Annotated in this window: 386 protein-coding genes, 13 tRNA genes, 9 rRNA genes, 3 other RNA genes and 2 riboswitches (2 of these 413 only partly in view); of the genes, 153 read left to right on the forward strand and 258 right to left on the reverse strand. The window is 53.7% G+C overall.

Features of this window, described 5'->3' with window-relative positions:
• The 5 genes from AAIE03_RS16165 to AAIE03_RS16185 form a co-directional block, all read left to right on the forward strand.
• Positions 1-158, forward strand: the final stretch of a protein-coding gene (locus tag AAIE03_RS16165) for an aldo/keto reductase (protein ID WP_013024275.1). Its footprint begins 805 nt before the window's first position; 158 of the gene's 963 nt are visible here — the last part of the coding sequence; its start codon lies beyond the left edge, outside the window; it ends in the stop codon at positions 156-158.
• 207 nt (positions 159-365) lie between these two features.
• Complete coding sequence (locus AAIE03_RS16170; protein WP_013024274.1) at positions 366-1,706, forward strand: carbohydrate porin; 1,341 nt, start codon at positions 366-368, stop codon at positions 1,704-1,706.
• A 210-nt stretch (positions 1,707-1,916) separates the two neighbouring features.
• Entirely contained in the window at positions 1,917-2,228 is a 312-nt protein-coding gene (locus tag AAIE03_RS16175; RefSeq protein WP_014606875.1) for a cupin domain-containing protein, read from the forward strand.
• 77 nt (positions 2,229-2,305) lie between these two features.
• Positions 2,306-2,845 carry a P-loop NTPase family protein gene (locus tag AAIE03_RS16180; protein ID WP_013024272.1) on the forward strand — a complete coding sequence of 180 codons (540 nt, stop codon included), beginning with the start codon at positions 2,306-2,308 and terminating at the stop codon, positions 2,843-2,845.
• 177 nt (positions 2,846-3,022) lie between these two features.
• Complete coding sequence (locus AAIE03_RS16185) at positions 3,023-3,544, forward strand: GNAT family N-acetyltransferase (protein WP_024471391.1); 522 nt, start codon at positions 3,023-3,025, stop codon at positions 3,542-3,544.
• A 39-nt stretch (positions 3,545-3,583) separates the two neighbouring features.
• Here the strand turns inward: AAIE03_RS16185 and AAIE03_RS16190 are convergent, their stop codons facing one another.
• The gene (locus tag AAIE03_RS16190) at positions 3,584-4,396 is read right to left on the reverse strand and encodes an IclR family transcriptional regulator (protein ID WP_014595130.1); all 813 of its coding nucleotides are present in this window, start codon (positions 4,394-4,396) and stop codon (positions 3,584-3,586) included.
• 318 nt (positions 4,397-4,714) lie between these two features.
• Between AAIE03_RS16190 and AAIE03_RS16195 the strand changes: the two genes are divergently transcribed.
• The 13 genes from AAIE03_RS16195 (at position 4,715) to AAIE03_RS16255 (ending at position 17,923) form a co-directional block, all read left to right on the forward strand.
• On the forward strand, positions 4,715-6,241 hold the full coding sequence (locus AAIE03_RS16195; RefSeq protein WP_013024269.1) for a sugar ABC transporter ATP-binding protein: 1,527 nt from the start codon (positions 4,715-4,717) through the stop codon (positions 6,239-6,241).
• A gap of 22 nt (positions 6,242-6,263) precedes the next feature.
• Positions 6,264-7,364 (forward strand): ABC transporter permease, encoded by a 1,101-nt coding sequence (locus AAIE03_RS16200; protein ID WP_013024268.1) that lies wholly within the window; start codon positions 6,264-6,266, stop codon positions 7,362-7,364.
• A complete protein-coding gene (locus tag AAIE03_RS16205) occupies positions 7,361-8,461 on the forward strand; it encodes an ABC transporter substrate-binding protein (protein ID WP_013024267.1) in 1,101 nt (366 codons plus the stop codon). The genes AAIE03_RS16200 and AAIE03_RS16205 overlap by 4 nt, the downstream gene beginning before the upstream one ends.
• Before the next feature lie 14 nt (positions 8,462-8,475).
• Positions 8,476-9,306 carry an SMP-30/gluconolactonase/LRE family protein gene (locus AAIE03_RS16210; protein WP_014595129.1) on the forward strand — a complete coding sequence of 277 codons (831 nt, stop codon included), beginning with the start codon at positions 8,476-8,478 and terminating at the stop codon, positions 9,304-9,306.
• Positions 9,307-9,558: 252 nt separating this feature from the next.
• Positions 9,559-10,557, forward strand: a complete 999-nt coding sequence (yiaK, locus tag AAIE03_RS16215) for a 3-dehydro-L-gulonate 2-dehydrogenase (protein ID WP_064352965.1) — start codon at positions 9,559-9,561, stop codon at positions 10,555-10,557.
• A 10-nt stretch (positions 10,558-10,567) separates the two neighbouring features.
• Positions 10,568-11,035 (forward strand): NanQ anomerase/TabA/YiaL family protein, encoded by a 468-nt coding sequence (locus AAIE03_RS16220; RefSeq protein ID WP_019105625.1) that lies wholly within the window; start codon positions 10,568-10,570, stop codon positions 11,033-11,035.
• Positions 11,036-11,050: 15 nt separating this feature from the next.
• The gene (locus AAIE03_RS16225; protein ID WP_014595126.1) at positions 11,051-12,346 is read left to right on the forward strand and encodes an MFS transporter; all 1,296 of its coding nucleotides are present in this window, start codon (positions 11,051-11,053) and stop codon (positions 12,344-12,346) included.
• The gene (locus AAIE03_RS16230; RefSeq protein WP_498563086.1) at positions 12,343-13,824 is read left to right on the forward strand and encodes an FGGY-family carbohydrate kinase; all 1,482 of its coding nucleotides are present in this window, start codon (positions 12,343-12,345) and stop codon (positions 13,822-13,824) included. Before AAIE03_RS16225 ends, AAIE03_RS16230 begins: the two co-directional genes overlap by 4 nt.
• Entirely contained in the window at positions 13,821-14,477 is a 657-nt protein-coding gene (gene ulaD, locus AAIE03_RS16235) for a 3-keto-L-gulonate-6-phosphate decarboxylase UlaD (RefSeq protein ID WP_014595124.1), read from the forward strand. Before AAIE03_RS16230 ends, ulaD begins: the two co-directional genes overlap by 4 nt.
• Positions 14,474-15,334: an L-ribulose-5-phosphate 3-epimerase gene (locus AAIE03_RS16240; protein ID WP_014595123.1), complete on the forward strand. Its 861-nt coding sequence runs from the start codon at positions 14,474-14,476 to the stop codon at positions 15,332-15,334. Before ulaD ends, AAIE03_RS16240 begins: the two co-directional genes overlap by 4 nt.
• Positions 15,331-16,029 (forward strand): L-ribulose-5-phosphate 4-epimerase, encoded by a 699-nt coding sequence (gene araD, locus AAIE03_RS16245; RefSeq protein ID WP_028715954.1) that lies wholly within the window; start codon positions 15,331-15,333, stop codon positions 16,027-16,029. Before AAIE03_RS16240 ends, araD begins: the two co-directional genes overlap by 4 nt.
• Positions 16,030-16,067: 38 nt before the next feature.
• Entirely contained in the window at positions 16,068-16,586 is a 519-nt protein-coding gene (locus AAIE03_RS16250; RefSeq protein ID WP_028715953.1) for a YagU family protein, read from the forward strand.
• A 263-nt stretch (positions 16,587-16,849) separates the two neighbouring features.
• Positions 16,850-17,923 (forward strand): acyltransferase family protein, encoded by a 1,074-nt coding sequence (locus tag AAIE03_RS16255; protein WP_014606882.1) that lies wholly within the window; start codon positions 16,850-16,852, stop codon positions 17,921-17,923.
• A gap of 43 nt (positions 17,924-17,966) precedes the next feature.
• Here the strand turns inward: AAIE03_RS16255 and AAIE03_RS16260 are convergent, their stop codons facing one another.
• From AAIE03_RS16260 to iucA, 6 genes are all read right to left on the reverse strand, one after another.
• Positions 17,967-19,628 (reverse strand): methyl-accepting chemotaxis protein, encoded by a 1,662-nt coding sequence (locus tag AAIE03_RS16260; RefSeq protein WP_013024255.1) that lies wholly within the window; start codon positions 19,626-19,628, stop codon positions 17,967-17,969.
• Between the two features lie 209 nt (positions 19,629-19,837).
• A complete protein-coding gene (locus tag AAIE03_RS16265; protein ID WP_013024254.1) occupies positions 19,838-22,033 on the reverse strand; it encodes a TonB-dependent siderophore receptor in 2,196 nt (731 codons plus the stop codon).
• A 27-nt stretch (positions 22,034-22,060) separates the two neighbouring features.
• Positions 22,061-23,395 carry an NADPH-dependent L-lysine N(6)-monooxygenase gene (gene iucD, locus AAIE03_RS16270; RefSeq protein WP_013024253.1) on the reverse strand — a complete coding sequence of 445 codons (1,335 nt, stop codon included), beginning with the start codon at positions 23,393-23,395 and terminating at the stop codon, positions 22,061-22,063.
• Positions 23,396-23,398: 3 nt separating this feature from the next.
• Positions 23,399-25,132 carry an aerobactin synthase IucC gene (gene iucC, locus AAIE03_RS16275; RefSeq protein ID WP_014595118.1) on the reverse strand — a complete coding sequence of 578 codons (1,734 nt, stop codon included), beginning with the start codon at positions 25,130-25,132 and terminating at the stop codon, positions 23,399-23,401.
• Complete coding sequence (gene iucB / locus AAIE03_RS16280; RefSeq protein WP_498563087.1) at positions 25,132-26,079, reverse strand: N(6)-hydroxylysine O-acetyltransferase; 948 nt, start codon at positions 26,077-26,079, stop codon at positions 25,132-25,134. The genes iucC and iucB overlap by 1 nt, the downstream gene beginning before the upstream one ends.
• Positions 26,080-27,804, reverse strand: a complete 1,725-nt coding sequence (iucA, locus tag AAIE03_RS16285) for an aerobactin synthase IucA (protein ID WP_028715951.1) — start codon at positions 27,802-27,804, stop codon at positions 26,080-26,082.
• A 132-nt stretch (positions 27,805-27,936) separates the two neighbouring features.
• Here iucA and AAIE03_RS16290 point away from each other — a divergent pair, with 132 nt between their 5' ends.
• The 3 genes from AAIE03_RS16290 to AAIE03_RS16300 are packed head-to-tail and all read left to right on the forward strand — an operon-like array spanning position 27,937 to position 30,523.
• The gene (locus AAIE03_RS16290; RefSeq protein WP_028715950.1) at positions 27,937-29,148 is read left to right on the forward strand and encodes an MFS transporter; all 1,212 of its coding nucleotides are present in this window, start codon (positions 27,937-27,939) and stop codon (positions 29,146-29,148) included.
• Between the two features lie 15 nt (positions 29,149-29,163).
• A complete protein-coding gene (locus AAIE03_RS16295) occupies positions 29,164-30,054 on the forward strand; it encodes a siderophore-interacting protein (RefSeq protein ID WP_013024247.1) in 891 nt (296 codons plus the stop codon).
• 37 nt (positions 30,055-30,091) lie between these two features.
• Complete coding sequence (locus AAIE03_RS16300) at positions 30,092-30,523, forward strand: GFA family protein (protein ID WP_013024246.1); 432 nt, start codon at positions 30,092-30,094, stop codon at positions 30,521-30,523.
• 35 nt (positions 30,524-30,558) lie between these two features.
• On the opposite strand, the gene AAIE03_RS16305 is transcribed toward AAIE03_RS16300, so the two are convergent.
• Positions 30,559-31,428 (reverse strand): LysR family transcriptional regulator, encoded by an 870-nt coding sequence (locus tag AAIE03_RS16305; protein ID WP_015701221.1) that lies wholly within the window; start codon positions 31,426-31,428, stop codon positions 30,559-30,561.
• A 98-nt stretch (positions 31,429-31,526) separates the two neighbouring features.
• On the opposite strand from AAIE03_RS16305, the gene AAIE03_RS16310 reads away from it, so the two are divergent.
• Together AAIE03_RS16310 and AAIE03_RS16315 are read left to right on the forward strand one after the other, a co-directional pair.
• A complete protein-coding gene (locus tag AAIE03_RS16310) occupies positions 31,527-32,036 on the forward strand; it encodes a phenolic acid decarboxylase (RefSeq protein ID WP_015701223.1) in 510 nt (169 codons plus the stop codon).
• Positions 32,037-32,242: 206 nt separating this feature from the next.
• A complete protein-coding gene (locus tag AAIE03_RS16315) occupies positions 32,243-32,563 on the forward strand; it encodes a DsrE family protein (RefSeq protein WP_042676986.1) in 321 nt (106 codons plus the stop codon).
• Positions 32,564-32,573: 10 nt separating this feature from the next.
• Here the strand turns inward: AAIE03_RS16315 and AAIE03_RS16320 are convergent, their stop codons facing one another.
• Complete coding sequence (locus tag AAIE03_RS16320; RefSeq protein WP_498563088.1) at positions 32,574-33,809, reverse strand: NAD(P)/FAD-dependent oxidoreductase; 1,236 nt, start codon at positions 33,807-33,809, stop codon at positions 32,574-32,576.
• A 185-nt stretch (positions 33,810-33,994) separates the two neighbouring features.
• Between AAIE03_RS16320 and AAIE03_RS16325 the strand changes: the two genes are divergently transcribed.
• From AAIE03_RS16325 to dsbG, 5 genes are read left to right on the forward strand one after another with little or no spacing between them, the layout of a single operon-like run.
• Positions 33,995-34,786, forward strand: a complete 792-nt coding sequence (locus AAIE03_RS16325; protein ID WP_210512084.1) for a sulfite exporter TauE/SafE family protein — start codon at positions 33,995-33,997, stop codon at positions 34,784-34,786.
• A gap of 17 nt (positions 34,787-34,803) precedes the next feature.
• Complete coding sequence (gene blh / locus AAIE03_RS16330) at positions 34,804-36,087, forward strand: bifunctional sulfur transferase/dioxygenase Blh (RefSeq protein WP_210512082.1); 1,284 nt, start codon at positions 34,804-34,806, stop codon at positions 36,085-36,087.
• A gap of 36 nt (positions 36,088-36,123) precedes the next feature.
• A complete protein-coding gene (locus AAIE03_RS16335) occupies positions 36,124-36,549 on the forward strand; it encodes a YeeE/YedE family protein (protein WP_210512079.1) in 426 nt (141 codons plus the stop codon).
• A 15-nt stretch (positions 36,550-36,564) separates the two neighbouring features.
• Entirely contained in the window at positions 36,565-36,999 is a 435-nt protein-coding gene (locus AAIE03_RS16340; RefSeq protein ID WP_013024238.1) for a DUF6691 family protein, read from the forward strand.
• 13 nt (positions 37,000-37,012) lie between these two features.
• Positions 37,013-37,765, forward strand: coding sequence for a thiol:disulfide interchange protein DsbG (gene dsbG / locus AAIE03_RS16345; RefSeq protein ID WP_116219978.1), 753 nt, complete (start codon positions 37,013-37,015; stop codon positions 37,763-37,765).
• Between the two features lie 6 nt (positions 37,766-37,771).
• Here the strand turns inward: dsbG and AAIE03_RS16350 are convergent, their stop codons facing one another.
• The 7 genes from AAIE03_RS16350 to cscK form a co-directional block, all read right to left on the reverse strand.
• Entirely contained in the window at positions 37,772-38,788 is a 1,017-nt protein-coding gene (locus tag AAIE03_RS16350) for a substrate-binding domain-containing protein (RefSeq protein WP_013024236.1), read from the reverse strand.
• 29 nt (positions 38,789-38,817) lie between these two features.
• Positions 38,818-40,227, reverse strand: a complete 1,410-nt coding sequence (locus tag AAIE03_RS16355; RefSeq protein ID WP_014595106.1) for a sucrose-6-phosphate hydrolase — start codon at positions 40,225-40,227, stop codon at positions 38,818-38,820.
• Entirely contained in the window at positions 40,227-41,597 is a 1,371-nt protein-coding gene (locus tag AAIE03_RS16360; RefSeq protein WP_013024234.1) for a sucrose-specific PTS transporter subunit IIBC, read from the reverse strand. The genes AAIE03_RS16355 and AAIE03_RS16360 overlap by 1 nt, the downstream gene beginning before the upstream one ends.
• Positions 41,598-41,663: 66 nt before the next feature.
• Positions 41,664-43,181 carry a carbohydrate porin gene (locus tag AAIE03_RS16365; protein WP_013024233.1) on the reverse strand — a complete coding sequence of 506 codons (1,518 nt, stop codon included), beginning with the start codon at positions 43,179-43,181 and terminating at the stop codon, positions 41,664-41,666.
• 250 nt (positions 43,182-43,431) lie between these two features.
• Positions 43,432-44,676, reverse strand: a complete 1,245-nt coding sequence (locus AAIE03_RS16370) for an MFS transporter (protein WP_014606902.1) — start codon at positions 44,674-44,676, stop codon at positions 43,432-43,434.
• Between the two features lie 49 nt (positions 44,677-44,725).
• Entirely contained in the window at positions 44,726-47,812 is a 3,087-nt protein-coding gene (locus AAIE03_RS16375) for a beta-galactosidase (protein ID WP_498563089.1), read from the reverse strand.
• Positions 47,813-48,316: 504 nt separating this feature from the next.
• Complete coding sequence (gene cscK, locus AAIE03_RS16380) at positions 48,317-49,234, reverse strand: fructokinase (RefSeq protein ID WP_105077046.1); 918 nt, start codon at positions 49,232-49,234, stop codon at positions 48,317-48,319.
• A gap of 228 nt (positions 49,235-49,462) precedes the next feature.
• Here cscK and yghU point away from each other — a divergent pair, with 228 nt between their 5' ends.
• On the forward strand, positions 49,463-50,326 hold the full coding sequence (yghU, locus tag AAIE03_RS16385) for a glutathione-dependent disulfide-bond oxidoreductase (RefSeq protein WP_042676616.1): 864 nt from the start codon (positions 49,463-49,465) through the stop codon (positions 50,324-50,326).
• A gap of 11 nt (positions 50,327-50,337) precedes the next feature.
• Positions 50,338-50,628 (forward strand): DUF1330 domain-containing protein, encoded by a 291-nt coding sequence (locus AAIE03_RS16390; protein ID WP_013024228.1) that lies wholly within the window; start codon positions 50,338-50,340, stop codon positions 50,626-50,628.
• A gap of 158 nt (positions 50,629-50,786) precedes the next feature.
• Here the strand turns inward: AAIE03_RS16390 and AAIE03_RS16395 are convergent, their stop codons facing one another.
• Both AAIE03_RS16395 and AAIE03_RS16400 read right to left on the reverse strand, forming a co-directional pair.
• Complete coding sequence (locus tag AAIE03_RS16395; protein ID WP_072136307.1) at positions 50,787-52,223, reverse strand: methyl-accepting chemotaxis protein; 1,437 nt, start codon at positions 52,221-52,223, stop codon at positions 50,787-50,789.
• A gap of 154 nt (positions 52,224-52,377) precedes the next feature.
• On the reverse strand, positions 52,378-53,310 hold the full coding sequence (locus tag AAIE03_RS16400) for a LysR family transcriptional regulator (RefSeq protein ID WP_024471808.1): 933 nt from the start codon (positions 53,308-53,310) through the stop codon (positions 52,378-52,380).
• A 135-nt stretch (positions 53,311-53,445) separates the two neighbouring features.
• Between AAIE03_RS16400 and AAIE03_RS16405 the strand changes: the two genes are divergently transcribed.
• Positions 53,446-54,516: a tartrate dehydrogenase gene (locus tag AAIE03_RS16405; protein ID WP_014606905.1), complete on the forward strand. Its 1,071-nt coding sequence runs from the start codon at positions 53,446-53,448 to the stop codon at positions 54,514-54,516.
• A gap of 1 nt (position 54,517) precedes the next feature.
• On the opposite strand, the gene AAIE03_RS16410 is transcribed toward AAIE03_RS16405, so the two are convergent.
• From AAIE03_RS16410 to AAIE03_RS16425, 4 genes are all read right to left on the reverse strand, one after another.
• Positions 54,518-55,849 carry a glycoside hydrolase family 28 protein gene (locus AAIE03_RS16410; RefSeq protein WP_013024224.1) on the reverse strand — a complete coding sequence of 444 codons (1,332 nt, stop codon included), beginning with the start codon at positions 55,847-55,849 and terminating at the stop codon, positions 54,518-54,520.
• 37 nt (positions 55,850-55,886) lie between these two features.
• Positions 55,887-56,702, reverse strand: coding sequence for a carbohydrate ABC transporter permease (locus AAIE03_RS16415; protein WP_014595099.1), 816 nt, complete (start codon positions 56,700-56,702; stop codon positions 55,887-55,889).
• Positions 56,702-57,574 (reverse strand): carbohydrate ABC transporter permease, encoded by an 873-nt coding sequence (locus AAIE03_RS16420; RefSeq protein WP_013024220.1) that lies wholly within the window; start codon positions 57,572-57,574, stop codon positions 56,702-56,704. Before AAIE03_RS16420 ends, AAIE03_RS16415 begins: the two co-directional genes overlap by 1 nt.
• A 63-nt stretch (positions 57,575-57,637) precedes the next feature.
• A complete protein-coding gene (locus AAIE03_RS16425; RefSeq protein WP_033766291.1) occupies positions 57,638-58,969 on the reverse strand; it encodes an extracellular solute-binding protein in 1,332 nt (443 codons plus the stop codon).
• 526 nt (positions 58,970-59,495) lie between these two features.
• On the opposite strand from AAIE03_RS16425, the gene AAIE03_RS16430 reads away from it, so the two are divergent.
• Positions 59,496-60,095, forward strand: a complete 600-nt coding sequence (locus tag AAIE03_RS16430; protein ID WP_174260854.1) for a GNAT family N-acetyltransferase — start codon at positions 59,496-59,498, stop codon at positions 60,093-60,095.
• A 12-nt stretch (positions 60,096-60,107) separates the two neighbouring features.
• Positions 60,108-61,199, forward strand: a complete 1,092-nt coding sequence (locus AAIE03_RS16435) for an ABC transporter ATP-binding protein (protein WP_029570874.1) — start codon at positions 60,108-60,110, stop codon at positions 61,197-61,199.
• A 22-nt stretch (positions 61,200-61,221) separates the two neighbouring features.
• Here the strand turns inward: AAIE03_RS16435 and AAIE03_RS16440 are convergent, their stop codons facing one another.
• Complete coding sequence (locus AAIE03_RS16440; RefSeq protein WP_064372965.1) at positions 61,222-62,340, reverse strand: ROK family transcriptional regulator; 1,119 nt, start codon at positions 62,338-62,340, stop codon at positions 61,222-61,224.
• Positions 62,337-63,212, reverse strand: a complete 876-nt coding sequence (locus tag AAIE03_RS16445) for a glucosamine kinase nucleotide-binding domain-containing protein (protein WP_014606910.1) — start codon at positions 63,210-63,212, stop codon at positions 62,337-62,339. Before AAIE03_RS16445 ends, AAIE03_RS16440 begins: the two co-directional genes overlap by 4 nt.
• Positions 63,213-63,486: 274 nt before the next feature.
• On the opposite strand from AAIE03_RS16445, the gene AAIE03_RS16450 reads away from it, so the two are divergent.
• From AAIE03_RS16450 to AAIE03_RS16460, 3 genes are all read left to right on the forward strand, one after another.
• Complete coding sequence (locus tag AAIE03_RS16450) at positions 63,487-64,647, forward strand: Gfo/Idh/MocA family protein (RefSeq protein WP_014595093.1); 1,161 nt, start codon at positions 63,487-63,489, stop codon at positions 64,645-64,647.
• Between the two features lie 559 nt (positions 64,648-65,206).
• On the forward strand, positions 65,207-65,812 hold the full coding sequence (locus AAIE03_RS16455) for a hypothetical protein (protein WP_498563090.1): 606 nt from the start codon (positions 65,207-65,209) through the stop codon (positions 65,810-65,812).
• Between the two features lie 266 nt (positions 65,813-66,078).
• Positions 66,079-68,469, forward strand: a complete 2,391-nt coding sequence (locus tag AAIE03_RS16460; protein ID WP_014606912.1) for a glucose/quinate/shikimate family membrane-bound PQQ-dependent dehydrogenase — start codon at positions 66,079-66,081, stop codon at positions 68,467-68,469.
• 48 nt (positions 68,470-68,517) lie between these two features.
• Here AAIE03_RS16460 and AAIE03_RS16465 read toward each other — a convergent pair whose 3' ends face one another.
• From AAIE03_RS16465 to AAIE03_RS16475, 3 genes are all read right to left on the reverse strand, one after another.
• Positions 68,518-69,741: an MFS transporter gene (locus AAIE03_RS16465; protein ID WP_015701239.1), complete on the reverse strand. Its 1,224-nt coding sequence runs from the start codon at positions 69,739-69,741 to the stop codon at positions 68,518-68,520.
• A gap of 109 nt (positions 69,742-69,850) precedes the next feature.
• Positions 69,851-70,747 (reverse strand): LysR family transcriptional regulator, encoded by an 897-nt coding sequence (locus tag AAIE03_RS16470; protein ID WP_015701240.1) that lies wholly within the window; start codon positions 70,745-70,747, stop codon positions 69,851-69,853.
• A gap of 185 nt (positions 70,748-70,932) precedes the next feature.
• Positions 70,933-71,301, reverse strand: a complete 369-nt coding sequence (locus AAIE03_RS16475; RefSeq protein WP_014606915.1) for a helix-turn-helix domain-containing protein — start codon at positions 71,299-71,301, stop codon at positions 70,933-70,935.
• Between the two features lie 224 nt (positions 71,302-71,525).
• Between AAIE03_RS16475 and AAIE03_RS16480 the strand changes: the two genes are divergently transcribed.
• From AAIE03_RS16480 to AAIE03_RS16490, 3 genes are all read left to right on the forward strand, one after another.
• Entirely contained in the window at positions 71,526-72,185 is a 660-nt protein-coding gene (locus tag AAIE03_RS16480; RefSeq protein ID WP_014595088.1) for a response regulator, read from the forward strand.
• Positions 72,182-73,531, forward strand: a complete 1,350-nt coding sequence (locus AAIE03_RS16485; protein WP_044042492.1) for a sensor histidine kinase — start codon at positions 72,182-72,184, stop codon at positions 73,529-73,531. The genes AAIE03_RS16480 and AAIE03_RS16485 overlap by 4 nt, the downstream gene beginning before the upstream one ends.
• A gap of 274 nt (positions 73,532-73,805) precedes the next feature.
• The gene (locus AAIE03_RS16490) at positions 73,806-74,672 is read left to right on the forward strand and encodes a nucleoside-specific channel-forming protein Tsx (RefSeq protein WP_014595086.1); all 867 of its coding nucleotides are present in this window, start codon (positions 73,806-73,808) and stop codon (positions 74,670-74,672) included.
• Between the two features lie 87 nt (positions 74,673-74,759).
• Here the strand turns inward: AAIE03_RS16490 and yjdN are convergent, their stop codons facing one another.
• A complete protein-coding gene (gene yjdN, locus AAIE03_RS16495) occupies positions 74,760-75,197 on the reverse strand; it encodes a VOC family metalloprotein YjdN (protein ID WP_013024205.1) in 438 nt (145 codons plus the stop codon).
• Between the two features lie 571 nt (positions 75,198-75,768).
• Between yjdN and AAIE03_RS16500 the strand changes: the two genes are divergently transcribed.
• The gene (locus AAIE03_RS16500) at positions 75,769-77,313 is read left to right on the forward strand and encodes a methyl-accepting chemotaxis protein (RefSeq protein WP_174260856.1); all 1,545 of its coding nucleotides are present in this window, start codon (positions 75,769-75,771) and stop codon (positions 77,311-77,313) included.
• 355 nt (positions 77,314-77,668) lie between these two features.
• Positions 77,669-79,078: an MFS transporter gene (locus AAIE03_RS16505; RefSeq protein ID WP_174260857.1), complete on the forward strand. Its 1,410-nt coding sequence runs from the start codon at positions 77,669-77,671 to the stop codon at positions 79,076-79,078.
• A gap of 43 nt (positions 79,079-79,121) precedes the next feature.
• Here AAIE03_RS16505 and AAIE03_RS16510 read toward each other — a convergent pair whose 3' ends face one another.
• Genes AAIE03_RS16510 through AAIE03_RS16520 form a run of 3 tightly spaced genes read right to left on the reverse strand, consistent with a single transcriptional unit; the run spans position 79,122 to position 82,956 of the window.
• A complete protein-coding gene (locus tag AAIE03_RS16510) occupies positions 79,122-80,432 on the reverse strand; it encodes a c-type cytochrome (RefSeq protein WP_116584818.1) in 1,311 nt (436 codons plus the stop codon).
• A gap of 11 nt (positions 80,433-80,443) precedes the next feature.
• The gene (locus tag AAIE03_RS16515) at positions 80,444-82,228 is read right to left on the reverse strand and encodes a GMC family oxidoreductase (protein ID WP_013024201.1); all 1,785 of its coding nucleotides are present in this window, start codon (positions 82,226-82,228) and stop codon (positions 80,444-80,446) included.
• Between the two features lie 2 nt (positions 82,229-82,230).
• Positions 82,231-82,956, reverse strand: coding sequence for a gluconate 2-dehydrogenase subunit 3 family protein (locus AAIE03_RS16520; protein ID WP_013024200.1), 726 nt, complete (start codon positions 82,954-82,956; stop codon positions 82,231-82,233).
• Between the two features lie 273 nt (positions 82,957-83,229).
• On the opposite strand from AAIE03_RS16520, the gene sbmA reads away from it, so the two are divergent.
• On the forward strand, positions 83,230-84,477 hold the full coding sequence (sbmA, locus tag AAIE03_RS16525) for a peptide antibiotic transporter SbmA (protein ID WP_014595081.1): 1,248 nt from the start codon (positions 83,230-83,232) through the stop codon (positions 84,475-84,477).
• Positions 84,478-85,018: 541 nt separating this feature from the next.
• Here the strand turns inward: sbmA and AAIE03_RS16530 are convergent.
• Together AAIE03_RS16530 and AAIE03_RS16535 are read right to left on the reverse strand one after the other, a co-directional pair.
• Positions 85,019-85,228: a YdgH/BhsA/McbA family protein gene (locus AAIE03_RS16530; protein ID WP_014606922.1), complete on the reverse strand. Its 210-nt coding sequence runs from the start codon at positions 85,226-85,228 to the stop codon at positions 85,019-85,021.
• 214 nt (positions 85,229-85,442) lie between these two features.
• Complete coding sequence (locus AAIE03_RS16535) at positions 85,443-86,630, reverse strand: MFS transporter (RefSeq protein WP_013024197.1); 1,188 nt, start codon at positions 86,628-86,630, stop codon at positions 85,443-85,445.
• A 104-nt stretch (positions 86,631-86,734) separates the two neighbouring features.
• On the opposite strand from AAIE03_RS16535, the gene AAIE03_RS16540 reads away from it, so the two are divergent.
• On the forward strand, positions 86,735-87,700 hold the full coding sequence (locus tag AAIE03_RS16540; protein WP_014595080.1) for an AraC family transcriptional regulator: 966 nt from the start codon (positions 86,735-86,737) through the stop codon (positions 87,698-87,700).
• Here the strand turns inward: AAIE03_RS16540 and AAIE03_RS16545 are convergent.
• From AAIE03_RS16545 to gltP, 4 genes are all read right to left on the reverse strand, one after another.
• Positions 87,697-89,241, reverse strand: coding sequence for a methyl-accepting chemotaxis protein (locus AAIE03_RS16545; RefSeq protein WP_014595079.1), 1,545 nt, complete (start codon positions 89,239-89,241; stop codon positions 87,697-87,699). The two genes, AAIE03_RS16540 and AAIE03_RS16545, sit on opposite strands and share 4 nt — an antisense overlap.
• 322 nt (positions 89,242-89,563) lie before the next feature.
• Entirely contained in the window at positions 89,564-90,997 is a 1,434-nt protein-coding gene (gene murP / locus AAIE03_RS16550; RefSeq protein WP_072137747.1) for a PTS N-acetylmuramic acid transporter subunit IIBC, read from the reverse strand.
• The gene (gene murQ, locus AAIE03_RS16555; RefSeq protein WP_498563091.1) at positions 90,997-91,908 is read right to left on the reverse strand and encodes an N-acetylmuramic acid 6-phosphate etherase; all 912 of its coding nucleotides are present in this window, start codon (positions 91,906-91,908) and stop codon (positions 90,997-90,999) included. Before murQ ends, murP begins: the two co-directional genes overlap by 1 nt.
• A 150-nt stretch (positions 91,909-92,058) precedes the next feature.
• A complete protein-coding gene (gltP, locus tag AAIE03_RS16560) occupies positions 92,059-93,360 on the reverse strand; it encodes a glutamate/aspartate:proton symporter GltP (RefSeq protein WP_014595076.1) in 1,302 nt (433 codons plus the stop codon).
• A gap of 585 nt (positions 93,361-93,945) precedes the next feature.
• On the opposite strand from gltP, the gene acs reads away from it, so the two are divergent.
• The 3 genes from acs to actP all read left to right on the forward strand — a co-directional run bounded on the left by acs (position 93,946) and on the right by actP (position 98,012).
• Positions 93,946-95,901, forward strand: a complete 1,956-nt coding sequence (gene acs, locus AAIE03_RS16565; RefSeq protein ID WP_014595075.1) for an acetate--CoA ligase — start codon at positions 93,946-93,948, stop codon at positions 95,899-95,901.
• Between the two features lie 129 nt (positions 95,902-96,030).
• A complete protein-coding gene (locus tag AAIE03_RS16570; protein ID WP_014606928.1) occupies positions 96,031-96,360 on the forward strand; it encodes a DUF485 domain-containing protein in 330 nt (109 codons plus the stop codon).
• Positions 96,357-98,012 carry a cation/acetate symporter ActP gene (gene actP / locus AAIE03_RS16575; RefSeq protein WP_013024190.1) on the forward strand — a complete coding sequence of 552 codons (1,656 nt, stop codon included), beginning with the start codon at positions 96,357-96,359 and terminating at the stop codon, positions 98,010-98,012. The genes AAIE03_RS16570 and actP overlap by 4 nt, the downstream gene beginning before the upstream one ends.
• A gap of 67 nt (positions 98,013-98,079) precedes the next feature.
• Here actP and AAIE03_RS16580 read toward each other — a convergent pair whose 3' ends face one another.
• The 3 genes from AAIE03_RS16580 to AAIE03_RS16590 all read right to left on the reverse strand — a co-directional run bounded on the left by AAIE03_RS16580 (position 98,080) and on the right by AAIE03_RS16590 (position 99,928).
• Positions 98,080-98,625, reverse strand: coding sequence for a YfaZ family outer membrane protein (locus AAIE03_RS16580; RefSeq protein ID WP_014606929.1), 546 nt, complete (start codon positions 98,623-98,625; stop codon positions 98,080-98,082).
• Positions 98,626-98,808: 183 nt separating this feature from the next.
• The gene (locus AAIE03_RS16585) at positions 98,809-99,504 is read right to left on the reverse strand and encodes an LrgB family protein (protein ID WP_019105652.1); all 696 of its coding nucleotides are present in this window, start codon (positions 99,502-99,504) and stop codon (positions 98,809-98,811) included.
• The gene (locus AAIE03_RS16590) at positions 99,497-99,928 is read right to left on the reverse strand and encodes a CidA/LrgA family protein (protein ID WP_015701251.1); all 432 of its coding nucleotides are present in this window, start codon (positions 99,926-99,928) and stop codon (positions 99,497-99,499) included. The genes AAIE03_RS16585 and AAIE03_RS16590 overlap by 8 nt, the downstream gene beginning before the upstream one ends.
• 97 nt (positions 99,929-100,025) lie before the next feature.
• Here AAIE03_RS16590 and AAIE03_RS16595 point away from each other — a divergent pair, with 97 nt between their 5' ends.
• Positions 100,026-100,928 (forward strand): LysR family transcriptional regulator, encoded by a 903-nt coding sequence (locus AAIE03_RS16595; RefSeq protein WP_013024186.1) that lies wholly within the window; start codon positions 100,026-100,028, stop codon positions 100,926-100,928.
• Between the two features lie 64 nt (positions 100,929-100,992).
• Here AAIE03_RS16595 and AAIE03_RS16600 read toward each other — a convergent pair whose 3' ends face one another.
• From AAIE03_RS16600 to soxR, 4 genes are all read right to left on the reverse strand, one after another.
• Positions 100,993-102,645 carry a Na+/H+ antiporter gene (locus tag AAIE03_RS16600; RefSeq protein ID WP_013024185.1) on the reverse strand — a complete coding sequence of 551 codons (1,653 nt, stop codon included), beginning with the start codon at positions 102,643-102,645 and terminating at the stop codon, positions 100,993-100,995.
• Between the two features lie 144 nt (positions 102,646-102,789).
• Positions 102,790-104,139: an NCS2 family permease gene (locus AAIE03_RS16605; RefSeq protein WP_013024184.1), complete on the reverse strand. Its 1,350-nt coding sequence runs from the start codon at positions 104,137-104,139 to the stop codon at positions 102,790-102,792.
• 337 nt (positions 104,140-104,476) lie between these two features.
• Complete coding sequence (locus AAIE03_RS16610) at positions 104,477-105,142, reverse strand: glutathione S-transferase family protein (protein WP_491653146.1); 666 nt, start codon at positions 105,140-105,142, stop codon at positions 104,477-104,479.
• Between the two features lie 39 nt (positions 105,143-105,181).
• Entirely contained in the window at positions 105,182-105,667 is a 486-nt protein-coding gene (gene soxR, locus AAIE03_RS16615; RefSeq protein WP_013024182.1) for a redox-sensitive transcriptional activator SoxR, read from the reverse strand.
• A gap of 164 nt (positions 105,668-105,831) precedes the next feature.
• Here soxR and soxS point away from each other — a divergent pair, with 164 nt between their 5' ends.
• Positions 105,832-106,257, forward strand: coding sequence for a superoxide response transcriptional regulator SoxS (soxS, locus tag AAIE03_RS16620; protein WP_013024181.1), 426 nt, complete (start codon positions 105,832-105,834; stop codon positions 106,255-106,257).
• Positions 106,258-106,502: 245 nt separating this feature from the next.
• The gene (locus AAIE03_RS16625; RefSeq protein WP_014606931.1) at positions 106,503-106,784 is read left to right on the forward strand and encodes a YjcB family protein; all 282 of its coding nucleotides are present in this window, start codon (positions 106,503-106,505) and stop codon (positions 106,782-106,784) included.
• 52 nt (positions 106,785-106,836) lie between these two features.
• Here AAIE03_RS16625 and AAIE03_RS16630 read toward each other — a convergent pair whose 3' ends face one another.
• Entirely contained in the window at positions 106,837-107,787 is a 951-nt protein-coding gene (locus AAIE03_RS16630; RefSeq protein ID WP_491652839.1) for an ATP-grasp fold amidoligase family protein, read from the reverse strand.
• 8 nt (positions 107,788-107,795) lie between these two features.
• On the reverse strand, positions 107,796-109,052 hold the full coding sequence (locus AAIE03_RS16635) for an oligosaccharide flippase family protein (protein ID WP_013024178.1): 1,257 nt from the start codon (positions 109,050-109,052) through the stop codon (positions 107,796-107,798).
• A gap of 521 nt (positions 109,053-109,573) precedes the next feature.
• Here AAIE03_RS16635 and AAIE03_RS16640 point away from each other — a divergent pair.
• Positions 109,574-109,969, forward strand: coding sequence for a transposase (locus AAIE03_RS16640; RefSeq protein ID WP_014606933.1), 396 nt, complete (start codon positions 109,574-109,576; stop codon positions 109,967-109,969).
• Positions 109,970-111,447: 1,478 nt separating this feature from the next.
• Here the strand turns inward: AAIE03_RS16640 and AAIE03_RS16645 are convergent.
• The gene (locus tag AAIE03_RS16645) at positions 111,448-112,290 is read right to left on the reverse strand and encodes an AraC family transcriptional regulator (RefSeq protein ID WP_105082564.1); all 843 of its coding nucleotides are present in this window, start codon (positions 112,288-112,290) and stop codon (positions 111,448-111,450) included.
• Between the two features lie 114 nt (positions 112,291-112,404).
• On the opposite strand from AAIE03_RS16645, the gene AAIE03_RS16650 reads away from it, so the two are divergent.
• A complete protein-coding gene (locus AAIE03_RS16650; protein WP_015701260.1) occupies positions 112,405-112,923 on the forward strand; it encodes an isochorismatase family protein in 519 nt (172 codons plus the stop codon).
• Between the two features lie 75 nt (positions 112,924-112,998).
• On the forward strand, positions 112,999-113,592 hold the full coding sequence (locus AAIE03_RS16655; RefSeq protein WP_116584822.1) for a DUF1349 domain-containing protein: 594 nt from the start codon (positions 112,999-113,001) through the stop codon (positions 113,590-113,592).
• A 94-nt stretch (positions 113,593-113,686) separates the two neighbouring features.
• Here the strand turns inward: AAIE03_RS16655 and ssb1 are convergent, their stop codons facing one another.
• On the reverse strand, positions 113,687-114,232 hold the full coding sequence (gene ssb1, locus AAIE03_RS16660) for a single-stranded DNA-binding protein SSB1 (RefSeq protein ID WP_013024173.1): 546 nt from the start codon (positions 114,230-114,232) through the stop codon (positions 113,687-113,689).
• A gap of 222 nt (positions 114,233-114,454) precedes the next feature.
• On the opposite strand from ssb1, the gene uvrA reads away from it, so the two are divergent.
• Positions 114,455-117,283: an excinuclease ABC subunit UvrA gene (gene uvrA, locus AAIE03_RS16665; RefSeq protein ID WP_014595066.1), complete on the forward strand. Its 2,829-nt coding sequence runs from the start codon at positions 114,455-114,457 to the stop codon at positions 117,281-117,283.
• Between the two features lie 222 nt (positions 117,284-117,505).
• On the opposite strand, the gene AAIE03_RS16670 is transcribed toward uvrA, so the two are convergent.
• Complete coding sequence (locus AAIE03_RS16670) at positions 117,506-117,751, reverse strand: TIGR04076 family protein (protein WP_019105657.1); 246 nt, start codon at positions 117,749-117,751, stop codon at positions 117,506-117,508.
• An 811-nt stretch (positions 117,752-118,562) separates the two neighbouring features.
• Between AAIE03_RS16670 and AAIE03_RS16675 the strand changes: the two genes are divergently transcribed.
• Positions 118,563-119,627 carry an NAD(P)-dependent alcohol dehydrogenase gene (locus AAIE03_RS16675; protein WP_019105658.1) on the forward strand — a complete coding sequence of 355 codons (1,065 nt, stop codon included), beginning with the start codon at positions 118,563-118,565 and terminating at the stop codon, positions 119,625-119,627.
• Positions 119,628-119,665: 38 nt separating this feature from the next.
• Here the strand turns inward: AAIE03_RS16675 and AAIE03_RS16680 are convergent, their stop codons facing one another.
• The 6 genes from AAIE03_RS16680 to dnaB all read right to left on the reverse strand — a co-directional run bounded on the left by AAIE03_RS16680 (position 119,666) and on the right by dnaB (position 124,602).
• A complete protein-coding gene (locus AAIE03_RS16680; RefSeq protein ID WP_014606938.1) occupies positions 119,666-119,989 on the reverse strand; it encodes an MmcQ/YjbR family DNA-binding protein in 324 nt (107 codons plus the stop codon).
• Between the two features lie 2 nt (positions 119,990-119,991).
• Positions 119,992-120,408, reverse strand: coding sequence for a secondary thiamine-phosphate synthase enzyme YjbQ (locus tag AAIE03_RS16685; protein ID WP_014606939.1), 417 nt, complete (start codon positions 120,406-120,408; stop codon positions 119,992-119,994).
• 125 nt (positions 120,409-120,533) lie between these two features.
• Entirely contained in the window at positions 120,534-121,727 is a 1,194-nt protein-coding gene (locus AAIE03_RS16690; protein WP_455943912.1) for an amino acid aminotransferase, read from the reverse strand.
• A 41-nt stretch (positions 121,728-121,768) separates the two neighbouring features.
• Positions 121,769-122,383 carry a YitT family protein gene (locus tag AAIE03_RS16695; RefSeq protein WP_013024166.1) on the reverse strand — a complete coding sequence of 205 codons (615 nt, stop codon included), beginning with the start codon at positions 122,381-122,383 and terminating at the stop codon, positions 121,769-121,771.
• Between the two features lie 195 nt (positions 122,384-122,578).
• The gene (locus AAIE03_RS16700; RefSeq protein WP_013024165.1) at positions 122,579-123,070 is read right to left on the reverse strand and encodes an Lrp/AsnC family transcriptional regulator; all 492 of its coding nucleotides are present in this window, start codon (positions 123,068-123,070) and stop codon (positions 122,579-122,581) included.
• A 125-nt stretch (positions 123,071-123,195) separates the two neighbouring features.
• A complete protein-coding gene (gene dnaB, locus AAIE03_RS16705; RefSeq protein ID WP_013024164.1) occupies positions 123,196-124,602 on the reverse strand; it encodes a replicative DNA helicase in 1,407 nt (468 codons plus the stop codon).
• 96 nt (positions 124,603-124,698) lie between these two features.
• Here dnaB and AAIE03_RS16710 point away from each other — a divergent pair, with 96 nt between their 5' ends.
• On the forward strand, positions 124,699-125,682 hold the full coding sequence (locus AAIE03_RS16710) for a quinone oxidoreductase (RefSeq protein WP_014606941.1): 984 nt from the start codon (positions 124,699-124,701) through the stop codon (positions 125,680-125,682).
• 181 nt (positions 125,683-125,863) lie between these two features.
• Here AAIE03_RS16710 and pspG read toward each other — a convergent pair whose 3' ends face one another.
• The 3 genes from pspG to AAIE03_RS16725 form a co-directional block, all read right to left on the reverse strand.
• Complete coding sequence (gene pspG / locus AAIE03_RS16715) at positions 125,864-126,130, reverse strand: envelope stress response protein PspG (RefSeq protein WP_014606942.1); 267 nt, start codon at positions 126,128-126,130, stop codon at positions 125,864-125,866.
• A gap of 162 nt (positions 126,131-126,292) precedes the next feature.
• Positions 126,293-127,288 (reverse strand): tRNA dihydrouridine(20/20a) synthase DusA, encoded by a 996-nt coding sequence (gene dusA / locus AAIE03_RS16720; RefSeq protein WP_014595062.1) that lies wholly within the window; start codon positions 127,286-127,288, stop codon positions 126,293-126,295.
• Between the two features lie 98 nt (positions 127,289-127,386).
• Entirely contained in the window at positions 127,387-128,658 is a 1,272-nt protein-coding gene (locus AAIE03_RS16725; RefSeq protein ID WP_013024160.1) for a conjugal transfer protein TraF, read from the reverse strand.
• Between the two features lie 428 nt (positions 128,659-129,086).
• Here AAIE03_RS16725 and zur point away from each other — a divergent pair, with 428 nt between their 5' ends.
• Positions 129,087-129,608: a zinc uptake transcriptional repressor Zur gene (gene zur / locus AAIE03_RS16730; RefSeq protein ID WP_072136294.1), complete on the forward strand. Its 522-nt coding sequence runs from the start codon at positions 129,087-129,089 to the stop codon at positions 129,606-129,608.
• Between the two features lie 70 nt (positions 129,609-129,678).
• Here the strand turns inward: zur and AAIE03_RS16735 are convergent, their stop codons facing one another.
• The 4 genes from AAIE03_RS16735 to AAIE03_RS16750 form a co-directional block, all read right to left on the reverse strand.
• On the reverse strand, positions 129,679-129,891 hold the full coding sequence (locus AAIE03_RS16735) for a CsbD family protein (RefSeq protein ID WP_014606944.1): 213 nt from the start codon (positions 129,889-129,891) through the stop codon (positions 129,679-129,681).
• Positions 129,892-130,062: 171 nt separating this feature from the next.
• Entirely contained in the window at positions 130,063-131,385 is a 1,323-nt protein-coding gene (dinF, locus tag AAIE03_RS16740) for an MATE family efflux transporter DinF (RefSeq protein ID WP_013024157.1), read from the reverse strand.
• A 110-nt stretch (positions 131,386-131,495) separates the two neighbouring features.
• On the reverse strand, positions 131,496-132,110 hold the full coding sequence (lexA, locus tag AAIE03_RS16745; RefSeq protein WP_014595061.1) for a transcriptional repressor LexA: 615 nt from the start codon (positions 132,108-132,110) through the stop codon (positions 131,496-131,498).
• 106 nt (positions 132,111-132,216) lie between these two features.
• Complete coding sequence (locus AAIE03_RS16750) at positions 132,217-132,585, reverse strand: diacylglycerol kinase (protein WP_013024155.1); 369 nt, start codon at positions 132,583-132,585, stop codon at positions 132,217-132,219.
• Positions 132,586-132,713: 128 nt separating this feature from the next.
• On the opposite strand from AAIE03_RS16750, the gene plsB reads away from it, so the two are divergent.
• A complete protein-coding gene (gene plsB, locus AAIE03_RS16755) occupies positions 132,714-135,140 on the forward strand; it encodes a glycerol-3-phosphate 1-O-acyltransferase PlsB (RefSeq protein ID WP_014595060.1) in 2,427 nt (808 codons plus the stop codon).
• A 129-nt stretch (positions 135,141-135,269) separates the two neighbouring features.
• Here plsB and ubiA read toward each other — a convergent pair whose 3' ends face one another.
• From ubiA to psiE, 3 genes are all read right to left on the reverse strand, one after another.
• Positions 135,270-136,154 (reverse strand): 4-hydroxybenzoate octaprenyltransferase, encoded by an 885-nt coding sequence (ubiA, locus tag AAIE03_RS16760; RefSeq protein WP_498563092.1) that lies wholly within the window; start codon positions 136,152-136,154, stop codon positions 135,270-135,272.
• An 11-nt stretch (positions 136,155-136,165) separates the two neighbouring features.
• The gene (ubiC, locus tag AAIE03_RS16765) at positions 136,166-136,678 is read right to left on the reverse strand and encodes a chorismate lyase (RefSeq protein WP_072136291.1); all 513 of its coding nucleotides are present in this window, start codon (positions 136,676-136,678) and stop codon (positions 136,166-136,168) included.
• 84 nt (positions 136,679-136,762) lie between these two features.
• A complete protein-coding gene (gene psiE / locus AAIE03_RS16770; RefSeq protein WP_013024151.1) occupies positions 136,763-137,173 on the reverse strand; it encodes a phosphate-starvation-inducible protein PsiE in 411 nt (136 codons plus the stop codon).
• 627 nt (positions 137,174-137,800) lie between these two features.
• Here psiE and AAIE03_RS16775 point away from each other — a divergent pair.
• Positions 137,801-138,613, forward strand: a complete 813-nt coding sequence (locus AAIE03_RS16775) for an alkaline phosphatase family protein (protein WP_014606949.1) — start codon at positions 137,801-137,803, stop codon at positions 138,611-138,613.
• Positions 138,614-138,706: 93 nt separating this feature from the next.
• Here the strand turns inward: AAIE03_RS16775 and AAIE03_RS16780 are convergent, their stop codons facing one another.
• Positions 138,707-138,844, reverse strand: coding sequence for a hypothetical protein (locus AAIE03_RS16780; protein WP_498563093.1), 138 nt, complete (start codon positions 138,842-138,844; stop codon positions 138,707-138,709).
• 166 nt (positions 138,845-139,010) lie between these two features.
• On the opposite strand from AAIE03_RS16780, the gene AAIE03_RS16785 reads away from it, so the two are divergent.
• On the forward strand, positions 139,011-140,636 hold the full coding sequence (locus AAIE03_RS16785; RefSeq protein ID WP_014606950.1) for a Na/Pi cotransporter family protein: 1,626 nt from the start codon (positions 139,011-139,013) through the stop codon (positions 140,634-140,636).
• 49 nt (positions 140,637-140,685) lie between these two features.
• Here the strand turns inward: AAIE03_RS16785 and panS are convergent, their stop codons facing one another.
• Positions 140,686-141,606, reverse strand: coding sequence for a ketopantoate/pantoate/pantothenate transporter PanS (gene panS / locus AAIE03_RS16790; protein WP_013024148.1), 921 nt, complete (start codon positions 141,604-141,606; stop codon positions 140,686-140,688).
• Positions 141,607-141,723: 117 nt separating this feature from the next.
• Positions 141,724-143,076 (reverse strand): lysine-sensitive aspartokinase 3, encoded by a 1,353-nt coding sequence (gene lysC, locus AAIE03_RS16795; protein ID WP_498563094.1) that lies wholly within the window; start codon positions 143,074-143,076, stop codon positions 141,724-141,726.
• 110 nt (positions 143,077-143,186) lie between these two features.
• Positions 143,187-143,379: riboswitch (Lysine riboswitch) on the reverse strand.
• Positions 143,380-143,778: 399 nt separating this feature from the next.
• Between lysC and pgi the strand changes: the two genes are divergently transcribed.
• From pgi to AAIE03_RS16820, 5 genes are all read left to right on the forward strand, one after another.
• Positions 143,779-145,425, forward strand: coding sequence for a glucose-6-phosphate isomerase (pgi, locus tag AAIE03_RS16800; RefSeq protein ID WP_014606951.1), 1,647 nt, complete (start codon positions 143,779-143,781; stop codon positions 145,423-145,425).
• A 564-nt stretch (positions 145,426-145,989) separates the two neighbouring features.
• On the forward strand, positions 145,990-146,238 hold the full coding sequence (gene yjbE / locus AAIE03_RS16805; RefSeq protein ID WP_026020991.1) for an exopolysaccharide production protein YjbE: 249 nt from the start codon (positions 145,990-145,992) through the stop codon (positions 146,236-146,238).
• A 193-nt stretch (positions 146,239-146,431) separates the two neighbouring features.
• A complete protein-coding gene (locus AAIE03_RS16810) occupies positions 146,432-147,079 on the forward strand; it encodes a YjbF family lipoprotein (protein WP_033766286.1) in 648 nt (215 codons plus the stop codon).
• Positions 147,076-147,819 carry a capsule biosynthesis GfcC family protein gene (locus AAIE03_RS16815; RefSeq protein WP_013024143.1) on the forward strand — a complete coding sequence of 248 codons (744 nt, stop codon included), beginning with the start codon at positions 147,076-147,078 and terminating at the stop codon, positions 147,817-147,819. Before AAIE03_RS16810 ends, AAIE03_RS16815 begins: the two co-directional genes overlap by 4 nt.
• Entirely contained in the window at positions 147,819-149,909 is a 2,091-nt protein-coding gene (locus AAIE03_RS16820; protein WP_013024142.1) for a YjbH domain-containing protein, read from the forward strand. The genes AAIE03_RS16815 and AAIE03_RS16820 overlap by 1 nt, the downstream gene beginning before the upstream one ends.
• Positions 149,910-149,941: 32 nt before the next feature.
• On the opposite strand, the gene metH is transcribed toward AAIE03_RS16820, so the two are convergent.
• Complete coding sequence (gene metH, locus AAIE03_RS16825) at positions 149,942-153,625, reverse strand: methionine synthase (RefSeq protein WP_105079653.1); 3,684 nt, start codon at positions 153,623-153,625, stop codon at positions 149,942-149,944.
• Positions 153,626-153,816: 191 nt separating this feature from the next.
• Between metH and iclR the strand changes: the two genes are divergently transcribed.
• Positions 153,817-154,647 carry a glyoxylate bypass operon transcriptional repressor IclR gene (gene iclR, locus AAIE03_RS16830; protein ID WP_014595049.1) on the forward strand — a complete coding sequence of 277 codons (831 nt, stop codon included), beginning with the start codon at positions 153,817-153,819 and terminating at the stop codon, positions 154,645-154,647.
• A gap of 136 nt (positions 154,648-154,783) precedes the next feature.
• Here iclR and AAIE03_RS16835 read toward each other — a convergent pair whose 3' ends face one another.
• Positions 154,784-155,956: a serine hydrolase domain-containing protein gene (locus AAIE03_RS16835; protein ID WP_072138488.1), complete on the reverse strand. Its 1,173-nt coding sequence runs from the start codon at positions 155,954-155,956 to the stop codon at positions 154,784-154,786.
• Between the two features lie 598 nt (positions 155,957-156,554).
• Between AAIE03_RS16835 and AAIE03_RS16840 the strand changes: the two genes are divergently transcribed.
• From AAIE03_RS16840 to uxuR, 3 genes are all read left to right on the forward strand, one after another.
• Positions 156,555-158,084: an MFS transporter gene (locus AAIE03_RS16840; protein WP_014595047.1), complete on the forward strand. Its 1,530-nt coding sequence runs from the start codon at positions 156,555-156,557 to the stop codon at positions 158,082-158,084.
• Positions 158,085-158,204: 120 nt separating this feature from the next.
• Positions 158,205-159,467: a glucuronide uptake porin UidC gene (uidC, locus tag AAIE03_RS16845; protein WP_013024137.1), complete on the forward strand. Its 1,263-nt coding sequence runs from the start codon at positions 158,205-158,207 to the stop codon at positions 159,465-159,467.
• Between the two features lie 206 nt (positions 159,468-159,673).
• A complete protein-coding gene (gene uxuR / locus AAIE03_RS16850; RefSeq protein ID WP_014595046.1) occupies positions 159,674-160,444 on the forward strand; it encodes a Uxu operon transcriptional regulator in 771 nt (256 codons plus the stop codon).
• Here uxuR and aceK read toward each other — a convergent pair.
• The 6 genes from aceK to AAIE03_RS16880 all read right to left on the reverse strand — a co-directional run bounded on the left by aceK (position 160,402) and on the right by AAIE03_RS16880 (position 168,296).
• Complete coding sequence (gene aceK / locus AAIE03_RS16855; protein ID WP_174260861.1) at positions 160,402-162,207, reverse strand: bifunctional isocitrate dehydrogenase kinase/phosphatase; 1,806 nt, start codon at positions 162,205-162,207, stop codon at positions 160,402-160,404. The genes uxuR and aceK overlap by 43 nt on opposite strands.
• A gap of 58 nt (positions 162,208-162,265) precedes the next feature.
• On the reverse strand, positions 162,266-163,567 hold the full coding sequence (gene aceA / locus AAIE03_RS16860; protein ID WP_174260862.1) for an isocitrate lyase: 1,302 nt from the start codon (positions 163,565-163,567) through the stop codon (positions 162,266-162,268).
• A 17-nt stretch (positions 163,568-163,584) separates the two neighbouring features.
• Positions 163,585-165,183, reverse strand: coding sequence for a malate synthase A (gene aceB, locus AAIE03_RS16865; protein ID WP_014595043.1), 1,599 nt, complete (start codon positions 165,181-165,183; stop codon positions 163,585-163,587).
• Positions 165,184-165,445: 262 nt separating this feature from the next.
• A complete protein-coding gene (metA, locus tag AAIE03_RS16870) occupies positions 165,446-166,375 on the reverse strand; it encodes a homoserine O-acetyltransferase MetA (protein WP_013024132.1) in 930 nt (309 codons plus the stop codon).
• 180 nt (positions 166,376-166,555) lie between these two features.
• Complete coding sequence (locus AAIE03_RS16875; protein WP_015701278.1) at positions 166,556-167,281, reverse strand: molybdate ABC transporter substrate-binding protein; 726 nt, start codon at positions 167,279-167,281, stop codon at positions 166,556-166,558.
• On the reverse strand, positions 167,250-168,296 hold the full coding sequence (locus AAIE03_RS16880; RefSeq protein WP_015701279.1) for an ABC transporter substrate-binding protein: 1,047 nt from the start codon (positions 168,294-168,296) through the stop codon (positions 167,250-167,252). Before AAIE03_RS16880 ends, AAIE03_RS16875 begins: the two co-directional genes overlap by 32 nt.
• 622 nt (positions 168,297-168,918) lie before the next feature.
• Between AAIE03_RS16880 and AAIE03_RS16885 the strand changes: the two genes are divergently transcribed.
• The gene (locus AAIE03_RS16885) at positions 168,919-169,134 is read left to right on the forward strand and encodes a YdgH/BhsA/McbA family protein (protein WP_014606960.1); all 216 of its coding nucleotides are present in this window, start codon (positions 168,919-168,921) and stop codon (positions 169,132-169,134) included.
• Positions 169,135-169,507: 373 nt separating this feature from the next.
• Here the strand turns inward: AAIE03_RS16885 and rrf (AAIE03_RS16890) are convergent.
• From rrf (AAIE03_RS16890) to AAIE03_RS16910, 5 genes are all read right to left on the reverse strand, one after another.
• Positions 169,508-169,623: ribosomal RNA gene (gene rrf, locus AAIE03_RS16890) — 5S ribosomal RNA — on the reverse strand.
• A gap of 229 nt (positions 169,624-169,852) precedes the next feature.
• A 23S ribosomal RNA gene (locus AAIE03_RS16895) occupies positions 169,853-172,757 on the reverse strand.
• 206 nt (positions 172,758-172,963) lie between these two features.
• A tRNA-Ala gene (locus AAIE03_RS16900) sits at positions 172,964-173,039 on the reverse strand.
• Between the two features lie 142 nt (positions 173,040-173,181).
• Positions 173,182-173,258, reverse strand: a tRNA-Ile gene (locus tag AAIE03_RS16905).
• Positions 173,259-173,331: 73 nt separating this feature from the next.
• Positions 173,332-174,873, reverse strand: a 16S ribosomal RNA gene (locus tag AAIE03_RS16910).
• Between the two features lie 635 nt (positions 174,874-175,508).
• Here AAIE03_RS16910 and purH point away from each other — a divergent pair.
• Together purH and purD are read left to right on the forward strand one after the other, a co-directional pair.
• The gene (purH, locus tag AAIE03_RS16915) at positions 175,509-177,098 is read left to right on the forward strand and encodes a bifunctional phosphoribosylaminoimidazolecarboxamide formyltransferase/IMP cyclohydrolase (protein WP_013024128.1); all 1,590 of its coding nucleotides are present in this window, start codon (positions 175,509-175,511) and stop codon (positions 177,096-177,098) included.
• 16 nt (positions 177,099-177,114) lie between these two features.
• Entirely contained in the window at positions 177,115-178,395 is a 1,281-nt protein-coding gene (gene purD / locus AAIE03_RS16920) for a phosphoribosylamine--glycine ligase (protein WP_015701282.1), read from the forward strand.
• Between the two features lie 36 nt (positions 178,396-178,431).
• On the opposite strand, the gene AAIE03_RS16925 is transcribed toward purD, so the two are convergent.
• From AAIE03_RS16925 to nudC, 6 genes are all read right to left on the reverse strand, one after another.
• Positions 178,432-179,094, reverse strand: coding sequence for a DUF1481 domain-containing protein (locus AAIE03_RS16925; protein WP_014595039.1), 663 nt, complete (start codon positions 179,092-179,094; stop codon positions 178,432-178,434).
• A gap of 68 nt (positions 179,095-179,162) precedes the next feature.
• Entirely contained in the window at positions 179,163-179,435 is a 273-nt protein-coding gene (gene hupA / locus AAIE03_RS16930) for a nucleoid-associated protein HU-alpha (protein WP_006121511.1), read from the reverse strand.
• A gap of 188 nt (positions 179,436-179,623) precedes the next feature.
• Entirely contained in the window at positions 179,624-180,214 is a 591-nt protein-coding gene (locus AAIE03_RS16935) for a YjaG family protein (protein WP_013024125.1), read from the reverse strand.
• A 62-nt stretch (positions 180,215-180,276) separates the two neighbouring features.
• Positions 180,277-180,945 carry a deoxyribonuclease V gene (gene nfi / locus AAIE03_RS16940; protein ID WP_014595037.1) on the reverse strand — a complete coding sequence of 223 codons (669 nt, stop codon included), beginning with the start codon at positions 180,943-180,945 and terminating at the stop codon, positions 180,277-180,279.
• Positions 180,945-182,015, reverse strand: coding sequence for a uroporphyrinogen decarboxylase (hemE, locus tag AAIE03_RS16945; protein WP_013024123.1), 1,071 nt, complete (start codon positions 182,013-182,015; stop codon positions 180,945-180,947). Before hemE ends, nfi begins: the two co-directional genes overlap by 1 nt.
• A 40-nt stretch (positions 182,016-182,055) precedes the next feature.
• Positions 182,056-182,826 carry an NAD(+) diphosphatase gene (gene nudC, locus AAIE03_RS16950; RefSeq protein ID WP_013024122.1) on the reverse strand — a complete coding sequence of 257 codons (771 nt, stop codon included), beginning with the start codon at positions 182,824-182,826 and terminating at the stop codon, positions 182,056-182,058.
• Between the two features lie 197 nt (positions 182,827-183,023).
• Here nudC and AAIE03_RS16955 point away from each other — a divergent pair, with 197 nt between their 5' ends.
• From AAIE03_RS16955 to thiE, 3 genes are all read left to right on the forward strand, one after another.
• Positions 183,024-183,527 carry an Rsd/AlgQ family anti-sigma factor gene (locus AAIE03_RS16955; protein ID WP_013024121.1) on the forward strand — a complete coding sequence of 168 codons (504 nt, stop codon included), beginning with the start codon at positions 183,024-183,026 and terminating at the stop codon, positions 183,525-183,527.
• A 180-nt stretch (positions 183,528-183,707) separates the two neighbouring features.
• Positions 183,708-183,806: riboswitch (TPP riboswitch) on the forward strand.
• Between the two features lie 85 nt (positions 183,807-183,891).
• Positions 183,892-185,814 (forward strand): phosphomethylpyrimidine synthase ThiC, encoded by a 1,923-nt coding sequence (gene thiC / locus AAIE03_RS16960; RefSeq protein WP_013024120.1) that lies wholly within the window; start codon positions 183,892-183,894, stop codon positions 185,812-185,814.
• Positions 185,815-186,447, forward strand: a complete 633-nt coding sequence (gene thiE, locus AAIE03_RS16965) for a thiamine phosphate synthase (RefSeq protein ID WP_013024119.1) — start codon at positions 185,815-185,817, stop codon at positions 186,445-186,447. It begins immediately after the preceding gene.
• A gap of 114 nt (positions 186,448-186,561) precedes the next feature.
• Here the strand turns inward: thiE and AAIE03_RS16970 are convergent, their stop codons facing one another.
• On the reverse strand, positions 186,562-188,085 hold the full coding sequence (locus tag AAIE03_RS16970; protein WP_015701284.1) for an aminotransferase-like domain-containing protein: 1,524 nt from the start codon (positions 188,083-188,085) through the stop codon (positions 186,562-186,564).
• A 174-nt stretch (positions 188,086-188,259) separates the two neighbouring features.
• Here AAIE03_RS16970 and AAIE03_RS16975 point away from each other — a divergent pair, with 174 nt between their 5' ends.
• Positions 188,260-188,439 (forward strand): DUF1127 domain-containing protein, encoded by a 180-nt coding sequence (locus AAIE03_RS16975; RefSeq protein WP_071822338.1) that lies wholly within the window; start codon positions 188,260-188,262, stop codon positions 188,437-188,439.
• A gap of 59 nt (positions 188,440-188,498) precedes the next feature.
• Here AAIE03_RS16975 and rpoC read toward each other — a convergent pair whose 3' ends face one another.
• From rpoC to AAIE03_RS17040, 13 genes are all read right to left on the reverse strand, one after another.
• Positions 188,499-192,722, reverse strand: coding sequence for a DNA-directed RNA polymerase subunit beta' (rpoC, locus tag AAIE03_RS16980; protein WP_014606966.1), 4,224 nt, complete (start codon positions 192,720-192,722; stop codon positions 188,499-188,501).
• Positions 192,723-192,840: 118 nt separating this feature from the next.
• Complete coding sequence (gene rpoB / locus AAIE03_RS16985; protein ID WP_013024116.1) at positions 192,841-196,869, reverse strand: DNA-directed RNA polymerase subunit beta; 4,029 nt, start codon at positions 196,867-196,869, stop codon at positions 192,841-192,843.
• Positions 196,870-197,199: 330 nt separating this feature from the next.
• Positions 197,200-197,562: a 50S ribosomal protein L7/L12 gene (rplL, locus tag AAIE03_RS16990; RefSeq protein WP_009092660.1), complete on the reverse strand. Its 363-nt coding sequence runs from the start codon at positions 197,560-197,562 to the stop codon at positions 197,200-197,202.
• A gap of 63 nt (positions 197,563-197,625) precedes the next feature.
• Positions 197,626-198,123, reverse strand: coding sequence for a 50S ribosomal protein L10 (gene rplJ / locus AAIE03_RS16995; protein WP_003848098.1), 498 nt, complete (start codon positions 198,121-198,123; stop codon positions 197,626-197,628).
• 423 nt (positions 198,124-198,546) lie between these two features.
• Positions 198,547-199,251 carry a 50S ribosomal protein L1 gene (gene rplA, locus AAIE03_RS17000; protein ID WP_013024115.1) on the reverse strand — a complete coding sequence of 235 codons (705 nt, stop codon included), beginning with the start codon at positions 199,249-199,251 and terminating at the stop codon, positions 198,547-198,549.
• 3 nt (positions 199,252-199,254) lie between these two features.
• Positions 199,255-199,683, reverse strand: a complete 429-nt coding sequence (gene rplK / locus AAIE03_RS17005; protein ID WP_006121495.1) for a 50S ribosomal protein L11 — start codon at positions 199,681-199,683, stop codon at positions 199,255-199,257.
• Positions 199,684-199,831: 148 nt separating this feature from the next.
• Positions 199,832-200,377 (reverse strand): transcription termination/antitermination protein NusG, encoded by a 546-nt coding sequence (gene nusG, locus AAIE03_RS17010; protein ID WP_003848088.1) that lies wholly within the window; start codon positions 200,375-200,377, stop codon positions 199,832-199,834.
• Between the two features lies 1 nt (position 200,378).
• Positions 200,379-200,762 (reverse strand): preprotein translocase subunit SecE, encoded by a 384-nt coding sequence (gene secE / locus AAIE03_RS17015; protein WP_014606967.1) that lies wholly within the window; start codon positions 200,760-200,762, stop codon positions 200,379-200,381.
• 229 nt (positions 200,763-200,991) lie between these two features.
• Complete coding sequence (gene tuf, locus AAIE03_RS17020) at positions 200,992-202,176, reverse strand: elongation factor Tu (protein ID WP_013027471.1); 1,185 nt, start codon at positions 202,174-202,176, stop codon at positions 200,992-200,994.
• 107 nt (positions 202,177-202,283) lie between these two features.
• Positions 202,284-202,359, reverse strand: a tRNA-Thr gene (locus tag AAIE03_RS17025).
• A gap of 5 nt (positions 202,360-202,364) precedes the next feature.
• Positions 202,365-202,439, reverse strand: a tRNA-Gly gene (locus AAIE03_RS17030).
• A 193-nt stretch (positions 202,440-202,632) separates the two neighbouring features.
• Positions 202,633-202,717 (reverse strand) — tRNA-Tyr (locus AAIE03_RS17035).
• A 7-nt stretch (positions 202,718-202,724) separates the two neighbouring features.
• A tRNA-Thr gene (locus AAIE03_RS17040) sits at positions 202,725-202,800 on the reverse strand.
• Between the two features lie 1,155 nt (positions 202,801-203,955).
• On the opposite strand from AAIE03_RS17040, the gene coaA reads away from it, so the two are divergent.
• Positions 203,956-204,903, forward strand: coding sequence for a type I pantothenate kinase (gene coaA, locus AAIE03_RS17045; protein WP_498563095.1), 948 nt, complete (start codon positions 203,956-203,958; stop codon positions 204,901-204,903).
• Between the two features lie 44 nt (positions 204,904-204,947).
• Here coaA and birA read toward each other — a convergent pair whose 3' ends face one another.
• The 10 genes from birA to pepQ form a co-directional block, all read right to left on the reverse strand.
• Complete coding sequence (birA, locus tag AAIE03_RS17050) at positions 204,948-205,907, reverse strand: bifunctional biotin--[acetyl-CoA-carboxylase] ligase/biotin operon repressor BirA (protein ID WP_015701287.1); 960 nt, start codon at positions 205,905-205,907, stop codon at positions 204,948-204,950.
• Positions 205,904-206,941, reverse strand: coding sequence for a UDP-N-acetylmuramate dehydrogenase (murB, locus tag AAIE03_RS17055; protein ID WP_015701288.1), 1,038 nt, complete (start codon positions 206,939-206,941; stop codon positions 205,904-205,906). Before murB ends, birA begins: the two co-directional genes overlap by 4 nt.
• A gap of 361 nt (positions 206,942-207,302) precedes the next feature.
• A 5S ribosomal RNA gene (gene rrf, locus AAIE03_RS17060) occupies positions 207,303-207,418 on the reverse strand.
• Positions 207,419-207,647: 229 nt separating this feature from the next.
• Positions 207,648-210,552: ribosomal RNA gene (locus tag AAIE03_RS17065) — 23S ribosomal RNA — on the reverse strand.
• 212 nt (positions 210,553-210,764) lie between these two features.
• A tRNA-Glu gene (locus AAIE03_RS17070) sits at positions 210,765-210,839 on the reverse strand.
• Between the two features lie 90 nt (positions 210,840-210,929).
• A 16S ribosomal RNA gene (locus AAIE03_RS17075) occupies positions 210,930-212,469 on the reverse strand.
• Between the two features lie 409 nt (positions 212,470-212,878).
• On the reverse strand, positions 212,879-213,415 hold the full coding sequence (gene hemG, locus AAIE03_RS17080; RefSeq protein WP_015701289.1) for a menaquinone-dependent protoporphyrinogen IX dehydrogenase: 537 nt from the start codon (positions 213,413-213,415) through the stop codon (positions 212,879-212,881).
• Between the two features lie 18 nt (positions 213,416-213,433).
• Complete coding sequence (trkH, locus tag AAIE03_RS17085; RefSeq protein WP_013024109.1) at positions 213,434-214,885, reverse strand: Trk system potassium transporter TrkH; 1,452 nt, start codon at positions 214,883-214,885, stop codon at positions 213,434-213,436.
• A gap of 31 nt (positions 214,886-214,916) precedes the next feature.
• Complete coding sequence (locus tag AAIE03_RS17090; protein ID WP_013024108.1) at positions 214,917-215,534, reverse strand: IMPACT family protein; 618 nt, start codon at positions 215,532-215,534, stop codon at positions 214,917-214,919.
• Positions 215,534-216,865, reverse strand: coding sequence for a Xaa-Pro dipeptidase (pepQ, locus tag AAIE03_RS17095; RefSeq protein ID WP_013024107.1), 1,332 nt, complete (start codon positions 216,863-216,865; stop codon positions 215,534-215,536). Before pepQ ends, AAIE03_RS17090 begins: the two co-directional genes overlap by 1 nt.
• A 185-nt stretch (positions 216,866-217,050) precedes the next feature.
• Here pepQ and fadB point away from each other — a divergent pair, with 185 nt between their 5' ends.
• Together fadB and fadA are read left to right on the forward strand one after the other, a co-directional pair.
• Entirely contained in the window at positions 217,051-219,234 is a 2,184-nt protein-coding gene (fadB, locus tag AAIE03_RS17100; protein ID WP_014595031.1) for a fatty acid oxidation complex subunit alpha FadB, read from the forward strand.
• 11 nt (positions 219,235-219,245) lie between these two features.
• Positions 219,246-220,409: an acetyl-CoA C-acyltransferase FadA gene (gene fadA / locus AAIE03_RS17105; protein WP_015701290.1), complete on the forward strand. Its 1,164-nt coding sequence runs from the start codon at positions 219,246-219,248 to the stop codon at positions 220,407-220,409.
• 66 nt (positions 220,410-220,475) lie between these two features.
• On the opposite strand, the gene fre is transcribed toward fadA, so the two are convergent.
• Positions 220,476-221,177 carry an NAD(P)H-flavin reductase gene (gene fre, locus AAIE03_RS17110; protein WP_014595029.1) on the reverse strand — a complete coding sequence of 234 codons (702 nt, stop codon included), beginning with the start codon at positions 221,175-221,177 and terminating at the stop codon, positions 220,476-220,478.
• Positions 221,178-221,219: 42 nt separating this feature from the next.
• A complete protein-coding gene (gene ubiD, locus AAIE03_RS17115; RefSeq protein ID WP_013024103.1) occupies positions 221,220-222,704 on the reverse strand; it encodes a 4-hydroxy-3-polyprenylbenzoate decarboxylase in 1,485 nt (494 codons plus the stop codon).
• Positions 222,705-223,005: 301 nt separating this feature from the next.
• Between ubiD and rfaH the strand changes: the two genes are divergently transcribed.
• Positions 223,006-223,494, forward strand: a complete 489-nt coding sequence (gene rfaH, locus AAIE03_RS17120) for a transcription/translation regulatory transformer protein RfaH (RefSeq protein WP_014606974.1) — start codon at positions 223,006-223,008, stop codon at positions 223,492-223,494.
• Here the strand turns inward: rfaH and tatD are convergent.
• The 9 genes from tatD to udp all read right to left on the reverse strand — a co-directional run bounded on the left by tatD (position 223,491) and on the right by udp (position 231,633).
• Positions 223,491-224,273 carry a 3'-5' ssDNA/RNA exonuclease TatD gene (gene tatD, locus AAIE03_RS17125; protein ID WP_029570850.1) on the reverse strand — a complete coding sequence of 261 codons (783 nt, stop codon included), beginning with the start codon at positions 224,271-224,273 and terminating at the stop codon, positions 223,491-223,493. The genes rfaH and tatD overlap by 4 nt on opposite strands.
• A 99-nt stretch (positions 224,274-224,372) precedes the next feature.
• Positions 224,373-225,131: a Sec-independent protein translocase subunit TatC gene (tatC, locus tag AAIE03_RS17130; protein ID WP_013024100.1), complete on the reverse strand. Its 759-nt coding sequence runs from the start codon at positions 225,129-225,131 to the stop codon at positions 224,373-224,375.
• The gene (gene tatB / locus AAIE03_RS17135) at positions 225,131-225,763 is read right to left on the reverse strand and encodes a Sec-independent protein translocase protein TatB (protein WP_498563096.1); all 633 of its coding nucleotides are present in this window, start codon (positions 225,761-225,763) and stop codon (positions 225,131-225,133) included. Before tatB ends, tatC begins: the two co-directional genes overlap by 1 nt.
• A gap of 3 nt (positions 225,764-225,766) precedes the next feature.
• Entirely contained in the window at positions 225,767-226,021 is a 255-nt protein-coding gene (tatA, locus tag AAIE03_RS17140) for a Sec-independent protein translocase subunit TatA (protein WP_013024098.1), read from the reverse strand.
• A 109-nt stretch (positions 226,022-226,130) separates the two neighbouring features.
• Positions 226,131-227,768, reverse strand: a complete 1,638-nt coding sequence (ubiB, locus tag AAIE03_RS17145; RefSeq protein WP_013024097.1) for a ubiquinone biosynthesis regulatory protein kinase UbiB — start codon at positions 227,766-227,768, stop codon at positions 226,131-226,133.
• Positions 227,765-228,370 (reverse strand): ubiquinone biosynthesis protein UbiJ, encoded by a 606-nt coding sequence (gene ubiJ, locus AAIE03_RS17150; protein ID WP_498563097.1) that lies wholly within the window; start codon positions 228,368-228,370, stop codon positions 227,765-227,767. Before ubiJ ends, ubiB begins: the two co-directional genes overlap by 4 nt.
• Positions 228,371-228,381: 11 nt before the next feature.
• A complete protein-coding gene (ubiE, locus tag AAIE03_RS17155; protein ID WP_014595026.1) occupies positions 228,382-229,140 on the reverse strand; it encodes a bifunctional demethylmenaquinone methyltransferase/2-methoxy-6-polyprenyl-1,4-benzoquinol methylase UbiE in 759 nt (252 codons plus the stop codon).
• Positions 229,141-229,216: 76 nt separating this feature from the next.
• Positions 229,217-230,716 (reverse strand): DNA recombination protein RmuC, encoded by a 1,500-nt coding sequence (rmuC, locus tag AAIE03_RS17160; RefSeq protein WP_014595025.1) that lies wholly within the window; start codon positions 230,714-230,716, stop codon positions 229,217-229,219.
• 155 nt (positions 230,717-230,871) lie between these two features.
• Positions 230,872-231,633, reverse strand: a complete 762-nt coding sequence (gene udp, locus AAIE03_RS17165; protein WP_014606979.1) for a uridine phosphorylase — start codon at positions 231,631-231,633, stop codon at positions 230,872-230,874.
• Positions 231,634-231,936: 303 nt separating this feature from the next.
• Between udp and AAIE03_RS17170 the strand changes: the two genes are divergently transcribed.
• Positions 231,937-232,773: a dienelactone hydrolase family protein gene (locus tag AAIE03_RS17170; protein WP_013024092.1), complete on the forward strand. Its 837-nt coding sequence runs from the start codon at positions 231,937-231,939 to the stop codon at positions 232,771-232,773.
• A 63-nt stretch (positions 232,774-232,836) separates the two neighbouring features.
• Here the strand turns inward: AAIE03_RS17170 and metE are convergent, their stop codons facing one another.
• Entirely contained in the window at positions 232,837-235,107 is a 2,271-nt protein-coding gene (metE, locus tag AAIE03_RS17175; protein WP_498563098.1) for a 5-methyltetrahydropteroyltriglutamate--homocysteine S-methyltransferase, read from the reverse strand.
• A gap of 138 nt (positions 235,108-235,245) precedes the next feature.
• Between metE and metR the strand changes: the two genes are divergently transcribed.
• Positions 235,246-236,175 (forward strand): HTH-type transcriptional regulator MetR, encoded by a 930-nt coding sequence (metR, locus tag AAIE03_RS17180; protein ID WP_022623771.1) that lies wholly within the window; start codon positions 235,246-235,248, stop codon positions 236,173-236,175.
• A 72-nt stretch (positions 236,176-236,247) separates the two neighbouring features.
• A complete protein-coding gene (locus AAIE03_RS17185; protein WP_013024089.1) occupies positions 236,248-236,727 on the forward strand; it encodes a YehS family protein in 480 nt (159 codons plus the stop codon).
• Positions 236,728-236,872: 145 nt separating this feature from the next.
• Here the strand turns inward: AAIE03_RS17185 and AAIE03_RS17190 are convergent, their stop codons facing one another.
• Positions 236,873-237,733 (reverse strand): carboxylate/amino acid/amine transporter, encoded by an 861-nt coding sequence (locus AAIE03_RS17190; protein ID WP_013024088.1) that lies wholly within the window; start codon positions 237,731-237,733, stop codon positions 236,873-236,875.
• A gap of 352 nt (positions 237,734-238,085) precedes the next feature.
• Between AAIE03_RS17190 and glpT the strand changes: the two genes are divergently transcribed.
• Positions 238,086-239,426 carry a glycerol-3-phosphate transporter gene (glpT, locus tag AAIE03_RS17195; RefSeq protein ID WP_013024087.1) on the forward strand — a complete coding sequence of 447 codons (1,341 nt, stop codon included), beginning with the start codon at positions 238,086-238,088 and terminating at the stop codon, positions 239,424-239,426.
• Between the two features lie 40 nt (positions 239,427-239,466).
• Here the strand turns inward: glpT and yigL are convergent, their stop codons facing one another.
• Positions 239,467-240,267 carry a sugar/pyridoxal phosphate phosphatase YigL gene (yigL, locus tag AAIE03_RS17200; protein ID WP_013024086.1) on the reverse strand — a complete coding sequence of 267 codons (801 nt, stop codon included), beginning with the start codon at positions 240,265-240,267 and terminating at the stop codon, positions 239,467-239,469.
• A 54-nt stretch (positions 240,268-240,321) separates the two neighbouring features.
• Entirely contained in the window at positions 240,322-241,314 is a 993-nt protein-coding gene (pldB, locus tag AAIE03_RS17205; RefSeq protein WP_014595021.1) for a lysophospholipase L2, read from the reverse strand.
• Between the two features lie 114 nt (positions 241,315-241,428).
• Here pldB and rhtB point away from each other — a divergent pair, with 114 nt between their 5' ends.
• Entirely contained in the window at positions 241,429-242,052 is a 624-nt protein-coding gene (gene rhtB, locus AAIE03_RS17210) for a homoserine/homoserine lactone efflux protein (protein ID WP_013024084.1), read from the forward strand.
• A gap of 76 nt (positions 242,053-242,128) precedes the next feature.
• Here rhtB and rhtC read toward each other — a convergent pair whose 3' ends face one another.
• From rhtC to pldA, 3 genes are read right to left on the reverse strand one after another with little or no spacing between them, the layout of a single operon-like run.
• A complete protein-coding gene (gene rhtC / locus AAIE03_RS17215) occupies positions 242,129-242,752 on the reverse strand; it encodes a threonine export protein RhtC (protein ID WP_013024083.1) in 624 nt (207 codons plus the stop codon).
• A 12-nt stretch (positions 242,753-242,764) separates the two neighbouring features.
• Positions 242,765-244,591 (reverse strand): ATP-dependent DNA helicase RecQ, encoded by a 1,827-nt coding sequence (gene recQ, locus AAIE03_RS17220; protein WP_013024082.1) that lies wholly within the window; start codon positions 244,589-244,591, stop codon positions 242,765-242,767.
• Between the two features lie 23 nt (positions 244,592-244,614).
• Positions 244,615-245,490 carry a phospholipase A gene (gene pldA, locus AAIE03_RS17225; RefSeq protein ID WP_014606982.1) on the reverse strand — a complete coding sequence of 292 codons (876 nt, stop codon included), beginning with the start codon at positions 245,488-245,490 and terminating at the stop codon, positions 244,615-244,617.
• Positions 245,491-245,680: 190 nt separating this feature from the next.
• Between pldA and AAIE03_RS17230 the strand changes: the two genes are divergently transcribed.
• Positions 245,681-246,151 (forward strand): thioesterase family protein, encoded by a 471-nt coding sequence (locus AAIE03_RS17230; protein WP_014595018.1) that lies wholly within the window; start codon positions 245,681-245,683, stop codon positions 246,149-246,151.
• 57 nt (positions 246,152-246,208) lie between these two features.
• Here the strand turns inward: AAIE03_RS17230 and AAIE03_RS17235 are convergent, their stop codons facing one another.
• Positions 246,209-246,682: a nuclear transport factor 2 family protein gene (locus AAIE03_RS17235; protein ID WP_105082623.1), complete on the reverse strand. Its 474-nt coding sequence runs from the start codon at positions 246,680-246,682 to the stop codon at positions 246,209-246,211.
• A gap of 234 nt (positions 246,683-246,916) precedes the next feature.
• Between AAIE03_RS17235 and AAIE03_RS17240 the strand changes: the two genes are divergently transcribed.
• Both AAIE03_RS17240 and rarD read left to right on the forward strand, forming a co-directional pair.
• Positions 246,917-247,294, forward strand: coding sequence for a winged helix-turn-helix transcriptional regulator (locus tag AAIE03_RS17240; protein WP_013024078.1), 378 nt, complete (start codon positions 246,917-246,919; stop codon positions 247,292-247,294).
• A gap of 120 nt (positions 247,295-247,414) precedes the next feature.
• Positions 247,415-248,314, forward strand: a complete 900-nt coding sequence (gene rarD / locus AAIE03_RS17245) for an EamA family transporter RarD (RefSeq protein ID WP_024471028.1) — start codon at positions 247,415-247,417, stop codon at positions 248,312-248,314.
• Here rarD and AAIE03_RS17250 read toward each other — a convergent pair.
• The 10 genes from AAIE03_RS17250 to AAIE03_RS17295 all read right to left on the reverse strand — a co-directional run bounded on the left by AAIE03_RS17250 (position 248,285) and on the right by AAIE03_RS17295 (position 258,977).
• Positions 248,285-249,337, reverse strand: coding sequence for an AbrB family transcriptional regulator (locus tag AAIE03_RS17250; RefSeq protein ID WP_024471029.1), 1,053 nt, complete (start codon positions 249,335-249,337; stop codon positions 248,285-248,287). The two genes, rarD and AAIE03_RS17250, sit on opposite strands and share 30 nt — an antisense overlap.
• Before the next feature lie 97 nt (positions 249,338-249,434).
• Positions 249,435-250,388 (reverse strand): magnesium/cobalt transporter CorA, encoded by a 954-nt coding sequence (corA, locus tag AAIE03_RS17255; protein WP_014606985.1) that lies wholly within the window; start codon positions 250,386-250,388, stop codon positions 249,435-249,437.
• Positions 250,389-250,555: 167 nt separating this feature from the next.
• The gene (ysgD, locus tag AAIE03_RS17260) at positions 250,556-250,612 is read right to left on the reverse strand and encodes a YsgD/CorL family protein (RefSeq protein WP_349887138.1); all 57 of its coding nucleotides are present in this window, start codon (positions 250,610-250,612) and stop codon (positions 250,556-250,558) included.
• 67 nt (positions 250,613-250,679) lie between these two features.
• Positions 250,680-252,842 (reverse strand): DNA helicase II, encoded by a 2,163-nt coding sequence (uvrD, locus tag AAIE03_RS17265; protein ID WP_014606986.1) that lies wholly within the window; start codon positions 252,840-252,842, stop codon positions 250,680-250,682.
• Positions 252,843-252,896: 54 nt separating this feature from the next.
• Positions 252,897-253,613, reverse strand: a complete 717-nt coding sequence (gene yigB, locus AAIE03_RS17270; protein WP_014595013.1) for a 5-amino-6-(5-phospho-D-ribitylamino)uracil phosphatase YigB — start codon at positions 253,611-253,613, stop codon at positions 252,897-252,899.
• A complete protein-coding gene (xerC, locus tag AAIE03_RS17275; RefSeq protein ID WP_013024072.1) occupies positions 253,610-254,515 on the reverse strand; it encodes a tyrosine recombinase XerC in 906 nt (301 codons plus the stop codon). Before xerC ends, yigB begins: the two co-directional genes overlap by 4 nt.
• Entirely contained in the window at positions 254,512-255,216 is a 705-nt protein-coding gene (locus AAIE03_RS17280) for a DUF484 domain-containing protein (RefSeq protein WP_013024071.1), read from the reverse strand. Before AAIE03_RS17280 ends, xerC begins: the two co-directional genes overlap by 4 nt.
• Entirely contained in the window at positions 255,213-256,037 is an 825-nt protein-coding gene (dapF, locus tag AAIE03_RS17285; RefSeq protein ID WP_015701292.1) for a diaminopimelate epimerase, read from the reverse strand. The genes AAIE03_RS17280 and dapF overlap by 4 nt, the downstream gene beginning before the upstream one ends.
• Before the next feature lie 29 nt (positions 256,038-256,066).
• Positions 256,067-256,282, reverse strand: coding sequence for an LPS translocon maturation chaperone LptM (lptM, locus tag AAIE03_RS17290; protein WP_013024069.1), 216 nt, complete (start codon positions 256,280-256,282; stop codon positions 256,067-256,069).
• 136 nt (positions 256,283-256,418) lie between these two features.
• On the reverse strand, positions 256,419-258,977 hold the full coding sequence (locus AAIE03_RS17295; protein ID WP_013024068.1) for a class I adenylate cyclase: 2,559 nt from the start codon (positions 258,975-258,977) through the stop codon (positions 256,419-256,421).
• Positions 258,978-259,290: 313 nt separating this feature from the next.
• On the opposite strand from AAIE03_RS17295, the gene hemC reads away from it, so the two are divergent.
• The 4 genes from hemC to hemY are packed head-to-tail and all read left to right on the forward strand — an operon-like array spanning position 259,291 to position 263,314.
• Positions 259,291-260,232: a hydroxymethylbilane synthase gene (gene hemC, locus AAIE03_RS17300; RefSeq protein WP_024471032.1), complete on the forward strand. Its 942-nt coding sequence runs from the start codon at positions 259,291-259,293 to the stop codon at positions 260,230-260,232.
• Positions 260,229-260,957 carry a uroporphyrinogen-III synthase gene (hemD, locus tag AAIE03_RS17305; RefSeq protein WP_028716130.1) on the forward strand — a complete coding sequence of 243 codons (729 nt, stop codon included), beginning with the start codon at positions 260,229-260,231 and terminating at the stop codon, positions 260,955-260,957. The genes hemC and hemD overlap by 4 nt, the downstream gene beginning before the upstream one ends.
• Positions 260,958-260,981: 24 nt before the next feature.
• Positions 260,982-262,115, forward strand: a complete 1,134-nt coding sequence (hemX, locus tag AAIE03_RS17310; RefSeq protein WP_014595008.1) for a uroporphyrinogen-III C-methyltransferase — start codon at positions 260,982-260,984, stop codon at positions 262,113-262,115.
• Between the two features lie 2 nt (positions 262,116-262,117).
• A complete protein-coding gene (hemY, locus tag AAIE03_RS17315) occupies positions 262,118-263,314 on the forward strand; it encodes a protoheme IX biogenesis protein HemY (RefSeq protein WP_498563099.1) in 1,197 nt (398 codons plus the stop codon).
• A gap of 685 nt (positions 263,315-263,999) precedes the next feature.
• Here hemY and AAIE03_RS17320 read toward each other — a convergent pair.
• From AAIE03_RS17320 to trxA, 20 genes are all read right to left on the reverse strand, one after another.
• Positions 264,000-264,115: non-coding RNA, RtT sRNA (locus AAIE03_RS17320), on the reverse strand.
• Positions 264,116-264,147: 32 nt separating this feature from the next.
• A non-coding RNA gene (locus AAIE03_RS17325) (RtT sRNA) lies at positions 264,148-264,277 on the reverse strand.
• 32 nt (positions 264,278-264,309) lie between these two features.
• Positions 264,310-264,386, reverse strand: a tRNA-Pro gene (locus AAIE03_RS17330).
• Between the two features lie 21 nt (positions 264,387-264,407).
• Positions 264,408-264,494 (reverse strand) — tRNA-Leu (locus tag AAIE03_RS17335).
• 16 nt (positions 264,495-264,510) lie between these two features.
• A tRNA-His gene (locus AAIE03_RS17340) sits at positions 264,511-264,586 on the reverse strand.
• Between the two features lie 95 nt (positions 264,587-264,681).
• Positions 264,682-264,758 (reverse strand) — tRNA-Arg (locus AAIE03_RS17345).
• 158 nt (positions 264,759-264,916) lie between these two features.
• Positions 264,917-265,657, reverse strand: coding sequence for a lipopolysaccharide N-acetylmannosaminouronosyltransferase (wecG, locus tag AAIE03_RS17350; protein WP_013024063.1), 741 nt, complete (start codon positions 265,655-265,657; stop codon positions 264,917-264,919).
• A 36-nt stretch (positions 265,658-265,693) separates the two neighbouring features.
• Positions 265,694-267,037, reverse strand: coding sequence for an ECA oligosaccharide polymerase (gene wzyE / locus AAIE03_RS17355; protein ID WP_014606994.1), 1,344 nt, complete (start codon positions 267,035-267,037; stop codon positions 265,694-265,696).
• Positions 267,034-268,101 carry a TDP-N-acetylfucosamine:lipid II N-acetylfucosaminyltransferase gene (locus AAIE03_RS17360; RefSeq protein WP_029569332.1) on the reverse strand — a complete coding sequence of 356 codons (1,068 nt, stop codon included), beginning with the start codon at positions 268,099-268,101 and terminating at the stop codon, positions 267,034-267,036. The genes wzyE and AAIE03_RS17360 overlap by 4 nt, the downstream gene beginning before the upstream one ends.
• Positions 268,098-269,348 carry a lipid III flippase WzxE gene (wzxE, locus tag AAIE03_RS17365; protein ID WP_013024060.1) on the reverse strand — a complete coding sequence of 417 codons (1,251 nt, stop codon included), beginning with the start codon at positions 269,346-269,348 and terminating at the stop codon, positions 268,098-268,100. The genes AAIE03_RS17360 and wzxE overlap by 4 nt, the downstream gene beginning before the upstream one ends.
• Positions 269,348-270,478 (reverse strand): dTDP-4-amino-4,6-dideoxygalactose transaminase, encoded by a 1,131-nt coding sequence (gene rffA / locus AAIE03_RS17370; RefSeq protein WP_014595004.1) that lies wholly within the window; start codon positions 270,476-270,478, stop codon positions 269,348-269,350. Before rffA ends, wzxE begins: the two co-directional genes overlap by 1 nt.
• Positions 270,465-271,172, reverse strand: a complete 708-nt coding sequence (gene rffC, locus AAIE03_RS17375; protein WP_014595003.1) for a dTDP-4-amino-4,6-dideoxy-D-galactose acyltransferase — start codon at positions 271,170-271,172, stop codon at positions 270,465-270,467. The genes rffA and rffC overlap by 14 nt, the downstream gene beginning before the upstream one ends.
• Positions 271,150-272,031, reverse strand: a complete 882-nt coding sequence (gene rfbA, locus AAIE03_RS17380) for a glucose-1-phosphate thymidylyltransferase RfbA (protein ID WP_013024057.1) — start codon at positions 272,029-272,031, stop codon at positions 271,150-271,152. The genes rffC and rfbA overlap by 23 nt, the downstream gene beginning before the upstream one ends.
• Positions 272,032-272,049: 18 nt before the next feature.
• Positions 272,050-273,120 (reverse strand): dTDP-glucose 4,6-dehydratase, encoded by a 1,071-nt coding sequence (rfbB, locus tag AAIE03_RS17385; protein ID WP_105082627.1) that lies wholly within the window; start codon positions 273,118-273,120, stop codon positions 272,050-272,052.
• A complete protein-coding gene (gene wecC, locus AAIE03_RS17390; protein ID WP_013024055.1) occupies positions 273,117-274,376 on the reverse strand; it encodes a UDP-N-acetyl-D-mannosamine dehydrogenase in 1,260 nt (419 codons plus the stop codon). Before wecC ends, rfbB begins: the two co-directional genes overlap by 4 nt.
• Positions 274,373-275,503: a non-hydrolyzing UDP-N-acetylglucosamine 2-epimerase gene (wecB, locus tag AAIE03_RS17395; protein WP_013024054.1), complete on the reverse strand. Its 1,131-nt coding sequence runs from the start codon at positions 275,501-275,503 to the stop codon at positions 274,373-274,375. Before wecB ends, wecC begins: the two co-directional genes overlap by 4 nt.
• Positions 275,504-275,513: 10 nt before the next feature.
• Positions 275,514-276,563 carry an ECA polysaccharide chain length modulation protein gene (wzzE, locus tag AAIE03_RS17400; RefSeq protein WP_498563100.1) on the reverse strand — a complete coding sequence of 350 codons (1,050 nt, stop codon included), beginning with the start codon at positions 276,561-276,563 and terminating at the stop codon, positions 275,514-275,516.
• Positions 276,564-276,586: 23 nt separating this feature from the next.
• On the reverse strand, positions 276,587-277,675 hold the full coding sequence (gene wecA / locus AAIE03_RS17405) for a UDP-N-acetylglucosamine--undecaprenyl-phosphate N-acetylglucosaminephosphotransferase (protein ID WP_014595000.1): 1,089 nt from the start codon (positions 277,673-277,675) through the stop codon (positions 276,587-276,589).
• A gap of 278 nt (positions 277,676-277,953) precedes the next feature.
• Positions 277,954-279,213, reverse strand: a complete 1,260-nt coding sequence (gene rho / locus AAIE03_RS17410) for a transcription termination factor Rho (RefSeq protein ID WP_006121431.1) — start codon at positions 279,211-279,213, stop codon at positions 277,954-277,956.
• A 341-nt stretch (positions 279,214-279,554) separates the two neighbouring features.
• On the reverse strand, positions 279,555-279,887 hold the full coding sequence (gene trxA / locus AAIE03_RS17415) for a thioredoxin TrxA (RefSeq protein WP_006121430.1): 333 nt from the start codon (positions 279,885-279,887) through the stop codon (positions 279,555-279,557).
• 117 nt (positions 279,888-280,004) lie between these two features.
• On the opposite strand from trxA, the gene rhlB reads away from it, so the two are divergent.
• Together rhlB and gppA are read left to right on the forward strand one after the other, a co-directional pair.
• Positions 280,005-281,297, forward strand: coding sequence for an ATP-dependent RNA helicase RhlB (rhlB, locus tag AAIE03_RS17420; RefSeq protein WP_013024051.1), 1,293 nt, complete (start codon positions 280,005-280,007; stop codon positions 281,295-281,297).
• Positions 281,298-281,304: 7 nt separating this feature from the next.
• Entirely contained in the window at positions 281,305-282,789 is a 1,485-nt protein-coding gene (gppA, locus tag AAIE03_RS17425; RefSeq protein ID WP_014594999.1) for a guanosine-5'-triphosphate,3'-diphosphate diphosphatase, read from the forward strand.
• 16 nt (positions 282,790-282,805) lie between these two features.
• Here gppA and rep read toward each other — a convergent pair whose 3' ends face one another.
• Complete coding sequence (rep, locus tag AAIE03_RS17430; RefSeq protein WP_029569329.1) at positions 282,806-284,827, reverse strand: DNA helicase Rep; 2,022 nt, start codon at positions 284,825-284,827, stop codon at positions 282,806-282,808.
• A gap of 147 nt (positions 284,828-284,974) precedes the next feature.
• Here rep and ppiC point away from each other — a divergent pair, with 147 nt between their 5' ends.
• The gene (ppiC, locus tag AAIE03_RS17435; RefSeq protein WP_013024048.1) at positions 284,975-285,256 is read left to right on the forward strand and encodes a peptidylprolyl isomerase PpiC; all 282 of its coding nucleotides are present in this window, start codon (positions 284,975-284,977) and stop codon (positions 285,254-285,256) included.
• Here the strand turns inward: ppiC and AAIE03_RS17440 are convergent, their stop codons facing one another.
• Positions 285,257-287,314: an AsmA family protein gene (locus AAIE03_RS17440; protein ID WP_014594998.1), complete on the reverse strand. Its 2,058-nt coding sequence runs from the start codon at positions 287,312-287,314 to the stop codon at positions 285,257-285,259.
• A 63-nt stretch (positions 287,315-287,377) separates the two neighbouring features.
• Positions 287,378-288,151: a cyclic-guanylate-specific phosphodiesterase gene (gene pdeH / locus AAIE03_RS17445; protein ID WP_024472018.1), complete on the reverse strand. Its 774-nt coding sequence runs from the start codon at positions 288,149-288,151 to the stop codon at positions 287,378-287,380.
• A 268-nt stretch (positions 288,152-288,419) separates the two neighbouring features.
• Here pdeH and kdgK point away from each other — a divergent pair, with 268 nt between their 5' ends.
• From kdgK to AAIE03_RS17460, 3 genes are all read left to right on the forward strand, one after another.
• On the forward strand, positions 288,420-289,352 hold the full coding sequence (kdgK, locus tag AAIE03_RS17450) for a 2-dehydro-3-deoxygluconokinase (RefSeq protein WP_194761865.1): 933 nt from the start codon (positions 288,420-288,422) through the stop codon (positions 289,350-289,352).
• A gap of 152 nt (positions 289,353-289,504) precedes the next feature.
• Positions 289,505-289,861: a VOC family protein gene (locus AAIE03_RS17455; RefSeq protein ID WP_242640132.1), complete on the forward strand. Its 357-nt coding sequence runs from the start codon at positions 289,505-289,507 to the stop codon at positions 289,859-289,861.
• Between the two features lie 421 nt (positions 289,862-290,282).
• Complete coding sequence (locus AAIE03_RS17460; protein WP_014607005.1) at positions 290,283-291,155, forward strand: alpha/beta hydrolase; 873 nt, start codon at positions 290,283-290,285, stop codon at positions 291,153-291,155.
• A gap of 4 nt (positions 291,156-291,159) precedes the next feature.
• On the opposite strand, the gene AAIE03_RS17465 is transcribed toward AAIE03_RS17460, so the two are convergent.
• The 20 genes from AAIE03_RS17465 to AAIE03_RS17560 all read right to left on the reverse strand — a co-directional run bounded on the left by AAIE03_RS17465 (position 291,160) and on the right by AAIE03_RS17560 (position 319,093).
• Entirely contained in the window at positions 291,160-292,668 is a 1,509-nt protein-coding gene (locus AAIE03_RS17465) for a M16 family metallopeptidase (protein ID WP_013024042.1), read from the reverse strand.
• Between the two features lie 245 nt (positions 292,669-292,913).
• Entirely contained in the window at positions 292,914-294,203 is a 1,290-nt protein-coding gene (locus tag AAIE03_RS17470; RefSeq protein WP_170934936.1) for a dicarboxylate/amino acid:cation symporter, read from the reverse strand.
• A 218-nt stretch (positions 294,204-294,421) separates the two neighbouring features.
• A complete protein-coding gene (hmsP, locus tag AAIE03_RS17475) occupies positions 294,422-296,431 on the reverse strand; it encodes a biofilm formation regulator HmsP (RefSeq protein ID WP_498563101.1) in 2,010 nt (669 codons plus the stop codon).
• A 205-nt stretch (positions 296,432-296,636) separates the two neighbouring features.
• Positions 296,637-297,641 (reverse strand): family 8 glycosyl hydrolase, encoded by a 1,005-nt coding sequence (locus tag AAIE03_RS17480; protein WP_014607007.1) that lies wholly within the window; start codon positions 297,639-297,641, stop codon positions 296,637-296,639.
• A 9-nt stretch (positions 297,642-297,650) separates the two neighbouring features.
• Positions 297,651-298,097, reverse strand: a complete 447-nt coding sequence (gene bcsD / locus AAIE03_RS17485; RefSeq protein WP_498563102.1) for a cellulose biosynthesis protein BcsD — start codon at positions 298,095-298,097, stop codon at positions 297,651-297,653.
• Positions 298,097-301,903 (reverse strand): cellulose biosynthesis protein BcsC, encoded by a 3,807-nt coding sequence (locus AAIE03_RS17490; RefSeq protein WP_072138484.1) that lies wholly within the window; start codon positions 301,901-301,903, stop codon positions 298,097-298,099. Before AAIE03_RS17490 ends, bcsD begins: the two co-directional genes overlap by 1 nt.
• Positions 301,904-301,914: 11 nt before the next feature.
• Positions 301,915-304,776, reverse strand: a complete 2,862-nt coding sequence (gene bcsB / locus AAIE03_RS17495) for a cellulose biosynthesis cyclic di-GMP-binding regulatory protein BcsB (protein ID WP_498563103.1) — start codon at positions 304,774-304,776, stop codon at positions 301,915-301,917.
• Positions 304,773-306,878: a UDP-forming cellulose synthase catalytic subunit gene (gene bcsA, locus AAIE03_RS17500; RefSeq protein ID WP_014607010.1), complete on the reverse strand. Its 2,106-nt coding sequence runs from the start codon at positions 306,876-306,878 to the stop codon at positions 304,773-304,775. The genes bcsB and bcsA overlap by 4 nt, the downstream gene beginning before the upstream one ends.
• 54 nt (positions 306,879-306,932) lie before the next feature.
• The gene (gene bcsQ / locus AAIE03_RS17505; protein ID WP_013024034.1) at positions 306,933-307,736 is read right to left on the reverse strand and encodes a cellulose biosynthesis protein BcsQ; all 804 of its coding nucleotides are present in this window, start codon (positions 307,734-307,736) and stop codon (positions 306,933-306,935) included.
• On the reverse strand, positions 307,727-308,314 hold the full coding sequence (gene bcsO, locus AAIE03_RS17510) for a cellulose biosynthesis protein BcsO (RefSeq protein WP_014607011.1): 588 nt from the start codon (positions 308,312-308,314) through the stop codon (positions 307,727-307,729). Before bcsO ends, bcsQ begins: the two co-directional genes overlap by 10 nt.
• 832 nt (positions 308,315-309,146) lie before the next feature.
• Positions 309,147-310,175 (reverse strand): dipeptide ABC transporter ATP-binding subunit DppF, encoded by a 1,029-nt coding sequence (gene dppF / locus AAIE03_RS17515; protein ID WP_014607012.1) that lies wholly within the window; start codon positions 310,173-310,175, stop codon positions 309,147-309,149.
• Positions 310,165-311,151: a dipeptide ABC transporter ATP-binding protein gene (gene dppD, locus AAIE03_RS17520; RefSeq protein WP_013024031.1), complete on the reverse strand. Its 987-nt coding sequence runs from the start codon at positions 311,149-311,151 to the stop codon at positions 310,165-310,167. Before dppD ends, dppF begins: the two co-directional genes overlap by 11 nt.
• 12 nt (positions 311,152-311,163) lie before the next feature.
• Positions 311,164-312,066, reverse strand: coding sequence for a dipeptide ABC transporter permease DppC (dppC, locus tag AAIE03_RS17525; RefSeq protein ID WP_013024030.1), 903 nt, complete (start codon positions 312,064-312,066; stop codon positions 311,164-311,166).
• A gap of 9 nt (positions 312,067-312,075) precedes the next feature.
• Positions 312,076-313,095, reverse strand: a complete 1,020-nt coding sequence (gene dppB, locus AAIE03_RS17530; protein ID WP_014607013.1) for a dipeptide ABC transporter permease DppB — start codon at positions 313,093-313,095, stop codon at positions 312,076-312,078.
• A 203-nt stretch (positions 313,096-313,298) separates the two neighbouring features.
• A complete protein-coding gene (gene dppA, locus AAIE03_RS17535; protein ID WP_014594987.1) occupies positions 313,299-314,909 on the reverse strand; it encodes a dipeptide ABC transporter periplasmic-binding protein DppA in 1,611 nt (536 codons plus the stop codon).
• Between the two features lie 881 nt (positions 314,910-315,790).
• A non-coding RNA gene (locus tag AAIE03_RS17540) (RtT sRNA) lies at positions 315,791-315,920 on the reverse strand.
• A gap of 33 nt (positions 315,921-315,953) precedes the next feature.
• Positions 315,954-316,030: transfer RNA gene (locus tag AAIE03_RS17545), tRNA-Pro, on the reverse strand.
• A gap of 124 nt (positions 316,031-316,154) precedes the next feature.
• Entirely contained in the window at positions 316,155-317,846 is a 1,692-nt protein-coding gene (eptB, locus tag AAIE03_RS17550; protein ID WP_013024027.1) for a kdo(2)-lipid A phosphoethanolamine 7''-transferase, read from the reverse strand.
• A gap of 260 nt (positions 317,847-318,106) precedes the next feature.
• Positions 318,107-318,535, reverse strand: a complete 429-nt coding sequence (locus AAIE03_RS17555; RefSeq protein ID WP_013024026.1) for an organic hydroperoxide resistance protein — start codon at positions 318,533-318,535, stop codon at positions 318,107-318,109.
• 93 nt (positions 318,536-318,628) lie between these two features.
• Entirely contained in the window at positions 318,629-319,093 is a 465-nt protein-coding gene (locus AAIE03_RS17560) for a MarR family winged helix-turn-helix transcriptional regulator (protein WP_013024025.1), read from the reverse strand.
• Between the two features lie 59 nt (positions 319,094-319,152).
• Between AAIE03_RS17560 and AAIE03_RS17565 the strand changes: the two genes are divergently transcribed.
• From AAIE03_RS17565 to tnaB, 4 genes are all read left to right on the forward strand, one after another.
• Positions 319,153-319,746 (forward strand): HD domain-containing protein, encoded by a 594-nt coding sequence (locus AAIE03_RS17565; protein ID WP_110286906.1) that lies wholly within the window; start codon positions 319,153-319,155, stop codon positions 319,744-319,746.
• Positions 319,747-320,236: 490 nt separating this feature from the next.
• The gene (tnaC, locus tag AAIE03_RS17570) at positions 320,237-320,314 is read left to right on the forward strand and encodes a tryptophanase leader peptide (protein WP_104933743.1); all 78 of its coding nucleotides are present in this window, start codon (positions 320,237-320,239) and stop codon (positions 320,312-320,314) included.
• A gap of 267 nt (positions 320,315-320,581) precedes the next feature.
• Positions 320,582-322,000: a tryptophanase gene (tnaA, locus tag AAIE03_RS17575; protein WP_022623757.1), complete on the forward strand. Its 1,419-nt coding sequence runs from the start codon at positions 320,582-320,584 to the stop codon at positions 321,998-322,000.
• A 112-nt stretch (positions 322,001-322,112) separates the two neighbouring features.
• Positions 322,113-323,360, forward strand: coding sequence for a low affinity tryptophan permease TnaB (gene tnaB, locus AAIE03_RS17580; protein WP_014594984.1), 1,248 nt, complete (start codon positions 322,113-322,115; stop codon positions 323,358-323,360).
• A gap of 114 nt (positions 323,361-323,474) precedes the next feature.
• Here tnaB and AAIE03_RS17585 read toward each other — a convergent pair whose 3' ends face one another.
• The gene (locus AAIE03_RS17585) at positions 323,475-323,768 is read right to left on the reverse strand and encodes an HTH-type transcriptional regulator (protein WP_014607017.1); all 294 of its coding nucleotides are present in this window, start codon (positions 323,766-323,768) and stop codon (positions 323,475-323,477) included.
• A gap of 1,017 nt (positions 323,769-324,785) precedes the next feature.
• On the opposite strand from AAIE03_RS17585, the gene AAIE03_RS17590 reads away from it, so the two are divergent.
• The 5 genes from AAIE03_RS17590 to AAIE03_RS17610 all read left to right on the forward strand — a co-directional run bounded on the left by AAIE03_RS17590 (position 324,786) and on the right by AAIE03_RS17610 (position 330,190).
• On the forward strand, positions 324,786-325,502 hold the full coding sequence (locus AAIE03_RS17590) for a DUF3053 domain-containing protein (RefSeq protein WP_019106243.1): 717 nt from the start codon (positions 324,786-324,788) through the stop codon (positions 325,500-325,502).
• A 436-nt stretch (positions 325,503-325,938) separates the two neighbouring features.
• Entirely contained in the window at positions 325,939-327,873 is a 1,935-nt protein-coding gene (locus tag AAIE03_RS17595) for a PTS mannitol transporter subunit IICBA (RefSeq protein WP_014607019.1), read from the forward strand.
• 93 nt (positions 327,874-327,966) lie between these two features.
• A complete protein-coding gene (gene mtlD / locus AAIE03_RS17600) occupies positions 327,967-329,115 on the forward strand; it encodes a mannitol-1-phosphate 5-dehydrogenase (RefSeq protein WP_014594982.1) in 1,149 nt (382 codons plus the stop codon).
• 7 nt (positions 329,116-329,122) lie between these two features.
• Complete coding sequence (gene mtlR / locus AAIE03_RS17605) at positions 329,123-329,725, forward strand: mannitol operon repressor MtlR (RefSeq protein ID WP_014594981.1); 603 nt, start codon at positions 329,123-329,125, stop codon at positions 329,723-329,725.
• Between the two features lie 102 nt (positions 329,726-329,827).
• Complete coding sequence (locus AAIE03_RS17610; protein ID WP_498563104.1) at positions 329,828-330,190, forward strand: YibL family ribosome-associated protein; 363 nt, start codon at positions 329,828-329,830, stop codon at positions 330,188-330,190.
• Positions 330,191-330,197: 7 nt separating this feature from the next.
• Here the strand turns inward: AAIE03_RS17610 and AAIE03_RS17615 are convergent, their stop codons facing one another.
• From AAIE03_RS17615 to fdhD, 3 genes are all read right to left on the reverse strand, one after another.
• Positions 330,198-331,160, reverse strand: a complete 963-nt coding sequence (locus tag AAIE03_RS17615; protein WP_014594979.1) for a VirK/YbjX family protein — start codon at positions 331,158-331,160, stop codon at positions 330,198-330,200.
• Between the two features lie 332 nt (positions 331,161-331,492).
• The gene (gene sodA / locus AAIE03_RS17620; RefSeq protein ID WP_014607023.1) at positions 331,493-332,110 is read right to left on the reverse strand and encodes a superoxide dismutase [Mn]; all 618 of its coding nucleotides are present in this window, start codon (positions 332,108-332,110) and stop codon (positions 331,493-331,495) included.
• A gap of 262 nt (positions 332,111-332,372) precedes the next feature.
• Positions 332,373-333,197, reverse strand: a complete 825-nt coding sequence (gene fdhD, locus AAIE03_RS17625) for a formate dehydrogenase accessory sulfurtransferase FdhD (RefSeq protein WP_031284268.1) — start codon at positions 333,195-333,197, stop codon at positions 332,373-332,375.
• Between the two features lie 445 nt (positions 333,198-333,642).
• Here fdhD and fdhE point away from each other — a divergent pair, with 445 nt between their 5' ends.
• Positions 333,643-334,566 (forward strand): formate dehydrogenase accessory protein FdhE, encoded by a 924-nt coding sequence (fdhE, locus tag AAIE03_RS17630; RefSeq protein WP_014607025.1) that lies wholly within the window; start codon positions 333,643-333,645, stop codon positions 334,564-334,566.
• 36 nt (positions 334,567-334,602) lie between these two features.
• A complete protein-coding gene (locus AAIE03_RS17635; protein ID WP_072136252.1) occupies positions 334,603-335,214 on the forward strand; it encodes a glutathione S-transferase in 612 nt (203 codons plus the stop codon).
• Positions 335,215-335,335: 121 nt separating this feature from the next.
• On the opposite strand, the gene AAIE03_RS17640 is transcribed toward AAIE03_RS17635, so the two are convergent.
• Complete coding sequence (locus AAIE03_RS17640; protein ID WP_014594974.1) at positions 335,336-335,896, reverse strand: Ail/Lom family outer membrane beta-barrel protein; 561 nt, start codon at positions 335,894-335,896, stop codon at positions 335,336-335,338.
• A 592-nt stretch (positions 335,897-336,488) separates the two neighbouring features.
• On the opposite strand from AAIE03_RS17640, the gene AAIE03_RS17645 reads away from it, so the two are divergent.
• The gene (locus tag AAIE03_RS17645; RefSeq protein ID WP_015701319.1) at positions 336,489-337,229 is read left to right on the forward strand and encodes a MipA/OmpV family protein; all 741 of its coding nucleotides are present in this window, start codon (positions 336,489-336,491) and stop codon (positions 337,227-337,229) included.
• A 229-nt stretch (positions 337,230-337,458) separates the two neighbouring features.
• On the opposite strand, the gene glyS is transcribed toward AAIE03_RS17645, so the two are convergent.
• Together glyS and glyQ are read right to left on the reverse strand one after the other, a co-directional pair.
• A complete protein-coding gene (glyS, locus tag AAIE03_RS17650) occupies positions 337,459-339,528 on the reverse strand; it encodes a glycine--tRNA ligase subunit beta (protein ID WP_014607029.1) in 2,070 nt (689 codons plus the stop codon).
• Positions 339,529-339,537: 9 nt separating this feature from the next.
• A complete protein-coding gene (gene glyQ / locus AAIE03_RS17655; RefSeq protein ID WP_013024007.1) occupies positions 339,538-340,449 on the reverse strand; it encodes a glycine--tRNA ligase subunit alpha in 912 nt (303 codons plus the stop codon).
• A 281-nt stretch (positions 340,450-340,730) separates the two neighbouring features.
• On the opposite strand from glyQ, the gene AAIE03_RS17660 reads away from it, so the two are divergent.
• Positions 340,731-341,726 carry an acyltransferase gene (locus tag AAIE03_RS17660; RefSeq protein ID WP_014607030.1) on the forward strand — a complete coding sequence of 332 codons (996 nt, stop codon included), beginning with the start codon at positions 340,731-340,733 and terminating at the stop codon, positions 341,724-341,726.
• Positions 341,727-341,728: 2 nt separating this feature from the next.
• Here the strand turns inward: AAIE03_RS17660 and yieH are convergent, their stop codons facing one another.
• Positions 341,729-342,391, reverse strand: a complete 663-nt coding sequence (gene yieH / locus AAIE03_RS17665; protein ID WP_029570824.1) for a 6-phosphogluconate phosphatase — start codon at positions 342,389-342,391, stop codon at positions 341,729-341,731.
• Between the two features lie 149 nt (positions 342,392-342,540).
• Between yieH and AAIE03_RS17670 the strand changes: the two genes are divergently transcribed.
• Positions 342,541-343,854 (forward strand): NCS2 family permease, encoded by a 1,314-nt coding sequence (locus tag AAIE03_RS17670; RefSeq protein ID WP_014607032.1) that lies wholly within the window; start codon positions 342,541-342,543, stop codon positions 343,852-343,854.
• Between the two features lie 39 nt (positions 343,855-343,893).
• On the opposite strand, the gene AAIE03_RS17675 is transcribed toward AAIE03_RS17670, so the two are convergent.
• The 7 genes from AAIE03_RS17675 to rpmH form a co-directional block, all read right to left on the reverse strand.
• Positions 343,894-344,637 carry a 4'-phosphopantetheinyl transferase family protein gene (locus AAIE03_RS17675; RefSeq protein WP_015701322.1) on the reverse strand — a complete coding sequence of 248 codons (744 nt, stop codon included), beginning with the start codon at positions 344,635-344,637 and terminating at the stop codon, positions 343,894-343,896.
• 173 nt (positions 344,638-344,810) lie between these two features.
• Positions 344,811-345,401: a malonic semialdehyde reductase gene (locus tag AAIE03_RS17680; RefSeq protein WP_014607034.1), complete on the reverse strand. Its 591-nt coding sequence runs from the start codon at positions 345,399-345,401 to the stop codon at positions 344,811-344,813.
• A 239-nt stretch (positions 345,402-345,640) separates the two neighbouring features.
• Positions 345,641-347,005, reverse strand: coding sequence for a tRNA uridine-5-carboxymethylaminomethyl(34) synthesis GTPase MnmE (gene mnmE / locus AAIE03_RS17685; RefSeq protein ID WP_013024001.1), 1,365 nt, complete (start codon positions 347,003-347,005; stop codon positions 345,641-345,643).
• 89 nt (positions 347,006-347,094) lie between these two features.
• Complete coding sequence (gene yidC / locus AAIE03_RS17690) at positions 347,095-348,741, reverse strand: membrane protein insertase YidC (RefSeq protein ID WP_013024000.1); 1,647 nt, start codon at positions 348,739-348,741, stop codon at positions 347,095-347,097.
• 2 nt (positions 348,742-348,743) lie between these two features.
• Positions 348,744-349,001, reverse strand: a complete 258-nt coding sequence (gene yidD, locus AAIE03_RS17695; RefSeq protein WP_014607035.1) for a membrane protein insertion efficiency factor YidD — start codon at positions 348,999-349,001, stop codon at positions 348,744-348,746.
• Positions 348,965-349,324, reverse strand: coding sequence for a ribonuclease P protein component (gene rnpA / locus AAIE03_RS17700; RefSeq protein WP_013023999.1), 360 nt, complete (start codon positions 349,322-349,324; stop codon positions 348,965-348,967). Before rnpA ends, yidD begins: the two co-directional genes overlap by 37 nt.
• A gap of 14 nt (positions 349,325-349,338) precedes the next feature.
• Positions 349,339-349,479, reverse strand: coding sequence for a 50S ribosomal protein L34 (gene rpmH / locus AAIE03_RS17705; RefSeq protein WP_000831330.1), 141 nt, complete (start codon positions 349,477-349,479; stop codon positions 349,339-349,341).
• 596 nt (positions 349,480-350,075) lie between these two features.
• Here rpmH and dnaA point away from each other — a divergent pair.
• From dnaA to AAIE03_RS17735, 6 genes are all read left to right on the forward strand, one after another.
• The gene (gene dnaA / locus AAIE03_RS17710; RefSeq protein ID WP_014332919.1) at positions 350,076-351,482 is read left to right on the forward strand and encodes a chromosomal replication initiator protein DnaA; all 1,407 of its coding nucleotides are present in this window, start codon (positions 350,076-350,078) and stop codon (positions 351,480-351,482) included.
• A gap of 4 nt (positions 351,483-351,486) precedes the next feature.
• Positions 351,487-352,587: a DNA polymerase III subunit beta gene (dnaN, locus tag AAIE03_RS17715; RefSeq protein ID WP_014332920.1), complete on the forward strand. Its 1,101-nt coding sequence runs from the start codon at positions 351,487-351,489 to the stop codon at positions 352,585-352,587.
• A 145-nt stretch (positions 352,588-352,732) separates the two neighbouring features.
• On the forward strand, positions 352,733-353,818 hold the full coding sequence (gene recF / locus AAIE03_RS17720; RefSeq protein WP_014332921.1) for a DNA replication/repair protein RecF: 1,086 nt from the start codon (positions 352,733-352,735) through the stop codon (positions 353,816-353,818).
• 17 nt (positions 353,819-353,835) lie between these two features.
• Positions 353,836-356,244, forward strand: coding sequence for a DNA topoisomerase (ATP-hydrolyzing) subunit B (gene gyrB / locus AAIE03_RS17725; protein WP_498563105.1), 2,409 nt, complete (start codon positions 353,836-353,838; stop codon positions 356,242-356,244).
• Between the two features lie 191 nt (positions 356,245-356,435).
• Complete coding sequence (gene yidA / locus AAIE03_RS17730) at positions 356,436-357,245, forward strand: sugar-phosphatase (RefSeq protein WP_013023994.1); 810 nt, start codon at positions 356,436-356,438, stop codon at positions 357,243-357,245.
• 111 nt (positions 357,246-357,356) lie between these two features.
• On the forward strand, positions 357,357-358,610 hold the full coding sequence (locus tag AAIE03_RS17735) for a YidR family protein (protein ID WP_072138481.1): 1,254 nt from the start codon (positions 357,357-357,359) through the stop codon (positions 358,608-358,610).
• Here the strand turns inward: AAIE03_RS17735 and AAIE03_RS17740 are convergent.
• Positions 358,591-358,953, reverse strand: a complete 363-nt coding sequence (locus tag AAIE03_RS17740) for a YceK/YidQ family lipoprotein (RefSeq protein WP_013023991.1) — start codon at positions 358,951-358,953, stop codon at positions 358,591-358,593. The genes AAIE03_RS17735 and AAIE03_RS17740 overlap by 20 nt on opposite strands.
• 282 nt (positions 358,954-359,235) lie before the next feature.
• Here AAIE03_RS17740 and ibpA point away from each other — a divergent pair, with 282 nt between their 5' ends.
• Positions 359,236-359,652, forward strand: coding sequence for a small heat shock chaperone IbpA (gene ibpA, locus AAIE03_RS17745; protein ID WP_014332924.1), 417 nt, complete (start codon positions 359,236-359,238; stop codon positions 359,650-359,652).
• Between the two features lie 186 nt (positions 359,653-359,838).
• On the opposite strand, the gene AAIE03_RS17750 is transcribed toward ibpA, so the two are convergent.
• Complete coding sequence (locus AAIE03_RS17750) at positions 359,839-360,753, reverse strand: Rpn family recombination-promoting nuclease/putative transposase (RefSeq protein ID WP_498563106.1); 915 nt, start codon at positions 360,751-360,753, stop codon at positions 359,839-359,841.
• Positions 360,754-361,271: 518 nt separating this feature from the next.
• Between AAIE03_RS17750 and AAIE03_RS17755 the strand changes: the two genes are divergently transcribed.
• A complete protein-coding gene (locus tag AAIE03_RS17755; RefSeq protein ID WP_498563107.1) occupies positions 361,272-362,210 on the forward strand; it encodes an amidohydrolase family protein in 939 nt (312 codons plus the stop codon).
• Positions 362,211-362,267: 57 nt separating this feature from the next.
• Here the strand turns inward: AAIE03_RS17755 and AAIE03_RS17760 are convergent, their stop codons facing one another.
• The 10 genes from AAIE03_RS17760 to AAIE03_RS17805 all read right to left on the reverse strand — a co-directional run bounded on the left by AAIE03_RS17760 (position 362,268) and on the right by AAIE03_RS17805 (position 372,465).
• Complete coding sequence (locus AAIE03_RS17760) at positions 362,268-363,179, reverse strand: O-acetylserine/cysteine exporter (RefSeq protein ID WP_013023987.1); 912 nt, start codon at positions 363,177-363,179, stop codon at positions 362,268-362,270.
• A 167-nt stretch (positions 363,180-363,346) separates the two neighbouring features.
• Positions 363,347-364,597 (reverse strand): valine--pyruvate transaminase, encoded by a 1,251-nt coding sequence (locus AAIE03_RS17765; RefSeq protein WP_013023986.1) that lies wholly within the window; start codon positions 364,595-364,597, stop codon positions 363,347-363,349.
• A gap of 81 nt (positions 364,598-364,678) precedes the next feature.
• Positions 364,679-365,653: a glyoxylate/hydroxypyruvate reductase GhrB gene (ghrB, locus tag AAIE03_RS17770; RefSeq protein WP_013023985.1), complete on the reverse strand. Its 975-nt coding sequence runs from the start codon at positions 365,651-365,653 to the stop codon at positions 364,679-364,681.
• 71 nt (positions 365,654-365,724) lie between these two features.
• Complete coding sequence (locus AAIE03_RS17775; protein WP_013023984.1) at positions 365,725-367,005, reverse strand: MFS transporter; 1,281 nt, start codon at positions 367,003-367,005, stop codon at positions 365,725-365,727.
• Between the two features lie 33 nt (positions 367,006-367,038).
• A complete protein-coding gene (locus AAIE03_RS17780; RefSeq protein WP_013023983.1) occupies positions 367,039-367,992 on the reverse strand; it encodes a sugar kinase in 954 nt (317 codons plus the stop codon).
• 9 nt (positions 367,993-368,001) lie between these two features.
• Positions 368,002-368,751, reverse strand: coding sequence for a sugar phosphate isomerase/epimerase family protein (locus AAIE03_RS17785; RefSeq protein ID WP_498563108.1), 750 nt, complete (start codon positions 368,749-368,751; stop codon positions 368,002-368,004).
• Between the two features lie 137 nt (positions 368,752-368,888).
• Positions 368,889-369,914, reverse strand: coding sequence for a LacI family DNA-binding transcriptional regulator (locus tag AAIE03_RS17790; RefSeq protein ID WP_013023981.1), 1,026 nt, complete (start codon positions 369,912-369,914; stop codon positions 368,889-368,891).
• Positions 369,915-369,982: 68 nt separating this feature from the next.
• A complete protein-coding gene (locus AAIE03_RS17795; RefSeq protein WP_014594955.1) occupies positions 369,983-370,966 on the reverse strand; it encodes a LacI family DNA-binding transcriptional regulator in 984 nt (327 codons plus the stop codon).
• A gap of 160 nt (positions 370,967-371,126) precedes the next feature.
• On the reverse strand, positions 371,127-371,789 hold the full coding sequence (locus AAIE03_RS17800; RefSeq protein WP_041930942.1) for an OmpA family lipoprotein: 663 nt from the start codon (positions 371,787-371,789) through the stop codon (positions 371,127-371,129).
• Between the two features lie 115 nt (positions 371,790-371,904).
• Positions 371,905-372,465 (reverse strand): DNA-3-methyladenine glycosylase I, encoded by a 561-nt coding sequence (locus tag AAIE03_RS17805; RefSeq protein WP_024472034.1) that lies wholly within the window; start codon positions 372,463-372,465, stop codon positions 371,905-371,907.
• Between the two features lie 210 nt (positions 372,466-372,675).
• Here AAIE03_RS17805 and AAIE03_RS17810 point away from each other — a divergent pair, with 210 nt between their 5' ends.
• The 4 genes from AAIE03_RS17810 to AAIE03_RS17825 all read left to right on the forward strand — a co-directional run bounded on the left by AAIE03_RS17810 (position 372,676) and on the right by AAIE03_RS17825 (position 376,079).
• Positions 372,676-373,281 (forward strand): hypothetical protein, encoded by a 606-nt coding sequence (locus AAIE03_RS17810; RefSeq protein WP_014594952.1) that lies wholly within the window; start codon positions 372,676-372,678, stop codon positions 373,279-373,281.
• A gap of 172 nt (positions 373,282-373,453) precedes the next feature.
• On the forward strand, positions 373,454-373,990 hold the full coding sequence (dnaT, locus tag AAIE03_RS17815; RefSeq protein ID WP_014332936.1) for a primosomal protein DnaT: 537 nt from the start codon (positions 373,454-373,456) through the stop codon (positions 373,988-373,990).
• Positions 373,990-374,730, forward strand: coding sequence for a replicative helicase loader DnaC (dnaC, locus tag AAIE03_RS17820; RefSeq protein ID WP_013023975.1), 741 nt, complete (start codon positions 373,990-373,992; stop codon positions 374,728-374,730). Before dnaT ends, dnaC begins: the two co-directional genes overlap by 1 nt.
• A 215-nt stretch (positions 374,731-374,945) precedes the next feature.
• Positions 374,946-376,079: an ROK family transcriptional regulator gene (locus AAIE03_RS17825; protein ID WP_013023974.1), complete on the forward strand. Its 1,134-nt coding sequence runs from the start codon at positions 374,946-374,948 to the stop codon at positions 376,077-376,079.
• Between the two features lie 6 nt (positions 376,080-376,085).
• Here the strand turns inward: AAIE03_RS17825 and AAIE03_RS17830 are convergent, their stop codons facing one another.
• Positions 376,086-377,042 carry a LacI family DNA-binding transcriptional regulator gene (locus tag AAIE03_RS17830; RefSeq protein ID WP_014594951.1) on the reverse strand — a complete coding sequence of 319 codons (957 nt, stop codon included), beginning with the start codon at positions 377,040-377,042 and terminating at the stop codon, positions 376,086-376,088.
• 290 nt (positions 377,043-377,332) lie between these two features.
• Between AAIE03_RS17830 and AAIE03_RS17835 the strand changes: the two genes are divergently transcribed.
• The 7 genes from AAIE03_RS17835 (at position 377,333) to AAIE03_RS17865 (ending at position 384,901) form a co-directional block, all read left to right on the forward strand.
• Entirely contained in the window at positions 377,333-377,647 is a 315-nt protein-coding gene (locus tag AAIE03_RS17835; RefSeq protein WP_498563109.1) for a PTS sugar transporter subunit IIB, read from the forward strand.
• Between the two features lie 12 nt (positions 377,648-377,659).
• Entirely contained in the window at positions 377,660-378,997 is a 1,338-nt protein-coding gene (locus tag AAIE03_RS17840) for a PTS cellobiose transporter subunit IIC (protein WP_013023971.1), read from the forward strand.
• A gap of 12 nt (positions 378,998-379,009) precedes the next feature.
• Positions 379,010-380,392: a glycoside hydrolase family 1 protein gene (locus tag AAIE03_RS17845; protein ID WP_013023970.1), complete on the forward strand. Its 1,383-nt coding sequence runs from the start codon at positions 379,010-379,012 to the stop codon at positions 380,390-380,392.
• 10 nt (positions 380,393-380,402) lie between these two features.
• The gene (locus AAIE03_RS17850; RefSeq protein WP_014332939.1) at positions 380,403-380,705 is read left to right on the forward strand and encodes a PTS lactose/cellobiose transporter subunit IIA; all 303 of its coding nucleotides are present in this window, start codon (positions 380,403-380,405) and stop codon (positions 380,703-380,705) included.
• A gap of 184 nt (positions 380,706-380,889) precedes the next feature.
• Positions 380,890-382,269, forward strand: coding sequence for a carbohydrate porin (locus AAIE03_RS17855; RefSeq protein WP_013023968.1), 1,380 nt, complete (start codon positions 380,890-380,892; stop codon positions 382,267-382,269).
• Between the two features lie 508 nt (positions 382,270-382,777).
• The gene (locus AAIE03_RS17860; RefSeq protein WP_014594947.1) at positions 382,778-384,079 is read left to right on the forward strand and encodes an MFS transporter; all 1,302 of its coding nucleotides are present in this window, start codon (positions 382,778-382,780) and stop codon (positions 384,077-384,079) included.
• Between the two features lie 15 nt (positions 384,080-384,094).
• Positions 384,095-384,901 carry a substrate-binding domain-containing protein gene (locus AAIE03_RS17865; protein WP_014594946.1) on the forward strand — a complete coding sequence of 269 codons (807 nt, stop codon included), beginning with the start codon at positions 384,095-384,097 and terminating at the stop codon, positions 384,899-384,901.
• On the opposite strand, the gene psrA is transcribed toward AAIE03_RS17865, so the two are convergent.
• The 4 genes from psrA to AAIE03_RS17885 form a co-directional block, all read right to left on the reverse strand.
• Positions 384,876-385,775: an L-proline-binding transcription factor PsrA gene (gene psrA, locus AAIE03_RS17870; protein WP_014332944.1), complete on the reverse strand. Its 900-nt coding sequence runs from the start codon at positions 385,773-385,775 to the stop codon at positions 384,876-384,878. The two genes, AAIE03_RS17865 and psrA, sit on opposite strands and share 26 nt — an antisense overlap.
• 166 nt (positions 385,776-385,941) lie before the next feature.
• Complete coding sequence (locus tag AAIE03_RS17875; RefSeq protein WP_014332945.1) at positions 385,942-387,264, reverse strand: methyl-accepting chemotaxis protein; 1,323 nt, start codon at positions 387,262-387,264, stop codon at positions 385,942-385,944.
• 307 nt (positions 387,265-387,571) lie between these two features.
• Positions 387,572-387,787 (reverse strand): YdgH/BhsA/McbA-like domain containing protein, encoded by a 216-nt coding sequence (locus AAIE03_RS17880; protein WP_013023962.1) that lies wholly within the window; start codon positions 387,785-387,787, stop codon positions 387,572-387,574.
• 333 nt (positions 387,788-388,120) lie between these two features.
• Positions 388,121-388,309: a YjfB family protein gene (locus tag AAIE03_RS17885; RefSeq protein WP_014332946.1), complete on the reverse strand. Its 189-nt coding sequence runs from the start codon at positions 388,307-388,309 to the stop codon at positions 388,121-388,123.
• A 642-nt stretch (positions 388,310-388,951) separates the two neighbouring features.
• Here AAIE03_RS17885 and AAIE03_RS17890 point away from each other — a divergent pair.
• Positions 388,952-389,938, forward strand: a complete 987-nt coding sequence (locus AAIE03_RS17890; protein WP_014594945.1) for an iron-containing redox enzyme family protein — start codon at positions 388,952-388,954, stop codon at positions 389,936-389,938.
• Between the two features lie 44 nt (positions 389,939-389,982).
• A complete protein-coding gene (locus AAIE03_RS17895; protein ID WP_019104657.1) occupies positions 389,983-391,152 on the forward strand; it encodes an MFS transporter in 1,170 nt (389 codons plus the stop codon).
• 139 nt (positions 391,153-391,291) lie between these two features.
• Here the strand turns inward: AAIE03_RS17895 and AAIE03_RS17900 are convergent, their stop codons facing one another.
• The 12 genes from AAIE03_RS17900 to xylF all read right to left on the reverse strand — a co-directional run bounded on the left by AAIE03_RS17900 (position 391,292) and on the right by xylF (position 404,900).
• Positions 391,292-391,753: an OsmC family protein gene (locus AAIE03_RS17900; RefSeq protein ID WP_014332948.1), complete on the reverse strand. Its 462-nt coding sequence runs from the start codon at positions 391,751-391,753 to the stop codon at positions 391,292-391,294.
• Positions 391,754-391,781: 28 nt separating this feature from the next.
• Positions 391,782-392,681, reverse strand: coding sequence for a MurR/RpiR family transcriptional regulator (locus AAIE03_RS17905; RefSeq protein WP_014594942.1), 900 nt, complete (start codon positions 392,679-392,681; stop codon positions 391,782-391,784).
• Positions 392,682-392,749: 68 nt separating this feature from the next.
• Complete coding sequence (locus AAIE03_RS17910; protein ID WP_014594941.1) at positions 392,750-393,793, reverse strand: ABC transporter permease; 1,044 nt, start codon at positions 393,791-393,793, stop codon at positions 392,750-392,752.
• Positions 393,790-394,791: an ABC transporter permease gene (locus tag AAIE03_RS17915; RefSeq protein ID WP_014332951.1), complete on the reverse strand. Its 1,002-nt coding sequence runs from the start codon at positions 394,789-394,791 to the stop codon at positions 393,790-393,792. The genes AAIE03_RS17910 and AAIE03_RS17915 overlap by 4 nt, the downstream gene beginning before the upstream one ends.
• Positions 394,784-396,268, reverse strand: a complete 1,485-nt coding sequence (locus AAIE03_RS17920; protein ID WP_014604716.1) for a sugar ABC transporter ATP-binding protein — start codon at positions 396,266-396,268, stop codon at positions 394,784-394,786. The genes AAIE03_RS17915 and AAIE03_RS17920 overlap by 8 nt, the downstream gene beginning before the upstream one ends.
• An 83-nt stretch (positions 396,269-396,351) precedes the next feature.
• On the reverse strand, positions 396,352-397,362 hold the full coding sequence (locus tag AAIE03_RS17925; RefSeq protein ID WP_014332953.1) for an autoinducer 2 ABC transporter substrate-binding protein: 1,011 nt from the start codon (positions 397,360-397,362) through the stop codon (positions 396,352-396,354).
• A gap of 313 nt (positions 397,363-397,675) precedes the next feature.
• On the reverse strand, positions 397,676-398,773 hold the full coding sequence (locus AAIE03_RS17930) for an aldose 1-epimerase family protein (RefSeq protein ID WP_014594939.1): 1,098 nt from the start codon (positions 398,771-398,773) through the stop codon (positions 397,676-397,678).
• 321 nt (positions 398,774-399,094) lie between these two features.
• Positions 399,095-399,532, reverse strand: coding sequence for a GNAT family N-acetyltransferase (locus AAIE03_RS17935; protein WP_014332955.1), 438 nt, complete (start codon positions 399,530-399,532; stop codon positions 399,095-399,097).
• A 386-nt stretch (positions 399,533-399,918) separates the two neighbouring features.
• The gene (gene xylR / locus AAIE03_RS17940) at positions 399,919-401,094 is read right to left on the reverse strand and encodes a D-xylose utilization transcriptional activator XylR (protein WP_014332956.1); all 1,176 of its coding nucleotides are present in this window, start codon (positions 401,092-401,094) and stop codon (positions 399,919-399,921) included.
• A gap of 92 nt (positions 401,095-401,186) precedes the next feature.
• Positions 401,187-402,368 carry a xylose ABC transporter permease XylH gene (xylH, locus tag AAIE03_RS17945; protein ID WP_014332957.1) on the reverse strand — a complete coding sequence of 394 codons (1,182 nt, stop codon included), beginning with the start codon at positions 402,366-402,368 and terminating at the stop codon, positions 401,187-401,189.
• Positions 402,361-403,881, reverse strand: coding sequence for a xylose ABC transporter ATP-binding protein (locus AAIE03_RS17950; protein ID WP_019104654.1), 1,521 nt, complete (start codon positions 403,879-403,881; stop codon positions 402,361-402,363). Before AAIE03_RS17950 ends, xylH begins: the two co-directional genes overlap by 8 nt.
• Before the next feature lie 26 nt (positions 403,882-403,907).
• Entirely contained in the window at positions 403,908-404,900 is a 993-nt protein-coding gene (xylF, locus tag AAIE03_RS17955) for a D-xylose ABC transporter substrate-binding protein (protein ID WP_019104653.1), read from the reverse strand.
• Between the two features lie 354 nt (positions 404,901-405,254).
• Here xylF and xylA point away from each other — a divergent pair, with 354 nt between their 5' ends.
• Positions 405,255-406,577, forward strand: a complete 1,323-nt coding sequence (gene xylA / locus AAIE03_RS17960) for a xylose isomerase (RefSeq protein ID WP_014332960.1) — start codon at positions 405,255-405,257, stop codon at positions 406,575-406,577.
• 17 nt (positions 406,578-406,594) lie between these two features.
• On the forward strand, positions 406,595-408,040 hold the full coding sequence (gene xylB / locus AAIE03_RS17965) for a xylulokinase (RefSeq protein WP_019104651.1): 1,446 nt from the start codon (positions 406,595-406,597) through the stop codon (positions 408,038-408,040).
• Between the two features lie 289 nt (positions 408,041-408,329).
• Here the strand turns inward: xylB and AAIE03_RS17970 are convergent, their stop codons facing one another.
• The 6 genes from AAIE03_RS17970 to pstS form a co-directional block, all read right to left on the reverse strand.
• On the reverse strand, positions 408,330-409,568 hold the full coding sequence (locus AAIE03_RS17970; RefSeq protein ID WP_013023945.1) for an MFS transporter: 1,239 nt from the start codon (positions 409,566-409,568) through the stop codon (positions 408,330-408,332).
• A gap of 111 nt (positions 409,569-409,679) precedes the next feature.
• Complete coding sequence (gene phoU, locus AAIE03_RS17975) at positions 409,680-410,414, reverse strand: phosphate signaling complex protein PhoU (protein ID WP_013023944.1); 735 nt, start codon at positions 410,412-410,414, stop codon at positions 409,680-409,682.
• A 17-nt stretch (positions 410,415-410,431) separates the two neighbouring features.
• Positions 410,432-411,205, reverse strand: coding sequence for a phosphate ABC transporter ATP-binding protein PstB (pstB, locus tag AAIE03_RS17980; RefSeq protein WP_013023943.1), 774 nt, complete (start codon positions 411,203-411,205; stop codon positions 410,432-410,434).
• A 44-nt stretch (positions 411,206-411,249) separates the two neighbouring features.
• Positions 411,250-412,140 (reverse strand): phosphate ABC transporter permease PstA, encoded by an 891-nt coding sequence (gene pstA, locus AAIE03_RS17985; RefSeq protein ID WP_013023942.1) that lies wholly within the window; start codon positions 412,138-412,140, stop codon positions 411,250-411,252.
• Positions 412,137-413,099, reverse strand: coding sequence for a phosphate ABC transporter permease PstC (gene pstC / locus AAIE03_RS17990; protein WP_013023941.1), 963 nt, complete (start codon positions 413,097-413,099; stop codon positions 412,137-412,139). The genes pstA and pstC overlap by 4 nt, the downstream gene beginning before the upstream one ends.
• A gap of 86 nt (positions 413,100-413,185) precedes the next feature.
• Entirely contained in the window at positions 413,186-414,229 is a 1,044-nt protein-coding gene (gene pstS, locus AAIE03_RS17995; protein ID WP_013023940.1) for a phosphate ABC transporter substrate-binding protein PstS, read from the reverse strand.
• Between the two features lie 176 nt (positions 414,230-414,405).
• Here pstS and AAIE03_RS18000 point away from each other — a divergent pair, with 176 nt between their 5' ends.
• Positions 414,406-414,789, forward strand: a complete 384-nt coding sequence (locus AAIE03_RS18000) for a DUF4349 domain-containing protein (protein WP_014332964.1) — start codon at positions 414,406-414,408, stop codon at positions 414,787-414,789.
• 43 nt (positions 414,790-414,832) lie between these two features.
• Here AAIE03_RS18000 and glmS read toward each other — a convergent pair whose 3' ends face one another.
• The 18 genes from glmS to ravA all read right to left on the reverse strand — a co-directional run bounded on the left by glmS (position 414,833) and on the right by ravA (position 435,315).
• A complete protein-coding gene (gene glmS, locus AAIE03_RS18005; protein WP_133345131.1) occupies positions 414,833-416,662 on the reverse strand; it encodes a glutamine--fructose-6-phosphate transaminase (isomerizing) in 1,830 nt (609 codons plus the stop codon).
• A gap of 143 nt (positions 416,663-416,805) precedes the next feature.
• Positions 416,806-418,176: a bifunctional UDP-N-acetylglucosamine diphosphorylase/glucosamine-1-phosphate N-acetyltransferase GlmU gene (gene glmU / locus AAIE03_RS18010; RefSeq protein WP_013023937.1), complete on the reverse strand. Its 1,371-nt coding sequence runs from the start codon at positions 418,174-418,176 to the stop codon at positions 416,806-416,808.
• 161 nt (positions 418,177-418,337) lie between these two features.
• Entirely contained in the window at positions 418,338-418,757 is a 420-nt protein-coding gene (locus tag AAIE03_RS18015; RefSeq protein ID WP_013023936.1) for a F0F1 ATP synthase subunit epsilon, read from the reverse strand.
• Positions 418,758-418,781: 24 nt separating this feature from the next.
• Positions 418,782-420,179: a F0F1 ATP synthase subunit beta gene (gene atpD, locus AAIE03_RS18020; protein ID WP_014332967.1), complete on the reverse strand. Its 1,398-nt coding sequence runs from the start codon at positions 420,177-420,179 to the stop codon at positions 418,782-418,784.
• Positions 420,180-420,209: 30 nt separating this feature from the next.
• On the reverse strand, positions 420,210-421,076 hold the full coding sequence (gene atpG / locus AAIE03_RS18025) for a F0F1 ATP synthase subunit gamma (protein WP_006121201.1): 867 nt from the start codon (positions 421,074-421,076) through the stop codon (positions 420,210-420,212).
• A gap of 52 nt (positions 421,077-421,128) precedes the next feature.
• Positions 421,129-422,670, reverse strand: a complete 1,542-nt coding sequence (gene atpA, locus AAIE03_RS18030; RefSeq protein WP_013023934.1) for a F0F1 ATP synthase subunit alpha — start codon at positions 422,668-422,670, stop codon at positions 421,129-421,131.
• Between the two features lie 14 nt (positions 422,671-422,684).
• A complete protein-coding gene (gene atpH, locus AAIE03_RS18035; RefSeq protein ID WP_006121199.1) occupies positions 422,685-423,218 on the reverse strand; it encodes a F0F1 ATP synthase subunit delta in 534 nt (177 codons plus the stop codon).
• Between the two features lie 14 nt (positions 423,219-423,232).
• Entirely contained in the window at positions 423,233-423,703 is a 471-nt protein-coding gene (gene atpF, locus AAIE03_RS18040) for a F0F1 ATP synthase subunit B (RefSeq protein WP_013023933.1), read from the reverse strand.
• A 103-nt stretch (positions 423,704-423,806) separates the two neighbouring features.
• Entirely contained in the window at positions 423,807-424,046 is a 240-nt protein-coding gene (gene atpE, locus AAIE03_RS18045; RefSeq protein WP_003849523.1) for a F0F1 ATP synthase subunit C, read from the reverse strand.
• A gap of 48 nt (positions 424,047-424,094) precedes the next feature.
• Entirely contained in the window at positions 424,095-424,913 is an 819-nt protein-coding gene (gene atpB, locus AAIE03_RS18050) for a F0F1 ATP synthase subunit A (protein ID WP_013023932.1), read from the reverse strand.
• A gap of 8 nt (positions 424,914-424,921) precedes the next feature.
• Positions 424,922-425,302 (reverse strand): F0F1 ATP synthase subunit I, encoded by a 381-nt coding sequence (gene atpI, locus AAIE03_RS18055; protein WP_014332968.1) that lies wholly within the window; start codon positions 425,300-425,302, stop codon positions 424,922-424,924.
• 688 nt (positions 425,303-425,990) lie between these two features.
• Positions 425,991-426,617, reverse strand: coding sequence for a 16S rRNA (guanine(527)-N(7))-methyltransferase RsmG (gene rsmG, locus AAIE03_RS18060; RefSeq protein ID WP_014332970.1), 627 nt, complete (start codon positions 426,615-426,617; stop codon positions 425,991-425,993).
• Positions 426,618-426,664: 47 nt separating this feature from the next.
• Entirely contained in the window at positions 426,665-428,554 is a 1,890-nt protein-coding gene (gene mnmG / locus AAIE03_RS18065; protein WP_014332971.1) for a tRNA uridine-5-carboxymethylaminomethyl(34) synthesis enzyme MnmG, read from the reverse strand.
• Between the two features lie 432 nt (positions 428,555-428,986).
• Entirely contained in the window at positions 428,987-429,427 is a 441-nt protein-coding gene (mioC, locus tag AAIE03_RS18070; protein WP_014594931.1) for an FMN-binding protein MioC, read from the reverse strand.
• A gap of 155 nt (positions 429,428-429,582) precedes the next feature.
• On the reverse strand, positions 429,583-430,044 hold the full coding sequence (gene asnC / locus AAIE03_RS18075) for a transcriptional regulator AsnC (protein WP_013023927.1): 462 nt from the start codon (positions 430,042-430,044) through the stop codon (positions 429,583-429,585).
• Between the two features lie 104 nt (positions 430,045-430,148).
• Positions 430,149-432,287 carry a 5-histidylcysteine sulfoxide synthase gene (gene ovoA / locus AAIE03_RS18080; RefSeq protein WP_194761882.1) on the reverse strand — a complete coding sequence of 713 codons (2,139 nt, stop codon included), beginning with the start codon at positions 432,285-432,287 and terminating at the stop codon, positions 430,149-430,151.
• Positions 432,288-432,361: 74 nt separating this feature from the next.
• Positions 432,362-433,822 (reverse strand): ATPase RavA stimulator ViaA, encoded by a 1,461-nt coding sequence (gene viaA / locus AAIE03_RS18085; protein ID WP_022623731.1) that lies wholly within the window; start codon positions 433,820-433,822, stop codon positions 432,362-432,364.
• A complete protein-coding gene (gene ravA, locus AAIE03_RS18090) occupies positions 433,819-435,315 on the reverse strand; it encodes an ATPase RavA (protein WP_014332973.1) in 1,497 nt (498 codons plus the stop codon). Before ravA ends, viaA begins: the two co-directional genes overlap by 4 nt.
• Before the next feature lie 270 nt (positions 435,316-435,585).
• Between ravA and kup the strand changes: the two genes are divergently transcribed.
• The gene (kup, locus tag AAIE03_RS18095; protein WP_014332974.1) at positions 435,586-437,454 is read left to right on the forward strand and encodes a low affinity potassium transporter Kup; all 1,869 of its coding nucleotides are present in this window, start codon (positions 435,586-435,588) and stop codon (positions 437,452-437,454) included.
• Between the two features lie 31 nt (positions 437,455-437,485).
• Here kup and qseC read toward each other — a convergent pair whose 3' ends face one another.
• Both qseC and qseB read right to left on the reverse strand, forming a co-directional pair.
• Complete coding sequence (qseC, locus tag AAIE03_RS18100; RefSeq protein ID WP_104932996.1) at positions 437,486-438,826, reverse strand: quorum sensing histidine kinase QseC; 1,341 nt, start codon at positions 438,824-438,826, stop codon at positions 437,486-437,488.
• The gene (gene qseB, locus AAIE03_RS18105) at positions 438,814-439,485 is read right to left on the reverse strand and encodes a quorum sensing response regulator transcription factor QseB (protein WP_028716096.1); all 672 of its coding nucleotides are present in this window, start codon (positions 439,483-439,485) and stop codon (positions 438,814-438,816) included. Before qseB ends, qseC begins: the two co-directional genes overlap by 13 nt.
• A 160-nt stretch (positions 439,486-439,645) precedes the next feature.
• Between qseB and AAIE03_RS18110 the strand changes: the two genes are divergently transcribed.
• The 7 genes from AAIE03_RS18110 to rbsR all read left to right on the forward strand — a co-directional run bounded on the left by AAIE03_RS18110 (position 439,646) and on the right by rbsR (position 446,023).
• Entirely contained in the window at positions 439,646-440,047 is a 402-nt protein-coding gene (locus AAIE03_RS18110) for a YgiW/YdeI family stress tolerance OB fold protein (protein ID WP_019104646.1), read from the forward strand.
• Between the two features lie 182 nt (positions 440,048-440,229).
• On the forward strand, positions 440,230-440,649 hold the full coding sequence (gene rbsD, locus AAIE03_RS18115) for a D-ribose pyranase (RefSeq protein ID WP_014594925.1): 420 nt from the start codon (positions 440,230-440,232) through the stop codon (positions 440,647-440,649).
• A gap of 7 nt (positions 440,650-440,656) precedes the next feature.
• On the forward strand, positions 440,657-442,165 hold the full coding sequence (rbsA, locus tag AAIE03_RS18120; RefSeq protein ID WP_013023917.1) for a ribose ABC transporter ATP-binding protein RbsA: 1,509 nt from the start codon (positions 440,657-440,659) through the stop codon (positions 442,163-442,165).
• Positions 442,162-443,133, forward strand: coding sequence for a ribose ABC transporter permease (gene rbsC / locus AAIE03_RS18125; RefSeq protein ID WP_013023916.1), 972 nt, complete (start codon positions 442,162-442,164; stop codon positions 443,131-443,133). The genes rbsA and rbsC overlap by 4 nt, the downstream gene beginning before the upstream one ends.
• 26 nt (positions 443,134-443,159) lie before the next feature.
• Positions 443,160-444,035 (forward strand): ribose ABC transporter substrate-binding protein RbsB, encoded by an 876-nt coding sequence (gene rbsB / locus AAIE03_RS18130; protein WP_026020887.1) that lies wholly within the window; start codon positions 443,160-443,162, stop codon positions 444,033-444,035.
• 61 nt (positions 444,036-444,096) lie between these two features.
• Positions 444,097-445,026 carry a ribokinase gene (rbsK, locus tag AAIE03_RS18135; RefSeq protein ID WP_014594922.1) on the forward strand — a complete coding sequence of 310 codons (930 nt, stop codon included), beginning with the start codon at positions 444,097-444,099 and terminating at the stop codon, positions 445,024-445,026.
• Between the two features lie 4 nt (positions 445,027-445,030).
• On the forward strand, positions 445,031-446,023 hold the full coding sequence (rbsR, locus tag AAIE03_RS18140; protein ID WP_418888949.1) for a ribose operon transcriptional repressor RbsR: 993 nt from the start codon (positions 445,031-445,033) through the stop codon (positions 446,021-446,023).
• Here rbsR and mdtD read toward each other — a convergent pair.
• On the reverse strand, positions 446,020-447,420 hold the full coding sequence (gene mdtD / locus AAIE03_RS18145; RefSeq protein WP_013023912.1) for a multidrug transporter subunit MdtD: 1,401 nt from the start codon (positions 447,418-447,420) through the stop codon (positions 446,020-446,022). The genes rbsR and mdtD overlap by 4 nt on opposite strands.
• A gap of 539 nt (positions 447,421-447,959) precedes the next feature.
• On the opposite strand from mdtD, the gene AAIE03_RS18150 reads away from it, so the two are divergent.
• The 3 genes from AAIE03_RS18150 (at position 447,960) to AAIE03_RS18160 (ending at position 452,783) form a co-directional block, all read left to right on the forward strand.
• A 16S ribosomal RNA gene (locus AAIE03_RS18150) occupies positions 447,960-449,501 on the forward strand.
• A gap of 90 nt (positions 449,502-449,591) precedes the next feature.
• Positions 449,592-449,666 (forward strand) — tRNA-Glu (locus AAIE03_RS18155).
• Between the two features lie 212 nt (positions 449,667-449,878).
• A 23S ribosomal RNA gene (locus AAIE03_RS18160) occupies positions 449,879-452,783 on the forward strand.
• Here the strand turns inward: AAIE03_RS18160 and AAIE03_RS18165 are convergent.
• A complete protein-coding gene (locus AAIE03_RS18165) occupies positions 452,782-452,982 on the reverse strand; it encodes a hypothetical protein (RefSeq protein WP_498563110.1) in 201 nt (66 codons plus the stop codon). The genes AAIE03_RS18160 and AAIE03_RS18165 overlap by 2 nt on opposite strands.
• A 10-nt stretch (positions 452,983-452,992) precedes the next feature.
• Here AAIE03_RS18165 and rrf (AAIE03_RS18170) point away from each other — a divergent pair.
• Positions 452,993-453,108 (forward strand): 5S ribosomal RNA (gene rrf, locus AAIE03_RS18170).
• Positions 453,109-453,420: 312 nt separating this feature from the next.
• On the opposite strand, the gene mobB is transcribed toward rrf (AAIE03_RS18170), so the two are convergent.
• Positions 453,421-453,936, reverse strand: a complete 516-nt coding sequence (gene mobB / locus AAIE03_RS18175) for a molybdopterin-guanine dinucleotide biosynthesis protein MobB (RefSeq protein WP_013027793.1) — start codon at positions 453,934-453,936, stop codon at positions 453,421-453,423.
• Entirely contained in the window at positions 453,936-454,508 is a 573-nt protein-coding gene (mobA, locus tag AAIE03_RS18180) for a molybdenum cofactor guanylyltransferase MobA (RefSeq protein ID WP_014604729.1), read from the reverse strand. The genes mobB and mobA overlap by 1 nt, the downstream gene beginning before the upstream one ends.
• Before the next feature lie 52 nt (positions 454,509-454,560).
• On the opposite strand from mobA, the gene AAIE03_RS18185 reads away from it, so the two are divergent.
• The 5 genes from AAIE03_RS18185 to spfP all read left to right on the forward strand — a co-directional run bounded on the left by AAIE03_RS18185 (position 454,561) and on the right by spfP (position 460,006).
• On the forward strand, positions 454,561-454,836 hold the full coding sequence (locus AAIE03_RS18185; protein ID WP_013027791.1) for a YihD family protein: 276 nt from the start codon (positions 454,561-454,563) through the stop codon (positions 454,834-454,836).
• A 45-nt stretch (positions 454,837-454,881) separates the two neighbouring features.
• The gene (locus tag AAIE03_RS18190) at positions 454,882-455,868 is read left to right on the forward strand and encodes a serine/threonine protein kinase (RefSeq protein ID WP_498563111.1); all 987 of its coding nucleotides are present in this window, start codon (positions 454,882-454,884) and stop codon (positions 455,866-455,868) included.
• 25 nt (positions 455,869-455,893) lie between these two features.
• A complete protein-coding gene (dsbA, locus tag AAIE03_RS18195; protein WP_013027789.1) occupies positions 455,894-456,523 on the forward strand; it encodes a thiol:disulfide interchange protein DsbA in 630 nt (209 codons plus the stop codon).
• A 380-nt stretch (positions 456,524-456,903) separates the two neighbouring features.
• Positions 456,904-459,690: a DNA polymerase I gene (gene polA / locus AAIE03_RS18200; RefSeq protein ID WP_014332985.1), complete on the forward strand. Its 2,787-nt coding sequence runs from the start codon at positions 456,904-456,906 to the stop codon at positions 459,688-459,690.
• Between the two features lie 268 nt (positions 459,691-459,958).
• On the forward strand, positions 459,959-460,006 hold the full coding sequence (gene spfP / locus AAIE03_RS18205) for a small protein SpfP (RefSeq protein WP_071892919.1): 48 nt from the start codon (positions 459,959-459,961) through the stop codon (positions 460,004-460,006).
• A 79-nt stretch (positions 460,007-460,085) separates the two neighbouring features.
• On the opposite strand, the gene yihA is transcribed toward spfP, so the two are convergent.
• On the reverse strand, positions 460,086-460,721 hold the full coding sequence (gene yihA, locus AAIE03_RS18210) for a ribosome biogenesis GTP-binding protein YihA/YsxC (protein ID WP_033766259.1): 636 nt from the start codon (positions 460,719-460,721) through the stop codon (positions 460,086-460,088).
• Positions 460,722-461,269: 548 nt separating this feature from the next.
• On the opposite strand from yihA, the gene yihI reads away from it, so the two are divergent.
• On the forward strand, positions 461,270-461,373 hold the beginning of the coding sequence (gene yihI, locus AAIE03_RS18215) for a Der GTPase-activating protein YihI (RefSeq protein ID WP_014332987.1). Its footprint extends 418 nt past the window's final position; the window shows 104 of its 522 coding nt (coding positions 1-104); its start codon is at positions 461,270-461,272; its stop codon lies off the right edge, out of view.

Here is a 461,373-nt window from a genome sequence, read left to right on the forward strand (position 1 = left end):
CTCAGGTTGCACTGGCCTGGCTGATTGCCCGTCCGGGTATTACGGCACCGATCGTCAGCGCCACCTCCCTGCAACAGCTTGATGAACTGGTAAAGGCAACGGAACTGGCCTTAAGTAAGCAGGAGATTGAAGAACTCTCCCGCGCCAGCAAAGCCTGAGGCGAAAGGGATGCTCCGGCATCCCTTTTTTTACGCTGCCTCGCAATAAATGCCTTTTCTGTTAAAAACATATTCGTTCAGAGAGAGCTGTCACACTTGCGTTAATTACTTATTATCTTGACGTTATATACGCACGGATTTGCAAAAATTGACATTTAGTCAGCATTATTCTCTGCCCTGTCAATTACTGTCATTCACACAAGAATAATGATTATGAATATGCAAAAAGCAGTGCAGTTTATGCCTCGCCTGGCCGCGGGCACCCTGATGTTTACGATGCTAAGCGCCTCCGCGCTGGCCGCCGATGCCTTCAGCTACGATTCACCTTATCTGTTTGGTGACTGGAACGGTTCGCGAACACAGCTGGAACAAGACGGCATTAAATTAGACGTTAATTACACCATGGAAAGCGCCGCTAATCTGGGCGGCGGCGCCGATACCCATACCTCAATGCGTTACAGCGATCAGTGGGCTTTCGGGGCCAATTTTGACCTGCAAAAACTCCTCGACTGGCAGGATACTCAGTTCCAGGTGACCATCACCGATCGTAATGGTCGCAACATCTCCGATCAGGTTGCCGACCGTCGCACCGGGATGCTCTCTTCGACACAGGAAGTCTACGGCCGCGGCCAGACCTGGCGACTGACGCAGTTCTGGTTAAGCAAAGGCCTTTTCGATAACACAGTGAATGTTAAAGCCGGCCGCGTTACCGTCGGAGAAGACTTCGATAATTTCGACAGCAAGTTTCAGAACCTGGCATTCGGCAGCGGTCAGGCCGGTAACTGGCGCGGCGATCGCTGGTTTAACTGGCCGGTATCCCAGTGGGGCGGACGGGTGAAGGTTAACTTTACCCCTGAGGTCTTTTTCCAGGTTGGTTTCTATAATCAGAACCGCGCGAACTACGACCGGGGCGACGGCTTCCGTCTTGATACCAGCAATTCTGAAGGCAATCTGGTGCCGGTCGAACTGGGCTGGAAACCGACTTTCGGACCGGAGAAGCTGCCGGGTAATTATCGCATCGGCTACTACTACTCGTCGGCAAATGGCGATAACTACGGCAGCTGGCGTGATGGCGCCTATCAGAGCAAAGACCATGCCTACGGCGGCTATGTGCTGTTACAGCAGCAGCTTACGGCACAAGGCGGTGATGCCAGCCGTGGCCTGGGCGTCAGCCTTCAGGCGGTCATGAACGATCATAAAACCTCTAAAACAGATAACTACCAGTCCATCAGCTTCACCTGGAAAGGGCCGTTTGATGCCCGTCCGCAGGATGAGATTGGTGTGGGGGCCGCGCGTATTCACGTTAACAGCGCCTATACCCGCTCGCTGCGTGCGCAGAACGATGCCAGCGGCCAGACTGACTTTACGAGTCCAACCTACCTGCCCATCCAGGAGGGGTCGGAATACAATTATGAGATTTACTACAACGCCCAGTTGACCAGGTGGCTGCAGTTGCGTCCTAACCTGCAATACGTTGTTGCGCCGGGCGCCGTCAGTGAGGTGAAAGATGCCTTTGTGGGTGGAATCAGCGCTAACGTGAACTTCTGATTCCGCCTTCATGCCAGCCGGGCAGGTGACCGCATCCGGCTGGCTGGTTTTATCGTGCACGTGGCAGCGCCCCGGCGTGCCGCGCTGGCTCACCTGGCCCCGTGCGAGTGACCTCCCCTTCCTCTGCCAGCAATATGCGCAATATTTTGCAAATCATGCCTCATGTGATGCGATATAACCGTATCACACGCGTTCAGACTGTCAAAAAAAATGAAAACCTACGTCAGCAAAGCTTTCTCAGCCGAAAAGGCCTGGGGCGCCCTCGACATTGCTAATTTTGAAGGCACAACCGTGCGCCTTCACTGGACAGACAGGCCTTACAAATGGCATATCAATGATGGCCAGGAAGTGTTTGCCGTTATGGATGGTTGCGTTGACATGCATTACAAGGAAGCGGGAGAAACGAAGACAATTCGTCTCGAAACGGGCGATATTTTCTATGCCAGTATCGGTACCGAGCATGTCGCCCATCCCCAGGGTGAAGCGCGAGTGCTGGTGATCGAAAAAGAAGGTTCAGTCTAATTCTGCTGGATTGCCCTTCTGCCCTTCTGCCCGTCGGGCTGAGGGCAATCCACCACACCGTCTACAGGACCGTCGCCATGAATGCGTTAATCAGTCTTGAGGATCTGGGGCCACGCATCTGCATTATGGGGCCGTCTAACAGCGGAAAATCAACGCTTGCGACCGCGATCTCACATCACACCGCCCTGCCTGCCATTCATCTTGACCAACTTTATCACCTGCCCAATACCCACTGGCAGCCAAGAGAGAAGGCTGAGTTTTTGCATTTACATCATCAGGCTATTCACCGGGATTGTTGGGTAATGGACGGCAACTACACAGCCTGTCTTAACGAACGACTGGCGCGAGCAACCGGCTATATTCTGCTTGATGTCCCAATGCCCGCCAGCTTGCTGCGTTACGTCAGACGCTGTTACGCCAGTGCCAACCGGCCGGGCGCACTTGAGGGCAGTGTGGATAAGGTGAACTGGGCGATGATAAAGCACATCGCGTTGATAACGCCGGGAAACCGCAGGCGCTATAAAACGCGCTACCCGCACATCGATCTGCCCAAATGCTTTTTGCAGGGCACAAAGGCGATTGATGAGGCTTACAGGCGCTGGAATTTGGCTGTGTAATCCGCGTATTCTTGTCCGGGATCGGTCGTGTCTGGCCCGGTTGTATGGTGGGAGGCGTTGCGCCTTACCGCGTCCGGTGCAGCCAACCTGGCCTCTGCCGGTGAAGCGCGATGTCCGGTCGTTTTTATTCTGATGACAATGCCCTTTCGCGACGCTAACAGGCAGGGAGACAGTGAAATGGAAATAATACTGGCAGAAGACAGCCACGTTCCGGCAATACAACAGATTTACGCCCATCACGTATTACAGGGCACGGGCAGTTTTGAAATCGTCCCGCCCGACGAGGCAGAGATAGCCAGCCGGCTGGAAAAACTTCGCGCCGCCGGGCTGCCCTGGTTCGTCGCCCTCAGTGAAGGACAGGTTTGTGGCTACTGTTATCTGAGCTTTTACCGGCCCCGTTATGCCTATCGTTTCACCCTGGAGGATTCCCTGTATATTGCGCCCGCGTTCCAGGGAAAAGGCATTGGCAAACGCCTGCTGGCCCATGCTATTCACTGGGCTGAGTCCCGCGGCTTTCGCCAGATGGTGGGAAACGTAGGTGACAGTGCCAATGTGGCCTCTATCGCCCTGCACCGTGCCGCCGGTTTTACCGTGACCGGCACATTAACGTCGGTGGGGTTCAAGCATGGCCGCTGGCTGGATACGGTGCTGATGCAGCGCACGCTCGGTGACGGAGACAGCACGCTACCTGAAAACTAAGCCTGGCTCGGCAGGCCTGCTGTACCGAAAAGGGCGTTTTCAGGCGGTGAAGCCCAGCTCTTCTGAAATGGCCTGCGCCGTGGCAACCACCTTCGCCATCAGATGCTTCGCGCCAATCTGCTGCAGCTTGGCCGTCGGCAGGGATACCGAAACCGCATAAGGGACACGCTGCTGAATATCGAACACCGGTGCCGCAATGCAGGTGACGCCCAGTTCATTTTCTTCGCGATCCATCGCGGTGCGCTGCTGAAGAATATCGTTGAGTTCCTGCTGCATCTCGGGCAGCGTGGTAATGGTATTTTTCGTCAGTTGCTCAATGCTGTCCTGATGGTTTTGCCAGTATTGCAGCAGGTACTCTTCGCTGCCCCAGGCCAGAAAAATTTTGCCCATGGCTGAACAGTAGAGCGGCATATGCTGACCGATGTAGGCGCGGGTGCGCATCATGCCCGTAGTAGGTTCTAACTTGTTGATCAAGACAACGTGATCGTCTTCGCGGCTGGAGAAGTTCACGGTTTCACCCACGTCTAGGTTGAGTTTTTCCAGATGTGGCCCTGCAACGTGAATAATATTGAGCGACGACAGCGCCTTCTGACCGACTGAAATAAACTTGGTGGTTAAGCGGTAACTCCCGGGCGAAGGTGCCTGGGTCACGTAACCGCTGCTGTGCAGCCCCTGCAACAGGCGATGTACGGTGCTTTTGTTCATTCCAGACAGTTCAGCAAGATGGGCTAGCGGGCAACCGTTAGGATAATTACTTAACAATTCTATTAACTGCAGGCCACGAAACAGGCTTTGTGTCCCTAAGGGTTTATCGCTCTTCGTTTCCTTTGCTTTATCCACTTTCACCGCCATCCACCGACCCTCTCCATTTCTCACTTCCTGAACGCGCTAACGCATGATGTTAACTCAAGGCTTACCGACAGGGAATCTTTAGCTTTTTAGTGTGGTCGGGCGCACGCTTCTCGTCGTGACAGAAGTGCGCTGTTCATCACAAATTCAAAACAATATTTTAACTTACTGTTTCTTATAGATAAATATCCACCCTCCTTCTTTGCTTTTCCCCGGCGTCAGGAATACTATTTTTTGGAATAGTATTTCACATATTGAAATTAGCAACGAGCGGTCGCCGCTCTTGCTGCCGATACTCACCAGGCGTCACGGGAGGCAGAAATGCAACCTCATCCGGATAAACCGGTTCTTACACTCAGCCATATCACCAAACGCTTTGGCGGCAACCCCGCGGTTAATGATGTGAGTCTGGACGTCTTCCCCGGCGAGGTGGTGGCGCTACTGGGGGAAAACGGCGCAGGTAAATCCACCCTGATCAAAGTGCTGGCTGGCGTGTATACCAGCGATGAGGGGCAGATTACCTTTCAGGGAAACGTCACGGCATCCGCCGCCGCGTTGAAAACGGCAACCAGCCAGCCCATCGCGTTTATTCACCAGGACCTGGGGCTGATTGAGTGGATGACCGTGGCGGAAAATATGGCACTGGTGATGGGATTCAACCGCCGCTTTGGCCTGGTCAACTGGCGGGCGGTGCGTGAGCGGGCGCGTTCGGCGCTGGAGGAAGTCGGTATTCAGCTGGACCCCGATGCCCGCGTGTTTGAACTGTCGCGGACAGAGAAATCGCTGCTGGCCATCGCCCGTGCCGTCGCGGTCAACGCCGAAGTGCTGGTGCTGGATGAGCCCACCGCCTCGCTGCCCGCCAACGACGTGCGCCACCTGTTTGGCGTGATTGAACGCCTGAAAAGCCGCAACGTCGGCATGATTTACGTGACACATCGCCTGGATGAGGTGATCGAAATTGCCGACCGTATTTGCGTGATGCGAGACGGTAAACGCGTTGCGGAAGGCGTCACGGCAGATTACAAGCTTCACGATCTGGTGGAAATGATTGTGGGCGAGGCGCTGGAGAGTAACCAGCGCCTCGCGCTGCCCGAGGCGCGGCCGCCGGTGCTGTCGCTGAATCAGCTGTGCATTGACGAAGTCGGGCCGGTTTCTTTTAGCCTGCAGCCAGGCGAGATGCTGGCGCTGGCAGGACTGCGCGGAGCCGGTCAGGAAGAAATAGGCCGAATGCTGTTTGGCCTGAAGCAGGCCACCAGCGGACAGGTTATTTTTCGCGACAACCCCTGCCACCCACGCTCTCCCCGTGAGGCGATGGCAGCGGGCATCTCACTGGTGGCAGGCGACCGCACGGGCGAAAGTCTGGTGATGTCGATGAGCGTGCGTGAAAACCTGTTTATTAATCCCTGCGCCAGCGGTCATCGGCTGATATCGCACTATGGTCGCCGCGCCGAGGTAGGCGCCAGCTGGTGGAAAGTCCAGCTGTTCGACGTGCGTCCCAAAGACGTCAACCTGGATATCAGCGCCCTGTCCGGCGGCAACCAGCAGAAAGTGGTCATGGCCCGCTGGATGCACCTCAACGCGCCGCTACTGATTCTTGAAGATCCTACCGCTGGCGTGGATGTCGGCGCACGCGAAGAGATTTATCACCTGCTCAATAAAGCCCTCGCCGAAGGCGTGGCGGTGCTGGTGATTTCCAATGACCTTGAAGAAATTGCTCATATCTGCAACCGCGCGCTGGTGTTTAACCGGGGCCAGGTGGTGGGTGAGCTGAGAAATGAACAGGTTACGTTTGCAGGTTTACTGGAGCTGGCCTCGGCCAGTTCTGCTGCTCCATTAGCTACCGTCTGAACAGGCAGTCAGGAGAAACGAAATGTCTAAAACCTCGGTGAAGTCCACCGCGCTCGAACAACGGGTCAGCCTTGCTCAGCATGGCTTTGCGCCGTGGTCGATGCAGATCCTCACCCGCTACGGGCTACTGCTGTTATGTGTGCTGTTAGCGTTACTGTTTTCAGTTCTGTCCCCCACCTTCGCTTCGATGTTGACCGTACAGGCGATTCTGTCCAGTAAGGCAAAAATTGCGCTGCTGGCGCTGGCGGCCACCTTGCCAATGATCGTTGGCAAAATCGACCTCAACGTCGGTTTTGGCATCGTGCTGTGGCACATCCTGGCCATTACGCTGCAGGTGGAATATGGCTTTTCCTGGCAGATGGCGGTGCTGACAGTGCTGGTGTTGTCGGCCCTGTATGGCCTGCTTAACGGCATCCTGGTCGCGCTGGCAGACATTGACAGCTTCGTCGCCACGCTGGGCTCCGGGACGGTGCTGTATGCCATTGCGCTGTGGCACTCCGGCGGCCGACAAATTGTGGGTGATTTACCGGATGCGTTCAGCGCGCTGCACAGCACGGAAATCCTTGGCATTCCGATTGGCGCATTCTATGTGCTGGGCCTGGCGCTGGCGTTATGGCTGGTCACCGAGCATACGCCGCTGGGAAGATGCATGTATGCCGTGGGCGGTAATCCCGTCGCGGCACGCCTCAACGGCATCGCCGTTAATAAGTACGTCATTGGATCCTTTATCGCCTCCAGCGTCATTACCGGCTTCAGCGGCGTGCTGATTGCCGCAGAACAGGGCGTCGGCCAGGCCAGCGTCGGGATGGATTACCTGCTGCCTGCCTTAGTGGGCGCCTTTCTGGGCAGCACCACCATTCGTCCGGGACGGGTTAACGTTTGGGGCACCGTAGTGGGCATCGCCATTCTGGCTATTGGTATCGCCGGTATTCAGCAGTTTGGCGGCGCCTTCTGGGTTGAACCCTTATTTAACGGTGCCACGCTGTTGCTGTCGATTACGCTTGCCGGCTACGCCCAGCGTCGCCGTATGTTGAACCAAAAAGCTGTCGTGCGTAGTCAGAGCACGCCAGCAACAACACCTGACCCACAGCAAAAAACCATCACACCAGGGAACTCATTATGAAAAATCCGGTATTTGGTCTTTCTCTCGTTGCCATGCTGGTCGCCTCACTGCCCGCTCATGCAGACAGCTACCTGGAACAGGCCACCGCGGCCGTCGCCAAAGCCACGTCCAGCGCCACCACCTGGGACGGCCCTACCACGGGGCCGAAACTCCAGGCGAACAAGAAACTGATTTTTATCGCCTCAGATATGAAAAATGGCGGTGTACAGGGGGTTCAGCAGGGGCTGAGCGAGGCGGCGAAAGTGGCGGGCTGGAAGCTGGATACGCTGGACGGTGCGGGATCGGTGAAAGATCAGCTTGCCGCGCTGAATCAGGCTATTGCCCAGCGCCCTGACGGCATCATTATTGGCGGCTGGAACCCCAACGTCGCCAAAATGCCGCTCAAAAAAGCGGTCCAGCAAAAGATAGTGCTGATGGCCTGGCATGCGGAGCCACAGCCAGGCCCGATTAAGCAGTACGGCATTACGGATAACATTACTTCTGACTCAAATGAGGTTGCCCGCCTGGCGGCACAGTACGCGGTGGTGAAATCAGGCGGTAAAGCTCAGGTCATCATCTTTACCGACTCGCTGTACAAAATCGCGCTGGATAAAGCCAATGCGATGAAGCAGGAAATTGAAAAGTGCAGCGAGTGTAAGGTCATCGACTTTATTGACACGCCGCTGGCCGATACCTCTAACCGTATGCCGTCGCTCACCTTCAGCTTGTTACAGAAGTACGGCGACCGCTGGCAGTACTCGCTGGCGATTAACGATCTCTATTTTGACTTCATGGCACCGGCGCTGAAAACCGCAGGCAAGGGGGGCAAAAACGCGCCATACAATATCTCTGCGGGCGACGGGTCTGTCTCGGCCTTCCAGCGTATTCGCAATGGTGAAAGCCAGTCGGCAACCGTGGCGGAACCGTTAAAACTCCACGGCTGGCAGTTGCTGGATGAGTTCAACCGCGCCTTCGCTGGTCAGCCGCCTTCCGGCTATGTCACGCCTGCGCACTTAATTACTCAGGAAAATATTAGCCGGGATGGCGGACCGCAAAATAACTACGACCCCGAAAACGGTTATCAGCAGCACTATAAAACCATTTGGGGCGTGAAGTAACGGAGGCCAGCAGCATGCAGGTAGAAAAACTGTGTTCCCCTGCCATCTGGGCCGAAGGCCCGGTATGGCTGCCGCAGCACGATGCGGTGGTATTCAGCGATGTCAAAGGCAACCGCATGTACTGCTGGCAGCGCAACGGTGAGCTCAGCATCTGGCGTCATCACGCTAACTATGCCAACGGCAATGCCCGGGATGGGCAGGGACGCGTAGTTAGCTGCGAACACGGCCGCCGGGCTATCAGCCGGACCGAACTGGATGGCACGGTCAACGTGTTGATCGACAAAGTAGAGGGCAAGCGCTTTAACTCGCCCAACGATCTGGCGATCCGCGCCGATGGCACCATCTGGTTTACCGATCCGCCTTACGGGATCGTTAACGATCACGAAGGCTATCTGGCCCCGAGTCAGGTGATTGGCTGCTATCTCTACTGCTTCGATCCCGCCTCCGGGCAGCTCAGTATTGCAGCCAGCGATCTGCAACGGCCTAACGGGCTGGCGTTTTCGCCCGACGAGAGCCTGCTGTATGTTGCCGATATGTCGGTGGTGGACTTTCCAACCCTGGGGCGCCACCAGCTCCGGGTCTATCAGGTTAAAGGACGCGAGCTGTCGCCCGGCCAGTTTTTTGCCGATGTCACGCCGGGCTTCCCGGACGGATTCTGTGTCGATTCTCACGGCGACATTTACTGTAGCTGCGCAGACGGCGTGATTATTTTTAACCCTGACGGAGAGCGCAAAGGCAAAATTCCGATCCCTGAAACGGTATCCAACTGCACATTGGGTGGGCCGGATAATAATGAACTCTATATCACCGCAAACACGTCGCTCTACCGGGTAAGGCTGCCCTAAGCCGTCTGCTCAGGCAGGGATGCCGCACGCGTCAATCAGGTCAGCCTCTGTTGGGCTGACCGGCCCGTCTGTGGGCAAAATCTGGCGAATAAGCCAGAGATCACAAAAGCCGACAATAAATATAAGATACTGATTTTTATTGATTAATTTTTCGGTCATTTCTTTGACTGGCCCGGCTTTTCCCCATAGCATTTAGTTGAAATGACATTCCACATTATGAAATAAAGCGGTAACGCTGGGAGTATCAGTCGTATGAGAATCAGCTATCAGCAGTTGTATGAGGAGTTTCTCCGCGTACTTACAGGTCGTAACGTGCCTCAGGATAAAGCCGAAGCCTGCGCGCGCATGTTTACCGAAACCAGTCTCAACGGCGTGTATTCCCACGGCGTAAACCGCTTCCCGCGGTTTATTCAGCAGCTGGATGCTGGCCATATCGTGCCCGAGGCGGAGCCACAAAAAGTCCTGTCGCTGGGCGCGATCGAGCAGTGGGATGCGCAGCGCGCCATCGGCAACATCACCGCGCACGGGATGATGGATCGTGCTATGGCCCTGGCATCGGAACACGGTATTGGGCTGGTGGCACTGCGTAATGCCAATCACTGGATGCGCGGCGGCAGTTATGGCTGGCAGGCAGCGGAAAAGGGCTTTGTGGGCATTTGCTGGACGAACTCCATTGCCGTGATGCCGCCCTGGGGCGCGAAAAGCGGCGCTATCGGCACCAACCCACTGATCATCGCCGTGCCAGGCGAGCCAATCACCATGGTGGATATGTCGATGTCGATGTTCTCCTACGGCATGCTGGAAGTGAATCGTCTGGCCGGTAAGAGCCTGCCGGTCGATGGCGGATTTGATGATGAAGGCAATTACACGCGCGATCCGGCCACCCTTGAGCAGAACCGTCGCATCTTACCCATGGGTTACTGGAAAGGCTCCGCGCTATCGGTGGTACTGGACATGCTGGCCACCCTGCTCTCCAACGGTGCCTCCGTCACCGAAGTGACACACGACAACGGCGATGAATTCGGCATCTCGCAGGTCTTTATCGCGATTGATGTTGACCGCCTTATCGACGGTGAAACCCGCCAGCACAAGCTCGACCGCATCCGGGCATCAATTATCAACGCTGAACGGGCCGACAGCGCGCAGGCCATTCGCCTGCCCGGCGATAAGTTTCCTCCGCTGCGAGCTGAAAATCAGCGACTTGGCATTCCGGTAGATGAGCGCGTCTGGGCGCGTATCCAGGCGCTGTGAGGAGGGAATCATGATCACCGGACACATCGCGAATACCGACCCGCGTCACTATCCTCCGGCGATCGCCAAAGCGATCGCCTGCCTGACCCGCTACGACCTGCTCACCCTGGCGGCGGGACGTTATCAGGACAGTGAAACCGGCTGGGTTATGCAGGTACTGGATCTGCACACCGTTCCGGCCGAGGAGAACTACCCGGAAGCACACCGCCTGCACATTGATGTGCAGTACCTGGTTACGGGCGAAGAAGTCATCGGCGTCGCAACGCAGCCTGTGGATTTCGCGGTGCATCAGCCTTACGACCCGGAGCGCGACATTATTTTTTACCAGCACGTGCCGCATGAGACCCAGGTGCGCATGCTGCCGGGCACCTTTGCCGTGTTTTTTCCGCAGGATATCCATCGCCCAAATTGCGCGGTGGGCACGCCAGGACCGATTCGCAAAGTGGTGGTCAAGATCCCCACCTGCGATCTGGCGTAAGCAAGGAGAAAGGCCATGAGTCTGACATCAACTGCCGTTAACCGTGAAAAGATCCCTGCCCTGCGCTGGTTACGGATCATTCCGCCTGTCCTGATCACCTGCATCATTTCCTATATGGATCGGGTTAATATTGCCTTTGCCATGCCGGGCGGAATGGACGCCGAACTGGGCATCAGCGCCTCAATGGCCGGTCTGGCGGGCGGTATTTTCTTCATTGGTTACCTGTTTTTGCAGGTGCCAGGCGGCAAGCTGGCCGTCTACGGTAACGGCAAACGCTTTATTGGCTGGTCGCTGCTGGCCTGGGCAGTCATTTCGATACTGACCGGCATGGCAACCAGTCAGTACCAGCTGCTGGCACTGCGCTTTGCGTTAGGGATCGCCGAAGGCGGCATGCTGCCGGTGGTGCTGACGATGATCGGCAACTGGTTCCCGGATGCCGAGCGCGGCCGCGCCAATGCGATTGTGATCATGTTTGTCCCGATCGCCGGGATCATTACCGCGCCGCTCTCCGGCTGGATCATTACCGGCTGGGACTGGCGCATGCTGTTTTACGTGGAAGGCGCGTTATCGCTGGTCGTCATGGCCCTGTGGCATTTCACCATCAGCAACCGGCCGCAGGAGGCGAAGTGGATTTCTCCGGCTGAAAAGCAGTATCTGATTACGACCCTGCACAACGAGCAACTGATGATCAAAGGGCAGAACGTGCGCAACGCTTCTCTGCTTAAGGTCATGCATGAGCCCGTGATGTGGCGGCTGATTCTGGTCAATTTCTTTTATCAGACCGGCATTTACGGCTACACCCTGTGGTTGCCCACCATTCTTAAAGAGCTGACCCACGGCAATGTCGAGCAGGTTGGTATGCTGGCCATACTGCCCTACGTCGGGGCGATCTTCGGCATGTTTCTGTTTTCTGTTCTTTCGGATGCAACCGGGCGGCGCAAGCTGTTTGTGGCGCTGCCACTGGCAGGTTTTGCGCTATGCATGGCGCTGTCGGTGTTGCTAAAAGCGCATATCTGGTGGTCCTACGCGGCGCTGGTGGGCTGTGGCGTGTTTATTCAGTCTGCCGCGGGCGTGTTCTGGAGTATTCCGCCGCGCCTGTTCAATGCCGAGGTCGCGGGCGGGGCACGCGGCCTGATCAACGCACTGGGCAACCTTGGCGGCTTCTGTGGGCCTTACATGGTCGGCGTGCTGATTGCGTTCTACAGCAAAGATGCCGGGGTTTACAGCCTTGCCATTTCGCTGGCGCTGGCTGCGCTGCTGGCAATGACCCTGCCTGCCCGCTGTGATTCTGCGAAACGGGAGGCATTATGAAACGCTGGCTGGGACTGGACTGCGGCGGCACCTTTATTAAAGCCGGACTCTACGACAGGCAGGGCCGCGAGCTGGCCGTTGCGCGGCAAAACCTGCCGGTACAGGTACCAGAGCCGGGTTATGCCGAACGCGATATGACGCTGCTCTGGCAGCAGGCGGCAGCGGTCATTCGCGAAGTACTGACCCGCAGCGGTCAGGATGCTGCCGACGTCGCTGGATTAGGCATCTCTGCTCAGGGTAAAGGGCTGTTTCTGCTGGATAAAGATCGCAATCCTCTGGGAAATGGCATCTTATCCTCCGATCGTCGCGCCCTGAGCCTGGTGCAACAGTGGCAGCGGGAAGGCATGCCGCAAAAACTCTATCCTCTCACCCGACAGACGCTCTGGACCGGCCATCCGGTGTCGCTCCTGCGCTGGCTAAAGCAGCATCAGCCGCAGCGCTACGCCGCAATCGGCAGCGTACTGATGGCCCACGACTACCTGCGTTTCTGTCTGACCGGCGAGCTGGCCTGTGAAGAAACTAACATCTCTGAATCCAATCTGTACGACATGCAGGCGGCAGACTGGTCGCCCGCGCTGGCTGAGATGCTTGATATCAGCGAGATCGTGCCGGCGTTGCCCCCGATTGTGGCATCAACGCAGATTGCCGGCTATGTAACCGCGCAGGCTGCCACCGCATGCGGTTTGCTGCCCGGCACGCCTGTGGTCGGGGGCCTGTTTGACGTGATGTCCACCGCGCTGTGTGCGGGACTGAATGACGCAACGCGCCTGAACGCGGTGATGGGCACCTGGTCGGTGACCAGCGGCATTACCGACTGCATTAGCGATGAAGCAGACTATCCCTACGTTTACGGTCGCTATGCCATTGAAGGCCAGTATCTTATCCACGAAGCCAGCCCGACATCGGCGGCAAACCTGGAGTGGTTCTGTGAGCAGTGGGGCATCCGCGACTACCAACAATTAAATCAGTGGGTCGAGGAGCTGGAACCTGCCAGCAGCGCGCTGCTGTTTCTGCCTTTTCTGTACGGCACCAACGCCGGGGCCGACCTGCACGGCAGTTTCTTTGGCCTGCAGGCGGGCCACACGCGTGCCCACCTGGTGCAGGCCATCTACGAAGGCGTGGTGTTTTCCCACCTGACGCATCTCAACCGCATTCTGCAACGCTTTCCCCAGGTCACCGCCCTGCGTCTGAGCGGCGGCCCTACGCGCTCCACGCCCTGGATGCAGATGTTTGCCGATGCCAGCGGCCTGCGCGTTGAAGTGCCGCAGATCAGCGAAAGCGGCTGTCTGGGCGCGGCGCTGGTGGCGTTGACCGGCACCGGTGCTTACGCCTCGCTGCAGCAGGCCCAGCAGGCCCTGGCGCCGGATATCGTCACCTGGCTACCGGACAGCACACGGCATGCCCGTTATCAGCAGAAGTATCAGCGTTATCAGCATCTGATCCGCGTCCTGAGTGACGCACAAGGAGCCCCCTTATGAGCCTGCCTTTACTCCAGCTGGCGCTGGATCATACCGCGCTGGATGCGGCGCTGGATACCGCACAGCAGCTGCATCAGCATGTCGATATCATCGAAGCCGGTACGTTGCTGTGTCTGAGCTGCGGAGTCGAAGCCGTGCGCCGTCTGCGCCAGCAGCATCCGCAAAAGACCCTGGTGGCCGACTATAAAGTGGCGGATGCCGGCGGCACGCTGGCAGACATGGCCTTCACGGCGGGCGCAAGCTGGATGACGGTCATCTGTGCCGCACCGTTGGCGACGTTTGCCAGCGCGCTGGACGTGGCGCAGCAGCACCAGGGCGATATTCAAATCGAACTGTTTGGTCACTGGACGCTGGACGATGCCCGCCGCTGGCGGCAACTGGGGCTGAAACAGGCCATTTACCATCGGGGGCGGGATGCCCAGGCCAGCGGGCAGCAATGGAATCAGCATGACCTGGATACCATGAAAGCCCTGTCGGATTTGGGTTTTGCGCTCTCCATCACGGGCGGCATTACGCCTCAGGATCTTGCGCAATTTAAAGACGTTGACGTGAAAGCGTTTATCGCCGGGCGCGCCCTCAGCGATCCCGCCAGCGGCATTCAACGCGCAGCGGAATTCCATCAGGCCATTGCCAGCATTTGGGGAACAGTATGAAACGCCAGCATCCGTTAGGTATTTACGAGAAAGCCCTGCCCGCTAACCTCACCTGGCCTGAACGACTGGCGCTGGCAAAAGCCTGTGGCTTTGATTTTGTGGAAATGTCGGTAGACGAAACCGACGTGCGGCTGGAGCGCCTGACCTGGAGCAAAGAGCAGCGCCTGTCGCTGGTCAACGCCATGATTGAAACCGGCGTGACCATTCCCTCCATGTGCCTGTCGGCGCATCGCCGCTTTCCGTTTGGCAGTCACGATCCGGCGATCCGCCAGCGGGCAGACGATCTGATCGATCGCGCCATCCAACTGGCAAAGGACGTGGGGATCCGCACGATTCAGCTTGCCGGTTACGACGTCTATTACGAACCTCACGATGATGGCACCGTAGCGCGCTTTGCCGAAGGCTTGTCACGTGCGGTGCAACGCGCCGCCGCGGCGCAGGTGATGCTGGCGGTTGAGATCATGGATACCGAGTTTATGAACGCTATCAGCAAGTGGAAAGTCTGGGAGCAGCAGCAGGCTTCTCCATGGTTTTCCGTTTATCCGGACGTGGGCAATCTCAGCGCCTGGGGCAATGATGTCACCGCCGAACTGACCCTGGGTATTGATCGCATCGCCGCGATTCATTTGAAGGATACCCAACCCGTGACCGCAAGCTCGCCGGGCCAGTTTCGGGACGTCCCCTTTGGTCAGGGCTGCGTGGACTTTGTCGGCGTATTCCGCACGCTTAAGGCGCTGAACTATCGCGGATCGTTCCTGATTGAAATGTGGACGGAAAAAGCCGAGGAGCCGGTTGCCGAGATCGTGCAGGCCCGGCGCTGGATTGAACAGAAAATGCAGGAAGGAGGTTTAGTATGAGCATAGCCGCCATGAAAGAGCAGGTGCTGGCCGCCAACCTGGCGCTGCCGCGCCATCATCTGGTGACCTTTACCTGGGGCAACGTCAGCGCCGTCGATCGCGCGCAGGGGCTGATGGCCATCAAACCCTCCGGCGTGGCGTACGACGGCATGACGGTGGACGACATCGTGGTCGTGGAACTGGAAAGCGGACGGGTGGTGGAAAGCAGTAAAAAACCCTCGTCGGATACCGCGACGCACCTGGCGCTCTACCGCGCCTTTGCGGATATTGGCGGCATTGTGCATACCCATTCGCGCCACGCCACCATCTGGGCGCAGGCCGGTCAGGACCTGCCCGCCTGGGGCACAACCCATGCCGACTACTTTTACGGGGCCATTCCCTGCACCCGGCTGATGACGGAGGCCGAAATAGCCCACCACTATGAACACAATACCGGCGAAGTGATTATTGAAACCTTCCGCACGCGCGGCATCAGCCCGACCGCTATTCCTGCCGTGCTGGTTAACGCGCACGGGCCCTTTGCCTGGGGAAAAGACGCCGATAACGCGGTCCACAATGCGGTGGTGCTGGAAGAGATCGCCTATATGGGCATTTTCTCCCGCCAGCTGACGCCCGGTATTACCCACATGCAACAGCCCTTACTGGACAAGCACTTTCTCAGAAAGCATGGAGCAAGTGCCTATTACGGGCAGTAATCCACAGTGGTTATCTTACTCAGCAGGAGCGGTTAACTATGAACAGGTCGTTTCGTCTGACGTCCCCTGCCGACCGGCATTATGGTCCGGCGCTTTGGGCAGGGTTTTGGGGCGGCAACGTTGCCAGCTTCGTAAAATGGGGAACGGAGAATCCGTTTCCGCCCAGAACGCCTGACAGGGCGATTCCCCCTGCTGAGATGCTGCAGGATATGGGGATCAACGTCAGCAACCTGGTCTATCATTATTCCGGTCACGTGGTGAACTGGGGCGTTGCCGGGGTTCACCACCTGTTCTCAATCATCTTCGCCCTGCTCTACTGCGCCCTGGCCGAGATCCTCCCGGTCGTTACGCTGGGCCAGGGCGTAGCGTTTGCCCTGCTCATTACCCTGGGCTTTCACGGCGTGATCTTGCCGATGAACGGCTGGGCACCGCCCTTGTGGCACCTGCCGTTAGCGGAAATCGCCTCGGAGACGTTAGGGCATATTCTGTGGATGTGGACGATCGAGATCTTCCGGCGCGCCATGGGCGGGAGCGTCTTTCCGCGCGCGTCCGCATAGTGCCTGTATTCCCTCAAGTCATCATATTTGTTTAAGAACCCTCTGAAATCCCAATGGCGCACTTCTGTTCCTGTGCGCCTAACTCCGTCGATCGTCGCCATTTTTCTGCAAAATTAGGCTATCAGGCAAAATCCTTTTTTCCTTGCTGCTAAATGGCGGTTGATAATCGTTAAGGCATTTTTACAATACGGCCTACGCTTAACCCTAACCGGCTCGTTCAGGCGAACGCCGTGATTGAGTAAACTTACAGGCCTGTAACGCTCATGAAAATCGTCTCAATCCAGTATCTGCGCGGCCTGGCTGCGCTACTTGTGGTGCTGGCGCACAACTCATCGCTGTTAGAAAGTCACTGGACCCGGCACATCCCCGGCGCGCTGGGCGTGGACGTATTCTTTATTATCAGCGGCTTCATCATGACTTTTATTACGCATCAGTTTAACGAAGCGCCGACGTCGTTCATGGTGAAACGCTTTTTCCGCATCTGGCCGGTCTTCTTTGTGGTTTGGCTGCTCTCGTTCGTGGTGGTTTATCACGACCGTTCGCTTCAGGATATGTCCTGTGCGCTCTACTTCTGCCTGCAGGATTACAGCAGCCCCGGGCCGACCTTTGGATTCAGCGCATTAGGTCCGCCGTGGACGCTTTCCTATGAGATCCTGTTCTACGCCGTGTTCACCGTGGCGATGTGCATAAACTATCGCTACCGTAGCTTCCTGTGTGCACTGATTTTCCTCGCCTCCAGCGTGGGCTTTCAGCTGTATTACAACGGCAGTTTTACCTTTTCCTCTCAGGTTTCGCCTGATATGGCGGTGACGCACTGGTGGCAGGCGTGGATCAAACTTATCAGCAATACCATCTGCATGGAGTTTATCTTAGGGATGATGCTGGCTGAATTAATCGTCAGACAAAAGCTCCCTGAGCTGAATCCTCAGATGCGCAGAATACTGCAGGTGGGGCTGGTACTGGCGTTTGCGACAGCGCTGATGATTGGGCCGCAGCCGTTTGGCCTGCATGGCGGTTTCTGGCTGGCGGCGGCCATTATGAGCATCACGGTGATGCTGGGTTACCGCACGGAAAGTGGTCATAACCGCACGCTGATCTTCTTTGGCGATATCTCGTATTCGCTCTATCTCATCCACTATCCGATGATGATATTGCTGATGAACAGCCTGGCGGATAAAGCCTGGACGGACAATCTGATGATTTTCATCCTCTCCATTAGCATCAGTGTGGCGCTGGCCTCCGTGATGTTTTTCTGGATTGAAAAACCCGCCATTAAGGCAGGCAAACGCGTTGCCCGCTGGTTATCAACGCCGTTGACGCTGCACAGAAGTTCGTAACCCTTTAAAAGCAGCGGCCGCCCGGGCCACTGCTTCGCCACGATCAGAAACTCTGCCAGTTATCTTCCTGCGCACCTGCACCTGCCGCCGCAAGCTGTGGACGCTTCAGCACGGGCGCGGCCGTCACGGCGGCTAAAGGCGGCTTAGCGGCGACAACCTGAGCTGAACGGATGGTAAAGGCGGCCACCAGCTGTTGCAGCGTGGTGGACTGCTCCGTTAACGAACGCGCAGCGGCAGAAGCCTGCTCCACCAGTGCGGCGTTTTGTTGGGTTACGCTGTCCATCTGATTAACCGCTTCATGTACCTGACCAATGCCCTGCGACTGTTCGCTTGCCGCCACCGCAATCTCATCGACCAGATCGTTTACCTGACGCACGGCATCGTTCATCCGGCCCATATTTTGTCCGACTTCTTCAGCCTGAGCGGCACCGGTTTCAACGTAGCGCATGGAGGACTCGATCAGTGCTTTGATCTCACGGGCAGAAGAAGAAGAGCGCTGTGCCAGATTACGCACCTCTCCGGCGACCACGGCAAAACCGCGTCCCTGCTCACCGGCACGGGCGGCTTCAACGGCCGCATTCAGCGCCAGGATGTTGGTCTGGAAGGCAACGCCTTCAATCAATGCAATAATGTCGTTGATTTTCGCTGAACTGCTTTTGATATCGGACATGGTGCTCAGCATGGTTTTGACTTTGCCCGAGCTGTCTTCCGAGATTTCACGCGCATTTTTGGACAGCTGGCTGGCGAGGCGGGTATTTTCAGCCGTCTGACGCACGGTTTCGCTCAGTTCAGACATACTGGCCGCCGTTTCCTCCAGCGACGCTGCCTGCTCTTCGGTACGCGCCGAGAGATCGTCGTTGCCGGCTGAAATCTGGGATGAGGCAGAGCCGACAGAGTGGGATGCCTGTTCAACGGACGACAACGACTGCGCCACATTGCTGACCAGGTGATTATAAGCGCTGGCCGTTAAGCCAATTTCGTCGCGACGCGACTCATCTGCGCGCAGCGTCAGATCGAGGCGTTCGCTGGCGCTTTCCATGGTGGCACGAATCGCGTTGAGCTGACGACGGATGCTGAAGATGGTTTTCACCGAAAACGCGCCAAGCAGCAGGATAATCAGCAGCGAACCGCCGGACATGCCCCACAAGGTTTGTTGATAAACCTGATTGTTTTGCTGGCTGTAGGTTTTGCCAATGTCCACATTCAGCTGCAGCTGTCGCTTTAACCCCGCTATCAGATCGCGAACAGACTGGCCCACACCACTGTCTCCCTGGATCGCGCCCAACGCGATGGCATCATTTTGTGCCCGTGACCCGGCAAAAAAGGTCGGCAGCCTGGCTTCCGCTTCTTTTATCTCCGCAAAGGCTTTTTCGCTCAGGGCCTTGTCTTCAGCACTGGAAAGGTCGTGATCAAAGTAATACTGGTTTTGCTTTTTCAGATCCGCAATCACGCCAGCGATATCTTTCTCAAACTGGGCCTGCTTGCGTTGATCGGTCGCACTTTGATGGCGATAAAGCAGCAGTGTCAGGGCATTGCTGCTATCGACAAGCTTATTAAGATCGGTAATAGAAGGAATTGTATTTCTCTGCACGTAATCGAAGCGTGATTGAAATCCTGTTACCACCGTGATCGCCACCATAGCCAGAACAGCCAGTGAGGCGGCAAGGAGGGAGAAGGTCAGGAAAAGTCGCTGTGTAATGGTCATTTTTTGTTCCGCCTGGTCGTTAAAACGAAAATGCTTTGTGCATTAAATGTACGTACATAAAGACTATCGGCATGTACCTGACAAAACTGAGCGTATTCGTTTAGGTATTGTTTACATTATGTAACGGCACAGCGTGTTTAGCGGCGACAGGAGGAAAAAGTGAGATTGAGTGAGGCTTGCCCGGCGTCACACCGGGCAAGAATGAAGACTTAAAACAGTACCGAATAGTTCAGCCCAAAGGTACGACCCCGGCCTTTATACTGAAACAGCGACGGCGAGCCATAGGTCGGACTGTAGAGCAGCGGCGCACGCTGTCCCCACACCGTGGTGTAGTCGCGATCCAGCAGGTTCTCGACGCTAAAGCTCAGCTTGCCCACCGGCAACTGGTAGCTGCCGATAAAATCAACGGTGGTATAACCGTCAATTTTGTTGCCGCCGTTATCGGTCAGGTCAAACGACTGCGTGCTTTGCAGGCGCAGGCTCCAGGGATCCGGCGACCAGCCAACATAGGCGGTGGCTTTCGATGGACTGGCATAAATGACATCCCACTTTTTCCAGCCGCCATCTTTTTTGGTTTCAGACTTGACCAGGTTGAAGTTGACGCCGGTGCTCCAGTTGGTATCGGGGATAAAGTAATCCACCGCACCTTCCACGCCATAAATACGGCGCTTGTCATCGTCCACGTTAATGGTCATATCGCTGCGGTTGACCGAAATCGATTTGTCTGACAGCGAATAGTAGGCTGCTAACTGCGTGCGCAGGTCATTACCGGTGTAACGCCAGCCCAGCTCGTAAGAATCGACTTTGATGCCCTGAAGCTTCGACTGATCGACATTAACGCTGTTCAACAACTGGTAGTTGCCGTTTTGCAGACGATAGGTGCCGTTGCCGTAATACTTGCCCGGATCCGGCAGTTCAACGCCTTGCGAGAAGTTGAACCATGCCTGCTGCCGCTCGGTGATATGCATCAGGATACCGGCGTTGTACAGGACGTTGTCGTAATCCGTTGAGCCGCCTGGAATCGCATCGGCCGAACGCGCCGTGCCATTAGCAATCGCCTGCTGCTGGGCATAGCCGACAAAGTCGTCCACCTTGTTTTCGGTGTACTGATAACGTACGCCGCCACTCAAGGTGAAGGTATCGTTGATGTCGTAGCTGGACTGCAGGAAAGCCGCCAGGTTAGTAATGTCATAACCCGGATAGCGTCCGGTGGTGTAAATGCTCTGGTTGTTCAGGCCACCCGAGGCGGCCGACTGTGCCAGATCAAAGAACATCTGATTGGAACTAAAACGTTCATGATCGGCATCAACACCGTAGGTCAGCTGCAGGTTGTCGAGCGGTTTACTGGTGATTGCCAGCTTGCCGCCGTACTGGTCAGTATCCTGTTTAGAGGAAGAGAGGCTTGTCACCCGCCCGCCGGACACCGTTGGGAAGGGATAAAACGCCAGAGATTCATCACGATAGTAGACCTGACCCACCAGCTCCTGACCCAGGAAATCGGTATTAGAGTACTGCAGACTGACCAGGTGGCGCTCGGTGCCGGGAATACGGTCTGAGTTCAGTCCTTTACTGGTGTAGGCGTTACCGTTACCGGTTACCGCCGAAAAGTTTCGGCCAAGATAGAGGCCATAATCGTCATCGCCCTGGCTCTTGTAGTATTGCGTCACCAGCTGCAACTGCTGGTGATCGTCAATCTCAAGCGTGCCGGTGCCCATCACATCCAGACGATCGGAGTATTGCAGGCCCGTCTGGGTGTTATCGAGCAAAACAGAATCGCCGTTGCCGTCATACCAGCCGCCAAACTTCTGGTAGGCCACCGACAACCGTCCCGAGGCGCGGTCATTGCCGCCCGAGATTGCGCCCGCCACGCGCTCATCGTGATCTTTACTGTTGTTAAACCCGGTTTTGGTGCCGGTTTCAAACTCAAACTGGGTGCCCGGCTGGCCTTTTTTGGTGACGATATTGATCAGACCACCGGTGCTGCCCCCGCCGTACAGCGAGGTTGAACCGGAGATCACCTCGATGTGATCGATGTTAAAGGGATCGATCGAATCCAGCTGGCGGCTGTCTGTGCGCGAAGAATTCAGGCGAACGCCGTCCACCAGCACCACAATCGCGCGGCCGCGCATGTTCATGCCGTAGTTGGTTCGGCCCTGGCTACTGACGTCCAGGCCCGGCACCAGCTGCGCCAGCGCATCTTTAAACTCTTTGCCGCCCTGGACTTGTTGCTCCAGTTCGGCCCCCTCAATCACCCAGGTGGTTTGAGCCATTTCTGCCACCGTACGGTGCGTACGGCTGGCCGAAACCACCATGTCATTTTCACTGGTTTGCTGTGCGACCGCGGGCGCCATCATGGCTAACAGCAGCGGATTAAGCAGCCAGATATTCTTGTTTTTAGTCTTCATTATCGTTCCTGCGTGCGAGGTTAAGGCTTACCCCAAGGACTCGGTATAGTTTTTAGTGGACGCAGCGCCGTGCTGCGGTTTTTCCCGGCTGACGCTGCGCCACTGGATCAGGGCGGGCGGCGTGCTGAGATCGAACAAATCGCGCCCCAGTGCGCGATTCAGAATACGGGCGGATCGCCATGCCATCAGGCTGAGCTGAGGCTCCGCGATACCGTGGGTTTGCATACTGGCGTTCACCGCAAAGATGTTATTTTCTTTTGGCCCGTTCCACTCAAGCGTGAAGTCCTCACGCACGCTGAACGTGCACTCATCTTTCATGGTCAGGCGGCTCATCAGGGGGGAGAGCAGTTCTGGCAGCGCAGGCCGGTAGCCGGTGGCGAAAATCACCACATCGCATTCGATAAGGTCGTAGCCCTGGTCAAGCTGATGCTGCAACTGAAGCTGCCAGCCCTGGTGATGACTGTTGAGTTCAATGACCGAGCGGCTCGGCAGCAGGTGCGCATTGCGCGGCTGACGCTGCACTTCAAAGCGATGATACAGCTCGCGATAAATCGTCAGCAGGGAATCTGCCGTGATGCCGTCCGAGGTCATCTTCTGTTCAGCCAGCATTTTCTGTCGGGCAGCCTCGTTCAGACCGACAAAGCTGGAAACGTATTCTGGCGTGAAGTACTCGTTGGCAAAAGCGGCCTCATCCAGGGCGTTAAAATTGTTGCGGCGCGACACCCAACTGACCTCAGCCGGTTCGCCCCATTCACCCCGGAAGGCGTTGAGGAACAGATCGGCACCACTCTGACCGCCGCCAATCACCGCCACACGCTTGCCGCGCAGGTCGGGTTTACGCAGGCTCATTTCGCTGGCGTGGAAACAGGTGGCGCTGATGCGGTTTACGCAGGGCGGCAGGTAGGGCTGCTTGCCAATGCCCAGACAGATGTTGCGGGCATAGCTTTCCCCACCGTTGCTGTGAATCACAAAGCGTTTATTGGCCTCATCAAAATCGATGCGTTCCACCGTGTGATTAAAGCGCAGGTTGTTCATGCCCTCGGCAGCCCAGCGCAGATAGTCGGAAAACTCATCGCGCGAGACGGTACGTAACTCGGTGGTCATAAAGCGGTAAAACTTTTTACGCTTCACCAGATAGTTCACAAAGCTGAACGGGCTGGTGGGCGCGACCGCGGAGACCAGATCTTTTAAAAACGAGGTCTGCATATGGCAGTCAGGCACCAGCATACCGGGATGCCAGGCAAAATCTGGGCGACTGTCTAAAAACTGGCTGGTAAAGCCTTCAGCTTCGTGTGCCAGCGCCGCGATACTCAGGTTAAACGGGCCAATGCCAACGCCAATAAAATCAACAGTGTTTGTCATGATTCAGTCCTTGGTAACCAGCCACAGCGGGTTTTGCAGATTTTCCAGGTAATTGGGCAACATACGGCTTCCGCCGTCCTGATCGGGCCAGGTGAGTTTTACCGGGTTCAGCACGACACGAATGATTTGTGGCTTGAAGAGTGAGAAAAGCGCAAAACGCGCCGACAGTTGCGGATGGTCCTGCATATAGTCGCTCAACACTGCGGCAAGCAGTTGGTAAAAACGTCGTTCCGGAACGCCAAGGCGCGCCATTAACGGCGAAATAAAACGCAGGACCGTGACAAAATGGCCAGTCTGCAAATCATGAATCAAATAGTCAGCACTCAGGCGTGCCGTCACATCGCGGACGTCCTGAGGCAGAGAGTCCATCTCCGGAAAATCGTCCTTTACCAGACGCATATCGCCCTGAAAATCTTTCAGCAATACGCGCTGGGGTACGCCGTCTTTCATCGCCAGCGTTATATTTTGCCCGTGTGCGATCAGCGCCACGCCATAACGGCACAGCAGGTGATACAGCGGCACCACGGCCACGCGGAACATCTGACTTAACCAGGCCTCGGCGCTCAGGCCCGAGCGGGCAATGTAGGCGCCGATAAGCGGCTGGTTGTTTTCATCGCACTCCATCAGCGTGGCCATCAGAATTGGCGTTTCGTCCGCGTGCAGCCAGCGCGACGGATTTTCACGCCAGATCACGCCCAGCATTTCCTGGTAGCGATAGGGGGCTTCGGGCAACGCGCCGTAGCCGCGATGGGAAACATAACCGGCGGCCGGCTCGCCCAGGATCACCGCCCCGCTCTGCTGCAGCGTCGTGTCGGTGGCAAAGACGTTTTGTAACCAGCGGGAGGCCAGCGGGCCCGCCGCGATATATTTGCCCGGAATACCGCGATAGCAGGAGGTGTTGTAAATGGTAAGCGGCAGTTTGATATCCAGCCCGCCCTGACGGCTGGCGTTGGTCAAGGTGCGCAGTGACTGTTGCGCCAGCCAGCGATCGCCGAATTCACCCAGCGACAGCATATTGCCCGTGGCCAGATCCGCGACAAAATCGAGCGCGATTTTTTGCTGCCACTGCCAGGGATGCACCGGCAAAGGCAGCCAGCTGTCGTCCAGCCCCTGCGCCTGCCAGGCCTCGGTGAAACGCGTATATTCGGCGCTGTCCATCGCGGCCTGCAACAACTGCTGGATGTCCAGCTCGCTGTCGCAGCGCCAGACCATATGATCACGCTTTACCGCCAGCCAGTGCAGGCGGAAGGTATTCATATATTCGGGTGCGTAGCGCGCCAGCGCCTCTTGTCCCCATCCGCGACGGCCTTTATTAAAGGCAAACTTGGGATGGCCGCTGAGCAGGCACTGCAGGCGGTCGGCATCCATATCAATCAGCGCATCGGCACTCATGCCCTGGCGTGCCTGCATAAGCTGAAGATCGCCGCGCAGCGTGGCATAGAGATCCTGCATATGTTCCGCCACCGTGGCATCGCTCATCGACAGCACCGGCTGTAGCTGGCACAGCAGCGTCTGGGCCAGTACCGGCTCATCCGCACAGCGCAGGCTTTGTGCATCTATCCATAACCAGCCCCAGATGCCCCGCTCGGCGGTGAACTGCCATTCGGCACCCGGCAGACTGATGCAGTAACGGTTGTCGCCCTGCGGCTGAGCCTGAAAGACCTGCTCGTACTCCAGCTCGGCCAGCATTTTTGCCACCAGCTGACGGTTAACGGTTTCCCATGCGTGCGAATTCATCACAGGCCCACCTCGCTGAAGAAACGGGCGCGCTGGGTCATCACCAGGCGAGAGCGCTTGTGCGGAAAGTCGAACTCTTTCACGGTGGTATAGCCCGCGGGTTCAAGGTGACGAAACAGGCGCTGATTATCCGCCCGCGGTTCCAGCACCAGGCGCTGGGTTTGCGGATTATCCAGCAGCAGATAGTGGCTGATGCCGCGCAGCCAGCTCTGCACAAAGTGCGGCCCGCGCCACTGCGGCTCACCCACCAGCAGATGCAAACCGCGATCGTACGGCTGCCAGCTGTAGTGCCGCCCGATACGATCTTCCGCCGCCCAGTAAATTTCAAAGTAGCTGAAGGGCTCGTCATCAAAACAGCCAATCAGCGGAAAGGCATAGCTGCTGCCGAGCTGGCGTTCAAGATAGGCGGTCTGAGTGGCCAGCGATCCGCTCTGCTCCCAGAAGTAATCCACGCGCGGATCGTTCATCCAGCGGGTAAACGCTTCGGCATCCCGGGCAGGATCGGCCACGCGGAAGCTCAGCGTGCGCCGTACGCGCGGATCGTAACGGCGATACACTTCGCCATCAGGTCGCGCTGGGCGCTGGGGAAAATAGATCTCACGTTCGGCATCAAATACCATCTCGCCGGAGGCCTGCTGACGAGGCGCAGACAACCACAGCGGCAGTTGCCAGAACGTCTCGCGGTGGACGATATCGCTTTTCAGGGCCGCAAACAGCGCCAGCGCCTGAGGCTCTTCACGCCACTCTGCGAAGGGCAGCACCATGGCAGAAAGCTGCGGGGCAGCGATAAACATCTGATCCAGCGCGTCACGCAGCCAGCCTTCGGGCAGTGGACCGGCAAAATGCAGCACCGCACTGTTGTCCTGTCCCCAACCCAGATTCAGGGTTTTTCCTGACTTTTCGCAACGCAGGCCGTGGCCGCTGTGAACAATCGTTGCCTGAGACATTTAGCGCTCCTGAGACAGCAGTGGGTTGATGAAGTCGAAGTAGATCACCGACGGATCGACGATGGTGTTTTCATTGTGATCGTGCAGGTAACAGAAGAAGTTGCCCTTGACGTTCCAGTGCGGGCTTTCCAGCACGTAATCCAGGCAGCCCTTGTGCGTGACCTCGTTACGTAGCGCACTTAACGCATCGCGTACCCGCGCCATCAAATGGGTTTCACTGTCCATGCCCGCCGCGCCCAGTGCCGCCGTGACGGCAAAGGTAGAATTCACTAACAGGTAATAGGGGAAGTAGCGCAGCAGCTGCTCGCGACTAAAGACGTTTTCCGCCTGCGCTTCGCCAATCATGTCCAGCCAGCCTGCGGCGTGAGGCATAAAGGCGCTGCCCTGGCAGTCGCGATAAATCAGGCCAACCGGCAGGTCCTGCTCCATTTCCACCAGGATATTTTGCTGATGGGCTAACAGCACCAGGCCGTAATCGGCTTCGGCGGTAAACAGGGGCTTCAGCACCTGCTGACAGTAGGCGTCGACCCAGGCATGCGCAGCCTGTTTTTCGCTGATGTGCAGGCGCTGGCTCAGGCGCTTTACTGCGGCAGACAGCAGTGAGTCGCCGCCGTCCGGCGCGGACTGCGTCAGGGAAACCAGCACGTTGGTCTGGCTCTGCGGCCTGTCGACAATCAGGTTTTCACGCAGTGCGAACAGGCTCTCTTCCATAATCGTGCCCTGCGCATCGCGCAGTCCGGCCCAGCCATCTTCCTGCATCACGCGAAACGCCGGGAAGCGTGCCTGCATGTCCTGCCAGCGGTCGGTCTGCGCCAGACGCGCCAACCGCATGCCGCGTTTGACCTCTTTGACCGACAGGGTGCGGACGGAGTTTGTCAGCCGCACGCTCAGGGAAAACTTGATCATGTCGCGGCTGGTCGCGCAGTACAGCGAACGCGATGAGGTGGTGGGCAGCCAGGGCGCACCGGCTTCACCCAGGTCAGTAACCAGGCCTTTTTCCACCAGTTGCTGACACCAGGTCTGCTGGAGCAGATAGTCCGCCTGCCAGGGATGGAGCGGGAACAGCCACTGCCGATCGGTTAGCGCATGCAGTAACTGCGGCGCGTTTTCTGCCGCAAAGCGCGTCAGGCGCTGCTGCAACGTCAGCTGCAGGCTGTCACCCGCCAACTGGTCTTTATCCACCGCAAACCAGCGTAACGGAAAATGTGGCGCAAAATCAGGCAGGTAACGTTCGGCCTGCTGCTGCGTAAAAGGTTCATGTGATTTGGGTGCCGGATGGAAGGCGTGCCCGACCAGCAGGGCCTGCTCTGCTTCGGCAAAGTTCAGGGCTTTCTCACGCAGGCCTCGCCAGTCGTGGCGGGCAGCCGTTGCCTCAGCGGTATGCGCATGGCTTTCCATCACGCGCTGATAAAACGCCTCACAGCCGGGAGCGGGCAGCTGTTGCTGATGTTGCAGTTTATCGACAATCAGTCTGGCAACGGTGGCGAACGTCACCGTCTCGCTGCCACGGTGAGTGACCAGCCGGGCCGGGAAGGCAAAACGGTGATGCTGGGTAGGAGAAAAGTAAGCCACCTTAAAGTGTAGGGCCTTCTCTTCCGCCAACGGAATCACTAACTCGGCGGGTTCACCCTGGCTGAGTCGCCAGTCCTTGGTTTCACGGATCAGGGAATTCAGGAAGCACTGTGCGGCCACATCCCAGGATCCATTGTGCGTCGATTGAATCATTATCAAACAATTTCCAGGCGTTATGATAATGCGAATTCTGCCGATAACAGTTCTCATTATCAACGACAATTGTTAGAATTGGCGGAATAAATTTTACAAATACATACAACAAAGATACGGGTTAGCAACATTGTGACATCTCTTGAACTGACCGCTACGCCACAAAAAGCCTTACCTAACTGGCCTTTAGCATTAAGCGCCGGACTGCTGGGCGTCGGACAGAATGGTTTGCTGGTGGCTATCCCGATGCTGGTTGCACAGACCAGTTTAAGTCTTTCGGTCTGGGCGGGATTGTTAACGCTCGGCTCTATGCTGTTTTTGCCCTCATCGCCGTGGTGGGGAAAACAGATTGCGCGTCTCGGCAGCAAACCGGTCGTGCTGTGGTCACTGGCCGGTTATGGCGCAAGTTTTTTGCTACTCGCTATGGGCTGCGCACTTCTTTCCACGCGGGCGGTCAGTGCTCCGATTGGATTAGGTATATTAATTATTGCCAGGGTGATTTATGGCCTGATGGTGTCGGCGATGGTTCCGGCGTGCCAGGTATGGGCGCTAAACCGTGCCGGTGAAGGCAAGCGCATGACGGCGCTGGCGACCATCAGCTCCGGTCTGAGCTGCGGCAGGCTGTTTGGCCCGCTGTGCGCTGCCGGAATGTTAGTCATTCACCCGATGGCACCGCTGGTGTTACTGGTCGTTGCGCCGTTGCTGGCGCTGGCTATGTTGTTGCCGTTGCGCGGAACCGAGCCACAGCCTGCGGTGGCGCGCAGGAATGCCCGCCTGCGCATCGATTGTCTGCCCTATCTGCTGTGCGCTCTGCTGCTGGCGGCCACGGTGAGCCTGATGCAGTTGGGCTTATCCCCGGCACTGGCCAGACAGTTTAGCGGTGATACCGCCGCAATCAGCCATCAGGTTGCCTGGCTGCTGAGCGTGGCGGCCATCTCCTCACTGGGCGCCCAGTTTATGGTACTGCGACCCCAGTTACTGACGCCGCTTGCGCTGTTGCTGAGCGCAGGGCTGTTGATGTCTCTGGGTCTGGCGATGATGCTGAGCACACCGCTCTGGCTGTTTTACACCGGCTGTGCCCTGCTTTCGTTTGGTGCTGCACTGGGTACGCCGGCTTATCAGCTGCTGCTAAATGACAGGCTGGCAGACGGTGCCGGTGCCGGCTGGATAGCCACCAGCCATACCTTAGGCTACGGATTGTGCGCGCTGCTGGTTCCCCTGGTGTCGCAGTCACAGGGCGCAACGGCGCTGATCGCTGCCGCATTCAGCGCTGCCCTGCTGTTCGTGGCGATGTCAGGTGTGATCTGGCGTGCACGTCGCCGCTCAACCTTATCGGCTCATTAACCAAAAGGAACGACGATGGCTGAAGCCCATAGCTACCGCCTGTTTGACGTAAAACTGGCACGCAAGCGTCATCTTTCTCCCTCAATGCTGAGCCTGGTGTTCAACGGGCCTGACGTGGCGCAGATGAAGTCTGACGCGCCCGATCAGCGGATCAAAATTTTGCTGCCGGCGGAAGATGGCAGCATGCCTGCGCTTCCCAATGATGGCGAGTGGTACCAGACCATTCTGTCGCTGCCAAAAGAGAAGCGTCCGCTGTTGCGCACCTATACGCTGCGTCATCTCGATCCTGAGCGCCAGGAGTTGACGATTGAGTTTGTCAGCCACGGTACGGAAGGCCCGGCATCGGCCTGGGCGATCAATGCTGAACCGGGTGACAGCCTGGTGATCGTTGCGCCCAATGCGGCCTGTGAATCTGACAGCGGCGGATATGAATGGACGCCGCCGGATGCGCTGCGTAATGCGTTACTGATTGCCGATGAAACCGCATTACCCGCGGCGAAAGGCATTCTGGAAAGACTGTCCCGACAGGAAAACCCGCCTCGGGTTCAGGCCTTTTTTGAAGTCCCGGATGCGGAAGATTGCGTCGATCTGCACGCCTATACCTTTGCCGACATCGTCTGGTTGCCGCGAAAACCTGCATTTGCTTCACACGGGGAATGCCTGGTTGAAGCAATAAAATCCCGGGTTAACGTTCCCGATGGCGGCCGCCAGCAGGACGTGCAGGAAGAGGCAGAAGGCGAATTGCTGTGGGACCGTGCTCAGGGCCGCAACACGGAATTTTACGGTTGGGTAGCGGCCGAATCGACCGTGGTGAAGCTATTACGCCGCCACCTGATAGGGGAGCGCGGCGTCGATCGCGACGCGATTAACTTTATGGCTTACTGGGCCAAAAAGCGGGCACACTAAACATCGCCTTAGGGTTGGCGCATTCAGGGAAAAAAGGATGATTTCTGGACGTTGTTTATGCGGAACGGTCGTTTTTAAGCTGGCTCAACAACCCAGCCATTTTTACCGCTGTCACTGTTCGCTTTGCCGCCGTCAGACCGGTACCGGCCATAACCTGGCCACGCTGGTTCATGCCGATCAGTTTAGCTGGCTGGCCGGTGAAGCCGATATCAGCAGTTGGCGTCGCCCGCAGGGATACCGTAATGACTTTTGCAGGCACTGTGGCTCGACGGTGCCGAACCTGTTGCGCGGCCGCCCCCTGATCTGGCTACCGATTGGGCTGTTAGATGAAGACCTCGCGTTGCAGTGTGCAGGCGATTTCTGCCTTGAGGATGCAATGTCCTGGGACGTTCAGGAGGTAAAAAACGGATATCCGCACGCGCCAGATTCGCTGGATGCCCTGCTCCTTGCGTTGAACGGTGACAAATAGCCCCTGAAGACGCGTTCCTCATCGCGATCCCTCTGTCACGAACGGGTGGCGTTTTTCAGCAGATCGAGCAGGGTAACAATTTGTGGATCCAGCGTCAGGATATCTTTCTTAATCAGTAAGTGCAGCGGGGTGGCACGACGAACGCCGTGCTGTAAGGGCAATATTTTTAGTGTTCCCTGCGCCAGTTCATGTTCGATGCGCTCGAAGGGGATCCAGCCATAACCCACCTGGTGCACCACCGCCTCTACCGCCGCCTCAATAGTCGAAAACGACCAGTAATCGCCATTGCTGCTCTCATCCTGCACGGTGAAATGTTCCCGGTCGGCAATGCGAATCAGCGGATACTGTGCCAACCGTTCTTCATCCAGGATGCCGCCATGCTGATGCAAGGGATGGTCGCAGTGCGCCACGGCGACGAAATCCACATTCATCAACCACTCTCCCCGCCCGGCCATATCCTGGCGCTGGGTCACCACCATCACGTCGGCCTCGGCGTAATCGGTGTTGGTTTCCAGCACCTCGGTCAGGTTGATCTGAGTATGAGGATGGCATTGCTGAAACGCCTTAAGGACGGAAAACAGTTGTCGACGCGGAAAGATGCTGTCAACCACCACATCCAGCTTTGTTCTGACGCCGCTGCGTATTGATCCCGCAAACGCCTCCAGTGAATGAAAAGCTTTCAGTAGCGGGCGCACCTGCGCCAGCAGCAACTCGCCTGCCGGCGTCAGCACCGCCTTGCGCCCCTCTGCATGTAACAGCGTAATCCCTATGCGCTGCTGCAACATAGCAAGGTTATAGCTGACGGATGACTGACTGCGGTTGGTCAGACTCGCCGCTCTGGCAAAACTGCCCTCTCGCACCACCTTGTCCAACAGGCTCCACTGCTCCAGTGTGGTTTTATGCATAACCAATCCAATTTTTGAATCAATTTCATCATAAATTAGCGTTTTTAATTCACAAAGTGAATGGGTAAGCTGGTTTCAACCACAGAGGAGAACAAATAATGAGCAAATTCGACAAACACAATCTTGACGGTTTCATCGGTAAACATCTGGTTTATACCTATGACAATGGCTGGAATTACGAGCTGTATATTAAAAACGAAGACACCGTCGATTACCGTATTCATAGCGGCATGGTGGGCAACCGCTGGGTGAAAGACCAGCATGTCTATATTGTCTGCGTCGGTGAAGACATCTATAAAGTGTCCTGGACTGAACCGACCGGCACCAGTGTCAGCCTGATTGCCAACCTGGGCGACAAGCTGTTTCATGGCACCATCTTCTTCCCGCGCTGGGTCATGAATAATCCTGAACGCACCGTCTGCTTCCAGAACGATCATCTGGACGAAATGGCGCAGTACCGCGATGCCGGCCCGACTTATCCAATAGAAGTCATTGATGAGTTCGCGACTATCACCTTTGTCCACGATGCGGGAAAAAATAACGATGACGTGATAGCCTGCGCGGCGAGTGAATTACCTGCCAATTTCCCTGAAAATTTGAAAAAATAATTAGCTATTAAAAGGGGAATCCCCCTTTTTTTTAAAAAAAGACGCACACAGCAATTTCGAATTTATCAGAGCCGCTATTTTTCTTTTTTTAGAAACCATCGTCGACGACATATTTTCTTTCACTCATCACATTTATCCGATCCTCACGCTGTTTTATTCTGAGCCATTCGTTTTTCGCCCGTCGCGATAACAACCTGAGGCCCAGAATGAAAATCATTTTGCATGTACCTGATAAAAATCGCATTGCTCACGCCCTGGCTAATGCTGGCAATCTGCTTAAAGAAGAGGATTTTGACGGGGATATCGCCATCGTTTTTAATGGCGACGCGGCAGGTGATGTGACTGGCAGGACGATTTCAGATGCCCTTAAGAATGCGCCGAGCGTGACGCTGTTACTCTGCAATAACGCCCTCCGGGCACAAAATATTGACGTCAGCATGCTGCCATCCCACTTTTGCGTCGTGCCCGCCGCCATAACCTACATTATTGAACAGCAGTCGCGGGGCGCTTTATACGTTCGCCCCTGAACGGCCTTCTCTACAGGGGTTTACTTTTGGCCAACCACTCAATACCGCGCAGCATACCAGCCCAATAAAAGCGCGGTAAAAACCAGGCCTTTAGCCACCATGCTGCGCGGCTGGGACGGGCTGAATGGAGCGGAAAGGTCGGCAGCAGGCGGTTGCCATAACCAAACTCGGCCAGCACGACTTTGCCTTTCTCCACGGTGAGCGGACACGAACCGTAGCCATCGTAACGCGTTTGCGGGATCGCCCCGTTAACGACCTGCCTCAGGTTTTCGGCCACGACCACGATCTGTTTACGCGCCGCTGCGGCCGTCTTGGCGTTCGGCGTTGAGCAGCAATCGCCCAAAGCAAAAATATCGGGCCAGCGGCTGTGCTGCAGCGTTTCTTTATCGACATCACACCAGCCAGCAGCATCCGCCAGACCGCTTTCGGCAATAAAGTCTGGCGCAGCCTGAGGCGGGACAACATGGAGCATATCGAACGGCAGGGTGACGTCACGCGTGCTGCCGTCGGGATCGGTGAGAGTAAACGTCGCCTGCTTATTGATTCCATCAACGGCAGTAAGCGTATGTCCAAAATTGACCTGCGCCTGATATTTCTCCAGATAGGCCTTCAGCGGCGGAACAAATTCGGGCACGCCAAAAACGACCTGACCTGCCAGGCAGAACTGAATGTTGATCTGTGCCAGACGGTCCCGTCGCAGCCAGTAATCGGCGGAGAGATAGAGCGCCTTCTGCGGCGCACCCGCGCACTTTATCGGCATCCCTGGCTGGGTAAAAATGGCTTTTCCCTGCTTCAGGTTTTGCACCAGTTCCCATGTATAGCGCGCCAAATCGTATCGGTAGTTTGACGTTACGCCGTTGCGGCCCAGGGTTTCACTCAGGCCCTTGATTTTATCCCAACGCAGCATCAGACCGCTGGCGATAATAAGATAGTCGTAACCTATTTTTTGGGCTGTCGCTGTTTCAATATATTTCAGATCAGGTGAAACATGCGTCACGGCATCGTGAATCCAGTTCACGCCCGACGGAATAACGTCACTCATGCGTTTTCGGGTTTTTTCAGCGGAAAATAATCCGGCACCCACCAGTGTCCAGGCAGGTTGATAATCATGTTCTTCCTTTGGCTCAATTAGCGTTATTTTGATGTTTTTAATGCGTTTCTTAATACTTGCGATGACGCCAATTCCAGCTGAGCCACCACCAATAACAACAAGATGCGGGTGATGGGGATTATTTTTATCATTCATGCAGGCCTCCCTTTCATTTAACCGTAGTGGATAGCAGCACAGATATAAAGCAAATCAATAGACTTTAAAGTTATAAAAAAGACCTATTATAATATTTAGCTATATGATATAGCAAAAAGAAATAATGAGTTGACAGTCATTTTTACGACCTCTTTAATAGCGTAAAAATAACGCCAGGAATGAAAATGATCATTCAGGAATTCACCCATTTTTCAGCCCTCACGGTGAGCCTGTTAATTGTAACAGGCATCGCCGTAGGCTTTTTTCTGGCGCTGACCGGCGGCGGCGGATCGGTCATGTGCGTGCCGCTGCTGCTGTATCTGGTGAAGGTGCCCGACACGCATCGGGTCATCGGCACCAGCGCCATTGCGGTGGCGGTCAGCGCCCTGATCAATCTGTTTGCCCATAGTCGTAAAGGCAATGTCAGATGGGCAACGGGTGCGAGAATTTCTCTTGTGGCGGTCTGCGGCGCACTGCTCGGAGCCGAACTGGGAAAAATCGTCAGTGGACAATACCTGCTACTGCCGTTTTCCCTTTTGATGTTCACCGTGGCGCTGATGATGCTGAGAAAACAGTCTCCTTTGCCCTGTGCCTCCGCGCCAGACAGGCACTTTGCCCCCGCTATCGTCTGGGGAAGCGTACTGCTGCTGGGCATGCTGGCCGGATTTATGGGCATCGGAGGAGGATTTTTAGTGGTGCCCGCGCTTGTCTGGTTGTTCCGCTTACCCATGGTGGAGGCGATAGCAACCTCGCTGATGGTGGTGTTCGCCATGGGGATCTCGACCAGCGCAAGCTATGCCCTGGCGGGCAAAGTCTCTGTGGTGATGACAATCTACCTCATTGCTGGCGGCCTGCTGGGCGGCTTAGTCGGTGTCGCGGTGGCCAGCCGGCTGAAACACAATGCGCGCGCGATCAATGCCGTCTTTTCAGCCATGTTGATCGTGATGGCCTGCTACATGTTGCTTAAAAATCTCTGAATAAACGGGAACAGGTTATGAATATCCGCCATTTTAATGCGCAAATCGCGTTTTCCGATGCACCACTTGCAGAGGATTTCAGCCAGTTGCACCAGTTGGGCTTTGACGTTGTGGTTAATAATCGGCCTGATGAGGAAGAAGGCCCCTTTCTGCCTCATCAGCAGGAAAAGGCGCTGGCTGAGCAACTGGGCATGGACTACGTCTATATGCCCTTCACCTTTGACACGCTGAGCTGGGAAGACGTTGAGGCTTTTCATCGTCGGGTTAAACGCGGTGCAAAAATCTTTGCACACTGTCGGAGTGGTGCGCGATCGCTTAGCCTGTTTTTACTGCATGAGTTACGCGAAGGCCGGATAGACGAGGCCGAATTTCGGGCTACCTGCCAACAGTTTGGTGCCGATGCCGATAAGCCCCTGGCCTGGTATGCAAACAGGCTGCGCCATCCGCCTCAGGCAGAGGTGTACCATTTCTATGAACCGGAGAGCGGAAGCCTGCAATATGTGATTGCTGACGGACAAACCCGGCGCTGCGCCATCATCGATCCAGTGCTGGACTTTGATCGCCGCTCGGGAGCGGTATCCTGTCAGCAGGCCCAACGCATACTGGATTTTATTCAGCAAAAAAACTGGCAGGTTGCATGGGTTCTGGATACCCATCCTCATGCCGACCACTTCTCTGCCGCCGCCTGGCTGGCCGGGAAAACCGGTGCGCCTACCGGCATCGGTGAAAAGGTCACTGAGGTACAAAGGCTGTGGCAAACTCTCTATAACCTGCCCGGCCTGACGCCAGCTGAGAAAATCTGGGACACCTTATTCAGGGACGGCGAGGTGTTTTACATCGGCAATCTGCGGGGTGAAGTCATTTTATCTCCCGGCCACACGCTGGCGTCGGTGACCTATCACATCGCCGACTGTGCTTTTATCCACGACACGTTTTTTATGCCCGACAGCGGCACAGCGCGGGCTGATTTCCCCGGCGGCAGCGCTGCCGTATTATGGGACAGCCTGCAACGCATTCTGCAGTTACCTGACGACACACGTTTATTTACCGGTCATGATTATCGCCCTGACGGGCGCGACGTGCAGTTTGAAAGCACGGTACGTGAGCAGCGGGAAAACAATCCGTGGGTGGTTGATCAACATCAACAGGATTTTATTGCCCGGCGGCGGCAGCGTGATGCCACGCTCCCGCTGCCAGAACTCATGCTAATGGCCCTGCAGGTGAATATTCACGGCGGGCGATTACCTGAACCCGAGAGCGACGGCGAGCGCTATCTGAAAATCCCGCTAAACCGCTTTTAACGCAAGACGTAAGCACTGCACTGGGAAGGGTGGATAATGCATATTGACCTGGTTCATTTTACGCCGCTGCAAAGCCTGGTGGGTGGGCTGCTGATTGGCGCGGCGGCGGGCATGCTGGTGCTGTTTTGTGGCCGCATAGCCGGTATCAGCGGCATTCTGGGCGGTCTGCTTAAACGCCGCTCATCAGACAAGCCCTGGCGGCTGGCCTTTATTGCGGGCCTGGTCCTGTCGCCGCTGGTGTTCCAGCTGTTCAGCGCCCTGCCCGCCATTGAAACTGAAGCGTCATGGGGACGTCTGGTACTCGCCGGCGTGCTGGTGGGATTGGGTGTTCGCCAGGGATCGGGCTGCACCAGCGGTCACGGCGTATGTGGATTATCGCGGCTGTCACTGCGCTCACTGGTGGCGACGCTGGTCTTTATGTTAACCGCCATGCTGACCGTTGGCGTGATGGGCCACGGGTGAATATCAGGAGGAACAATGGCCGTTTTATTTTCTCTGCTTAGTGGGCTGTTATTTGGCACGGGCTTAATCGTCAGCGGCATGGCGAACCCGGCCAAGGTTCTGGGTTTTCTGAACATTACCCGCGCCTGGGATCCCTCTCTGGCGCTGGTGATGGGCGGCGCGATTACCGTCGGGCTGGTGGCCTTCTGGCTGGCCTCCCGACGTGAGCGTCCGGTCTTTGGCGAAACCTTTCATCTGCCCGGCCAGCGCGCGCTGGATAAAAAACTGATCGCAGGGGCTATGCTGTTCGGGATTGGCTGGGGGCTGGCAGGCATCTGCCCCGGTCCGGCGCTGGTGCTGCTCGGCGGCGGAGTGCTTAAGGGCGCAGTGTTCCTGATCGCCATGCTGGCAGGCATGCTGCTCTTTGAGTGGCTCGACAGCCGCACCGCCTCACTTTCATCACGACGTTAAGAGACAGGGATTAATGAAAACGTTCAGGATACTGGTTTCCGCACTGCTGTTGAGCAGCACGACCCAGGCGGCTACGCTGCCCGCCCCCGTCCAGCAAATTGAAAAGCAGGGCGTGGAAATCATCAAATCTTTTAAGGCACCCGGCGGGGTTCAGGGCTGGCTGGGTCAATATCAGGGAACCGGCGTTACCATTTACCTGACGCCGGATGGTCAGCATGCGATTTCGGGCTATATGTATGACGCGCAGGGCAATAACCTCAGCGAAAAAATCATCAATGATGAAATTTATTTGCCCGCCGGACGTGCCATGTGGAAGCAACTGCAGGCCATGCCGGGCATCAAGGAGGGAAGCGCTGAAGCCGGCTGTCAGGTCGTGGTCTTTGCCGATCCGTTCTGCCCCTACTGCCGGACCTTCTGGCAGCAGGTGCAGCCGCTGGTACAAAATAACTCGCTCAGCATCAAAACCCAGCTTGTCGGCATTCTTAAGCCCGAGAGCGGACGCTACGCGTCTGCCATTCTCGCGGCGGCCGATCCTGCTAAAGCCTGGCAGGATTTCGAACGCTCGCAGGGTAAAAATAAGCCGGCCTTCCCGGACAGCACGCCGCGCGCGCTGTTTGATCAGATTCAGCATAACCAGGCGCAGATGCAGGCGTTAGGGGCCAACGGCACGCCCGCTATCTACTACCTGAATCATGAACAAAAGCTGCAACAGATTGTTGGCCTGCCTGATAAACAGCAGATGGCCGATCTGGCCGCCTGTCGGTAAGCGGCGTTAACGCGCCAGAGATGAACGGTAGCGCAGCCTGGCGGGCAAGATAATCTGTCTGTCCGCCGGTTCATGCCCCTGGATCATTTGGCTAATCACGGAAAAGCACTCCTGCGCCAGGCGCGGTACGTTCTGTTCTACGGTATCGATATGCAGTGACAGCGAATCATACAGGTAGTGATCGTCGAAACTGGCTATGTGAATATCACTCTCCAGCAGATGGTGCTGGCTCATATAGCGCAGCACCCCTTCCAGCAAACCGCAGGCGGCGGTAAACAGCGCCTTAGGTGGCCTGCCAAGACGGGCACACAGGGCCGCAAACATTTCATAGCCGCTGCTGGGATGGTAGTTGCCCTGAATAATCCATTCCGGCCGGGGACTTACTCCCGCCCGCTCCAGCCCCTGCATAAAGCCGGCCAGACGATCTTTGGTCGGCGACAGTCGTGGCTGCCCGCCCAGGAAATAGACCTCATCGGGATGAGCACGCGCCAGGCGCTCTACCAGCTCGGCGGTCGGCGTAATCGAATCGGTGATCACCAGCGGCAAACTGCTGTTATTCACGTGGCGGTCAAACAGCACGACCGGCAGCTGTTCACTCAGCTTGAGATAGTCGCTGTCGCTCTGCTGACTTGAGGCGACGATCAGGCCATCAACCTGACGCGAGACCAGGTTGTTAACCACCAGCGTTTCCTGGCTGGCATTTTCATCGGTACAGGAGATCAGCAGCTGTAGCCCGGCTTCACGGCAAAGGTTCTCTAGCGCGTGAGAGAAAACGGCGAAACCGTAGTTGGTGATCTCCGGCACCACCAGCCCTAACGTATGGCTGCGGTTTTCGCGCAGCAGACGGGCATGGATACTGGGTAGATAATGGTGCTGTTGCGCAAGAGACATCACGCGTTCGCGCGTCTCTTCTGCCACGCGCAGCTCTTTACCGCGCCCGTTGAGCACCAGGCTGGCCGTGGCTTTTGACACCCCGGCCAGCGCAGCGATATCACTGATGGTCACGCGCTTTGTTTTTTTCACGTCGGTGCTTCGTTCAAGGAAACAAGGGCTTATTCTACCATGCAGGATCGTAACGACCAGTAGCAGGCAGTGACTTCTGCGCTGCCGCTCAGGCGTAAACGGGCAGGATGCTGCGGGAAGTAGCGGCTACTCATCACGCCTTCGCCGTCATTGATAAAAATCTCGACGCTGGAGTGATCGCACAGAATATGCAGTTTGCGCGCGCTGCCGCACCAGTGACGATAAAGCCATTCGCCGTTTTCCAGACTGCGGCGTGCCAGACAAAGCGTCTCCTGATGCCAGCTCAGCCGGAGCGTATCGGCAAAGTCCAGCGTGATATCGCCGCCGGACGTCAGCACCAGCTCAAGACGTCGGGCCGCCATCTCCGGTGCGCCATCCGCAGGCCCGCGATAGCGTTGCTCGTCCAGCCGCAGCGCCTGCAGCTCGGCCACCGGCTGCTGATAAAGCCGCCCGTTCCGCTCGGTCAGCTCACGTATACAGGTCATCTGATGAATCCAGCCAAACGCCACGGTGGGCTGGCGCATTTCTTCGCCGTCCGGCACGCCCATCCAGCCCACCAGCAGCCTGCGCCCGTCCTGGGTTAACGTGGTTTGCGGGGCATAAAACTCAAAGCCGGCATCCAGTTCATTAAAGGCACCGTGCGAGTAATGCGCGTTCTCATAGTCGAGCGTACCGCTGAGCCATGCGCAGGGATGGGTATTCAGATAGCGCTTCTCTTCCCGGGGAATGCCCTGCGGGCAGCAGATCAGAAACGTCGAGGCTCCCAGGGTGAACATGTCAGGGCATTCCCACATATAGCCCGCCGCGCCTAATCCGCCCAGGCCACTTCCCGCTATTTCGCCCAGGTTCTCCCAGTGGCGCAGATCGCTGGCGCGCAGTAACAGGACTTTGCCCTGTAACTGCGCGTCCTGCGCGCCCAGCACCATGTACCAGTACCCGCCATGCCGCCAGACTTTGGGGTCACGGACATGACCGGTGTAGCCTTCAGGCAGCGGGATAACCGGCCCCAGCTTGTCGAATCCGCCCTCACCGTTCTGCACGGCCAGGCACTGCCAGGCGGTACGTGAGCCGTCCTCAAATTTAACATTCCCCGTGTAACACAGGGTTAGCTCGCCATTGTTGTCCACCGCACTGCCGGAATAGCATCCGCTGCGGTCATACTCTTCATCGGGCAACAGCGCGACCGGCTCGTGTTCCCAGTGCAGTAAATCCGCTGAACGCCAGTGGCCCCAGCATTTGTGCTTGTGCTCGCAGGCCAGGGCATTCCACTGATAGAACAGATGGTACTGTCCGTTGAAGTGGATAAAGCCATTGGGATCGTTAAGCAGCCCGGTAACTGGCGCCAGGTGCCAGCCCGGATAGTGGCTGTCCTCCCGCGCCCTGGGCTGGCCTTTCATTACCGCCTTAAGCATGGCGGGGAGCAGGTTTTTCAGGGCCATTATTCAGAATCCGTTTTGTACTTGAGCAGGAAAGCGATGACAAAGGCGACACTAAAGGCGATCACCATACCAATAATATAATTCAGCAGCGAACTGGCCTGAACAATGGCCATGCCGGGTAAGCCAGTCAGCCCCACTGCGGTCATATAGACCTTAACGGAAACCACCCAGGCACCGCCGATGGCACCACCGATCAGTCCGGCAATAAACGGCTTCATAAAGCGCAGGTTGATACCAAAGATGGCGGCTTCGGTAATGCCCAGCAGGGCCGAAAAGGCTGAAGGCAAGGTAATGGCTTTGATTTTAGGATCCTTGGTTTTAAACCACACCGCCAGACAGGCACCGCCCTGCGCCACGTTGGCCATCGCCCAAATCGGCAACAGGAAATTGACGCCGATTGAAGGATTACCCAGCAAGCCCGCTTCAATGGCGTGGAAACTGTGATGCACGCCAGTAATCACGATAACGGAGTACAACCCGCCAAACAGTAATCCGGCCAGCCAGCCAGCATGAGCAATCAACGTGCTGAGCACGAAGGAGATGCCGTCACCCAAGGCACGCCCCGCCGGACCAATAATCAGCAGCGCCACAAAGCCAGAAATAATTACGGTCAGGAACGGCGTCAGAATCAGGTCGAGCGCGTCAGGGATGATGCGCCGTAACTGTTTTTCCAGCAGGCTCATAAACCACACGGCCAGCAACACCGGAAACACCGTGCCCTGGTAGCCGATCATCGCGACTTCAATCCCAAAGAAGTTCATGGTGTGGAACCCGGACGCCACGCCCCAGGCATTGGTCAGCGCCGGATGGGTCAGGATGCCGCCCAGCGTAGCCCCCAAAAACGGGTTACCGCCAAACTCACGTGCTGCCGTAAAGCCGATCAGGATCGGCAGAATAATAAACGCCGCCGAACTGCACATATCCAGCATGATATACAGGGCATTTTCCGGGTTCACCCAGCCATAAGTTTTGACCATGCCCAGCAGGCCCATGAGCAGGCCGGACGCGACAATGGCCGGAATAATTGGCACGAAAATATTCGAGAGCAAACGGGCGATGCGCTGGAAAGGATTGAGCTTGCGGGCCGCGATATCGGCGGCTTCAGATTTACTCGATTCACTGATCCCGGCTTCGGCGACAAAGGCGGCGTAGACTTTGTTGACCACCCCGGTGCCAAAAATCACCTGCAGCTGTCCGGCATTACGGAAACAGCCTTTTACCCCGTCGATTTTTCCGATCGCGCTGGTATCCGCTTTGGCGTCATCGACCAGCACCAGCCTGAGCCGGGTCGCGCAGTGCGCCGCGCTGGCAATATTCTCTTTGCCCCCCAGCAACGGCAGTAATGCACGGGAGATTTGTACGAAATCCATAAAAAACCTCTGTTTTATCGTGTGATAGTGTCGGCCCGGCTGAAACAGCCCCGCAGGGCCGACTGATCAGAACCAGGTTTCCATTTGTACGCCGAAGTTCCACTCACCGCCCGCTTCAAAGCCGCTGCTGCCAAAGGCATCGCCGCGCGCGTAGTTATCCAGTCGGTGGTCCCAGTCCATCCAGGTGGCAAAAAGGCGAATTTCCGGACGTTTGAGGAATTCACCCACGTTGCTGGCCTTCAGCGTAGGCGCAACGGTCAGTTTGTAGAAATTACCGTTGACCGCACTGCGCTGATTAAAGCCCTCTGGTCGCAGATCCATATACTGATAGGTAGCTTCGTACTGCATTTCAAAGTTCTCGGTCAGCCCCTGAATCAGGCGCATGTTGGCGGTGGCCCACTGATAGCTGTCGCCCTTGACGTAACGATCCTTACTGCTTTGCGCCAGCACCGCCGGGGCGATATGCCAGCCGCCGCCCAGCGGGGTAATCCCGTAGCTGGCCAGCCGCCAGGTATCGGCATCCGGTAACAGTGCCCCGTCTGAACCGATAGCTTTTACCTCTGCACCTAAGCCGTGACCGTACAGCACGGCCGTTTTCGCTGAACCCTCTCGCAGGCCATAGAAGCTGTCGTTATGCAGCCCCACCAGCGCATGTAACCCGGTGTTCGCGGCATCGCCCTTCACCTTCAGGCCGTTCACATCCAGCCGGTCGTCGTTATCTTTCGCCCGCATGCCGCTCAGCATCAGTTGGAATGGGCCGTAGAAGTTGTTAGCCGTGAGAATATAGTTCTGTGCGGTGTTGTCGTTGTTCTCGATATCGCCAAAGGTTCGTCCGTAAAGCGACAGATTGCTGTGAGCCTGATCGCTCCACTTCATGTCGTAAATACCTGCTCCGGTACCGGCGAGAAATACCACATCGGAGTCGATCCAGTGGATATCGAAATTATCCCGGTCAAAGCGTTTACCCGCCCAGACGGTCGTGTCTTTGAACGCGCCGGTAAAGGTCGGGAGCTGGCCCAGCTCGACAAAAGCCTGACGCAGATTGAGGTCGCTGCTGGATGCCGTCCAGTCGTTATAGGTGCGCTGGCCGTCGGCCAGCATCGCCTTGAAGCGGGTCGTTGCGCCGTTTTCCAGCGTTTGTTTATGTTCCAGATTCAGCTCTACATAGGTATCAGGTTCGTTACCTAAGCGGCCGACATGCCCGCCGGTTTCCCCGGCAGGCGTCACGGTCGGGCCGCCCTGAGTTTTGGTCGCCGAGCTGTTCATCAGTAGCCCGGAACGGGCATAGCCGTGAAATTCGAAGCCGTCTTCACTGCTCGCTTTCTGCTCCAGCTTCGCCGTGCGCTGTTCAACCTGCGTCGCGGTGGCCTGGCTTTTCTGCTGTGCGCGGGCAAGCTGCTGCGCCTGTTTTTCTGCGGCTTCTGCGCGATTCTCTGCCGCATTCGCCCGCTGCTCCGCGGCCTGTAACCGCTGCTCCAGTGCCGCCAGCCGTGCTTCAATACTGCTCATGCTTGGTTCTGCTGCCAGAACCGGCCCCGCGCTCAGTAGCAGCCCAACGGTTATGGCAAGTGCCTTTTTATTCATCGTTTTACATCCCAGAAAAGGTAAGGGTAGTGATGCTGTCTTTTGCTAAACCGGTTTAGTTTTCGGATGATATTCATCGATGTATTTTCAGGCAAAGTAATTTGCTAAACCGATTTTATGAATGTGAGACAGTTCGCAAAACGAAGCGGCGACGAGGCGAAAAGGGGGAATGACGTGATGAAAAAAACGCGGTCGGCAAGCAGACAACCGGATGCGTCATGACGCCTGTCCGGTTGTCTTGAGGAAGGGATCAGGCAGCCTGACGACGTAACAGCGTCAGCGGTCCCGGCCCGCTAAGAGTGAAAACGGAGATCAACGTAAAGGCCATCGCAATAGAGCCCAGCACCAGATAGGCGCCATGGAAGCCAATACTTTCATACATGTTACCCGCCAGAACCGACATGAATATCATCGCTAACTGTTTAAAGAAGCAGAAGCACACCAGATAAATGGTGGCGGAGAAGCGCACTTCAAACTGGCTGGTGATGTATTTAAAGCAGCCGACAATCAGGAAAGGGATTTCAAACATGTGCAGCGTTTTAAGAATCACCACTTCCACTGCCGTGGTGGCAAAGGAGGAACCGATAATACGCACGGACATGATCATGCCTGCCAGCAGCAGGGCGTTCTTGCCGCCAATGCGGTTAACGATCAGCGGAGCAAAAAACATGATGGACGCGTTCAGTAATTCACCCAGGGTGGTCACATAGCCAAATACCCGCGTACCCTGTTCGCCTGTGGCAAAGAATGAGGTAAAGAAGTTAGCAAACTGCTGGTCGAACACGTCATAGGTACAGGACACGCCGACGACATACAGGGATAAAAACCACAGTTTTGGCTGCCTGAACAACTCCAGCGCCAGCTTCAGGCTGAACGCCGAGTGATTCGCTCCCACCGCCTGCGCAACCGTTGCTGATGACGATGTGCTGGTACGGGAGAAGAACAGCAGCAGCGCCAGAATCACGGCACAGCCCGACCCCAGCCAGAACACAAACTGGTTATTGATGGTGAACATGATCCCGACGATGGAGGCGCACAAGGCCCATCCTACACAGCCAAACATGCGCGCCCGGCCAAATTCAAAATTGCTGCGGCGGCTGACTTTCTCAATGTACGCTTCAATCGCGGGTGCCCCGGCGTTGTAGATAAAACCCAGGTAAATACCGCCAACAATCGAGCCCGCCAGAATATTCACCTGTAATAGCGGCCCAAAAACGTAAATAAAGAAAGGTGCGAACATCACCAGCATACCGGTGATAACCCACAGCAGGTGTTTGCGCAGGCCGAGCTTATCGGACAACAGGCCAAACAACGGCTGAAACAGCAGAGAAAACAACGAAATACTGGCAAAAATAATGCCGGTATCCCCTTTGCTGATATGGTTAATATCATGCAACCAGATGGGGAAGAACGGGAAATAGGCACCCATGATGAAAAAGTAAAAGAAGAAGAAAAAACCAAACAGCCAAAAATTCGTGTTTTTTAAATAGTACATATTGGACGTCCTTACGCGAGAGTCAGGCAGGCGCGAGCCTGCCCGCTCATTATTTTTGTTGCCCCCAGATAAACTGGTAGCTGTAACGTCCTGCACTGAGCAGGAATTCCGGTGATACCGACGGGCTCCAGGAATCGTCACCGCCGACGCCCATGTGGAAGCCATCAATATTGAGCCACGTGCCCGCCTCAGGCCGTAACAGGTGGCGATGGCAGGTTTCCATCAGCTGTGTCTGGCTGTAGCGACTGATGTTGAACTGGAAATCGCCACGCCACTGGTGCGCACCATAGTTGAGTTCACGCGTGCCGCAGCGCAGGCCGTTTTCAGTGGGGAAAACATAAGGGGTGTACATTTCACTCAGCGGTAAATCCCAGCGGTCGAAGCAGGCAGAGGTCAGGCGATCCGGGTAATTTTCATGCGGCCCCAGGCCTAACCAGTTCACTCGCTCGACGATCTGGGTGAGCTGACAGCTCATACCAATGCGTGCCGGATAAGGCGTGCCGCTCGCGATCTCCACGTTGACCGTCACCGCCATCTCGCCAAATCCATCAATACGGTACACTTTACGGCTAATAAACAGCGTTTTGCCTTGGAACTGCCAGGCATGGACGGTGTTGATCACGACGGCGTCGGAGAGCGCTTCGGCGGTGCACTGCAGGGTGGTGACCTCAGACTGATAGTGCCCCGCCGCTTTCCAGCGCTCGACCCAGGCATTAGGGTCGATGCGCGTGACTTCGCTGACGCCGATATCGTTATCCAGCGGCGCACGGGTAAACTGATCGCGCAGCGGCGACAGGAGCTGCGGCTGATCGTCGATCCAGTACTGCGTGAGCACGCCCTGCTGACGGCTGAATGCCCAGCGCTGGTTGTTCACCGCCACGCTGAAGGTGTCTTCGCCGCGGCTGAGCTGTGGCGCACTCGCCGCCTGAGGCGGCAAGGCCACATTCAGGATCGCCTCCAGTGGCCACTGCTGCCAGGCGCTGATATGACCGGCTTCTGACCAGGCCGTCGGCTGAGGCTGTTCCACCCGCACCGTCAGCCAGAGCTGGCCTGCAGATTGAGGCAGCGGCACCTCCGGGAGTGCGATCTGCTGGCGGCCCTGTGGCGCGATATCCAGCGTGACTTCACCGGCGGCCAGCAGGTTGCCATCCTGAGCCACCGACCAGTGCAGGATTTCATTATCACTGTGGCGGAACAGGTATTCGCTGGTCACTTCCAGCGTGCGCTCGCTGCCCGGTAGCAGCCTGAACTGGAAGAACTGCTGCGCATGGCGGGCTTCGTAGAGCGAGGGATGGGGCGTCCGGTCGGCAAAGACCAGCCCGTTCATGCAGAACTGGCGATCATTAGGCGTATCACCAAAGTCGCCACCGTAGGCAGCCCAGGGTTCGCCGTTATCGTCATATTTTATGAGCGACTGATCGACCCAGTCCCAGACAAAACCGCCCTGCAGGCGAGGATACTGACGAAATGCCTGCCAGTATTTTGCGTAGCCACCAAGGCTGTTTCCCATGGCATGAGCATATTCACAGAGAATAAGCGGACGCTGCTCGCCTGGCATAGACAGCCATTTTTTAATGGACCATTTCGGCACGGCCGGGAAAGGTTGATCCTCATCGACCCGCGCATACATCGGACAGATAATATCGGTCGCTGCGGTATTGGCCCCGCCACCTTCGTACTGGACCGGGCGGGAAGGATCTTCACTTTTCAGCCAGCGGTAGAGCGCATCATGGTTAGCACCGTGGCCCGATTCGTTACCCAGTGACCAGATAATAATGCAGGGGTGATTACGATCGCGCTGCACCATGCGCGTGACGCGCTGGCTCATGGCGGGAAGCCAGACGGGATCGTCACTCAGGCGATTCATCGGCACCATGCCGTGCGTTTCGATGTTGGCTTCATCCACGACGTACAAGCCGTAGTGGTCACACAGGCTATACCACAGGGGATCGTTAGGGTAATGAGAGCAGCGCACCGCGTTGAAGTTATTCTGCTTCATCAGCAAAATATCCTGCACCATAGTGTCACGATCCATCACCTGACCGCGTTCAGGATGATGCTCGTGGCGGTTGGTGCCGCGGATGAGCAGTGGCTGACCGTTGAGCAGCAGCAGGCCATTTTCGATGCTGACGTGCCGGAATCCCACGTCGCAGGCCTCCGCCTCAATCAGCGTACCGTCCGTCCGGTGTAACTGCACAACCGCCCGGTAGAGATGCGGCGTTTCCGCACTCCACAGCGCAGGGTTGGCAACGTTGATGCACAGCGTTGTCCGATCGTTCCACGCGCCGCGCTCGTCAATAATCGCGCTGCCCAAGGGCGACGTCGCTTCTCCGGTTAGCGTGTCACCCGCGAAGAGCTGCACGCTGACCCGTAAATCGTCATCCAGTGCTCCGGCGACCCGCACCTCAGCTTCCAGCCGCGCACGACTGAAATCGTCATTGAAATGCGTACGAATGCGCAGATCGCGAAGATGGCTGGCAGGCTTATGCAGCAGGGAAACATCGCGGAAAATACCACTCATGCGCCACATATCCTGATCTTCCAGATAGCTGCCATCGCTCCAGCGCAACACCATCACCGCCAGGCGATTTTCACCTTCGCGCAGAAATTCGCTCAGATCAAATTCAGACGGCAAGCGGCTGTCCTGCCCATAGCCCACCCAGCGTCCGTTGCACCAGAGATAGAAGGCCGAATTCACGCCGTCAAAAATAATTCGGGTTTGTCCATGTTGCAGCCAGTCTGCATCCACATTAAATGTGAGCGAATAACATCCCGTAGGGTTTTCAGCCGGAACGCGCGGGGGATCAACCGGAATGGGATAGGTAACATTGGTGTAAATCGGAACATCATAGCCCTGCATTTGCCAGACTGACGGCACGGTAATCGTCGCTGCCGCCTGCAAATCCTGGGTGCGCCAGCTATCCGGCACCGCCTCGGGCGCAGGGAAAAAGGCAAACGTCCATTCGCCGCTCAGGCTTTTTCGCTGCGCCGATGGCGCGTTGTTATGGGCCGCCTCAGCGCTGCGCCAGCTGTAAAACGGCGGATGGGCTTCCAGCCGGTTATGTTCGCTGACGCCGGGGTTTTCCCAGTCGCGCCGGGCGAGTACGGCCGCTAATGAATCTCTGTCCAGGGTCATGGCAGTCTCCTGCATAAAATTGTTATCCGCTCACATTGAGATGACATTACGAGGCCGGAATGGGGATGTAAAGCAACGAAGGGCGAATGAGTGAACTGCCTCACAGCAAAGCGGGATCGGCAGTGAGATTTATGAGCGGGGTCGCTGTCTTGCCGGCCCTAGTCAGGATGCGCAAACGGGGAGCGCTGACAACGGGCGGATGGCCGCGGGAACAGATCAATGCGCGAAAAGGCTCGGCATGATGGGGCAACAGTAAAGCCTGCGTTGCGGTGACAGACAAAGCCCGACCACGCTTTATGCCGGCAGGCGGTTCACCCTGAGCGGCCGGGTCATCAGCGTGGACAGGGGCTGATCGCTCTGCCCGACCTGAGGTAACGGGCGCTGTCCCCTTTAGTGATGACAGGCCCGCTGGATGAGCGGCCGACCCCGTTCGGGGCTGCACCCGCTGACTGACCGGACACAGGCGAGGGTTGCCGGTCAGTGCATCGTGGCATTATCGGGATATCATCCTTCAATTTGGTGACGATAAGGCAACGCGGTCATGGCCCCTTTTGCCGTCGTCGCCAGCGCCCCACACTGCTGTGCGCTGCTGAGTCGTGCCGCCAGCTCGGCCTCATTAGCGGGCATCCCCTTTTCCGCCAGCCCCCATAGCAGCCCGGCGACAAACGCATCCCCTGCGCCGGTGGTGTCCACGCTCACCACAGGCAGCGTGGGATAGTGATAATTTTTACCCTGATGCCAGACTTTCACTCCGGCCTTGCCCTGGGTGACCATCAGCAGGCTAATCGCAAAGCGTTCCGCCAGCGCCTGCATGCTGTCAGCGTGTTGCGCCGCCGGCGTCAGAAAAGCCAGCTCTTCCTCAGACAGCTTAACCACATCGGCCAGCTGCAACGCCCGGTTCACACAGTCCCGCAGTTGGGCATCGTCGTGCCACAGATCGTGACGAATATTGGGATCAAAGCTCACAAAGCCACCGGCATCGCTGATCTGCTGCATGGCAGAAAAGGTGGTGGAGCGCGAAGGTTCTGCCGCCAGGGCAATTGAGCAGCAGTGAAGCCATTCACCTTGCTCAAACCTGGGGAGATCGCCTTGTTCCAGAAACAGATCTGCGCTGGGGCGCACCATAAAGGTAAAAGTCCGCTCACCTTCCTGATCCAGCGCCACCACCACCGTTGAGGTGCGCTGGGCGCTGTCCAGCGTCATATAGCGGGTATCAACCTGTTCAGTCGCCAGCGTGTGCTGCATAAAGTGACCAAAAGGATCGTCCCCAACCCGGCCAATAAACCCGCTGCGGCCCTGTAAGCGGGCAATGCCCACCGCCACATTGGCGGGCGCCCCGCCTGCACACTGTATTAAATGCCCCGGCCCGTCCGGAAGCAGGTCCACCACGGCATCACCCAGACACCAGACTCGTGCTGACATACCTCTCTCCTACGCAGATAAAGCTAAATTTTACTAAACCGTTTTAGCTTAGCATTGCTCAGGCGTCATAAATGTGATTTGTGTGGGGAAAATCTCTTCGCACTGGCGGTAAAGCTGTCTTGAGCGCTGTAGTAAAGCGATACAAAGTCACCGCCACCAGGGTTAAACCAGCGCGCTGGCAACTGCTACACTCGTGAAAACTCCAAACACAAAAAGGCGAACCTCATCATGTCTGAACAACACTATCAGCCCGCTAAAGTCTGGAAGTGGGACCCGGAAGCGAAAGGTAATGGTGCCAAAACTAACCGCCCTACCGCTGGCCCAACCCATGAAAAAGCCCTGCCGGTTGGTAAGCATCCGCTGCAGCTCTACTCTCTGGGCACGCCTAACGGCCAGAAAGTCACTATTCTGCTGGAAGAGCTGCTGGCGCTGAACGTGAACGATGCAGAGTACGATGCCTGGTTAATCAATATTGGTGAAGGCGACCAGTTCACCAGCGGTTTTGTTGAGATCAACCCCAACTCCAAAATCCCGGCACTGTGCGATCATTCAGCCACACCACCGATTCGCGTATTTGAATCCGGTAACATCCTGCTCTATCTGGCGGAAAAATACGGTTATTTCCTGCCGAAAGATCCGGCCAAACGCACCGAAACGCTGAACTGGCTGTTCTGGCTGCAAGGCTCAGCCCCTTACCTTGGCGGCGGCTTTGGTCACTTCTATCATTACGCGCCAGAAAAGATTGAATACGCCATCAACCGCTTCTCACTGGAAGCCAAACGTCAGTTTGACGTGCTGGACCGTCAGCTTGCCGATAACCGTTATCTGGCGGGTGACGATTACACCATCGCCGATATCGCCACCTGGCCGTGGTACGGCAGCATGGTGCTGTATAACCAGTACAATGCGGCAGAATTCCTCGACCTTCAGTCCTACAAAAATGTGGTGCGCTGGGCCGAAGAGATCGCCCTGCGTCCGGCCGTTATGCGCGGCCGCAAGGTGAACCGTGTGATGGGCGAACCCGCCGATCAGCTGCGCGAGCGCCATGACGCATCGGACTTTGATACGCAAACCCAAGACAAGCAAGCCTGAGGAGAAAAACGTTGAGCGCTTACGTCGTATTTATTCGTGACAACACCCTGGATCAGGATGAAATGGTGACTTACGCCGATAAAGCCGGCAAAGCCCATGGCAACCATCCCATCAAGCCTTTAGCCTTTTACGGCGATCTGGAAACCCTGGAAGGCCCCGAGGCGGAAGGTGTGGTGATTATTGAATTTCCGAGCACCGACGCCGCCCATGCCTGGTATGACAGCCCGGAATATCAGGAGGCGAAACAGCACCGCCTGAAGGGCGCGACTTATCGTGTACTGTTGGTAAAAGGCGTCGATTAATCGCTTTGCGGGCATGCCCGCCATTGCCCCGCAGTCCATCTGGCCTGCGGGGCACTCGCGCCCATCGACGCGGCTGATACGGCATGCTCGCGACCCGGGCAATAACGCCCGTGTTTTCTCCGCCAGAACCGCCTCATAACGGATTCTGCCTGCTTCGCCTAGCTAAAACGAAACAGTGAGATGGCCTGTTGTAACGTGCTGGCCTGCTGACGCTGGTGCTGCGCCACCTGTAGCGTTTCGGTCACGTGTTTGACGTTATGATTCACGCTGTCATCAATACTGTTAATGCTGTGCTGAATCTGTTCGATGCTCTGATTTTGCTGCACGCTCATCTCCGACAGCTCGTTCACCAGCTGTGAAAGGCTGTCGATACTGACGTGAATCGCCTGCATGGTCTGGGCGGCCTGATCAACCTGCGCGGTGCCCTGCTCGGCGCTGGAACTGGACACATCCATGAGCTGGCGAATCTCACGGGCCGCATTTTCACACCGCAATGCCAGGCTGCGCACTTCGTTGGCCACCACGGCAAAACCCCGGCCTTCCTGACCCGCGCGGGCGGCTTCTACTGAGGCATTCAGGGACAAAATCGTCGTCTGGAAAGCAATGCCGTCAATCAGTTCAAGAATGGTTTTAACCCGGCCAGACTCCACGTTAATCTGCGCCATGGAGGCCATCGCCCGCTGAATATTCTGTTGACCTTTATTCGCTACCTGGCGGGTTTCATGAGCCAGATCGCAGGCCGTTTGCGCCTTATCCTTCGCCTGACTGGCGGCAACGCTGATTTGTGACATCGCGGTGGTCGCCACCTCCAGCGCCTGAGCCTGTTCATCGGTGCGCTGCGACAGGGCGGCGTTACGCGACAGCATGCTGTCGGCCTCCTGCAGCAGTTCAGCGACGCCGTGGCTGACCTGGTTCAACGTACCGCGCATCGTGCTCAGCGTCTGGCTAAAGGTTTTGGCGAATGGCGTTTCACTCTGTTGATTTTCCACCGACAGCGTCAGGCAACCTGGTTCACGGTTGATGCGGGCAGCCAGTTGCGCGACCTCACTTGAAGCGCGGAGATCGGCGGCCATCTGCCGGGCGATAAGCACCAGCATCGCGGTCTGTACCACCACAAACAGCGCGTGGAAAAGCACCATATCCAGACCGGGATGGTGAAAGACCACGATGCCAAACAGATCGTGTTCCTGCAGATAGTTAAACAGGAGATGATGAACGGCGCCTGTCGCGGCGGCCACCAGCAAGGGTCGGCTGTCGCGATAGACCAGCAATACCGACAGCAAGACAAACACCGAAAAGTGGAACTCGGTTTCGCCCTGGCCCAGTTGAATCAGCAAACCCGCAAAGCCGATGAGCGTGAAGGCCAACCATAAGCGCGAAAATAGCGTGCCGTTTGCCAGCCATCCCACCAGCGTGGCGACCAGTGCCAGCCCGGTGCCGACCGTTATCGCCAGCCAGGTTGACTGGTACAGGCTTCCGACGATGGCTGAAATCACCACCATGATCCAACACAGCATGACAATCAGCCTGTCTGCCTGTTTTGCAATACGTTGAGGGGTAACGCCATCCCCGGAGCGGGTTAAATCTGTATTCATCGCCAGGCATCCACCAGAGGTTAAACCGCGCCTCAGACCAGAGGCGTGCTCACAGTCCATCTACGCAACGGGCGCAGACACATAAGATCGGTATCGACGCTGCCGGAAAATACTTTAATAGTGATAATGATTTACAGAAAAGTTGCGTGGGACATCACAGATGAGTTAGCGCGCTATCGCTTTGAAGCCTTTCCTGTAGAAAGGTCACAAACGCCATGAGGCGCGAGGGCTGCTGTCGCTGCGCCTGCCAGACTGCGAAGATATCGCCGTCCGGTGACCGCCATTCGGGCAACACATGCCGCAGCTTCCCGGCTGCAATGCTGTGTTTTGCATCCCACCAGGAGCGCAGCAGGATGCCATGACCATCCAGCGCCATGCGCATCGCCACCTCGCCATCGTTCGTGATCAGGTTCCCGCGGACTTTCTGACTCAGGCTCTCCGCATCGCCGACAAAACGCCACAGGGCGAAATCGCTGTCATGCTGCCTCAGCAAAATGCAGTTATGCTGCGCCAGCGCCCGGATGCTGTCCGGCAACCCGTGTTTGGCGGCGTAGGCGGGCGAGCAGCAAAGTACACGCGGGTTGTGCACCAGTTTCCGGGCGACCAGCCGTGAGTCTGGCGGTTCGCCGACGCGAATGTCGATGTCCACATGGGCATCAAGAAAATTCAGCGGCTGACTGCTGAGCTGCAGGGAAAGCGCCAGATGAGGATGCAGGGCAGCAAAGGCAGACACGCAGGGCGCGATATGGCGGCGGCCAAAACCAAACGAGGCATTAATATTCAGCGTGCCGCGCAGCTCGGCCGTTTCCCCGCTCACCGCGTCTTCCAGCGCCACCAACTGCTCCAGCAGGGGGCGAGCCCCTTCCAGGTATCGACGGCCTTCGGGCGTCAGTTCCAGCTTGCGCGTGGTGCGGCGCAGTAACTGAACCCCCAGCCGCTGCTCCAGCAGGCTCAGGCGTTTGCTGACGGCCGCCAGAGAAAGCCCCAGCGCCCGCGCGGCCGCCGTCAGGCTGCCCAATGACGCCACGCGCAGGAAAAACGCCAGATCGTCACTTGACGTCCGAGATTCTCTACTTTGATTCAACATGGGATTAACTTTAAGGCCAATTGTTTACCTCAGGTGGAGAGTTATACTGCGCTAACGCCCGGTGATAAATCAAGCTGCATCAAGACAGCATACGGAAACCTGACCGACTTACCCTACCAACCTCAGAGGTGCCCAGTGACAGAGAAGATCCATCGTATTGCCGTGATTCCCGGCGACGGCATTGGCAAAGAAGTGATGCCAGAAGGCGTGCGCGTGATGAACGTGGCGGCAGAGAAGTTCAACATTCCACTGCGCTGGGAGTGGTTCGATTATGCCAGCGCAGAATACTGGCAACAGCATGGCAAAATGCTGCCGGACGACTGGTTTGCTGAGCTGAAAACGTTCGATGCGATTTATTTTGGCGCGGTTGGCTGGCCTGATGTGGTGCCGGATCATGTTTCGCTCTGGGGATCGCTGTTGCAGTTTCGCCGTGAGTTTGATCAGTACGTGAACCTGCGTCCGGTACGCCTGATGCCCGGCGTGAAAGCACCGTTAGCCAACCGTAAGCCGGGCGATATCGATTTCTACGTGGTGCGGGAAAACACCGAAGGCGAGTATTCCAGCGTGGGCGGCACCATGTTCCCCGGCACCGAGCGAGAAGTGGTCATTCAGGAAACGGTCATGACCCGCGTGGGCGTCGATCGCATTCTGAAGTTTGCCTTCGAACTGGCCCAGCGTCGGCCCAAAAAACACCTGACCTCTGCCACTAAATCGAACGGTATCGCGATTACCATGCCCTACTGGGATAACCGCGTTCAGGCGATGGGTGAGCACTATCCCGAGATCAAGGTGGATAAATATCATATTGATATTCTTACCGCCAATTTTGTGTTGCATCCCGACTGGTTTGATGTGGTGGTTGCCAGCAATTTGTTTGGCGATATCCTGTCGGATCTCGGCCCTGCCTGCACCGGCACCATTGGCATCGCGCCGTCTGCCAATATCAATCCGGAAGGCAAATTCCCCAGCTTGTTTGAACCGGTGCACGGCTCGGCGCCCGATATCGCCGGTAAAAATATCGCCAACCCGATCGGCCAGATTTGGTGTGGTGCCATGATGCTGGAGCATCTCGGCTACAAGGAAGCCGGTGATGCCGTGCTGAACGCCATTGAGCGTACCCTGGCCGCCGGTGAACATTTAACCCGCGATCTGGGCGGCAGCGCGGATACGCAGCAGTTGGGTGCCGCTATCGCGGCGGCGCTGTAACTTAGTCTGCCAGCAGTACAACGCTGTCCGGATGCCAGCCTGACGGCAGCGGCTCAGGCCGCTGAATCGTCAGGTTGTTCAATTGCAGGTTCTCAACGCCGCGCGCAAACAGTCCCGGCAGCCCACCGGGATAGCGCTCAACGCCGTAAGCCTCGCCAGTGGTTTTATCCAGCCGGTAAGCATTATCCAGCCCCATCCCGGTGGGGGAATCGGGATTACAAGGCGGCCGCACATCGTACTGTCCCTGCACGCCCTGCGCGACAGTTTGCCGCAGATGGAGTTGATTGAGTGAAATATCACGGATCCAGCCTGGCTGGGCAGCATGCAGGTTGATCGCGCCCTCTGCCACACCGCTGAGCTGACTGAACTGGACTTGCTCCACGATCCCCGGCAGCACCGCCGGATCACGGGTCCGTACGGAGATAAAAATGGGATCGGCTTTGCCCCAGTGGCAGGCGGCAACATGATGGCAGCTAAAGGCGATCGTGCTGAAGAGGACGCGCCGTATCGCCCCACCATCCCGTGACACAATGCCGATGCCGCGGTTGGAATCAAACAGGGTGCAGCCTGAAACGGTAATGTCTTCAATATCGTCCCAGGTTTCAGTGCCGATCTTCAAGGCGCAGCTGTCGCTGCGCAGCAGGCAGTTGCTCACCGCGATTCGTCGCGCCGGACGACGCAGGCCAGCGGGCTTGAAGGTGGTTTTGATGCAAATCGCATCATCTGCCGCGCTGAAATAGCTGTTGCTGATAAAAACCGCCTCGCAGCTGTCAATGTCCAGTGCGTCGGTGTTGGGCAGCGTCATGGCGTTATCAATGGTCAGACGTTCGATATGCACATGGCGGCAGCTGACAAGGTGCACCGTCCACATCGGTGCGCGGATCAGGCTGATGTCCTGCAACCTGACCTGCTCGCAATCCTCAAACACGATCATGCGTGGCCTGTCTGCTTTTGGGACCCGGTAGCCCTGTTCGTCAGGCTCCGCCGCAAACCACGCTTCGGCGTCTCCCTCAATATGGCCCTGACCAGTAATTGTCAGGTTACGCTGCCCCAGCGCATACAGCAGGACGTTATGCGATTTCTCGGCACAGCTCAGGGCTTTCCACTGTTGGTAGTCCGCCAGATGTCGGCTGGCAACCAGCACTGCGCCGGCTTCAAGGTGCAGCTCAAAATCGGAAGGAAGGTTCAGGCAGCCGCTGCGATAACGCCCTGGCGGCAGCGTAAGTCGCCCACCGCCCGCCGCCGCAATCTGGTCAATCGCCTGTTGCAGGATGCGTGTATCAGGGGTTTCGCCGTCTGCGACGGGATGAAAATCGCCAAGGGAAAGATGCATCGTCCGGCCTTAGTGAATGAGAGATGAACCGGTGCGCTTACTTCACCGCACCTTCCGTTACGCCGCTGATAAACTTGCGCTGGAAAAACAGGAAAACCACGATAAGCGGCATGATAACGATCATCGCGCCAGCCATCAGCACCGGGATATCAATGGTGTTCTTATTCTGGAAAAACATCATGCCAATGGGCAAAGTTCGCAGCTCATCTTTGTTGACCAAAATCAACGGAATAAGGAATTCATTCCACGTCCAGATAAACAACAGCAGGGCCAGCGTGGAGATCGTGGGCCAGATGGCCGGAACTAAAATCCCCCACAGGATTTTAATGCGAGGCGCGCCATCCATCACCGCCGCCTCGACTAACTCTTTAGGCACCTGCTGGAAAGCGCTGGCAATCATCAGGGTAGTAAACGGCAGCGACAGCGCAACCTGCGGCAGAATCAGGGCCAGATAGGTGTTGGTCAGCCCCATCCAGTGCAGTTCATGATAGAGCGGAATAATAAAGGCTTCACTCGGCAGCACCATGCCCAGCGCCAGCATGGCCGCCACCACTTTCTTGCCCGGAATTTTCAGTAAGGCAAAGCCAAATCCGGCCAGAATACCCAGTAAAATACTGCTCAGCACCACCGGAAACACCACCAGCACCGAGTTCATAAAGTAAACGTTAAAGTGCCCCTGCTGCCAGGCGGTGATGTAGTTTTTGACATTCAGTGAGGCGGGCAAATGAAACACGCCCTGAAACAGCTCCATCTGTGTTTTAAACGAGGTCATCAACGCCATTAAAAACGGCATGATGGTCATCAGCGCCACAATCCAGATCAGCGCACGAGAAATGATCGGTGTGCTTTTCATCAGTAACGTTCCTTCAATGCCAGATGGATCAGGTAGTTAAGCCCTAACACAATGACCATACTGAATACGGCAACCGATGAGGCATAGCCGAAGTAATGCAGATCAAAGCCCTGCTTGTACATAAAGATATTGGTCACCATGGTGGAGGTGCCCGGGCCGCCCTGCGTCATTACGTACACCAAATCGAACGCCTTCAGACTGGCGATGACCGTCAGCAACAGCGCGATGCGCAGCTCCGGACGCAGTCCCGGCAGCGTAATGCGCATAAACTTCTGGCGGCGCGAGGAGCCATCCAGGTCCGCCGCTTCAAGCAGGGACGGATCCATTCGCTGCAGTCCCGCCATAAACAGCACCAGACAGAAACCAAAAAAGTACCAGGTGGCGACCATGCCGACGGCCGGCAGTGCCCAGGTAAAATCCCCGAGCCAGGACATCGCCAACTGCGGCAATCCGATGGCGCGCAGGACCTGATCGATGGGGCCAAAGGCCGGGTTGTACAGCCAGCGCCACACTACGCCGAGAACCGCCATCGGCATGATATAAGGCAGAAAGAACAGGATGCGCAGTACGCTGCGCTCGGTATTGTTTCGGGTTTCATACAGAAAGCTGCACAGCAGCAGCCCCACGCCAATCGGCAGGAGAGTATAAAACAGCATCAGAATGGCGTTATTGCCAAGGGCAATCCAGAAGACCGGATCGCTGAACATACGCAGGTAGTTACTGATGCCCGCGAAAACTGGCCGCGAGGTGCCATCCCACTCGGTAAAGCTGATTCCCAACGACGCAAGCAGCGGTAACAGCAGAAACAGGCCATAAACCAGGACTGCGGGAAGAAGATAGAGAAAATTACGCCAACTGCTTTGATTCAACATAACCGTACTCGTCGTAGTCAGAGCGACATTCAGGCCCGGCAGGTTCGCTGCCGGGCAACCGGCTTAGTGTTTCAGGGTTTTCATGTAACGCTGATAGTTGTTATCGAAGTTAATCACCATCTGCTCAGCCGTCTGTCGGCCCGCCAGCAGCAGCTGAACGTTTTGATTCAGTTCGGCGTTCATGGTCGGGGTTGCCCAGTCGACATAATGGCCCAGACCGTCGTAAGCATTCAGGTTCAGCCACACCTGCCAGGCTTCGCCTAACAGCGGATTATCCGCCGGGATTTTTGCGTCTTTATTGGTACTGGCCGGCAGGAAGCCAACGTTCAGCCAGCGGTTTGCCATGCTGTCCGACACCATATAGTTAATAAATTTGGCGGCGGCATCCTGCTGGGCTTTGGTTTTCGCCATGCTGGTCATCGAGAAGGCCAAATCGGTTCCGCCGACCATCAACGGCTGCTTCACGCCGTCACCGGCTGGCATACCGGCGAAGTGAATATCTTTGTTGTCTTTAAACTGGCCCAGATACCAGGTTCCGCTCACCAGGAACGCAGACTGACCGTTCTGGAATAACGTGGCGGCATCATCATGACCAATGCCCTGATAGCCCGGGAACAGATAACCTTTGTCCGCCCAGCCTTTCATCATGGTGGCCGCTTTTTTCAGCTTGTCATCTTTGAACGTGCCGCCCACGTCGTAAATCAAATCATCCAGTTTTTTGCGGTCGCTGCTTTCAATTTGCGCTTCCCACAGCGTACTGAGTAACTGCTGCCCCATGTTGCCGTCTAATAAACCCAGCATCATTGGCGGCGTGCCCTGCTGCTTGAGTTTTGCCATTGCGGCGTCAAGCTCGCTCAGGGTTTTCGGTACCGCAATACCGGCCTTATCCAGCAGCGCCTTGTTGTAATAGAGGCCAACCATTTCACCGAGGCTGGCCACGCCGTACAGCTTGCCGCTGCCAAACTGGCCGCTGTCAGACCAGCGGTTACGCTTGAGAATGGAGTCCGGGAATTTTTGGGTCCAGCCGTATTCGGCCGCATAGCTATCCAGCGGCAGCAGCAGTTTGTCTTTGACCAGCGATCCCATATCGCCGCCGCCCTGATTCACCTGGGCAATCTGCGGACCTTCACCTGCGGTCAGGGCCAACTTAAGAGGAATGCGCGTGTCTTCAAAGGAGTGCACGGACCGGTTGATAACGATACCGGGGTTTTGCTGGGAAAAGTCTTTAATACCTTCATCGACGGCCGCCGTTTGCTGAGGATAACTGTAGATATCCCATTCATTCAGGGTAACGGTGCTGTCGGCATGCGCAACGCTGCCCATCAGCAAGCCCGCCGCCAACAGGCTACGAACCGAAGTGCGAAAACGGAACGAACGAACTGAGGAATCAGACATCATGCTCACTTTCTCCAATACAGGATGGGCATCCTTTCTTCACAGGGTCTGCAATCCCGCAGACTGTCGCCGCATAAATCACCTTCTCACTCATAGTTACTTTAATAAAAAAATAAAGTCAAACATCCCACCTTGGGAATTGCCAGGTTGTGAGCCTGCGCAAAAAAACACGCTGACAGGGCAACGCTCAGCATAAGCGGAGAGAAATCCGCACAAATCTGGCGCGTTATCGGTGTCCGTTCGCCGCGGGCCAGCACGATAAACCAGCCTCAAAATGGCGTAATAACTTGCTGATAAAAAATATGAAAATCATATGACGCTCACATTTTTAACTTTTTATTTCCTCTGACGATTGCCGCCTGCCGGTTCACCGCCTGCGACAGAAGCCCACAGGGACTGGCCTGGTCAGCTAATAAGATCCGAGCGGAGGCGACTTCAGGATAGCGGGGCAATTATTCCATCTTGAAAACTAAGTCAGCTTTCATTACCGTGAGGTTGTTCAACTACTGACCTGTGAGAGATGACGATGGCGAATCAAGGTGTCATTCGTCCGGCCACCGAGTCGGACTATTCAGCGCTTTACCGCATCTGTCTGGAAACCGCCAATGCCGGTAAGGATGCCCGTAACCACTATTCCGATCCCGAGTATCCTGGACAGCGCTTTGCGGTGCCCTACGCCCGCTTTGCACCGGATTTTGCCTTTGTGCTGGACGTGGAAGGCGAAGTGATGGGCTATGTTGTCGCTACGCCCGATACCCGTGCCTTTGAAGCGCAGCTTGAGCAACACTGGTGGCCTCAGCTTCAGGAAAAATACCGTGACCGCACGGCCAGCGCCCCCTATGACAGCAAAATTCTCGACAGCATCCGTCAGCCTGAACGTGCCGATGCGCAGCTGGTGACACAGTGGCCCGCGCATTTACATATCAATCTGCTGCCGCCGGTGCAGCAAGGCGGCTGGGGCCGCAGGATGATTGCACAGGAACTGGCTGCGCTACGCCAGGCCGGCGTGAAAGGCGTTCACCTTGGCGTCAGCCTGCAAAATGAACAGGTGTGCGCGTTCTATCAACGCATGGGATTCAGCCACATCCTGCGCAGCAACGCCATATATATGGGCCAGTTACTTTAAGTGAGAGAGTTTATGACCAGCCTGCGCTTACAGAACGTTAAGAAGTCCTATGACCATATCGATGTGATTCACGGCGTCGATCTCAGGGTAAACAGCGGCGAATTTGTGGTGTTCGTTGGGCCATCCGGCTGCGGTAAATCTACCCTGCTACGGATGATCGCCGGGCTGGAAGAAATTACTGACGGCACATTGCTGATTGACGATAAAGACATGACCCGTCAGCCCGCAACCGAACGCGGCATCGCCATGGTGTTTCAGTCTTATGCGCTTTATCCCAACATGACGGTGCGCGGTAATCTGGCCTATCCGCTTGAGGTGATGAAAAAGCCGAAAGCCGAGATAGCCCAGGCAATTGAACAAACCGCCGCGCGCTTGCACCTGACCGAACTGCTGGATCGCCTGCCACGGGCGCTTTCCGGGGGCCAGCGTCAGCGCGTGGCCATTGGCCGCGCCATTATTCGCCATCCGCGCATCTTCCTGTTTGATGAGCCGCTCTCCAACCTGGATGCCGAGCTGCGTCTGCAAATGCGCATCGAGATTGCCCGCCTGCACGCCTCGCTGGGCAACACCATGATTTATGTGACCCACGATCAGTCAGAGGCGATGACGCTTGCCGATCGTATCGTGGTGCTGCGCAAAGGACGGATTGAACAGGTTGGCGCGCCGTTAGCGTTGTACAGCGATCCAGACAACCTGTTTGTGGCGGGTTTTATCGGCTCGCCGAAGATGAATTTCCTCCAAGCCGAAGTCACCGCCACGGGTCAGGGTGAGGTGCAGTTACGCGTGCCGGATTTGAAGATAACGCAGCTGATGCTAAAGATTGCGGCGCCCTGCCGCGAGGGCCAGCGCGTCACCCTGGGCATTCGTCCCGAGCACATGCAGCCCGCCGCGGAAACGCCAGCCGAACGTCAGTTCAGCGGCACGCTCTCCTTTGCCGAAATGCTCGGCCACACCAATTATCTTTACCTTGATTTAGGCATTGAACAGATGCTGGTTGTTGAGGCGCGCGAGGCGCAACGGCGTGATTTAGGCGTGGAGGTCAGGCTGGGTTTATCGGCAGACCACTGCCTGCTGTTTGATGAGCAGGGGCAGCGTCTGCGTTAAACAGGATGGCGCTGCGGCGCCGTCAGGTCACGGGTTCTTCATCCGCCTGGGCAGCCAGCAGATCGAGCAGCATATTCACGGCAAAGCCTGCCGCGCCCAGCGCCCACATGCGGTTTGATTCTGTCAGAAACTGCAGCGGTGTCATCTGTGGCGTCAGCTTCAGACGATAGGCCTGAAAACTCTGGGTAATGTGGTCCAGCAGAATACGTGAAGCCATGTGCGGTTCCATCGCCAGGAACACGACGTCAGGATCGTACGCCACCGACAGATTGGCCAGGGAAATCCCCAGTTCACGTCCCGCCTCTTCCAGTGCGCTCAGCACCTCGGCCGTGGGCCGCTGATCGAGCGCCTGCAACGTTAGCGGACCGCCCGCTTCATCCTGCTGGGCACGTTGCAGGATTGCCCGGGACGAGGCCACATCCTCAAGCAGACGCAGCGAGCCATCGCCGACCAGGCCGTTACCGATCTCGCCCGCTTTGCCATGTCGCCCGCGATACAGCCGGCGGTTAAGAATAATGCCTGCGCCAATGCCTTTACCGTAAGTCGCAATAACCGCTGACTGCGCGTTGCCCAGTTGGCCAAACACCAGGGTGGCCATCGCCATCGCATTGGCATCGTTTTCGATAAATACCGGCAGGGAAAAGCGTGTTTCCAGCATCTGCGCGATAGGGACATTCTCCCAGTCGAGCACTTTCGAACGAATACAGTAGCCGTTTTCGGCATCGACTAAACCGGATAAGGCCAGGCCAATCGCGCCAACCTGTTTTTCTTCCACGCCGCGTAGAAATTTAGCCAGCGCATCGCCCAGCTGTCGTGGCGTGATGGCGCCGGAAGGCATCTGCTGTTCTCCCAGCAGATTGCCGCTGAGGTCGGTCATTACGATCAGGTTACGTTCGGCGTTAAGCTGAATGCCAATGACGCTGGCGCGATCGGGATTCAGCCCCAGCAAGGTTTTAGGCCGCCCCATTGATACGCGGCGCAGCCCCAGTTCCTGAACGATGCCCTGCGCCAGCAGTCGGTTGGTCGCCTGGGAGACGGTAGACATGCTGAGTCCGCTTCGGACCTTGAGGTCAGACTGGCTGACAGGCGCATGTTCCACGATCAGTCTCAGAATGCGCGCGGTAACGTTTGGAGCAATCATAGCGTCCTCAGATTTGCCCGGGCCATCATTAATGCCCCGTCCAGAGCATCGTGTTGCGCAGCGACCAGCCGGGCCTGACTCTCCGCGCTCAGCCAGGGCTGAATCGGTGTGGCCAGCCCGCCCATGAGGGCGACGCATCCCTGACTGATGGTAGAGAGACGGCTGACCATTAAGCCAATATCGCTTGCAGTCTGCTGCAGGAGATCCACGGCATGACGATCGTCCGCGTGCGCGGCGGCGAATACATCAGGCACCACGCGCGCCCAGTCGGCGGGCATCGCTTCTCGCGTCCACATCAACATGGTTTCCGGGCTGTGGTTAAACTGTGCCATCAGGCCGTGGGTAAAGTCTGTGCTGTCAACGATGGCTTCATGGGCCAGTAATGCCAGCCGCAGCGCGCGTCGCCCCAGCTCAGCGCCGGAGCCGTGATCGGACAGCGCGAATCCCCAGCCGCCCAGCAGCGTAAACCGCTCGCCATCCCAGGCTGCGCCCTGGCTACCGGTGCCAATAATAAAAACCGCACCGGGTGCCGCCGCATGGGCGCCGGCGCAGGCAATCTCAACATCGCTGACCACCTGCACGCTCGCGCAGGCAGGCTGCCATTGCGTCAGGCGCGCCTTAACCGAGGCCACATTCGCACCGGCTAATCCTGCCACCAGCGAGGTCTGCGCCAGCGCCTGTGGCGTCAGCCCTGCCTGAGACAGCACGGCTGCCATGAGCTGCTCAACGCAGTTCAGAGCCGCATCAAACTGTGACCAGACGTTGGCAGGGCCGCCCACCGCCTGAGCCAGCACGTTGCCATTCGCGTCGGTCAACCGCGCACGACACTGCGTACCGCCGCCATCAATACCAAGGAGATAGTGTGATTGCACGCGCTTCCTCCCGCCGTAAACGCATCTCGATTCTGTAATCTGCGAACGATAGGTGAAAAAAACTTAAATCGCAATAACAAATAAATATAGGCAAAAAACAATAACTATTTATTATTTAAAATCAATAAAATACCTAAAAATACGTATGCAAATCACACAACGAGTTATTGACATTAGTTTTTCTGTCGTAATAAGTTGGTAGCCAGTCTTTCCATCATTGCGTCCCGTCAGCGGCGTACTCACCGTTGTCAGAATTCAGGATCAGGGGTTTACCATGAAAGTAGGCATTATTGGTCTCGGCTTTCGTCTTTCTCATGTCGTTAAAGAGTTTCACAAGGCTGATACCGAATTTTCGCTGGTAGGTTATTACGATCCAGCACCGGCCGGTTTGCCGAATCTGCACAGTTTCGGCATCGATCCCGGCAAGGCGTTCGATTCCGTTGAGGCGCTGCTGCAACAGGGTGGTTTTGATTTGCTGCTGGTGGGCTCGCCTAACTTTATGCATCTTGAGCATGTCACACAGGCGCTGGCAGCAGGCTATACTGTGTTTACTGAAAAGCCTGTCGTGATTAACGAAGAACAAACGATGGCGATGGCAAAACTGGTTCAGCAGTATGGCGAAGACCGTATTCTGGTAGGGCTGGTGCTGCGTTACTCGCCGCTCTATCACGATCTGCTGGCAGCACGTGACGATCGTCGCCTGGGTGAAATCACCTCTATTGAAGCGACAGAACATATCAAGCCTTATCATGGCGCGTTCTTCCAGCGCGACTGGCGCAGGCTCGAAAAGTATGCCGGTCCTTATATTCTGGAAAAATGCTGTCACGACATCGATCTCTACCAGGGATTAATGCAGGAGCGCCCCCTTCGGGTAGCCAGCTTTGGCGGACGCAAGTCGTTCACGCCTCAGCATGCACCACAAGGTGCGATCACCGAGCAGTCTGAGATTTATCACACTAAGCCCAGCGGCTGGTCGAGTACCGACGCGGTGTTTAGCAGCGATGCCGATATTGTCGATTACCAGACCGCCCTGATTGAGTACGCCAGCGGCGCAACGCTGTCTTTTCACGCTAACCTCAACGTCCCGGACGAATTCCGCCGGTTCTGCGTGATAGGCACTGACGGCATGGCTGAAGGCGATTTTGTCCGTAACTATTTTCGCGTGCACAACGCACGCACCGGCGAAAAAGAAGTGGAAACCGCCTACAGCGGCAACGCCTATGACGGTCATTACGGTGCCGATGCCTTAATGGCGGAAGAGATCGTTAAGCACGTCAAGCAGGGAACGCCGCTAAAAGTTTCTGTTGTTGACGCACTGGAAGCCGGCCTGACGGCCATTAAGATTGATGAAGCGCGCAAAACCCGCAGCGTCATCGATCTGACCGAAAGCTGGACACGTTTTGACGCCAACCTGGGAAAAACGGGAACGCACTAGTTCCCTCCTGATAGCTCACTCCCCCGAGCCCATCAGGTTAAACATAGCTCGACGACTGGTACCCTACTTAAACCGGCCTCAGGCCGGTTTTTTTATTCCTCCACACCTGTACTTCTCCTGCCCTGCGGGCAAGCGTCACGCGGCATCAGGCGTTTCCGCCTGCGTTTCCCATGAGGATTGACCTGTGCGGATGATTATTAAAAAAAACCGCCTGCTCTGCTGATAACTTAACTCAGGATAAGATAAAGCAGTAAACGAAGCGGCCGTTGTGACATCAGAACGACACTTTCTGCTGATAATCAGATGACGTTTATTACGCGTTTTACAAAACAACGTGCAGGGTGAATTAACGCTTTCGACGAGTAGTCACGCCAGAAAAGACCATTTAACGTTATCATTAGAGTGCATATAAATTTAAATAACGGATAACAAAAAAGTGCTGATTAATATATAAAAAACGTGTGTTGCCAGGAGAATCGCGTATATTAATCGCCGTACTTCCCTCTCGTTATGCAAAAAATAAAATTCACAGCAAACGTTAAATAGTTTCGATGAGATAATGAAAAATAGCGGATATAACCCTTATATTACTGAGCCTATTCATCACGTCACGAGTCAGGTGGCCGGTATTTGTTACCACCTCCCGAATTCGGACTGCACACAACCGACGAAAAGGATACTTAACGATGACAACATTATTTCATTGCACAACCATCTTGCAACTGAAGAAGCATTAATCATTATCCCCCTGTGTGATGCACAGTTAAAAGAATGGATTCAGCATCCCGAACGTTATTTACACCTGCAGGATGCGCGGGTGCGTATTGGTATTAATTATCGCAACCTCAGGGCCCATCAGGAAAAATTACTGGAATTAATTAACGCTTATCGTTTCTGGCTTTTTGATTTCGCACCGCCTCGCGCAGACTGGCATTTAGTCGAATCCTTTCCTTTTTCCGCCATTGTCTTAAGTTATTCATTCTTTAATGACAACTATCGGAAATTTACATTTCCTTTTTTTCTTGAGTCATTAAAAGGGAAAGGCGCCGAGATTATCGTGCGCGGTTACGAACCGACGTTATCAGCAGAGAAACTCGCGGCACTTAACATTAGCGGCTGGCAATTACAACGCGCGTCTGGCGATCTCATTCCCTTTACGCTTTAACCTTTCTTATCTCCTGGCACTATTGAATCATATCGGCAAGCCCCATTAACACCGTCTAAAGTATTGCCTTAGATGCGTTGTTAAGAGCTTTAAGCCAAAAAAATCAAAACTCATACCAATTTTGCTATAACATTTAACAGATATGGATCATCACGCTTCAGGGAAGAGCGAAATAAGAATGCCTTTCATCTTTTGTACTTTATGACTGACAACAATCTATCTGATTGTTTTCCTGAGTTTTCTGGCAACGAAATGAGGTCAACATTATGGGGAAAAACTCCTCATCCTTTAGCGTGGTCCGTTTTTTAACGGTGCTGTTCGCCGTGCTAACGGGTGCGTTCATGTTAATTGGTGGTATCTGGCTGGCCACGATCGGTGGTTCCTGGTACTACATCATCGGCGGTGCAGCCATGCTGCTTACCGCTTTCCTGCTGTGGCGACGTAACAGCGCTGCCCTGGTTGTCTATGCGCTCTTACTGCTGGCTACGCTGGCCTGGGGCGTTTGGGAAGTCGGCACCGACTTCTGGGCACTGGCACCGCGTACCGACGTACTGGTGATCTTTGGCGTCTGGCTGGTGTTGCCCTTTGTCTATCGCGGCTTATACCAGCCGGGTAAAGGCGCACTGGGTGCCATGGGCGTAGCGCTGGTTGCCAGTGCAGCGGTGTTAACCTATTCCGTCTTTAATGATCCGCAAGTGGTTAACGGTGCATTACCGGCAACAGCGGATAATGCGCCTCAGGCACAGCCGTTGAGCAATATTGCTGATGGCGACTGGCCGGCCTATGCGCGCGATCAGCAAGGGACGCGCTTCTCGCCGCTCAAGCAGATCAACCACGACAATGTGAAAGAACTGCAGGTTGCCTGGCAATTCCAGACCGGTGATATGAAACGCCCAAGCGATCCGGGCGAAATTACCGATGAAGTGACGCCAATCAAGATTCGCGACACGCTGTATCTTTGCACGCCACATCAGATTTTATTTGCTCTGGATGCGGCCACCGGCAAGCAAAAGTGGAAGTTTGATCCCGGCCTGAAAACCAACCCAACCTTCCAGCACGTGACCTGTCGTGGTGTGTCATACCACGAATTCCCTGCAGCGAAGGATGCGTCCAATACCCAGCCTGCGCTGTGCTCGCGTCGTATCTACCTGCCAGTCAATGACGGGCGTTTGTTCGCGCTGGATGCGGAAACCGGTGAACGCTGCCCGGCCTTTGGTAACAACGGTGAGCTGGATCTGCAGCACAAGCAGCCGGTTACAACGCCAGGCATGTATGAGCCAACCTCGCCACCGGTGATTACTGACACCACCATTGTGATGGCCGGCGCGGTAACCGATAACTTTTCAACCCGTGAACCTTCAGGCGCCATCCGTGGCTTTGATGTGAACACCGGTAAACTGTTGTGGGTGTTCGATCCGGGCGCGAAAGATCCTAACGCGATTCCGGCGGATGAACACACGTTCACCATGAACTCCCCTAACTCGTGGGCACCTGCGGTTTACGATCCGAAGCTGGATATCGTTTACCTGCCAATGGGGGTGACCACGCCGGATATCTGGGGCGGCAACCGCACACCTGAGCAGGAACGTTATGCCAGCAGCGTGCTGGCGCTGAACGCGACGACCGGTAAGCTGGTGTGGTCATATCAGACTGTGCATCACGATCTGTGGGATATGGACCTGCCTTCGCAGCCGACGCTGGCGGATATTACCGATAAAGACGGTAATACCGTGCCGGTTATCTATGCCCCTGCCAAAACCGGGAACATCTTTGTTCTGGATCGCCGCACAGGTAAAACTGTGGTTCCGGCCCCGGAAACCCCTGTTCCGCAGGGCGCAGCTAAGGGCGACCATGTCTCAGCTACACAGCCTTACTCTGAACTGACCTTCCGTCCGAAACAGAACCTGACGGATAAGGACATGTGGGGCGCGACGATGTATGACCAACTGGTGTGCCGCGTGATTTTCAAACGTCTGCGCTACGAAGGTCCGTTCACGCCACCTTCTGAGCAGGGCACCCTGGTCTTCCCGGGCAACCTGGGCATGTTTGAATGGGGCGGCATTTCCGTTGATCCGCATCGTCAGATTGCGATTGCTAACCCAATGGCGCTGCCGTTCGTGTCTAAGCTGATCCCACGCGGTCCGGGTAATCCGGAAGAGCCACCAAAAGGCGCAACGGGCGGTTCAGGTACTGAAACCGGTATTCAGCCGCAGTACGGTGTGCCATATGGCGTTGAACTGAATCCGTTCCTGTCACCTTTTGGTCTGCCGTGTAAACAACCTGCATGGGGTTATGTTTCTGCTGTTGACCTGAAAACCAACGAAGTGGTGTGGAAACAACGTATTGGTACCGTTCGTGACAGCTCACCTGTACCGCTGCCCTTTAAAATGGGTATGCCAATGCTGGGCGGACCGGTTGCCACCGCAGGCAAAGTGTTCTTTATTGGCGCAACGGCTGATAACTACCTGCGTGCTTACAGCACCGACACCGGTGAACTCTTGTGGCAGGCGCGCCTGCCAGCCGGTGGTCAGGCAACGCCAATGACCTATGAAGTTAACGGCAAGCAATACGTTGTGATTGCTGCCGGTGGCCATGGTTCATTCGGCACCAAGCTGGGCGATTACGTGATTGCCTATGCGCTGCCCGACCAGAAGTAATTAACACCTGAACAGAGGCGGACTCCGGTCCGCCTTTTTTTATGCCTGCTATCTGCCCTGCGCTTTTGCGCGTGGGGAGCGCCAGCTTAACCAGGCGCACAGCCCCATGACCATGCAGGTGGCCAGAAATACTGGCCGCATTCCCCACGCGCCACCAATCACCCCACCAAAAAGGGGACCACTGACCTGGCCGATATACTGCGCCGACGTCGAATAGCCGAGCATGCGCCCCACCTGCACGGCGGGAACGTGGTGACGGATAATGGCAGTAATGCAGGGCATCAGACCGCCCAGCGACATGCCCATCAGGAAACGTAACGGCAGCAGCTGCCAGGCATCGGTAATAAAAGCCTGAGGGATCAGTAACAGCGCGCAGCCAAACAGGCCAGCGCTCAGGACGCGCCAGTGCCCCACGCGGTCGGCCAGCTTGCCGACAAAGGGTGCTGAAAGAATACTGCCCAGCGCGGCCGCGGCCATCACCAGGCCGGACATCAGGGTGATGGCATGCTCCTGATGTAAAAACTGGCCGATATACAGCGTGATGACAGGCTCGATCGACATATTGGCAAACACCAGCAGCATGGCCGTTAACCACATCAGCCTGACTATCGCCCGGTCAAAGGGAGGAGCAGCCTCGCCCGGCTGAGGACAAACGCTCTGCACCTTCTTACGCGCCACGGCTGGCTCCTTCAGCAAAAAGGTGGTCGCCAGGAATGCCACAAAAATGACCGCCCCCGTCAGCCAGAACGTAGCCCGAATGCCGATCAGCGGCGGGAGTACACCGCCCAGTATGGGGCCTATAACATTACCGGCCATCATGCCGGATGCCAGCACGCCTAACGCCCATCCGGTATGCGCTTTAGGGGTTTGCGCAGCAATCAGAATGGTGGAGCCGGAAGAATAGCCCCCGAGTAATCCCGCCAGTAAACGCAGCGCCACCAGTTGCCACACAGCGGTTGCCATGCCGATCAGTGCCATGGCAAGGGCCATTCCCAGGCTCGCCCGGATCAGCATCAGCTTACGGCCGTAGCGATCGCCCAGCCTGCCCCACAGCGGCGCGGTTAACGCGGCGCTGAGAAAGGTTGCGCCATAGGCCACGCCGGACCAGCGCGCAATGGCCGCCGGGTGCTGTACGCCCAGCTGTTGAACATACAAGGGTAAAAAAGGCAGCAGCAAGGTCATGGCGACCAGGGTCGTAAACGAGCCAAAGACGCAAACCCATAAGTTACGTTTCCAGTGGTGGAATACAGGTGCCTCAGACGTGATTTCCATGCGATATCCCCATCGTGTTTAGGGACTCAGGCTAACAATGGTGACGAGACAACAACAGTCGGCGCGCGATATTTGCTGACTGGCCTGTTTTGTTGCTGTACTGCAACAATCAGTGCGCGCCCAGTTGGTCGATCAGCGTATCGCACAGCAGGTTGATGGGAGAGGCCGATGCGATGTCCTGATGCCTCAGCAGGTAACTCTGTGAGCGATCCATCTGCCACTCCGGCAGCACCTGGACAATTTGCCCCTGCGTCAGCGCCTCCTGCACCATATAGGAAGGCAGATAGGCGATGCCGTTGCCCGCCAGTGCAGCGTTCAGCAGCGCCATACTGTTATTGGCCCGAAAGCGGCTACGCACGTCTACCGCCAGACGCAGCTTATCGCGACGAAAAGGCAGTGCCGCCGTGTGCGCCGGGCCGTGAAACATCAAAAGATCATGGCGGGGTAACAGGCGCGGATGCGAAATGGCAGGATGCTGCGCCAGGTAGTCAGGGGCGGCGTACAGGCCCCAGTGGATGTCGCTCAAAACACGAAAGTTGCCCTGGCGGGGCGCATGAGCACGGATAACTATCGCGATGTCTACCCCGTCGCCAAGGGTCTCATCGTTGTTATCCGTAAGGCTGAGATCGACATTGATGTGCAGATGACCGCGCAGAAACCGATTCAGCAGCGGCACGATGCACTGGCAGCCATAGGTGACGGGCGCCTGTAAGCGGACATTACCGGCAGGATTTTGGTGAGCCTGCTGCACAAAATCTTCGGCCCGGTGCATTTCGTCCAGCATACGCACGCAAAAGGGATAGTAAGCCTGGCCGAGTTCCGTCAGCGTCATCCGGCGAGTCGTACGCTGGAGCAGCCGAATGCCCAGCCGCTGTTCCAGCCCGGCAATTTCCCGGCTGATATGGGACTTTGACACGCCGAGTACGCGTGCGGCTTCCGTAAAGCTTTTGAGTTCCACCACGCGCGCAAACAACATCATGGCGATCAGGTTATCGCTGTTAGTCATCGAATTCCTGGGACAAATCGGCCTGCTGAAGGTTATTGCACAGCCACGACGCCGTGCCTCAGGCAGTCAGAATAAAGCAACGGAAGGAAAGCGGACAGCGTGGGAGCAGGAAAAAGGACGCGAGGCAGCCCTGGCGATGCATGGACATTCCCACAAGTTCGCGGATGGGAATGTCCATACAGAGACTAACTTGCCATGGCATAAGGGAATAATAAACGATCTGGCTCTACCCGGCGCTGACGGCGCAGTTGACCCGGCGTGACCATAAAATAGTTTTTAAACGTTCGTGTGTAGGCCTGTTGGGTATCAAACCCATAGCTCATTGCCACCTGTAAAATCGCTTCGTTGCTGTTAAGCAGCGTCAGGGCCGACTCGGTCAGACGGCGCTGACGGATATACTCGGCCAGTGAGAAGCCGGTATGCTGGCGAAATAACCGTTGCAGGTGCCAACGGGAATAGCCCGCGCGGCGAGCAACTTCGTCCAGATGCAGATCGTGTCCTAAATTGCTTTCTATCCATTCCAGCAAACTACGAATAAACTCGCGCTGATTCATGGTGTTCTCCTGGTTAAAGCAGATGTGCAGGGAACACACTGTAGCGCGTTAAATTTATCCCTTAATTAGCGAAAAATTAGCGCAGAATTAGCAAAGCGGTAAAATCGCCTCTTTAGGTACAGGCATCCGGCGCGCCCCGGCCTTTTAGCAGGCTGAGCGCCCCAATAATTCTGCGCTAATAATCCAGCGCTACACTGTTGCCATTTTTCGGGAGGGCATCATCCATGCGCGTTTTGTTGGTCGAAGATGATGAAATGATCGGCGCGAATTTGCAGCAGGCGCTGGAAGCGGCAGGCTGGTCAGTTGACTGGGTACGCGATGGCGTGTATGCGCAAAACGCCTGGAGCGAAGGCGGCTACAGCTGCGTCCTGCTTGATCTTGGCTTACCCCGGGACGACGGATTGCAGGTGCTGAGACGGGCACGCGGGCGCGGGGATGCCACACCGGTCTTGATCCTTACCGCCCGCGATACGGTCGCTCAGCGCGTACAGGGCCTGGATTATGGTGCGGATGACTACCTGCTTAAGCCTTTTGATCTTCAGGAGGTCATGGCCCGCATGCGTGCGATTACCCGGCGCCATCACGGTTCCGCCGATTCGGTGCTGGGCAGCGGGGATGTTCAACTGGATATGCTGACGCGCGAAGTCCTGTACAAAGGGCAACGTGAGCAGTTAACCGCCCGGGAATATGCCCTGCTCTATGCGCTGCTGGAGCGGCCCGGTGCCATCCTGTCACGCGAGCAGTTAGAGAACCGCATCTATGGCTGGGGCGAAGAAGTCAGCAGCAATGCGGTAGACGTATTAATCCACGGCATGCGGCGCAAGCTGGATAATGATGTGATCCGCAACGTGCGCGGACTGGGTTGGCGAGTACCGGCAATATGAAAATCTTTATGCGATCGTTACGGAATAAATTACTCAGTACGTTACTGGTCATTCATTTGCTGATGATTGGCGGCGTGGCCTGGTATTTCTTTAACTGCTACGGTGAAATGGTGGGCGTCATCAAGGATGAGCAGCTCGCCAAGCTGGCCGATGCCTGGTCAGTGAATCGCGAAATCCCTCCGCTGATGCCGCTGATTGCGCCAGCGCACAAGATCAAAAGCGCCTTCGTCATTCAGCTATGGGATGCCAAAGGTCAGCTACGCTCCAGCTCCTGGCCTGAGTTGCACGCGCCGTTACAGGCCGAAAACGGCTACAAAGATGTGCAGATCGGCGGCTGCCACGACTGCGAATGGCGAATTTATACCCGCTCCGGCCAGCCCGGCAGCGAGATAAAGACCATTCAGGTGATGCTCAATCTCAGCTACATGAAAGAAATGATGGTGAGGCGGGCGCTGTCGGCGATTATTCCGCTGATTTTAATGATGCCGCTGTCATTACTGGTTATCTGGCTGGTCGTGCGCAAAATCACCCGGGATTTGCGCGTTGCCTCCCGGGAGATTGCCGCGCAGGATGCCCATCACCCACACAGCGTTTCACCGGGAAGCCTGCCTGATGAAATTCAGCCGCTGGTCGCCGCCTATAATTCGCTGCTGGATAAACTTCGTGCGGCCTGGTCTTCACAGCGCCAGTTTATGGAAGATGCCGCGCACGAATTGCGGACGCCGGTCACGGCGGTTACGTTGCAGTTGGAGAACCTGCGGCAGCATATTCAGCCTGGCGAGGCCAGTCGTCAGTTTGCACAACTGGAATCGGGCGTGACCCGCACCCGCCATCTGGTGACCCAATTGCTGAATATGTCACGCTGGGAAGATCAGTCGGTTGTCGCCAGCCTCGAAACTATCGCGCTGGAAGATGTGCTGAAAGAGAGCATTGAGCAGCTCATGGTGGTGGCAGATAAACGCGGTATCGACATTGGCTTTAGCGGCACCACGCACTACCAGTTGCAGGCCGGACGATCGGAGCTGCGAAGCCTGTTTGATAACCTGATTGGCAATGCCATGCTTCATACGCCTGAAGGCAGCCTAGTGGATGTCCTGCTGCACCGTGTTGACGGGCAAACCGTGGTAGATATCGTCGATAACGGCCCGGGCATGCCGGAGTCGTTTATTGAACGCGCGTTTGATCGCTTTGCCCGCGCCCCGGATGTTAAAGCCCAGGGGAGCGGGTTAGGCTTGTCTATTGTACGAAGCGTGGCGCACAAACATCATATCCGCGTTGCCCTGTCCAATTGCCTGAATCCGCACGGTGTACGTTGCGGTTTTCAGGTCCGCGTCACTTTTCCCTGATCCTCGCTGTTTGATTCGGAACCGGACAACGTAAACGGTTGCCTGGTTCCGTTCGCCTGAGACAATATTGTGACAAGCATCACAATATTGATGAATTGTTATGCAACACATTTTGACAAATGTGACCAAAAGCTATTTTCTATCTCTCTGTTACAGGCACGCTACGCTAACTAAAACAGGCGGCCTGAGTACATTACTGCCCAACCTTTGGGATTGATTTCCAAACAGCGCGCAAACGATTGTCTTGCGCATAAAAACCAGTGGTCAAAATATAATGAAATTTAAAACGTTAATGGCAGGCGCCCTGCTGGCAGGTTCCTTAAACGGTGCAGTGCAGGCTGCTGACAATGCTCCCCAGTACGTTTCCGACTGGTGGCATCAGAGCGTAAACGTGGTGGGCAGTTACCACACTCGCTTCGGACCGCAGTTCAATAATGACGTCTATCTGGAATATGAAGCGTTTGCGAAAAAAGACTGGTTTGATTTTTACGGCTACGTTGATCTGCCGAACTTCTTTGGCGTGGGCAACAGCAATGCTAACGGCATTTTCGACCACGGTTCGCCGCTGTTCATGGAAATTGAGCCGCGTTTCTCCATTGATAAACTGACCGGCACCAGCCTGGCCTTTGGTCCGTTTAAAGAGTGGTACTTCGCGAACAACTATATCTACGATATGGGCCGCAACAGCGCCAACCGTCAGAATACCTGGTATATGGGCCTGGGCACCGACATCGATACGCACAGCGATATCGGTCTGTCGCTTAACGTCTATGCCAAATACCAGTGGGAAAACTACGGTGCAGCGAATGAAAACAGCTGGGATGGCTATCGCTTCAAAGTGAAATATTTTGTGCCGATCACCACCCTGTGGGGCGGTAACCTTGGCTATGTAGGCTTTACCAACTTCGACTGGGGTTCAGACTTACGCGAAAAGAGTGGCCCGATTCGCACCAGCAATTCAATCGCCTCCAGCCATATCCTGTCGCTGGGTTACGATCACTGGCACTTCTCGGCCGTCGCCCGTTATTTTCATAACGGCGGTCAGTGGGGAGCGGGTCAGGAGTTAGGATTTGGTGAAAGCGCGTCTGAAATCAAGTCCACGGGCTGGGGTTACTACCTGGTCGCTGGCTATAACTTCTGATTGCTGTCGCACCGCAAAAAAGAGGTGGCGGCAAACGTTGAGGCCTTCCCATGAGGAAGGCCTCGCGTCTTTACAGACTGCAGCGTATTACGCGTCGGGTTTTACCACGTTGATGCGCCATGGAATATTGAATTTATCGATAAACATGGCGAAGCCGTTAGACCAGAACGTCTCCTGCCATGGCGTAGTGACTTTCCCGCCTGCAGACAGCTTTTCAAACCATGCCTTACCCTGCTCTGCATCATTGGTTGCCAGACTCACGGCATAGCCCGCGTGTTCTGAGGCCGGAGGCTGATGGGGATTGCCATCACTCATCATCAGCTCACCCTGACCAATGCGGAGGTGCGCATGCATAATTTTCTCAGGGGGCAACGGCGGAGCGGACCGATCGCCCACCTGTTCACCCTGCTCCGGCATATCGCCAAACGTCATTTTTTGCAGCAGTTTTCCACCCGTTGCCTGCAAATAGAATTCTATCGCTTCTTCACAGCGACCATAGAGAAACAAATAGGGACATACTTGCATTATTACCTCGATACCGGTGAGTAGAGACTTCCTTATAACGATGTAATAAGTGTAGACGACAGGTCAGGGTTGACGACGATAACCGGATAAAGATTCATCATTCGGATTATTTACCTGACGTAGGTCAGCCTTTTCTCTGCTGATTTTACAAATAAAACAGGACCAGACCTGACAACAATAAAAGCGTGATTTCCTGTCAGATATTATTGTCATGGCAATAATAACAAAGCATGACCGTTGAATGATGAAATAAAAGGCCAGTTTATAACGCGTTACGATACATCACCTCTTGCGCCGTGCTGTTTATCGCCAGCAGTGTTCCTGTGCACGCGCCGATCGTTCGGGCTTTGTTAAATCTGTCTGGCCCTAAAACCCAGGTTATCTAACGTAAAGGGCGAAATAACCGAACCGGCAGAAAAGATCATCAGGTAATAATATTGAATCATCTGGTTCATTATTTCGCTCATCTTTTACCCACCTTATTGTTTATTAATTTCAGCACGTTCCCACTAAATATTTACCCTCCTGATGCCGATATATCAGTCCATAATCCCCTATTCAGGACTGCGTAATGTCGTTAAAAAAATCTTCACTACTGGTTTTGTCGTTCCTGTTAATTCTTTTTCTTATCAGCATATCGGTCAGCATCTGGTTACTGGCCCGGAGCAACGCGTCGTTAAATGCGGTTAATAAAGAAATCCGCGTAGTGTTATCAGTTATCGATCCTATCAACCACAGCCGAACGTTACGCGTACGGCTGATGGAATACATGAAAGAAATTGAGAACGACGGCCCGCAGGGCGGCTATTCTCTGGACAGCGTGAAAAGCGTCGCGGCTAAAGCCGATGCTGCCTTTCAGGCTTATCTGAGTGCGCCACGCATTCCGGGTGAAGAGGCCGATGCAGACCGCTATCGTCAGGCCTATCTGGCTTATCGCGATCAGGGAATTCAACCCTTGATTGAAGCGGCCGAAGCACGCGATCAGCAGCGCTTTAAAAATCAAATTGCCAACGTAGTCCGCCTCGACCGGCAGTATGAAATCGTGCTGGATCAGGTGCTGGCCCAACACGAGGCTTATGCGAAGAAACTGAATACTGACGCCCAGGGCAACTTTTCATCCGGGATCACGCTGCTCATCGTGTTTGGCTTGTTATTCCTGGCCATCATCATTGCGATACTGATCTTTGTCAGACGCTATATCTTATCGCCGCTCAATAACGCAAAAGCGCACTGCAGCGAGATTGCAGCAGGCGTGCTCGATCACCCGGTGCCGGTCAAAATCGGCTCGAAGAGCGAAATTCAGCAACTGATGAGCTCGATGGAGCAAATGCGGACGTCTCTGACGGACATTATTATCCGGGTGCGCCACTCAACCCACGCGGTGTCCTGTGCTTCACAGGAAATTGCCAGCGGTAATATCGATCTGGCGTCCCGTACCGAGCAGCAAGCTGCGGCGCTAACGGAAACGGCGGCCAGCATGGAGCAGTTAGGGACAACCGTTAAACAGAACACGGACAACGTGTTTGAAGCCTGCCGTCTGGCTAACGAAGCGGTACAGAACGCAGAAACCGGCGAGAAGGTTTCTCAGCAGGTTATCGTCTCAATGGCCAAAATTAATGAAAGTTCGAAGAAGATCGAGGATATTACCAGCGTTATTAACAGCATTGCTTTTCAAACCAATATTCTGGCGCTGAACGCCGCCGTCGAAGCGGCGCGCGCCGGTGAGCAAGGCCGGGGTTTTGCCGTTGTCGCCGGTGAAGTGCGTAATCTCGCGCAACGCAGCGCCGTGGCGGCGAAAGAAATTGAAGGGCTGATTGCCGAATCGGTCGCGACGATTCGCGTGGGTTCTGATCAGGTCAGCCGCACGGGCGAGGCGATGAATGCGATTATTTCCTCGGTGAGCCGGGTGAACGAGCTGATGGACCACATTTCAACCGCGTCCGATGAGCAGCATCACGGTATCAGCCAGATTGAAAAGGCGGTCACTGAGATGGATGGTGTGACGCAGCAAAACGCCGCGCTGGTCCAGGAGTCGGCCGCCGCGGCTGCTTCGCTGGAAGAGCAGGCTCAGCACCTGACCCACTCCGTTTCTGCTTTCCGCCTGTCTGGCGTCTAAAACGGATTCCCGCTCGGGTGATCAGGCCTGAGCGGGAAACAGACTCTGTGCGGCGCGGCGTCAGCCTGTGAGTGCCTGGCCTTTACCGGCCCGCCAATCGTGGTGACGGCTGACCGCGCCTTTGTGCCCTGACCGGCTCTTGTGCCTTTACCTCGGCCGCCTGACGTTCTGCCCTAAAAACCGTCCCAGTCAATACTGCAATATGCGTTGCTAAAAATTCATCACTATTCCTGTCGGCAAGAATCAGGTAATTGATTATTCTGCTGCTTCACGGCTCGCGAATGGGCAACGCTTTCAAAACACATCACGGCCTGTAGCGGGAATGGCAATCATCCTGACATGAGGTTCACCTTACATGACACCAGCCTTCATCACAGGGATAGCACCGACGGCGGCATCGTCGGCCAACACCAGCTTAGCTGAGCGCATTGATGCGCTACCTTCTTCTGTCGGTTTATGGCGCTTTATCTCGCTGCTGGCGCTGGGCGGGTTCTTTGAGCTTTACGATCTGTTTGAAACCGGGTATATCAGCACTGGCTTGCTGGCGGCCGGTATCTTTCACGCGGGCAGTGCCGGGATACTGGGCATTACCGATCAGGCTGCGTTTGCTTCCGCTACCTTCCTGGGGCTGTTTGTTGGCGCCAGCCTGCTCACGCCCCTTGCCGACCGCTTTGGTCGTCGACTGACCTTTATCTGTGCCCTGGCCTGGTACGGCGTATTTTCACTGCTCATGGCTTTTCAGCACAGCGCGGAGATGGTGATCCTGTGCCGCTTTCTGGTGGGGATTGGGCTGGGCGTAGAATTGGTCACCATTGATACTTATTTGAGTGAATGGGTGCCCACTCACCTGCGTAACCGGGCTTTTGCCTTTTCATTTTATATCCAGTTCCTGTCGGTGCCTGCCGTCGCGCTCATGTCGTGGTGGCTGATGCCGCAAAATATCCTTGGGCTGGAAGGCTGGCGCTGGGTGGTGATTGCCGGTGCGGTCTGTTCACTGGTGATCTGGTTTGTGCGCAAAAACCTGCCAGAGTCCGCTCGCTGGCTGGTGCAGCAGGGGCGCGTCGATGAGGCCCATCAGGTGATGGCGAAAATGGAAAAACGGTGCGGCATCGCCCCGGGCCTGCCGTTGACGAAGCCGTCCGTCTCAGACAAGAAACCGGAGAAGAGCCGCTTTCGGGAGATCTGGTCAGCCCGCTATCGCAAGCGCACGCTTATGTTGGTGGTCATGAACTTCTTTCAGGCGATTGGTTTTTATGGTTTTGGTAACTGGCTGCCGGCATTGCTGTCCGGTCAGGGAACGTCGATCACCCACAGCCTGCTGTATGCGTTTTTTATCACGCTTGCCTACCCGATTGGATCGCTGATTTGTGGCAGTTTTACCAGCCAGCTCGAAAACAAATGGCAAATCGTTCTCTCTTCGCTCATGACGGTGGTATTCGGTACGCTGTTTGCCCTGCAAACCAACCCGGTACTGCTGATTATTTGCGGTTTCCTGATCACCTTCTCGAATGCCTGGCTGACCTGCAGCTATCATGCCTATCAGACCGAGATTTTCCCCACGCACATCCGCGCACGGGCAGTGGGTTTCTGCTACTCGTTCAGCCGGTTATCAACCGCATTCAGCAGTCTTTTGATCGGTGTGATTTTACAGTACGCCGGCACGCATGGCGTTATCGCGTTTATCGTGCTGAGTATGCTGATGGTGATGCTGTCGGTGGGCGTTTTCGGGCCTAAGACGCGCGGTATCAGGCTGGAACACATCTGAACATTCAGCCTTCCCCCTGCGGGGAAGGCTGAAACACTGAGGTTTACTTCCCTTCTAACACCTTAATATCTGCATTGCCCTGACGATCTTTGAACTCTTCACGCAGGGCAGCCACCTGCTTCGCCGTCACGTTATCCGCCGCATTGTTGCCCCAGCTGCGACGAATAAAGTTCACCACGTCCGCGACCTGCTGATCGTTCAGACGCCAGCCAAATGCCGGCATAGTGATGGTTGAAGGCGCGCCTTTTACTCCACGCAGTTCGCCACCAACCAGCACGATGTGAATCAGCGAGGTCGGATCGTCTGCCATCACCACAGGATTGCCCCGCAGCGCAGGATAGAAGCGTTTATAGCCGCTGCCATCGGTTTTATGGCAGGCTGCGCAGCTGTCCACATAGGTCGCGGCGCCCGTCTGACTGTCGTCGCCCTTCCATAAGGCTTTGGCCGTCGCGTCATCCACGCTAAACGCCACCTGATGCGGATCTTTGGCACCCAGCGACTTCAGATAGCGGGCGATGGCCGTGATGTCTTCATCCGTCAGGTGCTGCAGGCTGTGGTCGACAACGTCCACCATGCCGCCAAATGCCGCCGTGTGGTCGTTACGCCCATAGCGCAGGAACTGGCGCAGGTCATCTTCACTCCAGCGGCCCAGGCCATCGCGGTTATCTCCGCGCAGATTGCTTGCGGTCCAGCCGTCAACCGGCGCACTGCTGCCCGCCAGATAATCCGTTCCCCCGGCATTGGTTAACGCCTTTTCCTGCAGGGTAAAACTACGCGGCGTATGGCAGGCACCGCAGTGGCCCAGACCTTCTACCAGGTAACGGCCGCGCGCCAGCGTCGCATCCTCCTGCTCTGCAGGCTGGAACGCCTTTACATCCGGTGCAAACAGGTTGCGCCAGATCGCCAGCGGCCAGCGCATTGACAGGGGCCAGGGAATATCACTCTCTTTGTTGGCCTGACTGACCGGGGCAACTCCGTGCATGAAGTAGGCATACAGCGCCTGCATGTCTTCATCGCTGACCACGGCATAAGACGGATAAGGCATAGCGGGATAGAGCGTATCGCCGTTTTTCGCGATACCGTGCCGCACGGCTTTCTGAAAGTCGTCGTAGCTGTAGTCACCAATACCGGTCGATTTATCCGGCGTGATATTGGTGGAGTAGATCGTGCCAATCGGCGTGGCCATCGGCAATCCCCCTGCAAAGGGCTTGCCGCCTTCACTGCTGTGGCAGGCTACACAGTCGCCCGCGCGCGCCAGATATTCACCGCGTTTAACCCGATCCGCCGTGCTGTCATCCGCCAGGGCGGCGAAGGCGAGGCTGCCCAACACCAGGGCTAAAATACCGTTTTTCATCACCATCTTCCTTATGCCTGCACCAGGGGACCCGGATTCTTCAGATACTGTTCCCGAATCGCTTTCGCCGACCAGTAGGTCAGTGCGGCGACCATGCCGGTGGGGTTATATCCCAGCCCCTGCGGAAACGCTGAAGCGCCGGGAACGAAGACATTCGGCACATCCCAGCTTTGCAGATAACGGTTCACCGCACTGGTATTGGGATCTTCACCCATAATCGCGCCGCCGCTGATGTGGGTTGTCTGATACACGGTCGTGTCAAAATGCGTACCAGGCTTCTTCGCCCCGCCAATGATCATTTTAGGATTCATGGCTTCGGCGATTTTATGCATTTTCCCCACCATGAACTGCGCCATTTTGATGTCGTTGTCCTGCCAGTCGAACGTCATGCGCAGCAACGGCTGGCCGTAGGCATCTTTGTAGTTCGGGTCCAGGTCCAGATAGTTAGCGCGGTAAGACTGGTGCGCACCGTGAGCATCCATGGAAAGGTGGTGCGTGTAGGTGTCCGCCACGGCGGCTTTCCACTGACTGCCCCAGTTTGGCGTGCCGGTCGGCGTGGGGAGCCCCGAGATCGGTTTGGTGCCCGCCTGGTTCACCCAGAACGGCGACCCGCCAACAAAGCCGTGCGGACCATGATCGAAATTGTCGGCATTGAAATCATCCACGGCGACGCCTGCACCGCCAGCACCGATGAAGGGATTGGTGGTGGTGTTTTTATCGAACAGCGCTTTCAACGTCGACAGGTTTTGATAGGCGAAGTTGCGCCCTACCGTACCTTCGTTGGTGATCGGGTTGTAAGGTTTACCAATGCCGGACAACAGCATCAAATGGACGTTATGGAACTGAAAGGCAGACAGAATGACCAGATCCGCCGGTTGCACCTGCTCACGGCCCTGCGCATCGACATAGGTGACACCGGTCGCACGCTGCTTATCACCCGTGAGGTTGACGCGCAGCACGTAAGAATTGTTACGCAGCTCAAACTTTGGCTCCTGACGCAGCGCAGGCAAAATATTCACATTCGGCGATGCCTTGGAATACATATAACAGGCGTAGCCGCTGCAGTAGCCGCAGAAGTTGCACGGCCCCATCTGGGCGCCGTAAGTATTGGTATAGGGACCAGAGGTGTTCGCCGACGGCAGATCGTAAGGGTGATAACCTACGGACTCGGCGGCCTGGGCAAACAGCTGAGCCGACCAGGTACGCTTTTGCGCGGGCAGTGGAAAGTTGTCAGAGCGATCGGGCGCAAAGGGGTTACCGCCTTTGTCTTTGCCGACGACCTTGCCCTGAATACTCCAGGCACTACCGGAGGTGCCAAACACCTTTTCAGCTTTATCAAAAAACGGCTCCAGCTCCTGGTAGTCCACGCCAAAGTCCTGAATGGTCATGCCTTCAGGAATAAAGTTTTTGCCGTAGCGCGCCTCATAGTGGCTACGCAGCTTCAGCTCTACGGGATCAACCCGGAAATGGACACCCGACCAGTGCAGCCCGGCGCCGCCGGTACCGGTACCGGGCAGGAAGGCCGCCAGTTGGCGGTAAGGCACGGCCGTTTGTGAGGCGTCGTGCCGAATGGTGACGGTGCTCTTAGACAGGTCCTGAAACAGCTTTTTGCGAACGTTGTAGGTCAGCTCATCAATCGACTGCGGGTAAGAACCATCCGGATAGGTATCACGATGTGGACCGCGCTCCAGCGCCAGCACGTTCAGACCTGCTTCGGTCAGCTCTTTGGCCATAATGGCGCCCGCCCAGCCAAAGCCGACAATCACGGCATCCACTTTCTTTAATTCATTTGCCATGCTCAGCTTCTCTCTCCACGAATCGACACTGACGGGAACGGATAGCGTTCACCGCGCTCTACCCAGTCCATAAAGTCGGCGCGTGCGCCAGGGAAGTTGATGAGCTTCCAGCCCACCATGCCCTGATTGCCGCCGTGGATGGGATCGCTAAAGAAGCCTTCGCGGGTGTTCTGCAGTAAGTATGAGAAAAACACGTTGGCGGGCAGCTGACGGAAACCGGCTTTGCCGCTCTCCATGTCCTGTAATAATGCGTCCTGCTGCCCGGCGTCGAGTTGGGCAAACACCTTACCGTGCTGCTGCTGACTGTAATGATCGGCATCAGCCAGACCGAGACGGTAGATCTGTTGCGGCACCAGCGGCAGCTGATAGCCCATTTCTTTAGGGACGTCGGGATTGAAAGGCCCCTGCATATACCAGTTCGCTCCGGTGGCGTAAGGCGTATTCATCTGACGATCGATAAACTCAGGCACGCCTGCTTCCAGCGCGCCGGGGCCGCGTTCATCAGCAGGAATCAGGCGCGCAACGGCCGCCTTGATAAAGGCAAATTCCTCGGCGGTAAACCAGGTAGGCTGATAATCTCGGGCAGACTGGGGTGCGGCGGGCGCTGCCGCCTGAACGGGCGCAGAAAATGCACCAAGTGCGCTACTGCCTACCGCCACTGCGGGCGCCAGGGTGATGGTCTTCAGCAAAAAATCCCTGCGTGAATGACCTTTTTTCTGGTCTGACATGACATTGCCTCATCACCGCATCAACTGCGGTACGAAAAAGAGAAGTGAGTGCGTTGTAGTGGTTTTTATCTGCGGATTTCGGGTACAACGAACTGTTACCGGTAACAGTGAATATAAGTGTAACACCATTGCCAATAAACATTTAGTTTAAGGAAACAAAAAAGCACAATTTCATTAACATATATTTTGTCGATGTCATGTTCAGAAACAACAGGCTACAGACAGATAGCCGTTTAAACGTTATAAAAGCGATTACACAACAGCGGAGTACCTATGTTTAAGTCTTTCTTCCCGCGACCGGGACTGTTTTTCAGCTCGGCCGCCCTTTGGAGTTTACTGGCGATTTTTGGCTGGTTTGGCTTTGCCAGCGATTTACCGGCCCATTTTTGGCCTGCTTTTCAGGCCGCCATCAAGCAGCCCTTGCCCACGACGGTAATGCGGTTTATTGCGCCGGGTGAGTTGTGGTTTTATGCCTATTACTGGCTGATGGTGGCAATTTTCGCGATAGCCTGGCGACTAACTGACAACCATCCGTGGCAACGCTGGTCGGTATGGGGTTCGGCACTGATTATTTTTGTCACCTGGTTTGGTGTGCAGGTTGGCGTTGCCGTAAACGCCTGGTATGGCCCTTTTTATGATTTGATCCAAAAAGCGCTGACGAAAGCCGGCTCGGTTCAAATCAACGAATTTTATGCTCAGGTGATGGCCTTTTTGGGCATTGCCTTAATTGCGGTCGTTATTGGCGTGATGAATGCTTTTTTCATCAGCCATTGGGTATTCCGCTGGCGTACCGCAATGAACAATTATTATATGCACCACTGGCAGCGCTTACGCCACGTTGAAGGCGCGGCTCAGCGTGTGCAGGAAGATACCATGCGTTTTGCCACAACGCTGGAAAGCTGGGGCGTGAACTTTATCCAGGCCATTATGACCCTGGTGGCGTTTCTGCCGGTGTTGATCGCCCTGTCACATCATGTCGAAAACATTCCGATTCTGGGGAATCTCCCTTACGCGCTGGTGATTGCTGCGGTTCTCTGGTCGCTGTTCGGTACCGGTCTGCTGGCGCTGGTCGGGATTAAGCTCCCCGGTCTCGAATTTCGTAATCAACGGGTTGAAGCTGCTTATCGTAAAGAGCTGGTTTACGGCGAAGACAACGCCGACCGTGCCACACCACCCACGGTAAAAGTGCTGTTCAACAACGTGCGGGTTAACTATTTCCGTCTGTATTTTCACTATCTCTACTTCAACATCAGCCGCATTCTTTATCTTCAGGTCGATAACGTCTTTGGACTGTTTCTGTTGTTCCCGTCCATTGTCGCCGGAACGATAACGCTGGGTTTGCTTAACCAGATAACCAACGTTTTCGATCAGGTCCGCAGCTCGTTCCAGTACCTGATCACCTCATGGTCGACGCTGGTTGAGCTGATGTCTATCTATAAACGTCTGCGCAGCTTTGAGCAGATTCTGGATGACGTGCCGCACGGTGAGATGATGCGTGACGCCTCTGAAGACGTGTCATAACCAGGCTCTTCGCCTGCGGCAGCCTCATGCCGCAGGCAAATTATCGCGAATCCAGAGTCATGAGTCGGTGCCTGCCAGGATTGTTGGCCGCGCTTCACGCAATCCAGACTGACAAGCAGAACCTGGCGACTTGCTGAGCGCAGCAGACCGGTAAACCGGTTACTGATGCGGTTTACGTCTTCCCCTTCTGCCCAGGCTCTGCTTCCCTTAGCCCGTGATGGACTTTGCCATCGGCTGTCGTCCGACCAGGCTTACGTGGTCTTACCGTCTTGCTGCATCAGGGATCGTCCGAGGCCAGCCTGTCTTGCACCTGGCTATTAATGGCAGCAAATCGTCTTTCGCGTGAAATCGCGGCCGCAGCGGAGAAGCCTGCACGTTATCGCGCCCAAAAATCAGGCAAGCGTCTGCACAGCTGACAGGCTTAGTGGCGAATAACAAAGGAGTCTGATGGGGAACCTGGAAGGGAAAAGATGAAACGGCGGGCATCCACAAACGCCGCCAGGACGCCCTTAGGCGTCCTGTCAGCACACAACTTCAAGCATTATTTCAGCAGTTCAGCGGTCATGTGCACGCCGTTATTGGTGTTAGCTTCGGTGATTTTATAGGAAGCACCAGCTTCTTGCGCCTGCGCAGCAATTTTCGCTTCGGTGCTGTCCAGAGTAGAACCGGTCGCTGTCACAGTTTGCGCGAAGCCTGCAACAGGAAGAACGGCAAGGGCGATAACAGCAGCAAAAGTTTTGATAGTTTTCATGATAATTTCCTCGGTCATTTTCAGTTTATTTAAGGCGTTTTGCCTTGTGTGAAAACATAATAGGCCGAATATTGATCAGAAAAAAGCAGAGGGTTTTGCTTAAGTTGTTCAATAAAACTGAAATTGAAAAGCACGTTTAGCCCTGTTAAAACACAAAAGGTTAAAAAACCAGACCGCAATAAAAAGGCAGCATATATCGCTGCCATGAGTCTCATTAACCGTGATGCCTGACGCGGGAAAAGATCGTTACTGCCGCCACCAGCATCAGCGCGCTACTGGCAAGGAAAACGCCGCCTGCACCGCGTAAGTCAAACATCCAGCCTCCCGCCGCCGCGCCCACCGTAATCGCTAACTGAATGGTTGCCACCAGTAACCCACCGCCCGATTCAGCATCGTCTGGCACTGCACGAGAAATCCACGTGGACCAGCCCGTCGGCATCGAACCAAACGCCAGGCCCCAGATCGCGACACCGCCTGCAACCAGCCAGCCAGTATGGCCAAAACTCACCAGCATCAGGGCCGTCGCGCCCATCAGCAGGGCCATTCCGCTCAGCGTCAGTGATACGCTACGTGTCACCAGATAACCGGCCAGATACGTACCCACAAAGTTAGCGATGCCAAATGCCAGCAGCACCAGAGACAGCTGGCTGAGGTCAAGCCGCGCCACGCTTTCCAGAAACGGTCGCAGATAGGTGAAAAAAGCAAAGTGGGCAGTAAACATCATGATCACCGCCAGCATTCCCCAGCGCATGACATTTATCCGTAACAACGCCAGCACACCGCCGCTGCGCGCGTTGCCTTCGGCAGGCATGGCGGGAAGGGTGAAAAACTGCCAGAGCAGGGAAGTCGCGCCCAGGCCCGCCGTAAACAGGAAGATCGCTCGCCAGCCTACCAGCCCGCCCAGATAACTGCCCAGCGGGGTCGCAATAATGGTCGCCAGTGAGATACCACTAAACACGATGGAGAGTGCGCGAGGGACCTGATCGGCGGGCACCAGCCGCATGGTAATAGCGGTAGACAACGTCCAGAAGCCACCAATGGCCACCCCCAGCAGGACGCGCGCCAGCAAAATGACGGTCAGATTGGCGGCCAGTGCCACCATCAATGCGGAAACGATGAGCAGTAATGAGAAGGCCAGCATCACCACCCGGCGATCGATGCGTCGGACCAGGCTGCCTACCGTCAGACTGGTGAGAAGCGCAATCAGGGCCGTGACGGTCACTGTCTGCCCCGCCAGACCTTCCGAAACGTTCAGGCTGCGCGCTATCGGCGTCAGCAAACTAATAGGTAAAAACTCGGCGGTAATCAGGCTAAATACGCCAAACGACATCGCAAAGACGGCGCCCCACGCTGGCTGAGTGGGTATGGAAACCTCATCAGCCACTTCAGTGTTGAGACTCATGTTGCTTCTCCGGAAAAAAAAGTAGTGCTGAGCATAGAGGGGATGAGCAAGACGATCTATGATGGTTACACCGTCATTTTTGATAATTCGTCTGGATTTCTGTGATGAGCCGTTACGATGAGTTGACCAGTGAGTTGCTAATGGGCATGCGCCTGTATGGCGTTAACTACCAGCGCATTGCCGTCAGCGCCCCTTTTGGCCTGCGCTTTAATGATTCTCCGGGACGGGCCCAGTTTCATTTTGTCGGGCGCGGTACGCTGCTGGTGCGTGGCGCATCCGGCGCGCTTTTCACGCTGAACAGTGGCGATGCCCTGCTGATCCCTCACGGTAAGCCGCACAGCCTGCTCTCCAGTGAGGATGCCGACTGTCAGTGCATTGACGCGATGGCGAGCAAACCGATCTGTGACAGTATCTGTGCCATTACGGCACCGGCGGATGCCTGTGAAGATGACCACAGCGTCCTGTTATTCAGCGCCAGCATGGCATTTGAACTGGGCGGCATGCAGCCGCTGATCAACACGATGCCGGACGTCATGCTGGTCAGTACGCTGCTGTCACACTACCCGGAGATTCGCCCAATGCTGGAGGCGATGGAGCGTGAATCACGTACCCGACACGCGGGTCACGCCGGGATTCTTTCGCGTCTGGCGGATGTGGTTGCGGCCCTGGTGGTGCGTGGCTGGGTAGAAAATGGCTGTGGGCAAAGTAGCGGGCTGGTGCAAGCGATGCGCGATCCGCGCCTGAGTGAGGCCATTGCCGCCATGCACCGTTCTCCGGGCGAGAACTGGACGGTAGAACGTTTAGCGCGCGAAGCCGGTAGCTCACGCTCGGTATTTGCCGAACGCTTTCTTCATGCCACCGGTATGACGCCGCTGCGCTACCTGACCGAATTGCGCATGCGACTGGCGGTTAAACGCATCGCCGACCATGGTGAGGCGCTGGAAACGGTCGCTTTCGATTTGGGCTATGGTTCACTGGCCGCTTTTAGCCGGGCCTTTAAACGAATAATCGGCCAGTCACCCGGTGCACTGCGTGCCGGCTATACAGGCACGCAGGCGGTCGCGTCTTAGCGAAACACGCTGATCGCTTCAACCAGCCGGTTAGCCTGATGCGTCATGCGCCCTGAGGCTTCTGCGCTTTCCTGAACGCGGGCGGCGTTTTGATGGGTAATATCGTCCAGATCTTCCACCGCCGTGCTCACTTCACTCAACGCGGTGGACTGTTCTGCTGTCGCGGCGCTGATTTGGCCGATCAGTGACGTCACGTTCTGGACCTGCTGCACAATGTCCTGCATGGTATGGCCTGCGGCACCCGCATGCTCGTTACCCGAATTGACCCGGCTGGCGCTGGTTTCAACCAGCGCTTTAATCTCGCTGGCGGCTTTTGCGCTGCGCTGTGCCAGGCTCCGCACCTCACCGGCCACCACAGCGAACCCTTTCCCCTGTTCACCCGCTCTGGCCGCCTCTACCGCCGCGTTCAGCGCCAGGATGTTGGTCTGGAAAGCAATGCTGTCGATAACGCTGGTGATACTGGCAATGCGCTGTGAGCTGTCAGCGATTTCTGCCATCATTCCCATCATCTCCTTCATGACCTCGCCGCCCTTGCTTGCCGCTTCACTGGTGTTAACAGAGAGCGAACTCACTTCCTGTGCGGTCTGCGTATTACTTTTTACCGTTGCAGTCATTTCGTTCATGGTCGCGGCCGTTTGCTGTACGTTGGCCGCCGCCTGCTCGGTGCGACGACTCAGTTCATTATTGCTACGGGCAATCGCATCACTGGCACTCAGCACATTAATGGCCTGGCCACTGACATCATCGACTAACCAGCGGAACATCAGCCCCAGCTGTCCAATGGCGCGTAGCGTCAGTCCTACCTCGTCGATGCGATCCATCTGCTCAACCTGATGGCTGGCACCGGTTGCCACACGCAGCGCCTGTCTGCACATGCGCTCGATGGGACGCGAGATCTGCTGTTCGAGCCACAGGCTGGCCAGCAACAGCAGGCAGGCCATACCGGCCGTAAAGCCCGCCAGCGCCAGTGGCGCAACGCCCAATGCCCAGACGCCCGCAACCGACAGCGGCAAGACAGCCAGTAACGCAGTGCGAATGCGCCAGCGGAGCGGCAACGTTTTTAATATCGATCCAAGACGACGCCAGCCGCTGCGTATAATCAGCCCTTTGTGAAACTGGCGGCCCCTTGCGCGTCCTTCGCGGAAATCGCGATACAGCGCTTCACACTGTTTAACCTCCTGCGCTGAGGGCTTAGTGCGTACGGACATATAGCCCTGGACCTTGCCGTCACGCACCACCGGAATGGCATTCGCCCGCACCCAGTAATGGTCTCCGTTTTTACGCCGGTTTTTAACCAGCGCGGTCCAGGGTTCACCCTGTTTTAAGGTGGCCCACATATCTGCAAAGGCTTCTGGTGGCATATCCGGATGGCGCACCATATTGTGCGGCTGCCCTTTTACCTCATCAGAGGTAAAACCACTGGCCTCAATAAAGGCGTCGTTGGCATAGGTGATATAGCTATTCAGGTCGGTCGTTGACATCAGTGTGGCATGATCGTCATAGACATATTCACGCTGGGAAACAGGTTGGTTATTGCGCATAGGAGTCCTTGCTCGTACCAGTCAGACTTACACCAGAAGTGTTAATGAGTGAGTGTTAAAAGGTAAAGATTACCTTTTTTTATGTTTTCGGCACTTGCGTAATGACTCTTTAGTGCTACGCGCAAATTTGTTGCATTTAAAAAGCCGCTTTAGGGCGGCTTTTGGTATTTATACCGCGATCATTCATTGCGAACGTAGCGGGTTGAGTACGCAGACTGGTAAGCCCGAGACAGTGTTAGGGACGTTTTGATGCAACAGATTCCCCATCCTTATTTTTTTACAGACCTGCTTAACAGGCTTTCTTCGTGTTTTATTTATCAATTCAGCGCAGGTCGACATTGCGGGTGCCGAACCACCACGTCAGTAAAAAGCCGCTAACCCAGGCGACGATCAATCCCCCCAGATAGACAGCCATGCCGGCAAAAATCCCCTGATGCGACGTCATCAGCGGCAGCGTGACCAGTCCAGACGGACCAAATACGGTATTCATGCCCACCGGCAGCCCCAGCCATGCCACTAAGCCAATAAAGAACCCGCCGACCGCACCGCCACAGCAGGCGGTAATAAAAGGTTTGAGGCGCGGCAGCGTTACTCCGTAGATAAGCGGTTCCCCCACGCCCAGTAACCCCGGCACGATAGCGCCTTTTATCTGGGCACGCAGCAGCGCGCCCTTTTCCGCTTTGCACCAGAGCGCCAGCGAGGCACCGACCTGACCGGCACCCGCCATGGCGAGAATCGGAAACAGTGAGTTAAATCCCTGGGTTTCCATCAGGGCAAAATAGACCGGGATAAATCCCTGATGAATGCCAAACATGACGGCGATCAGGAACAGTCCGGCCAGTAGCGCACAGCCAAACGGGTTGTTATTAAGGTGGATAAAGAGCCATGACATGCCCTTAAACAGCTCGCCGCCGACCGGCATAATCAGCAGGTATGTCAGCGCGCCCGTGATCAATAAGGTCAGCAGCGAGGTGAGAATCATATCCAGATTGTCTGGAATGATCGTGCGCAGCTGCCTTTCCAGCCAGCCACCAAACATGGCCGCCAGCAGCACCCCGATGATATTACCGCGCGGATCGATAGCCAGACCAAAAAAGCTGTCCATACCGCTGTAATAGCCGACTTTGGCATCCGGCACGTAGCCCAGAATAAACAGCGAGGCGATGATGGCCCCGTTTACGCCCGTGCCGCCAAAGGCTTTTTGCGCGTTGTAGCCAATCAGAATGCTGAGGAAGGTAAACAGCCCTTTGCCGAACACTTTCATATAGGCCACGCCCTGAATCAGCCAGCCTGGATGACCGCCAGGCGTGCTCAGGTGCAGGCTTTGCTCAATCAGGGTGGCAAACCCCAGCAGTAAACCTGCGGCAATAAAACCCGGAATGAGCGGCGTAAAAATGGTGGCGAAGCGTGCCAGGAACTGCTGCAGCGCGCCAGTCTGCCTGGCTTTTATCTGCTGTTTCTGTTCTGCCGCTACCTGGTGCAATACCGCGGCATCGCCCTGCGCCTGCGCCAGGATGGCCTGCATCCGTTCTGCCGCCGTCTGTGCCTTACCAGGACCGAGCACTATCTGCAACTGATCATCGCTGTCGATGACGCCCAGCACGCCGGGCAGGCGTTTCAGCCGGGCAATATCGGCCTGATTGTGTCTCAGCGTCAGTCGTAAACGCGTCATACAGTTGCCGCATACGACGATGTTCGCCGCGCCGCCCACTGCCTGCACGATATCGTGCAGAAGTGCATCGGTCATTTTTGCCATTAGCGCGCTCCCGAATCCTGTAATGCTTTGCGGATAAAGCCCTGGTGCTTAGCGAGCAGCGCGATCGCCTCATCGGCATTTAATCCTGCCAACACCATGAGGATGGCGGTTTTACAGTGTCCGCCACAGGCTGACAGCGCCGAGCGGGCGCTGGCTTCATCACAGTCAGTGGCCTGCATAACAATGTTAACCTGCCGCTGCACCAGCTTTTGGTTAGTGGCTTCAACATCCACCATCAGGTTGCCGTAAACCTTACCGCTACGAATCATCGCTCCGGTGGTGAGCATATTCAGCACCAGCTTCTGTGCGGTTCCGGCTTTCATGCGTGATGATCCCGTCACCACTTCAGGCCCCACTACTGGCGTCAGGGCGATATCGGCGACCTGAGCCATTTTGCTGTGTGGATTACAGGTCAGCGCTATCGTGGAGGCACCGCACTGCCGGGCATAGTCCAGCGCCCTCAATACGTAGGGCGTCCGTCCACTGGCAGCGATGCCGACCAGCACGTCGTGGCGGCTAAAGTGAATAGCCTTCAGATCCTGAGCGCCCTGTTCCACATTGTCTTCTGCGTTTTCTACCGCCTGCAAGATGGCCTGATGGCCCCCAGCAATCAGGCCAATAACCTGGTCACGTGGCGTTCCGAAGGTTGGTGGGCATTCACTTGCATCAAGAATACCTAAACGGCCGGATGTCCCGGCACCGCAGTAAATCAGACGTCCCCCTGCGCTGAACGCCGCGCAGATCGCCTCCACCGCGCGCGCAATCTCCGGCACGATCGCCTCCACGGCCAGAGCGACTTTTTTGTCTTCCTCGTTGATGACCCGCAGCATCGCCTCTGTGCTCATTTCATCAATATGCTGGCTGGCCGGATTGCGCCCTTCCGTGATCATCTGACTGAGATCGATTTTCACACTCGTCCTCCACAGGAATAATTTATTCTGGATATTTTTAACACAACGAATGAATAATTCATCCTCTGCCCACGTTTTTTTCTGCGGTGATAAAAACGGGGTAAAAAAAAGGCCCAACCACCGTTGAGCCTTTGTCTTGCTAACCCGCTGTTAACTGGCGGTTTGCGTCCGTAACTGTAATTCGTACGCTTTAGCCTGTTCTGTATCGAACTGGTTTTCCCAGCGCGCAATGACCAGCACTGCCAGAGCATTACCCACCACGTTGAGCGCGGTGCGGGCCATATCCATAATGCGGTCCACGCCCGCAATAAACGCCAGCCCTTCCAGCGGAATACCCACGCTGCCGAGCGTTGCCAACAGCACAACAAAGGATACGCCGGGCACGCCCGCAATGCCTTTGGAGGTGACCATCAGCGTCAGCACCAGAATAATTTCGTCCGTCAGCGACAGATCAATGCCATACAGCTGAGCAATAAAGATGGCGGCGATGCTCTGATACAGCGTTGATCCATCCAGGTTAAACGAATAGCCGGTCGGAACGACAAAGCTGGTAATCGCTTTGGGCGCGCCATAGGCTTCCATTTTCTCCATGATGCGCGGCAGCACGGTTTCTGAACTGGACGTTGAGTAAGACAGGATCAGCTCATCTTTTAAAATGCGCATCAGCGTCGTAATGCGTAGCTTGCAGAAACGCGCGACCGCTCCCAGCACCACAAAGGCAAAGAAGAGGATCGCCACATATACCAGCAGCACCAACTTCGCGAGCGGCCACAGCGACGCGAAGCCAAAGTTAGCAATCGTCACGGCGATCAACGCAAACACGCCCACTGGCGCGTAACGCATAATCATATGCGTCACTTTAAACATGGTTTCTGATACGCCACGGAACAGATTGACCAGCGGATCGCGCTGTTCTGACGGTAGAGCGGACAGTCCCAGCCCAAAAAGTACCGAGAAAAAGATAATCGGCAGCATTTCACCCTTCGCCATTGAGGCAAAGATGTTCTGCGGGATCAGCGACAGGATGGTCGCCACCAGACTGTGGGTGCCTTCCTGCACCTGAGCGGTTGTGGCTTCATATTTAGAGATGTCCACCGTTGCCAGCGTAGACATATCAATGCCGGTGCCGGGCTTAAACACGTTGGCCAGGGTAATACCAACAACAATGGCAACGGTGGTAATCACTTCAAAGTACAAAATGGTTTTGAGACCAATGCGTCCCAGCTTTTTCGCATCCCCGACACCCGCAATGCCGACAATCAAGGATGAAATCACGATGGGCACGACAATCATCTTAATCAGATGAATAAAGATATCGCCCGCCGGGCTGAGAATATTATTGACTAACCATTCACGATCTTCTGGCTGATTATGCAACACGGCACCCACGATGATGCCAAGCACAAGTGCGATCAGAATCTGCCAGGCAAGGCTGATTTTAAAACCTTTCATAACGCGTAATTTCCTCAGTCAAAACCCGTTTCTCTCTACTGCGAAGGTGCAGAAGACAATACACACAGGGAAGTGAGCAAAAAGCCCGGTAAATTAGAGGGTGTTTATAGACGGCGTCCCGCATTGAAATGCGATGATTTCCATACCCATTTTCAGACGCGGTCTGAGTTGATACCTGATGATCAGGGGCGAGATAAGTACCATTTTCACTGTGGTAAATGCAACCCTTGGAGGCTTCGATTAAAACTTCACCATCTCTTAAGCATAAAATGCTGGCACAGGCGCAAATCCCTAACCTGCTGTTATGAAAAGTAAACCTTCGATAAGTTTTCGCATAGCTATTCAGGCAATGCTCAATGTCTGCGCGGTTCGTTCGCTGTTTTTTTAACCAGAGCCCTTCACAAAATGTTGCAACTTAAATCCCCATTTTTTGCAGGGAGTTAGGGTGATTTTATCCAATTCACGACGTTTTTATGTCAGCAAGGTTAACGCGTGATCTATGGCGCAAAAAAGAAACAAAACCCGTTGTCGGGCTTCACTTAACCATTGATTGACATATGATTAACATCTTCAAGGAGATTCGCCATGAGCCAACATCATATCTATCCTGTTCCAGAAAATATTGCAGCAAACGCGCTGATTACTGCCGAACAGTATCAGGCGATGTACCAGCAATCGGTTACCGATCCAGAAACATTCTGGGGGGAGCAAGGTAAAATCCTTGACTGGATAAAGCCTTACAGCAAAGTTAAAAACACGTCTTTTGCGCCTGGCAATATTTCCATTCGTTGGTATGAGGACGGCACGCTCAATCTGGCGGCGAACTGCCTGGATCGTCACCTGGCAACCCGGGGCGATCATCCTGCCATCATCTGGGAAGGTGATGATGCCAACGAAAGCAAAACAATAACCTTTCGTCAGCTTCACGCCGATGTCTGTCGCTTTGCCAACGTGCTGGAGCTGCTCGGGGTTAAAAAAGGCGATGTCGTCGCGATTTATATGCCAATGGTGCCGGAAGCCGCGGTCGCCATGCTGGCCTGCGCGCGCATTGGCGCCGTGCATTCGGTTATTTTTGGCGGCTTTTCACCGGAAGCGGTGGCAGGTCGCGTGATCGACTCCAGTGCAGCCTTAATTGTGACAGCCGATGAAGGCGTGCGCGCGGGGCGTACGATCCCACTGAAAAAAAATGTGGATGATGCGTTAAAAAATCCCAACGTAAACAGCGTGAAAAACGTCGTGGTCTTTCAACGTACCGGCAAAGACGTCGGTTGGGTTGAAGGACGTGACAGGCACTGGCACGAGCTGATGCAGAACGCCAGTACCAACCACTCTGCGGCAGAAATGCAGGCAGAAGATCCGCTGTTTATCCTGTATACCTCAGGTTCAACCGGCAAGCCGAAAGGCGTGCTGCATACGACCGGCGGCTATCTGGTTTACGCTGCGACCACCTTTAAGTTTGTTTTTGACTACCATCAGGACGATATCTACTGGTGTACGGCTGACGTAGGCTGGGTTACCGGCCACAGCTATCTGCTGTATGGCCCGCTGGCCTGCGGTGCCACGACGCTGATGTTTGAAGGCGTGCCCAACTGGCCGACGTCCGCCCGCATGGCGCAGGTGGTGGATAAGCATAAAGTCACCCTGCTCTACACCGCGCCCACGGCTATCCGCGCGCTGATGGCCGAAGGGGACAAGGCGATTGAAGGCACCGACCGTAGCAGCCTGCGTATTATGGGTTCGGTCGGTGAGCCGATTAATCCGGAAGCCTGGGAGTGGTATCACAAAAAAATCGGCAACAGCCAGTGTCCAATAGTGGATACCTGGTGGCAGACCGAAACCGGGGGGTTTATGATCACCCCGCTACCCGGCGCAACGCGGCTTAAGGCCGGTTCTGCGACCACGCCTTTCTTTGGCGTACAGCCCGCGCTGGTCGATAATGAGGGGCATCCTCAGGAAGGAGCCTGCGAAGGTAACCTGGTTATCACTGACTCCTGGCCTGGCCAGGCCCGAACGCTGTTCGGGGATCACGACCGTTTCGAACAAACCTATTTCTCTACCTTCAAAAATGCCTACTTTAGCGGTGACGGCGCGCGACGGGATGAGGACGGTTATTACTGGATCACCGGCCGCGTGGATGATGTGCTGAATGTGTCAGGGCACCGTCTGGGCACGGCAGAAATCGAATCGGCCCTGGTTTCCCACCCTAAAATTGCCGAAGCCGCTGTGGTGGGGATCCCGCACAGCATTAAGGGCCAGGCGATTTACGCCTATATCACCCTGAATCACGGCGAGGAGCCCTCACCAGAGCTTTACACCGACGTGCGTAACTGGGTACGCAAAGAAATTGGCCCGATCGCCACGCCCGATGTGCTGCACTGGACCGACTCTCTGCCAAAAACCCGCTCCGGTAAAATCATGCGCCGTATCCTGCGGAAAATCGCCGCGGGTGATACCAGTAATTTAGGCGATACGTCAACGCTGGCCGATCCTGGCGTCGTTGAGAAACTGCTTGAAGAGAAACAGTCCATCACCATGCCGTAACAACCCGGCGGAAAGCATCAGGCTTTCCGCCACCACTTCCCTACGTAGTGTGTTTCTGTAGTCACAAAAATATAACTCATTCACGCTTTTGCGTGAGGTCCACGCCTGCATGCTTCTGGAGATAATGTGATGAATGATGCCCTGCCCGAACAGGAAAGGATCTACCAACAAATTGAACGTAATCCTCGCTTTCAGGAATTGGTACACAAGCGCCAGTCCTTTGCCCTGCTGCTGTCGTTAATTATGCTGGTGCTGTATGTCGGCTTTATTCTGCTTATTGCTTTTGCCCCTGGCTGGCTGGGCACGCCTCTTCATGCCGGCACCAATGTGACACGCGGCATTCCGCTCGGCGTGGGGCTGATCGTCATCTCCTTTGTCCTAACCGGCGTGTACGTCTGGCGCGCAAACGGCGAGTTTGATCGTCTGACGAAGGCTATCCTCAGCGAGGTAAAACCATGATCCGTCTTATGCTGTGGATGCTGGCAGCGCTGCTGCCGTTTTCTGCTCTGGCCGCCGATGCCATTACGGGCGCGGTACAGAAACAGGCTGTTAACTATCAGGCGATCGTCATGTTTGTGATTTTCGTCGGCGCCACCTTGAGTATCACTTACTGGGCGTCGAAGCGAACGCGTTCGCGTAGCGATTACTACACCGCAGGCGGAAATATCACCGGCTTTCAGAATGGGCTGGCCATGGCAGGCGACTTTATGTCCGCCGCCTCTTTTCTGGGTATTTCGGCGCTGGTGTATACCTCGGGCTATGACGGCTTAATCTATTCGCTGGGCTTTCTGGTCGGCTGGCCGATGATTCTGTTTCTGATTGCAGAACGGCTGCGTAATCTGGGGCGCTATACCTTTGCCGATGTTGCCTCGTATCGCCTGAAGCAAAAACCCATACGCACCCTGTCAGCCTGCGGTTCACTGGTGGTGGTTGCGCTCTATCTGATTGCTCAGATGGTTGGGGCAGGTAAACTGATCCAGCTTCTGTTCGGCCTCAATTATCATATCGCCGTTATCCTGGTGGGGATCCTGATGGTGATGTACGTGCTGTTCGGCGGCATGCTGGCGACGACCTGGGTTCAGATCATCAAAGCCGTTCTGTTGCTGTTTGGTGCCTCATTCATGGCCATTATGGTAATGAAAAGCACCGGATTTAGCTTTAATACGCTGTTCACCGAAGCGATGGCTGTCCACCCGAAAGGCGCGGCCATTATGCAGCCCGGCGGGCTGGTTAAAGATCCCATTTCTGCCCTGTCGCTGGGGCTGGGGCTGATGTTTGGTACGGCGGGATTGCCGCATATTCTGATGCGCTTCTTTACCGTTGCCGACGCCAAAGAGGCACGTAAAAGCGTATTTTGGGCCACCGGTTTTATGGGGTACTTCTACTTTCTGACCTTTATTATCGGTTTCGGCGCCATACTGCTGGTCGGTGCCAACCCGGCCTTTAAAGATGCCTCCGGCGCGTTAATCGGCGGCACCAATATGGCGGCGGTACACCTGGCGAATGCGGTTGGCGGCAGCACCTTCCTGGGCTTTATTTCAGCCGTGGCATTCGCCACGATTCTGGCCGTGGTGGCTGGCTTGACGCTGGCGGGCGCTTCGGCGGTCTCTCACGATTTGTATGCCAGCGTTTACCGTAAGGGCCAGGCCAGCGAGCGCGACGAGCTGCGAGTGTCGAAAATTACGGTGCTGGTGCTCGGTGTTGTGGCGATAGCCCTGGGTATTCTGTTTGAAAAACAGAACATCGCGTTTATGGTCGGCCTGGCGTTCTCGATTGCGGCCAGCTGTAACTTTCCGATTATCCTGCTTTCCATGTACTGGTCTAAACTCACCACCCGCGGCGCGATGGTCGGCGGCTGGTTAGGGCTGATCACCGCCGTGGTGCTGATGATTCTTGGCCCTACCGTCTGGGTTCAGGTGTTGGGCCATGCTTCGCCGATCTATCCGTATGAATATCCGGCCCTGTTCTCTATTACTATCGCCTTTGTGGGCACCTGGCTGTTTTCGGTAACCGATCATTCGCAACAGGGCGCAGAAGAGCGTTCACGCTTCCGGGCGCAGTTTATTCGCTCCCAGACCGGTGCCGGTATTGAGCAAGGCAAAGCGCACTAATCCCTTTTCCCGGGCATAAAAAAAGGGCAGGGTCCGCGAGGTCCCTGCCCTTTTTCTCAGGCCACTATCAGAAGCGCAGTGATGCACCCACGTATGGACCATCGACCAGGACGTTGTCTTTACGACCGCCTTTATTATTCAGCTCGATATACTGATAACCCACGCGCAGGTTAAGCAGAGAGACTGGCGTAAAGCTCACACCGCCGCTCGCTTCCTGGTAGCTGTCAAGATGATCGGTAAGGCCTTCCGGCGCATAATAATACTGGCCGTACAGGCCCCACATGCTGTTGAAGTTGTACTGCGCGCTGCCGCCCAGCGCCACCGCAAATCCGTCTTTCCCGTCTTCAGGATGGGTAAAAATCGCCTTTGCGGTTGGCGCCAGTCGCAGATCGCCGAAATCGACGTTGTAGCCCAGGCCAGCGCCGTAAGTGCTGCCGTCATGATCGCTACGCAACCAGTTGCCGTTCAGGAACAGGCCTGGTGAGGTCGTGCCCAAACCGACATTCAGGTTGGTGCTGTGCTCGCCAACATCGACGCTGCCCTCGATGGCCTGCGCGGCGCCGCTCAGCATAATGAAGCTCAGAGCGCTTCCGGTAACAAGTTGCTTAAACATGATTCTCTCCATGATGGGTCAAATAATTCCGCATCAAGGGTAGCAGTCTGAAACGAGGTGACAACTAAATTTGGAAAGCTTTACGTAAAAAGAGATGTCATTTTGTGCCAAAACGGACAACGCGCTGTAAGTTAAGCGGAAAAGAGCGGATGACAGGCGCATTCAGGCCTGTCATCACCGGGCTCAGTGTGCCCACATCAGGTGCCCGATGAACGGTGCCAGTATGACGGTTACTACACCAGACAGCATCATCACCAGGCTAGATACCACGCCTTCCTGCTGCCCCAGTTGATAAGCGCGTGCCGTACCGGCACCGTGCGAAGCGGCACCGAATCCGGCCCCTTTCGCCACGCCCTGTTTGATGGCGATGCGCAGGAACAGCACATCCCCTACCGCCATGCCAAATACGCCTGTCACAACCACAAACAGCGCCACCAGATCGGGCTGCGCACCCATGGGTTTGGCCGCCGCCAGCGCAAAGGGCGTAGTAATGGAGCGCACGGCCAGACTTCGCTGAATAGTTTCCGGTAAATTCAGTAAGCGCGCCAGCCAGACGGAACTGCATACCGAGACTGTTGTGGCGGTTAACACACCGGCACTCAGCGATAACCAGTGGCGTTTAATCACCGCCAGATTTTCATAGACCGGCACCGCAAAGGCCAGCGTCGCGGGGCCCAACAGCCACAGTAGCCAGTGGCTTTCCGCAATATAGTTTTGCCAGCTGATATGGGTCAGCAGCAGCAGCGCCACCAGAATGAGCGGCGTCATGATCAGCGGCATCAGTAACAGTGTTGGCCAGCGGCGATACAGCCGTTTATTCAGGTAATAAATCAATAGCGTGACGGCCGCACACATCAGGCTGATAAACAGATTACGCATCGTCGCCGCCCTGCTTACGCGCGGCCCGCGCGACCTCGAAGCGGTACAGGCGATCCACCACCAGGGCGGTCGTTGCCAGCACCAGTAGCGTACTGACCGCAATCACCACAAAAATCCGCCATCCATCAATCTGCAACAGATCAGCGTAATTCACCACCGCTACCACTGCCGGGATAAAAAACAGCAGCATCTCTGCCAGCAGCCAGCTGGCACCGACTTTCACCCAGCGCAGCGGTAAAACGCGTAGCGCAATCAGCATTAACATCAGCAGCATGCCGACAATGTTGGCCGGCAGCGGCAGATGCAGCCAGTTCACCAGCTGCTCGCTGGCGACGAATACCGAGATAAACAGCGCCAGCTGTAGCGGTAAGCTGAGCCGTTGCAGCCTGTCGAGGTTAAGGCGCGGCAATGCCAGGGCCATCATTTTTCTCCCATATCGTTAATGCGCTCAGTATAGAATCACGAGGTATTGTGAAAAAAATGAATTAAAATTATTAAAATCATGCCAGAAAGGAATAGTTATGGACGTTCGTGCGTTGCGTTACTTTACCGAAGTGGTACGTCAGCAGAGTTTTACCCGGGCCGCGCAAAAGCTGTTTGTGACGCAGCCGACGATCAGCAAAATGGTGCGTCAGCTGGAAGAGGAGCTGGACTGCGCGCTACTGCTTCGCGATGGACGTCGCCTGCATCTCACGGACAGCGGACAAGCCGTTTATCAACGCGGACTGGCTATTTTGCAGGAGTTCCATCAGCTTGAGGCAGAGATAGGCGATATCAATCAGTTGAAAACCGGCAAGCTGCGGCTCGGTATTCCCCCAATGGTCGGCATGCAGATCGCCGGATCGGTTTCGGCGTTTCGTCGCCGGTATCCGGGCGTGGAACTCAGCATTGCTGAGTTTGGCGGCTTAACGGTTCAGGAGGCGGTGCTGGCAGGCACGCTGGATATTGCCCTGACGGCGCTCCCGGTCGATGCCGAATTACCCCTGGAAACGTTATCGCTGATGCAGCATCCGTTATGTGTCTTACTGCCCCGTCAGGAACCCTGGCTGCAACGCACCCAGCTCAGCCTGCGCGATTTGGCTCCGCATCCTTTGCTGATCTTTAATGAAGAGTTTTCGCTGAACCGCCAGTTAATGAAAGCTTTTCAGCGTCAGGAGATAACCCCTACCATTGCCGTGCGTAGCGGGCAGTGGGATTTTCTGGCCGCCATGGTGCAGGCCGGGATGGGGCTGGCAATTTTGCCGGAGCCGATATGCCAGCGGTTAGATAAACAGTCGTTACTGTGGCTGCCGCTGGAATCCGAGCTTCAGTGGCATCTGGGGCTGATCTGGCGGGAAGGCAGCTATCTGTCACGCAGCGCGCAGGCGTGGATTGCGTGTTGCCGCGAACACTGGCCCGATCAGGCGCCGCGCCTCTCCGTCTAGTGCAGCAGCCCGCCCGGCCGTCGCAGAACGCAGGTGACCGGGCGGGCGCGGCGCAACAGGGAGTTTACTCTTCTTTCTCGATCAGAAGCGCTTCCAGCAGGTCCAGATCGTGCAACAATTTTTGCATCGTTTCGTTGGATATCTGCTGGGTGGCACGCAGGTGATACACTTCGGCACGTTCGGCACGCAGTGCGTTCAAACGGAAGCGACGTTCCAGGTTCTCGGCAAACAGCGCGTGCTCGAGGTCGTTTTTCCCCTCCGCACGGCGACGCAGGTTGCCGATGACACGCAGGCTGACCTCTTTCAGCAGCTCAGGATCGATATTTTCGTCGGTTTCCTTTTCGAGCCGTGCCTCCATCTTTTGCAGACTCTCGATAGCCACACCGGCCATCACCGCTCTTGCATGCTGAAGTTCGTGCCGATGAGCACTCTTATCCATCGTCTCGACGCCGCGCAGCAGCACCGGCAGAACAATGACGCCAACCAGTAACGAGAACAGAATCACGCCGGTTGCGATAAACACCAGCTCATAGCGCGCCGGGAAAGGATTGCCGTTGCTCAGGAACAGGGGAATCGACAGGACACCCGCCAGGGTGATGGCCCCGCGCACGCCCGCAAAAGAGGCAATCAGCAGTTCGCGCAAAGAGTAACTGGAGAAAACTAACGGCTTGTTTTTTAACAGGCGCTTGCTGAAACGCTGCATGATCCACAGCCAGCCGAAACGGACCACCATTAACGCCGCATAGACCAATGCGATATCTGCAAAGATCATCCAGATATCCACGTTGGGATCCGCGTTCGCCTGTTGAATGGAATTTTCCAGGATAGAGGGCAATTGCAGGCCCAGCATCAGGAACACCATGCCGTTAAACACAAACTCCAGCATGTGCCAGACGCTGTTGGCGCGCAGTCGCATGGTCAGCGGGGCCTGACGGATAATACCGGAGCGCGTGATGGTCATCCCGGCCGCGACGGCGGCTAAAATGCCGGAAACGCCCAGGTGTTCTGCAATCAGATAAGAGGCAAACGGCAGCAGCAGCAGCAGGACGATCTGTGTGGCAGCATCGTCCCCACCGCTCCAGCGGTTCAGGACACGCAGTGACTTACCGTAGAGCCAGCAGACCGCAACACCGGCAATTAAGCCGCCGACCGCCACTTTCAGGAATTCGACGCTGGCACCGCCCCAACTAAACACCATGGTGCCCATCGCCACCGCGACGGCAAATTTCAGTGAAACCAGGCCAGAGGCATCGTTCATCAAGGCTTCGCCCTGAAGTATTCCCATAATTTTCTTAGGAATGCGGCCTTCGCCGACAATGCCTGAAAGCGCCACGGCATCGGTAGGTGATAACACTGCCGCCAGGGCGAAAGCAGGGATAAGAGGAATACCGGGAACCGTCCAGTAAATCAGATAGCCAATTCCGACGACGGTAATCAGCACCAGCACCAGCGCCAGGCCAAGAATTTCCCGCCCGTAATGCAGAAACTCGCTAACCGGCGTTTTCCAGCCGTCAGCAAATAACAGCGGCGGAATAAATAAGACGAGGAACAGTTCCGGATCAAAATCCACATGCAGGCCGAAGTTAGGCCAGGCCAGTAGCGCACCGACGGCGATCTGCACCAGCGGTAGCGGGATTTGAAAAGGCAAGATACGTGCGGCGACCCCGGAGAGCGACACCACCAGTGTCATAATTAAAATAGTAAAAAAGATTTCCATGCTTTCCTTAGGCGGTTGTTATCTTCGAATCAACTATAAGTTAAAAGTGTAAAACAAACTGGCCAGGGCAGGAAAAGCAAGCCGTGCTTAAAAGACCAAAAAGCGGATAATTCCGGACGCTCCGCTGAACGTCCGGTTTGACAGTCAGATCGCCCAGCCTCCGGCATAAAAGGCGACTAACGCGGCGGCAATCACGACAGTGCCCACGTTGAGCTTACGCCACTCGCCCGCAAACAGACGGCCCACCACCAGAGTGGCGAACCCCATCATAATGCCGGTAACGATGTTACAGGTCAGCACGATAATCACCGCCGTGAGCAGGCCGGACATGGCATCAACGAAGTCACCGAAATCGATCTTGGCCACGTTGCTCAGCATCAACAGGCCGACATACATCAACGCTGGCGCGGTGGCGTAAGCCGGCACCAGGTATGCGATCGGCGACATGAACAGAATGACCAGGAACAGGAGACCCACAACGATCGCCGTCAGGCCGGTTTTACCGCCCGCCGCCGTACCGGCGGCAGACTCAATGTAGACTGCCGCGGGCGAAGCACCGACAAGGCCAGCAAACAGGCTACTGACGGAATCCGTGGTCAGCGCCCGACCACCGTTGATGATCTGCCCGTCTTTATCCAGCAGATTGGCCTGGCCCGCAACCGCGCGGATCGTGCCGGTGGCATCAAAGACCGCCGTCATCACTAGCGCCAGCACGCTGGGCAGCACCGCAGGCTGCAAGGCGCCCATGATGTCCAGGCTAAAGAGCTGTGACTCACCCTGCGCATCACGCAGGCTGGGCAGGGCAAACAGTCCCTGCCAGCGCACGGCCGGGTCGAACACCAGCCCCAGAGCAGAAATCGCGATAACGGTCAGTAAAATACCGCCAGGCACGCGGCGTTTTTCCAGGCCAAAAATGGCGGCCAGCCCCAGCAATGACATCATGACGGGGAACGACGTAAACTGGCCCAGGGCAACGGGTAACCCTGAGGCCGGATTTCTGACGACCAGTCCCACGTTGTCTGCCGCAATCAGCAGCAAAAACAGACCAATGCCGACGCCCGTTCCGTGCGCAACCCCCATTGGCAGATTGCGTAAGATCCAGGCGCGAATTCCGGTGGTGGAAATCAGGGTAAAGAGCAGGCCCATCAGGAACACGGCACCCAGCGCCACGGGTACGCTAATGTGCTGACCCAGCACAAGGCTGAAAGCGGTAAACGCCGTCAGTGAGATAGCACAGCCAATTGCCATGGGTAAATTCGCCCACAGCCCCATGATGATCGATCCCACGCTCGCCACCAGACAGGTCGCAACGAACACCGCCGTGGGTGAAAATCCCGCCTTACTGAGCATGCCGGGCACCACGATCACTGAATAAACCATGGCGAGGAACGTAGTCAGCCCGGCGACAATTTCCTGTCGCACGCTGCTGCCACGGGCCGAGATGGCGAACCAGGCATCCAGCTTTCCACCGGACGGGCGTGATTCAATTGACATAGTTGAGCCTCAAAAATTGTTGTAGTGGGATCGTGCGGTAACGGCCCTGACGTCCCTGGAAACCTGTCATCGCCAGCGGGCAGCCGGCAAAAGGCAAACGTTTACTTCGCCGCACAGAACGGGACGTCACGCTGCCCCGTTTAAAGGGGGCAGATTATCCGGCGTTTAACCGCCGTTTTTCAACCGCTGAGTGAGGATTGGTGACTATAAAGATCAGGTTGATAACATCAGGAATGCTCTTGATACCATCATTTAACATTCTGTCCGTCAGGATAAGGCGTCAAAAACGAGAAGGCAGGCAAGAATGACGCCGGGCGGCGTCATCGGGCAACGTGCATCAGCCAGAAAGATTAATCTCACCGCCTTGTTGAATAGCGCGCTGCCAGGCCGCGCGCTGTTGCACGGTCGTTAACCATTTTTGCGTAGCGGGGGCATCTTTCAGTCCGGCGCGCTGGCTCAGCGCCAGAATAGGGAAACTCATCTGCACATCCGCAATGCTGAAGCGCTGACCCGCGAACCACGGCTGTGTTGAAAGGTGAGCTTCAATGACCTGCTTGTGCAATTTGAGTTGTTTATCCAGCCAGGCTTTCTGAACGCCTTTGCCCAGCGCCGCGCCCACGGGGCGAAGCAACCAGGGCACCGGCGCGCTGCCAAGGCGGCCAAAAACCAGCTTCATCACCAGCAGCGGCATCAGTGAACCTTCCGCATAGTGCAGCCAGTAACGCGCCTGTAGCTGCGCCTCTTCATCAGTGAGCTGCAGCCGTTTTTCGCTGTCGTATCTTTCTTCCAGATACTCAAGGATGGCACCGGACTCGGCCACCACGCGCTTGCCATCGGTGATCACGGGCGACTTCCCTAACGGATGCACTTTTTTTAAAGCGTCCGGCGCCAGCATCGTGGGTTCGCGCTGGTAGCGCTTGACCTGGTAAGGCACTTCCAGCTCTTCCAGCATCCACAGCACCCGGTGAGAGCGCGATTGTTCAAGATGGTGAACGGTGATCATCATGGTTCCCTGTGAGTGAATATGCTGCAAGTATAGACGTCACCTTGTCTTATGCAGGGAACCATCCTGCTCAGGATCGAGCAGTACCGCGCCAGAGCCCTGCTGGCCCAGCAGGTCGCCAGGGTTGCGCAGTGGGCAGTCACGCATTGATAAACACCCACAGCCAATGCAGCCATCCAGATCGTTACGCAGGCGCGTCAGCGTTTCGATGCGCTTATCCAGTTCGTCGCGCCAGTGCTGCGTCAGATTGCCCCATTCCTGAGCAGACATCCGCTTATCTGCCGGCATGTTCTCAAGGCTGTCACTGACGCTGGCGAGCGGAATACCAATGCGCTGTGCAATTTTAATAATGGCCACCCGTCGCAGCACATCACGGCTGTAACGCCGCTGGTTTCCGCTATTACGGGTGCTGAAAATCAGCCCTTTGCTTTCATAAAAGTGCAGTGCAGAAACGGCGACGCCGCTTCGGCGCGCCACTTCGCCCGGTGTCAGAACGGGTTTTGGGTAATTGCGATCTTTTTTCATTTGGCACTTTACCTCAAGTTAACTTGAGGAATTATACTCTTTTCCCATCAGAACGACACCTTCCCTTATGATGTCATGCGCCAGCGAGCGGACCCGGTTTTATCGCCGAAAGCCTGTTAATTCCGCATGAACGCTAAGGGGAAATTCACCAGAAGGATGAGGCCATGATACAAGAAGAGATCATTCATTCACTGACGCACTGGATTGACCAAAACCTGGATAAGAGCCTGTCAATTGACGAAGTCGCCGCCAAATCAGGCTATTCGAAATGGCATCTGCAACGTATGTTCCGTAGCGTGACGAAACAGACGTTGGGTGGCTATATTCGCGAACGCCGCCTGACGCTGGCCGCTGAAGCGCTGCGACAAACGCAGCGGCCGGTGTTTGATATTGCGATGCAATATGGCTATGACTCGCAACAGACATTCTCACGCGTTTTTCGTCGCCAGTTTTCACAAACGCCCACGGCTTATCGCCACGCGATGCGCCGCCAGGCCATCCAGCGTCCGCGTTTGATGCGCTTTGACTGCAGCGACACGATGACCAGCTTTACCCAGCGGACAACGGGAGAATGCTGTCCGGTTAGCTGACGCGCTCCGTGCGCCTGCCCAGGCGCACGCCGCATTTAGTGCCCCAACCTTGTCGTAAGCGCCCTCTTTTTCTGCTGCCAGATCAGACAAATTTTGTACAAAAATCAGAAATCGGATGATATAGTGTGACCCACATCACATTATGACACTTGTTGCCGACGAAAGAGCCCGACCTGACAGACTTTTCCGCCGACGTGATGTTCGCAGACAGTCAGGCGTAATCTCCGATTTTGAGGTCAAAATTGATGGCGACTTTAACCACCAGTTTTCTTGTTATGCGCTGGGAATTGCTTAGCGCGATAATGATGTTCTTTGCCAGCACGCTAAAAACCCGTCTCCGCCAGGACAGTCATCACGTCATGGCGTTTCTCTGTGGCAGCGTAGGCGTTGGGATGTCGTGCTGGTTCGTGACCGGCTTGATGGGCATCACGTTGAGTATGGAAAACGTGCACCATTTCTTTAGCGTCTCTAAAGATGTCTTTATCGACGTGATGAGTCGAGCGCCCGCTAACTGGCAAATGCCCTGATAAACCCATAAAAAACCCCGCAAAGCGGGGTTTTTTATATTGCTGTGTAGCGTCAAATTTTCTTCAACATAACAGGAATGGCAACGTCCTGTATTTCTACGTCCGGCCTCTGCGTTCCGCGACGATCCTGAATCCACATTTCACCCATCATCTTATCCAGCCCGCCATCCAGACCCGTCACCATGCCTGCGCCTGGCGTGAACGTCAGCTCGCCAAAATAAATTTGTTCATCATGGATATACCAGTCAACACGGACATAGTCGAAGTCGCTGGCCAGCGTTTTGCTTAACGCCAGGGCCTGTTGTAACGATGGCATCACCGTCGAAACGTCCAGCCCGGTATCGCGAATTTTATGGAACGCCTCACTCAGGTTGTTCACATAAAAATTCATTGAGAGCTGAGGCTGACAGCGGTTGTAAATGACCTGAAGCACATACTCAAAGTTGCCATCGCGCTTATTAAACATGTGGAACTTGTAGTCAACCGGGGCACTTTTGCCATCACCGATGTATTGCTCAACCAGAATACGTGGCTTGATATAGCGATAGTGAATCTCACGCGCTTCGTTGGCGAAGTCAGTCTTTAACCACGTGTAGCAGTTATGAATGATTTGCTGCTTCCGGAGTGCATTAGGTTCCTCCAGCACGATCTCGACCATGTTTGACGCATGATTCGGTTTGATCACCGTTCCCTTCCAACGCGTCAGATTGTTCAACGTGGTGGGATCGGTCGTGTCATGAAGCAGCGGTATCAGATATTCATTGCCGATCTTCTCAGCAATAAACTCACGCACCGAAAACTTGTCAGAGAGGCGGGCATAGAGCTGATAGTCACCATGAATGAACTTGCGATACAGCACTTTTTCATTGAACACCTTGGGCTCACGCAGGTTGGGGAGCCTTCTGAACTTACGGAAATAATAAATCCGGTCCTGATAAGTCCAGGGCATCTTCTTGATGAAGTATTGCAAACTTCTTCTGAGCTCGTGTTTTAACTTGAGCATATTTGACCTCATTTGTAGGTTTTGTAGTTGAGTGAGGAAACCTGGATTTTTTGAATCACGCCGTGTTTAAAGAAATAATTCATGACGGTCAGGGACAGGAGCTCTGATAGAAAAACGCTCCATGCGGCTCCTGTAATGCCATAGCCCTGAATCAGCCACCAGGAAAGCGGCATACTGATGATCACCAGACAAATGATTTTCTTCAGTAAATAATCAAAGCCCCCTTCCTTTACCATGTAGCGATACGCGACGGTGCCCAGCGCCGAAAAGCTGGTCGCTATCGACAGCAGGGTGATGAGATTGCCTGACTGGGTAAACGCTGGGCCATACAGCGCGATGATTATCTGTTCACCGAACAGTGCGACGATCAGCAACATCAGCAAAGACACGGCCATCACGTAGCCATTGAGCCGCGCCGTCAGCCTGATCGCTTCCTCACCGCGCGCGCGAAAAATTTCGCTAAAACACGAGGTGATGAGTGCGACGGGAATAAAAATCCACGAGGCGGCGATGGTATTGGCTGCGGCAAACAAGCCAAGCTCCTGGGCCGATGCGATGCCAGCCAAAAACATCTGCGCGGCTTTTACCTGGACAGAGATAAAAATGCTGGAAATCGCCAGAGGCAATCCGGCATACATCAGGTAACGCAAATACAGCGTTCGCGTCTCGCGCGGCGGAAGCTGGTCCTGATGTGCCTGATAAAAGGTGTAACGTTTGATGGCGTAAGGCACCAGCGTGACCGTGATAACCGAAAGCGTTAGCCACAATGGATTGAGACGCAGCCAGGCAATGATAAAGCTCAGGGCAAAACTCATCAGCATGCCAATCGCATTGGCCACGGTATTCAGCTTTGAAGCCAATCGTGCATTGTTGTAAACGCTAAAGGTGTCCTGTGTGACAAAAACAGACGCAACAAAAGAGGCCAGTGCAAATGCCAGGAAGTTCTCCTGCATGTTGTACCAAACCCAAATTAATACTGGCCCTGAGGTGAGAAGTAATAAACCCATGCGCAACGTGCGTGCGATGCGCATTAAACGTAAACCTTTGGCCGCATTTTTGCTGACACGTTTAAACAAAATTGTTTCAGTGCCAAAGAGGGCTATGGTTTGCACCATAGCAAATAATGACGTTGAAAATGCCATCTGACCAAATAGGGTCGGACCGAAGGATTTTGCCACATATGACGTCACGAAAATGACGCCAAAGACGGAGATAATCTTTTCAGACATCATCCAGGCGGCATTAGACATTACGCTCAATTTCATCGACTGTTCCTTAGTATTACTCTACATCTACCACTTCGGTGCCCATCCCTGGGACGAATTAATAAGCGCTTAAATTTCATAGCGAAATTATAAACATCGCGCCAGTCCGGCGCAAAAATGAGAATCCAGTCTTATTTTATCGGGAGAATTCAGGAGAATTCTGATTATATCTGGACCGAATACCCTCTACTGGAAACGATTTCAAATTGAAACCAATAATGTTTCCAAAAACCATCCTCCCTGAATAAAACAGGTCAGGCGGCTTTGAATATCAAATTCACAGTCATTTTTATCTTTGGGATGCGATGAATTTATATCAAAAACCCCATACCAGGAAGGCGCGACATCCCGATAAGAATAAAATAAGATTTATCCCATGATGATATTTATTCTAAATATCTTAATTTAACCCTCGCAATTTAACGTCCGTATTTAAATACGGCACTCAATGAAATCATACAGTACCAAAGGTTAATAAAGTAATTCTCATCCATTAATTGATAAGAAAGGTAAGAGCATTTATGAGAAAGTCACGATATAGCGAAGATCAAATCACAAATGCCATTAAAGCTTCTGAATCGGGCGTTAAGGTTAAAGAGATTTGTGAAGAGCTGGGCATCTCTGAGGCAACCTTCTACAGCTGGAAGAAGAAGTTCTCTGGGCTATCCTCGGAAGAAGGCAGAAAAATCAAAGAACTGGAAGAAAAAGTACAGTTTCTGACACGCGAACTGCAAGCGCTGAACGCGGATAAGGAAATGCTACAGAGCGTATTGAAGAATTTCTTCACCACCAACGAAAAACGTCAGGCGGTCAACTTCTTACAGAGCACTTTTGATGTAGGAACCCGGCGCAGCTGCCGTTTACTGGATATTAGCCGTAGCGTTTATCATTACCCTGCCGGTTCAGATAACCGCTAATAGTGAGACAACGGCTTTATAATGGCGACATCGCTGAGATTTGTTCTTACCAGAAGAGATGAAGAGCATTTAACAGGACATTTATGGTGGTGCGCTTCGCCCAGTCCGTAATTAATGAATGGATTTGCGGTTACGCTTCCTTTTTTGCGGTAAAATTGATTCACAACAGCAAAAGTCTCTCTATCTACGCCACTTTTATACGCCAAATCTCATTTCGGTGAGATTGGCGCCCCTCTTTTTTTCATTAGCCTCCCTAAAAGAATCGAATATCCACTGGCCTCTTTGTTCAGCAAGGGTAATGTTAAGTCGGTTTATAAAGTGCTTTTTTTAGCCACCTCTGGCCCTGGGAATTTTTTCCAATCTCGCCGCGATCGTTGTCAGCATAAAAAGATAAAAACAGGCCAGAATAATCTCAGATAAACAGTTTATTGATACTTATCACTTTCAGCAGCCAATAGCACATATCCTGTACTATTGATGCCCATCGTTAAACATTAAATAAAAGCGAAGCGGGATGAATGAGCGATTTAATTAGACACTGCTGAAGTAAAGGGTGGTTTTTTATAGGGATTTATCTTAACCAAACGGCAACGCTGCGTGCTGGTTACACATAAAATTTGGCGGCCAGCCTAAACATCAGGCTCACATTCTCCTCTTTTTAGGGCGAATGACGGTCGTGCCCCGGACAAAACTGTCTGTTTTTTGTTCAAAATGCACCCTGCAGTACGTGGTAACGCCCTACAGGGATCACATTTTTTTGCAGAGCGCGCGGCGCATATAACAGATAAAGGCCAGTTACAGGGTGAGAAAAGCGCGATTACCGCGTTATTTTGCCGTGCCTGAGTCAGGCATAATCCGAAAAAGCGTGAATATCACACTGGGTAATTATCAATTATCAGGGGCAAGGCTTATCGAATGTTGATGGCAGTACCGCGTGGCTGAGGTTTAAATCGCATCGTCCAGAACAGGCCAGAAGACAGGCAAAAAAACAGCGACAAATGTGAATACAGGTTGCCCGTATTGAGTCCAGACCAATGTCCACAACGGCCCGGCGAGGATGGCAAAAACGGAGGGAGGCCTCATCAACAACAGCGATAAGCGCTGGCTGTGTTCTCTCACAGGAAAGGCGGCATGATTCACATCAGCGGAGCGAAGTGAGGCCCCAGTAGCAGGCCAGCTGACCACTGTTCAGCACACTCAAATCAGCGCCAGCAGTCGCCTCATAAACGCCTGCGTGGTTATGGGTTTATCTGTTTTTGATAGCGGCCCGACGTGATGCCATAACGACGGGCCATTGCCAGGCCAGCTGACCACTGTTCAGCGCACACGAATCAGCGCCAGCAGTCGCCTCATAAACGCCTGAGTAGTTTTGGGTTTATCTGTTTTTGATAGCGGCCCGGCGTAATGCCATAACGACGGGCCATTGCCAGGCCAGCTGACCACTGTTCAGCGCACATAAATCAGCGCCAGCAGTCGCCTCATAAACGCCTGAGTGATTGTGGGTTTATCTGTTTTTGATAGCGGCCCGGCGTAATGCCATAACGACGGGCAAACGCGCGCGTCAGATGAGCCTGATCCGTTAAGCCCACGGCGGCAGCCACGCTGGCAATGGCCTCACCCTGAGCCAGCTTCTGTTTGGCCTCATACAGTCGATAAGCCATTAACATTTGCTGAGGCGTAACGTGAAAACGATCGCGGAAGGCCCGTAAAAAGTGCCAGGGCGACAACGAGGCTAACGCGGCCAGCGTCTCCAGTCTGAGCGGTTCAGCCAGATTGGCGCGCAGGTAGTCGCGCACGTCATCGAAACGGTGTCGGGCTTCAGCTTTACGCGGTGAGGACATTCGCGCCAGCGGGCGCATATACAGCAGCAGTTCAGATAATAAACTGTCGCGTGCCAGTGCCGTATCGGCCTGCCACAGCGCCGAGAGGAGTTGCGATAAAGGTTGTGCCAGACGCACATCCGTTCTGAGCGCCTCATCAAACCACCAGCCGCGATCGCCACTGAGTTCGTCCATCAACTGCGGCTGAATATAAATCATCTGATAGCGCCAGCCGTCTTCGCAGGCCGATTCACCGGTATGCAGCTCATCGGGATTCATCATCACCAGCGAATGCGCGGGCGCGATGTACTGCGTACCGCGATAGCGAAAACGTTGTGCTCCCGCCTCAATGGTGCCTATACCAAACGCTTCGTGCGTATGCGGCTCAAAGGCGTAATGAGAGATGTGCGCCTGATAAAGCTCCACACCTGGCAGGTCTGGCGATTGCTTAAACTGCGCGCGATCTTTTTCACCGGGAAATACGGCTGGAATGCCCTCCACCTCACCTCTCCTTATTCCTGCAACAAGGTCTTCTGCACCGCACCCAAACTGCAGATTGTTATCCTCTGTCGATTAGGTAACACTGCTTCACAGGCACACTCACCGGGAGCAATTATGCAGCGCGTAGTCATGGTCGTTGATATGCAAAATGGCGTGTTTGAATCGCCGCGTTTCGATCGCGCCGGGCGAGTGGCGCAGATCAACCGACTGATCAGACAGGCTGACATTACACTGTTTATTCAGCATCGCGAAGGGAACATGATTGAAGGCAGCCATGCTTTTGCACTGCTACCCGAAATTGAACAGCCCCAGAATGCGTATTACGTTACCAAAACCGCCTGCGACAGTTTCTGGCAGACAACCCTGGCTTCGCTGCTGAGCACCTTAGCTATCACTGACTTCGTAATTTGTGGCTGTGCCACCGACTACTGTGTTGATACCACGCTCAAAGTCGGAGCAGGCTTAGGGTATCGCATCACCGTGGCCGCCGACGCGCACACCACTGCCGACAGGACCTATGCCAACGCTGAGCAGTTAATTGGTCAGCATAATGAAGTCTGGGCAGCCCTTAGCATGCCCGGTAACGTGCCGCGCGTTGTCGATACCGCCACCCTGCTGGCCGAATGGCGCTGAGGCCTGTCCGCTCAACGTCGTTTGATCGGCACACGTCTTCTTAGCCGACTATCCTCAACGCTAAGGCTGTGATCAATGGTTTATTCTGGAGGCGCCGTGCTCGACTCTTTTTCCTGGATCAATGAACCCGCAAGGTGGCAGCATCAGAACGGTATCCTGCACGTGGTTACCGACGAAAAAACGGATTTCTGGCACCAAACCTGGTATGGATTTGAACGCTTTTCCGGGCATATCTTCGCCAGGGCGGTGCAGGAGGATTTTACTTTCCAGGTCAAGATTCTTGCCGACTTTACGACGCTGTACGATCAGGCCGGACTGATGCTGATGCGCGATGCGCAGCACTGGTTGAAAGCGGGCATTGAATATAATGATGGTGCGCCCGCTATCGGCAGCGTCCTGACGCTTGGTCAGTCTGACTGGGCCACGGGCATCTTTCCCGGCGATGCGCGCGCATTCTGGTTGAGGCTGACGCGCAAAGGCGACAGCCTGAGACTGCAGTATTCAACCGACGGGCAATGCTGGCCGCTGCTGCGTTTGTGCCCCTTCCCGCCGGGCCGCGTTAACGTTGGCGTCATGTGCTGCACGCCAGAACGCGCTGGCCTGGCCGTTGCGTTTGAGGACATCTCACTGAGCCCGCCGCTGGATAAGGCACTGCACGACCTGAGCTAAAAGCCAGGCTGTCACCGCGGCAAAATCAAGGCAGAAAAACAAAAAGCCCCGGTAAGGGGCTTTTATATAGTAGAGAAGCGACGCAACGTTGCAATCAGAACGGAATGTCGTCGTCGAAATCCATCGGTGGTTCATTGTTGTTGCTGGCAGGTGCGCTTGGCTGCTGCTGCGGGCGAGACTGCGCACCACCGCTAAACTGGTTGTTGTTCGCCTGCTGCGGTTGCTGAGGCTGGCCCCAACCGTTGTTGTTGCCCTGGCCGCCGCCTGCTGCTGGCGCGTTACCGCCCTGCTGACGTCCACCCAGCATTTGCATGGTGCCGCCGACGTTAACCACGACTTCGGTGGTGTAACGTTCCTGGCCGCCCTGATCCTGCCATTTACGGGTACGCAGCTGGCCTTCAATATAGACCTGAGAGCCTTTACGCAGGTATTCACCCGCCACTTCCGCCAGCTTGCCAAACAGCACAACACGGTGCCATTCGGTGATTTCTTTGTTTTCACCGGTCTGCTTATCGCGCCAGCTTTCCGAGGTAGCCAGCGTAATGTTGGCGACAGCGCCACCATTTGGCATGTAACGTACTTCCGGATCCTGACCCAGATTCCCGACAAGAATCACTTTGTTAACGCCACGACTGGCCATGTTGCTGTCTCCCGATGAATTTTTACGTAAGTCTACGCGATCAATTCTAACACGTCCCGCGCCTGGTTTCCCACTTTAGAGCGGTGTCCCATTTTTATCATCCGTCTTAAAAAGGCAAAAAACTACTGGATATTTGTTCAGTCTATTTTTTGTGCCATAATGATGCGTTTCTTCTGGCCGTGTCGTAGGGCGCGGTGAGTGCTGCTAATCCGGGAAAGGTGAATGGATAAGATCGAAGTTCGTGGTGCCCGCACCCATAATTTGAAAAACATCAACCTGACGATTCCTCGCGACAAACTCATTGTGGTGACGGGCCTGTCAGGTTCCGGTAAGTCCTCTCTGGCGTTTGATACGCTGTATGCGGAAGGTCAGCGCCGCTATGTGGAGTCGCTCTCTGCCTATGCGCGCCAGTTTCTTTCTTTAATGGAGAAACCGGACGTCGATCATATCGAGGGGCTGTCACCGGCGATCTCCATTGAGCAAAAGTCCACCTCGCACAACCCGCGATCCACGGTGGGGACGATCACGGAGATTCACGACTATTTGCGTCTGCTGTTTGCCCGCGTGGGTGAACCGCGCTGTCCGGATCACGACGTGCCGCTGGCGGCACAGACGGTCAGCCAGATGGTCGATCAGGTGCTCGAGCAGCCTGAGGGCCGCCGCCTGATGCTGCTGGCGCCGGTCGTGAAAGATCGTAAAGGCGAACACACCAAAACGCTGGAGAATCTGGCGACGCAGGGCTATATCCGCGCCAGGATTGACGGCGAGGTGTGCGATCTTTCCGATCCGCCCAAGCTGGAACTGCAGAAAAAACACACCATCGAAGTCGTTATCGATCGCTTCAAAGTGCGTGAAGATCTGGCGACGCGCCTTGCCGAGTCGTTTGAAACCGCGCTTGAACTATCTGGCGGTACGGCAATTGTTGCTGATATGGACGATGCTGATGCGGAAGAACTGCTGTTTTCGGCTAACTTTGCCTGTCCGATTTGTGGATACAGCATGAGTGAGCTGGAACCGCGCCTGTTCTCGTTCAACAACCCCGCCGGGGCCTGCCCAACCTGTGACGGTCTGGGCGTGCAGCAATATTTCGATCCCGATCGCGTGGTGCAAAATGCTGAGCTGTCGCTGGCCGGTGGCGCTATTCGCGGCTGGGATCGTCGTAATTTTTACTATTTCCAGATGCTGCGCTCACTGTCTGAACACCTTAAGTTTGATATTGAAGCGCCATTCAGCAGCCTGCCAGATAACGTTCGCAACGTAATCCTGTATGGATCCGGCAAAGAGAACATTGAGTTTAAATATATTAACGATCGGGGTGATACCTCGATTCGCCGCCATCCGTTCGAAGGCGTGCTGAACAATATGGAGCGCCGTTATAAAGAGACGGAATCCTCCGCAGTACGCGAAGAGCTGGCGAAGTTTATTAGCAACCGGGCCTGCGCCAGCTGCGAAGGCACACGTCTGCGCCGCGAAGCGCGCCACGTGTATGTTGAAAACACGACGTTGCCCACTATTTCAGAGATGAGTATTGGGCACGCCATGTCATTTTTTGAAAACCTGAAACTGAGTGGCCAGCGGGCTAAAATCGCCGAGAAAGTGCTTAAAGAGATTGGCGATCGCCTGAGTTTTCTGGTCAACGTCGGCCTGAATTATCTGTCGATGTCGCGCTCCGCTGAAACGCTCTCCGGCGGTGAAGCTCAGCGTATTCGCCTGGCCAGTCAGATCGGTGCCGGCCTGGTCGGCGTTATGTACGTGCTGGATGAACCCTCCATTGGTCTGCATCAGCGTGATAACGAGCGCCTGCTTGGTACGCTGATTCACCTGCGCGATTTGGGTAACACCGTCATTGTGGTCGAGCATGACGAGGATGCGATTCGTGCCGCCGACCACGTTATTGATATCGGCCCTGGCGCTGGAGTGCACGGTGGTACGATTGTCGCGGAAGGAACCGTCGATCAGATTATGGCTGAAGAGGCCTCCCTGACCGGTCAGTTCCTCAGTGGGAAACGCGAAATCGCCGTGCCCGCCGAGCGGGTGAAAGGCGATCCATCTAAGGTGTTGAAAATTACCGGCGCGCGGGGTAATAACCTTAAGGATGTCACCTTAACCCTGCCTGTCGGCCTGTTTACCTGTATTACCGGCGTATCCGGTTCAGGTAAATCGACGCTCATCAATGATACGCTGTTCCCGATTGCGCAGCGCGCCCTGAACGGCGCAACGATTGCCGAACCGGCACCGTACCGCGACGTAGCTGGACTGGAGCACTTCGATAAAGTTATCGATATCGACCAAAGCCCTATCGGCCGTACGCCGCGCTCCAACCCGGCCACTTATACCGGTATTTTCACGCCGGTACGTGAGCTGTTTGCCGGTGTCCCTGAGTCCCGCTCTCGCGGTTACAATCCCGGCCGTTTCAGCTTTAACGTCCGTGGCGGACGCTGTGAAGCCTGCCAGGGTGACGGCGTCATTAAAGTTGAGATGCACTTTCTGCCGGATATCTATGTGCCGTGCGATCAGTGCAAAGGCAAACGCTATAACCGTGAAACGCTGGAGATTAAATACAAAGGCAAAAGCATTCACGAAGTGCTGGAAATGACCATTGAAGAAGCCCGCGAGTTCTTTGATGCCGTTCCGGCGCTGGCGCGTAAGCTGCAAACGCTGATGGATGTAGGTTTATCCTATATCCGTCTGGGCCAGTCGGCGACGACACTCTCCGGTGGTGAAGCCCAGCGTGTGAAGCTGGCGCGTGAATTGTCGAAACGCGGTACCGGCCAGACGCTGTATATCCTGGATGAACCGACCACCGGGTTACACTTTGCCGATATTCAGCAGTTGCTGGAAGTTCTGCACCAGCTGCGCGATCAGGGCAACACGATTGTGGTGATTGAACACAATCTTGACGTGATTAAAACGGCGGACTGGATTGTCGATCTGGGCCCAGAGGGCGGCAGCGGCGGCGGCGAAATTCTGGTATCAGGTACGCCAGAAACCGTGGCGAACTGCGAGAAATCGCATACCGCGCGCTTCCTGAAGCCCTTGCTGGAAAAATAACAGAACGCCGCAACGGATAACGTTGCGGCGTTCTTTAAATGCACTCATACCTTCATTACGTCAGGCAAGCAAAGCGCGTTGGCGGGCGTTTCTGCCAGGCTCTGGCAAGCACATCAGGCAAAGCGTAAGAAGCAGCCCCCATCTGGCGAGCCCTGACACAAGACGAGACGCTGTATGACCATGCCCCTGATATCACAGGGATATGACAGTGGCTTTTAATTGCTAAAACGGCCTGGCCTCTTCATCCAGCGTTTCGAGCAAAAATGTCACCGGCCGGTACCCATCATTGCAACACACCACCGCTTTGCCCTGTCTGGACCAGTCATTCCAAAATAATGGCTCGCTGGTATGAGCCAGAGTAAACACGAACTTTTCCATACAACCCCAGGCGTCTTCACAGAGGGCATTGGGTTTGCGAAAGTCAGTAATAAATTTCTCGCCCTCTTGATGCTTAGGACATGTCTCCATTTTCGGATAGCCATCCGCTCAATTAGCGTTGGCTTCAACTCTACCGATAAAACCGTTATTTTTACTTTATGCATGCCCGCACCATTAGCTCGTTCAGGTTCTCTGACGCGCCGGAAATCGCGACTGATTCCGCTGAATATCTACATGTCTGTCCGGCGCCACCATAAAACCATACTTTACGTAATGTTTTTTGACGCGATTTGACCTGCCGGCTCTTCTTCAATCGCCTGTCCGACAACATTCCGGCTTACGGCAACAGAACCTTCCCGAGGACGATAAGCAGCCTTAGTGGTCCAGATGAACGAACGCAATAACAGACACCAGTGAACTATCCTGCTCGTGTGTCCGGCCGTTGAGAACGCCGGGGATGGCAAGGGATGACCTCATCCTCTGTTTCCAACACGACCTTACTGAACGCCCCGGCAGCGACGTTCATACCGTTGGCCATTTTTTACGGACTGATGTTGTGATCTTCCGGCCAGGCAGGCGTAAATCAGGAGAAGGCCGATGGCACATCGCCATCGGCGGTAGCGCTGAGTAATGGCACAGCCGTTTTTCAGGCCACCTTTGAGCGGAGGCGTGACTGACAAGCAGCACGCCTCTGGCAGGATTTTTTTGATCGCTGTTCTGTTTACCCTGAGAAATGCAGGATCAGGCAAGATTCAGACACGTATAGGCATATACGCTTTTCAATCCCCTGACTATCCTTAATCCGTTCCTCTTTGGTACGCCCCTGGCGTCACCTTCTTGCTGCGCGCTTTACGCTGCGGCGTTGATCAAAAAATCACGACACACCTTAACTGGAGACACCATGAACATTACCCATGCGTATGCTGCTCAGGATGCAAAATCCAAACTGGCACCGTTTGATTTCAAACCGCGTGAGCTTCGTGCTCATGACGTACAGCTTGAAGTGCTGTTCTGTGGCGTTTGTCACTCTGACTTGCATCAGGCACGCAATGAGTGGAAAAACACAATTTTCCCAGTGGTACCGGGACACGAGATTGTCGGTCGCGTTACCGCTGTTGGCCCTGAGACCCAAAAATACAAAGTGGGCGATTTGGTCGGCGTCGGCTGTCTGGTGGATTCCTGCCGTAGCTGTCCGAGCTGTCAGGAAGGGCTGGAGCAGTATTGTGAAAATGGCTTTGTCGGCACCTACAACGGTGAAGATCGCTTAACAGGGGCCATTACCTATGGCGGCTACTCCACCTCAATGGTGGTGGATGAAGACTTTGTACTGCGTATTCCTGCAAATCTTGAACTGGCAGGCGTGGCACCGCTGCTGTGTGCCGGCATTACGACCTATTCGCCGCTGCGCCACTGGAACGTAGGCCCCGGTAAAAAAGTTGGCATCGTCGGTCTGGGCGGCCTAGGTCATATGGGCGTGAAAATTGCGCATGCTATGGGCGCGCATGTCGTGCTGTTCACCACCTCTCCGTCTAAAATCGAAGACGGTAAACGCCTGGGCGCGGACGAAGTGGTGATCTCAAAAGATGCCGACCAGATGGCTCAGCATGCTAACAGCTTTGATTTTATCCTGAATACCGTCGCCGCCCAGCACGACCTCAACCCGTTTATCACCCTGCTGAAGCGCGACGGGAATATGACCCTGGTTGGCGCACCTGAGCACGACCACCCGGCACCACAGGTTTTCAATCTGATCTTTAAACGCCGCAGTATTGCCGGTTCACTGATTGGCGGCATTGCAGAAACCCAGGAAATGCTGGATTTCTGTGGCAAGCATGGCATTACCTCAGATATCGAGCTGATTGCGATGAATCAGATTAACGACGCCTACGAACGTATGCTGAAAAGCGACGTAAAATACCGCTTTGTTATTGATATCAATACGCTGCGTGATGAATCAGCGGCATAACCCTGCCGTTTGCCCTTTCCCGCCTCGGGAAAGGGCCGTTATCGTCCGGCATCAGCCTGCTGAAAAGAGGCGTCCACCAGATAATAGATTTGCGAATCTTTTAACGTGCCATCCAGAAACAGCGTATTCCAGTGGGATTTATTCAGGTGTTCACTGGGGAACACATCGCTGTGCTCTTCCCGCATCAGCTCGGCCAGCGCAGGCGTCGACTTTAACGATACCGCTGGACGCCCTTTTACCTCGTGAACCATGGCAAACAGTACGCCGTTGCTTTTGATCTGCGTGGCCTTCCAGTCGCTATGTACGCTCTGTTCGGCGCCAGGTTTGTTCATGCAATAGGTCAGTAACTCCGAATTATTCATTATCATTCCCCTTGTAAGGTGGCAACGATACGCCGGGCACCGCCGTGAATGCGATGCTCACCCAACCAAATCCCCTGCCAGGTGCCTAATACCAGCTGACCGCGCTGCACGGGCAATGTCAGCGATACGCCGAGACTGGACGATTTAATGTGCGCGGGCATATCGTCACGACCTTCATAGTCATGCTGATAAGGTGCGTCTTCCGGGACGTGGCGCATGAAATGCTGCTCCATATCACGTCGAACCGTAGGATCGCAGTTTTCATTCAACGTCAGTGAGGCTGAAGTATGTTGCAACAGCAAATGCACCAGTCCCGTTCTGATATCACGTAATCCCGTCAACTGCTGCACGATTTCGTCCGTGATCAGATGAAAACCACGAGATTTCGCGCTTAAGACCAACGTTTGTTGATGCCACATAATTTTTTCCCTGAATCTGTCAGACCATTTAAGTGTGCAGAATGTGGCGCAAAGGTAAACCCGAAGCCTGAAAATAAAAAAGCCGCCAGACAATGCTGGCGGCCAGAACCTGTGACGGCCGTAAATTACATGACCGCGGCGAACGCTTCTGCAACCTGGTGAACGTTTTTACTGTTGAGGCCAGCCACGCACATACGACCGCTGCCGACCAGATAAACACCAAACTCTTCGCGCAGACGATTCACCTGCTGCGCGCTCAGGCCGGTGTAGCTGAACATGCCGCGTTGCTTTAACAGGTAGTCGAAGCGCTTGCCCGGTAATGCCGTGCTCAGCACCTCTACCAGCGCCTGACGCATATCGATAATACGCAGGCGCATCGCTTCCACTTCTGCCAGCCAGTTTGCCTTTAAAGCCGCGTCGTTCAGGACACGTGCCACAACCTGCGCACCAAAATTCGGCGGGCTGGAGTAGTTGCGACGCACGGTCGCTTTTAACTGACCCAGAACACGGCTGGACTCTTCAGCGCTGTCGCACACGATGGACAACCCACCGACGCGTTCGCCGTAGAGCGAGAAAATTTTCGAGAAGGAGTTGCTGACCAGCGCAGGCAGGCCCGCGGCGGCAACCGCACGCATCGCGTAAGCATCCTCTTCCATTCCGGCACCGAAGCCCTGATAGGCGATATCGAGAAACGGGATCAGTTCCTGCGCTTTCAACACCGCGACGGTTTCGTCCCACTGAGCATTGGTCAGGTCGGCGCCGGTTGGGTTGTGGCAGCACGGATGCAACAGCACGATGCTCTGCTTTGGTAAGGTTTTCAGCGTGTTGAGGAAGGCATCGAAACAGACACCGTTAGTTTCAGGATCGTACCAGGGATAGGTCTTCACCTCAAAACCGGCACCGCTAAAAATGGCAACATGGTTCTCCCAGGTCGGATCGCTGACCCAGACGTTTGACTGCGGAAAATAGCGCTTGAGGAAATCCGCGCCAACTTTCAGCGCGCCCGAACCGCCTAATGTCTGGATGGATGCCACATGGCCCGCTTTTAGCACCGGATGATCGGCACCAAATAACAACGGGGCAATCGCGTTGCGGTAGGTACTCAATCCTTCCATTGGCAGATAAAGCGACGCCTGCTGCGGCTCGGCACGCAACTGTTCCTCAGCATCGGCCACGGCCTGTAGCTGAGGAATGATGCCTTGCTCGTTGTAATAAAGCCCAATACTCAGGTTCACTTTATGCTCGCGCGGGTCCTGTTTAAAGGCTTCCATCAGCGACAAAATAGGGTCGCCAGCATAGGCATCAACGTTTTGGAACACGGTGCAGATCTCCATGGTTGGTCTAGAAATAAAAGGGGCCACTAAACCCTGTACCGCCCGGGGCGATGGTTCATTGCGATAATCACATTAAGGACCACCGCACCGGCTACAGAAGCAAGCAACATAGGCAGGCTGACGACAAAAAGTGACGCCAGCACGACGCAGGTATCTACCGCCATTTGCAGTTTACCGGCGCGGATATCGAAACGATCCTGTAACCACAGCGCCAGAATATTGATTCCACCCAGGCTGGCTTTGTGACGAAACAACACTATAAACCCAATCCCCATGATGACGTTACCGAACAATGCCGCATAAAAAGGATTCAGCGCGGAAAAATGCATAAACAGCGGGTGCAGGTGGGTAAAAAGCGACACCAGCCCGACGGCGCTGAAGGTTTTCAGGGTAAATTCCCAGCCCATCCGTTTTACGGCCAGCCAGTAAAACGGGATGTTAATGAGAAAAAAGGCGCTGCCAAAAGACATCGGCGACAGGTAGCTGATTAAAAACGCGAGGCCTGCCGTGCTGCCGGTCAGCGCGCCCGCCTGCTTCAGCATAATCACGCCGAACGACACCATTAACGTGCCGAGCAGAATTGCAAGCGCATCTTCAAGACGAGAGTGGGGAATATGAGCGGGTTGTACAATGTTATCCATGATGCTGTCTCAGTACGGGTAATGACGCACTGATGCAATAACTGCGCCAGCCGGGCTGCGCTGGCAACAGGTTGACAGAAGATCACCGTTCTCGCCCGTCCGGGCGGGGACTTTCGTGCAACACCGACTTATTTTATGCACAGATAGCGCAAAATCAGGCGATTTACCGCGTTTAATCTGCACCAAAATGGCACATCATGCGCTTTTTTGGCGCGCAGCCGGTTCCGCACTCATCATCAGGCCATTCTCTTTCAGTCTGCCTAGCACGACCGACGTTTTGACATGGGAAACGCTCTGGTGCCCGGCTAAAAGCTGACTGATTAACGCACTGAGAGAGGCTAAGTCAGCTACCGCGACTTTAAGCAGATAGTCGGCATCGCCGGTGGTTTTATAAGCATCAACAATGGCCTCTTCCCGTTCCACCATTTGATGAAAGCTCTCAACATAGTCTGCAGTATGGTTGATCAGGCGCACTTCGATTAGCCCAACCATGCCAAGACCGACGGCGTCGGGCGACAAACGCGCATGATAGCCAAGAATAAGGTTTGCCTGTTCAAGGTTGATACGGCGGCGTGAGCATTGCGATGCAGAAAGACCCACTAAATCACTGAGTTCCTGATTAGTAAGGCGGCCATTGGATTGTAACAGAGTGAGGATTTTAAGATCGTAATCGTCTACATGAGTCATGCTGTTTCCATCGCGTAAAGTGTTGCTTTACTACAGATAACCCGATTATCTGCAGGCTTGTCCAACACTATTTCGCACGGCGGGGGCCGACATGCACAGATCGTGCATGTCGGCACACAGCAGCATTACTCGTCGTCGTATTGCGGCCCAGCGTAGTTATCGAAACGCGACCACTGACCGTTAAAAGTGAGGCGAACGGTACCAATGGGGCCGTTACGCTGCTTACCCAGGATGATCTCGGCAATCCCTTTAAGATCGCTGTTTTCGTGGTAGACCTCATCGCGATAGATAAACATGATCAAGTCGGCATCCTGCTCGATCGATCCGGATTCACGCAGATCGGAGTTCACCGGGCGTTTATCTGCGCGCTGCTCCAGAGAGCGGTTTAACTGGGATAAGGCCACCACCGGCACATTCAGCTCTTTTGCCAGCGCTTTGAGTGAACGCGAAATCTCCGCGATTTCCAGCGTACGGTTATCTGAAAGTGCCGGGACGCGCATCAGCTGCAGGTAGTCGATCATAATCAGGCTCAGTCCACCGTTCTCACGGTAGATACGACGCGCGCGTGAACGCACTTCGGTTGGCGTCAGGCCTGAAGAATCATCGATATACATATTCTTCTTTTCCAGCAGGATGCCCATGGTGCCTGAAATTCGCGCCCAGTCTTCATCGTCGAGCTGGCCGGTACGGATACGCGTTTGATCCACGCGCGACAAGGAAGCCAGCATACGCATCATGATCTGCTCGCTGGGCATTTCCAGACTGAAAATCAGAACCGGCTTGTCCTGCAACATCGCGGCATTTTCGCACAGGTTCATGGCAAAGGTGGTTTTACCCATAGACGGACGGGCAGCCACAATAATCAGGTCTGATCGTTGAAGCCCGGCGGTTTTCTTATTCAGGTCCTGGTAGCCGGTATCCACTCCGGTGACACCATCATGCGGCGTCTGATACAGCGACTCAATGCGAGAAACGGTCGCTTCAAGAATCTGCTCGATGTTCTTTGGGCCGTCATCTTTATTGGCCCGCGCCTCTGCAATCTTAAATACGTTCGACTCAGCAAAATCCAGCAGATCTTCACTGCTGCGCCCTTGCGGATCGTAACCGGCATCGGCGATCTGGTTTGCCACGGCGATCATTTCGCGCACCACGGCGCGTTCGCGCACGATATCGGCATAAGCGCCGATGTTCGCAGCACTGGGCGTATTTTTGGCCAGCTCAGCCAGATAGGCGAAACCGCCTGCCATTTCCAGTTCGCCCCGCGTTTCGAGCGATTCTGACAGGGTGATCAGATCGATTGGCTTACTGTTTTCCAGCAGGCGCTGCATCTCGGAAAAAATCAGACGGTGCGAGCGATTAAAGAAATCATTAGCTACGACGCGTTCGGACACATTGTCCCAGCGCTCGTTATCCAGCATTAACCCACCCAGTACCGACTGTTCCGCTTCCAGCGAATGCGGGGGCATTTTCACGCCTTCCAACTGGCGATCCTGCGTTTCGTTCGATTTGTTGGTGGGTTTATTTCCTGCCATAGTGAATGCATTACCGATCTTCTGTGGGGACGCGCAAGTATACCTCAGTTAAGGGGCGCGCCTCACCCTCATGATGAAACAATCACAGGAGTAAGAATGGCAAAGCGTATTCAGTTCAACGCACACGGCGGTCCCGAGGTCTTAAACTGGGTCGATTTTGAGCTTGCCGATCCCACCGAGCATGAAATCCAGGTAGAGAATCGCGCGATTGGCATTAACTATATTGATACCTACGTGCGCAGCGGCCTGTATCCAACGGGCCATTTTCCCTCGGGGCTGGGCACCGAGGCGGCCGGTGTCGTCACCCGCGTCGGTTCGGCCGTTACGCGCTTTACGCCCGGCGATCGCGTCGTATATTGCCAGGCGGCGCTGGGCGCTTACAGTGAACGCCACAATGTAGCTGAAGAGCGTCTGATGCTGTTACCAGACGCAATTAGCTTTGAGCAGGCAGCCGCCAGTTTCCTCAAAGGCCTGACCACACAGTATCTGCTTCGTCAGACCTACAAGGTAAAACCGGATGAAACATTCCTGTTTCATGCGGCGGCCGGTGGGGTTGGGCTGATTGCCTGCCAGTGGGCGAAAGCGCTTGGCGCACACCTGATTGGCACCGTCGGCTCTCCAGAAAAAGCGGCGCGGGCAAAAAATGCCGGCGCCTGGGCCACCATTAACTACCAGCAAGAAGATATTGCCCAGCGCGTCATGGAACTGACCGCAGGCGAAAAGGTTGGCGTGGTATATGACTCCGTGGGTAAAGCGACCTGGGAGGCCTCGCTAGACTGTCTGCGCCGTCAGGGGCTGATGGTGAGCTTTGGTAATGCTTCGGGTCCGGTGACCAATATCGATCTCAGTATCCTGAACAAAAAGGGATCGTTGTTCGTTACCCGGCCCTCCCTGTTTGGTTACATCACCAATCGCCAGGAACTGGAGACAGCCAGCGCTGAGCTGTTTTCTTTGCTGGCCAGCGGTGCGATTAAGGTCGATGTGCCAGAACAGCAACAATTTGCCCTTAAAGACGCCAGTAAGGCACATCAGGTGCTGGAAAGCCGGGCCACGCACGGATCGAGCCTGTTAATTCCGTGAAATAAAAAGGGCTTCCCGCAGGAAGCCCTTCTTTTATTTTTCATTCGCACTGATGTAGGGGCAGAAGCGATGAACAGATTATGAAATCACGCGAGCCATCCTGACAGAAAATATAAGTAAAAAGTATGGTCCGCAGCCATTATCTTACCGGCAATCTCTTAACCTGTGATCTCGCCCACATTTAGTACCGGCCATCTCTTTCCAGTCGGCTGAAGCGGCGTTTGAGCCTGTTGCGTCGACGTGTGTCTTCATCAGTAAAAAAGCGGCGATAAAGCCACACCGCTGCCACCGCCAGTATGAGCCAGGGCAGAACGTGTACGATAAGCGCAAACACGCCACCGATAAACATCACCACCGTCGCGACGATCAGGGCAGCAATGACGCCTAACAGGGACACGCCGGTGAATAACAGCATCAGGAAAAAACCCAATACAAAAAGTATGTCCATTTTGGTGCTCCTCGTTATCAATAGATTATTTATTACAAGAAACGTGCCAAAGGTTAACTTTTTGATTTTAAATAAGATAACAGAATAGCCCCAGCCCAAAGATGATGAAATTCACCAAATTATGGTGTTAAAAAAACCAGCCTGATGGCTGGTTTGGCAGAACTAGGCTTCCTGAGGAATTTTGTCGGCGACCAACGCCAGCGCCGCCTCTAGCACGCGGACGTCAGCGCCAGGTTTGTGCGCATTTTCACTAAGATGACGACGCCACTGACGTGCACCAGGAATGCCCTGGAACAGGCCCAACATATGGCGCGTGACATGGCCGAGATAGGTGCCTTTCGACAGTTCTGCCTCGATATAAGGATACATCGCGCGCACCACCGCAACCGGATCGACAGCAGGACGGTCGCGGCCAAATAATTCACGATCCACCTGTGCGAGGATACCGGGGTTTTGATAGGCTTCGCGGCCCATCATGACGCCATCCAGGTGCTGAAGATGCGTTTTCGCTTCTCCAAGCGTTTTAACGCCGCCGTTAATCGCAATCGTTAACTGAGGGAAATCGCGTTTTAACTGGTAAACACGTGGGTAATCCAGCGGTGGGATCTCACGGTTCTCTTTCGGGCTGAGTCCGGAAAGCCAGGCTTTGCGGGCATGGATAATAAAGGTGTCACAACCACCGCGTTCGGCAACCGTGCCGATAAAGTCGGTAAGGAAAGCATAGCTGTCCTGATCGTCAATGCCGATGCGCGTTTTAACCGTTACCGGGATATCCACCACATCGCGCATCGCTTTGATGCCGTCAGCCACTAAGCCAGCTTCCGCCATCAGGCAGGCGCCAAAACGACCATTCTGTACCCGGTCTGACGGGCAACCGACATTGAGGTTCACCTCATCGTAACCGCGCTGCTCTGCCAGCGCCGCACACTGCGCCAGGGCTGCGGGATCGCTGCCGCCCAACTGCAATGCGACCGGGTGCTCCTGCTCGCTGTATGCCAGATAATCGCCTTTGCCGTGAATAATCGCGCCCGTTGTTACCATCTCGGTATACAGCAGCGTGTCAGCCGTAAGCTGGCGATGGAAATAGCGACAGTGACGGTCAGTCCAGTCGAGCATGGGGGCAATGGAGAAACGTTGGGATGAAAAAGTATCGGTCATGAAGCGCAGTCGGTCCGGTGGTTAACAGTGATGATATTCTGCGCAAGGATAGCATAAGGGCGGGCGACAAGGTATCGCCCGCCCGTGAATGGCGGAGATTAGAAATTAAATCCGAGCTGAGCCATCGCGCCCCAGGTATTGTTTTGGCCTACCGAACCCGCCAGATCCAGGTGCACAGAATTATTGAATGGTGACAGGCCGAAACCGGCTGTGGCTACGTTTTCATCAGTCGAACGCATGTCCGCGCGGTAACCAGCACGTAACTGCAGCCAGTCCAGTACACGGTATTCCGCACCGACGCCAGCGTACTGGCTGTTTTCCTGCGATTTAAAGCGATGGGTTTCAGTGAGGTCAACATCGCCTGTCAGGGTAACGGGACCTTTATCCCAGGCTAAACCCGCGGTTACTAACGGCCGGATTTCGTAAGTATCGCGGTAGCCGTTCACTTCTTTCGTTTCCAGATCGCGGGAAACCAGGTTTTGTCCGGTCACGCCCAGCGTCCAGTTTTCAGCAAACACTGTCGCCATGCCGGCATCAATGTTGAAGCCACTTTCCGTGCTGCGGTAGCGGCCATCGCGTAAATCGTTTTTGTCGTAGTTATAGACGCTGGCGGAATAGTTATACAGCCAGGTTTTTTGCAGCTTGGGTGTAATGCCAATTGAAACCGGCTGACCGGCGATGGTGAATTCATGCGCAACGGCAATACCATAATCCGTATTCAGTGCAGCCAGCCCATTGGCACTGGAACCCAGCAAGTTTTGGATATTAGCCAGCCCAAAGGGACCGCCAGGAATACCTGCAAAGCTGCCATCAGCAACGCCCTGCAGTATGACAATGTCACCCTCTTTCACGTTTGCGCGTACATGTGCTGTACCGTAAGCCTTAGTCACAAAAGCAAAAGGCAGGGTTTCGTTAGGGATGGTTACGGCGATCGCCACGCCCGCTGTGGCATTGGCTTTGTTACCGCGTAAGTCCCGGAGCGTATTCGCTAAGTCGCCTGACGCGGCCTGTATCTCAGGAATACGACGCAACAGCTCAAACCCCGATGCATTTTCGAACAGATCCTGATAGCGATTCACTGTGTCAGTGATGTTATCGATCTTATCGACCATCTTGTCTTTGTCGGTGATTTGCGCACCGGCACTGGGAATAATGATGCTGACATCGTCATCAGGTTTCGCTTTGGTCATCAAGGCCGGGTTGGCCAGAACGGCTGATCCGTAGGTCGAGGACGCCACGCCTGTTCCACCCATGGCATCGTTACGGGCATCATACCAGGTTCCTGCGGCAAGCGCGGAAGATGAAAAAACCAGGGCATTGAACACTGCAGGAAAAACCAGAACGGAACGTGGTACGGTTAATTTTGCCATTTGCTTATCATCACCTGAAATATTGCCGTCAAAACATTAACGACTGAATAGTTTGTTACCTCCATTGTGGAGGATTGCTAACGCTTTATTGCTGTGAATTCAGAGTAAATAGTGGCGCAATTCCGTGGATTGATTATTTTTCGATCCGATATGTGCAGTTACCGCCAGAAAAGCTTCAGGCAAATCCGGTCTGAGCCAGCACTTTATTAAGAACATTTAAACATTAGTGCTTAACTCAGTGAGATGTAAAGTAAAAGTAAAAAATATCTATAAACATTCTGAAATACACTGGTCTCAGGCGGGTTGTTGCCGGGGGAAAACAGGGGGGAAAAGCGGCCAAAAAGGCAGGCTTAGGGACTCCTGGCGAGGTTCAGCGTCAACATAATTATTGTGATAAGATAACATCACCTGTCCAGCGGAGAACTTTCATGTCAACCATGACGCCAGAGCAAATTATGACCCAGGCTGAGAAGCTGTGTTTACAGCGCGGTGTCCGCCTGACAACACAGCGAGCAGAAGTGCTGAGGTTGATGGCCGGACAGCCTGGCTCAATCAGTGCCTATGATCTGCTTGATCAGCTGCGGGTTAGCGAGCCACAGGCAAAACCGCCCACCGTTTATCGCGCGCTGGATTTCCTGCTAGAGCAGGGATTTATTCATCGGGTGGAGTCAAATAACAGCTACGTAATGTGCCATCACTTCGAAGCGCCTGCACACACGTCGGTTATGCTGGTGTGCGATCGCTGTGCTGGCGTGACCGAAAAGCAGGCTCAGGGCGCGGAGCAGATCATCGCCTCTTTGGCTGAGGAAGCCCATTTTGTCCTCAGAAATAGCGTGATCGAAGCGCATGGCTTATGTGAGAACTGTGCTGAAGTTGAGGCGTGTGAACAGCATGAACATTGTGATCACGATCATCATACTGAAGGGAAAAAGCGCGGTAAGCGGGGCTAGTTTGCACATCCTTGTGCGGTGGCCGGCATGAGCGTACCGACCCGGGTAGGAGCGTCCCTGAAAAGCGTGATTACCAGCGGTAATCTTTGTTAGAACCTTCCCAGGCCGTTACTTCCTTCTCCGCTTCTTCTTTTGCGTAGCCGTAACGTTCCTGGATTTTACCGACCAGCTGATCGCGTTTACCTTCAATGACTTGCATGTCATCATCGGTCAGCTTGCCCCATTTCTCTTTCATTTTTCCTTTGAACTGTTTCCAGTTACCACTCGCTTCGTCTTTATTCATTGCAGACCTCCACGTTATCCTTCGGTTTCGCATTATCTTGCAGTTAAGCAAAATCACGATATAAAGCGCTGGTCATCAGCGCCATTCAAAGTTAATTGTAGTAGGTAATCTCAGGATTGCCGGAAAAAATGAAAATATTATGTATCCTGCGTCATAATTCCGGCTGAGCGGTCAGGCATTGAACCAGGTGCCATTACGCCAGTGCTTACGCCAGACCAGCCACAAGGATAAGCCGCGCAGGGCCAGGAAAACGGCGATAGCCAGCCACAAACCATGGTTGCCCAGCCAAGGCAGTGTCGTGAGCGTCAGGAAGTAACCCAGCGCAGCCACTGCCATGCTGTTACGCATTTCTCTGCCCCGCGTTGCGCCAATAAACATGCCATCCAGTAGATAGCACCAGACGCCGATCAGCGGTAACACCATCTGCCAAATCAGAAAACTATCGGCCGCCTCTTGCAGTGCACGAATAGAAGTCAGCAAAGTCACGATCTGATAGCCAAAAAAAGCATAGGCCAGCGAGAAAAACAGCGCCACTAACAGGGCCTGGCGACAGGCAGACAACCATACCTGCTGCAGTCGGCTACCGTCTTTTGCCCCGTGTGCTTCGCCAGCAAAGGCCTCGACGGCATAGGCAAAGCCGTCCAGGGCATAAGCGGTAAAAGTGATAAACATCAGAAGGATAGCATTTACCGCTACCACATCCGGGCCAATACGGGCACCCAGTACGGTCAGCGAGGCAAAGCAGAGCTGCAAGAGCAATGAGCGCAGTAAGATATCGCGGTTAAGGCGAAGAAGGCGGTGAATATCGCCACGCCAGCTGCGGGCGAGCATATCAAACCTGATACCACGGAGCCTTAATACGCGCCACACCATTGCCATACCGACCAGCAACGTCGCGTATTCTGCCAGCGCGGTGGCGGTGGCAGCACCGGCCACGCCCCAGTGCAGGCCCAGAACCAACCAAAGATCTAACAGGATATTGATGACATTCCCCACCACCAGCAGGATGACGGGTGCCCGGGCATACTGAACGCCCAGCAGCCAGCCCAGGATTACCAGGTTAGCCAGCGTTGCGGGCGCGCTGAGCCAGCGAATATGAATAAACAGGGCAGCCTGTTCCAGCACCGACGGATCCCCACCGACAAAGCGGGTCGCCAATGCGGTGACGGGATAGCGGAGGAAGATAAACAGGATGCCGACCACCAGGGCGATGATCAGTGGCTGTGTCAGCGCACGCGCCAGCGCGGTCTTATCGCCCGCACCGAATGCCTGTGCCGTTAAGCCCGTAGTGCTCATGCGTAGAAAAAGCAGCAACATGAAGACAAAGCTGGTGACGGTCGTGCCTACGGCGACGCCGCCCAGATAGATCGGACTGTCGAGATGGCCAATAACGGCCGTATCGACCAAGCCGAGCAAAGGAACCGTAATATTTGACAGGATCATGGGCAGCGCTAACCGCCACAGTTTTTTATCGGTAGCCGTCAGAAAGCGCATTCGTGAATCCGTGCGATGAACCGCCGGGGTTTCAGGTCAACCCACAGCGGAAAAGTAAGGACAAGCAGGGGAATAGTAAGATTGACGAAAGCCGACAATCTTAACCGGTTTTACAGCCACTCACCGTTACGCACAATGCCCACGGCCAGACCTTCAACGGTCAGTGACTGGGCACGGGTGTCAACAACGATAGGCTCGAAATCATTGTTTTCAGGTAAGAGATGCACCACAGAACCCTGCTTTTTCCAGCGTTTTACCGTGACTTCGTCATCGATGCGCGCCACCACAACCTGACCATTGCGCACGTCCTGCGTTTTGTGTACGGCCAGCAGATCGCCATCCATGATGCCGATGTCTTTCATTGACATACCGCTTACGCGCAGCAGGAAATCCGCTGAAGGCTTGAACATGTCGGGATCCACTTTGTAATGCGTTTCAATGTGTTCCTGGGCCAGTAATGGCTCACCGGCGGCAACACGACCGATCAGCGGCAGGCCCTCTGATGGCTCTTCTTCCATTAACAAACGGATACCGCGGGACGCACCAGAGACAATTTCAATCACGCCTTTACGCGCCAGTGCTTTCAGGTGTTCTTCGGCCGCATTGGGCGAACGAAAACCGAGTTGTGCAGCAATTTCTGCACGCGTTGGCGGCATGCCTGTTTGATTAATGTGGTCGCGAATCAAGTCGTAGACCTGTTGCTGCCTGCTGGTTAATGCTTTCATCCCGCCCCCTGGTTGTTTATACAGTCGCTGTGAGTATATACAGGTATTGGTGAAATGGAAACCAAAACTCAGGTCAAAATCAGTTATTTGAGCCGAGATGGAACGCTTATCGCAAATGCGACCAAAGCAGCGTTCCCCAGACAAAAAGGGCCAGTAATATTGCGATAAAAACGGCAGCGGATCCCATGTCTTTTGCCCGCCCGGCAAGCGGATGACGCTCTTGGCCTGTGCGGTCTACCACGGCTTCTATCGCGCTGTTCAGGACTTCGACAATAATCACCAGCACGACAGAACCAATCATCAGGATGCGCGAAACAGTATCGACATCCAGCCAGCAGGCCAGGATAATCGCCACCACTGCGGCAACCGCTTCCTGACGAAAAGCGGCTTCGTGCTGCCAGGCAGCACGCAGACCTTGCCATGAATAGCCGGCCGCTTTCACAATACGGTTAAGGCCGGTGGCATTATTTGTCATAATAAAGGAACTCTTTTCAAAGGATTGACGTCAATATTGGGCAGCGCACAATTGTCGCTGTCACAGATTTTTGCTGCGCTTTCTGATAAGCTTGCGCCGCTTTGCTAACAAGAGGCTTCATATTGTCTATGTCAGGTTGGCGTATACTTTTTTATAAATTACTGAATTTACCCCTTTCGTTTCTGGTAAAGAGTAAGGCCATTCCGGCCGATCCCGTATCCGAACATGGGCTGGATCCTACCCGGCCTATTATGTATGTCCTGCCTTATGATTCAAAGGCCGATCTCCTCACTTTGCGTGCGCAGTGCATCCGGCACGATCTGCCCGATCCGCTCTCACCACTGGAGATTGACGGGGCCCTGTTGCCGCGCCATGTCTTTATTCACGACGGTCCGCGCGTGTTCCCCTATTTCGTGCCCAGCGTCGAGTCGGTAAAAATCTTCCACGAATATCTTGATCTGCACCGCAGTAATCCTGAGCTTGATATTCAGATGTTACCGGTTTCAGTTATGTTTGGTCGTGCACCTGGCCGGGAAGTGCAGGGTGAAGACAATCCACCGCATTTGCGCTTGCTTAACGGCGTACAAAAATTCTTTGCCGTGCTCTGGCATGGACGTGACAGTTTTGTGCGCTTCTCACCGACCGTCTCTCTGCGTCGTATGGCGACTGAGCACGGCACGGATAAATCCATCGCCCAGAAACTGGCCCGGGTTGCCCGTATCCACTTTGCCCGTCAGCGTCTGGCGGCTGTTGGCCCGCGCCTTCCCGCGCGCCAGGATTTGTTCAACCGCCTGCTGCAATCGAAGGCGATTGAAAAAGCGGTAGAAGACGAAGCACGCAGTAAAAAGATTTCCCATGAGAAAGCGCAGCAGAACGCCATCGAGATGATGGAAGAGATTGCCGCCAACTTCTCCTATGAAGCCATTCGCGTGACGGACCGGGTAATGGGCTGGCTCTGGAGCCGCCTCTATCAGGGTATCAATGTGAACGGCGGTGAGCGCGTGCGTCAGTTGGCGCAGGACGGACACGAGATCGTTTATGTGCCCTGCCACCGCAGCCACATGGATTACCTGCTGCTGTCTTACGTGCTGTATCACCAGGGGCTGGTACCGCCGCACATCGCCGCCGGTATTAACCTGAATTTCTGGCCTGCCGGGCCGATTTTCCGCCGTCTGGGTGCCTTCTTTATTCGCCGTACCTTTAAGGGCAACAAGCTCTACTCCACCGTTTTCCGCGAATATCTGGGCGAGCTTTTTACCCGCGGCTATTCCGTCGAGTACTTCGTTGAAGGCGGCCGTTCACGTACTGGCCGACTGCTGGATCCTAAAACCGGGACGTTATCCATGACGCTGCAGGCCATGTTGCGCGGCGGTACGCGCCCTATCACGTTAGTGCCTATTTACATCGGCTATGAACACGTCATGGAAGTGGGAACCTACGCGAAAGAACTGCGCGGTGCCGTTAAAGAGAAAGAAGGCTTTATGCAGATGGTGCGCGGCTTGCGCAAGCTGCGTAACCTCGGCCAGGGATACGTGAATTTTGGTGAGCCGCTGCCGCTGATAAATTATCTGAACAAGCGCGTTCCTGAATGGCGGGATTCTATCGATCCCATTGAAGCCCAACGCCCGGGTTGGTTAACCCCAACGGCGAATGATATCGCGGCCACCATCATGGTGCGAATCAATGAAGCCGGCGCGGCGAATGCCATGAACCTGTGCGTGACCGCCCTGCTTGCTTCACGTCAGCGCTCACTAACTCGCGAGCAGCTGATTGAGCAACTGGAGTGCTACACCCAGTTGCTGCGCAATGTGCCCTACTCACCGGATGCAACATTGCCAGACATGTCCGCCGAAGCCTTGCTGGACCATGCCCTTAGCATGAACAAGTTCGAGAGTGAGAAAGACAGTATTGGTGACATCATTATTCTGCCGCGCGAGCAGGCCGTGCTGATGACCTACTACCGTAATAACATTCATCATATGCTGGTAATGCCAGCGCTGATTGCGGCGATTGTGCAGCAGCACCGTAATCTGAGCGAAGCCGAACTGCTGCGTCAGGTCAGTCTGATTTACCCCATGCTGAAGAGCGAACTGTTCCTGCGCTGGAGCAATGACCAACTGCCGCAGTTGCTCACTGATTTGTGCCAGGAACTGACGCGTCAGGGGCTGATTACCATTGAAGCGGGCCTGCTGTCGTTCAATACCGCGCGTTACCGTACGCTTCAGCTGCTGGCCGCAGGTGTACGTGAGACGCTGCAGCGCTACGCCATTACTTTCTCCATCCTGAGTGCCAAGCCCACCATCAACCGTGGCACGCTGGAAAAAGAGAGCCGTACCCTGGCGCAGCGTCTGAGCGTGTTGCACGGCATCAACGCGCCGGAGTTCTTTGATAAAGCGGTGTTCTCCTCACTGGTGCTCACACTGCGTGATGAAGGCTATATCAGCGACAGTGGCGATGCAGACGTGGCGCAGACGCTGGCGACCTGGCATATCCTGGCTGAGCTGGTTACCAGCGATGTACGCATGACCATTGAGAGCGCTGTCGCGCACGATTAACGAGTCAGCGACAACGAAAAAGGCGACCATTGAGGTCGCCTTTTTTATCCGCGTGCTGGCATGGCGCAACTACCCGCTTTGACCCACTTTCCAATCCACAAGCTGGCTGTGATGTCCTGTCAATGGCGTTTAAAGAAGCTGTGAAAACGGCGGCGTATTCATCAGCACGCCCAGAAACAGAACCAGTCCTACGTAGTTGTTGTTCAGAAAAGCGCGGAAACAGGCCTGGCGATCGCGCTCTGCGATCAGCTTTTGCTGATAAACAAACAGCCCGCCAGCCAGCAATAGTGTCCAGTAAAACGCCCCGTTCAGATCCAGAATCATCCCTACCCACGCCATGAGTACCAGCGTCGCCAACTGCAGCAAACCAATAATGAATTTGTCGTAGCGGCCAAACAGTATCGCCGTTGATTTAACGCCAATCTTCAGGTCATCATCGCGATCGACCATGGCATATTGCGTGTCATAAACCACCGTCCAGCAAATGTTAGCCAGAAATACCAGCCAGCAGACAAGAGGTAAGGACTCACTAACTGCCGACCATGCCATGGGAATCGCCCAGCCAAACGCCGCGCCAAGCACCACCTGCGGCAAATGCGTATAGCGCTTCATAAACGGATAGACCCAGGCCAGTGCCAGGCCCACGACCGAGAGCATGATGGTCATCAGGTTCATGCTCAGCACCAGGGCAAAGGCAATCAGTCCTAACACCACAAATAAGTATTTGGCCTCTTTCGCGGTGACGGCACCGCTTGCCAGCGGCCGGTGCTTCGTGCGCTCGACATGACCATCGACCTTGCGATCGGCATAATCATTGATGACACAGCCTGCGGCGCGCATAACAAATACCCCGGCGACAAACACCGCCAGTATGTGTAGGGGCGGAACAGCCATCTTTGCCAACCACAGCGCCCACAATGTTGGCCACAGCAGCAGCAGAGCGCCAATCGGCTTATCAATGCGCATCAGGCGGCTGTAAGCCTGCCATTTCGTCATGTTTTGTGTGTTCTGCACAGGTCAAACCCTTAACCTTGATCACGATAGAGCGGCGAAGCCGGTAAAAACAGTTCCGTTAACAGCAGCGGTTTCCCTGACAGTCGCAGGCGCGAGCGGCGTCCCCAGAGCGCATCAACGCGGCCAGGTTCAATGAAATCGCGGGTCAGCGTTGAGGACGAGAACAGGTAACGCCCCAGCGGGCGCGTACCGAGTTGCTGTAACATCGCTTCCGGGCCGTTGAGGGTACTTTCTGGCACCAGCGTGCGCCCTGCCAGCCAAGGTTCCTCATCCCCGTAGAGAATGACTTCTCGCAGCCAGAAACGCTGCTCGGCAGGGAGTAATGCCCCTTCATCGCCGAGTTCATCGGCGGAGATAAAGCCCTCACGTACAGGTTCCACCCTGACCTTCTGGCAATGCTGTTCAAAACGTCGCGTCATGGAATCCTCTTCCATTAGCCAGTCACGAAGCGGTTGCGTCAATGCGGCATCGTCCAGCGCTAGCCAGTTAAGTGAACGTAACGAACGGAGCGGGTCTTGCGTCATGGCACTTTCCCCTAAAAATTTTCAGAGAGGTAGTTTAGCGCAGAGCGATACGAGGAACACCCGTCCTGAATGCTGAGAACGTGATTACTCGCGTTTAAGCCGGTTACTGTTTGCCAGCCACAGCGTGATCACCAGCAGCAGGATGGCCGCAGAGTAGCACAGCGTATCAAAGGGATTTTTATGGTCGACGATGATCAGCCTGATGATGGCCGTAATCCCGATATAGACAAAATAGCGCAAGGGAAAATGGTAGCCCGACTGAAAGTACTTCACGATGAGTGCAATGAACTCAAAGTAGAGAAAATAAATCACAATGCCCTCAATTAGCAGGTAGGAGGACGCCTGCTCACCGGTGCTAAACAGCACATTGGCCAGATGTACCGTCTCCTTGCCCAAAAATACCATCAAAATGAAGGCCAGGATCAACAGCCCCGCGTTCAGCACCCACTGCATCAGGCGCGCAATCTTCTGTGCTGCAGGATTTTTATCACTCATGTCACGCCTCGAGAATCGAATGGAGTTCGGTTAGCGTTATCATGCTTTAGTGTGACCTAAATCACAATATAGCCGTCAGGCTTACCGCATCCGCTGCCCTCTCCGACACAACGTTGAGACGTGCCGTGTTCCCTGTCAGGCAGGGTGAATTCCGTCTCCCAAAGGCGGAATGACACAGCTGTACAGGCCGGTTTTTTATTGCTGTGTTGCTGCGGCTCACATCGGCCCGTTACGGCGGCTGATTTTCGCCGTGCCGCGGGTTGTTAAGCCTGTCATCCATTTTTCATATCCGCAGACTACATTGGCTCGGCTTTTGCGAACGACGGCGTCAGACAATGCTTTTACCGGCGTCTCTGGATGAAGGCGTTTAATGCCCTGAGCTGGCGCGTGGCTTCTGTCCTCTGGCAGTGAGCAGAGTCAGGTGGCCGCAAAAAACGCGATGCAGTACGCGAGACGTCACCAGAAAGCAGACGGCTCGCAATAAGTTAGTGTGCGCACACTATCAAAATAGATCCTGCGCAGGCGGTAATGAGACGTGAAATCAAAGCCTGTCACCGCGTCAGATAACCTCACAGTGATCCCTGAGGGCTCAGACGCGCAAATTCAGCGGCGCAGCAAGGAGAAAACATGAAAACGATTTTGGTGATTTTGGACGGCCTGAGTCACTACGTTGCTCAACATGCTATGGGTTACCTGCATGCGGAATGCGCCCAGGACAGAGGGCATTATTACAGCCTGACCTGCGAGCTACCCTCGCTGTCACGTCCGCTGTATGAATGTATTCTGACCGGCGTTGCGCCGGTGCAGAGTGGCATCATTCATAACGACGTTAACCGTATGAGCCGCGAACGCAGTGTGTTTCACTATGCGCGCGATGCCGGACTGACCACCGCCGCCGCCGCTTACCACTGGATAAGCGAGCTGTATAACCGCACCCCTTTCGTCCCGGCACGCGATCGCCACACTGAGGCCCCGACCCTGCCTGTTCAGTTTGGTCATTTTTACGTCGATGACAGCTATCCAGACTCGCACCTGTTTGAAGATGCCGAGAGTCTTCGGTTACGTTACAACCCGGATTTCCTGCTGATTCATCCGATGAATATCGATCATGCCGGACATCAGCATGGCCTGTCTTCTGCGCAGTACCGTAACCGCGCGCGCATGGCGGATGGCTATCTGTCGCAGTGGATGCCCGGCTGGCTGGCAGAAGGCTATCAGGTCGTCGTCACGGCCGACCACGGGATGAACGACGACCGGTCGCACGGTGGCATGCTGCCAGAAGAAACGACCGTTCCGCTGTTTGTGTTTGGCGAGGGATTCTCGCTAAGGCCCGGCCTGGCGCCTCAACAAACCGAGCTTTGTGGCACCCTGTGTTCACTGCTTGATGTGCTCCATGATAAGCCAGTCCATCATGCCCTGCTGGCGGGCTCAGCATACTGAAGCTGGCGCCCTTCCCCGTGCGGCGGAAGGGTTAAGAACATGAACGTCTTAAACCCGCTCCTGTGCTGACCTGCCAGGGTCAGCAACCGGGTATCACCCGCAGCCCTCTCCGGCCAGCCCCGCGCCCACTAAACGTTTCTGCCGGTGCGATGCGCTACCGCTGACCGTCCAATCGGCCTGAAAAGGCTCGCCCGGTAAACGAAGCGGTGCGCGCAGGCTGGATTTGTCCATGCAGATCGCCAGAGTAGTCTACATTTAGAGATGTCGACGTTGCGCAGGTTGTTTAAAACACTGAAAAAAATTGCACAGCGTCCGGCAATCACGTGATCAGATTGCGTTCTCCATCAGGCTGGCAATCTGAACCGCCTGAAGCCTGATGGTTAAGGAGCCACTATACGTGTTAACCCTGCTTAACTTACTCTCTGCCGTTGCGCTTCTGGTATGGGGTACGCACATTACCCGCTCCGGAATTATGCGCGTATACGGTGCCGATTTGCGCCGGGTGCTCAGCCGCAGTGTAGAAAAGAAACCCATGGCGTTCCTGGCCGGCATTGGCGTGACCATGCTGGTACAAAGCAGCAATGCCACCACGCTGCTGGTGACCTCATTTGTGGCCCAAAACCTGGTGAGCCTGACACCAGCATTGGTGGTGATATTGGGTGCTGACGTGGGGACAGCCATTATGGCGCGCGTCCTGACGTTTGATCTCTCCTGGCTTTCACCACTGTTTATCTTTTTTGGCGTAGTGTTTTTCATCAGCCGCAAACAAACCCGCGCAGGACAGCTTGGACGTACCAGCATTGGTCTGGGGCTTATCCTGCTGGCGCTGCAGTTGATTGTCGAAGCCGCCAGGCCAATCACCCAGGCCTCGGGCGTACAGGTGCTGTTTTCCAGCTTAACGGGTGATGTGATGCTGGATGCCTTGATCGGCGCGGTCTTTGCGATTATCAGCTACTCAAGCCTGGCAGCGGTGCTGATTACGGCCACCCTGACGGCAACGGGCGTGATCGCCTTTAAGGTGGCGTTGTGCCTGGTGATTGGCGCTAACCTCGGCAGTGGTTTACTGGCCGTCATCAACGGCAGTGGCTCCAACGCGGCGGGTAAACGCGTCGCGATGGGCAGCCTGCTGTTTAAGCTGATTGGCTGCGTATTGATTCTGCCCTTTGTCGATCCGGTTGCGGTATGGCTGGACAAGCTGCCGGTGAACGACGAAGAGCTGGTGATCTTCTTTCACGTTTTCTACAACCTGATTCGCTGCGTGGTGATGGTGCCGTTCGCCGATGCCATGGCGCGTCTGTGTTGCCGACTGATTGCTGACGATGCCGAAAGCGATACCACGCTGAAACCCAGGCACCTTGACAGCAGCGCGCTGGATACACCGGCACTGGCTTTGGTTAACGCGGCGCGCGAAGCGTTGCGCATGGGCGACGTGCTGGAGCAGATGCTGGACACGTTTCTGCAAGTGGTTCGTGGAGAAGCACGCGCGGAACGTCGCGTGCGGCGGCTGGATGATGACGTCGATGTGCTCTACACCGCCATAAAACTCTATCTGGCGCGCATGCCCAAAGAGGATTTATCAGAGCAGGATTCTCGCCGTTGGGGAGAAGTGATTGAAATGTCGCTAAATCTGGAAATGGCAGGCGATATCATTGAACGCATGAGCGGCGATGTCGCCGATAAGTCTCTTGCCGCGCGGCGGACCTTTTCGCCAGAAGGCATGAAAGAGCTTGAGTCACTCTACGAACAGCTGGTTGAAAACCTGCGGCTGAGCCTGTCGGTTTTCCTCTCGCACGACGTCACCAGCGCGAAGCGGTTGCGCCGAGCCAAACACCGTTTCCGCCTGAAAATACGCCGTTATTCCCATTCACACGTCAATCGCCTGCACCAGCAGAATGTGCAGAGCATTGAAACCAGCTCACTCCATCTGGGCCTGCTGGGTGATATGAAGCGGCTGAACTCCCTGTTCTGCGCAGTGGCCTACACGGTGCTGGAACAGCCGGATGACGAAAGGGACGGGGATTAATTTACAGGGGCCATACGGCCCCCGTGATGTCGGTTGTACAGGCAAAAAACTACTTCTTTTTCTCAACAGGTTTACCCGACCAGTAACCCGCCAGCAGTGAACCGGACAGGTTATGCCAGACAGAGAACAGGGCGCCCGGCAGCGCTGCCAGAGGAGAAAAGTAAAGTTTGCCCAGCGTTGCGGCCAGTCCTGAGTTTTGCATACCGACCTCAAGCGCCAGCGTGCGGCAGGTGGACTCATCAAAGCCAAACAGTTTACCGCCCCAGTAGCCTCCCAGCAGACCAATGGCATTGTGCAGGATGACCGCTGCAATCACCATGACACCGACTGAGGCAATAAAGCCCTGGCTACCTGCCACTACGGCGCTGATGATCAGCAGAATACAGAGCATGGAAAAGGCTGGTAGATAGGGCTCGATCCGGCGCACCACGCTGTTCATGGTGTGATGAATAATCAGGCCTAACCCGATAGGGATCACGACGATCTTCACGATGCTCAGTAGCATCCCAGCGACATCAACCTGAATGTGCGTATCCACGTAAAAGCGCGTCAGCAGCGGCGTGGCAAACACGCCCACCAATGCTGACACCGACGAGATCGTCACCGACAGGGCCACATCGCCTTTAGCCAGATAGATCATTACGTTAGAAGCGGTTCCACTGGCAACGCTGCCCACCAGAATCATCCCCGCAGCGAGATCCGGCGGCATATGAAACAGCTTAGCCAGCGCCCAGGCGGCCAGCGGCATGACCAGATAGTGTAAGAAGGTGCCGGCAATAACCGGCGCCGGGCGCGTCAGCACGCGTTTAAAATCATCAATATTCAGCGTTACGCCCATGCCAAACATAATCAGCATCAGCAGATAAGCGACCCATGGACCGATGCCAAGAAAGGTTGTGGGTGAATAGTAGGCAGCGACAGACAACAGAATTGCCCACAAAGGAAACAGACGAGTTAAGGTGGCAAGCATAAACAGATATCCTTATGAGCGAGTGAGGGACTACTGTGAAAGCACGCTGTGCCGCCTGGCGGCCTGTCGTGAAAAAGCCGGACAGAGCCCGGCTTTAACCCAGTGGCGGCTGAGCGCTTATTCAAACAAATTGTGATGCAGTGTACGCACTACGCTTTCAGCATCATTGCCCGGCACAAGGAAACAGAGATTGTAGCTGCTGGCACCGTAGCAGATCATCCGCAGGTTAAAAGGTTCGAGCACGCCGAAGACCTCTTTCCCTACGCCGCAGGCTTTCGACAATTCGTTGCCGATAATGGCCACCAGCGCCAGGTTTTCTTCCACTTCCACCCGACAGAGTGACGACAGCTCCGTCAGCAGCGCCTGGCTCAGCAGATTGTCGCCCGTTGAGGTTGATCCCGTGGTATCCAGCGTTAACGCCACGCTGACTTCCGACGTGGTGATCAGATCCACTGACACGTTGTGACGCACCAGAATATTGAACACTTCAGACAGGAAGCCCGGCGTGTGTAGCATATTCAGGCTGTGCAGTGTGACCAGGGTTTGCTTGCGGCGCAGCGCCAGCGCACGGAACAGCGGTGGATTCGCCGTCTCATTGCACACGCGCGTACCGCCCGCGGCAGGATCTTTACTGGAACCAACAAACACCGGAATGTCGCTACGCACCGCAGGCAGCAGCGTCGCAGGGTGCAGCACTTTGGCCCCAAAGGTGGCCATTTCAGCCGCTTCTTCAAAGGTGATCTCATCAATACGTTTTGCCGCAGGCACCACGCGCGGATCGGTGGTGTAGATCCCCGGCACGTCCGTCCAGATATCCACGCGCGAGGCTTTTAACGCTTCACCCAGCAAGGCAGCCGTGTAGTCACTGCCGCCGCGACCTAACGTGGTCGTGCGCCCTTTTTCTTCGCTGCCGATAAAGCCCTGGGTCACCACCAGTGACGCCGCAATACGCGGTTGCAGCTGCGCGCTAACCTGTTCAGCCAGTACGGCCACATCGGGCTCAGCACGGCCAAAAAGGTCATTGGTGCGCATGACTTTGCGTACATCGAACCATTCTGCATTAACCTTGCGTTCACGCAGGATCTCAACGAACAGCAAGGTCGACATCAGTTCGCCGTGGCTGACCAGTTCGTCGGTTAAGGCGTTAGACGTGGCCAGCGCGGCCGCATCGGACAGCATGCCGATGTTATCAATGATGCGGTCGATTTCGTCGCGAATGACGTCCGGATTTTGCAGACGATCGATGATGGCGTATTGAATGCGGCGGATGTCATCGAGTTGCGCTGCACGCTGCGATGTCTCCTGGCCTTCGGCAAGAGAGACCAGCAGGTTTGTGATGCCTGCAGAGGCAGAGAGCACCACCAGCCGGGTATTGCTGTCCTGCAATACCACATCGGCGCTACGGTTCATGGCATCGAAATCGGCAACGCTGGTACCGCCAAATTTCGCTACATTCAGATTCAGAGACATTGTATGACCTCGTGTCAGGGTACGTTGCCCTCATCCGTTAACGGGTGAGAAACAGTAATTCAGCCTAAGCACAAGGAAAGAGCAGAAACGGGTAAGATCGAATAGACGAGTCACCCAGAAGCGCTCCACCTTGCAAAACGTCCGACTGTGGACGTTTCTGGTGACAACCCAGAGGATTCAGCCCCTGTAGCCGACAGTCAACACACCGTGTGTTTACCACCTCGGCGTCGCTCCCCCTGATGTGTTATCGCCGGATACGGTTCCTCCAACACACTGCCTGGGCGACGCGCCTCTTCTGGCTTGCGCACGGGTGCGCAAGTAGCGCGCATAGATTTATCGATTTCTGGCCCTGCTGTCAATGACCGCTGTGGGACAATTTTTCATGCAGAGCGCACCGGATAACAAATTTTGCCCTAATGCAGCGACTACAGTGCTTAATGGCTTCAGCAACGCCACCACTTTCTGATGTGGCACAAGGTATGCGGTCTGCTACCAGGCCATACTTTTCAGCCTTTCCCCCATGGAATCAGGCTGAAATCTTGCCGCATTATTGACCGTAAAACAGCGTGTTTTCATCATGGTGCCTTTATGGCGCAGACAAAATTTTCCTTTCAGTTGCAACTGTGGTCATACTGAAATGCTAACCGGGTACGATGCGACCCCGATGGAATGACGGTTCTTAATATCAACAAGAGTGTTGCCATGAAAAATATCAATCCGACCCAAACCGCAGCCTGGAAAGCGCTGCAAGAGCACTATGAACAGATGAAAACGGCGAAAATTGCCGACCTGTTTGCCCAGGATGCCGATCGTTTTGCTAAATTCTCAGCCACCTTTGACGACCAGATGCTGGTGGATTTTTCGAAAAACCGCATTACTCAGGAAACCCTCGATAAGCTTCAGGCACTGGCAAAAGAGACCGATTTAAGCGGTGCGATTAAGTCTATGTTCTCGGGTGAGAAGATTAACCGCACTGAAGATCGCGCCGTGCTGCACGTCGCGCTGCGTAACCGCAGTAATACGCCGATTATCGTTGATGGCAAAGATGTCATGCCTGAAGTCAACGCCGTGCTGGAAAAAATGAAAGGCTTTTCCGAACGCATTATCGGCGGTGACTGGAAAGGCTATACCGGAAAACCCATTACGGACGTTGTTAACATCGGTATCGGTGGCTCTGACCTCGGTCCCTTCATGGTGACGGAAGCGCTGCGCCCGTATAAAAATCACCTGAACATGCATTTCGTGTCTAACGTCGATGGCACCCACATTGCCGAAACGCTAAAAGATCTGAGTCCTGAAACCACGCTGTTCCTGGTCGCCTCTAAAACCTTCACCACCCAGGAAACCATGACCAACGCCCACAGTGCGCGTGACTGGTTCCTGAAAACGGCCGGCGATCAACAGCACGTTGCGAAGCACTTTGCTGCGCTCTCCACCAATGCCAAAGCGGTAGGCGAATTTGGTATTGATACGGACAACATGTTCGAATTCTGGGACTGGGTAGGGGGTCGCTATTCACTCTGGTCAGCAATTGGTCTGTCAATTATCCTTTCTATTGGCTTCGATAATTTTGAGCAGCTGCTGAGCGGCGCGCACGCCATGGATAAGCACTTCTCAACCACGCCAGCGGAGCAGAATCTTCCGGTGCTGCTGGCGCTGATCGGGATCTGGTACAACAACTTCTTCGGTGCCGAAACAGAAGCCATCCTGCCGTACGACCAATATATGCATCGCTTCGCGGCCTATTTCCAACAGGGAAATATGGAATCGAACGGTAAATACGTTGACCGTGCAGGCCAGCCTGTTACCTATCAGACAGGCCCGATTATCTGGGGCGAACCGGGTACTAACGGCCAGCACGCGTTCTACCAGCTGATTCATCAGGGCACCAAACTGGTCCCGTGCGACTTTATCGCCCCTGCTGTGAGCCACAATGCGCTTGCCGATCACCATCCTAAACTGCTGTCTAACTTCTTTGCCCAGACCGAGGCCCTGGCCTTTGGGAAATCGCGTGATGTGGTTCAGAAAGAGTTCACCGACGCCGGCAAGTCTGCCGAGTCGGTCGCGCATATTGTGCCGTTTAAAGTGTTTGAAGGTAACCGGCCTACTAACTCTATTTTGTTACGCGAAATCACGCCGTTTAGCCTGGGTGCCCTGATTGCCCTGTATGAACATAAAATCTTCACCCAGGGTGCCATTCTGAACATCTTTACCTTCGATCAGTGGGGCGTTGAGCTGGGCAAACAACTGGCAAACCGTATTCTGCCAGAGCTCGAAAATGACAGTGATATTACCAGTCATGACAGCTCCACTAATGCCTTAATTAATCGCTACAAGCGTTGGCGTTAAATTTCTCCAGGCACAAAAAGGCGGCTATTTAGTCGCCTTTTTTATTCTATGATGGAGAGTGCAACCCGCTTTTTATCTGAAAAGTCGATATACGGATTGGATAATTCTTAAAATAGGCTGAGGCAAATCCGAAGTTAGCCGGGGTTAAATCATGACAATCTTATTAAAAATGGCCCTAAAACGGCATGCAGCTCATTCTTACCTGTTGTTTTATAATGTTATTTAATTTAACCACGCTTAAGGAAATTCCGATAATTCTTATTCCGTACCAAAGAATACTAAATAAGTAGAAACCGCTTTGCTTTCTCCGTCTTTGCAGACAAATATCCGGCTTTTCAACATAAACCCATGCCTTTAAAATAAGTTAACGCTGAATTTACTTAATTTAGCCCGTTTACGCCCTCACAGACTGACAGGTTTTTACATTACTGAACTCTGGTATTTTGTTGCCCTATACTGGACGCGCCCGTAATGGGTCTGTCCTTCGGCTTTGCGTCAACGGTTTATGCTGTTGTGCAAAAATGTCGGATAGCAATCCTTCATTCACTCAATGTAGGTGTTGTTATGAAAAAACGCATGATTGCCGGTCTGGCATTACTTTACGTAGCCGTCTCTTCCAGTGCGTTTGCCGCGCCGGAAGAAGCTGGTGCTGCAGCGGGCGCACAGGCGGGCACCATGTCCGCAGGTACGACGACCGCTGTAGGTATCGGCGTGCTCGGCGCGTTAGTAGGACTCGGTGTTGCCGCTTCTGGCGGTGGTGACGGGGCAAATACTGGTACAACAACCACAACCACAACGGGCACCACGCGTTGATGGGTACCCTGCTCATTCGGGCTGTAGCAAGGCTGCGAACGCGCATATCACGATTCGTTTGCGCAGGTAAATGAGTCGCTATCAGGATGCCACAGCGTCGGCGGCCTGAACGAGTAAGGGTATGGGAGCTTTAAACATAACCACACTTTCGTGTGGTTATTTTTACTTTGGCATCATTTATCAGGGACACATTGTGCGCCAACTTCCGCTGCTGCTCGTTTGCCTGCTGCTGCAGGCCTGTACACAAACGCAAAAAGGACTCGAACAGACCGTGATGATGGCCATTGAAGGGCCAGAAGATGTCACCGTCACGCCTCAGCAGATTGATAATCTGCCCTATGCCAGCCTGTATGCCCGAATCAATGATGGCCAGCGCATTTTTGTCGTGCTGGGTTATAACGAAAATGGCCAGCAAAAGTGGGTCACTCGCGATCAATCGATGCTGGTCACCGCACATGGCAGGCTGATCAAAACGCTGGGCCTGCCTGACAATCTGACAGACGTCAGCAATTTACAGCAGGATCCGCTGGCTAAAGGACTGCACCTCAGCAACGGAGACAGCTGGACGCGAATTGTTCAGTGGACCGTTCAGGGCAACGTCCATAGCGGAACCCTGAGCTCAACCTTCACGCGGGGCGATGACGAGGTGCTGGATATTGCGGGGAACCGCATTGCCTGCCGCGTCTGGCATGAGCAGCTTCATATCGACAGCCTGGATCGCGAGTGGCAAAACACGTTCTGGATCGACAACAGTAGCGGTCAGGTCGTGCAGTCCCGACAAATGCTGGCTGCCGATGCATTCCCTGTTGATATCACCATTCTGAAGCCGGCAAAATCATGAAAAACATAACACGCTTGTTGGCAGGAATGAGCCTGCTCACCACCCTGGCCGCTCAGGCCGCAGGTCAGGTTACCGTGCATGCCCCCCACGATACCCAGAGTGTTCAGGTTAACCAGGTGGAAAACCTGGCACAGCTGGTGACTCAGCCCGCGCTGATGACAAAGACTGACTGGCGACGCGCCGTTATTGCCGAGCGCGGGGCAACGGCAGTCGCGCAGCAGCAGTATCAGCAAACGCTGGCGCAGTTGCGCGCCTGGCGTGCCGACAGTAGCGGAGAGCAGGCTGCGGCCATTGATGCCGTTATTCATCAGTTAAGCGGTATCCGGGTGACCGGGCGGCAGTTCACCTCCCTGGATCCCGACTGGATCCGTCTGCACACGATGGATAACCGCCGCCTGGAAGGCAGCTACGATCTCTACCTTACCCAGCCCAGCACCAGCGTCCTGTTGTTTGGCCCCATCGCGGGTGCCGGTGCCGTGAACTGGCAGCCAGGGAAATCCGTACGGGATTACCTGAGCGAGCACCCCCGCCTGGCTGGAGCAGAACGTAATATCGCGATTGTGATTGCGCCGGACGGCACGACGCGGGAAGCGCCTGTGGCCTACTGGAATCACCGCCACGTTGAACCCGAACCCGGCAGCATCATTATGACGGGCTTCTCGTCGTGGAGCCTGCCAGGCGCGTTTAAAGACCTGAATGATCGCCTTGTTTCTGTTCTGACTCACCGGATACCAGACTGATGAAAAAACGTTATCTTCTCAGCCTGTTGGCTGTTTCTGTGGCAAGCGCCTGTCAGGCCCATGCGGAAATGTATGCCGCGCCGGTAACGCCTTCGCAGTCTGATTTTGGCGGCGTGGGCCTGATGCAGGTGCCCACCGCGCGTATGGCGAAAGAGGGCGAATTTAGCCTGAACTTCCGCGATAATGATCAGTATCGCTACTATTCTGCTTCACTGCAGCTTTTTCCCTGGCTGGAAACAACCGTGCGTTATACCGATGTGCGCACCCGGCGTTACAGCGCGGTGGAAAGTTTCAGCGGCAACCAAAGCTATAAAGATAAAGCTTTCGACCTGAAGCTGCGCCTGTGGCAGGAAGGTTACTGGCTGCCGGAGGTCTCGTTTGGTACCCGCGATCTGGGCGGCACCGGCCTGTTCGACAGCGAGTACCTGGTCGCCACCAAAGCCTGGGGGCCGTTCGACTTTACGTTGGGTATGGGCTGGGGCTATCTGGGCAACAGCGGAACCGTGAAAAATCCCTTCTGTTCCTACAGCGACAGCTACTGTCAGCGTCCCGGCGTCGGTCAGGCGGGATCGATCAATGGCTCGCAGATGTTCCACGGCCCTTCGGCGGTATTTGGCGGGATAGAATACCAGACGCCCTGGCAGCCGCTGCGCCTGAAGGTGGAATACGAAGGTAACGATTACAAGGATGATTTCGCCGGACGCCTGCCGCAGCGCAGCAAGGTCAACGTCGGTGCAATCTACCGCGTCACTGACTGGGCCGATATCAATGCCAGCTATGAGCGCGGCAATACTTTTATGTTCGGCTTCACCATTCGCACCAACTTCAACGATATGCATCAGGATCATATCGACAGTCCGAAACCTGCGTACAACCCGAACCCGCAACCTAAGCTGCTGGAAACCACGGTGACGGGTAATCAGCTGTCTGAACTGAAGTACAACGCGGGCCTGGCTGGTCCAAAAATCCAGACCAAAGGCAGCACGCTTTACGTATCAGGCGAGCAAACCAAATACCGTGACACGCGTGAAGGTGTGGATCGCGCGAACCGCATCATCATGAATCATCTCCCAGACGGTATTGAGACCATAAACGTGACGGAGTCGCGTTACAACATGCCTCAGGTCACGACAGAAACCTCCGTTGCCAGCCTGCGCAACGAGCTGGGGGGTTATCCATTAGGGCATGAAAAGCCGTTACAACAGGTCCGCACAGATCCGGTTGATCCGGAGCCTACCGAGCAGGGCATGTTTATTCGCAAAGAGCGCCTGAGTTACAGCCTGTCGCCGGTACTTAACCAGTCTGTGGGCGGCCCGGAAAGTTTCTATCTGTACCAGGTTGGCGTGATGGGCAACGTCGATTACTGGCTCACCGATCACTTGCTGGTAGGCGGTAGCCTGTTTGCTAACGTTGCGAACAATTACGACAAATTTAACTACAACGGCGCACCTGCGGATTCCACGCTGCCACGCGTGCGTACGCACATTCGCGACTACGTTGAGAACAACGTTTACGTTAACGATCTGCAAGCCAACTACATGGATTATCTGGGTAATGGATTCTATGGCCAGGTCTACGGCGGCTATCTGGAAACCATGTATGGCGGCGTAGGCGGCGAAGTCCTCTATCGTCCGGTAGACAGCAACTGGGCCGTTGGCGTGGATGCTAACTATGTGCGCCAGCGTGACTGGGATGACATGATGAGATTCACCCGTTACGAAGCGCCTACCGGCAACCTTACCGGCTACTGGCGCCCCTGGTTTATGGAGAACGTCTTAGTGAAAGCCAGCGTCGGGCAGTATCTGGCGAAGGATAAAGGCGTCACGATTGATCTCTCTAAGCGCTTCGACAGTGGCGTGATGGTGGGCGTTTATGCGACAAAAACCAACGTATCATCGCAGCAGTATGGCGAAGGTGACTTTACTAAAGGCTTCTATATCTCCATCCCCATGGATCTGTTTACCGTTACGCCAACCCGTGGCCGTGCGCAGATTAACTGGGTACCGCTCACCCGTGATGGTGGCCAGATGCTGGGAAGGAAGTACCAGCTGTATGACATGACCTCGGACCGTGACGCCCGGTTTAACTAAAAAAGAGGCAGCCATCAGGCTGCCTTGTTTTTTTAGTCGGCGTCGTAACCCAGATTGGGGGCCAGCCAGCGCTCCACTTCGCTTACCGACATGCGCTTACGCGCCGCATAGTCCTCAACCTGATCGCGCTGAATCTGCGCCACGGCGAAGTAGCGGCTGTCAGGGTGGCTGAAGTACCAGCCTGATACCGAGGCGCCCGGCCACATGGCAAAAGACTCCGTGAGTTTCATACCCGCGTGCGTTTCCACATCCAGCAGCGCCCAGATAGTGGCTTTCTCAGTGTGTTCCGGACAGGCCGGATAGCCCGGCGCCGGACGAATGCCCTGATAATTTTCGCGGATGAGCGCCTCATTACTGAGGTGCTCATCGGGAGCAAAACCCCAAATCGTTTTGCGCACCTGTTCGTGCAGATATTCGGCGAAGGCTTCGGCTAAGCGGTCCGCAATAGCTTTGACCATAATCTTGTTGTAGTCGTCCTGCTGCTTATCGTAAGCCTCGGCCAGCGCATCTTCTTCCAGCCCGCCTGTAACGGCAAAAGCCCCGATATAATCAGCTTTACCGCTGCTTTTCGGCGCCACAAAATCGGCCAGACAGTAGTTGGCAAAGTCGGTTTTTTCCGTTTGCTGCCGCAGATGATGGCTGATGTTCAGCAGCGTATCGCGCTGCTCATCCGCAAAGATATGAATATCGTCGCCCACGCGATTAGCCGGGAACAGGCCGACCACGCCGCGTGGCGTCAGCGCTTTTTCGTCACTCAGCTTATCCAGCATCGCGTTAGCATCGGCAAACAGTCGTTTCGCTTCATCGCCCACGACCTCATCCTCCAGGATGCGCGGGTATTTGCCAGCCAGCGACCAGGTCATAAAAAAGGGCGTCCAGTCGATGTAATTGCGCAGCACGTCAATGCCCGCGTCAACGCGCCTGACACCGACGTGCTTCGCTACGGGCGGTGTATAGCTGTCCCAGTCAATCTTCGTCGCGTTGTCGCGCGCAGCGCTGAGTGACACCGGCGGCGTGCGCGGTTTTTTACGCGCATGCTGAATACGCACGGTTTCATATTCTTTGCGGGTGCGCGCAACGAAGTCATCCCTGAGCGTATCCGATAGCAGAGATGACACGACACCCACCGTGCGCGAGGCGTTTTGCACATAAACGGTGGGCCCGCTGTAGTGCTGTTCGATTTTCACGGCGGTATGGGCTTTAGACGTGGTGGCGCCACCAATCAACAGCGGCAGCGTAAATCCCTGACGCTCCATCTCTTTCGCCATGTTGACCATTTCATCCAGCGACGGCGTGATGAGCCCAGAAAGACCAATGATGTCAGCCTTCACTTCGCGCGCGGTCTTGAGGATTTTCTCGCCCGGCACCATCACGCCGAGGTCGATAATCTCATAGTTATTGCACTGCAGGACCACGCCAACAATGTTTTTGCCAATGTCGTGGACGTCGCCTTTTACCGTTGCCAGCACCACCTTGCCGTTACTGCGTCCGGCTTCTTTACTGGCCTGAATGTAGGGTTCAAGCCAGGCGACGGCCTGTTTCATCACGCGGGCCGATTTCACGACCTGCGGCAGGAACATTTTGCCTTCACCAAACAGATCCCCCACCACATTCATGCCAGACATCAGCGGCCCTTCAATCACGTCTATCGGGCGCGCGGCCTGCTGACGGGCTTCTTCCGTGTCCTGTTCAATAAACTCGGTGATGCCTTTGACCAGTGAGTATTCCAGCCGTTTCACCACGTCCCAGCCGCGCCATTCAGCCTGCTGCTTTTCATCCGCACTGTCGCTTTTATTGCGGCGGTATTTTTCCGCCAGCGCCAGTAATCGCTCAGTACCGTCGGCGCGCCGGTTAAGGATCACGTCCTCAACGGACTCACGCAGTTCGTCAGACAGGTCGTCATAAATGGCCAACTGCCCGGCGTTCACGATTCCCATGTCCATACCGTTACGGATGGCGTAGTAGAGAAACACCGCGTGAATCGCCTCACGAACCGGATCGTTGCCCCGGAACGAGAACGAGACGTTAGATACGCCGCCCGAGATCATCGCATGGGGCAGTTCACGTTTAATGTCTTCGCAGGCCCCAATAAAATCCATCGCGTAGTTGTTGTGTTCGTCGATACCGGTCGCAACGGCAAAAATATTGGGATCGAAAATGATGTCCTCAGGCGGAAACCCCACCTGTTGCGTCAGGATCTGGTAGGCGCGGCGACAGATCTCAATCTTCCGCTCACGCGTATCGGCCTGCCCCACCTCATCGAAGGCCATCACCACCATGGCGGCCCCGTAGCGGCGGACAAGGCGGGCATGGTGGATAAATACGGCCTCACCTTCTTTCATTGAGACGGAGTTGACGATGCCTTTTCCCTGAATACACTGCAGCCCTTTCTCAATAACCTCCCATTTCGAGGAGTCGATCATAATTGGCACGCGGGCAATATCGGGCTCACCCGCAATCAGGTTGAGGAAACGCACCATCGCGGCTTCCGCGTCCAGCATTCCCTCATCCATATTGATATCAATAATCTGGGCACCGCTCTCAACCTGTTGTAACGCGACTTCCAGCGCCTCATGATATTTATCTTCTTTAATCAGGCGCTTAAATTTAGCAGAGCCGGTAACGTTGGTGCGTTCTCCCACGTTCACAAATAACGATTCTGCACTGATATTCAGCGGTTCAAGACCCGAAAGACGGCAGGCAACGGGCAGTTTGGGGCGCTGACGTGGCGCAACGCCTTCCACGGCCGCCGCCATGGCAGCGATGTGCTGTGGCGTGGTGCCGCAGCAGCCGCCAACAATGTTCAGAAAGCCGGCGTTGGCCCATTCCCCAATCTGCTGCGCCATCACTTCTGCATCAAGATCGTATTCGCCGAAGGCGTTGGGCAAACCGGCATTGGGATGGGCAGTGACATAGCCTTCGGCGATGCGTGACAGTTCAGCGACATACTGACGTAGTTCATCCGGCCCCAGTGCGCAGTTCAGACCAAAGGATAAGGGTTCTGCATGGCGCAACGAATTATAAAAGGCTTCGGTAGTTTGTCCGGAAAGCGTGCGGCCTGAAGCATCGGTGATGGTGCCGGAGATCATCAACGGCAGCGCCACGCCAAGGGCTTCCATCTCTGCTTTCACCGCAAAGACAGCCGCTTTGGCGTTGAGCGTATCGAATACCGTTTCAATCATGATGATGTGGCAACCGCCTTCCACCAGCGCCCGGGTGGACTCACGATAGGCGTCCACCAACTGATTGAAGGTGATATTACGGAACGCCGGATCGTTAACATCGGGAGAGATCGAGCAGGTGCGGTTGGTGGGGCCCAGTACGCCCGCGACATAGCGCGGTTTATCTGGCGTTTTTGCCGTCCACGCATCTGCGCAGGTACGCGCCAGCTTCGCGGCCGCGAAGTTAATCTCTGCCGACAGGGCTTCCATCTGGTAGTCCGCCATCGCAATGGAGGTGGCATTAAAGGTATTGGTTTCGAGAATATCCGCACCGGCGGCCAGATACGCATCATGGATCTCGCGGATCACCTCTGGTTTGCTTAGCACCAGCAGATCGTTATTGCCTTTGAGATCGCAGGGCCAGTCAGCAAAACGGCTGCCACGAAAATCGTGTTCGTCCAGTTTATAGCTCTGGATCATGGTGCCCATTCCACCATCTAATACCATAATGCGGTGGGCAAGTTGCTGATGCAGCGCGTCGGTTAGATTGCTCACGGTTGTCTCATCCACGTCAATGCGCTGGTGAAATACCAGCCAGTCATTCTTGCATAAGGTCATGATGCCTCAAAGTAACCTTAGCGGAGATTTTCAGGGAAGTGATTATCAGGTCTGACCAGCACGTCAGCGTTTGCATTCAGGCAGATTAAAACGAAAATGGTTTCCACTATGTGAAAAGGAGAAACAGAATGGCAACGCCCGTCGCCGCGAAACGCGGAAAAAAACCCCGTGGCACCCCTGCCCCCTCAGCGCCCGCAGGCGGTCAGGTTCAGTCACTGACCCGTGGGTTAACGCTGCTGGAGTTGATCGCTAATTCACATGGCAGCGTCGCGCTTACCGAACTCGCGCAGCAGGCCGGGCTGCCTAACTCCACAACACATCGCTTGCTGACCACTATGCAGCAGCAGGGGTTTGTGCGCCAGGAAGGCGATTTAGGCTACTGGACCATGGGGGCACATGCGTTTGTGGTTGGCAGCAGTTTTTTACAGAGCCGGAACCTGCTGGCGCTGGTCCACCCGGTGCTACGTACGCTGATGGAAAACTCGGGTGAAACGGTCAATCTGGCGGTGCTGGACCTCAGCGATTTTCAGGCGGTGATTATCGATCAGGTACAGTGTACGCAACTGATGCGCATGTCTGCACCGATCGGCGGCAAACTGCCAATGCATGCATCGGGCGCAGGTAAAGCTTTTCTGGCGCATCTCAGCGACGAGCAGGTCACCGCTCTGCTGCATCAGAAAGGCCTGCATTACTACACGCCCAATACGCTGATGTCACCTCAGAGTCTGAAAACCAATCTGGCACAGATCCGGACTCGGGGATTTTCTTTCGATGACGAAGAACATGCGCTCGGTTTGCGTTGTGTGGCGGCCCCCATTTACGATGAGCACGGCGAGCCATTTGCGGCGCTTTCCATCTCTGGGCCTATTGCCCGCATGACGGACGACCGCATCACCGAACTGGGCGCGCTGGTCATCCGCGAAGCCCGTCAGGTCACCCTGGCGTACAGTGGCCGTTAAAGAAATGCCGCCCGCCCCACCCGATAACGCCAGCGCGCCCTTCATGCTTTCTCAACCGCAGCCTTTATAAGAAACAGCCTGTGGACTGGCCAGCGCCGCCCTAAAAGGGGGCGCCCGCCGTCAGTCCAACAATCCATTACGCAAGACCGCTATATACGGCATCGCGCAACATCACGGGGAACTGACCGTTTACCCCCTCCGGCGTCGTGTTTGTCATGGCTAGTACACAGAGTTCTTTTTGGCGATCAACAAACCAGGTATGGCCGTAAGCGCCGCTCCACGACAGCGTGCCCGCTGACTGAGGCGACCCGGCCGCATCGGGATCGGCAAGCAATGCCCAGCCCACACCAAATCCCCATCCCGGTCCCTGCGTGGCATATTTCGCGGCAACGTGTTCCTGCGTCATATAGTCAAAGCTGTCGCGCGTAATCAGCGGCGCGCCCTGCCGCCGGATCGTTTCCAGCAATTGCATGAAATCGGGGGCCGTCCCTGCCATTCCCCCACCTGCGCACGGCCAGGCATCGGGTTTGAGAATACGGTCAGGACAGAAAATGGCTGCGCCCTCACCAAAAGGTATTCGTTGATTCTCACCTATTGCCGTGGGCACCGGGCTGTCATCGGTGTACACCGTGGTTAAACGCGCCTCATCCCTGACGGTAAACAGCGTATCTTTCATCCCGAGCGGCTCCGTGACCGCATGGCTTACCAGATCCGGCAGACGCTTACCGGTTGCCCGCACCATGATTTCGCCCAAAACATCAATGCCCAGGGAATAACGCCAGCCGCTTCCCGGTTCAAACTGCAGCGGAGTGCCTGCCAGGCGTCGTAGATTCTCTTCGATGGATAATCCCGGTTGATAGTCGATCCCATCAGACACGTTCAGGGTGTGATAAAGGGAATCAGCCGGCGCGGAATAACGGTAACGTAAACCTGACATGTGACTCAGGAGATGTCGCACCCGGATGGTTGCAGGTTTCCCCTCTTCCAGGCAGGGACGGAAATCGGGAAGCCAGCGCGTAATGTCGTCATCCAGAGTCATGTACCCTTGTTCGATCAGGCGCATTGCCGTCAGGCTCACGATGGGTTTGGTCAGCGAGGCAAGGCGGAAAATCGCATCCAGCGCCATGCCTTTCTTCTGCTCTCTGTCAGCCAGACCCGCCGCTCGCTGATACATTAATTCGCCGGCTTGGGCTACCATCACCGTACAACCGACAATGCGCTGTGCATCAATCGCCTGATCGATAACCGCATCCATAGCGGCTTCAAGTTTTGCAGAGGATGGAACACGTCCTGATGTAAAATAAATCATTATCGATTCCTTGAATAATTTCAAAAAAAATAAAAAGCGTTATTTTCATTACTTTTATACATTACAAGAAGAATAGATTTTATATATTACCCACCACCTTATTTAACAAAAACCCCAAACAAGACCCACATCAAATAACATCCTTCTCACATAATAAAACATCCCATTCATTTAACTGGTCAACCAAAAGTTGACTTTGAGTCTAACTTATGGACATCCAGGGGATTTGTGATCGACCTCTTTTTTTTAAAAGAGCAGACTGATTACCATGCATTCGCACTACAAGCAAAAAATACACTGACAGATAATCAACATAGCCTTCACTGTGTTGACTTAACCACCGTCAATACTGGTTAACCAAAATAAAGTTCATTTGACATTAAACATCAGAACGGGAATCAACCCACTTATTTTAAACATTAAAACCAACCAACAATAAAAAACAAAAGGAGGAACATTATTTAAACAAAGCGTCGATTCAATTTAACCGTTTTCTCCTATTACAAATTAACTAAAAACAATTCTCTTCATCTTCACGATCGCATAACAACCTGAAGATGTTTTCTGACCGTTACGCTGAATTAATCAAGGGAACATTATGATGACAACAACAATACCGCCACGCAGGAAGGTGGGCACGGGCACCGCAATAGGCTATGGCATTACCGATATTTTTGGCGGTGGCTCCATGGCGCTAATTGGGACTTGGTTGCTTTTTTTCTATACGACATTTTGTGGTCTTTCGATGCTCGAGGCGAGCTCCATTTTTGCTATCGCCCGCATCATTGACGCTATTCTCAGCCCGATAATGGGCTATATCACCGATAAGTTTGGCAGCACCCGCCTCGGTAAACGTTTTGGCCGACGCCGCTTCTTTCTGCTCATCAGCGCCCCGCTGATGTTTATCTATGCGCTGGTCTGGGTCAGCGACATGAGCTACTGGTACTATCTTGGAACCTATCTCGCGGTAGAGTTACTGGTGGCGATGGTGTTGGTGCCCTGGGAAACCCTGGCGGCAGAGATGACCAACGATTTTGGCGAGAGAACCCGTATGGCGGCAATCCGCCTGACGTTTTCTCAGGTGGGCACCTTCCTCACCGCCTCAGTACCGGGCGTTATGATCCAGTATTTTGGTCAGGACTCTGCCCTGACATTCACCTACACCGGTATCCTGTTTTCATGCCTGTTTTTTATTGTGGTGCTGATTACCTGGTCCTGTACCTGGGAATCGAAAGACATGAATCCCGAAGAGTTTGAGCGACTTAACGCCGGGCCAAGTATTGGACTGATATCCCACCTGAAAAATATGTTTATCGAGCTGGCCACCACCTTCAAAATCAAAATATTCAGACAGCACTTGATTATCTATATTTCATCATTTACGGCGCTGGATATTTTCATAGCGGTGTTTGTTTATTTCGTCGTATATGGCCTGAGCCTGGATGCGGCAAACGCGTCAGCCTATCTTTCGATTGCCACCTCCGTATCCATTCCCGCGACGCTGCTTTTCATGTTTATGCTGGACAAGCTGAATATCAGGCCCGCCCTGGCCATGCGTATTTCTTATCTGTGTATTTTTGCTGTACTCGGTTATCTCATTTTGATGTATATCGGCCATAGCGCTGTGTCTTCCTGGTGGCTCACCACGCTGATATTTGTTCTGTTAGGTTTTGGCCGCGCAGGGCTTTATTTTATTCCCTGGAATATTTACAGCTTTATTCCTGATGTGGATGAAATGGTCACATGTCAACGGCGTGAAGGCGTCTTTGCTGGCGTGATGACGCTGATGCGCAAAAGTACCGTGGCCGTCGCAATTATGATAGTCGGTGCCGTACTGGAGCACAGTCATTTCGTCAAAGGGCAGTTAATTCAGCCAGAAAGTGCGCTGAATGCAATTACTGGTCTGCTGGTCTTTGGCTCCGGTGGTTTATTACTCATCAGCTTATATATGACCTTCAAATTTAAACTGACCCGTGAAACGCATCGGGTTCTGGTGAAAGAAATTGATCGTCTTAAGGCCGGCGGGAATAAAGCCGACTGTACACCCGAAACCAAAGTCGTGGTGAAGGCCCTGACCGGCTACGACTATGAACAGGTGTGGCAGCAGGATAATAACGCACGCCCTTAATTCAACCAGGCCAGTTCTTGAGTGGGTTGCACGTTACGCATGGCTGATCCCATCGGATAGCAGCCCGTTCTGCCTGCGCCTGAACGTAATGAAAATACTTAATACGCCAGGGATTCCTTTATGAACACACGTTTTTTTCGCTGCATGGCCATCGCTTTGCTGCTGTGTCCCTCGCTGCTGTACGCCGCAGCCATTAATGATAATGAAGACAGTTTAAGAATTCGTTTAAAGAATGATTTTCGACGAGCAGACAAGCCGAGTGCAGGTACCGGGCGTGATATCTACGCCTGGGTACAAGGCGGGCTCATTGATGTGAACACCCGCTACTATTCTGACTTTATTGGTATCAGCGCGGGTGCCTATTACGTATACAAACTGGGGGCGAAAGACGGCTGGAGCACCCGCTACTATCTGGATGGGCACGATAGCTTTGGCGTGGCAGTCGGCGCGGTCAAGCTTAAACCCGCCGATAATCTCTACTTAACCATTGGGCGGTTTGGTACCGACTATGGTTACGGCAGTCTCCCCTACCGCATTCCACTGATCGCCGATAATTCGTCCCGCACGATACAGACGATTTCTGAAGGCGTCCTGGCCCGTTTTGAGGCAACAGAAAACCTGGAATTCTGGTCAATGTGGCGTAAACGCGCCTTCTACTATGTCGATTCGGCAACCGGCGTGCGTGATGAAGGGGTGATTGACAGCGCAACAGGTAAGTACCATCCCCGCCGGGGACGCGGCTATTTGGTGGGATCATGGCACGATGCCTCGTCACGCTATTCGTTGGGGGCGTCTTATCAGCAAGATGTCTCAACCCAGGTGCAGAGCATTTTTGAAAAAACGCATACCTTTTCCAACGACCATACACTGAAGTGGGAGCTTATGGGATTTTATGGTCAGGTAGAAGGGATGAGTAAGCCTCTTAGTTACCATCACGAGACCGCCTTAATTTCCGGACGCTTAACTTACTCTTTTGATAAGGCAAGATTGTTTGGCGCCGTGGGCAAACTGACCCATGATATCGATGGGCGCATTGTCTACACCGATATTGGCTATCCCGACTCCCTGAGCATCGACCGCAACAAGGAAAACATGTTATCCGCGCAGTTTGGCGGGCAGTATTTCTTTAATCAAAACGTCGGTGTCATGCTGGGGCCAGTTATCACCAGAGGTTACGAAGACAAGCAGCGTAATACTAAAATTAACGGGCTCGGACTCATGGGAGCGGTGATGTATAACGTTACCGATGGGCCATTCAAAGGACTGAATATGTACGTGGCTGCTGACCGTGCCAGAGAGAAACGGCCCGGCAGCGCGCTGGGCGATAAACTTTATTACTGGGATGTGAAAACCGGCGTGCAATACGATTTTATGTTGAAGTAACGACGCATCCATTACGTCGCACAGGTGTTTCAAAAGTGGCATCGTATGATGTCACTTTTAATAAAAACCGCAATTAATTGTTAAATAAGGGATAAATCCCCTTTTCATCTGGTCAACCAGTTTATCTTAACGTGCGCAAAACCCTGTTACCTTACCCGTTGGGTGATATAGTTTTCGCCGGAACGGTATCTGACGGGAGCATAATTATGAGGTCTGTCTCTCAGCAGCGGCCCTATCAGCAAGTGGGTATAAAAATCCGGCAACTGATTCTGGAGACGCCTTACCGCTCGGGTCAGCGTTTGCCGCCAGAACGTGAAATTGCTGACATGCTCGACGTCAGCCGCACCGTGGTTCGCGAGGCATTGATTATGCTGGAAATTGAAGGGCTAATCGAAGTCAGACGCGGTGCTGGTATTTATGTGGTGGAGCACAAAAACCCATTACGTATTGAAGAAGTGAACACGCATTTTTGCAACGATGCCGGCCCGTTTGAACAGCTTCAGGCACGACAGCTACTGGAAAGTAATATCGCCGAATTCGCCGCGCTTCAGGCCACGCGAGAAGATATCGTCAAAATGCGTCAGGCCCTGCTGTTAGAAGAGCGCGAACTGGCAAGCTGCTCGCTGGAAAACTCAGAGAGCGGTGACATGCATTTTCATCTTGCCATTGCCGAAGCAACGCATAACAGCATGCTGGTCGAACTGTTTCGCCAGTCATGGCAATGGCGTGAAAATAACCCTATGTGGATTCAGTTGCACAGTCACCTGGGCGATACGCTTTATCGTAAAGCATGGTTGATCGATCACCGACAGATTCTTGCTGCACTCATCAAGAAGGACGCACGCGCTGCAAAGCTGGCGATGTGGCAACATCTTGAAAACGTGAAACAGCGCCTGCTGGAGTTTTCCAATGTTGATGACCTTGATTTCGATGGTTATCTGTTTGATTCATGGCCGCTGGCAAAAACGGACGGCTGAATGCCTGCAGTAGCAGGCACACGTGACGACGTCGTCAACGTGCTGCCGTAACGGATGCAGAAACGCTGGACATGCTGCCAGGCGATCACGTCCTCAATATGCCCCTGAGCGATGCGCTGCTGTTGTGCACGCCACCAGCTCGCCTCAAAAATTTCCGGATGCCGCTGTTGCAGTAGCGCGCCTGTGGCAGGCTCGCTGCATAATGCATAGCGGAAGGTTTCAGGAAATACGTCATCCGGCCCCACGCTGTACCAGGGCTCCGCACTGAGCTCATCTTCTTCATATCGCGCCTGAGGAACCTCACGAAAATTGAGTTCCTGCATAGGGCGGATTTCATCGTAATCATAAAACACGACGCGCCCGTGTCGGGTGATGCCAAAGTTTTTAAACAGCATGTCGCCGGGAAAGATGTTGGCGGCAGCCAGCTGTTTGATCGCATTGCCATACTCTTCAATGGCGTGCTGGCGCTGGTTTTCACTGGCCTGCGCCAGGTAAAGATTCAGGGGCTGCATCCGACGTTCCAGCCAGAGGTGGCTGATGATCAGGCGGTCGCCCTCAATACGTATCTTTCCGGCAATCGTGTGTTGAAATTCCTCCAGTAGCGCGGGAGCGATACGCGCGAGCGGCAACGCAAACTGTTCAAAAGCCTGTGTATCGGCCATGCGCCCCACGCGGTCGTGCTCTTTGACCTGCTGATAACAGGCCCTGACCTGCATTTCTGTGACCTCTTTTTGCGGTGCAAACCGATCTTTGATGACTTTAAATACCCGATCAAAGCCCGGTAATGTGAACACCAGCATCACCATGCCACGAATACCCGGTGCAATCTCAAACGCGGCGTCGGTTTGCGCCAGCGCCTGGAGATATTCCCGATAGCTTTCCGTTTTGCCATGTTTTTGACAGCCGATAGCCATATAGCGCTCTGCCAGGGTTTTACCCGGCAATACAGGCTTGAGCCAGGCCACCAGCGCCGCCGGCAGCGGCGCATAGACCATGAAATAAGCGCGGGCAAAGCCAAACACGATGCTCGCGTCATTGACGTCCGTGAGGCAGGTATCAATCCACAGTTCGCCCTTATCGCTGCGCTGAATCGGCAACAGACAGGGAAATATGCCGTCGGGCAGGTGCAGCCGGGCGACAATCCAGGCGGTTTTGTTGCGAAAAAACAGCTCACTGCAAACGTCCAGCCAGCCCTGCGCCAACTGGGCGGCGGAAAACTGCTCGCGCAAATGGCGGTGAATCCACGCTTCATCGCGCGCCCGATCCTGCCATGGCAGCGTTAAAGGCAGGTCGCGCAGTACCTGGTGGAACAGCGCTTGCCAGCCCTGATGTGGTAGATAGGTCCGCGCCAGAGGGCGCGCAGGGGAAGTTTGCGTTGAGGCTGGCTGAGAGCTGAAAATAAACAGGCGTTTCGGCTGCAGTGCATTATGGCCATGCAACCGGCAATACACCGAATTAAAGAAGCTCTCGGCAATTTCGTAGCGCGGATAGCCGGGCAACAGGGTTTCGTAATGGCTTTTAATCGTCAGCCAAAAGTCATCGTCCCAGTGTGCCGCCCCGTTCAGCACGCGCAATTGATCGGCGACTAATGCCACGTGATGATCGTAAAGATGAATACGCGCCTTCATCGCCTGCTGTACCGCCTGCCATTCGGCCTGTTCAAAACGCTGTTGTGCGCCTGCGGTAATGTCGAGAAAACGACCATACTGCGCGTCAAAACCCTGCAGAATGGTGTGAGCAATCAGTGATTCGCGTGGCGGCATGATTCACTCCTGAAAAAGCCCGCCCGCAGATGCCGGGCGGGAAAGACACAGACTCAACTCAAAACTGATGCTCCTCGGTGGACCCTGTCAGGGCCGTCACCGATGACTTGCCGCCCTGAATCGTGTTGGTCACCTGATCGAAATAGCCTGTTCCGACCTCCTGCTGATGCGATGAAAAGCTGTAACCCCGTTCGCGCGCAGCAAACTCCGGCTGCTGAACTTTTTCCACATAGTGGCGCATGCCTTCGCCCTGAGCGTAAGCGTGCGCAAGATCGAACATGTTGAACCACATGCTGTGGATGCCCGCCAGCGTAATGAACTGAAAGCGATAGCCCATGTCACTGAGCGCCTGCTGGAAGGCCGCAATGGTTTTGTCATCCAGATTCTTTTTCCAGTTAAACGAAGGCGAACAGTTGTAAGCCAGCAGCTTGCCTGGATAGCGGGCGTGAATCGCATCGGCAAAACGCTGGGCCATGGCCAAATCCGGGGTGGAGGTTTCACACCAAAGGACATCGGCGTAAGGGGCGTAAGCCAGTCCACGGCTGATTGCCTGCTCAATGCCGGCGTTGGTGCGGAAAAAACCTTCCGCCGTGCGGTCGCCGCGTATAAATGGGCGGTCGTATTCGTCACAGTCAGATGTGATCAGGTCTGCGGCATCCGCATCGGTCCGCGCCAGCAGGATCGTGGGTACGCCCATGACATCGGCAGCCAGACGCGCCGCCACCAGCTTCTGTATCGCCTCCTGGGTTGGCACCAGCACCTTACCGCCCATATGACCGCATTTCTTCACCGCCGCCAGTTGATCTTCAAAGTGCACGGCCGCCGCGCCTGCGCTGATCAATGACTTCATCAGTTCAAACGCATTCAGCACGCCACCAAAGCCCGCTTCTGCATCGGCAACAATGGGCAGAAAATAGTCGATATAGCGGCTATCTCCCGGTTCTGTGCCGTTAGCCCACTGAATCTGATCGGCGCGCTGGAATGTCTGATTAATACGGGTGACCACCTCAGGCGCGGAGTTGACCGGATAAAGCGACTGATCCGGATACATTTGTCCTGCTACGTTGGCATCGGCAGCGACCTGCCAGCCAGACAGGTAGATCGCTTCTATACCGGCCTTTGCCTGTTGCAGAGCCTGACCGCCCGTTAATGCTCCCAGACTGTTGATATAGCCTTTTTTGGCGTCGCCATTGAGCAGCGACCAGAGCTTCACCGCCCCCCGCTCTGCCAGAGTACAGGCCGGCACAACAGAGCCCCGCAGGTTAATCACTTCCTCTGCGCTGTACGGGCGGGTAATGCCCTGCCAGCGCGCGTCCTGCCACTGTTTTTCGAGTTGCTGAATATGTTGAGTACGTGTCATGGCAACGGCTCCTTAAGTCAGGGAAGCAGGCGGTAGCCTGGCAGAGTCAGAAAGGAAACCAGTTCGTCCTGGGTTGTGATCTGCGCCATCAGGCGCGCCGCTTCCTCATAACGACCTGAACTGAATGTCTTATCGCCCAGATGCATCTGTAGCGTTTGCAGCTCATCGTTCAGCAGCTGCTGGAAGAGCGCGGCCGTGACCGGCTGTCCATCGAGCAGAGATTTCTGATGGCGGATCCATTGCCAGATTGAAGTCCGGGCAATTTCTGCAGTTGCGGCATCTTCCATCAGGCCATCGATGGGGACACAGCCATTGCCGCTAATCCAGGCTTCCAGATACTGCAACGCCACCCGAATATTGGCGCGCATGCCCGCTTCCGTTCGATCGCCTTCGCAGGGTGCCAGAAGCTGCTCTGCCGTTATCGGGCTGTCATCCTGCCGCAGAATGTTGAGCTGATTAGGGCGTTCACCCAGTACCTGGTTGAAGACTGACATCGCCGTGTCTGCCAGGCCGGGATGCGCGATCCAGGTACCGTCATGTCCGTTGTTGGCTTCACGCTGTTTATCTTCAGTGACGCGCTGCAGCACCCATTCATTGCGCGCGCTGTCTTTGCTGGGAATGAGCGCTGACATGCCGCCCATGGCAAAAGCACCACGGCGATGGCAGGTTTGGATCAGCAGTCGTGAGTAAGCATCCAGAAAGGGCTGAGCCATGGTTACAGACTGCCGGTCGGGCAGAATCCGATCGGCATGTTCGCGCAGCGTTTTGATATAGCTGAAAATATAATCCCAGCGACCGCAGTTCAGCCCCACGATATGATCCCGCAGATTCCACAGGATCTCGTTCATCTGGAATACCGCCGGTAGCGTTTCGATCAATACGGTGGCTTTTATGGTGCCGCGAGCCAGATCAAAACGATCCTCGGCAAAGCTAAAGATATCCCGCCACCACGCAACTTCCTGCCAGCTCTCAGTTTTAGGCAGATAAAAATAGGGGCCACTGCCTTTTGCCAGTAAGGCTTCCGCGTTATGAAAAAAGTAGAGAGCAAAATCGAACAGACCACCGGGAATCGCATTCCCCTGCCAGCTAACATGTTTTTCAGACAGATGCAGTCCACGTACCCGGCACATCAATACCGCAGGATCGGCCCGTAGCTGATAGATTTTTCCGTTCTCGCTGGTATAGCGCAGCGTTCCCGCCACGGCTTCCCGTAAGGTTTGCTGTCCGTCAATGAGTTTTTCCCAGCAAGGTGCCAGCGAGTCCTCAAAGTCGGCCATAAACACCTTTACGTTAGCATTCAAGGCGTTAATCACCATTTTGCGATCGGGCGGACCGGTGATCTCAACGCGACGATCCTGTAAATCGGCCGGAATACCACGGATCGTCCACGCTCGCTCTCTTATGGAAACCGTTTCCATATCAAAGTCAGGTAACCCGCCGGAATCGTACTCTTTTTGCCGGACCTGACGTGCGGCTAACAATCTCTCACGCTGGGGTGCAAAACGCGTCACCAGTTCCTGCAGAAAAGCGATGGCGTCGGGAGTAAGCAACTGCTTTTCCGCATCGCTAAAGGGTTTACTGAAAAGTAATTCACTGTTGATAACCGAGTCTGTCATGTCTGCTCTCTCCTGTTTACAGGCGGATCAACATGGATGATCCACAGATAGGGTAATTATTGAGCTACAGGATCAGAGCATATTCATTTTAATTTTAAAATCAAAAACTATTTCCATTTCTAATAAAAAAACAACTTATCACCATGATTAATAAATGATTTATTTTATTGTTTAACAGGTAATACTTTTCACTCACGTTTTACAGACGAAAAAAAACCGTGCTGCCAGCGGCTAACACGGTTCAGTTGTCGCTAAAAAAGGATTATTCCAGCGTGGGATTCATATGGCGCAGATCAAACGGCGTAATCTGGTAGACGTAATAATTCAGCCAGTTTGAAAACAGCAGGTTTCCATGGCTACGCCAGGTGGCGCGCGGTGTAAGCTGCGGATTATCCTGTGGGAAATAGTTATAGGGTACTTCAGGATTCAGCCCGGCTTCATAGTCGCGTTGAAACTCTCCCGCCAGCGTCAGTGCATCGTACTCCGGATGCCCGGTCACAAACGCCAGCCTTTTGTCTTTGCTCGCCATCAGATACGCGCCGGTTTGTTCCGATTCAGCAAATAATTCCAGATCGGTATAATCCGTGATGAGCTGCGTCGGGAAATCAGCGTAACGTGAATGGGGAGCGAGGAAATTATCGTCGAATCCCCGCGTCAGTAAGGAATGGGGATGCAGTATCTGATGCTCAAAGACGCCCGCCAGTTTAGTCTGCCGGGTCTGTTTAGGAATGCCATATAAAATGTTTAATGCCGCCTGGACGGCCCAACAGACAAACAGCGTTGAGGTAACATGGTCTTTCGCCCACTCCAGCACCTGTTTTATCTGCGGCCAGTAAGCCACATCGTTAAATTCAACCAGGCCCAGCGGCGCACCTGTCACGATTAAGCCATCGTAGTTATCGTGCTGAATATCGTTAAAATTGCAGTAGAAGTTGTTGAGATGATCGCTGGGTGTATTCCGCGACTCCCGACTGTCGATGCGCAGTAGCTGGATATCGATCTGCAGCGGTGAGTTGGAGAGTAAGCGCAGAAACTGGTTTTCCGTCTCAATCTTCTTGGGCATGAGATTAAGAACCAGCACTTTAAGCGGACGGATCTCCTGAACACTGGCACGTGACGACGTCATCACAAAGACGTTTTCGTTACGTAAAAAATTCACTGCCGGTAATTCGTCGGGGACCCTGATTGGCATAGCTTAATCACCTCTAGTAACCATACATACGTTTAGACATCCAGACAGCCAAAGATAACCAGTTAAAGGCTAAATGTCGAGTCTGCATATCAACAGGTGAAAAAGTTTCAAGGCGCGGGGCAGAGATGTGACATCTCGCTAAGCGCGCCCCTGCGGAAAAGAAATTGAAAGCCTGTTCTGTCACTGGCTGAGGGACAGAAAACCGTACTGGCGTAAAATTTGTTGCGCGGTATCGGAACTCAGGAATGCCGCGAGCGGCCTGGCAGCGGCGGACAGCGTGGCCCAGCCATATCGTGCCTGGACATTGTAAGTGGAAGGAATGTTAAAAACCCGAAGCTGGGAAAAACGAGCCAGGCGAGGCGCATAGCTGGCGTAGCCGATAAACAGCTCAGCATGGCCTGCACTGATAATCCACTGCGCCGCCAGGTCACCCGCAGGCACAGGCAAGCTGTCTGGTCCGCCAACCATAGCGATCGCTCTTTGCCTGAGTGCATCGCCACAACCGGGATGGCGCTGTTCGATATGGTCAAACAACTCCAGGGTGTAATCACCTGAGGGATCGCAAAGCGGCGTTGAGGTTCCCAGCCGCAAATCCTCACGGAGTAATAGCGACAGCCAGTCATCCTGTTCAATGACGCAATCACGTTTAGCCGTCAGGCAAAGCCTGTTATTTGTAAAATGGCCGGTATGATCTGCCAGGCCTTGTTGGCGCAGCTTTTCTGGATGCTGTAGGTTAGCCGACACAAACAGGTCGCATATTTCACCCTGTTCAATGCGCTGACGCAGCAGACCGGCCGGCCCATACTGAGTATTTGCGGTTAAGCCGGATTCGGCATGGAAGGCAGTCATGAGCATCTTCCACACGTCACGCAGGCTACCTGCTGCCAGAACCTGTAGATTTCTCATGGTATGACGTCCGGTAGAACCGTTGATACCAGCGATTAGCCTGCTGCTGCATATCGATGTCGCGGAATTTATCTGGGTAGAGTTTTTTCGCCATCCACAGTTCGCCTAACCCTATGGCCTCCGGCATGGGATAGCCCCATGCCTTGGCATACTCAGGCATCAGCCATACCCGGTGATGTTTCACTGCATCAATGGTTCGCCAAAGGGGATTCTGTTGAATCTCCTTTACCACCTGTGGATAGCGGTCCTGAACGAAGATGACCTGTGGGTTCCATACGACAACCTGCTCCATGCTGACCTGCCTGAATCCCTGAATCGACGAGGCCGCCACGTTAAGGGCACCGGCATGCGCCATCATCAGGCCGGTATATTTACCCGCTCCGTAGGTGGTCAGATCGGGATTAGCCATATAGGCGCGAACACGCTGCTGCTCGGGGATATTTTTGAGACGGTCGGTGACGATCTGACGACCGGCGAATGCCGCTGAGATTAACGCTTTGGCCTGCTGCTGCCTGTTGACGACTTCCCCAATCAGCGTAATCCCCTCTTTTATACCCAGGTCGTACGCCTGATCTTCGTTTTGCATATTGGGGTTGATCTCACCCTGCTGTCCGGCGTCGTCATGGCGCAATGAAATTGCCAGGACCGGAATACCCAATGCAGAGATTTGGTCAATCATCTCTTTTGGCGCATAGTTAGTGACAAATACCACCTGTGGATGCAGCGCAACCAGCTTTTCCAAATCCACGTGGGTCAAATCACCCAGCAGCGCTTTATGCGTCAGTTCAGGTACCAGCGTCGCGTAATTGTCCCCTAGCTGCTGCTTCCAGTTAGCGAGAATCCCTACGATTTTATCTGTCGCGTTTAACTGCACCAGGAGATTCAGCGTTTGATGCTGAAGCACGACCACACGATCAACCCGATCTGGAATCGTAACGGTGCGGCCAATTTGATCGGTCACAACACGGCTGGCGTAACTGTTTAAGGCGGTAAGCGTCACTATGCCTGCAAGCATCAGGCGCTTTAATGTTGTATTCAATAAGGTTTCCCCGAAGCGTAATGCAAGAGATTATATAGCGCTTATCTGTCGCAAGGTAGCCTCTTGATGCGCATACCTGACCGCTGCTGTGCTCCTTTATCCTGTTTCCGAATCGGCGTCACCGAAACACCAGAAAGGTAAAAAGAGAACGGATGCGCTAAAACCATCAAGGCTGCGGAACTGGCCTTTAACGGAATCATGTTGACAGCTGACAGCGGGATACAGCTTCGCCCAGGTGGACAGGGCTTTGTGAACGTGTTCAGGCTGTACAGGCGAAGGTCAGATAAATCACTGTGCGGACGACTTGACGGTTTTTTAGATTACGAGCTGGTCAGCGGGCATAACTGGAAAGTGCATCTCACTATGCGCTGTAAACAATCAGGCTGAAAGATATTCCAGTGTATAGTTATATTATTCCAGTATTAAATCCCTACAGATTTAACCTGCTGATATTCTCTTTTACATACTGAAAATAATGCTAGCAGGTTGATATTAATTAGAGCACAGGGCGTTAATTTTAAACTGCACATACTCTGCTAGTTTAATTTTAACGGAGCCAGACAGACTCCTTCATCAACTGAAATAAAGGGGTAATATTATGAAAATCAATAAAGTAACGTCAGCTGCTGCTGCCGTGGCATTTTCATTGATGTCTTTCGGTTGTTTTGCACAAACCGTCTCTGCCACCTCATTAACACTGGATGGCGCGGTCTCTAAAATTGCCAGACAGGCGAAACAACAAGGCGATCATTTTAGAGTTATCAGTGCAGACACCAATAATTATGCCCACGTAACCGCTGAATTATATAAATAATATCGGCGCTAAAAAAGCACGTGACCGGCTGTTTTTAAACGCATTCCGCGTTTTTAAAATAGCTGGTCTTTTTTTGTCTTTAATTAATGCTGCCCATCTTATCCAACTCAACCAGGCGATCTTCAACGATTTTAAGGCGTTTTCAAAGATGCCTACTGATAACAGCCTGTCTGCCGTGTACCAGATGACGTGCCTGTGTTTTACGTCGCTCCGCCACTGCACCCGTGCCTTGCTGCTGGTTCACCGTTGCCCGCTAAACGCCGGTAAAGGGATGCGTCCGGTCCGGAACGGCGCAGAGATGAGGGGTTATCTGCCAGATCGCAGACGTAAAAAAGCCCTGAACGTCAGTTCAGGGCTTCTTTACTTGTTTGATGCCTGGCAGTTCCCTACTCTCGCATGGGGAGACCCCACACTACCATCGGCGCTACGGCGTTTCACTTCTGAGTTCGGCATGGGGTCAGGTGGGACCACCGCGCTAAAGCCGCCAGGCAAATTCTTTGTGCTCCGTCCTGCGTCTTTCACGCTGCTGCCGCGTTGGCTTCCCTCGCGCCGCTCCGTCACATACCTCAGTATGCTCCTTCACCCCGTCTCGGTTGCCGCCTTGCACTCAGCGCAAAATCCTTCGGACTCACGTCCGCAGAACAGAACTAAATTCTTTATCCGGTAAACAATGCTGAAAATTCAAGTCGTCTCTCTACCAAAACGCCTCTGGCGTTGTAAGGTTAAGCCTCACGGGTCATTAGTACCGGTAAGCTCAACGCATCGCTGCGCTTACACACCCGGCCTATCAACGTCGTCGTCTTCAACGTCCCTTCAGGAGCCTTAAAGGCTCAGGGAGAACTCATCTCGGGGCAAGTTTCGTGCTTAGATGCTTTCAGCACTTATCTTTTCCGCACTTAGCTACCGGGCAGTGCCACTGGCGTGACAACCCGGACACCAGCGGTGCGTTCACTCCGGTCCTCTCGTACTAGGAGCAACCCCCCTCAATTCTCCAGCGCCCACGGCAGATAGGGACCGAACTGTCTCACGACGTTCTAAACCCAGCTCGCGTACCACTTTAAACGGCGAACAGCCGTACCCTTGGGACCTACTTCAGCCCCAGGATGTGATGAGCCGACATCGAGGTGCCAAACACCGCCGTCGATATGAACTCTTGGGCGGTATCAGCCTGTTATCCCCGGAGTACCTTTTATCCGTTGAGCGATGGCCCTTCCATTCAGAACCACCGGATCACTATGACCTGCTTTCGCACCTGCTCGAGCCGTCACTCTCGCAGTCAAGCTGGCTTATGCCATTGCACTAACCTCCTGATGTCCGACCAGGATTAGCCAACCTTCGTGCTCCTCCGTTACGCTTTGGGAGGAGACCGCCCCAGTCAAACTACCCACCAGACACTGTCCGCAGCCCGGATTACGGGCCTACGTTAGAACACCAAACATTAAAGGGTGGTATTTCAAGGCCGGCTCCACGCAGACTGGCGTCCACGCTTCAAAGCCTCCCACCTATCCTACACATCAAGGCTCAGTGTTCAGTGTCAAGCTGTAGTAAAGGTTCACGGGGTCTTTCCGTCTTGCCGCGGGTACACTGCATCTTCACAGCGATTTCAATTTCACTGAGTCTCGGGTGGAGACAGCCTGGCCATCATTACGCCATTCGTGCAGGTCGGAACTTACCCGACAAGGAATTTCGCTACCTTAGGACCGTTATAGTTACGGCCGCCGTTTACCGGGGCTTCGATCAAGAGCTTCTCCTTGCGGATAACCCCATCAATTAACCTTCCGGCACCGGGCAGGCGTCACACCGTATACGTCCACTTTCGTGTTTGCACAGTGCTGTGTTTTTAATAAACAGTTGCAGCCAGCTGGTATCTTCGACTGGCTTCAGCTCCGGGAGCAAGTCCCTTCACCTACGCGCCAGCGTGCCTTCTCCCGAAGTTACGGCACCATTTTGCCTAGTTCCTTCACCCGAGTTCTCTCAAGCGCCTTGGTATTCTCTACCTGACCACCTGTGTCGGTTTGGGGTACGATTTTGTGTTACCTGATGCTTAGAGGCTTTTCCTGGAAGCAGGGCATTTATCACTTCAGCACCGTAGTGCCTCGTCGTCACGCCTCAGTGTAAAGTGAACCGGATTTGCCTGGAACACACACCTACACGCTTAAACCGGGACAACCGTCGCCCGGCTGATATAGCCTTCTCCGTCCCCCCTTCGCAGTAACACCAAGTACAGGAATATTAACCTGTTTCCCATCGACTACGCCTTTCGGCCTCGCCTTAGGGGTCGACTCACCCTGCTCCGATTAACGTTGAACAGGAACCCTTGGTCTTCCGGCGACAAGGTTTTTCACCTTGTTTATCGTTACTTATGTCAGCATTCGCACTTCTGATACCTCCAGCATGCCTCACAGCACACCTTCGACGGCTTACAGAACGCTCCCCTACCCAACAACACATAGTGTCGCTGCCGCAGCTTCGGTGCATGGTTTAGCCCCGTTACATCTTCCGCGCAGGCCGACTCGACCAGTGAGCTATTACGCTTTCTTTAAATGATGGCTGCTTCTAAGCCAACATCCTGGCTGTCTGGGCCTTCCCACATCGTTTCCCACTTAACCATGACTTTGGGACCTTAGCTGGCGGTCTGGGTTGTTTCCCTCTTCACGACGGACGTTAGCACCCGCCGTGTGTCTCCCGTGATAACATTCTCCGGTATTCGCAGTTTGCATCGGGTTGGTAAGCCGGGATGGCCCCCTAGCCGAAACAGTGCTCTACCCCCGGAGATGAGTTCACGAGGCGCTACCTAAATAGCTTTCGGGGAGAACCAGCTATCTCCCGGTTTGATTGGCCTTTCACCCCCAGCCACAGGTCATCCGCTAATTTTTCAACATTAGTCGGTTCGGTCCTCCAGTTAGTGTTACCCAACCTTCAACCTGCCCATGGCTAGATCACCGGGTTTCGGGTCTATACCCTGCAACTTAACGCCCAGTTAAGACTCGGTTTCCCTGCGGCTCCCCTATACGGTTAACCTTGCTACAGAATATAAGTCGCTGACCCATTATACAAAAGGTACGCAGTCACCCCATAAAGAGGCTCCCACTGCTTGTACGTACACGGTTTCAGGTTCTGTTTCACTCCCCTCGCCGGGGTTCTTTTCGCCTTTCCCTCACGGTACTGGTTCACTATCGGTCAGTCAGGAGTATTTAGCCTTGGAGGATGGTCCCCCCATATTCAGACAGGATACCACGTGTCCCGCCTTACTCATCGAACTCACAGCCTGTGCACCTTTGTGTACGGGAGTATCACCCTGTACCCTGCGACTTTCCAGACGCTTCCACTGATGCACAAGCTGATGATGGTTCTGGGCTCCTCCCCGTTCGCTCGCCGCTACTGGGGGAATCTCGGTTGATTTCTTTTCCTCGGGGTACTTAGATGTTTCAGTTCCCCCGGTTCGCCTCATACAGCTATGTATTCACTGCATGATAGTGTGTCGAAACACACTGGGTTTCCCCATTCGGGTATCGCCGGTTATTGCGGTTCATATCACCTTACCGGCGCTTATCGCAGATTAGCACGCCCTTCATCGCCTCTGACTGCCAGGGCATCCACCGTGTACGCTTAGTCGCTTAACCTCACAACCCACAGGCGTTTTACGCTGCGTGTCATGAGCTTTTGAGAGACTCGAACGCGTTGTGCTGTGTTCCTTATTACGGAGGAACACGACAATGCGTCGTTTCAAATTTTCAGCTTGTTCCGGATTGTTAAAGAGCAGAATACTTCGCAGCACACCGTTGCCGGTACGCTCTGAAGTATTTTCAGAAAAAAACAGTAGTGAGTATGGTGGAGCTAAGCGGGATCGAACCGCTGACCTCCTGCGTGCAAGGCAGGCGCTCTCCCAGCTGAGCTATAGCCCCATACAGTTACTGCAGAGACCACTACTACCACTCAACCGAGTACACTTCGTGAGAAGTGCACTTCGTGCTCAGGCAAGGCGTGTGTCCGCGAAGCATAGTGAACTATGCGAGCCGGAGACATAACGCAGCATGAGTGCGAAGTTGGTAGGCCTGAGTGGACTTGAACCACCGACCTCACCCTTATCAGGGGTGCGCTCTAACCACCTGAGCTACAAGCCTGTAGAGGTTTTTTCTGCTCGTGACTTTCTATCAGACAATCTGTGTGAGCACTTCGCGGGAAGGTATCTTCAGGTAAGGAGGTGATCCAACCGCAGGTTCCCCTACGGTTACCTTGTTACGACTTCACCCCAGTCATGAATCACAAAGTGGTAAGCGCCCTCCCGAAGGTTAAGCTACCTACTTCTTTTGCAACCCACTCCCATGGTGTGACGGGCGGTGTGTACAAGGCCCGGGAACGTATTCACCGTGGCATTCTGATCCACGATTACTAGCGATTCCGACTTCACGGAGTCGAGTTGCAGACTCCGATCCGGACTACGACGCACTTTATGAGGTCCGCTTGCTCTCGCGAGGTCGCTTCTCTTTGTATGCGCCATTGTAGCACGTGTGTAGCCCTACTCGTAAGGGCCATGATGACTTGACGTCATCCCCACCTTCCTCCGGTTTATCACCGGCAGTCTCCTTTGAGTTCCCGACCGAATCGCTGGCAACAAAGGATAAGGGTTGCGCTCGTTGCGGGACTTAACCCAACATTTCACAACACGAGCTGACGACAGCCATGCAGCACCTGTCTCACGGTTCCCGAGGGCACTAAGGCATCTCTGCCAAATTCCGTGGATGTCAAGAGTAGGTAAGGTTCTTCGCGTTGCATCGAATTAAACCACATGCTCCACCGCTTGTGCGGGCCCCCGTCAATTCATTTGAGTTTTAACCTTGCGGCCGTACTCCCCAGGCGGTCGACTTAACGCGTTAGCTCCGGAAGCCACTCCTCAAGGGAACAACCTCCAAGTCGACATCGTTTACGGCGTGGACTACCAGGGTATCTAATCCTGTTTGCTCCCCACGCTTTCGCACCTGAGCGTCAGTCTTCGTCCAGGGGGCCGCCTTCGCCACCGGTATTCCTCCAGATCTCTACGCATTTCACCGCTACACCTGGAATTCTACCCCCCTCTACGAGACTCAAGCCTGCCAGTTTCAAATGCAGTTCCCAGGTTAAGCCCGGGGATTTCACATCTGACTTAACAGACCGCCTGCGTGCGCTTTACGCCCAGTAATTCCGATTAACGCTTGCACCCTCCGTATTACCGCGGCTGCTGGCACGGAGTTAGCCGGTGCTTCTTCTGCGGGTAACGTCAATCAATGCGGTTATTAACCACATCGCCTTCCTCCCCGCTGAAAGTACTTTACAACCCGAAGGCCTTCTTCATACACGCGGCATGGCTGCATCAGGCTTGCGCCCATTGTGCAATATTCCCCACTGCTGCCTCCCGTAGGAGTCTGGACCGTGTCTCAGTTCCAGTGTGGCTGGTCATCCTCTCAGACCAGCTAGGGATCGTCGCCTAGGTGGGCCGTTACCCCGCCTACTAGCTAATCCCATCTGGGTTCATCCGATAGTGAGAGGCCCGAAGGTCCCCCTCTTTGGTCTTGCGACGTTATGCGGTATTAGCCACCGTTTCCAGTGGTTATCCCCCTCTATCGGGCAGATCCCCAGACATTACTCACCCGTCCGCCACTCGTCACCCGAGGAGCAAGCTCCTCTGTGCTACCGTCCGACTTGCATGTGTTAGGCCTGCCGCCAGCGTTCAATCTGAGCCATGATCAAACTCTTCAATTTAAAGTTTGATTTGCTGAAACAAGTCCAGCGGTGCTCATCTGTAAAACGTCATAATGAATTTCATTATGTGTTCACTCGTGAGGCTTTGATATTTTTTACGTCCGGAGACGCTGATATCAATCCTGCGAGTGCCCACACAGATTGTCTGATAAATTGTTAAAGAGCAGTGCGAACAGCGGGTTAACCGCCTGTCGCGAGGTGGCGTATATTACGCTTTCCTCCTTCAGAGTCAACCTCTTTTTCAGAAGTTTTTCTCCGGCGGCTCAGTTGCCTGACCCTCTCAACACCGCATTCCGTAAGCCGTTGTGCCGTGTCGATGGAGGCGCATTATAGGGAGTTCTCTCTGGCTGACAAGGGCTAAATTCAATAAAAATGACTGTTCGCTGCATTCCACAGCAAAACCCCGCCTTATACGCAGTTACACACAAAGTTATCCACATTCCCGGCCGCATCAAATTTAGACGAGCATCACGCAAACGTTTTCGCTACAATGCCCCGCAACGCAATGGATGCCCCTTTTCGGGGCGTTACCTGAAGTTTTTACGCTTTTGCTGCTCTATATAGAGAAAAGTAAGCACGCAAGCTTGATGTAACGCTCTTATTTACGCGAATCAAAGCCAAGGGATAAAACCACCATGCAACAACCTCGTCCTTTACGCCGCGCCCTGCTCAGTGTTTCTGATAAAGCCGGCATCCTCGAATTTGCTCAGGCACTCTCTCAGCGCGGAGTTGAGCTGCTCTCCACAGGTGGTACCGCTCGCCTGCTCGCAGAGGCGGGACTTCCCGTCACAGAAGTGTCTGACTACACCGGCTTCCCGGAAATGATGGATGGACGCGTTAAAACACTGCACCCGAAAGTCCATGGCGGCATTTTAGGACGTCGTGGACAAGATGATGCGGTGATGGCGCAGCATGCTATCAGCCCGATTGATATGGTGGTCGTCAATCTTTATCCCTTTGCCCAAACCGTCGCAAAACCAGATTGCTCACTGGAAGACGCCGTTGAGAACATTGATATTGGCGGCCCGACAATGGTGCGCTCGGCGGCCAAGAATCACAAAGACGTGGCGATTGTCGTTAAGAGCAGCGATTATCCGGCCATTATCGCTGAGCTGGACGCCAATCAGAACTCACTGACGCTCGAAACCCGCTTCAACCTGGCAATCAAAGCGTTTGAACATACCGCCGCGTACGACAGCATGATCGCTAACTACTTCGGTACTCTGGTTCCTGCCTATCATGGTGAAACCAGCCAACCAGCCGGCCGCTTCCCGCGCACCCTCAATCTCAACTTCATTAAGAAGCAGGATATGCGCTATGGCGAGAACAGCCATCAGGACGCCGCCTTCTATATAGAAGAGAATGTGCAGGAAGCCTCGGTCGCTACCGCCAGCCAGGTGCAGGGCAAGGCACTCTCTTATAACAACATTGCGGATACCGATGCCGCGCTTGAGTGCGTGAAAGAGTTTATTGAGCCCGCCTGCGTCATTGTCAAACACGCCAATCCTTGCGGTGTTGCGGTGGGTGAGTCAATTCTGGCAGCTTATGAGCGTGCCTATCAGACTGACCCGACATCTGCCTTCGGCGGCATCATTGCCTTTAACCGCGAGCTGGATGAGGCGACAGCCCAGGCCATCATCAGCCGACAGTTTGTTGAAGTCATCATCGCTCCTGCTGCAACGGAAGCTGCGCTGAAAGTGACCGCGGCAAAACAAAACGTCCGCGTGCTGGTATGCGGTGACTGGCAGGGTCGCGTGGCTGCCCTTGATTTCAAACGGGTGAATGGCGGTCTGCTGGTTCAGGATCGCGACCTCGGTATGGTCGATGCCAGCCAGTTGCGCGTCGTCAGTAAGCGCCAACCTTCTGAGCAGGAACTGCGTGATGCCCTGTTCTGCTGGAAAGTGGCGAAATTCGTTAAGTCCAACGCCATTGTCTATGCGCGCGACAATATGACCATCGGCATAGGTGCTGGCCAGATGAGCCGCGTCTACTCTGCCAAAATTGCAGGAATTAAAGCGGGTGATGAAGGCCTGGAAGTAAAAGGGTCCGCGATGGCTTCCGATGCGTTCTTCCCGTTCCGGGATGGCATTGATGCCGCTGCTGCCGTGGGCGTAAGCTGTGTGATTCAGCCTGGCGGTTCTATCCGCGACGATGAAGTGATTGCGGCAGCGGATGAGCATGGTATTGCCATGATCTTTACCGACATGCGTCACTTCCGCCATTAATTCTGTGGAGCCTTTTATGAAAATTTTAATCATCGGTAACGGCGGACGTGAACACGCATTGGCCTGGAAAGCGTCGCAGTCGCCGCTGGCAGAAACCATTTTTGTCGCACCTGGTAATGCGGGCACCGCGCTGGAACCCGCGTTGCAGAACGTCGATATTGCCCCCACCGATATTCCCGCTTTGCTGGCCTTCGCTCAACGTGAACAGATTGATCTCACCATTGTCGGCCCTGAAGCGCCGTTAGTGGCAGGCGTGGTTGATGCGTTCCGCGAGGCCGGATTGAAAATCTTTGGTCCAACTCAGGCCGCCGCGCAATTGGAAGGGTCTAAAGCATTCACCAAGGACTTTCTTGCACGTCACAACATCCCCAGTGCCGAGTACCAAAACTTCACCGACGTCGCCCCTGCGCTGGCTTACCTGCGTGAAAAAGGTGCGCCGATTGTCATCAAAGCTGACGGGCTGGCTGCCGGTAAAGGCGTGATTGTGGCCATGACGCTGCAGGAAGCGGAAGATGCCGTGCAGGATATGCTGGCGGGCAATGCGTTTGGTGACGCCGGGCACCGTATCGTGATTGAAGAGTTTCTGGACGGCGAAGAAGCCAGCTTTATCGTGATGGTTGATGGCGAGAATGTGTTGCCAATGGCCACCAGCCAGGACCATAAACGGGTGGGCGACGGCGATACCGGGCCGAACACGGGAGGAATGGGTGCTTATTCCCCTGCCCCGGTGGTGACCGATGAAATCCACCAGCGCGTTATGGATCAGGTTATCTGGCCAACCGTACGTGGCATGGCCGCCGAAGGCAATGTCTATACGGGCTTCTTATATGCCGGGCTGATGATCGATCAGACTGGTCAGCCTAAAGTGATCGAATTCAACTGCCGCTTCGGCGATCCCGAAACACAACCCATTATGCTGCGCCTGCAATCGGATCTGGTGGATCTGTGTCTGGCCGCCTGTGAAGGCAAGCTTGATCAAAAAGACTCACAATGGGATCCCCGCCCTTCACTGGGCGTGGTGCTGGCAGCCGGGGGCTATCCCGGCTCTTACAATAACGGCGATCAGATTCACGGTCTGCCGCTGGAAGAGGTTGCCGACGGCAAAGTTTTCCACGCCGGGACGCGCCTTGAAGAGGATCGGGTTTTGACGAACGGTGGGCGGGTTCTTTGCGTCACCGCGCTAGGCGATGATGTTGCTGCCGCACAGAAACGGGCTTACGAACTGGCTAAGCCGATTTCCTGGCAAGGCAGTTTCTGCCGACGCGACATCGGCTATCGTGCCATTAACCGTAAATAATGATCAAAGGGGCACCCAGTGCCCCTTTTTATTGCCTCAGAAATTCGCCTCATCCGGCGCATCCGCGCATTCATCTTTTTGAGTCACACGCAGCAACTGCACGCCTTCAGGCGCTTCCAGCCATGAAATCATCAAGGGTTCCGCCTTATCACGGCGGTAGTGCGTAAGCGTCTGCAGTGCATAACTGTCGAAAGCCGGCGTCACCTGCTGGCCCTCACAGGTTGTCACAACGCTTCCACCTGACCAGTGTCCTTGTTTCAGAAACACCCGCCCACTTAACAGCGCATCGCTGACTTCACGCATACGTTGTGCATCAAACTTGTAAAGCTCAACCGCATCCGGACTGACTGCCTCACGGCGCGTCGCGAGCTGGCGCTGCATAAAATTGAGATTGCCGCCTTGATCAAAGCGTAGCGTAACGTCGTCTGGCTTTTCGCCTTTCACCTGGCGTTCCACGCTGATCAGATCATCGCCGAGCCAGCGATAGTCCGTAATTTCACTTTTTTCGCTGTTGAACGGATTATAGAGCGTACGAATATGTACCGAGTGATGATCGGTATTCTTGCGCCAGATACGAACACTGCCGCGATCGGCGAGATAACCGCTGGCCGAGAAAGCCGGAATGTCGGGCGTTGAACTACACCCAATGAGAAAAGAGGAGAGAAGCAGGGCTGATAATCGCTGAAACAGCGTAGTCATGGTGGCTGGCCCCTAAACAAAAGGGGCGAAATCGCCCCTGTTTTAAAACGTTACCGCAGTGCGACGTCTTACTTAACGGCGTCTTTCAGAGCTTTACCAGACACGAATGCAGGTACGTTTGCCGCAGCGATTTTGATTTCTTTGCCAGTCTGTGGGTTACGACCGGTACGCTCAGCGCGGTGGTTCACTTTAAAAGTACCAAAACCAACCAGTTGTACAGCATCACCCTCTTTCAGAGACTCAGTGATTGCAGCCAGAGTAGATTCCAGCGCTGCCTTGGCCTGGGTTTTAGACAGGTCAGCTTTTTCTGCGATCACATCAATCAGTTGAGTCTTGTTCATAAGTTATCCTTAAAGTGTATTTATCGCTTGCTAAGCAACGAGTGCGAGGGAAAAGCCAGCTTCGGGCACTCTTCAGCCTGCACGCACCGATAGCCACAATTTTCAGCCCCCCAAATGTAGACCAGACTGGGGGCTGATGTGAAGCCTCCAGGCGCGCTAATTAAGGCCTGAAGTCACGTTTTCTCGCCTTATTGCTGAATTTTTATACCGATGTTACTAATTCCCGCCTCACGCAGGTCAGATCGCAGACCTTTTATCAATTCGAGGTCTCGCTCTTCACAATCCGCGAGCAGGCGAAAAATCTCCCATTGCAGGTCCCATTCATCGATGACAGCCTGATTTTCTCGTAGCTCTTCATCGGTCATTTCGCGACCTTCGTGAGTCATTTCCAGGATGGCAACGGTGGTGATCGAGGTCTTGCTGACTTCAATCGCATGTTCAAGCGTTTCACCGCTTAACTGCGAATGCAGCACTTCACTCAATGCCACGCAGGCATCAATGGCCGGATAGACACCGTAAACCTCAAACGCATCGCCATCGGGAATCGCCGCTTCAAGCTTTTCCAGCTGGCTGTCAAAATTGATCTTCGCATCTTTAACCGTCAGCGTTTCCCAAATCAGATCCAGAATACGGCGGTAAAGTGCAGGATCGGCAAACTCGGTTTGCTGGCAAAAAGCCACGTAGTTGGGATACATGCGCTCGCACAGGCAAGCCATAAACGTCAGGTGTTGCCAGCTTTCCAGCTTTGCCAGACGCAGATGTACAGGGTTTTGTAACATACACAGAGCTCTTATTCGTTTCGCTGGCGGCAGTGTAACCCAAAAGCGCCATACAAACAGTGTTAAAGCGCGCTTTGCCAGCGCAGAAATGCGGGTCGGCGAGATGCCACAGCATCCGCCCAGCGCGTGGGCTCCGGTAAACGGTAGCCCTGTGTGCACTTTTCTACCCATTCCAGAGCGCTGTCCAGACTGACGCGGTGTCCGGTGGCAACAAACAGCGGGTTACAGCGTGCCTTGCTGCGCCATACCCAGCCAATTTGTTCTCCTTTATCCATCAACGGCTGCCGACTGCCGGGCGTTTCATCCAGCGCCTCAACGTGCCCGCACAGACGCTTTTTCGCAACACCGATAGTGGGAACATCCACCATCAACCCAAAATGCGACGCGACACCAAGCCGGCGCGGATGTGAGATACCATGACCATCGACAAATAGCAGATCGGGCTTCTGCTCCAGCATGTCCCAGGCCGCCAGCAGGGCCGGATACTCACGGAAAGAGAGAAAGCCCGGAATGTAAGGCATGGTGGTATCAATGCGCGCGATGCGATATTCCACCAGCTTCATGGACGGATATTCAAGAATAACCAGTGCCGCACGCGTCACTGCGCCTTCCTGCTCAAAACCGACGTCTGCGCCACCAATAAAGCGTGGCGGCAGCACGTCAAAATCATCCTGCCGTACGACTTCTGCGGCCCGTTGGCGTTGCTCCGCGCGAAGAGCGGCGATATCCATTATGACGCCGAATGATACTGGCGTGACAGACGGTGCACCGCCTCAACAAATACGCCGGCATGCTCGGGTGGAACATCCTGATGGATGCCGTGTCCCAGATTGAAAACGTGGCCTTCACCCTGGCCGAATCCTTCCAGAATCGTTGCCACTTCCTGCTCAATTCGCGCCGGGGGTGCATAGAGCATGGAAGGATCCATATTGCCCTGCAAAGCAACTTTGTGGCCGACACGGCGGCGGGCTTCACTGATATCGATAGTCCAGTCCAGACCTAGTGCATCACAGCCCGTTTCAGCAATGGCTTCCAGCCACTGGCCACCATTCTTGGTAAACAAGGTGATGGGTACACGACGGCCTTCGTTCTCATGAAGCACGCTGTCGACAATTTTATGCATGTAGTAAAGCGAGAACTCACGATAGTCGTTCCCGGTTAACACGCCGCCCCAGGTGTCAAAGACCATCACCGACTGCGCACCGGCGCGGATCTGGGCATTAAGATAGAGGATGACACTGTCGGCCAGCTTATCCAGCATGGCGTGCAGCGTGGCAGGCTCGGCATACATCATTTTTTTGATCTTAGTGAAGGCTTTGCTGCTTCCCCCTTCAACCATATAGGTCGCCAGCGTCCAGGGGCTGCCTGAGAAGCCAATCAATGGTACTTCGCCGTTGAGGTTTTTACGGATGGTGCGTACCGCATTCATCACGTAACCCAGCTCCTGTTCAGGATCGGGCACCGGCAGGCGATCGACATCAGCACGGCAGGTAATCGGGTTGGAGAAGCACGGGCCTTCGCCTGTTTCGAAGTATAAACCCAGCCCCATCGCATCAGGGATGGTGAGAATATCACTGAAGAGGATCGCCGCATCCAGCTTAAAGCGACGCAGGGGTTGCAGGGTGACTTCGCAGGCCAGTTCGGCATTTTTGCACAGCGACATAAAATCGCCTGCCTGGGCGCGCGTCGCTTTATATTCCGGCAAATAACGCCCGGCTTGCCGCATCATCCATACGGGGGTGACATCTACAGGCTGGCGTAACAGGGCGCGCAAATAACGGTCGTTCTTCAGTTCACTCATCTCAGGACTCTCTCGGTATCAAGCGAGTAGTGTAGCACTCTCACGCCTCAGCGCGGCAGAGGGCCACCGTATCTTCAATTAATCGACGGGCGACGGTACCGGGCGGCGGCAGTAAAGGCAGCGCATCAAAGCGGAACCATCCGGCGTCCAGCAGCTCTTTGCCGTCATGTTGTAACTCGCCGCCATCATATTCCGCCATAAACGCCATCATCAGAGACTGCGGGAAAGGCCAGGGCTGCGAGGTAACATAGCGGACATTCTTCACACGCACGTTGCTCTCTTCCATTACCTCGCGCGCGACGGCCTGTTCAATGGTTTCGCCGACTTCGACGAAACCGGCCAGCACAGTGTAAATGTTATTACGCTGGCGCGCATGGTTAGCCAACAGGATCTCGTCCCCCCGGCGAATGGCGACGATAATGCAGGGCGCAATCTGTGGATAGTAGCGTTCACGGCAGTGGCTGCACAGGCAGGCAAATTCACGCTTGCTGGCGTGCATCTCATGGCCGCAGTAGCCACACCAGCGGTGAGAGCGATAAAATTCGGCCAGCTGTACACCGCGCCCTGCCAACTGAAACAGTCCCGGATCTTCGTTAAGTAACTGCCGCAAAGACAGCATATCCTCCGAACGTGTTTCGCAAATCAGCCAGACATTCTCCCCCTGCCATTCGCCAATTACGCGCCCCTGATGACCCGTCAGGCCAAAATGCTGCGCATTACCGTGAGGCAGGTCTCCTTGCGGTAACCAAATTTTTTGTTCACTGCTGACAATCCACCATCCAGCGTCTACGCTTGAAATTTCGCATTGCATTTATTTCGTCATCCTTAGCGTCAACCCGCACGCTGAAGTCCCGATGTTAAGTGTGTAGATGAACAACTATACCCAAATAATTCTGGTTGCAAGACGGCAACACGCTTATTTCTCCCCGGCAGGCTCGTGGAAAACAAGCGCACTTGACGCATCGCTAATCTGAAATATGAAGGTGCATAACTCATACGGAGTTAACTATGCTCAACCAGTTAGACGTTCTGACCAAACGCGTAGGTGGCAGTAATGAACTGGTCGATTCATGGCTGGCCGCTCGCCGCCAGTTACTGGTTTCTTATTACCATTTGGTCGGTATCAAGCCAAAGAAAGAGGCACTGACGCGTCTGGATGAACAGGCACTTGATAACTTTTGCCATAATCTGGTCGATTACCTTTCATCCGGCCACTTCAGCCTCTATCAACGCCTGATCGGAGAAATGGACGGTACCAGTCCGCTGTTGGCAGCAACGCAGATTTATCCCTCGCTGGAAGCCAACACCGAACAACTGATGAAGCTGTATGACGGACACCTGCAGCAGGCGATTGATGACGATAACTACGTCACCTTTCAGAATGCGCTATCGGAGGTCGGAGAAGCCCTGGAAGGACGCTTTACGCTTGAGGACAAACTCATCCAGATGGCATGGGATAATCACCTGACCCCGCCCGTGGCTAACGACAGCGAAATTGCCCGCCCCGCCTAAAACCTAATCGATTGTAAAAGACTTGTGATTAGCCAAAAGCCCCCTTATGCTGAGTGGGCTTTACGTTTAACGCCGAACGTAGTCGGTGTTTACGGTTGATACGTCATCTACGGGCGCTGTTCATGCTATACCTTTTTCCGGGGTGAAGCCGAGCGGGCGCCGTAGCGAAATCGTTGAAACCTCATCTTGTCGGAGTGCCTAAGGGCTGAGACCGTTAATTCGGGATCCGCGGAACCTGATCAGGTTAGAACCTGCGAAGGGAACAAGAGTAAATTTATACGGTACGCCACCGAATGGTGTCAGCAGTGCCGTTACTCCTTCCGAACTCCGGACAAGCAACCTTCCCTCTTACTGGAATATTGCTATGTCTACTGCTAAAACGACCCGTCGCGAACAACGTGCTCAGGCACAGGAATTCATTGACTCTCTTCAGGGCGGCAGCGCCTTCCCTAATTCAAAACGTATCTGGCTTACCGGCAGCCGCGATGATATCCGTGTCCCAATGCGGGAAATTCAACTCAGCCCTACCCTGACCAGCGGCAGTAAAGAAGCGCCGGTTTATGAGGAGAATGAGCCCGTTCCGGTTTACGATACGGCCGGTGCCTATGGCGATCCCGCCGCACAAATCGACGTGCATCGGGGGCTGGATAAACTGCGGGCGCGCTGGATTGAAGAGCGGAATGACAGCGAAAATCTGGTGCAAATCAGCTCTGCCTACACGCAACAGCGGCTGGCCGATGACGGCCTGGATCACTTACGTTTTGAACACCTGCCCACACCACGCCGTGCAAAGGCAGGCCACTGCGTTACCCAGCTCCATTATGCTCGTCGGGGCATAATTACGCCGGAGATGGAGTTTATCGCGCTGCGGGAAAATATGGGCCGGGAACGCATCCGCGGCGAGGTGCTGCTGCAGCAGCATCCGGGGCACAGCTTTGGCGCCCATCTGCCAGAAAATATTACCCCTGAGTTTGTGCGTCAGGAAGTGGCTGCCGGGCGCGCTATTATTCCGGCAAATATTAACCATCCCGAATCCGAACCCATGATCATCGGGCGTAACTTTCTGGTGAAAGTGAATGCCAATATCGGCAACTCAGCCGTGACCTCCTCGATTGAAGAAGAGGTTGAAAAGCTGGTGTGGTCAACGCGTTGGGGCGCCGATACCGTCATGGATCTTTCCACCGGCCGCTATATCCACGAAACCCGTGAATGGATTTTGCGTAACAGCCCGGTGCCTATCGGTACGGTACCGATCTATCAGGCGCTTGAGAAAGTTAACGGTGTGGCAGAAGATCTGAACTGGGAAATTTTCCGCGACACATTGCTGGAACAGGCCGAGCAGGGTGTGGATTATTTTACGATTCATGCAGGCGTGCTGCTGCGCTACGTGCCCATGACCGCGAAGCGCCTGACTGGGATTGTCTCGCGTGGTGGTTCCATTATGGCGAAGTGGTGCCTGTCGCATCACAGAGAGAGCTTCCTGTATGAGCACTTCCGCGACATCTGTGAAATTTGTGCGGCCTACGACATCTCATTATCACTGGGTGACGGCCTGCGTCCGGGATCGATTCAGGATGCCAATGACGAAGCGCAGTTTGCGGAACTGCACACCTTAGGTGAGCTGACGAAAATTGCCTGGGAATACGACGTGCAGGTGATGATTGAGGGCCCCGGCCATATTCCCATGCAAATGATCCGTCGCAACATGACCGAACAACTGGAACATTGCCATGAAGCGCCGTTTTACACTCTGGGCCCCCTCACCACTGATATTGCTCCGGGTTACGATCACTTTACCTCCGGCATTGGTGCCGCGATGATTGGCTGGTTCGGCTGCGCCATGCTGTGCTACGTCACGCCCAAAGAGCATTTAGGTCTGCCAAACAAGGAAGATGTTAAACAGGGCTTAATCACGTACAAGATCGCCGCGCACGCAGCCGATCTGGCCAAGGGTCATCCGGGCGCGCAGATCCGCGACAATGCGATGTCCAAAGCACGTTTTGAGTTTCGCTGGGAAGACCAGTTTAATCTTGCACTGGATCCGCATACGGCCCGGGCTTACCACGATGAAACCCTGCCGCAGGAGTCCGGTAAGGTGGCCCACTTCTGCTCTATGTGCGGCCCCAAATTTTGCTCAATGAAAATTACCCAGGAAGTGCGTGACTACGCCGCAAGGCAGGAAGCCGAAGCCCAGGCGATTGAGGTGGGGATGGCGAAAATGTCTGATCATTTTCGTGAGCGCGGCGGTGAGCTGTATCACCCTGCGACCGCAATAAAGGAGGAATAAATGGACGCCTTTCCCGCAACCGCATCACGTCTGGGGCTCTATCCGGTCGTTGACAGCGTGGAATGGATAGAGCGCCTGCTGGAAGCCGGTGTGCGAACCCTTCAGCTTCGGATCAAGGATCAGCCGGACGAGGTGGTTGAACCCATGATTATTCGGGCTATCGCCGCAGGTAAGCGCTATCAGGCACGTCTGTTTATCAATGATTACTGGCAACTGGCGATTAAACATCAGGCCTATGGCGTCCATCTGGGTCAGGAAGATTTAGAGGTCGCTAACCTGCAGCAGATCCTGCACGCAGGCTTGCGGCTGGGACTTTCAACTCATGATGATGCAGAGCTGGATCGGGCGCTGGCACTGCGCCCTTCCTATGTGGCGCTGGGGCACATCTTCCCCACCCAGACGAAGGCCATGCCCTCTTCCCCGCAGGGCGTAGCTGAACTTAAGCGCCATTTGGCCCGGCTGCACGGCATCTCAACAGTCGCGATCGGAGGCATCAGTATTGATCGTGCGCCAGAGGTACTGGCCACCGGGGTGGGCAGTATTGCGGTGGTGAGCGCGATTACTCAGGCAGAAGACTGGCAGGAGGCCACGCGTGTTCTGCTGCGGCTTGCCGAACCCGAAACGGCGTACTAACGCGCGTCAGCGCCCAGAAATACCTGCAGCCTGTGCAAAAGGCTGTTAAAGAGTGGAAAGCCGCGCACGGCAATGAGTATTACGGCTGGCGCGGTTTTTTTATGCTCAGTAAAGTCACAGGTGTCCGGCCGGAATGGCCGGACCAGGGCCAGTTCCCTCCTCTTTCTGGCCCTGCTCCTCAACCACAGGTACAGAGGTATGTGCCCTTGGCCGATCGTGGACACATGCCGCTATCGCCTGCTCAACGGCGCTGCCCGTTATCGCCAGTGCCCGTTCAACTTTATCGCTGGCAGGCAAGGCATAGTTCAGGCGCAGGCAGTTGCGATATTTGCCCGAGGCGGAAAACAGCGAACCTACAGCAATCTGTATCCCGGACTCCCGCAGCGTATTGTTAAGTTGCACGGCGTCAAAGGCTTCTGGCAGTTCAATCCACATCAGAAATCCCCCCTGAGGCCGCGTGACGCAGATTCCACAGGGGAAATAGTGCCGAACCCAGCAAATAAAGGTTTCGTAGTTGTGTTGGTAAACCTGACGCATCCGCCGCAGATGGGTCTGGTAATGCCCCTGATGAATAAACTCTGCAACTGCGTGCTGAGGCTGAGTCGCAGTAGACCCGGTCCCGATGTATTTCATATGCAGAACCCGATCGCGGTAGCGCCCCGGCGCCACCCAGCCTACGCGCAGACCCGGCGCCAGCGTTTTTGAAAATGAACTGCATAACAATACGCGCCCGTCTTCATCCATCGATTTAATGGATGAAGGCCGTGGATACTCCCAGGCCAACTCGCCATAGACATCGTCTTCAATAATCGCGGCGTCAAAACGTTGCGCCAAGGCCAGCAGGGCGCGCTTGCGCTTCTCTGGCATGATGAAACCAAGTGGGTTATTACAGTTGGGCACCACCACGACGGCCTTAATCGGCCACTGATCAAAGGCCAGCTCCAGCGCCTCAAGACTGATGCCCGTTACCGCATCAGTGGGGATCTCAATGGCGCGAATGCCAAAACCGCGCAGCGTTTGCATGATGCCGTGAAACGATGGTGATTCCACGGCGATGATATCGCCCGGCTGGCAGACAGCGCGAACGGAAACAGACAGGGCTTCATGGCAACCCGTCGTAATGACAATATCTTCATGGCTGAGCTGACAGCCACTGTCAATCATCAGCCGGGCGATCTGCTCTCGCAGGCAGGTCACCCCATACAGATTATCGTAATTCAGCAGAGTGCTTTCCTGCTTCTGTGCCTGCCGACTAAACGCTTTCCAGAGCGGCTTCAGGGTAGACTGTGTGAGATCCGGCATGCCGCTGCCCAACTGCAATATGTCATCTTCCAGCCGGCTGTTAAGCAGATCAAAGACCGCATCCCACTGCGTGATTTCCACCGGGCGCTGTACCGGTCGGGTCAGTGCCGGAATGGGCGGCATCGCTTTATGCGGCGCAACATAATAGCCCGAACGGGACTGCGGGATGATCAACTGTTTCTGCTCCAGCAAATAATAGGCCTGTTGCACGGTGCTAATACTGACACCGTGTTCAGCACTCAGGCTGCGCACCGAGGGCAACCGTTCGCCGTTCCGATACAAACCCTGCGCAATGCGCTTTTCCAGCAGCATGGCTAAATGTTGATAACGCGTCATTGTATGCCTTATGAAGTTTGATTGCCCCGCAAAGCGGTACAGATTAACGCTATTTCTACCATTCAGATGCGTCAACGCGCAATCTGTATGTTAAATATTTGTTCATGGTGAGTCTGTATTGAACAGACGGTCTACGTGAAAATGTTTCTCAGATAAACAACGAGGGGCAGGATCATGGGATATGAAGAAAACCGCGCGGCTAAGCCATTTGTCATAAGACCGTTTCGGTTCTTGCGCATTGTCTGGGGGAGCATCCGACGCTGGCAATGCCAGCGGGAAACCCGCGCTATTTTGTCCAGGCTTAGCGATTGTCAGTTAAAAGACATTGGGTTAAATCGACGCGATATTCACTGATAGCTTAAAGATAAAAAAAAACCCTGCCAGAGCAGGGTTTTTTATCAGGCGTTTGACGATTACTCGTCGTTGTTACCGCCCAGACCAGCGTTCAGCAATTCAGCCAGGCTTGCAGAGGCTTCATCCGCAGTTACCTGCGGTGCAACCGGCACTTCGCCTGCCGCTTTGCGGCGCATACGATCCTGATGGTACGCATAACCGGTACCGGCAGGGATCAGACGTCCCACGATAACGTTCTCTTTCAGACCGCGCAGTTCGTCGCGCTTGCCTGCAACTGCCGCTTCGGTCAGGACACGCGTGGTTTCCTGGAACGATGCAGCAGAGATGAACGATTCGGTTGCCAGTGACGCTTTGGTAATACCCAGCAGGTCACGCATGAAGGTAGCGCCCACTTTTCCGTTCGCTTCAAGTTCACGGTTAGAGATCTTGATGCGAGAGAATTCAGCCTGCTCACCTTCCAGGAACTCGGTGCTTCCCGCGCTCATGATGGTTGCTTTACGCAGCATCTGACGAACGATGACTTCGATGTGCTTATCGTTAATCTTAACGCCTTGCAGACGGTAAACTTCCTGCACTTCGTTAGTGATGTAACGGGTAACCGCATGCACGCCACGCAAGCGCAGGATGTCATGTGGTGACTCTGGGCCATCGGAAACCACGTCACCGCGCTCAACACGTTCACCTTCGAACACGTTCAGCTGACGCCATTTCGGAATCATCTCTTCATACGGATCGCTACCATCCAGCGGAGTAATAACCAGACGACGTTTACCTTTGGTCTCTTTACCGAAGGAGATGATGCCGCTGATCTCCGCCAGGATTGCTGGCTCTTTCGGACGACGTGCTTCGAACAGGTCAGCAACGCGTGGCAGACCACCGGTAATATCCTTGGTACCGCCCGATTCCTGCGGAACACGCGCCAGGGTATCACCCGAGCTGATCTTCACGCCATCTTCCAGCTGTACAATCGCTTTACCTGGCAGGAAGTACTGAGCTGGCATATCGGTACCAGGGATCAGGACATCATTGCCGCTAGCATCAACGATTTTCAGGGCTGGACGCAGGTCTTTACCACCCGCAGTACGCTCAGCAGAATCCAGGACCACCAGCGATGACAGACCGGTCAGGTCGTCAGTCTGACGAGTAATGGTCTGACCGTCGATCATATCCGTGAAGCGAATGAAACCGCCCACTTCAGTGATAACCGGCATGGTATGCGGATCCCAGTTTGCAACGGTTTCGCCCGCAGCAACCTGCTCACCATCACCTTTCGCCATGGTCGCACCATAAGGAACTTTATAGCTCTCTTTAGTACGGCCAAATTCGTCGATCATTTTCAGTTCAACGTTACGCGAGGTGATCACCAGCTTGCCTGCCGAGTTAGTTACCGACTTGGCATTGGTCAGCTTGATGGTACCTTTGTTCTTCACCTGAATGCTGGATTCAGCAGCCGCACGTGATGCCGCACCACCGATGTGGAACGTACGCATCGTCAGCTGTGTACCCGGCTCACCGATGGACTGTGCCGCGATAACACCGATCGCTTCACCTTTGTTGATGATGTGACCACGTGCCAGGTCGCGACCATAGCAATGCGCACACACACCAAAGTCGGTTTCACAACCAACAACAGAACGCACTTTCACGCTGTCTACTGAGTTCAGTTCCAGCACGTCACACCAGTGCTCATCGAGCAGAGTGTTACGTGGAACCAGAATGTCAGCCGTACCAGGCTTCAGCACGTCTTCCGCAGTCACACGACCCAGAACACGCTCACGCAGCGGTTCTTTCACGTCGCCACCTTCGATGACCGGCGTCATCATGATGCCTTCGTGCGTGCCGCAGTCGTCTTCAGTCACAACCAGATCCTGTGCAACGTCAACCAGACGACGCGTCAGATAACCGGAGTTTGCTGTTTTCAGTGCGGTATCCGCCAGACCTTTACGTGCACCGTGCGTCGAGATGAAGTACTGGAGTACGTTCAGACCTTCACGGAAGTTCGCCGTAATTGGCGTCTCAATGATTGAGCCATCTGGCTTAGCCATCAGACCACGCATACCGGCCAGCTGACGAATCTGTGCAGCAGAACCACGCGCACCGGAGTCGGCCATCATAAAGATGCTGTTGAAGGAAACCTGGCGCTCTTCTTCACCATCGCGGTTAATCACGACTTCAGTAGAGAGGTTTTCCATCATCGCTTTAGCAACGCGTTCGTTGGCCGCAGCCCAGATATCGATCACTTTGTTATAGCGTTCGCCTGCCGTCACCAGACCAGACTGGAACTGCTCCTGGATTTCAGCCACTTCCGCTTCCGCTTCGGTGATGATTTCCACTTTCTTCTCTGGGATAACCATGTCGTCGATACCAACAGACGCACCTGAACGTGCCGCATAGGCGAAGCCGGTGTACATGGTCTGGTCAGCAAAGATAACCGTTGGTTTCAGTCCCAGGATGCGGTAACAGGTGTTCAGCATCTTGGAGATCGCTTTCTTGCCCAGCGCCTGGTTGACGATGGAGAAAGGCAGACCTTTAGGCACGATCATCCACAGGATGGCGCGACCAATCGTCGTGTCGATGATGCTGGTTTTAGAAACCCACTCATCCTGCTCGTTTTTCTCGTGCTCAGTGATACGCACTTTAACGCGAGCGTGCAGCGAAGCGAGGCCGGCGCGGTAAACGCGTTCAGCTTCTTTCGGACCGGTCAGTACCATGCCTTCGCCTTTGGCGTTAACACAGTCGCGGGTCATGTAATACAGGCCCAGTACAACGTCCTGTGAAGGAACGATGATTGGCTCGCCGTTCGCAGGTGACAGGATGTTGTTGGTAGACATCATCAGCGCACGCGCTTCCAGCTGGGCTTCCAGCGTCAGCGGTACGTGAACAGCCATCTGGTCACCATCGAAGTCGGCGTTATAAGCCGCACAAACCAGCGGGTGCAGCTGGATAGCTTTACCTTCGATCAGGACGGGCTCAAATGCCTGGATACCCAAACGGTGCAGGGTTGGTGCACGGTTCAGCAGTACCGGGTGTTCGCGGATCACTTCGTCCAGGATATCCCACACGACAGCTTCTTCACGCTCAACCATTTTCTTAGCGGCTTTGATGGTGGTGGCCAGGCCACGCAGTTCCAGCTTGCCGTAGATGAACGGTTTGAACAGCTCCAGTGCCATTTTCTTCGGCAGACCGCACTGATGCAGACGCAGGTATGGACCTACGGTGATAACAGAACGGCCAGAGTAGTCAACACGCTTACCGAGCAGGTTCTGACGGAAACGACCCTGCTTACCTTTGATCATATCGGCCAAAGATTTCAGAGGACGCTTGTTAGAACCGGTGATCGCACGACCGCGACGACCGTTATCCAGCAGGGCATCAACCGCTTCCTGCAGCATACGTTTTTCGTTACGCACGATGATATCTGGCGCAGCCAGATCCAGCAGGCGTTTCAGACGGTTGTTACGGTTGATCACGCGGCGGTACAGATCGTTCAGATCCGACGTAGCGAAACGACCACCATCCAGCGGTACCAGCGGACGCAGATCTGGCGGCAGAACCGGCAGAACGGTCAGGATCATCCACTCTGGCTTGTTACCAGACTGAACGAACGCTTCCAGCAGCTTAATACGCTTGGTCAGCTTTTTACGTTTGGTCTCGGAGTTAGTTTCGTTCAGCTCTTCGCGCAGCTGTTCGCACTCTTGCTCCAGATCCATGTTTTTCAGCAGTGCCTGAATCGCTTCTGCACCCATTTTCGCGTCGAATTCGTCACCGAATTCTTCCAGCGCATCCAGGTACTGCTCTTCAGTCAGAATCTGACGTTTCTCGAGGTTGGTCATGCCACCTTCGATAACGACATAAGATTCAAAATACAGCACGCGTTCGATGTCACGCAGCGGCATATCCAGCAGCAGGCCGATACGCGAAGGCAGTGACTTCAGGAACCAGATGTGTGCGGTTGGCGAAGCCAGCTCGATGTGGCCCATGCGCTCACGACGCACTTTAGTCTGGGTCACTTCAACGCCGCACTTCTCGCAGATCACACCACGGTGTTTCAGGCGCTTGTACTTACCACACAGGCATTCGTAATCTTTTACCGGCCCAAAAATACGGGCACAGAACAGACCATCGCGCTCTGGCTTGAAGGTACGATAGTTAATGGTTTCCGGCTTTTTCACTTCACCGAAAGACCAGGAACGGATCATGTCTGGCGACGCCAGCGCAATTTTGATCGCATCAAACTCTTCGGTTTTAGTTTGCGCTTTCAGAAACTTAAGTAAGTCTTTCACGGATTTGCTCCCGTCGGAGTGAGACTCAGGGGCGTCCAACCGAAATTGAACGCCCCATAACCAGTACAAATGCGAGCGCGTTAACCCTGCGCTTCCAGGCCAGGCCTGTTACTGAGGGTTACTCGTCTTCCAGCTCGATGTTGATACCCAGCGAGCGAATCTCTTTCAACAGTACGTTGAACGATTCTGGCATGCCGGGTTCCATCTGATGGTTGCCATCCACGATGTTCTTATACATCTTGGTACGGCCGTTGACGTCATCAGACTTAACGGTAAGCATTTCCTGAAGGGTATACGCAGCACCGTAAGCTTCCAGCGCCCATACTTCCATCTCACCGAAGCGCTGACCACCGAACTGTGCCTTACCACCCAGCGGCTGCTGAGTAACGAGGCTATAGGAACCGGTAGAACGTGCGTGCATCTTGTCATCAACCAGGTGGTTGAGTTTCAGCATGTACATATAGCCTACGGTTACCTGACGTTCGAACTGCTCACCAGTACGGCCATCAAACAGGGTAATCTGACCGGAAGAAGGCAGACCGCCGAGCTCTAACAGCTCTTTGATTTCGCTCTCTTTCGCACCATCAAACACCGGCGTGGCAATTGGCATACCTTTTTTCAGGTTCTCAGCCAGGCGCAGAACTTCGTCATCAGTAAAGGTGTTCAGGTCAACTTTCTGACGCACATCGGTGCCCAGATCGTAAGCACGCTGGATGAATTCGCGCAGCTTGGCGACTTCTTCCTGCTTCTTCAGCATCGCGTTGATCTTCTCGCCGATACCTTTCGCTGCCATCCCCAGGTGAGTCTCAAGGATCTGACCGATGTTCATACGCGAAGGTACGCCCAGCGGGTTCAGTACGATATCGACCGGCGTACCGTTCTCATCGTAAGGCATGTCTTCGATTGGGTTGATCTTAGAGATAACACCTTTGTTACCGTGACGACCTGCCATTTTATCACCAGGCTGAATCTGGCGTTTAACAGCCAGATAAACCTTAACGATTTTCAGCACGCCAGGTGCCAGATCATCGCCTTGGGTGATTTTACGACGCTTACCTTCGAGTTTTTTCTCAAACTCGTGCTTCAGTTCGTCGTACTGCTCTGCCAGCTGCTCCAGCTGGTTTTGCTTGGCTTCGTCAGTCAGACCCAGCTCCAGCCAACGCTCACGCGGCAGCTTGTCCAGTTTGTCTGCTTCAACGCCACCGGAAATCAGGACAGACTGGATACGGCTAAACAGGCCCGCTTCCAGGATCTGCAGCTCTTCAGACAGGTCTTTCTTGGCCTGCTTCAGCTGCATTTCTTCGATTTCCAGCGCACGTTTGTCTTTTTCCACGCCATCGCGGGTGAAGACCTGAACGTCGATAACGGTACCGGAAACACCGTTCGGTACACGCAGAGAAGAGTCTTTAACGTCAGACGCTTTCTCACCGAAGATCGCACGCAGCAGCTTCTCTTCTGGCGTCAGCTGGGTTTCGCCTTTTGGCGTCACCTTACCAACCAGAATGTCACCGCCGGTCACTTCAGCACCGATATAAACGATACCGGACTCATCCAGTTTAGAGAGTGCAGCTTCGCCCACGTTCGGGATGTCAGCCGTGATCTCTTCTGGCCCCAGCTTGGTGTCACGAGACACACAGGCCAGTTCCTGAATGTGGATGGTGGTGAAGCGATCTTCCTGCACTACGCGCTCGGAGACTAAAATGGAGTCTTCGAAGTTGTAACCGTTCCACGGCATGAACGCGACGCGCATGTTCTGACCCAGCGCCAGCTCACCGAGATCGGTAGACGGGCCGTCAGCCAGCACATCACCACGTTCAACGGGCTCACCCAGAGAGACACACGGCATCTGATTGATACAGGTGTTCTGGTTAGAACGGGTGTATTTGGTCAGGTTGTAGATGTCGATACCCGCTTCGCCCGGGTACATCTCGTCTTCGTTAACTTTAATAACGATACGTGATGCATCAACGTACTGAACGGTACCACCACGTTTCGCAACAGCGGTAACACCGGAGTCAACGGCTACAGCGCGCTCCATACCGGTACCTACCAGCGGCTTATCAGCACGCAGAGTAGGAACGGCCTGACGTTGCATGTTCGCACCCATCAGGGCGCGGTTAGCATCATCGTGTTCCAGGAACGGAATCAGTGACGCACCGACAGAAACCACCTGCTGGGTGGAAACGTCCATGTAGTCAACCTGATCGCGGCTGAACAGACTTGATTCGCCTTTGCTACGGCAGGTGACCAGGTCATCAACGAACGCACCTTCTTCTGACAGATTGGTGTTCGCCTGCGCGATAACGTAGTTACCTTCTTCGATTGCAGAAAGGTAATGAATTTCATCGGAAACCACACCGTCAATAACGCGACGATAAGGGGTTTCCAGGAAACCGTACTCGTTCGTCTGCGCGTAAACAGACAAGGAGTTGATCAGACCGATGTTCGGACCTTCAGGGGTTTCGATTGGGCAGACACGACCGTAGTGCGTTGGGTGTACGTCACGCACTTCGAAGCCGGCACGCTCACGGGTTAAACCGCCCGGGCCGAGAGCAGAGATACGACGCTTGTGCGTAATCTCTGACAAGGGGTTGTTCTGATCCATAAACTGAGACAGCTGGCTGGAACCAAAGAACTCTTTCACCGCCGCCGAAATTGGCTTGGCGTTGATCATGTCCTGTGGCATCAGCGTATCGAGATCGCCCAGAGAAAGACGCTCTTTCACTGCACGCTCAACACGGACCAGACCGACGCGGAACTGGTTTTCAGCCATTTCACCGACTGAACGAATACGACGGTTACCGAGGTGGTCGATATCGTCCACTTCGCCTTTACCGTTACGGATGTCGATCAGTTTTTTCATCACTTCGATGATGTCTTCTTTGCTCAGGATACCTGAACCTTCGATCTCATCACGCAGCAATGAACGGTTGAACTTCATGCGGCCGACTGCAGAAAGATCGTAACGATCTTCAGAGAAGAACAGGTTCTCAAACAGGTTCTCTGCAGCTTCACGCGTTGGCGGCTCACCAGGACGCATCATGCGGTAGATCTCAACCAGCGCGCTCAGGCGATCGTTGGTTGGGTCAACGCGCAGCGTCTCGGAGATGTATGGGCCGTGATCCAAATCGTTGGTGAACAGCGTTTCAATGCGCTTGTGACCCGACTGGCTCAGCTTCGCCAGCAGATCCAGCGACAGTTCCATGTTGGCCGCAACGATCAGCTCACCGGTATTCTCATCGATGTAGTCTTTAGAGACCACTTTGCCCGCGATGTATTCCACAGGGACTTCGATGTGTTGGATACCGTCTTTTTCCAGCTGACGAATATGACGCGCAGTGATGCGACGCCCTTTCTCAACGTAGACCGTGCCATTCGATTCGATATCGAAGGTCGCGGTTTCACCGCGCAGGCGCTCTGGCACCAGTTCCATCTGCAGCTTGTTGTCACGAATTTCGTACACCACTTTCTCGAAGAACACGTCGAGAATTTGAGCAGTGGTGTAATGCAGTGCGCGCAGAATGATACTGGCCGGCAGCTTACGACGACGGTCAATACGGACGAAAAGGTTGTCTTTCGGGTCAAACTCGAAGTCGAGCCATGAACCACGGTAAGGGATGATACGTGCGTTATACAGCACTTTACCCGAGGAGTGGGTTTTACCCTTATCGCTGTCAAAGAACACGCCAGGACTACGATGCAGCTGAGAAACGATAACACGTTCAGTACCGTTGATAACAAAGGTACCGTTGTCAGTCATGAGTGGAATTTCACCCATGTAGACTTCTTGTTCTTTAATGTCTTTTACTGTGCCTTCTGGCGCTTCGCGCTCATAGATCACCAGACGCAGTTTCACGCGCAGCGGTGCCGAGTAGGTCACGCCACGGATCTGACACTCTTTCACGTCAAAGACAGGTTCACCTAAGCGATAGCTGACATACTGCAACTCAGAGTTGCCGCTGTAGCTCGCAATAGGGAATACAGAGCGGAATGCAGCTTCCAGTCCGTACTGACCTTCTGGATCTTGCTCGATAAACTTCTGAAACGAATCAAGCTGGATGGAAAGGAGATAAGGTATGTCCAAAACTTGCGGACGTTTACCAAAATCCTTACGAATACGTTTTTTCTCGGTATAGGAGTAAACCATAGGGTTCCTCAGCTAGCTGACAAGTCGACCCACGCTGTCCGTCCTGACAGGACAGTTCATGCAACACGATTTTGTTTGATTCACCTACTGCTCTGCAGTACGTGCAATACCTCTTTCTATCACGCTTAAATCATTTCATTGCTTCAGCGTGGGCAGGGAACCCGCACGGGAAAGCAGTATATTAAGTCGTCGATAGAGAAAGATATTGATGAGCAACAATGGACAAACAGTGCGAAACCCCATTGAGGCCCTGGAGCGCAAAAAGGCTGGTGACCAAAAAGTCACCAGCCATCAGTCTGAAACTACTCAGACTGCAACCCGAGGGTTGTCTTACTTAACTTCAACTTCAGCGCCAGCTTCTTTCAGAGCAGCTTCAAGTGCAGCTGCGTCATCTTTGCTGATGCCTTCTTTGATCACGCCAGTTGCTTCAACCAGATCTTTGGCTTCTTTCAGGCCCAGACCAGTTGCGGTACGTACGGCTTTGATTACTGCAACTTTGTTCGCGCCAACAGCTTTCAGAACGACGTCGAATTCAGTTTTCTCTTCAACAGCTTCAGCTGGGCCAGCAGCAACAGCTACAGCAGCAGCAGCAGAAACGCCGAATTTTTCTTCCATAGCAGAAACCAGCTCAACTACTTCCATTACGGACATAGCAGCAACGGCTTCCAGAATTTGGTCTTTAGTAATAGACATAACAATTGTTCCTAAGAATCAGAAAAAGTTTATACGTTAGCAAGAGCGAAGAAAAGAGAGGCCTTAAGCCGCTTCTTTTGCATCGCGAACAGCAGCCAGAGTGCGAACCAGTTTGCCGGCAGCGGCTTCTTTCATGGTCGACATCAGACGTGCCAGTGCTTCTTCGTAGGTCGGCAGAGTTGCCAGACGGTCAATATTGGCCGCCGTGATCAGCTCACCTTCAAAGGCTGCAGCTTTGACCTCGAATTTTGCATTCGCTTTCGCGAAATCTTTGAACAGACGAGCAGCAGCGCCCGGGTGTTCCATAGAATATGCAATCAGGGTCGGACCAACAAACGTGTCTTTCAGGCACTCGAACTGAGTACCTTCAACGACGCGGCGCAGCAGGGTGTTACGAACAACACGCATGTAAACGCCAGCTTCACGACCTGCTTTACGCAGTTCGGTCATTTTATCAACGGTAACGCCACGAGAATCCGCAACAACCGCTGAAAGCGCACCTTTGGCTACTTCGCTGACTTCAGCAACAATCGCTTGTTTGTCTTGAAGATTTAATGCCATTAGCTTTAGCTCCTGGATTTGACCGGGGAAGGATTTCCCCGGAACTCACTTCACTTACTCACCCGAAGGGAAATAAGCGCTAATACACGGTGAGCAGAATCCAGATAAGAAAAAATCTTTTGGTTCTGTCACCGTCTACGCAGGGGATTAAGCATTACATCCGAGGATGTTCCGCTCCTGCGGTCTTGGACGGAGGCCAGGATAAGGCCTGGCTCCAACCTAAAATTTGGGTCGTGTGTTGTCACTCAAACCGCATTGCGCTGGCTGTCTTTGCCCCCACCCGCCACACAGTTCACTGTGCTTCAGGTCGCTGACTCGGCCACCGTCTTACCACGTTCTGAATAACCCACATCGACGTCTGCATTAATGCAGAACAACGGGCGTAAGATTCTAGGTGAATTTTTCGCCCGTTTCAAGTAGCAATTAGTTTGCTACGGCAGTCAGACCCGCCTGGTCAACGGCAACGCCGGCGCCCATGGTGGTAGAGATGCTAACTTTCTTGATGTACACGCCTTTCGCCTGTGCAGGTTTTGCTTTTTTCAGCGCAACCAGCAAAGATTCCAGGTTTTCTTTCAGTTTGTCAGCATCGAAGTCCACTTTACCGATGGTAGTGTGGATGATGCCGTTTTTGTCGTTACGATAACGAACCTGACCTGCTTTAGCGTTCTTAACCGCTTCAGCAACGTTAGGCGTTACAGTACCGACTTTCGGGTTTGGCATCAGGCCACGTGGACCCAGAACCTGGCCTAACTGGCCAACAACGCGCATTGCATCCGGAGAAGCAATAACAACGTCAAAGTTCATTTCGCCTTTCTTGATCTGATCGGCCAGGTCTTCCATACCTACCAGCTCAGCGCCAGCTGCTTTAGCAGCTTCAGCGTTTGCGCCCTGGGTGAAGACAGCTACACGTACTGAACGACCAGTACCGTGTGGCAGAACGGTCGCGCCGCGGACGTTCTGATCAGATTTACGTGCATCGATGCCGAGGTTAACAGCAACGTCAACGCTTTCGACGAACTTGGCAGTAGCCAGTTCTTTCAGTAAAGCGATTGCTTCAGCAATATCGTACTGCTTGGTCGCGTCAACTTTGTCGCGAATTACGCTCATGCGCTTGGTCAGCTTAGCCATTTCTTAGTCCTCTACAACCAGGCCCATGGAACGAGCAGTACCTTCGATTGAGCGAGTCATCGCTTCAACGTCAGAACCAGTCATGTCCGCAGCTTTAGTTTCTGCGATTTCACGTACCTGAGCACGAGTCACTTTACCGACTTTATCTTTGTTCGGCTTACCAGAACCAGACTTGATGCCTGCTGCTTTTTTCAGCAGAACGGCAGCCGGAGGCGTTTTGGTAATAAAGGTAAAAGAACGGTCGCTGTATACGGTGATAACAACTGGAGTCGGCAGACCTTTTTCCAGTGATTCTGTTTTGGCGTTAAACGCTTTACAGAATTCCATGATGTTAACACCCTGCTGACCCAGAGCTGGACCAACCGGTGGACTTGGGTTCGCCATACCAGCTGCAACCTGCAGCTTGACGTAGGCTTGTACTTTCTTAGCCATGATAATTCCTCAATTGGGTTATAGCGCCTGTAAAAGGCTCCCCGTGGTAACGATTTACACGCTGTTGCCAGCGCATAAAAACAAAAGGCGCGAAATTATAGTTAAATTTCGCGCCTGCTGCAACAGCCAAATTGTATGTCGGAAAAGGTTAGCCCTTCTCAACCTGACCGAAGTCGAGTTCTACTGGCGTTGCGCGTCCAAAGATGGAAACAGAAACCGTCAGGCGGCTCTTTTCGTAGTCCACATCTTCAACCACACCGTTAAAGTCGGCAAATGGACCATCGTTGACACGTACCATTTCGCCCGGCTCGAACAGCGTTTTCGGACGCGGCTTGTCGCCCACCTGCTGCAGGCGATTCATAATCGCATCGACTTCTTTGTCGCTAATCGGCGCAGGACGGTCAGAGGTACCGCCAATAAAGCCCATAACGCGCGGAACGCTGCGCACCAGGTGCCAGCTGGCGTCATTCATTACCATCTGTACCAGAACGTAGCCGGGGAAGAATTTGCGCTCGCTCTTGCGGCGTTGACCACCACGGATCTCAACAACTTCTTCTGTAGGAACCATGACGTCGCCAAACAGCTCTTCCATGTTGTGCAGTTTGATGTGCTCACGCAGCGACTGTGCTACGCGGCCTTCAAAACCGGAAAACGCCTGCACGACGTACCAGCGTTTCTTTGGAGCTTCAGACATCTCAGAACCTCAGGCCAGTGATAAACGATACCAGACGGACCAGAATACCATCCAGCCCCCACAAAATCAGTGACATCACGGCAGTAACCGCGGCAACGATTAACGTGGTATGCAGTGTTTCCTGGCGGGTTGGCCAGATAACTTTACGCATTTCGGTTCTTGCTTCACGTGCAAAGGCCACGGTTGCTTTGCCTTTTGTCGTCAAAAGCGCAATGCCGCCTGCTGCCGCAATCAGTACAACCACAGCTAACGCGCGCAAAGGCAGCGTCACATCGCGATAGAGGTAGTTACCTACGATCGCCGCAAGCAGTAATAAGACTACCACTACCCACTTCAGCGCTTCGAGGCCGCGCCCGCTCCCTTGAGCTTCGGTATTCGCACTCATAAACCAACCTGCCACAATAATTCAGAAACTATTCTGCCCCGCATTGCGAGGCATCCAAACCGAATGAGCTTTTGGGGCGTAACTCGGTATCCAGCGCCGCATAACAGAGCCTGTCTCAGCAATGATTATGGTTCAAAATCACTGATGAGTCAGGTTCTATGAAACAGCGTACAAAAAGGGCATCAAATGATGCCCTTTCCACGTGCATTGCGTCAAATATTATCGGTAATTAAGCGATAACTTTGGCAACAACACCCGCGCCAACGGTACGGCCACCTTCGCGGATTGCGAAGCGCAGACCTTCGTCCATTGCGATTGGGTGAATCAGGGTAACAACCATTTTGATGTTGTCGCCTGGCATAACCATTTCAACGCCTTCTGGCAGCTCTACTGAACCGGTCACGTCTGTGGTACGGAAGTAGAACTGTGGACGGTAGCCCTTGAAGAACGGAGTATGGCGGCCACCTTCGTCTTTAGACAGAACGTAAACTTCTGACTCGAACTTGGTGTGTGGCTTGATTGAGCCTGGCTTCGCCAGAACCTGACCACGCTGGATGTCTTCACGCTTGATACCGCGCAGCAGAACACCACAGTTTTCGCCTGCCTGACCCTGGTCCAGCAGTTTGCGGAACATTTCAACACCGGTACAGGTTGATTTCGCGGTATCTTTGATACCAACGATTTCAACTTCGTCGCCGACTTTAACGATACCGCGCTCTACACGACCGGTTACAACAGTACCACGGCCAGAGATTGAGAATACGTCTTCGATTGGCAGCAGGAATGGCATATCGATTGCACGTACTGGATCCGGGATGTAGTTATCCAGGTGACCAGCCAGCTCAACGATCTTCTCTTCCCACTCTGGGTTACCTTCCAGCGCTTTCAGGGCTGAACCGCGAACGATTGGTGTATCGTCGCCCGGGAAGTCGTACTGTGACAGCAGGTCACGAACTTCCATCTCAACCAGTTCCAGCAGCTCTTCGTCATCAACCATGTCACACTTGTTCAGGAACACGATGATGTAAGGAACGCCTACCTGACGACCCAGCAGGATGTGCTCACGGGTCTGCGGCATTGGGCCGTCAGTCGCAGCAACAACCAGGATCGCGCCGTCCATCTGCGCAGCACCGGTGATCATGTTTTTCACATAGTCGGCGTGGCCTGGGCAGTCAACGTGCGCATAGTGGCGAGACGGGGTTTCATACTCAACGTGTGCCGTGTTGATGGTGATACCACGTGCTTTTTCTTCCGGGGTGCTGTCGATCTGATCGAACGCACGTGCCTGGCCGCCGTTGGTTTTAGCCAGAACGGTGGTGATCGCTGCAGTCAGGGTGGTTTTACCGTGGTCAACGTGACCGATGGTTCCCACGTTTACGTGCAGTTTGTTACGTTGAAATTGCTCTTTAGCCATCGCTTGTCCCTCTAAGACACGGATATATCAAAGATATCGTCACATTAACCAGGCATTGCCTGACTGCAAGGAGTTACAGAGAAAAATCAGGAGGGAGATAAAGGAAGTGGTGCTGATACCCAGAGTCGAACTGGGGACCTCACCCTTACCAAGGGTGCGCTCTACCAACTGAGCCATATCAGCACATCTGGAGCGGGCAGCGGGAATCGAACCCGCATCATCAGCTTGGAAGGCTGAGGTAATAGCCATTATACGATGCCCGCATCCTGGAACTCGGCTACCTGTTCTTTCTGTAGCTTGTGAATAACAGAAGATGTCCTCTGTTATCCTTCGCCCGTCAGCGAAGCTGACTGACTTTGACTGAGCTTACACCCAATCTGAATTCAGGGTGAGAAGAAGCGACTCACCTGCCAGATAAACAGGTTGTTTATCTGTTTCTCAACCCGGGGGTTGAAATGGTGGTGGGAGAAGGATTCGAACCTTCGAAGTCTGTGACGGCAGATTTACAGTCTGCTCCCTTTGGCCGCTCGGGAATCCCACCTACTTGATGGTGCCGGCTACCGGAATCGAACTGGTGACCTACTGATTACAAGTCAGTTGCTCTACCAACTGAGCTAAGCCGGCATCAAGTGACGCGCATTCTAGGAAGGTCGGCAGAAGGATGCAACAAAAAAATCACTGTTTTTGTTCTATCGCTTACTATTTGTGCAAAGCATCGCAATTTACCCCTGATATGCAGAAATAACATCCAATTATTGGTTAAAATTTCTCTTCGCTCTCTTTCCGATAATGTTGCTCCCTCCCCCTGTCTCGCCCACTTTGTTGTCTTCATCCCTCAGGTTTTCTTAGGCCTCTGCCAGAAAAATGCATTAACTGCTCAGTTTTCAATCACCTCATGCGTACTTTTATCGCGACAGGACCCTACCTAAGGCCGCAGCCTTGAGTGTTATCCCCTAAAAGTTTTCAGGCGACACTGCCCGGCATGAAGATAAGTATCAGTATCAGGCGAAAGGCAGATAAAAACGTCACGGCTGACAGACCACCTGTGGGGCGGTTCGGTGCCTGAGGAGAATAAGGGCTGATAATCTGCATAAGCGTTCGTAGAGCGGCTGTGTGACTCACAGACAGCCTGTCATGCTGTCCACCGCATAGCAGGTCGGGTGAGCATGAAACTCAGATGCGATAAAGAACGTCGCTGACAGCCTCTATAAGAATGTCTGATGCACCAGCGTCGCTGACAGATAAGCTATGGCTGTCCTTAATACAGCAGCACGAGACCGAAGACGCCAGGGCAGACAGGGTTCACGCAATGGAGAGCAAGCGCTGACAATCTGCATGCGCCTGTACGACACAGCGCGGCTGTCTTTCGAACAGCAGGCACGGACGTCGTGCTATAGCGCCAGCTGTGCAGCATCAAAAGGGTATATCCGGGCATATCTGATGCCATGCACCCGGCCTGAATCATGCGTCACGATGACAGCGGTGCGAAAGCCACAAACGCCTTTGCACAAAATTGCCTGATGTCTGAATGGCAATAAAAAGCATAACGATTAAAGATTTCAAGTCTCTGTACCGACGATTTATCAAATCTGCGGAGAGGCTTGCGAAAGCAAGCCGCCGTTTATTTTTTACTTCTTTTAAAAGCTATACTGGTGATACCCTCCAGCCCATTGTTCTCGTTAATAGCCCTGTGACCGGCAATTCATTTCTCTACACGGCCCGACTCGTCATCGGCGAAAATGTACAGATCGGTTTGAATCTGCAGTCAAATGTATACTTATGGATAAAACGACATCACTTACGACGCCTTATTTACAGTTCACTCGTGAACAGTGGGCGGCATTACGCGACTCGGTTCCAATGACGCTGTCAGAGGATGAGATCGCGCAATTGAAAGGGATCAATGAAGATCTTTCCATTGAGGAAGTGGCAGAAATCTACCTGCCTCTATCACGTCTGCTTAATTTCTATATAAGTTCAAATGTCCGCCGTCAGGCCGTGCTGGAGCAGTTTCTGGGAACGAATGGGCAAAAAATTCCTTATATCATCAGCATTGCAGGCAGCGTTGCGGTGGGCAAAAGCACCACTGCTCGTGTTTTGCAGGCGCTTCTGAGCCGCTGGCCCGGACACCGTAAGGTTGAGTTAATTACGACAGATGGTTTTCTTCATCCCAATGCCGTGCTGAAAGAGCGCGGCTTAATGAAGAAAAAAGGCTTTCCTCAGTCCTATGATATGCATCGGCTGGTGAAATTTGTTTCCGACCTTAAGTCGGGCGCCAGCCAGGTTACCGCTCCCGTCTACTCCCATTTAATTTATGATGTTATTCCGGATGGCGATAAGGTTGTCCAGCAACCTGATATTCTGATTCTGGAAGGGTTAAATGTGCTGCAGAGCGGCATGGATTATCCTCACGATCCACACCATGTTTTTGTTTCCGACTTTGTGGATTTTTCAATCTATGTGGATGCTGAAGAAGATCTTTTGCAGCGCTGGTATGTGAATCGTTTCCTTAAATTTCGCGAGGGCGCTTTTACCGATCCCAACTCTTATTTTCATCACTATGCTCAGCTACCTGAAGACGAAGCCGTTAATATTGCTGGCTCATTGTGGCGGGAGATTAACTGGTTGAATCTGAAAGAAAATATTCTCCCTACACGTGAAAGAGCCAGCTTAATTATGACGAAAAGCGGTAACCACGCGGTGGAAAAACTGCGTCTCAGAAAATAACAGGTGGCGATTAAGCCTGCCAAAAGCAGGCTTTATTTTATTTTTCAAACCGGTCGAAGAGATATTTCTCCCCCTACCCACGATTGAATTTTTCCGTCTTGTTCCAGCTGCAAACCACCCTGATTATCAATGCCACGAGCAATACCGTGCACTTCACGTTCACCAATCAGTAATTTAACCGGGCGATTGATGAAGTTGTCCAGTTCGGCCCAGCGCGTCACAAAGGGCGTTAATCCCTCCTGCTCAAATACGGGTAGTGCTTCACGCAGGCGATTAATCAGTGTTGCTGCCAGTTCATTGCGATTAATTGTCACGCCGGCTTCCTGTAAGTTAATCCAGCCCTGATTAATCTGCGCCGCTTCGGCAGTTCTCATCGCCAGATTAATTCCGGCGCCCATCACGATTTGTGCTGCATCGCCGGTTTTACCGGTTAATTCAACCAGGATCCCCGCTAACTTCCGGTCATGAAGATAAATGTCGTTAGGCCATTTTACCCGTACGTCCTGCGCACCTAATGACCGCAGCGTTTCCGCCATAATGATACCAATCACCAGGCTCAGCCCCATTGCCGCTGCCGGGCCCTGTTCCAGGCGCCAGTACATAGACATATAGAGGTTGGCACCAAAGGGTGAAAACCAGTGACGTCCGCGTCGGCCACGTCCTGCCTGCTGATATTCAGCGAGGCAGACGGATCCTGAAGGCAGAGAATGCATACGTTCGAGTAAATACTGATTAGTTGAATCAATAACCGGTATTACGGCTATATCAGCCTGAGACAGTTGCCCCAAAATCTCTTGTTCATTGAGCAACTGAAGTGGGGCTGGAAAACTGTAGCCTTTACCTGTGACGGTATACACCTCAAGGCCCCAGCTTTTTAACGTTTGAATATGTTTATTAATCGCCGCACGGCTCATACCAAGCGTTTCACCGAGTTGCTCACCCGAGTGAAATTCACCATCGGCCAGGATATCAATTAATTTAAGCGGTACGCTATGATCCTTCATGAGATGACCTCTACAGCGTTACATTCACCCTGAGCCTGAATGAAACGAACTTCTGGCTCCAGCCAGACATTAAATTTTTCACCTACCCGGGAACGTACCTTTTTTGCCAGCGCGACAATGTCGTCAGGTGTGGCATTTTCAGCATTGATTAACACTAATGCCTGCTGCTGATGCACTGCCGCACCGCCAATTCGGCTGCCTTTAAGCTGGCATTGATCGATGAGCCAGCCTGCAGCCAGTTTACTATCACCTGTAGGCTGAGGATAATGTGGCATCGCTGGGTACTCACTCAACAGCACAGCCGCCTGCTGGCCAGTTATCACGGGATTTTTAAAAAAACTGCCCACGTTACCGGTTATTTTCGGATCCGGTAATTTACTCTGTCGCATATGACAGACCGCATGAAAAACATCCCAGGCATTTGCCGTGGCAGGGTTTAGCGTTTTTAAATCACCGTAGGTCAGGACGGGCTGCCAGTGTTTTTTCAATGAAAATCCGACAGCGATAATCGTGTAGCCTGACTGGTACTGATGTTTGAAAATACTGTCGCGATAACCAAACTGGCAATCGTCACGGCTCAAACGCTGTGTGAGACCGGTATGCAGATTTAGTACATCGACGTATTCACATACATCTTTTAATTCAACGCCATAGGCACCGATATTCTGTATGGGTGCTGATCCTACCATTCCAGGAATGAGTGCCAGATTTTCCAGACCCGAAATCCCTTTTTCCAGGGTAGTTTTTACCAGTTGGTGCCAGTTCTCGCCCGCGCCAACGTGCAGTTTCCAGCGCTCAGTCTCATCAAGGATTTCAACCCCTGCAATGCGGTTGATCACCACCACGCCTGCAAAGTCCTCAAGGAAGAGCACGTTGCTGCCCTCCCCGAGGATCAGAAAAGGTTGCTGGCTATGCTGGCTCATTTGCCAGGCTGAAAGTATGGCTTCCGGCGATTCGGCGACAATACGTGTTTTTGCGCTGACATCAAGCCCCAGCGTGTTGTCGGCTTTTAATGAGATGTACGAACTGGACATGATACGGCCTTAACGGGTTAATCTGCCGGTAGTTTACCGCATCACAACGGTAATGCGGGGGAATTTGCATGCGATGAAAGGCTTTCAACGATTTTGCGGCTCCTGAAAATCCTGATAGCGACAGAAATAAAGTGGTTGGGTGGATAGCGGAAGGCTGGCAGGTAACGATTTTCACAGTTTTGTTTCAGATGATGCACAGAATGACGCAGTGCGGGAGAGGATTAAAGCAGCAAGAGCGGCGTTGCAGACCCGCGGTTGTATCGGGGTCATGATGAGACGGAATATGATGAGGGGTTATCTGCCAGATCGCAGACGTAAAAAAGCCCTGAACGTCAGTTCAGGGCTTCTTTACTTGTTTGATGCCTGGCAGTTCCCTACTCTCGCATGGGGAGACCCCACACTACCATCGGCGCTACGGCGTTTCACTTCTGAGTTCGGCATGGGGTCAGGTGGGACCACCGCGCTAAAGCCGCCAGGCAAATTCTTTGTGCTCCGTCCTGCGTCTTTCACGCTGCTGCCGCGTTGGCTTCCCTCGCGCCGCTCCGTCACATACCTCAGTATGCTCCTTCACCCCGTCTCGGTTGCCGCCTTGCACTCAGCGCAAAATCCTTCGGACTCACGTCCGCAGAACAGAACTAAATTCTTTATCCGGTAAACAATGCTGAAAATTCAAGTCGTCTCTCTACCAAAACGCCTCTGGCGTTGTAAGGTTAAGCCTCACGGGTCATTAGTACCGGTAAGCTCAACGCATCGCTGCGCTTACACACCCGGCCTATCAACGTCGTCGTCTTCAACGTCCCTTCAGGAGCCTTAAAGGCTCAGGGAGAACTCATCTCGGGGCAAGTTTCGTGCTTAGATGCTTTCAGCACTTATCTTTTCCGCACTTAGCTACCGGGCAGTGCCACTGGCGTGACAACCCGGACACCAGCGGTGCGTTCACTCCGGTCCTCTCGTACTAGGAGCAACCCCCCTCAATTCTCCAGCGCCCACGGCAGATAGGGACCGAACTGTCTCACGACGTTCTAAACCCAGCTCGCGTACCACTTTAAACGGCGAACAGCCGTACCCTTGGGACCTACTTCAGCCCCAGGATGTGATGAGCCGACATCGAGGTGCCAAACACCGCCGTCGATATGAACTCTTGGGCGGTATCAGCCTGTTATCCCCGGAGTACCTTTTATCCGTTGAGCGATGGCCCTTCCATTCAGAACCACCGGATCACTATGACCTGCTTTCGCACCTGCTCGAGCCGTCACTCTCGCAGTCAAGCTGGCTTATGCCATTGCACTAACCTCCTGATGTCCGACCAGGATTAGCCAACCTTCGTGCTCCTCCGTTACGCTTTGGGAGGAGACCGCCCCAGTCAAACTACCCACCAGACACTGTCCGCAGCCCGGATTACGGGCCTACGTTAGAACACCAAACATTAAAGGGTGGTATTTCAAGGCCGGCTCCACGCAGACTGGCGTCCACGCTTCAAAGCCTCCCACCTATCCTACACATCAAGGCTCAGTGTTCAGTGTCAAGCTGTAGTAAAGGTTCACGGGGTCTTTCCGTCTTGCCGCGGGTACACTGCATCTTCACAGCGATTTCAATTTCACTGAGTCTCGGGTGGAGACAGCCTGGCCATCATTACGCCATTCGTGCAGGTCGGAACTTACCCGACAAGGAATTTCGCTACCTTAGGACCGTTATAGTTACGGCCGCCGTTTACCGGGGCTTCGATCAAGAGCTTCTCCTTGCGGATAACCCCATCAATTAACCTTCCGGCACCGGGCAGGCGTCACACCGTATACGTCCACTTTCGTGTTTGCACAGTGCTGTGTTTTTAATAAACAGTTGCAGCCAGCTGGTATCTTCGACTGGCTTCAGCTCCGGGAGCAAGTCCCTTCACCTACGCGCCAGCGTGCCTTCTCCCGAAGTTACGGCACCATTTTGCCTAGTTCCTTCACCCGAGTTCTCTCAAGCGCCTTGGTATTCTCTACCTGACCACCTGTGTCGGTTTGGGGTACGATTTTGTGTTACCTGATGCTTAGAGGCTTTTCCTGGAAGCAGGGCATTTATCACTTCAGCACCGTAGTGCCTCGTCGTCACGCCTCAGTGTAAAGTGAACCGGATTTGCCTGGAACACACACCTACACGCTTAAACCGGGACAACCGTCGCCCGGCTGATATAGCCTTCTCCGTCCCCCCTTCGCAGTAACACCAAGTACAGGAATATTAACCTGTTTCCCATCGACTACGCCTTTCGGCCTCGCCTTAGGGGTCGACTCACCCTGCTCCGATTAACGTTGAACAGGAACCCTTGGTCTTCCGGCGACAAGGTTTTTCACCTTGTTTATCGTTACTTATGTCAGCATTCGCACTTCTGATACCTCCAGCATGCCTCACAGCACACCTTCGACGGCTTACAGAACGCTCCCCTACCCAACAACACATAGTGTCGCTGCCGCAGCTTCGGTGCATGGTTTAGCCCCGTTACATCTTCCGCGCAGGCCGACTCGACCAGTGAGCTATTACGCTTTCTTTAAATGATGGCTGCTTCTAAGCCAACATCCTGGCTGTCTGGGCCTTCCCACATCGTTTCCCACTTAACCATGACTTTGGGACCTTAGCTGGCGGTCTGGGTTGTTTCCCTCTTCACGACGGACGTTAGCACCCGCCGTGTGTCTCCCGTGATAACATTCTCCGGTATTCGCAGTTTGCATCGGGTTGGTAAGCCGGGATGGCCCCCTAGCCGAAACAGTGCTCTACCCCCGGAGATGAGTTCACGAGGCGCTACCTAAATAGCTTTCGGGGAGAACCAGCTATCTCCCGGTTTGATTGGCCTTTCACCCCCAGCCACAGGTCATCCGCTAATTTTTCAACATTAGTCGGTTCGGTCCTCCAGTTAGTGTTACCCAACCTTCAACCTGCCCATGGCTAGATCACCGGGTTTCGGGTCTATACCCTGCAACTTAACGCCCAGTTAAGACTCGGTTTCCCTGCGGCTCCCCTATACGGTTAACCTTGCTACAGAATATAAGTCGCTGACCCATTATACAAAAGGTACGCAGTCACCCCATAAAGAGGCTCCCACTGCTTGTACGTACACGGTTTCAGGTTCTGTTTCACTCCCCTCGCCGGGGTTCTTTTCGCCTTTCCCTCACGGTACTGGTTCACTATCGGTCAGTCAGGAGTATTTAGCCTTGGAGGATGGTCCCCCCATATTCAGACAGGATACCACGTGTCCCGCCTTACTCATCGAACTCACAGCCTGTGCACCTTTGTGTACGGGAGTATCACCCTGTACCCTGCGACTTTCCAGACGCTTCCACTGATGCACAAGCTGATGATGGTTCTGGGCTCCTCCCCGTTCGCTCGCCGCTACTGGGGGAATCTCGGTTGATTTCTTTTCCTCGGGGTACTTAGATGTTTCAGTTCCCCCGGTTCGCCTCATACAGCTATGTATTCACTGCATGATAGTGTGACGAGTCACACTGGGTTTCCCCATTCGGGTATCGCCGGTTGTTGCGGTTCATATCACCTTACCGGCGCTTATCGCAGATTAGCACGCCCTTCATCGCCTCTGACTGCCAGGGCATCCACCGTGTACGCTTAGTCGCTTAACCTCACAACCCACAGGCGTTTTACGCTGCGTGTCGTGAGCTTTTGAGAGACTCGAACACACCGTCATCATTCTTTATTACGGAAGAATGCGACGCTGTGTCGTTTCAAATTTTCAGCTTGTTCCGGATTGTTAAAGAGCAAATATCTCAAACGTGACCCTGAGGCCAGTTTTGAGATACTTCGTGGAGACACCTTTCACCTGTCACCAAGCAAGTGGCGTCCCCTAGGGGATTCGAACCCCTGTTGCCGCCGTGAAAGGGCGGAGTCCTAACCGCTAGACGAAGGGGACACTGACGTGTCTCGACTTCGCAGCCGTCTTGCTTCTTTATCTTTCTATCAGACAATCTGTGTGAGCACTTCGCGGGAAAGTATCTTCAGGTAAGGAGGTGATCCAACCGCAGGTTCCCCTACGGTTACCTTGTTACGACTTCACCCCAGTCATGAATCACAAAGTGGTAAGCGCCCTCCCGAAGGTTAAGCTACCTACTTCTTTTGCAACCCACTCCCATGGTGTGACGGGCGGTGTGTACAAGGCCCGGGAACGTATTCACCGTGGCATTCTGATCCACGATTACTAGCGATTCCGACTTCACGGAGTCGAGTTGCAGACTCCGATCCGGACTACGACGCACTTTATGAGGTCCGCTTGCTCTCGCGAGGTCGCTTCTCTTTGTATGCGCCATTGTAGCACGTGTGTAGCCCTACTCGTAAGGGCCATGATGACTTGACGTCATCCCCACCTTCCTCCGGTTTATCACCGGCAGTCTCCTTTGAGTTCCCGACCGAATCGCTGGCAACAAAGGATAAGGGTTGCGCTCGTTGCGGGACTTAACCCAACATTTCACAACACGAGCTGACGACAGCCATGCAGCACCTGTCTCACGGTTCCCGAGGGCACTAAGGCATCTCTGCCAAATTCCGTGGATGTCAAGAGTAGGTAAGGTTCTTCGCGTTGCATCGAATTAAACCACATGCTCCACCGCTTGTGCGGGCCCCCGTCAATTCATTTGAGTTTTAACCTTGCGGCCGTACTCCCCAGGCGGTCGACTTAACGCGTTAGCTCCGGAAGCCACTCCTCAAGGGAACAACCTCCAAGTCGACATCGTTTACGGCGTGGACTACCAGGGTATCTAATCCTGTTTGCTCCCCACGCTTTCGCACCTGAGCGTCAGTCTTCGTCCAGGGGGCCGCCTTCGCCACCGGTATTCCTCCAGATCTCTACGCATTTCACCGCTACACCTGGAATTCTACCCCCCTCTACGAGACTCAAGCCTGCCAGTTTCAAATGCAGTTCCCAGGTTAAGCCCGGGGATTTCACATCTGACTTAACAGACCGCCTGCGTGCGCTTTACGCCCAGTAATTCCGATTAACGCTTGCACCCTCCGTATTACCGCGGCTGCTGGCACGGAGTTAGCCGGTGCTTCTTCTGCGGGTAACGTCAATCAATGCGGTTATTAACCACATCGCCTTCCTCCCCGCTGAAAGTACTTTACAACCCGAAGGCCTTCTTCATACACGCGGCATGGCTGCATCAGGCTTGCGCCCATTGTGCAATATTCCCCACTGCTGCCTCCCGTAGGAGTCTGGACCGTGTCTCAGTTCCAGTGTGGCTGGTCATCCTCTCAGACCAGCTAGGGATCGTCGCCTAGGTGGGCCGTTACCCCGCCTACTAGCTAATCCCATCTGGGTTCATCCGATAGTGAGAGGCCCGAAGGTCCCCCTCTTTGGTCTTGCGACGTTATGCGGTATTAGCCACCGTTTCCAGTGGTTATCCCCCTCTATCGGGCAGATCCCCAGACATTACTCACCCGTCCGCCACTCGTCACCCGAGAGCAAGCTCTCTGTGCTACCGTCCGACTTGCATGTGTTAGGCCTGCCGCCAGCGTTCAATCTGAGCCATGATCAAACTCTTCAATTTAAAGTTTGATTTGCTGAAACAAGTCCAGCGGTGCTCATCTGTAAAACGTCATAATGAATTTCATTATGTGTTCACTCGTGAGGCTTTGATATTTTTTACGTCCGGAGACGCTGATATCAATCCTGCGAGTGCCCACACAGATTGTCTGATAAATTGTTAAAGAGCAGTGCGAACAGCGGGTTAACCGCCTGTCGCGAGGTGGCGTATATTACGCTTTCCTCCTTCAGAGTCAACCTCTTTTTCAGAAGTTTTTCTCCGGCGGTTCAGTTGCCTGAACCTCTCAACACCGCATTCCGTAAGCCGTTGTGCCGTGTCGATGGAGGCGCATTATAGGGAGTTCGCGCGGCCTGACAAGGGTTAATTGCAAAAAGATTACTGTTCGTCTCAAATTTCGCCAAATCGCGTTATTTCAGTACGATTTGCCTGGTAACTGTGCAAAATCCCTGGCAAAACGCTGCACCTGTTGCCAGTCCGTGTATTCCACTTCTTTAGATGCATCCGTTTCACCGCCAGTCATCCGCATAATGAATTGAATCATGACCCGGTCAAACCAACGATAGCGCGGATAATAGAGTGCGCCAGCAAAGACGGCGCAGCAATCAGGCTGCCAGGGCGACTGTGCTAAAAACTTGACGGTATAAGCATTCGTTTCCGGCGAGCGCTTCTCAGGCTTGCGCGCCGTCAGGTTAACGGAGAAAAAGCCGCTTACGCGCTGCTGCAGTGCAGGCAGGTTGTGCTTAACAAATTCGTTTACGACAGGCTGGAAATGACCATAGCGGATTGAAGCACCAATCAACACCCGATCGTACTGCTGCCAGTCGAGTGTCTTTGCATCCTGGATATTGATGACATCGCAAGATTGCTGGCCCTTAATCTCATCAGCAATAGCCGAGGCTATTTTTTGCGTCTGACCATCGCGGGTGGAAAAGAGAATTAACGCTTTCATTATGTTCATCCTTATTCGTTATTCCCGCCAGAAGGTCGGCGTGAATAACACCAGCAACGTGAAAACCTCAAGGCGACCAAACAGCATAGTAGAAATCAAAATCCACTTAGCTACATCGTTCATTGAGGTGAAGTTATCGGCAACTACGCCCAGGCCCGGGCCAAGATTGTTTAACGTTGCCGCAACCGCAGCAAACGCTGAGAAATCATCAACGCCGGTGGCAATAATGGCCAGCATGCTGATCAGGAACACCAACGCGTATGCCGAAAAGAATCCCCATACGGCTTCGAGGATGCGTTCCGGCAGCGCACGATTGCCCAGTTTGATGGTGTAAACCGCATTGGGATGGACAAGCCGCTTAAGCTCACGGTTACCCTGTTTGCACAGCAGCAGAATACGAATCACTTTTAAACCGCCGCCGGTAGAACCCGCACAGCCGCCAATAAATGCAGAACACAACAGCAACACCGGTAGAAACAGCGGCCAGCGCGCAATACTGTCCGTGGTGAATCCCGCAGTGGTTGCCATTGATACCACCTGGAAAAAGGCCTGGTTCAGCGTTTGCCAGCCACTGTCATACACATTGTGGAGCCACAAGACGATGGTGCAAATCAGCACCAGCGTCAGCTGCACCCCGATAAACATCCGGAACTCGGGATCGCGCCAGTAGGCTCGCAGATTGCGGTTACTCAGTAATGAGAAGTGTAGGCCGTAGTTACAACCGGAGATCAGCAGGAACACCGCCACGATGGTGTTGATCGTTCCACTCTGGAAATAGCCGATACTGGCATCATGCGTTGAAAAACCGCCAATGGCGATAGTGGAAAAACTGTGGCCGATTGCATCAAAGGCAGGCATCCCGGCAAACCACAGGGCCAGCGCGCAGGCAATCGTCAGTAACACATAGATGAGCCAGAGCGTCTTGGCCGTTTCCGCAATGCGCGGGCGCATTTTGTTGTCTTTCAATGGGCCAGGCATTTCAGCACGATACAACTGCATGCCACCGACGCCCAGAATCGGCAGGATAGCCACGGCCAGCACAATGATCCCCATGCCGCCAAGCCACTGCAGCATCTGGCGATAGAACAAAATGGCTTTAGGCAAGGAGTCCAGCCCCACCAGCGTGGTCGCGCCCGTGGTAGTTAATCCGGAAAAGGATTCAAAAAAGGCATCCGTAACGGACAGGTGCGGCTGTTCAGCAAAGATAAAGGGCATGGCACCGACGCTGCCCAGCACGGTCCAGAACAATACGACTATCAGAAACCCTTCGCGCGGCTTGAGTTCCGTTTTCTTCTTGCGGTTTGGCCACCACAATAACGAACCAATCACCAGGGCCATCATAAACGTCTGGCTGAAGGCGCGGCCCGCGCCATCCCGATAAATCAGCGCAACGAGGCCGGGTAAAATCATCGTTACCGAGAAGAGGATCACCAGCAGACCGACAATGCGGGTAATGGCGCGAAAGTGCATTAAGCCGTTCCTTTAATTAAAGAGAAGAACATCATGGTGTAAGCGGAAGAAGCGTTAACGCACCCCGGCTGAAGTCTGACAGGTTTTGCTTAAATCCATCAATATGTCCATAAGGCAAAGCCAGCGTCATAGTGATACGGTCAAGATACTGACTTTCAGAAATGCTCCCTTCAAAGCGCTGCACCAGGCGCTCAATATCGCTCAACTGGGCGTAATCGCACTGTAACGTGAACAGTTTTACCGGAACTTTTCGCTGGCGCTCAAGCTGTTTCAACCCTTGTTGGACACCGCCGCCATAAGCCTTAACCAGGCCCCCCGTCCCCAACATAATGCCGCCGTAGTAGCGCACGACCACTGCCGTAATTTCTCCGATATCGGCACCCATTAACTGCGCGAGCATGGGTTTACCTGCCGTCCCGGAAGGCTCACCATCATCGGAAAAGCCCAACTGCTGTGAGTCGTTGGGCGCACCCGCTACCCAGGCCCAGCAATGATGCCGGGCCGTCGGGTGATCCTGCTTGACCTGCTGGACAAAAGCCCGCGCCGCGTCCACGCCACAGGTGTGAGCCAGCAGCGTAATAAACCGGCTTTTTTTGATCGTCTCCTCGCTGACGCTGAGCGCCTGCGCAGGAATATCAAACGCCTCCATCAGGCAAGATGCAGGTCGCGCGTCATGTTTTCGACGCGGTTCGCATGGATAATCACGTTGTCCTCAATGCGGATACCGCCATAAGGCTTAAGCGCATCCAGTGCCTGCCAGTTAAAATGCGCGCTGAATTTGCCTTCTCGCAGCGGGGCCAGCAGTGAATCAATAATATAGAAGCCTGGCTCAATGGTTAACACCATCCCAGGCTGGATAACCCGGGTGCAGCGCAGATAAGGATATTGCTCTGGCGCGGCCAGGTGCGTACCGGTTTCATCCTGCATAAAGCCCGCGACATCGTGGACCTGCAAGCCCAGCGGATGGCCTAAACCGTGTGGCATAAAGGGGCCGGTCAAATCCTCGGCTACCAGCGCCTCTTCGCTTATCCCGTGGACCAAATCAAACTTCGTCAGCAATTTCGCAATACGTTGATGCATTTGCAGATGATAATCGGTGTAGCGCACGCCCGCTTTCAGCGTAGCAATCAACGCCAGCTCTTCCGTATTCATCGCCTCAACCATTTTGGCATACAGCGTGCCGCTTTGTGCGGCATAACTGCGCGTCAGATCGGCGGCATAGCCTTGATATTCCGCTCCGGCATCAATCAAAAAACTGTAACGCTTAGCCGGTGGCTGATGGTCCAGTTTGGTGTAGTGCAACACGGCGGCATGCTCATTCAGGGCGATAATATTGCCATAGGGCACATCGGTATCGCGATGTCCGGTTGCCGTCAGGTAAGCCTGATTGATATCAAATTCACTCAGGCCGGCAGAAAAGGCCTCTTTCGCCGCACGATGCCCGGCCACGGCAATTTTTTGCGCCTGACGCATACAGCTGAGCTCGTAATCGGTTTTTATGCTGCGATGGTAATGCAGGAAATCGATCACGCCTTTTGGATTAATATTTCCCGCCTTAATCCCTAATTGCGCCGCACGTTCGATCACCGGGCCAATGTAGGCGACGTTTTCACGCTGGGCTGGCAGAAGATCGCCGATGGCATTCGCGTTTGCCAGGCCGATAATCTCAACGTCATCGGTCCAGAAACTGTGCGGAAGTGGTTCAACGTTATGCCAGTAGTCCACCGGAGAGTAAAACCACAACTTCGGTTTGTTCACACCGTCAATCCACAACCAACAGTTTGGCACCTGGGTTACGGGCACCCATGCCTTAAATTGCGGGTTAACCTTAAACGGATAAGTATGATCGTCCAGAAACACGGTGAGCAACTCGCCGGAATGGATCAGCATGGCATCCAGTTTATGACGTGCCAATACCTGCTGAGCACGTTGTTGCAAGGTCGTAATATGCGCGTGATACAAGCTTTTTAATGAATCCATTGCCGCCTCTCCAGTGTCCGGAAAAGCCGCAGTTTATCACAGCCTAAATACGGATGCCGGGTTCAGGGAGGCTGTGATCTTGTTAGCAAATAAACAAAGAGCTGTTTGCAAAAAATTAACATCGCTCCCAAACTCACGATCATCTGGTATGACCAGATCACCTTTCGCGGTTTCAGGAGACGTACATGCTCTACCAAGGCGCTAACCTCACTCTTAATCAGTTGGACGACGGCATTGTCGAGCTGGTGTTTGATGCCCCCGGCTCCGTTAATAAGCTGGATACACAAACCGTTGCCAGCCTCGGCGAAGCGATTGCTGTGCTGGAGCAACACGCCGATCTGCGCGGCGTGCTTCTGAGCTCAGCTAAACCCGCCTTTATCGTTGGGGCTGACATCACCGAATTCCTTGCGCTTTTTGACGCGCCAACGGAAAAGCTGAGCCAGTGGCTGACGTTCGCAAACAGCATTTTTAATCGTCTGGAAGATTTACCCGTTCCCACCATCGCCGCGATCGATGGCTACGCGCTGGGCGGTGGCTGTGAATGTGTTCTGGCGACGGACTTACGGGTTGCCACGCCAACCGCCCGCCTGGGCTTACCTGAAACCAAGCTGGGCATCATGCCGGGTTTTGGCGGCAGCGTTCGCCTGCCTCGCCTGTTGGGTGCTGACAGCGCGCTGGAAATCATTGCGGCAGGTAAAGATATTGATGGTATGGCTGCGCTCAGGCTGGGTCTGGTCGATGCAGTTGTCAGCCCTGATAAACTGCGCGATGCAGCGCTGACGATGCTTAAAGCGGCAGCCAGTGATGGCAGTTGGCGGGCACGTCGCGCCCCTAAATTAGCCCCGTTAAAGCTGAGCCCTGTCGAGGCCGCAATGAGCTTTACAATCGCTAAAGGCATGGTCATGCAAACGGCCGGAAAACATTATCCTGCGCCGCTCACCGCCGTGAAGACGATCGAGGCCGCAGCCGCATTAGGACGTGACGATGCGTTAAAACTGGAAACGGCGGCGTTTGTTCCGTTGGCGCAATCGGATGTGGCCCGCGCGCTCGTCGGAATTTTCCTCAACGATCAGTACATTAAAGGGCTGGCAAAAAAACGCAGCAGCGAAAATGGTGCGCCGAAGCAGGCTGCCGTGCTGGGCGCCGGGATTATGGGTGGCGGCATCAGCTATCAGTCGGCGTGGAAAGGTGTGCCGGTCAAGATGAAGGATATTCATCCGCAGGCGCTGACCCTGGGCATGAACGAAGCCAGTAAGCTTCTGAACAAGCAGCTGGAGCGAGGTAAGATAGACGGGAATAGGCTGGCTGCCGTCATTGCCACCATTCAACCCACGCTGGATTATGCCGGATTTGATCAGGCCGATGTCGTGGTCGAAGCCGTGGTCGAAAATCCACAGATCAAAGCCAGTGTGCTGGCTGAAACAGAAAAGCATATGCGCAGTGATGCCATCCTGGCCTCGAATACCTCTACGATCCCCATCAGCCAGCTGGCGCAGGCACTGCAGCGTCCCGAAAACTTTTGCGGTATGCACTTCTTTAATCCGGTTCCCCGTATGCCGCTGGTAGAAGTGGTTCGCGGAGAGAAAACCAGTGAAGCGACGTTGGGTAAAGTCGTGGCATGGGCCAGCAAGATGGGCAAAACCCCTGTCGTGGTGAATGACTGCCCAGGCTTCTTCGTAAACCGTGTTCTGTTCCCTTACTTTGCCGCGTTCGGCATGTTGTTGCGCGATGGTGCGGATTTCCGCCAAATCGATAAAGTGATGGAAAAACAGTTTGGCTGGCCGATGGGCCCTTCCTGGCTGCTGGATGTCGTAGGGATTGATACCGCACATCATGCGCAAAGCGTGATGGCGGATGGTTTCCCACAGCGTATGAAAAAGGACTATCGCGATGCTATCGATATTCTGTTTGAAGCAAAACGCTTTGGTCAGAAAAACGGTAAAGGCTTCTGGCGTTGGGAAGAAGACAAAAAAGGGAAACCTAAAAAAGTCTCTGATCCCGAGGTCGATGCGCTGCTTGAACCTGCCTGCCAGCCTAAGCGGATCTTCAGTGATGAAGAAATCCTGAACCGCATGATGTTGCCAATGCTGAATGAAGTTGTCCGCTGTCTGGAAGAGAAGATTATTGCTTCACCTGCCGAGGCAGACATGGCGCTGGTGTACGGCCTGGGATTCCCGCCATTCCGTGGTGGGGCTTTCCGTTATCTCGACACGCTGGGGAACAGTAATGTCGTGGATCAGGCGAAACGCTATACGGCTCTGGGCGGCCTGTATGAGCTGCCTGCCCTGCTGTCAGAAAAAGCGCGCCAACATGAAAGCTGGTACCCCGCCGTCAAACCGATTGATGAAGCCGCGTTCAGAAGCGCCTGAGGTGATAAAAAATGGAAAATGTAGTCATTATTGACGCAGTGCGCACGCCAATGGGCCGCTCGAAAGGCGGTGCCTTTCGTCACGTACGTGCAGAAGACCTGTCAGCGCACGTTATGCGTGAACTGCTAAGTCGGCATCCGGCAGTCAATGCTGCCACCCTGGATGACATCGTCTGGGGCTGCGTACAGCAAACGCTGGAGCAAGGCTTTAATATTGCCCGCAACGCCGCGCTGCTGGCCGAAATCCCGCATGTCGTACCCGCCACAACGGTCAACCGTCTGTGTGGATCCTCAATGCAGGCCCTACACGATGCCGCACGCGCCATTATGGTGGGAGATGCACATGCCTGTTTGATCGGTGGTGTGGAGCACATGGGACATGTACCCATGAACCATGGCGTTGATTTTCATCCCGGCTTAGGGCGTACCGTTGCGAAAGCGGCAGGGATGATGGGATTAACCGCAGAGATGCTGGCGCGCATGCACCACATTAGCCGCGAGCAGCAGGATGCATTCGCTTTGCGCTCCCATCAGCGCGCCTGGCAGGCGACACAGCGCGGCGATTTCGCAAATGAAATTGTTGCGATACACGGCCACGACGCCGACGGCGTGCTGAAACGCTATGACTTTGATGAAGTGATCCGTGAAGATACCAGCCTGGAAGGCCTTGCGGCACTGCGACCTGCATTTGATCCCGTGACCGGGACGGTGACCGCAGGCACATCCTCAGCCCTGTCAGATGGGGCAGCCGCCATGCTGATTATGAGTGAAAGCCGCGCACGGGAGCTGGGGCTGAAACCCCGCGCCCGTATTAAAAGTATGGCGGTGGTGGGCTGCGATCCCTCAATCATGGGCTACGGTCCGGTGCCCGCCAGCAAGCTGGCGTTGAAGCGCGCTGGGCTGAGCGTGAACGACATTGACATCTTCGAGCTCAACGAAGCCTTTGCAGCGCAGGTTCTGCCCTGCATTAAGGATTTGGGCCTGTCAGACAAACTGGATGACAAGGTGAACTTAAATGGCGGCGCCATCGCATTGGGTCATCCGCTGGGCTGCTCAGGCGCACGCATCAGTACGACGTTGCTGAATATTATGGAACGCCGCGATGCGCAGTTTGGTCTGGCGTCAATGTGTATTGGCCTGGGTCAGGGCATCGCCACCGTTATCGAACGCGTTTGATACGTTGGGACGTTATTGTGGGATTTACCCGCCTGTCAGGGGCGGGTTTTTTCTTGCTGCATGAAATCAGATAAAGGCAAAGGCATCGCCATACATCTGTGATTCCACTGCGCCACGCTCAGAACAGAAGCGATCGCGCGCAATTTTTGCCATTTCAAAGCGCCCGGCGATATAAATCTCATGCTCACTCAGCGTAGTAAAGTCCTGCATGACGGCCGTTAATACGGTGCCAGAACGACCCTGCCAGCCTGCTTCAGGCTGTTCTACTACCGGAATCACTTTGAGATTAGGATGCTTAATGGCCAGCGCGTCCAGTTCATCCATATCGTAAAGGTGTTTCAGCTCACGGCCGCCCCAGTAAATCGCAATGTCTCGATCAGGCTGTTGAGCAAGCGCCGTCAGTAAGATGGAGCGCGCATAGGAAAAGCCCGTGCCGCCCGCAATCAGAATTAACGGTTTGTCACTCTCTTCGCGCAACCATGCGTCGCCGTGGGGAATATCAACAACGATTTGCCCGTCTTGCTGGATGCGATCCATCACGGCCATCGCATACAGGTTAAGCTCCGACGCGCCGATATGCAGCTCAATGATTTCGGTTTCCATTGGCGTAGAGGCTACAGAAAACGGACGCTTGTCGCGCTCATCCATCACTACCATAAGATACTGTCCTGCACGAAAGCTAAATTCCGCTTCCGGAATCAGGCGAACGCGATACACCGTGTCGGTAATCGCTTCAACTGAAGTTACTTTACAGCTTAACGTTGTCATGCGTTCCCTCTGTCGGGTCGTCTTTATGGTTATTGCGCGCCATCAACGCTGTGATGGCTGTTTAAAAATACCGAGGTCATCCCAGATAGCGTCGATACGCGCAGTGACTGCCGGATCTTTAACAATCGGCGTGCCCCACTCTCGTTGTGTCTCGCCCGGCCATTTATTCGTCGCATCCAGGCCCATTTTAGAACCCAGTCCTGACACCGGTGACGCAAAATCAAGATAATCGATTGGCGTGTTTTCTACCAATACGGTATCGCGCGCCGGGTCCATACGCGTAGTAATTGCCCAGATGACGTCGTTCCAGTCACGGGCATTAACATCGTCGTCACACACAATAACAAATTTGGTGTACATGAACTGTCTAAGAAACGACCAAACGCCAAACATTACGCGCTTGGCATGACCGGCATACTGTTTTTTAATCGTGACGACCGCCAGCCGGTAGGAGCATCCTTCGGGTGGTAAATAAAAGTCGACGATTTCCGGGAACTGCTTAATCAGAATCGGCACCAGCACTTCATTTAACGCCACGCCAAGGACAGCTGGCTCATCTGGCGGACGTCCGGTGTAGGTCGAGTGATAAATAGGCTGATGCCGCTGAGTAATATGCGTTACGGTAAAAACCGGGAAGCTATCGACTTCATTATAGTAGCCCGTATGGTCGCCATAGGGGCCTTCCGGGGCCATATCGCCGGGTTCAATGTAGCCTTCCAGCACGATTTCCGCGCTGGCAGGCACTTCCAGATCGTTGGAAATACATTTGACCACTTCGGTTTTATTCCCCCGCAGCAGGCCCGCAAAGGCATATTCTGACAGCGTGTCCGGTACCGGGGTCACCGCGCCAAGAATTGTCGCCGGATCGGCACCCAGCGCAACAGATACCGGGAAACGCTCGCCAGGATGGGCTTTCGTCCACTCCAGATAATCAAGTGCCCCGCCGCGATGAGAAAGCCAGCGCATGATAAGACGGTTTTTACCAATCACCTGCTGGCGATAAATGCCCAGGTTTTGTCGCTCTTTATGCGGACCGCGGGTTACCGTGAGCCCCCAGGTAATTAAGGGTGCTGCATCGCCTGGCCAGCATTTCATGACCGGAATCCGCGTTAGATCGACCTCATCGCCGCTGAAGACCTCTTCCTGACAGGGTGCATTGCGCAACCTTTTGGTGGGCATATTCAGCACCTGCTTAAACTGCGGCATTTTGCTGAACAGGTCACGGAAGCCTTTTGGCGGCTCGGGTTCTTTGAGAAAGGCCAGCAGTTCGCCCACTTCTCGCAGTGCGCTGACCTCTTCCTGCCCCATACCCATCGCCACGCGCTTTGGCGTGCCAAACAGGTTGCACAGAACGGGCATGTCGTAACCCTTAGGGTTCTCAAACAATAATGCCGGGCCGCCTGCACGTAAGGTGCGGTCAGCAATTTCCGTCATTTCCAGTTCGGGGTCGATCTCGTGCGATATACGCTTAAGTTCACCACGCTGTTCAAGCAGCGCAATAAAGTCTCTTAAATCCTGATATTTCATGCGGCTTCAACTTTCCGGCCAGAGTGAATGGGCCATTATAGGGCTGATTGTGGGGATGTGTTGAGCTTTATGCGCCCCATCTTTTACCTGGCCTGTAACTTACAACGGTCAGGCTGGGTACGGCGATCGTTATTGCCCCGTGGGTTGCGAATGACTCACGTTTACTCACTTTATGCGGTGGCACTGATCATTCAGAACAATCTTAGTTTATTTTCCAGGCAACGCCGCGTTACAGGCCCCAATGCGCTATAACTCTGGCTGGAGGTTTGCTATTCTTAGCGTCCATTCATTGGGAGCAGTTATGGAATCCTGGTATTTACTCTATTGCAAACGTGGGCAGCTATTGCGTGCGAAAGAGCATCTTGAGCGGCAAGAGGTAAAATGCCTGAGTCCAATGATCGCGATGGAGAAGATCGTGCGCGGTAAGCGGACGACCGTGAGTGAGCCGCTGTTTCCAAACTATCTGTTTATCGAATTTGATCCGGAAGCCATTCATACCACGACCATAAGCAGTACGCGTGGCGTCAGCCATTTTGTGCGCTTTGGTACAACACCGGCAACCGTGCCCGCCCTGGTGATTGATGCCTTGCAAACCGACGTCCCCCAGACGTTGCTCGATCCCGAAACGCCGCAAAACGGTGATGAAGTGATCATCACCGAAGGCACGTTCGAGGGCTTGCGTGCGATATTCTCTGAACCGGATGGCGAAGCACGCTCAATTCTGTTGCTGAATCTGCTCAACAAGCAGGTCGTACGCAGCGTGGATAACCGGCAGTTCCGCAAAGCTTAAATCAGCCCAAACAGCTTACGCGCATTGTGATCCACCTGACGTGCCAGCATCTCGACATTCTCCCCGCGCCAGTTTGCGACCTGCTGCAGGATATGCGGCAAGAAGCAGGGTTCATTTCGTCTCGACGTGGGACGGGGACGCATATCACGCGGCAGAAGGTAAGGTGCATCCGTTTCCAGTAATAACCGCTCTGCCGGAATCAGTGGCAGCATCTCACGCAACGCGATACCTCGACGCTCATCGCATACCCAGCCCGTAATCCCTACCGACAGCCCCATGTCCAGGCAAGCGGTCAGCTCCTCGCGCGTGCCGGTAAAGCAGTGAATCACTGCAGCAGGCAATTTGGGCAGCCAGGGTTCAAGAACTGCCGCAAAGCGCTCGTGGGCTTCCCGGCAGTGAAGAAACACCGGCATATTAAGCTCTGCCGCCAGTGCCAACTGAGCGTCAAACGCATACTCCTGCTGCTGGTGAGCGGACAGGTTACGATTAAAATCCAGGCCGCATTCACCTATTGCCACTACGTCTTTTTTCTCTGCCAGGCGGCGCAGCGTGTTAGCAACGTCCGCTGACCATTCGCTGGCATGATGGGGATGCACGCCAGCGGTTGACCAACAATAATCCTGATGGGCCTCAGCCAGTTTCTGCGCCTGCTGACTTTCAAGTGCGTTGGTGCCGGTAATCAACATGCCGGTGACGCCCGCTTCGCGCGCGCGTGAGATCACCTTTTCCCGATCGGAGGCGAACTGCGTGCTGGTCAGGTTTACACCGATATCAAACATATTTTTTCCACTCTTTATCAATAACACCCTAAACAAAAACCGCCTGGCGGCGGTTTTTGACTTTCCTCTCCCGCCTTGCGGGTTGTGCCCAATCAGACATCAGGAATCGGCGTTATGTTCCTCATCCTCTGCCTGGCGGCCTTTTCCCACATAGTAACGTGAGAAGAATACGCCGACTTCAAACAGGCAGTACATCGGAATAGCGAGCAAAGTTTGGGAAAAAACGTCTGGTGGTGTGAGCAGCATCCCAACAACGAACGCGCCAACCAGAATATAGGGGCGTTTCTTTTTCAAATCATCGGGGTTGGTAATGCCCGTCCAGCAGAGCAGCACAATCGCGACCGGCACTTCAAATGCCACGCCAAAGGCCATGAACAGCGTCATCACGAAATCAAGATAGTTGGTAATGTCCGTTGCAATAGTGACGCCCTGGGGCGCGGTCTTGGCGAAAAAACCAAAGGCCAGCGGAAAGACGATGAAGTAAGCAAAAGCGACGCCCACGTAAAACAGCAACGTACTGGAGAACAGCAACGGCATGACCAACTTGCGTTCGTGGCGATAGAGGGCTGGCGCGACAAAGGCCCAGACCTGGTAGAGGATAACCGGAACGGCAAGGAATACCGATACGATCATGGTCAGCTTGATCGGGGTAAAAAACGGTGACGCGACATCCGTGGCGATCATGCTGGCGCCCGCGGGCATCTGATTAATGAGCGGCGACGCCACCGCATGGTAGATATCATTGGCAAAGTAAATCAGCGCCAGAAAGATGACTAACACGGCAACAATACAGTTCAGCAGACGCTTACGCAGCTCAATCAAATGGCTGATCAGGGGTTGGGTATCTTCAACGGCCATTATCGCTCATCACTTGCAGAAGGAGTAGAAACTGAACCTGTCGACGGCACAGCGCTAACGGGCTTAGCCGCGGTTTGCGCATCGGCATGAGCGGGCGACTGTGCCGGTGCACTGGCATGCCCTGAGGCAGGTCGCGGCTGAACCGGGGAGGGCTCAACGCGGCTCTCGGCCGGTTGAGAAGCCGCAGGTTCAGACGTCGCCAGCGGAGCCTGCACAGGTGCCTGCGCCTGATGTTCGCTGGCGGCAGGTGTAACGGGGTGCAGCGTTTCGGTGGTCGATGCAGGGTGAGGAGAATGGATGGTATTGGCTTCGTCTTCGTCTCTTTCAATATCAATGCTCTGCTTGACCGAGCGTTTCATTGAATCAGCCGTTTTCCGCAGCTCTTCCATGGATTCCTTCAGCTCGGGGGACAGCGTGCCCCGGCCGGCTTCTTCCACCTTTTTCAGGCTGTCTTGCAGCTCCTGAAGCTTGAGTTCTTGCGCCAGCTCACTCTGGACATTGGCGGCCAGCGAGCGGATCGCTCTGATCCAGCCCATGACCGTTTTTACCGCAAGGGGCAGACGTTGCGGGCCAAGAACGATCAGCCCGATCACGAACACCAATACCAATTCACCAAAACCAATATCGAACACGGCTTACACCTGCTTGTCGTTCTTGACGTCATCTTTCTGAGCCGACGTTGGCTGTTTATCCGCCAGCGTTTTGGCATGGAAATCAGCATCCTGCTCTTTCGGTTGATCCTTTTTATCGTCTTCGTCGCTCATGGCTTTCTTAAACCCACGGATAGAAGAACCCAAATCCGAACCCAGATTACGTAATTTGTTGGTACCGAACAGAAGAACCACAATCACGGCAATAATTAACAACTGCCAAATACTAATACCGCCCATGAGATAGCCTCGATTTTATTGTTAAAAACTGCGGGGTCATGCACCACGAAACCCGTGTTTATTCGGGTCCGAATCAGCGACATTACCGCGTTTCTGGCGCAGGTGACAATCAGTTTGTCTTACGCCAGCCGATTAACCAACTGACAAAGCCCGCCGCCATTAATGCCGCTGGAAACAGGTCCCACTCAGGCCTGCTGAGGAGCACCGCCGTTCCGCTAATCAACAGCGTCGCGCCTACGCCAAACAGGTAACGCGCCTGCTGCTGACGTGAACGTTGGACACTTAAATCGTTCGCGAGTTTATCCACGCTGAGGCGTAATTGCTTATGCTGCCGCATACTGTCGTAAAACAATTCTGGCAGTTCTGGCAGTTTTTCTGCCCAGTAAGGGGCTTTTTCCTTTACCGCACGGATAATCGCCGGAATCCCGATTTGATCCTTAATCCAGTCCTCAAGGAAGGGTTTTGCCGTTTTCCAAAGGTCCAGTTGTGGATAGAGCTGACGACCGATGCCTTCAACGTAAAGCAAGGTTTTTTGCAACAGCACCAGCTGCGGCTGGACTTCCATATTGAAGCGACGCGCCGTGTTAAACAGGTTCAGCAGCACATGCCCAAACGAGATTTCTGCCAGCGGTTTCTCAAAAATGGGCTCGCATACGGTACGGATAGCGAACTCGAAGTCTTCAACGTTGGTGTCGGCAGGCACCCAGCCCGAATCGACATGCAGTTCCGCCACTTTGCGGTAATCGCGATTGAAGAAGGCAATAAAGTTCTCGGCCAGATAGCGCTTATCTTCTTTATTCAGCGAACCGACAATGCCGCAGTCAATGCCGATATACTGAGGATCTTCAGGATGATCGTAACTGACAAAGATATTGCCCGGATGCATGTCGGCATGAAAGAAGCTGTCGCGGAAAACCTGGGTAAAGAATACCTGCACACCGCGTTCTGCTAACAGCTTCATGTTGACGCCGTGCTGCTCCAGCGTCACCACATCAGAAATGGGAATGCCGTAAATGCGCTCCATTACCATCATGGATTCACTGCAATAGTCCGAATAGACCTCTGGCACATACAGCATGCGGCTGTTTTCAAAGTTGCGGCGAAGCTGAATGGCATTGGCGGCTTCACGCAACAGGTTTAATTCATCAAGCAGGGTCTTCTCATAATCCCGTACCACTTCAACCGGGCGCAGACGGCGGCCATCCGGCAGTAATCGTGGCACCCAGCGGGCAATGCGGTAGATGAGTTTCATGTCCGCTTTGATGACCGGCAGGATATCCGGGCGGATTACCTTAATAACGACGTTCTTGCCATTGGATTTCAGGGTTGCGGTATGTACCTGAGCGATAGAGGCTGAGGCCAGTGGAATGATATTGAAGTCATCAAACCAGGATTCAATCGGTGCGCCCATTGAGGCTTCGATCTGCGCTTTCGCTTTAACGCCATCAAAGGGGGCAACGCGGTCCTGCAGGACAGCCAGCTCATCGGCAATCACCGGGGGAAACAGGTCACGGCGCGTCGACAGCATCTGACCAAACTTGATCCAGACCGGGCCCAACTGCTCCATCGCCATACGCAAACGCACGCCAAGGAGTTCTTGCTTGTGCTGGTTGGGGATCCAGAAAATGCAGCGCCGCCATAGCCTGAGCGGAAGAGTCAGGCGCATCTGCGGAATCAGTTCATCAAGGCCGTAAGTCAAAAACACCTTAATAATAAAATATAACCGGCGGATCTCTCCAAAACTCATTTCGCCTCCAGCTGTGCCAGACGCGCATCAAGCGCCTCAAGCGAACGTTCCATCGCGCTAACCTCCTCAGAGAACCAGGCAAATTCCAGGGCGCCCGGCGCAACCCGCCACTCTTCGGTTAATGCCTGACCAAGATAGTCCTGACGCCGTTGCGTTTCTGCTTTGAAAAAACGCCATGCACGCTGCGCGCCCTGGCTCATCCCCTGAGCGGCGATATCACCGCTCCAGGGAGCAAGGTATTCAGCGGGATCCAGCTCGGCCAAATCCATCAGCGCAGAAAACTGCTGAACCACCTGCAAGTCACCTTCAACCTGCAGCTCACCGCTACGAATCAAGGTCGTCAGCTGCTGGCGATCGCGTAACTTTGGCAGAGACTTAAGCTGGGTAATGACCGTGCAGTCACTGCTGTCCTGCCAGTCACTGAGCACGTCAAGCTGCTGTTCACTGAACACCAGCACCAGCGGCCAGGATAGCTCACTTAAACGCAGCATCAGTACCTTGCCGACCAGGCGCTGACGTGCGCTTTTCAGGCTACGATCGCGATACAGTATGCGGTTTAACGCCGTTTCAATACCGGCGGTCATTACAGGTGTTAAGGTCATCGCCATAATGGTTAAAATTTAAACCCACGATGCAGCGCCACAATCCCACCCGTCATGTTGGAATAGGTCGTGTTTTCGAATCCCACGTCATTCATCATCGCTTTCAGGGTTTCCTGATCGGGATGCATGCGAATTGACTCAGCAAGGTAGCGATAGCTTTCTGCGTCCTGGGCGACCAGTTGTCCAATACGGGGCAAAATATGGAACGAGTAAGCATCGTAAGCTTTGCTAAGGGGTTCGATAACAGGTTTAGAGAACTCCAGCACCAGTAAACGTCCACCTGGCTTCAGCACGCGGAACATCGAGGCCAGTGCCTTCTCTTTTTCAGTCACGTTACGCAGACCGAACGAAATAGTGATGCAGTCAAAATAGTTATCAGGAAACGGCAATGCTTCGGCGTTGGCCTGCACATAGCTGACGTTGCCTACCACGCCCAGATTACGCAGTTTTTCCCGGCCCATTTTCAGCATTGAGCTGTTAATGTCAGCCAGCACAACCTGACCAGTTTCACCCACCAGGCGCGAAAATTTCGCGGTCAGATCGCCGGTTCCACCCGCCAGATCCAGCACGCGCTGACCACGGCGCACGCCGCTGCTGTCAATGGTAAAACGCTTCCAGACTCGATGGACGCCAAACGACATTAAATCGTTCATCAGGTCATATTTTGCCGCTACGGAGTGAAACACGTCCGCGACTTTGTCGGCTTTCTCGCTTTTGGCGACCGTCTGAAAGCCAAAATGGGTAGTTTCCTGCTGTGATTCATCTGCCATCGGTTTTACCTGCTCCACAAACAATACTCACTGAAGTGTATCAGAGTCATAGAGGTCAGGCACGCTGGTGACCTGCTTATTCGCGGAGGTGCCGAACCCGCTCATGACTTTCGTCTGCGTTGTCCTTGTCATTTTGCTCACTGTCGTGCTCATTCTCAGGCATGGCTTGTTCAACCAGGTGCGGGTTAATGGCGCGTTTGACTTCTACACCCAGATCGCGAAAACCTTCAGCCTGGGCGATAAGGTTGCCGCGCCCCTCTGCCAGTTTCTTCATCGCCTCGCGATAGCTGTTCTGCGCCTTATCAAGGCTGTGACCAATCCCGCTCATATCGTCTACAAACAGCCGCATTTTGTCATACAGTCTGGAGGCCCGCTCTGCAATGCGCTGTGCATTACGACTCTGGTGCTCATAGCGCCAGAGATTATTAATCGTCCGCAGCGCCACCAGCAGCGTAGTTGGGCTGACCAGCATGATGTTCTGCTGTAGGGCTTCACTGATGAGTTCGGGCTGACGATCGATAGCCAACAGGAAGGCCGGCTCAACAGGAATAAACATCAACACATAATCCAGCGAGCGTAAACCGGGCAATTGTTGATAATCTTTGCGGCCCAGCAGGCGAATGTGCCCGCGCATGGCGCTGACATGTTCCTGAATAGCCTGCTCGCGTTCCACATCGTCATCGGCATTAAAATAACGCTCGTAGGCCACCAGCGTCATTTTAGCGTCGATAACCACATCTTTTCCCTGTGGCAGGCGAACAATCACATCCGGCTGCATCCGGCTTTGCTGTTCATTCTGCATGCTGACCTGAATGTCGTACTCATAGCCTTCACGCAGCCCAGAAGCTTCCAGCACCCGGCTCAGTACCACTTCGCCCCAGTTGCCCTGAATTTTATTGTCGCCTTTAAGCGCCTTCGTGAGGTTAAGCGCCTCCTGAGCCATCTGGGCATTCAACTGCTGCAGCTGACGAATCTCGTGAGTGAGCGTGTGGCGCTCACGGGCTTCGGCACCGAAGCTTTCATTCACCTGGCGGCGAAACCCGTCAAGCTGCTCCCGGAGCGGCCCTATCAGGCTGTTAAGACTTTGGCGATTCTGCTCATCAACCCGACGTCCACTGTTTTCAAAAATACGGTTGGCCAGATTTTCAAACTGCGCGCTGAGTCGCTGCTCGCTGTTTGTCAGCAGTCGCTGTTTTTCTTCTGCTGCAAAGCGGGTTTCTTCCAGACGAATCGTGACCTCGCGCAGCTCTGCTTCCTGCGCGCTGTTCACTTCGAGCTGATTACGAAGTTCACGGGTGAGTTGTTCGCTCTCGTTGCGCCAGTAGTCGAGCTGTTGCAGGCGCTCATTAGCCCCGCTTAACGCGCCATGAAGCTGTCTCAGCTCCTGTTCACGCTGCTGCACCTGTTGCTGGAGCTGGTCGATATGCAGCTGCTGACGCTGTTGTCCCTCGTTTAGCAGGCGACGTTCTGTAGAAAAGCTGGCCAGCTGATGGCCGACCCGCATTTGCGCCAGTATCCAGCCCACACCAAGGCCGGCAAGCGCCAGGCAGATGTAGATAATGATGTGCTGATCCATATTTTCCCCGCTGGTCAGGCTAATGAAGGAAAAGGTAAATTCGCACTGTATGAATGTCCAGATATATTTGCTGGCGTTGGAAGAGGCGACGCAAAGGCTTGTGAGTGGCAGGACAGACAGGCCCGATCACGGGCCTGTCTGTTAAAACAGGGGAATTACAGTAAACGGCGCGCGGCTTCCACCACGATTTTCACCGCGTCGCTTTCCGTCTGCTTCATCGTGACGGCATCCGGAATCTCTTTTTGGGTGCGGTTGACGATAACGCCCGCTACCATCCCGGCTCTCAGCCCCTGGCTGGCACACATGGTTAACAGGGTCGCCGACTCCATCTCGTAGTTCAACACGCCCATCTGCTGCCACTCCTGCATAGAGCCCTGGAAGCTTTTTACGACACGGCCTGAAAAGGTATCGTATCGTTCCTGACCCGGGTAAAAGGTGTCAGAAGAGGCCGTAATACCGATATGGGTTTTAGCGCCACAGGCTTCCGCCGCCGCGACTAATGCCGTCGTACAGGTAAAGTCCGCCACTGCCGGAAACGCCATGGGGGCGAAATGCAGGCTGGCACCGTCCAGGCGCACTGATGCTGTGGTGACCAAAACATCGCCGACGTTGATATGGGGCTGAATCGCCCCAGTGGTTCCCACGCGCAGGAACGTACGCACGCCAAGCTGTGCCAGTTCCTCAACGGCAATCGATGTAGAAGGTCCGCCAATACCTGTCGAACACACAACAACCGGTTTGCCATCCAGCTTCGCCAGCCAGGTGGTGAACTCGCGATGGGAAGCAAGATGCTGTGCATCTTCCATCAGTCCGGCAATCTTTTTCACGCGCTCTGGATCGCCAGGAACAATGGCCAGCGTTGCCCCCTGCAGGTCAGCTTTAGTCAGGCCAAGATGGAATACGTCAGACTGTGTCATATCAGACTCCGGGTTAAGGAAAATTTTTACGCCACTTTACGTCACCGGGCGAGGTAAATATGTGACTAAATTCACTTAAGAAAATGAAAGTTACATTCCCAAAGAAAAATAAGGTGATTTAGATCACACATCCATCTCTCGCCTTGCGTATTGCTACATATGGTGATGTGGAAGCTATCGCGGGAATGTTAAAGAGAAGTGTAATTTTATTGGTTAACAGCTCTGTTACTCAATGCCCGGTACCTGTCATGGGTGGCCAGGCTATAGTTACGTGATTGCGCCTATGCTTGCACGGAGAGAACGATGAAAACCGAAGATAATATGACACAAAAATCAGCTGCAGGCGCGTTTGCTCCGGCAGTTCAGCCCACAGCAGCGACCACCATTATTACCGACAGCGCCAACATCCATGCGGGGGAAACCTCCATTCCGAGCCAGGGTGAAAACCTGCCGGCGTTTTATGCGAAGCCGCAGTCAGCAGAAGGTCCGTTGCCGGTCGTGCTGGTGGTACAGGAAATTTTTGGCGTTCACGAACATATTCGCGACATTTGCCGTCGGCTGGCGCTGGAGGGCTATCTGGCCGTCGCGCCAGAACTGTACTTCCGTGAAGGCGATCCCAACGATTACAACGACATCCCTACCCTGTTCAAAGAGCTGGTCAGTAAAGTGCCCGACAGCCAGGTGCTGGCAGATCTCGATCACGCGGCGAACTGGGCTGCCCGTAACGGGGGAGATATTCGCCGCATGGGGATTACCGGTTTCTGCTGGGGCGGACGCATCAGCTGGCTTTATGCCGCGCACAACCCGCAACTGCGCGCCGCCGTAGCCTGGTATGGTCGCCTGGTGGGTGAAAAAACCATGAAGCAGCAAAAACATCCTATCGATATCGCCGTTGATCTAAACGCGCCCGTGCTGGGGTTGTATGGAGGTCAGGATGACGGCATTCCGCTGGAGAGCGTCGAGCAGATGCGCCAGGCACTGCACGCGGCCAATGCCAAAGCTGAGATCATTGTTTATCCCGAGGCCGGACATGCTTTTAACGCCGACTATCGTCCAAGCTATCACGCCGAATCGGCCACCGATGGCTGGGCGCGCATGTTAGCCTGGTTTGCGCAATACGGTGTTGCCCCCGCGAAGTGACTGAAAAAAGGGGCGCTCAGGCGCCCCAACATACTGACAACGTATTGACACAACACCAGGAAATCAGGCGGTTTCGCCCCGCAGGTTTCTTGCCGCTTTGACCATGTTAGCCAGCGCCTGTCGGGTTTCGCGCCAGCCGCGAGTTTTCAGGCCGCAGTCCGGATTCACCCACAGACGTTCCTCAGGGATACGCTGTGCGGCCTTGCGTAACAGATTTTCTATCCACTCGACGTCGGGTACATTGGGGGAGTGAATATCGTACACGCCGGGCCCGATTTCATTCGGATACTCAAATGCGTTGAATGCATCCAGCAAATCCATATCGGAACGTGAGGTTTCGATGGTAATCACATCCGCATCCAGTGCCGCAATGGATGCCATAATGTCGTTAAACTCGCAGTAACACATATGCGTGTGAATTTGCGTCTCGTCTTTCGCGACAGCGGCGGTTAACCGAAACGCCTCCACGGCCCAGCGCAGATAATCTGCCCAGTCGGACTGATGCAGCGGCAATCCTTCACGCAGTGCGGGCTCATCAATCTGAATAATGCCAATGCCGGCGAGTTCCAGATCCGCAACTTCATCCCGCAGCGCCAGTGCAATCTGTTTGGCGATCGTTTCACGTGATACATCCTCCCGCGGGAATGACCAACAGAGAATGGTGACCGGGCCGGTCAACATACCTTTTACCGGCTTATCAGTCAGGGACTGCGCATAGGTTGCCCACGCAACGGTAATGGCTTCAGGACGGCTGACGTCACCAATAATGACCGGCGGTTTAACACAACGTGAACCGTAGCTTTGTACCCAACCATTTTGTGTAAAGACGAAGCCGTCCAGGTTCTCGCCAAAGTATTCCACCATATCGTTGCGTTCCGCCTCGCCGTGAACCAGCACGTCCAGTCCCAAACGCTCCTGCTCAGCTATCGCCTGCTTAATGTGTTCCGCGATACCGGTACGGTAATGCGCGCGATCAATCGCGCCTTTTTTGAAGTCGAGTCGTAATCCACGAATTTCAGTGGTCTGCGGGAAGGAACCGATGGTGGTGGTTGGCCAGGCGGGCAGGTTGAAACGCTGACGTTGTGTGCTGGCACGCCCGGCGTAAGGGCTGGCACGTTCGGTGTCTTTGGCCTGAACATTTGTCAGACGCAGTGCGACAGCCGCGTTGTGGACGCGGCGGGAATGCGCACGTGCCTGAACCGGTGCGCTCCATTCCTCCAGCGATGCGGGATCGTTGCGGCGAAGCGCCGTACTCAGTAGCGACAGCTCATCACATTTTTGCAAGGCAAAGGCAAACCAGCTTTTCACCTCCTCGTCCAGACGGGTCTCCACACTCAGATCAATGGGGCTGTGCAGCAACGAGCAGGATGTGCCAATCCACAGGTGTTCACGTGAGGCGATCAGCGGCTGCAGACGCTCAAACCAACGGCTGAGATCGGCACGCCAGACGTTGCGGCCATTGATCACGCCGACAGATAACACCCAGTCTGCGGGCAGTTGTTGGTTCACCTGCTGGATATCATCTTGCCCCTGCACCAGATCCACATGCAGGCCCTGCACTGGCAACGTGCGGATAATATCCAGATTCTGGCCGATACTGTCGAAGTAGGTGGTCAGCAGCAGGTTGACCTGCCCGTTTAACGCAGCGTAAGCCGCTTTGAAGGCCTCGCGCCATTCCTGTGGGAGTTCCAGCGCCAGGACGGGTTCATCAATCTGTACCCACTCAACGCCGCGCGCGTTCAGTTCGGTCAGGACCCGCTGATAAACGGGCAGAATATCGTTCAGTAGTGACAGACGATTAAAGGGTTCTCCTTTTACCTTACCCAGCCAGAGGTAGGTTAACGGTCCTGACAACACAGGCTTAACGTTATGACCCAGCGCCAGCGCCTCGTCCACTTCATCCAGCAGTTGGGTCCAGGTTAAAGAAAACGACTGGCCTTGCGTGAATTCTGGCACGATGTAGTGATAGTTCGTGTTGAACCATTTTGTCATTTCTGCCGCCGCGGCTGGCTCACCCGTCGGTGCACGCCCCCGGCCCAGGCGGAACAGCGTATCCAGATCAATCGATCCGTCCTGATTTCGATGGCGAGCAGGCACGTTGCCCAGCATCAGGCTGGTCGTCAGAATATGATCGTACCAGGCAAAATCGCCCACCGGCACTTTATCGACGCCGGCCGCTTTTTGTTGTTGCCAGTGGCGCGCACGCAGTTCGCGACCCACCGCCTGTAATTCTTCCTGCGTGCTGTTGCCAGCCCAGTAGCTTTCAAGTGCTTTTTTCAGCTCGCGACGCAGACCAATACGTGGAAAACCGAGAGTATGATTTAAGATAGTCATTCACTATTCTCCAGAAAGTCTTCGGCTTTGGCGGGTCGCCAATGATGTTTAGCCGTCCAGATGTTTACACCGCTATATTCTGCGGGTACTGTATGTCGCTCAAGCGCAAATTATTCAGCTTCGATGTGAAGGACTCTCATGATCGAATTCAAACACCTCCGGACGCTTCAGGCTCTGCAGAATACGGGCTCGCTGGCTGCTGCTGCGGCTCAGCTTCATCAGACACAGTCGGCGTTATCACATCAGTTCAGCGATCTGGAACAGCGGCTGGGATTTCGTTTGTTTGTTCGTAAAAGTCAGCCACTGCGTTTTACCCCGCAGGGCGAAATTTTATTGCAGCTGGCAGAGCAGATACTGCCGCAAATTCAGCAGGCGCTTCAGGCCTGCCACGAACCGCATCAGACCACGCTGCGCGTCGCGATCGAATGCCACAGTTGCATTCAGTGGCTGACACCGGCTTTAGATAAGTTTCGTCAGAGCTGGCCCCAGGTGATGATGGATTTTAAATCGGGCGTAACCTTTGATCCGCAGCCCGCGCTGCAGCAGGGCGAACTGGATATTGTATTGACGTCGGATATCCTGCCGCGCTCAGGCTTGTTCTATTCACCTATGTTTGATTTCGAAGTCCGCCTGGTGCTGGCGCCAGATCACCCTCTGGCGCAGGTTGAACACATTTCACCTGAAGACCTGGCGGATGAAGTGCTAATGATTTATCCGGTACAGCGCCAGCGCCTGGATATCTGGCGCCACTTTCTGCAACCTGCGGGGATCAGTCCGGCGCTCAAGAATGTCGATAACACGCTGCTGATGATTCAAATGGTCTCGGCGCGCATGGGGATTGCTGCGCTGCCGCACTGGGTCGTCGAAAGTTTTGAAAAACAGGGCCTGGTGATCACCAAAACGCTGGGCGAAGGGTTATGGAGTCGTCTTTACGCCGCTGTGCGCGACGGTGAACAGCGCCAGCCGGTACTGGAAGCGTTTATGCGTTTTGCCCGTCAGCATGCCTGCGAGCATCTGCCCTTTGTCAGGGACGCCGCGCATCCTGCGAAGGTTTTATCGCGTGAGTGACAAAGCTGCGCGATAGCAGGCAAAATCCCCTATAATGCGCAGCCTGTCGATTTACCATGAGAAGATCTCACCATGACTAACAACGATATTCTGCGCAGCGTGCGCTATATGCTCGATCTGAACGATGCCAAAATGGTGGCGATTTTTGCGCTGGCTGAATGTGAAGTGGCTCAGGCGGACATCACCAGTTGGCTGAAGAAAGATGAGGATGCGGCGTTTCGACCCTGCCCCGATGTGGTGATGGGATATTTTCTTAACGGTTTAATTTTTCATCGCCGCGGAAAAAGTGAAGACGCGCCTGCGCCCTCCATCGAGCGCAAGATGAACAACAATATCTTTATGAAAAAGCTGCGCATCGCGTTTGATTTGAAAACTACCGACATTCCTGACGTGCTGAAAAAAGCCAACTTTACGGTCTCTCAGGCTGAGATTGGCGCAATCTTCCGCAAACCGGATCATAAAAACTACCGCGAGTGCGGTGACCAGATCCTGCGTAATTTTCTTAAAGGGCTGACGATGATTCATCGCCCCGCCACAGGTAAACCCGCTTAATCAGAAACGCCCTGACCGGAAGCAGCTCGCCTGTCATGCGGTCTGCTTCCGGTCAGGCTCAGGGGCGTTCACAGCCTGTTTCCAGCCCAGATGCCCTGCATTCCTCTCCCGCTACGGTTTACTCGCTGGCAAGGCCCGCCCCGGACTATCTTGCGCTGTTGCCTACCACCCAGCGCTTATGGACCCACAGCGACGCCATAATCACGATGGCTCCTGCGATAAAGCTTGGCCAGTGCGGTTTTTGCTGCCATATCGCCAGGTTCACCAATAAGCCGGCCGGAACGTGCATGTTATTCATAATGCCCAACGTGCCGGCATCGACCTGCGTCGCGCCGTAGTTCCACATAAAGTAGCCCAGCCCCGAAGCCGCGACGCCCAGCCAGACCAGAATGCCCCATTGCAGCGTCGTGGTAGGCAATTTATGGGGATTGCCCCAGGCTGCCCAGGCAACGATCGCAATCAGAACCGCGCCCAGATAAAACCATGAAAACGCCGTATGTTGCGGCATTGGACGGGTTTCCTGCAAACGTTTGTAGCCCACCATCCCCGCCGCGAAGCAGATATTCGCCAACTGGACCAGCAGCAGACCAAACCAGAAGTTATCGCTGACTTTGTCATAACGAATGATTGCCGCGCCAGCAACGGCCAGCAGCGCACTGAAAATGTAGCCCACGCGCAGGGGCCTTCGGCTTATCAGGTCGTAGATTAAGGTGACATACAGCGGCGTCATTACGGTGAACAGCAGGAATTCTGACACGCTCAGATACAGATAGGCTTCAAAACTCAGCAAATACATAATGCCCAGCTGCAACATCCCTACCAGCATATAGAGCAAGAGCGTCGAAGGCCGATAGCCGCGCCAGCGCAGGAACGGCAGAAACACAATGGCGGCCAGCGCCAGGCGCATCAGCACTGAAAACCAGCTGTCCACTTGCCCGGCAAGGTATTCACCGATCAGGCTAAAGGAGAATGCCCACAGAATGGTAGTAACAATCAATAAAAGCACGGTAACAACCCCGAAATAAACAGAGCGTCAGTGTAAACAATGTCCTGAATCAGAGCTGCATTATCTGGTTGACATCTGGTTATTTACCAGGCGATCAGGCAACGATCCCTCACCCCGACTTTTATCCGCTCAGGAGAGCATGCCTGAGGTTAAAAATGGGCGAAAAAGCGCATCTGCCTGGCATTTTCGCGCCTTACTGTAATAAAACTGTAACAAATTTGTCATTCATCACAGTAACCCAGTCCGCCTCTGTCTATTCTCTGCGCGAAATGGTGCATTGCGAGCACCCTTTTTTCTTTCGACCCAACCTGCTGGGGAATCAAAACCATAATGCGCCCGGAGGGCCACCCTAATGTTAAGTATTTTTAAACCTGCACCACACCAGCCTCAGGTGGCAGAGGATCGTATCGATCCACTCTACCGCCGCCTGCGTTGGCAAATCTTTATCGGTATTTTCTTTGGCTATGCGGCTTACTACCTCGTCAGAAAGAATTTTGCCCTGGCCATGCCTTATCTGGTTGAACAGGGTTTCTCACGAGGCGATCTGGGGTTTGCGCTTTCCGGTATCTCCATCGCTTACGGCTTTTCCAAGTTTATTATGGGCTCGGTGTCCGACCGCTCTAATCCACGGGTCTTTTTACCCGCAGGATTGATCCTGGCCGCTTTCGTGATGCTGTTCATGGGGTTTGTTCCCTGGGCAACCTCCAGCATCATGGTGATGTTTGTGCTGTTGTTTATTTGTGGCTGGTTTCAGGGAATGGGCTGGCCACCCTGCGGACGCACTATGGTGCACTGGTGGTCGCAAAAGGAACGCGGCGGCATTGTCTCGGTGTGGAACTGTGCGCATAACGTCGGCGGCGGCATTCCTCCCCTGCTGTTTCTGCTGGGAATGGCCTGGTTTAACGACTGGAAGGCGGCCCTTTATATGCCGGCCTTTGGCGCCATTGTCATTGCCATCCTGGCCTTTGCCCTGATGCGGGATACGCCGCAGTCCTGCGGTCTGCCGCCCATCGAGGCCTACAAAAACGATTATCCGGCTGACTACAACGAAAGCCATGAAGAAGAGTTCACGGCGAAACAAATCTTCATGAAGTATGTTCTGCCGAATAAATTACTTTGGTATATCGCCCTGGCAAACGTGTTTGTTTATCTGCTGCGTTACGGCATTCTGGACTGGTCACCGACTTACCTCAAAGAGGTGAAACACTTCACGCTGGATAAGTCGTCCTGGGCTTACTTCTTCTATGAGTATGCGGGGATCCCTGGCACGCTACTGTGCGGCTGGATGTCCGATAAGGTGTTTCGCGGAAACCGTGGCGCGACGGGCGTGTTCTTTATGACGCTGGTGACCATCGCAACGGTGGTTTACTGGTTAAATCCGCCGGGTCATCCCGGTGTGGACATGGCCTGTATGATTATTATTGGCTTCCTGATCTACGGGCCGGTGATGCTGATAGGACTCCACGCGCTGGAGCTGGCGCCGAAAAAAGCCGCCGGGACGGCCGCGGGCTTTACCGGGCTGTTCGGTTATCTGGGAGGATCGGTTGCAGCCAGCGCCATTGTGGGTTACACGGTGGACTATTTTGGCTGGGATGGCGGATTTTTAGTCATGATTGTGGGCTGTGTGCTGGCAGTGATCTTGTTGCTGCTCACTATGGTCAGCGAGCATAAACACAAGCAAAAACTGGCCTAGCCGTCAGAAGGCCGGTTAACCGGCCTTCTGCTCAGGCGCACTACGATAAATACAACTTTCTGAGCGTCGCCGGCACGGCATCCTCAACATTGCTGCCAATCACTTCCAGCTCTGGCAGGGTATCTTTCAGGCGCTGGTGCGCATTAGCCATAATGCAGCCCTTGCCCGCCATACTCAGCATTTCGACGTCGTTCATACCATCACCAAAGGCAATACAGTCTTTCAGCGTAAAGCCTAACTGTTTTGCCACAGATTCGAGCGCGTGGCCTTTTGAGACGCCGCCCGCCATCACTTCCAGACAGGTGGGCAGTGAAAAACTGACGTTGACCCTGTCTCCCCAACGCGCTTCAATCGCCAGCTCCATTGGAATAAGGTGTTCAGGCTCTTCGCAGGTGAAAAAGACTTTGCTGATGCCGTCAGTGGGCAATATGCCCGGTTCATAAACCTGATAATGAAAATCAGATTCGCGAAAATAATCTTTCTCTGCCGGACTGCAACGGCTGACAAACCACTCATCGTCACGATAAACATGGGTCAGCACTTCCGGATGATGGTACTGCAGGCCGAACAGGTCCTGGGCGATATCCCAATCCAGGTTATGGCTAAAAATCAGTTCGCCGGCTGGATTATGCACACGGGCACCGTTTGACGTAATCATATACGCCGGAATCCCCAGCTTGTCGCGCATTTGTCCAACATCAATGTGATGGCGGCCCGTGGCGAAAATAAAGTGAATGCCTTTTGCCACCAGCTGCTGCAACGTTTCTCGGGCATCAGGCGTGAGGCGGTGTTCGGGAGAGAGCAGTGTGCCGTCCAGGTCGGACACAACAATGTGGTACATGAAAACCTCGGGTATCTGTGTCGGTTGGCCGTAGCCGGTAATGTAAACGGATAACTAGTGATGCGATAAAAAGAAATCGACGATCCCATTCAATGCTTCGGCGCGCATGCTGTCTTTTTCAAACAGAATCTCGTGGCGTGCACCTTTAATAACCTGGGGCTTATCGCCCTCACAGGGATGACCGGCTGCCGCCATGGCGGCGCAAAACAGATCTTGTGAGCGGTTATCCACCACGCTGTCTTCGCTTGCCTGTAGCAGCAGTAGCGGCGTCGTTATTTTATCAACCTGACTGAATATGTTGCGTCCGGCATGAATGCCTTCCCGTACCCAGTGATAGGTGGGACCGCCAACACGAATCGCCGGGTCGTCCGCATAAAAACGCAGGCTGCGACGATAACGTTCATGACTGTGCGTCAGACGGTTAATGCCAAAGGGATGAGCCCGCCAGCGCCCCGTGCCTAATGCATAGCCATCGCGAACGGCAGGTCGTTTCTCTGCCCAGTCGAGGATCTTATGCGCCAGAAAAGAGGGTAACGGCAGCGCGATGCCAAACATCGGCGCAACCAGAGCCGCAGCGTGAAACGCGCCAGGCTGACGCGCCAGGAACAGGGCCAGAATTGCGCCCCCCATTGAATGCGCCAACGCATAACGTTGTTGATAATGACGGCTCACAATCTCTTTCAGATAGAGCGTTTCAAGGTCATCGACATAGTGGGAAAACTCCACCACATGTCCAAGATGCGAATCATCCAGCAGCCGATCGGATCGCCCCTGACCACGGTGATCGAGCACGATCACATCGAACCCACAGTGAAACAGATCGTAGGCCAGCTCGGGATATTTAACGTAGCTCTCAATGCGCCCGGGAACGATTACAATCACGCGCTTGTGTTGCGGTGAAATGAACCGAACGTAACGTAAGGTCAGATTTTCAACACCGGTAAATTCACACTCTTCACGGCTGTGCCAGAAATCAAGCAGTGGGCCGGTCGCGAAGGCAGCGAAGGCCTTTTCGCGTTGCAGCCAGCTTGCTCTGTGTTGCTTCATCCGCCCTCCTGATTGCCGGAAAAAAAGAGTCTGAACGGCCGCATGATGTCCATAGCCCTGCGCAGCATTCTGGCGTATTGTGTCACACTTCAGACGTGACAGGGAGTACAACCCATGACCATCGAATGGTGGCTGACTTATCTTCTTACCACCACAATTCTTAGCCTTTCACCCGGCTCTGGTGCCATTAACACCATGAGCACGGGCATCAGCCACGGTTATCGTGGTGCGGTCGCGTCTATTTCAGGCCTGCAGGTTGGTCTTGCCCTGCATATCGCCCTGGTGGGGATCGGTCTTGGGGCGCTTTTTTCCCAGTCGCTGCTGGCGTTTGAGATTTTAAAGTGGGCCGGCGCAGGCTATCTGGTCTGGTTGGGCATCCAACAGTGGCGCACTGCGGGCGCGATTGACCTCAACGCTATGTCGAAAGCCATGCCGCGTCGTCGCCTGTTCAAGCGGGCAGTAATGGTGAACCTGACGAATCCCAAAAGCATTGTGTTTCTGGCGGCGCTGTTTCCCCAGTTTATCCTGCCTCACCAGCCGCTGATGCTGCAGTATCTGGTGCTGGGCGTCACAACCGTTCTGGTGGATATCATCGTCATGATTGGCTATGCCACATTAGCCACGCGCATTGCAGGATGGATCAAAGGGCCCAGGCAGATGAAGCTAATGAACCGCATTTTCGGCGGCTTATTCATCGCGATTGGGGGACTGCTGGCCAGCGCCAGACGTATCGCCTGACCCGGCGGAGGCTGCCGCACGACAGTGACGCTGTCGGCGGCTTGCCGTAACGACTGACGTGTCCGGTAACCGGCTATCAGCGCGACAGGATCAGATGAATGCCAAAACCGGCAAACAGCACGCCCGCAACACCGTCTACCCACTTCGCAGCACGTTGATACTTATCCCGCATCCACGGCAGGGCAAAAACAGCCGCGACCAGAGAAAACCAGGCGAAGGTTTCAACGCTTATCAGGACGAACAGCCCCCAGCGTTCCAGCCCCCCCACATCGTTACCGATAAACAAGGAAAAGACGCTACCAAAGTAGATAACCGCTTTGGGATTCGACAGGTTGGTCAGCAGACCTTTAATAAAGCTCATGCCTTTCCTGGGCAGTTCGACGACAGGTTCCTGCTGCACGGGCTGTTTGTGGCGCTGACGGGCTGAGCCAATTAACTGCCAACCCATCCATAGTAGATAGAGTCCGCCACCGACCATGATGATTTGGTGTAGCCAGGCCATCTTTTGCAAAATCAGATGCAGGCCCATCAACGCTACCGCGGCCCAGATCATGACCGCCAGGGTAATGCCCAGAACGCCCAACATCGCTTCTTTGCGCGAACGGCTGGCGGCGGTTTGCGAGACAAAAAAGAAATCCGGGCCGGGACTCATCAGGGCAACAAGATGGACCAGGGCAATCGTGCCGAACAAAATCAACATGGTAACTCCTCTTTACTCTTCATCGAGATGTTCTTTAATCATCAGCAAAAACGGCTTACCGAAACGTTCCAGTTTGCGGTGCCCCACGCCGTTCACGCTGAGCATTTCTGAGGCGCTCACCGGCATCTGCTCTGCCATCTCCAGCAAGGTTGCATCGTTAAACACAACGTAGGGCGGAATATTCTCTTCGTCGGCTATCGCTTTACGCAGTTTACGCAGCTTGGCAAACAGCTTGCGGTCGTAGTTGCCGCCATACACTTTGGCCGACCCGCTGCTTTTCGGTCTGGCGGTAATCAGTCTTGGCACCGCCAGCATCAGCGGAACTTCACCGCGCAATACCGGTCGGGCCGCTTCAGTTAGCTGCAGCGCAGAATGCATGGCGATGTTTTGCGTCACCAGCCCCAGATGAATCAGCTGACGCAGGACGCTGACCCAATGCTCGTGGCTGTTTTCTTTACCCAGCCCATAAACGGGCAGCTTGTCGTGTCCCTGTTCGCGGATGCGATGATTATTGGCACCGCGCAATACTTCAACAATGTAGCCCATACCAAAGCGCTGGCCGACGCGATAAATACTGGAGAGTGCCTTTTGGGCTTCCACCAGGCCGTCATAGCGCTTTGGCGGATCGAGGCAAATATCGCAGTTCCCGCAGGGCTGCTGACGTCCTTCACCAAAGTAGTTCAGCAGCACCAAACGACGGCAGGTCTGCGCTTCGGCAAAAGCATTCATCGCATTCAGCTTGTGACGTTCAATATCCTGTAGCGGGCCAGGCTGCTTCTCTTCCAGGCATTTGCGCAGCCAGGCCATATCAGCAGGATCGTAGAGCATCATGGCTTCTGCCGGCAGGCCATCACGTCCGGCACGTCCTGTTTCCTGATAATAGGATTCAATGTTGCGTGGAATATCAAAGTGCACCACAAAACGCACGTTCGGCTTGTTGATGCCCATCCCAAATGCCACGGTCGCCACCACGATTTGCAAATCGTCGCGCTGAAACGCTTCCTGTACGCGGGCGCGCTGGGCGCTGTCGATTCCGGCATGATATGCCCCAACGCTTAACCCCCGGCTTTGCAGACGTGCGGCGGTATCCTCAACTTTTGCCCGGCTGTTACAGTAAATAATGCCGCATTTACCGCGCTGATCCTGTACGTAACGTAGCAACTGCTCAGTGGGTTTAAATTTTTCCACCAGCGTGTAACGAATATTGGGGCGGTCAAAACTGCTGATTTGAATCAGCGGATCCTGCATATGCAGCAGGTTAATGATATCAAGACGGGTCGTTTCGTCAGCGGTCGCTGTCAGCGCCATGACGGGCAGATCGGGAAAGCGCTGGCGCATCTGTCCCAGCGCGCCATATTCCGGTCGGAAATCATGCCCCCATTGGGAAATACAGTGCGCCTCATCAACGGCCAGCATACAGGGCTGCCAGTGCGCCAGACTGTCAAGAAAGTTGTCCATCATCAGACGTTCTGGCGCGATATAGAGCAGCTTAACGCGCCCGTTGCGGCAATCGGCCATGACAACCTGCTGCTGCTCGCGCGTCATGGTCGAGTTCAGGCAGGCCGCGGCCACGCCGTTTGCCAGGAGCTGATCCACCTGATCTTTCATCAGGGAGATGAGTGGCGACACCACCAGTGTCAGCCCCTCGCGCACCAGCGCCGGAATCTGATAGCAGAGTGATTTACCGCCGCCGGTCGGCATCACCACCAGGCAATCCCGCCCGCTCAGCGCTTCATTTATGATTGTCTGCTGACCGGGACGAAACTGCTGGTAGCCGAAGGTATCCTGCAATACCTGCTGCGCCAACGCTTCCTGATTAAGAACTGCCGAGGTTGCCACTGTATTCCTGACTTAATGGTTGGTTAGAACAAATCGTTAAGGGTCACACCTACGCCTAAACGAGTCTGACGGTGGTTATAGTCAATGAGAGATTCACCATAGCCGCTAAACAGCTGGGTGTAAAAACGCACGTGCTGGGTGATGGGATAACTCCAGCCCAGCGTAGCGCCGCCGTAACCGCTATTCCAGTTATAGTTGCCTTCCACGCTGAAAATGCTGTCACCCATCGCATAGCCCACTTTCGCCCGATAGTAGCCCATGTATTTTGTAATATCCGGGTTATCGTCCGTGCTGGCGCTCTCAGAAATACGGAACCAGGGTTTGATCTCTGCGAGGAAATTACCGTTTTGCGCCATCAGGCGGGTATAAACACGGTTCCAGCTGCGTGACGTGGGATCGCTACGGCCATTGGACTGATGATTCACGCCCACTTCAACATCACGTAGCGTCCAGCCGGCAAACGAATAATCGGTCGCCCAGCCCAGGAAAATCTGCGGCTCATAGTTTGTCTCGCGGAAGGGCGACGACTCTTTTTTATTAGATAGCTGCCACCATGAGCGCTGAGTATAGGACGCGGCTAACACGGAGTTGTCACCCAGGATGCCGCGCCACAGTGGAAATGCCAGACTAAGCTGGAATTTCACTTCGTCTTTACGGGCATTCTGCGCCCAGTTATAAGAGGAAATCGCCTCTTTATTAATGTCGCTGGTGTACGTGTAAAGCAGATAGTTATTTTCGTAAGGATAAAGCACAAACGGGTTGTCATGCTGCTCCAGCAGGTTGGCAATAATGCTGCCACGAACCTGGGGTGCATCGTGAACGTGTTTGATCGTGGCTTCGTCCGCCTGCGCCAAAGCAGGAAGTAACATTGCCGCCAGCAAGGCGCGATGCTTACGCATAGGATTCTCCAGTGGAAACTGCGTATTCATAAAAGCGAATGGGTGTTGTAAAAAGCAGGACATTCTACACACAAATGTGAGCGAACATCAGCGCTGATTTCCTAAACTGGAAACCCTGTCGAGCGAAGCATAGAATAAACAACTCATTAACATCTACAGTTCATTTGTCAGCTGTTCAGGACTAAACACCATGTCATCCGTGCTATTGACTCAGCAGGACGCTCGCCGCCTGGTCGGTGAAATTTTTATTTATCATATGCCGTTTAACCAGGCACTTGGTCTGGAACTGGATCACCTTGACGCCGACTACGCTGAAATCAGTTTTGTGAACAAAACCATGCTGGTCGGCAATGCCGCTCAACAGATTCTCCACGGTGGGGTCACCGCCGCCGTACTGGACGTGGCGGCAGGCATGGTGTGCGTCAGTCATGCCTTGACGCGTGAGGAAACAATCAGTGAGGAAATGCTCCGCCAGCGACTGTCTCGCATGGGAACGATTGATATGCGGGTAGACTATCTGCGTCCCGGTCGCGGCGAGCGTTTTATCGCCACCAGTCGTTTACTGCGTGCCGGCAATAAAGTCTCTGTGGCGCGGGTGGAGTTACACAATGATCAGGGCGTTTACATCGCGACCGCCACAGCCACCTATCTGACAGGTTGATCACAGAACTGAACGCGTGGCAGCGTTTGAGTACTGCCACGCGTTATCCTGCCTGAATCAAAACATAGTATTGGTGTTCGCCGACGTCGCCGGTACAGCCTGAATCACATCCCAGTGCTCGACAATTTTGCCGTTTTTCACGCGAAAAATATCCGTAACGGCCTGGCCACGATCGTGTTCACCGTTGGTGGAGTGAACATGCAGCCAGACCAAATCGCCATCGGTCGCACTTCGGACGATGCGTGCTTTTGACTGCGGGTTTTTCCTGAAATAGTCGGTAAAAAAGTTAACAAGCGGTGCCTTGCCGTTTGGCACGCCGGGATTGTGCTGACGGTAATTATCCGCGATAACCCGGGCCGCTTCAGCGACCTTGTGGTGATTAAAAAATTGATCATAGAAATGGATCACCAGTGCACGATTGGCCTCTTCCACCTTGATATCCCGGCCTTCGCCAGGTTGTGCCGCGTAAACTGCACCCGCGGTCAGGATACCTGCCGCCAGCAACAGGGTTTTCAGAAAAGCTATCATCATTATTCTCCTTGATCGTTCGTCATAGCGCTGGTCGCGAGGCACCAGATTTTGAGTACACAGGGATTGCCTGACGTCTGTCGAATGCGATACAGGGTTTCGCTCAGACACCTGGTCACAAAAATAGACTGACGTCGTGACGGATGTTACATTCGCGCAAAATGGATAACAAGAAGTCACACCAGAGTGACTTAATCACCTGAAAGTGACGCTTAGCGATGCACAGGAACCGACCCGATGCCCAAATCTTCACCCGCAACCTTTACGTATCAACAACCTTGCCCCATCCGGGATGTGCTTGACCGGATAGGCGACAAATGGAGTTTATTGATTCTCGAAGCGCTGGCCGAACAGACCTTACGTTTCAATGAACTTCACCGTCATATTGGCGATGTTGCCCGTCAGGTGCTGTCACGCAGTCTGAAACGGCTGGAAATGGATGGCTATATCCTGCGCACACTTTATCCGGAAGTGCCGCCGCGCGTTGAGTACAGCCTGACGGATTTAGGCCGTTCATTTCTCGAACCCATGCAGCAATTAATTGCATGGGCAGATAACAATCATCAGGCCATCTGCCTTTCTCGCCAGCGCGCGCTGGAGCAGGAGAAAGACTGACCCAGCATTATCGCCAGATCGGGCTACAGAGATAACGAGGACTGCGTTACCATTGCGGCCCTCTGTCACGCCGCTGTATTTCAGTGACCTCCGGTACAGTACGAAATTTCAGGATGAATTATGGATACCCAGCAAACCCGTCAGGGCATCGGCTTTGCGCTTGGCGCTTACTTTATTTGGGGCATTGCGCCCGCCTACTTCAAATTAGTGAAGGCCGTACCGGCGACTGAAATCATGACCCACAGGGTGATCTGGTCAGCACTGTTCATGTTGTTACTGATTACCCTGAGTCGCAGTTGGGGACAGGTCAGAAGCGTGCTGCGCCAGCCAAAAAAAGTGCTGCTACTGGCCCTTACGGCGGTAACGGTAGGGGGAAACTGGTTGCTGTTTATCTGGGCGGTGAACAATCAGCATATGCTTGAAGCCAGCCTGGGCTATTTTATCAACCCGTTGATTAACGTTGTGTTTGGCATGATTTTCCTGCGTGAACGTTTCCGTCGCCTGCAGTGGCTGGCGGTCGCCCTGGCGGCTGGCGGCGTGCTTCTGCAACTGTGGAAATTTGGCTCAGTGCCGGTGATTGCCTTAGGGCTGGCGTTCAGCTTCGCGTTTTATGGCCTGATGAGGAAGAAAATCCAGGTCGATGCTCAGAGCGGCATGCTGATAGAGACGCTGTGGCTGTTTCCGCTGGCCGCGCTCTATCTGTTTGGCTTTGCTGACAGCAGCACCAGCCACCTTAGCGCGAACCCCATGAGCCTGAACCTGTTACTGATCGCCGCAGGCATAGTCACCACGATTCCGCTGATGTTCTTCGCCGCGGCTTGTACCCGACTGCGCCTGTCAACGGTGGGCTTCTTTCAGTATCTGGGCCCTACGCTGATGTTCTTGCTGGCGGTGCTGTTTTATGGTGAAACCGTTACGCCAGATAAAATGGTAACCTTTGGCTTTATCTGGCTGGCTCTGTTGGTCTTTATTCTGGATGCCGTGACGTTTTCAGCGCGGAGCCGAATGCGCAAAGCGTGAAAGAAAGCGCGCCATTGCCGGCCCGGTCAGTAAGATGGTGAATAATCGCAGGGTCTGCATCGCCATCACGAAAGCCATATCTACCCGGCTTCCGGCAGCGATAATCGCCACCGTGTCCAGCCCGCCTGGGCTGGTGGCGAGATACGCCGTCATCAGGTCAATATGCAACACGCGGGTTAACATCCATGCCAGCCCACCGCACAGCAGCATCAGGCCAAAAATGGACAGCAGCATCTGCGGCAGCGTGCTTAACGCCAGCCTGAAGATCGGCCGGGTGAAACGTAACCCCACGCTCCAGCCAATCATGGCGTACGCCAGGGCAAGCAGCCATTCTGGCATCTGAAGCACCGCCGTACCGGTTGAATGCAGGGTTGCACCGATCAGCGCAGGTATCAGTAACGCGCCAGATGGGATACGCAGCCATGGGCCAAGCCATGCGCTGCAAACCACCAGGCACATTGTCACCAGGAAACCGCTGTTAAGCGCCGGAAACCACACCAGCGAGCCGGCATGACCGCCATCGCCCAGCCCGATCCGCGCCACCATGGCCGCCGCGCCCGCCACAAACAGCACCCGCAGATACTGCATGAACGCAACCAGCCGGACGTCCGCGCCAAATTCGCCCGCCATCGCGACCATCGCAGAGGCACCACCAGGGGAAGATCCCCATGCGCCCGTCGGGCCCGGAAGCTGGCTGAAACGCACCAGCAGAAAACCCGACAGCCCGCTGGCGGCCAGCGTCAGCAGCAGGACCGCTAACACGACTGGCCAGTCCTGCAGCAGCGGCGTCAGGATAGAAGGTGACAGGCTTTGCGCAATCATGCAGCCCAGCACCGCCTGCGACAGCAGAAATAACCGCTTGTTAATACGCAGTGTGGCACCGGACAGGCCCATGACCACGCCAACGATCATGGGTCCCAGCAACAGGGCGGCCGGCACGTGAAAATACTGGAAGATTGCGCCAAGTAATACAGATGACACTAACAGCAGCAGCCATTGCCAGCGCAACGAAAGAGCGTCCATAGAATGATTAATCAATTATGAAAATTGAGCGGCTAGAGTAGCAGAATTAAGGCGGCAGGCCAGCAAAATGGGCCGTATTAACAGCCCGTGCTGATGATTAAAGCCAGTTTTTACGCTTGAAATAGAGATAAGGTGCCAGGCCTGCAAGCATCATCAGGCAAATGGCGCCAGGATAACCAAAGCTCCACTTCAGTTCAGGCATAAACTCAAAGTTCATGCCGTAGCTGGATGCCACCAGCGTCGGCGGCAGGAAAACCACGGATACCACCGAGAAGATCTTGATGATGCGGTTCTGCTCTATGTTGATAAAGCCCATCGCCGCCTGCATCAGGAAGTTGACCTTTTGAAACAGCGACTCATTGTGGGGCAGCAGAGATTCGATATCGCGCAGGATCTCGCGCGCCTGCTCCAGCTGATTACCCGGCAAACGGGCTTTTCGGACCAGAAAATTAAGCGCACGCTGCGTATCCATCAGACACAAGCGCACCTTCCAGCCGATATCTTCCAGCTCGGCTAAACGCGAGAGTGCCTGGTCGTATTCCTCACCCTGCTGGCCTTCCATGATGACGCGGCTGAGCTTTTCCAGTGCGCTGTAAATGTTCTCAATTTCATCTGCCAGTTGTTCGATTTTCGTCTCGAACAGATCAAGCAGCAGCTCATAGGCATTGCCATCGATCAATGTCTGGTTACGGGCACGCATTCGATAAAGACGAAAAGCGGGAAGCTCGCGCTCGCGCAGCGTATATAAACGCCCTTCGCGGATGGTAAACGCAACGGTGGAGTTACCGGCGTGATCTTCGGCATCTTCAAAAAAGAAGAAGGAGTGAATGTGCAGGCCGTCTTCATCTTCGAAGAAACGCGCCGAGGCTTCGATATCTTCCAGTTCAGGGCGCGTTGCCAGGCTCTGGCCCAGTTCAGATTGCACGCGGTCGCGCTCGCCTTCTTCAGGCTCGACCAGGTCAACCCACACTGACGTGGTCAGTTTATCGCTTTCATCTTCCAGTTCCAGACGCGTCAGGCGACTGTTATCAAGTTTAAATGCGCTCAGCATAGCAAGACTCCCCATTGCAGACTTTATGGGACAACGCTGTCGGCCGGTCTGAATGCAGACCCGCGAACCTGAACACGGATAAAGGATAAATCAGTGCTGACTCGTGCGACGGATTAAAAAGGGAGGTCGCTGATAACCGCTAAGGCTACCAGCGTAATGAGATAGCCTTAGATGTTATTCCTGAAAACCAGGTTAATGAGCCAGCATCGACTGGGCGTGTCCAAGGCATTGTCCTCTCATGATAATAGTGCGCGCATGTTACGCTGAGACGAAAAAGTCGTCAACCAGCGCCTAGACGGTTTCCAGTTTAGCGTAGGCGGCAACCAGCCACTTGATCCCCTGGCCCTGAAACGCCACCTGCAAGCGGCTGTGTTCTCCGCTGCCTTCGAGATTCACAATAGTGCCTTCACCAAATTTGGCGTGGCGAACGCGTTGCCCCAGGGCGAATCCCGTGTCATTTTTGCTGATCGGCGTGCCCATGCGCTGATGACTGACCGGTCGCGTCACACTGGCGCGTAAACGGACTTCTTCAATACAGGCTTCAGGCAGTTCGCCAATAAAACGTGAAGGTCGATGGTAGACTTCTTTACCGTAAAGACGGCGGGTTTCCGCATAGGTCAGCGTCAGCTTCATCATGGCACGCGTGACGCCGACGTAAGCCAGGCGACGCTCTTCTTCCAGTCGCCCGCCTTCATCCAGCGCCATCTGGCTCGGGAACATGCCCTCTTCCATCCCGACAATAAACACCTGGCTAAACTCCAGGCCTTTCGCGGAGTGCAACGTCATCAGCTGCACCGCATCCTGCCATTTGTCCGCCTGGCCTTCCCCGGCTTCGAGAGCCGCATGAGAAAGGAATGCCTGCAGCGGCATCAAATCTTCGTCTTCATCCTGGTAGCTGAACTGGCGCGTTGCCGTCACCAGTTCTTCCAGGTTTTCGATACGGGCCTGGCCCTTTTCACCCTTTTCCTGCTCGTACATGATCCACAGGCCAGAATCCTTGATGACTCTGTCGGTCTGCACGTGCAGCGGCATATCCACGGTTTCGCTTGCCAGCGAATCCACTAACTCACAGAAGCGCTGCAGCGCAGAGGCCGCACGACCGGCCAGGGCGCGCGACTGAAGCAGCTCGCGCGTTGCCTGCCATAAGGTCATCTGCTTTTCCCGAGCCGTCTGACGCACCACATCCAGCGTACGGTCGCCCACACCGCGCGTTGGCGTATTCACCACGCGCTCAAAGGCGGCGTCATCGTTGCGGTTGGCCATCAGTCGCAGATAAGCCAGCGCGTCCTTGATTTCCTGACGTTCGAAAAAGCGCATACCGCCATAGATACGGTACGGCATGCTGGCCTGTAGCAGGGCTTCTTCCAGCACACGCGATTGGGCATTGCTGCGATACAGGATGGCGCAATCCGCCAGCGCATTGCCGTTTTCCATCCAGGCCTTGATACGGTTGACCACAAAGCGGGATTCATCCAGCTCGTTAAAGGCGCAGTAAACCGAAATGGGCTCACCATCGCTGCCGTCAGTCCACAGTTCTTTCCCCAGTCGGCCGTTGTTATTGGCGATCAGGGCATTCGCTGACTTCAAAATGTTGTTGGTCGAGCGGTAGTTTTGCTCCAGGCGAATGGTATCCGCGCCGGGAAAATCCTTTAAAAAGCGCTGAATGTTTTCGACCTGCGCACCGCGCCAGCCGTAAATTGACTGATCGTCGTCACCCACGATAATCACTTTGCCGCTGTCGCCCGCCAGCATGCGAATCCAGGCGTACTGAATATTGTTGGTATCCTGAAACTCATCCACCAGAATGTTACTGAAGCGCTCACGGTAATGATTCAGGATATGGGGTTTGTTTAACCACAGCTCGTGAGCACGCAGCAACAGTTCAGCAAAGTCGACCAGCCCGGCGCGATCGCAGGCTTCCTGGTAGGCCTGGTATATGCGCAGCCAGGTTTGTTCGACCGGATTGCCGTAGCTTTCAATATGCTTGGGCCGCAAACCTTCATCTTTCTTGCCGTTGATGTACCACATGCCCTGGCGCGCCGGCCACTGCTTCTCATCCAGGTTCATCGCCTTAATCAGGCGCTTGAGCAGGCGCAGCTGGTCTTCACTGTCGAGGATCTGGAAATCCTGCGGCAGACCTGCGTCAAGATGATGCGCGCGCAGCAGGCGGTGTGCCAGACCGTGGAACGTGCCTATCCACATTCCCCCCTGGCTGGTACCAATGAGCTGCTCAATACGGTGGCGCATCTCTGCGGCCGCCTTGTTGGTAAAGGTCACGGCCATAATGGAGTACGGCGAGCAGTTTTCTACCGACAGCAGCCAGGCGATGCGGTGCACCAGAACGCGTGTTTTTCCGCTGCCCGCGCCCGCCAGCACCAGCAGGTTACTGCGCGGCGCCGCAACGGCCTCGCGCTGTTTGTCATTCAAACCGTCGAGCAGTTCAGAAACGTCCATAAGCACCAATAAGTCAGAAAATGCGAAGCATAAGACTGGATAAATTTACAGCCATTATAACAGCGAGGTGAGTGATGCCAACTGGGAAATTTCAACGTGTGGCAGCAGACGGGCATCCTCGATCTGCATGAGATTACCCTCACGAAGGTTAATCCAGCAGGCCTGCATGCCAAAACGAATCGCGCCTGCCACATCGGTGGTGAGATCGTCGCCAACGTGCAGAATGTGTTCCGGGGCGATATTAAGACGTTGCGCGGCCAACTGGTACATATCCAGCCACGGCTTAGCGCGCCCGTCTGGCCCCGCCCGGAGTGAAAACTGGAAGTAGTGTGCCAGCCCGAGTTTTTCAGGCTGCGCGTTGCCATTGGTGATCGCCACCAGCGGCACTTTCTTCGCCAGGGCGTTCAGCGTGTCATGGGTTTCAGCGGGCATATCGACCTGGCTGCGCCACTGATGGAACACATCCATAACTTGCGTCGCGCCCGCCGCGGCTTCGGATGGCGTTAAACCGGCCTGGCACATGACATGTTCAACTGAACGCCGACGCCACTCAGAGACATCATGGTAGATCTCAGGTTCGCTTGCACGTAACTGACTGCGCGAGGCGGCTACGTCTTCCGGCGTTATGGCTCGCAGCGCCGGGTGGAAAGCCTGCAGCGCAGCATGAGAGGCTTCCGTGGTTTTACGGATCACCGGATAGTTGTCATAGAGCGTGTCGTCTAGATCGAAAGTGATCGCTTTGATGTCACGCAGAGGGCGATAAAACTTCATTCACTCTTTCCTCGTTTGGCGCGGGGATGCGCAGCATCATACACCGATGCCAGATGCTGGAAATCAAGATGGGTGTAAATTTGGGTGGTCGACAGATTCGCATGGCCCAGTAATTCCTGCACCGCGCGCAGATCGCCACTCGACTCCAACAAATGGGTGGCAAAAGAGTGGCGCAGCTTATGGGGATGTATATGACTGGAAAGACCCTGCTTAATTCCCCACTCGGCAAAGCGTTTCTGGACGTTGCGCGCAGAGATACGAGAGCCACGGCTGGAGAGAAACAGCGCATCATCCCCAGGGTTAAACGCGGTGCGTAGCGGCAACCACTGCTGGATCCAGCTGACGGCGGTGCGACCGATCGGCACGCGCCGCTCCTTGCTGCCTTTACCTAAAACCCAAACCTCTCCCGCCTCAAGATCGACATGGCGGCAGTCCATATTGACCAGCTCGGAAAGACGTAACCCTCCGCCGTACATCACTTCCAGCATCGTACGATCGCGGATCGCCAGCGGATCGGTGAGATCAATCTCCAGCAACTGGTTAACGTCATCAACATCAATATTTTTCGGTAGATGACGACCGTTGCGCGGCGTGGCGATCCCTTTCGCCGGATTAGCCGCCAGCATGTCGCGGCTCACCTGCCAGTCAAGGAAACTGCGTAATGCGGAAAGACGTAATGCCAGACTGCTTGCAGCCAGACCTGCACGACGGCTGCGGGCCGCCATGCTCCGCACCATGGCGGGATCGAGCTGTGACCACGCGCTGATTTTCATCTCATCGGCAATTGTCACCAGTGCGGCAAGCTGACGCGCGTAGCTGCTCAGGGTAAGCGGGCTGAGCTGGCGTTCAACCTTCAGGTGGCGCAGAAAGCCGTCAACGGTCTCCTGCAACACGCTGCTCATGCGCGCTCCACCCAGCGTTCCAGCAGCGCAGGTATCATCTGCGAAAGGTGCTGAAGCAGTAAGGTGCCCATGCCCGACTGATAGTGCAGGCTGTCGCGGCTACTGAAGATAATGATGCCAAGCTCGCCCTCATCACCCATCAGGGACATGGCGACTGAACCAATGGCCTTTGCCTGAGGCAGCAGCAGCAGCAGTTCCGGGCCATTGATATTCCCCAGATAGTGCTGCTCATTACCGAAGCGCTGAATGCGTAACGGTTCGAAAGCCTGACGGGCCAGGCCAAGCTGCACAAAGTCAGACGGCGCACCCAGTCGCCACTTGTCGTTAAACAAGCGGATATTGGCTCCCGCCAGTCCGAGATCGCGCGCCCAGCGATGCAGGCGATTAAGCATATCCTGGAGTGAGCTGGCGGCGGCCAGGTGACTTTGCAGTGAAAGCAGACGTGAGAATAACTGTTGATTTGCGGTCGCCTGCTCCATCAGCAGCGTAATTTCTTCTTCCAGACGCTGGATGTGATTGCGCTGGCGCGCCATGTGCCATTCCACCAGCGATACGCTGCCGCGAACCGGGTGCGGTACCGCCATCTGTTCCACCTGACGGGCGTTGCGCATAAAGAAATCAGGATTCTGACGCAGATAATCACTGACGGCCTGATCGTCCAGCAGGACAGTATTTTCCACCTGCTCTTCGATATTTTTCATAAGTGAATAAACCCATCGTAGACATGTGTGGCCGGACCGGTCATGTAGAGCGGCTGTCCGACGCCTTTCCAGGCGATATGTAACGTGCCGCCTGGTAAATCAACGCGTACTTTCTGACTTAAAATACCCTGCTGGATACCGCAGGCAACCGCCGCACAGGCACCGCTACCGCACGCCTGGGTTTCCCCTGCACCGCGTTCATAAACACGCAGCCGGATGTGTTCAGGGCTGATAATTTCCATAAAGCCCACATTGACGCGCTCCGGAAAACGCTCATGGCTTTCCAGGACCGGTCCCAGAAGCTCAACCTGGGCCGTTTTCGTGCTTTCCACCTGGATTACGCAGTGAGGGTTGCCCATGGAGACGGCACCAAACATCACCGTTTGTTCCGCCACGCGTAACAGGTAAAGGTTTTCGGCTTTATTGGCGCGGAAAGGCACCTGCTGGGGTTCGAAATTTGGCTCGCCCATATTCACACGTACCAGATCGTCTGGTGTCACGCTCAGAACCATGCGACCAGCCTGGGTGCTCACGCGAATATCGCTTTTATTCGTCAGCCCTTTTAACTGAACAAAACGGGCGAAGCAGCGGGCGCCATTCCCACACTGCGCGACTTCACTCCCGTCTGCATTAAAAATGCGGTAGTGAAAGTCGAGATCGGGATCGTAAGGCGGCTCAACGACCAGCAGTTGATCGAAGCCAATCCCGAGATGGCGATCGGACAGCCGGCGGATCAATTCCGGCGAAAAAAAGACATTTTGCGTTACGGCATCCACAACCATGAAATCATTGCCGAGACCGTGCATTTTGGAGAACTGCATTTTTTGCTCCGCCGGATGCGCCATAAGTGTTATTTCATTTGTGAGCTTGAGCTTGAACCACCCGTCACCAGACCACCTACATCCGCTTTAGACGCGTCGGCTTTCTGTTTTTGCGTGGGTGCTGACGTTGGCGCAGCTTGTTTTGGCGTGTCCTGCGGCGGGAAGTAGAGCGGTCCTTTTAATCCACAGCCTGCAAGGCTTGTTAATGCCATTGTCATTGCTAACAGGCTTATCGCTTTCTTCATTCTTTATGCTCTTCATGTCCTGTGACCTGGATGCTTATCATCGCAGTTGAAGTTGGAAAAGCAACAGGAAATGCCAGCTAATCACGTGAGCGTTGTGGCAAGCCCTGAAGATAGCATCATTGCGGGCTTACCGAACTCAATGTACCTGATAGCGTGGCTGATAATCGTTATTGTCGTTATCAGGCGGTGAGGCACAGAGATCGGTGAGGACCTGATTTCTGAATGGAATGACCTGATAACGTTCACCTGTGTTCACGATTTGATAGAACTGCGGCAGGTTAAAATTGATAAAACTTGAGCCATAGGTAAAACGGTCGTGCGACGAGGAGTAAAAACGGCTGACGTCCCGTACCAGCTCTTCCTTGCTGCCTTCACAATGGTGATAGACCTCGACGCGGTTACTTTCATCCAGAATGTAGATATTGAAACCGCGATCGTCGGTGGTATCTTCAAAAAAGAACTGAATGATCCCTTCGCTGGCATAGCCGTTAACCACAGGCGGCAGTGGCGTCTGATTAGACTCGACTTTAATCGACAGGCCGTGAAGCTTGTTGTTGGAAATGGCGCCATAAAACTCAACGGCGTTTTCCAGCTTCTGAACCGATACGCCCATGCGTTCAAAGAACAACCCCCAGGTCTGGCCCGCCATGCGCAGTGCTTTGAACCGCCCTGGCTCCTGACGCGTACTGGAAAGGCGCAGTTCGATGCACTCTGACACCAGCTGCTGTACGCGGGTACGAATCAATCCACGTAAATGCTGGCTGTAGCAGAACACCTCAACGGTATCAGGCGGGGAAGCGTCCTGATGCATTTTACCCAAGATGGTTTTCAGGCCTTCGATCATCGCCTGTTCGCCACTGAAGTGCAGCGTACGCACCTCATTCCACGAGTTACGGTACAGCAGGTCGATACTGCCGATTAAACACTGCTGCTGCTGACCAAAGCTGAACACATCGAGTTTGCGGAAATCGAAATGCACCACCTGGTTACGAAACGCCGAGGTGGGATCGTGCTCAAGGTTAACGATGATGGCCAGATGGCGGATTTCACACGGGCTGTAGAGCGCCTTGGGCGTGGGCGCAGGCAGACGCAGCGGGAAATGGCTGGAGACATCGTCGACCAGTTCCTGCAGGCGCGCCAGATCGCATAGCTCATTGCCCTTAATGTGCAGCCGCGTTTTGCTGGTCAGCAGTCCGTTGAACCAGGCCCAGGCGACCAGCTTGTTAAGATAGCGGTTATATTCCAGCGGCTGATGGCTGATGATTGAGCTCATGTCCGGCGACTGGTTATACAGATACCAGCCTGGCCGGTTGGCACGGCCCGGCGGCACGTGAATGAAGGTCAGATTGGATTCGGACAGATCGGGAGAAATCTGCGGATTAACCAGCGTCACCTTGCCCGGCAAGGCCTCAAAGGCGGCGTACAATTTACGGGTCAGCACGCCGATATCCTGCGGGCTGGCGCTGACGCTTAAATTGTTGCGACGGGCAAAGCGGATAAGGTTGCGATAGCTTTGCATCATCGCATCCAGCAACTCATTGTGCGCTTCGCGCACGCGCTCGATTTTCCATTCGGCACGGTTGTCCAGAATAGCAATCTTTTCGTCGTCCCAGCCCCAGGCTTTAACCAGCTGCGACAGGATCTCACGGCGCCAGCCGCTACGCTGCGGGTGATCGTCACTGCTGAGTTTTTCGCAAACTTTTAAATAGAAGCAGCGGCGAACCAAATCAAGGCGGGGCTGATCGTCAATACTGGTGAGATAGCGTGTAACGCGTTCCAGCATCATACAGTAAGGATCAAGGCCAAAGCAGACGATTTCTCCGTCGTGCAGACGCTGCTTGATATCCATCGCGAGCAGTTTGGTATCCGGGTATTCCCAGCTATAAGCTTCCAGCAGCAGCGTTTTCAACACCGCTTTATAGGGCGAATCGATACTTTTATACAGCTGCCACAGGCTGGCACCGAAATACTCTTCTGCTGATAACGTGCTGAGGCCGCCCAAATCCAGCCACTCGTTTGGCGTGAGCACGCCTTTCGCATACAGCGACATCACGTAGTCATCATAGTGATGCTCTTCTTCGCCTGGCACCATATTCCACAGAATACGTTTACCGGCCATTCTTACCGCCGTGCGGTAGAACTCATCCAGCAGCAAAATATGTTGGGTAGAACCGCAGTCTTCACCACCAAGATTGCCGCTTTCGTTGTGGCGGAAGCGGTTTTCATCAATGAGGAAAAAGCTGACTTCGATGGCCTGCGAGGCACACCATTTTTGCAGCAGCGCACATTTACGCTGCAGATTCAGGCGCTCTTCATTATCCAGCCAGGATTGATGGCAAACCCAGATATCCAAATCGGACACGCTGTTTTGCCCAACGGAAGAGGTGCTGCCCATTGAGTAGATGCCAGTGATAGGCAGTTCACCTTTAGGGGCTTCGACCAGGGAGAGTTCCTGTTTGCCCGTTAACTCTGCAAGCAGCTGCAGTTGGTTTTCATCAGGCGTGAAGACGTTGATGCCGTGGGGAACGCTACCTTCGAGGTAACCCGGCATCAGCGGATGTTGATAATGTAGTAAGATCGGAAGCAGACTGTAGACTCGCTGAAAAGCGGGCCCCATGGCAGCGAGTGCGCGATCAACGCGCAGCTGGTTAATTGCATCCAGTCTCTGTTTTAGTGTCTCAATATAGAGGTACAAGACGTTTCGCCTGGTTGTCCTGGAGTTTAAGCACCCTGTTTCCAGTCTCTGCCGCTTAATAAGAGAGATGTCGTGCAGATAATTGCTGGAAACGTGATCAATCTATCACTCGCTGGATTGACCGTAAAGAAAGTTACGCTACCTGCATTTTAGCACGGTTTCGTCTACTTTTCGCTCACTCTGCGCCTGGCCTGAGATTACTGTCTGATATATCAGGTTTAATCCGCAGGCGGTTCTTTTCAATCCGTTGAAACTGACAGCATTCCCTCAACGATGATAGGATATTCGATGAACGATCTAAATGGTTAACGGCATGTTAAACAAAATTTTCAGAATTGCTACACGACAAAGCCCACTTGCCCTGTGGCAAGCACAATATGTACAGCAACGATTGATCAGTGCCCATCCTGGCCTGCGCGTGGAGCTGGTACCTATGGTGACAAAGGGCGATATCATTCTTGATACACCGCTCGCGAAAGTGGGGGGGAAAGGGCTGTTCGTTAAAGAGCTCGAGCAGGCAATGTTAGAAAACCGTGCCGATCTGGCCGTACATTCGATGAAAGATGTGCCCGTGGCATTTCCGGAAGGCCTGGGCCTGGTCACCATTTGCCAGCGGGACGATCCGCGCGATGCGTTTGTCTCCAATCACTACGCGTCAATTGATGAACTTCCACAGGGCGCTGTCATTGGAACGTCAAGCCTGCGGCGTCAGTGCCAGATTAGCGCGCGACGTCCCGATCTGGTGATTCGCTCGCTGCGCGGGAACGTGGGCACACGATTAAGTAAGCTTGATGCTGGCGAATATGACGCCATTATTCTTGCCGCCGCCGGGTTGAATCGACTTGGCCTGGCCGATCGTATTCGCCAACCGCTACCTGCGGATATTTCCTTACCCGCCGTGGGTCAGGGCGCAGTTGGCATCGAATGTCGGTTAGACGACAGCACGTTAATTGCGCTGTTACAGGCATTGAATCACGATGATACGGCGGTCTGTGTGAGAGCGGAACGCGCCATGAATACCCGACTTGAAGGCGGCTGCCAGGTTCCGATTGGTAGCTTTGCCGTACTTGAAGGCGACGAACTCTGGCTTCGCGGTCTGGTGGGTGCACCCGATGGGAGCGTCATGGTGAGCGGTGAACGCCGTGGGCCTCGCGATCAGGCAGAGCAAATGGGCATTTCGCTGGCAGACGAGTTGCTCAACGGTGGCGCACGTGAAATTCTGCGCGACGTTTATCAGGGGCAACCTCCCGTATGACGATTCTGGTGACGCGCCCGGAACCCGCAGCGGCGGAGTTGGTCTCGCGCCTGCACGCCCAGGGTAAACAGGCGTGGAGCCTGCCGCTGATAGAATTCGCGCCGGGTAACGATCTCCTGCAGTTACCGGCCACCCTTGCCACGTTGAAACGCGGCGATCTCGTTTTCCTCCTTTCGCAGCAGGTTATTCACTTTGCACAGCACGCCATCAAAGCATGGCCCGCTGACGTAGACTATTATGCAATTGGTCGCAGCACCGCTTTGGCTTTTCATACGATCAGCGGCCTGCAGGTGACCTACCCTCACGCGCATGAAACCAGCGAAGAGTTGATAAAACTGGCGACATTGCAGCAAATAGCGGGTAAGCATGCGCTTATCCTTCGAGGGAATCAGGGCCGCGAGCTGCTGTCAGAAACGCTGGTGGCACGTGGCGCGCAGGTCACCTATGCAGAGTGCTATCAACGTTGCCAAAAACACTATGACGGCGCCATCGAAGGCCGTCGCTGGCGCGATCGTAATATTCACACGCTGGTCGTGACCAGCGGTGAGATGCTGCATCAGCTGTATTCGCTGTTCCCCGAGGTCGATCGTGAGGAATGGCTGCTCCGCTGTCGACTACTCGTCGTCAGCGAACGTTTGGCTTCCCTGGCCGCCGATCTTGGTTGGCAGACTATTCAGGTAGCCGATGGTGCCGATAACGATGCGCTGTTGCGCGCGTTATGTTGAACTTAACAATGGGATGTGCCAGATATGACGGAACAAAAAGACACCTCCGCCGTGGTTGACGAAACCACACCAGCGGTTGATCGCCCCTCTTCTACCCAGGAAAAATCACCGCGCAATCGCAATAATGGTGGCATGGTGCTGGGAGCAGTCGCGATTGTCATCGCACTGGCGATTGGCGCAGGGTTATACCTGAACGATAAACACCAGGCCGAACTGCAGGCACAAACCAACCAGGAACTGAGTGATCAACTGTCCACGCTGCAGAAACAGGCAAACAGCGACAAACAGCAGCTGGCCCAACAGTTGAGCGCGACAGAAAAAGCATTAGAGACCGCTCAGTCACAGCAGGCGGCATCGGCCAAAGAGCTGGAAACGCTGCGTGAAAAAATGGCTTCAATTTCAGGTAATGACGTGCGCAGTTGGTTAGTGGCCCAGGCTGACTACCTGGTGAAGCTGGCCGGACGTAAATTGTGGAGCGATCAGGACGTGACCACCGCTGCAGCGCTGCTGAAAAGTGCAGATGCCAGCCTGGCAGACATGAACGATCCCAGCGTCATGAACGTGCGTCGTGCGTTAACTCAGGATATCAGTACGCTCTCCGCCATCTCCCAGGTGGATTATGACGGCATCATTTTGAAACTTAATCAGTTATCAAACGGTGTGGATAATCTGCGGCTGGCAGATAACGACAGCGATGATGCGCCTATGGACAGCGACAGCGGTGAACTTTCCAGTTCCATTCGTGAATGGCGTCAGAATCTGGTGAAGAGCTGGCATAACTTTATGGATGACTTTATTACCATCCGCCGTCGCGATAATACCGCACAGCCGCTGCTGGCACCGAATCAGGATGTTTATCTGCGTGAGAACATCCGCTCGCGCCTGCTCATCGCTGCTCAGGCCGTACCACGTCACCAGGAAGAGATTTACAAGCAGTCGCTTGAAACCGTTTCAACATGGGTGCGCGCGTGGTATGACACCAATGATGCCTCAACCAAAGCGTTTCTGGCCCAGCTGGATGAATTAAGCCAGCAGAACATCAATATGGATCTGCCCGACAGCCTGGAGAGCCAGCCGCTGCTTGAAAAGCTGATGCAAACCCGCGTTCGTAATCTGATGGCACAGCCTTCTGCCGCCGCTAATCAGCAGGGAGGCTAATCATGCTTAAGGTATTTATCCTCTTTGTTCTGCTGATTGCCGGCATTGTACTGGGGCCGATGATTGCGGGTCATCAGGGCTACGTGCTGATTCAGACCGACAACTGGAACGTTGAAACCAGCGTGACGGGCCTGTCCATCATCCTGATTATTAGCCTGCTTGTGATCCTGGCTGTGGAATGGATACTGCGCCGTTTATTTCGCACCGGCGCGCGTACCCGCGGCTGGTTCACTGGCCGTAAGCGTCGTCGTGCCCAGCGCCATACGCAAAATGCCCTGATGAAACTGGCGGAAGGGGATTTCAGACAGGTAGAGAAACTGCTGTCTAAAGACGCAGAGCATGCTGATGTGCCTGTCGCTAACTACCTGCTAGCTGCAGAAGCCGCACAACAGCGTGGCGATGAAATGCGGGCCAACCAGCACCTTGAACGGGCGGCTGAGCTGGCCGGCAATGATGTGATTCCGGTCGAAATTACCCGTACCCGCATTCAATTGGCGCGTCGTGAAGATCATGCAGCGCGCCACAGCATCGATCGCCTGCTCGAAGTCGCGCCTCCTCATCCGGAAGTGCTTCGTCTGGCTGAGCAGGCATATGTCCGCACCAGCGCCTGGAGCGCACTGCTGGATATTCTTCCCGCCATGGAAAAATCCGAGGTCGGGACAGAAGAGCAACGCACCCTGCTGCAGCAACAGGCCTGGCTGGGCCTGATGAACCAGGCGATGGCCGATCAGGGCAGCGAGGGACTGAAGCGCTGGTGGGGCAATCTGAGCCGTAAAACTCGCCATGAGACATCATTGCAGGTAGCGATGATTGACCATTTGATTGAGTGTGACGACCACGATACCGCGCAGGACATCTTGCTGGATGGGCTTAAACGTCATTACGATGATCGTCTGGTGCTGCTGATGCCACGTATTAAGAGCGGCAACCCAGAGGCACTGGAAAAAGCCTTACGTCAGCAAATCAAACAGCATGGCGCGACGCCCCTGTTGCACAGTACCCTGGGGCAGTTGTTAATGCGCCACGGTGAATGGCAGCAGGCAGCGGAAGCACTTCAGCAGGCACTGGCTCAGCGCCCTGACGCCTTTGACTACGCGTGGCTGGCTGACGTTTACGATCGCCTTCGCCGTCCGGAAGAGGCGGCAAAAATGCGTCGTGAAGGCCTGTTGCTGACGCTGAAAAATAACCCTGATGCCTGATAGTACAGCATCGCGTTAAGTAAAAAACCGGGCTCGCCCGGTTTTTTTGTGTCTGCGCTTTCAGGCAAAAAAAAACACCTGCTAAAAGCAGGTGTAAGATCAGGTCGGTTAGACAACCGAGAGGTACCCGACTCAACGTGGTGTCTGATAACCCTGTAAGACTTTCGCGATACAGGCAGGCAGACAACAGGTACCCAAAATTGGCTCTGCGTCATTCCCAGGTTTATGTAGCCGAAGCAAACATAAGAGGTGGAATGAGCATCTACGCGTTAATTATTGCATAATCCATGCCAGTTGTTATTATTATTTTAATTATTTTTATAAATCAGTCACTTATATCTTAATGCTTTTTTTGGGGTTCTTTCTCTTTGCGATGAGCGTCGTGTTATTACGACAAACCAGACAATGGATGTCGCATACAGGCGACAAACAAGGTAAAGACTTGTCAATCCGTGTTAAAACAGTAATTTAAGCGTCTCATTTTTGCGACAGCCATTACTATGACTCCGCTCTGACTCACTTCCGGGAGAAATGACGTGCCCGTCTGAGCGGATTTTCACCCCTGAAAGACGACACTGCCTGCGCAACGTTGTCTCACTGACGCCCGGCGCAAACCGCCTTCGGCGGTGCTCATCCTCTTTTATTCAGGCGAAAAAAACCTGTCCTTGCAGACAGGTTTCTAAAATGGTCGGCGAGAGAGGATTACGCGCCCCTTCGGACCGTTGCGTTCGCAACGTTGTCTCGCTGCGCTCGGCGCAACCCTCCTTCGGAGGTTTTCATCCTCTTTTATTCAGGCGAAAAAAAACCTGTCTTTGCAGACAGGTTTCTAAAAATGGTCGGCGAGAGAGGATTACGCGCCCCTGCGGGACGTGCCCTTCGGGCCGTTGCGTTCGCAACGTTGTCTCGCTGCGCTCGGCGCAAACCGCCTTCGGAGGTTCTCATCCTCTTTTATTCAGGCGAAAAAAAACCTGTCCTTGCAGACAGGTTTCTAAAAATGGTCGGCGAGAGAGGATTCGAACCTCCGACCCACTGGTCCCAAACCAGTTGCGCTACCAAGCTGCGCTACTCGCCGATTTTTTTATTTTGTTTTGCCTGGTGCGAAGAGAGGGACTTGAACCCTCACGTCCGTTAAGACACTAACACCTGAAGCTAGCGCGTCTACCAATTCCGCCACCTTCGCGTATCCCAGCAAAATCTGGGGTGGCTAATGGGACTCGAACCCACGACAACTGGAATCACAATCCAGGGCTCTACCAACTGAGCTATAGCCACCACTGTACTGAATGTTGCAAGTCAAACCCACAGCATTTAAATCTTTGTTACTAACGCGGTACTCAAACCACCGAAGCTCTTACGCACAAACTAAATGGCGCGCCCGACAGGATTCGAACCTGAGACCTCTGCCTCCGGAGGGCAGCGCTCTATCCAGCTGAGCTACGGGCGCGTAGCGCCGTTGCGGATGTGCATACTAGAGATAAGCGCCCACGCTGTCTAGTGCTTTTTAAAGAAAATAGCGCGTTTGATTACGCTTTGTGCATTTCGTCGACAATTAACGCATTTATGCCGTTACTCGTGCGAAAAACCTGGCGTTAATCAGCGATCTTACAGATCGCCACGCCAGTGATAACGCAAATATTTCACCAGCTTCAACTGCCTGCGTAGGCGACTGGGCTGTTTGATTAAGCGATAAAACCATTCCAGTCCAAGCTTCTGCCAGATTACAGGCGCGCGCTTTACATGACCGGTAAACACGTCATAGGTACCGCCTACGCCCATATACAACGCCTCAGGCCAGTGCTTCTGACACTCGGCCATTAAAAGTTCCTGACGCGGAGAGCCCATCGCTACCGTTACCAGCCTGGCTCCGCTGGCCGCAACCCTGGCAAACAGTGCATCGCGTTCCGCCGGGACAAAATAGCCATCCTGTGCACCCACAATATTCACGTTCCACTGACGACGCAGTTTATCGCAGGTTTCGTCCAACACTGCCTGCCGACCGCCGATCAAAAACACCGGCGTTCCGTTGCGTCCGGCACGTTCCATTAAGGCTTCCCACAGATCGGCCCCTGCAATCCGCTGTACTGAGGCCTGCGGATATTTCTTGCGAACAGAGCGTACAATGCTGATGCCATCCGGATATTTAAATTCAGCCTGCTGAATTTGAGCACGCAGCGCTGCATCCTGCTCGGCATTCAGCACTTTTTCCGCATTGATGGCCACCAGCGTGCCGCTCCGGACAGCGGAATGCGGCATCAGGAAATCCACAAAAGAAGCCATGCTGTCAAAGCCGTACAGCGTGATGCCGCGAATCACATAGCGTGGCGTTTCGGAAACTGTACTCATCTCTTTTTAATTCTTCCCTTAGATCCCAGAGGTTAATCAGGATGGGCTATGAAGCGCCCGCTCACGTCGGCTGCGAATCAGGCCGACATGATCCAGTAACCAGAAAAGCAATTTCGCCATCCCCAGACAGGCGGCAAAAATAATACAGAAAAACACAACACGTGAGCCAAACGCATCCAGCCCCTCGCGCGCCAGCACAATCATGTTGAATACGGCACCGAAACAAAAGCTTTGCAGAATCGCCCCGGTATAACGATTCGATTCATTGCGTCCGCGCTTATAGAGCGTGTCGAAAGCTTTGATGATGAGCCCAACGGCCACAGCGCCTGGCGGAATGGCCCAGACGCCGCCCATCACCAGTAGCGAACCGATTAAGGTAGGCGAAATCGCCAGTCCGGAATGGTTGTTCAGTACATCCCAGGTAAAGTAATTAGCGCTGTTCAGTACTGACAGAGGACGATCGGGCCACAGCCAGGTTGGGATAAACACATAGAAATCGCGCCACATGGGCGCTAAGCCCTGAAAGTCTATCTTATGGTAATTCTCCAGCAGCAAAGCCAGATTTTCCCATGGCGAAAACGTATCGCGCGTCAGGTACAGAAAGGTGTAAAAAGCCTCGTCGCCCATGACAGCCAGATTGTAGCGACGCAGCGCCAGCCAGAACATTCCCCCAATCGCCATCACGCCCGCAGCGGCCAGCATCCACAATGTGATCCAGCCACGTGTAATACCGATAAACAGAAATAACGCAAAAGCGATAATGATATTGGCACGCGTGCCACCAACCAGCGCGTAGGTCAGTAAGCCAAAGCTGACCGTGATGATGAGAAACAGCAGCCAGTTACGGCGCGTGGGATGCAAGAAATAGGGAATCAGCATCGCCGGGATGAAGAAATAAAAGAACCGCTTCAGTGCAACGCCAGACACTTCACTGGAAAAGATCTGGTTATAGGCCGTCAGTCGGAATAACAAAAATCCGTTATGGATAAAGAACACCGTTACGGTTGCAACCGCCACCAGCGCCAGTAGCCCACCGGTCAGATGCGTTTCGACCCGGTTCATTTGTAGCCAGGGCCGGGCAGGCGCTGCGGATGCCGGCCTGAGGCGCACCTTGTAACTGACAAAGTAAATAGCATAAAACGCCGTGGCCGACAGCATCGCCTGCAGCAGAAAATCCGCCGAAACCACCTGCGTATCAAACCGAAAGACCAGAATACTGGTTAGCGGAAAACCGAAGTAGAAGGTCAGTAAAAACAATAAAGTAAAAAACAGGTGGAAGTTAAACCGTTCCTGTTTAAGTTCGCGCATGTTCAGGGTCACAATGGTCACCAGTGACAGCACATACACGATCAGCAGACCACTAAATGCCATAAGACTCATGAGGGCTCTCCTTCGCAAAGGCGCAACGCAGTTCGCCAGCCTTCCAGATAGCCTGGGGCCAGGAAAGCAATGCGCTGTTTATCGCATCCCACAAGTTGCCGACGCGCCTCTGCGACGATATCAGGCGTCAGCGCATCGTCGTTGAACAAGACAGGAAGCTGCTGCGCGGTAACATCCCGCCAGAACGGATTTTTACGCGTCAGGACGAAAGGCACATTAGCCTGAATCAGCAAACATAGCGTTCCCACGCCCTGCTGCCGTTCGAACATAAAATAGCCCAAATGGCAGCGTGCCAACAGCGCCAGATAGTCGTCAAAAGCAAGATTATCCCGCAGTAACCTTACCTGCCCCTGCGGAAAGAGTCTGTCGGCGGCGTTCTGAATCTGTCCGATATACTCATCATTGTCAGGCGGATAACCCAGCGGCACGTCAATGCGCACATCTTCGCCAAACTGAGCCTTGATCGCTGCAAGCCCCTCAATATGGCGGTTACTGGCGTCACCAGAATTACCCAGCAGCACGGTAAACGTCTTGTCTTGATGAGGCGTAATGGCGACTGCAGGTAACTTTGTGGGAAAATACAGTAAAGACTGCGGTACAGACTTGTGGCGTTGCTGGTAGTGATACAGATCGCCCTGGGTGGCGAACAGGTGTGCAACGCGCCCCTGCGCAGCACGGCGCAGGAAATAAAACAGCCGGAACTTCAGGCTGCGTGAATCTTCATACAAATCCGCTCCCCAGACGTGCCAGAACAGTTGAGAACGGCGTAACCTGCCGCTCAGCAACGCCAGCCAAAGCCAGGGGTTAAACTGCCCGTGGCAAAAGAAGCGTTGGTCGCGATTTTTCGCCCGCTGCAACAGCGCCTCAGCCAGCGCTTTCTTACTGCTAAAGGTTTCAATGTGCAAAGCGCCAAAACCGGTGAGGTTTTCAGGCTGCGATGTCACCACCATAAAGTGACGCGGTGCAGAAACAGGCTGCTCGATGCTCATCACGTCGTTAAAAAAACGCAACACCGTCAGATTGTGATGGGGAATATTGGATCCCAAAACGTGAATTAAAGTCATTTTTTTCGGCAGTAAAGAATAAATGCGCCACAGCAGAGCGCGAAATAGGTAACGTAGGTGAACATATAGGCTTGCGCTGCCCCACTGGCCCCCTGTAACGGGATAAGCCAGCGCGAGAACAGCGTCAGCAAAATAAACTGACTGATTTCGGTCAGCACATAAAAGCGTAATGAGGCTTTCGCGATGACCAGATAGCCGAAAACGTAGGCGCCGACTTTGAAAACATCGCCACAGAGTTGCCAGACAAACAAATCCCGCATGTCGTGAAATGCCGCGGAGAACAACAGGCTGATGGCGATATCACGCATCATCCACACGCTCAGGCTGGCCGCCGCGACCGCCGGTAACACAAAGCGTAACGCCCGGCCGATCTCACGCGCAATATCCTTTTTGTTATCTAACCGGGCCAGTGTCGGCAGTAGCCAGACGCTAAAGGTCGCGGTGATAAACTGCAGATAAGCATCAGATATACTGGTTACGCCCTGCCATAATCCTACCTGCGCCCAGCCGTTACTGGCAGCCAGTTGATTTCGCATCATCACCCAGGCAACCGGCAGGGTGACGGCGGTGATCAGCGCCATAATCGTGTATTTTGCCAGATGACGCGCCATTTCCGGCTGCCAGGTGGGCCGCAGCCAGCTCAAGGGGAGCGGGACACGACGTTTCAGTATCACCAGCGCTGGAAAAACGAGTAACGCGGGTACCAAAGCCAGCCCGGTCAATGCGCCCGCATAGCCCCCCAGCCACCAACACAGCACGTAACCGAGCACGCCCGTTATGCTACCGCAAATAAGGGCCAGCGCATTACCGCGCGCATCACGGTAGCCTTTTATGAACGCCAGAAGCAGGTTTGCCCACGCGATACCAAACTGAAGAAAGGCAACGATACGTATCACGTTTTGATAGCGATCGTGACCAAACAGCGCAGTGCTGATGGGAGCCGCAGCCAATAAAAAGACCAGCGCCAGTAGCGCTGAGAAACCCGTCACCATTGCCGAGGCGGTGCCGATTAGCGCACGGAGTTGCCGGGGCTGCTGTTGATATTGTGCAACATACGTGGTGACGCCGTTAAAGATACCCGCTCCGGCCAGCACGCCCAGCACGGTGATGAGCTGGCGAAAGTTACCGGCCTGGCCCACGCCTTCCGGACCAAAGCTGATGGCCAGTAACTTGACGACCAGCAGCCCAACCGCAATTTTTACTATCGTCGATGAGGCGGTCCACAACGATGCTTTGGCTAATGACATCAGGAAAAAAAGCTCAGTAGCGAGCCGATCACGGTGCTCTGATTGTTATCCGACAGATTATAAAACAGCGGTAAACGTAATAAGCGCTCACTCTCTGCTGTAGTAAAACGGTCCTCACCGGCAAAACGTGAAAAACGCTGGCCCGCGGGCGAACTGTGCAAAGGGATATAATGGAAAACGGCCAGGATTTCGGCCTCTTTAAGCCAGTTGATCAGGGCCTGACGATGCTTCTCATCACGCAGCTTTATATAAAACATATGGGCGTTGTGCTGACAATCAGCCGGGATGGAAGGCAATGTAATCTTGCCGTTTTCCGCCAGCGGCTTCAGGGCATCGTAGTAACGTTGCCACAAGCGCAAGCGCTGTTGATTAATTCGATCAGAGGACTCCAGCTGCGCCCAGAGATAAGCCGCCTGCAGGTCAGCCATCAGATAGCTGGACCCCATATCGCGCCAGGTATATTTATCTACCTGTCCCCGGAAAAACTGACTGCGATTGGTGCCCTTTTCGCGAATAATTTCTGCGCGTTCTACCAGGCTGGCATCGTTAATTAACGTCGCGCCGCCTTCTCCACCTGCGGTGTAATTCTTGGTTTCGTGGAAGCTGAAACAGCCGATATGACCAATGGTGCCTAATGCCCGGCCTTTGTACGCTGACATCACGCCCTGCGCAGCATCCTCAATAACAAACAGCTTATACTGTGCCGCCAGCGCCATAATCGTATCCATCTCACAGGCAACGCCCGCATAGTGGACCGGCACGATAGCGCGGGTTTTATCGGTTATCGCCGCTTCAATCAGCGTTTCATCCATGTTCATGGTGTCGGGGCGCACATCCACGAACACAATTTTCGCGCCACGTAATACAAAGGCGTTGGCGGTTGAAACAAAGGTGTAGCTCGGCATGATCACTTCATCACCCGGCTGGATATCGATCAGCAGCGCGGCCATCTCCAGCGAGGCGGTACAGGAAGGCGTCAGTAACACTTTCGCACTACCGAAGCGCTGCTCCATCCACTGCTGACAGCGGCGAGTATAACCGCCGTCGCCACACAGCTTGCCGCTGCTCATGGCAGACTGCATATACTCGATTTCGCTTCCCACAACCGGGGGCGCATTAAAGGGAATCATGACCTCTCCTGTAAAACCAGTACGCCGTGCTTTCAAGACGCGCGCCACTGCGTAGATAAAGACGCATCGCCGTAAGATTACTGATTTGCGTGGCAACCCGCAGACGTTCGAGCTGACGCGCACGGCCCCAGTCCGCTGCAGCCAGCATCAGGCGCTGACCGATACTTTGTCCCTGCGCCTCAGGCACCACCGCCAGCAGGCCAATACGCGCATCGCCTTCGACCTCACGTAAAGAGACAAAGCCCTGAAGCGCGCCGCGTTCATCACTGGCGACAAGGCACTGATGATCGAAGGTGCCGCGGACCGCATTTTCGATCCACTGCGCATAGAAGCGGGCACTGTCATCAGGCGCAAACCACGGCGTGCGAAAACGACTTTGACGGAAGGCCAGAGATGCGGCTTCGCGTAATGCTGGGATTTGTGCTTCCCGCGCAATACGAATGCCAGTCTGGCGTTCGGTGCGTTTGATCGTCAACGACAAATCCACTTCACCTTCCACCAGGTGAAACTGATGCTGATTTAACGCATCGATGATGTCGGTTTGTTCCGCTGACACTTTGATTTGAAACAGCGCGCAGGCGTGCCGAAGCGCGTTTTCGAGCGACAGATCCCCCCCGGTTTCCAGCCTCACGGCGTCAAAGCCGAAGAACTGGCTCTCCCAGGTGAGTGGATTAATACTGACGAGGACGGACATGCAGAAGATCCAACAAATATTGACCGTAACCTGTCTTAACTAACGCTTCGCCCGCAACACGTAATTGCTCATCACTTAACCAGCCATTTCGCCAGGCGATCTCTTCAAGGCATGCAATTTTAAACCCTTGTCTTTTCTCGACCGTTTGCACAAACATACTGGCCTCAACCAAACTGTCATGTGTTCCCGTATCTAGCCATGCAAATCCCCTACCGAGAAGTTCGACGGCTAGCGCTCCCCGTTCCAGATACATCTGGTTGATGGCGGTGATTTCGAGTTCACCCCGTGAGGAAGGTTTAACCTGTTTGGCAAACTCCACCACCTGACTGTCATAAAAATACAGGCCAGTTACCGCCCATCGTGACTTAGGCTGCGAGGGTTTTTCTTCGATCGAAATCGCATTGAAGTTTTCATCAAACTCCACTACGCCAAAACGCTCAGGATCCATGACCTGGTAACCGAATACAGTGGCACCTTTATTATGCATAACCACTTTTTTCAATTTAGGACTAAAACCCTGACCGAAATAAAGATTATCGCCCAGCACCAGGCAACATGACTCTCCGGCAATAAACGATTCGGCAATGATAAAGGCCTGAGCAAGTCCATCAGGACTGGGCTGCACGGCATAATTCAGGCGCAAGCCAAATTCGCTGCCATCTCCTAGCAAACGTTCAAAATGGGGCTTGTCTTCAGGTGTCGTGATCAACAAAATGTCGCGGATACCCGCCAGCATCAGTACCGACAAGGGATAATAAATCATCGGTTTATCGTAGACGGGTAAGAGTTGCTTCGATACGGCACGTGTTATCGGGTGTAATCGTGTCCCTGAGCCGCCAGCGAGAATGATGCCTTTCATCTCTGCTCCTTTTGTTGACTATTTTTTCAGACCAAGACGTTCACCGTCATAGCGATCATTGAGGATAGCTTGCCACCACGTGGCGTTATCCAGAAACCAACTGACGGTTTTACGCATCCCGCTTTCAAACGTTTCCAGCGGCGTCCAGCCTAGTTCGCGTTCAATTTTACGGGCATCAATCGCGTAGCGCTGATCGTGGCCGGGACGATCGGTGACATAGCTAATCAAATCTTTGTAGTTATGCAGACCTGTTAGTTTACGTTCTGGTGCAAGTTCTTCTAACAGACAACAAATGGTTTCAACCACTTCAATATTTTGACGCTCATTGTGACCGCCAATATTATAGGTTTCCCCAGTTTTACCACGCGTGACCACCGTATAAAGCGCGCGAGCATGATCCTCAACGTATAACCAGTCGCGCACCTGTTGCCCATTTCCATAAACAGGTAAGGATTTTCTTGCAAGCGCATTGATAATTGTCAGCGGGATCAGCTTTTCTGGAAAATGATAAGGACCATAATTATTTGAACAGTTGGTCACAATGACGGGCAATCCATAAGTGCGTAACCAGGCTCGTACCAAATGATCGCTGCTTGCCTTCGTTGCTGAGTAAGGACTGCTGGGGGCGTAGGGCGTATCCTCAGTAAAAAATGCCGAAGTATCATCTAGATCGCCAAAAACCTCATCCGTTGAGATATGGTGGAACAGGAAGTTTTTTTTCCTGTCACCCGTCAAGGCATTCCAGTAATGACGGGCCGCTTCCAGTAACTGATACGTTCCAACTATATTTGTTTCTATGAACGCTATTGGCCCATCAATTGAGCGATCAACATGGGTTTCTGCCGCCAGATGCATAACGCAGTCCGGTTGATGCTGACTAAAAACGCTGTCGAGCGCCGCGCGATCGCATATATCGACCCGTTCAAATTTAAAACGAGGATTCTCTGTAACGCAGGCGAGCGATGAGAGATTACCCGCATAGCTCAACTTATCAACAACAACCACGTTATGTTCTGTTTCGTTTATCAGGAATCGCACGAGCGCCGAGCCGATAAACCCGGCACCACCCGTAATCAAAAAATTTTTCATCGCCAGACACCTTTCGTATCAACAACCCATTGCTGAGTAATGTGCGCAGCATCAACACGGCGGAATGCATGGTGATCGACCAGCATCACCAAAATATCCGCCTCCTGCAGCGCCTGCTCGGTTGAAACCAGGGTGGCCTGTGTCGCCAGGATGTCGGGAATCTGCTGAATATGCGGTTCGGTTACCCACGTGCGGCCCTGATGCCAGTCGGCAATCAGGTGCGCCACTTCCATGGCTGGGCTTTCACGCAGGTCATCAATGTTCGGTTTAAACGCCAGGCCAAAGCAGGCAATGGTCAGATCGCTGGCACGTTTTCCGGTCTGCATCAGGCAGTCTGCCAGCGCTTTTTTTACCTGGTCCAGCACCCAGTGCGGCTTGGCATCATTTACTTCGCGAGCGGTACGAATCAGGCGTGCTAAGTCCGGATTCTGCGCCACGATAAACCAGGGATCGACCGCAATGCAGTGCCCGCCGACGCCTGGCCCAGGCTGCAGGATATTGACGCGCGGATGACGATTCGCCAGTGCAATAAGCTCCCAGACATTAATCTGCTGCGCAGCACAAATTAGTGAAAGCTCATTGGCAAAGGCGATGTTTACGTCGCGGAAGCTGTTTTCTGTCAGCTTGCACATTTCAGCGGTGCGTGCATTTGTCTCGACGCACTCGCCCTGTAAAAAAATACGATACAAATCACTCGCACGGGCAGAACAGGCTGGCGTCATGCCGCCAATCACGCGATCGTTGCTGATCAGCTCAGTCATGATCTGACCGGGTAAAACGCGTTCGGGACAGTAGGCGACAAAGACGTCAGGATCCCCGTCGTGCTGTGGGAAACGCAAATCAGGTCGCGCCGCGGCCAGCCAGTCGGCCATCTGCTCTGTACTGCCAACCGGAGAAGTCGATTCCAGAATCACCAGATCGCCTTTTTTCAGTACCGGCGCAATCGACAGCGCAGCCGCACGCACAAAGCGTAAGTCCGGTTGGCGCTCCGCCATAAAGGGCGTGGGCACGGCGATCAAAAAAGCATCAGCGGCTTCGGGTTGCGTCGTAGCACGTAAATCTCCACGCTCGACCGCAGCCTGAACCACCCGATCCAAATCGGGTTCGACAATATGAATGGCACCACGATTGATGGTGTCAACTGCGTGGGCATTGATATCGACGCCCACCACTTTCTTTCCCTTTGAGGCAAAAACGGCTGCGGTTGGCAGCCCAATGTAACCCAGTCCAATAACGGAAATGGTTTCAAAACTCATAAGTTGGCTCTGTTATCTTTTAAGGCTTGCAATATTCGCCCGCAGGCTTCGCCATCCCCATAAGGGTTATGGGCACGGCTCATGGTCTGCCAGGCCTCATCATCGTTAAGTAATGTACTGACCTCATTAACAATTCTTGCCGTGTCCGTACCAACCAGCTTCACCGTTCCGGCTTCGACGGCCTCTGGACGCTCGGTGGTTTCACGCATCACCAAAACCGGTTTACCCAGTGAAGGCGCTTCTTCCTGAATACCGCCAGAATCGGTGAGAATCAGCCACGCCCGGTTCATCAACCAGACAAACGGCAGATACTCCTGAGGATCAATCAACACAATGTTATCAATGCCGCGCAGAATGCGGTTAACGGGTTCATGTACGTTAGGATTGAGATGGACCGGATAAACGATTTGCGCATGAGGATGCTGGCGCGCAATCTGGGCCAGAGCGCTACAGATGCGCTCAAAACCTTCGCCGAAGCTTTCACGACGATGACCCGTCACCAGTACCAGCTTTTTACTGTCATCAAGAAAGGGATAGCGTGAAGCCAGCTGCGCGTTTATCTCATTATCGTCCAGCACCCGATCTCGCACCCATAGCAAGGCATCAATTACCGTATTACCGGTGACAACAATACTGTCGTCGGCGAGGTTTTCATCCAGCAGGTTCTGTCGGGAACGCAGTGTGGGCGTAAAGTGTAAACGGGCAAGATGTCCCGTCAGCTTACGATTCCCCTCTTCCGGCCACGGCGAAGCCAGATCGCCCGTGCGTAAACCTGCTTCGACATGCCCGACGGGGATTTGCTGATAGAAAGCCGCCAGGCTGGCCGCCAGCGTGGTCGTCGTATCCCCGTGGACCAGTACAATATCGGGTTTGAAATCGAGCAGTACGGTATGCATGCCTTGTAAAATACGGCAGGTTATCTCCGTTAATCCCTGTTCGGGTCGCATAACGTTGAGATCGTAGTCAGGTTGCAGCTGAAACAAGCTCAGCACCTGATCAAGCATTTCACGGTGTTGCGCAGTGACGCACAGCCGTGATTCAAAAGCAGGGTCCTGTGCCAGTGCCTGCACGAGTGGTGCCATCTTAATGGCTTCAGGTCGGGTGCCAAAAACTGTCAGAACTTTCACACTGTTTCTCTCAATCTTGTGTATCTGACATCGGACGCTGACGACGCGCTAGCGCCACGCCCGCACCAACCAGCGCACCTACCGCGCCCCACATCACCATCATAAATGCCCGGCGGGGACTGTCGCGTGAAACCGGCTCTTCCGGCGTACGCAAATAACGGTAGGTCTGGAATTTGCTGTTAAGCGTCGGGCCTGCATCCAGTGTGGTCAGCATCGCTTTATTTTGGTCGTAGCTGATATCAAAGCTCGGCCCGGTTGCTCTCAGGGTTTCTAACTGCCCCTGCAATAAAGGCTGGCCCATTAGAAACAGATCGCTGTCAGCCAGGTTTTCGCTCACCTCACGCGTCTGCTTTTCATTAATGCCCTGCTGGCTGGCAATTTTCAGCGCCTGTTCCAGCCGATGTTGCCGTCGCAGGAATACCGCATTCGCTACGTCTTCCTGACGTTTGACCTGCGCCTTAAGCTGGCTGGTCCGTGCCTGCCACGCCCCCGTTAACTCTGCATTGAGATGGCGTGCAGCGCGTTCACTGGCATAGGCAATATACTGGCGCAGCAAATTGTTCGCATCCGCAGCAGTTTCTGCCTTGAGTTTGACGCTGTCGAAAATATTTCGTGCGCTATCCGCTGGCGTAAACTGAATGTTATCAATCATATCGTCCAACAAGGCAGCATCATTGTGGGCATTGCCGCTTTTTCGCGTTTTATAATAATCGGTTTGCTGCCAAAACTCCCGGCGGGTATCCCAGGATGAGAGGTGTATCAGGAACTCCTGATACACCTCGTCCATCACGGTAGGTGACGCCGTATTTAACGTTAAAGCGTTATTGCGCATATCCAGATTGTTCAGGAACTGTTGCTGGGAATAGTAGGATCCCAGCATATTCACCGTAGGCCGCCCTGTTATCGCGGTCGTGCTCCACACCTGTTTCATCAGCAGCGTTGCTATCCAGGCTACCAATGCAAACACGATTGCACAGCCGACTATCCAGCGCTTTCCACGCCATAGGCTGCAGCCCAGGCCGCGAATATCCAGTTCGTTCTCCACAACGTTAGCGCGCATCAGAGCGTTATCCTTTGTTAAGTCTAATCAAACTTTTCTTTATCAATATCACCAGGAGTATTCATCCGACGCTTAAAGCGCCGTATGCGTCTCGCTATACGCCAGGAGTGTTTCAGGCAATAGCCGTAGGCCATAAACGCTAGCAGAAAAAGGACTAGCATGACCCACTCAGGAACAAACGCGAGGTACTCACCCAACACACCCACGCCTGCAAGTAAGGCAGCAGCGACAGTTATCAGTACGAAAGCCTGACGCGAGCTAAACCCGGCACGCATTAATAAATGATGAATATGCTGGCGATCGGCAGAAAAGGGACTCATCCCCTTGCGCAGACGGCGGTACATAATGGCGACCATATCCATCAACGGGATGGCTATCAGCCATAATGCGGTCACTGGCGAAATGGGATGACTCAGCCCCTGGGTCGTTTCCAGCAAAATCCAGATAATGGTGAAGCCAATCATCGTGCTGCCTGCATCGCCCATAAAAACTTTATAGCGGCGACCCAGTAAACCCAGATTGAGAATGATATAAGGGAGGATGGCGGCAATCATTGCAAAGCACCACATCGCCAGGCTGTATTGACCATCCAGTGAGAGAATAAGGCCCATTGCGCCAAAGGTCACTGAAGAGAGCCCTCCCAGTAACCCATCAATACCATCAACCATATTGAAAGCATTGATTGCCGCCCAGACGGCAAAGAGCGTTAACACATAACCAAAGGGCCCCACAATTAACTCAACCGGACCAATAATGAATCCCAGGCTCAACAGATAGAGTTTCGCGCCAGCCATCATCACTATAGCCACCGCAGCCTGTATCACGGCACGGATTTTGACGCTGATATCGAACCGATCATCCAACGCCCCGACGATGACTAAAATTGCTGAGCAGGCCAGGTACAACGTGGCATGGGGCAAATAATAGTTAGTGATGGCAAAGGTGAAAGCAATGCCAGCAAAAACAGAAATACCGCCAACCAGTGGGATATCGCCATGATGGCGTTTACGCGAGTTAGGTGAGTCTACCAGACCAACCTTTTTAGCTGCTTTACGAGCAAGGAAAAGAAACACAAGGGAAAAGATAAAAACTAAACCAAGCTCAGTACTCATAGTGAGTAAATTCACGTTAAACGCTCTCAGCTATCATCCTGGAACTCACCATACGCTAAAAATCACGCCTGTTACCGTTCCAGATTCCGAATTCGGCATGAAGAGGTGCACGAACGGTTAATCGTCCACCACTGCCACCGTCATTATTATTACGTCTGCCAGCACTCAATCCTATAGCCCGAAAATAAAAAACGCCACGTCAGAACGTGGCGTCAGGGCTATTTTATGATCTTTTAAAGTAAAAAAACGCCATCTTGCTCAGATGACGCTCTACAGGATCAAGAACGCTTCATCATATCGAAGAATTCGTCGTTGGTTTTGGTCATGGCCAACTTGTTAATCAGGAATTCCATCGCGTCGATTTCACCCATTGGATGGATAATCTTACGCAGGATCCACATTTTCTGCAGCTCTTCCTGAGAGGTTAACAGCTCTTCTTTACGGGTACCTGAACGGTTGTAGTCAATCGCCGGGAAGACACGTTTTTCGGCGATCTTACGTGAGAGATGCAGCTCCATGTTACCGGTGCCTTTAAACTCTTCGTAAATCACTTCATCCATCTTCGAACCGGTATCCACCAGTGCCGTCGCAATGATGGTCAGGCTACCGCCCTCTTCCACATTACGTGCCGCACCGAAGAAACGCTTAGGACGATGCAGGGCGTTGGCGTCCACACCACCGGTCAGTACTTTACCGGAAGCCGGAACGACGGTGTTGTAGGCACGGGCCAGACGCGTGATGGAGTCGAGTAAAATGATGACGTCTTTTTTGTGCTCGACCAGGCGCTTGGCCTTTTCGATCACCATCTCGGCCACCTGAACGTGACGCGAAGCCGGTTCATCGAAGGTAGACGCGATCACTTCACCTTTTACCAGGCGTTGCATCTCTGTCACTTCTTCCGGACGCTCATCGATTAGCAGCACCATCAGCACACAGTCTGGATGGTTGTAAGCAATGCTCTGCGCGATATTCTGCAGCAGCATCGTTTTACCGGCTTTCGGCGGTGCCACAATCAGACCACGCTGACCACGACCAATCGGTGACGCCAGGTCCAGTACGCGAGCGGTTAAGTCTTCAGTTGAGCCATTACCCCGCTCCATACGCAGACGGCTGTTAGCGTGCAGCGGCGTGAGGTTTTCGAACAGAATCTTGTTACGCGAGTTTTCTGGTTTGTCGTAGTTAACTTCGTTAACTTTCAGCAGGGCAAAGTAGCGCTCACCTTCTTTTGGTGGACGGATTTTGCCGGCGATGGTGTCACCAGTGCGGAGGTTAAAGCGGCGAATTTGGCTGGGAGAAACGTAGATGTCATCAGGACCGGCGAGGTAGGAGCTGTCTCCAGAGCGGAGGAATCCAAATCCATCCTGCAATATCTCCAGCACACCATCACCGAAGATGTCCTCGCCGCTTTTCGCGTGCTGCTTCAGGATTGAGAAAATAATGTCCTGCTTGCGCATACGAGCCTGATTTTCCAGCCCCATATTCTCGCCGAGGGTAATCAGCTCAGAAACCGGCGTATTCTTTAATTCGGTAAGATTCATATTGATGGGTTCTTAAACTCGGGGTAATACTCGAAATGTTTGTCGTGAATGGTATGGCAGTTAGTCCATGCCTGTTCTGTTAATGACTTTTTCAACTCTTCTCAACGATCATCGTCTTGAATAATGACTGGGAGCGAGGAGACGGTCGACTTAGTCAGAGTAGAGCTAGTCGTTAGATTGCTAAACCGCTGGTAGGTACAGTATGACAGGGTCTAACAAGAGAAAACTTTGAATGCTAACTACAAGGTATGTTCATAGTGCAGTGAAAATAAGTTAGCACGCTTAAAAGCGAACGTCCAGCAGCAGGCAAAAATTTAACCACTGCCGGACGCCCGGCCCGATTACGCCAGGTTGGCGTTCAGGAACTCTTTTAACTGACCTTTGGACAATGCGCCCACTTTTGTCGCAGCGACTTCACCGTTTTTGAACAGCAGCAGCGTCGGGATGCCGCGAATGCCGTATTTAGGCGCAGTGCCTGGGTTATCGTCAATATTCAGCTTAGCGATGGTCAGTTTGCCATCATACTCTTCTGCAACTTCATCAAGGATTGGCGCGATCATTTTACAAGGACCACACCATTCAGCCCAGAAATCTACCAGTATAACGCCGTCGGCTTTTAGCACGTCGGTGTCGAAACTGTCATCGGTCAGATGAACGATTTTATCGCTGCTCATGTTTTACTCCACAAGATTGTGCCTGGCGAATTGGCGTAATATAAACCAATGTTGGTTGACTTTATTTCATCGGATACGCTTTCGTAAAGCGATAGTAAGCTGATATTCTACCACACTATGAGCAAAACACACTTAACTGAACAGAAGTTTTCCGACTTCGCCCTGCACCCTCTGGTGGTGGAAGCCCTTGATAAAAAAGGGTTTCATAACTGCACGCCTATCCAGGCGTTAGCACTGCCGTTTACGCTTTCAGGGCGTGATGTCGCAGGTCAGGCGCAAACCGGTACCGGCAAAACGATGGCGTTTTTAACGTCAACGTTTCATCATCTTCTCTCTCACCCTGCTCCAGAGGGCCGCCAGGTTAACCAACCTCGCGCTTTAATTCTGGCCCCAACCCGTGAACTTGCGGTGCAAATTCACGCCGATGCTGAACCACTGGCGGCATCAACCGGCCTTAAATTAGGTCTGGCTTACGGTGGCGATGGCTACGACAAACAGTTAAAAGTACTGGAAAACGGTGTCGACATTCTGGTGGGTACCACCGGCCGTTTAATCGATTACGCCAAGCAGAATCACGTCAATCTCGGTGCCATTCAGGTCATGGTACTGGACGAAGCCGATCGCATGTTCGATCTCGGCTTTATAAAAGATATCCGCTGGTTGTTCCGTCGCATGCCTGCGGCCACGCAACGCCTGAGCATGCTGTTCTCCGCCACGCTCTCTTACCGCGTGCGTGAGCTGGCATTCGAGCACATGAACAGCGCCGAATACGTTGAAGTTGAACCTGAGCAAAAAACCGGTCATCGCATTAAAGAAGAGCTTTTCTACCCTTCGAATGAAGAGAAAATGCGCCTGTTACAGACGCTGGTAGAAGAAGAGTGGCCTGACCGAGCAATCATTTTTGCGAATACCAAGCATCGCTGTGAAGACATTTGGGGCCATCTGGCTGCAGACGGTCACCGGGTCGGCCTGCTGACGGGTGACGTGGCACAGAAGAAGCGTTTACGTATCCTGGATGACTTTACCAAAGGCGATATTGATATTCTGGTCGCGACCGACGTTGCGGCTCGTGGCCTGCATATTCCTGCGGTGACGCACGTATTTAACTATGACCTGCCGGACGATCGCGAAGACTATGTTCACCGCATTGGCCGTACGGGACGTGCAGGCGCAAGCGGTCACTCCATCAGCCTGGCCTGTGAAGAGTACGCATTAAACCTGCCCGGTATTGAAGAGTACATTGGTCACAGCATTCCGGTGAGTAAATACAACAGCGACGCGCTGTTAACTGAATTACCGCCACCGAAACGTCTGACGCGCAATCGCTCAGGCAACGGTCAGCGTCGCGGAGGCAACAATACCGGCCGTCGCGGTGCACCCCGTCATAGCAACCGTAAACGTTCGGGTTAAGTTGACCATGCTAAGCGCATCGACTCTCTATGCTGCAATTGATTTAGGCTCTAACAGCTTTCATATGCTGGTCGTCAGCGAAGTGTCAGGAAGTATCCAGACCATCGCCAAAATCAAGCGCAAGGTGCGCCTGGCAGCAGGCCTGGATAAATCCAATTGCCTGTCCGCCGAAGCCATGGCCCGGGGCTGGCAATGTCTGCGGCTTTTCTCTGAACAGCTTCAGGATATTCCTCCCGATCAAATTCGGGTAGTGGCAACCGCCACGTTACGCATTGCCGCTAATGCGCAGGCGTTTCTTGATAAGGCGCAACAGATTCTGGGTTGCACCATCAATGTGATTAGCGGCGAAGAAGAAGCGCGTCTGATTTATCAAGGCGTAGCACATACTACCGGGGGTTCCGATCAACGCCTGGTCGTGGATATCGGCGGTGGCAGCACAGAGTTAGCCACCGGCGATGGCTCCCATGCCAACGTGTTGTTTAGCCTGCAGATGGGCTGTGTCACCTGGCTGGAGCGATTCTTTGGCGATCGCCACCTGGCTAAAGAGAATTTTGACCAGGCTGAAGAGGCTGCCAAAGCGATGCTGAAACCTGTTGCCGGAGAACTGCGCAAACAGAGCTGGCAGGTGTGCGTTGGTGCGTCCGGAACCGTTCAGGCCCTGCAGGAAATCATGGTCGCCCAAGGCATGGATGAGCGCATCACCCTGAGTAAGCTACAGCAGTTAAAACAGCGGGCCATTCAGTGCGGCAAACTTGAAGAGCTTGAAATCGAAGGCCTGACGCTGGAGCGGGCGTTAGTGTTTCCAAGCGGTTTGTCCATTCTTATCGCCATCTTTCAGGAACTCAATATTGACAGCATGACGCTGGCCGGCGGCGCGCTGCGCGAAGGGCTGGTGTACGGAATGCTGCACCTGCCTGTCGATCGCGATATTCGCAGCCGCACGCTGCAAAATGTGCAGCGCCGGTTCAATATTGATGTCTGCCAGGCAGACAGAGTCCGGCAGCTAGCGGAAAGTTTTTTTCGCCAGGTCAGTGTTCACTGGAAACTGGATCAGCGCTGTCGGGAGCTTCTGCTAAGCGCCTGTGCGATTCATGAAATCGGGCTGAGCGTCGATTTCCGTCAGGCACCGCAGCACGCGGCCTATCTGGTCCGCCACCTTGATCTTCCGGGTTTCACCCCAGCGCAGAAAAAATTGCTGGCCTGTTTACTGCAAAATCAAAGTGGCAGCATCGACCTTGCGCTACTCACGCAACAAAACGCCCTGCCGCCGAGGCTGGCCGAGCGTTTGTGCCGTCTGCTACGGCTGTCCATTATCTTCTCGACTCGGCGTCGTGATGACACGTTACCCGCCGTTCGTATGCAGGCGGATGATGAAGCACTGCACGTTACGTTACCGGCGGGCTGGCTGGAAGCACATCCTCTGCGGGCCGAGCTGCTCGAACAGGAAAGCCACTATCAGTCCTATGTTCACTGGTCGTTAACGCTTTCCTGATCCCGTCTGCGACGGATTAGCTCTTTTTCGCCTTTTCCAGCATTGCACGTAATCCGGCCACCCGACTCTGGCCGGTTTTCATGCGCTCTTCTGCACTGACCACTTTGCGCTCGGTTTCCCACACTACGTCGTCCTGCGGCAGCTCCAGCAGAAAGCGGCTGGGTTCAGGGCGGATGAGCTCACCATACTGACGGCGCTCCCGACACAAGGTAAACGTCAGCTCTTTCTGCGCGCGGGTAATGCCAACGTAGGCCAGACGGCGCTCTTCCTCGATGTTGTTCTCATCGATACTGCTCTGATGCGGCAACAGCCCTTCTTCCATGCCGACCAGAAACACGTAGGGGAACTCCAGCCCTTTTGAGGCATGAAGCGTCATCAGCTGTACCTGATCAAGCTCTTCGTCGCTCTCACCGCGCTCCATCATGTCGCGCAGCGTAAAGCGGGTGACAACCTGCGCCAGCGTCATCGGCTCATCCAGATCGCTACCCTCCAGCATTTCCGTCATCCACTGAAACAGCGTATTGACGTTTTTCATCCGCATTTCAGCGGCTTTGGGGCTGCCCGATGTCTCAAACAGCCAGCTTTCGTAATCGATGCCGCGAATCAGATCGCGCACGGCATTAACCGGTTCACGCTCACTGAGCTGGATAATGTCGTTGAGCCAGTGGGTGAAGCGCTGCAGATGTTCAAGGCCGCGCCCCGTCAGCGTTTGCCCAAGGCCCACATCAAAGCTGGCGTTAAACAGGCTTTTATTGCGGATATTGGCCCACTCACCGAGTTTTTGCAGCGTTGCCGGACCAATCTCGCGCCGTGGCGTATTCACAATACGCAAGAAAGCGCTGTCATCATCGGGATTGGTCAGCACCCGCAGATAAGCCAGCAGGTCTTTGATCTCAGGACGAGAGAAAAACGAGGTCCCGCCTGAAATGCGATAGGGAATGCGGTTCTGCATCAAGAATTTTTCGAACACGCGGGACTGATGATTACCGCGGTACAGTATCGCGTAATCTTTATACTGCGTTTTATTGATAAAGTGATGGGCAATGAGTTCGCCCGTTACCCGTTCGGCCTCATGTTCTTCGCTATTGGCACTCAGCACCTTGAGTTCACTGCCCAGACCCAGTTCAGAAAAAAGACGCTTCTCAAACACATGGGGATTATTGGCGATCAAAATATTCGCGGCTTTGAGAATACGCTGTGAAGAGCGGTAGTTTTGCTCAAGCTTGACCACCTCCAGCGCCGGAAAATCCTCATTAAGCAGGACCAGATTTTGTGGCCGGGCACCGCGCCAGGAGTAAATCGACTGATCGTCATCTCCTACCACGGTAAAACGCGCACGGGTGCCGACCAACAGCTTCACCAGTTCGTACTGACTGGTGTTTGTGTCCTGATATTCATCCACCAGCAGGTAGCGAATACGTTGTTGCCAGCGCTCGCGGACGTCCTGATTACGCTGTAGCAGAAGCGTAGGCAACAGAATGAGGTCGTCAAAATCCAGCACGTTACAGGATTTGAGATGCCGGTCATACAGGGCATAGCAATGGGCAAACACGTTATCCCGCTCCGAGCGGGCCAGCGCGGCCGCCTGCGGCGGATCGACCAGATCGTTTTTCCAGTTCGAAATGGTAGAAATGAGCTGCTGCAGTAACGTCTTGTCCTCTTCCAGCCACTCGCTGGTGAGGTCTTTGAGTAACGCCAACTGATCCTGATCGTCGAACAGGGAAAAGTTGGACTTCATGCCCAGCGCCACATATTCGCGCTTGATGATTTCCAGACCCAGCGTGTGAAACGTGGAGATCATCAGGCCGCGCGCCTCTTTGCGCCCCAGCGTTTGCGCCACGCGCTCTTTCATTTCGCGTGAGGCTTTATTGGTGAAGGTCACGGCGGCGATATGGCGGGCCTGATAGCCACACTCACGAATCAGATGCGCGATTTTGTTGGTGATTACGCGGGTTTTTCCCGAGCCAGCGCCTGCCAGCACCAGACAGGGACCGGTAACAAATTCGACGGCTCTTTGTTGGCTGGAGTTTAAACGCATCGGGACATCGCTCTGTTGAAATAAGATACCGATTTCAAACCGCAAGCCGGCATGTACAGGCTCAGTGAACAGGTGCGGTAAACGCATCTGCGATTTGAAAAGACAGGTTTATAATGGGGGACGATTATACACAACAGAGACATTATCATGGCGAAAACTGCCGCAGCTTTACATATTCTGGTGAAACACGAGGCGCAGGCTATCGCCCTGCTGGAAAAACTGCAAAAAGGCGAAAACTTCCAGCAGCTTGCCCGCAAGCATTCTGTGTGCCCTTCTGGTCGGAACGGGGGAGATTTAGGCGAGTTTCGTCGGGGAAAAATGGTCGCGGCTTTTGATAAAGCGGTATTCACCTGCCCGTTGCTACAACCTTTCGGGCCGGTGAAAACCGCTTTTGGTTATCACATTATCAAAGTGCTCTATCGCAACTGATCACTTCTTCTTCATTTGCTGCAGGACCCGGCTGCACTGATTCTCGTCAGTATCACTGGGTGAAATCAGCGCCAACAGCGCTGCCGCAGGCCCGACCACAGCACCTAATGCCACCGCCGCCGCCCCGCGTGCCAGTAAGGGACCGGTTTTCACGCCAGCGTCCGGATGCTTGAAGGTGCCCCGAACATACAAGGGCGAGCGCAGGGTCACGATTCGGATGCCTTTACTTTCTGGATTGACTGAAAGATCCAGCCGCTCGTTGGCAAAGTTCGCGTTGCCTGACACGTTAATGACGGCATTTTCCGTATCGAACACGAACAGGTTTGGCGTGGCCAGACCGTTTTGCAGTTTAAGATCGGTGGCCGCACAGTTAATACGAACTTCATCATCACCAAACAGCTTACCGACCAGATAGTTGCCGACGTTGAGTCCGGCAATTTCCATCAGGTTGCGGCTGATCAGTCCGTCGTTCATCAGCAGTTTCAACTGACCGTTGCTGGTTGCCAGCAGGTCAGCAACGGAGTTGCCGGTGCCGGTCAGGCTGGCATCGCCGTTCAGCTGCCCAAGGCTGTTTTGCATTGCCTGTACGTCGGGGAACAGCTGGCGCAGGCGAAGTTTACGGGCATGAATATCGGCCCGGCCCCGCATCGGTGAGCGATTCCCTTCCAGGCGGATGGTGCTGTTCAGATTACCGCCCGCCATACCGAAACGGAGTGGATCAAGCAGCAGGTTTCCGTTATCGAGCTGCAAATGGGTATAAAGATCGCTCAACGGTAGTGAACTGCTGTGTTCGATGCGCTTGCCGCTAAACTTCACATCCGCATCCATAACGTCCCAGCTTTTGGTGTCGAACCTGTCGTGAGGCAGAACGCGATCCGCAGGCTGTACGGTTTTTTCACCGCGTTTTGCCTTGGCCTGTTCGGTTTTCTCGCTGCCCTTGCCCGAGTTAACGCCGATCAACGGGCCCAGATCCGCCATACGTAACTGATCCGATCTGAGTTCACCGACCAGTTTTGGCCGTGGCTTGCCCTGGCTGTAGGTCAGAGAGCCATGAATATCGCTGTCGCCAATATGACCATTAAATCCCTGGTAACGAAAAACGGCGCCGTCTTTGCCGGTAAATTTGGCAATCAGGCGGCCATCGGTTTCATAAGGCGGCGTATCCGGTAACAGAACGCCGGTCAGACCATAGAGGTTTGCCAACGTATCGCCAGAAAAACGTAGACGCACGTCCAGCCCGCCCAGATTCAGGGGATCCTGAACGCCGCCGGTCAGCTGTACGCGCGTGCTACCGTTCCGGACGTCTGCCTGAATCGGGAACGCTGTGGTCTGACTACGCAGGGATAACATGCCGCCAATCTTGCCCTGACCCGTGAGTTTTTCATTGTGGTAGCTGCCGCTTGCCTGCCAGCCAAAGACAAAATCACCCGCGCCTTGTTGTTTATCGTCTCCGCCCGCGATTTGTGAATAGGGCACAGGCTTGCCGAGCGGGTTAACCTTCAGCGTGACATCGGCCTGGTTAACGGCATCGCGGTAGAGAATGGTGCCCTGATCGAACAGAATATTATCGAGACGAAATGACCAGGCTGAAGGTGGCGCATTATCATCTTTGCTGTCGCTGTCAGCGAGGGTAAAGGTCCAGTTGTTTTTCTTATCGGCGGTCTGAATCAGGCGGGCATCAGGCTGCTGCAGTTTTATCCACGGGATAAAGACTTCTTTGTGCAGTAGGGCCAGAGGGGCAAGTGTGGCGTCCACGCGTTGCAGGTGGATCATGGTCACGTCAGGAATATCAGGGGGATTGCCCAACATAATGTCTTCGGCGTGCAGATGAGGCCAGGGTAACCAGCCGCGCCATCCGGGTTCTTCAGGGTTACGCTGCCATGCGACGCCCAAATCCCCCCGAATGGCAAAGGGACGGTTAAGTTCCGCAGACACTTTCTGATTAATAGTGGGTTTCAGGCGATTCCAGTCGAATGTTGCAATGACTATCACTACAACGACGATCAGCAATACAACAATCCCGCCAATCCAGCTTACAATTTTTCCGGCGCGTGACATTAGGCTTCCTCCCTGCTCTTTCACGGTCTCCGTTAAAGATAGTCGAGAGCGCGCGGGAAGGGATCAATCAAGCTGGACAGGAAGGCTTTCCAGTTCGGAAAAGGGAGCAGGACGAGAAAAAAAATACCCTTGAGCCGCCATCGCCGGGGACGATTTAACCTGATCCCACTCCTGTTGCGTCTCAACGCCTTCAACAATCACGCCGTTGCAGTAACGATTTATCAGCGACAACAGCATGGGAAAAAGTATCCGGCCTTCATCTGACGCACGTAAGAGAATAAAAAGTTCACGTGACAGCTTAATGTAGTCGTATTTAAGCTCGGTCAGTGCAGAGAAGTTCGCCATGCCCGAACCGAAATCATCCAGCCACAACGGCCCCAGTTCAGGCATTTGCGCGACCATCTCCTCCTGAGGCAGGACGTGGTGCTCGGTCAGCTCAAAGCGAACCCAGGGTAAACGGGTAATCAGACTGCGAATCGGTACATGGTTTTGTATCAACGACAACGAAGGGCCGTCAATATTCACTGATGCCATGACGTTATTGCGACCAAAGAACGATTCCCATTGGGTGAGTAATTCTAACTGCTCCTGAACAATATCAAGGCGTTGTGCTATTTCCAGCTCAGAAAAATAGGCTTCAGGAGACAGTTTCTTCTCTGGTTCAGACGGATGTGTGATGGCCGTCAGCAGTTCAATCGCCAGCAGTTGCCCCGAAACCTTATAGATGGGCTGAAAGGTATAGCTGCGTTGACACTGTTGCCAGATGAGACGTTTTTTTTGCTGCGGGTTGATGTCAATTGAAGAAGGTAGCCATTGACTAAAATTCTCCATAACCATGGTCTTTTCCTGGTTGATAGTAAGCGCCTTCATCTGGCGGCCTGGCAGCGTTTATCGTTTAACATTCGACAACTTAGTGAAAACCCGGCCACGTTGAAGCAACGAGTCTACGCCTCTTTTAGTGCGACAATCGCCGAAACAAGCCGCTTTATCGGGTTAATTATCGCTTTACCTCACCCTAAATTAAATTAAAACGCTGTTTTAAAAAGTTGACGATGACGCTAACAAACGCGAGACTGAAGCAAATGTAAACTACAGGCCTTAAACCATGACGCATAAAAAAATCGCCGTTATCGGTGAATGCATGATTGAACTGTCCGAAAAAGGCGACAACATTAAACGCGGCTTTGGCGGTGATACGCTCAATACGGCCGTTTACCTTGCCAGACAGGTCGATCAACACAAAATCCGGGTGGATTACGTGACGGCGCTGGGAAACGATCCCTTTAGCGCACAGATGATCGCCCGCTGGCAGCAGGAAAACGTGCATACCGACCTGATCCAACGCCTTGAGGATAAAATGCCCGGTCTGTACATGATCCAGACAGACGACCAGGGCGAGCGCACATTCTGGTACTGGCGCAATGACGCGGCGGCACGCTACTGGCTTAATGGCCCTCTGGCAGAAGACATTTGCCAGCAGCTGGAACATTACGACTACCTTTATCTCAGCGGTATCAGTCTTGCTATCCTGACTGACGCCAGCCGTGCAAAGCTCATGCAGCTGCTGGCAAACTGCCGCAAAAACGGGGGCAAGGTGATTTTCGATAATAATTACCGGCCTCGCCTGTGGAAAGACAATGCCAGTACTCGCCAGGCCTATCAAAAGATGCTCGATAACACAGATATTGCCTTCCTGACGCTGGATGACGAGCATCTGTTATGGGGCGTGCAGCCTGTCGAAGACGTCATTGCCCGGGCACGTCAGGCAGGCGTTAGCGAGATCGTCATCAAGCGCGGTGCGGAATCTTGCCTGATTGCCGCGGAAGACCAGCCTGTCAGAGAGGTTCCGTCAATCATGCTGGCTAAAGAAAAGATCATTGACACCACGGCGGCGGGCGATTCGTTCAGTGCGGGCTATCTGGCTAAGCGTCTGGTTGGCGCCTCGGTCGAGGAAGCCGCCCGGCGTGGTCATCTCACTGCCAGCACGGTTATTCAGTTTCGTGGGGCGATTATTCCGCATGAAGATATGCCTGCATAATTGCTGTGTCGCGTGGCCAGGATGAGACGAGTATCCTGGCCACGCCTGACTGTAAACAGAGTCAGTATGAATCGCATCAATCTGGTCTGCCTGGGCGAGCGTGATAGGGAAAATTCCAGGCCTTTTATAACGGCATCGGTTTTAAAACGCAGGTGACTGAGCAGAATCCGCCCATCGTATTTTTCAATAATTCCGGCACCAAACTCGAACTCTTTCCTCTCGATAATTTGGCAAAAGATATCAATGAAACCCATCCACCCAGGCTAGCCGACGACGGATTCAACGGCATTACTTTTGCCATTAATGTTAAGTCGAAACACGAGGTCGACGATCTCATGGAGTTGGTACAAAGCCAGGGTGGAACCCAGGTAAAACCGCCGCAAACCGTTCACTGGGGTGGCTATAGCGGCTATTTCCGCGATCCCGACGGCTATTACTGGGAGATTGCCTGGGCATCATTCTGGAAGTTTGACGATCGGGATATGCTCATTATCGATGAAAGCCCATAGCCATCGCCATCGCGCTCTGGCGCGGCGCAGCCCGTGCCAGACTTCCCGCATGCACAACAGTTAACCGCGCAGCAACACATCACTTTCTTTAAATAAAAACACGATAAATATGTCCTCCGTTTCCGTCAGGGCAAAAGGAAAACCCATTCATTTTACTTAAGTCAGCCAACCCGTTTCCTTCCTGCTTTATCCTGCCCTCGTCCGTTAATGCTGGCTAATCTTAATTTATTTTTATTCCTTTAAAATTATCGGCTTAGCACCATGCTCAGCATGCCAGGCATAGTCTGAATCTCGGCATTTGAGCGGTTTTGAGTTGGACGATTAGGCCAAAAGAGGCCATCTTTTAAACAGCGACAGCAGGATGCTGTTTTCACGGCCGCGAACAAAACAACGACAACATCTCTCGCATCAGGACACAGCTATGAATACTGAAATCATTAATATCTGGCCTAATGGTGATGCGCCCGGTGCCAGCGATTCTCGCGCTCAGCCACAAATCGTCGATACGGCAAAAGAGTACGAACCCTACGATCGCGTGGCAACCGGCGTTCGCTGCCCGGAAATGGCTATCTGGCATCCTGTGGAATCCAACGGGATTACGCTCCTGGTCGCGCCCGGCGGTGGCTACCATCGCATCATGATTGACCGTGAAGGCAGCGCGCTGGCAACCTTTTTCACCTCTATGGGTTACACCCTGGCCGTCATGACCTATCGCCTGCCCTATGACGGACATCATGAAGGACCAGATGCTCCACTCGCCGATGCGCAGCGAGCCGTGCGCGTCCTGCGTGAGCGGGCGCAGCGTGGGCTGAACGGCAAATACATTGTTATGATGGGTTTTTCGGCTGGCGGCCACGTTGCCGCAAGTCTCGGCACGCGGTTTGCGGAGAAGATTTATCCCGTTCAGGACAACGCAGAGAATTTTTCGCCTCGTCCGGACGCTATGGTGCTGGTTTATCCTGTGATCAGTATGCGTGATGGCCTGGCCCATGAAGGCTCGCGCACCCGTTTATTAGGCGCATGGCCTGACCAGAAAGCGATTGATGCCTATTCACTCGAAACCCGGGTGCACAACCAGGTGCCGCCGACCTTGCTGATTCATGCCGCCGATGATGATGCCGTCCCGGTGAATAACAGCATGGTGTTTTTCAGCGCATTACGGGAACACAATGTTCCCGTCGAAGTGCATTTTTACCAGAAAGGCGGGCACGGTTTTGGCATCCGTGGCGTCGCGGATTTGCCCCTCGCCAGTTGGCCAATGTTAGTGACCGAATGGCTCAGGGCAAAAACCTGATGGATCAGGAGGTCGGTGGCGCTGCATCACCGGCAGCGTTACTGTCCGGCTGGCTGACGTCCCCGCCTGCCGCTGGTGCAGATGCTGTCGCAGGCAACGTCATCAGCTTATCCCAGCCCGTTTTAAGGCTCTTAACGTTGGTTTCTGATTCACCTTCCGGTTGAATCAGTACCATCATTAACTCCTGACTAAGTTGCTGCCGCAACTCCTGATTGAGCTGATCGCGCGTCAGGCCGGAGAGAAAATCCTGCCGCAGCTTTTGATACTGCTCCGGGGCAATATCTACCACTGAATTGCGCTGCGATCGTAAACGCTGGCTAATCAGCACGTCAGTATCTGTGCGCGCGTAGGTTGTGAACAGCTTATTCAGCTCCAGAAGTTTTTGGGCCATCAGGGCATCAAACTCTTCCTGTGGCAAACCGTTATCGCGCACGGCAGCCAGCTCGCGGGCAACCAGGTTCATATTCTGTTCCAGGCTGTCATTGCGCGTATCCATATTAATGGAACACTGCGCACGCTGGTAAAGCACCCGACAGTCAAATCCCACCTGCACACCCTGAACTTTTTTATTGCTCATCGCGCGCTGCACGTGCCAGAACAGCGCTTCGCGCGCCAGATCGCTACGCCAGTAACGCTGCAAGTTCTGTGAGTCCCGGATGGGCTGCCACGGCGTATCCCAGACAAGGGACAGGCGATCCTGCGCTAACGTGCCGCTAACCAGATTAACCGGATCGTGCGGTAAAGGAGACAGGGTGGGCATGGATGCAGGGGCGCTGCGCTTGCCTTCCAGCGGTGAAAACGCTTTGTTGATTTGTTCGGAAAGGTTACGGCTGTCGACATTGCCGACGACATAAAGTGTCATGGCATCTGGTGTATACCACTGCTGGTAGAAACTTTTCAGCTGCGCGACGTCAACGGGGGCACGCGGCTTCTCAGCCGGATCGTGCGCTAGCAACGCCGATCCTTTCAGCCGATAGCGCCACCAGACATCCTGAGTATCCGCAGGCCAGGTTCTTACCGGATCGGAAGCGGACAGGGCTGTATCGACAACCTGATTGGTAATCGCCATATCACCCGCCGTGGCCGCCAGCCAGTTCAGGGCTTCTTTCAGTAACTCAGGGCGGTTATTGGGCAGGCTTAAATTGTATTGCGTGTAATCATACGATGAAATAACCGGCGGCAGAGGCCGCTGTGGATCGATACTCTGCTGCCATAATGCGCGCTGCTGATTCGTATCCAGGGCGGTATTGTGTACCAGCGCCAGGCGTGACAAAAGGTGGCTAAAACCGGTTTGCTGGGCGCTTTCCACCAGTGAACCGGTATTAACCACCATGCGTAACTCAATGCGATCGCTTGGCCGTTGCGGTGTTGCCAACAGTTGCCAGTTAAATCCGTTGTCCAGTCTTCCCTGTTGCCAGGCTGGATCAGGTTGCAGCGTTTCTGCCGGCGCACCGTAACTGGTCGCTGCCAGTACTAATCCACCAACCAAAAGCCGAATTCTGGTGCCCTGCATGTGAACCCCTACTCAAACAATTCAAAAATCGTTATCACTGGCGCGTTTAGCCGCGTTTATAAGCAAACCGGACATGGCCGATTCGCGCTGCCGATCATTAACAACAGGTTTGACCACAGGAAGACCGGGATGTCACGCAACGAAGTGAAAAACGTTGAAAAAAACAAGTGGGGTTTATTATCCAAATGCCCGCTGTCAGGGCAAGTGACAGCGGGCATTTGAGGGGATTAAATCACATTCAAAGGTTAAATCGCAGATTCTGAGGGATTTTCTGCCTTATTTTTGCCCGCCAGCGTGTCACCCAGCTGTTTTTTATCCAGCTGATCAACCCATTTTGCCACCACCACCGTGGCGACGCCGTTACCGACCAGATTGGTCAGCGCACGCGCTTCGGACATAAAGCGGTCAATACCTAAAATCAGCGCCAGGCCAGCAACCGGTAAATGTCCTACTGCTGAAAGCGTTGCCGCCAGCACAATAAACCCACTGCCCGTTACCCCGGCTGCGCCCTTGGAAGACAGCAGCAGCACGACCAGCAGCGTAATTTGATGGAAGATATCCATGTGGGCATTGGTGGCCTGGGCGATAAAGACAGCCGCCATCGTCAGGTAGATTGAGGTTCCGTCCAGGTTAAAGGAATATCCTGTTGGAATCACCAACCCCACCACGGACTTCTTACAACCCAGCCGTTCCATCTTATCCAGCATACGTGGCAGTGCAGATTCCGATGAAGAGGTGCCCAGTACAATCAGCAGCTCTTCTTTGATATAGGCAATGAATTTAAAGATGCTGAAGCCACCGAAGACGCGAGCGATGAGTCCCAGCACCACCACCACAAACAGAATACAGGTGATATAGAAGCAGATAATCAGCTGTCCAAGCTGGACCAGTGAACCTACACCATATTTACCGATGGTAAAGGCCATGGCACCAAATGCCCCGATAGGCGCAAGGCGCATGATCATGTTGATGATGCCAAAAATCACTTTGGAGAAGCTTTCGATCACGTTGAAAATTAACGTGCCCGTGTTGCCCAGACGATGCAGCGCAAAACCGAACAGGACGGCAAATAACAGGACCTGCAAAATGTTACCGCTGGCAAAAGCACCAATCACGCTGCCCGGAATCACATCCAGTAGGAAGGCAACGATGCCTTGCTGCTCGGCCTGCTGGGCATAAATAGCCACAGCTTTCGCATCCAGCGTCGCGGGATCAACGTTCATGCCCACACCAGGCTGTACAACGTTAACCACGATCAGACCGATAATCAGCGCAATAGTACTGACGATTTCAAAATAGAGCAGCGCAACCGCACCCGTGCGGCCGACGGCTTTCATGCTTTCCATCCCGGCGATACCGGTCACCACCGTACAGAAAATCACAGGCGCGATGATCATTTTGATCAATTTAACGAAGCCATCCCCTAACGGCTTCATTTGGGTACCTAAATCTGGATAGAAATGGCCCATAAGTACGCCGATAGCAATGGCGACCAGAACCTGGAAATAAAGGCTTTTAAATAGTTTCATAAACAGGTATCCACTAACGAATAGGGTAATGTTGTCGGATTTTTTATTGTGACTGGCTGGCGAGGCAGGCCGGGCCAGACAGTGGACAGAAAATAACACTCTGTTTACGTGATTAATACAGGGCTGCAAAGTCAGGGGAAATGATACAAGCGTAATTCTGAACTGAAACGCTTCAGCAAGGGGTTTTGTAACTAAAATTCTTGCAAAATCAAGGAATCAGAGGGTTAATCCTCCGGTTGAGGTGAGGGAACCCATTGCGCATTGAACTGCGCCAGCGGCAGGGCTTCAGAGTAGAGATAACCCTGACCAATCGTGATGCCACGCGCAAGCAGCCAGTCACGCTGCTCACAGGTTTCCACTCCTTCAGCAATCACATCCAGATCGATAATATCCGCAATGGCCGCAACGATGCGCACCATGGTGTCATCTTCAGGTAAGGCGGCCACGAAGCTGCGGTCCATTTTAAGCTTATTGACTGGCAATGACTTAAACTGGTGCAGATAGTTCAGGTTGGAATAGCCCATCCCAAAGTCATCAAGCGCGACGGCAACACCGGTTTTTTGCAACATTCTCAGCAGAGAAATAGCCTGCTCGGCATCGCCAATCTGCGCGGTTTCGGTAATCTCCAGCACCAGAGAACCGGGCGCAATGCGATGCCGCTCAAGCAGAGCGTGCAAATGGCTGACGATGCTCGCATCGCGTAACTGTACGGCAGAAATATTGATACTCAGCGGCACCGTTACGCCGTGACGCTGCCAGCCCGCCAGAATGCGACAGGCTTCCTCAACGACCCAACGGCCAATGGCGGAAATCACCCCGATCTCTTCAGCACTGGCAATGAATTCTTCGGGTAAGCCATAGCTGCCGTCGGCCTGACGCATGCGTAACAGCGCTTCCGCACCGGCTAACCTGCCGGTCTGCATATCGATTTGAGGCTGCAGATAAAGGGCAAACTGTTCGTCGTGCAGGCCTTGTAAAATATCATGTTCCTGGGTCAAGCGTTTTTGCGCACGCTCGGTTAACGCGGCATCAAAAAACAGGATCTGACTTTTGCCCTGACGGCGTGCTGACATCATGGCCGAGGTCGCTCTGTCCAGCATCTCACCGGCGCCCATCGACTCGCCCTCTTCACCTAATGCCAGGCCGATGCTGGCGTTAGGCCGTAGCTGCAATTGATGCAGATTGACGGGCTGGTTTAGGCGAATCATCAGGTTACGGGCCAGACGCAGGGCGCGAAACGGGTTATTGGCCGATTTCATCAACAGAACGAAATCGCTGGTTGTGGTCTGCGCTAAGACAGTGTGGTCATCAATGGTGCTGCGAATTTTCTCGACCAGCGTCAACATCAGCGTATCGCGCTGCTCGTCGCTTAATACGCCATTGGCTTCCTGCAGCGTTTCAATGCGAATGACCATCAAACTAAAAGGCTGTCTCCGGGAAGAGATAAACTGGTCCAACAGTGCTAAAAACAATGCCCGGTTAGGCAGATCGGTAACGGCAAAGTGCGTCGTTAACCGGCTCATCTCATCGTGGATGGACTCCAGCACGTGTTGATTGCGGTTATAACTGCGAATCAACATACCAATTTCATCGTCGCGATGATCGGCAGGCAGGGTGAGTTTGTGCGTCAGGATTGACTGGGGCGGCAACTCCTGGATCTCACGCGAAATTCGCCGCAGTGGATGCACCACTAACCGGTTGATGCACCAGCTGATCGAGACCGACAGTATCAGCGCCAGCAGTAGGTAGGTGATGATCATCGTCGAGAGCGTGCTCAGGATAAACTGATAAACACGCGTTGAATTGGCCTGTAACACCAGATAGGCCAGCGGCTTAGGTAAGCCAGTATGTTCCACCGAATAGAGCGGTAGCGTGATTTGCACCGGCAGCTCAAACAGACGGGCCACCAGCCTGGGAATCGGCTTTTCGTTTTCAAAATTCGCGTGGAGCGCCTGAAAAGCATTGGGCAACACCACATCCGCGCGCGATAAGATGCCTGCCGGCTTAAGAGAGTGAAGAATGCGTTCGGCCTGGGGAATATCGGCTTTCAGGACGGCTTCAGACAGCGGCTGACGCACGGTATGCGCGATATTCTCCATTTGCTGGGCGTAGTCGATTCTGCGCTGCTGCACAAAATGGAACAGTTGAATAACGATAAAAATGCTGATGGTGACCGTCGCAATCAGAGAAACGGCTGCCATCTGTTTTATCGTCAGTGATCGGCTTACGCGCAAAAATTTTACTCCCGGCTCGCTAAGAGCGTAGATATCCGTCTGGAAAAGCGCGTCAAGTATATCCTATTGCAGCGTTATTTTGTGGCTTAAGGGGGCGGAAGCAGACGATTCAGAAAGGAGGAAGTAACAAAAAGAGAGTTGCTTCAGCAGCATCCCCTCAATGTGGAACCGTGAAGGAATGCTGCCGTCTGTGTTCAGGCCACGATCAACGCTTTTCCTGATAAGCCATCCAGGTCAGTAACTGCAGGCTGGCAGAAAAGTAGTTCTGCTCAGGAGACAGTTTGTCACTCAGGTAGCCTGTTTCGTTGAGCACCAAATCACGTACCGCCAGCAAGCCGCCTTCCAGATGGTAAGGCGCCGCCGTATTGGCCAGCACATCAAACCAGGCCGGCGTATTCATACGACCATAGCCCTGCCAGAGTCGCTGGAAAGGCCCCAGCGCCAGGCTTTGCGGATCGTACCACCAGATATTCAGCGGCACGCGGATGGCATCGTAACTAAAGCGATTTGAATAACCCACCGCGGGCGCGACGGAGCCGTCGGCGTTCAGCGCGACCCAGTCAAGCGGCAGATCGCTGTTGCCAAAATGCATCTTACCCAGCAGCGCCATCCCGCCGTCAATCAGCTTGTTCCAGACCTGCAAATGGCTGCGCTGGCCGAACTCCTGCCAGGCGACAAACAGGAAATAAGAGGGATTCAAAACCACATAGCTGTTCTTATTGAATCCCTGCGCGCCCGGCATCATTACGGTGTAGCCACCGAAGTTCGTCACATCGAGTTTGACTATCGCACGCTGAATGCGGTCCGATTCCTGCTGATAATCGCTTGCATTCCATTTTTGCGCTGCCCGTTGCAACGCCCATGCAATCAGCACATCGCCATCGGACGCGTTATTTTTATCCGCGACAGGATCCTGTGCATCAGGAATGTAGCGCCAGTAGAACAGATCGTTTTGCGGATTGCGCAGGTTCGTGCGCGTCCACTTCCAGAGTTTATCGAAGGTCGCGCGATCGTTATAAGCAACCGCCAGCAACATGCCGTAACCCTGGCCTTCCGTGTGACTGACATTATTATTTGCCGTATCAATAATGCGTCCGTCTGACTGAAGAAAGCGGCTTTTATAGGTATCCCAACCACTTGCCATCGCCTGGGTGCTGAAAAACATCATAAACAAGACCAGAATACCGGACCACACTGGCTTAACTCTCATCAGAGCACCTTATTGATATCGAAAATGCATGGTATGACCATCGTTCAGCTCCAGCACAACCGGTACGGTTTTACTGCCGCCCTGGCCCTGAAGCCAGCCAGAAAACATCCCCGCCAGGATGGCGCTCAATGCCGCCTGCCAGTGAGCGACCGACTGTGTGCTGTCGCCGACAGGCAGAGCATGATGCTTAATAAACAGGGCGTTTTCCTGCGGCTGTAACTGCACAAATCCCCAACTGAACCGGGCCAGCTGCAGGTTCACTTCTCGTTCGAAATCCTGCACCGTACGCGATTCAGGTAAAGGATAGCGTGTCGCCAGCGATTCGCCCATGCTGTGCAGAAACGCCTCCGCCTGCTCCTGGCCTGCGTTGGCGATCATTCCTTCGACCATAACGCTGACCAGATCAAACCAGCCAGGCTGATACGGGTGGGTCATCCCGCTAAATGCTTCACTCATTACTTCTCTCCGAATAAATAACGGAAATAGAGCTGCGCCGTGCTCTCGTTATAGTCACCAAAGGTGTCATAACCCAGCTGTCCGCCAATCGTGACATCTTTATCAATTTTGTAATCCGCGCCCGCATGCAGGTTATAACCTACACCGTTTTTACTGTTGCCTTCATAGAAGGCGCTTTTCACATTGCCATTGGCAGCCAGCTGCTCCAGCTGCGCCTGACGGCCCGCATCGCCCGGGAAATAAGCACTCTTATCCTGACTGTAGCTCTGGTAACCCACTGCGCCGCCAATGTTAACTTTAAGATCGTCAAACGTGCGTGAGAAGTCGACTGGGAAAGAAATCGACGCATAGTCCTGCGGGCTGAAATAACCGCCCTGACCATAGCTAAAGTAGCTGAGGTTTTTCGAGAAATTCATCCAGGACAGGCTCATGCCGACCTTTAGTTCACGATCGTCAGCATAGAAAGGACGGACATAAACACCCGCATTGGCTTGCAGGTTATTGTTACTGGCCACGTTATTCCCCACGTAGCTGTAAGCGCCTGCCCCGACAAATAATCCGGCATCGCCGTTGTCATAACTCAGAAGCGCATTGCCGCCGTTTTTGGTGACATTACCCCAACGTTTGCCGCTGGATTTGTCTTCCGCGCCAACGTAAGACAGCAGGCTGTCGGTAATAGCCCGGCGCTCACCGGTCAGAATCAGCGTCAGGAAATCCGTGAGTTTCGGCGACCATTGCACCCCTCCCACCAGCGTATTGAGATCCTGGCCCAGTGGCGTGCTGCCCAGATCGACTTTATAGCTGTCGCCCTGAAGGGCAAGATTCAGCTCCACACCGGATGCGCTTTGCGAATCAGTTGTGGCAGTCGGGACATCGTCAACTTTGGCAAGACCGGCCGCGACCACTTTGCCCTGCTCCAGCGCATTCGTGCCAAAGCGACGCCAGGCATCGCCTGCACCGCTACCCGCCGTGAGTGAAACGGGTGTCATGGTAAAGTTGAAACGCGCATCGCCAAAGGGCACGGTAGAGAAGGTCAGCGGTGCTTTGGCTTCCGTTAACTGACTCAACCCTGACTCACCGTCACGCCCGCGCACCTGCACGGTGCCCTGCGCCCAGGTGCCGGTCTTTTCCTGCAACCTCTCCATCATGGCGTCAACATCGTGCAGCGTCTGAGCCTGCTGAGAGGAAACCGTGTTGGCACTGGCCAGGGTGCCCTCCTGCGCGCCCTCTGCGGATACCGGCGCAACCTGCCACGGCAGCACGGTGCCATAGCTGGACGGCGTGCGCCCCACGGGCGAGGTACTGCGATTGATAAAGGGATTGTCGGCCAGGGCCAGTCCGCCAATGGTCGGCGTGGCACCCGGCTGTGCGCCTTGCAAACCAATAATCTGACCGCGCGCCGAGCGTAGATAGCGCATGGCCTGCATGTGATCGCCATTGGCCTCGGCGACCTGCGCCAGGAGCAACTGACGCTGTGGCGTCTGGCTAGACGTCAGTCCTTTTGCCAGCTCATTGGCACGCTGCACGTTATTTTGTGCCAGCGCGACATTGATTGCGCCAACGCGCGCATCCTGGGATGGCGTATCCTGGGTCATCAAATAGTCGTAGACGACGCCCGCGTCTTTATTCATTTTGCCGTCCTGATACAGACGGGCCATGGCGAACATCAAATCACGGTTCTGCGGATCGCGCTGCAGTGCACCAATCAGCTTATCGTAGGCAGCTGCATACTGCTTCTGCTGTCGCAGCCGATCAACGTCGTTAATCAGGTAACCTTCACGTATCTCTGCCAGCTGCTTTGGTGTACTGCGTGTCTGCAGTTCGGGCAGGCTAAGAAAACGTTGTGCCTCATTGTCCAGCCCGGCCTGATTCAGTACGGCTATCTGAGCGGCATAATCTCCGGCATTCCCCTGAACACCGCGCTGCATATTTCCGCGAACCACCGCCACCGCACTGTTGATATCGCCGGCCTTGGCCAGCTTTTGTGCCAGGTTCCCGGCATCAACAGGATTATCAGGCGGATTCACCGCCAGCGCTTTCAGCGTGTTTGCCGCTGCGGCATTCGATCCTTGCGCCAGATACTGGTCGGCCGTGGCCATTTGCAAATTGAAATTCACACGCTGCGCCAGTTCCCGCATATCACGGTTTTGCTCGCGGGCAGGGATACCCGCCAACAGGGAACTTGCCTGCTGCCAGGCTCCACTTTCACTGGCGTTGATAGCGCCCGCATAGCGTTCCGTGGTGCTGGCACCACTCCGCATCACCGGCTGCATGACGCCTGCCGCCAGCAGGGTATTCCCTTGCTGGCGATAAAGGCGGGCGAGGTCGAGGCGTAACCAGCCATCCTGCGGATAACGCTGGATACCTTGCTGCAGGGTGGCAATCGCGGCATTGATATTGCCTGCCGCGACCTGACGTTTCGCCTGCTGGCGAATCGGATCAACGCTGCTGCCTCGCGGCGCCACACTTTGCCTGACGCTTTCCGGCAATGAGGCCAGTAACGTATTGGCTTCAGCGCTGCGGTTCTGCTGACGCAGCACGTAGAACAATCCTTCGCGTGCGCTCCGGTTATCGGGATCGGTTTTCAGAATCGCGCGGTAAGCCTGCTCTGCCTGATCGGGCTGATTACTGCGGCGCAAAATATCGGCACGGAATAAGCCGGCCGCAACGCCCTTCTCACCTTCGGCATGCGTCAGCGGTTCGCTCAGCGCCAGTGCCTGCGCGCTGTCGCCATTTTTAAAGGCCTGCTGGGCGCTGGCTAACTGCGCATAAAAACGCGCATCAGCAGCCTGCTTCTGGCGATCGGCGCTTTGATCGCCACCCAGTTGCGCCGCGCGCTGCAGATAATCCGCTGCGTCCTGATAACGGCCTTCTCGCTGCGCGACGTATCCCATCCCGGCCAGCGCATCCGCATCCTGCGGGTTAGCCTGTAACACTTTGCCGAAATTGCTTTCTGCCGTGTTCACGTCGCCGCTGTTAAGCGCGCTAAATCCCGCGCCTTTTTCGGCTCCGCCCACGTTCTTGCGGTAATAGTCCATTACCGCATTATCCTGGGGATGTCGCTGCTGCCAGGTCTGGTAAAGCGAGGCATCCGATGCCTGTGGACCCAGCCACAACAGCGCCTGACGAAGAGAACGATCGGCATCCTGATTGCCACTTGCCAGCGTACTCAGCAAGTCAATGCCTTCACGTCGGGTCGAGTCCTGATAAGTCAGCGCCTTGCCCAACGCCAGTTTGGCCCCCGTATCCTGAGGATGCTGGGCTGAAAACTCGCGCAACGCTTCAATCGCCTGTGGCAGCAACGTGCGATCGCCGGCCATGGTCAGATAATATTCGGCAGCCACGCTGGCGGGTGGTTCGTTGCCGCTAAAGGTATTGCGCCAGGTCTGCAAGGCCGCCGCAATATTTCCGCTTCTGGCCTGCTGACGGGCCAGCGAGAGTTGCGCCTGGGGAATCGTCTGCAACTGACGGGCATTATCCAGTTCAGCAAGGTGCGGATTGTCAGGTGAAACCTGACTGAGACGCGTGCGATACTGCATCGCTCCTGCGTTGTCACCGCTTTGTTGCGAATAGAGCGCCAGCAGATAAAGCGCCTGAGTATTGTTCGGCTCAACCATGAGCACTTTTTGCAGTGACGCTTTCGCCAGGTCGTCATGAGCCTTTTGATGCCAGTAGGCCGCCTGATCAAAGAGCGCCTGCAAGGCCGGGTTGCTGCTCTCCGCCGCCTGCAATGGCAAAGACAGCGAGAGCGCCCCGCCCAGTAACAACGCACGACAGATACCGGCACTGATTTGGTTTTTATTCATTATGATGACCCTTACTTCTTACCGGCATCGCGATTGTGTTTTGACTGTAGACGCCGCGACGCATGTCGTTTCAGCATCACCCACGCGGCACTCCCCACGATGGCGGAGAACAGCAGTGCAGCCAGCGCCATTAATACCGAATGCTGATTCGCGTACCACACCACCATCATGTACCACGGCATCTCGCCGCTAGGGAACTGTGGCCCCACCCGGAAACTCCGGATACCGTTCTCATCGGTGATAATCGCCGTATCACCGCGTACCGCCGCGTTGATGCGGGCCGAGCCTAAATCACCGTGCAGGCGCAGCAGTTGATCGTCGCTGGTCGCCACTGCCATGACCACCAGACGATCCGGATTCCACATTGAGCGGTAGCTCAGAAACCCACGCCAGGACTCATTCGAAGAGAAGTAGCGATCGGCATCCAGCGGCTGGCGATACCAGTCGCCCACCAGCCAGCTACGTAATTTTTCGAGCGCAGACGGCTCTTTAACCCCTAACGCACTGCCGTTGGCCTCGTACGGGGAGTTCGCCAGCATCGCCTGGTTAAACGCACTGTTGCCTGTCGTGCTCACTGCCAGTATGTCACTTTGCTGAACGCGAGCCAGGTTATTGCCGCCGACTGGCAGACCAAACAGAACCTGATTTTGTGCCAGCGCCACGCCGGTAGCATTTCCTGCCCTGGCAGACAGGTTTAACAGTGTTGAGATCTCCGCATCGCTTGGATTTTCAGGCAACAGCAGCGTGGTTTGCGAAAAGTCAGCCAGCCGGGAAAACGGGAAAGAGGCACCCACAAAATAGGAGAGATTGGGCAGCATACTGAAATGCCGCGTGTGGCTGAGATCAATCCAGGAATCGTCTTCGATTCGACTTTTGATATTGTTGTTCAGCAAAACGCCGCAGGGCGCATCGGCTTTAGGCTTGATGTTAAAATAAAGCGCCAACTGGTTGTCGCCATAAATCAAATAGGGATCAAGGTTAATCTGGTAATGTTCCTGACGCGCATCTCCCCCTAAGCGATGCCAGGCGCTTTCAAGTAAGCCCACTTTATTCACCGTCAGATTGCGCAAAAACGTGCCGTTCAACGTGACGTTAAGCAGCGAGTTTTTCTCGTCAATCCAGTTTTCCGACGGGAAACGGTAGTGCAAATAGAGTGGGACCGTATCGCCATCCCAGAGGAACAGGTCGGGTGCAGCGCGGAAATTCACCCGCATAGCATCGTGCCAGATGCCGGTCGCCGTCAGGCTTTGATCTTTACGCAGCAGTTCACTCAGTCGCACGGGATGCGTCGTATTGATCCAGTGCGGCGCATCGTAAGGACTGCGCAGGACAATGGACTGCGGTTTGACCTGCATGCTGTTGCTATCGGTCGCCAGTGGCTGGGTGGTCAGACGATAAGCGGCCTGGCGCAGCTGACTTTCATCTTCGCCACTGACCAGCAGGAGCTTATAAACCGGATTACCCGGATTATCGACCATCTGCAGGGATGGACCACGACTGGCTGGGAAGGTTAGCGTACCGATCCTGTCACCAGGATGACCAAACAGGATGCCGTTTTTTTCCGGCAGATTACCGCGCACGACAGGAAAATGGATGCCACGATAATCACTCTGAATACCCAACCAGGAGGCCACCAGCACCGCCGCAGTCACCGTATCCGGCGTGACATTGTCGGCAAAGCTAAACGTCACGTCAGCCGCAGTCATACGCTGAGGATCGATAAATGGACGCGGGAAATTACGCAGGCTGGTGCCAATATTTAACTGCTGGCCTTCAAGGCTCAGCATCGTTTTAGGCAGAATAGTGACCTGGTACTGCTCTGCGCTGTCTTTTTCACACAGCAGCTTGTCCGCGTCGTTAATTTTGAAACTCAAATTGTTACTGGACACAATCATCGCTGCCGGAATGTCCAGCTGATAATCGCTTTCATCGCTGTCACCCGACCCCAGCGGCAGCGTGCCAAGCGGCTGTCCGTTTAACATCAGCTGCAATGAGGTATTGCGCGCGGCGAGCGCCTGGGAAACGCGCAGGGACAGGTTGAGACGCGCGTTGGTCACCACCTCGTCGCCCGGTAGGGTAAAAATGATGCCTGACTGCAGTTGTCCGCCAGTCAGCGTAATGCCCTGACGTTGTCCCATCTGTGCCACGTTTAGCGTGCTGCTCACCGGCTGGTTGAGCATGCTGCTGACCATTGAGGTTGTGTCGACGGAGGAAGCGGCCTGGCCTGGTCTGTAGGGCGTTTCGCCTGCGGCGGCCTCCAGACCCGTTTCCGCATTACCGAGGCCGGCTGGCGGTGGCACGCTGGATAACGCGCTGCTGTCCTGAGTGACGGGCGAAGCGCTGCCGGCAGGCTGTGCATCCGCCGTTGCGGGAACCTTTTCTCCGATCTGTGTGGCCGAATCGGCAACGGCGGCACCCTTAACGGGCGCCGTCGGGCTGGCAGATACCGTACTGTTCTCAGGCGCGCCAGTCGCAACACTCGATGCCGAGCGGTTATCCGCCGCACTGCTGTCCGCAGGCGTGATCTGGCTGCTAAGTGCAGGGTCGCTGCCCGGGGCCGCGCTGTTATTTGGCGCCACACTGTTATTCGGTACCGAACTGTTATTTGGCACCGCACTGTCGGTCGGAGCCGCGCTGTTATTCGGTACCGCACTTTCTGTCGGAGCCGCACTGTTATTCGGTACTGCACTGTCGGTCGGAGCCGCACTGTTATGCGGTACCGCACTGTCGGTCGGAGCCGCGCTGTTATTTGGTGCCGCACTGCTGTTTGGCATCACACTGTTGTCTGCAAGGGGCGTTTCAGCCGAGGCCGGAATGACCCACAGCACCGCCGAGAGAGAACCGGCCAGCATCGACTGTATCAAGATCCTCATACTGCGCTGTCCTCTTTCGTCGCAACGTCTGGGCCGCTCTTACGCTTCTCACGACGATCTCGCCAGGTCAGCCAGAACAGTTCAAAAACCGTTCGAATGATGGTGCCCAGAGAGGTTAACGGATTGTCCTGCTTATATTCAGGCTGGATCCACGCATCGGCACGCGCCAGTACCACGCGCACCAGTTCGCGGCGACGTGCCAACGGCATGGCACCAAAGCTCAGACGAATGCTTTCTTCATCGCCCGATATTTTGGTCGCCGGGATAGTAATGGTGCCTGATTTCAGTATCAGATCGATCTCTTCAATCGTATCGTGCTCATGACGATTATCTGGCGCATCCAGATTCGCGCCGCCCATCGACAGATCGCTGGTCATCGTGCGGGATGAGATGCCGCTGGCATAGTGGATAATGGCCGGAATCTGTACCTCGATACGAATCGTTTTTCGTACCTGCTTGGTTTCGCGTGCCACGGCAATGGCTGCCATCAAAATGATTAAGCTAAAGACTGCCCACCCGACGTTGAGCGCAATCACGTAGGGATCCACGCCAAAATAGTCATGCATGGTGGCGCGCACGATGCCCGCCACAATGCCGATGCTGAGCAGAAAGGCAACGATGACGTGAGGACGAACGATATGGAAATCAAAGAATCCCTGGTCCAGTACGCCGCCCTTATCCGTCACGTTAAATTTTCCGTGTTTGGGTGAAAGCAACGTGAGGATAGTCGGGATGACCAGATGAAAGCACATGACCGTTTCATAGATTTCACCCCAGAAGGTGTAGCGGAAACGGCCATTCATGCGTGAGTTAACATACAAGGAGAGGACAAGATGCGGCAAAACGTAGGCGAAAATCAGCGACGCCGACGAATGGATGATATTCAGATTAAACAGCAGATAGGCAAGCGGCGCGGTCAGGAAGACCACTCGCGGCAGACCAAACTGGAAATGCAACATGGCATTCAGGTAGCACAACCGCTGTTGCCATTTCAAGCCACGGCCGAACAGCGGGTTATCCACGCGAAAAATCTGCGTCATACCACGGGCCCAGCGCGTACGTTGAATAACGTGCAGCCCGAGGCGCTCTGTCGCCAGGCCAGCAGCCAGCGGAATCGCCAGAAACGCGGATCCCCAACCCAGACGCTGCATTTTCAGCGCGGTGTGCGCATCTTCGGTAACCGTTTCTACTGCGAAGCCGCCGATCTCTTCCAGGGCTGAACGACGAATTACGGCACAGGAACCGCAGAAGAAGGTCGCGTTCCAGTTATCGTTACCCTGCTGAACCGGGCCATAGAACAGCGATCCCTCATTAGGAATACTGCGAGCGGCACTCAGGTTACGCTCAAACGGATCCGGCGAGTAAAAGTAGTGTGGCGTCTGCAACAGTGCCAGCTTAGGATCTTTCAAAAACGGCCCCACCGTTGCCTGCAGGAAAGTCCGGGTGGCGACGTGGTCACAGTCAAAGACGCAAATCAGCTCCCCTTTGGTAATCTTCATCGCGTGATTAAGATTACCCGCTTTAGCATGGCTGTTATCATCACGAGTGATATAGCCCACTCCCACATCGGCAGCGAAAACGGCAAATTCTCTGCGTTTACCATCATCAAGCAGGTAAACCTTAATTTTATCGCGTGGATAGTCGATGCACTGGGCAGCCAAAACCGTGTCGCGCACCACGTCGAGGCTTTCATTATATGTCGGGATATAGACATCGACCGTTGGCCATAAGTGGGTGTCTTCTGGCAAGGGTTCAATAGTACGTTTTAATGGCCATGTGGTCTGCAGGAAACCCAGGATTAAAATCAGCCAGACGTACAGCTCAGCAATATATAAGCCGATGCCAAGTATCGCTTCGATTTCAGAATTAAAATACAGGGTTTCCGTTGTTCGCCACCATATATATCGGGACGACATCAGGGCGGAAAGAATAACCATTACGACCGTTATTTTACGGCTTTTACTGACCCCCAATAAAAACACCATACCGATGCTTATCAAGCCAAAAATATACTGCTTTTGGCTATCCATTGGCGTGATAATGATCACCGCAGCAACAGGTGCAAGCACCAGCAGCAGCAGGTAAAACCCGATTTTACCCATGTTCCACCCTGAAAGAGCTGTTTTTTTAAACCTGGCCTGGCCAGGTCATTACATTTAATAGTTGCTGGTGTGAATCTGTGCCTGAACTTCGCCATTCCCTACATTGACATTCAGAATACTGGCGACGCGTTTAGCGATCAGTTCAATATCAAAGGCAGCGGCGGATGACGGGCTGAAATCATAAACAGATTGCTGTGAGGCATTCGCTTCACCCACACTTTCATCGCGATGAATCTGGCCCAAAAGATTATCGCCAAGACGTTGCTGAATAAAAGCCGTCACGTCACGATTAATATTCCGGCGATTGTCGCACTGATTCAGAACAAAATAATGTCCGTGTTTACTGTTCAGCGGCTGACCAATCAGGCGATTTTCTTCAATATGCGGTAATAACGATACTGAGGCGGTATCGGCCAACATCACGACCAGATGCATATCGGCTAAGGTCTTTATCGCTTTAAGCGCAGGGCCGGGGCCCGGCGGAAAATCCGCGACCATGACCAGACCGGGATAGTTCAGTAACGTGTCGAGGCCGCGCTTAATGAAGTGAGGATCTTTGGTCAGGTTTTCTTCAAACCGTTCGCGCTGGGATTCGGTCACGTTGCCGTAGGGCAGGACAAAAATATTTCCGCCGGTAGTCAGAATAGACTGGCTCCAGTCCGCCTGTTCCTCCGAGCGCGCAACAAAGCCGCGTCCATCGTGCAGCGGCACGCCAAAATGAAGGCGAAGGGCGTTCTGAACATCAAAATCGATTGCTAACACTTTGCTACCTGAACGGGCCAGACTCCAGGCCAGATTCGCTGCCAACGTCGTTTTCCCCACCCCACCTTTGGGCGAGCACACACAAACTAACGGCATAAGGCAATCTTCTCCAGTAGCGGTTTTAATAACGTTTCTTTTGGTAAATTTTCTGACCCACTGCTGCGCGCGCGGAAGAGCCCGCTAAAACGGCTATGATCTGTGGCAGGAACGCCAGTATTCGGCTGCGCCGTTACCTGTGGTATCCGCGTTTCTTTCTCAGTTACGGGCGAAACCCTCACCGCATCCTGTGCAACAGACTGCGCGGAGGGAGCCGGGAAGAGAGGTGAGGCAGAAGAAGGGGCAACGGGCGCCACAACGTCAACATCGGGTTCGCTATTGGTCAGGCTATCCATAATAGAATGCGAAGACACAGCAGCAGGCTGCGTGACAGGCTGAGAACGCTCCGTCACCTCAGGCATGCTGAATTCGTCACCCTGAATCGGCTGGGGCTGAGGCAGATCAATACGTTGTCCCCCACTAAAAGGCATGTGCTGGTCTTCGCTCGCCAGTTGACGAATGAGAGACCATTTGCTTTTATCCGCCGCTTCCTGCGATTGGCCTGACATATCCTGAAAGGCGATGTCGAGCGTTTTTGTCTTTTCCTTAAAACGCTGCAAGTCGTCGTAATTTTTCATAGACCCTGGCCTACAACTAAGGGGGGATTTTTCCAGGAATATATCATAATAATTTAAACACAGTGAGATAATTCTGATTACAAAACCGACGAATTCAATAAGAAAGCTTAATACTAATCACTACTCTTTAGCAAAAAATGAGTACTATTTCACATATATCCGTAAAAATTGTTGAGACCATCTTAAGTTAAATATTTTCACAGGTGATTAACATCTTAGCGATCGCTTACATCAGGATAGCCGCTGTTCCAACCCTTTGTATTTTTAGGCAAAAAAAATTTCGTTCAGTTCGGCATTTTACCGGCTGGTGTGCCTTTTCCCTGGACAGATTCCGTGTTTTCAAATTACGGCTGGTAAAGTATTACCCTGCTAATTATCGCTAATTAAAAAACCGATCGCTGTTGAAATCATTATCTTTTAGGACATTTATCTCAGGGGTCGGTTTGTTTAATCCATCCACGGGGTAAAAAAATAAAGCGACTTCATCCTGCTACAGTAGAACGCTGGCACTGAAAACGCCCCTGTTCATGTCGCTAATGTATCAATTAGGGTGAAGACCTCTCGTTTTCCCTTATGACGACCCGCTAATGATTGTGCCGGTGCGAACGCTGATGAACAGGCTTCGGACGCGCAGCAGCAGCGCCCAGGCAGGACGTTTCACCGGCAGGATGTGGCACGGAATCTGGAACGCACATCGCACGTTGCTGGACTTTCACAGGCGAAGGCGAATGAAAACGTTGTGTTGTTAAACAGACAGAATAACGAAATGAACGTACGGCGGTGATGGCGGAATCCCTGTGGTTAACCCCACGAGGATTCCGCCTGTCACTGATTAAGGCTGGCTGGCAGACTCGACTGATGCCGTTAGCTGGTTTTCATCCTGGTCAACCGCGAAGCAGGCTATCTGTTGGTCGCCATACTGCTTGAGTTGGGGCTGCAGCTGGACACAGGTGCCAAAACGACGCCGGCAGCGGGCATTGAATGCGCAGCCGGGCGGTGGATTCAGCGGGCTGGGGAGTTCCCCGGTCAGCTTAATACGTTCACGACGCTCATCAGGATTGAGCCGCGGCGTGGCAGAAAGTAGCGCCTGGGTGTAAGGATGGCGTGGATTGGCAAAAATCGCCTCTTTGCTGCCCTTTTCCACGCAGCGCCCCAGGTACATCACCATCACGTCATCTGCGATATGCTCGACCACGGATAAATCGTGAGAAATGAACACATAGGACAGCCCCATCTCTTGCTGCAGATCCATCATCAGATTAAGCACCTGTGCCCGTACGGACACGTCCAGTGCTGAAACCGGCTCGTCAGCAATCAGCACGTCTGGCTCAAGCATCAGGCCACGGGCAATGGCAATACGCTGACGTTGGCCACCCGAAAACATATGGGGATAACGATCGTAATGCTCGGTTTTCAATCCTACCTTGGCCATCATCTCCAGCGTTTTCTCGCGACGTTCCGCTTTACTGAGTGAAGTATTGATAACCAGCGGCTCTTCCAGGATCTGGCTGACTTTTTTGCGTGGATTCAGAGAACCATACGGATTCTGAAAGACGATCTGAATTTTCTGCCGACGCAGCTTCTGGGCGTGGGGATCGTGTTTTAACAAATCCTGACCGTGCCAGTAAAGCTGTCCTTCTGTTGGCGTTTCAATCATGGTGAGTAAACGGCCCAGTGTGGATTTACCGCAGCCAGACTCTCCGACAACCGCCAGCGTTTTACCGCGCTCCAGATTAAAAGAGACGCCATCCAGCGCTTTAACCAGGCGTTCCTGACCAAACAATCCTTTCTTCACCGGATAGTGTTTTTTCAGGTCGATAGCCTGCAGCAGATACTCGTGCTTTGTATTATCAGGACTCATAAGTTGGTCTCCCGGCATCGTCCAGCGGATAGTGACATTTGGACTGACGTCCCGGAATCGTCCGCAGTTCAGGTTCTTCTTTACGGCAGCGGTCATTGGCATAAGGGCAGCGCGGATTAAGCAGGCAGCCTGACGGACGATCGTATTTTCCAGGCACGACACCGGGTAACGAGGCCAGCCGTGCTTTGTCCGCCGCGAATTCCGGTAACGCCCTGAGCAGTGCCTGGGTGTAAGGATGACGCGGCGCTTTAAAGATATCCGTCGCTTTGCCACTTTCCACAACCTGCCCGGCGTACATCACAATAATGTGGTGTGCGGCTTCCGCTACCAGCGCCAGATCGTGAGTAATCAGGATCAGCGCCATGTTTTCCTGCCTTTGCAGATCCAGCAACAACTCAATGATCTGTGCCTGAATTGTGACGTCCAGCGCGGTTGTGGGTTCGTCAGCAATCAGCAGCTTTGGACGACAGGCGATAGCCATGGCGATCATCACGCGCTGGCTCATCCCGCCCGAAAGCTGATGAGGATAAACATCCAGACGCGAAGCGGGGTCGGGAATCCCCACCTGATTCAGGAGGTCAATTGCCCGCTGGCGGCGAGTGCTTTTATTACCGCCCTGATGCACCTTGATGGCTTCCATGATCTGGTAGCCCACGGTATAGCAGGGATTCAGGCTGGTCATCGGGTCCTGAAAAATCATTGCAACTTCGGCGCCCACTAACTGACGACGTTCTTTTTCAGAAATCCGCTTCAGATCGCGTTGATTGAACTCGAGTTTTTCCGCCATGACTTTGCCGGGAAAATCGATCAATCCCATGATGGCCAGAGAACTCACGGATTTACCCGAGCCGGATTCGCCAACAATGCCCACCACCTGGCCTTGCTCAACCTGGTAGCTGATGCGATCAACTGCCCGGAACGGTGCCTTATCGTCGCCGAAATGCACCGATAATTTATCTACATTTAATAATGCCATCTCGGTGCCTCTTTACTGCTTGAGTTTCGGGTCGAGGGCATCACGCAAACCATCGCCCATCAGGTTAAATGCCAGCACGGTAAGCAGAATGACTAATCCAGGGAACGTCACCACCCACCAGGCACTTTGCGCATACTGTAAGACGTCGGAGAGCATGGTGCCCCACTCCGGCGTTGGCGGCTGCGCACCCATTCCGAGAAAGCCCAACGCCGCCATATCGAGAATGGCGTTGGAAAAGCCTAATGAAGCCTGAACAATCAACGGTGCCAGACAGTTAGGTAAAATGTTGACGAACATCTGACGCAACATGCCTGCTCCCGCTACACCGGAAGCCGTCACATAGTCCCGGTTCACTTCAACCAGCACCGCCGCGCGCGTCAGACGGATATAGTGGGGAAGCGCGACAAACGTTAGCGCAATGGACGCATTAACAATCGACGGGCCAAAAATGGCGACCAGCACCAGCGCCAACAGCAGGCTGGGCAGCGCCAGCATAATATCGACAAGGCGCATAATGGTGGCATCGACCGCCCCGCCGATATACCCGGCCAGCAAACCAAAAATGACGCCAAAAATCAGCGACAGTACGACCACCATACAGCCAACCAGCAATGACAGGCGGGCGCCATACATCAGACGCGACAAAATATCGCGACCCACGTCGTCAGTGCCAAGGATATAGCTCCAGCTTCCGCCTTCCTGCCAGACAGGCGGATGCAGCAGAGCGTCACGGAACTGCTCCGCCGGCCCGTGCGGCGCCAGGACGTCAGCAAAGATGGCGATCAACAGCATTAACACGATATAAACCAGGCCCGTTACTGCGCCTTTATTACGTTTAAAATAGTGCCAGAATTCCTGAATCGGGGTCATCGGCTTGGGTGCAACATTTACGCTTGCGGGATCAACAACAGACATGATGCCCCCTTATTTCTTGTGGCGTATGCGCGGATTCACCACGCCATACAGCAGATCAACCAGCAGGTTGACCAGGATGATCAGAATAGCCGTCAGTAACACACCGCCCTGCACAACGGGATAGTCACGGCGTTGCAGCGCTTCGATTAACCAACGGCCAAGGCCCGGCCAGGAAAAAATGGTTTCAGTCAGGATTGCGCCTGCCAGCAGCGTACCGACCTGCAGGCCGATAACGGTGACAACCGGCAACATCGCATTACGCAGCGCGTGAATGACAATGACGCGCATACGCGTCAGACCTTTCGCACGCGCCGTACGGATATAGTCTTCCCCCAGCACTTCCAGCATGGAAGAACGCGTCATACGTACGATGACCGCCAGCGGAATCGTACCCAGCACGATAGCGGGCAGAATCATGTGCATGACCGCATCTTTGAAGTCGCCAGGCTCACCCCAGATTAACGTATCGATCAGCATGAAACCGGTGAGCGGATGGCTGTCATCCAGGAACACGGTATCTGCAACACGTCCGGAAACGGGCGTGAGATTAAGCTGAACAGATACCAGCATAATCAGCATGATGCCCCACCAGAAAATCGGCATTGAGTATCCGGTCAGTGAAATGCCCACCGCGGTATGATCAAACACCGAGCCACGTTTCACCGCAGCCATGACGCCGACCGGGATCCCTACGCATACGGCAAACATCATGGCGCAGATGCCCAGCTCAAGTGTGGCTTTAAAGCGCGGAACGAATTCGGTCCACACAGGAATGCGGCTTTTCAGTGAAATGCCTAAATCCCCATGCAGAACGCCATAGATATAGTGCAGATACTGCTTCCACAGGGGTTGATCGAGCCCCATCATCGCCATCAATTCAGCATGGCGCTCAGGGGAAATACCGCGCTCGCCTGCCATGATAAGCACCGGATCGCCCGGAATCATGTGCACAAACGCGAAGGTCAATAATGTAATACCGATGAACGTTGGGATGACAAGCCCCAGACGCCGGAGTATGAACTGCAGCATAGGCGTAATTCTCAGTCGTTTTCCCCTGGCCCTGGCCAGAGATAACATTGCTCATTAACCGCACCCGGCGACAGCCGGACGCGACGCAAGAAGCGCTTCTTTAATAAAAGTAATTAGCCGGAAAAAAAGAGCAGGCAACAGGCGATCGGTGGCGATCGCCTGAGGGCCGGAAAAACCGGCCCTTACTGCAATAATCCGAAAGGTTATTCCTGAATATCGACGGTTTCGAAGTGATGTTTACCTAATGGATCAACCACATAGCCGGTGACTTTCTTACTCACAGGCTCATAAACGGTTGAGTGCGCAATGATCAGTGCAGGCGCCTGATCGTGCATCACTACCTGAGCTTGCTTGTAATATTCAATACGCTTGTTGTGATCGGATTCTGCACGGGCTGGCTGGATCAGATCTTCAAACGGCTTGTAACACCAGCGGGAGTAGTTAGAACCGTCTTTGGCCGCCGCACAGCTGAACAACGTCGCGAAGAAGTTATCTGGATCCCCATTATCACCGGTCCAGCCCATCATCACAGTTTGGTGTTCGCCCGCTTTGGCGCGTTTCAGGTACTCGCCCCACTCATAGGTCACGATTTTGGCTTTAACGCCGATTTTGGCCCAGTCAGACTGAATCATCTCAGCCATGCGGCGTGCGTTCGGGTTATAAGGACGCTGAACCGGCATCGCCCACAGGTCGATTGAGAAACCGTCAGCCATACCAGCTTCTTTCAGCAGGGCTTTGGCTTTCTCCGGATCGTAGGCGTAATCTTTAACGTCGTTGTTGTAGCCCCACATTGTCGGTGGGATCAGGTTTTTCGCTGGCTGGCCCGCGCCCTGATATACCGCATCAATGATGGCTTGTTTGTTAACCGCCATAGTCAGTGCCTGACGCACTTTCACGTTATCCAGCGGCTTCTTCTCAGTATTAAACGACAGATAACCGACGTTCAGACCAGGCTGTTCCATCAGATTAATTTTACTGTCTTTTTTCATGCTGGCGATATCAGCCGGGTTCGGATAAGGCATGATCTGACATTCGCCTTTCTGCAACTTAGCGTAGCGCACTGAGGCATCTGGAGTGATTGAGAAAACCAGCCGATCGATTTTTGGCTTGGTTCCCCAGTAATCCGGGTTAGCTTTATACAGAATACGCGAGTCTTTCTGGTACTGCTGGAGCACAAATGGGCCCGTGCCAACCGGGTTCAGGTCAACTTTCTCTGGCGTACCGGCTTTCAGCATGTTGTCGGCATATTCTTTAGACATGATGGAAGCAAAATCCATCCCCAGGTCAGCCAGGAAAGGCGCTTCAGGACGCGTCAGCACGAAGCGTACGGTATGATCGTCCACTTTTTCGATTTTGCTGATCAGCTTTGGCATATCCATACCTTCAAAGTACTCATAGCTGCCGCCAGAGACGTTGTGGTACTTGTTGTTTTTATCTAACTGCCGCTCAAAAGAGAACACCACGTCATCAGCGTTTAACTCACGCGTAGGTTTGAAATCTTTCGTCGTCTGCCATTTCACGCCGTTGCGTAAATGGAAGGTATAGGTTTTACCATCAGCGCTGACGTCCCACTTTTCGGCCAGGCCCGGCACCAGTTCGGTCGTACCGGTTTTGAACTCAACCAGGCGATTATAGATAGGTACAGAACTGGCATCATAGGTTGTACCCGAGGTAAAGAGCTGCGGGTTAAACCCTTCCGGAGAACCTTCCGAACAATAAACCAGGGTTTTTGCCTGAACACCTGCGGCTACGGTCATGGCGACGAGGCTCAGACCGACCTTCAGCATCCTGGATTTGGCCAGGGAGTTGATCATGCTTTTGCTCCATTGTGATGTGTTGTTGTGTGCATTGCCCGACCTCTGGTTTTTTTATGCGGTTCAGGCGGTCCACCCTGCGGGTGTGATAAGAGTGAGATAGTTTGTTTGGATAATCCTGATTGATAAGCACCCATCAGAAAAATCTGTATCTGCACTGTTATTGACGCATCAATTTGTCAACAGTTGCAAAGAACGTCAATACAACGGTTACTTATTTACACAGAGTGTGAGGAATAGCAAGCAACGATAAAAAAAACCCATACAGACGCAATGCCATATAATGCACAGCGGCATGGGTTTATATGCCATGTATTCTGCTACACAGGTCATAAATGAGCAGTGATTTGCGCTAAAAAAAAACAGACATCATTTAGCGCCAAATGTTGGATATCTGAACGATTTACTGTGCGTTATGACGTTCACACAGCGAAAAATGCTGTTAACTTTGGGTTGAAAATGACCAATTTGCCATTTTGTGGCATAACCAAAACTTATCTTTTATCCCTCTGTAACCCTCTGATGAGAAGGCCTGCATAGCGATGAGACAATAAAACAGGCTGTCTGGAGCAGAAATTGATTTCAAGGAGGAATTATGGCGGTCCCGAAAAAAGTGTGACATGAGATATTCTAATAACCGAGGCGGGGCAATAGCGTCTGGCAGAGGTGTTATTTATGCCTGTGAGAAACGGCCTCCTTTTATACGAATTGCGCCGGTCAAATTGTGTGCCTGAATCGATTGCGACAGGCCCGGCTCTCCTTGGACCGTTGCGTTCGCAACGTTGTCTCGCTGACGCCCGGCGCGAACCGCCTTCGGCGGTGCTCATCCTCTTTTATTCAGGCGAAAAAAAACCTGTCTTTGCAGACAGGTTTCTTAAATATGGTCGGCGAGAGAGGATTACGCGCCCCTGCGGGACGCGCCCTTCGTGCCGTTGCGTTCGCAACGTTGTCTCGCTGCGCTCGGCGCAACCCTCCTTCGGAGGTTCTCATCCTCTTTTATTCAGGCGAAAAAAAACCTGTCTTTGCAGACAGGTTTCTTAAATATGGTCGGCGAGAGAGGATTCGAACCTCCGACCCACTGGTCCCAAACCAGTTGCGCTACCAAGCTGCGCTACTCGCCGATGGGGGCGCATGTTACTGCTCCCCCCAGGAAGCGTCAACCGCTTTTTGCGCTTTCCCGCCCAATCGCCTGGAAAGCAGGCGGCCAGCGAGTTTTATGCCTTGCCGCGAAAAATTGCCTTACCGCTATAGCGCTTTTGACGCTGTCCCGGCAGGTGCCTGACACCAGTTATTAGCCTGCTTAATCCCGCCATTTGGCGAGGTGTAACCCAGGCAGCCCATAATGGTATCAAACAGCTCGACATGACGATGGGTTTTGCCGACGCGCTGTTGCGCCTGCAGGCGTTCGAAGTTTCCACGGTTTGTCGGGTCAGCCAGATATTTATCTGACGCCCAGACCATCATAGGAACACGGAACTGCTCCGGCGGTGCCATTTCACGCGGCGTACCATGCAGATGCATATTGTCGCTGATCGATTCGCCATGGTCGGATGCATAAAACACGATCGCTTTTTTATCACGCAGCTGATCCAGAACGCTGTCCAGCATGCTGTCCACATAAAGGACGGAATTATCGTAAGCGTTGATCAGTTGCGCTTTGCTACAGGTTTCATCCACGCCCATGCATTCTGGCTGATAGCGTGCAAAACTGCGCGGATAGCGCTGTGAGTAGAGATAATGTGAGCCCTTGGTGTGCAGGACAACCAGATGCTTACCCTTCGGGTAGCGCTGCAGTGAGGCCTGTAACTCAGGCACCAGCAGCATATCATCTACTGATTTACCCTGGTTACGTGGCTCAGAACCAATCTGCTCGCGGAAAGAGAAATTATTGGCGTTGATGTTATCGTAGAACCAAACCTCACTTTGCATCGCAAACAGCTCAGAAGTGAAGCCCAGTTCTTTCATCACTGCGAACACATTTTGCTCTTTCAGTGTTCGCCCGGGATTGTCCATAGTGCCGCCTTCGCGCACAAACATACAACGCAAAGACAACTTGGTCGCGGTATCACAAGATTCGCCACGAAATGCGACCAGATTTTTCTCTTTAGAGAGTTTAGGGGTGGTGTTTCGCTCATAGCCCAGCAAGCCCATATGATCCCAGCGAGTGGTTTCGCCAATAACAAACACCACATAGGTATCATCTAACCCCGGAGGAGCAACATAAGTATATTTCTGGGCAGGATCCAGGAGTTCCTGATTTTCCAGCGTCTCGTCAATCTTGGTCCAGGTAAACAACCCCAGCGCGGCCAGCCAGTTAGAGGGGAGATATGAGTGCGCGACAATTCCGCCATAGCTTGGCAGATCGACGTTGGTCACTTCCTCATTCGCCTTTTGCAACTTGTCGAAGTAACGGATGGGTAACCACACGAGCGCAACGCAGGCCAGCATAATCAAAGTGGGTTTCAGGCGCTGTCCTGGCGTACGTAACTGCTCATTGAGCGTCATACTAAGGTTGTTGCGCCAAATCATGAACAGTGGCAGCGCGCTGACCAGCACCATCCACAGGATAAAGTGATAACCCACCACCTCTTTTGACAAATCGGTATCTGTCGTCATGACTGAGGCGACAATTCCGTAGCCAATGACCACATTGAAAAAGGCCATATAATAGCCAGCAGCAACAGAGATCAGGACAATCAGGGTGGCCAGAATCCGATAGAACCATTTTCCGCCTAGCGATAACAACCGCATCAGGAAAAACGTCAGCACCACGATAGCGACGACCTCGGTAAACGCGGTCAGCCAGTTTGTCACGGTTGATCGGGTTAGAAAGCCATCAAATCGGCGATAAAAGATTGGTAAATTCAAAAAGATACCGAGATACAGAGCCAGCAAGAGCGACAGCTTTTGCTGTGTTAATGATTTTATGTAATTCATGAAAAATGGTGTTTCCCCGGAGCGAAGCGCTTAACTAAACGTTAATCTGACTGCCATATTTCGGCAGAGTTCGCGAATTAAGCGGGCCGGATAAATAAGAAGAGTATTCTGAACGTTTTTAGACGTCATAATGCGAAGTGGCACAGTTAACCATGCGGCAACAAATTAGACCAGAAAATAATCCCGGACAGGACGTTTCAAAAACGTCACTCAGAAAGGCGCAGAGAGAAAAAAGGGCCTGTATTCAGGCCCTTAAGCGTTTAGCGAATGATATTCAGCGTGACATCAATGTTGTTGCGTGTGGCATTTGAATAGGGACAAACGATATGAGCCGCATCAACCAGTTTCTGCGCTTCGGCTTCGTCCATTTCAGGCAGGTGAATATTCAGCGTTGCTTCAATACCGAAACCATTGGGGATAGGGCCAATACCCACTTCGCCTTCAATCCATGCATCTTTTGGCATCGCAATTTTGTCACGGCCAGCAACGAACTTCATTGCGCCCAGGAAGCAAGCTGAATATCCCGCGGCAAAAAGCTGCTCCGGGTTAGTGACTTCGCCACCTGCACCGCCCATCTCTTTCGGTACACCCAGTTTCACATCCAGAACGCCGTCAGATGAAGTTGCACGACCATCACGACCACCGGTAGCCTTAGCTTTTGCACGATAAACCACTTGTTCTAAAGACATATCTGCTCTCCATTACACTATTTAATCGCTCGCGACTTATCAATAAGCACCGAGCTGCGAAGTTTGACTCGTTTCTACATCCAGATTAAAAATTTAGCGCGGCACCATGAGTTTGTCACGTAACTGGTTCAACTGCAGTTTGAGCGAATTCATTTCATCTTCGCTGCAGTCAGATGCACACTGAATCTCATCAGGAATGCTTTCAGCCTGCTGGCGCAGCGAACGCCCTGCATCCGTTAAACTCACGACGACCTGACGTTCATCCTGACGGGAACGCTGGCGATTAAGTAAGCCCGCATTTTCCAGCCGTTTCAGCAGCGGCGTCAGCGTTGCAGAATCCAGAAAGAGGCGTTCACCAATTTCTGATACGGTCAGTGAATCCTGTTGCCACAGTACCAGCATCACCAGATATTGCGGATAGGTAATATCCATCTGTGTGAGCAACTTACGGTATACTTTATGCATCGCCAGGTTGGCGGAATAAAGTGCAAAACAAAGTTGCTGATCGAGCAACAGTGGCGCAGCTTTCACTTTTTTGTCATTTTGATTACTGTTCATAGACGCAATATAAGTAGCGCGCTAGTTAATTGCAAGCAATTTATGAAATGAGGTAGTGCATGCAGGATTCTCTGGAAGAACGGGCGCGTCGCTATGCCACACAAGCCCATGCCGAAACGGGTCAACGACGCAAATATACCGATGAGCCCTACATCGTGCATCCCGCTGCCGTTGTGGAACTGGTCAGAAGCATTACCGATAATCCTGTGATGCTGGCCGCCTCCTGGCTGCATGATACCGTGGAAGATACGGCGACCACCCTCAATGATATCCAGACGCATTTTGGTGACGAGGTCGCGAAGCTGGTTGAGATGCTGACCAACACGGCACCACAGAGTGCAAAGAACCGTGCGGCACGTAAAGTGGCCGATTTTCGCCATACGGCTCAGGCCAGCCCAGAGGCACAAACGATAAAGCTGGCTGACATTATTGACAATACACGTTCAATTGTTCGTTTCGATCCCCATTTCGCCCGTGTTTATCTGATTGAAAAAAGGGTGCAAATTCAATTACTCAGACAGGGCAACACAGAACTCTGGCGTCAGGCTTCTGCCAATATTGAAAATGGCATTGCGCAACTGGCTGAGGCTCCCTATAACGTGCCCGAAAAGTGGTTTGTGAAGCAAGCCGCGAAATACGGTGGGTTGAGCTAAAACCCGCCGCTGCATGTGGTCGCCTTTGAAGTAAACTGCACAGGGTAAGCCAGTCATCAGGAACCGATTATATGGTTTACAGGTTTACAGGTTTACAGGTTTACAGGTTTACAGGTTTACAGGTTTACAGGTTTACAGGTTTACAGGTTTACAGGCTTACAGGCTTACAGGCTTACAGGCTTACAGGCTTACAGGCTTACAGGAAACGATAAGCCCGACCTGGGGATCCCCAATCGATTACGATCAGCACGGCTTTCTCTTTTACAGCGATCAGAGAGGGCATATGAATGTGTAGAAAAAATCGGGTTTTTTAAAGTAATTAGCAAGCAGGGAAACTGTCAAAAAAATGTATTTTTAAAATAAAAAATAAATAACTATTAAGACAGAAAGAAGGTTTCATGTGATATCAGTCACGATAACTAAACGTAATGCTAGACATAAATAATTAATATAATAGGGTGGCACTATGTTTAATGAGAGTTGAAATATTATGATCATCTTAAACAGCAGCAGTGTAATATCCAAATGGTTTAATATTGATAATGTTATTGTCAATCACCTGCCTTAACGTCTTCTTTTTACAATCGCCCATCTCTTTCGACTGACAGGGTCGTAATTTATCGGGCGCATTTTCACTCATTCAGACTTTAAAAACCCTGCATTATGGGTGCGATCCGTTTACTTGCCCAAAACTGGCTATTGAAAACGCGATGCAACATACAATGCAGTCACGTTTCTTATCGGCTGAAACAGGATAAAAACATTTGCCCGGGTTTTTAATTCATTCATTAAAAAAACCTACGGCATCGGCACGTCTGAATAAAAGGACATGATGATGAATAACTTTAGACACTTACCTGAGCCATTCCGTATTCGTGTTATTGAACCCGTCAAACGCACTACACGAGAGCATCGTAATGCAGCGATGATAAAAGCCGGAATGAATCCATTCTTGCTGGATAGCGAAGACGTTTTTATTGATCTTCTCACCGATAGCGGAACCGGCGCCGTTACGCAAAATATGCAGGCTGCTATGATGCGAGGCGATGAATCTTACAGTGGCAGCCGCAGTTATTACGCGTTAGCGGAAGCGGTAAAAGCTATTTTTGGTTATGCCTATACTATTCCAACACATCAGGGCCGTGGCGCAGAACAAATTTATATTCCGGTATTAATAAAAAAACGGGAGCAAGAAAAAGGTCTGGACAGAACAAAAATGGTGGCCTTCTCGAACTACTTTTTTGATACTACACAGGGCCACAGCCAGATAAATGGCTGTACCGTGCGGAATGTTTATATCAAAGAGGCTTTCGATACGGCGGTTCGCCACGACTTCAAGGGCGACTTTGATCTTGAGCGCCTGGAGAAAGGCATCCAGGATGTCGGCGCGGAGAATGTGCCCTATATTGTTGCCACTATTACCTGCAATTCCGCCGGCGGGCAGCCCGTGTCGCTGGCAAACTTAAAAGCCATGTACCAGATTGCAAAAAAATATGACATTCCGGTGGTCATGGATTCAGCCCGCTTTGCTGAAAACGCGTACTTTATTCAGCAGCGGGAAAAAGCGTACAAAAACTGGACAATCGAAGCGATTACCCGGGAAAGCTATAAATATGCTGACATGCTGGCCATGTCGGCAAAAAAAGATGCGATGGTCCCCATGGGTGGCTTGTTGTCTTTCAAAGATGACAGCTTCTTTGATGTGTACACCGACTGCAGAACACTTTGCGTTGTTCAGGAAGGATTCCCCACCTATGGTGGGTTAGAAGGCGGCGCAATGGAACGCCTGGCGGTAGGCCTTTATGACGGCATGAATCAAGACTGGCTGGCTTATCGTATCAGTCAAATTCAATACCTGGTTGATGGCCTTGAATCGATTGGTGTGACCTGCCAGCAAGCCGGTGGCCATGCTGCCTTTGTCGATGCCGGAAAATTATTGCCGCACATTCCGGCGCATCAGTTCCCGGCTCAGGCACTCGCCTGCGAGTTATATAAAGTGGCCGGTATCCGGGCAGTCGAGATCGGCTCGTTTTTGCTGGGCCGCGATCCTAAATCAGGAGAACAACTGCCCTGTCCGGCCGAACTGTTGCGGTTAACCGTTCCCAGAGCCACCTACACACAAACGCATATGGACTTCATTATCGAAGCTTTTGAGCATGTGAAAGAGAATGCGAGCAACATAAAAGGATTAGCCTTTACCTATGAGCCTAAGGTTTTGCGCCATTTCACCGCAAAACTTAAAGAGATTTCATAGTCATACCTGTACAGTGAGCAGCTGTTTTGGCCACGGCTGCTCCATTACCCTGCCTGTCAGGCATAAAAATTATAACAACGATAAAAGCGAAGAATATTGTTGAGAGGACACCATGGAAGAAAATACAGATCAGAAACACTCCGCCTTTTGGGGCGTGATGGTTATCGCTGGAACCGTAATCGGTGGTGGGATGTTTGCACTCCCTGTCGATCTTGCGGGCGCGTGGTTCTTCTGGGGCGCTTTCATTTTGATCATCGCCTGGTTTTCCATGCTTCATTCCGGTCTGCTGTTACTGGAAGCTAACCTGAACTATCCAACAGGCTCAAGCTTCAATACATTGACCAAAGATCTGCTGGGCAAAAGATGGAATGTAATAAGCGGTATTACCGTTGCTTTTGTGTTGTATATACTGACTTACGCTTATATCTCCGCTAACGGCGCGATTATTAGCGAAACCCTGTCCATGCATTCCAGCATGACGATACCTTCACGTGTTATCGGCATCGGTACAGCGGTTTTCGTTGCCAGCGTGTTATGGATTAGCTCTCTGGCAGCCAGCAGAATCACCTCGCTCTTTTTGGGTATTAAAATCTTAGCCTTCGTCATTGTTTTTGGCTCTTTATTTTTCAAAGTTGATTTTTCAATCCTTAGCGATGTTAGCGGTATCAGTGAAAGCAATCGTTATTTTCCCTATATATTTATGGCCGTTCCGGTTTGCCTTGCCTCTTTTGGCTTTCACGGTAATATCCCCAGCCTGATCATTTGTTATGGAAAACGAAAAGATAAGCTGGTTAAAAGCATTGTTCTTGGTTCACTGCTGGCGCTGTTTATCTATCTTTTTTGGCTGTATTGCACCATGGGGAATATCCCACGTGAAAAATTCAAAGAAATCATTTCTTCGGGCGGAAATGTTGACGCGCTGGTGAAGTCTTTTATGGGAACGCATCCTGGCGGCGTCATTGAATTTTTCTTACTGGTTTTTTCTAATCTCGCCGTGGCCAGCTCTTTCTTTGGGGTCACGTTGGGGTTGTTCGACTATCTGGCGGATCTGTTTAAAATCGATAATTCCCACTTTGGAAGATTTAAAACGGTGCTGTTAACCTTTCTACCTCCCGGCATCTTATATTTGCTCTTCCCGAATGGTTTTATTTACGGTATCGGTGGCGCAGGATTGTGCGCAACAATCTGGGCAGTTATCGTCCCTGCCCTGCTGGCATTAAAATCGAGAAAACGCTTTCCCGATAAAACATTCACTGTCTGGGGCGGAAAGGTTATTCCGGCTGTGGTCATTTTATTTGGTGTTATCGTCATCATCTGCTGGTTTGGCAATGTGCTTAACATCTTGCCAAAGTTTAGCTGACAGACAGGACGGACTGGAAACGGGTTTAACGAAGCCTGTCAACAGGGAGAGGTATTGAACGGCCGGTCACTCACGTGACCGGCGCCAACAAAAGCCGGGATACGACTTAGTGACTTAATCGAGTAACTGACGCCCAAGGTAAGGATTGGCGTGAAGTAATTTCATCAATTTTTGTGCAGTTGCGGAAGGACGCGTACGCTGGGCTTCCCAGCTTTTAACCGAAGAAACGCTAACGCCCATAATCCTGGCAAACTCATCTACCTGCATTCCTGCCATTTCGCGTAAACGCTGTGGCTCTGGCACGGCTGGCTGACGCTGAGTTTGCAGCGCTACAGGGCTGTTATCACGTGTCAAAACAATCTGCTCAAGGCTGCTGAGCAATTCAAACATTGGGTCTTTTAACTCCATAGAGAACTCCTTAAAACTCACTATGAATCACGTGAAAGAAGGTACAAGAACCTGAAATCAGGCTCAGAAACCGGATTAAGCAAGCTGCATCCCTTAAGAGTTTGTTTTTATTGTAAGAAAACCCTTATGGGACACAGCCTGACCTGCATTGCTGTTAAACATGTCAACACAATGCCACAAATGCCGGGAGACTAAGTATGGATAGATACCTGACAATTTGCAGCGCAAATTAGACATTTTTTTTAACTTTACAATTCTGAAAAATGGTTAAGCAACTTAACCTTTTGAAGCGATTGGTTTTGTTACCACAGCGTCTGTCAACAGCGCTGGTCGCGTTTTCTTTATGGCCGGCAATCAGGTGATGAACTGGCCAGGATAACCGCACCGGCTCTGTGAGTTGATTGCAAAATATGCGCCAGACTTTCATTTTTTGAACACATACTGGCTGGAGAGTGCTGTCAGCCATCACGCCTTTCTTGCTGCCAAAACAAGAAAACGCTTGCCAGGCCTGACGTAGGTGGCGCCGGAAGCGCTAAAAAGGGAGTCAGCTTTATCATCGAAGGACAACATGACGTTTTAATTATAGTGAACACGATAATTTGTGCGATTCGTGCCAGTGATTGCGTTCATGCAGGCGTTTGCACCACTTTAATGCAGACGAACAATTTCAGGGCAACTCGTTAATGGACGTTTAACGTTAACGATTCAGATGGAACATCTGTGTCGCTAGAAACATAAGATGGAATTAATTATTTATGACCTATACTTACGGATCCGTTAGCTTCCCTTCGCGCGGGCTCGTTATCGGTGCAAAAAAGCCCGAGTCGCGGATGCGCTGGCCTTCTTTTCTGACACCATAAGCCTGTAACATCATCTTAAACACGCTTAGGGCAAACTTTCTTACAGGTTATGGCCTTACATCGCGCTTTCGCATTGTGTGGCCGTTATCCTTTGTTCTATTCTTTAGGCCACTGCTTATCCGGACATCAGCCAGTTTTACCGACAGGAGTTGAACCCATGGCTTCAGGCATTTCCCGTATCCTGGCACGCAGCGGCATTTTGCTGACTGGCGTGCTTCTTGTGCTGCAACTTACCGCATGTGGTGATAAAGAGGGCGAACAGCGCAAAGCGTTTATCGATTTTCTGCAAAATACCGTTATGCGTAGCGGTGAACATCTACCCAGCCTGAGTGAAAATCAGAAACAAAGTTTTGGCCCTTTCACCGGTGATTACGCCATTCTTTATGGCTTCTCGCAGCAGGCGAACAAAGCTGTGGATCAGGGGATGCGTCCGGTGGTGGATGAACTTTCTGCTATTCATGTGCCGCAGGACTATCTGAGCCGCCACGACTCACTGGCCCAGGCCAACAGCGCGTTGACGGTGGCTACCCAGCAACTGGAAACCGCAAAAATGCAGGCAGATAAAAGTAAAAGCGCGCTTAAGCAAAACGACGACCTGAAAAAAGTCTTCGATACCGCGTATGACAAAGTGGTGACGCAGCCTGCTGGCCAGTTGATCCCATTGCTACCCAAACTGCAGGCACTTAGCCAGGATGCTGTAAAGACAGGTGAGTTTTTGCAGGCTCAGGGAACACGCGTCAGTTTCAATAACGGTGGCGTTCAGTTCCCAACTCAGGAACAGGCGACGCAATATAATGACTTAATGACGAGCTTATCAGCTAATGTGCAAGCGCTGAGCCAGGCTAAAAATGCAGTACAGGGTAATTTGCAATAATCGGCGTGCAGGGGACGGGTCATTCACCGCCTAACCTGAGCCACGTGAAATCATGATTCCGCATTCAAACGGGCCTGATCAAAATGTGATCCGGCCCGTTTTTCATTAAATTAAATTGTGATCTTAGTCTCATTTATCAAACAAAGCTCAATGCCATAAATGTGATCGCAATCACTATAAATCGATTTCGATGGCTAAAAATCCGTCGTCTTCTCGCCGCAATGGCTCATTTCTGTGATAAAAGTCACTTAATAACCCCCCATCCCCCCGACATAAATGTGACCTAAATCACACTAAGCCTCGTGCACTACGCAGTCCACTATTCGCGTGATAAAGTCCGCCTGCATACAGTAATACTGACGGCTCATCGCCGTAGTGGCTAAACAAAAACAAACGCGCGCTCCTGTTGCAGCGCGTCTCAACAAGGGGTGGGCTTATGTCCTCATCAGTAAAGGTCAAAGTACAAAGCTTTGGTCGCTTTTTGAGTAATATGGTGATGCCTAACATTGGCGCATTTATCGCCTGGGGTATTATCACCGCGCTGTTTATTCCAACAGGATGGATCCCTAACGAAACGCTGGCGAAACTGGTCGCCCCAATGATCACTTACCTGCTGCCACTCCTGATCGGTTATACCGGTGGACGCCTGGTCGGTGGCGATCGCGGTGGGGTGGTTGGCGCAATCACTACGATGGGGGTAATTGTCGGTGCTGATATGCCGATGTTCCTCGGCTCAATGATTGCGGGCCCACTTGGCGGCTGGGCGATCAAATCCTTTGACCGTATGGTTGACGGTAAAATTAAAAGCGGCTTTGAGATGCTGGTGAACAACTTCTCTGCCGGTATTATCGGTATGCTGTTGGCCATGCTGGCTTTTATGGCGATTGGTCCGCTGGTTGAAGGTCTTTCACACATTCTTGCCACGGGCGTTAACCTGATGGTGCAGAACAACCTGCTGCCATTGACGTCAATCTTCGTTGAACCTGCAAAAATCCTGTTCCTGAACAACGCGATTAACCACGGGATTTTCTCACCTCTGGGTATTCAGCAGGCAAGTGAAGCAGGGAAATCAATTTTCTTCCTGATCGAAGCCAACCCGGGTCCGGGGATGGGCGTGCTGATGGCCTATATGTTTTTTGGTCGCGGCAGTGCTAAACAGTCTGCTGGGGGCGCGGCGATCATCCACTTCCTGGGCGGCATTCACGAGATCTACTTCCCTTACGTGCTGATGGCACCACGCCTGCTGCTGGCCGTCATCCTTGGCGGAATGACCGGTGTCTTTACGCTGACCGTACTGCACGGTGGTCTGGTATCGCCTGCTTCACCAGGTTCTATCCTGGCCGTATTGGCCATGACGCCAAAAGGAGCTTACTTTGCCAATATCGCCGCCATCTTTGCTGCATTTGCGGTGTCGTTTGTGATTTCTGCCATTTTGTTGAAGACCAGCAAAGTGAAAGAAGATGACGATATTGAAGCGGCGACGCAGCGTATGCGTGATATGAAAGCGCAGTCGAAGGGTCAGAGTCTGACAGGTGCGCCGGTTGCGAGCGACGCGATGAGCGTAGATTTGGATCATGTGCGTAAAATCATTGTGGCCTGCGATGCAGGTATGGGCTCAAGCGCCATGGGCGCTGGTGTCCTGCGTAAGAAGGTCCATGATGCAGGTCTGAGTAACGTGTCGGTCACCAACAGCGCGATTAATGCCTTACCGGGTGACGTTGATCTGGTGATTACCCATCGAGATCTTACTGAACGAGCCATCCGTCAGGCGCCTCATGCCCAGCACATTTCCTTAAATAACTTCCTGGACAGTGCACTTTATAGCACGCTGACCGAGCGCCTGGTGGCGGCTAATCGCAGTGAAGCTAACCGCGAAGCCGTACAGAAGACGCTGGGTGACAGCTACGATGACAGCCATGCCAACCTGTTTAAACTCGGCCAGAGCAACGTTTTCCTGGGGCTGAGTGCCAGCAATAAAGAGCAGGCGATTCGCTTTGCCGGTGAGCAGTTAGTCAAAGGCGGCTACGTAGAACCCGAATACATTGATGCCATGCTGGCGCGCGAAAAGCTGACGCCAACCTATCTTGGCGAGTCGATTGCTGTGCCGCACGGTACCGTTGAAGCGAAAGACCGTGTACTGAAAACGGGTGTGGTTTTCTGCCAGTACCCTGCCGGCGTTCAGTTTGGCGAGGAACCTGATGAAGTGGCACGTTTGGTGATTGGTATAGCTGCCCGCAATAACGAGCACATTCAGGTGATTACCAGCCTGACGAACGCGCTCGATGATGAGCAGGTCATTGAACAACTGGCACGTACAGAAAGCGTACAGGATGTTCTGGATCTGTTATCAGGCAAACCCGCTGTAGCATAATCGGGTCCGACATTTCCCTGGGGCGGTTGTGCCCGTCCCATTTTTTGGGGGCGGACATGCCCGCCCCATCGTTATTTGATATGGGTCAATTTTATGAAAGCGTTACATTTTGGAGCAGGCAACATCGGTCGTGGCTTTATCGGCAAACTGCTGGCAGATGCCGGTATTGAGCTGATTTTTGCAGATGTGAATCAGGCAGTGCTGGATGCCCTTAATGCACGTCATGAATATCCCGTGCATGTGGTAGGTGAACAGGCCAAAGTTGAAGTGGTTAAGGGCGTCAGCGCCGTGAACAGCACCAGCGACGACATTACTGGACTGATCGCGGATGTCGATCTCGTTACCACTGCCGTTGGTCCGCAAATCCTTGAGCGCATCGCTGCCAGCGTGGCAAAAGGTCTGGCCAAACGCAGTGATAACGGCAATGTTCGGCCGTTAAATATTATCGCCTGTGAAAATATGGTGCGTGGAACCAGCCAGCTTAAGCAGCACGTGCTACAGGCGCTGCCTTCTGAATATCATGTCTGGCTCGAACAACACGTTGGCTTTGTGGATTCAGCGGTAGACCGTATTGTTCCCCCTTCTGAAGCAGGCAGTCAGGATCCGCTGGAAGTCACGGTGGAAACCTTCAGCGAATGGATTGTGGACAAAACCCAGTTTAAAGGCGAATTACCCACCATTCCGGGCATGGAACTGACCGATAACCTGATGGCCTTTGTGGAACGTAAACTTTTCACCCTGAATACCGGCCACGCAATTACAGCCTATCTGGGGCAACAGGCGGGGCACCAGACTATTCGCGATGCCATTCTCGATGAGAATATTCGCGCGGTCGTCCAGGGTGCGATGGAAGAAAGTGGCGCGGTACTAATTAGACGCTACGGCTTCGAAGCAGACAAGCATGCTGCTTATATTCAAAAAATTCTTAGCCGCTTTGAAAATCCCTATCTGAAAGATGACGTTGAACGCGTAGGTCGTCAGCCAATCCGCAAGCTGAGCGCAGGCGACCGCCTGATTAAACCGACACTCGGCACGCTGGAATATGGCCTGCCGCATGCCAACCTGGTTCAGGGCATTGCTGCTGCAATGCATTATCATAGCGATCAGGATCCCCAGGCGCAGGAGTTAGCCGCGCTGCTGGCGGAAAAAGGTCCGCAGGCAACCTTAGCGCAGGTTTCAGGACTGGATGCTGAGAGTGAAATAATAAAAGAGGCCGTGAGTGCCTGGCACGCCATGGCATAATAGCCCCATGTTAGCGACCCAGATCGGGGGCAATAAACGGGCCCCCGACAGCAGCACTACACTGATGCAGGCAAGAATGGAAGAAAAGCAGGCTTTTGAAAACCGGGTGCTTGAACGCCTGAACGCTGGACGCTCGGTGAGAAGCTTTTTGTTCGCCGCTGTCGAGTTGTTAGCTGAAGCCGTCAATGTGCTGGTGCTGCAGGTATTCCGTAAAGATGACTACGCGGTGAAATACGCCGTAGAGCCCTTGCTGCTGGGCGACGGTCCGTTAGGTGAGCTCTCCGTCAGGCTCAAGCTGATCTATGGCCTTGGCGTGATTAGTCGGCATGAATATGAAGACTGTGAGTTACTGCTGGCGCTGCGTGAAGAACTCAATCATGACGCGGGCGATTACCGTTTTACTGATGATGAAATTCTGGGACCCTTTGGTGAATTGCACTGCGTGGCGGCCTGGCCCCCCGTTCCCACATTTCATGCTGAAGATGCAGCACTACAGGCGATGCAGCAGCAACGTTATCTGCAGATGGTACGCTCCACTATGGTCCTGTCACTCACCGAACTGATTTCCCGCATTAGTATGAAACAGGCGTTTAAAAAGTCAGTCAGCTAAATCCCGCCGGGAGCCTCAAGGCTCCCCTTTTCACGCTAACCACCGAGAATCTACGTTAAATTTGGTGTATCCTTAGCCTGTTTTCCTCAACGAGTTGTTGTCATGAAAGAGCAAGAAAAAAACGAAATTAAACGTCTCAGCGATCAACTTGACGCGCTGAATCGTAAAGAGCCTCAGTTACTCGAATCCGGTGATGCTGAAAAGCTGGGCGCGTTGCTGAAAGAGAAAGAAACGCTGGTAACGGAAATTGAGCGTCTTCGCAGTCAGCGTGACGTTAAGCTGAGCCTGGAAGCGCAAAAACTGCAAAAATTGCCGTTCAGCCGCGAAATTACGAAAAAAGAGCAGGCAAATTTAGGCGCATTGAAGAAAAGCGTGCTCGGCCTGGTGGTGGTGCATCCAATGACCGCGCTGGGACGAGAAATGGGGCTTAGCGTTATGACCGGATTTGCTAAAAACGCCTTTTGATCATGTTTCAGGCGGCGGCCCGATCGCTGTTTTGCTGGCCAGTAGCAGTCCCAACCTGCTCTGCCAGCGTATCCAGCAGCGTATAACGACGGCGGTATTCCGCACGCTTCTTACTGGCAATCTCTTCCAGCGTTTTACGCGGCAGCGCCAGCGGCAGCATAAAGACGCCGTCAGCACGCTCCTTTCCGTTGATCGTCAGCCAGAAATCGCTGTAGCTGGCATGGAATTTATCCTCTTTACTCTGGCGATAACGCAGGCTGCGAAAAACATGCGTTTCATCCCCTACCGCCGCTATTTTCCTGACACCACATTGCTGAGATAAAATAAAGACGACTTCCATCAATAAGCGTTTAGGAAATAAACCATGTGCCGCTTTGGTTGCATCACGAATAACATCATTGCTGATACTTTTACGCGGTCCCTGTAAGCCACCGATTAAGAGTGTGCGCGCGTTTTCCTCGTTCAAGATCGTGAATGAAAGTGAGGCTAAGCCTTCTCCCTGATAACGCAAGACTAAGGTTATTTCACCTTCACGATCGTAATAACCTGAGCTACAGGCAATGACAAAATCTTCATCATTTTTACCCTTCAGCCTGGCCAGCACGCTCTCTTCGCCACTTTGTAAAACCTGGCGAAGTTGAAGATTATCCAGGCTGTTCATTAAATGATAATGGTCGAGAATAGCCTGGGCGCGTGCAGCTACACCCATTCCGGCACGCAGATAAGGGCGATGTAACTTCGCGGGTAAGACTCCCTGCACACGCATTAATTGCGAAAACCGGGGTAACTCTGAGAGCTGCTGTAAATAGCGCAATGTGGTCACGGGCGCAATCAGCGTCCTTAAGGCAAATTTAAAACGGAATTGACGGCTTAGCCAACGTTTATTTGGCACGTACTTTCCGCTGACCAATTGAAAAAAAAGAGAGGCATACGAATCAGCAACCGGCTCGTGTGTAGTATAAATAGACATGGCATAAGTTCTTATTAATTTGATAGTGGCGCTGATGATAAAACGAGCCACATCAACGACAGGTTAATGACTCAAATTGTTAAAAACTTACCGGGATAAACTGACGCTTCGTTTAATTCTGGTTTAACTGACTTCGAACGTTGGGCTTTAAAGGTGGGAAGCGGTGCGGGCAGCGCAGCATCAGCTATCGCAATGGCAATGGCAATGGCAATGGCAATGGCAATGGCAATGGCAATGGCAACATTCAGACCGGAAAAGGACGAAAACCAGATATTCAGGCGAAAAAAAACCGGCAGAACAGGTTCTGCCGGTCAGGTCTCTTGGGTTATCGCTTACTTAGCCGATGCAAAGCGGGCTGCCGCTTCGTCCCAGTTAACCACGTTCCAGAACGCTTTGATGTAGTCCGGACGCTTGTTCTGATACTTCAGGTAGTAGGCGTGTTCCCACACATCCAAACCAATGATCGGATAGCCAGAAACGCCAGCGACGGCCTCGCCCATCAGTGGATTATCCTGGTTAGCAGTGGAAACCACGGCCAGTTTGTCGCCTTTTTTAACCAGCCAGGCCCAACCTGAACCGAAACGGGTGGTCGCCGCTTTCTCAAACTCTTCCTGGAATTTCTCAACGCTACCAAAATCTTTCTCAATAGCCGCCTTCAGTTCGCCCTGAAGGGTCGTGCCGGTTTTCAGGCCTTTCCAGAACAGACTGTGGTTAGCATGACCACCTGCGTTGTTGCGCAGCGGGCCTTTTTTGTCTGCTGGCAGCTGATCCAGCTTAGTGATCAGTTCATCAACGGGCAGATCAGCAAATTCAGTGCCTTCCAGCGCCGCATTGGCGTTGTTGACATAGGTCTGATGATGTTTGGTGTGATGGATTTCCATCGTCTGCTTGTCAAAGTGCGGTTCCAGTGCGTCGTAGGCGTAAGGCAGGGATGGCAGTGAATAACTCATGTTCTTCCTCTCCATTTAGTGTTTGAGCAGCACGACAATGTCGGCACGTGCCGCGTAAGCAGTCTTATCATTATAGTTAAATTCATGATCGGTAAAAGCGTAATCAATGCCCTATTAAACATAAGGTTTTGAAAAAACATGCAAAGACTGCGCATTTTTCGTTTGATGCTGACCGCAAAACGGGCTTCGCGCAGGCGCAGTCAGCGAGCCCGTGACGGCCTGATAACCGCTTCTGCAGGCACTCATTCGCGCTGCTCAGCATTTACATCAGCCGCTGTGGATGAGTGTAAATGGTCGCCCGGCCCGGCTTACTGAAACCGACAAGGGTAAGGTTGCAGCGTTCTGCAACCTCAACAGCCAGTCGGGTCGCAGCGGAGACGGCAAACAAAATCTCCACGCCGCACATTGCAGATTTCTGCACCATCTCATAGCTGGCGCGACTGGAAACTAACAGGGCGCCCTCGCCCCAGGCGGCCTGACTGCGATAGCCCAACAGCTTATCCAGCGCCACATGACGACCGACGTCCTCGCAGCCGTGAATCAGCACACCATCAGGCTGTATCCAGGCCGCTGCATGGGTACAGCCCGTTTTTTGCCCCACTGGCTGAAACTGGTTAAGTTGCCCCAGTGCGCGATCCAGATGCGCTAACGTAAACCTCTGGGTGAACGGCAACGGCGTAAGCGGCTTACCAATCTGGTCCAGTTGCTCAACCCCGCAAACGCCACAGCCGGTCCGCCCCGCCAGGGCCCGTCGCTGCGCTTTCAGCGCCATAAAACGACGGCTGGATAGCTCAATCTGTACCTCAATGCCATTGCAACCCGCGACCACATCCATACCGAAGATATCTGCCGGCGCATCGATAATGCCTTCAGAGAGAGAAAAACCGATGGCAAAAGCCTCCAGGTCTTTGGGCGTTGTCATCATCACGACGTGGGAAATGCCGTTATAAACCAGCGCCACGGGAACCTCTTCCGCTAGCCAGTCAGCCCGGGAGTGATGTAAATCGTCACGTTGCCACACCAGAGTTTCACGCAGACCGGCATTCCCGATTACATCAGCATCACTTCTCGCCTCGTTTTTATTCACTTTTTTCTGATCCTGGCTGATTCCGCAATGATTGAAAGGTAATAGTATTCCGTTATGCTGAATAGTGCCTATTCTGAACCTGCTGACAGAGAGCAACAAGCGCATGGCACCCTGATAGCATAAAGCGTGAAATGGCGCGCGGCTGGCCCGGCATGCTCGATGTCTATCTGTATGAAATCATCCAGCCTCGGGAAAAATACATTTCATCCACAAGGGCGGGATTTGGACTGCTATGATCAGCCTGTCGGGAACATTGATGAGATCCTGAAATGCTGCAATCTTCTGACTGACGACGAGTCCTGTCATGATGGAGATAACCGCAACAGAAAAAACGTAAAACCGGCGACAAAGCCACCGTCCGAATGGCCTGAGCCACGACTGAAAACCTATTCTTGCTGGTGTCGTGAATCGCGTAATCAGCCAACAAAACAGGAAAATGCCCTCTATGAGCATCCGCATTATCCCGCAAGATCAGTTGGAGAAGAGCGAAAAAAATCCAGCGGAGACAATCCCGCCGTTACTTTTCCCCCAGTTGAAGCGTTTATACAGCCGCCGCGCCGCGCGACTGCGTGATCTGGCCGCTAAAAATCCACTGGGCGATTATTTACGCTTTGCCGCCGTCATAGCCCAGGCGCAGGAAATTGTGCTGTATGACCATCCGCTGCAGATGAATCTTCATGCCCGCCTGGTACAGAGTGCTCAGGAAGGCAAACCGCCGCTGGATATTCATACTTTACCGCGGGATACGCACTGGCACCGCCTGTTGCATTCGCTGATTGCGGAACTTAAACCCGAGATGAGCGGCCAGGCGCTGGCAGTGCTGGAGAACCTGGAAAAAGCCTCTGCCAGCGAGCTGGAAACGATGGCCAGCGCACTCTTTGCGGGCGAGTATGCTCAGGTCAGTAGCGACAAAGCGCCTTTTATCTGGGCGTCACTGTCGATTTACTGGGCGCAAATGGCGGCGTTGATACCGGGTAAAGCACAGGCAGAGATGGGCAATCAACGCCAGTACTGCCCGGTGTGCAACAGTATGCCCGTTGCCAGCATGGTTCATATGGGCACCGACGAAGGCGCACGTTACCTGCATTGCAATCTGTGCGAAAGTGAGTGGTACGTGGTGCGTAGCAAGTGCACAAACTGCGAACAATCCCGCGATCTTCACTACTGGTCGCTGGACAGTGAACATGCAGCAGTAAAAGCTGAAAGCTGTGGTGACTGTGGTAGCTATCTGAAAATCTTGTATCAGCAAAAGAATCCGGCAATTGAACCCGTCGCGGACGATCTCGCTTCTTTGGTGCTGGATGCCCGTATGGAGCAGGAAGGCTTTACACGAAGCAGTCTGAATCCCTTTATGTTCCCTGGTGAATAGCTATTGCTAAAAAACCTCGCTAAACGGAGCTACGCAATGAAACTGATTGGCAGCTATACCAGCCCTTTTGTACGCAAGATATCTATCATCATGCTGGAAAAAGGTATGATGTTTGAATTCGTTAATGCTTCGCCTTACAGCGATGACAGCCACGTTCCGCAATATAATCCGTTGGGAAAAGTGCCTGCACTGGTCACGGAGGACGATCAGATCTGGTTCGATTCCAGCATCATCGCTGAGTACCTGGAACAGCGCAGCCCGACGCCTGCTTTGTTGCCTGACACTTCCCTCGCATCGCTAAACGTTCGTCAGCTCGAGAAGTTAGCTGACGGTATCAGTGACGCGGCGCTGGTGATTGTGCGTGAGCAGTTACGTCCGGGCGATATGCAGTCAGAAGAGGTTTTACTGCGTAATCGTGAAAAGATTCAGCGTGGCCTGGACAGCCTGGAAGCCTCCGTGAACGAAGGAAAATGGATCAACACTGGCGCACTTAACCTGGCGGATATTGCGACGGGCTGCATGATCGGTTATCTGAATTTCCGTCGCGTCGTGCCGAACTGGTGCGTTGGCCGCCCGGCGTTAGTCAAGCTGGCAGAAAACCTGTTTCAGCGCGAAAGCTTTGCCCGAACCACGCCGCCCGCATCCTGATCACTCGGCGCAGCAAGTTGCCGGTCGCCGGGTTTCTGAAGGGCCAGCGGCGTTATGCGTATTCTGAAGCGGTGAGAGGCACGCCGCTAAGGATGCAGAGCAAATCTGCATAAACGTGCAATCAGAAACGGTAACCCACCCCCAGATTAACGCCGTTAACAGCGCGTTGCTCTCCTTCAACCCGGGTGCGGGAACCTTCGTAACCCAGGGTTACAGACAGATAATCAACCGGGTTAATGATAATACCGGCCCCGTAAGCCAACGCATTGGTCGTCTCCGAAAACTGGATGTCCTGAGGCATTCCCTGAGAATCATAGCCGTGATACTGGCGGCTCATCGCGGCATGGGAAAAGCCGGCCAGCGCATAAACACTGACCCGTTGATTCAGACGATATGCCGGCCCCGCCAGTAAAGAATAATATTTTGCGCTTACGTGATCGGACGTATGGCGCTGAAAAAAAGAACTGTTGCTGTCCTCACTGTTCTCCAGAGTGGTGAAAGAGGCCACTACGCTAACCGGCGAGTCCCACTCATAACGATATTGCAGATTCACACCGGGCATATTTTTAAAATCTTCAACTTTACTCTGCGCATAGCCTACAGACAGCGTTTGACTTGCCACTGCGGGCACCGCACCACTCAGCAGCGCACAGAAAATAGCGGAAATAATCACCTTGTTCATACAACAGTCCTGATAATAAAAAACAGGTGGCGCATCGCACCCTGTTAATTCTCTGATACAGACAGCCTTATCCTTTCAAGACAGGGCTGTGAGTTCAGTATTATTCAGCCCTGTCTCATCCGAAATGAAACAGCCTGTTTGCGCCAGATATTTTCTTTTTAAGCCTTGCCACTCACGGGAAAAACATCATTAGATCGCGGTAAACCTGCGAAATTAACGGTTATCTGGCGGAACGGGACCTTAACAAAAACACCTTATTCCCACAATAAATAAAGGGATAACATTGACGGAATTCAGGACCGATTGACGATTGATTGATGTTACGTCCCAGTAGTCAGAGAAGGTAGCGGTAATCAGGGGATGAACCCGGTAAGAATAAGCATCGCCGCGCCTTGCATTGCTGCAGCGAGTCCGCTATATCTTTCGCTCAGGCCCTGTCCTGAAGCGGCCCGGCGCGCGCGGGCCGTAAGCCAGGGTAAAAGGCAGTTCATTACCACGCTCAGTTTTTTTATTTACGCTCCGGCCTCGTCATGGGCTGTGAGACCTGGCAGCCCACTGCCTCAGACAGACGAAAACCGGACAAATCACTATCATGCGATCACACTTCAGAATGGCCTTGTGCTGCCTCCTGGTCGGTAATATCACACAGGCCTGGGCTGAGGGGCTGACGCTGGGCGCCCAGGGCGAGGCGAACTTTACGCCTTATCGCCAGTACAAAACGCAGTTTTCAGGTCTGCCTTATGTAGGATATGACAACAACCATGTCTATATTGACGGCACCGAAGTCGGCGCCTATTTGATCAAAGATGACACCACACAGCTAAAGGCGCGCTGGTGGTATCTGGATAACGAGTTCGATCCCGGCCAGTCATCTGACCCGGCGCTTCGACAGCTAGACATCCGCCACAGCACCATGATGGGCGGCATCAGCTATCAAAAGATAACCCCCGTCGGTGCTTTCAGAACGGAACTCTCTGCGGATACGCTGAATGAAAGCCGGGGATTACTGGGAACCGTCGCATGGGCGGGCCAGGTGTCGTTCATGCAGTTGGACGTTTATCCGCAGGTTGGGGTGGACTGGCTGAATAAGCAGCAGGCAAGCTATTACTACGGCGTGAACGCTCAGGAATCCGAGCGCAGCGGTTTACCTTCCTGGCGTCATCAGGGCATTACGCCGTGGCTTGCTTTGGCGTTTGACTGGCACCCGGTTACGCCGTTGCATATTTATCTTCAGCCCAAAGTCACCTTCCTGACTGGCGCACTTCGCGACAGTCCGATGACGGATCAACAGTATTACTGGACGCTTTCTTCAGGCGTTACCTGGACATTTTAAAGCGGGCATTCGGGCTGTGCCGCCACGATGCCTGGCGGCTTGAGAGAGACTCGCGGATAGCGCCGCCTGTGCCGGTAACCGGCTGCAGCGCCTGAATATAAACATGCTCTACAGATGAGATTTCACATATCGCCCTGTCGATGGGCAACGTACCTCGATTATTCAAGACGGTACACACAGAATAAAAAAGGGACGATTTCTCGTCCCTTTTCAACATCGTCGAGGCCGGTTACTGCAGTAGCGAAATATCAGCGACCTGCAGGAACAGTTCGCGCAGTTTCGACAGCAGCGTCAGACGGTTAATCCGCACCGCCTCGTCTTCCGCATTAACCATCACTTTATCGAAGAAGTTGTCTACGGCTTCGCGCAGCTGCGCCAGCTCAATTAACGCATCCTGATAGCGACCTTCTGCAAAGTAAGGCTGCAGTTTACTGCTCAGAGCGGTCACAAAGGTGGCCAGCTGAATCTCTTCATTCTCTTTTAACAACGACGCCTGCACGCTGTCATTCAGCGGTTCGGTCGATTTAGCCAGAATGTTAGAGACGCGCTTATTGGCAGCGGCCAGCGCGGCAGCCTCATCCAGCGTGCGGAAGTGTGAGACCGCCTTCATGCGGGCATCAAAGTCGGCCGGACGGGTTGGACGACGTGCCAGTACAGCCTGCAGCGTATCAATGCTGTGGCCTTCTTCCTGATACCAGCTGCGGAAGCGACCCAACATAAAGTCGATGACGTCATTAACCGCATTGGCATTGCTCAGCTTGCTGCCATACAGGCGCACGGCTTCTTCGGTCAGCGTTTGCAGATCGAGTGGCAGATTTTTTTCTACGATAATGCGCAGCACGCCCAGCGCGGCACGACGCAGAGCAAAGGGATCTTTATCGCCCTTTGGATGCTGACCAATACCAAAAATCCCGGCCAGCGTGTCCATTTTATCGGCAATCGCCAGCGCACAGGCAACCGGGCTGGACGGCAAATCGTCCCCTGCGAAACGCGGCTGGTACTGCTCGTTCAGCGCCACCGCAACATCTTCGGCTTCGCCGTCATGACGCGCATAATGCATGCCCATCACGCCTTGCGTGTCGGTGAACTCAAACACCATATTGGTCATCAGGTCGCATTTGGACAGCAGGCCCGCGCGCGTGGCGTGATTCACATCAGCACCAATCTGCGCTGCGACCCAACCGGCAAGGGCCTGAATACGATCGGTTTTGTCACGCAGCGAACCCAGCTCTTTCTGGAACAGCACGGTTTCGAGGCGCGGCAGGTGATCTTCAAGGCGCTTTTTGCGGTCGGTATCAAAAAAGAATTCGGCATCCGCCAGACGCGGGCGTACAACCTTCTCATTACCGGAAATGATCTGCTGCGGATCGCTGGACTCAATGTTGGTCACAAAAATGAAGTTTGGTAGCAGGTTGCCTTCCGCATCATAAACCGGGAAGTACTTCTGATCGCCTTTCATGGTGTAAACCAGCGCTTCAGACGGCACCTTAAGGAATTTTTCCTCAAAGGTGGCGGTCAATACGACCGGCCATTCCACCAGCGACGTCACCTCTTCCAGCAGGCTGTCGCTGAGGTCAGCGACCCCACCTAAACGACGCGCCGCGGCTTCTGCATCGGCTTTAATCATGGCCTTGCGAACCTGATAGTCAGCAATGACCTGACCGCGCTTTTCAAGCACATCCGGATACTGATCGGCGTTCTCCAGCGTGATCTCACTTTCGCCCATGAAGCGGTGACCACGAATAACGCGATCTGACTTAATGCCAAGGATCGTGGCGGGAATCAGTTCATCGCCCAGCAGCAGGGTGACGGTATGCACCGGACGCACAAACTGCACGTCGCTGTCGCCCCAGCGCATCAGTTTAGGTACTGGCAGTTTACTCAGAGCAGTGGCAACCATTCCTGGCAGCAATGCCTGAGCAGCCTCACCTTTAACCTGGGCACGATAAACCAGCCATTCGCCTTTGTCGGTGCTCAGGCGTTCAGCCTGCTCAACCGTAATACCGTTACCGCGTGCCCAGCCTTCCGCTGCTTTAGTGGCATTGCCTTCTGCATCGAAGGCCGCCGCGACCGCAGGCCCGCGCTTTTCTACTTCACGATCGGGCTGGGAGGCACTCAGGCTGGCGATTTTCAACGCCAGACGGCGCGGGGCAGCAAACCAGCTTACCTCGCCATGGTTCAGATTAGCCGCATCCAGCTCGGCAGTCACCTGAGCAGCAAAGGCTTCCGCCAGGCTGCGTAATGCTTTCGGTGGCAGCTCTTCGGTGCCGATTTCCACCAGGAACGTTTTGTCAGTCATGGCTGCCTCTTACTTTTTGTTATTGCACATCGGGAAGCCCAGCGCTTCGCGAGAAGCGTAATAGGCTTCAGCCACGGCTTTAGTCAGGGTGCGGATACGCAGAATGTAGCGCTGACGCTCCGTCACCGAGATCGCTTTACGCGCGTCCAGCAGGTTAAAGCTGTGTGCGGCTTTCAGAATGCGCTCGTAAGCAGGCAGCGGAAGAGGTTTTTCCAACGCCAGTAGCTGCTGCGCTTCTTTCTCATACTGCTCAAAACAGGTGAAGAGAAAATCCACGTCGGCGTATTCAAAGTTGTAGGTAGACTGCTCGACTTCGTTCTGGTGGAACACGTCGCCGTAGGTTGTTTTACCTAACGGACCGTCGCTCCAGACCAGATCGTAAACGCTGTCAACGCCCTGGATGTACATCGCGAGGCGCTCAAGACCGTAGGTGATCTCACCGGTAACCGGTTTGCACTCCAGGCCACCTACCTGCTGAAAATAGGTAAACTGCGTCACTTCCATGCCGTTAAGCCACACTTCCCAGCCGAGTCCCCAGGCACCAAGCGTAGGGTTTTCCCAGTTATCTTCGACAAAGCGAATATCGTGCACCGTGGGATCCATACCCAGCTCTTTCAGCGACCCAAGGTACAGCTCCTGAATGTTGTCCGGCGATGGCTTGATGATCACCTGAAACTGGTAATAGTGCTGTAAGCGGTTCGGGTTTTCGCCGTAGCGGCCGTCGGTAGGACGGCGGGACGGCTGCACATAGGCGGCGGCAATCGGCTCCGGGCCAAGTGCGCGCAGGCAGGTCATTGGGTGTGAAGTACCAGCGCCCACTTCCATGTCCAGTGGTTGAACAATGGTGCAGCCCTGGCGCGCCCAGTAATCCTGCAATGTCAGGATCAGGCCCTGAAAGGTCTTGGTATCAAACTTTTGCATGATGAGTTCGCACGCGGTTCGGCTAGATAAAAAAAGAGTGCGACAGTATACCCTTTGACCGCGCGATGTGCAGCCGGAAATCCTGCCGCGCAGCCTGGAGAGTGGATTTTAGGATGACGTTCAGCGCCACAGCGATGCTGAACGGCAAAATTAACCTGTGCCGTTTGGCTTTTTTCATGCGATCTTGCGCACAGAGGGTTCTGAATCCCTGTCGGCGCGCTTGTTGACTGCAACGCGACTGGCTACGCTTTGCACCGGGACGCACTGCGCCAGAGGAAACCATGTCGCAAAAGATTTACTGGATAGATAATTTGCGGGCAATTGCCTGCCTGATGGTCATCGTCATCCATACCACCACCTGGTATCTGGCCGGGCCGATGGCGATAAAAGGTCACTGGTGGGACATCGCCAACCTGCTCAACTCAACGTCACGCATCTGTGTGCCGCTGTTTTTTATGATTTCCGGCTACCTGTTCTTTGGCGAACGCAGCGCACAACCCCGTCATCTATGGCGACTCGTCGGATGCCTGCTGTTTTACAGCGCCGTCGCGCTGGTCTATATCAGCCTGCTAACGCCCATCGGTGAAGGCCGTTCAATATTGAAAATGCTACAGAAACCGGTGTTTTATCATCTGTGGTTTTTCTTCGCGCTGATCGGCATTTACCTGCTATCGCCCTTAATTCAGGTCAAAAGCGTGCGCCCCCGCTATGTGGCGGTGCTGGTGCTGGTTGTGGCGGTGCTGGCTAATCCCAATACCATGGATCAGTCATGGGGGCGGTTTCACTGGTTACCGATCAACCTCTATCTGAGCGGAGACAGTATTTATTACCTGCTCTACGCGCTGTTGGGGCGCGCTATCGGCACCATGGAAACAGACAGGCGCGGCGTAACTGCGCTGGCGGTCTTGGCCTTCCTGGCCTGCGTGACCGGTATTATGTTGGGCACTAAACGGGCATTAATCGTCAACGGCGCATTTAACGATACCTGGTATCTCTATTGTGGACCGCTGGTGTTTATTGCGGCCATCAGCGCCCTGCTGGTGTTCAAAAATGCCTTTAATCAACGCACTCTGCCTGGCCTGGCGACGATTTCGCGCTACTCGCTGCCCATCTACGGTTTTCACGCGCTGTTTATCCATTTCATCCGTACAAATCACTATGATGATATGACGCGTCCCTGGTTGGATCTGCCCGCCGTCTTTATGGTCACCCTGGCAGGCAGCCTGCTTCTGGCGATGCTGCTCAGTCGGCTGGACAGGCGCCACTGGGTAACCTGAGGCTAGGTTGTCAGGTTCCAACCCCGCGCACGCCACAGTTCAGGCAGCGCCGCCATATCCGTAAACACCGTGACCAGCGGGTGATCCAGTTCCGGGTTGTGCGCGTCGGCACAGTAGTAGAACACTGGCATGCCAGCGGCGATTCCGGCCCGCGCGCCCGCTTCAGAATCATCCACTAAAATACAACGCTCAACAGGCACTCGCATTTGCTCTGCGGCGTGAAACATCAGCTCAGGCTCGGGTTTCCAGTGACCAATGTCGTAACCGCTGTAAAGGCGCTCGGCAAAGTAGTCCAGCATGCCGGTTAATCCCAGCGAGTGCTGCATCTTCTTGACCGTACCGTTGGATACCACGCACACCGGGACGTTCATCTGCTCCACCAACGCCTTCGCCCCGGCTATCGGCTTCAACTCCAGATCGAAAAGTCGGGCAACTTCACTCCGGTAGGCGGGTTCAAGTTCGTCCAGCGGTAATCTGACCCCATGCGACTCGCTAACGTCACGGATGATGTCATACAGTTTCACCCCTTTGTACTTTTCGAACATCTCCTGCAGGGAGAGCGTTATACCGTAACGGGCAAAGGTGGTGACGTAAGCGCGTGTACAAAGCACTTCGCTGTCTACCAGGGTACCATCACAATCGAAAAAGACGCATTCTGCTGACATCTGACTCCATCCTTTTAGTTGGGTGCCCCTACACTCTACCCTAAGCCTGACGCGTTGTGATAATGGCAATCGGTTGCGAAAAATCATTGTATTGCCCGGGCAAAATCGCCAGGATACGCGCCGGTGAAATTTTCTTCCGGATAAACGGCATGAACAAACAAAGCCTTTTTCAGCGCGTATTTAAATTGCAGGAACACGGTACAACGGTTCGTACCGAGGTCATTGCTGGCGTTACCACGTTTTTGACCATGGTATACATCGTTTTTGTAAACCCACAAATTTTGGGTGTGGCAGGGATGAACGCCCAGGCGGTGTTCGTAACGACCTGTCTTATTGCCGCATTCGGCAGCATCCTGATGGGCCTGTTCGCCAATCTTCCGGTCGCACTGGCACCGGCAATGGGCCTCAATGCCTTTTTTGCCTTCGTCGTCGTGGGTGCTATGGGTTACTCGTGGCAGGTCGGTATGGGCGCCATCTTTTGGGGCGCGCTGGGGTTGCTTATCCTGACGCTGCTGCGTATTCGCTACTGGATGATCGCCAATATTCCACTTAGCCTGCGCGTGGGCATTACCGCCGGCATTGGCCTGTTCATTGCCATGATGGGCCTGAAAAACGCCGGCATCATTGTGGCCAACCCGGATACGCTGGTCACTGTGGGCAACCTCAGCTCGCATAACGTGCTGCTGGGTGCTCTGGGTTTCTTTATTATCGCCATTCTGGCGTCACGCAATATTCACGCCGCCGTGCTGATTTCGATGATCGTCACCACGGCGATTGGCTGGATGCTGGGCGACGTGAAGTTTGTGGGTCTGTTCTCTGCGCCTCCGTCCATCACCTCTGTGGTCGGTCAGGTCGATATCAAAGGCGCGTTCAATATTGGCATGGCCGGCATCATCTTCTCTTTTATGCTGGTCAATCTGTTTGACTCATCAGGTACGCTGATTGGCGTCACCGATAAAGCCGGCCTGGTCGATGAAAAAGGGACTTTCCCACGGATGAAACAGGCGCTCTATGTCGACAGCATCAGTTCCGTTACTGGCGCGCTGGCAGGGACCTCTTCCGTTACGGCCTATATTGAAAGTACGTCTGGCGTCGCCGTTGGTGGTCGTACCGGACTGATGGCGGTCGTCACCGGCCTTCTGTTCCTGCTGGTCACATTTTTATCACCGCTGGCAGCCATGGTTCCGGCCTATGCCGCAGCGGGCGCGCTGATCTACGTTGGCGTGCTGATGACCGCCAGCCTGTCGCGGGTTAAATGGGACGATCTGACGGAGGCCGTTCCCGCTTTTGTTACGGCCGCGATGATGCCGTTTAGCTTCTCCATTACGGAAGGCATCGCGCTGGGCTTTATTGCTTACTGTGTCATGAAACTTGGCACCGGGCGCTGGCGTGAAATCAGCCCCTGCGTGGTGATTGTCGCGTTACTGTTTGTGCTTAAAATCGCGTTTATCGACGCACACTGAGCGCCCTGGGAAGTCGTGCGCTGGCGGCCTGTTACTGGGTCAGTATGAGGCCAGCGCGCGTCCATGCAGCGTCGTCAGACGCATCATTTTTGTCCCGTCATCCGGCTTATCTAACGCGATATCACGCAGTGCAGACCACTGGCCGCCGCCGGTGATTTCCCATAAGTACAGGCGCCGCACATGGGGTGATAAAGCACAGGACCACACCAGCGTGGGCTCCGCATCGCACAGAATCTGCAGGTCGGTGGGCAGCGTTGTACGCAGGCGCCCGGCGCCGGGCAATAGCTGTAGCGAACGCAGCCCTTCTTCACCTGCGCCCTGCAGTTTCATTACGCTGTGGCGCAGCGTCCAGATCTGCGTCACGGCCTCAGGCACATCTTGCTGAGCATTGATCCAGGCGATTTCTCCTGAACTTAACCCCTGCACCATCAGCGCCTGCGTCTGACGACTGTGTGCCCGCACGATATCCATATCCAGGCCGACCTGACTGCGCTCTTCAGCCAGCAGGACGCCCACGGTATTCCCCGCGTAGGCAATATTGAAGTCAGGAAGATCGCGATCCGCAAAGGCCGGGCGGCCGTTATGACGCTTAACGATGGGCGGAAGACGATGAAGGCCGTAAATACGCTGCATGAGCTGTGCCAGCAAGATACGGGCCGCCAGAAATCGCCCTCGACGTTTATCCGCAAGATGCTGCGCGCTGTCGATGATGTCCTGCGGGATGGCGCTATCAGCCACCAACTGCCCGGGATTGCCTGTCCAACGAACAAAATGACCCGCCATCTGTCTCTCCATGAAAATGGTCAAATAATCATCAACCCCATTATAAGCGCTTTCTCAGGCTACCGCATACAGCTTGCCCTTTTTTCAGAAAAGCAGCAGGCTGGAGCCCTCACTACAGGCAGAAGTCACCAGCAGAAACGGGCGTTACGAAAAAGTCGTAACGCGCTGGGATATCAGACGAACTGGCAGGCTTGCTCAAGACTCAAGCGGGGCAAACGGGGAGGAAGTTTATCCGGGATGCCATAGCCCAGATTAATTAACAGATTCGCCTGCCAGGTGGTATCGGCAAAAAAGGCATCGTTAACTTTTAGCGGATCGAAGCCCGACATGGGTCCCGCATCCAGCCCCAGCGCTCGGGCTGCCAGAATTAGATAGCCTGCCTGTAAGCTACTGTTGCGAAACGCCGTCTCTTTGACTAAATCTGGCGTGTTAGTAAACCAGTTACGCGCATCGGCATGTTGAAACAGCATCGTCAGATGCTGATAAAACTCGCTGTCCCAGGCAATAATAACGGTGACCGGTGCGCTCATTGTTTTCTCAAGATTGCCGGACGCCAGCGCCGGTTTCAGCTTTTCTTTCCCCTCGGCTGAGGTGACAAAAACGAAGCGTCCCGGGGAGCAGTTTGCTGAAGTTGGGGCCAGGGCAACGAGCTGGTAGAGCTGTTCCAGCAGGGCCTGTTCGACCGGTTTTTGCTGCCAGTGATTATGGGTGCGGGCGTGGTAAAAAAGGGTGTCTAGCGCTGCATTATCAAGCGATGTAGTCATATAACTCTCCAGGGAAAACATCCAGTATTCGACCTATACGGTGAGTTCACGTTTTTGGATGCGTTTCAGCCCGTCTCATTGCGTGATGTGCTTGTCGACGTCCAGCTGAAAATACGGCTTCATAACATCCAACCCTACAATAATCTACGCCACAACAACCAATAAGCAACACATGACGCGTTGGCCCGTAAACGGCGACGGCTTCGTTTTACCGGGCCGCTTACGGGCCATGTGCAGTGTTATTTGCCGATACAGAAACTGGAGAAAATTCGCCCCAGCAAATCGTCTGACGTAAATTCACCAGTGATTTCGCTAAGCGCCTGCTGCGCAAGACGCAGTTCTTCTGCCAGCAACTCGCCAGCCCAGGCACCCAACAGTTGGGATTTGCCCTGTTCAAGATGCGTAGCGGCAAGCTCCAGTGCCTGCAAATGGCGGCGACGAGCCAGGAAACCGCCTTCCATATTATCGGCAAAGCCCATGGTCTGTTTCAGATGGTCACGCAGTGTATCCAGGCCTTCGCTGGTTCGGGCTGACAGCCTGATGAGCGCGTGGCCATTCGCGTTGGTCAGTCCCCGTGCTTCACCGGTGATGTCCGCCTTATTGCGTACGACGGTAATCGGCAACTGAGGCGGGAGACGCGCGACAAAATCCGGCCAGATCTCCGCGGGCTCGGTTGCGTCCGTCGTTGTGCCGTCCACCATAAAAAGCACCCTGTCGGCCTGTTCGATTTCATGCCAGGCGCGTTCAATACCAATACGTTCCACTTCATCGCTGGCCTCACGCAACCCTGCGGTATCAATGATATGCAACGGCATACCGTCAATATGAATATGCTCACGCAGCACATCGCGCGTTGTGCCGGCAATATCCGTCACGATGGCCGCCTCACGACCGGCAAGCGCATTCAGCAGGCTGGATTTTCCTGCGTTGGGGCGGCCGGCAATCACCACCTTCATGCCTTCGCGCAACAGGCTGCCCTGTTTGGCTTCGGCACGCACGGCATCAAGATCGCTGATGACCGTATTCAACTGCCCTTCGATTTTGCCGTCAGACAGAAAATCGATCTCCTCATCGGGGAAATCAATGGCCGCCTCAACATAGATACGCAGGTGCGTCAGGGCTTCTACAAGATGATTAATGCGAACAGAGAAGGCTCCCTGCAGCGAGTTGACCGCCGAGCGTGCCGCCTGTTCTGAGCTGGCATCAATCAGGTCGGCAATGGCTTCTGCCTGGGCTAAATCGAGTTTATCGTTAAGGAAAGCCCGCTCAGAGAATTCGCCCGGTTGGGCAATGCGCAGGCCGGGCAGCGCCACAATACGTTTCAGCAGCAGATCCAGAATCACCGGACCGCCATGGCCCTGTAACTCCAGCACGTCTTCACCGGTAAAAGAGTGAGGGCCGGGAAACCATAGCGCGATTCCCTGATCCAGCACGCTACCGTCACTATCGTTAAACGATAAATAGTCGGCGTAACGCGGTTTGGGCAGTTTACCCAGTATCTGCTGGGCAACCTCTGCGGCTCGCGGACCGGAAATGCGCAAAATGCCAACGCCGCCCCGTCCGGGCGGGGTTGCCTGAGCAACAATGGTATCGCTATGGCTCATAAATTCTCTCTCACTACAAAAAACAAAGGCGGTCGCTTTGACCGCCTGAGCATAACCGTATTTATCGCGGGAAACCTCCCGCGACGGTCTTACGCTTTCTTCTTGTCGCGACTGTGTAAGCCACGTTTTTCCAGGCCGCGATAAATCAGCTGCTGCTGGAGAATGGTTACCAGGTTACTGACGATGTAGTACAGCACCAGACCTGACGGGAACCACAGGAAGAACACGGTGAAAATCACAGGCATGTACGTCATGATCTTCTGCTGCATCGGATCGGTCACGGTGGTCGGTGACATCTTCTGAATGAAGAACATGGTGATACCCATCAGAATCGGCAGGATATAGTACGGATCCTGTGCTGACAGATCGTGGATCCACAATATAAACGGCGCATGACGCAGTTCTACCGAGCCAGACAGCATGTAGTACAGGGCAAGGAAGATAGGCATCTGAATGACCAGCGGCAAGCAGCCACCCAGCGGATTCACTTTTTCTGCCTTATACAGCGCCATCATCTCCTGGCTCTGCTTCTGCTTATCGTCACCTAAACGCTCACGCATCGCCTGAATCTTCGGCTGTAGCATGCGCATTTTCGCCATCGAGGTGTACTGCGCTTTTGTCAGCGGGTACATGATGCCACGCACGATGAACGTGATAATGATGATGGAGAAGCCCCAGTTACCGATAAAGCTGTGAATGAACTTCAACAGTTTAAACAGCGGCTGAGAGATGAACCATAACCAACCGTAGTCAACCGTCAGGTCAAGGTGAGGCGCAATCGCGGCCATCTTGTCCTGAATTTCCGGCCCTACCCACAGCGTGGCATCCAGCGTTTGTTGCGCACCTGGTGCGACGGTTACCGGCGCAGATTTATAGCCGATTGCAGCAACGCCATTACCCAGATTGCTGGTATAAAGCGTGTTTGTCCCCTGCGTGCGCGGTACCCATGCGGTCGCGAAATACTGCTGCAACATTGCCACCCAGCCATTGCTGGTGGTGGTATTGAGGTTTTCGTTATCGGCGATGGTATCGAACTTAATCTTTTCGTATTTCGATTCGCTGGTGGAGTAAGCCGTTCCGCGGAAGGTGTGCAACGCAAAGTTGTTGCTGCCGGTATCACGGTGCTTAGGCAAATCGATCGTCTGTTTTAACTGACCAAACATCGACAATTCCAGCGGCTGCTGGCTGGTATTGTTAATGTTGTAGTCAACGTTAACCGCATAGTCGCCACGCTTGAACACGAATGTCTTGGTGTAAACAACGCCGTTTTCAGCGGTGAACGTCATCGGAACACGCAGTTCGCTCTGACCCTCAGCCAGTTCGAAGTGATCCTGAGCCGTGTTATACAGCGGACGCGCACCATTATTCGGGTTGTCCGGACCATTACGGCCGGTTAAACCACTTTGCGCCTGGTAAACAAACGACGGTGTGGTTTCCAGCAGCTCAAACGGCTTGTCAGAACCCAACTTATCCGGGTAAGTCAGCAGTTGAGCCTGGTCAACATCGCCACCGCGGGTGTTGATCGTTAATGACAGGACATCAGTCTTAACGGTGATCGTTTTACCCTGGCCGCTGGCCGGTACACCCTGGCCTGCAGCATCACCGGCTGCACTGTTTGTGTTCTGCGTGGTCTGGGTCTGCAAAGGCTTCGGAGCATGGTCCGTCTGCCAGGCTTGCCAGATCATGAAAGACACGAACAGAAAAGCGATGAGAAAGAGATTGCGTTGCGAATCCATCGTTAATGTTCTCTGGTATCAAAGGTTTTTGGCGGCACAGGATCGTCACCACCCGGGTTCAAAGGGTGGCATTTTAATACGCGTTTTAAAGTCAACCAACTGCCTTTTATCAACCCAAACCTGCGCAAGGCCTCAATTCCGTATTGAGAGCAGGTCGGATGAAACCGACAGTGTGGCCCCAGTAATGGACTGATGCCGCGTTGATAGACGCGTATCAGGACGATCAGGAACCGCGCGCCAGGCGACAGTGACGACGCCATAATTTCTCCAACGCTTCCGCCAACATACGGTTATCGAGATCGGCAACACCCTTCTTCGCAACCACCACAAAGTCCATCGACGGCAATTCATGTTGACGCAGGCGAAAGCTTTCGCGGGTCAATCGCTTGATCCGGTTGCGTTCGTGAGCGCGTTTCACATGTTTTTTCGCGACGGTCAGACCGATGCGGGGATACCCCAGCGCGTTAAGGCGGCCGAGAATAGTAATTTGCGGCGTGCCAGCCCGTTGTGGCTGCTGAAAGACGAAAGTGAAATGAGTGGGAGTTAACAAACGTAACTCCCTGGGAAATGCGAGCTTACCCATCAGGGTTAGCTTTATTACTTAGAAACGGTCAGACGAGCGCGGCCTTTAGCACGACGACGTGCCAGAACCTGACGACCATTTTTAGTAGCCATACGAGCACGGAAGCCGTGTGAACGGTTGCGCTTCAGTACGGACGGTTGAAAAGTGCGTTTCATGGCGATTTCTACCTAAACTTGAAAATTTTCACTGGGTGACGCGTTTCCGGACCAAAAAACAGACCGACGCCTCAATGTGTCTTTAATAAAGAGGCGGGATTGTAATAATTGTACAGTCCCGAGTCAATTTACTTCGCTTGTCGCGGTACCAGATAACCCGGATACAGACCGCTGAGTCCGGGCATTGAGCTTTACGCGACAACGCCGGGGGGAGAATTATACGGGGTCTGCGTTAAAGCGCAAGGATCGCGCAGGATCTTATTGCGATCGACCTGCCGCAGGCGCAGACAAAAACGAGAGATCGTCCGAAAAATTGAATCATTCAGCGCGATCCCAGGTGGTTTTTTCTGCCACAGGCGTAGACTTTCCTTCGCGTTCATGTCCTGTGGATAAAAAGGATAAAAACTGTGTAGAAAGGGAAGATCTCTGTCGCGCTTTGCGCTATGATCCGCCCTTCCTCTGACGATCCTCTAATGATTGCAGGATGGAAAACCGCTGATAGCGGTCGCAGGCGCTTTCTTTCGTCTGTGTCAAAATGAACGTTTCTTAGATTAGCACCTACTTTTCTTATCGAATTTGTACGAGTGGAGTCCGCCGTGTCACTTACGCTTTGGCAACAGTGTCTTGCCCGTTTGCAGGATGAGCTTCCTGCCACCGAATTCAGCATGTGGATCCGTCCACTTCAGGCTGAATTAAACGACAATACGCTTGCCTTATATGCTCCTAACCGCTTCGTACTCGACTGGGTTCGGGATAAATACCTCAACAGCATCAATGCACTACTGAATGAGTTCTGCGGTGCGAATGTACCTCTGTTGCGTTTTGAGGTGGGCACGCGCCCGGTTCAACAAGCCGCAGCGGTCAGTCAGCCAGCGATGGCCAGCGTCAGCGCGCCGGCTGCACCGGTTCAAAACCGTCCGGCACCGGCACAAATTGTTCGCCCAAGCTGGGACAACGTCCCTGCGCCTGCGGATGTCACTTATCGCTCTAACGTTAATAATCGTCATAACTTCGATAACTTTGTTGAAGGTAAATCGAACCAGCTGGCACGCGCGGCGGCACGTCAGGTGGCTGATAACCCTGGCGGCGCCTACAACCCACTGTTTCTTTATGGCGGTACGGGCCTGGGGAAAACCCACCTGTTGCATGCAGTCGGCAACGGCATTATTGCGCGTAAACCCAATGCCAAAGTGGTTTATATGCACTCTGAGCGCTTTGTGCAGGACATGGTTAAAGCGCTGCAAAATAATGCTATCGAAGAGTTTAAGCGCTATTACCGGTCGGTTGACGCTCTGCTGATCGATGACATTCAGTTCTTTGCCAACAAAGAGCGTTCTCAGGAAGAGTTTTTCCACACCTTTAATGCGCTGTTAGAAGGCAATCAGCAGATCATCCTGACCTCGGATCGTTATCCAAAAGAGATCAACGGTGTTGAAGATCGTCTGAAGTCGCGATTTGGCTGGGGCTTAACGGTGGCGATCGAGCCGCCGGAACTGGAAACACGCGTTGCGATCCTGATGAAAAAGGCGGATGAAAACGATATCCGCCTGCCGGGCGAAGTGGCTTTCTTTATTGCCAAGCGTTTACGCTCTAACGTCCGTGAGCTGGAAGGGGCATTGAACAGGGTTATCGCCAACGCCAACTTTACCGGCCGGGCGATTACCATCGACTTCGTTCGTGAAGCACTGCGGGATCTGCTTGCCCTGCAGGAGAAGCTGGTCACTATTGATAATATTCAGAAGACCGTTGCTGAGTACTACAAAATTAAAGTCGCTGACCTGCTTTCTAAGCGCCGCTCGCGCTCGGTAGCGCGTCCGCGTCAAATGGCGATGGCGATGGCTAAAGAGCTGACTAACCACAGTTTGCCGGAGATCGGCGACGCTTTTGGTGGTCGCGACCATACCACGGTACTTCACGCTTGCCGTAAGATTGAGCAACTGCGTGAAGAAAGCCACGACATCAAAGAAGATTTCTCAAATCTCATCAGAACATTATCTTCGTGACGCTATGAAATTTATTGTTGAACGTGAACAGTTGCTAAAGCCGCTGCAGCAAGTCAGCGGTCCGCTAGGCGGTCGCCCGACGTTGCCTATCCTCGGCAATCTGCTGATGCAGGTTAATGAAGGATCGTTGTTACTGACCGGCACCGATTTGGAAATGGAAATGGTTGCACGGGTTGCCTTAACCCAGCCGCACGAGACGGGTGCGACGACCGTTCCGGCACGCAAATTCCTGGATATTTGCCGTGGCCTGCCGGAAGGGGCGGAGATAAACGTGACGCTGGAAGGCGAGCGCATGTTAGTGCGTTCCGGCCGTAGCCGTTTTTCGCTCTCTACCCTGCCCGCCAGCGACTTCCCAAATCTGGATGACTGGCAGAACGAGGTGGAATTCACCCTGCCTCAGGCCACGCTAAAACGCCTGATCGAAGCCACGCAGTTCTCTATGGCCCATCAGGACGTACGCTACTACCTGAATGGCATGATGTTTGAGACGGAAGGCGAAGAGCTGCGTACGGTCGCCACCGACGGTCACCGTCTGGCGGTCTGCTCCATGCCCATTGGCCAGGCGCTTCCCAGCCATTCAGTCATTGTGCCGCGTAAAGGGGTTATCGAGCTGTTACGCCTGCTGGACGGCGGTGATACACCGCTTCAGGTGCAGATTGGCAGCAGCAACATCCGCGCGCACGTTGGCGACTATATTTTTACCTCTAAGCTGGTGGATGGTCGCTTCCCGGATTATCGTCGGGTGCTGCCAAAAAATCCGGATAAAGCGCTGGAGGCAGGCTGCGATCTGCTCAAGCAGGCTTTTGCCCGTGCGGCGATCCTCTCTAATGAGAAATTCCGCGGCGTTCGTCTCCATATCACCGAAAATCAGCTAAAAATTACCGCTAATAATCCTGAGCAGGAAGAAGCGGAAGAGATGCTGGATGTCAGCTATACCGGCAGCGAGCTGGAAATTGGCTTCAACGTCAGTTACGTACTGGATGTGCTGAATGCACTTAAGTGCGAGAATGTCCGCCTGCTGCTGACGGATTCCGTTTCGAGCGTGCAGATTGAAGATGTGGTGAGTCCGGCAGCGGCCTATGTCGTCATGCCGATGCGTTTGTAGCACACGGGCTTTATTCGGGCAGTGCACCTGTCACGTACGCTGTATGCGTCAGGCGCACTGCCCGTGCGAAAAGGTGCGGTGCCGTTGACGTCCTTACTCACTGAGATTCGATAAACCTCATTTGCCCTTCACGCTGGATTGATTCATGGCTTTAACCCGCCTGCTGATAAAAGATTTTCGTAATATTGAACAGGCCGACTTAGCGTTAGCGCCAGGATTTAACTTTCTGGTAGGGGCGAATGGTAGCGGTAAAACCAGCGTGCTGGAGGCGATTTACACACTGGGTCACGGCCGTGCTTTCCGCAGTTTGCAGGCCGGCCGGGTAATTCGCCACGATCAGGCTGCATTTGTGCTGCACGGCAGGCTGGAAGGCCAGGAACGTGAGTTTTCGGTCGGGCTCAGTAAAAATCGCGCTGGCGAAAGCAAAGTGCGTATTGATGGCAGCGATGGCCACAAAGTCGCTGAGCTGGCACAGTTGCTGCCAATGCAGTTGATCACGCCGGAAGGTTTTACCTTACTCAACGGCGGTCCCAAATATCGTAGAGCCTATGTCGACTGGGGCTGCTTTCATAACACACCCGGTTTTTTTAATGCCTGGAGCAATCTGCGACGCCTGCTTAAGCAACGCAATGCGGCGTTGCGCCAGGTAACGCGCTACAGCCAGATTCGTCCCTGGGATCAGGAGCTGGTGCCGCTGGCGGAGCAAATCAGCCAGTGGCGCGCCGACTACAGCGCAGCCATCTCGGCCGAAATTGTCACCACCTGTGCACAGTTCCTGCCCGAATGTGATCTGCGTTTTTCGTTCCAGCGCGGCTGGGACAAAGAAAGCGATTATGCCGAGTTGCTTGAGCGCAACTTCGAACGCGATCGCGCCCTGACTTATACCGCCAGCGGCCCGCACAAAGCGGATTTTCGTATTCGTGCCGAGGGCACGCCGGTGGAAGATTTACTCTCACGCGGTCAGCTTAAACTGCTGATGTGCGCATTGCGTCTGGCACAGGGCGAGTTCCTGACCCGCCAGAGCGGACGCCGCTGTGTTTACCTCATTGATGACTTTGCTTCTGAACTGGATGACAGCCGTCGCCGCCTGCTGGCGGAACGACTTAAAGCAACCCAGGCACAGGTTTTTGTCAGCGCCATCTCGTCAGAGCATGTAATCGACATGACTGACGAAAAGGGCAAGATGTTCCGCGTGGAACAGGGTAAAATAGCGGTTCAACCTAAAGATTAAATGAGCGAGAAACGTTGATGTCGAATTCTTATGACTCTTCAAGTATCAAAGTCCTGAAAGGGCTTGATGCGGTACGCAAACGCCCGGGCATGTACATCGGCGATACCGATGACGGAACCGGTCTGCATCACATGGTATTCGAGGTCGTGGATAACGCAATCGACGAAGCGCTCGCCGGTCACTGTAAAGATATTGTCGTGACAATCCATGCCGATAATTCGGTTTCCGTTCAGGATGACGGACGCGGAATTCCTACCGGTATCCACGAAGAAGAAGGTGTGTCGGCGGCTGAAGTTATCATGACCGTGCTGCACGCTGGCGGTAAGTTTGACGACAACTCCTATAAAGTGTCTGGCGGCCTGCACGGCGTAGGTGTTTCCGTTGTGAACGCCCTGTCCCAGAAACTGGAACTGACCATTCGTCGTGAAGGCAAAGTGCATCAGCAGATTTATCTGCACGGCGTACCTGAAGCGCCGCTGGCGGTTACGGGAGATACCGATACAACCGGTACCCGCATTCGTTTCTGGCCAAGCCATGACACCTTCACCAACGTTACCGATTTCGAATACGACATTCTGGCTAAACGCCTGCGCGAACTGTCCTTCCTGAACTCTGGCGTATCGATTCGTCTGGAAGACAAGCGTGATGCAAGAAACGACCACTTTCACTACGAAGGTGGTATCCGCGCCTTTGTTGAGTACCTGAATAAAAACAAAACGCCTATTCACCCAACCGTATTCTATTTCTCAACCGAGAAAGACGGCATTGGCGTGGAAGTCGCACTGCAGTGGAATGACGGCTTTCAGGAGAACATCTACTGCTTCACGAACAATATTCCACAGCGCGACGGCGGTACACACCTTGCGGGTTTCCGCGCCGCGATGACGCGTACGCTGAATGCCTACATGGATAAAGAAGGCTACAGCAAAAAAGCCAAAGTCAGCGCGACCGGTGACGATGCCCGTGAAGGTCTGATTGCGGTCGTGTCGGTCAAAGTGCCGGACCCGAAATTCTCTTCACAGACCAAAGACAAACTGGTTTCTTCAGAAGTGAAATCGGCCGTTGAGCAGCAAATGAATGAACTGCTGGCTGAATATCTGCTGGAAAATCCGGGCGATGCAAAAATCGTTGTGGGCAAAATTATTGACGCCGCACGCGCTCGTGAAGCCGCACGCCGTGCCCGTGAGATGACCCGCCGTAAAGGCGCGCTGGATCTTGCTGGCCTGCCAGGCAAACTGGCGGACTGCCAGGAGCGCGACCCGGCGCTGTCAGAAATTTACCTGGTGGAGGGTGACTCTGCGGGCGGTTCTGCCAAGCAAGGCCGCAACCGTAAGAATCAGGCCATTCTGCCGCTGAAAGGTAAGATCCTGAACGTTGAGAAGGCGCGTTTCGATAAGATGCTGGCTTCTCAGGAAGTCGCCACGTTGATTACCGCGCTGGGCTGTGGCATCGGCCGCGATGAATACAATCCGGATAAACTGCGTTACCACAGCATCATCATCATGACCGATGCGGACGTCGACGGCTCCCACATTCGTACACTGCTGTTGACCTTCTTCTATCGTCAGATGCCAGAGATTATCGAGCGTGGTCACGTGTATATCGCGCAGCCGCCGCTGTATAAGGTGAAAAAAGGTAAGCAGGAGCAATACATCAAGGATGACGAAGCCATGCTGCAGTACCAGATTGCTATCGCCCTTGACGGTACCTCGCTGCATACCACCGCCAGCGCACCCGCGCTAGGCGGCGAACCGCTGGAAACACTGGTCGCTGAATTCAACAGCACTCAGAAGATGATCAAACGCATGGAGCGTCGTTATCCGATGGCCATGCTGCGTGCGCTGATTTATCACGACACACTGAGCGATATCAGCAACGAAGCGCAGGTGACCAGTTGGATTAACGGTCTGGTTAGCTACCTGACTGCACGCGAGGCGCACGGCAGTACCTATCTGGCCCAGGTGCGTGAGAACCGTGAGCAGAATGTCTTTGAGCCGGTTTTACGCGTTCGTACACATGGAGTGGACACGGATTATCCTCTGGATGCCGAGTTCCTGCAGGGTGGCGAATACCGCAAGATCTGTGCACTGGGCGGCAAGCTTCGCGGCCTGCTTGAAGAAGATGCCTATATCGAACGTGGCGAACGCCGTCAGCCTGTCAGCAGTTTTGAACAGGCGATTGACTGGCTGGAGAAAGAGTCACGTCGCGGCCTGTCAGTGCAGCGATATAAAGGTCTGGGCGAAATGAACCCAGAGCAGCTGTGGGAAACCACCATGGATCCGGACAGCCGCCGTATGTTACGCGTGACCATCAAAGATGCAATTGCCGCCGATCAGCTGTTCACCACGTTGATGGGTGACGCGGTTGAACCGCGCCGCGCCTTCATTGAAGAGAATGCGCTGAAAGCCGCAAATATTGATATCTAATCGCCCTGCGACAGACAAAACCCTTCCCACCGGAAGGGTTTTTTTTTGCCCGATACGTCTGCCTGCCCTGCGCGGGGCAGAACCCGCTGCAACAAGATAATGGTTTACGCGTGCTGTAAAGCGTCGACAAACTGGTCAATGTGAGCTGAATCGCGCTAGCATTGCAGTAAACCCGACACAACGAGGATGCTATGGCTATAAAACTGATCGCAATTGATATGGACGGCACGCTGCTTAATCCGCAGCATGAGATCACACCTGCGGTAAAAACCGCCCTGAACCGCGCCCGGGAAAAAGGGGTGTCCATTGTGTTAGCGACCGGCAGGCCTTTCGTTGGCATTGAGCGTTATCTGAAGGAGCTTGATCTGCAGGCTCACGGACAGTACTGCATCAGCAATAATGGCGCACTGGTTCATCAGGCCGAAGATGGCGAGGTCGTGGCGGATGTGACGCTGGGCTTTGACGATTATTTGTATGTCGAGAAGCTGGCGCGAGAACTGGGCGTACATTTTCAGGCCTTTGATAAATCCCACCTCTATACGCCAAACAAAGACATCAGCGAATTCACTATTCACGAAGCCAGCCTGACCGGTATTCCGGTACGTTATCGCGCAGTAGAAGAGATGGATCCCGCCACGCGTTTCCCGAAACTGATGATGATTGATAAACCCGGCCTGCTTGATGCGGCGATTGCAAAACTGCCTGAGCAGGCGCATCAGACTTACACCATCCTGAAAAGTGCGCCTTATTACCTGGAGATTCTCGATCGCCGGGTGAACAAAGGCTATGGCGTAAAAATGCTGGCAGAAAAACTGGGCCTGAAAGCGGAAGACGTCATGGCGATAGGCGATCAGGAAAACGATCTGGCCATGATTGACTACGCGGGCACTGGCGTGGCGATGGGCAATGCGATTGAGTCGGTGAAGAAAATTGCCCAGTTTATTACCAAAACCAATAGGGAAGATGGCGTCGCGCACGCGATTGAAAAATGGGTACTTTAATTCTTTCCTGACGCAGGATGAAACGGCGAGTGAAAGCACCTGACGCGGCCGTTTCATCAGTAAATACGCGCGCGTAACTTGTCTGAATATTACCGCTCACTGGATTTTGTCATGTCTGAAAAACAGATCACATTTGCATCACGCCATCATCAGTTGACTAACATCAACGTCTGGACAGCCGACAGCCAGTGGCTGGCATTTGATGTGCGGCCCTCCGGTGCCTCTTTTACCAGCCAGACCATTGAGCGGGTCAATGTGAACACCGGCGACGTGGAGGTGTTATATCAGGCAAGGGATGGCGCGCACGTCGGGGTTGTCACCGTGAGTCCGACATTGCCCCCACGTTACGTTTGTATTCATGGGCCTGAACATCCCGATGACAACTGGCAGTACGATTTTCATCATCGCCGTGGCGTGATCGTTGAAAAGGGTCAGGCAGAAAATCTGGATGCATGTGACATTACGCCGCCCTTTACTGCCGGAGCCTTGCGGGGCGGCTCCCACGTACATGTTTTTAGCCCGGATGGGACACGTCTCAGTTTCACCTATAACGATCATGTGATGCACGAACGGGATCGGCGCCTCGACCTGCGTAACGTTGGCGTCGCCGTTCCCCTGTGGGCGGTTACGCCAGAAAAGCAGCACCCACGAGAATATGACGGTAGCCATTTTTGTGTGTTGGTCAGTGAAACCCACGTCAATCCGCAGCCGGGCAGCGATCAGATCAGTCGGGCATATGAAGAGGGATGGATTGGTAACCAAGGCTATCAAAAACCTGACGGTAGCTGGCAGCGCTGGGCCATCGCCTTTACAGGCGATACCCTTTCCGCTTCAGGCGAAAAGTGTCCTGAGGTGTTCGTGGTCGATCTGCCAGAGAAGCTGGAAGACTTCGCAAAACCCGGCTTTTTCCCGCTGGAAGGTAGCAGCGATCGTTTACCGGCTCCACCCGCTGGCGTCCGGCAACGTCGAATAACGACTACCCGGGGCCTGGCATCACAGCCTCGTCACTGGTTGCGCAGCTCGCCAGACGGCAGCAAAATTGCGTTTTTGATGGCGGATAACCAACAGGTCATCCAGCTCTGGGTCGTGTCGCCCAATGGCGGCGAACCACATCAGGTGACCCGGCTTACCCACAGTATTCAGTCGGCGTTTAGCTGGCAGCCTCGCGGCGAAGCGATTGCCTTTATCTGCGACAACAGCGTTATGCGCTGCCATGTGGTAACGGGCGAGTGTGAGCGTTTAACGGTGCGAAGCAGTGATGCACCGTCTGGTGATGCGGTCGTCTGGTCACCAGACGGGAAGCAGATTGCCTTCATGCGTGAGATTGAGGGCTGGCGACAGTTGTTTACCGTTGCGGTTGCATAGTGGGCATGGGCTGGGCATGCGCGAGATTTTCTTCAGTGTGCGCCAGCTTTTCGCTCTGCAGCACCCGAGCGCGCGGAGAGTCCAGGCTTTGGTCGCTGTCACTGCGATAGTAATCCCATGGCAATAACAGCGTATCCATGACCGCAGAAAACGGCAGGTCAACCAGGGCCAGCGGCTTAAGCGCCCAACTGGTGTTACTGTCGGTCAGAATATCCGCGCTGGCGCGCGTGCCCGGATAATAGCCCTGGCTTGCTCCGGTATGCGACATCACGCTCGAACAGCCGCTTGAAACGACTGCGCAGCACATAACGCCAGCCAGCGGTAACCTTTTCATCATTTTCATATCGTCATCCCTTCAGTCCTGGTCACACCTGGCTGAGTTTGCTCGCCAGCGTACCTTCCCACCTGATAGTGAAGTCCGTTCTGGTCCGGCAATCTACCCCTGAGTGTATGTCATTTCACCGATTTGGCGAAAAAATTACGCACAGGCCCTTGAAAGGATGTTGTCCGCACCCATTTTTATAGCAGGCCGTTAAGGTTGCCGCCGTAAGGGGCAATGCGGTACGACACAACCTGTCCAATGGTGGAAGGTTGCCAAAACTTGCTGACATTCAGGAGTATTTTTATGCGTAACTTTGATCTGTCTCCACTTTATCGCTCTGCTATCGGTTTTGATCGCCTGTTCAACCTGCTTGAGTCCAATCAAAATCAGAGCAATGGCGGTTATCCTCCTTATAATGTCGAACTGGTTGATGAAAACCATTATCGCATTACCATTGCGGTGGCCGGCTTTGCCCAGAGTGAACTTGATATTACTGCCCACGACAACGTGCTGATCGTGCGCGGTGCCCACCCAGAAGAGCAGACTGAACGTAAGTATCTCTACCAGGGCATCGCCGAGCGTAATTTCGAGCGCAAGTTCCAGCTGGCTGACCATATCGTCGTACGCGATGCGCGTCTGGAAAATGGTCTGTTAAGCATCGATCTCGAGCGTCTGGTGCCTGAAGAAGCGAAACCTCGCCGGATTGAAATTCTGAAATAAAGCGGCCGTAATGGCTACGTCATTTTGAGAACGGCCACAGCATACGTGCTGTGGCCGTTTTTTATGGATACGATGGCGATAACGCGTCACTTAGAAGCGCCGCGGTCAGGGAAACTGACTGAAAAAAGGAGAACGCGCTAAATAAGGCAGGAATACAACCGCCCTGAACGACCAACTGCACAGAAATCAGTGTTGAATCTGCGCCAGTTCTTCCTCGCTCAGGCCTGTCATTTTCATTATGGTGTAAAGATCGAGACCATTCTGTAGCATGGTTCGCGCGACTTCACGTTTCCCTTCATCGCGGCCTCTCTGAATACCTTGCTCAAGGCCTTTCTGAATCCCTTTTTGTTCAAGCTGCTGTGCAATGGTCATTAGCGCGTATCCATGTTGCGGCACCCGCAGGGCGAGTTCCTGAATGAAAGCCTCGACGGCCGGGGTTTCCCCCGCCTGCATGATATAATGTACCAATGATACGACCTGTGATGATGAAAGATAACCTGACAGCAGCACAGGAACAAGCCTGTCCATCAGATCGGCGAGATCGCGCTGATGGATATGCTTTTGTAACAGCGTCAGCGCAGCCATACTGCGATGGCCCGCTATTTCGTCATCCGATATTACCGTGACATCAACCAGCGGAAAGCGGGTGCTGTACAATTTACCGGCCAGCGCGGGATGGGTAAATTCATCCAGCCAACAGGTGGAATAAGGATATGGCCTGCGTCTCCCCATATAAAACAGTACGGGTATCACCAGCGGCAAGGCTTTATGGCCAGCTTCGAGATGGCGCTGCATTACCGCTACCGCGTAGCGCAGGAGCCTGAACGCCATATGTTTATCGGGTGAAGACTGATGCTCGATCAACACATGAACATAACCCTCACCGCCTGCGGTTTTCAGGCTGTAAAGCACATCGCTAAAATATTGACGAAGATCCGCTTCGACAAAAGAACCTGACTCCAGCTTTAACGTATTGAGATCACAAACAGCGCGCAGCTCTTCAGGGAGATGAATATCCATAAAATCGCGGGCAATTTCGGGCTGGGTTAAAAATTGCCGGAAAGTCGCATCGTGCGGTGTTGGCGTAGTGTTTTTTTTCATCACATCCGGCCTGTGAATGATAATAAGCACAGCTCCCCGGCCCGGAAGTAACGTTTGAGGCTGAGGAAATCGTGCAATTTTTTTGGTCTTTCATTGCCTTGGTGGATTGATACTTTCATCTCCCCGGAGGGCTGTCCAGGCTAATTATCTTTTCTGAGGAGTGCGTTCCATATTTATGCCTGCTGACCTGTCGTTAATAAATATAATGCCGCGCCGACTTCTATATTTAAACGCCCTACCAATGAAAATAATGACCACTCATGTGTGATAACCAATCATTTTATATGCTTCACGTAAAAACACGCATGCAATAACATCCCCTTCAACCCTGGCCATTCTCATCACTTATTTTCCTATAACATTTCATCACCTATACACTCACACAGGATTAAATTTATTTTTATAAATCATGCTGACCAAAAACGCTTAGCGATAAACTTAACCGTAACGACAGATTAGAATATAACGTTACACGACGATGCATTAAATACTCTTTCCAACATGTAAGGAGTCTCTTAATGGCTATAACCCGACGCTTTATATTACAGGCCGGCGGTGCGCTGAGTGCGCTAACGGTTTTTAACGCCCTCAGCAGCACACCTTTTAGCTCAGGAGAAAAACAACCTGTATTGGACGTTCCCGAAGGCAGCGTGGACTGCCATATGCACCTTTATAACGATAAATACCCTGCTGCGCCCGGTGCCAGCTTACGGCCCGCCAATGCCTCTCTTGCCGACTACCACCAGTTACAAACCCGGCTGGGACTTCGCCGCATGGTCATTGTCACACCTTCGACCTACGGCACAGATAACCGGCTTTTAATTGACGGTCTCAGGCAGAGTGGTGGACAGGCAAGGGGCGTGGCCGTTGTCGACGCTTCGGTGAGTGATGCAGAGCTACGAGAAATGGACCGGCAGGGCGTGCGTGGTATCCGTTTTAATTTGAGCAGAGGGGGAACCTCTCTGGACAGTCTGGAGCCTCTTGCTTCTCGAATCGCACCACTGGGATGGCATATTCAGGTTGTTGCGCCCGGTGAAAAACTGGCTGAGCTGGCATCGCGCCTGAGAGCATTGCCGACAAAGCTGGTTATCGATCATATGGGACATGTTCCGCAACCCGAGGGAACAAAAGCGCCGTGTTTCCAGACATTAACCCGTCTTCTTGACGCGGGTAATACCTGGATAAAACTGTCTGGACCCTATATCAAGTCGCGCATCGGACCACCGGGTTATGAGGATGTCGGCCAGGTCGCTGCGGAACTGGTCAGGCGCCGGCCAGACCGCCTGTTATGGGGAAGTGACTGGCCCCATCCGACAAAAGCAGAAAATGATAAGCCCGATGATGCCGCTATGCTCGATTTACTGGCGCACTGGGCACCTTCGTCTGCGGACAGGTTGTTGATTTTGCGCGATAATCCATCAGATCTCTATGGCTTTGATCATCACGCCCACGGATAAACAATCAGAAAATGAGGTTGTATGCTCGTCAGAGGCCTTCAACCTCAGCCTGATACTTTAGATCTGCGGGCGCATAAACCACCGCTGCCTGATCATGCCACCAAACATATTCACCAGCAGGCCGACAATAATGACCGCAGCGCCGACAACCTGCTGGAGTGACAGCGTTTCGTTCAACAACAAGGCTGCACTGACGATTCCAACAACCGGAACCAGCAGAGAAAGCGGTGCCACGCGCCAGGTTTCATAACGGCTAAGCAGCGTACTCCAGATGCCATAGCCCAAAATAGTCGCGATAAAGGCCAGATAAACGAGCGCCAGTACCGTCTGCAGGTTAATCTGCGCCAGGCTACTGACTATCGCGGCTTTACCGTCGAACAGCAGCGAACAGCCAATAAAGGGGATAACCGGGACCAGTGCGCTCCAGACCACCAGCGACATCACCGGCACCGGATAGTGACGCGTAATGATCTTATTCGTGATGTTCCCCAGCCCCCAGGAGAATGCCGCTGCCAGCATAAGCATCATCGTGGTGAGCGTAATACCAGCCGCACTCTGGCCCACCATTCCTGAGGTCGCCAACAAAAAAATGCCCAGCGTGGCGATAATAATGCCCGCGATATGATTCCAGCGGAGTTTCTCTGCCAGGAACAGCGCGCCGAGTAGCAACGTAAAGAACGCCTGGGCCTGTAGCACCAGCGAGGCCAGACCTGCGGGCATGCCCAGCTTGATCGCCAAAAACAGAAACGCAAACTGTCCAAAGCTGATGGTCATCCCGTAGAGTAAAATCCAGCGCAGGGGCACGGCAGGACGACGCACCAGCAAAATGGCAGGAAAGGCGACCAGGGCAAAACGCAGCCCGGCCAGCAGGAAGGGCGGCATATTCTGCAGGCCCAGTTTGATCACCACAAAGTTCACGCCCCAGGCAACCACCACGCAAAGGGCCAACAGCATATCTTTTCCCGACACAGCACACTCCTTTTGCCCTTCTCAGGCCACAATAGCGCTGAGCTCAATCGCATCTATCGATAATGCAAAAACAGGCCTCGGCACCCACTCAATATCAGGTTGAGGCAGCGTGGCGTATAACCAGGTAACCTCACATAGGGCTGTCCGTGTTCAGACCGGGAGCAGATCTAACTGTCCCGCCAGGCGTGCTCCACTTCCTCTGCAAGAATCTGTACGGCTCGTTCAATATTTTCCGCATCCGGCACGTAGTTCATACGCATGCACTGATGCGTGTGCGGCCAGTCATGTTCCAGCCCCGGGAAGAAAAAGTGCCCGGGCACCATCAGTACGCCTCGCGCCTTAAGCCGTTGATACAGCAGCTCCGTGCTGATCGGCAAATCGCGGAACCATAACCACAGGAAAATCGCCCCTTCGGGTTTATGTATCAGACAACGTTCTGCGGGCAAATAACGACGAATAATGTTAATCGTCTCCATGACCTTGCGCTGGTAGAAGGGTTTGATCACCCCTTCAGACAGCCGCAACAGATCGCCACGCTGGATCATTTCACAGGCGATAGCGGGCCCAATACTGCCCGGTGCCAGGCTGATAATGCCGTTCATGTTACTAATCGCCGTGATGGTACTTTCATCAGCGATGATAATTCCGCAGCGCGCGCCAGGCAGGCCGAGTTTGGACAGGCTCATGCAGAGAATGATATTGGGGTTCCACAAAGGCCGGACATCGCTGAAAATAATGCCCGGAAAGGGGACGCCATAGGCATTGTCGATCAGCAGCGGAACCTCATGCTGCTGCGCCAGCACATCCAGCTTCAGCAGTTCGTCATCGGTAATCACGTTACCGGTTGGATTCGTCGGGCGTGATACACAAATCAGGCCGACGTCATCATTCATGGGCAAATGTTCAAAATCGACGTGGTACTTAAACTGCCCTTCCGGCAGTAACTCAATATTCGGCTTGGCCGAAATAAACAGATCGTCATCCAGACCCGCATCGGCATAGCCCAGATATTCGGGGGCCAGAGGGAACAGCACGCGTTTTTTGCTGCCGTCACTGCGGCGCCCTGCAAACAGGTTAAACAGATAGAAAAACGCGCTCTGGCTGCCGTTGGTCAGGGCGATGTTCTGTGCAGTGATAGACCAGCCCAGTTGCTCTCGCAACATCGTCGCCAGCGCATCCAACAGCACCGCCTTGCCGCGAGGGCCATCGTAATTACACAAGGCCTCACTCAGTTTGCCTTCATCGTGCATATGCTGCAGCAACTGCTGAAAATAGTCGTTCATCTCCGGAATCTGCGCGGGATTGCCACCGCCAAGCATGATAGTGCCTGGCGTGCGTAAGCCTGCACCCATGTCTTCCATCAGACGTGAGATGCCGGAATGCTGAGTAAATTTGTCGCCGAACTGAGAAAAGGCCATAGCGGTTAAAAATTTGTAATGAATAATGGGAGAACCACCATAACGCCCGCTCCCGGCGGGCGCAATGGAAAGCCGTGGGGATTACGTCAGGACATGCGGATTAACGCAGTTTTTCTCTACATTGCCGTTAAGGGCTGCAATCAGGTTTTCAACCGCATCCTGCATCATTCCGTATCGGGTTTCGTGGGTCGCTGAACCAATGTGCGGCAGCGTCACAACATTCGGTAACGACAGCAGCGGCGAGTCAGTGGGTAAAGGCTCTTTTTCGAAGACATCCAGCCCGGCGGCGTGAATAGTGCCCTCCTGCAGGGCGGCAATCAGGGCGTTTTCATCCACCACTGGCCCACGGCCGGCATTGATCAGTACCGCACTGGATTTCATCAGTTTCAGCTGTTCCGCGCCGATCAAATGGTAAGTCTCTTCAGTCAGCGGCAGGCTGATGCATACAAAGTCGCTCTGTTTCAATAGCGTTTCCAGTTCACACCGTTCTGCGGCGAACTGTGACTCAGCCTGCGCGTGCTGGCGGCGAGCCTGATAAATAATTTTCATGCCAAAACCGAAATGCGCCCGCTGGGCCAGCGCCATGCCTATGCGGCCCATCCCCAGAATGCCCAACGTTTTGTGGTGTACATCAATACCAAAATGCGCCGGTCCGATGCTTTTTTGCCAGTTGCCAGCCTTGACCCAGGCATCCAGCTCCGGAATGCGGCGCGCGCTGCTGAGCACCAGCGCCATGATGGTGTCGGCGACCGTTTCAGTCAGCACCGTCGGCGTGTGCATCAGCACCACGCCTCGTTGATTTAACGCATCCACATCAAAGTTGTCATAGCCCACAGACACGCTTGAGCAGGCCCGCAGTCTGGGCATTTTTGCCAACAGATCGCGATTAACTTTGCCGCCCGAGCCCAGTAATCCTTCTGCCTCCTGTAGCGCTTTTTCGTGCTGCTGCTGGCTTTCTGGCGACAGATCCTTCATTTCAGTCACCGTGGCATGTTCAGCAAGACGCGCACGCAGATCGTCAGGCAATTTTTTGTATAGAATGACGGCGGGTTTCATCAGATAGCTTCCTGTAAATAGATGACGGGCAACGCTAAGGTCGCCCGGAGAAGAGGCTAACGCTTACGCTTTCAGGCCGGTTTCGCCCCATGAAGCGACGGCGCCTTATTTTGTGCAGGTTTGACGATAAGCGTCAGTACCACTGACAGCAGTAACGCCCCTCCCATAAAGATATAGGAGGCAGAAGGACTCCCGGTCGCGCCATTCAGATAACCCACAATCCATGAGCCGATAAAGGAACCCAGCGCACCCATACTGTTAATCAGGGCCATTGCGCCACCTGAAACATTACGTGGCAACATTTCCGGGATAATGGCAAAGAAGGGGCCATATGGCGCGTACATCGCAGCCCCGGCGATCACTAACAACGTATAGGATAGCCAGAAATTGCCCGATCCTACCAGGTAGGAGCCGAGGAAGGCCAGCGCCCCAATCAGTAATAAAGGCCAGACGAATAACTTACGGTTTTGGGTTTTGTCTGACGCCCAGGACACCAGCACCATTGCAATGGTCGCCGCCAGATAAGGCACTGCCGATAACCAGCCCGCCTCCACCATGCCCATTTGCGTACCGTTACGCAAAATTGAAGGTAGCCACAGCACGAAACCGTAAACGCCAATGCTCCAGGCAAAATATTGCATACAAAGAATGATCACATTGCGGTTACGGAAGGCTTCCCCATAGTTACGCACGGCCTTGATACTTTCCTGCTCTTTTTGCAACTCGGCCTGCAGCGCGGCTTTTTCGACCTCACTCATCCAGCGTGCCTGTGAGGGTTTGTCCTGCACCATAAACCACCAGGCTACGGCCCAGATAACCGCAGGAATGCCTTCAAAAATAAACATTTCCCGCCAGCCAAAGGCCTCAATCAGATAACCGGAGACCACTGACATCCATAATACCGTGACCGGATTGCCCAGGATCAGAAAGGTATTAGCCCGCGAGCGTTCAGATTTAGTAAACCAGTTACTGATATAAATCAGCATCGCAGGCATTACGGCCGCTTCAACCACGCCGAGGATAAAGCGAATGGCCGCCAGCATGGGAATATTACTGACTACGCCGGTCAGTGAGGCGCAGCCACCCCACAGAATCAGGCACCAGAAGATCAGTTTTTTTACGCTGCGGCGTTCGGCATAAATCGCGCCGGGTATCTGAAAAAAGAAATATCCCAGAAAGAACAAGGCGCCCAGTAGTGACGACATGCCTTTCGTGATGCCCAAATCGTCGTTAATGCCCGCTGCTGAGGCAAAACTAAAATTGGCACGGTCAAGGTAGGCAAGGCTGTATGTAATAAACACGATGGGCATGATGAACCACCAGCGTTTTGGCGCGATCGTCTGCGTTTTCATCGGGAACTCCTCTGTCTGTGTTTGAGGGCTGGGCTATGCATCGCCTAACTGCTGACGCGTCGGCAACCCTTCGCTGTCGCCAATAACCTGAATCGCCAGTGAACCTATTTTGTTACCCCGGCGGATCGCCTGCACCAGTGGCTTCCCTTCCAGCAACGCACTAATCACACCCACGGCAAAGCCATCCCCTGCCCCTACAGTATCGACGACGTTATCCACTCTCATCGCCTCCACCTGGCCCTGTTCACCGCTGGCCGTCTTGTACCAGGCACCCTCACAGCCGGTTTTAATGATCACCGCTTTTACGCCCTTATCAAGATAAAAGTCAGCGATATCCTGCGGCTGGCGATAGCCAGTTAAGATATAGCCCTCTTTTTCGCCAGGCAGTACCCAGTCTGCGTATTCTGCTAACAGATTGAGCTGCTTGCGCATTTCGCCTTCGCTGCGCCACAGTACCGGGCGCAGATTGGGGTCAAACGAAAGCGTTTTGCCTCGCGCCCGCATCTCTTTAGCAGCATGCTTTGTCAGCTCAAGTGAGCTGTCTGAAATCGCTGCTGCAACCCCGCTGAGGTGCAGATGACGTGCAGCGCCAAAATAGTCGTGATCAAAATCTGTTGGCGACAGATGACTGGCGGCGGAGCCCTTACGAAAGTACTCCACCAGCGGATCTGAACCGTCGTCGACTTTGGATTTCAGCTGGAAGCCGGTTGGATAGCGCGGGTCAACGGTCACCTGACGATGATCGATATTTTCCTTATCCAGCACCTGACAGATGAAGCGACCAAAGGCGTCCTGCCCCACGCGGCTCACCCAGCCCACTTTCAGCCCCAGTCGCGCCAGACCAATAGCGACGTTCAGCTCTGCGCCAGCGGCGCGCTTCACAAAGGTGTCTACTGCGGCCAAATCGCCCGTTTCACGGGCGACAAACATGGCCATGGCCTCACCGATGGTGATTACATCAAGCGTGCCGTTTGGATGGGTAGTCATATGTACTCCTCAGACGTTACGCAGCAGCGTCACATAATGGCGCGTCACCGCAATCAAATCGTCGCCTTCCAGCGGAAACTCAATGCCGCGAGGCACTGCTGCTGGCAACCGGTGTAACAGGCTTTGCCAGCCAGGGCCGGCATCATCCAGCGCGATGGCGCGGTAGCTTGTCCCCTGCGGCACCGCCGCTTTGACATGCACGTAACCCACATGCTCAGCCAGCAGACCAGCCGCCTGGATCGGGTCTTCACCTGTCCAGCACCAGTTACCCATGTCAAATGTCATGGTAATCGGCAGCGCCGCCTCACCGGCGGCCTTAAAGAACCCTACCATCGGTTGCTGTTTGCCGAAGCGGGTTTGATCGTTTTCCACAGTCAGGGGCACGCCATATTCTGTCATCAAGCCACGTAGCTTTTCGCTGTACAGCGCGCCCGTAAAGTTACCCAGCGCCACTTTCAGCCGCTGTGCATTCAACTGACGTGCTTCGGAAAAGTAACCGTCCAGTAAGGGGTTAAGTTTGCCGTCCTCACAGAACAAGGTGTCGGGTACCGAATAACTGATGCGCAGCTGGTGCACCTGCGCTGCCTGCGCCAGCGCGGGTAAATGGGCTAACGTGGTCTCATCAAACAGTTCACGGCGGATTTCCACACCGTCGGCGCCCGCCTGCTGGATAAGGGGCAATAGCGCGGCCTGCCCGCCCAGCTCAGCAATCTGTTGATGATCATACGCGGCGGCCACGACGATGATTTCGGGCTTCATTACGACTCCTGATGTGAAAATCTGCATTAACGTTATAAAAACGTTAAATGGAACCGGTTCCAAAGCAAAGTAGCAAAATGCGGAAGTATGATCGTGCTCACGAAGCGAGCACGTAATCGAAGGGAAGAGTCTGAAAATCAGCCGAGGCGTTGGCTGGAACCGCGCACGATGAGTTCGCCTGAAAAAACCTGTTCACAAGGTGGATGGTCGTGCCCCTCAATACGGGATATAAGACGTTCGAGCGCGCGATAACCGATTTGCCAGGTGGGCTGCTTTAAGGTGGTAATACCGACGCCAGCCAACGCAGCCCATTCGAGCTCGTCAAACCCTAACAGGCCAATATCTCTACCCCAGCGTAGGGCAAGACGCTGCAGAGAATGAGCCACCTGCAAGGTCAGCGCGCCATTGGCTACCATTACCGCACAGCGTTTTCCCGCGTGCCGCTGATGAAAGTCGCGCAGAATCTTATCCATTATCCCGGGCTGGTGCAGCGCGACTTCCGCATTCTCATGGGCGATTGCGGGATGTGCAGCAAGACGTTGCCGAAACGCCTGCAGTCGCTCCCGGCGCGTATTCACGCTGCCTAAGGGTTCGCTGAGAAACAGCAGCGACTCATAACCGTTGTCAATAAGATGGGCGGTGGCCGTTTCTGCCGCTTCGGCATTATTCAACCCGACCACATCACAGGGGAAATCAGGGATTTTTCGGTCGATCAGCACCATGGGCAGTAAAGACTGTTGTAGTCGGCTCAGTACCGCTTCATGCATGCCAACGGCGTTAACGACAATGCCCTCAACCTGATAGCTGCTCAGCAATTGCAGGTAATGTTGCTCCAGATCGACTTCGTTATTGGTATTACACATCAGTAACGTAAAGCCACATTCACGGCAGGCCGCTTCAATGCCACACATGACGTCTACAGAATAGGGATTGGTGATATCGGCGATGATCAGGCCAATGAGTCGGGTACGCCCCCGTTTCAGGCCACGTGCCATCTGGCTTGGCCGATAGTTAAGATCGCTAATCGCCTGCTCGATGCGCATTTTTAAATCGGCAGAAAGCAGATGTTGCTCGCCGTTTAAATAGCGCGAGACGCTGGTTTTACCGGTTTTTGCCGCATGAGCAACATCGCTGATAGTGGCGCGAGGCGGCCTGATTTTCATAAAGTATTCCGCAAATTAAGCATCCCGCGAGACTACCACAGCCATACAACATGGCAAAAACGTTCGCGTTACTGGGGAAATTGCAGCCAGGGTTGCCACAGTACTTGTAACTCCGCCAGCGGTGCTCCTTCCAGCAGCCGCATCACCATCATCGCAACCTGCTCGCCTCTCTGCTGCTCGCTGGCCTGCCGAATGGCGATAACCGGATGTTCGATAATGGCGTCGACCGGTAGCCCATCCCATGCCACTAAGGCAACAGCAGTATCACCCTCCAGGCGGCCCGCCTGCTGTAAGGCCACGAGCGCGCCTTCCGCCAGGGCGCTGCAATCGGTGATAATGGCCTGAGGTTGCAGCCCCTGTGCCAGCCAGTCTGTGGTTTGTTGATAGCCCGCCCGGCGCGACGGCGCAACCACCGCCGTGGCATAGGGCGGCACGGAATCCATTGCGTTGAGGTAGCCCTGGCGACGATCGCGCACAAAGGTGCAGGTTGTATTGCCTCCGAGCCAGGCGATGCGTTGCATACCCAGCGCCAGGCAGTGTTTTACCGCCAGTGCCGAACCTGCGGCGTTATCAACGTCGAACCAGGCATGATTCTGCTCTGAATCACTGCGTCCCAGCGTAAGAAAACTCACGCCTTTCTGCTGCAGGCTGAGCAGGCGCGCGTCATGAGGTGACGTGTGCGTAACAACAATGGCATCCACTGCCCGGCTGCGCAGCATGCGAATCAGTGAACGCTGCCCGTCATGCGGTTTATCTGTTAACAACACGAGATCGATATCGTGTTTGGAAAGACGCTGATCGAGCGCCAGTAATATCTTGTTAAAGTGCGTATCGTTGAAAGCGGGTGTGGTCATTGGATAAACCAGGCCAACCGCATTGGCACGGCCGGTTTTCAACCGTCGCGCTGCAACGTTGGGACGGTAGCCGCGCCGCTGCGCTTCTTCTTCCACGCGCTGCCGCGTTTGCTTTGCCACATCATCATAGCCGTTGAGTGCCCGGCTCACTGTGGTAACGGAGAGACCCAGTACTGACGCAATGGCTTTGAGTGACATGATGCGTTATCCATTGTTCAATTTGAACCATTCTGGCATAAAGCGTTGACAGGCACCGTGCGCAGGTTCCCAACTGGAAACCTTACCCATTTTATTACCAAAAGCCGTCGAAAAAAGGACAGCGAGTCTGACTTTGCCCCCGACAACGGGGGCGAGATGATCAATTTAACGGACTGAGCGTGATTTCAACGCGGCGGTTCTGCGCCTTACCGGCTTCAGTGCTGTTGGTTGCAACTGGACTGTCTGGACCTGCCCCCCGGGTATGCAAGCGGTCGCTGGCTACACCCTGAACGATCAGCGCACTGGCCACACTCTCTGCACGCTGCTGCGACAGACGCATATTTAAAGCACGCGAGCCGGTGCTGTCCGTGTGTCCCACGACATTCACGGCGGTTTTAGGATACTCTTTTAGCACCATAGCGACGCCGGTCAGCGTATTAGCGCCCGCCGGTTTCAGGCTGCTGCTACTGGAATCAAAGGTCACATTGTTCGGCATATTCAGCACGATGTTATCGCCCTGACGCGTAACGCTAACGCCGGTTCCCTTCATTTTGTCACGCAGCTTCGCTTCCTGAACATCCATGTAATAGCCCACGCCGCCGCCTAACGCCGCGCCGCTTGCTGCACCGATTAACGCACCTTTGCCCCGATCTTTCTTCGAAGAGGAAAGCACGCCAACGCCAGCACCCACTAATGCGCCCAAACCTGCGCCTACACCGGATTTTCCCGCCTGAGACTCACCGGTATAAGGATTAGTTGTACAACCTGATACCACCAAACTACCGCTCAACAGCAGGGTGAGAGCAATTAACTTTTTCTGCATTATTTGTCCCTTAGATTCATCACAACGAGGCACCTTGTCCCCGGTTGGCATTGATTATGCCGCGCAAAAGTGAGGAAAATCCTGAGACAATGTCTTATTTTGTAAAGGATCGACGTTAAATGTTGTCAGGATGACAAAAGCAGTTGGTTTGATGATCGTTTATCAGGCCGCAGGCCTGCATAAATGAATAACAAATTGTCGGGCCGATGAATTTAAAACCACGGGTCTTTAGCGCTTTTGAAAGCGCGATAGCCTGCGCAGAGGTGGTGGGGCTTTGTTTGTAATCGGCAACATGATTGACGACAGGCTGATTATCAACGAACTGCCATACAAAGTGGGCAAAATCCTCCCCTTTTGCTTCCATTGCCAGCATCGCCCGGGCATTAGCAATAATGGCCGCAATTTTTCCGGGATGACGAATAATGCCGCTGTTTTGCATCAGTTGGGCGATATCCTGTTCGTCCATCTGCGCAATGGTTTGCGGTTCAAACTGGTGAAACGCGGCGCGGTAATTTTGGCGTTTTTTCAGTACGGTAATCCAGGATAACCCAGCCTGCTGGCCTTCCAGACAGAGCATTTCAAACAGCGCCTGCTTATCCCTCTGTGGTCTGCCCCACTCGTCGTCGTGATACGCCAGATAGACAGGATCTTGCGTTACCCAGCCACATCGTTGCATCGTGTTTTTCCTTTTATGCCAGGCCATGTTTATTGCCTCGATAGTAGAGGGAATCCTCCAACATTTGAACCCGAGTCACAGTAAATTGCGAGGCCGCTTCGGTTATCCGCTGCAGTCATGCATTTAGCTGAACCGATCACGCATAAAAAGCGAAGGCAGCGATAACGAATGTAAATACAATGATAACGATAGTCATTTTCAGGTAACTCCATGCGTAACAATGTCATCCTTATTGGGCGTGAGCTCACCGTATTTCTTTTTGCTTCTCTGTTTATCACCTTCATGATCGGCCCCATCTATATCGATGTGGTCTGGATGAATAATGCGCTGCACGAAGCGTCTTTTACTGAAACCGCGCAGGAACTGTTGTTATTCAGTCTTGCCGCACTGTTTTTTATTGCCGCCCGTCATCGGCCTGCACAACGCGGTGGATTAACCCTAATTGCCGGTTTTTACAGTTGCATGCTTATTCGTGAACTGGATTTTTTCTTCGATCTCATCCGTCATGGTAGCTGGGTGTGGTTTGCGCTGGCGATCGCGCTGGGCAGTTTAGCGGTGGCCATGCGTACCCCAAAGCAGACCCTGAGCGCGCTGGCCGATCTCCTCAGGCACAACCGCTGGCCCGTTATGGCTGCCGGATTGATGATCGTGCTGGTTTTTTCCCGACTGTTTGGGATGAACACGCTGTGGGCTCACCTGATGCCCGATCACTACAATCGTGGCGTAAAAAACATGGCCGAAGAAGGCGTGGAATTACTGGGCTACAGCCTGTGCTGGCTGGCCGGGCTCCGCTATCTGTGGCAAACCCGTCGCTAAAAGCGTAAGACAGCTTACGCCACGTCCGCCCAGCCATTGTGTAAACGCATCCGGTTGGGTGGAAAACCTCAACGCTTTTTCAGCGATCCCGCGCGTTAAAAAAGGTACAATATCCGCTTCTGCACTGGAAATTTTATCCGGTGTTCGGTGTAAGTTAACCGCAGGTCTTTTCATGTCAGTCAAAATCTTAACGTCAACGCTTATTGGTCTTGAGGCTTTCCGTCAGGATCCGCTCAGCGCCTTGCAGCAGGCTGAAGACGGCACGCTGGCGGTGCTGGAAAATTATACGCCCGTAATGTATGCCATTACGCCAGCGCGCCTCGCGCGGCTACTGGCACTTGAGGCCGCCGCCCAGCAACCCAGTGATGTGGCGCTGGACGACAGCCTGTATGACGATGTTTCTGCTACGCTGCATACGCCGGTGGGTAAATTCGCCATGTATGATGGCTGGCAGCCGGACGCTGACTTTACGCGACAGGCGGCCATCTGGGGCGTTGCACTAAGCGAACCGGTGACGCCAGCTGAACTGGCTGCCTTTGTGGCCTACTGGCAGGCGGAAGGGCGTTTGTTTCATCACGTGCAGTGGCAGCAGAAGCTGGCACGCAGCCTGCAAATGAATCGGGCGGCCAATGGCGGACAACCCAGACGTGACATTACACAGTTGCCAAATCCTGACAGCACAATTCCTGATGGTTTCCGGGGTGAATAATGAAAACGCCGAACGATCTGTTTAACCGTCTGAAACGAATGATGCCCGCGGGTACCCGACCCAAGTTCACAAACGGTGAAGAATTACTGGCCTGGAATCAGGAACAGGGCCGTCTGCGATCAGAATCTATCGTGCGCGAAAATCGTGCGATGAAAATGCAGCGCATCATGGGCCGTTCCGGCATTCGCGAGCTACACATCAACTGCTCGTTCGATAACTATCGGGTTGAAAACGAAGGCCAACGCAAAGCGCTGGAACTGGCTCGCCAGTATGCGGCCGAATTTGATGGCAGTATTGCCAGCTTTGTTTTTTCTGGCCGTCCAGGCACTGGCAAAAACCACCTGGCAGCCGCCATTGGTAACGATCTGATTTTACGTGGCAAGAGCGTGCTAATCGTTACGGTGGCAGATCTGATGTCGAGCATGAAGGGCACCTTCAGCGGCAGCAGCAATATTACGGAAGAACGGCTGATTCAGGATCTCAGCAGCGTTGATTTGCTGGTGATCGATGAGATCGGTATGCAGAGTGAATCGCGCTACGAAAAAGTGATTATTAACCAGATTGTGGACCGCCGTTCCTCCTCGAAACGCCCGACGGGCATGCTGTCTAACCTCGATCACGCCGGGATGAATGCGCTGCTGGGTGAACGCGTTATGGATCGCATGCGGCTGGGCAATAGCCTGTGGGTTCGCTTTGACTGGGAAAGCTACCGTAGCCGCGTTCGCGGTGATGAATACTGATTTGGCTGCCCGCGAACGCGGGCCAGCTCTTTACCTTACCGTTACACAATCCTGTGGCCTGGCACCCATTTCTGACTTAATTCTCTCGCCCTGAGGCCGTCGCCGTTTGGCAGGCTTATCTGCACGATGCTAAGTTTTGATTAGACATCAAACTAATAAGACTTCATCGTTGGTGGCAAATCTGCTGCCGATTTCCACACCTGGAGTAATCCGCCATGAAAGTGACTGGCAAAGGGCCTGCATTAATGCGGCTGAATAATCAAAAGCGGGTCATGGCGCAACTGCGCCAGCGCCGTATCACGTCGCGGCAGGACCTCGCGCACATCCTGGCAATCAGTAAAAATACCGTGTCGCAGATTATTGATGATCTGCTGGAACAGGATCTCGTGCAGGAGCTGGGAAAAGCCAGTGTCTCTGCGGCAGGTCGCCCTAAAATCCAGATTACCCTGCGTCCGGAAAAGCTGGTCAGCGCCGGCATAATGGTGGAAAAGAACCTGATCCACTGGCAGGTTTGCGATTATTTCTCTCAACCCCTGGCGGAACAAACCCTGCGGACAGATACCAGCCGACCGGGGCCACTGTTAGCGGAGGTGACCGCCTTATGTGAAAAACTCACCGAATCCTGGCCGGGCCTGCTGGGCATCGGGCTGGGCTTTCCTGGCGTCGTCGATCCCAGACGGGGCTGGATGCATTTATCTACCCATCTGGGCTGGCAGGACGTTGATCTGGCGAGCAACCTGCGTAAACAGATCAGATTACCGATTCGCATTATGAATAACGTTAAAGCCGCTGCGCTGCTGTCTGTGCAACAACTCAACTTGCCCGCCGAAAGCGGGCATTTTTATTTACGAATTGCCGAAGGAATTGGCGGCGCACTGGTACAGCACGGTGTCGTTTTTACCGGCAACAGCTGGACGGCGGGCGAAGCCGGCCACCTCACTGTCCAGCCGAACGGGCCTCGCTGTAGCTGCAACCGTCAGGGTTGTCTGGAAGCCATGATCAGTAAACCTGCCATTAATCAACAGCTGGCCCAGCGTCAGCCGGGGCTGACCTGGCACAACCGCGACAGCGCGCCTAACGTGGTAAACGAAGTGATGCAACTGGCGGGAAACTATCTGGGTATCGCGCTCAGCCAGATCATGCTGTTGCTCAATCCGGCCAACATCATCATTGATTGCCCCTGGAGCGTCAGCCCAACATTTTGTCAGGCCGTACTTAATCAAACCCAGGCCAACAAGCTGGCATTCATTGCCGCTCACACTCAGGTACATTTTCTGACGTCGCACCTTGCACCGGCAACGGGACTGGCGCTGGCGATTATTGAACAACAAGAGCAGCGAACGGACTAAGGGCGCTCAGCGCTGGCGAAAGTCAGGGATAATCAGGTCACCCCGCATGACATAGGAGTCCAGTACGCTACGCGTCTGTTCAGTCAGTGCCTTAACGATGCGCGCTGCCATCGCGTCCATCGAGTACTCAATCGCCGGAATAGTCGGAATGCCGGGCAAGTTCAACGAGCCCGCCAGACTGAAGACCATAATGTCGTCGGGAACCTTTTTGTTGAACGCCTGCAACTGGGGAATGACTTTCTGCGCCTGTTGTTCATCCGCCACCAGCAATGCGCTGAAATTCAGCGTGGACGCGTTATTCAGCAACTCCTGAAGTGCTACCGAGGAGGATGTGGCGTCCATAAACACAAGGTTGCGGTTAAACGGCAGAAAGTTTTTTTCCAGCGCGTGTTTATAACCCAACAGAACCCGATCGGAAAACCCCATTCTGTCAGGATGAATCAGAGCAATCTGTCGGCGATTTTGGCTTATCAGGTAGTTGCAGGCGGTTTCGGCGGCAAAGGCGTGATCGAACTGAATGCTGTTAACGTCGTCCCCGGCTTCCAGACAATCCACCAGGATAACGTTTTTTTGATTCAGGTTCAGCGGGAAGCGCGCGCCGATAATCAACACATCGTCACACAACCCACAGGTCAGCTCATCAAGGCAGGTCATCACTTCCATCCTGCTGTTCGCGAAACGGAGCAAGAGGTGTTTTTGATGCTGGCTGAGGTGTTTTTCCAGCGCATAGAGGTAACCGGTGGTCTGGTTAATGTTGTCCTGCGCGCAAATTACGCCAATACAGCCGGTGGTCTGACTGAGTAATGACTGAGCGATCACGTTTGGACGATAACTGAGTTCATCCACCGCTTTTAATACCGCAACGCGGCTGGCTTCTTTTACACCGCGTGACCCACTCAACACGCGCGACACCGTGGCTTTTGACACACCCGCGAGACGCGATACATCGTTGATAGTAGACATTCTTTTCCCCTGAAAACCCCGCTGAATCCCTGAAAAACGCCCTAATCCTGCGGCTCAAATAATCATCACCGGCAGTATAGCTTTTTCGTTTTTTCATGGAAACCGATTTTCCATTTCTTCTCAATTATCGACAATAACTTGAAATTACGTGATCTGAATCGTAAGAAAAATGTTTATTTAACGGGGATCATGATGCCTGTCACACTTCCGTTTGCATCAAATGGAAACCGGTTTCCGTATCATATCAAATCACGTCTGTAACACGTTTTATACGCAAAGGAGGGTTACTCATGATCAGGATTATGTTGTGTTGTTCAGCAGGAATGTCCACGAGTCTTTTAGTCCGCAAGATGGTCGACGTTGCGAACCAGCGCGGGCTGAGTGTGCAGATCGATGCCTGGGGCGTTTCCGAATTTGATGCGCAGTTTCCAAACTATCAGGTCGTTCTGCTCGGTCCGCAAGTGAAGTACATGTTAACCACGCTCTCAGAAAAAGCTGCCACCCACGGCATTCCTGTCCATGCCATCAATATGACGGACTACGGCATGCAACGCGGTGACAAGGTGCTGGATTACGCTCTGTCGCTTATTGAAGCGGCACACTAGAAAGGTGTCATTATGAGTTCGTTATATCAGTCGATGGTGACGGTAATTGAACAGTCCATTACGCCACTCGCCGGAAAGTTAGGTCAGCAAAAGTATGTGATAGCGATTCGTGACGGCTTTACGGCGGCGCTACCGTTTATGATTATTGGATCGTTTATGTTGGTATTTATCTTCCCGCCGTTTTCAGCGGACACCACCAACAGCGTTGCCCGTGCCTGGCTGGACTTTTCCATCACTTATCGCCAACAGCTGATGCTGCCGTTTAATCTCAGCATGGGCGTTATGACCTTTTTTATCTCGGTCGGGATTGGTGCCAGCCTGGGCCGCCAGTTTAATCTGGACCCCATCATGTCGGGTTTGCTGGCATTTATGGCGTTTTTACTGGTGGCCGCGCCTTATGCGGATGAAAAGATCTCTACCCAGTATCTTTCCGGTCAGGGAATTTTTACTGCCTTGATTACCGCCATTTACGCCACCCGGGTTTATGCCTGGCTAAAACAAAATAATGTCACGATCCGCCTGCCGAAAGAAGTGCCTACCGGCGTGGCACGCTCCTTCGAGATTCTGATCCCGGTACTGGTGATTATCGCAACGTTACATCCGCTCAACCTGTTTATCGAAGCGCAAACCGGCATGATTATGCCACAGGCGATCATGCATTTGCTGGAGCCGCTGGTTTCGGCTTCGGACTCTTTGCCCGCCATTTTGCTTTCCGTCCTGCTGTGTCAGATTTTCTGGTTTGCCGGTATTCATGGTGCACTGATCGTCACCGGCATTATGAATCCCTTCTGGATGGCTAACCTCTCTGCTAACCAGGCCGCCCTGGCGGCGGGAGCCGCGCTGCCGCATGTCTATCTACAGGGGTTCTGGGATCACTACCTGCTGATTGGCGGAGTGGGCTCCACCTTACCGCTGGCCTTCTTACTGCTGCGTAGCCGGGTGCTACATTTACGCACCATTGGCAAAATGGGCGTGGTGCCCAGCTTTTTTAATATCAATGAGCCCATCCTGTTTGGTGCGCCGGTCATCATGAACCCGCTGCTGTTTATCCCCTTCGTCTGCGTTCCAATGATTAATGCCGTGCTGGCTTATACCGCCACGAAACTCGGCTGGATCGCCCAGGTGGTTTCGCTTACGCCATGGACCACGCCCGCCCCGATCGGTGCCTCCTGGGCCGCTAACTGGGCGCTAAGCCCGCTGGTGATGTGCCTGATTTGTATGCTGATGTCGGCGCTGATGTACTTACCCTTCCTGCGTGCCTATGAACGCAGCCTGATTAAAGCAGAAGAGAAAAAAATCAAGGATGCGCCCCCTGCAGGCCAACCCGTGCCCGGTCATCCACAGGCTTAAGGAGCCCATAAAATGAACTACCGTTTTCCTGAAAATTTCTGGTGGGGCAGCGCCAGCTCGGCGTTACAAGCCGAAGGGGACAGCCTGAATGGCGGTAAAAGCCCTACCACCTGGGATCGCTGGTTTGCACAACAGCCTCACCGTTTCCATCAAGGCATTGGCCCACAAGACACCTCGGGCTTTTATCAGCACTGGCAGCACGATATCGCATTACTAAAGCAGTTAGGGCACAACAGCTTTCGCACGTCGCTGAGCTGGGCGCGCCTGATGCCAGACGGCACTGACGCCGTGAATCCTGACGCCGTGGCTTTTTATAACAAGGTCATCGATGCATTACTGGCGCAGGGCATTACACCGTTTATCACCCTGTTTCATTTCGATATGCCTCTGGCTATGCAGGACAAAGGCGGCTGGGAGAACCGTGAGGTTGTTGAGGCGTTTGGCCGCTATGCCCAGCGCTGTTTCGCGCTGTTCGGCCATAAGGTGAAACACTGGTTTACCTTCAATGAACCGATTGTGCCGGTCGAAGGTGGCTATCTGTACGATTTTCATTATCCCAACGTTGTGGACTTCAGACGAGCGGCTAACGTGGCCTTGCACACAGTCCTGGCACACGCGCTGGCAGTACGCGCCTGGCGTAACGGCGGCTACGACGGTGACATTGGTGTGGTGCTGAACCTCACGCCGTCCTATTCACGATCGGCGAATCCGGCCGATGTGCAAGCCGCACATCATGCTGACCTGTTGTTTAACCGCAGCTTTCTGGATCCGGTTCTGAAGGGAGAATATCCCGTGGATCTGCTGAGCTTACTGAGTCAGTACCACCAGCTTCCGCGCTGCCAGCCTGGCGACGCTGCGTTGATTGCCGACGGCATTATCGACCTTCTGGGCGTGAACTATTATCAGCCGCGCCGGGTGAAGTGTCGGGACAGCGCCGTCAATGCTGAAGCGCCCTTTATGCCGGAGTGGTTATTCGACCACTATGAAATGCCAGGCCGTCAGATGAACCCGTATCGTGGATGGGAAATTTACGCGCCCGGTATTTACGATATTCTGACTAACCTGCGGGTTAATTATGGAAACCCGCGCTGTTTTATTTCTGAAAATGGTATGGGCGTTGAGAATGAACAGCGATTTATTCAGAACGGTGAAATTCTGGATGATTATCGTATCGAATTTGTTTCCGAACATCTTAAATGGCTGCATAAAGGGATTCGCGAAGGCTGTCATTGCCTGGGTTATCATATGTGGACATTTATTGATAACTGGTCATGGCTAAACGGTTATAAAAATCGTTACGGTTTTGTGCAGTTAGATTTAGCCACGCAAAAACGTACGATTAAAAAGAGTGGCAAATGGTTTGCTGAGGTTGCCGAAAATAACGGTTTTAATTGAGAGCACGATCATGATTGAACTTGAAGACGCGGTAATGACGATTATTGTCAATGCGGGGCATGCCCGCAGCCTGTGCTTTGAAGCCCTTCAGGCAGCACGAAAGGGTGACGTTGATGAGGCAAAAGCCCGGCTAAAGGAGGCCGACGACTATTCCCGCACCGCGCATCAAATGCAAACCCGATTAATAGAGCAGGACGCAGGTGAAGCCCGCCAGCCAATGACCTTAATTATGGTCCATGCTCAGGATCATTTAATGACCTCAATGCTGGCTCGTGAACTGGCAGAAGAAATTGTTTATCTCTACCAGCGTTAATAAAAAAACATGACAGGAGATAGGCTGAAAAACAAAAAACCTCTGGAAATAACATAATATAAAAATCAACTTGCCCTGGTCATCAATAAACCCGCGCAGGATGGTTATTGTCTGATCATTAACACACGTTGTTATTCGGGTTGAACATCATCAACTCGAATAACGCTGTGCAAACGAGATAGCCATGAATATTATTCGAAAACTTCCATTACCTCTGGCGGTGATCGCCGCGCTGTGCCCTGCCGTCGCCGCTGCACAGGAGTTTACGCAGGAACAGATCGACGCCATCGTCGCCAAAGCCGTTGATAAAGCCCTGGCCGAACGTCAGGCGAAAATGGATGCGGCCGTAGCGAAAAAAACGGACGTGGTGACCGACCCGCAAAGCCCGGCCCAGTCACCGGATATGGCAATCCCCTTTGGCGTCACGTTCAGCGGCTATGCACGCTACGGTGCGCACTATCAAAGCGGCGATCAGAAATATGTAGCCGTGGACGGTTCTTATAACGGTGCCTCCGGCATTGGCCGTCTGGGCAACGAAGGCAACGGTGGCGAATTCCAGCTCTCCAAGGCGTTTAAAAGCCAAAGTGGGGCTATCTGGGATGTCAATGTGATGATCGATCACTGGGGCGACGAGGTGAATCTGAAAAAGGCCTATGCCGGCGTGACGAATGTGCTGGCATCAAATCCTGATGCCTACCTCTGGGCCGGACGGGACTTTCATCAGCGCCCGCAGCAGAACATCAATGATTATTTCTGGATGAACCATGATGGCCAGGGCGCGGGCGTGAAGAACTTCGATGTGGGCGGGATAAAATTTGACGTGGCCGCCGTCGCTGCCGTGGAATCCTGTAGCCCTGAAGTGCTCAGCGATGAGTCTAATCCCTCGCGCATCACCTGTACGGGAGGTTCAGGTACCGGGGATAAAGGCAACTACGCTGCCACCTCTAAAATTCACGGCATCAAGCTGGGCGCACTCGATCTGGAGCTGTACGCTAATTACGGTTTCGACTCTAAAGCCGTAGAGAGTGAAGACCGCCTGAAAGCCTGGCAGGGTGCGTTTGTACTGAGCCACACTAACGACCATGGCGTGAATAAAGTGATTGCCCGCTATTCTGACAATTCGGATAACAGCGTTTACAGCAAAACCGAGGGCCTCAGCACTGTGTATACCAGCTTTGAGGGTAAGCATCTGTTTAGCCCGCAGGCACAGGTCGAGTATTTGTTGGGTTATCACGACTACGATAACAGTCGGCTGAAAAGCGATAACCGGAAGAACTACGCCGCAATTGTCCGCCCAATGTATTTCTGGAATGACGTCCATTCCACCTGGCTGGAAGCCGGTTATCAGCGCGTTAACTACGATGAAGGCGGCAGTAACCATGGCTGGAAGCTGACTCTGTCGCAAAATATCGCCATTGCCATGGGGCCGGAGTTTCGTCCTATGCTGCGCTTCTATGTCACCGGGGGCAAAGTGGACAATGCGCGCACCGCTCGCGTGAACGGCAGGGAGAACGAAATACTGGACGACTTTAATCTGGGCGCGATGTGGGAAGCCTGGTTTTAGGCATAACCCGAACAGTGATCTCATCCTGCGGATGACAGACGCGCATTCTGTCTCCAACAACGATAACCCATTGCCGATCGGAGGTTCCCGTATAGGGCCGATCGGCATTGGCCCTTTGCAAACGGCATGTTGTCATCCCCTGTCGTCTGGCGGTCTCAGGTAAGGGCGGGAGATCAGGTCCACGGGCTGCGAGTTTAACCCCTGCCAGGCCAGCGCCCGGCACGCCCGATAAAACCTGACAATCGCGTTACGATGCACGCTCGCCCTCAAAAACCCGTATGAACCTTGTCACAAAACACGCATTCCGTTTTTCCGTGTTTACCGGTGACCGTTTATCCCGCCATGTTGTTAAAGGCTTGTTACACATAGCCTCAGGTAATGGCTTAGGGTTATTGATGCACAGTACGCATTAGTCGATGAGTTTATTGCGCTTATTTACTTTATTTTCCTGATCCAGTCTTCAGCAACAGACGCGGCAAAAAGCGTCAATGATAAACTGGAGATACCGATGCATTCCTCGACTTCACCTATGACCACCCGCGCCCGAACCGGCGCCATATTACGTGTTACCTCAGGCAACTTTCTGGAGCAGTTCGACTTTTTCCTGTTCGGCTTTTATGCCACCTATATTGCTCACACCTTCTTTCCTGCGAGCAGTGAATTTGCCTCACTGATGATGACCTTTGCCGTGTTCGGCGCGGGCTTCCTGATGCGCCCCATTGGTGCTGTGGTGCTGGGCGCATACATTGATAAGGTCGGCCGACGTAAAGGTCTGATTGTTACCCTGTCAATTATGGCGGCGGGCACCTTCCTGATCGTCCTGATTCCGTCTTACCAAAGCATTGGGCTTTGGGCACCGATGCTGGTGTTAACCGGCCGCCTGTTACAGGGTTTCTCTGCCGGAGCCGAACTGGGCGGCGTTTCCGTTTATCTGGCTGAGATCGCCACGCCGGGCCGTAAAGGCTTTTACACCAGCTGGCAGTCCGGTAGCCAGCAGGTTGCCATTATGGTTGCCGCCGCGATGGGTTTTGCCCTGAATGCCGTGCTGGAAGAGAGCGCGATTCGTGAGTGGGGCTGGCGCATTCCGTTCCTGTTTGGCTGCATGATTGTGCCTTTCATTTTCTTTCTGCGCCGCAAGCTCGAAGAAACCCAGGAATTTAACGCCCGTCGTCATCACCTGGCGATGCGCGACGTGTTTAAAACCCTTCTGGCCAACTGGCAGGTTGTGATTGCCGGCATGCTGATGGTGGCGATGACCACCACCGCGTTCTATCTGATCACCGTTTATGCGCCTACTTTCGGCAAGAAAGTGCTGATGCTCAGCGCCTCGGACAGCCTGCTGGTTACGCTGCTGGTCGCCATCTCTAACTTTTTGTGGCTGCCGGTTGGCGGGGCGCTGTCTGACCGTTTTGGACGTAAACCCGTCCTGGTCAGCATGACGCTGATCGCGCTGGCGACCGCGTATCCTGCCCTGACGATGCTGGCTGCTGCCCCCAGCTTCTCTATGATGCTCACTGTCCTGCTGTGGCTGTCATTTATTTATGGCCTGTACAACGGCGCGATGATTCCGGCACTTACCGAGATCATGCCAGCTGAGGTGCGAGTAGCAGGCTTTTCACTGGCTTACAGCCTCGCGACCGCCATCTTTGGCGGATTCACGCCGGTGATTTCAACAGCATTAATTGAGTACACCGGCGATAAAGCCTCTCCGGGTTACTGGATGAGCTTCGCTGCCGTCTGCGCCTTACTGGCAACGCTGTACCTGTACCGTCGCAGCACGGTCAATCTGCAAACCGCCGTTAAACATTAAGTCAGGGCTTACATAATGAAAATAATTTACCGTTCACTCCTTGCCACGTTGGTTCTTTCGTCGGTCAGCACCGCGGTGCTGGCAAAAGATGTGACCGTGATGATTTCTGGCGGCTTCAAAGCCGCGCTGGAAAAACTGACGCCTCAGTTTGAAGCGAAAAGTGGCGATAAAATTATTCTGGTGTCCGGGCCTTCCATGGGCAAAACCCCGCAGGCGATCCCCAACCGACTGGCGCGCGGGGAAAAAGCAGACGTGGTGATTATGGTGGGCGATGCGCTCAGTCAGCTGGAAAAAGACCGGTGGATCAAACCAGGTTCACGCGTTGAGCTGGCCGACTCGCCGATCGGCATTGTGGTGAAGAAGGGAGATGCCAAACCCGATATCAAAACGGATGACACACTGCGTAAAACCCTGCTGAATGCTAAATCTATTGCCTATTCCGACAGCGCCAGCGGTCAATACGTTAGCAATCAGTTGTTTAAAAAGTTAGGCATTGAAGACAAGGTTAAAGGCAAAGCCCACGAGGTGGAGCGCATTCCGGTGGCGTCTGAAGTGGCAAAAGGCCACTATGCGCTGGGCTTCCAGCAGGTGAGTGAGCTCCTGCCGGTGCCGGGCGTGACCTTTGTAGGCGAACTGCCTGACGACGTGCAGTACATCACCCGATTTGCCGGCGCCGTGCCAGCCAAAGCTGAGCATCCAGAGGAAGGCAAAGCGCTGCTTGATTTCCTGGCGTCAGCTCCGGCTCAGGAAGTGGTCCATGCCACGGGCCTGCACTCGGTCAAAGCGCAGCAGCCTGCTAAGCAGAGTGATACCGTTCAGTAATTAGCTTTTCCAGTTCAGCGGCAATGTAGGACTGAATGCGTCCGCTGCGCCGGATCAGGCCAACGGTGCGTTTCACTACCGGATCGGTAAGCGGCAGATGAACCAGCACCGAATGGCCTGATGACGGCATCGACATCGCGGGAACGGCAGCAATGCCGATTCCCGCTTCAACCATCCCTAACATGGTTGTGACATGCCGGGTTTCGCAGATACTTGGACGCGCGGGAACGACATGGCCCAGCGCGGAATCAAGTAGGTTACGATTGCCTGAAGTTTTATCCAGCCCCACGTAATCCTGCTGATAAAACTCTTGCCACGTCAGACTTTTACGGCTGGCAAGAGGATGATCGTGCCGACAGGCAACCACGTAAACATCCTCAACCAGCGGTAAAAATTCGGTGTCAGGCGGCGGATTACCGGAGAAGCAAATGCCAAAATCTGCCTGACCGCTGGTGACGGCCTCTATGACGTTGCCTGCGCTACTGTCAATAATTTTGACACGCACTCTGGGATAGCGGGCCTGAAAGCGGCGGATCACATCCGGCATAAAGTAATAGGCAGCAGACGGCACTGTGGCCACCGTCACCAGGCCTGTTCTGTCCTGACTGACTTTACTGATATCCGCCATAACTTCTTCAAAGTTGATCAGAAGCTGCTCTGAACGTGCGGCAAACGTCTGACCATAAAGCGTCAGCGTGACCCGGCGAGTGGTTCTGTCAAACAGCCTGATTCCCAGTGCCGTTTCCAGCTTCTCGATCCTGCGGCTCAGCGCCGACTGAGACAGGCAGATGGATTCCGCTGCAATACGGAAATTGCCATATTCGACCAATGCGCGAAACGCATAGAGATCGTTAAGATCGAAATTAACGGGCATAGCGGCTGACGTTCCTTTCAACGATGGAGAAGCAAAGACAGAGGGAACTCATAGTGCCTTATCGAATGGCGGCAAACAAAGTGAAATGTTGACGGGACGGGTAACAGAAAACGGCAGGTCAAAAGGGGGATCGCCCGTGCAAACAGGCGATCCGGCATAACAAAAACTACGCGACACGCGGTGACGCTGAACGAGACACGTTTCTGACCGCTTCCTCGGCTCGCGCTGAATTACTCTGAATGCTGGCTATCACCTCTCCGGCCTGACGCATCAAATTAACGCCGCGAGCCGTGTTTTTCAGGTTATTTTCGATATCTTCCAGCACCTTTTTGGCCAGCTGATTATTGCTGGACACCACGCGCCCTATCTCTTCGGTCGCTTCATTAATTCGGGCCGCCAGGGTCCGGACTTCAGCTGCCACAATGGCGAAACTGCGTCCGGACGTGCCGGCCCTGGCCGCCTCTATTGCCGCATTCAGGGCGATGAAACGCGTCTGCTCGGCGATGTTGCGAATGGTATGTACCATATCAGCAATACGATCCGACTGTCCGTTTAAGCCAAAGACATCTGCGGATACGCTGTTCATCTCTTTCGCAATTTCGGCCATCGTTCTGACGCTGTCTTCAATCACATCCGCGCCCGTTACCGAGCTTTCGCGGGTTTGCTGCGCCATCTTCCACGCGTGTTGAGCCGCCTCATTTTCCTGCTGGTTCTGCAATACCTGCTCGGTGACGTCACTGGCGAATTTGACAATCTTATACATCCGCCCCTCTGCATCAAAAACCGGATTATAGGTTGCGCGCAGCCAGATAGTTTCGCCATTACGATTGAGCCGCGGATACTGCCCAGAGAAAAATTCTCCCTGATTCAGACGCTGCCAAAACTGCTGATATTCCTGGCTGTTGCGCAGCTCCTCAGAGCAGAACATCCGGTGATGCCTGCCCAGTACCTCGTCTGCCTTGTAGCCCGTTGCTTTGAGGAAGTTTTCATTTACCTCCAGCACTTCACCGGCTTTATTAAACGCGATGACCGCCATTGAACGGCTGATGGCCTGCACCAGCGCATCCTGCTGCTGTGCCTCACTGATACGCTCGGAGATATCTGCTGCCAGCTTAATCACCTTGATGACGCGGCCATGTTTGTCTTTTACTGACACATAGCTGGCTTCCAGCCAGACCGGATGGCTGTCTTTGCCCAGGCGCAGGTATTTACCACTAAAGCTCTTGCCGCTGGCAAGGCGCAGCCAGAACTGGCGGTACTCGGCTGAGTTCACCATTGATGGCGGGCAAAACATACTGTGGTGACGACCCACAATCTCTTTCGCGTCGTAACCCATCTTGCTCAGAAACAGGGCATTTGCGCGAAGAATGATGCCATCTGGGGTAAATTCGATGATCGGAACCGCATCGTCCAGTGCTCTGAGCGAATCGGCGGCGTGTTTATGCTGGTGTTTAGGAAAAACAGAAAATAGTTTTTTTAATATTGTCATTTTTATACTGCCATATTGAGTGGTCTGGATGAGTTATCGGCAGGATAAAGAACGGGCTTGAGACAATGGCGAATAAACAAGCAACAGATTGTGACAAGGTTAATAACTTCGATACAGGGCTGAATACCGGACGCAGCGCTGCCTGATGACCGCGTTAAAAGGGGAAAACTGTCATTGTGCTGAGAAACATGTGCACTTCAGGTCAATCGCGCTATCGGCGAAAGAAGACGTTCTCATCGTCCGCGATAAAAGCCCAAAAAAAAAGCTGCCATCAGGCAGCTCTTTCGCTTTGCTCAACATAACGCTGTTATTTATACAGCTCAGCAGTCATGTGAACACGATCGTTGGTATTGGCTTCGATGATTTTATACTGTGCGCCCTGCTGCTCAGCCTGGGCAGCAATTTTCGCTTCTGTGCCATCGAGCGTTGAACCGGTGGCGGTAACGGTTTGTGCAAAAGCGGAAGCTGACATCAGTGAGAGCGCAGCAACGGCGGCAAGTGAAAGTGTTTTCATGGTTTTCATAATCCTGTTCCTTATCTTGTAAGCGGGAAAGCGGTTCGCTTTCGATGGGGATAATGATAACCACTGTTATTAATACATAGTTAACAATAAGTGCCGTTATTGTGATCATGCTATCTATTGCACTGATAGCGCTTTGCTGCTTTTAGTTCTGCCGGATTGACTGAAGAACATGGGTAATGATTGCCATAGCAGGTTTTAGAAAGCGGATGAGGGATGAGTTGCTTGTCATGGAGGCGTTGAGAAGGCGGTTAGCCGGGCACACTCAACGCAAAACAATTGATTGCGTGGTGCATTTAAAACGGGCGACACAACAAAAGCCGCCCGGGGGATCCGTCAGGCGGTGGTGTTGATATTGCGCCCTACCGCCGGGTTAGCAGGAAGCGCGGTGACGCCTTCAACCAGTGTCGTGATGGTATCTGCCTGTTGGTTCAGGGTTTTCTTTAACAGCGTCGCATTGGCTTCACCACGTGCCTGCCATTGCTCCAACCCTGCAGACAGCGTTGTGAGTTGCTGAATATCCATGCAGTTGCTCCTTATGTTGACTGAGCCCCGAATGGGGGTCACATAATACCGGCGACGGATTTCGCCAGTTGCGCATAAAGTATCGGCAATGATGAGATAAACTTGAGGATGGTCGGTGTTTTTTTAAGCACGACCTCTGGATGCCGACAGAACAATGATTCGCGCTAACCCTCAGACGAAAATGATACATGTCGTCAACTCTCGTCTCGTTTCATCCCACGCTCATGCCTTCCTGACCGCGCCCCGCGTCGAGTTAAGAACCCCTGTCGACCTTGCCTGTCTTCAACCCCGTCCCGGCAGCATCACCTCCACCAAAAGTCATCCTTATCCCAACGCGACCTGATGCGCAGAATTACTGCGATTCAACCAGTCAGAACCCTGCATAAATGAGAAGTATGTCTAATATTTCCAACAAAAAAACGTACAGTAACTTTACCAAAACATCAGTTTATGTAAACAATCTGAACGCCTGTTATCAGGCTTACCGATCCTAAACAGAGGAACTAACCATGAAACTGAAAAAAGTTAGCAAGAAATCCACGAAAAAACTGGGCGGCGCAACCTGCGGCTAACCCATGCATATAAAAATCGGGGCCGGTCGTTTGCACCGGCCCTGCTGTCCGCGCTGAAGGAAAAAATGCCATGCAAAAAAATTATCAAACCTCACCCAAATTTGTTCATAACCTCTGGACCACTAACGAAGATGGTGAGCACTACCTTCGCTTCACGGGTGGGCTATACGAAGTAGAACAAGGGGATGCGCAAGATTTTTATAAAATACGTGGTTACTGCACCGGCCATAATACCATCGCTGACATTGCTAAAAAAACCAACGTTCCCGTTCAGCGCATTGAGGAGATGGTGACTTCTCTTAGCGATATTGGGATGCTCAGAAACGAAAAAAAACCGCACAATGAAGACATCCTTGAAAAAACAATTCAGGCGTGTGAAATGTGGGCCGAGCAGGTTGAAGAAACGCATCTGTTCAATAAATTTCTTTATGGCGATACGCACCGTAACGTTCTGACAGGCTTCTTCATAGAAACCTGGCATTACATTAAGGCCTTTCCGGACATCATTAACGTCGCCATTAAGAGTACAGACAACCCTGAACTTCAGTCTGTACTGATGACTTATAAGCTACAGGAAACTGGCCACGAATCATTCATATTAGAAACTCTAATTAAATTAGGTATGAAGCAGGAAGAAGTTGAAAATGCCATTCCGCTCGTTTCAACACTGAATTTGATTAATATGATGAAGGCGCTGTTCATAACACATCCCTCGACGGTCTTTCTGATTGCAAAAGTGATCGAGTCTCACGATTTTGACGAGGCTGAGGTGAAAAATGCCATTCAGGACATTAATAGCCATTACGATCTTCAGCCTGGAACTCTTGAACCTTTCTTCAAACACTCTCAAATTGATTATGAATTAGGCCATTCACGTCTTCTGGACGATCATCTGCATCTTGTTACCCTTGCTAACATGGAAGAAACGTCCTTCATACTGAATGCCCTACACGATATCAAGCATGCCATCGATCTTCAGTGCCTTGAAATTGAAGAGTATTATTCGAAAGAAGGTAACTATATTCCTCGGCAGCGGGTCGACTACTTCGGGATTTGACTATGTTTCCTGTCCTGCTCTCGGCGCTTACGTCAGGTGTTTCAATGGCAGTGTTTTTTACTGCCATTGCCTGGTTTATTGAGAGTACATTCGGGTCGAGTTTGCTGGTTTCAACGGTCTTGTCATCGGGCTACATCATCACGTTCTTTGCACTGCCCTTCATTGGACATATAACGGATAAAACGACATGTAAGCGGATGCTGACGATTATGTATGTCCTGGGCGCCATCAACGCTCTGGCCTTTTTTTTAATCAATCCAGGCGAGCTCAGTGCCCTCCTTTCGTTTACGGTCATTTTGTTATCTACATCCGTATTTACGTTGATTCGCGCCTCTGATCAGGTCATTCGCGCCACCTATATGAAAAAGGTGTTGCCTGAGCAAAAGCTTTACCACGCGAACCGATTGTTGGAAATGGTCAGGCAGGGAATAACGTTTCTTTCAGGGGGCGTGGCGTTTTTTATCCTTCAGGACAAATCTATTCACAACGTGTGCTTGGTTATGCTTCTCTGCTTCACGCTGTCATTACTGATTAACGTTTTTATTCCGGTGGATAATGTCAGCGGCGCTGAACCTGAAAGCCATAAAACGTTAAAAGGTGGCATGTATGTTAAAGGTTATGATTTCTTTCTGGGGGAACAAAAACGCGTTGTAGAACTGCTTTCTTTGTTTCCATATATCTGTGTGGTGTTTCTAAATGCCTTATATCCTGCGCTGTTTACACAGATCGGTGCCCCAGTGAGCGCATACGCGATTCTGGTGGTTCCTTACGGGCTGGGCGCAATTGCGGGTAGCATGTTAAATTCTCAGCGCTATCTGCCGACCCTGAAATCTGTATATCTGCTTTTTGGCACGGTGTTTACCCTGGGTTTACTGCTTCCTTTACTCTTTAAAACCCTCAGCGCCGTATATGCGTGCCTTTTCCTTATCGCCTTCTGCCATTGCCACATCAGGGTAAGACGAAACACACTGATCATGACCCAGTCAGACAGCCAGGCGCTGGCTCGTATCCTCTCCTTTAACGAGATTGTATTTATCTGTCTCTCAACGGTATTAGGCCTGGGATTAAGCGTTATGGCCGATCGACTGGGATTCTGGCTGGCCTGGGAAAGTGTCATTGGTCTTAATATCGTGGTTCTGATGCTGATTACAGCGGTACGACGGGTTCCGACATCAACGATCGCCGTGAGTAATGCAACAGAAAATGGGCGCTAAAGGAAAACGGAGATCGGTGCCGAAGCCTGATCACATCAAGGCGTTAAGCGCCAATCGACTGCTCTGGCATGGCGCGCAACCATGGCTGACAAAAGCGTTGAATCAGTATCTGTTTTAACTGAGACGTTGCCCTGTATTCTTAAACAAACATCGGTTCAAAACTCACCGGAAAATTCAGTGAATTTGCGATAAAACAGGCTTCGTGGGCGTGATGATGCAGTGCTTCGGCTCGGGCTACATCATCTTTATTACGCAGCGCCACTCTGGGTTTTAGCGTAATGCGGGTAAAATGGCCACGATCCCCTTCGACCATGGTGCCTTCAGCTGAATCCTCATAAGCGTCAATAATAATGCCGGCATCGGCGCAAAGATGCAGATACCACAGCTTATGGCAGGCCGATACTGACGCCAGCAAGAGCTCCTCTGGATTCCAGCGCGCGGCATCACCACGAAATGCCGGATCGGCACTAAGTGCGACCGTGGCTTTACCTTCACCGGACAGTTCGCCGTTTCGGTCATAGGCCGTGTAAGACTGCGTCCCGGCGCCGCGATTACCCGTCCAGCGCACGTTGACCTGATAATGATGCTCCCGTGTTGCCATTCGAGGCTCCTGTGAAAAGTGGTTATCGCTATTTGCGTTTATGGGCAACGGCCAGCATCGTGCGGCCCAGTTGGCGTTCGGCCTGGGCATAGTCACGCTGCGCGACGACAACGAACAGCGCGTCCAGGATATTTAACTGCGCGATGCGCGCAGCCGCGTTTTCACCGGTCAGCGGCGAGCCCTGGGCGGTCGAGCAGATAACGGTATCGGCAAGGTTAGCCAGTGGTGAACCAATGGAATTAGTAATGGCAATGACCGGGACGCCTTGCAGCTGCGCGGCCTTCACCGCTTCGATAATGTCTTTAGTGCGGCCGGAATGTGAAATGGCGACAACCACATCCTGTTCGTTCAGTAACGCAGCCGACATCAACATCATATGCGGATCGTCGTAGGCGGCCGACCGCGTGCCGATGCGCAAAAACTTATGCACCGCATCCCGCGCGATTTGCGCCGAGCCGCCGAAGCCGTAGAAGTCTCGCTGGCGGGCGTTTGCCAGCAGATCTGCGGCTTTTTCAAAGGCCGCCATATCCAGGATAGCCAGTGTTTCTTCAATAGCCTGAACAGAGGTGCGAAAGACCTTACTGACGATCTCACGCGTGGTATCGCTGGGAGAAAGCTCCTGATGCATTTCGGTGATGGGCAGGCGGTTATACAGGGCTGCTTTTATGCGTAACTCTTTGAAACCCTTGAAACCCAGCTTCTTTGCTGTCTTCACCACCATCGCCTCTGACATTTCGCAACGGCTGGCAATGGCTTTGATAGAGACATTCTCATCAAAATCGCTTGATAACACGGCGTGAACCAACCGGGCTTCAAGAGAAGTTAATGAGGCGATCATTAGTCGTAACCGGGGACCTATAGCACTGACATCATCAGCTCGATTACTCATGACATACCTTGTTGGATGATTATTTTTTAAATCTATCATGTCATGAGGTCCGATCGCCACGCCGCCCCATGGTCGGCATGGCGATGCATCAACAGGGTTTACAAAACTTACGCCTTTCGTGTGACAGCAGGCGCTTTATTGCGGAGCTTCCGCCGCTCAGAGAGCCACTCTTTAAGCACAACACCGCCCGATGCCACTATCAAAATCGCGCCCCACAACGCGAGCGTGATGAACTGGCTAAGATCGAGCAGAATCGAGGCGGTAGACACCAACTGCAGAATCAGCAGCGACAGAATCACGCCGCTGACCCGGCCAAATCCACCCAGCGGATCGACCCCGCCCAGCACCGCAGCCAGAATAGCGACCAGCAGGTAGCTTTCACCGTAGGCCGCATTCGCCGAATCGAAACGCGCCATCATGATAATGCCCGCGATACCGGCAAATAAACCCGAGATCAGATAAACCCATACCAGGCTTTTGCGCGTGTTAATGCCGGAATAATGGGCCGCTCTTTCATTGGAGCCGATCATGGCAATCGATTTGCCCAGTGGGGTTTTATTGACGAAAATGCTTAACGGAATAATCGCCAGTGCAAAAATGATGAGTGCAAAAGGGATGCCAAACACCGTACCGTTCCCGATAAACACAATCGGCGCCGGAAAGCCGGAAATCACATCGCCATGGCTGAATCCGATGGCAATGCCCTTCACCGCCGTCATCGTGCCCAGCGTCGCCAGCATCGGCGGCACGCGCAGGTAGGCCACCAGCACGCCATTCAGCAAACCCACCAGCGCTGACAACACCAGGCCCAGCAGCAGTGCGCCAATTTGTAGCAGATCCCCTGATGCTCCCTGCATTTCAGGCATGAAGGTGGTCAAGGTGTAGGCGACCGTTAACGCGCACAAGTTGGCGGTGGCGATGATCGAAAGATCGATACCGCCGGAAAGCATAGGAATCATCATGGCGAGTGCAAGAAATCCCAGTTCCGGCAGCTGGAAGCCCATCGATCGCAAACCTGCCGCCGCAAACAGTTTGTCGCCTTCAAGCAGCCCAAGACCGATCACCATAACTATCAGAATAAACAGCAGCCGGACGTTGGTGGTACCCAGCCGTTTTTCCACCTGCTCCAACACGTTGCCAGTCTGCTTCATGATATTGCTCCTTCATCGACGAGCTTGTTCTGTTTGCGGGTTTCTCTGGCCATCATGATCATAGCGGCGATGATCACCAGGCCGGTGCTGAACAACGACCAGTAAGATGAAACACCCAGCAGGATCAGGCCATTCTGCATCACTGCAATCAGCACCACGCCCAGGACGGTGCCCAGAACGGTTCCCTTACCGCCGGTCAGGCTGGCACCGCCGATGACCACCGCCGCCACCACGTCCAGTTCCCTGCCAACCAGTGCCGTCGGGGAAACCGACTGGGCAAGTTGTGCCTGAACCAGCGACGCCAGACCAGCCAGCGCCCCCATGTAGCCATAAACCAGCATATTCAGTTTGAACACGTTGAAGCCTACGCGTTGCGCGGCATCCGGGTTGCCACCGGTGGCATAGATTTGTCGGCCGGTGTTACTTCGGTTGAGCAGCAGCCACGTCAACACAAACGCCAGAACCAGAGCGATAATCTGGAAGTTCAGCGCATAGGTAGCCCCTTGCGCATCGGTATAGAACACCAGTTCAAACCCGGCGTTAAACCAGTCCGGCAGCATGAAAATGTCCTGGCCGCTGGTCACCGTCAGCAGAATGCCGAAGAAAACGTTTAGCGTTGCAATGGTGATAATCAGCGCGGAGGTCCGCAGCACGTTAACCAGCACGCCATTGATAAAACCCAGTACGATGCCCAGGCCGATAGCAACGGCAAAAATGCCCACCCAGCCCAGCCCCATATTGTTCGCTAAGGTCAGGGCGACATACTGGGTAATGGAGGCGGTGGCCGCAAAAGAGAGATCGATGCCGCCGGTAATAATCACCACCAGCAGGCCCGCAGCCATGATGCCAATAAAGGCTGTTGCGCCTGAAACGTCCAGGAGGTTTTGTAAGGTTGCGAACTCCGTGGTGAATACGGTCAGGAACACAATCATCAGGGTCATTACCGCCAGCAGGCGGCATTCGTGGGTGTGAATAAAACGCGGGAGGAAATCACGCATTTACTGCCTCCTTTAATTCTTCTTCGCTGCAGCGGCCAGGGAAGTATTCCCCATTAAGCCTGCCGCCGCGCATCACTAACACCCGATCGCTGTGATAATAAATCTCGGGAATCTCATCGGAAATCATAATGATGGCGATACCGCTGGCGGCGAGTTTCCGCACGATGGCGTAAATACCGTCTTTGGCATGAATATCGACGCCCACGGTGGGGCTGTCCAGGATCAGCAGTTTGGGTTGCGTCGCCAGCCATTTTGCCAGCACCACCCGCTGCTGGTTGCCGCCTGACAGGGTTTTGACTTTGTTGTCGGGATTACCGGCTTTGATAGACAGGGAGGCAATCGCGTCGTTGACCGTTTGCTCATACAGGTCGTCACGAATGAGTCCGGCTTTGTTCACCAGCTTCTCCACTACAGAAAGCGTAATGTTAGCGCTAATGGACTGCTCCAGTACCAGGCCCAGTCCCAGACGATCTTCTGACAGATAGGCAATGCCGTGTTCAATAGCATCGCGGTTAGATCGCATTTGTACGGCATGACCGTGGAGTTTTATTTCGCCCTGATGTGGGCGCGTCAGACCAAACAGGCTCAGCGCTAATTCGGTGCGTCCCGACCCCAACAGGCCGGTGAGACCGAGAATTTCGCCACGCCGGATATCAAACGAAATATCCCGATACTCACCTTTACGGGACAAGTTGCTGACTTCGAGCACCGTTTCGGTTTGCGGTCTGTCTTTGGCAACGGATTCATAATGGAACTCTTTACCCGTCATCAGCGTGGCCAGTTTACGGTCTGACATCTCGCGGGCATCAAAGGTGCCCAGCTTCACGCCATCGCGCATCACGGTCACGCGATCGGCAATTTCCAGTACTTCATCCAGACGATGGCTGACAAAAACAATCGTGATGCCGCGCTGTTTAAGCTGCAGGGTGAGCTTCAGTAAGGCGTCCACTTCATGGCGCGTCAGGGAGGAGGTGGGTTCATCCATAATCACCAGCCGGGCATTCGCCGCCATCGCCCGGCAAATTGCCACCAGCTGACGCTGAGCAATAGAGATATCAGCCACTTTGTCATTCAGGTCGAGCGAAACGCCAATGCGCGCAACCGCTTCGGCCGCTATCTCATAAATCTTTTTCCAGTTAACCCGTTTAAAGCGGCCGGTATGCTGACCGATGGCAATGTTCTCCGCCACGGTTAAATTAGGGAACAGAGACAGGTCCTGATAGATCACCTGCACGCCCAGACGGGTGCTTTCTACTGGCGTTAGCGGCGAAACCTCATTTCCGCTAATCGTAATACGGCCACCCGGCTCGGGCTGATGTACGCCAGACATTACTTTGATCAACGTCGACTTACCGCAGCCATTCTGTCCGCACAGACAATGTACCTCGCCCTCTTCAAGCGTGAGGCTGACATCTGAAAGTGCATGCACGCCGCCGAATATTTTCGATATGCCATCGAGTTGTAAAAATGCAGGCATAGCACTATCCCTTACCTAATCAGAATACGGGGAACTGGCCGGGTTCTGTTGAACCTGGCCAGCATCAGCATTGATGGTGAGAATTACAGACCGAGTTTGACGAGATCGTTAACGTTGGCTTTGGTGATCTGAAGGATGCGGTCCACCATGATCACCTTGTTTTCGTTATCCACAGTGGCTTCCCCCAAACCCGGAATGGTCATGCCGGTTTTGAATTCCGCATTATCCAGCGCGAGGCGGGCCACATCCGTCATGGCCAGTCCGGCTTCTTTCGGACTCCACAAGAAACCTTCACGAATCACACCAGACATAATGTATGCCCGCGCCTGGGAGGGAATAGTGGTCCCCACCAGGGCGATTTTTTTCTCCAGATGACGTTTTTTCAGCACGTTACCTGCACCGATCGGACCGTTCGAGCCCATCGACATAATGCCCGTCACGTTCGGATGTGCTTTCAGAATATCCTGCGTAACCCGCTCGGATTCATCGATAAAGTCCGCACCAGGAAAACGGTCGGCGGCCAGTTTCATATTCGGGTAGTGCTCTTTTTGGTAGGCGATAGCGGCATCGGCCCACTGATTGTGACCCGTGGTCGTCAATGTGCCGACCAGCACGACATATTCCCCTTTTTCACCCATCTCGCGCGCCAGGGCTTTCATCTGTGCTTCGCCGTAAGCTTTCGCGCTCATGAGCTCCACATCCCAGGTTTTGCCTTCCTGGTTTGGACCTTCCTGAGTGATCACCATGATGCCCGCATCACGCGCACGCTTCACGACCTGCGCGGTGACTTTGGTATCCAGCGGAACCAAACCAATCACATCAACTTTTTTGGCAATCAAATCTTCAATCAGCTTCACCTGCTGCGCAGGATCGGCTCGCGTAGGTCCCACCATTGAGGTTTTAAGATTGTTTTTTTCGCCGCCCTCTTTTAATCCCTGATTAAGGATATTGAACCAGGGCACACCGGCTTCTTTCACTACGGTCACCATGGTTTTGGTTTCGGAGGCCAGTGCGGACATGGGAAAGGCTAAACTTACTGAGACGGATAACAGCGTAGAGATGCTTAACAGTTTAATTATATTGCGGCGATTCATTTTGCTACCCCTGGTTATCATTAACATGATGAAATCTTCTCTTGTCAGAAATTGATATAAAGCGTCAGCTGCCAGCAATGACGACAGCAAATAAATAATCAACCCTGAAAAGTGGGTATTCGTAGTAATAAAAAGAGAAAATAAACCGTTCTACCGGTTAAGGGTTTTTCCCATTTTCCAAAACAAACCGCATAATTGTCCTGGCACACTCAATAATTTACTTAAATGAAAAATAAAGTAAATTACCTACCACCAATAAAGATTCCTTCTTTGATAAAGCTCACACATTTCATTAACAAAATCGCGGCAGCGATCAAACTGAATCGTGGATCTGGGCTTCTTCATGCTGGCTTTCCTGCGCGTTAAGGTAGCCGAGCGTGATGCTGAAGCAGGCCCGTTCCCCTCCGGCCAGTGACCGCACATTCCCGGCACGCTTTTCTGCCAGATAACCTTCAACGCCGCAGGTCGCCGGCATCGCGAAGGCGCACACCTTCTGCATGTTATTCGCCAGAATCCAGCGCGTCAGAAACGGGAAGTGTTCCGGGTTATAGTTCACCGTAAAGGCATCACCTTCCGGCCGCCTGAGCATGACATGGACCTGACCATCCTCGGCTTTACGCAGATTTTTGATGTAGAAAACCAGTTCAGGATCGGGCTGCAACTCAGCGTTAAGCACTTCTGTGCTGGCGGGATCGTGCCTGAGCTGCTCAAGCCTTGCCAGATAGGCATCATTCGCTTTCACGATGGCCGGTACTGACGAACGGATCACCGTGTCGGCCGCCGTAAAGGCCGCAGGCTGAATGATGCGAGCGCCTTCGACATAGGCAAAGTTAGCATGGCACATGTACATCAGATCCATGGGATTGCGCGACAGGTTCTCTACCTCCATGCACACTTCAAAGGTCGCGCTGTCCGGACGGATAACCACCCGCGGCTGGGCCAGATAATGGTCACCAAATCCCATCAGGTATTCACGCTCACTCACCAGTGCCAGCCACGGCCCCTGCGCATCCTCGCCCGTTTCAATACGTGCCCGCTGCATAGGTGCAACAGGCATTTCACCGTGCAGAGCGTGCGTGTCTTCCGCTGTGGGGTTACCGTTGCGCAGCAGCCCTGAGTGATACATAAAGCAGCCGTAGGTGCCGACAATATCGCTGGCAGGACGTGGCTCGGTAAAACGGCTTTGCATTGTCAGGTCAACGCCATCAAACATGGCCTGCCAGATCATCTGACCAAAATAAGGAAGCACCACCAGATGACCGCGGGCGTTTTTCAGCCGCACGGCTTCGATTCCTGATTCATAGGTAAATAACGTCGCGCTGCACCCCGCTGCCTTGACGATCTCTATGGGTTGGGTACGGAAAAATGCCTTCTGGAGCTGGAAGGTGGTCGGTAACAGTGTGTGTTGCATAACTGGCCTCAAAATTTACTGATTATTGTTTTTTAGTAAACAAATCCATCTTGTGATCGCGCACAGTTTATTTCAATGGGGGATTTTCTATTTTAGGAATGTCAGCCGTTGGAGAAGCCTTCCTGCGCCGTTGAAAACAGAGGGAAAATGAATAAGGGTCGTAATGAATCTTAATACTATAATATTGGGATATTTATCACAGATTATTTTTATTATTGGCAGATGCCAATAATAAGGGGAGAGGGGTTATTAATCTCTGCCCTGATTATTTTAATAAGGGCAGTCTCCTGTGCGGTTGGGAAGGTGCTGAGAGGTCGGTTTTCAGAATCTGATGTTGTAGCGAACAACATCATCAACCTGGGCTAGCTTGTCGTAGAGTTTACGCGCGGGGTTATTTTCATTTGTCACCCAGTACACCTTTGCCCAGCCCGCCTCACGGGCTTCATCGCAGACCCGCGTGATGAGCGCTTTTCCCGCTCCCACGCCACGCGCATTTTCTTCAACGAAGAGATCTTCCAGATAGCATACGGGCTGTGTAAACCATGTGCCTTCATGTATCACGCAGACCACGAAGCCCGTCACCTTGCCATCAAATTCGGCCAGCCAACACATTAACGCTGATTCGGGCGACTGTATTCTCTGCCAGGTAGATAACGTGACGGCATCGTCCAGGTTCTGTCCGTAAAAATGCAGATAACCTTTCCAGAGGGTTAGCCAGGCAGAGTAATCCTCTGGTATGGCTTTGCGGACCTTGAGCATTGGAAATTCCTTTTGGTTAAAACAACAACTAAGCGATGACAATGCGGGTGAGCTTTACCCGACTCTTGCAGGCACATTGGTGCACTATCAGTAATGATAACGACAGGTGCGATCAGCAGGGCATCTTCACTAAGAGCATCGTCAAGCCGATGCGCAGAAGTGAGACGGTGTGACCAAAAAACTAAGACGATATTTTCGCGCTGGCGGTTTTCCTGTCCTTTTGAAAGGGAGTCAGCTGGCACCCTTGGTGAGCGTTTTTTTACTGTGCCTTTGTCCGTTTCTTGCCATCCAGCTTCAGCAGAATACGCGAGTGTTGCTCGTGAAAAGGTCGAATGATGCGGTTAACCTTATTGCCTCATGCAGCGATCCAGGCAAGCGTTAAGCATCTACATCACCTCACCATTCTCCTGCCGGTACTCCTTCGGCGTGGTGGCATAGCTTTTTTTAAACACGGAGTAGAAATACTGGAGCGACGGGTAACCGCACATCTGGGAGATCTCATTGATGCTCAGCGACGAGCCCGCCAGCAGCTCCCTAGCCTTCTCCAGCTTCTCACGGTGGATCATGGCATGAATCGTGTCGCCGGTTTCATCCCGGAAACGCTTCTCCAGGTTTGAGCGCGACATGCCAATCGCATCCAGCACCTGCTCTACCTTAATGCCCTTGCAGGCGTTGAAGCGGATAAAGTGCATCGCCTGGATCACGGCGGGATCGTGCAGTGAGCGAAAGTCCGTAGAGCGGCGGGCAATGACTTTTACCGGCGGTACTAAGATACGCTGCAGAGGCAGGGTTTGCTTATCCAGCAGGCGATGCAGCAGTTTGGCGGCCTGGTAACCCATCTGGCGCGAGCCCTGAACCACGGAGGACAGCGCTACCCGCGACAGGTAACGCGTCAGCTCTTCGTTATCAATACCAATCACGCACAGCTTCTCCGGCACCGGAATCTTCAGGTATTCGCAGGCCTGCAGCAGATGACGCGCGCGGGCGTCGGTGACGGCAATAATGCCGGTATGGGGAGGAAGCGTTTGCAGCCAGTCGGCCAGGCGGTTTTGTGCATGCTGCCAGTTCTCAGAGGCAGTCTCCATGCCCTGATAGACGACGCCCATGTAACGTTCGCGCATCACCATTTTACGAAACGCCAGTTCGCGCTCCTGCGCCCAGCGTTTGCCGCTGGAAGCCGGTAAACCGTAAAAGGCGAAACGGTTGATGCCGCGCGCTTTCAGGTGCAGAAAGGCACTTTCCACCAGCGCACTGTTGTCGGTGGCGATGTAGTGTACTGGCGGATAATCCTCTTCACGGTGATAGGAGCCGCCTACGCCGACAATCGGCACTGCCACGTCCGCCAGCGAACGCTCAATGGCACTGTCGTCATAATCTGCGATGACGCCGTCGCCCAGCCATTCATGGATATTCTCAATGCGGCAGCGGAAGTCCTCCTCAATGAAAATATCCCAGTTGGTCTGCGAAGCCTGTAAATACTCGCCAACGCCTTCTACCACCTGACGATCGTAAACCTTGTTGGCGTTAAACAGCAGGGTAATGCGGTATCGTTTTTCATGCATAGTGGCACATCCCTTTAACTCCCAGCGCATTGCATAGCACAGCCGGATGCGCCACAGAAATGGTTTGCGCCACAGTGTGATCGTTCACACGATTACAGGCGGCGGCGCGTTGCAGTGTCCATCCACACGGCCAGCAGCAAAATCGCACCTTTAACGATGTACTGCCAGAAAGTCGGCACATCCATCATACTCATGCCGTTATCCAGCGAGGCCATAATAAACGCGCCCATCACCGCGCCCGCGACGGAACCGACACCGCCGGCCAGGCTGGTACCACCAATAACGCAGGCCGCGATCGCATCCAGCTCGGCGATATTCCCGGCGGAAGGCGAACCGGCCCCCAGGCGCGAACTGAGGATTAGCCCGGCAATCGCCACCATCAGGCCGTTGATGGCAAATACCGCCAGCTTGGTGCGCGCCACGTTGATGCCGGAGAGCCGCGCGGCATCAATGTTGCCGCCAATAGCATAGATACGCCGCCCGAAGGCGGTGCGGGTGGCCATAAACATCCCCACCAGCATGAGCAATGCCAGCAGCAGGACCGGTGTCGGTACGCCGCGATAATCATTCAGCAGCCAGATCGCGCCCAGAACCAGAACGGCGGTAATGGCCTGCCGTGCTACGGTGCCGGTGGCGGCTGGCTGAGCCAGACCCAGTTGCTGACGGCGCAGCCGCAGGCGCCACTGCCACAGAATAAACAGCGCCAGGCCCGCAAAGCCAAAGCCAAAACCGATACCGCCGGGCAGATAGCTTTGACCGATCTGCGACATCGCCGGGCTTGTCGGTGCCACGGTAGTGCCATCGGTGATGCCCACCAGAATGCCGCGAAACGCCAGCATACCGGCCAGGGTAACGATAAATGAAGGGACCTTGCGATAAGCTATCCACCAACCGTTCCAGGTGCCGAGCAACAGCCCCAGCACCAGCGTGACCACGATAGTCAGCGGCAGCGGCCAGCCCAGCCAGACATCGAAGATTGCCGCCGCGCCGCCCAGCAGGCCCATCATGGATCCAACAGACAGATCGATCTCGGCGGAAATAATCACAAACACCATGCCAACGGCCAAAATGCCGGTGATCGCCGTCTGGCGCAGCAGGTTAGAGACGTTGCGCGGACTGAGCCAGGCGCCGTCGGTGGTCCAGGTAAAGAACAGGGCAATCAAGACAATCGCCCCCAGCATCACCAGCACCTGCAGGTTACGCAGGCCGAGCTTGCTGGATACGTGCTTGTTAGCCGGTGCCGCTACGGCAGGTTTACTCTCGCTGTTAAGCATAATGTTCACTCCGCAGGGCGGCTTCCATCACCTGCTCCTGAGTCAGATTGTCGTTAATCAGATCGGCTTTGATTTGCCCTTCATGCATAACCAGAATGCGATCGCTCAGGCCCAGCACTTCAGGCAGCTCAGACGAAATCACAATCACCGAGATGCCCTGCTTTACCAGGGCGTTGATCAGCACATAGATCTCCTGGCGCGCCCCAACATCAATGCCGCGCGTCGGCTCGTCCAGAATCAGGATTTTCGGGTTGAGCAGCAGGCACTTCGCCAGAATCGCTTTTTGCTGATTACCGCCGCTGAGGCGACCAATCGGCAGCTCAGGCGAAGAGGTTTTCACCCGCAGTCGTGCAATGGCGGCGTTGATGGCGCGCAGCTCTTCGGCCTCATCAAGGGTGGAAAGCCGATGACTGAACTGGTCCAGCGCGGCCAGCGTGATGTTTTTGCCTACGCCCATCAGCGGCACGATGCCGTCTTTTTTACGATCTTCCGGCACCATGGCAATGCCGTGTGCGATAGCGTGCTGACAGTCGCGAATCGTGACTTTTTGGCCATTGATCGCGATGTCGCCCTGCCAGCGTCCCGGCCAGACGCCAAACAGGCACTGCACGGTTTCGGTTCTGCCTGCACCGACTAATCCGGCGATGCCGAGAATTTCGCCCTTTCGCAGGGTGAAGGAGACGTTATTCACCCGCTTCACGTGACGGTTAACCGGATGCCAGGCTGTCAGGTTATCGACCTGCAATACCGTGTCGCCAATGTCGTGAGGCGAATGAGGATAAAGCGCCGTGAGTTCGCGTCCGACCATCATGGTGATGATGTCATCTTCGCTCAGGCCTGCCGCTGGCCGGGTGGCGATGTGCTGACCATCGCGGATGACACAGATCGTGTCCGAGATAGCCTTCACTTCATTGAGCTTGTGCGAGATGTACACGCAGGCAATGCCGTGTCCGCGCAGGTTCTGGATGATGCTGAGCAGCACTGTCGTCTCCTGCTCGGTCAGCGATGAGGTGGGTTCATCCAGGATCAGTAAGCGCACCTGTTTGTTAAGGGCACGGGCAATCTCCACCAGCTGTTGTTGCCCCAGGCCAAGCTCACCCACGCGCGTATCCGGCGAGACGTTGAGTTTGACGCGCTCCAGCAGCTGCTGGCAGCGCAGCGTCATGGTTTCATCATCTACCATGCCGAAGCGCCCCAGCTCTGCGCCGAGAAAGATGTTCTCCATCACCGTGAGCTGCCGCACCAGCGCCAGCTCCTGATGGATGATGACAATGCCTTTGCGTTCGGTATCGCGGATGGTTTGCGCCTGAATATCCTCCCCGGCAAAGCGAATCTGCCCGTCGAAATCCCCGTGCGGATAGAGCCCGCACAGGATTTTCATCAGCGTCGATTTGCCAGAGCCGTTTTCACCGCACAGCGACAGCACTTCACCGGCATCCAGCTGCAGGCTGACGTTATCCAGCGCCTTCACCGCGCCAAAGCGCTTAGTGATGTTCTTCATTTCCAGCAACATCGTTTACTCTCCTTCGCGTAGCGCGATTAGAGTTCGCTTTTCTTGTGGAAACCGTCTTTCACCACGGTGCTGTCGATGTTGTCTTTGTTGACCTCAATCGGTGTCAACAGGCGCGCTGGCACGTCTTTCAGGCCGTTATTGAGCGTGGCGTTGCTGGCTGGCGTCTGACCGTTGCCCAGCTCGATGGCAATCTTCGCGGCTTCGGTAGCCAGCTCTTTGATGGGTTTGTACACGGTCATGGTCTGGGTGCCGTTCATAATGCGTTTGATGGCAGCCAAATCCGCATCCTGCCCGGAAATAGCCACTTTACCGGCCAGCCCCTGAGCGCTTAGCGCCTGAATGGCACCGCCCGCAGTGGCATCGTTAGAGGCGACAACTGCGTCAATATTGTTTTTATTGGCGGTCAGGGCATTTTCCATAATTTTCAGCGCGTTTTCCGGCAGCCAGGCATCCACCCACTGGTCGCCAACAATTTTAATACTGCCGTTATCGATGTAAGGTTTTAACACCTTCATTTGTCCTGCGCGGAACAGGCGGGCGTTATTATCTACAGGTGAGCCGCCCATCAGGAAGTAATTTCCTTTTGGTACCTTTTTCACCAGGCTTTCCGCCTGCATTTCACCCACTTTTTCATTATCAAAGGAAATATAAAAATCGATGTCGGCGTTATTTATCATGCGGTCATAGGCAAGCACTTTAATCCCTTCACGTTTGGCTTCTGCCACTACGTTACTCAATACCTGACCGTTGTAGGGAATGATAACCAGCACATCAACGCCACGGTTGATCATATTTTCAATTTGCGACATCTGAGTTTCTTCGTTGCCATTGGCTGACTGCACGAAGACTTTTGCGCCCTGCGCCTCAGCCTGTTTGACAAAGATGTCACGGTCTTTTTGCCAGCGCTCCAGGCGCAAATCGTCGATTGCCATGCCAATTTTGACTTCTTTTGCCAGACTGGCCTGGCTGAACAGGGCCAGCGCTGCAAGGGCAGCGAGTAATGCAGGTTTCATTTTCATCATGGTCATCCTGTAGGGTACGGTTATTGTCGTTGTAAGGCTATGAACCAGGCGGATGAATTGTTCACCTTATTTTCTGCTGCCAGCAATTACTGATTTTTATCCCGCTATTACGTTTTTTGGTTTATTTCTGTATTTATGAGCGCGATCGAAAATTTTACATTTTCAGACTCACCGATTGCGAGATAGGACCTGTCGGGCGTCATAAAGCCTTCATATTTTTTTGCGAGCAAGTGCACAATAAATAATTATCTTACCGGCTGTGTGAAATATCGTAATTGAGCGCGCTGAGAGCGGGTACGCACAATAACGCTTCTGGGTAACCCATTCGGGGCCGATGCTAAGGAGCAAACCATGCACGCTTATTTTGACCAGCTTGATCGCGTTCGCTACGAAGGAACAAAAACCACCAATCCTCTGGCGTTCCGTCACTACAATCCGGATGAAGTGATCATGGGTAAAACCATGGCCGAGCATCTGCGCTTCGCCGCCTGTTACTGGCATACGTTCTGCTGGAACGGTGCCGATATGTTTGGCGCGGGTGCGTTTGATCGTCCGTGGCAGAAAGCGGGCGAGGCGCTGGATCTGGCCAAACTCAAAGCGGACGTGGCGTTTGAGTTTTTTCACAAGCTGAACGTGCCCTATTACTGCTTCCACGATGTGGACGTGTCACCGGAAGGGGATTCGCTGAAAAGCTATCGCGAAAACCTGGCCGTCATGACCGATAAACTGCTGGAAAAGCAGCAGGAAACCGGGCTTAAGCTGCTGTGGGGCACAGCGAACTGTTTCACCCATCCGCGTTATGGTGCAGGCGCTGCAACCAGTCCCGATCCGGAGGTGTTTTCCTGGGCAGCCAGCCAGGTATGCAGTGCCATGAAAGCCACCCAGACGCTGGGCGGCGAAAACTATGTGCTGTGGGGCGGTCGCGAAGGATACGAAACCCTGTTAAATACCGACCTGCGCCAGGAGCGCGAGCAGATCGGCCGCTTTATGCAAATGGTGGTGGAGCACAAGCACAAAATCGGCTTCCAGGGCACGCTGCTGATCGAACCTAAGCCGCAGGAACCCACCAAGCATCAGTATGATTATGATGTCGCCACGGTTTATGGCTTCCTGAAGCAGTTTGGTCTGGAAAAAGAGATTAAGGTGAACGTCGAAGCGAACCATGCGACGCTGGCCGGCCACGCTTTCCATCATGAAATTGCAACGGCCATTGCCCTTGGCGTGTTTGGTTCGGTGGATGCTAACCGTGGTGATCCGCAGTGCGGCTGGGATACGGACCAGTTCCCGGTCAGCGTGGAAGAAAACGCGCTGGTGATGTACGAAATCATCAAAGCAGGCGGTTTCACGACCGGCGGCCTAAACTTTGATGCCAAAGTGCGCCGTCAGAGCACCGATAAGTATGACCTGTTCTATGGTCATATTGGCGCGATGGACACCATGGCACTGGCGTTGAAAGTCGCGGCGCGCATGCTGTCTGACGGTGAGCTGGATAAACGCGTTGCGCAGCGCTACAGCGGCTGGAACGGTGAGTTCGGCCAGCAGATTTTGAAAGGCGAGTTCTCTCTGGACGCGCTGGCGGCCCATGCGCATCAGCAGCAGTTTAACCCGCAGCACAACAGTGGACGTCAGGAGCAGCTGGAAAACCTGGTGAATCACTATCTCTATGATTTTTAATCCGTAAGGAGCGCGACATGGTAATCGGGATCGATATCGGCACATCCGGCGTTAAGGCTGTGCTGCTGGATGAGCAAGGCGTGGTTGTTGCGGTGGAAACCTCACCCTTGACGGTTTCCCGCCCGCAGCCGTTGTGGAGCGAACAAGATCCCGAAAGCTGGTGGCTGGCGACAGACCGCGCGATACAGGCACTGGCCCAGCAGCACGATCTGAGTGGGGTAAAAGCGATTGGCCTGACCGGGCAGATGCACGGCGCTACGCTGCTTGACGCACAGCATCAGGTGCTGCGCCCGGCCATTCTCTGGAATGACGGACGCAGCGGCGATCAGTGCCGTGAGCTGGAACAGCGGGTGCCTGAATCGCGTCAGATCACCGGAAACCTGATGATGCCGGGCTTCACCGCGCCAAAGCTGCTGTGGCTGAAAGAGCATGAGCCTGACGTTTTTGCTCAGGTCGCAAAAGTGCTGTTGCCCAAAGATTACCTGCGCTGGCGACTGAGCGGCGAATTTGCCAGCGATATGTCAGATGCGGCGGGCACAATGTGGCTGGATGTGGAAAAGCGTGACTGGAGTGAAGTGATGCTGGCGGCCTGCGGGCTGGCGCGTCACCACATGCCTGCGCTGTTCGAAGGTAATCAGATTACCGGTGCGCTGTCAGCGGATATCGCACAGCGCTGGAAACTGCCTCAGGTGCCGCTGGTGGCAGGTGGGGGCGATAACGCTGCCGGCGCAGTGGGTGTCGGCATGACTGCGCCGGGGCAAGGCATGTTGTCGCTGGGAACGTCCGGCGTCTATTTTGTGGTCAGCGACGGCTATCTCAGTAATCCGCAACGTGCCGTTCATAGCTTTTGTCATGCCCTGCCACAGCGCTGGCATCTGATGTCCGTGATGCTCAGTGCTGCGTCCTGCCTTGACTGGGCGGCTGCGCTGACCGGCTGCGACGATGTTCCCCATTTATTGTCAGAGGCGGAGCGGGCAAAACAGGATGCGCCGCCGCTGTGGTTTTTGCCTTATCTGTCGGGGGAACGCACACCGCATAATAATCCGCACGCCTGTGGCAGCTTCTTTGGCTTTACCCACCAGCACGGACGACCAGAGCTGGCGCAAGCCGTGCTGGAAGGCGTTGGTTTTGCACTGGCCGAAGGCATGGATGTGGTACACGAATGTGGTGTGACGCCCAGCAGTATCATGCTGATTGGCGGCGGCGCCCGTAGCGGCTACTGGCGCCAGATGCTGGCGGATATCAGCGGACAGACGCTGGATTACTGCGAAGGTGGCGATGTCGGACCCGCGCTGGGCGCAGCCCGTCTGGCGCAAATGGCGCTGGATGAGAATCTGACCGTGCCTGCCTTGAAGCAGGTGCAGCGCCACCAGCCGGACCCGGCGCGTCATGCGCACTATCAGCCGAGACGTGAGACGTTCAGCCGGCTGTATCAGCAGCTGCTGCCGTTGATGCAGCAGTAATCCAACCCGAGGGCAACAATGTTGCCCTTTTATCTGAGCGATGTCTCTCATCATGCTCACAACAATCTGCCACCGTGGCACTGTCGGGCTATCTTGCCCTCATCATTTCCTCAGGGTTCATAAAGGTTGCAGCGGCAGAACCTGACCCTGCGCGACCAACGATGCAAATCGCGCGATTCATGCGAAAAATTAGCCTGAAATTTGAAATGGTAGAGGTGCATCTGATACTGCCCTGGCTCACCACGTAAACCGGCTTCTTTGTGAGGCCGGTTTACATCAGTCAGGTTACTTAGCCAATTGCCCCCAGCGCATCGTCCTGACTCTGCTTCTTCGGCAGCAGGAACAGCGTTGCCACAATATCCAGCAGATAGATGAGCGCCAGTAAGGTAATGGCCGCCACGAAAGAAAACTTGCCTGCCAGCAGGCCGATCACCAGCGGGCCGAATCCACCGACGCCACGTCCCAGGTTAAACAACACATTTTGCGCGGTCGCGCGCACCTGCGGTGGGAAGGTATCCGAGATTAGTGCACCGTATCCGCCGATCATGCCATTAACAAACAGCCCCATCAGGGCGCCCGTAAACAGCATAACGGTGGGATCGCGCAGTTGCGCATAAACCACAACCATCACGACTGCGCCGAACTGATAAAGCAGGAAAATTTTCCAACGTGCAAAGCGGTCCGCCAGCACGCCAAACAACCAGATGCCAAAAGTCATGCCGACCACGGTTACTGCCGTCCAGAGGCCGGATTTTGTCAGGCTGAAACCGAAGTTTGATGAGAGGTAGCTCGGCATCCAGATCATCAGGCCGTAATAACCAAAGTTCTGGACGGAGCAGAGAATAAAGATCCCCAGACTGGCCTTGCTGGTGGCGCGGTCTTTAACCAGTAATTTCAGTCGGGCGGGAAAAGACAGCGAGGGAACATGTTTGATCTGACGGGTAAAGCTCTCAGGTTCGCCCATGCTGCGGCGAATGATAAACGACACCAGCGCGGGCAGCAGCCCCACAAGGAACATCCCGCGCCAGCCAATAACACTCAGCAACGGCGGCGTGATAAACGCCGCCAGCAGAACCCCCAGTTGCCAGCCGATCCCGACCCACGCCGATGCGCGGTTGCGCTTCTCTGCCGGCCAGGCTTCCGCAATCAGCGCCATGCCGATACCAAACTCGCCGCCGAGCCCCATTCCAGCCAGCGTGCGGTACGCCAGCAGATCCCAGTAACCCTGAGCCACCGCGCACAGGCCGGTAAAAACGGAGAACATCAGTATCGTAATGGTTAAGACACGAATACGCCCGTAGCGATCGCTGAGATGGCCAAACACGATGCCGCCAATCACGGCACCAATCAGCGTCCAGGTCACCAGCGAGCCCGCCTGTGAAGGATCAAGCGCCAGCGACAGGCTAATGGCAGGCAGCATAAATCCCAGAATCAGCAGGTCGAATCCATCCATGGCATAACCGCTGACGGCAGCCAGCATCGCTTTGGCAGGCGTAACGCTCTGCTTAGAAGAGGAAGAAGAGGACATGAGTCAGCACCCGTTGGTTAAAAAACTGGCGCAAGTATAAAGAGCGATGCTGATGAGGTCTATGCAGAATAGCCGCAACCGTGCGCCTGAATAGCACACGGTTGTGCAGAATCAAGAAGGTTTATTACTGCCGTCGTCGCCGGATAAGAGCTCATCAAGCTTGTCTCCGCCGACGTGACGGAAATCCTGACCTTTGACGAAGTAGAAAATAATTTCGCAGATGTTCTGGCAGCGGTCACCAATACGCTCGATGGCGCGGGCGCAGAACAGTGCAGTTAACACGCTGGGAATCGTACGGGGATCTTCCATCATGTAAGTCATCAGCTGACGCACAATCCCCTCGTACTCTTTATCCACTTTTTTATCTTCGCGGTAGATCTGAACGGCTTCGTTAAGATCCATACGTGCAAACGCGTCCAGTACGTCATGCAGCATCTGTACGGTGTGGCGGCCCAGGGATTCCAGGCTGACCAGCAGAGGCAGATGTTGCTGACCAAACTTCTCCAGTGCGGTACGGCTGATTTTCTCGGCCACGTCGCCGATACGTTCCAGCTCGGAAATGGTCTTAATAATTGCCATAACCAGACGCAGGTCAATCGCAGTAGGCTGGCGTTTGGCAATGATGCGCACGCAAGCCTCATCAATCTCCACTTCCATCATGTTGACCTTCTGGTCGCCATCGATGACGCGCTGGGCCAGCTCACCGTCCAGGTTATGCATGGCGGTAATCGCATCGGTCAGCTGTTGCTCGACCAGCCCGCCCATAATCATCACCTGAGTGCGGATGTGCTCCAGTTCAGCGTTGAACTGACCGGAGATGTGTTTATTCAGATTTAAACTGTCCATGGCGATCTCCTGTCAAATCAGCCGTAGCGACCTGTGATGTAGTCTTCTGTTTGTTTCTGTGCCGGCTTGGTGAACAGCGTGTCGGTGTCGCTGAACTCAATCAGTTCGCCCAGATACATAAATGCCGTGTGGTCGGAACACCGTGCAGCCTGCTGCATGTTATGGGTCACGATCACAACCGTATAATCCTGCTTCAGTTCGGTAATTAATTCTTCGATACGGCCGGTGGAAATCGGATCCAGGGCTGAGCATGGCTCATCCAGCAGCAGCACTTCCGGACGGATAGCGATGCCGCGGGCAATGCATAAACGCTGCTGCTGTCCACCCGACAGGCTGTAGCCACTCTGGTGCAGCTTGTCTTTGGTTTCGTTCCACAGGGCCGCTTTGGTCAGGGCCCACTGCACGCGCTCATCCATGTCGGCACGAGACAGCTTCTCGAACAGGCGCACGCCGAAAGCGATGTTGTCATAAATTGACATTGGGAAAGGCGTTGGCTTCTGAAACACCATGCCAACGCGCGCCCGCAACAGCGCGATATCCTGATGCGACGCCAGAATATTGTCACCATCCAGCAGAATATCACCTTCGGCACGCTGATCCGGATAGAGCGAATACATTTTGTTGAAAGTGCGCAGCAGGGTGGACTTACCACAGCCTGATGGCCCAATAAACGCCGTAACCTGGTTTTTAGCAATATCCAGATTAATGTTTTTCAGAGCGTGAAACTTGCCGTAATAGAAATTCAGGTTACGAACCTCGATTTTTCCGGCTGACGCAGTCGCAGTACTCATTGTTTTTCTCTCTTAATCGACACCGCACAGGGCAGTGTCGGTAGTTAACCGTGTTTACCCTTGGCGAAAACCACTCTTGCTACGATATTCAGCAGCAGCACGCACAGGGTAATAATCAATACGCCAGCCCAGGCCAGGCTCTGCCACTCGGCAAACGGGCTCATGGCGAATTTAAATATGGTGACCGGGAGGTTAGCCACGGGCTGCATCATGTCGGTGCTCCAGAACTGATTCGACAGCGCAGTAAACAGCAGCGGCGCGGTTTCACCGGCGATACGGGCAATCGCTAACAGGACACCGGTGATGATGCCGGAAACCGACGCCTTGAGCGTAATCGCCGAGATCATCTTCCATTTCGGCGTACCCAACGCATAGGCGGCTTCGCGCATGCTGTCTGGTACCAGTCGCAACATGTTTTCCGTGGTTCGAATCACTATCGGAACCTGCAGCAGCGCCAGCGCAATCACGCCCGCCCAGCCGGAGAAGTGGTGCATCTGCGCCACGACGATGGTGTAGACAAACAGGCCAACCACAATCGACGGCGCTGACAGCAGAATGTCATTAATAAAACGAATCACTTCTGCCAGTGCTGATTTGCGTCCGTACTCCGCCAGATAAACGCCGGCCATAATGCCCAACGGCGTACCGAAGAAGGTAGACCAGAAAATCAGTAAACCGCTTCCCGCCAGGGCATTGGCTAAGCCACCACCCGCGGTGTTTGGCGGCGGAGTGGACTCCGTAAACAGCGACCATGACAAACCATCAATGCCACGGCTTACCGTAGTAAACAGAATCCACACTAACCAGAACAGGCCAAAAGCCATGGTCAGTAAGGACATTGTCAGCGCAATTTTGTTTTTGGTACTGCGCCACGACTGCATCTTACGACGTGACGCTTCCAGCTCAGCGCGAGCCTGTACTTCCATTGTTGTCATGATCGCGCTCCTTCACTTTTGGCCAGCCGCATAATCATTAACTTTGAAATCGCCAGCACGATAAAGGTAATCACAAACAGAATCAGACCCAGCTCCATCAGGGCCGCAACGTGTACGCCTGATTCTGCTTCAGCGAATTCGTTTGCCAGCGCGGAGGTGATACTGTTGCCAGGCATAAACAGCGAGGCGCTGTCTAACTGGTAGGTATTACCGATAATAAAGGTCACGGCCATGGTTTCACCCAGTGCACGTCCCAGACCGAGCATGACACCGCCGATCACCCCATTTTTGGTGAAGGGCAGAACAATACGCCAAATCACTTCCCAGGTCGTACAGCCAATGCCGTAAGCCGACTCTTTCATCATCACCGGCGTCTGTTCGAACACGTCGCGCATTACCGAGGCAATGTAGGGGATGATCATGATGGCCAGGATAACGCCTGCGGCCAGGATACCGATACCAAATGCGGGGCCAGAAAACAGCTCGCCAATGATAGGAATGCCCGACATCACATCGCCAACCGGCGTCTGGAAATACTGTGCGAACAGTGGCGCAAAAACAAATAAGCCCCACATGCCGTAAACAATGCTGGGGATCGCCGCTAACAGCTCAATGGCGGTCCCCAGTGGACGACGTAACCAGCCTGGTGCGAGTTCAGTAAGGAAAAGCGCAATACCGAAACTGACCGGTACCGCAATAATCAGGGCAATAATTGAGGTGACGAGCGTACCGTAAATCGGTACCAGCGCACCAAATTGTTCGTTAGGGGCGTCCCAGGTTTTGGTCCACAAAAACGCAAAACCAAATTTCTGTATGCTCGGCCAGGAAGAGAAGATCAGGGAGACAATGATGCCGCCCATCAGTAACAAGACGATCAGCGCAGAGAGTTTTACCAGTGCACCGAAAACTCTGTCACCTTGCTTGCCTGGGGCTTTGAATGCCGACTTCGTTGCAGCCATAGAAGTCTCAGTCCTCAGAAGTTATCAGGGCGGCAGACGCCGCCCCTGAAGGCTGACCAGACTGATGTCCGGCCAGGGTCATTCACTTACTTGTAAAGCGCTTTACCTGAACTGTCTTTGATATTGGCTTTCCATGCGGCGCGGATCTGCTGAACTACGCTCTCAGGCAGGGTGGCATAATCCAGGGCGTTAGCCGTTTTGCCGCCGTTTTTATAAGCCCAGTCGAAGAATTTCAGTACTTCGGCACCTTTCGCCGCATTAGCCTGGTCTTTGTAAATCAGGATAAAGGTGGTTGAGGTGATCGGCCATGCATCATTGCCTTTCTGAAAGGTCAGATCCTGGGCAAACGATTTGCTCCAGTCTGCGCCTTTTGCGGCATTAGAGAAGCTGATTTCGCTTGGCGCAACGGCCTTACCGTCCGCATCCATCAGCTTGGTGTAGGTCAGGTTATTCTGTTTGGCATACGCGTACTCAACGTAACCAATGGAGCCTGGCAGACGCTGAACGAACGCCGCAACGCCGTCGTTACCTTTACCGCCCAGACCGGTTGGCCAGTTAACGGTGTTACCTTTACCAATTTTGCTGTTCCACTCTTCGTTCACTTTCGCCAGGTAGCTGGTGAAAACGAAAGAGGTACCTGAACCATCCGCCCGGCGCACCACGTTGATGTTGGTGTCTGGCAGTTTCACGCCCGGGTTCAGTTTAACGATCGCTGGATCGTTCCACTTCTTGATATTGCCGAGATAGATATCACCTACGGTTTTTCCGTCCAGCGTCAGTTGGCCAGATTTTACGCCTGGCAGGTTAACCGCCAGCACCACACCACCGATCACGGTAGGGAACTGGAACAGCCCATTCTTCTGCAGATCTTCGTCTTTCATAGGCGCATCGGACGCACCGAAATCAACGGTTTTGGCGATAATTTGTTTTACACCGCCAGATGAACCAATGCCCTGATAGTTAATTTTGCTACCGGTGGCTTGCTGATACTCTGCTGCCCACTTGGCATAAACCGGCGCCGGGAATGTACCGCCAGCACCAGTCAGATCGGTGGCTGCAAAGGCAGAAACCGCACTAACGGCAAGAGAGGCGGCGAGGATTCGGGCTACGGTGCTACGCATCAGTGTCATGTTCCCTCCAGGGGAGAAAAGTCAGGCTAAGTGCCTTTTTAGTAAGAGTCAGTGATTGCTGCAGGAGGGAAAATAGGACAGTTTAGTGACAGAAAAATGTAGTTAATATTACAGTTATATGACAGACACAATTATTGCTAATTTTTACAAGCCCACTATTGAAAAGGACATGTTCGATGAAATTTATGAAGAAGCTTCTGGTAGGCAATATCGTCGTCCTCTGTACGCTGGCCAGCGCCCAGGCGTACGACGTACCTCAGATTCATTCGGATGAATCTTTTGCAATGACAGATAACAGAGGCACTCTGGCCACAATTGATAGTGGTGGCGCGGTCAGACAAGCTTCTGTCAATGCTGAGGATGTGAGTAAAACGAAGGAGAATGTAGAGAAATTATTAAAAACGCAAGAAAACCAGACTGATACCCTCAACCAGCTCACACAAAAGCTCAGTAAAAATGAAGATACGATCAATAACCTGCAACGCTCACTCGATGAGGCTAACCGTAAAATCAGCGATCAGCAGCGCGTAATTGAGCAAGTCAGCAGCAAAATCAAATAAATGGAACGCGTGAATCCCTGGTGGGATTCACGCGTGAGAGGCTTTACTCGACCGTGACCGATTTCGCCAGATTACGCGGCTGATCCACATCGGTGCCTTTAATCAGGGCGACATGATAGGAGAGTAGCTGGAGCGGCACGGTATAGAAGATAGGCGCAATGGCCTCTTCAACGTGCGGCAAGGGAATGATCTTCATTCCCTCGCTGTCACTGAAACCGGCATCCTGATCGGCAAACACGTACAGCAGACCGCCGCGCGCGCGCACCTCTTCGATATTCGATTTCAGCTTCTCTAACAGCTCGTTGTTCGGTGCCACCACGATGACCGGCATGTCAGCATCGATCAGTGCCAGCGGACCGTGCTTGAGTTCGCCCGCGGCATAAGCTTCCGCATGAATATACGAAATTTCCTTCAGCTTCAGCGCCCCTTCCATGGCGATCGGATATTGATCGCCACGACCCAGGAACAGCGCATGGTGCTTATCAGAGAAATCTTCAGCCAGGTTTTCAATCAGCTTATCCTGCGCCAGCATTTGCTCAATGCGGCTTGGCAACGCCTGCAGACCATGAACAATCTCATGCTCTTTTTCTGCGGACATGCCATTGAGGCGGCCGAGTTTTGCCACCAGCATCAGCAGCACGGTGAGTTGGGTGGTAAAGGCCTTTGTGGAGGCCACACCAATCTCAGTGCCCGCTTTGGTCATCAGCGCCAGATCGGATTCGCGCACCAGCGACGAACCCGCGACGTTACAAATGGCCAGCGATCCCAGATAACCCAGCTCTTTGGACAGGCGCAGCGCAGCCAGCGTATCAGCGGTTTCACCCGACTGAGAGAGGGTGATCAGCAGGCTGTTTTTACGCACAGCAGATTTGCGATAGCGGAATTCAGACGCGATTTCGACGTCGCAAGGGACGTTTGCCAGCGCCTCGAACCAGTAACGCGAAACCATACCGGAGTTATATGAGGTGCCGCAGGCAATGATCTGAACATGCTCAACCTGGCTGAGCAGGGCTTCTGCATTTGGCCCCAGTTCACTGAGATCCACTTCACCGTGGTTAAAACGCCCTGTTAAGGTGTTTTTAATCGCATTCGGTTGCTCATAGATCTCTTTCTGCATGTAGTGACGATACTGGCCTTTGTCGCCCGCATCATACTGCACGCTGGACTCGATCTCTTCACGACGGACGTTATTGCCGTTGCCATCAATGATGGTGACATCACGACGGCTAATTTCAGCGATATCGCCCTCTTCCAGATAAATGAAGCGGCGAGTGACCGGTAGCAGCGCCAGTTGGTCAGAAGCGATAAAGTTTTCACCCACACCACGGCCAATGACCAGCGGACTTCCGGAACGAGCCGCCACCAGCAGCGACGGATCGCGGCTGTCCATAATCACCATGCCATAGGCGCCGCGCAGCTGAGGGATCACGCGCTGTACAACTTCACGCAGCGAGCCGCCCTGTTTCTGTTCCAGATGGACCAGATGCGCCACCACTTCGGTATCGGTTTCTGAGGCGAAGTGATAACCCTTAGCCATCAGCGCTTCACGCAGGGGCTCATGGTTTTCAATAATGCCGTTATGGACGATAACGATGTGCTCAGAAACGTGCGGATGCGCGTTGGCTTCTGAGGGCTCGCCATGGGTTGCCCAGCGGGTGTGAGCAATACCTGTTCCGCCGACAAGGGGCTGTTCTTCTGCGGCGGCAGCCAGCATCTGAACCTTTCCCAGACGACGCAGGCGCGTTACGTGCCCCTGCTGATCGACGACGGCAAGACCGGCTGAGTCATAACCGCGGTATTCCAGGCGGCGTAACCCTTCTAACAAAATTTCAGCGATATCACGTTGTGCTACTGCGCCAACAATTCCACACATAGTTATTTCCTGACTTCATGGCTGTTCGCCATTGCGTTGTCATATGACCTGATAGTCCGGCTTTGCCGGTTCCCCGAGCCTTGTAGAGAGTGGGGACTATAGTTTTGGCACTGCAAGCGGCCCGTGTACCACGGGCCGTAAAATTATTTTTTCTTCTGCGGACGTTGCCAACCGGCTTTATGGTTCTGTTCTTTACGGTTATAGACCAGATCGGCTGCAGAGACATCTTTCATTACCGTGGTGCCCGCTGCGATAGTCGCGCCTGCCGCCACATTGACCGGCGCGACCAGCTGCGTGTCCGATCCTACAAAGACGTTATCGCCAATGATCGTTTTGAATTTATTCGCGCCATCGTAATTACAGGTGATCGTTCCCGCCCCAATATTCACATTGGCACCAATCTCGGCATCGCCCAGGTAAGAGAGGTGACCCGCTTTGGACCCTTTACCCAGTCGGGCTTTCTTCATCTCGACAAAATTACCTACGTGCGCGGCCTGAGCCAGCTCACTTCCCGGGCGCAGACGCGCAAATGGCCCTACGGTACAGTCTGCAGCCAGATTTGCATCCTCGATCACCGAATAGGGGCTGATATCACAGTCATCCCCGATAACGCTGTTTTTGATGACGCAGCCAGCACCAATTTTGACCCGGTTGCCCAGCGTCACCTGGCCTTCAATGATAACGTTGGTGTCAATTTCAACATCACGGCCATGCTGCAGGGTGCCACGCAGATCGAAACGCGCAGGATCGCGGAGCATGACGCCTGCCAACAGCAGTTTTTCAGCCTGCTCGCTTTGGTAAGTCCGCTCAAGCGTGGCCAGTTGCAGGCGATTATTGACACCGTCAGTTTCGCTATTGCGGGCCGGATGCACTGCATTAATCACCCGACCTTCTTCATGCGCCAGGGCAATAATATCGGTAATGTAGAATTCGCCCTGAGCATTATTGTTATTCAACTGGGACAGCCAGCGCTTAAGATCGCCGCCATTGGCGATCAGGATACCGGTATTGATTTCGTTAATGGTCAGTTGAGAAGGCGTGGCATCTTTTTGTTCAACAATGCCTACGATGGTGTCATTGTCGCGTACGATTCGACCGTAACCGGTGGGATTATCCAGGACGACCGTTAATAAACCGATACCGCCCGCGGGTTTTGCTTCGCGCAGACGCTGTAAGGTAGCTTCAGAAATCAGCGGGACATCACCATAGAGCATCATGATGTCTTCGTCATCGGAGAAGTGAGGGGCCGCCTGCTGCATAGCGTGGCCCGTACCCAGCTGCTCTGCCTGTAGCACCCAGTTTACTGTGCTGTCGTTTAACGTTGCTTTGAGTTGGTCACCACCGTGCCCGTATACCAAATGCACATGCTTTGCGCCAAGGCCCTTTGCGGCATCAATGACGTGCTGAACCATCGGTTTTCCTGCCAGCGTATGCAACACTTTCGGCAGATCGGAATACATACGGGTGCCCTTGCCAGCCGCAAGAATCACCACACTCATCGCACTGTTAGACATATCTATCCTGACTGATTGTAGACTGAAGAAAGTTAAACGATTTAGCGCTGAGATTACTACATTTTTCTCGGCCCGAAATTAGCCAGCATCCTTTTGCTTTACCGCCACGCAAAAAAAATGCCAACCCAATGGGCTGGCATTTCGTGACGCACAAAGCCGGATTACATCGCTTTTTTGGTCAGCTCGATCACGCGCAGTTTCGCAATGGCTTTCGCCAGTTCCGCAGAGGCCTGAGCGTAGTCCACGTCGCCGTGGCTGCTGTTCATATGCTCTTCTGCTTTACGTTTTGCTTCCAGCGCACGCGCTTCGTCCAGATCGGTACCGCGAATCGCGGTATCGGCCAGAACGGTGGTGCTGCCAGGCTGCACTTCCAGCACGCCGCCAGAGAGGTAAATAAACTCCTCTTCGCCGTGCTGTTTCACGATACGGATCATTCCAGGCTTAATGGCAGTCAGCAACGGGGCATGGCCAGGGAAAATCCCCAGTTCACCTTCGCTACCTGACACCTGAATTTTCTGTACCAGACCAGAGAACAGTTGGCTCTCTGCGCTGACAACATCCAGGTGATAAGTCATAGCCATAATTTTCCTCCTGGGAAACCGTTATTACAGTTTCTTCGCTTTTTCGACCGCTTCTTCGATGGCGCCAACCATGTAGAAGGCCTGCTCTGGCAGGTGGTCAAATTCACCTTCCATGATGCCTTTAAAGCCACGGATGGTGTCTTTCAGCGTTACGTATTTACCTGGAGAACCGGTGAACACTTCTGCTACGAAGAACGGCTGAGACAGGAAGCGCTGAATCTTACGCGCACGTGCCACCAGCAGTTTGTCTTCTTCAGACAGCTCGTCCATACCCAGGATGGCGATGATGTCTTTCAGTTCCTGATAACGCTGCAGCAGTGACTGTACGCCACGTGCAACGTCGTAGTGCTCCTGACCCACAACCAGTGGATCCAGCTGACGGCTGGTGGAGTCCAGCGGGTCAACGGCCGGGTAGATACCCAGCGAGGCGATCTGACGGCTCAGGGTAACTGTTGAGTCTAAGTGAGCAAAGGTGGTTGCTGGTGACGGGTCAGTCAAGTCATCCGCTGGCACGTATACGGCCTGTACGGAGGTGATTGAACCTGTCTTAGTGGAGGTAATACGCTCCTGCAACACACCCATCTCTTCTGCCAGCGTTGGCTGATAACCTACCGCAGATGGCATACGACCCAGCAGCGCGGATACTTCCGTACCGGCCAGGGTATAACGGTAGATGTTGTCGATGAACAGCAGAACGTCGCGGCCTTCATCACGGAATTTCTCCGCCATGGTCAGACCGGTCAGTGCCACGCGCAGACGGTTACCCGGCGGCTCGTTCATCTGGCCATACACCAGCGCAACTTTATCGATAACGTTGGAGTCAGTCATTTCGTGGTAGAAGTCGTTACCCTCACGAGTACGCTCACCCACGCCGGCAAATACCGAGTAACCTGAGTGCTCAGCCGCAATGTTACGGATCAGCTCCATCATGTTTACGGTTTTACCTACACCCGCACCACCGAACAGACCGACTTTACCGCCCTTAGCGAACGGACACATCAGGTCGATAACCTTGATGCCGGTTTCCAGCAGTTCCTGCGAGTTAGACTGATCTTCATAAGAAGGCGCAGGGCGGTGAATAGAGGAAACCTCTACTGCGCTGCCGTCTTCTTCTGTCAGGTCGCCTTTCATGTCGATAGGCTCGCCCAGCACGTTCATGATACGGCCGAGGGTTGCTTTACCAACCGGTACCTGGATCGGTTTTTTCAGGTCGGTGACTTCCAGACCGCGCTTCAGGCCGTCAGAAGTACCCATGGCGATAGTACGAACCACGCCACCACCCAGCTGCTGCTGAACTTCCAGCACCAGACGAGCATCACCATTCTTAACCTCAAGAGCGCTGTACACTTGCGGTACTGCATCCTGAGGGAATTCGACGTCAACTACGGCGCCGATAATCTGGACAATCTTTCCAGCTGCCATCTTGAATCCTCTACCTAATTCCAAACCTGGTTAAACCGCGGAGGCTCCCGAGACGATCTCGGTAAGTTCCTGGGTGATGCTGGCCTGACGAGCTTTGTTGTAAACCAACTGCAGCTCTTTGATCAGATTTCCGCCGTTATCGGTTGCAGCTTTCATTGCTACCATACGTGCGGCCTGCTCACTGGCCAGGTTTTCCACCACACCCTGATAAACCTGCGATTCGACATAGCGACGCAGCAGCGTATCCAGCAGCGCTTTCGGATCGGGCTCGTACAGGTAATCCCAGGTCTTCGCCTTCATCTCTTCTTCACCTTCCGCTGGCGGTAACGGCAGCAGTTGGGTAATGGTCGGAGTCTGAGACATGGTGTTGTTGAACTTGTTGTTAACAATGTACAGCTTGTCGATGCGGCCTTCATCGTAGGCCTGCAACATCACTTTTACCGGGCCGATAAGATCAGACAGCGCAGGCTTATCGCCCATGCCAGTGACCTGTGCCACAACATTGCCACCAACAGCGCCGAAGAATGACACGCCTTTCGATCCCACAATGGCCAGATCGCTCTGTACGCCTTTGTCGGACCAGGCCTTCATCTCTGCCAGCAATTTTTTGAACAGGTTAACGTTCAAACCACCACAAAGCCCGCGGTCAGTCGAAACGACCAGGTAGCCGACGCGCTTAACGTCGCGCTCATCCAGGTAAGGGTGCTTGTATTCCAGATTCCCCAGTGCAAGGTGACCAATCACTTTGCGCATGGTATCTGCATACGGACGGCTGGCCGCCATGCGTTCCTGCGTTTTACGCATTTTGGAGGCGGCGACCATTTCCATCGCTTTGGTGATCTTCTGCGTATTTTTTACGCTTCCGATCTTGGTACGTATTTCTTTTGCGCCGGCCATTAGCTTCTCCTCAAAGCCTTGCGGCTTGCCCTTTCAGACAAGCCGCCAGACATTACCAGGACTGGGTTGCTTTAAACGTTTCGAGGAGGCCTTTCAGCTTCTCTTCGATATCGTTATTGAAGTTACCAGACTGGTTGATTTCAGCCATCAGCTCGGCGTGATCGCGATCTGCGAACGCCAGCAGAGCAGCTTCAAAGCTACCAATTTTTGCCAGCTCAACGTCGTTCAGATAGCCGCGTTCCGCTGCGAAAAGCACCAGACCCTGCTGCGCAACCGACATCGGCGCATACTGTTTCTGCTTCAGCAGCTCGGTCACTTTCTGACCGTGGCTCAGCTGTTTACGGGTTGCATCGTCCAGATCAGATGCAAACTGGGAGAAGGCCGCCAGTTCACGATACTGCGCCAGCGCGGTACGAATACCACCGGACAGTTTCTTGATGATCTTAGTCTGAGCAGCACCACCCACACGGGATACAGAGATACCCGGGTTAACAGCAGGACGGATACCGGAGTTGAACAGGTTAGATTCCAGGAAGATCTGACCATCAGTAATCGAGATTACGTTGGTCGGAACGAACGCAGAAACGTCACCCGCCTGAGTTTCGATGATTGGCAGCGCGGTCAAAGAACCGGTCTGGCCTTTCACTTCACCATTGGTGAAGCGCTCAACGTAGTCAGCGCTCACGCGTGATGCACGCTCCAGCAGACGAGAGTGGAGATAGAACACGTCGCCTGGGAATGCTTCACGGCCTGGTGGACGGCGCAGCAGCAGAGAAATCTGACGGTAAGCAACAGCCTGCTTAGACAGGTCATCGTAAACGATCAGCGCATCTTCACCGCGGTCACGGAAGTATTCGCCCATGGCGCAACCTGCATACGGAGCCAGATACTGCAGTGCAGCAGACTCAGACGCAGAGGCAACAACAACGATGGTGTTAGCCAGCGCGCCGTGCTCTTCCAGTTTACGTACCACGTTAGAAATGGTTGACGCTTTCTGACCAATCGCAACGTAGACACACTTGATGCCTGAATCGCGCTGGTTGATGATGGCGTCGATAGCCATTGCGGTTTTACCGGTCTGACGGTCACCGATGATCAGCTCACGCTGGCCACGGCCGATTGGAATCATCGCATCGACAGATTTGTAACCGGTCTGAACAGGCTGGTCTACGGACTGACGGTCGATAACACCTGGTGCAATCACTTCGACTGGCGAGAAGCCGTCGTTGTCGATCGCGCCTTTACCGTCGATAGGTGCACCCAGGGTGTTCACCACACGGCCCAGCAGGCCACGGCCAACCGGTACTTCAAGAATACGGCCAGTACACTTGACCTTCATGCCTTCGGCCAGGTCAGCATACGGACCCATCACCACCGCACCTACAGAGTCACGCTCGAGGTTCAGGGCGATAGCGTAACGGTTTCCCGGCAGGGAAATCATCTCACCCTGCATAACATCGGCCAGGCCGTGTACGCGGATGATACCGTCACTTACAGAAACAATAGTACCTTCGTTGTGAGCTTCACTCACGACATTGAACTGAGCAATGCGCTGCTTGATCAGTTCGCTGATTTCGGTGGAATTCAGTTGCATATGCTCCAGTCCCCTTAAGACTGCAAGACGTCAGCCAGACGGTCAAGACGGCCGCGTACGCTGCCATCAATAACCAGATCACCCGAACGGATGATCACGCCTGCCATCACAGACTTATCAATTTTGCAATTCAGCTTAACTTTGCGTGACAGACGTTTTTCCATCGCGGCGCTGATTTTAGTCAGCTGGTCGTCACTCAGCGTGCTGGCAGAAATAACATCCACTTCGGCAGTCGCTTCATAAGCGTCTCGCAGTTGAATGAATTGCGCCAGTACAGCCGGAAGCGCTGTCAAACGTCCGTTTTCCGCCATCACCTTAATCAGGTTCTGTGCGGGTTCATCCAGTTGATCACCACAGACTGCATTAAACGAGGCAGCCAGCGCTTCGGGTGCTAATGCACCTGAAAGCAGGTCGGCCATCTGTTCATTGGCAGCCACTTCTGCGGCAAACGCCAGCATCTTTTGCCAGCGTTCAATACTTTGATGCTCAACAGCAAAGTCAAAAGCTGCTTTGGCGTAGGGGCGAGCTACAGTAATCAGATCAGACATCAGCCCCTCCCTCCTTACAGTTCAGCGACCAGTTTATCAACGATGTCGCTGTTAGCAGCTTCATCCACGGAACGTTCGATGATCTTCTCGGCGCCAGCCATTGCCAGCAACGCGACTTGCTTACGCAGTTCTTCACGTGCACGCTTGCGTTCGGCGTCAATTTCAGCCTGCGCTTGTGCAACAATGCGAGTACGTTCGTTATCAGCTTCAGTCTTGGCTTCGTCCAGAATCTGCGTGCGACGCTTGTTCGCCTGCTCGATAATGACCTGAGCTTCCTCTTTCGCTTTTTTCAGCTGGTCGGTCGCATTAGCCTGCGCGAGATCCAAATCTTTCTTCGCGCGTTCAGCAGAAGCAAGGCCTTCAGCAATTTCTTTCTGGCGCTTTTCGATGGCAGCCATAATCGGTGGCCATACGTACTTCATGCAGAACGCGACAAACAGGATGAACGCGATGGCCTGGCCGAGGATTGTTGCATTAATGTTCACAGCACAATGCCTCTAATTAAGTATTTAACTTTTCTGCCGCTATCAACGATAAACGGCAGAATCCGTTCACTCTCGCACCAGGTACGGAGTGAACACAGGGGCTTTAGGCGACAGCAAACATCACGTAGAGGCCCAGACCAACAGCGATCATTGGGATTGCATCCACCAGACCCATTACAACAAAGAACTGCGTACGCAGCAGAGGAATCAGGTCAGGCTGACGAGCAGCGCCTTCCAGGAATTTTCCTCCGAGGATGCCGATACCGATCGCAGCACCGATTGCCGCCAGGCCCATCATCACAGCGGCAGCCATGTACAGCAGATCCATATTCAGGTTTTCCATGACAGTCTCCAGTTTGTTTCAGTTAAACGCGTATTGTTGAGAAAAAAATCAATGTTCTTCAGATGCCATCGACAGATAGACAATCGTGAGGACCATGAAGATGAAAGCCTGTAGCGAAATGATCAGGATGTGGAAAATGGCCCAAGGCACATTCAGAATCCACTGTGACCACCACGGCAACAGACCGGCAATAAGGATAAAGATCAGTTCACCCGCATACATGTTACCGAACAGTCGCAGACCGAGTGAAACCGGTTTGGACAGCAGGCTAACACCTTCCAGAATAAGGTTGATGGGGATAAAGATCGGGTGATTAAAAGGCTGCAGCGTCAGCTCTTTCGTGAAGCCGCCAATGCCTTTCATTTTGATGCTGTAGAACAGAATCAAAATAAATACGCCCAACGCCATGGATAGCGTGATGTTCACGTCTGCAGAAGGTACCACGCGCAGCGCCGGTAACCCCAACCAGTGCTCACCAATATAGGGCAGCAAATCGATTGGCAGCAGATCCATGAAGTTCATCAAGAAGACCCAGACAAAAATCGTCAGAGCCAGCGGGGCGATAAGTTTGCTCTTACCGTGATACATGTCGCGCACGTTGCTATCAACGAAACCGACAACCAGTTCGATAGCCGCCTGCATTTTCCCTGGCACACCGCTGGTGACGCTTTTCGCCACGCTACGGAACAACACCAGGAAGATAACTCCCAGCACCAGAGAGAAAAACATGGAATCGATATTTAATACCCAGAACGTCGCGGGAGCGTCGTGAGCATTCACTAACTCGAAGGTACGCAGGTCCAACTGAAGATGAGTCAGGTGGTGACCAATGTACTCTTGCGGAGTAGAGATTTCTCCTGCAGCCATGATGCCTCTTACCCTTTGTTGTTAATTACCGCCGGTGCCAACATCTGAACGACCAGCACCGATAACCAGGTGATCCCGACCGGCCAGAAGACCGCATCGAATACACCCAACGCCACAATGAGCAAAATAATGGTCGCGAACACTTTGGCTATTTCCCCCAAAGCGAAGCTCCACGCGACGCGCCCCGAAGCCGGAGTTTGCCCTTGCAGGCGCCAGGCTATAAACAAGAACAACACGTTTGGCAGCCAGGCTGCCATTCCGCCAGCAAGAGCAGAGCCGCCCCAGGTGACATCTTTCAGGGCAAAGAGTGCACCGACGATGACGATGGTCACTAGCTGAATCACCAGCACCGTTCGGGCGTATTTCACACTGTAAAGAGACACTGACATGACGCTGATACTCTCCTGCCCCTTTAGGGGTATGTCGCGTGTCGTATAAGACTGCCTTTGTGCATTTGAGTCAAGTAGCAAAAGCCGTGCAAATTATACGGGCCGTACCTGTGATTTCAATCGTTAAGTAACGAAAAGGTGAACAATTATCTAAATTTCTTTCCGAATGACTATTTTTCAAAAGATACTGAGCAGCCCGTTTCGGATAAAGCCGTAAAAAGTTCCGCAGCAACTCAGTTTTAAAGCGTGCTTTAGATCACATAATAAGCATTCGCACCGCGTTATGTTTTATTAAGACCCAATTATCCGAACGCAAAATAAGGGATAAAAAACCTTATTATCAATCAGTTAAAAAGCAATATACCGTAACGTTTTTTTGTTCCCGATGAAAATGGTCTATTGACATCGAAGTCTCCTTCAGAATCGTAAAAAGCCTATTACTCTTGCCGAAAGGCGGGTGGCCTTAAATATGATTAATCGCGGTGCGCACCGATAAAACGCCAAAAACTCGTGATTATTTTGATAAAACTTTGTGAAATAAAAGTTAAATGTGAAAAAGTTTTTCAGATAATTTCCGCGTCAGGATTTAACAACGTGAGCCGGAAAAGCAGAGTAGATGACCCAAAGACCATCGCATCTTTGGTTACATGGCACCGCGCGTTGATACGCTTTACGGTGCCTGAATGCGCTATGGCGTACTGTTCCTGGCAACGATAACCAGATGACGTTCGCCTTCCAGTTGGGGAACCTGAAGTGAAATCACCTTGTCCAGCGCATAGCCCGCAGGCAGGCTGGCGATTTCCTCATCCGGCCGCACGCCTTTAAGCGCATAAAAACGGCCATTTTCCGCGGGTAAGTGATGACACCAGCTCACCATATCCTCCAGCGACGCAAAGGCGCGGCTGATCACCCCATCAAATGGCGGTTCGGAAGGAAAGGCTTCGACCCTGCTCTGGACCGGCTCGATATTTGTAAGTCCCAGTTCATGCTGCACCTGCCGTAAAAAACGTACGCGTTTACCCAAGCTGTCCAGCAAAGTGAAATGTGCCTCCGGCATCACAATGGCCAGCGGAATGCCAGGTAAACCGGGCCCGGTGCCGACATCAATAAAACGTGAACCCTGAAGATGTGGCGCCACCACGATGCTGTCGAGGATATGGCGAACCAGCATCTGCTGAGGATCGCGCACCGAAGTCAGGTTATAAGCTTTATTCCATTTATCCAGTAGCCCTACATAGGCCACCAGTTGCTGTTTTTGTTGATCGGAAAGGGAAATTTTGGCCGCTTGCAGCAGCGAAGTGAGTTTGTTGATCACAGCATCAGTCCAGTCAGCGGGGGCGGAAAATCCCGCCCCGGTTCAGATCAGGCGCTTTTGCGCAGCAGACCTTGTTTTTTCAGGTAAATCAGTAAAATTGAGATGGCCGCAGGCGTGACGCCTGAGATGCGTGATGCCTGGCCGATTGAAACCGGTTTATGATCGTTAAGCTTGGCGATAACTTCATTAGAAAGGCCACTGACCTGACGATAATCAAGCGTGGCTGGCAGCAGCGTATTCTCATTACGCAACTGACGATCGATCTCTTCCTGCTGACGCGCAATATAGCCTTCGTATTTTACCTGGATCTCAACCTGTTCAGCAGCCTGTTCATCCGCCAAAGCCGGGCCAAAAGCATCAAGTGCCATCAGCTTCAGATAGGTCATTTCAGGGCGGCGTAACAGATCTTCAGCACTGGCTTCCTTCGTTAATGGAGAGCTGGTGATGGTATTCACCGCCTCAACATGTTCGGACTTAGGGTGCACCCAGATATCGCGCAGTCGCTGGCGTTCCTGCTCGATCGCTTCAAGCTTCTGGTTGAAGCGCGCCCAGCGCGCATCATCCACCAGGCCGAGTTCACGCCCGGTTTCCGTTAAACGTAAATCTGCATTGTCTTCACGCAGCATCAGGCGATATTCGGCACGTGAGGTAAACATGCGGTAAGGTTCTTTAGTGCCGAGAGTGCAAAGATCGTCGACCAGTACCCCGAGGTAAGCCTGATCGCGACGCGGTGCCCAGCCCTCTTTGTCAGCAGACTGACGCGCGGCGTTAAGCCCCGCCAGCAATCCCTGTGCTGCCGCTTCTTCGTAGCCTGTGGTGCCGTTAATCTGCCCGGCAAAAAACAGGCCGTCGATAAATTTGCTTTCCAGCGTGAGTTTTAAATCGCGTGGATCAAAGAAGTCATACTCAATGGCATAACCCGGGCGCACGATCTTCGCATTTTCCATGCCCTGCATTGAACGAACGATCTGCATCTGTACGTCGAATGGCAGGCTGGTTGAGATACCGTTGGGGTAGATCTCATTGCTGGTCAGTCCTTCAGGCTCAAGGAAGATCTGATGCGAGTTGCGATCGGCGAAGCGCATGACTTTGTCTTCGATCGATGGACAATAACGTGGCCCGATCCCTTCGATGATCCCCGCATACATGGGGCTACGATCGAGGTTATTACGGATCACATCATGTGTTTTTTCATTGGTATAGGTCATCCAGCACGGCACCTGCTGTGGGTGCTGTCCGGCATTGCCCATGAAAGAGAACACCGGCATCGGGTTATCGCCATGCTGCGGGGCAAGTACGCTAAAATCGATGCTGCGTGCATCAATGCGTGGCGGTGTACCGGTTTTCAGGCGGTCAACGCGCAGTGGCAAAGCACGCAGGCGTTTTGCCAGAGGGATCGACGGCGGATCGCCTGCACGACCTCCGCTGTAGTTATCCAGCCCGATATGAATTTTTCCGTCGAGGAAGGTACCCACGGTAAGCACGACCGTTTTGGCACGAAATTTCAGGCCCATTTGGGTTACCGCACCGACAACGCGATCGTTCTCGACGATAAGATCGTCAACGGCCTGCTGGAAGATCATCAGGTTTGGCTGGTTCTCCAGCGCAGTACGTACCGCCTGACGATAGAGTACGCGGTCCGCCTGAGCACGGGTCGCCCTTACGGCAGGACCTTTACTTGCGTTTAGTATCCTAAACTGAATACCCGCCCGATCGATTGCACCGGCCATCAAACCGCCTAAGGCATCCACTTCCTTTACCAAATGTCCCTTACCGATACCACCGATGGCCGGGTTGCAGGACATTTGTCCCAGCGTATCGATGTTATGGGTCAGTAACAGGGTTTGCTGACCCATTCGGGCTGCTGCCATGGCAGCTTCCGTGCCCGCATGACCACCACCAATAACGATGACGTCAAAAGGATCTTGATAAAACATGAAGTGGTACCTCGTTGATGAATAGTCAGAGAGCGTTCTCTCTGGGCCGTGGATTCTACTGAAATTATGGCTGAGGTGAAAGCAGCGGGATCGACAGGTATTAAAAGAAAAGATCTTAATTCTTTGTATGATCTTTCTGTTAGATCTCTTATTAGGATCGCCATCTCTTGTGGATATCTGCGAAAAGCACAGGATAAACAAGTGAGTAGAGAGGATCGTTACCTGTTAATGATCGGTGATCCTGATCCGTATAAGCTGGGATCAAAAGAGGACTTTATCCACAGCTCATAAAGTAAACTCCAGTTGTTCTTTGGATAACTACCGGTTATACGCAACTAAACAGGGTAGTTATCCACAAAATAAAAGACCAGATCCGGGGAAAAACAGTATCTTCTGCTGGGGAGCGTCGTGATTTCCCGATCCCTGACCGGCTCAGATCGCGTCTTTCCAGGTCATCACCCACTCTTCAGCCGGATCTTCGGGGATCTCATGTTGCAGAATATCAATTTCCAGTCTTTCGCCGATGCGCTGTGCGCCACAGGTAATTAACAGAGCGTCAAGATTGCGTATTGCACCACAAAACAGATCGTATTCATGGTTGCCGATGCCGACTGCGCCAAAACGCACGGCTGACAGATCGGGACGGCTTTCATCAATGGCGTCATAAAAAGGTTGCAGATTATCAGGCAACTCTCCGGCTCCGTGGGTAGAACTCACGACCAGCCAGATCCCCTGCAGGGGCACATCATGAAGCTCAGGACCATGTAGCATCTGCGTTGAGAAGCCCGCTTCCTGCAGTTTTTCTTCGAGATGTTCAGCAACATATTCGGCGCTGCCTAAGGTGCTGCCACTGATTAACGTAATGTCGGCCATCGTGCTCTCCTGAGATCAAGGTGAGCATTGTACGCTGTGATCAAGCGGTGATCCACCTGTGGAAAACAAGGTTATTAGTTTTGACAAGGGCGATACAGCCGTTGTCAGGCGGCCGATCGTTAAAGGATAAGATTGTGCACAAGCGGATGGAAAGATCAGGGCTTGATGGTTCGCATGATGGGGTTCTGCAGGGAGATCAGGGTTTCTGTTGACTGGATTTCATCAATCGTCTGGATCTTGTTAATCAATACCTGCTGGAGAGCATCGATAGATCGACACATGACTTTAATAAAAATACTGTAATGCCCGGTGGTATACCAGGCTTCAACGACTTCATCCAGCGCGTCCAGTTTACTCAGCGCCGCCGGGTAATCACGGGCGCTTTTGAGAATAATGCCGATAAAACAACAGACATCAAAGCCCAACTGGCGGGGATCGATCTCAACCCGCGTTCCCAGAATAATGCCTGCCTGCTTCATTTTTTCGACACGGACATGAATGGTTCCCGGGCTGACGTTGAACTGTTTTGCCAGTTCGGCATACGCGGTGCGTGCATTTTCCAGTAGTGCATTCAGGATCCCCCGGTCAAGGTTATCCAGTTGCAGATGTTCGGGCATGATCGTCCTCGTTATCGTTTTTCTTCAATAAACTGAGGAGAATGTGCAGCAAAATAACGTAACTGGCAACACACCGGCAGCGGCATAAGCCGCTGCCGGTTGCCTTAACGTTTACGCCACAGAGTGACCTGCGCGAGCGTATGCTGGAATTTACGCGCCGTTTCACGGATGACGAATGGCATATCCTGTGGTGAACCTATTTGCTCAAAGTCGGCGGCCAGCAACCGTTGCAGTGCCTGCAGGGTGGTCAGGGCTTCTCCATTTTCACGTACGCCGCCCAGCCAGTTTTCCTTCGGGGTAAAGGCTTCAAGCCACGTGTAAGGTGACGACAGCACTAAGATCCCACCAGAACGCAACATGGGCGTGACGTCCTGAAGAAAACGTGCCGGCTGACGCAGGCGATCGATCAGGTTCGAGGCCAGGACCAGATCGTAACGTGCTGGCTGAGGTTTCATGTTACAGGCATCGCCCTGAACAAACTGAATGCGCTTCGCCTGCTCACTGGTGATAGCAAAGTCCTTAAGTCGTACCTGACGGTATTCCACCAGATCGCCTTCTTCAGGCACCACGTAGCGGAAATCTTCGCCAGTGGTGAGCTGGAGCGCCACATCAATAAAGCGGGCCGAATAATCCATGCCGGTGACATGCTCAAAGTGGCGGGCCAGTTCGAAGCTTGCCCGGCCCGTGGCGCAGCCAATATCCAGCGCCTCTCCCCGATTCTGGCTGTGCGACAGCGCCAGTTTGACCAGGGCTTCTGCATAGTTATCGACGCCGAAATAGCGAGGCCCATACTGGAAATCGAGGTACTGAGAAACCATGCTGTCGGTTTCATAGGGGTTTAAGGCCATGGTTTCCTGGTGGGAAGAAATCACATAGCGAAAACCCGCATGCTGGAAAAAGTGACGGCGGAAGGCATAACGCGATGATTTAATCGCCTCATTGCCGGTGGAAATCCAGCTTCCACCTTTTATAAGTGAGTGCTTACCGTCAAAGGTGGGCGTTGAGAAATCGTCATAGAGCGGATGGACTTTAAAGCCTTCAAAGCCATTGGTTGGGGTGGTTGTCCATTGCCAGACGTTGCCCACGATGTCATAGAACTCGCCCTGCGGGAACCGATCGACCGGGCAGGAAGAGGCCCAGTAAGCCAGATTAATATTGCCTGGCGCCTGCTGCCAGTCTGGCTGATCGCCTTCGACCTGTTCGCGCAGTTGATACCATTCCGCCTCACAGGGTAGCTGGACTGACTTACCGGTTTCTTCCGCTTTCCAGCGACAAAAGGCCGCGGCCTCCAACTGATTGACCTCAGCTGGCCAGTCCCACGGCATGGGTACCTCTTCACACATCAGTCGGAGTTTCAGCTGATCGGGCATCGAAGCGTTACCCACCCAGAAGGTGGGCATTTCTGCCTGTGCAAACTGGCGCCAGCCCAGGCCTTCTTCATCCCACCAGCGGGATTCCTGATAGCCACCAGCCTGCACAAATTCATAAAACTCTGCGTTACTGACCAGCATTTTGCTGGCCTTGAAAGGCTTTAGCTCAACCTGCTGAGTACCGTACTCGTTGTCCCAGCCATAGGTATCATCGGTTTTACCAAGCGTGATGTGGCCACCGGGCAGGGAGACCAGTGCGTTGGTGGGCACCAACTGACGATCGTGGCGCGCTTCCGCGCAGGCTGGCCACTGCGGTTGAGGTTTCACCCATTCGACCGGCAGCTGACGGATCAGCACGCTGGAGGTTTCCAGGTGAATTCGTTCATGCTCAATCCCCATCAGGATCACCCAGGCCGGGCTGTCCCATGTGATGGGCAGTTCAAGCGGCATCTCCTGAATAAATTGTGTCACTAAGGCTTTTACGCTACCGCGATAGTCGCGAACGGCTTCTACAGAAGGCCAGTCGTAGTGGTTGTCGTTGAGATCATCCCAGCTCATTTCGTCCACGCCAATAGCCAGCATGGCTTCGATGCGATCGTCAATGCGGTCATCGATGTAACGTCCAGCCATTAACTTGTTAATGTAGAACGTGGCGGTGTGGCCAAAGTAAAAGATCAGCGGATGGCGCAGGGGAATCGCTTTCGTAAACCATGCGCGCTGATCGTTGAGGCAGGTAAAGAGATCTTCGTACAGCGCCCATGTCTGACTAAAGTAAGCCAGCAGCTCGGCACGTTTTTGTTCGACATTTTGGCCAGAGAGCATCAGCGTCCGGGTTGGCGCAGGTAAATCGCGATGGGGTTGAACGGTGTTCACAGGACACTCCTGATTGCTGAATAAGTAATTGCAGATATTTACTATAAAGCAAAATGGAATTTCTGCTGTCTCGCTTAGCGCCGCCAGTGACGTAATATGCGGCTTTTTAAGCCGGTATCGAAACGCCAGATATGATCGAAGATGCGCATTATGCCGGGTTTACCGTGCGTGGACATGGCGACGGCGTGGAAGCGCTGCTGCTGTTGCTGCTGGCGATGTTTAACGCTGCGTACCACCTCTTCCGGCAGGCGCTGCGCAATAAAGTCTGACACGATGACGGCATCGGCATCCTGCCACAACGGGCCTTCCATCCGTTTGACCACCGCGGAAAGACAGGCTGCGAGGTCGGTTCCGCCACGAAAACGTTGGCTGAGAAAACGGATGGCCTGCTCCAGCCCGTCATCGCCCGTTAATTCGTAACCAATTACGTCATGAGCGAATAACATGATGTAACAGCGACGGCGATCGGCCAGTGCCACTTTGAGAAGGGCCAGACAAAAGGCTTTTGCACAACGTTCATTGAACCCTCCCATTGACCCTGAGGTATCGACACAAACGATAAACGGGCCACGAGGCTGTTCTTCATGCTGCTGGTGGCTGACGGGACGTTGAGTGATTTTTTCATGCCAGGCATCGCCCTGAAGTTTGTAAGTAAGCAGTCGCTTCTCTACCAGCCTGCGGTAAAACTCAAGTTCAAGCTCGCTGACGCTCAATGCTGCCAGTTCGGGTGGCAGCAAGCGTAATACGTCATCACTTTGATGAATACCGCTGACTTCTTCCGGTACGGCATCCGGTTCGCGCACCAGATGATGAAAGGCTTCCATCGGCGCATCCTGGGAGGGAACCGATTTTGCCTCACGACTCCGCCCCAGTTGCTGGGCCAGCTTCATTAATTCGGGCTGCTGTGCAAGGAACTCGCCGTATTGCAGCATCAACTGGTAATCGCCATGCTGAAGCGGCGCTTTGCCCATATCCCATAACCGTCCGGCTGCCGCTTCGTCATCGTCTGCCAGCACAGGTGCCAGTTGCCCGCTCAGGGCCATACGTTGCTGTAACTCCGCCATCAGACGTTCGCGCTGCTGCTCAAGAAGTTGCTCATTAAGCGTTAACGTTTGCAGCGTAAGGCTGAGCCGCCAGCGTTGCAGGAACAGCGTATGCTGGGCAGTGCTGAGATGGCCGGGATCGTTATGAAGAAGCAGTCGTTTTGCTTCTTCCTGGAAGGGGGATGCCAGGCGTTCAAGGTGAGAAAGGGTTTCATCAAGCTGCTGGCTGAATTCACGATCGCTGAGTAACTGAATACGCTGGAATAACTGAAACTCTTCCGCCAGTGCTTCCGGGACCGGCGTGGCTTTGAGTTCGGCATCAATTTCTGCCTTCCAGCGAGGAACATCCCGTAACAGCGCCTTTTTCATGCCGGGAAATTTTTCAAAGAACAGGGCCAGTTGTGGAGACGCGAGGAGTGCCAGAATTAACTCTTCAATCAGCTCGGTCTCGCCGATTGACAGCAGGGTACTCAGCGTCTCCAGTGAGATCATTTACGCGCCTGTTTAAGTTGTTCCGCAACGTCCTGCAGGCTGGTTTCGACGCGAGCCAGCCAGTCATCACTGATAAACAGGCAACGCTGTTGCTGACTGAACAGGTGGCGTTGTTGACGCAGCTGGTTGTCGAGTTCATCCAGCGCTTCACTGATTTCTTCCGGCAACGCCTCACTGCTGCTGCTGCCGGGCAGTGTCAGTCTTGCCGTTTGTAAGCTGACATCGCGAACCGCCAGGCAATGCTGCGCATCCACCAGCATATCCACCGTTTGAGCAAATCCAATACCGTTTAATTTGCCGCGAATATCGCCGCCTTTCTGTAACCAGTGGTTCAGTGCTTCACGCTCAATAACCAGATGCGTGACCTGCATATCATGCAGCGTGAGCGGCTTTTGCAGCATCAGCGTTAACTGCGCGTCGGTAAGGCTTTCGGGCATGTCGTAATGCGGTTTACGACTGAACATGCCGCTGTGCTTCTCAAGCGTAATGGCGGCAGCCACGCTTTGCTGCTGTTGCAGGGCCAGACGTCGGGCTTTCAGTTGCTGCAACCTGAGCAACATCGCCTGCTGTTGCCAAGCATGTTGAGTCATGAGCTGATCGATTTCACGATCCAGAAGCTGCATGGATGCAACGTCATGCCACAAACAGTCTTTCAATAAGATCAGATCCAGTGGCGCAATGGTGTTTCGCCCACTGTAAAAGGCGCTGGCCTGCAACAGATGTATGGCCTTTTTCCAGCGGCGATCGGAGATGTAAGGCGCCTCGGGTAGCTTTTCCAGCTGCTGGCGTAACTGATAGATCAGTTCAAACACGTTATCGGGCAGGGTGACCTGGCTGATGCCTTGCTGCCATCGCACATACTCTTCGTCGCTGATGCGCAGCGATTCGGCGACCGGGTTGTCATTTTCATCCTGATGATGGGTCAGCATGCTGCGGAAGTTCTGCTTTTCATGCACGTTATCCAGCCACAGGCGAATTAACATGCGGTCATACAGGGCTTCGAGCCCGCTATCGGCTTCCGGCAACTCATTGGAGGCCGTGACCAGCAGGCGCATCGGAATTTTTTCTTCGCTATCGCCATTTCGGAAACGGCGTTCGTTGATGGCGGTAAGCAGCGTGTTAAGGATTGCCGGGCCGGCTTTCCAGATCTCATCCAGAAAAACGATTTCGGCATCGGGGAGATAGCCTTTGGTCAGCCGCTGATAGCGTCCTTCATCTTTTAAAGCCTGAATAGACAGCGGACCAAAGACTTCTTCCGGAGTAGAAAAGCGGGTCATCAGATATTCGAAAGCGCGGGCATGCTGGAAGGCGCATTTCAGGCGACGGGCAATCAGGCTTTTTGCTATGCCTGGCGGACCCAGCAAAAATACGCTTTCGCCGCTGAGTGCGGCGAGCAGGCAAAGGCGAATGGCATGATGTCGCTCATACAAACCTTTTTCTAACGCATTGCTGAGACGAGAAATTCTTTCTGCCAAAAGATGGGGTTGAGCCATAATCACATCAATGTCCTTACGATCGTCGAGCCGCCGCGTTTTAGCGAACGCAATACTCTATAGGGTATGATGCGCGAAAGCGTTAATCGATGTCAGCTTTTTTGTTTCAGAAGGTTCGACAGCGCGACTTTAAATGTTAATGCAGCACCAAAAAACAGTGAATGACCATCGGTTACCCGGACGGCGGTGTAGGAATTTTTGTGAATACGTGCATACTGTGCGCTTTTTGATGGCTTGTGCGCCTCTCAGACTCCAACAAAAGATAATTTTATGAGCTCGGATAATAAGCACTCACTAGGCGGATTAACGCTGGCTGCCATTGGTGTCGTCTACGGGGATATCGGCACCAGCCCGCTTTATACCTTACGCGAATGTCTTTCGGGGCAGTTTGGCTTTGGCGTGGAGCGGGATGCGGTCTTTGGCTTTCTTTCGCTGATTTTCTGGCTGCTGGTGCTGGTGGTATCGCTGAAATATATCAGCTACGTCATGCGCGCAGACAATGCCGGAGAAGGCGGCATCTTGACGCTGATGTCCCTGGCGGGGCGACATACGGGCGGGCGAGCCACCGCAATTCTGGTGATTATGGGGCTGATTGGCGGCAGTTTTTTCTACGGCGAGGTGGTGATCACCCCGGCGGTTTCTGTCCTGTCGGCGATTGAAGGTCTGGAAATTGCGGCGCCAAGTCTCGATAGCTACATCGTGCCCATGGCCATCGCCGTCCTGACACTGTTGTTTGTCATTCAAAAACACGGGACCGGCATCGTGGGTAAACTCTTCGCGCCCGTCATGCTGTTGTGGTTTATTGTCCTGGCCGTGTTGGGTGCGCGCAGCATTCTCAATAATCCCGAAGTATTGCAGGCGCTCAATCCTTACTGGGCGCTGCACTTTTTTGTCGAATACAAGTCTGTCTCCTTCTTTGCGCTCGGCGCGGTGGTGCTCGCAATTACAGGCGTCGAAGCGCTGTATGCGGACATGGGGCACTTCGGTAAATTCCCTATCCGGCTGGCATGGTTTGTGGTGGTGCTGCCTTCGCTGGTGCTCAACTACTTTGGTCAGGGCGCGCTGTTACTGAAGCAGCCGGAAGCGATTAAAAACCCGTTCTTCCTGTTGGCTCCCGACTGGGCGCTGATCCCCATGCTGATTCTGGCGACCTTAGCCACCGTTATTGCTTCACAGGCGGTGATTTCCGGGGTCTTCTCATTAACCCGACAGGCGGTACGTCTGGGTTATTTGCCGCCAATGCGCATCGTCCATACATCGGAAAAAGAGTCGGGGCAGATCTACATCCCCGTGATTAACTGGCTGCTTTATTTCTCTGTCGTGATTGTCATCATCGGCTTTGAGCATTCGAGTAACCTGGCTGCGGCTTACGGGATTGCGGTCACGGGCACCATGGTGCTGACATCCATTCTGTGTGCGACCGTGGCGATACTGAACTGGCACTGGAATCGTTATCTGGTGGGGCTGATTTTAGTGGCGATGCTGTGCATTGATGTGTCGCTGTTCTCGGCCAACCTGATTAAAATTTTCTCCGGCGGCTGGCTGCCCCTGACGCTGGCGCTGATGATGTTTATTGTGATGACAACCTGGAAGAGTGAACGCTTTCGGTTGCTGCGCCGCATGCATGAGCACGGCAATTCCCTGGAAGCAATGATTGCTTCTCTGGAAAAGTCACCGCCTGTTCGCGTACCCGGCACTGCGGTTTACATGTCTCGCGCGCTGAACGTGATTCCTTTTGCCATGTTGCATAACCTTAAGCATAACAAGGTGCTGCATGAGCGCGTCGTGCTGTTAACGCTGCGTACCGAAGATGCGCCATACGTACACAACGTCAGGCGCGTCACCATTGAGCAGTTGTCGCCCACCTTCTGGCGCGTGGTAGCCAGTTACGGCTGGCGTGAAACGCCGAACGTTGAAGAGATTTTCCACCGCTGTGGCCTGGAAGGACTTAACTGCCGCATGATGGAGACCTCTTTCTTTATGTCCCATGAGTCGCTGATCATTGGAAAACGCCCCTGGTATTTGCGTCTGCGCGGCAAGCTGTTTATGACGTTACAACGCAATGCGCTGCGTGCGCCCGATCAGTTTGAGATCCCGCCGAATCGGGTTATCGAGCTGGGAACGCAGGTCGAGATTTAAACGGCTGTGCCTGCCTGTCAGGCACAGCGTTTCACCAGTGCAGCGTGACGCACAATCCGCCGCCGGGATGTTGACTGAAGTGCAGCGACATACCGTGCAACTGGGCAATATTGCGTACGATCGATAAACCCAGCCCACTGCCGCTTTTCTCCTGCCCCGGCGGACGCCAGAAACGTTCGCCTAAACGCTGCAACTCCGCTGCCGATAAACTGTTTCCGTTATCCTCCACCCGCAACGTATTCGGGCTGAGCACGATGTCAACGCGGCTGCCCGGCGGTGTATAGCGGATAGCGTTATCCAACAGATTTCTGATCAGCAGTGACAGCAGCAACGCGTGTCCCGAAATAACCGGATCGGCTTCAGCGTTAAGGCGCAACGTAATGTCAGCCTTATCTGCCAGTGGCAGCTGTGAAGCCAGCGTGTCCTGTGCCACCTTTTTTAACATGACGGGCTGGAACGTATTGCGAACATCCTCGGCTTCAATGCGGGAAAGGGTAAGCAGCTGATCAACCAGACGAGTGGCGCGGGTAATACCCGCATCCAGCTGTTGCAGCGCGTGAGTGCGCATCGCCTCGTCATCGGCGGCCAGTTGAATGACCTCGCTTTGCACTCGCAGTGCGGCGAGCGGGCTGCGTAATTCGTGTGCGGCATCCGAGGTAAAACGGCGTTCCCGCTGCATCATGGTATGAATACGGCTGAACAGGCCGTTCAGGGCGTCAATTAACGGTCGTACCTCTTTGGGAACGCGATCGGCCTGCAAGGGCGCATCATCGTCAGGTGCCCGCCCGGCAAGCTGGTGGCTGAGTTTCTTCAGCGGATGAAGTTCATACCACACCAGGCCCGTTAACATCAGCAACATAAAAGGTAATGAGATCAGCCAGGGCAACATGCTGGCATCGACCAGATCTTTTGCCATATCGTCACGGTATTCCCATTCCTGACCCACCACGACGCGGTAACGTTGATCGGGCGTAGTCAGCCAGACAAAACGCCAGAGATCGTCATCCCCGTTAAGCTGGCCATCCTGGAAACCTTGATGATCCGCATTAAAGGGCAGATCTTTGCCATTATCACCGTCGTTGAGGACCTGTTTTCCCTCCCGGTCAAATACCGCGAAAGCCAGCGCGTCATCGTCCTGTTCGCCACGATTGTGATCCAGCAACTTTTTCGTTTTGGGCAGCGACGTGCCGTTCAGCGTCGTGAAGTCCAGGGTCAGCAGGCGCTTAGCAAGCAGCATCTGTTGCGTATCAAACAGCTCGTTAACGGTGTCACGTGTTTTATACCAGGCGCTGAGCGTGGCCGCTCCCCAACAAATGCCCAGTATCAGCACCAGGCCAATGCCAAGGCGTAAAAACAAACTCATCGATCGCATTCGCTTTCCCCCAGCGTATAGCCCACGCCGTGGATGGTGCGGATAAAGCGGTTACCGAGTTTTTTACGCAGATGATGGATATGCACTTCTACCGCATTGCTCGACACTTCGGTATCCCAGGTATAGAGCTTTTCTTCGAGCTGGCTTCGCGTCAGTACCCGATCCGGATTTCGCATAAACAGCTCAAGCAGGGCCAGCTCACGGCTTTTTAACGCGATATTTTCGCCGTTTCTTTCCACGCTGAGATTACCGGGAATCAACACTACATCGCCATGACGCAGTTCGGGCTGGAATTGCCCGTGGCGGCGGCGAATCAGTGCCTGTAAGCGTGCGGCAACTTCTGTAAGGGCAAAGGGTTTGCACAGGTAATCGTCAGCCCCCATCTGTAATCCTTCAACGCGTTGATCAAGCGCATCGCGGGCGGTAAGGATAAGAACCGGGACATCGTGCCCCTGCTGACGCCATTGACGCAATATGTCCAGCCCGTCACGCTCAGGCAGTGATAAATCGAGTACGACCGCATCCCACGGCGCCGCCGTTAATGCCTGAAAACCGGCCTCGCCAGAGACAAACCAGTCAACGCTGAATCCCAGCTTACTGAGTCCCGCTTTAATGCCGTCTCCAATCAGGCGGTCGTCTTCAATCAGTAAAATTCGCATCGCTTCTCCCTTTTAGTAAGCGATTTATACGAAGGCGAATGGGGGTTGTACAGTGAGTTTGGCTAAAAACTGCGTTTATTTTTGCCTTAAGATCCTGTTAAGAACTCTATGTTTTACTACAGTCACTACCCTAACTGCTTCATGGACAAGAGGTGACAAAATGAAAAAGTATGCTGCACTATTAGCCGTAACCATGCTGGCTTCCGCGCCGGTCTTTGCTGCACAACAAGGCGGATTTGTTGATCCAAATGCGCCAGCGCCGGCCGCACATCAGCAGCAGGGCGGTTTCAAAACCGATCAAAGCAGTGTTGTAACGGTGAAACAGGCTGAAGAGATGAAAGATGATAGCTGGATTACCGTTCGTGGCCAGCTTGAAAAGCAGATTGGTGACGAAGACTACGTGTTCCGTGATCAGACCGGCACGATGAAAGTAGAAATCGATCATAAGCGCTGGAATGGGCTGACTGTTTCACCCAAAGACCGTGTTGAACTGACCGGGGAACTGGACAAAGATTTCAACAGCATCGAGCTGGACGTCAAGCAGGTCAAAAAGTTGCCCTGATTCTGCCCCAATGGACCGCCCAGGCGGTCCATTTTTCCCTTCTGACTGCCCCCTAACTCAAATTCTGGTCTGCAACAGCGAAACGTTTCGATAGCGATCACAAATTTCTTATTCAGTGGTTGAATTGTAACCTTCATTTTATACACTCCTGAAAGCGAAACGTTTCGCTCTGGAGTGGAAAAATGAAAAAAGGTCGCCTGTTAAACGCTGAACTCTCTTACGTCATCGCCCGCCTGGGCCATACGGATACATTGACGATCGCCGATGCGGGGTTGCCGATTCCGGCAGAAACGCAGCGTATCGATCTGGCACTGATACCGGGTACGCCAGGATTTATGCAGGTGGTTGAAGCGGTAACGCATGAGATGCAGGTGGAAAGCGCCTTTATCGCGGAAGAAATTAAGCAGCATAATCCGCAGCTCCACAGCGAACTGATCGCCGTGCTCGACGCATTGCAACAGCACCAGGGAAATACCATTAGTATCCACTACATCAGTCACGAACAGTTCAAACAACAAACACAGCGTAGTCAGGCGGTCATTCGCAGCGGAGAGTGTTCTCCGTTTGCGAATGTCATCCTGAGCGCAGGTGTGACCTTCTGAGGCCATTATGCAACCGTTACTGCAGCTTAAAGGCATCGAAAAATCATTTCCGGGCGTCAAAGCACTGAATGGCGCATCGTTGTCAGTCTGGCCGGGACGCGTCATGGCGCTGGTGGGGGAAAACGGCGCGGGCAAATCGACCATGATGAAAGTGCTTACCGGCATTTACAGTCGTGATGCCGGTTCACTGTTGTGGCTGGGTGAAGAAACGACGTTCAGCGGACCCAAGGCTTCTCAGGAAGCGGGCATTGGTATTATCCATCAGGAACTTAACCTGATCCCCCAGTTAACCGTCGCGGAAAACATTTTTCTTGGCCGCGAATTCGTTAATGGCCTGGGCTGCATCAACTGGAAACGGATGTATGCCGAAGCTGACGCGCTGCTAAAGCGCCTGAATTTACGTTTTAACAGCCACAAACTGGTGGGCGATTTATCCATCGGCGATCAGCAAATGGTCGAGATCGCTAAAGTGCTGAGCTTTGAGTCGAAAGTCATCATTATGGATGAGCCGACCGACGCGCTGACCGATACCGAAACCCTGTCGTTATTCCGCGTTATCAACGAGCTGAAAGCACAGGGATGCGGCATCGTCTATATCTCCCATCGCATGAAAGAGATTTTTGAGATTTGCGATGATGTCACGGTGTTCCGTGATGGTCAGTTTATTGCTGAGCGTGCCGTCAGCGATCTGAGCGAAGAAAGCCTCATTGAGATGATGGTGGGCCGTAAGCTGGAAGATCAGTATCCCCATCTGGACGAGGCGCCTGGCGACGTGCGCCTTAAAGTCGAAAACCTCAGCGGGCCTGGCGTCGATAACGTCTCGTTTACCCTGCGCAAAGGTGAAATTCTTGGCGTGTCTGGCCTGATGGGCGCTGGGCGCACCGAACTGATGAAAATCCTCTACGGTGCTGCGCCCCGCAGCGCCGGGCAGATCTGGCTGAGTGGACGTGAAGTGGTGACCCGCTCACCGCAGGATGGCCTTGCCAATGGCATCGTGTATATCTCGGAAGACCGTAAGCGCGATGGCCTGGTGCTGGGCATGTCAGTCAAAGAGAACATGTCTTTGACCGCACTGCGCTACTTCAGTCACTTGGGCGGCAGGCTCAGGCACGCTGAAGAGCAGCTCGCCGTCAGCGATTTTATCCGTCTGTTTAACGTTAAAACCCCGTCAATGGAGCAGCCGATTGGCCTGCTATCCGGCGGTAATCAACAGAAAGTCGCGATTGCCCGCGGATTAATGACGCGCCCCAACGTGTTGATTCTCGATGAACCGACGCGCGGTGTTGACGTGGGGGCAAAAAAAGAGATCTATCAGCTCATTAACCAGTTTAAGGCAGAAGGGCTGAGCATTATTTTGGTGTCGTCGGAAATGCCAGAAGTTCTGGGCATGAGTGACCGTATTGTCGTGATGCATGAAGGCCGTTTAAGCGGCGAATTTACCCGTGAAGACGCTACCCAGGAAAGCCTGATGGCCGCAGCCGTTGGTAAGCAACACAGTGAGGATTTAGTTGTATGACCACCCAGACCGTTCCGTCTAACCGTCGCTGGTTCAGCAAAGCCTGGCTGCTTGAGCAAAAGTCGCTGATTGCGCTGATTGTGTTGATTGCCGTGGTCGCCAGCCAGAGCCCTAATTTCTTTACCGTGGCAAACCTGTTCAACATTTTGCAGCAGACATCGGTCAACGCCATTATGGCGGTGGGCATGACGCTGGTTATTCTGACGTCAGGTATCGATCTCTCTGTGGGATCGCTACTGGCGCTCACAGGTGCGGTGGCGGCATCGCTGGTGGGAATGGAGGTGAATGCCTTTGTTGCGGTTGCGGCCTCGCTGGCGCTGGGCGCAGCCATTGGCGCGGTGACCGGTACCATTGTCGCGCGCGGTAAGGTGCAGGCTTTTATCGCCACGCTGGTGATGATGCTGTTACTGCGCGGTGTCACCATGGTTTATACCAACGGCAGCCCTGTGAATACCGGCTTTAATGACAATGCCGATCTGTTCGGCTGGTTTGGTATTGGTCGTCCGTTGGGGATTCCTACACCCGTATGGCTGATGGTGCTGGTGTTCGTGGCGGCCTGGTACATGCTGCACCACACGCGGTTGGGCCGCTACATCTATGCACTGGGGGGGAATGAAGCCGCAACACGTCTCTCCGGTATCAACGTCAATCGGGTCAAAGTCATTGTTTATTCACTGTCTGGCATGCTGGCGGCGCTGGCGGGTTCTATCGAAGTCGCCCGTCTTTCGTCCGCGCAGCCGACAGCCGGAACAGGCTATGAACTGGATGCGATTGCCGCCGTTGTATTAGGCGGTACCAGCCTGGCCGGAGGTAAGGGCCGGATTGTTGGCACCTTAATTGGCGCATTAATCCTTGGCTTTTTGAACAATGGTTTAAATCTGATGGGTGTATCGTCGTATTACCAGATGATCGTAAAAGCGGTAGTCATTCTGCTGGCGGTGCTGGTGGACAATAAAAGCAGCAAATAACTCAGACCTTAATACAGGATAAAATGATGAAAAAGTTAACTGCATTAGCTGTGATCCTTGGTGCAACGCTCAGCGCCAGCGCAATGGCTAAAGATACCATTGCCTTAGTTATCTCTACGCTGAACAACCCGTTCTTCGTTTCACTGAAAGACGGCGCACAGAAAGAAGCCGATAAACTGGGCTACAACCTGGTCGTGCTGGATTCACAGAACAACCCGGCAAAAGAACTGGCTAACGTTCAGGACTTAACCGTGCGCGGGACGAAAGTGCTGTTGATTAACCCGACCGATTCTGACGCTGTCGGCAACGCCATCAAAATGGCTAACCAGGCGAAGATCCCGGTGATCACCCTGGACCGCGTAGCTGCACAGGGTACGGTAGTCAGTCACGTTGCATCTGACAACCGCTTTGGCGGCAAGATGGCGGGTGACTACATCGCACGTAAACTGGGTGATAACGCGAAAGTGATCGAGTTAGAAGGCATCGCAGGGACCTCTGCTGCGCGTGAACGTGGCGAAGGTTTTAAACAGGCTGCTGACGCACATAAATTCCAGATCCTGGCCAGCCAGCCGGCAGACTTTGATCGTACCAAGGGTTTGAACGTTATGCAGAACCTGCTGCAGGCGCACCCGGATGTTCAGGCGGTGTTTGCACAGAATGACGAAATGGCACTGGGCGCGCTGCGTGCACTGCAAACTGCAGGCAAAACCGATGTGATGGTCGTCGGTTTCGATGGCACACCTGATGGCGTGAAAGCCGTTGAAGGTGGCAAGCTGGCCGCAACCGTGGCTCAGATGCCAGAGAAAATTGGCATGATCGGCGTTCAGACTGCTGATAAAGTGCTGAAAGGTGAAAAAGTGCAGGCGGTCAATCCGGTCGATCTGAAACTGGTTACCAAATAAATCAAAGAAAAGCAGGGCATTGCGCCACCCGTCGGTGGCGCACTTATTTCGGACTCCTCCAATGAGCAAAAACGCAAAACTGGCCGTTCTCGGTAGCATTAATGCTGACCACATCCTTAATCTGGCTCATTTTCCCCGCCCTGGCGAAACGGTGATCGGGCAGAAATACCAGATTGCGTTTGGCGGTAAAGGCGCGAATCAGGCGGTTGCCGCGGGTCGTGCGGGTGCGAATATCGCTTTTATAGCCTGTGTTGGCGCTGATGACATTGGCGAACGTATTTGCCAGCAGCTCGCGCAGGACAATATTGATACGCATCCAGTAGAAGCCGTCGAGGGTGAATCTACGGGTGTGGCGATGATTTTCGTGAATGGCGAAGGCGAAAATAACATTGGCATCTATTCCGGCGCCAACGCGGCATTGACGCCGCAGTATGTTGAACGTCACCAGCAGGTCATTGCCCAGGCGGATGCCTTACTGATGCAGTTGGAATCGCCCCTGGACAGCGTTTTGGCTGCGGCGACGTTGGCCAGACAGCATCAGACCCGCGTGATTTTAAATCCTGCTCCGGCAACGAAACTGTCTGATGATTTGTTAGCGCTTATCGACATCATTACGCCGAATGAAACTGAAGCTGAAATTCTGACCGGTATTGCGGTAAATAATGATGATGATGCAGCACGTGCCGCCGCCGCATTGCATGAAAAAGGTATTGCTACCGTTTTGATTACCCTGGGACGCCGTGGCGTCTGGCTCAGTGAAAATGGGAAGGGACAACGTATTGCCGGCTTTGAGGTCAACGCGGTCGACACCATTGCTGCTGGCGATACCTTTAACGGTGCGTTTATCACTGCGCGACTTGAAGGTAAGGCCATGCATGATGCCGTTCGTTTTGCCCATGCCGCCGCGGCAATTGCGGTAACCCGTTCAGGTGCGCAGCCTTCTGTACCGTGGCGTGCGGAAATCGACGACTTTTTACAGCAGCAGGGTTAAGCGCTTGGCTACGATGAAAGATGTCGCCCGACTGGCGGGTGTCTCAACTTCAACGGTTTCACACGTCATCAACAAGAACCGTTTTGTCAGTGACGGCGTGCGTGAAAAAATTGAACAGGCGATCCGCGAACTCAACTACGCGCCGTCGGCATTAGCGCGTAGCCTCAAGCTTAACCAAACCAATACCATCGGCATGCTGCTGACTGCCAGTAGCAACCCTTTTTATGCAGAAGTCGTGCGTGGGGTGGAAGACAGTTGCTATGAGCGGGGATACAGTCTGATTCTTTGTAATACCGCTGGCGACGAAGCGCGCATGAATCATAGCCTGGAAACGCTGCTGCAAAAGCGCGTTGATGGCTTGCTTATCATGTGTACCGAGAGTCATCTGCCTTCGGCCGAAATCCTTAATCGTTATCCTTCTATCCCAACGGTGATGATGGACTGGGCACCTTTTGAAGGCCATGGCGATATTATTCAGGATAACGCGTTGTTAGGGGGAGAGCTGGCCACGCAGCACCTAATTGACAGTGGCTACTCGCGTATTGCCTGTATTTCTGGGCCGCTTGATAAAACACCTGCACGCATGCGACTGGAAGGTTATTACCAGGCGATGCAGAAAAGCGGTCTGCATGTTCCGCCAGAATATGTTGTCAGTGGCGACTTTGAGTTTTCAGGCGGCTACAACGCAATGTTTGAATTGCTGGCGCTGGAAACGCCGCCGCATGCTGTTTTTACCAGCAACGACGCGATGGCGGTTGGCGTTTATCACGCATTGCATCAGGCCGGACTGCAGATTCCACAGGATATGGCGGTGATGGGATATGACGATATTGAACTGGCTCGCTATATGTCACCGCCGCTGAGTACTATTCATCAACCTAAAGATGAACTGGGCGAACTGGCGATAGATACGCTGATTCACCGCCTGAGCAATCCCGACGTCAGCCAGCAAACGCTGGTACTGACGCCGGAGCTGGTACCGCGAGGCTCGGTTTAAGCCTTTTTCTTTTTATCGCGATTGCTGATCAGGTTACGTCCATCACCATTGCGCAACATCATAAATGTTAGCGCCGACAGCACGGTTACGATGCCCATCGTCAGGAAGGTGGAATGGAACTGTTCTACCGTCGTGCTATCAAACTCCTGATAAAAACGCAGTACAGCAGCGCTGACCGCTACACCGAAACTGATCGCCAGTTGTTGTGTCACGGCTAGCACGCTATTGCCGCCACTGGCGTTGTCGTCATCTAAATCAGCCAGCGTAATAGTATTCATCGCCGTAAACTGGGTGGACATCGCCATACCCAGCAGAAAGAGCGGTATCAATAATAATGCGATGCTTTCAGAAGGTGACTGCAGTGAAAAGCTGGCAATCATGAACCCGATAATCACCGTAATGCTGACCAGCAAGCGGCGATAACCAAACCAGCGCAGCAGCTGCGTCACGCTTTGTTTTGCCAGAATAGATCCTACGGCCGTGGGCGCCATCATGCATCCCGCCAGAATAGCCGAGTAACCGAAACCCACCTGAAGCATCAGCGGCATCAAAAACGGCACACAGCCTGTACCAAGCCGCGAGGCGATGTTGCCAATGATACCTACCGAGAAGGTGCGGGTCTTAAACATTGGCAGATTAATAAGGGGAGAGGGGTGACGTCGGGCGTGCGCAATATAAAGAAGCAATAACACAACACCGCCACACAATACCCCGGCCGCAATCCAGGGCGAGACGATACGCTCACCAAACAGCTCTATCCCGGTGGAGATCATCACCAACCCGATGCCGAAGAGTAAAAAGCCCAGAAAGTCGAAGCGGCGTTTAGGCGTAGTAAAGTCAGGCATATATTTACGCGCATAGAATATGCCCAGTATGCCAATAGGGATGTTAATCAGGAATATCCAGTGCCAGGTGGCATACGTCACCATTACACCGCCCAACAGCGGCCCCAGGATCGGCCCCACTAACCCCGGCATCGTCACAAAGTTAAGGATGGGTAAGAGTTCACTGCGCGGATAGGCGCGCAAGAGTGCCAGGCGCGCTACCGGCATCATCATGGCACCACCAACGCCCTGAATGACACGGGAGGTAACCAGAACAGATAAAGAAGGCGACAAGGCGCAGGCTAACGAGCCAAGGGTAAAGAGCGAAACGGCAATCATGAAGATTTTGCGTGTGCCGTAACGATCTGCAAGCCAGCCGCTGACGGGGATAAGCATGGCAACGGTTAAGGTGTAGCTGATGACGGCGGACTGCATGGCAAGCGGGGAACGGTCAAGACTGGTGGCGATCGCGGGCAGGGCTGTGTTCAATATCGTGGCATCCAGTGACTGCATAAAGAATGCCATAGCGGCAATCCATGGCAGACCAGCCATACTGCGCGCGGATTTAATCATTGAGCGTCCTTCGTAATGTTTTCAGCAAAGATAATGAAGAAGAATAGCATTGGCAGAAATGCACAATACGCCTCTTTCAAAGACTACGTGGTGATTTCCGTGCGTTGTTTAGGCAGGAAGTGGTGCTTTTTACCTCGTTCGTTTAAAAATAAACCGCTCAGTCATTTTTTTATAATTAATGCTTGTCACTCAGAAAGAACTCCCTATAATGCGCCTCCACTGACACGGCACAACGGCTTACGTAACGCGGTGTTCAGCAGGAGGCTCCCAGGAGTTTCCGCCGGAGAAAAACTTCTGAAAAAGAGGTTGACTCTGAAGGAGGAAAGCGTAATATACGCCACCTCGCGACAGACGGTTAACCCGCTGTTCGCACTGCTCTTTAACAATTTATCAGACAATCTGTGTGGGCACTCGCAGGATTGATATCAGCGTCTCCGGACGTAAAAAATATCAAAGCCTCACGAGTGAACACATAATGAAATTCATTATGACGTTTTACAGATGAGCACCGCTTAACTTGTTTAAGCAAATCAAACTTTAAATTGAAGAGTTTGATCATGGCTCAGATTGAACGCTGGCGGCAGGCCTAACACATGCAAGTCGGACGGTAGCACAGAGGAGCTTGCTCCTCGGGTGACGAGTGGCGGACGGGTGAGTAATGTCTGGGGATCTGCCCGATAGAGGGGGATAACCACTGGAAACGGTGGCTAATACCGCATAACGTCGCAAGACCAAAGAGGGGGACCTTCGGGCCTCTCACTATCGGATGAACCCAGATGGGATTAGCTAGTAGGCGGGGTAACGGCCCACCTAGGCGACGATCCCTAGCTGGTCTGAGAGGATGACCAGCCACACTGGAACTGAGACACGGTCCAGACTCCTACGGGAGGCAGCAGTGGGGAATATTGCACAATGGGCGCAAGCCTGATGCAGCCATGCCGCGTGTATGAAGAAGGCCTTCGGGTTGTAAAGTACTTTCAGCGGGGAGGAAGGCGATGTGGTTAATAACCGCATTGATTGACGTTACCCGCAGAAGAAGCACCGGCTAACTCCGTGCCAGCAGCCGCGGTAATACGGAGGGTGCAAGCGTTAATCGGAATTACTGGGCGTAAAGCGCACGCAGGCGGTCTGTTAAGTCAGATGTGAAATCCCCGGGCTTAACCTGGGAACTGCATTTGAAACTGGCAGGCTTGAGTCTCGTAGAGGGGGGTAGAATTCCAGGTGTAGCGGTGAAATGCGTAGAGATCTGGAGGAATACCGGTGGCGAAGGCGGCCCCCTGGACGAAGACTGACGCTCAGGTGCGAAAGCGTGGGGAGCAAACAGGATTAGATACCCTGGTAGTCCACGCCGTAAACGATGTCGACTTGGAGGTTGTTCCCTTGAGGAGTGGCTTCCGGAGCTAACGCGTTAAGTCGACCGCCTGGGGAGTACGGCCGCAAGGTTAAAACTCAAATGAATTGACGGGGGCCCGCACAAGCGGTGGAGCATGTGGTTTAATTCGATGCAACGCGAAGAACCTTACCTACTCTTGACATCCACGGAATTTGGCAGAGATGCCTTAGTGCCCTCGGGAACCGTGAGACAGGTGCTGCATGGCTGTCGTCAGCTCGTGTTGTGAAATGTTGGGTTAAGTCCCGCAACGAGCGCAACCCTTATCCTTTGTTGCCAGCGATTCGGTCGGGAACTCAAAGGAGACTGCCGGTGATAAACCGGAGGAAGGTGGGGATGACGTCAAGTCATCATGGCCCTTACGAGTAGGGCTACACACGTGCTACAATGGCGCATACAAAGAGAAGCGACCTCGCGAGAGCAAGCGGACCTCATAAAGTGCGTCGTAGTCCGGATCGGAGTCTGCAACTCGACTCCGTGAAGTCGGAATCGCTAGTAATCGTGGATCAGAATGCCACGGTGAATACGTTCCCGGGCCTTGTACACACCGCCCGTCACACCATGGGAGTGGGTTGCAAAAGAAGTAGGTAGCTTAACCTTCGGGAGGGCGCTTACCACTTTGTGATTCATGACTGGGGTGAAGTCGTAACAAGGTAACCGTAGGGGAACCTGCGGTTGGATCACCTCCTTACCTGAAGATACTTTCCCGCGAAGTGCTCACACAGATTGTCTGATAGAAAGATAAAGAAGCAAGACGGCTGCGAAGTCGAGACACGTCAGTGTCCCCTTCGTCTAGCGGTTAGGACTCCGCCCTTTCACGGCGGCAACAGGGGTTCGAATCCCCTAGGGGACGCCACTTGCTTGGTGACAGGTGAAAGGTGTCTCCACGAAGTATCTCAAAACTGGCCTCAGGGTCACGTTTGAGATATTTGCTCTTTAACAATCCGGAACAAGCTGAAAATTTGAAACGACACAGCGTCGCATTCTTCCGTAATAAAGAATGATGACGGTGTGTTCGAGTCTCTCAAAAGCTCACGACACGCAGCGTAAAACGCCTGTGGGTTGTGAGGTTAAGCGACTAAGCGTACACGGTGGATGCCCTGGCAGTCAGAGGCGATGAAGGGCGTGCTAATCTGCGATAAGCGCCGGTAAGGTGATATGAACCGCAATAACCGGCGATACCCGAATGGGGAAACCCAGTGTGTTTCGACACACTATCATGCAGTGAATACATAGCTGTATGAGGCGAACCGGGGGAACTGAAACATCTAAGTACCCCGAGGAAAAGAAATCAACCGAGATTCCCCCAGTAGCGGCGAGCGAACGGGGAGGAGCCCAGAACCATCATCAGCTTGTGCATCAGTGGAAGCGTCTGGAAAGTCGCAGGGTACAGGGTGATACTCCCGTACACAAAGGTGCACAGGCTGTGAGTTCGATGAGTAAGGCGGGACACGTGGTATCCTGTCTGAATATGGGGGGACCATCCTCCAAGGCTAAATACTCCTGACTGACCGATAGTGAACCAGTACCGTGAGGGAAAGGCGAAAAGAACCCCGGCGAGGGGAGTGAAACAGAACCTGAAACCGTGTACGTACAAGCAGTGGGAGCCTCTTTATGGGGTGACTGCGTACCTTTTGTATAATGGGTCAGCGACTTATATTCTGTAGCAAGGTTAACCGTATAGGGGAGCCGCAGGGAAACCGAGTCTTAACTGGGCGTTAAGTTGCAGGGTATAGACCCGAAACCCGGTGATCTAGCCATGGGCAGGTTGAAGGTTGGGTAACACTAACTGGAGGACCGAACCGACTAATGTTGAAAAATTAGCGGATGACCTGTGGCTGGGGGTGAAAGGCCAATCAAACCGGGAGATAGCTGGTTCTCCCCGAAAGCTATTTAGGTAGCGCCTCGTGAACTCATCTCCGGGGGTAGAGCACTGTTTCGGCTAGGGGGCCATCCCGGCTTACCAACCCGATGCAAACTGCGAATACCGGAGAATGTTATCACGGGAGACACACGGCGGGTGCTAACGTCCGTCGTGAAGAGGGAAACAACCCAGACCGCCAGCTAAGGTCCCAAAGTCATGGTTAAGTGGGAAACGATGTGGGAAGGCCCAGACAGCCAGGATGTTGGCTTAGAAGCAGCCATCATTTAAAGAAAGCGTAATAGCTCACTGGTCGAGTCGGCCTGCGCGGAAGATGTAACGGGGCTAAACCATGCACCGAAGCTGCGGCAGCGACACTATGTGTTGTTGGGTAGGGGAGCGTTCTGTAAGCCGTCGAAGGTGTGCTGTGAGGCATGCTGGAGGTATCAGAAGTGCGAATGCTGACATAAGTAACGATAAACAAGGTGAAAAACCTTGTCGCCGGAAGACCAAGGGTTCCTGTTCAACGTTAATCGGAGCAGGGTGAGTCGACCCCTAAGGCGAGGCCGAAAGGCGTAGTCGATGGGAAACAGGTTAATATTCCTGTACTTGGTGTTACTGCGAAGGGGGGACGGAGAAGGCTATATCAGCCGGGCGACGGTTGTCCCGGTTTAAGCGTGTAGGTGTGTGTTCCAGGCAAATCCGGTTCACTTTACACTGAGGCGTGACGACGAGGCACTACGGTGCTGAAGTGATAAATGCCCTGCTTCCAGGAAAAGCCTCTAAGCATCAGGTAACACAAAATCGTACCCCAAACCGACACAGGTGGTCAGGTAGAGAATACCAAGGCGCTTGAGAGAACTCGGGTGAAGGAACTAGGCAAAATGGTGCCGTAACTTCGGGAGAAGGCACGCTGGCGCGTAGGTGAAGGGACTTGCTCCCGGAGCTGAAGCCAGTCGAAGATACCAGCTGGCTGCAACTGTTTATTAAAAACACAGCACTGTGCAAACACGAAAGTGGACGTATACGGTGTGACGCCTGCCCGGTGCCGGAAGGTTAATTGATGGGGTTATCCGCAAGGAGAAGCTCTTGATCGAAGCCCCGGTAAACGGCGGCCGTAACTATAACGGTCCTAAGGTAGCGAAATTCCTTGTCGGGTAAGTTCCGACCTGCACGAATGGCGTAATGATGGCCAGGCTGTCTCCACCCGAGACTCAGTGAAATTGAAATCGCTGTGAAGATGCAGTGTACCCGCGGCAAGACGGAAAGACCCCGTGAACCTTTACTACAGCTTGACACTGAACACTGAGCCTTGATGTGTAGGATAGGTGGGAGGCTTTGAAGCGTGGACGCCAGTCTGCGTGGAGCCGGCCTTGAAATACCACCCTTTAATGTTTGGTGTTCTAACGTAGGCCCGTAATCCGGGCTGCGGACAGTGTCTGGTGGGTAGTTTGACTGGGGCGGTCTCCTCCCAAAGCGTAACGGAGGAGCACGAAGGTTGGCTAATCCTGGTCGGACATCAGGAGGTTAGTGCAATGGCATAAGCCAGCTTGACTGCGAGAGTGACGGCTCGAGCAGGTGCGAAAGCAGGTCATAGTGATCCGGTGGTTCTGAATGGAAGGGCCATCGCTCAACGGATAAAAGGTACTCCGGGGATAACAGGCTGATACCGCCCAAGAGTTCATATCGACGGCGGTGTTTGGCACCTCGATGTCGGCTCATCACATCCTGGGGCTGAAGTAGGTCCCAAGGGTACGGCTGTTCGCCGTTTAAAGTGGTACGCGAGCTGGGTTTAGAACGTCGTGAGACAGTTCGGTCCCTATCTGCCGTGGGCGCTGGAGAATTGAGGGGGGTTGCTCCTAGTACGAGAGGACCGGAGTGAACGCACCGCTGGTGTCCGGGTTGTCACGCCAGTGGCACTGCCCGGTAGCTAAGTGCGGAAAAGATAAGTGCTGAAAGCATCTAAGCACGAAACTTGCCCCGAGATGAGTTCTCCCTGAGCCTTTAAGGCTCCTGAAGGGACGTTGAAGACGACGACGTTGATAGGCCGGGTGTGTAAGCGCAGCGATGCGTTGAGCTTACCGGTACTAATGACCCGTGAGGCTTAACCTTACAACGCCAGAGGCGTTTTGGTAGAGAGACGACTTAAATTTTCAGCATTGTTTACCGGATAAAGAATCTGCGGAAACGAAAGATTTTGCGGCGTGACAGGGCGCAGCGCGAAGACATCAGCGGGAGCATACTGAAGTATGTGACCGATGTGGCTGAGCGATGGCAACGCGGTCACGATGTAAAAGATTCGTTTCGGCACAAAGAATTTGCCTGGCGGCCTTAGCGCGGTGGTCCCACCTGACCCCATGCCGAACTCAGAAGTGAAACGCCGTAGCGCCGATGGTAGTGTGGGGTCTCCCCATGCGAGAGTAGGGAACTGCCAGGCATCAAACAAGTGAAGAAGCCCTGAACTGACGTTCAGGGCTTTTTTACGTCTGCGATCTGGCAGATAACCCCTCATCTCTGCGCCGTTCCGGACCGGACGCATCCCTTTACCGGCGTTTAACGGGCAACGGTGAACCTGCAGCAAGGCACGGGTGCAGTGGCGGAGCGACGTAAAACACAGGCACGTCATCTGGTACGCGGCAGACAGGCTCTAACGATGATGGTAATTACACCTTCTTTGCCGTTCGAAGACGGGAAAACCCTCTACTGAACGCTGCTGATCTGCATCATCCACTCGCTACCCATTGTGTTGTCAGCTATGCGCCTTTTTACCCAGCCATGTCAGGATAAATGCGGCCACTTCTTGTGGCTGGTTGATGTTCAAAACGGGCACATTCAGGTTTAAAGTCGTGTCGTCACAGGCGACAGCCACCACCTTCTCATCCAGCAGTGCTGCTAGCTCACCTTTAATACCCGAGCGCCAAAGCACAATTTTGGCGACTGGCTCATCTTTAAATCCTTCGACTAACACTACATCCAGCTGTTCGCTGTCCATTCGTCCCACTAACGCCATTAAGCTGACAGGCTGCTCAGGCGTTTCACACATGAGTGCCCAACGCCTGTCGCTGGCGACAATAACCTGATCGGCTCCGGCCTGGCGCAGTCGATAACTGTCCTTGCCTGGCGTATCTACGTCCATGTCATGGTGGGTATGCTTAATTAATCCTGCACGTATCTCCTGCGCCCTTAACAAGGGTATAACTTGCTCGAGTAGTGTGGTTTTACCGGTCCCACTCCAGGCGACAATGGCCAACAACGGAACACACATTATGATTTCTCCTGCTCCACAAGGTCGTCAGGCGTATTGATGTTGCTGAACGCTGACTCTGGATCGCTAAATAAAACCGGGTGCCCACCATGCTCACGCATAAACTGCATAAGCCTGCGCTCCCCCCGTAACAACCATGTCTCCAGATCGTCGGCAATCGCCTTATTCATCAAGGCCAGGGTTGGATGATCCCGCTGGGAGGATTTCACCCATACAGCAGGTGCGTTGTTACGCTGCTGCCAGAGGCGCGCAACAAAATCACCGGGGATCTGAGGTGTATCACAGGCACAAAATGCCACCCAATCAGTGGGGCTGTGCCGTAAACCGCTCAACATACCTGCAAGCGGTCCTGGGTAGTCCTTGATTGAATCGGTTACGACCTGATAACCACTTAGCTGATAACGATCAATGTTGCGGTTAGCGCTTATTAACACAATGTCTACCTGCGGCCTCAACCGCTGTAGAACGTGTTGGTATAGGGGTTTACTCTGCATCATGAGTAATCCTTTATCCTGCCCGCCCATACGGCTACCTTGTCCACCAGCAAGGATTACACCGGTAAATGCTGCCATCTTGTCTCCTTGTGTCATTCTGGACGTGAATCACCTGCATTGAGGAATCATTATGAAAACCCATCGGCTGACTGAACTGCTTGAACTCCTGCAACCGGCATGGGAGAAAGAGCCCGATCTTAACCTGTTGGCATTTTTACAAAAACTGGCCCACGAGTCTGGTTTCATTGGCCCATTAAGTGAATTAAGCGATGACGTATTGATTTATCATCTAAAAATGCGTGATTCAGCCAGCGACGATCAGATTCCAGGCTTGAAAAAAGATTATGAAGTCGATTTTAAAACCGCCCTGCTACGTGCACGTGGTGTCATCAAAAATGACGAGTAGTGTTATCCTTGGCCATTAACCGTAAAGATAAGCACAGGGATAACCATGAGTGATGCCGCCTTTAACTTCCAGACACTCAATCCTGATGTCCTGTTGGATGCGCTTTGGGAAACGGGCATACGGGTAGATTCCGGTTTAACCGCCCTGAACAGCTATGAAAATCGGGTTTATCAGTTTAGCGACGATGAAAAACGTCGCTATGTGGCCAAGTTTTATCGCCCTCAGCGCTGGAGTGCAGAACAGATCACCGAAGAGCATCGGTTTTCCCAGGATTTACTGGATGATGAGGTGCCGATTGCCGCGCCGTTAGTTTTGCAGGGCGATACGCTGCAACGTCATGCTGGCTTTTACTATGCGGTCTTTTCCAGCCTGGGTGGACGGCAGTATGAAACCGACAACGAAGATCAGATGGAATGGGTAGGCCGTTTCCTGGGACGTATTCATCAAACTGGCCGCAAAAGCCTGTTTCAGCAACGCCCATCCATAGGGCTGGAAGAATATCTGGAGCAGCCGCGAGAAGTCCTGGCAAAGGCTGAGCTCGTGCCTGCGTCACTCCGCCCAGCATTGCTGGAAGCTGTCGATAAACTTGGCATTACGCTGCGGCAGTGCTGGCATAGCGACTGGCAGCCGCTACGCTTACATGGTGATTGCCACCCGGGCAATATTCTGTGGCGCGATGGCCCGCTGTTTGTCGATCTTGATGATGCCCGTAACGGTCCCGCTATTCAGGATCTGTGGATGTTAATAAGTGGCGATAGACAGGAACAGCGTATTCAGTGGGATATTCTGTTGGACGCATACAGTGAATTCAGCGACTTCGATATTAACGAATTGTCACTGATTGAGCCTTTACGTGCTATGCGCATGATTTATTATCTGGCCTGGGTCGTGCGCCGCTGGCAGGATCCCGCTTTTCCGCGCGCTTTCCCCTGGATGACGGATGAGGATTTCTGGCGCCGGCAAATTTTGCAGTTTATCGAGCAGGAAAAGGTGTTACGGGAACCTCCGTTGCAGCTGGCCCCGCAATTTTAATGAAAAGTCAGGAGAGTTTTCCCCAATGAAGAAAATATTTTTTGCACTGATGGGTTTGGTGCTGGCGTTCAGCGCATCTGCTGCACAATTCACTGAAGGTAAACAATACGTTAGCCTGCCTAAACCTGTTGCAGGTGAACCCCAGGTCATGGAGTTTTTCTCTTTTTTCTGCCCTCACTGCTACCAGTTTGAGCAAATTTACCATGTCGGTGATGCAGTTAAAAAGAATCTGCCAGCCGATACGAAGATGGTGAAGTACCACGTTGACTTCCTTGGCGGCGACTTAGGTCCCGTTGTCACCCATGCGTGGGCCGTCGCGATGGCGCTGGGCGTAGAAGATAAAGTGACTTCACCTATTTTTGATGGCATTCAGAAAAGCCAGACGATTACGGATGCAGCCAGCCTGAAAGACGTATTCATCAAAGCAGCGGGCATTTCTTCTGAGCAGTACGATGCGGCCTGGAACAGCTTTGCAGTAAAAGCCCTTGTTGCCCAGCAGCAAAAAGCGGCGTCTGACGTTGATCTGCGCGGCGTGCCAGCGATGTTTATTAACGGCAAATATATGGTTAATAACGGCGGTCTGGATACCAGCTCAATGGCGAACTTCGTGGCGGATTATGCCAACGTAGTGAAGTTCCTGGTTGAGAAAAAATAAGCGTTTTACGCTGAGTTTTTTGCAAAACGCCAGCATACGCTGGCGTTTTCATTTGTAATTTGTGCGCCCATCGCTGACCTGTTGAAGAAGCACAGTTTTTCTATCCACACAAGCAAACATGCCATTAAAAATCACGATCGCATCACGGATTTATATTAACTATATGATTTTATTATTTTTAATTTTGGCTTAATCTTTTTTATGACATAAATAAACTATTGATATAATTTTTACGCACAAAGTTATCCACAGAAAGATCGTTGCGATCCTCATTACAGAAGCACGAAAAACGTCACTCCCTGTTTGTCTTGATTAACCCTTTTCGCCAAGGTGTGGCATCCTTATAGGCCAATCCATGGCAACGAAGAATACACAGACATATGGCGCAAATAGCAGAAAACCCCCTGATTTTGGTTGATGGCTCATCCTATCTTTATCGCGCGTACCACGCTTTCCCGCCGCTAACCAACAGCGCAGGTGAGCCTACTGGTGCAATGTATGGCGTGCTCAACATGCTGAAAAGCCTGTTGGTACAGTACAGCCCTACACATGTTGCTGTGGTGTTTGATGCTAAAGGCAAAACCTTCAGGGATGAACTGTTTGAACATTACAAATCCCACCGCCCACCGATGCCTGATGATTTGCGGTCACAAATAGAGCCGCTGCACGAAATGGTGCGTGCGATGGGCTTGCCGCTGTTGGCTGTCAGCGGCGTTGAAGCGGACGATGTGATTGGTACGCTGGCGTTAGAGGCAGAGAAAAAAGGCCACGCTGTTCTGATCAGCACCGGCGATAAAGATATGGCGCAGCTTGTCACACCGGGCATTACGCTAATCAATACCATGACGAATACCATTCTTGGCCCAGAAGAGGTTGAGCAGAAGTATGGTGTGCCACCGTCGTTGATCATCGATTTTCTGGCGATGATGGGGGACAGCTCAGATAATATTCCCGGCGTACCCGGCGTGGGTGAAAAAACAGCCCAGGCGCTGCTGCAGGGGCTGGGCGGGATGCAGTCCATTTACGACAATCTTGATAAAGTCGCCGATCTCTCTTTTCGCGGTGCAAAAACCATGGCCGCGAAACTGGAGCAGAATCGCGATGTTGCTTTTCTTTCTTATCAGCTTGCCACCATTAAAACAGACGTCGAGCTCGATCAACCCTGTGAAGCGCTTACGGTCAGCGAACCTGATGTTAACGCGCTGCAAGCGCTATTTAGCCGTTTCGAATTCAAGCGCTGGTTGACCGACCTGCAAGAGGGAAAATGGCTGCAGGGTACTAAAAGCAACCGGCAAGCCCAGCAGGTTCTTACCGATGAGCCGGTGGCGAGCGTTGAGGCCACCAGCCTGTTATCGGCTGACGGCTATATCACCATTCTGGATCAGCAAACCTTAGATGCCTGGGTGGAGAAGCTGAAAAACAGCGAGGTCTTTGCGTTCGATCTCGAAACCGATGGGCTGGATACGTTAACGGCTAATATCGTCGGCCTCAGTTTTGCGGTAGCGCCAGGTGAGGCGGCTTACCTGCCCGTGGCACATGATTACCTTGATGCGCCGGAGCAGCTCGACCGCGATGCCGTTCTTGCCCAACTCAAGCCGCTGCTCGAAGATCCTGACGCCAGTAAAGTGGGGCAAAATCTCAAATACGATCGTGGCGTGCTGAAAAACTACGATATTGAACTCGCCGGTATCAAATATGACACCATGCTGGAGTCATATATTCTGAACAGCGTAGTAGGCAAGCATGATATGGACAGCCTGTCTGCGCGGTGGCTGAATCATAAAACCATTACCTTTGAAGAGATCGCCGGTAAAGGGAAAAATCAGCTCACATTTAATCAAATCGCTTTAGAGCAGGCTGCACATTACGCAGCAGAAGATGCCGATGTCACTCTGCAACTGCATTTGAAAATGTGGCCTGAGCTTGAAAAAGAAGCCGGCCCTAAAAAGGTTTTTGAACAAATTGAAATGCCCCTGCTTAAGGTGATTTCACGTGTTGAGCGTAACGGCGTATTGATCGATCAAGCCATTCTGGCGCAGCACTCTAAAGAGCTGACATCGCGCCTGGCTGAGCTTGAGCTTAAAGCGCATGAGCTGGCGGGCGAGCCCTTTAATCTCTCATCGACCAAGCAGCTGCAGGTCATCCTGTTTGAAAAGCAGGGCATTAAGCCGACGAAGAAAACACCCGGAGGCGCGCCTTCTACCAGTGAAGAAGTCCTGGCTGAGCTGGCACTGGACTATCCGCTGCCAAAGGTCATTCTGGAGCACCGTGGGTTGTCGAAACTGAAGTCAACTTACACTGATAAACTGCCGCTGATGATCAATCCTGTCAGCGGTCGCGTGCACACGTCCTATCATCAGGCGGTAACGGCTACCGGTCGCCTGTCTTCAACCGATCCTAACCTGCAAAACATCCCGGTCCGTAACGATGAAGGACGCCGCATTCGTCAGGCCTTTGTTGCGGGCAAGGGGAACCGTATCGTGGCGGCGGACTATTCACAGATTGAACTGCGTATCATGGCGCATCTGTCACAGGATAAAGGGCTGCTTGATGCCTTTTCTCAGGGAGAAGATATTCACCGTGCCACTGCGTCAGAGGTCTTTGGCGTGCCGCTGTCTAAGGTCACGGGCGAACAACGTCGTAGCGCCAAGGCCATCAACTTTGGTCTTATCTACGGCATGAGCGCGTTTGGATTATCTCGCCAGCTGAACATTGGCGCAGGCGAAGCGAAAAAGTATATGGATTTGTACTTCGAGCGCTATCCTGGCGTGCTGCGCTATATGGAAAACACGCGGCAGCTTGCAGCCAGTAACGGGTATGTTGAAACGCTGGATGGACGCCGTTTGTGGTTGCCCGACATCAAGTCCAGTAATGCCATTCGTCGTAAAGCTGCTGAACGTGCGGCGATTAATGCCCCCATGCAGGGAACGGCCGCGGATATCATCAAACGCGCTATGATTGCGGTCGATGACTGGTTACAAAAGCAAACCGATGATGCGGTCAGGATGATCATGCAAGTGCACGATGAACTGGTGTTTGAAATCAAAGCTGAAGCCGTCGATGAAGCCAGCAAGCAGATTCGCGCGCTGATGGAGGGCAGTATGGCGCTGGATGTCCCCTTACTGGTCGAAGTCGGCGTAGGCGACAACTGGGATCAGGCGCATTAAGACTCTGGCTGGTGGCGTTTATGCGCCACCGCTGGCGCATTATCACGTGATCAGGCATGAAGCCGGCACACCGTGGTACCGGCGCTGCAAAACGATGCAGTAACTTATTATGGCCTAAGCACTTTTTTTGTAATTTAACTACATGCCATCCTCATTTTTGTGACGAGCATGGTAAAAAAAGTGACTAAAAATGAAAGAGAGCAACAAAAAAACCTTTGTTGCTCACAAAAAATCAGGTAAAGTTCGAGGCGTAGGGTACAGAGGTAAGATGTTCTATCTTTCAGACCTTTTACTTCACGTAATCGGATTTGGCTGAATTTAGCCGCCCCAGTCATTCTGTGACTGGGGCGTTTTTTATTGGGCTGACGCTAAAAAACAGCAGCCTGTGAGGTTTGTCAGGCTTCAGTGCCCTGATCTTCAACAGCAGGTTCGAGTTCACTAAACCAGCTATTCAGCTTATGGCGCACTTTGTCGACGCCGATTTTTTTCAGCGATGAGAAAACCTCAACCTGCACATCACCCATAAACGCCATTGAGGCTTCTTTCACCATATTGAGCTGGGCTTTACGTGCGCCGGAAGCGAGCTTGTCAGCTTTAGTCAGCAGCAGGAGTACAGGGATCTCGCTCTCAACCGCCCACTGAATCATTTGCTGATCCAGATCTTTAAGCGGGTGGCGGATATCCATCAGTATCACCAGGCCTTTAAGCGCCTGCCTTTTTTGCAGATATTCGCCCAATGCCCGTTGCCATTTGAGTTTCATCTCTTCTGGCACTTCAGCATAGCCGTAACCCGGTAAGTCTACGAGGCGCTTGCCTTCTGCAACTTCAAACAGGTTAATCAGCTGCGTACGACCGGGTGTTTTACTGGTTCGCGCCAGGCCTTTTTGATTGGTGAGCGTATTTAAGGCGCTGGATTTACCCGCGTTTGAACGACCAGCAAACGCAACTTCAATGCCGGTATCAGAGGGCAAATGGCGGATGTCCGGTGCGCTAAGAATGAAGCGGGTGACATGGTAATTCAGTTCAGACAAGGGAATACTCCAGAAACGCATTAGGGCAATGGCGCTGATTATACGCGTTATGGCGCGAAAGTGCTCAATACCATTGGTGAGGCGCCTTTGTAAGATATTTGCCATAAATTTTGCCCGTTATGTCTCTTTTTAGTTAAATAATTAAAAAAATAAACCATTAAAATTCAGTGAATTATACTTAAGTACAGGTTTTTTCGCCTAAAGACTGACATGTGTTACTTGAGCCTTTTACCATATGGTCTACATTATTCAGCAGTGCAGGACGCACTCATCAGGATGATGCGCTCAGGAATGTTGGGATAACGAAGAGCGGCTGGAATGGAAATGGCTATGGACGGGAGCCGGAAAAGGAAAGGGATACGCTCAGGAGTTGAGCAGGCGCAGGATTAACCGGGACGTTGTGAGCCGAAACGGATTTGAAACATGATTCCTTCTGCTGAAGGTATGAAATAAGGCGACAGCTTGAGCTGTCGCCTTTTTTCTTTGTCTGGTTTCTGCTAGATTTCGCCGCAATTCTATACTGAATAAAAACACCGGGACCGAACATCATGAAGCAACCTGCAAGCGCTGCGAAAGGTAAGCCTGTCGCCAAGGCTAAACGTAAATCGCGTGAAGATATCAATAATGAAGCGCGCGATCGTAAACGCGATAA

This window comes from Pantoea sp. Ae19-2 (assembly GCF_059801205.1).

What these genes read in the sequence shown, in the direction of transcription:
- AAIE03_RS16230 (WP_498563086.1), top strand. Translation starts at nt 12,343, where the DNA reads ATGAAACGCTGGCTGGGACTGGACTGCGGCGGCACCTTTATTAAAGCC.
- hemD (WP_028716130.1), top strand. Translation starts at nt 260,229, where the DNA reads ATGACGATTCTGGTGACGCGCCCGGAACCCGCAGCGGCGGAGTTGGTC.
- rbsK (WP_014594922.1), top strand. Translation starts at nt 444,097, where the DNA reads ATGAGCAAAAACGCAAAACTGGCCGTTCTCGGTAGCATTAATGCTGAC.
- AAIE03_RS17765 (WP_013023986.1), bottom strand. Translation starts at nt 364,597, where the DNA reads ATGGCCTTTTCTCAGTTCGGCGACAAATTTACTCAGCATTCCGGCATC.
- ibpA (WP_014332924.1), top strand. Translation starts at nt 359,236, where the DNA reads ATGCGTAACTTTGATCTGTCTCCACTTTATCGCTCTGCTATCGGTTTT.
- tnaA (WP_022623757.1), top strand. Translation starts at nt 320,582, where the DNA reads ATGAATAACTTTAGACACTTACCTGAGCCATTCCGTATTCGTGTTATT.
- AAIE03_RS16475 (WP_014606915.1), bottom strand. Translation starts at nt 71,301, where the DNA reads ATGAATCAGCGCGAGTTTATTCGTAGTTTGCTGGAATGGATAGAAAGC.
- AAIE03_RS17840 (WP_013023971.1), top strand. Translation starts at nt 377,660, where the DNA reads ATGAGTTCGTTATATCAGTCGATGGTGACGGTAATTGAACAGTCCATT.
- hemE (WP_013024123.1), bottom strand. Translation starts at nt 182,015, where the DNA reads ATGAGTGAACTGAAGAACGACCGTTATTTGCGCGCCCTGTTACGCCAG.
- fadB (WP_014595031.1), top strand. Translation starts at nt 217,051, where the DNA reads ATGCTCTACCAAGGCGCTAACCTCACTCTTAATCAGTTGGACGACGGC.
- uidC (WP_013024137.1), top strand. Translation starts at nt 158,205, where the DNA reads ATGAACACACGTTTTTTTCGCTGCATGGCCATCGCTTTGCTGCTGTGT.
- AAIE03_RS16750 (WP_013024155.1), bottom strand. Translation starts at nt 132,585, where the DNA reads ATGACAAATAATGCCACCGGCCTTAACCGTATTGTGAAAGCGGCCGGC.
- pstC (WP_013023941.1), bottom strand. Translation starts at nt 413,099, where the DNA reads ATGGCTGCAACGAAGTCGGCATTCAAAGCCCCAGGCAAGCAAGGTGAC.
- nfi (WP_014595037.1), bottom strand. Translation starts at nt 180,945, where the DNA reads ATGGATATCGCCGCTCTTCGCGCGGAGCAACGCCAACGGGCCGCAGAA.
- AAIE03_RS16670 (WP_019105657.1), bottom strand. Translation starts at nt 117,751, where the DNA reads ATGGAGACATGTCCTAAGCATCAAGAGGGCGAGAAATTTATTACTGAC.
- AAIE03_RS17240 (WP_013024078.1), top strand. Translation starts at nt 246,917, where the DNA reads ATGCCCAAATCTTCACCCGCAACCTTTACGTATCAACAACCTTGCCCC.
- udp (WP_014606979.1), bottom strand. Translation starts at nt 231,633, where the DNA reads ATGACACAGTCTGACGTATTCCATCTTGGCCTGACTAAAGCTGACCTG.
- AAIE03_RS16260 (WP_013024255.1), bottom strand. Translation starts at nt 19,628, where the DNA reads ATGACCATTACACAGCGACTTTTCCTGACCTTCTCCCTCCTTGCCGCC.
- AAIE03_RS16540 (WP_014595080.1), top strand. Translation starts at nt 86,735, where the DNA reads ATGAGCCGTTACGATGAGTTGACCAGTGAGTTGCTAATGGGCATGCGC.
- AAIE03_RS16325 (WP_210512084.1), top strand. Translation starts at nt 33,995, where the DNA reads ATGATCATTCAGGAATTCACCCATTTTTCAGCCCTCACGGTGAGCCTG.
- hemX (WP_014595008.1), top strand. Translation starts at nt 260,982, where the DNA reads ATGACGGAACAAAAAGACACCTCCGCCGTGGTTGACGAAACCACACCA.
- AAIE03_RS17935 (WP_014332955.1), bottom strand. Translation starts at nt 399,532, where the DNA reads ATGCTCAAGGTCCGCAAAGCCATACCAGAGGATTACTCTGCCTGGCTA.
- rpmH (WP_000831330.1), bottom strand. Translation starts at nt 349,479, where the DNA reads ATGAAACGCACTTTTCAACCGTCCGTACTGAAGCGCAACCGTTCACAC.
- fadA (WP_015701290.1), top strand. Translation starts at nt 219,246, where the DNA reads ATGGAAAATGTAGTCATTATTGACGCAGTGCGCACGCCAATGGGCCGC.
- atpB (WP_013023932.1), bottom strand. Translation starts at nt 424,913, where the DNA reads ATGGCTGCAGGAGAAATCTCTACTCCGCAAGAGTACATTGGTCACCAC.
- pepQ (WP_013024107.1), bottom strand. Translation starts at nt 216,865, where the DNA reads ATGGATTCATTAAAAAGCTTGTATCACGCGCATATTACGACCTTGCAA.
- mnmG (WP_014332971.1), bottom strand. Translation starts at nt 428,554, where the DNA reads ATGTTTTATCAAGATCCTTTTGACGTCATCGTTATTGGTGGTGGTCAT.
- yjdN (WP_013024205.1), bottom strand. Translation starts at nt 75,197, where the DNA reads ATGCAAGTATGTCCCTATTTGTTTCTCTATGGTCGCTGTGAAGAAGCG.
- AAIE03_RS16355 (WP_014595106.1), bottom strand. Translation starts at nt 40,227, where the DNA reads ATGGCCCTGAAAAACCTGCTCCCCGCCATGCTTAAGGCGGTAATGAAA.
- AAIE03_RS16590 (WP_015701251.1), bottom strand. Translation starts at nt 99,928, where the DNA reads ATGATGGCCCTGGCATTGCCGCGCCTTAACCTCGACAGGCTGCAACGG.
- metA (WP_013024132.1), bottom strand. Translation starts at nt 166,375, where the DNA reads ATGCCAATCAGGGTCCCCGACGAATTACCGGCAGTGAATTTTTTACGT.
- xylH (WP_014332957.1), bottom strand. Translation starts at nt 402,368, where the DNA reads ATGCTTAACAGCGAGAGTAAACCTGCCGTAGCGGCACCGGCTAACAAG.
- rbsA (WP_013023917.1), top strand. Translation starts at nt 440,657, where the DNA reads ATGCAACCGTTACTGCAGCTTAAAGGCATCGAAAAATCATTTCCGGGC.
- AAIE03_RS17675 (WP_015701322.1), bottom strand. Translation starts at nt 344,637, where the DNA reads ATGGCGGGTCATTTTGTTCGTTGGACAGGCAATCCCGGGCAGTTGGTG.
- AAIE03_RS16780 (WP_498563093.1), bottom strand. Translation starts at nt 138,844, where the DNA reads ATGGACAAATCCAGCCTGCGCGCACCGCTTCGTTTACCGGGCGAGCCT.
- AAIE03_RS17170 (WP_013024092.1), top strand. Translation starts at nt 231,937, where the DNA reads ATGAAAACCGAAGATAATATGACACAAAAATCAGCTGCAGGCGCGTTT.
- panS (WP_013024148.1), bottom strand. Translation starts at nt 141,606, where the DNA reads ATGCTTGCCACCTTAACTCGTCTGTTTCCTTTGTGGGCAATTCTGTTG.
- AAIE03_RS16710 (WP_014606941.1), top strand. Translation starts at nt 124,699, where the DNA reads ATGGCAAAGCGTATTCAGTTCAACGCACACGGCGGTCCCGAGGTCTTA.
- soxR (WP_013024182.1), bottom strand. Translation starts at nt 105,667, where the DNA reads ATGAAAAAAGATCGCAATTACCCAAAACCCGTTCTGACACCGGGCGAA.
- rfbB (WP_105082627.1), bottom strand. Translation starts at nt 273,120, where the DNA reads ATGAAAAATTTTTTGATTACGGGTGGTGCCGGGTTTATCGGCTCGGCG.
- AAIE03_RS16210 (WP_014595129.1), top strand. Translation starts at nt 8,476, where the DNA reads ATGCAGGTAGAAAAACTGTGTTCCCCTGCCATCTGGGCCGAAGGCCCG.
- AAIE03_RS16625 (WP_014606931.1), top strand. Translation starts at nt 106,503, where the DNA reads ATGGCGACTTTAACCACCAGTTTTCTTGTTATGCGCTGGGAATTGCTT.
- AAIE03_RS17590 (WP_019106243.1), top strand. Translation starts at nt 324,786, where the DNA reads ATGGCTTCAGGCATTTCCCGTATCCTGGCACGCAGCGGCATTTTGCTG.
- AAIE03_RS16635 (WP_013024178.1), bottom strand. Translation starts at nt 109,052, where the DNA reads ATGAAATTGAGCGTAATGTCTAATGCCGCCTGGATGATGTCTGAAAAG.
- AAIE03_RS17970 (WP_013023945.1), bottom strand. Translation starts at nt 409,568, where the DNA reads ATGTCCTCTTCTTCCTCTTCTAAGCAGAGCGTTACGCCTGCCAAAGCG.
- yghU (WP_042676616.1), top strand. Translation starts at nt 49,463, where the DNA reads ATGTCTGAACAACACTATCAGCCCGCTAAAGTCTGGAAGTGGGACCCG.
- pdeH (WP_024472018.1), bottom strand. Translation starts at nt 288,151, where the DNA reads ATGGTTATGGAGAATTTTAGTCAATGGCTACCTTCTTCAATTGACATC.
- atpI (WP_014332968.1), bottom strand. Translation starts at nt 425,302, where the DNA reads ATGTCAGTGTCTCTTTACAGTGTGAAATACGCCCGAACGGTGCTGGTG.
- AAIE03_RS17845 (WP_013023970.1), top strand. Translation starts at nt 379,010, where the DNA reads ATGAACTACCGTTTTCCTGAAAATTTCTGGTGGGGCAGCGCCAGCTCG.
- ubiD (WP_013024103.1), bottom strand. Translation starts at nt 222,704, where the DNA reads ATGAAATATCAGGATTTAAGAGACTTTATTGCGCTGCTTGAACAGCGT.
- AAIE03_RS16605 (WP_013024184.1), bottom strand. Translation starts at nt 104,139, where the DNA reads ATGTCAATTGAATCACGCCCGTCCGGTGGAAAGCTGGATGCCTGGTTC.
- xylR (WP_014332956.1), bottom strand. Translation starts at nt 401,094, where the DNA reads ATGCATGAAAAACGATACCGCATTACCCTGCTGTTTAACGCCAACAAG.
- AAIE03_RS17595 (WP_014607019.1), top strand. Translation starts at nt 325,939, where the DNA reads ATGTCCTCATCAGTAAAGGTCAAAGTACAAAGCTTTGGTCGCTTTTTG.
- bcsA (WP_014607010.1), bottom strand. Translation starts at nt 306,878, where the DNA reads ATGGGTAAAATCGGGTTTTACCTGCTGCTGCTGGTGCTTGCACCTGTT.
- AAIE03_RS16650 (WP_015701260.1), top strand. Translation starts at nt 112,405, where the DNA reads ATGCAGCGCGTAGTCATGGTCGTTGATATGCAAAATGGCGTGTTTGAA.
- AAIE03_RS17850 (WP_014332939.1), top strand. Translation starts at nt 380,403, where the DNA reads ATGATTGAACTTGAAGACGCGGTAATGACGATTATTGTCAATGCGGGG.
- rffC (WP_014595003.1), bottom strand. Translation starts at nt 271,172, where the DNA reads ATGTCCGTCCTCGTCAGTATTAATCCACTCACCTGGGAGAGCCAGTTC.
- glmS (WP_133345131.1), bottom strand. Translation starts at nt 416,662, where the DNA reads ATGTGTGGAATTGTTGGCGCAGTAGCACAACGTGATATCGCTGAAATT.
- AAIE03_RS16450 (WP_014595093.1), top strand. Translation starts at nt 63,487, where the DNA reads ATGAAAGTAGGCATTATTGGTCTCGGCTTTCGTCTTTCTCATGTCGTT.
- xerC (WP_013024072.1), bottom strand. Translation starts at nt 254,515, where the DNA reads ATGAGCAGCGTGTTGCAGGAGACCGTTGACGGCTTTCTGCGCCACCTG.
- hemY (WP_498563099.1), top strand. Translation starts at nt 262,118, where the DNA reads ATGCTTAAGGTATTTATCCTCTTTGTTCTGCTGATTGCCGGCATTGTA.
- AAIE03_RS16500 (WP_174260856.1), top strand. Translation starts at nt 75,769, where the DNA reads ATGTCGTTAAAAAAATCTTCACTACTGGTTTTGTCGTTCCTGTTAATT.
- AAIE03_RS18015 (WP_013023936.1), bottom strand. Translation starts at nt 418,757, where the DNA reads ATGGCTATGACTTATCACCTGGATGTTGTCAGCGCAGAGAGCCAACTG.
- AAIE03_RS17920 (WP_014604716.1), bottom strand. Translation starts at nt 396,268, where the DNA reads ATGCCTGCATTTTTACAACTCGATGGCATATCGAAAATATTCGGCGGC.
- metE (WP_498563098.1), bottom strand. Translation starts at nt 235,107, where the DNA reads ATGACTATCTTAAATCATACTCTCGGTTTTCCACGTATTGGTCTGCGT.
- AAIE03_RS16470 (WP_015701240.1), bottom strand. Translation starts at nt 70,747, where the DNA reads ATGACTAACAGCGATAACCTGATCGCCATGATGTTGTTTGCGCGCGTG.
- glmU (WP_013023937.1), bottom strand. Translation starts at nt 418,176, where the DNA reads ATGTCTAACAGTGCGATGAGTGTGGTGATTCTTGCGGCTGGCAAGGGC.
- AAIE03_RS17775 (WP_013023984.1), bottom strand. Translation starts at nt 367,005, where the DNA reads ATGAAAACGCAGACGATCGCGCCAAAACGCTGGTGGTTCATCATGCCC.
- mobA (WP_014604729.1), bottom strand. Translation starts at nt 454,508, where the DNA reads ATGGCAGCATTTACCGGTGTAATCCTTGCTGGTGGACAAGGTAGCCGT.
- wecA (WP_014595000.1), bottom strand. Translation starts at nt 277,675, where the DNA reads ATGAGTACTGAGCTTGGTTTAGTTTTTATCTTTTCCCTTGTGTTTCTT.
- tnaB (WP_014594984.1), top strand. Translation starts at nt 322,113, where the DNA reads ATGGAAGAAAATACAGATCAGAAACACTCCGCCTTTTGGGGCGTGATG.
- AAIE03_RS16400 (WP_024471808.1), bottom strand. Translation starts at nt 53,310, where the DNA reads ATGTTGAATCAAAGTAGAGAATCTCGGACGTCAAGTGACGATCTGGCG.
- AAIE03_RS16695 (WP_013024166.1), bottom strand. Translation starts at nt 122,383, where the DNA reads ATGGATAACATTGTACAACCCGCTCATATTCCCCACTCTCGTCTTGAA.
- AAIE03_RS17835 (WP_498563109.1), top strand. Translation starts at nt 377,333, where the DNA reads ATGATCAGGATTATGTTGTGTTGTTCAGCAGGAATGTCCACGAGTCTT.
- rhlB (WP_013024051.1), top strand. Translation starts at nt 280,005, where the DNA reads ATGAGCAAAACACACTTAACTGAACAGAAGTTTTCCGACTTCGCCCTG.
- AAIE03_RS17560 (WP_013024025.1), bottom strand. Translation starts at nt 319,093, where the DNA reads ATGAACAGTAATCAAAATGACAAAAAAGTGAAAGCTGCGCCACTGTTG.
- rmuC (WP_014595025.1), bottom strand. Translation starts at nt 230,716, where the DNA reads ATGGATCAGCACATCATTATCTACATCTGCCTGGCGCTTGCCGGCCTT.
- murB (WP_015701288.1), bottom strand. Translation starts at nt 206,941, where the DNA reads ATGTCCAGTTCGTACATCTCATTAAAAGCCGACAACACGCTGGGGCTT.
- AAIE03_RS16250 (WP_028715953.1), top strand. Translation starts at nt 16,068, where the DNA reads ATGAACAGGTCGTTTCGTCTGACGTCCCCTGCCGACCGGCATTATGGT.
- iucB (WP_498563087.1), bottom strand. Translation starts at nt 26,079, where the DNA reads ATGTCTCAGGCAACGATTGTTCACAGCGGCCACGGCCTGCGTTGCGAA.
- bcsD (WP_498563102.1), bottom strand. Translation starts at nt 298,097, where the DNA reads ATGAGTGAAGCATTTAGCGGGATGACCCACCCGTATCAGCCTGGCTGG.
- AAIE03_RS16460 (WP_014606912.1), top strand. Translation starts at nt 66,079, where the DNA reads ATGGGGAAAAACTCCTCATCCTTTAGCGTGGTCCGTTTTTTAACGGTG.
- AAIE03_RS16200 (WP_013024268.1), top strand. Translation starts at nt 6,264, where the DNA reads ATGTCTAAAACCTCGGTGAAGTCCACCGCGCTCGAACAACGGGTCAGC.
- AAIE03_RS17735 (WP_072138481.1), top strand. Translation starts at nt 357,357, where the DNA reads ATGTCTGAAAAACAGATCACATTTGCATCACGCCATCATCAGTTGACT.
- glyQ (WP_013024007.1), bottom strand. Translation starts at nt 340,449, where the DNA reads ATGCAAAAGTTTGATACCAAGACCTTTCAGGGCCTGATCCTGACATTG.
- AAIE03_RS16685 (WP_014606939.1), bottom strand. Translation starts at nt 120,408, where the DNA reads ATGTGGCATCAACAAACGTTGGTCTTAAGCGCGAAATCTCGTGGTTTT.
- AAIE03_RS17950 (WP_019104654.1), bottom strand. Translation starts at nt 403,881, where the DNA reads ATGTTGCTGGAAATGAAGAACATCACTAAGCGCTTTGGCGCGGTGAAG.
- dnaN (WP_014332920.1), top strand. Translation starts at nt 351,487, where the DNA reads ATGAAATTTATTGTTGAACGTGAACAGTTGCTAAAGCCGCTGCAGCAA.
- rbsC (WP_013023916.1), top strand. Translation starts at nt 442,162, where the DNA reads ATGACCACCCAGACCGTTCCGTCTAACCGTCGCTGGTTCAGCAAAGCC.
- dppC (WP_013024030.1), bottom strand. Translation starts at nt 312,066, where the DNA reads ATGTCTGTTGTTGATCCCGCAAGCGTAAATGTTGCACCCAAGCCGATG.
- AAIE03_RS16220 (WP_019105625.1), top strand. Translation starts at nt 10,568, where the DNA reads ATGATCACCGGACACATCGCGAATACCGACCCGCGTCACTATCCTCCG.
- blh (WP_210512082.1), top strand. Translation starts at nt 34,804, where the DNA reads ATGAATATCCGCCATTTTAATGCGCAAATCGCGTTTTCCGATGCACCA.
- rfbA (WP_013024057.1), bottom strand. Translation starts at nt 272,031, where the DNA reads ATGAAAGGCATCATTCTCGCTGGCGGCTCAGGGACACGATTACACCCG.
- nudC (WP_013024122.1), bottom strand. Translation starts at nt 182,826, where the DNA reads ATGCAATGCGAAATTTCAAGCGTAGACGCTGGATGGTGGATTGTCAGC.
- AAIE03_RS17865 (WP_014594946.1), top strand. Translation starts at nt 384,095, where the DNA reads ATGAAAATAATTTACCGTTCACTCCTTGCCACGTTGGTTCTTTCGTCG.
- atpD (WP_014332967.1), bottom strand. Translation starts at nt 420,179, where the DNA reads ATGGCAGCTGGAAAGATTGTCCAGATTATCGGCGCCGTAGTTGACGTC.
- AAIE03_RS16335 (WP_210512079.1), top strand. Translation starts at nt 36,124, where the DNA reads ATGCATATTGACCTGGTTCATTTTACGCCGCTGCAAAGCCTGGTGGGT.
- wecC (WP_013024055.1), bottom strand. Translation starts at nt 274,376, where the DNA reads ATGAGTTTTGAAACCATTTCCGTTATTGGACTGGGTTACATTGGGCTG.
- AAIE03_RS16340 (WP_013024238.1), top strand. Translation starts at nt 36,565, where the DNA reads ATGGCCGTTTTATTTTCTCTGCTTAGTGGGCTGTTATTTGGCACGGGC.
- purH (WP_013024128.1), top strand. Translation starts at nt 175,509, where the DNA reads ATGCAACAACCTCGTCCTTTACGCCGCGCCCTGCTCAGTGTTTCTGAT.
- AAIE03_RS17825 (WP_013023974.1), top strand. Translation starts at nt 374,946, where the DNA reads ATGAAAGTGACTGGCAAAGGGCCTGCATTAATGCGGCTGAATAATCAA.
- lptM (WP_013024069.1), bottom strand. Translation starts at nt 256,282, where the DNA reads ATGAAGAAAGCGATAAGCCTGTTAGCAATGACAATGGCATTAACAAGC.
- aceB (WP_014595043.1), bottom strand. Translation starts at nt 165,183, where the DNA reads ATGACAGACTCGGTTATCAACAGTGAATTACTTTTCAGTAAACCCTTT.
- tatA (WP_013024098.1), bottom strand. Translation starts at nt 226,021, where the DNA reads ATGGGCGGTATTAGTATTTGGCAGTTGTTAATTATTGCCGTGATTGTG.
- AAIE03_RS17900 (WP_014332948.1), bottom strand. Translation starts at nt 391,753, where the DNA reads ATGGCAACACGGGAGCATCATTATCAGGTCAACGTGCGCTGGACGGGT.
- thiE (WP_013024119.1), top strand. Translation starts at nt 185,815, where the DNA reads ATGGACGCCTTTCCCGCAACCGCATCACGTCTGGGGCTCTATCCGGTC.
- corA (WP_014606985.1), bottom strand. Translation starts at nt 250,388, where the DNA reads ATGCTGAGCGCATTTAAACTTGATAACAGTCGCCTGACGCGTCTGGAA.
- AAIE03_RS16510 (WP_116584818.1), bottom strand. Translation starts at nt 80,432, where the DNA reads ATGAAAAACGGTATTTTAGCCCTGGTGTTGGGCAGCCTCGCCTTCGCC.
- AAIE03_RS17645 (WP_015701319.1), top strand. Translation starts at nt 336,489, where the DNA reads ATGCGATCACACTTCAGAATGGCCTTGTGCTGCCTCCTGGTCGGTAAT.
- AAIE03_RS17680 (WP_014607034.1), bottom strand. Translation starts at nt 345,401, where the DNA reads ATGACTACATCGCTTGATAATGCAGCGCTAGACACCCTTTTTTACCAC.
- dsbG (WP_116219978.1), top strand. Translation starts at nt 37,013, where the DNA reads ATGAAAACGTTCAGGATACTGGTTTCCGCACTGCTGTTGAGCAGCACG.
- mtlD (WP_014594982.1), top strand. Translation starts at nt 327,967, where the DNA reads ATGAAAGCGTTACATTTTGGAGCAGGCAACATCGGTCGTGGCTTTATC.
- gyrB (WP_498563105.1), top strand. Translation starts at nt 353,836, where the DNA reads ATGTCGAATTCTTATGACTCTTCAAGTATCAAAGTCCTGAAAGGGCTT.
- AAIE03_RS16485 (WP_044042492.1), top strand. Translation starts at nt 72,182, where the DNA reads ATGAAAATCTTTATGCGATCGTTACGGAATAAATTACTCAGTACGTTA.
- hemC (WP_024471032.1), top strand. Translation starts at nt 259,291, where the DNA reads ATGTTAAACAAAATTTTCAGAATTGCTACACGACAAAGCCCACTTGCC.
- kup (WP_014332974.1), top strand. Translation starts at nt 435,586, where the DNA reads ATGAGCTCGGATAATAAGCACTCACTAGGCGGATTAACGCTGGCTGCC.
- dnaC (WP_013023975.1), top strand. Translation starts at nt 373,990, where the DNA reads ATGAAAACGCCGAACGATCTGTTTAACCGTCTGAAACGAATGATGCCC.
- ssb1 (WP_013024173.1), bottom strand. Translation starts at nt 114,232, where the DNA reads ATGGCCAGTCGTGGCGTTAACAAAGTGATTCTTGTCGGGAATCTGGGT.
- trkH (WP_013024109.1), bottom strand. Translation starts at nt 214,885, where the DNA reads ATGCACTTTCGCGCCATTACCCGCATTGTCGGTCTGCTGGTGATCCTC.
- AAIE03_RS17235 (WP_105082623.1), bottom strand. Translation starts at nt 246,682, where the DNA reads ATGATGATAGCTTTTCTGAAAACCCTGTTGCTGGCGGCAGGTATCCTG.
- AAIE03_RS16630 (WP_491652839.1), bottom strand. Translation starts at nt 107,787, where the DNA reads ATGCTCAAGTTAAAACACGAGCTCAGAAGAAGTTTGCAATACTTCATC.
- pldB (WP_014595021.1), bottom strand. Translation starts at nt 241,314, where the DNA reads ATGAAGCAACACAGAGCAAGCTGGCTGCAACGCGAAAAGGCCTTCGCT.
- yieH (WP_029570824.1), bottom strand. Translation starts at nt 342,391, where the DNA reads ATGTCAGCAGAATGCGTCTTTTTCGATTGTGATGGTACCCTGGTAGAC.
- AAIE03_RS17875 (WP_014332945.1), bottom strand. Translation starts at nt 387,264, where the DNA reads ATGACAATATTAAAAAAACTATTTTCTGTTTTTCCTAAACACCAGCAT.
- AAIE03_RS17785 (WP_498563108.1), bottom strand. Translation starts at nt 368,751, where the DNA reads ATGAAGCCCGAAATCATCGTCGTGGCCGCCGCGTATGATCATCAACAG.
- AAIE03_RS16820 (WP_013024142.1), top strand. Translation starts at nt 147,819, where the DNA reads ATGAAAAAACGTTATCTTCTCAGCCTGTTGGCTGTTTCTGTGGCAAGC.
- rhtB (WP_013024084.1), top strand. Translation starts at nt 241,429, where the DNA reads ATGACCATCGAATGGTGGCTGACTTATCTTCTTACCACCACAATTCTT.
- AAIE03_RS17880 (WP_013023962.1), bottom strand. Translation starts at nt 387,787, where the DNA reads ATGAAAACCATGAAAACACTTTCACTTGCCGCCGTTGCTGCGCTCTCA.
- rnpA (WP_013023999.1), bottom strand. Translation starts at nt 349,324, where the DNA reads ATGGGTAAGCTCGCATTTCCCAGGGAGTTACGTTTGTTAACTCCCACT.
- AAIE03_RS18185 (WP_013027791.1), top strand. Translation starts at nt 454,561, where the DNA reads ATGAAAACCCATCGGCTGACTGAACTGCTTGAACTCCTGCAACCGGCA.
- AAIE03_RS17895 (WP_019104657.1), top strand. Translation starts at nt 389,983, where the DNA reads ATGGCAGTGTTTTTTACTGCCATTGCCTGGTTTATTGAGAGTACATTC.
- polA (WP_014332985.1), top strand. Translation starts at nt 456,904, where the DNA reads ATGGCGCAAATAGCAGAAAACCCCCTGATTTTGGTTGATGGCTCATCC.
- AAIE03_RS17670 (WP_014607032.1), top strand. Translation starts at nt 342,541, where the DNA reads ATGAACAAACAAAGCCTTTTTCAGCGCGTATTTAAATTGCAGGAACAC.
- AAIE03_RS16935 (WP_013024125.1), bottom strand. Translation starts at nt 180,214, where the DNA reads ATGTTACAAAACCCTGTACATCTGCGTCTGGCAAAGCTGGAAAGCTGG.
- coaA (WP_498563095.1), top strand. Translation starts at nt 203,956, where the DNA reads ATGGATAAAACGACATCACTTACGACGCCTTATTTACAGTTCACTCGT.
- AAIE03_RS16265 (WP_013024254.1), bottom strand. Translation starts at nt 22,033, where the DNA reads ATGAAGACTAAAAACAAGAATATCTGGCTGCTTAATCCGCTGCTGTTA.
- wzxE (WP_013024060.1), bottom strand. Translation starts at nt 269,348, where the DNA reads ATGTCATTAGCCAAAGCATCGTTGTGGACCGCCTCATCGACGATAGTA.
- AAIE03_RS17790 (WP_013023981.1), bottom strand. Translation starts at nt 369,914, where the DNA reads ATGAAAATCAGGCCGCCTCGCGCCACTATCAGCGATGTTGCTCATGCG.
- pspG (WP_014606942.1), bottom strand. Translation starts at nt 126,130, where the DNA reads ATGGACATACTTTTTGTATTGGGTTTTTTCCTGATGCTGTTATTCACC.
- xylB (WP_019104651.1), top strand. Translation starts at nt 406,595, where the DNA reads ATGGTAATCGGGATCGATATCGGCACATCCGGCGTTAAGGCTGTGCTG.
- rplK (WP_006121495.1), bottom strand. Translation starts at nt 199,683, where the DNA reads ATGGCTAAGAAAGTACAAGCCTACGTCAAGCTGCAGGTTGCAGCTGGT.
- rhtC (WP_013024083.1), bottom strand. Translation starts at nt 242,752, where the DNA reads ATGTTGATTTTGTTCGGCACGATTGCCCTGGTCCATCTTGTTGCCCTG.
- AAIE03_RS17565 (WP_110286906.1), top strand. Translation starts at nt 319,153, where the DNA reads ATGCAGGATTCTCTGGAAGAACGGGCGCGTCGCTATGCCACACAAGCC.
- AAIE03_RS16595 (WP_013024186.1), top strand. Translation starts at nt 100,026, where the DNA reads ATGGACGTTCGTGCGTTGCGTTACTTTACCGAAGTGGTACGTCAGCAG.
- mioC (WP_014594931.1), bottom strand. Translation starts at nt 429,427, where the DNA reads ATGGCCGACATTACGTTAATCAGTGGCAGCACCTTAGGCAGCGCCGAA.
- AAIE03_RS17860 (WP_014594947.1), top strand. Translation starts at nt 382,778, where the DNA reads ATGCATTCCTCGACTTCACCTATGACCACCCGCGCCCGAACCGGCGCC.
- AAIE03_RS17185 (WP_013024089.1), top strand. Translation starts at nt 236,248, where the DNA reads ATGACTAACAACGATATTCTGCGCAGCGTGCGCTATATGCTCGATCTG.
- AAIE03_RS16585 (WP_019105652.1), bottom strand. Translation starts at nt 99,504, where the DNA reads ATGCGTAATCTGTTTATCAGCCTGATGTGTGCGGCCGTCACGCTATTG.
- ghrB (WP_013023985.1), bottom strand. Translation starts at nt 365,653, where the DNA reads ATGAAACCCGCCGTCATTCTATACAAAAAATTGCCTGACGATCTGCGT.
- atpE (WP_003849523.1), bottom strand. Translation starts at nt 424,046, where the DNA reads ATGGAAAACCTGAATATGGATCTGCTGTACATGGCTGCCGCTGTGATG.
- AAIE03_RS16955 (WP_013024121.1), top strand. Translation starts at nt 183,024, where the DNA reads ATGCTCAACCAGTTAGACGTTCTGACCAAACGCGTAGGTGGCAGTAAT.
- rplL (WP_009092660.1), bottom strand. Translation starts at nt 197,562, where the DNA reads ATGTCTATTACTAAAGACCAAATTCTGGAAGCCGTTGCTGCTATGTCC.
- bcsO (WP_014607011.1), bottom strand. Translation starts at nt 308,314, where the DNA reads ATGAAAAATTACGACGACTTGCAGCGTTTTAAGGAAAAGACAAAAACG.
- uvrD (WP_014606986.1), bottom strand. Translation starts at nt 252,842, where the DNA reads ATGGACGTTTCTGAACTGCTCGACGGTTTGAATGACAAACAGCGCGAG.
- mtlR (WP_014594981.1), top strand. Translation starts at nt 329,123, where the DNA reads ATGTTAGCGACCCAGATCGGGGGCAATAAACGGGCCCCCGACAGCAGC.
- yiaK (WP_064352965.1), top strand. Translation starts at nt 9,559, where the DNA reads ATGAGAATCAGCTATCAGCAGTTGTATGAGGAGTTTCTCCGCGTACTT.
- dppB (WP_014607013.1), bottom strand. Translation starts at nt 313,095, where the DNA reads ATGCTGCAGTTCATACTCCGGCGTCTGGGGCTTGTCATCCCAACGTTC.
- ubiE (WP_014595026.1), bottom strand. Translation starts at nt 229,140, where the DNA reads ATGGCAGATGAATCACAGCAGGAAACTACCCATTTTGGCTTTCAGACG.
- AAIE03_RS16175 (WP_014606875.1), top strand. Translation starts at nt 1,917, where the DNA reads ATGAAAACCTACGTCAGCAAAGCTTTCTCAGCCGAAAAGGCCTGGGGC.
- AAIE03_RS16375 (WP_498563089.1), bottom strand. Translation starts at nt 47,812, where the DNA reads ATGACCCTGGACAGAGATTCATTAGCGGCCGTACTCGCCCGGCGCGAC.
- AAIE03_RS16925 (WP_014595039.1), bottom strand. Translation starts at nt 179,094, where the DNA reads ATGACTACGCTGTTTCAGCGATTATCAGCCCTGCTTCTCTCCTCTTTT.
- viaA (WP_022623731.1), bottom strand. Translation starts at nt 433,822, where the DNA reads ATGATCTCACTGGAGACGCTGAGTACCCTGCTGTCAATCGGCGAGACC.
- phoU (WP_013023944.1), bottom strand. Translation starts at nt 410,414, where the DNA reads ATGGACAGTTTAAATCTGAATAAACACATCTCCGGTCAGTTCAACGCT.
- sodA (WP_014607023.1), bottom strand. Translation starts at nt 332,110, where the DNA reads ATGAGTTATTCACTGCCATCCCTGCCTTACGCCTACGACGCACTGGAA.
- AAIE03_RS17610 (WP_498563104.1), top strand. Translation starts at nt 329,828, where the DNA reads ATGAAAGAGCAAGAAAAAAACGAAATTAAACGTCTCAGCGATCAACTT.
- AAIE03_RS16970 (WP_015701284.1), bottom strand. Translation starts at nt 188,085, where the DNA reads ATGACGCGTTATCAACATTTAGCCATGCTGCTGGAAAAGCGCATTGCG.
- AAIE03_RS16205 (WP_013024267.1), top strand. Translation starts at nt 7,361, where the DNA reads ATGAAAAATCCGGTATTTGGTCTTTCTCTCGTTGCCATGCTGGTCGCC.
- AAIE03_RS17890 (WP_014594945.1), top strand. Translation starts at nt 388,952, where the DNA reads ATGCAAAAAAATTATCAAACCTCACCCAAATTTGTTCATAACCTCTGG.
- AAIE03_RS16515 (WP_013024201.1), bottom strand. Translation starts at nt 82,228, where the DNA reads ATGGCAAATGAATTAAAGAAAGTGGATGCCGTGATTGTCGGCTTTGGC.
- AAIE03_RS17480 (WP_014607007.1), bottom strand. Translation starts at nt 297,641, where the DNA reads ATGAGAGTTAAGCCAGTGTGGTCCGGTATTCTGGTCTTGTTTATGATG.
- atpH (WP_006121199.1), bottom strand. Translation starts at nt 423,218, where the DNA reads ATGTCTGATCTGATTACTGTAGCTCGCCCCTACGCCAAAGCAGCTTTT.
- AAIE03_RS17925 (WP_014332953.1), bottom strand. Translation starts at nt 397,362, where the DNA reads ATGAATCGCCGCAATATAATTAAACTGTTAAGCATCTCTACGCTGTTA.
- fre (WP_014595029.1), bottom strand. Translation starts at nt 221,177, where the DNA reads ATGACAACGTTAAGCTGTAAAGTAACTTCAGTTGAAGCGATTACCGAC.
- AAIE03_RS16530 (WP_014606922.1), bottom strand. Translation starts at nt 85,228, where the DNA reads ATGAAAACTATCAAAACTTTTGCTGCTGTTATCGCCCTTGCCGTTCTT.
- psiE (WP_013024151.1), bottom strand. Translation starts at nt 137,173, where the DNA reads ATGAGTGATAAAAATCCTGCAGCACAGAAGATTGCGCGCCTGATGCAG.
- AAIE03_RS16675 (WP_019105658.1), top strand. Translation starts at nt 118,563, where the DNA reads ATGAACATTACCCATGCGTATGCTGCTCAGGATGCAAAATCCAAACTG.
- dinF (WP_013024157.1), bottom strand. Translation starts at nt 131,385, where the DNA reads ATGCGCTTTCTGACGGCTACCGATAAAAAACTGTGGCGGTTAGCGCTG.
- AAIE03_RS16975 (WP_071822338.1), top strand. Translation starts at nt 188,260, where the DNA reads ATGGGATATGAAGAAAACCGCGCGGCTAAGCCATTTGTCATAAGACCG.
- tatD (WP_029570850.1), bottom strand. Translation starts at nt 224,273, where the DNA reads ATGTTTGATATCGGTGTAAACCTGACCAGCACGCAGTTCGCCTCCGAT.
- rpoB (WP_013024116.1), bottom strand. Translation starts at nt 196,869, where the DNA reads ATGGTTTACTCCTATACCGAGAAAAAACGTATTCGTAAGGATTTTGGT.
- rplJ (WP_003848098.1), bottom strand. Translation starts at nt 198,123, where the DNA reads ATGGCATTAAATCTTCAAGACAAACAAGCGATTGTTGCTGAAGTCAGC.
- AAIE03_RS17090 (WP_013024108.1), bottom strand. Translation starts at nt 215,534, where the DNA reads ATGGAGGCGTTTGATATTCCTGCGCAGGCGCTCAGCGTCAGCGAGGAG.
- ubiB (WP_013024097.1), bottom strand. Translation starts at nt 227,768, where the DNA reads ATGAGTTTTGGAGAGATCCGCCGGTTATATTTTATTATTAAGGTGTTT.
- AAIE03_RS16505 (WP_174260857.1), top strand. Translation starts at nt 77,669, where the DNA reads ATGACACCAGCCTTCATCACAGGGATAGCACCGACGGCGGCATCGTCG.
- yidA (WP_013023994.1), top strand. Translation starts at nt 356,436, where the DNA reads ATGGCTATAAAACTGATCGCAATTGATATGGACGGCACGCTGCTTAAT.
- dppF (WP_014607012.1), bottom strand. Translation starts at nt 310,175, where the DNA reads ATGAGTCCTGATAATACAAAGCACGAGTATCTGCTGCAGGCTATCGAC.
- AAIE03_RS17795 (WP_014594955.1), bottom strand. Translation starts at nt 370,966, where the DNA reads ATGTCACTCAAAGCCATTGCGTCAGTACTGGGTCTCTCCGTTACCACA.
- AAIE03_RS16455 (WP_498563090.1), top strand. Translation starts at nt 65,207, where the DNA reads ATGAAAAATAGCGGATATAACCCTTATATTACTGAGCCTATTCATCAC.
- AAIE03_RS18110 (WP_019104646.1), top strand. Translation starts at nt 439,646, where the DNA reads ATGAAAAAGTATGCTGCACTATTAGCCGTAACCATGCTGGCTTCCGCG.
- AAIE03_RS16255 (WP_014606882.1), top strand. Translation starts at nt 16,850, where the DNA reads ATGAAAATCGTCTCAATCCAGTATCTGCGCGGCCTGGCTGCGCTACTT.
- recF (WP_014332921.1), top strand. Translation starts at nt 352,733, where the DNA reads ATGGCTTTAACCCGCCTGCTGATAAAAGATTTTCGTAATATTGAACAG.
- wzzE (WP_498563100.1), bottom strand. Translation starts at nt 276,563, where the DNA reads ATGCGCGCTAACGTTGTGGAGAACGAACTGGATATTCGCGGCCTGGGC.
- rffA (WP_014595004.1), bottom strand. Translation starts at nt 270,478, where the DNA reads ATGATTCCCTTTAATGCGCCCCCGGTTGTGGGAAGCGAAATCGAGTAT.
- cscK (WP_105077046.1), bottom strand. Translation starts at nt 49,234, where the DNA reads ATGTCAGCACGAGTCTGGTGTCTGGGTGATGCCGTGGTGGACCTGCTT.
- xylF (WP_019104653.1), bottom strand. Translation starts at nt 404,900, where the DNA reads ATGAAAATGAAACCTGCATTACTCGCTGCCCTTGCAGCGCTGGCCCTG.
- AAIE03_RS16190 (WP_014595130.1), bottom strand. Translation starts at nt 4,396, where the DNA reads ATGGCGGTGAAAGTGGATAAAGCAAAGGAAACGAAGAGCGATAAACCC.
- iclR (WP_014595049.1), top strand. Translation starts at nt 153,817, where the DNA reads ATGGCAACGCCCGTCGCCGCGAAACGCGGAAAAAAACCCCGTGGCACC.
- AAIE03_RS16430 (WP_174260854.1), top strand. Translation starts at nt 59,496, where the DNA reads ATGGCGAATCAAGGTGTCATTCGTCCGGCCACCGAGTCGGACTATTCA.
- AAIE03_RS17490 (WP_072138484.1), bottom strand. Translation starts at nt 301,903, where the DNA reads ATGAATAAAAACCAAATCAGTGCCGGTATCTGTCGTGCGTTGTTACTG.
- AAIE03_RS16480 (WP_014595088.1), top strand. Translation starts at nt 71,526, where the DNA reads ATGCGCGTTTTGTTGGTCGAAGATGATGAAATGATCGGCGCGAATTTG.
- AAIE03_RS16610 (WP_491653146.1), bottom strand. Translation starts at nt 105,142, where the DNA reads ATGATCACCGTTCACCATCTTGAACAATCGCGCTCTCACCGGGTGCTG.
- iucA (WP_028715951.1), bottom strand. Translation starts at nt 27,804, where the DNA reads ATGATTCAATCGACGCACAATGGATCCTGGGATGTGGCCGCACAGTGC.
- dusA (WP_014595062.1), bottom strand. Translation starts at nt 127,288, where the DNA reads ATGACCGATACTTTTTCATCCCAACGTTTCTCCATTGCCCCCATGCTC.
- araD (WP_028715954.1), top strand. Translation starts at nt 15,331, where the DNA reads ATGAGCATAGCCGCCATGAAAGAGCAGGTGCTGGCCGCCAACCTGGCG.
- asnC (WP_013023927.1), bottom strand. Translation starts at nt 430,044, where the DNA reads ATGCCCGAACATCTGCAACTGGATAACCTTGACCGGGGGATCCTGAAT.
- hemG (WP_015701289.1), bottom strand. Translation starts at nt 213,415, where the DNA reads ATGAAAGCGTTAATTCTCTTTTCCACCCGCGATGGTCAGACGCAAAAA.
- qseB (WP_028716096.1), bottom strand. Translation starts at nt 439,485, where the DNA reads ATGCGAATTTTACTGATTGAAGACGACCGCCTGATTGGAGACGGCATT.
- AAIE03_RS17910 (WP_014594941.1), bottom strand. Translation starts at nt 393,793, where the DNA reads ATGAAGCAGACTGGCAACGTGTTGGAGCAGGTGGAAAAACGGCTGGGT.
- tnaC (WP_104933743.1), top strand. Translation starts at nt 320,237, where the DNA reads ATGATCATCTTAAACAGCAGCAGTGTAATATCCAAATGGTTTAATATT.
- AAIE03_RS16840 (WP_014595047.1), top strand. Translation starts at nt 156,555, where the DNA reads ATGATGACAACAACAATACCGCCACGCAGGAAGGTGGGCACGGGCACC.
- AAIE03_RS16320 (WP_498563088.1), bottom strand. Translation starts at nt 33,809, where the DNA reads ATGAATGATAAAAATAATCCCCATCACCCGCATCTTGTTGTTATTGGT.
- soxS (WP_013024181.1), top strand. Translation starts at nt 105,832, where the DNA reads ATGATACAAGAAGAGATCATTCATTCACTGACGCACTGGATTGACCAA.
- AAIE03_RS16180 (WP_013024272.1), top strand. Translation starts at nt 2,306, where the DNA reads ATGAATGCGTTAATCAGTCTTGAGGATCTGGGGCCACGCATCTGCATT.
- AAIE03_RS16735 (WP_014606944.1), bottom strand. Translation starts at nt 129,891, where the DNA reads ATGAATAAAGACGAAGCGAGTGGTAACTGGAAACAGTTCAAAGGAAAA.
- pgi (WP_014606951.1), top strand. Translation starts at nt 143,779, where the DNA reads ATGAAAAATATCAATCCGACCCAAACCGCAGCCTGGAAAGCGCTGCAA.
- AAIE03_RS16360 (WP_013024234.1), bottom strand. Translation starts at nt 41,597, where the DNA reads ATGGATTTCGTACAAATCTCCCGTGCATTACTGCCGTTGCTGGGGGGC.
- AAIE03_RS16315 (WP_042676986.1), top strand. Translation starts at nt 32,243, where the DNA reads ATGAAAATCATTTTGCATGTACCTGATAAAAATCGCATTGCTCACGCC.
- AAIE03_RS16305 (WP_015701221.1), bottom strand. Translation starts at nt 31,428, where the DNA reads ATGCATAAAACCACACTGGAGCAGTGGAGCCTGTTGGACAAGGTGGTG.
- murP (WP_072137747.1), bottom strand. Translation starts at nt 90,997, where the DNA reads ATGGCAAAAATGACCGATGCACTTCTGCACGATATCGTGCAGGCAGTG.
- ubiC (WP_072136291.1), bottom strand. Translation starts at nt 136,678, where the DNA reads ATGACGCAAGACCCGCTCCGTTCGTTACGTTCACTTAACTGGCTAGCG.
- AAIE03_RS17280 (WP_013024071.1), bottom strand. Translation starts at nt 255,216, where the DNA reads ATGAAAAATATCGAAGAGCAGGTGGAAAATACTGTCCTGCTGGACGAT.
- dppA (WP_014594987.1), bottom strand. Translation starts at nt 314,909, where the DNA reads ATGATCAACTCCCTGGCCAAATCCAGGATGCTGAAGGTCGGTCTGAGC.
- AAIE03_RS16440 (WP_064372965.1), bottom strand. Translation starts at nt 62,340, where the DNA reads ATGATTGCTCCAAACGTTACCGCGCGCATTCTGAGACTGATCGTGGAA.
- rbsB (WP_026020887.1), top strand. Translation starts at nt 443,160, where the DNA reads ATGAAAAAGTTAACTGCATTAGCTGTGATCCTTGGTGCAACGCTCAGC.
- AAIE03_RS16880 (WP_015701279.1), bottom strand. Translation starts at nt 168,296, where the DNA reads ATGCTTGCAGGCATAGTGACGCTTACCGCCTTAAACAGTTACGCCAGC.
- AAIE03_RS17830 (WP_014594951.1), bottom strand. Translation starts at nt 377,042, where the DNA reads ATGTCTACTATCAACGATGTATCGCGTCTCGCGGGTGTGTCAAAAGCC.
- wzyE (WP_014606994.1), bottom strand. Translation starts at nt 267,037, where the DNA reads ATGAGTCTTATGGCATTTAGTGGTCTGCTGATCGTGTATGTGCTGTCA.
- dapF (WP_015701292.1), bottom strand. Translation starts at nt 256,037, where the DNA reads ATGCAGTTCTCCAAAATGCACGGTCTCGGCAATGATTTCATGGTTGTG.
- actP (WP_013024190.1), top strand. Translation starts at nt 96,357, where the DNA reads ATGATCCGTCTTATGCTGTGGATGCTGGCAGCGCTGCTGCCGTTTTCT.
- AAIE03_RS16535 (WP_013024197.1), bottom strand. Translation starts at nt 86,630, where the DNA reads ATGAGTCTCAACACTGAAGTGGCTGATGAGGTTTCCATACCCACTCAG.
- AAIE03_RS16365 (WP_013024233.1), bottom strand. Translation starts at nt 43,181, where the DNA reads ATGAATAAAAAGGCACTTGCCATAACCGTTGGGCTGCTACTGAGCGCG.
- AAIE03_RS16815 (WP_013024143.1), top strand. Translation starts at nt 147,076, where the DNA reads ATGAAAAACATAACACGCTTGTTGGCAGGAATGAGCCTGCTCACCACC.
- purD (WP_015701282.1), top strand. Translation starts at nt 177,115, where the DNA reads ATGAAAATTTTAATCATCGGTAACGGCGGACGTGAACACGCATTGGCC.
- dppD (WP_013024031.1), bottom strand. Translation starts at nt 311,151, where the DNA reads ATGGCATTATTAAATGTAGATAAATTATCGGTGCATTTCGGCGACGAT.
- AAIE03_RS17750 (WP_498563106.1), bottom strand. Translation starts at nt 360,753, where the DNA reads ATGAAAAAAAACACTACGCCAACACCGCACGATGCGACTTTCCGGCAA.
- AAIE03_RS17460 (WP_014607005.1), top strand. Translation starts at nt 290,283, where the DNA reads ATGAATACTGAAATCATTAATATCTGGCCTAATGGTGATGCGCCCGGT.
- lexA (WP_014595061.1), bottom strand. Translation starts at nt 132,110, where the DNA reads ATGAAAGCATTAACCAGCAGGCAGCAACAGGTCTACGACTTGATTCGC.
- AAIE03_RS16490 (WP_014595086.1), top strand. Translation starts at nt 73,806, where the DNA reads ATGAAATTTAAAACGTTAATGGCAGGCGCCCTGCTGGCAGGTTCCTTA.
- AAIE03_RS16185 (WP_024471391.1), top strand. Translation starts at nt 3,023, where the DNA reads ATGGAAATAATACTGGCAGAAGACAGCCACGTTCCGGCAATACAACAG.
- AAIE03_RS16410 (WP_013024224.1), bottom strand. Translation starts at nt 55,849, where the DNA reads ATGCATCTTTCCCTTGGCGATTTTCATCCCGTCGCAGACGGCGAAACC.
- yjbE (WP_026020991.1), top strand. Translation starts at nt 145,990, where the DNA reads ATGAAAAAACGCATGATTGCCGGTCTGGCATTACTTTACGTAGCCGTC.
- AAIE03_RS17555 (WP_013024026.1), bottom strand. Translation starts at nt 318,535, where the DNA reads ATGTCTTTAGAACAAGTGGTTTATCGTGCAAAAGCTAAGGCTACCGGT.
- yidC (WP_013024000.1), bottom strand. Translation starts at nt 348,741, where the DNA reads ATGGATTCGCAACGCAATCTCTTTCTCATCGCTTTTCTGTTCGTGTCT.
- AAIE03_RS16775 (WP_014606949.1), top strand. Translation starts at nt 137,801, where the DNA reads ATGAAAACGATTTTGGTGATTTTGGACGGCCTGAGTCACTACGTTGCT.
- xylA (WP_014332960.1), top strand. Translation starts at nt 405,255, where the DNA reads ATGCACGCTTATTTTGACCAGCTTGATCGCGTTCGCTACGAAGGAACA.
- AAIE03_RS17250 (WP_024471029.1), bottom strand. Translation starts at nt 249,337, where the DNA reads ATGGACGCTCTTTCGTTGCGCTGGCAATGGCTGCTGCTGTTAGTGTCA.
- AAIE03_RS16580 (WP_014606929.1), bottom strand. Translation starts at nt 98,625, where the DNA reads ATGTTTAAGCAACTTGTTACCGGAAGCGCTCTGAGCTTCATTATGCTG.
- thiC (WP_013024120.1), top strand. Translation starts at nt 183,892, where the DNA reads ATGTCTACTGCTAAAACGACCCGTCGCGAACAACGTGCTCAGGCACAG.
- AAIE03_RS16700 (WP_013024165.1), bottom strand. Translation starts at nt 123,070, where the DNA reads ATGACTCATGTAGACGATTACGATCTTAAAATCCTCACTCTGTTACAA.
- fdhE (WP_014607025.1), top strand. Translation starts at nt 333,643, where the DNA reads ATGAGCATCCGCATTATCCCGCAAGATCAGTTGGAGAAGAGCGAAAAA.
- psrA (WP_014332944.1), bottom strand. Translation starts at nt 385,775, where the DNA reads ATGCCCGTTAATTTCGATCTTAACGATCTCTATGCGTTTCGCGCATTG.
- AAIE03_RS16875 (WP_015701278.1), bottom strand. Translation starts at nt 167,281, where the DNA reads ATGAGAAATCTACAGGTTCTGGCAGCAGGTAGCCTGCGTGACGTGTGG.
- AAIE03_RS16415 (WP_014595099.1), bottom strand. Translation starts at nt 56,702, where the DNA reads ATGAAAAGCACACCGATCATTTCTCGTGCGCTGATCTGGATTGTGGCG.
- AAIE03_RS17615 (WP_014594979.1), bottom strand. Translation starts at nt 331,160, where the DNA reads ATGTCTATTTATACTACACACGAGCCGGTTGCTGATTCGTATGCCTCT.
- AAIE03_RS17585 (WP_014607017.1), bottom strand. Translation starts at nt 323,768, where the DNA reads ATGGAGTTAAAAGACCCAATGTTTGAATTGCTCAGCAGCCTTGAGCAG.
- AAIE03_RS16600 (WP_013024185.1), bottom strand. Translation starts at nt 102,645, where the DNA reads ATGGAAATCTTTTTTACTATTTTAATTATGACACTGGTGGTGTCGCTC.
- AAIE03_RS17440 (WP_014594998.1), bottom strand. Translation starts at nt 287,314, where the DNA reads ATGTCACGCGCCGGAAAAATTGTAAGCTGGATTGGCGGGATTGTTGTA.
- dsbA (WP_013027789.1), top strand. Translation starts at nt 455,894, where the DNA reads ATGAAGAAAATATTTTTTGCACTGATGGGTTTGGTGCTGGCGTTCAGC.
- ulaD (WP_014595124.1), top strand. Translation starts at nt 13,821, where the DNA reads ATGAGCCTGCCTTTACTCCAGCTGGCGCTGGATCATACCGCGCTGGAT.
- AAIE03_RS16195 (WP_013024269.1), top strand. Translation starts at nt 4,715, where the DNA reads ATGCAACCTCATCCGGATAAACCGGTTCTTACACTCAGCCATATCACC.
- secE (WP_014606967.1), bottom strand. Translation starts at nt 200,762, where the DNA reads ATGAGTGCGAATACCGAAGCTCAAGGGAGCGGGCGCGGCCTCGAAGCG.
- pstS (WP_013023940.1), bottom strand. Translation starts at nt 414,229, where the DNA reads ATGACACTGATGCGTAGCACCGTAGCCCGAATCCTCGCCGCCTCTCTT.
- AAIE03_RS17740 (WP_013023991.1), bottom strand. Translation starts at nt 358,953, where the DNA reads ATGAAAATGATGAAAAGGTTACCGCTGGCTGGCGTTATGTGCTGCGCA.
- AAIE03_RS17230 (WP_014595018.1), top strand. Translation starts at nt 245,681, where the DNA reads ATGTCATCCGTGCTATTGACTCAGCAGGACGCTCGCCGCCTGGTCGGT.
- AAIE03_RS17755 (WP_498563107.1), top strand. Translation starts at nt 361,272, where the DNA reads ATGGCTATAACCCGACGCTTTATATTACAGGCCGGCGGTGCGCTGAGT.
- hupA (WP_006121511.1), bottom strand. Translation starts at nt 179,435, where the DNA reads ATGAACAAGACTCAACTGATTGATGTGATCGCAGAAAAAGCTGACCTG.
- AAIE03_RS17360 (WP_029569332.1), bottom strand. Translation starts at nt 268,101, where the DNA reads ATGACTTTAATTCACGTTTTGGGATCCAATATTCCCCATCACAATCTG.
- iucC (WP_014595118.1), bottom strand. Translation starts at nt 25,132, where the DNA reads ATGAATTCGCACGCATGGGAAACCGTTAACCGTCAGCTGGTGGCAAAA.
- AAIE03_RS16570 (WP_014606928.1), top strand. Translation starts at nt 96,031, where the DNA reads ATGAATGATGCCCTGCCCGAACAGGAAAGGATCTACCAACAAATTGAA.
- lysC (WP_498563094.1), bottom strand. Translation starts at nt 143,076, where the DNA reads ATGTCTCTGAATCTGAATGTAGCGAAATTTGGCGGTACCAGCGTTGCC.
- wecG (WP_013024063.1), bottom strand. Translation starts at nt 265,657, where the DNA reads ATGAGTACAGTTTCCGAAACGCCACGCTATGTGATTCGCGGCATCACG.
- AAIE03_RS18000 (WP_014332964.1), top strand. Translation starts at nt 414,406, where the DNA reads ATGAAATTTATGAAGAAGCTTCTGGTAGGCAATATCGTCGTCCTCTGT.
- trxA (WP_006121430.1), bottom strand. Translation starts at nt 279,887, where the DNA reads ATGAGCAGCGATAAAATCGTTCATCTGACCGATGACAGTTTCGACACC.
- AAIE03_RS17660 (WP_014607030.1), top strand. Translation starts at nt 340,731, where the DNA reads ATGTCGCAAAAGATTTACTGGATAGATAATTTGCGGGCAATTGCCTGC.
- ubiJ (WP_498563097.1), bottom strand. Translation starts at nt 228,370, where the DNA reads ATGACCTTAACACCTGTAATGACCGCCGGTATTGAAACGGCGTTAAAC.
- yigB (WP_014595013.1), bottom strand. Translation starts at nt 253,613, where the DNA reads ATGAAGTTTTATCGCCCTCTGCGTGACATCAAAGCGATCACTTTCGAT.
- AAIE03_RS16545 (WP_014595079.1), bottom strand. Translation starts at nt 89,241, where the DNA reads ATGCGCAATAACCAACCTGTTTCCCAGCGTGAATATGTCTATGACGAT.
- AAIE03_RS17640 (WP_014594974.1), bottom strand. Translation starts at nt 335,896, where the DNA reads ATGAACAAGGTGATTATTTCCGCTATTTTCTGTGCGCTGCTGAGTGGT.
- dnaT (WP_014332936.1), top strand. Translation starts at nt 373,454, where the DNA reads ATGTCAGTCAAAATCTTAACGTCAACGCTTATTGGTCTTGAGGCTTTC.
- kdgK (WP_194761865.1), top strand. Translation starts at nt 288,420, where the DNA reads ATGACGCATAAAAAAATCGCCGTTATCGGTGAATGCATGATTGAACTG.
- atpA (WP_013023934.1), bottom strand. Translation starts at nt 422,670, where the DNA reads ATGCAACTGAATTCCACCGAAATCAGCGAACTGATCAAGCAGCGCATT.
- AAIE03_RS16640 (WP_014606933.1), top strand. Translation starts at nt 109,574, where the DNA reads ATGAGAAAGTCACGATATAGCGAAGATCAAATCACAAATGCCATTAAA.
- AAIE03_RS17930 (WP_014594939.1), bottom strand. Translation starts at nt 398,773, where the DNA reads ATGCAACACACACTGTTACCGACCACCTTCCAGCTCCAGAAGGCATTT.
- dnaB (WP_013024164.1), bottom strand. Translation starts at nt 124,602, where the DNA reads ATGGCAGGAAATAAACCCACCAACAAATCGAACGAAACGCAGGATCGC.
- AAIE03_RS17885 (WP_014332946.1), bottom strand. Translation starts at nt 388,309, where the DNA reads ATGGATATTCAGCAACTCACAACGCTGTCTGCAGGGTTGGAGCAATGG.
- aceK (WP_174260861.1), bottom strand. Translation starts at nt 162,207, where the DNA reads ATGCCGCCACGCGAATCACTGATTGCTCACACCATTCTGCAGGGTTTT.
- sbmA (WP_014595081.1), top strand. Translation starts at nt 83,230, where the DNA reads ATGTTTAAGTCTTTCTTCCCGCGACCGGGACTGTTTTTCAGCTCGGCC.
- ravA (WP_014332973.1), bottom strand. Translation starts at nt 435,315, where the DNA reads ATGGCTCAACCCCATCTTTTGGCAGAAAGAATTTCTCGTCTCAGCAAT.
- rfaH (WP_014606974.1), top strand. Translation starts at nt 223,006, where the DNA reads ATGGAATCCTGGTATTTACTCTATTGCAAACGTGGGCAGCTATTGCGT.
- mobB (WP_013027793.1), bottom strand. Translation starts at nt 453,936, where the DNA reads ATGTGTGTTCCGTTGTTGGCCATTGTCGCCTGGAGTGGGACCGGTAAA.
- AAIE03_RS16300 (WP_013024246.1), top strand. Translation starts at nt 30,092, where the DNA reads ATGATTTCTGGACGTTGTTTATGCGGAACGGTCGTTTTTAAGCTGGCT.
- AAIE03_RS16725 (WP_013024160.1), bottom strand. Translation starts at nt 128,658, where the DNA reads ATGGCAAAATTAACCGTACCACGTTCCGTTCTGGTTTTTCCTGCAGTG.
- AAIE03_RS17800 (WP_041930942.1), bottom strand. Translation starts at nt 371,789, where the DNA reads ATGCAGAAAAAGTTAATTGCTCTCACCCTGCTGTTGAGCGGTAGTTTG.
- gltP (WP_014595076.1), bottom strand. Translation starts at nt 93,360, where the DNA reads ATGAAAGGTTTTAAAATCAGCCTTGCCTGGCAGATTCTGATCGCACTT.
- plsB (WP_014595060.1), top strand. Translation starts at nt 132,714, where the DNA reads ATGTCAGGTTGGCGTATACTTTTTTATAAATTACTGAATTTACCCCTT.
- pldA (WP_014606982.1), bottom strand. Translation starts at nt 245,490, where the DNA reads ATGCGTAAGCATCGCGCCTTGCTGGCGGCAATGTTACTTCCTGCTTTG.
- AAIE03_RS18190 (WP_498563111.1), top strand. Translation starts at nt 454,882, where the DNA reads ATGAGTGATGCCGCCTTTAACTTCCAGACACTCAATCCTGATGTCCTG.
- AAIE03_RS16370 (WP_014606902.1), bottom strand. Translation starts at nt 44,676, where the DNA reads ATGTACTATTTAAAAAACACGAATTTTTGGCTGTTTGGTTTTTTCTTC.
- AAIE03_RS16885 (WP_014606960.1), top strand. Translation starts at nt 168,919, where the DNA reads ATGAAAATCAATAAAGTAACGTCAGCTGCTGCTGCCGTGGCATTTTCA.
- tuf (WP_013027471.1), bottom strand. Translation starts at nt 202,176, where the DNA reads ATGGCTAAAGAGCAATTTCAACGTAACAAACTGCACGTAAACGTGGGA.
- rarD (WP_024471028.1), top strand. Translation starts at nt 247,415, where the DNA reads ATGGATACCCAGCAAACCCGTCAGGGCATCGGCTTTGCGCTTGGCGCT.
- zur (WP_072136294.1), top strand. Translation starts at nt 129,087, where the DNA reads ATGTCAACCATGACGCCAGAGCAAATTATGACCCAGGCTGAGAAGCTG.
- yigL (WP_013024086.1), bottom strand. Translation starts at nt 240,267, where the DNA reads ATGTACCACATTGTTGTGTCCGACCTGGACGGCACACTGCTCTCTCCC.
- rho (WP_006121431.1), bottom strand. Translation starts at nt 279,213, where the DNA reads ATGAATCTTACCGAATTAAAGAATACGCCGGTTTCTGAGCTGATTACC.
- acs (WP_014595075.1), top strand. Translation starts at nt 93,946, where the DNA reads ATGAGCCAACATCATATCTATCCTGTTCCAGAAAATATTGCAGCAAAC.
- AAIE03_RS17635 (WP_072136252.1), top strand. Translation starts at nt 334,603, where the DNA reads ATGAAACTGATTGGCAGCTATACCAGCCCTTTTGTACGCAAGATATCT.
- metR (WP_022623771.1), top strand. Translation starts at nt 235,246, where the DNA reads ATGATCGAATTCAAACACCTCCGGACGCTTCAGGCTCTGCAGAATACG.
- iucD (WP_013024253.1), bottom strand. Translation starts at nt 23,395, where the DNA reads ATGACAAACACTGTTGATTTTATTGGCGTTGGCATTGGCCCGTTTAAC.
- glyS (WP_014607029.1), bottom strand. Translation starts at nt 339,528, where the DNA reads ATGACTGACAAAACGTTCCTGGTGGAAATCGGCACCGAAGAGCTGCCA.
- gppA (WP_014594999.1), top strand. Translation starts at nt 281,305, where the DNA reads ATGCTAAGCGCATCGACTCTCTATGCTGCAATTGATTTAGGCTCTAAC.
- rep (WP_029569329.1), bottom strand. Translation starts at nt 284,827, where the DNA reads ATGCGTTTAAACTCCAGCCAACAAAGAGCCGTCGAATTTGTTACCGGT.
- AAIE03_RS16435 (WP_029570874.1), top strand. Translation starts at nt 60,108, where the DNA reads ATGACCAGCCTGCGCTTACAGAACGTTAAGAAGTCCTATGACCATATC.
- mnmE (WP_013024001.1), bottom strand. Translation starts at nt 347,005, where the DNA reads ATGAGCCATAGCGATACCATTGTTGCTCAGGCAACCCCGCCCGGACGG.
- tatC (WP_013024100.1), bottom strand. Translation starts at nt 225,131, where the DNA reads ATGGCCGTTGAAGATACCCAACCCCTGATCAGCCATTTGATTGAGCTG.
- ppiC (WP_013024048.1), top strand. Translation starts at nt 284,975, where the DNA reads ATGGCGAAAACTGCCGCAGCTTTACATATTCTGGTGAAACACGAGGCG.
- AAIE03_RS17855 (WP_013023968.1), top strand. Translation starts at nt 380,890, where the DNA reads ATGAATATTATTCGAAAACTTCCATTACCTCTGGCGGTGATCGCCGCG.
- AAIE03_RS16225 (WP_014595126.1), top strand. Translation starts at nt 11,051, where the DNA reads ATGAGTCTGACATCAACTGCCGTTAACCGTGAAAAGATCCCTGCCCTG.
- AAIE03_RS16310 (WP_015701223.1), top strand. Translation starts at nt 31,527, where the DNA reads ATGAGCAAATTCGACAAACACAATCTTGACGGTTTCATCGGTAAACAT.
- AAIE03_RS17810 (WP_014594952.1), top strand. Translation starts at nt 372,676, where the DNA reads ATGCGTAACAATGTCATCCTTATTGGGCGTGAGCTCACCGTATTTCTT.
- nusG (WP_003848088.1), bottom strand. Translation starts at nt 200,377, where the DNA reads ATGTCTGAAGCTCCAAAGAAACGCTGGTACGTCGTGCAGGCGTTTTCC.
- AAIE03_RS16680 (WP_014606938.1), bottom strand. Translation starts at nt 119,989, where the DNA reads ATGAATAATTCGGAGTTACTGACCTATTGCATGAACAAACCTGGCGCC.
- AAIE03_RS16170 (WP_013024274.1), top strand. Translation starts at nt 366, where the DNA reads ATGATTATGAATATGCAAAAAGCAGTGCAGTTTATGCCTCGCCTGGCC.
- AAIE03_RS16655 (WP_116584822.1), top strand. Translation starts at nt 112,999, where the DNA reads ATGGTTTATTCTGGAGGCGCCGTGCTCGACTCTTTTTCCTGGATCAAT.
- pstB (WP_013023943.1), bottom strand. Translation starts at nt 411,205, where the DNA reads ATGAGTACTGCGACTGCGTCAGCCGGAAAAATCGAGGTTCGTAACCTG.
- bcsB (WP_498563103.1), bottom strand. Translation starts at nt 304,776, where the DNA reads ATGAGGATCTTGATACAGTCGATGCTGGCCGGTTCTCTCTCGGCGGTG.
- uxuR (WP_014595046.1), top strand. Translation starts at nt 159,674, where the DNA reads ATGAGGTCTGTCTCTCAGCAGCGGCCCTATCAGCAAGTGGGTATAAAA.
- AAIE03_RS16395 (WP_072136307.1), bottom strand. Translation starts at nt 52,223, where the DNA reads ATGAATACAGATTTAACCCGCTCCGGGGATGGCGTTACCCCTCAACGT.
- eptB (WP_013024027.1), bottom strand. Translation starts at nt 317,846, where the DNA reads ATGAATTACATAAAATCATTAACACAGCAAAAGCTGTCGCTCTTGCTG.
- rbsD (WP_014594925.1), top strand. Translation starts at nt 440,230, where the DNA reads ATGAAAAAAGGTCGCCTGTTAAACGCTGAACTCTCTTACGTCATCGCC.
- uvrA (WP_014595066.1), top strand. Translation starts at nt 114,455, where the DNA reads ATGGATAAGATCGAAGTTCGTGGTGCCCGCACCCATAATTTGAAAAAC.
- AAIE03_RS16240 (WP_014595123.1), top strand. Translation starts at nt 14,474, where the DNA reads ATGAAACGCCAGCATCCGTTAGGTATTTACGAGAAAGCCCTGCCCGCT.
- AAIE03_RS16425 (WP_033766291.1), bottom strand. Translation starts at nt 58,969, where the DNA reads ATGTCTGATTCCTCAGTTCGTTCGTTCCGTTTTCGCACTTCGGTTCGT.
- pstA (WP_013023942.1), bottom strand. Translation starts at nt 412,140, where the DNA reads ATGACAACAATGGAAGTACAGGCTCGCGCTGAGCTGGAAGCGTCACGT.
- rplA (WP_013024115.1), bottom strand. Translation starts at nt 199,251, where the DNA reads ATGGCTAAGCTGACCAAGCGCATGAGCGTAATTCGCGACAAAGTTGAC.
- AAIE03_RS17915 (WP_014332951.1), bottom strand. Translation starts at nt 394,791, where the DNA reads ATGCGTGATTTCCTCCCGCGTTTTATTCACACCCACGAATGCCGCCTG.
- glpT (WP_013024087.1), top strand. Translation starts at nt 238,086, where the DNA reads ATGTTAAGTATTTTTAAACCTGCACCACACCAGCCTCAGGTGGCAGAG.
- AAIE03_RS17465 (WP_013024042.1), bottom strand. Translation starts at nt 292,668, where the DNA reads ATGCAGGGCACCAGAATTCGGCTTTTGGTTGGTGGATTAGTACTGGCA.
- AAIE03_RS16465 (WP_015701239.1), bottom strand. Translation starts at nt 69,741, where the DNA reads ATGGAAATCACGTCTGAGGCACCTGTATTCCACCACTGGAAACGTAAC.
- AAIE03_RS17780 (WP_013023983.1), bottom strand. Translation starts at nt 367,992, where the DNA reads ATGACTACCCATCCAAACGGCACGCTTGATGTAATCACCATCGGTGAG.
- mdtD (WP_013023912.1), bottom strand. Translation starts at nt 447,420, where the DNA reads ATGATTAAATCCGCGCGCAGTATGGCTGGTCTGCCATGGATTGCCGCT.
- AAIE03_RS16835 (WP_072138488.1), bottom strand. Translation starts at nt 155,956, where the DNA reads ATGATTTATTTTACATCAGGACGTGTTCCATCCTCTGCAAAACTTGAA.
- AAIE03_RS17905 (WP_014594942.1), bottom strand. Translation starts at nt 392,681, where the DNA reads ATGATAGATTTAAAAAATAATCATCCAACAAGGTATGTCATGAGTAAT.
- bcsQ (WP_013024034.1), bottom strand. Translation starts at nt 307,736, where the DNA reads ATGCCGTTAGTTTGTGTGTGCTCGCCCAAAGGTGGGGTGGGGAAAACG.
- AAIE03_RS17805 (WP_024472034.1), bottom strand. Translation starts at nt 372,465, where the DNA reads ATGCAACGATGTGGCTGGGTAACGCAAGATCCTGTCTATCTGGCGTAT.
- aceA (WP_174260862.1), bottom strand. Translation starts at nt 163,567, where the DNA reads ATGACACGTACTCAACATATTCAGCAACTCGAAAAACAGTGGCAGGAC.
- AAIE03_RS16520 (WP_013024200.1), bottom strand. Translation starts at nt 82,956, where the DNA reads ATGTCAGACCAGAAAAAAGGTCATTCACGCAGGGATTTTTTGCTGAAG.
- birA (WP_015701287.1), bottom strand. Translation starts at nt 205,907, where the DNA reads ATGAAGGATCATAGCGTACCGCTTAAATTAATTGATATCCTGGCCGAT.
- atpG (WP_006121201.1), bottom strand. Translation starts at nt 421,076, where the DNA reads ATGGCCGGCGCAAAAGAAATACGTACCAAGATCGGAAGCGTAAAAAAT.
- AAIE03_RS16420 (WP_013024220.1), bottom strand. Translation starts at nt 57,574, where the DNA reads ATGTTGAATCAAAGCAGTTGGCGTAATTTTCTCTATCTTCTTCCCGCA.
- qseC (WP_104932996.1), bottom strand. Translation starts at nt 438,826, where the DNA reads ATGCGATCGATGAGTTTGTTTTTACGCCTTGGCATTGGCCTGGTGCTG.
- yidD (WP_014607035.1), bottom strand. Translation starts at nt 349,001, where the DNA reads ATGGCGTCGTCACTGTCGCCTGGCGCGCGGTTCCTGATCGTCCTGATA.
- AAIE03_RS16295 (WP_013024247.1), top strand. Translation starts at nt 29,164, where the DNA reads ATGGCTGAAGCCCATAGCTACCGCCTGTTTGACGTAAAACTGGCACGC.